The 461373-nt window shown below is 50.3% G+C and carries 421 protein-coding genes, 4 tRNA genes, 1 other RNA gene, 1 pseudogene and 3 other annotated features (2 of these 430 running past the window's edge); of the genes and pseudogenes, 359 read left to right on the top strand and 68 right to left on the bottom strand.

What is annotated here, in order from left to right; genetic code table 11:
• The 20 genes from spoVAC to leuS form a co-directional block, all read left to right on the top strand.
• A protein-coding gene (gene spoVAC / locus M4D81_RS02455) for a stage V sporulation protein AC (protein ID WP_071222874.1) crosses the window boundary here: on the top strand, positions 1 to 231 show its 3' portion. It extends 258 nt beyond the left edge of the window; the window shows 231 of its 489 coding nt (coding positions 259–489); the start codon falls outside the window, past its left edge; its stop codon occupies positions 229 to 231.
• A gap of 6 nt (positions 232 to 237) precedes the next feature.
• A complete protein-coding gene (gene spoVAD, locus M4D81_RS02450) occupies positions 238 to 1251 on the top strand; it encodes a stage V sporulation protein AD (protein WP_260064318.1) in 1014 nt (337 codons plus the stop codon).
• 4 nt (positions 1252 to 1255) lie between these two features.
• Positions 1256 to 1606: a stage V sporulation protein AE gene (spoVAE, locus tag M4D81_RS02445; RefSeq protein ID WP_015734153.1), complete on the top strand. Its 351-nt coding sequence runs from the start codon at positions 1256 to 1258 to the stop codon at positions 1604 to 1606.
• A gap of 174 nt (positions 1607 to 1780) precedes the next feature.
• Positions 1781 to 2737 carry an AAA family ATPase gene (locus M4D81_RS02440; RefSeq protein WP_260064317.1) on the top strand — a complete coding sequence of 319 codons (957 nt, stop codon included), beginning with the start codon at positions 1781 to 1783 and terminating at the stop codon, positions 2735 to 2737.
• A gap of 2 nt (positions 2738 to 2739) precedes the next feature.
• Positions 2740 to 3987: a DUF58 domain-containing protein gene (locus tag M4D81_RS02435; protein ID WP_260064316.1), complete on the top strand. Its 1248-nt coding sequence runs from the start codon at positions 2740 to 2742 to the stop codon at positions 3985 to 3987.
• A complete protein-coding gene (locus tag M4D81_RS02430; RefSeq protein WP_260064315.1) occupies positions 3984 to 6224 on the top strand; it encodes a DUF4129 domain-containing transglutaminase family protein in 2241 nt (746 codons plus the stop codon). The genes M4D81_RS02435 and M4D81_RS02430 overlap by 4 nt, the downstream gene beginning before the upstream one ends.
• A 237-nt stretch (positions 6225 to 6461) precedes the next feature.
• Entirely contained in the window at positions 6462 to 6992 is a 531-nt protein-coding gene (locus tag M4D81_RS02425) for a YqeG family HAD IIIA-type phosphatase (protein ID WP_009592142.1), read from the top strand.
• Complete coding sequence (gene yqeH / locus M4D81_RS02420; protein ID WP_071222879.1) at positions 6989 to 8116, top strand: ribosome biogenesis GTPase YqeH; 1128 nt, start codon at positions 6989 to 6991, stop codon at positions 8114 to 8116. The genes M4D81_RS02425 and yqeH overlap by 4 nt, the downstream gene beginning before the upstream one ends.
• Positions 8117 to 8170: 54 nt before the next feature.
• Complete coding sequence (locus M4D81_RS02415) at positions 8171 to 9037, top strand: shikimate dehydrogenase (RefSeq protein ID WP_260064312.1); 867 nt, start codon at positions 8171 to 8173, stop codon at positions 9035 to 9037.
• Positions 9038 to 9433: 396 nt separating this feature from the next.
• The gene (gene yhbY, locus M4D81_RS02410) at positions 9434 to 9724 is read left to right on the top strand and encodes a ribosome assembly RNA-binding protein YhbY (protein WP_071222881.1); all 291 of its coding nucleotides are present in this window, start codon (positions 9434 to 9436) and stop codon (positions 9722 to 9724) included.
• Positions 9725 to 9790: 66 nt separating this feature from the next.
• A complete protein-coding gene (locus tag M4D81_RS02405; protein WP_071222882.1) occupies positions 9791 to 10381 on the top strand; it encodes a nicotinate-nucleotide adenylyltransferase in 591 nt (196 codons plus the stop codon).
• Positions 10365 to 10943, top strand: a complete 579-nt coding sequence (gene yqeK / locus M4D81_RS02400) for a bis(5'-nucleosyl)-tetraphosphatase (symmetrical) YqeK (RefSeq protein WP_260064310.1) — start codon at positions 10365 to 10367, stop codon at positions 10941 to 10943. Before M4D81_RS02405 ends, yqeK begins: the two co-directional genes overlap by 17 nt.
• Positions 10940 to 11287 (top strand): ribosome silencing factor, encoded by a 348-nt coding sequence (gene rsfS / locus M4D81_RS02395; protein ID WP_071222884.1) that lies wholly within the window; start codon positions 10940 to 10942, stop codon positions 11285 to 11287. Before yqeK ends, rsfS begins: the two co-directional genes overlap by 4 nt.
• Positions 11284 to 12186 carry a CvfB family protein gene (locus tag M4D81_RS02390; RefSeq protein WP_071222885.1) on the top strand — a complete coding sequence of 301 codons (903 nt, stop codon included), beginning with the start codon at positions 11284 to 11286 and terminating at the stop codon, positions 12184 to 12186. Before rsfS ends, M4D81_RS02390 begins: the two co-directional genes overlap by 4 nt.
• A gap of 42 nt (positions 12187 to 12228) precedes the next feature.
• Positions 12229 to 12999: a class I SAM-dependent DNA methyltransferase gene (locus tag M4D81_RS02385; protein ID WP_071222886.1), complete on the top strand. Its 771-nt coding sequence runs from the start codon at positions 12229 to 12231 to the stop codon at positions 12997 to 12999.
• Positions 13000 to 13321: 322 nt separating this feature from the next.
• Positions 13322 to 14188 (top strand): sugar phosphate isomerase/epimerase family protein, encoded by an 867-nt coding sequence (locus M4D81_RS02380; protein WP_071222887.1) that lies wholly within the window; start codon positions 13322 to 13324, stop codon positions 14186 to 14188.
• Between the two features lie 25 nt (positions 14189 to 14213).
• Positions 14214 to 15383: a Gfo/Idh/MocA family protein gene (locus M4D81_RS02375; RefSeq protein WP_260064309.1), complete on the top strand. Its 1170-nt coding sequence runs from the start codon at positions 14214 to 14216 to the stop codon at positions 15381 to 15383.
• A 23-nt stretch (positions 15384 to 15406) separates the two neighbouring features.
• Complete coding sequence (locus M4D81_RS02370; RefSeq protein ID WP_071222890.1) at positions 15407 to 16480, top strand: Gfo/Idh/MocA family protein; 1074 nt, start codon at positions 15407 to 15409, stop codon at positions 16478 to 16480.
• Between the two features lie 77 nt (positions 16481 to 16557).
• Positions 16558 to 17439 (top strand): AraC family transcriptional regulator, encoded by an 882-nt coding sequence (locus M4D81_RS02365; protein WP_216533798.1) that lies wholly within the window; start codon positions 16558 to 16560, stop codon positions 17437 to 17439.
• Positions 17440 to 17479: 40 nt separating this feature from the next.
• Positions 17480 to 17732, top strand: a binding site (T-box leader).
• An 89-nt stretch (positions 17733 to 17821) separates the two neighbouring features.
• The gene (gene leuS, locus M4D81_RS02360; RefSeq protein WP_260064308.1) at positions 17822 to 20263 is read left to right on the top strand and encodes a leucine--tRNA ligase; all 2442 of its coding nucleotides are present in this window, start codon (positions 17822 to 17824) and stop codon (positions 20261 to 20263) included.
• Here the strand turns inward: leuS and comER are convergent.
• A complete protein-coding gene (gene comER, locus M4D81_RS02355) occupies positions 20244 to 21086 on the bottom strand; it encodes a late competence protein ComER (RefSeq protein ID WP_071222895.1) in 843 nt (280 codons plus the stop codon). The genes leuS and comER overlap by 20 nt on opposite strands.
• 172 nt (positions 21087 to 21258) lie before the next feature.
• On the opposite strand from comER, the gene M4D81_RS02350 reads away from it, so the two are divergent.
• From M4D81_RS02350 to holA, 6 genes are all read left to right on the top strand, one after another.
• Positions 21259 to 21915 carry a ComEA family DNA-binding protein gene (locus tag M4D81_RS02350; RefSeq protein ID WP_260064307.1) on the top strand — a complete coding sequence of 219 codons (657 nt, stop codon included), beginning with the start codon at positions 21259 to 21261 and terminating at the stop codon, positions 21913 to 21915.
• 48 nt (positions 21916 to 21963) lie between these two features.
• Positions 21964 to 22482: a deoxycytidylate deaminase gene (locus tag M4D81_RS02345; RefSeq protein WP_100535884.1), complete on the top strand. Its 519-nt coding sequence runs from the start codon at positions 21964 to 21966 to the stop codon at positions 22480 to 22482.
• Positions 22483 to 22599: 117 nt separating this feature from the next.
• Positions 22600 to 25323 carry a ComEC/Rec2 family competence protein gene (locus M4D81_RS02340; protein WP_260064306.1) on the top strand — a complete coding sequence of 908 codons (2724 nt, stop codon included), beginning with the start codon at positions 22600 to 22602 and terminating at the stop codon, positions 25321 to 25323.
• Between the two features lie 188 nt (positions 25324 to 25511).
• A complete protein-coding gene (locus tag M4D81_RS02335; protein WP_036644490.1) occupies positions 25512 to 26060 on the top strand; it encodes an RNA polymerase sigma factor in 549 nt (182 codons plus the stop codon).
• Positions 26057 to 27322 carry an anti-sigma factor family protein gene (locus M4D81_RS02330; protein ID WP_260064305.1) on the top strand — a complete coding sequence of 422 codons (1266 nt, stop codon included), beginning with the start codon at positions 26057 to 26059 and terminating at the stop codon, positions 27320 to 27322. The genes M4D81_RS02335 and M4D81_RS02330 overlap by 4 nt, the downstream gene beginning before the upstream one ends.
• Positions 27323 to 27608: 286 nt before the next feature.
• A complete protein-coding gene (gene holA, locus M4D81_RS02325) occupies positions 27609 to 28628 on the top strand; it encodes a DNA polymerase III subunit delta (protein ID WP_260064304.1) in 1020 nt (339 codons plus the stop codon).
• Between the two features lie 233 nt (positions 28629 to 28861).
• On the opposite strand, the gene rpsT is transcribed toward holA, so the two are convergent.
• The gene (rpsT, locus tag M4D81_RS02320) at positions 28862 to 29134 is read right to left on the bottom strand and encodes a 30S ribosomal protein S20 (RefSeq protein WP_053489175.1); all 273 of its coding nucleotides are present in this window, start codon (positions 29132 to 29134) and stop codon (positions 28862 to 28864) included.
• Positions 29135 to 29296: 162 nt separating this feature from the next.
• Here rpsT and gpr point away from each other — a divergent pair, with 162 nt between their 5' ends.
• The 18 genes from gpr to M4D81_RS02230 all read left to right on the top strand — a co-directional run bounded on the left by gpr (position 29297) and on the right by M4D81_RS02230 (position 48182).
• Positions 29297 to 30298, top strand: coding sequence for a GPR endopeptidase (gene gpr / locus M4D81_RS02315; RefSeq protein ID WP_260064303.1), 1002 nt, complete (start codon positions 29297 to 29299; stop codon positions 30296 to 30298).
• Positions 30299 to 30463: 165 nt separating this feature from the next.
• A complete protein-coding gene (locus M4D81_RS02310; protein WP_260064301.1) occupies positions 30464 to 31837 on the top strand; it encodes a stage II sporulation protein P in 1374 nt (457 codons plus the stop codon).
• A gap of 55 nt (positions 31838 to 31892) precedes the next feature.
• Entirely contained in the window at positions 31893 to 32300 is a 408-nt protein-coding gene (locus M4D81_RS02305; RefSeq protein ID WP_475486667.1) for a hypothetical protein, read from the top strand.
• An 88-nt stretch (positions 32301 to 32388) separates the two neighbouring features.
• Positions 32389 to 34206, top strand: a complete 1818-nt coding sequence (gene lepA / locus M4D81_RS02300) for a translation elongation factor 4 (RefSeq protein ID WP_071222909.1) — start codon at positions 32389 to 32391, stop codon at positions 34204 to 34206.
• Positions 34207 to 34410: 204 nt separating this feature from the next.
• Positions 34411 to 35577, top strand: a complete 1167-nt coding sequence (hemW, locus tag M4D81_RS02295; protein ID WP_260064299.1) for a radical SAM family heme chaperone HemW — start codon at positions 34411 to 34413, stop codon at positions 35575 to 35577.
• A 76-nt stretch (positions 35578 to 35653) separates the two neighbouring features.
• Complete coding sequence (locus M4D81_RS02290; protein WP_260064298.1) at positions 35654 to 36115, top strand: N-acetyltransferase; 462 nt, start codon at positions 35654 to 35656, stop codon at positions 36113 to 36115.
• A gap of 108 nt (positions 36116 to 36223) precedes the next feature.
• Positions 36224 to 37258, top strand: coding sequence for a heat-inducible transcriptional repressor HrcA (gene hrcA / locus M4D81_RS02285; RefSeq protein ID WP_071222916.1), 1035 nt, complete (start codon positions 36224 to 36226; stop codon positions 37256 to 37258).
• A gap of 13 nt (positions 37259 to 37271) precedes the next feature.
• Entirely contained in the window at positions 37272 to 38813 is a 1542-nt protein-coding gene (locus tag M4D81_RS02280) for a TCP-1/cpn60 chaperonin family protein (protein ID WP_194541623.1), read from the top strand.
• A 63-nt stretch (positions 38814 to 38876) separates the two neighbouring features.
• A complete protein-coding gene (grpE, locus tag M4D81_RS02275) occupies positions 38877 to 39488 on the top strand; it encodes a nucleotide exchange factor GrpE (protein WP_260064294.1) in 612 nt (203 codons plus the stop codon).
• A gap of 86 nt (positions 39489 to 39574) precedes the next feature.
• Positions 39575 to 41416, top strand: a complete 1842-nt coding sequence (gene dnaK / locus M4D81_RS02270) for a molecular chaperone DnaK (protein WP_071222919.1) — start codon at positions 39575 to 39577, stop codon at positions 41414 to 41416.
• Positions 41417 to 41509: 93 nt separating this feature from the next.
• A complete protein-coding gene (dnaJ, locus tag M4D81_RS02265) occupies positions 41510 to 42628 on the top strand; it encodes a molecular chaperone DnaJ (RefSeq protein ID WP_071222920.1) in 1119 nt (372 codons plus the stop codon).
• Positions 42629 to 42860: 232 nt separating this feature from the next.
• Positions 42861 to 43232 (top strand): hypothetical protein, encoded by a 372-nt coding sequence (locus tag M4D81_RS02260; protein ID WP_260064291.1) that lies wholly within the window; start codon positions 42861 to 42863, stop codon positions 43230 to 43232.
• A 47-nt stretch (positions 43233 to 43279) separates the two neighbouring features.
• On the top strand, positions 43280 to 43480 hold the full coding sequence (locus tag M4D81_RS02255; RefSeq protein WP_009590798.1) for a YfhD family protein: 201 nt from the start codon (positions 43280 to 43282) through the stop codon (positions 43478 to 43480).
• Between the two features lie 298 nt (positions 43481 to 43778).
• Positions 43779 to 44756, top strand: a complete 978-nt coding sequence (gene prmA, locus M4D81_RS02250) for a 50S ribosomal protein L11 methyltransferase (protein ID WP_071222922.1) — start codon at positions 43779 to 43781, stop codon at positions 44754 to 44756.
• Between the two features lie 2 nt (positions 44757 to 44758).
• A complete protein-coding gene (locus M4D81_RS02245; protein WP_071222923.1) occupies positions 44759 to 45451 on the top strand; it encodes a site-2 protease family protein in 693 nt (230 codons plus the stop codon).
• Between the two features lie 72 nt (positions 45452 to 45523).
• On the top strand, positions 45524 to 46294 hold the full coding sequence (locus tag M4D81_RS02240) for a 16S rRNA (uracil(1498)-N(3))-methyltransferase (protein WP_260064290.1): 771 nt from the start codon (positions 45524 to 45526) through the stop codon (positions 46292 to 46294).
• Positions 46295 to 46296: 2 nt separating this feature from the next.
• Positions 46297 to 47640, top strand: a complete 1344-nt coding sequence (gene mtaB, locus M4D81_RS02235; RefSeq protein ID WP_194541629.1) for a tRNA (N(6)-L-threonylcarbamoyladenosine(37)-C(2))-methylthiotransferase MtaB — start codon at positions 46297 to 46299, stop codon at positions 47638 to 47640.
• Positions 47641 to 47726: 86 nt separating this feature from the next.
• The gene (locus tag M4D81_RS02230) at positions 47727 to 48182 is read left to right on the top strand and encodes an NUDIX hydrolase (RefSeq protein ID WP_113058338.1); all 456 of its coding nucleotides are present in this window, start codon (positions 47727 to 47729) and stop codon (positions 48180 to 48182) included.
• On the opposite strand, the gene M4D81_RS02225 is transcribed toward M4D81_RS02230, so the two are convergent.
• Complete coding sequence (locus tag M4D81_RS02225) at positions 48179 to 49150, bottom strand: Na/Pi cotransporter family protein (protein WP_260064288.1); 972 nt, start codon at positions 49148 to 49150, stop codon at positions 48179 to 48181. The two genes, M4D81_RS02230 and M4D81_RS02225, sit on opposite strands and share 4 nt — an antisense overlap.
• A 448-nt stretch (positions 49151 to 49598) precedes the next feature.
• Here M4D81_RS02225 and M4D81_RS02220 point away from each other — a divergent pair, with 448 nt between their 5' ends.
• The 31 genes from M4D81_RS02220 to M4D81_RS02070 all read left to right on the top strand — a co-directional run bounded on the left by M4D81_RS02220 (position 49599) and on the right by M4D81_RS02070 (position 87693).
• Entirely contained in the window at positions 49599 to 50972 is a 1374-nt protein-coding gene (locus tag M4D81_RS02220) for a class I SAM-dependent rRNA methyltransferase (RefSeq protein WP_260064287.1), read from the top strand.
• A 193-nt stretch (positions 50973 to 51165) separates the two neighbouring features.
• The gene (locus tag M4D81_RS02215) at positions 51166 to 51540 is read left to right on the top strand and encodes a hypothetical protein (protein WP_260064286.1); all 375 of its coding nucleotides are present in this window, start codon (positions 51166 to 51168) and stop codon (positions 51538 to 51540) included.
• A gap of 70 nt (positions 51541 to 51610) precedes the next feature.
• Entirely contained in the window at positions 51611 to 55141 is a 3531-nt protein-coding gene (gene addB, locus M4D81_RS02210; RefSeq protein ID WP_260064285.1) for a helicase-exonuclease AddAB subunit AddB, read from the top strand.
• Between the two features lie 5 nt (positions 55142 to 55146).
• Positions 55147 to 59253: a helicase-exonuclease AddAB subunit AddA gene (gene addA, locus M4D81_RS02205; protein WP_260064447.1), complete on the top strand. Its 4107-nt coding sequence runs from the start codon at positions 55147 to 55149 to the stop codon at positions 59251 to 59253.
• A gap of 50 nt (positions 59254 to 59303) precedes the next feature.
• Positions 59304 to 60482, top strand: coding sequence for an exonuclease SbcCD subunit D (locus M4D81_RS02200; protein WP_260064284.1), 1179 nt, complete (start codon positions 59304 to 59306; stop codon positions 60480 to 60482).
• Positions 60483 to 63932: an AAA family ATPase gene (locus M4D81_RS02195; protein WP_260064282.1), complete on the top strand. Its 3450-nt coding sequence runs from the start codon at positions 60483 to 60485 to the stop codon at positions 63930 to 63932. It begins immediately after the preceding gene.
• Between the two features lie 273 nt (positions 63933 to 64205).
• Positions 64206 to 64565 (top strand): histidine triad nucleotide-binding protein, encoded by a 360-nt coding sequence (locus M4D81_RS02190; RefSeq protein ID WP_071222932.1) that lies wholly within the window; start codon positions 64206 to 64208, stop codon positions 64563 to 64565.
• 184 nt (positions 64566 to 64749) lie between these two features.
• Entirely contained in the window at positions 64750 to 64923 is a 174-nt protein-coding gene (gene rpsU / locus M4D81_RS02185) for a 30S ribosomal protein S21 (RefSeq protein ID WP_005547957.1), read from the top strand.
• Positions 64924 to 64939: 16 nt separating this feature from the next.
• Positions 64940 to 65380: a GatB/YqeY domain-containing protein gene (locus M4D81_RS02180; RefSeq protein WP_006209020.1), complete on the top strand. Its 441-nt coding sequence runs from the start codon at positions 64940 to 64942 to the stop codon at positions 65378 to 65380.
• Positions 65381 to 65640: 260 nt separating this feature from the next.
• Entirely contained in the window at positions 65641 to 67002 is a 1362-nt protein-coding gene (locus tag M4D81_RS02175) for an NfeD family protein (RefSeq protein ID WP_260064274.1), read from the top strand.
• Positions 67003 to 67096: 94 nt separating this feature from the next.
• Positions 67097 to 68098, top strand: coding sequence for a flotillin-like protein FloA (floA, locus tag M4D81_RS02170; protein ID WP_071222934.1), 1002 nt, complete (start codon positions 67097 to 67099; stop codon positions 68096 to 68098).
• 18 nt (positions 68099 to 68116) lie between these two features.
• Positions 68117 to 68695 carry a hypothetical protein gene (locus M4D81_RS02165; protein WP_260064273.1) on the top strand — a complete coding sequence of 193 codons (579 nt, stop codon included), beginning with the start codon at positions 68117 to 68119 and terminating at the stop codon, positions 68693 to 68695.
• Between the two features lie 194 nt (positions 68696 to 68889).
• Positions 68890 to 69183 (top strand): sporulation protein YqfC, encoded by a 294-nt coding sequence (gene yqfC, locus M4D81_RS02160; protein WP_071222936.1) that lies wholly within the window; start codon positions 68890 to 68892, stop codon positions 69181 to 69183.
• Entirely contained in the window at positions 69180 to 70373 is a 1194-nt protein-coding gene (gene yqfD, locus M4D81_RS02155; RefSeq protein ID WP_260064272.1) for a sporulation protein YqfD, read from the top strand. The genes yqfC and yqfD overlap by 4 nt, the downstream gene beginning before the upstream one ends.
• A gap of 6 nt (positions 70374 to 70379) precedes the next feature.
• Positions 70380 to 71351 carry a PhoH family protein gene (locus tag M4D81_RS02150; protein ID WP_071222938.1) on the top strand — a complete coding sequence of 324 codons (972 nt, stop codon included), beginning with the start codon at positions 70380 to 70382 and terminating at the stop codon, positions 71349 to 71351.
• A gap of 14 nt (positions 71352 to 71365) precedes the next feature.
• Positions 71366 to 73666, top strand: coding sequence for an HD family phosphohydrolase (locus M4D81_RS02145; protein ID WP_260064271.1), 2301 nt, complete (start codon positions 71366 to 71368; stop codon positions 73664 to 73666).
• Positions 73667 to 73668: 2 nt separating this feature from the next.
• On the top strand, positions 73669 to 74166 hold the full coding sequence (gene ybeY, locus M4D81_RS02140; protein ID WP_071222940.1) for an rRNA maturation RNase YbeY: 498 nt from the start codon (positions 73669 to 73671) through the stop codon (positions 74164 to 74166).
• Positions 74166 to 74549, top strand: coding sequence for a diacylglycerol kinase family protein (locus tag M4D81_RS02135; protein WP_071222941.1), 384 nt, complete (start codon positions 74166 to 74168; stop codon positions 74547 to 74549). Before ybeY ends, M4D81_RS02135 begins: the two co-directional genes overlap by 1 nt.
• Positions 74550 to 74568: 19 nt before the next feature.
• Positions 74569 to 74976 carry a cytidine deaminase gene (cdd, locus tag M4D81_RS02130; protein ID WP_071222942.1) on the top strand — a complete coding sequence of 136 codons (408 nt, stop codon included), beginning with the start codon at positions 74569 to 74571 and terminating at the stop codon, positions 74974 to 74976.
• Between the two features lie 75 nt (positions 74977 to 75051).
• Positions 75052 to 75954: a GTPase Era gene (gene era, locus M4D81_RS02125; protein WP_071222943.1), complete on the top strand. Its 903-nt coding sequence runs from the start codon at positions 75052 to 75054 to the stop codon at positions 75952 to 75954.
• 138 nt (positions 75955 to 76092) lie between these two features.
• Positions 76093 to 76233, top strand: coding sequence for a YqzL family protein (locus M4D81_RS02120; protein WP_074961956.1), 141 nt, complete (start codon positions 76093 to 76095; stop codon positions 76231 to 76233).
• Positions 76234 to 76269: 36 nt separating this feature from the next.
• Positions 76270 to 77025, top strand: a complete 756-nt coding sequence (recO, locus tag M4D81_RS02115; protein ID WP_194541641.1) for a DNA repair protein RecO — start codon at positions 76270 to 76272, stop codon at positions 77023 to 77025.
• 369 nt (positions 77026 to 77394) lie between these two features.
• The gene (glyQ, locus tag M4D81_RS02110; RefSeq protein WP_260064269.1) at positions 77395 to 78282 is read left to right on the top strand and encodes a glycine--tRNA ligase subunit alpha; all 888 of its coding nucleotides are present in this window, start codon (positions 77395 to 77397) and stop codon (positions 78280 to 78282) included.
• Complete coding sequence (gene glyS, locus M4D81_RS02105) at positions 78275 to 80350, top strand: glycine--tRNA ligase subunit beta (protein WP_260064267.1); 2076 nt, start codon at positions 78275 to 78277, stop codon at positions 80348 to 80350. The genes glyQ and glyS overlap by 8 nt, the downstream gene beginning before the upstream one ends.
• A 327-nt stretch (positions 80351 to 80677) precedes the next feature.
• Positions 80678 to 81157, top strand: coding sequence for a YaiI/YqxD family protein (locus tag M4D81_RS02100; protein ID WP_071222946.1), 480 nt, complete (start codon positions 80678 to 80680; stop codon positions 81155 to 81157).
• A 41-nt stretch (positions 81158 to 81198) separates the two neighbouring features.
• Positions 81199 to 83016, top strand: coding sequence for a DNA primase (dnaG, locus tag M4D81_RS02095; protein ID WP_071222947.1), 1818 nt, complete (start codon positions 81199 to 81201; stop codon positions 83014 to 83016).
• A gap of 42 nt (positions 83017 to 83058) precedes the next feature.
• Positions 83059 to 84189 (top strand): RNA polymerase sigma factor RpoD, encoded by a 1131-nt coding sequence (gene rpoD, locus M4D81_RS02090; protein WP_071223068.1) that lies wholly within the window; start codon positions 83059 to 83061, stop codon positions 84187 to 84189.
• A gap of 266 nt (positions 84190 to 84455) precedes the next feature.
• A complete protein-coding gene (locus M4D81_RS02085; RefSeq protein WP_260064264.1) occupies positions 84456 to 85214 on the top strand; it encodes a tRNA (adenine(22)-N(1))-methyltransferase in 759 nt (252 codons plus the stop codon).
• Positions 85190 to 86305, top strand: coding sequence for a Nif3-like dinuclear metal center hexameric protein (locus M4D81_RS02080; protein WP_071222949.1), 1116 nt, complete (start codon positions 85190 to 85192; stop codon positions 86303 to 86305). The genes M4D81_RS02085 and M4D81_RS02080 overlap by 25 nt, the downstream gene beginning before the upstream one ends.
• A gap of 154 nt (positions 86306 to 86459) precedes the next feature.
• Positions 86460 to 86866: RNase P RNA component class A (rnpB, locus tag M4D81_RS02075), an RNA gene on the top strand.
• Positions 86867 to 87414: 548 nt separating this feature from the next.
• Positions 87415 to 87693 carry a hypothetical protein gene (locus M4D81_RS02070; protein ID WP_074961960.1) on the top strand — a complete coding sequence of 93 codons (279 nt, stop codon included), beginning with the start codon at positions 87415 to 87417 and terminating at the stop codon, positions 87691 to 87693.
• A gap of 81 nt (positions 87694 to 87774) precedes the next feature.
• Here M4D81_RS02070 and M4D81_RS02065 read toward each other — a convergent pair whose 3' ends face one another.
• Positions 87775 to 89700 carry a S8 family peptidase gene (locus M4D81_RS02065; RefSeq protein ID WP_071222951.1) on the bottom strand — a complete coding sequence of 642 codons (1926 nt, stop codon included), beginning with the start codon at positions 89698 to 89700 and terminating at the stop codon, positions 87775 to 87777.
• Between the two features lie 253 nt (positions 89701 to 89953).
• On the opposite strand from M4D81_RS02065, the gene M4D81_RS02060 reads away from it, so the two are divergent.
• The 6 genes from M4D81_RS02060 to thiI all read left to right on the top strand — a co-directional run bounded on the left by M4D81_RS02060 (position 89954) and on the right by thiI (position 94643).
• Positions 89954 to 90460, top strand: a complete 507-nt coding sequence (locus M4D81_RS02060) for a YpuI family protein (protein WP_071222952.1) — start codon at positions 89954 to 89956, stop codon at positions 90458 to 90460.
• Positions 90461 to 90597: 137 nt separating this feature from the next.
• Positions 90598 to 90822, top strand: a complete 225-nt coding sequence (locus M4D81_RS02055) for a DUF1540 domain-containing protein (RefSeq protein ID WP_006209042.1) — start codon at positions 90598 to 90600, stop codon at positions 90820 to 90822.
• A 69-nt stretch (positions 90823 to 90891) separates the two neighbouring features.
• On the top strand, positions 90892 to 91254 hold the full coding sequence (locus M4D81_RS02050) for a hypothetical protein (RefSeq protein WP_071222953.1): 363 nt from the start codon (positions 90892 to 90894) through the stop codon (positions 91252 to 91254).
• Between the two features lie 146 nt (positions 91255 to 91400).
• Positions 91401 to 92078, top strand: coding sequence for a lytic transglycosylase domain-containing protein (locus tag M4D81_RS02045; protein ID WP_260064263.1), 678 nt, complete (start codon positions 91401 to 91403; stop codon positions 92076 to 92078).
• A gap of 169 nt (positions 92079 to 92247) precedes the next feature.
• Positions 92248 to 93408, top strand: coding sequence for a cysteine desulfurase family protein (locus M4D81_RS02040; protein ID WP_260064262.1), 1161 nt, complete (start codon positions 92248 to 92250; stop codon positions 93406 to 93408).
• Entirely contained in the window at positions 93405 to 94643 is a 1239-nt protein-coding gene (gene thiI / locus M4D81_RS02035; RefSeq protein WP_220686048.1) for a tRNA uracil 4-sulfurtransferase ThiI, read from the top strand. The genes M4D81_RS02040 and thiI overlap by 4 nt, the downstream gene beginning before the upstream one ends.
• Positions 94644 to 94775: 132 nt before the next feature.
• Here the strand turns inward: thiI and M4D81_RS02030 are convergent, their stop codons facing one another.
• Complete coding sequence (locus M4D81_RS02030; RefSeq protein ID WP_071222957.1) at positions 94776 to 95468, bottom strand: TerC family protein; 693 nt, start codon at positions 95466 to 95468, stop codon at positions 94776 to 94778.
• Positions 95469 to 95599: 131 nt separating this feature from the next.
• Here M4D81_RS02030 and M4D81_RS02025 point away from each other — a divergent pair, with 131 nt between their 5' ends.
• The 6 genes from M4D81_RS02025 (at position 95600) to M4D81_RS02000 (ending at position 100978) form a co-directional block, all read left to right on the top strand.
• Positions 95600 to 96259 (top strand): TerC family protein, encoded by a 660-nt coding sequence (locus tag M4D81_RS02025; protein ID WP_071222958.1) that lies wholly within the window; start codon positions 95600 to 95602, stop codon positions 96257 to 96259.
• 246 nt (positions 96260 to 96505) lie between these two features.
• Entirely contained in the window at positions 96506 to 97018 is a 513-nt protein-coding gene (locus tag M4D81_RS02020; RefSeq protein WP_260064259.1) for a hypothetical protein, read from the top strand.
• 152 nt (positions 97019 to 97170) lie between these two features.
• Positions 97171 to 99012, top strand: a complete 1842-nt coding sequence (typA, locus tag M4D81_RS02015; protein ID WP_071222960.1) for a translational GTPase TypA — start codon at positions 97171 to 97173, stop codon at positions 99010 to 99012.
• A 39-nt stretch (positions 99013 to 99051) separates the two neighbouring features.
• Positions 99052 to 99345, top strand: coding sequence for a YlaH-like family protein (locus M4D81_RS02010; RefSeq protein ID WP_071222961.1), 294 nt, complete (start codon positions 99052 to 99054; stop codon positions 99343 to 99345).
• Positions 99346 to 99508: 163 nt separating this feature from the next.
• Entirely contained in the window at positions 99509 to 100621 is a 1113-nt protein-coding gene (locus M4D81_RS02005) for an LCP family protein (RefSeq protein ID WP_260064258.1), read from the top strand.
• 75 nt (positions 100622 to 100696) lie between these two features.
• Positions 100697 to 100978, top strand: a complete 282-nt coding sequence (locus tag M4D81_RS02000; RefSeq protein ID WP_260064256.1) for a hypothetical protein — start codon at positions 100697 to 100699, stop codon at positions 100976 to 100978.
• A gap of 79 nt (positions 100979 to 101057) precedes the next feature.
• On the opposite strand, the gene M4D81_RS01995 is transcribed toward M4D81_RS02000, so the two are convergent.
• Positions 101058 to 101720 carry a YhcN/YlaJ family sporulation lipoprotein gene (locus tag M4D81_RS01995; protein WP_260064255.1) on the bottom strand — a complete coding sequence of 221 codons (663 nt, stop codon included), beginning with the start codon at positions 101718 to 101720 and terminating at the stop codon, positions 101058 to 101060.
• Positions 101721 to 101837: 117 nt separating this feature from the next.
• Here M4D81_RS01995 and M4D81_RS01990 point away from each other — a divergent pair, with 117 nt between their 5' ends.
• Together M4D81_RS01990 and M4D81_RS01985 are read left to right on the top strand one after the other, a co-directional pair.
• Positions 101838 to 103169 (top strand): PhoH family protein, encoded by a 1332-nt coding sequence (locus M4D81_RS01990; RefSeq protein ID WP_071222965.1) that lies wholly within the window; start codon positions 101838 to 101840, stop codon positions 103167 to 103169.
• A 197-nt stretch (positions 103170 to 103366) separates the two neighbouring features.
• A complete protein-coding gene (locus tag M4D81_RS01985) occupies positions 103367 to 104620 on the top strand; it encodes an extracellular solute-binding protein (RefSeq protein WP_260064252.1) in 1254 nt (417 codons plus the stop codon).
• Between the two features lie 91 nt (positions 104621 to 104711).
• Here the strand turns inward: M4D81_RS01985 and M4D81_RS01980 are convergent, their stop codons facing one another.
• Complete coding sequence (locus M4D81_RS01980) at positions 104712 to 105824, bottom strand: coiled-coil domain-containing protein (RefSeq protein WP_260064250.1); 1113 nt, start codon at positions 105822 to 105824, stop codon at positions 104712 to 104714.
• 254 nt (positions 105825 to 106078) lie between these two features.
• A complete protein-coding gene (locus M4D81_RS01975) occupies positions 106079 to 106315 on the bottom strand; it encodes a DUF2626 domain-containing protein (RefSeq protein ID WP_006209059.1) in 237 nt (78 codons plus the stop codon).
• Positions 106316 to 106656: 341 nt separating this feature from the next.
• Between M4D81_RS01975 and M4D81_RS01970 the strand changes: the two genes are divergently transcribed.
• From M4D81_RS01970 to M4D81_RS01785, 38 genes are all read left to right on the top strand, one after another.
• Positions 106657 to 107307, top strand: coding sequence for an RsfA family transcriptional regulator (locus tag M4D81_RS01970; protein WP_071222968.1), 651 nt, complete (start codon positions 106657 to 106659; stop codon positions 107305 to 107307).
• Between the two features lie 139 nt (positions 107308 to 107446).
• Positions 107447 to 108403, top strand: a complete 957-nt coding sequence (locus M4D81_RS01965; RefSeq protein ID WP_260064249.1) for a ketopantoate reductase family protein — start codon at positions 107447 to 107449, stop codon at positions 108401 to 108403.
• 12 nt (positions 108404 to 108415) lie between these two features.
• The gene (locus M4D81_RS01960) at positions 108416 to 108802 is read left to right on the top strand and encodes a DUF3397 domain-containing protein (RefSeq protein ID WP_071222970.1); all 387 of its coding nucleotides are present in this window, start codon (positions 108416 to 108418) and stop codon (positions 108800 to 108802) included.
• Between the two features lie 149 nt (positions 108803 to 108951).
• Positions 108952 to 110613 carry a peptide ABC transporter substrate-binding protein gene (locus M4D81_RS01955; protein WP_071222971.1) on the top strand — a complete coding sequence of 554 codons (1662 nt, stop codon included), beginning with the start codon at positions 108952 to 108954 and terminating at the stop codon, positions 110611 to 110613.
• Between the two features lie 209 nt (positions 110614 to 110822).
• Positions 110823 to 111755, top strand: coding sequence for an ABC transporter permease (locus tag M4D81_RS01950; RefSeq protein ID WP_071222972.1), 933 nt, complete (start codon positions 110823 to 110825; stop codon positions 111753 to 111755).
• 2 nt (positions 111756 to 111757) lie between these two features.
• Positions 111758 to 112708, top strand: coding sequence for an ABC transporter permease (locus tag M4D81_RS01945; protein ID WP_071222973.1), 951 nt, complete (start codon positions 111758 to 111760; stop codon positions 112706 to 112708).
• 13 nt (positions 112709 to 112721) lie between these two features.
• Entirely contained in the window at positions 112722 to 113717 is a 996-nt protein-coding gene (locus M4D81_RS01940; protein WP_071222974.1) for an ABC transporter ATP-binding protein, read from the top strand.
• Positions 113714 to 114652, top strand: coding sequence for an ABC transporter ATP-binding protein (locus M4D81_RS01935; RefSeq protein ID WP_071222975.1), 939 nt, complete (start codon positions 113714 to 113716; stop codon positions 114650 to 114652). The genes M4D81_RS01940 and M4D81_RS01935 overlap by 4 nt, the downstream gene beginning before the upstream one ends.
• Positions 114653 to 114840: 188 nt before the next feature.
• Positions 114841 to 116472, top strand: a complete 1632-nt coding sequence (gene bshC / locus M4D81_RS01930) for a bacillithiol biosynthesis cysteine-adding enzyme BshC (RefSeq protein WP_260064248.1) — start codon at positions 114841 to 114843, stop codon at positions 116470 to 116472.
• 40 nt (positions 116473 to 116512) lie between these two features.
• Positions 116513 to 117781: an adenosylhomocysteinase gene (locus M4D81_RS01925; RefSeq protein ID WP_260064247.1), complete on the top strand. Its 1269-nt coding sequence runs from the start codon at positions 116513 to 116515 to the stop codon at positions 117779 to 117781.
• Positions 117782 to 117988: 207 nt separating this feature from the next.
• Complete coding sequence (mraZ, locus tag M4D81_RS01920) at positions 117989 to 118426, top strand: division/cell wall cluster transcriptional repressor MraZ (protein WP_009590832.1); 438 nt, start codon at positions 117989 to 117991, stop codon at positions 118424 to 118426.
• Between the two features lie 76 nt (positions 118427 to 118502).
• Complete coding sequence (gene rsmH, locus M4D81_RS01915) at positions 118503 to 119456, top strand: 16S rRNA (cytosine(1402)-N(4))-methyltransferase RsmH (protein ID WP_071222978.1); 954 nt, start codon at positions 118503 to 118505, stop codon at positions 119454 to 119456.
• A 33-nt stretch (positions 119457 to 119489) separates the two neighbouring features.
• Positions 119490 to 119903 (top strand): cell division protein FtsL, encoded by a 414-nt coding sequence (locus M4D81_RS01910; protein WP_071222979.1) that lies wholly within the window; start codon positions 119490 to 119492, stop codon positions 119901 to 119903.
• Positions 119904 to 119921: 18 nt separating this feature from the next.
• Positions 119922 to 122228: a penicillin-binding transpeptidase domain-containing protein gene (locus M4D81_RS01905; protein ID WP_260064245.1), complete on the top strand. Its 2307-nt coding sequence runs from the start codon at positions 119922 to 119924 to the stop codon at positions 122226 to 122228.
• An 86-nt stretch (positions 122229 to 122314) separates the two neighbouring features.
• Positions 122315 to 124258, top strand: coding sequence for a stage V sporulation protein D (locus tag M4D81_RS01900; RefSeq protein WP_260064244.1), 1944 nt, complete (start codon positions 122315 to 122317; stop codon positions 124256 to 124258).
• 60 nt (positions 124259 to 124318) lie between these two features.
• A complete protein-coding gene (locus tag M4D81_RS01895; protein WP_260064243.1) occupies positions 124319 to 125803 on the top strand; it encodes a UDP-N-acetylmuramoyl-L-alanyl-D-glutamate--2,6-diaminopimelate ligase in 1485 nt (494 codons plus the stop codon).
• Complete coding sequence (locus M4D81_RS01890) at positions 125803 to 127221, top strand: UDP-N-acetylmuramoyl-tripeptide--D-alanyl-D-alanine ligase (RefSeq protein ID WP_260064242.1); 1419 nt, start codon at positions 125803 to 125805, stop codon at positions 127219 to 127221. The genes M4D81_RS01895 and M4D81_RS01890 overlap by 1 nt, the downstream gene beginning before the upstream one ends.
• Positions 127222 to 127225: 4 nt before the next feature.
• Entirely contained in the window at positions 127226 to 128191 is a 966-nt protein-coding gene (mraY, locus tag M4D81_RS01885) for a phospho-N-acetylmuramoyl-pentapeptide-transferase (RefSeq protein WP_260064241.1), read from the top strand.
• A gap of 3 nt (positions 128192 to 128194) precedes the next feature.
• On the top strand, positions 128195 to 129628 hold the full coding sequence (murD, locus tag M4D81_RS01880; RefSeq protein ID WP_260064240.1) for a UDP-N-acetylmuramoyl-L-alanine--D-glutamate ligase: 1434 nt from the start codon (positions 128195 to 128197) through the stop codon (positions 129626 to 129628).
• A gap of 49 nt (positions 129629 to 129677) precedes the next feature.
• Positions 129678 to 130775, top strand: a complete 1098-nt coding sequence (gene spoVE / locus M4D81_RS01875; RefSeq protein WP_071222986.1) for a stage V sporulation protein E — start codon at positions 129678 to 129680, stop codon at positions 130773 to 130775.
• A gap of 5 nt (positions 130776 to 130780) precedes the next feature.
• Positions 130781 to 131890, top strand: a complete 1110-nt coding sequence (gene murG / locus M4D81_RS01870; protein ID WP_260064235.1) for an undecaprenyldiphospho-muramoylpentapeptide beta-N-acetylglucosaminyltransferase — start codon at positions 130781 to 130783, stop codon at positions 131888 to 131890.
• A gap of 158 nt (positions 131891 to 132048) precedes the next feature.
• Positions 132049 to 132954, top strand: a complete 906-nt coding sequence (gene murB / locus M4D81_RS01865; RefSeq protein WP_260064234.1) for a UDP-N-acetylmuramate dehydrogenase — start codon at positions 132049 to 132051, stop codon at positions 132952 to 132954.
• A gap of 16 nt (positions 132955 to 132970) precedes the next feature.
• A complete protein-coding gene (murA, locus tag M4D81_RS01860) occupies positions 132971 to 134254 on the top strand; it encodes a UDP-N-acetylglucosamine 1-carboxyvinyltransferase (RefSeq protein ID WP_071222989.1) in 1284 nt (427 codons plus the stop codon).
• Positions 134255 to 134314: 60 nt separating this feature from the next.
• A complete protein-coding gene (locus M4D81_RS01855; protein WP_071223069.1) occupies positions 134315 to 135070 on the top strand; it encodes a cell division protein FtsQ/DivIB in 756 nt (251 codons plus the stop codon).
• A 215-nt stretch (positions 135071 to 135285) separates the two neighbouring features.
• Positions 135286 to 136569 carry a cell division protein FtsA gene (gene ftsA / locus M4D81_RS01850; protein WP_009589690.1) on the top strand — a complete coding sequence of 428 codons (1284 nt, stop codon included), beginning with the start codon at positions 135286 to 135288 and terminating at the stop codon, positions 136567 to 136569.
• 57 nt (positions 136570 to 136626) lie between these two features.
• Positions 136627 to 137757: a cell division protein FtsZ gene (gene ftsZ, locus M4D81_RS01845; RefSeq protein WP_260064232.1), complete on the top strand. Its 1131-nt coding sequence runs from the start codon at positions 136627 to 136629 to the stop codon at positions 137755 to 137757.
• A 388-nt stretch (positions 137758 to 138145) separates the two neighbouring features.
• Positions 138146 to 139192 (top strand): sigma-E processing peptidase SpoIIGA, encoded by a 1047-nt coding sequence (gene spoIIGA / locus M4D81_RS01840; RefSeq protein ID WP_083397741.1) that lies wholly within the window; start codon positions 138146 to 138148, stop codon positions 139190 to 139192.
• A gap of 170 nt (positions 139193 to 139362) precedes the next feature.
• Positions 139363 to 140085, top strand: coding sequence for an RNA polymerase sporulation sigma factor SigE (gene sigE, locus M4D81_RS01835; RefSeq protein WP_071222992.1), 723 nt, complete (start codon positions 139363 to 139365; stop codon positions 140083 to 140085).
• Positions 140086 to 140162: 77 nt separating this feature from the next.
• Positions 140163 to 140945 (top strand): RNA polymerase sporulation sigma factor SigG, encoded by a 783-nt coding sequence (sigG, locus tag M4D81_RS01830; protein ID WP_006209087.1) that lies wholly within the window; start codon positions 140163 to 140165, stop codon positions 140943 to 140945.
• A 195-nt stretch (positions 140946 to 141140) separates the two neighbouring features.
• Complete coding sequence (locus M4D81_RS01825) at positions 141141 to 141440, top strand: YlmC/YmxH family sporulation protein (RefSeq protein ID WP_233354800.1); 300 nt, start codon at positions 141141 to 141143, stop codon at positions 141438 to 141440.
• A 70-nt stretch (positions 141441 to 141510) separates the two neighbouring features.
• A complete protein-coding gene (gene pgeF, locus M4D81_RS01820; protein WP_260064231.1) occupies positions 141511 to 142368 on the top strand; it encodes a peptidoglycan editing factor PgeF in 858 nt (285 codons plus the stop codon).
• 8 nt (positions 142369 to 142376) lie between these two features.
• On the top strand, positions 142377 to 143066 hold the full coding sequence (locus M4D81_RS01815; protein ID WP_260064230.1) for a YggS family pyridoxal phosphate-dependent enzyme: 690 nt from the start codon (positions 142377 to 142379) through the stop codon (positions 143064 to 143066).
• Between the two features lie 2 nt (positions 143067 to 143068).
• The gene (locus tag M4D81_RS01810) at positions 143069 to 143515 is read left to right on the top strand and encodes a cell division protein SepF (RefSeq protein ID WP_009589651.1); all 447 of its coding nucleotides are present in this window, start codon (positions 143069 to 143071) and stop codon (positions 143513 to 143515) included.
• 8 nt (positions 143516 to 143523) lie between these two features.
• A complete protein-coding gene (locus tag M4D81_RS01805) occupies positions 143524 to 143796 on the top strand; it encodes a YggT family protein (protein ID WP_220686033.1) in 273 nt (90 codons plus the stop codon).
• Positions 143797 to 143803: 7 nt separating this feature from the next.
• Positions 143804 to 144586, top strand: coding sequence for a YlmH family RNA-binding protein (locus tag M4D81_RS01800; protein WP_260064227.1), 783 nt, complete (start codon positions 143804 to 143806; stop codon positions 144584 to 144586).
• Between the two features lie 172 nt (positions 144587 to 144758).
• Positions 144759 to 145253, top strand: coding sequence for a DivIVA domain-containing protein (locus M4D81_RS01795; protein ID WP_071222998.1), 495 nt, complete (start codon positions 144759 to 144761; stop codon positions 145251 to 145253).
• Positions 145254 to 146033: 780 nt separating this feature from the next.
• Entirely contained in the window at positions 146034 to 149123 is a 3090-nt protein-coding gene (gene ileS / locus M4D81_RS01790) for an isoleucine--tRNA ligase (RefSeq protein ID WP_260064225.1), read from the top strand.
• A 237-nt stretch (positions 149124 to 149360) separates the two neighbouring features.
• The gene (locus M4D81_RS01785; RefSeq protein WP_260064224.1) at positions 149361 to 149708 is read left to right on the top strand and encodes a DUF5665 domain-containing protein; all 348 of its coding nucleotides are present in this window, start codon (positions 149361 to 149363) and stop codon (positions 149706 to 149708) included.
• Between the two features lie 73 nt (positions 149709 to 149781).
• On the opposite strand, the gene M4D81_RS01780 is transcribed toward M4D81_RS01785, so the two are convergent.
• Positions 149782 to 150528, bottom strand: coding sequence for a TraR/DksA C4-type zinc finger protein (locus M4D81_RS01780; RefSeq protein ID WP_260064223.1), 747 nt, complete (start codon positions 150526 to 150528; stop codon positions 149782 to 149784).
• A gap of 209 nt (positions 150529 to 150737) precedes the next feature.
• Here M4D81_RS01780 and lspA point away from each other — a divergent pair, with 209 nt between their 5' ends.
• The 22 genes from lspA (at position 150738) to M4D81_RS01670 (ending at position 170504) form a co-directional block, all read left to right on the top strand.
• Positions 150738 to 151238, top strand: coding sequence for a signal peptidase II (gene lspA / locus M4D81_RS01775; RefSeq protein ID WP_071223002.1), 501 nt, complete (start codon positions 150738 to 150740; stop codon positions 151236 to 151238).
• Positions 151238 to 152209, top strand: a complete 972-nt coding sequence (locus M4D81_RS01770) for an RluA family pseudouridine synthase (RefSeq protein WP_397376649.1) — start codon at positions 151238 to 151240, stop codon at positions 152207 to 152209. Before lspA ends, M4D81_RS01770 begins: the two co-directional genes overlap by 1 nt.
• A gap of 154 nt (positions 152210 to 152363) precedes the next feature.
• A complete protein-coding gene (locus M4D81_RS01765) occupies positions 152364 to 152519 on the top strand; it encodes a hypothetical protein (RefSeq protein WP_201259437.1) in 156 nt (51 codons plus the stop codon).
• Between the two features lie 142 nt (positions 152520 to 152661).
• Positions 152662 to 154626 (top strand): ribosomal protection-like ABC-F family protein, encoded by a 1965-nt coding sequence (abc-f, locus tag M4D81_RS01760; protein WP_260064221.1) that lies wholly within the window; start codon positions 152662 to 152664, stop codon positions 154624 to 154626.
• A 153-nt stretch (positions 154627 to 154779) separates the two neighbouring features.
• Positions 154780 to 156033 carry an LL-diaminopimelate aminotransferase gene (locus M4D81_RS01755; protein ID WP_260064220.1) on the top strand — a complete coding sequence of 418 codons (1254 nt, stop codon included), beginning with the start codon at positions 154780 to 154782 and terminating at the stop codon, positions 156031 to 156033.
• 316 nt (positions 156034 to 156349) lie between these two features.
• Positions 156350 to 156910: a bifunctional pyr operon transcriptional regulator/uracil phosphoribosyltransferase PyrR gene (gene pyrR / locus M4D81_RS01750; RefSeq protein ID WP_071223006.1), complete on the top strand. Its 561-nt coding sequence runs from the start codon at positions 156350 to 156352 to the stop codon at positions 156908 to 156910.
• A complete protein-coding gene (locus M4D81_RS01745; protein ID WP_260064444.1) occupies positions 156910 to 157821 on the top strand; it encodes an aspartate carbamoyltransferase catalytic subunit in 912 nt (303 codons plus the stop codon). Before pyrR ends, M4D81_RS01745 begins: the two co-directional genes overlap by 1 nt.
• Positions 157822 to 157941: 120 nt before the next feature.
• A complete protein-coding gene (locus M4D81_RS01740) occupies positions 157942 to 159243 on the top strand; it encodes a dihydroorotase (protein WP_260064219.1) in 1302 nt (433 codons plus the stop codon).
• Positions 159244 to 159303: 60 nt separating this feature from the next.
• Entirely contained in the window at positions 159304 to 160440 is a 1137-nt protein-coding gene (locus M4D81_RS01735; RefSeq protein WP_071223009.1) for a carbamoyl phosphate synthase small subunit, read from the top strand.
• Position 160441: 1 nt separating this feature from the next.
• Complete coding sequence (gene carB / locus M4D81_RS01730) at positions 160442 to 163651, top strand: carbamoyl-phosphate synthase large subunit (RefSeq protein WP_260064218.1); 3210 nt, start codon at positions 160442 to 160444, stop codon at positions 163649 to 163651.
• A gap of 19 nt (positions 163652 to 163670) precedes the next feature.
• Positions 163671 to 164408: an orotidine-5'-phosphate decarboxylase gene (pyrF, locus tag M4D81_RS01725; RefSeq protein ID WP_071223011.1), complete on the top strand. Its 738-nt coding sequence runs from the start codon at positions 163671 to 163673 to the stop codon at positions 164406 to 164408.
• Positions 164405 to 165046 carry an orotate phosphoribosyltransferase gene (pyrE, locus tag M4D81_RS01720; protein ID WP_071223012.1) on the top strand — a complete coding sequence of 214 codons (642 nt, stop codon included), beginning with the start codon at positions 164405 to 164407 and terminating at the stop codon, positions 165044 to 165046. Before pyrF ends, pyrE begins: the two co-directional genes overlap by 4 nt.
• A gap of 205 nt (positions 165047 to 165251) precedes the next feature.
• Positions 165252 to 165836, top strand: coding sequence for a TetR/AcrR family transcriptional regulator (locus M4D81_RS01715; RefSeq protein ID WP_260064217.1), 585 nt, complete (start codon positions 165252 to 165254; stop codon positions 165834 to 165836).
• A gap of 217 nt (positions 165837 to 166053) precedes the next feature.
• The gene (locus M4D81_RS01710) at positions 166054 to 166839 is read left to right on the top strand and encodes a hypothetical protein (protein WP_260064216.1); all 786 of its coding nucleotides are present in this window, start codon (positions 166054 to 166056) and stop codon (positions 166837 to 166839) included.
• Positions 166840 to 166912: 73 nt separating this feature from the next.
• Entirely contained in the window at positions 166913 to 167986 is a 1074-nt protein-coding gene (locus tag M4D81_RS01705) for a WXG100 family type VII secretion target (RefSeq protein ID WP_260064215.1), read from the top strand.
• Between the two features lie 14 nt (positions 167987 to 168000).
• The gene (locus M4D81_RS01700) at positions 168001 to 168765 is read left to right on the top strand and encodes a hypothetical protein (protein WP_260064214.1); all 765 of its coding nucleotides are present in this window, start codon (positions 168001 to 168003) and stop codon (positions 168763 to 168765) included.
• A 2-nt stretch (positions 168766 to 168767) separates the two neighbouring features.
• Positions 168768 to 169037 carry a DUF4176 domain-containing protein gene (locus M4D81_RS01695; protein ID WP_260064213.1) on the top strand — a complete coding sequence of 90 codons (270 nt, stop codon included), beginning with the start codon at positions 168768 to 168770 and terminating at the stop codon, positions 169035 to 169037.
• A 42-nt stretch (positions 169038 to 169079) separates the two neighbouring features.
• Complete coding sequence (locus tag M4D81_RS01690; RefSeq protein WP_071223018.1) at positions 169080 to 169352, top strand: WXG100 family type VII secretion target; 273 nt, start codon at positions 169080 to 169082, stop codon at positions 169350 to 169352.
• Between the two features lie 177 nt (positions 169353 to 169529).
• On the top strand, positions 169530 to 169694 hold the full coding sequence (locus M4D81_RS01685) for a hypothetical protein (protein WP_164817394.1): 165 nt from the start codon (positions 169530 to 169532) through the stop codon (positions 169692 to 169694).
• A gap of 82 nt (positions 169695 to 169776) precedes the next feature.
• A tRNA-Met gene (locus M4D81_RS01680) sits at positions 169777 to 169853 on the top strand.
• Between the two features lie 55 nt (positions 169854 to 169908).
• Positions 169909 to 169982, top strand: a tRNA-Ile gene (locus tag M4D81_RS01675).
• Between the two features lie 321 nt (positions 169983 to 170303).
• The gene (locus M4D81_RS01670) at positions 170304 to 170504 is read left to right on the top strand and encodes a hypothetical protein (RefSeq protein WP_071223019.1); all 201 of its coding nucleotides are present in this window, start codon (positions 170304 to 170306) and stop codon (positions 170502 to 170504) included.
• 303 nt (positions 170505 to 170807) lie between these two features.
• Here the strand turns inward: M4D81_RS01670 and M4D81_RS01665 are convergent, their stop codons facing one another.
• Positions 170808 to 171011, bottom strand: coding sequence for a hypothetical protein (locus tag M4D81_RS01665; RefSeq protein ID WP_071223020.1), 204 nt, complete (start codon positions 171009 to 171011; stop codon positions 170808 to 170810).
• 236 nt (positions 171012 to 171247) lie between these two features.
• Here M4D81_RS01665 and M4D81_RS01660 point away from each other — a divergent pair, with 236 nt between their 5' ends.
• Together M4D81_RS01660 and M4D81_RS01655 are read left to right on the top strand one after the other, a co-directional pair.
• Entirely contained in the window at positions 171248 to 171568 is a 321-nt protein-coding gene (locus tag M4D81_RS01660; protein ID WP_260064212.1) for a DUF3139 domain-containing protein, read from the top strand.
• A 707-nt stretch (positions 171569 to 172275) separates the two neighbouring features.
• Positions 172276 to 172464, top strand: coding sequence for a hypothetical protein (locus tag M4D81_RS01655; protein ID WP_071223022.1), 189 nt, complete (start codon positions 172276 to 172278; stop codon positions 172462 to 172464).
• A gap of 96 nt (positions 172465 to 172560) precedes the next feature.
• Here the strand turns inward: M4D81_RS01655 and M4D81_RS01650 are convergent, their stop codons facing one another.
• The 3 genes from M4D81_RS01650 to M4D81_RS01640 form a co-directional block, all read right to left on the bottom strand.
• Positions 172561 to 173766: an MFS transporter gene (locus M4D81_RS01650; RefSeq protein WP_071223023.1), complete on the bottom strand. Its 1206-nt coding sequence runs from the start codon at positions 173764 to 173766 to the stop codon at positions 172561 to 172563.
• A gap of 120 nt (positions 173767 to 173886) precedes the next feature.
• Complete coding sequence (locus M4D81_RS01645; protein WP_071223024.1) at positions 173887 to 174486, bottom strand: TetR/AcrR family transcriptional regulator; 600 nt, start codon at positions 174484 to 174486, stop codon at positions 173887 to 173889.
• A gap of 198 nt (positions 174487 to 174684) precedes the next feature.
• Complete coding sequence (locus M4D81_RS01640; protein ID WP_260064209.1) at positions 174685 to 175449, bottom strand: polysaccharide deacetylase family protein; 765 nt, start codon at positions 175447 to 175449, stop codon at positions 174685 to 174687.
• Positions 175450 to 175813: 364 nt separating this feature from the next.
• On the opposite strand from M4D81_RS01640, the gene M4D81_RS01635 reads away from it, so the two are divergent.
• The 3 genes from M4D81_RS01635 (at position 175814) to M4D81_RS01625 (ending at position 177206) form a co-directional block, all read left to right on the top strand.
• Positions 175814 to 175899 (top strand) — tRNA-Leu (locus M4D81_RS01635).
• A gap of 205 nt (positions 175900 to 176104) precedes the next feature.
• Positions 176105 to 176791, top strand: coding sequence for a uracil-DNA glycosylase (locus tag M4D81_RS01630; RefSeq protein WP_260064208.1), 687 nt, complete (start codon positions 176105 to 176107; stop codon positions 176789 to 176791).
• A 19-nt stretch (positions 176792 to 176810) separates the two neighbouring features.
• The gene (locus tag M4D81_RS01625; protein ID WP_260064207.1) at positions 176811 to 177206 is read left to right on the top strand and encodes a hypothetical protein; all 396 of its coding nucleotides are present in this window, start codon (positions 176811 to 176813) and stop codon (positions 177204 to 177206) included.
• Positions 177207 to 177302: 96 nt separating this feature from the next.
• Here the strand turns inward: M4D81_RS01625 and M4D81_RS01620 are convergent, their stop codons facing one another.
• A complete protein-coding gene (locus M4D81_RS01620; RefSeq protein ID WP_260064206.1) occupies positions 177303 to 178382 on the bottom strand; it encodes an AI-2E family transporter in 1080 nt (359 codons plus the stop codon).
• A 98-nt stretch (positions 178383 to 178480) separates the two neighbouring features.
• Complete coding sequence (locus M4D81_RS01615) at positions 178481 to 178819, bottom strand: L,D-transpeptidase (RefSeq protein WP_194541700.1); 339 nt, start codon at positions 178817 to 178819, stop codon at positions 178481 to 178483.
• A 184-nt stretch (positions 178820 to 179003) separates the two neighbouring features.
• Between M4D81_RS01615 and M4D81_RS01610 the strand changes: the two genes are divergently transcribed.
• From M4D81_RS01610 to M4D81_RS01565, 10 genes are all read left to right on the top strand, one after another.
• Complete coding sequence (locus M4D81_RS01610; RefSeq protein ID WP_260064205.1) at positions 179004 to 180827, top strand: sensor histidine kinase; 1824 nt, start codon at positions 179004 to 179006, stop codon at positions 180825 to 180827.
• The gene (locus tag M4D81_RS01605) at positions 180820 to 182331 is read left to right on the top strand and encodes a response regulator transcription factor (RefSeq protein ID WP_194541702.1); all 1512 of its coding nucleotides are present in this window, start codon (positions 180820 to 180822) and stop codon (positions 182329 to 182331) included. The genes M4D81_RS01610 and M4D81_RS01605 overlap by 8 nt, the downstream gene beginning before the upstream one ends.
• Positions 182332 to 182459: 128 nt before the next feature.
• On the top strand, positions 182460 to 183938 hold the full coding sequence (locus tag M4D81_RS01600) for an ABC transporter substrate-binding protein (protein WP_071223031.1): 1479 nt from the start codon (positions 182460 to 182462) through the stop codon (positions 183936 to 183938).
• 140 nt (positions 183939 to 184078) lie between these two features.
• A complete protein-coding gene (locus M4D81_RS01595) occupies positions 184079 to 185008 on the top strand; it encodes an ABC transporter permease (RefSeq protein ID WP_175320733.1) in 930 nt (309 codons plus the stop codon).
• Between the two features lie 53 nt (positions 185009 to 185061).
• Positions 185062 to 185958, top strand: a complete 897-nt coding sequence (locus M4D81_RS01590; RefSeq protein ID WP_071223071.1) for a carbohydrate ABC transporter permease — start codon at positions 185062 to 185064, stop codon at positions 185956 to 185958.
• 26 nt (positions 185959 to 185984) lie between these two features.
• A complete protein-coding gene (locus tag M4D81_RS01585) occupies positions 185985 to 188282 on the top strand; it encodes a glycoside hydrolase family 3 N-terminal domain-containing protein (protein ID WP_071223032.1) in 2298 nt (765 codons plus the stop codon).
• Positions 188283 to 188285: 3 nt separating this feature from the next.
• Positions 188286 to 191399 (top strand): alpha-mannosidase, encoded by a 3114-nt coding sequence (locus M4D81_RS01580; RefSeq protein ID WP_260064202.1) that lies wholly within the window; start codon positions 188286 to 188288, stop codon positions 191397 to 191399.
• A 20-nt stretch (positions 191400 to 191419) separates the two neighbouring features.
• The gene (locus tag M4D81_RS01575; RefSeq protein ID WP_260064201.1) at positions 191420 to 192739 is read left to right on the top strand and encodes a glycoside hydrolase family 125 protein; all 1320 of its coding nucleotides are present in this window, start codon (positions 191420 to 191422) and stop codon (positions 192737 to 192739) included.
• Positions 192736 to 195876, top strand: a complete 3141-nt coding sequence (locus M4D81_RS01570; protein ID WP_260064200.1) for a beta-galactosidase — start codon at positions 192736 to 192738, stop codon at positions 195874 to 195876. The genes M4D81_RS01575 and M4D81_RS01570 overlap by 4 nt, the downstream gene beginning before the upstream one ends.
• 22 nt (positions 195877 to 195898) lie before the next feature.
• On the top strand, positions 195899 to 198634 hold the full coding sequence (locus M4D81_RS01565) for an alpha-mannosidase (protein ID WP_260064199.1): 2736 nt from the start codon (positions 195899 to 195901) through the stop codon (positions 198632 to 198634).
• 165 nt (positions 198635 to 198799) lie between these two features.
• On the opposite strand, the gene M4D81_RS01560 is transcribed toward M4D81_RS01565, so the two are convergent.
• Positions 198800 to 198961, bottom strand: coding sequence for a hypothetical protein (locus M4D81_RS01560; protein ID WP_181469721.1), 162 nt, complete (start codon positions 198959 to 198961; stop codon positions 198800 to 198802).
• A 103-nt stretch (positions 198962 to 199064) separates the two neighbouring features.
• Here M4D81_RS01560 and M4D81_RS01555 point away from each other — a divergent pair, with 103 nt between their 5' ends.
• Together M4D81_RS01555 and M4D81_RS01550 are read left to right on the top strand one after the other, a co-directional pair.
• Positions 199065 to 199505, top strand: a complete 441-nt coding sequence (locus M4D81_RS01555) for a hypothetical protein (protein WP_260064198.1) — start codon at positions 199065 to 199067, stop codon at positions 199503 to 199505.
• Positions 199506 to 199534: 29 nt separating this feature from the next.
• Positions 199535 to 199918 (top strand): VOC family protein, encoded by a 384-nt coding sequence (locus tag M4D81_RS01550; protein ID WP_071223038.1) that lies wholly within the window; start codon positions 199535 to 199537, stop codon positions 199916 to 199918.
• A gap of 54 nt (positions 199919 to 199972) precedes the next feature.
• Here the strand turns inward: M4D81_RS01550 and M4D81_RS01545 are convergent, their stop codons facing one another.
• Positions 199973 to 200347: a L,D-transpeptidase gene (locus M4D81_RS01545; protein ID WP_260064443.1), complete on the bottom strand. Its 375-nt coding sequence runs from the start codon at positions 200345 to 200347 to the stop codon at positions 199973 to 199975.
• Positions 200348 to 200761: 414 nt separating this feature from the next.
• Here M4D81_RS01545 and M4D81_RS01540 point away from each other — a divergent pair, with 414 nt between their 5' ends.
• The 7 genes from M4D81_RS01540 (at position 200762) to M4D81_RS01510 (ending at position 206779) form a co-directional block, all read left to right on the top strand.
• A complete protein-coding gene (locus M4D81_RS01540) occupies positions 200762 to 201388 on the top strand; it encodes a TetR/AcrR family transcriptional regulator (RefSeq protein WP_260064197.1) in 627 nt (208 codons plus the stop codon).
• A gap of 21 nt (positions 201389 to 201409) precedes the next feature.
• On the top strand, positions 201410 to 201949 hold the full coding sequence (locus M4D81_RS01535; RefSeq protein ID WP_071223042.1) for a GNAT family N-acetyltransferase: 540 nt from the start codon (positions 201410 to 201412) through the stop codon (positions 201947 to 201949).
• Between the two features lie 63 nt (positions 201950 to 202012).
• Positions 202013 to 202798, top strand: coding sequence for an ABC transporter ATP-binding protein (locus M4D81_RS01530; protein WP_071223043.1), 786 nt, complete (start codon positions 202013 to 202015; stop codon positions 202796 to 202798).
• Position 202799: 1 nt separating this feature from the next.
• Positions 202800 to 204434 (top strand): hypothetical protein, encoded by a 1635-nt coding sequence (locus M4D81_RS01525; RefSeq protein ID WP_260064194.1) that lies wholly within the window; start codon positions 202800 to 202802, stop codon positions 204432 to 204434.
• A 1059-nt stretch (positions 204435 to 205493) separates the two neighbouring features.
• Entirely contained in the window at positions 205494 to 206177 is a 684-nt protein-coding gene (locus M4D81_RS01520; RefSeq protein WP_071223044.1) for a hypothetical protein, read from the top strand.
• Entirely contained in the window at positions 206113 to 206655 is a 543-nt protein-coding gene (locus M4D81_RS01515; RefSeq protein WP_260064193.1) for an accessory gene regulator ArgB-like protein, read from the top strand. The genes M4D81_RS01520 and M4D81_RS01515 overlap by 65 nt, the downstream gene beginning before the upstream one ends.
• Positions 206639 to 206779, top strand: a complete 141-nt coding sequence (locus M4D81_RS01510) for a cyclic lactone autoinducer peptide (RefSeq protein ID WP_074961962.1) — start codon at positions 206639 to 206641, stop codon at positions 206777 to 206779. The genes M4D81_RS01515 and M4D81_RS01510 overlap by 17 nt, the downstream gene beginning before the upstream one ends.
• Before the next feature lie 324 nt (positions 206780 to 207103).
• On the opposite strand, the gene M4D81_RS01505 is transcribed toward M4D81_RS01510, so the two are convergent.
• Positions 207104 to 207176 (bottom strand) — tRNA-Val (locus M4D81_RS01505).
• Between the two features lie 135 nt (positions 207177 to 207311).
• Here M4D81_RS01505 and M4D81_RS01500 point away from each other — a divergent pair.
• Positions 207312 to 207575, top strand: a complete 264-nt coding sequence (locus tag M4D81_RS01500; protein WP_071223045.1) for a hypothetical protein — start codon at positions 207312 to 207314, stop codon at positions 207573 to 207575.
• 350 nt (positions 207576 to 207925) lie between these two features.
• Positions 207926 to 208369 carry a GNAT family N-acetyltransferase gene (locus M4D81_RS01495; RefSeq protein WP_071223046.1) on the top strand — a complete coding sequence of 148 codons (444 nt, stop codon included), beginning with the start codon at positions 207926 to 207928 and terminating at the stop codon, positions 208367 to 208369.
• Between the two features lie 90 nt (positions 208370 to 208459).
• On the opposite strand, the gene M4D81_RS01490 is transcribed toward M4D81_RS01495, so the two are convergent.
• Both M4D81_RS01490 and M4D81_RS01485 read right to left on the bottom strand, forming a co-directional pair.
• Positions 208460 to 208693 (bottom strand): DUF3892 domain-containing protein, encoded by a 234-nt coding sequence (locus M4D81_RS01490; RefSeq protein WP_260064192.1) that lies wholly within the window; start codon positions 208691 to 208693, stop codon positions 208460 to 208462.
• Between the two features lie 62 nt (positions 208694 to 208755).
• Complete coding sequence (locus M4D81_RS01485) at positions 208756 to 209493, bottom strand: MBL fold metallo-hydrolase (protein ID WP_260064191.1); 738 nt, start codon at positions 209491 to 209493, stop codon at positions 208756 to 208758.
• 251 nt (positions 209494 to 209744) lie between these two features.
• On the opposite strand from M4D81_RS01485, the gene M4D81_RS01480 reads away from it, so the two are divergent.
• Positions 209745 to 210299, top strand: coding sequence for a copper amine oxidase (locus M4D81_RS01480; protein WP_260064190.1), 555 nt, complete (start codon positions 209745 to 209747; stop codon positions 210297 to 210299).
• A gap of 94 nt (positions 210300 to 210393) precedes the next feature.
• Positions 210394 to 210717 carry a DUF1292 domain-containing protein gene (locus tag M4D81_RS01475; RefSeq protein WP_071223049.1) on the top strand — a complete coding sequence of 108 codons (324 nt, stop codon included), beginning with the start codon at positions 210394 to 210396 and terminating at the stop codon, positions 210715 to 210717.
• A 65-nt stretch (positions 210718 to 210782) separates the two neighbouring features.
• Here the strand turns inward: M4D81_RS01475 and M4D81_RS01470 are convergent, their stop codons facing one another.
• Together M4D81_RS01470 and M4D81_RS01465 are read right to left on the bottom strand one after the other, a co-directional pair.
• The gene (locus tag M4D81_RS01470) at positions 210783 to 212258 is read right to left on the bottom strand and encodes an aminotransferase class I/II-fold pyridoxal phosphate-dependent enzyme (protein ID WP_071223050.1); all 1476 of its coding nucleotides are present in this window, start codon (positions 212256 to 212258) and stop codon (positions 210783 to 210785) included.
• A gap of 374 nt (positions 212259 to 212632) precedes the next feature.
• Positions 212633 to 213256 (bottom strand): DUF1054 domain-containing protein, encoded by a 624-nt coding sequence (locus M4D81_RS01465; protein ID WP_260064187.1) that lies wholly within the window; start codon positions 213254 to 213256, stop codon positions 212633 to 212635.
• A 265-nt stretch (positions 213257 to 213521) separates the two neighbouring features.
• Between M4D81_RS01465 and M4D81_RS01460 the strand changes: the two genes are divergently transcribed.
• Positions 213522 to 214118, top strand: coding sequence for a hypothetical protein (locus tag M4D81_RS01460; RefSeq protein ID WP_100536070.1), 597 nt, complete (start codon positions 213522 to 213524; stop codon positions 214116 to 214118).
• Positions 214119 to 214310: 192 nt separating this feature from the next.
• Positions 214311 to 215720 carry an NADP-dependent phosphogluconate dehydrogenase gene (gene gndA, locus M4D81_RS01455; RefSeq protein WP_181469719.1) on the top strand — a complete coding sequence of 470 codons (1410 nt, stop codon included), beginning with the start codon at positions 214311 to 214313 and terminating at the stop codon, positions 215718 to 215720.
• Positions 215721 to 215814: 94 nt separating this feature from the next.
• Here the strand turns inward: gndA and M4D81_RS01450 are convergent, their stop codons facing one another.
• The gene (locus M4D81_RS01450) at positions 215815 to 216198 is read right to left on the bottom strand and encodes a hypothetical protein (RefSeq protein ID WP_260064186.1); all 384 of its coding nucleotides are present in this window, start codon (positions 216196 to 216198) and stop codon (positions 215815 to 215817) included.
• 206 nt (positions 216199 to 216404) lie between these two features.
• Between M4D81_RS01450 and M4D81_RS01445 the strand changes: the two genes are divergently transcribed.
• Positions 216405 to 216917, top strand: a complete 513-nt coding sequence (locus tag M4D81_RS01445) for a shikimate kinase (protein ID WP_260064185.1) — start codon at positions 216405 to 216407, stop codon at positions 216915 to 216917.
• Positions 216918 to 217048: 131 nt separating this feature from the next.
• On the opposite strand, the gene M4D81_RS01440 is transcribed toward M4D81_RS01445, so the two are convergent.
• On the bottom strand, positions 217049 to 217357 hold the full coding sequence (locus M4D81_RS01440) for a rhodanese-like domain-containing protein (RefSeq protein WP_174819205.1): 309 nt from the start codon (positions 217355 to 217357) through the stop codon (positions 217049 to 217051).
• Positions 217358 to 217523: 166 nt separating this feature from the next.
• On the opposite strand from M4D81_RS01440, the gene aroA reads away from it, so the two are divergent.
• Genes aroA through ptsP form a run of 5 tightly spaced genes read left to right on the top strand, consistent with a single transcriptional unit; the run spans position 217524 to position 223123 of the window.
• On the top strand, positions 217524 to 218816 hold the full coding sequence (aroA, locus tag M4D81_RS01435) for a 3-phosphoshikimate 1-carboxyvinyltransferase (protein WP_260064184.1): 1293 nt from the start codon (positions 217524 to 217526) through the stop codon (positions 218814 to 218816).
• Positions 218817 to 218867: 51 nt separating this feature from the next.
• On the top strand, positions 218868 to 219290 hold the full coding sequence (locus M4D81_RS01430; RefSeq protein WP_260064183.1) for a CoA-binding protein: 423 nt from the start codon (positions 218868 to 218870) through the stop codon (positions 219288 to 219290).
• A 37-nt stretch (positions 219291 to 219327) separates the two neighbouring features.
• A complete protein-coding gene (locus M4D81_RS01425; protein WP_162487675.1) occupies positions 219328 to 219483 on the top strand; it encodes a hypothetical protein in 156 nt (51 codons plus the stop codon).
• Entirely contained in the window at positions 219480 to 221363 is a 1884-nt protein-coding gene (locus M4D81_RS01420) for a glucose PTS transporter subunit IIA (RefSeq protein ID WP_071223670.1), read from the top strand. Before M4D81_RS01425 ends, M4D81_RS01420 begins: the two co-directional genes overlap by 4 nt.
• A complete protein-coding gene (ptsP, locus tag M4D81_RS01415; protein WP_260064182.1) occupies positions 221360 to 223123 on the top strand; it encodes a phosphoenolpyruvate--protein phosphotransferase in 1764 nt (587 codons plus the stop codon). Before M4D81_RS01420 ends, ptsP begins: the two co-directional genes overlap by 4 nt.
• 157 nt (positions 223124 to 223280) lie before the next feature.
• Here the strand turns inward: ptsP and M4D81_RS01410 are convergent, their stop codons facing one another.
• The gene (locus M4D81_RS01410) at positions 223281 to 223808 is read right to left on the bottom strand and encodes a type 1 glutamine amidotransferase domain-containing protein (RefSeq protein ID WP_260064180.1); all 528 of its coding nucleotides are present in this window, start codon (positions 223806 to 223808) and stop codon (positions 223281 to 223283) included.
• 227 nt (positions 223809 to 224035) lie between these two features.
• Here M4D81_RS01410 and M4D81_RS01405 point away from each other — a divergent pair, with 227 nt between their 5' ends.
• The 4 genes from M4D81_RS01405 to M4D81_RS01390 all read left to right on the top strand — a co-directional run bounded on the left by M4D81_RS01405 (position 224036) and on the right by M4D81_RS01390 (position 226868).
• The gene (locus M4D81_RS01405) at positions 224036 to 224512 is read left to right on the top strand and encodes a hypothetical protein (RefSeq protein ID WP_235613267.1); all 477 of its coding nucleotides are present in this window, start codon (positions 224036 to 224038) and stop codon (positions 224510 to 224512) included.
• A 95-nt stretch (positions 224513 to 224607) separates the two neighbouring features.
• Positions 224608 to 224955 carry a bacillithiol system redox-active protein YtxJ gene (ytxJ, locus tag M4D81_RS01400; protein WP_260064178.1) on the top strand — a complete coding sequence of 116 codons (348 nt, stop codon included), beginning with the start codon at positions 224608 to 224610 and terminating at the stop codon, positions 224953 to 224955.
• 93 nt (positions 224956 to 225048) lie between these two features.
• Entirely contained in the window at positions 225049 to 226059 is a 1011-nt protein-coding gene (gene ccpA / locus M4D81_RS01395) for a catabolite control protein A (RefSeq protein WP_071223674.1), read from the top strand.
• Between the two features lie 107 nt (positions 226060 to 226166).
• Positions 226167 to 226868: a 5'-methylthioadenosine/adenosylhomocysteine nucleosidase gene (locus tag M4D81_RS01390; protein ID WP_260064176.1), complete on the top strand. Its 702-nt coding sequence runs from the start codon at positions 226167 to 226169 to the stop codon at positions 226866 to 226868.
• A gap of 110 nt (positions 226869 to 226978) precedes the next feature.
• Here M4D81_RS01390 and M4D81_RS01385 read toward each other — a convergent pair whose 3' ends face one another.
• Positions 226979 to 227611 (bottom strand): GNAT family N-acetyltransferase, encoded by a 633-nt coding sequence (locus tag M4D81_RS01385; RefSeq protein ID WP_071223676.1) that lies wholly within the window; start codon positions 227609 to 227611, stop codon positions 226979 to 226981.
• 285 nt (positions 227612 to 227896) lie between these two features.
• Here M4D81_RS01385 and acsA point away from each other — a divergent pair, with 285 nt between their 5' ends.
• Positions 227897 to 229621: an acetate--CoA ligase gene (gene acsA / locus M4D81_RS01380; RefSeq protein ID WP_260064175.1), complete on the top strand. Its 1725-nt coding sequence runs from the start codon at positions 227897 to 227899 to the stop codon at positions 229619 to 229621.
• Positions 229622 to 229814: 193 nt separating this feature from the next.
• Here acsA and M4D81_RS01375 read toward each other — a convergent pair whose 3' ends face one another.
• Positions 229815 to 232922: a penicillin-binding protein 1A gene (locus M4D81_RS01375; RefSeq protein ID WP_260064174.1), complete on the bottom strand. Its 3108-nt coding sequence runs from the start codon at positions 232920 to 232922 to the stop codon at positions 229815 to 229817.
• A 144-nt stretch (positions 232923 to 233066) separates the two neighbouring features.
• Positions 233067 to 233325 (top strand) — a binding site (T-box leader).
• Positions 233326 to 233376: 51 nt separating this feature from the next.
• Between M4D81_RS01375 and tyrS the strand changes: the two genes are divergently transcribed.
• Complete coding sequence (tyrS, locus tag M4D81_RS01370) at positions 233377 to 234630, top strand: tyrosine--tRNA ligase (RefSeq protein WP_260064173.1); 1254 nt, start codon at positions 233377 to 233379, stop codon at positions 234628 to 234630.
• 84 nt (positions 234631 to 234714) lie between these two features.
• Here the strand turns inward: tyrS and rpsD are convergent, their stop codons facing one another.
• Positions 234715 to 235317, bottom strand: a complete 603-nt coding sequence (rpsD, locus tag M4D81_RS01365) for a 30S ribosomal protein S4 (RefSeq protein ID WP_100536080.1) — start codon at positions 235315 to 235317, stop codon at positions 234715 to 234717.
• Positions 235318 to 235849: 532 nt separating this feature from the next.
• Here rpsD and M4D81_RS01360 point away from each other — a divergent pair.
• From M4D81_RS01360 to M4D81_RS01340, 5 genes are all read left to right on the top strand, one after another.
• Positions 235850 to 237841 carry a sensor domain-containing diguanylate cyclase gene (locus M4D81_RS01360; RefSeq protein ID WP_260064169.1) on the top strand — a complete coding sequence of 664 codons (1992 nt, stop codon included), beginning with the start codon at positions 235850 to 235852 and terminating at the stop codon, positions 237839 to 237841.
• Positions 237842 to 237944: 103 nt separating this feature from the next.
• Positions 237945 to 238772, top strand: a complete 828-nt coding sequence (locus M4D81_RS01355; protein WP_216535151.1) for a hypothetical protein — start codon at positions 237945 to 237947, stop codon at positions 238770 to 238772.
• 131 nt (positions 238773 to 238903) lie between these two features.
• The gene (locus M4D81_RS01350) at positions 238904 to 240019 is read left to right on the top strand and encodes an aminopeptidase (RefSeq protein WP_071223683.1); all 1116 of its coding nucleotides are present in this window, start codon (positions 238904 to 238906) and stop codon (positions 240017 to 240019) included.
• Between the two features lie 95 nt (positions 240020 to 240114).
• Positions 240115 to 240360: an HPr family phosphocarrier protein gene (locus M4D81_RS01345; RefSeq protein ID WP_071223684.1), complete on the top strand. Its 246-nt coding sequence runs from the start codon at positions 240115 to 240117 to the stop codon at positions 240358 to 240360.
• A gap of 150 nt (positions 240361 to 240510) precedes the next feature.
• Positions 240511 to 240798: an Fpa/YlaN family protein gene (locus M4D81_RS01340; RefSeq protein WP_009589686.1), complete on the top strand. Its 288-nt coding sequence runs from the start codon at positions 240511 to 240513 to the stop codon at positions 240796 to 240798.
• Positions 240799 to 240924: 126 nt separating this feature from the next.
• Here M4D81_RS01340 and cax read toward each other — a convergent pair whose 3' ends face one another.
• Positions 240925 to 241998 carry a calcium/proton exchanger gene (cax, locus tag M4D81_RS01335; protein ID WP_071223685.1) on the bottom strand — a complete coding sequence of 358 codons (1074 nt, stop codon included), beginning with the start codon at positions 241996 to 241998 and terminating at the stop codon, positions 240925 to 240927.
• 187 nt (positions 241999 to 242185) lie between these two features.
• Here cax and M4D81_RS01330 point away from each other — a divergent pair, with 187 nt between their 5' ends.
• Complete coding sequence (locus tag M4D81_RS01330) at positions 242186 to 242572, top strand: Asp23/Gls24 family envelope stress response protein (protein ID WP_009589611.1); 387 nt, start codon at positions 242186 to 242188, stop codon at positions 242570 to 242572.
• 55 nt (positions 242573 to 242627) lie between these two features.
• On the opposite strand, the gene ftsW is transcribed toward M4D81_RS01330, so the two are convergent.
• A complete protein-coding gene (gene ftsW / locus M4D81_RS01325; RefSeq protein ID WP_071223686.1) occupies positions 242628 to 243845 on the bottom strand; it encodes a putative lipid II flippase FtsW in 1218 nt (405 codons plus the stop codon).
• 11 nt (positions 243846 to 243856) lie between these two features.
• Positions 243857 to 244204, bottom strand: coding sequence for a YugN-like family protein (locus M4D81_RS01320; protein WP_260064168.1), 348 nt, complete (start codon positions 244202 to 244204; stop codon positions 243857 to 243859).
• A 252-nt stretch (positions 244205 to 244456) separates the two neighbouring features.
• Between M4D81_RS01320 and M4D81_RS01315 the strand changes: the two genes are divergently transcribed.
• From M4D81_RS01315 to M4D81_RS01275, 9 genes are all read left to right on the top strand, one after another.
• Positions 244457 to 244966 (top strand): NUDIX hydrolase, encoded by a 510-nt coding sequence (locus M4D81_RS01315; protein WP_260064166.1) that lies wholly within the window; start codon positions 244457 to 244459, stop codon positions 244964 to 244966.
• Between the two features lie 33 nt (positions 244967 to 244999).
• The gene (locus M4D81_RS01310; RefSeq protein ID WP_260064165.1) at positions 245000 to 246169 is read left to right on the top strand and encodes a M20 family metallopeptidase; all 1170 of its coding nucleotides are present in this window, start codon (positions 245000 to 245002) and stop codon (positions 246167 to 246169) included.
• A gap of 140 nt (positions 246170 to 246309) precedes the next feature.
• Positions 246310 to 248094: a DNA repair helicase XPB gene (locus M4D81_RS01305; RefSeq protein WP_260064163.1), complete on the top strand. Its 1785-nt coding sequence runs from the start codon at positions 246310 to 246312 to the stop codon at positions 248092 to 248094.
• Positions 248091 to 249812 carry a helicase-associated domain-containing protein gene (locus M4D81_RS01300; RefSeq protein WP_260064162.1) on the top strand — a complete coding sequence of 574 codons (1722 nt, stop codon included), beginning with the start codon at positions 248091 to 248093 and terminating at the stop codon, positions 249810 to 249812. Before M4D81_RS01305 ends, M4D81_RS01300 begins: the two co-directional genes overlap by 4 nt.
• Before the next feature lie 102 nt (positions 249813 to 249914).
• Positions 249915 to 250352: a YlbF/YmcA family competence regulator gene (locus M4D81_RS01295; RefSeq protein WP_071223946.1), complete on the top strand. Its 438-nt coding sequence runs from the start codon at positions 249915 to 249917 to the stop codon at positions 250350 to 250352.
• Between the two features lie 47 nt (positions 250353 to 250399).
• A complete protein-coding gene (locus tag M4D81_RS01290; protein ID WP_006209210.1) occupies positions 250400 to 250663 on the top strand; it encodes a YlbG family protein in 264 nt (87 codons plus the stop codon).
• A 407-nt stretch (positions 250664 to 251070) separates the two neighbouring features.
• On the top strand, positions 251071 to 251508 hold the full coding sequence (locus tag M4D81_RS01285) for a hypothetical protein (protein ID WP_071223691.1): 438 nt from the start codon (positions 251071 to 251073) through the stop codon (positions 251506 to 251508).
• A gap of 117 nt (positions 251509 to 251625) precedes the next feature.
• Entirely contained in the window at positions 251626 to 252531 is a 906-nt protein-coding gene (locus M4D81_RS01280) for a selenium metabolism-associated LysR family transcriptional regulator (protein ID WP_260064161.1), read from the top strand.
• A gap of 50 nt (positions 252532 to 252581) precedes the next feature.
• A complete protein-coding gene (locus tag M4D81_RS01275; RefSeq protein ID WP_162487680.1) occupies positions 252582 to 253436 on the top strand; it encodes a PHP domain-containing protein in 855 nt (284 codons plus the stop codon).
• A gap of 174 nt (positions 253437 to 253610) precedes the next feature.
• Here the strand turns inward: M4D81_RS01275 and M4D81_RS01270 are convergent, their stop codons facing one another.
• A complete protein-coding gene (locus M4D81_RS01270; RefSeq protein ID WP_260064160.1) occupies positions 253611 to 255368 on the bottom strand; it encodes an Rqc2 family fibronectin-binding protein in 1758 nt (585 codons plus the stop codon).
• A 178-nt stretch (positions 255369 to 255546) separates the two neighbouring features.
• Between M4D81_RS01270 and M4D81_RS01265 the strand changes: the two genes are divergently transcribed.
• The 18 genes from M4D81_RS01265 (at position 255547) to spoVM (ending at position 276157) form a co-directional block, all read left to right on the top strand.
• Positions 255547 to 258342 carry a calcium-translocating P-type ATPase, SERCA-type gene (locus tag M4D81_RS01265; protein WP_260064159.1) on the top strand — a complete coding sequence of 932 codons (2796 nt, stop codon included), beginning with the start codon at positions 255547 to 255549 and terminating at the stop codon, positions 258340 to 258342.
• Between the two features lie 75 nt (positions 258343 to 258417).
• Complete coding sequence (gene dapF, locus M4D81_RS01260) at positions 258418 to 259251, top strand: diaminopimelate epimerase (RefSeq protein ID WP_260064442.1); 834 nt, start codon at positions 258418 to 258420, stop codon at positions 259249 to 259251.
• Positions 259252 to 259437: 186 nt separating this feature from the next.
• Positions 259438 to 261309 (top strand): bifunctional homocysteine S-methyltransferase/methylenetetrahydrofolate reductase, encoded by a 1872-nt coding sequence (locus M4D81_RS01255; RefSeq protein ID WP_260064158.1) that lies wholly within the window; start codon positions 259438 to 259440, stop codon positions 261307 to 261309.
• Positions 261310 to 261347: 38 nt separating this feature from the next.
• Positions 261348 to 262235, top strand: coding sequence for a YicC/YloC family endoribonuclease (locus M4D81_RS01250; RefSeq protein WP_071223695.1), 888 nt, complete (start codon positions 261348 to 261350; stop codon positions 262233 to 262235).
• Between the two features lie 53 nt (positions 262236 to 262288).
• Positions 262289 to 262549 carry an extracellular matrix/biofilm regulator RemA gene (gene remA / locus M4D81_RS01245; protein WP_006209218.1) on the top strand — a complete coding sequence of 87 codons (261 nt, stop codon included), beginning with the start codon at positions 262289 to 262291 and terminating at the stop codon, positions 262547 to 262549.
• Positions 262550 to 262562: 13 nt separating this feature from the next.
• The gene (gmk, locus tag M4D81_RS01240) at positions 262563 to 263135 is read left to right on the top strand and encodes a guanylate kinase (protein ID WP_071223696.1); all 573 of its coding nucleotides are present in this window, start codon (positions 262563 to 262565) and stop codon (positions 263133 to 263135) included.
• Between the two features lie 58 nt (positions 263136 to 263193).
• On the top strand, positions 263194 to 263394 hold the full coding sequence (gene rpoZ, locus M4D81_RS01235; RefSeq protein ID WP_113057127.1) for a DNA-directed RNA polymerase subunit omega: 201 nt from the start codon (positions 263194 to 263196) through the stop codon (positions 263392 to 263394).
• Between the two features lie 123 nt (positions 263395 to 263517).
• Positions 263518 to 264771, top strand: a complete 1254-nt coding sequence (gene coaBC, locus M4D81_RS01230) for a bifunctional phosphopantothenoylcysteine decarboxylase/phosphopantothenate--cysteine ligase CoaBC (protein ID WP_260064156.1) — start codon at positions 263518 to 263520, stop codon at positions 264769 to 264771.
• On the top strand, positions 264771 to 267299 hold the full coding sequence (priA, locus tag M4D81_RS01225) for a primosomal protein N' (RefSeq protein ID WP_260064155.1): 2529 nt from the start codon (positions 264771 to 264773) through the stop codon (positions 267297 to 267299). The genes coaBC and priA overlap by 1 nt, the downstream gene beginning before the upstream one ends.
• A 43-nt stretch (positions 267300 to 267342) precedes the next feature.
• Positions 267343 to 267837, top strand: a complete 495-nt coding sequence (def, locus tag M4D81_RS01220; RefSeq protein ID WP_071223700.1) for a peptide deformylase — start codon at positions 267343 to 267345, stop codon at positions 267835 to 267837.
• The gene (gene fmt / locus M4D81_RS01215) at positions 267834 to 268775 is read left to right on the top strand and encodes a methionyl-tRNA formyltransferase (protein WP_260064153.1); all 942 of its coding nucleotides are present in this window, start codon (positions 267834 to 267836) and stop codon (positions 268773 to 268775) included. Before def ends, fmt begins: the two co-directional genes overlap by 4 nt.
• Before the next feature lie 50 nt (positions 268776 to 268825).
• Positions 268826 to 270154, top strand: coding sequence for a 16S rRNA (cytosine(967)-C(5))-methyltransferase RsmB (gene rsmB, locus M4D81_RS01210; RefSeq protein ID WP_397376652.1), 1329 nt, complete (start codon positions 268826 to 268828; stop codon positions 270152 to 270154).
• Between the two features lie 180 nt (positions 270155 to 270334).
• A complete protein-coding gene (rlmN, locus tag M4D81_RS01205) occupies positions 270335 to 271375 on the top strand; it encodes a dual-specificity RNA methyltransferase RlmN (protein WP_009592630.1) in 1041 nt (346 codons plus the stop codon).
• Between the two features lie 6 nt (positions 271376 to 271381).
• Complete coding sequence (locus tag M4D81_RS01200) at positions 271382 to 272158, top strand: Stp1/IreP family PP2C-type Ser/Thr phosphatase (RefSeq protein WP_071223703.1); 777 nt, start codon at positions 271382 to 271384, stop codon at positions 272156 to 272158.
• Positions 272155 to 274293 carry a Stk1 family PASTA domain-containing Ser/Thr kinase gene (gene pknB, locus M4D81_RS01195; RefSeq protein WP_260064151.1) on the top strand — a complete coding sequence of 713 codons (2139 nt, stop codon included), beginning with the start codon at positions 272155 to 272157 and terminating at the stop codon, positions 274291 to 274293. The genes M4D81_RS01200 and pknB overlap by 4 nt, the downstream gene beginning before the upstream one ends.
• 51 nt (positions 274294 to 274344) lie before the next feature.
• Complete coding sequence (gene rsgA / locus M4D81_RS01190) at positions 274345 to 275253, top strand: ribosome small subunit-dependent GTPase A (protein WP_071223705.1); 909 nt, start codon at positions 274345 to 274347, stop codon at positions 275251 to 275253.
• A 3-nt stretch (positions 275254 to 275256) separates the two neighbouring features.
• Positions 275257 to 275916, top strand: a complete 660-nt coding sequence (gene rpe / locus M4D81_RS01185) for a ribulose-phosphate 3-epimerase (RefSeq protein ID WP_260064441.1) — start codon at positions 275257 to 275259, stop codon at positions 275914 to 275916.
• A 160-nt stretch (positions 275917 to 276076) separates the two neighbouring features.
• Positions 276077 to 276157 (top strand): stage V sporulation protein SpoVM, encoded by an 81-nt coding sequence (gene spoVM / locus M4D81_RS01180; RefSeq protein WP_034273235.1) that lies wholly within the window; start codon positions 276077 to 276079, stop codon positions 276155 to 276157.
• A 442-nt stretch (positions 276158 to 276599) separates the two neighbouring features.
• Here the strand turns inward: spoVM and rpmB are convergent, their stop codons facing one another.
• Entirely contained in the window at positions 276600 to 276788 is a 189-nt protein-coding gene (gene rpmB, locus M4D81_RS01175) for a 50S ribosomal protein L28 (protein WP_006209230.1), read from the bottom strand.
• 366 nt (positions 276789 to 277154) lie between these two features.
• Here rpmB and M4D81_RS01170 point away from each other — a divergent pair, with 366 nt between their 5' ends.
• From M4D81_RS01170 to M4D81_RS01155, 4 genes are all read left to right on the top strand, one after another.
• Positions 277155 to 278933 carry a DAK2 domain-containing protein gene (locus M4D81_RS01170; protein WP_071223706.1) on the top strand — a complete coding sequence of 593 codons (1779 nt, stop codon included), beginning with the start codon at positions 277155 to 277157 and terminating at the stop codon, positions 278931 to 278933.
• A gap of 48 nt (positions 278934 to 278981) precedes the next feature.
• Positions 278982 to 279839, top strand: coding sequence for a DegV family protein (locus M4D81_RS01165; protein ID WP_216535135.1), 858 nt, complete (start codon positions 278982 to 278984; stop codon positions 279837 to 279839).
• A 14-nt stretch (positions 279840 to 279853) separates the two neighbouring features.
• Entirely contained in the window at positions 279854 to 281905 is a 2052-nt protein-coding gene (gene recG, locus M4D81_RS01160; RefSeq protein ID WP_260064148.1) for an ATP-dependent DNA helicase RecG, read from the top strand.
• A gap of 86 nt (positions 281906 to 281991) precedes the next feature.
• Positions 281992 to 282279, top strand: coding sequence for a stage VI sporulation protein F (locus M4D81_RS01155; protein WP_113057116.1), 288 nt, complete (start codon positions 281992 to 281994; stop codon positions 282277 to 282279).
• Positions 282280 to 282485: 206 nt separating this feature from the next.
• Here the strand turns inward: M4D81_RS01155 and M4D81_RS01150 are convergent, their stop codons facing one another.
• Positions 282486 to 283193, bottom strand: coding sequence for an SOS response-associated peptidase (locus tag M4D81_RS01150; protein WP_260064146.1), 708 nt, complete (start codon positions 283191 to 283193; stop codon positions 282486 to 282488).
• 185 nt (positions 283194 to 283378) lie between these two features.
• On the opposite strand from M4D81_RS01150, the gene M4D81_RS01145 reads away from it, so the two are divergent.
• The gene (locus M4D81_RS01145) at positions 283379 to 284680 is read left to right on the top strand and encodes an NCS2 family permease (protein ID WP_194541759.1); all 1302 of its coding nucleotides are present in this window, start codon (positions 283379 to 283381) and stop codon (positions 284678 to 284680) included.
• A gap of 241 nt (positions 284681 to 284921) precedes the next feature.
• Here M4D81_RS01145 and M4D81_RS01140 read toward each other — a convergent pair whose 3' ends face one another.
• On the bottom strand, positions 284922 to 285542 hold the full coding sequence (locus M4D81_RS01140) for a putative glycolipid-binding domain-containing protein (RefSeq protein ID WP_260064145.1): 621 nt from the start codon (positions 285540 to 285542) through the stop codon (positions 284922 to 284924).
• A gap of 236 nt (positions 285543 to 285778) precedes the next feature.
• Between M4D81_RS01140 and M4D81_RS01135 the strand changes: the two genes are divergently transcribed.
• Complete coding sequence (locus tag M4D81_RS01135; protein ID WP_260064144.1) at positions 285779 to 287368, top strand: sensor domain-containing diguanylate cyclase; 1590 nt, start codon at positions 285779 to 285781, stop codon at positions 287366 to 287368.
• Between the two features lie 66 nt (positions 287369 to 287434).
• Here the strand turns inward: M4D81_RS01135 and M4D81_RS01130 are convergent, their stop codons facing one another.
• Together M4D81_RS01130 and M4D81_RS01125 are read right to left on the bottom strand one after the other, a co-directional pair.
• Positions 287435 to 287974, bottom strand: a complete 540-nt coding sequence (locus M4D81_RS01130) for an arsinothricin resistance N-acetyltransferase ArsN1 family A (RefSeq protein WP_260064143.1) — start codon at positions 287972 to 287974, stop codon at positions 287435 to 287437.
• Between the two features lie 22 nt (positions 287975 to 287996).
• Complete coding sequence (locus tag M4D81_RS01125) at positions 287997 to 288446, bottom strand: MarR family winged helix-turn-helix transcriptional regulator (protein WP_260064142.1); 450 nt, start codon at positions 288444 to 288446, stop codon at positions 287997 to 287999.
• Positions 288447 to 288731: 285 nt separating this feature from the next.
• Between M4D81_RS01125 and M4D81_RS01120 the strand changes: the two genes are divergently transcribed.
• The 6 genes from M4D81_RS01120 to arsC all read left to right on the top strand — a co-directional run bounded on the left by M4D81_RS01120 (position 288732) and on the right by arsC (position 295406).
• Positions 288732 to 289082, top strand: coding sequence for an ArsR/SmtB family transcription factor (locus M4D81_RS01120; protein ID WP_220685971.1), 351 nt, complete (start codon positions 288732 to 288734; stop codon positions 289080 to 289082).
• 160 nt (positions 289083 to 289242) lie between these two features.
• Positions 289243 to 290649, top strand: a complete 1407-nt coding sequence (locus M4D81_RS01115) for an NAD(P)-binding domain-containing protein (RefSeq protein ID WP_260064139.1) — start codon at positions 289243 to 289245, stop codon at positions 290647 to 290649.
• An 18-nt stretch (positions 290650 to 290667) separates the two neighbouring features.
• On the top strand, positions 290668 to 292998 hold the full coding sequence (gene gshAB / locus M4D81_RS01110) for a bifunctional glutamate--cysteine ligase GshA/glutathione synthetase GshB (protein WP_260064138.1): 2331 nt from the start codon (positions 290668 to 290670) through the stop codon (positions 292996 to 292998).
• 212 nt (positions 292999 to 293210) lie between these two features.
• Positions 293211 to 293525: an ArsR/SmtB family transcription factor gene (locus M4D81_RS01105; protein WP_201259458.1), complete on the top strand. Its 315-nt coding sequence runs from the start codon at positions 293211 to 293213 to the stop codon at positions 293523 to 293525.
• A 138-nt stretch (positions 293526 to 293663) separates the two neighbouring features.
• Positions 293664 to 294959, top strand: a complete 1296-nt coding sequence (locus tag M4D81_RS01100) for an arsenic transporter (RefSeq protein WP_260064134.1) — start codon at positions 293664 to 293666, stop codon at positions 294957 to 294959.
• Between the two features lie 27 nt (positions 294960 to 294986).
• Complete coding sequence (arsC, locus tag M4D81_RS01095) at positions 294987 to 295406, top strand: arsenate reductase (thioredoxin) (RefSeq protein WP_071223721.1); 420 nt, start codon at positions 294987 to 294989, stop codon at positions 295404 to 295406.
• Positions 295407 to 295467: 61 nt separating this feature from the next.
• On the opposite strand, the gene pdxR is transcribed toward arsC, so the two are convergent.
• Positions 295468 to 296904 carry a MocR-like pyridoxine biosynthesis transcription factor PdxR gene (gene pdxR / locus M4D81_RS01090; RefSeq protein ID WP_260064133.1) on the bottom strand — a complete coding sequence of 479 codons (1437 nt, stop codon included), beginning with the start codon at positions 296902 to 296904 and terminating at the stop codon, positions 295468 to 295470.
• A 260-nt stretch (positions 296905 to 297164) separates the two neighbouring features.
• Between pdxR and M4D81_RS01085 the strand changes: the two genes are divergently transcribed.
• The 15 genes from M4D81_RS01085 to M4D81_RS01015 all read left to right on the top strand — a co-directional run bounded on the left by M4D81_RS01085 (position 297165) and on the right by M4D81_RS01015 (position 312947).
• A complete protein-coding gene (locus tag M4D81_RS01085) occupies positions 297165 to 297626 on the top strand; it encodes a hypothetical protein (RefSeq protein ID WP_071223723.1) in 462 nt (153 codons plus the stop codon).
• Between the two features lie 14 nt (positions 297627 to 297640).
• Positions 297641 to 298255 (top strand): DUF1349 domain-containing protein, encoded by a 615-nt coding sequence (locus M4D81_RS01080; RefSeq protein ID WP_260064132.1) that lies wholly within the window; start codon positions 297641 to 297643, stop codon positions 298253 to 298255.
• A gap of 208 nt (positions 298256 to 298463) precedes the next feature.
• Positions 298464 to 299354 carry an alpha/beta hydrolase fold domain-containing protein gene (locus tag M4D81_RS01075; RefSeq protein WP_260064131.1) on the top strand — a complete coding sequence of 297 codons (891 nt, stop codon included), beginning with the start codon at positions 298464 to 298466 and terminating at the stop codon, positions 299352 to 299354.
• A gap of 165 nt (positions 299355 to 299519) precedes the next feature.
• Complete coding sequence (locus M4D81_RS01070; protein WP_235613268.1) at positions 299520 to 299741, top strand: hypothetical protein; 222 nt, start codon at positions 299520 to 299522, stop codon at positions 299739 to 299741.
• A gap of 431 nt (positions 299742 to 300172) precedes the next feature.
• Entirely contained in the window at positions 300173 to 301147 is a 975-nt protein-coding gene (locus tag M4D81_RS01065; protein ID WP_260064130.1) for a Gfo/Idh/MocA family protein, read from the top strand.
• Between the two features lie 338 nt (positions 301148 to 301485).
• Positions 301486 to 305160, top strand: coding sequence for a nitrate reductase subunit alpha (locus M4D81_RS01060; RefSeq protein ID WP_260064128.1), 3675 nt, complete (start codon positions 301486 to 301488; stop codon positions 305158 to 305160).
• Positions 305150 to 306685, top strand: coding sequence for a nitrate reductase subunit beta (narH, locus tag M4D81_RS01055; protein WP_071223729.1), 1536 nt, complete (start codon positions 305150 to 305152; stop codon positions 306683 to 306685). The genes M4D81_RS01060 and narH overlap by 11 nt, the downstream gene beginning before the upstream one ends.
• On the top strand, positions 306678 to 307256 hold the full coding sequence (narJ, locus tag M4D81_RS01050) for a nitrate reductase molybdenum cofactor assembly chaperone (protein ID WP_260064127.1): 579 nt from the start codon (positions 306678 to 306680) through the stop codon (positions 307254 to 307256). The genes narH and narJ overlap by 8 nt, the downstream gene beginning before the upstream one ends.
• Positions 307243 to 307935, top strand: coding sequence for a respiratory nitrate reductase subunit gamma (gene narI / locus M4D81_RS01045; protein ID WP_260064126.1), 693 nt, complete (start codon positions 307243 to 307245; stop codon positions 307933 to 307935). The genes narJ and narI overlap by 14 nt, the downstream gene beginning before the upstream one ends.
• A gap of 51 nt (positions 307936 to 307986) precedes the next feature.
• Positions 307987 to 308451, top strand: a complete 465-nt coding sequence (locus M4D81_RS01040; RefSeq protein ID WP_260064125.1) for a GAF domain-containing protein — start codon at positions 307987 to 307989, stop codon at positions 308449 to 308451.
• Positions 308448 to 309530: a sensor histidine kinase gene (locus tag M4D81_RS01035; RefSeq protein WP_260064124.1), complete on the top strand. Its 1083-nt coding sequence runs from the start codon at positions 308448 to 308450 to the stop codon at positions 309528 to 309530. Before M4D81_RS01040 ends, M4D81_RS01035 begins: the two co-directional genes overlap by 4 nt.
• Entirely contained in the window at positions 309527 to 310174 is a 648-nt protein-coding gene (locus tag M4D81_RS01030) for a response regulator transcription factor (RefSeq protein WP_260064123.1), read from the top strand. Before M4D81_RS01035 ends, M4D81_RS01030 begins: the two co-directional genes overlap by 4 nt.
• 166 nt (positions 310175 to 310340) lie before the next feature.
• The gene (locus tag M4D81_RS01025; RefSeq protein WP_071223961.1) at positions 310341 to 311855 is read left to right on the top strand and encodes a nitrate/nitrite transporter; all 1515 of its coding nucleotides are present in this window, start codon (positions 310341 to 310343) and stop codon (positions 311853 to 311855) included.
• 51 nt (positions 311856 to 311906) lie between these two features.
• Positions 311907 to 312632, top strand: a complete 726-nt coding sequence (locus tag M4D81_RS01020; protein ID WP_260064121.1) for a YwiC-like family protein — start codon at positions 311907 to 311909, stop codon at positions 312630 to 312632.
• A gap of 78 nt (positions 312633 to 312710) precedes the next feature.
• On the top strand, positions 312711 to 312947 hold the full coding sequence (locus M4D81_RS01015) for a DUF6953 family protein (RefSeq protein ID WP_041621962.1): 237 nt from the start codon (positions 312711 to 312713) through the stop codon (positions 312945 to 312947).
• A gap of 111 nt (positions 312948 to 313058) precedes the next feature.
• On the opposite strand, the gene M4D81_RS01010 is transcribed toward M4D81_RS01015, so the two are convergent.
• The 4 genes from M4D81_RS01010 to M4D81_RS00995 all read right to left on the bottom strand — a co-directional run bounded on the left by M4D81_RS01010 (position 313059) and on the right by M4D81_RS00995 (position 319508).
• The gene (locus M4D81_RS01010) at positions 313059 to 315548 is read right to left on the bottom strand and encodes a glycoside hydrolase family 38 N-terminal domain-containing protein (RefSeq protein ID WP_260064120.1); all 2490 of its coding nucleotides are present in this window, start codon (positions 315546 to 315548) and stop codon (positions 313059 to 313061) included.
• Positions 315549 to 315561: 13 nt separating this feature from the next.
• Positions 315562 to 316575, bottom strand: a complete 1014-nt coding sequence (locus M4D81_RS01005) for an ROK family protein (RefSeq protein WP_260064118.1) — start codon at positions 316573 to 316575, stop codon at positions 315562 to 315564.
• The gene (locus M4D81_RS01000) at positions 316572 to 318452 is read right to left on the bottom strand and encodes a class I mannose-6-phosphate isomerase (RefSeq protein ID WP_260064117.1); all 1881 of its coding nucleotides are present in this window, start codon (positions 318450 to 318452) and stop codon (positions 316572 to 316574) included. Before M4D81_RS01000 ends, M4D81_RS01005 begins: the two co-directional genes overlap by 4 nt.
• Positions 318453 to 318575: 123 nt before the next feature.
• Positions 318576 to 319508, bottom strand: a complete 933-nt coding sequence (locus tag M4D81_RS00995) for an AraC family transcriptional regulator (RefSeq protein ID WP_260064116.1) — start codon at positions 319506 to 319508, stop codon at positions 318576 to 318578.
• Positions 319509 to 319715: 207 nt separating this feature from the next.
• Between M4D81_RS00995 and M4D81_RS00990 the strand changes: the two genes are divergently transcribed.
• Positions 319716 to 320306, top strand: a complete 591-nt coding sequence (locus M4D81_RS00990; protein ID WP_260064115.1) for a YdhK family protein — start codon at positions 319716 to 319718, stop codon at positions 320304 to 320306.
• A 79-nt stretch (positions 320307 to 320385) separates the two neighbouring features.
• On the opposite strand, the gene M4D81_RS00985 is transcribed toward M4D81_RS00990, so the two are convergent.
• A complete protein-coding gene (locus M4D81_RS00985; protein WP_260064114.1) occupies positions 320386 to 321285 on the bottom strand; it encodes a TIGR01777 family oxidoreductase in 900 nt (299 codons plus the stop codon).
• Between the two features lie 221 nt (positions 321286 to 321506).
• On the opposite strand from M4D81_RS00985, the gene M4D81_RS00980 reads away from it, so the two are divergent.
• A complete protein-coding gene (locus M4D81_RS00980; RefSeq protein WP_260064113.1) occupies positions 321507 to 322472 on the top strand; it encodes an arsenic resistance protein in 966 nt (321 codons plus the stop codon).
• Between the two features lie 167 nt (positions 322473 to 322639).
• Here the strand turns inward: M4D81_RS00980 and M4D81_RS00975 are convergent, their stop codons facing one another.
• The 5 genes from M4D81_RS00975 to M4D81_RS00955 all read right to left on the bottom strand — a co-directional run bounded on the left by M4D81_RS00975 (position 322640) and on the right by M4D81_RS00955 (position 328347).
• Positions 322640 to 323830 carry an ornithine--oxo-acid transaminase gene (locus tag M4D81_RS00975; protein ID WP_260064112.1) on the bottom strand — a complete coding sequence of 397 codons (1191 nt, stop codon included), beginning with the start codon at positions 323828 to 323830 and terminating at the stop codon, positions 322640 to 322642.
• A 93-nt stretch (positions 323831 to 323923) separates the two neighbouring features.
• Positions 323924 to 324832 (bottom strand): arginase, encoded by a 909-nt coding sequence (gene rocF / locus M4D81_RS00970; protein WP_260064111.1) that lies wholly within the window; start codon positions 324830 to 324832, stop codon positions 323924 to 323926.
• Between the two features lie 226 nt (positions 324833 to 325058).
• Positions 325059 to 326420: an ABC transporter substrate-binding protein gene (locus M4D81_RS00965; protein WP_216535108.1), complete on the bottom strand. Its 1362-nt coding sequence runs from the start codon at positions 326418 to 326420 to the stop codon at positions 325059 to 325061.
• Between the two features lie 125 nt (positions 326421 to 326545).
• Positions 326546 to 327370 (bottom strand): carbohydrate ABC transporter permease, encoded by an 825-nt coding sequence (locus M4D81_RS00960; RefSeq protein ID WP_260064110.1) that lies wholly within the window; start codon positions 327368 to 327370, stop codon positions 326546 to 326548.
• Positions 327367 to 328347: a carbohydrate ABC transporter permease gene (locus tag M4D81_RS00955; protein WP_260064109.1), complete on the bottom strand. Its 981-nt coding sequence runs from the start codon at positions 328345 to 328347 to the stop codon at positions 327367 to 327369. The genes M4D81_RS00960 and M4D81_RS00955 overlap by 4 nt, the downstream gene beginning before the upstream one ends.
• Positions 328348 to 328582: 235 nt before the next feature.
• On the opposite strand from M4D81_RS00955, the gene M4D81_RS00950 reads away from it, so the two are divergent.
• The 7 genes from M4D81_RS00950 (at position 328583) to M4D81_RS00920 (ending at position 335541) form a co-directional block, all read left to right on the top strand.
• Entirely contained in the window at positions 328583 to 329566 is a 984-nt protein-coding gene (locus tag M4D81_RS00950; RefSeq protein WP_220687475.1) for a LacI family DNA-binding transcriptional regulator, read from the top strand.
• The gene (gene rbsK, locus M4D81_RS00945; protein ID WP_194541794.1) at positions 329566 to 330444 is read left to right on the top strand and encodes a ribokinase; all 879 of its coding nucleotides are present in this window, start codon (positions 329566 to 329568) and stop codon (positions 330442 to 330444) included. The genes M4D81_RS00950 and rbsK overlap by 1 nt, the downstream gene beginning before the upstream one ends.
• A gap of 2 nt (positions 330445 to 330446) precedes the next feature.
• Positions 330447 to 330845, top strand: a complete 399-nt coding sequence (gene rbsD, locus M4D81_RS00940) for a D-ribose pyranase (protein ID WP_194541795.1) — start codon at positions 330447 to 330449, stop codon at positions 330843 to 330845.
• Positions 330846 to 330860: 15 nt separating this feature from the next.
• Positions 330861 to 332342, top strand: a complete 1482-nt coding sequence (locus tag M4D81_RS00935; protein WP_260064108.1) for a sugar ABC transporter ATP-binding protein — start codon at positions 330861 to 330863, stop codon at positions 332340 to 332342.
• A 1-nt stretch (position 332343) separates the two neighbouring features.
• Positions 332344 to 333312, top strand: coding sequence for a ribose ABC transporter permease RbsC (gene rbsC / locus M4D81_RS00930; RefSeq protein WP_009592570.1), 969 nt, complete (start codon positions 332344 to 332346; stop codon positions 333310 to 333312).
• Between the two features lie 15 nt (positions 333313 to 333327).
• Complete coding sequence (gene rbsB, locus M4D81_RS00925) at positions 333328 to 334245, top strand: ribose ABC transporter substrate-binding protein RbsB (RefSeq protein ID WP_260064107.1); 918 nt, start codon at positions 333328 to 333330, stop codon at positions 334243 to 334245.
• 219 nt (positions 334246 to 334464) lie between these two features.
• The gene (locus M4D81_RS00920) at positions 334465 to 335541 is read left to right on the top strand and encodes a Gfo/Idh/MocA family protein (protein WP_260064106.1); all 1077 of its coding nucleotides are present in this window, start codon (positions 334465 to 334467) and stop codon (positions 335539 to 335541) included.
• Between the two features lie 142 nt (positions 335542 to 335683).
• On the opposite strand, the gene M4D81_RS00915 is transcribed toward M4D81_RS00920, so the two are convergent.
• Both M4D81_RS00915 and M4D81_RS00910 read right to left on the bottom strand, forming a co-directional pair.
• A complete protein-coding gene (locus M4D81_RS00915) occupies positions 335684 to 337306 on the bottom strand; it encodes a response regulator (protein ID WP_260064105.1) in 1623 nt (540 codons plus the stop codon).
• Positions 337303 to 339042, bottom strand: a complete 1740-nt coding sequence (locus M4D81_RS00910; protein WP_260064104.1) for a sensor histidine kinase — start codon at positions 339040 to 339042, stop codon at positions 337303 to 337305. Before M4D81_RS00910 ends, M4D81_RS00915 begins: the two co-directional genes overlap by 4 nt.
• A gap of 315 nt (positions 339043 to 339357) precedes the next feature.
• Here M4D81_RS00910 and M4D81_RS00905 point away from each other — a divergent pair, with 315 nt between their 5' ends.
• From M4D81_RS00905 to M4D81_RS00890, 5 genes and pseudogenes are all read left to right on the top strand, one after another.
• Complete coding sequence (locus M4D81_RS00905) at positions 339358 to 340287, top strand: ABC transporter permease (protein ID WP_071223760.1); 930 nt, start codon at positions 339358 to 339360, stop codon at positions 340285 to 340287.
• A gap of 20 nt (positions 340288 to 340307) precedes the next feature.
• A complete protein-coding gene (locus M4D81_RS00900) occupies positions 340308 to 341228 on the top strand; it encodes a carbohydrate ABC transporter permease (protein WP_071223762.1) in 921 nt (306 codons plus the stop codon).
• A 44-nt stretch (positions 341229 to 341272) separates the two neighbouring features.
• Entirely contained in the window at positions 341273 to 342892 is a 1620-nt protein-coding gene (locus M4D81_RS00895) for an extracellular solute-binding protein (protein ID WP_260064103.1), read from the top strand.
• Between the two features lie 328 nt (positions 342893 to 343220).
• Positions 343221 to 343304 (top strand): annotated as a pseudogene (locus M4D81_RS34775) (ThuA domain-containing protein); the annotation flags it as partial.
• Between the two features lie 29 nt (positions 343305 to 343333).
• Positions 343334 to 344416 carry a Gfo/Idh/MocA family protein gene (locus tag M4D81_RS00890; RefSeq protein WP_311200600.1) on the top strand — a complete coding sequence of 361 codons (1083 nt, stop codon included), beginning with the start codon at positions 343334 to 343336 and terminating at the stop codon, positions 344414 to 344416.
• On the opposite strand, the gene M4D81_RS00885 is transcribed toward M4D81_RS00890, so the two are convergent.
• The 3 genes from M4D81_RS00885 to M4D81_RS00875 form a co-directional block, all read right to left on the bottom strand.
• Positions 344411 to 345385 carry a hypothetical protein gene (locus M4D81_RS00885; RefSeq protein ID WP_260064101.1) on the bottom strand — a complete coding sequence of 325 codons (975 nt, stop codon included), beginning with the start codon at positions 345383 to 345385 and terminating at the stop codon, positions 344411 to 344413. The two genes, M4D81_RS00890 and M4D81_RS00885, sit on opposite strands and share 6 nt — an antisense overlap.
• A gap of 246 nt (positions 345386 to 345631) precedes the next feature.
• Positions 345632 to 346204: a redoxin domain-containing protein gene (locus M4D81_RS00880; RefSeq protein WP_083397780.1), complete on the bottom strand. Its 573-nt coding sequence runs from the start codon at positions 346202 to 346204 to the stop codon at positions 345632 to 345634.
• Between the two features lie 85 nt (positions 346205 to 346289).
• A complete protein-coding gene (locus M4D81_RS00875) occupies positions 346290 to 346958 on the bottom strand; it encodes a Crp/Fnr family transcriptional regulator (RefSeq protein ID WP_260064099.1) in 669 nt (222 codons plus the stop codon).
• Positions 346959 to 347175: 217 nt separating this feature from the next.
• Between M4D81_RS00875 and M4D81_RS00870 the strand changes: the two genes are divergently transcribed.
• The 3 genes from M4D81_RS00870 to M4D81_RS00860 all read left to right on the top strand — a co-directional run bounded on the left by M4D81_RS00870 (position 347176) and on the right by M4D81_RS00860 (position 350102).
• On the top strand, positions 347176 to 348774 hold the full coding sequence (locus tag M4D81_RS00870; protein WP_260064097.1) for a cobyric acid synthase: 1599 nt from the start codon (positions 347176 to 347178) through the stop codon (positions 348772 to 348774).
• 192 nt (positions 348775 to 348966) lie between these two features.
• On the top strand, positions 348967 to 349839 hold the full coding sequence (locus tag M4D81_RS00865) for a hypothetical protein (RefSeq protein WP_260064095.1): 873 nt from the start codon (positions 348967 to 348969) through the stop codon (positions 349837 to 349839).
• 23 nt (positions 349840 to 349862) lie between these two features.
• On the top strand, positions 349863 to 350102 hold the full coding sequence (locus tag M4D81_RS00860) for a glutaredoxin family protein (RefSeq protein ID WP_260064094.1): 240 nt from the start codon (positions 349863 to 349865) through the stop codon (positions 350100 to 350102).
• A 162-nt stretch (positions 350103 to 350264) separates the two neighbouring features.
• Here the strand turns inward: M4D81_RS00860 and M4D81_RS00855 are convergent, their stop codons facing one another.
• Positions 350265 to 351203, bottom strand: coding sequence for an NAD(P)-dependent oxidoreductase (locus M4D81_RS00855; protein WP_260064092.1), 939 nt, complete (start codon positions 351201 to 351203; stop codon positions 350265 to 350267).
• 329 nt (positions 351204 to 351532) lie between these two features.
• On the opposite strand from M4D81_RS00855, the gene M4D81_RS00850 reads away from it, so the two are divergent.
• Genes M4D81_RS00850 through M4D81_RS00825 form a run of 6 tightly spaced genes read left to right on the top strand, consistent with a single transcriptional unit; the run spans position 351533 to position 355772 of the window.
• The gene (locus M4D81_RS00850; protein WP_162487678.1) at positions 351533 to 351748 is read left to right on the top strand and encodes a hypothetical protein; all 216 of its coding nucleotides are present in this window, start codon (positions 351533 to 351535) and stop codon (positions 351746 to 351748) included.
• Positions 351749 to 351772: 24 nt separating this feature from the next.
• A complete protein-coding gene (locus tag M4D81_RS00845) occupies positions 351773 to 352453 on the top strand; it encodes a hypothetical protein (protein ID WP_071223771.1) in 681 nt (226 codons plus the stop codon).
• Complete coding sequence (locus M4D81_RS00840) at positions 352450 to 353649, top strand: glutathionylspermidine synthase family protein (RefSeq protein ID WP_260064090.1); 1200 nt, start codon at positions 352450 to 352452, stop codon at positions 353647 to 353649. The genes M4D81_RS00845 and M4D81_RS00840 overlap by 4 nt, the downstream gene beginning before the upstream one ends.
• Positions 353650 to 354324: a hypothetical protein gene (locus M4D81_RS00835; protein ID WP_071223775.1), complete on the top strand. Its 675-nt coding sequence runs from the start codon at positions 353650 to 353652 to the stop codon at positions 354322 to 354324.
• Positions 354321 to 354713 carry a DUF350 domain-containing protein gene (locus tag M4D81_RS00830; RefSeq protein ID WP_071223777.1) on the top strand — a complete coding sequence of 131 codons (393 nt, stop codon included), beginning with the start codon at positions 354321 to 354323 and terminating at the stop codon, positions 354711 to 354713. The genes M4D81_RS00835 and M4D81_RS00830 overlap by 4 nt, the downstream gene beginning before the upstream one ends.
• Positions 354714 to 354749: 36 nt before the next feature.
• Positions 354750 to 355772 carry a potassium channel family protein gene (locus tag M4D81_RS00825; protein WP_071223778.1) on the top strand — a complete coding sequence of 341 codons (1023 nt, stop codon included), beginning with the start codon at positions 354750 to 354752 and terminating at the stop codon, positions 355770 to 355772.
• 152 nt (positions 355773 to 355924) lie between these two features.
• On the opposite strand, the gene M4D81_RS00820 is transcribed toward M4D81_RS00825, so the two are convergent.
• Positions 355925 to 356881, bottom strand: coding sequence for a GntR family transcriptional regulator (locus tag M4D81_RS00820; protein ID WP_260064087.1), 957 nt, complete (start codon positions 356879 to 356881; stop codon positions 355925 to 355927).
• 149 nt (positions 356882 to 357030) lie between these two features.
• Here M4D81_RS00820 and M4D81_RS00815 point away from each other — a divergent pair, with 149 nt between their 5' ends.
• From M4D81_RS00815 to M4D81_RS00760, 12 genes are all read left to right on the top strand, one after another.
• Positions 357031 to 357552, top strand: a complete 522-nt coding sequence (locus M4D81_RS00815) for an HPP family protein (protein WP_071223782.1) — start codon at positions 357031 to 357033, stop codon at positions 357550 to 357552.
• A gap of 771 nt (positions 357553 to 358323) precedes the next feature.
• Positions 358324 to 360582 carry a hypothetical protein gene (locus tag M4D81_RS00810; protein ID WP_260064085.1) on the top strand — a complete coding sequence of 753 codons (2259 nt, stop codon included), beginning with the start codon at positions 358324 to 358326 and terminating at the stop codon, positions 360580 to 360582.
• 18 nt (positions 360583 to 360600) lie between these two features.
• The gene (locus M4D81_RS00805) at positions 360601 to 361794 is read left to right on the top strand and encodes a HEAT repeat domain-containing protein (protein ID WP_260064084.1); all 1194 of its coding nucleotides are present in this window, start codon (positions 360601 to 360603) and stop codon (positions 361792 to 361794) included.
• A 43-nt stretch (positions 361795 to 361837) separates the two neighbouring features.
• On the top strand, positions 361838 to 363205 hold the full coding sequence (locus tag M4D81_RS00800; protein WP_235613270.1) for a glycosyltransferase family 2 protein: 1368 nt from the start codon (positions 361838 to 361840) through the stop codon (positions 363203 to 363205).
• A 61-nt stretch (positions 363206 to 363266) separates the two neighbouring features.
• Positions 363267 to 364073 (top strand): response regulator transcription factor, encoded by an 807-nt coding sequence (locus M4D81_RS00795; RefSeq protein WP_071223785.1) that lies wholly within the window; start codon positions 363267 to 363269, stop codon positions 364071 to 364073.
• 183 nt (positions 364074 to 364256) lie between these two features.
• Positions 364257 to 365618, top strand: a complete 1362-nt coding sequence (locus M4D81_RS00790) for a nucleotide sugar dehydrogenase (protein WP_194541823.1) — start codon at positions 364257 to 364259, stop codon at positions 365616 to 365618.
• A 17-nt stretch (positions 365619 to 365635) separates the two neighbouring features.
• Positions 365636 to 366544: a hypothetical protein gene (locus M4D81_RS00785; RefSeq protein ID WP_235613271.1), complete on the top strand. Its 909-nt coding sequence runs from the start codon at positions 365636 to 365638 to the stop codon at positions 366542 to 366544.
• 469 nt (positions 366545 to 367013) lie between these two features.
• Positions 367014 to 368465 carry a polysaccharide deacetylase family protein gene (locus M4D81_RS00780; protein ID WP_397376651.1) on the top strand — a complete coding sequence of 484 codons (1452 nt, stop codon included), beginning with the start codon at positions 367014 to 367016 and terminating at the stop codon, positions 368463 to 368465.
• 1 nt (position 368466) lies between these two features.
• Entirely contained in the window at positions 368467 to 369780 is a 1314-nt protein-coding gene (locus tag M4D81_RS00775) for a nucleotide sugar dehydrogenase (protein ID WP_260064076.1), read from the top strand.
• Positions 369781 to 369795: 15 nt separating this feature from the next.
• Positions 369796 to 371667: a glycosyltransferase family 2 protein gene (locus M4D81_RS00770; RefSeq protein ID WP_260064075.1), complete on the top strand. Its 1872-nt coding sequence runs from the start codon at positions 369796 to 369798 to the stop codon at positions 371665 to 371667.
• 32 nt (positions 371668 to 371699) lie between these two features.
• Positions 371700 to 373457 (top strand): polysaccharide deacetylase family protein, encoded by a 1758-nt coding sequence (locus tag M4D81_RS00765; RefSeq protein ID WP_260064074.1) that lies wholly within the window; start codon positions 371700 to 371702, stop codon positions 373455 to 373457.
• Between the two features lie 29 nt (positions 373458 to 373486).
• The gene (locus tag M4D81_RS00760; RefSeq protein WP_260064072.1) at positions 373487 to 374575 is read left to right on the top strand and encodes a glycosyl hydrolase family 18 protein; all 1089 of its coding nucleotides are present in this window, start codon (positions 373487 to 373489) and stop codon (positions 374573 to 374575) included.
• 128 nt (positions 374576 to 374703) lie between these two features.
• Here M4D81_RS00760 and M4D81_RS00755 read toward each other — a convergent pair whose 3' ends face one another.
• Entirely contained in the window at positions 374704 to 376851 is a 2148-nt protein-coding gene (locus M4D81_RS00755; protein WP_260064070.1) for a YhgE/Pip domain-containing protein, read from the bottom strand.
• Between the two features lie 30 nt (positions 376852 to 376881).
• Entirely contained in the window at positions 376882 to 377268 is a 387-nt protein-coding gene (locus tag M4D81_RS00750; protein WP_260064068.1) for a YhjD family protein, read from the bottom strand.
• A gap of 184 nt (positions 377269 to 377452) precedes the next feature.
• Between M4D81_RS00750 and M4D81_RS00745 the strand changes: the two genes are divergently transcribed.
• Complete coding sequence (locus M4D81_RS00745; protein ID WP_071223797.1) at positions 377453 to 377962, top strand: Crp/Fnr family transcriptional regulator; 510 nt, start codon at positions 377453 to 377455, stop codon at positions 377960 to 377962.
• A gap of 181 nt (positions 377963 to 378143) precedes the next feature.
• Here the strand turns inward: M4D81_RS00745 and hmpA are convergent, their stop codons facing one another.
• A complete protein-coding gene (gene hmpA / locus M4D81_RS00740) occupies positions 378144 to 379349 on the bottom strand; it encodes an NO-inducible flavohemoprotein (protein ID WP_260064065.1) in 1206 nt (401 codons plus the stop codon).
• 487 nt (positions 379350 to 379836) lie between these two features.
• On the opposite strand from hmpA, the gene M4D81_RS00735 reads away from it, so the two are divergent.
• Positions 379837 to 380532: a YitT family protein gene (locus M4D81_RS00735; protein ID WP_071223799.1), complete on the top strand. Its 696-nt coding sequence runs from the start codon at positions 379837 to 379839 to the stop codon at positions 380530 to 380532.
• 69 nt (positions 380533 to 380601) lie between these two features.
• On the opposite strand, the gene M4D81_RS00730 is transcribed toward M4D81_RS00735, so the two are convergent.
• From M4D81_RS00730 to M4D81_RS00720, 3 genes are all read right to left on the bottom strand, one after another.
• Positions 380602 to 380784, bottom strand: coding sequence for a DUF2188 domain-containing protein (locus M4D81_RS00730; RefSeq protein ID WP_071223800.1), 183 nt, complete (start codon positions 380782 to 380784; stop codon positions 380602 to 380604).
• A 131-nt stretch (positions 380785 to 380915) separates the two neighbouring features.
• Positions 380916 to 381881 (bottom strand): peptide-methionine (S)-S-oxide reductase MsrA, encoded by a 966-nt coding sequence (gene msrA, locus M4D81_RS00725; protein WP_260064062.1) that lies wholly within the window; start codon positions 381879 to 381881, stop codon positions 380916 to 380918.
• Positions 381882 to 381971: 90 nt separating this feature from the next.
• Positions 381972 to 382583 carry a TVP38/TMEM64 family protein gene (locus M4D81_RS00720; RefSeq protein WP_071223802.1) on the bottom strand — a complete coding sequence of 204 codons (612 nt, stop codon included), beginning with the start codon at positions 382581 to 382583 and terminating at the stop codon, positions 381972 to 381974.
• Between the two features lie 523 nt (positions 382584 to 383106).
• Here M4D81_RS00720 and M4D81_RS00715 point away from each other — a divergent pair.
• Both M4D81_RS00715 and M4D81_RS00710 read left to right on the top strand, forming a co-directional pair.
• Positions 383107 to 383805, top strand: a complete 699-nt coding sequence (locus M4D81_RS00715) for a TerC family protein (RefSeq protein ID WP_071223803.1) — start codon at positions 383107 to 383109, stop codon at positions 383803 to 383805.
• Positions 383806 to 383895: 90 nt separating this feature from the next.
• Complete coding sequence (locus tag M4D81_RS00710) at positions 383896 to 384210, top strand: hypothetical protein (RefSeq protein ID WP_071223804.1); 315 nt, start codon at positions 383896 to 383898, stop codon at positions 384208 to 384210.
• A gap of 101 nt (positions 384211 to 384311) precedes the next feature.
• On the opposite strand, the gene M4D81_RS00705 is transcribed toward M4D81_RS00710, so the two are convergent.
• Positions 384312 to 385130 (bottom strand): AraC family transcriptional regulator, encoded by an 819-nt coding sequence (locus M4D81_RS00705; RefSeq protein WP_071223805.1) that lies wholly within the window; start codon positions 385128 to 385130, stop codon positions 384312 to 384314.
• A 141-nt stretch (positions 385131 to 385271) separates the two neighbouring features.
• On the opposite strand from M4D81_RS00705, the gene M4D81_RS00700 reads away from it, so the two are divergent.
• The 10 genes from M4D81_RS00700 to M4D81_RS00655 all read left to right on the top strand — a co-directional run bounded on the left by M4D81_RS00700 (position 385272) and on the right by M4D81_RS00655 (position 395456).
• Positions 385272 to 386372: a Gfo/Idh/MocA family protein gene (locus M4D81_RS00700; protein ID WP_071223806.1), complete on the top strand. Its 1101-nt coding sequence runs from the start codon at positions 385272 to 385274 to the stop codon at positions 386370 to 386372.
• 173 nt (positions 386373 to 386545) lie between these two features.
• A complete protein-coding gene (locus M4D81_RS00695) occupies positions 386546 to 387631 on the top strand; it encodes a Gfo/Idh/MocA family protein (protein WP_071223807.1) in 1086 nt (361 codons plus the stop codon).
• Between the two features lie 45 nt (positions 387632 to 387676).
• Positions 387677 to 388645 carry a sugar phosphate isomerase/epimerase family protein gene (locus M4D81_RS00690; RefSeq protein ID WP_194541841.1) on the top strand — a complete coding sequence of 323 codons (969 nt, stop codon included), beginning with the start codon at positions 387677 to 387679 and terminating at the stop codon, positions 388643 to 388645.
• 45 nt (positions 388646 to 388690) lie between these two features.
• Positions 388691 to 389413: a ThuA domain-containing protein gene (locus tag M4D81_RS00685; protein WP_071223809.1), complete on the top strand. Its 723-nt coding sequence runs from the start codon at positions 388691 to 388693 to the stop codon at positions 389411 to 389413.
• Between the two features lie 173 nt (positions 389414 to 389586).
• The gene (locus M4D81_RS00680) at positions 389587 to 390255 is read left to right on the top strand and encodes a uracil-DNA glycosylase (RefSeq protein ID WP_260064057.1); all 669 of its coding nucleotides are present in this window, start codon (positions 389587 to 389589) and stop codon (positions 390253 to 390255) included.
• Positions 390256 to 390404: 149 nt separating this feature from the next.
• A complete protein-coding gene (locus tag M4D81_RS00675) occupies positions 390405 to 390725 on the top strand; it encodes a winged helix-turn-helix transcriptional regulator (protein ID WP_071223811.1) in 321 nt (106 codons plus the stop codon).
• 183 nt (positions 390726 to 390908) lie between these two features.
• Complete coding sequence (locus tag M4D81_RS00670) at positions 390909 to 391583, top strand: hypothetical protein (protein WP_260064055.1); 675 nt, start codon at positions 390909 to 390911, stop codon at positions 391581 to 391583.
• Between the two features lie 178 nt (positions 391584 to 391761).
• Complete coding sequence (gene nirB / locus M4D81_RS00665) at positions 391762 to 394200, top strand: nitrite reductase large subunit NirB (protein WP_311200578.1); 2439 nt, start codon at positions 391762 to 391764, stop codon at positions 394198 to 394200.
• Between the two features lie 95 nt (positions 394201 to 394295).
• Positions 394296 to 394613 (top strand): nitrite reductase small subunit NirD, encoded by a 318-nt coding sequence (gene nirD / locus M4D81_RS00660; protein ID WP_071223814.1) that lies wholly within the window; start codon positions 394296 to 394298, stop codon positions 394611 to 394613.
• A 45-nt stretch (positions 394614 to 394658) separates the two neighbouring features.
• The gene (locus M4D81_RS00655) at positions 394659 to 395456 is read left to right on the top strand and encodes a formate/nitrite transporter family protein (RefSeq protein ID WP_260064050.1); all 798 of its coding nucleotides are present in this window, start codon (positions 394659 to 394661) and stop codon (positions 395454 to 395456) included.
• Between the two features lie 238 nt (positions 395457 to 395694).
• Here M4D81_RS00655 and M4D81_RS00650 read toward each other — a convergent pair whose 3' ends face one another.
• Complete coding sequence (locus M4D81_RS00650) at positions 395695 to 395853, bottom strand: asparagine synthase (RefSeq protein ID WP_071223816.1); 159 nt, start codon at positions 395851 to 395853, stop codon at positions 395695 to 395697.
• Positions 395854 to 395937: 84 nt separating this feature from the next.
• A complete protein-coding gene (locus tag M4D81_RS00645; protein WP_113057034.1) occupies positions 395938 to 396663 on the bottom strand; it encodes a Crp/Fnr family transcriptional regulator in 726 nt (241 codons plus the stop codon).
• A gap of 269 nt (positions 396664 to 396932) precedes the next feature.
• Between M4D81_RS00645 and adhE the strand changes: the two genes are divergently transcribed.
• The 20 genes from adhE to M4D81_RS00545 all read left to right on the top strand — a co-directional run bounded on the left by adhE (position 396933) and on the right by M4D81_RS00545 (position 423983).
• Positions 396933 to 399542 (top strand): bifunctional acetaldehyde-CoA/alcohol dehydrogenase, encoded by a 2610-nt coding sequence (adhE, locus tag M4D81_RS00640; protein WP_260064048.1) that lies wholly within the window; start codon positions 396933 to 396935, stop codon positions 399540 to 399542.
• 318 nt (positions 399543 to 399860) lie between these two features.
• Complete coding sequence (gene pflB / locus M4D81_RS00635) at positions 399861 to 402107, top strand: formate C-acetyltransferase (protein WP_260064046.1); 2247 nt, start codon at positions 399861 to 399863, stop codon at positions 402105 to 402107.
• A 43-nt stretch (positions 402108 to 402150) separates the two neighbouring features.
• Complete coding sequence (gene pflA, locus M4D81_RS00630; protein ID WP_260064044.1) at positions 402151 to 402891, top strand: pyruvate formate-lyase-activating protein; 741 nt, start codon at positions 402151 to 402153, stop codon at positions 402889 to 402891.
• A 209-nt stretch (positions 402892 to 403100) separates the two neighbouring features.
• Positions 403101 to 404459 (top strand): ABC transporter substrate-binding protein, encoded by a 1359-nt coding sequence (locus tag M4D81_RS00625; RefSeq protein ID WP_071223821.1) that lies wholly within the window; start codon positions 403101 to 403103, stop codon positions 404457 to 404459.
• A 91-nt stretch (positions 404460 to 404550) separates the two neighbouring features.
• Positions 404551 to 405435, top strand: a complete 885-nt coding sequence (locus tag M4D81_RS00620) for a carbohydrate ABC transporter permease (protein ID WP_260064041.1) — start codon at positions 404551 to 404553, stop codon at positions 405433 to 405435.
• Complete coding sequence (locus M4D81_RS00615; RefSeq protein ID WP_071223823.1) at positions 405435 to 406262, top strand: carbohydrate ABC transporter permease; 828 nt, start codon at positions 405435 to 405437, stop codon at positions 406260 to 406262. The genes M4D81_RS00620 and M4D81_RS00615 overlap by 1 nt, the downstream gene beginning before the upstream one ends.
• A gap of 22 nt (positions 406263 to 406284) precedes the next feature.
• Entirely contained in the window at positions 406285 to 408141 is a 1857-nt protein-coding gene (locus M4D81_RS00610) for a cache domain-containing sensor histidine kinase (protein ID WP_260064439.1), read from the top strand.
• Positions 408119 to 408904 carry a response regulator transcription factor gene (locus M4D81_RS00605; RefSeq protein WP_071223824.1) on the top strand — a complete coding sequence of 262 codons (786 nt, stop codon included), beginning with the start codon at positions 408119 to 408121 and terminating at the stop codon, positions 408902 to 408904. The genes M4D81_RS00610 and M4D81_RS00605 overlap by 23 nt, the downstream gene beginning before the upstream one ends.
• Before the next feature lie 99 nt (positions 408905 to 409003).
• On the top strand, positions 409004 to 410644 hold the full coding sequence (locus tag M4D81_RS00600) for a glycoside hydrolase family 3 protein (protein ID WP_260064438.1): 1641 nt from the start codon (positions 409004 to 409006) through the stop codon (positions 410642 to 410644).
• 155 nt (positions 410645 to 410799) lie between these two features.
• Positions 410800 to 413535, top strand: coding sequence for a stalk domain-containing protein (locus M4D81_RS00595; protein ID WP_260064037.1), 2736 nt, complete (start codon positions 410800 to 410802; stop codon positions 413533 to 413535).
• Between the two features lie 229 nt (positions 413536 to 413764).
• Complete coding sequence (locus tag M4D81_RS00590) at positions 413765 to 414235, top strand: Fur family transcriptional regulator (protein ID WP_260064032.1); 471 nt, start codon at positions 413765 to 413767, stop codon at positions 414233 to 414235.
• Positions 414232 to 414489 (top strand): membrane protein insertion efficiency factor YidD, encoded by a 258-nt coding sequence (gene yidD / locus M4D81_RS00585; protein ID WP_260064031.1) that lies wholly within the window; start codon positions 414232 to 414234, stop codon positions 414487 to 414489. Before M4D81_RS00590 ends, yidD begins: the two co-directional genes overlap by 4 nt.
• 128 nt (positions 414490 to 414617) lie before the next feature.
• Positions 414618 to 414877, top strand: a binding site (T-box leader).
• Positions 414878 to 414964: 87 nt separating this feature from the next.
• Positions 414965 to 416953: a methionine--tRNA ligase gene (metG, locus tag M4D81_RS00580; protein WP_260064030.1), complete on the top strand. Its 1989-nt coding sequence runs from the start codon at positions 414965 to 414967 to the stop codon at positions 416951 to 416953.
• Positions 416954 to 417163: 210 nt separating this feature from the next.
• Positions 417164 to 418294: a metal ABC transporter solute-binding protein, Zn/Mn family gene (locus tag M4D81_RS00575; RefSeq protein ID WP_260064029.1), complete on the top strand. Its 1131-nt coding sequence runs from the start codon at positions 417164 to 417166 to the stop codon at positions 418292 to 418294.
• A gap of 100 nt (positions 418295 to 418394) precedes the next feature.
• A complete protein-coding gene (locus M4D81_RS00570) occupies positions 418395 to 419144 on the top strand; it encodes a metal ABC transporter ATP-binding protein (RefSeq protein ID WP_071223831.1) in 750 nt (249 codons plus the stop codon).
• A gap of 46 nt (positions 419145 to 419190) precedes the next feature.
• Positions 419191 to 419997: a metal ABC transporter permease gene (locus M4D81_RS00565; protein WP_071223832.1), complete on the top strand. Its 807-nt coding sequence runs from the start codon at positions 419191 to 419193 to the stop codon at positions 419995 to 419997.
• Between the two features lie 17 nt (positions 419998 to 420014).
• A complete protein-coding gene (locus tag M4D81_RS00560) occupies positions 420015 to 420728 on the top strand; it encodes a cytochrome c biogenesis CcdA family protein (protein ID WP_009591263.1) in 714 nt (237 codons plus the stop codon).
• 151 nt (positions 420729 to 420879) lie between these two features.
• Positions 420880 to 421305: a transcriptional regulator MntR gene (gene mntR / locus M4D81_RS00555; RefSeq protein ID WP_009591262.1), complete on the top strand. Its 426-nt coding sequence runs from the start codon at positions 420880 to 420882 to the stop codon at positions 421303 to 421305.
• A gap of 116 nt (positions 421306 to 421421) precedes the next feature.
• Positions 421422 to 422981 (top strand): family 10 glycosylhydrolase, encoded by a 1560-nt coding sequence (locus tag M4D81_RS00550; RefSeq protein ID WP_260064027.1) that lies wholly within the window; start codon positions 421422 to 421424, stop codon positions 422979 to 422981.
• Between the two features lie 78 nt (positions 422982 to 423059).
• Complete coding sequence (locus M4D81_RS00545) at positions 423060 to 423983, top strand: patatin-like phospholipase family protein (RefSeq protein WP_260064025.1); 924 nt, start codon at positions 423060 to 423062, stop codon at positions 423981 to 423983.
• 47 nt (positions 423984 to 424030) lie between these two features.
• Here M4D81_RS00545 and M4D81_RS00540 read toward each other — a convergent pair whose 3' ends face one another.
• Both M4D81_RS00540 and M4D81_RS00535 read right to left on the bottom strand, forming a co-directional pair.
• A complete protein-coding gene (locus M4D81_RS00540; protein WP_071223836.1) occupies positions 424031 to 424363 on the bottom strand; it encodes a hypothetical protein in 333 nt (110 codons plus the stop codon).
• Between the two features lie 6 nt (positions 424364 to 424369).
• Positions 424370 to 425362 carry a DUF1385 domain-containing protein gene (locus M4D81_RS00535; protein WP_071223837.1) on the bottom strand — a complete coding sequence of 331 codons (993 nt, stop codon included), beginning with the start codon at positions 425360 to 425362 and terminating at the stop codon, positions 424370 to 424372.
• 165 nt (positions 425363 to 425527) lie between these two features.
• On the opposite strand from M4D81_RS00535, the gene M4D81_RS00530 reads away from it, so the two are divergent.
• From M4D81_RS00530 to spo0A, 31 genes are all read left to right on the top strand, one after another.
• On the top strand, positions 425528 to 426025 hold the full coding sequence (locus tag M4D81_RS00530) for a YqhR family membrane protein (protein ID WP_260064024.1): 498 nt from the start codon (positions 425528 to 425530) through the stop codon (positions 426023 to 426025).
• 77 nt (positions 426026 to 426102) lie between these two features.
• Entirely contained in the window at positions 426103 to 426549 is a 447-nt protein-coding gene (gene aroQ / locus M4D81_RS00525; protein ID WP_071223839.1) for a type II 3-dehydroquinate dehydratase, read from the top strand.
• A 148-nt stretch (positions 426550 to 426697) separates the two neighbouring features.
• Entirely contained in the window at positions 426698 to 427768 is a 1071-nt protein-coding gene (locus M4D81_RS00520; RefSeq protein WP_071223841.1) for a M24 family metallopeptidase, read from the top strand.
• A gap of 91 nt (positions 427769 to 427859) precedes the next feature.
• Complete coding sequence (gene efp, locus M4D81_RS00515; RefSeq protein WP_009591242.1) at positions 427860 to 428417, top strand: elongation factor P; 558 nt, start codon at positions 427860 to 427862, stop codon at positions 428415 to 428417.
• A 241-nt stretch (positions 428418 to 428658) separates the two neighbouring features.
• Complete coding sequence (locus tag M4D81_RS00510) at positions 428659 to 429912, top strand: aspartate kinase (protein WP_071223842.1); 1254 nt, start codon at positions 428659 to 428661, stop codon at positions 429910 to 429912.
• 203 nt (positions 429913 to 430115) lie between these two features.
• Positions 430116 to 430382 carry a YqhV family protein gene (locus M4D81_RS00505; RefSeq protein ID WP_071223843.1) on the top strand — a complete coding sequence of 89 codons (267 nt, stop codon included), beginning with the start codon at positions 430116 to 430118 and terminating at the stop codon, positions 430380 to 430382.
• 98 nt (positions 430383 to 430480) lie between these two features.
• A complete protein-coding gene (spoIIIAA, locus tag M4D81_RS00500; protein ID WP_071223844.1) occupies positions 430481 to 431479 on the top strand; it encodes a stage III sporulation protein AA in 999 nt (332 codons plus the stop codon).
• On the top strand, positions 431472 to 431990 hold the full coding sequence (gene spoIIIAB, locus M4D81_RS00495) for a stage III sporulation protein SpoIIIAB (protein ID WP_216530914.1): 519 nt from the start codon (positions 431472 to 431474) through the stop codon (positions 431988 to 431990). Before spoIIIAA ends, spoIIIAB begins: the two co-directional genes overlap by 8 nt.
• Before the next feature lie 16 nt (positions 431991 to 432006).
• Complete coding sequence (gene spoIIIAC, locus M4D81_RS00490) at positions 432007 to 432210, top strand: stage III sporulation protein AC (RefSeq protein WP_007129715.1); 204 nt, start codon at positions 432007 to 432009, stop codon at positions 432208 to 432210.
• A gap of 10 nt (positions 432211 to 432220) precedes the next feature.
• A complete protein-coding gene (spoIIIAD, locus tag M4D81_RS00485) occupies positions 432221 to 432610 on the top strand; it encodes a stage III sporulation protein AD (protein ID WP_071223846.1) in 390 nt (129 codons plus the stop codon).
• A 15-nt stretch (positions 432611 to 432625) separates the two neighbouring features.
• Positions 432626 to 433834 (top strand): stage III sporulation protein AE, encoded by a 1209-nt coding sequence (gene spoIIIAE / locus M4D81_RS00480; RefSeq protein WP_260064022.1) that lies wholly within the window; start codon positions 432626 to 432628, stop codon positions 433832 to 433834.
• A 42-nt stretch (positions 433835 to 433876) separates the two neighbouring features.
• Positions 433877 to 434599, top strand: coding sequence for a stage III sporulation protein AF (gene spoIIIAF, locus M4D81_RS00475; protein ID WP_071223848.1), 723 nt, complete (start codon positions 433877 to 433879; stop codon positions 434597 to 434599).
• Positions 434600 to 434613: 14 nt separating this feature from the next.
• The gene (gene spoIIIAG, locus M4D81_RS00470) at positions 434614 to 435258 is read left to right on the top strand and encodes a stage III sporulation protein AG (RefSeq protein WP_201259460.1); all 645 of its coding nucleotides are present in this window, start codon (positions 434614 to 434616) and stop codon (positions 435256 to 435258) included.
• 65 nt (positions 435259 to 435323) lie between these two features.
• A complete protein-coding gene (locus M4D81_RS00465; protein WP_260064021.1) occupies positions 435324 to 436196 on the top strand; it encodes a SpoIIIAH-like family protein in 873 nt (290 codons plus the stop codon).
• A gap of 168 nt (positions 436197 to 436364) precedes the next feature.
• Positions 436365 to 436868, top strand: a complete 504-nt coding sequence (gene accB / locus M4D81_RS00460; RefSeq protein WP_071223851.1) for an acetyl-CoA carboxylase biotin carboxyl carrier protein — start codon at positions 436365 to 436367, stop codon at positions 436866 to 436868.
• 54 nt (positions 436869 to 436922) lie between these two features.
• Positions 436923 to 438266 (top strand): acetyl-CoA carboxylase biotin carboxylase subunit, encoded by a 1344-nt coding sequence (accC, locus tag M4D81_RS00455; protein ID WP_260064019.1) that lies wholly within the window; start codon positions 436923 to 436925, stop codon positions 438264 to 438266.
• 118 nt (positions 438267 to 438384) lie between these two features.
• Complete coding sequence (locus M4D81_RS00450) at positions 438385 to 438798, top strand: Asp23/Gls24 family envelope stress response protein (RefSeq protein ID WP_009591235.1); 414 nt, start codon at positions 438385 to 438387, stop codon at positions 438796 to 438798.
• 72 nt (positions 438799 to 438870) lie between these two features.
• Complete coding sequence (gene amaP / locus M4D81_RS00445) at positions 438871 to 439410, top strand: alkaline shock response membrane anchor protein AmaP (RefSeq protein ID WP_071223854.1); 540 nt, start codon at positions 438871 to 438873, stop codon at positions 439408 to 439410.
• Between the two features lie 15 nt (positions 439411 to 439425).
• The gene (locus tag M4D81_RS00440; protein ID WP_006209372.1) at positions 439426 to 439659 is read left to right on the top strand and encodes a DUF2273 domain-containing protein; all 234 of its coding nucleotides are present in this window, start codon (positions 439426 to 439428) and stop codon (positions 439657 to 439659) included.
• A 176-nt stretch (positions 439660 to 439835) separates the two neighbouring features.
• Complete coding sequence (gene nusB, locus M4D81_RS00435; protein ID WP_071223855.1) at positions 439836 to 440294, top strand: transcription antitermination factor NusB; 459 nt, start codon at positions 439836 to 439838, stop codon at positions 440292 to 440294.
• Between the two features lie 61 nt (positions 440295 to 440355).
• Positions 440356 to 441216 carry a bifunctional methylenetetrahydrofolate dehydrogenase/methenyltetrahydrofolate cyclohydrolase FolD gene (gene folD, locus M4D81_RS00430; protein WP_100536241.1) on the top strand — a complete coding sequence of 287 codons (861 nt, stop codon included), beginning with the start codon at positions 440356 to 440358 and terminating at the stop codon, positions 441214 to 441216.
• A 1-nt stretch (position 441217) separates the two neighbouring features.
• Positions 441218 to 442588, top strand: coding sequence for an exodeoxyribonuclease VII large subunit (gene xseA / locus M4D81_RS00425; protein WP_071223857.1), 1371 nt, complete (start codon positions 441218 to 441220; stop codon positions 442586 to 442588).
• Positions 442578 to 442838, top strand: coding sequence for an exodeoxyribonuclease VII small subunit (xseB, locus tag M4D81_RS00420; protein ID WP_009591232.1), 261 nt, complete (start codon positions 442578 to 442580; stop codon positions 442836 to 442838). Before xseA ends, xseB begins: the two co-directional genes overlap by 11 nt.
• A gap of 22 nt (positions 442839 to 442860) precedes the next feature.
• Entirely contained in the window at positions 442861 to 443736 is an 876-nt protein-coding gene (locus M4D81_RS00415) for a polyprenyl synthetase family protein (RefSeq protein WP_397376650.1), read from the top strand.
• Between the two features lie 108 nt (positions 443737 to 443844).
• Positions 443845 to 445752, top strand: coding sequence for a 1-deoxy-D-xylulose-5-phosphate synthase (dxs, locus tag M4D81_RS00410; RefSeq protein ID WP_260064015.1), 1908 nt, complete (start codon positions 443845 to 443847; stop codon positions 445750 to 445752).
• A 19-nt stretch (positions 445753 to 445771) separates the two neighbouring features.
• The gene (locus M4D81_RS00405) at positions 445772 to 446644 is read left to right on the top strand and encodes a TlyA family RNA methyltransferase (protein WP_216530922.1); all 873 of its coding nucleotides are present in this window, start codon (positions 445772 to 445774) and stop codon (positions 446642 to 446644) included.
• A 68-nt stretch (positions 446645 to 446712) separates the two neighbouring features.
• The gene (locus M4D81_RS00400; RefSeq protein WP_071223860.1) at positions 446713 to 447204 is read left to right on the top strand and encodes a hypothetical protein; all 492 of its coding nucleotides are present in this window, start codon (positions 446713 to 446715) and stop codon (positions 447202 to 447204) included.
• A 17-nt stretch (positions 447205 to 447221) separates the two neighbouring features.
• A complete protein-coding gene (ahrC, locus tag M4D81_RS00395) occupies positions 447222 to 447671 on the top strand; it encodes a transcriptional regulator AhrC/ArgR (protein ID WP_071223861.1) in 450 nt (149 codons plus the stop codon).
• Between the two features lie 50 nt (positions 447672 to 447721).
• Positions 447722 to 449461 carry a DNA repair protein RecN gene (recN, locus tag M4D81_RS00390; protein ID WP_071223862.1) on the top strand — a complete coding sequence of 580 codons (1740 nt, stop codon included), beginning with the start codon at positions 447722 to 447724 and terminating at the stop codon, positions 449459 to 449461.
• A gap of 100 nt (positions 449462 to 449561) precedes the next feature.
• Positions 449562 to 450896 carry a SpoIVB peptidase gene (gene spoIVB, locus M4D81_RS00385; protein WP_260064012.1) on the top strand — a complete coding sequence of 445 codons (1335 nt, stop codon included), beginning with the start codon at positions 449562 to 449564 and terminating at the stop codon, positions 450894 to 450896.
• 195 nt (positions 450897 to 451091) lie between these two features.
• Positions 451092 to 451895 carry a sporulation transcription factor Spo0A gene (gene spo0A, locus M4D81_RS00380; protein WP_071223864.1) on the top strand — a complete coding sequence of 268 codons (804 nt, stop codon included), beginning with the start codon at positions 451092 to 451094 and terminating at the stop codon, positions 451893 to 451895.
• 238 nt (positions 451896 to 452133) lie between these two features.
• Here the strand turns inward: spo0A and M4D81_RS00375 are convergent, their stop codons facing one another.
• Complete coding sequence (locus M4D81_RS00375; protein WP_071223865.1) at positions 452134 to 453036, bottom strand: ArsR/SmtB family transcription factor; 903 nt, start codon at positions 453034 to 453036, stop codon at positions 452134 to 452136.
• 284 nt (positions 453037 to 453320) lie between these two features.
• Between M4D81_RS00375 and M4D81_RS00370 the strand changes: the two genes are divergently transcribed.
• The 6 genes from M4D81_RS00370 (at position 453321) to M4D81_RS00345 (ending at position 458949) form a co-directional block, all read left to right on the top strand.
• Positions 453321 to 454562, top strand: a complete 1242-nt coding sequence (locus M4D81_RS00370; RefSeq protein WP_260064010.1) for an extracellular solute-binding protein — start codon at positions 453321 to 453323, stop codon at positions 454560 to 454562.
• Positions 454563 to 454644: 82 nt separating this feature from the next.
• On the top strand, positions 454645 to 455520 hold the full coding sequence (locus tag M4D81_RS00365; RefSeq protein ID WP_260064009.1) for a carbohydrate ABC transporter permease: 876 nt from the start codon (positions 454645 to 454647) through the stop codon (positions 455518 to 455520).
• A gap of 54 nt (positions 455521 to 455574) precedes the next feature.
• Positions 455575 to 456486, top strand: coding sequence for a carbohydrate ABC transporter permease (locus M4D81_RS00360; RefSeq protein ID WP_216530927.1), 912 nt, complete (start codon positions 455575 to 455577; stop codon positions 456484 to 456486).
• 79 nt (positions 456487 to 456565) lie between these two features.
• On the top strand, positions 456566 to 457540 hold the full coding sequence (locus M4D81_RS00355) for a glycoside hydrolase family 43 protein (protein WP_260064008.1): 975 nt from the start codon (positions 456566 to 456568) through the stop codon (positions 457538 to 457540).
• 240 nt (positions 457541 to 457780) lie between these two features.
• Complete coding sequence (locus M4D81_RS00350) at positions 457781 to 458668, top strand: NAD-dependent epimerase/dehydratase family protein (protein WP_260064007.1); 888 nt, start codon at positions 457781 to 457783, stop codon at positions 458666 to 458668.
• 68 nt (positions 458669 to 458736) lie between these two features.
• Positions 458737 to 458949 carry a hypothetical protein gene (locus M4D81_RS00345; RefSeq protein ID WP_260064006.1) on the top strand — a complete coding sequence of 71 codons (213 nt, stop codon included), beginning with the start codon at positions 458737 to 458739 and terminating at the stop codon, positions 458947 to 458949.
• Between the two features lie 63 nt (positions 458950 to 459012).
• On the opposite strand, the gene M4D81_RS00340 is transcribed toward M4D81_RS00345, so the two are convergent.
• Positions 459013 to 459318: a DUF2627 domain-containing protein gene (locus tag M4D81_RS00340; RefSeq protein WP_071223872.1), complete on the bottom strand. Its 306-nt coding sequence runs from the start codon at positions 459316 to 459318 to the stop codon at positions 459013 to 459015.
• A gap of 157 nt (positions 459319 to 459475) precedes the next feature.
• On the opposite strand from M4D81_RS00340, the gene lpdA reads away from it, so the two are divergent.
• Together lpdA and M4D81_RS00330 are read left to right on the top strand one after the other, a co-directional pair.
• Positions 459476 to 460897, top strand: coding sequence for a dihydrolipoyl dehydrogenase (gene lpdA, locus M4D81_RS00335; protein ID WP_260064005.1), 1422 nt, complete (start codon positions 459476 to 459478; stop codon positions 460895 to 460897).
• A gap of 178 nt (positions 460898 to 461075) precedes the next feature.
• Positions 461076 to 461373: the 5' portion of a thiamine pyrophosphate-dependent dehydrogenase E1 component subunit alpha gene (locus M4D81_RS00330; protein ID WP_260064004.1), read on the top strand. It continues 731 nt past the right edge of the window; the window shows 298 of its 1029 coding nt (coding positions 1–298); its start codon is at positions 461076 to 461078; the stop codon falls past the right edge of the window.

Below are 461373 nucleotides of genomic sequence, written 5' to 3'. Positions count from 1 at the left end.
TTCGGCGTGTATGACAAAATTGCGCAATGGGCGGGAGCAGGCAGCGCCGTGCCGGTCACGGGGTTTGCGAATTCCATGTGCTCCGCTGCGCTCGAGCACCGCGCGGAGGGTTTGGTTCTTGGGGTCGGGGCCAGTATGTTTAAGCTGGCGGGATCTGTCATTGTATTTGGTACCGTGGCTGCGTTTATTATCGGTATCATTTACGCTATTTTTGGCATTGAGGGGAGGTAACGAGAGATGAAGGTGATCGGCCAAACCTGGCAGTTCGAGAACAAACCCGTCATTATCGGCACGGGGACGATTGTGGGACCTGAGGAAGGCGAAGGGCCACTCGCCGGTGATTTCGACTATATCTACGACAATATTGAGATTAACGAAAAAACATGGGAAAAGGCGGAACGGAAACTGCTGGAGGATGCTTCAAGAAAAGCGGTTGAGAAGGCGGGCATTAAGGAAGACGAGCTGCAGTTTTTTGTGGGCGGGGACTTGATGAACCAGATCATCAGCAGTTCGTTTGCTGCAAGACAATTGGGTGTGCCTTACATCGGCGTATTCGGTGCTTGCTCTACATCAATGGAGAGCCTCGCGGTGGCCTCCATGCTCGTGGATTCAGGAGGGGCCAAGTATGTCATGGCCGGTACGGCAAGCCACAACTGTACGGTTGAGAAGCAGTTTCGTTATCCGACGGAGTACGGATCGCAGAAGCCGCCGTATGCGCAATATACAATAACGGGAGCAGGCTGCTCCGTCATTTCGGACAAGGGAGACGGTCCTGCTGTCACGTATGCCACCATCGGCAAGGTGGTGGATCTGGGCATCAAGGATCCTTTCAATATGGGGGCGGCGATGGCTCCGGCGGCAGCCGATACGATAACAAAGCATTTTAAAGACACAGGCCGGCAAGCGAAGGATTATGATCTGATCGTGACCGGTGACCTGGCCTCCGTGGGGCTTCCAATCGCGAAGGATCTTTTGCAACAAAATGATGTCATCATGGACGGTACGGTGTTTGCAGACTGCGGCTTAATGATCTACGACTTGGAAACACAAAAATACGTCAATGCAGGGGGCAGCGGCTGTGGCTGCTCGGCTGTTGTTACTTATGGCCATATTTTAAAACGGATGCGTAAAGGCGAATTGAAAAAGGTGCTGGTCGTTGCTACCGGGGCTTTGCTGTCGCCTCTTTCTTACCAGCAGGGTGAGAGCATACCGTGCATCGCTCACGCTGTAGCCTTAGAGATGGGAGGATAACACAATGCAGTTTCTATGGGCATTTATTATTGGCGGTCTGATTTGCGTCATTGGGCAAATTATGATGGACGTTATTAAACTGACACCGGCACATACAATGAGTACGTTAGTAGTCGCCGGAGCCATCGCCGACGGGTTCGGATTGTATGAGCCGCTTGTCAAATTCGCGGGAGCGGGAGCCTCCGTGCCGATCACCAGCTTTGGTAATTCGCTTGTGCATGGCGCCTTGACGGAGCTGGGGAGGGACGGCTGGATCGGGGTTGTGACGGGGATATTCGAAGTCACCAGTGCAGGGATATCCTCGGCGATCATTTTCTCTTTCCTGGCTGCTCTGTTTGTTCGTCCGAAGGGGTAAAACCATCATTATCAAGAAGAAAAAGACCCTGGCATGATGCCGGGTCTTTTTCTGTTTAGAGCGGCAATAAAAAGGTGAATGCCCAAAATATCTCATCGAATGTACTCCGGGACCTCGATCATGTACAATAGTACTAAAATAAGTATTTATTCCCTTACAGGAGGTTAGTCATACATGCCCGTAAGCCAAGAATCCATGAAAATCATTACCTCGGTGCGAACCAATCTGGAGTCGTGCCTGCTAGGCAAAGAATTTGAGATCCAATTGCTCCTTACGGCGCTGCTCGCTGGCGGACATGTACTGATCGAGGATGTGCCCGGCACAGGAAAGACCCAACTGATCAAAGCATTAGCAAAATCCATGCAGGGAGACTATCGCCGGATTCAGTGTAACCCGGATATTCTCCCGAGTGACATAACGGGCGTGTCCGTATTCCACCCTCGAGATGAAATGTTTTACTTCCGACCGGGTCCGGTCATGACCAACATTTTGCTGGCGGATGAAATCAACCGGGCGACAACCAAGACGCAATCGGCCCTGCTTGAGGTCATGGAGGAGCGCAGCGTAACGGTGGATGGGGCTACCCACGAACTTCCGCATCCCTTCATGTTATGCGCGACCCAGAACCCGATCGATTTTGAAGGCACCTATATGCTCCCTGAAGCGCAGCTGGACCGGTTTATGCTGAAGCTGAGCCTGGGTTACCCTGATGCTGCTACGGAGAAGCAGCTGATGTACCGTTCACGCGACGGACAACTGGCGGACAAGATTCAGCCGGTGACACATATGGATACCATATCGGCTATTCAACGCGAGATTCGCGAGGTATTCATCGGTGACCCGGTCGCCGATTACTTACTGAATATCACCCGGTCGACGCGCGAGCACCCTTCCGTTATGCTGGGCGCAAGTCCCCGTGCGACGCTGTCATTCATGAATGCCGTTAAAGCCAATGCCTTCTTGCACGAGAGGGATTACGTTCTGCCAGATGATGTGAAGACGCTGGCACCATACGTGCTTTCGCACCGGATCATGCTGCGTCCGGAAGCCAGGCTCGACAATGCGAGTCCCGAATCGGTCCTCGAGTTTATACTGCGTCAGGTCAAAGTGCCTGTTCAGATGGGGAGATAGGCATGCGCCGCGCGGTTTCGTTATTTTTGAATGGCATGCAGCCGTCTAGACTCGCAGCGGTATTGGCGGTATGGTGCCTATGTCTTTTGTACGTATTATTTCAGGGGGGCAAAACCTCGCTCATGCTATTCTCCATGGTCAGCCTTCTGACGGTCTATTTGATCGGTGCTGGCTTTGGCGGAGTCAATCGGGTGAAAGCCCAACGAAGGGTGCTGGGAGGAGCGGAGCATGGAGGTGAACATCTTCATGCCGGTGAACAGGTCCGCGTGAAGCTGGAGGTCCATGTTCCAGGACTGCTGCCGATGCCCTATATGATCGTGCGTGAAGTATTGCAAAGGCATAACGGCGACTCCTGGTCTTTTGAAGATAGCGTCATTCCGAACCTTCGCGGTGCGGGCAAGCTTGTATTTCAGACCCCTCCGCTTGAACGAGGGCGGTACGCTTTTTCAAAGACAGAATGCATTAGCGAGGATATTTTCGGATTAATGGAGCACAAGGGACGCATTGAGGTTCAGACCGATTTCCGCGTTCTGCCGAGAACCATATATATTCCTAAATGGCAGCGAAACATACGGAATTCGAGATTGGGCGGTACACATACGACAGTTTCGGCTTCCAGACGGGAAACCACGCAGATCAACGGAGTCCGCGATTATGTGTACGGCGATCGGATCTCCCGGATACACTGGAATGCAACGGCGAAGACCGGCTCGTGGAAGTCGAAGGAGTTTGAGCATGAATCCTTTCCCAGAACGATGATTGTGCTGGACTGTACTGCGGACGGATATGATCATGCCCAGCAGTTCGAGCTGGCCGTATCGGCAGCTGCGTCGCTGATCGAATATGGTGCCAAGGAGCATGCGGGTACAGGCTTGTTCACGGCTACCCGAGAAGCTCAGATGTTCGCTCCCGCCGATAACGCCGGAGAGCGGATGCGCATGATTCAGCATTTGGTTGACGTGGATTATGACCGTAAAACCAAATTGATTGCTTCCCTGGAGAAATCCTATCGCCATTTTCCAAAAGGGGCCCTGTTCCTGCTGATCAGCCCGATGAGCGGCAAGGACGCTTCAGAGATCATGCGCTGGGTTGAAACTCGGGGAATGAACCCATGCTTCTTGCAAATAACCAATTCCAATGAAACGAAAAAACGCGATGATTCCATTTCGCTTCTGCAATCCCGGGGGATTTCCAGCTATTCGGTTTCTTCCCTTGACGAGCTGCCGGCTGCGCTGGGAGGTGGTGCATGATGAAGTTGTGGCTGGACAAACTATCTACTACCTTCTTCAGTACGTTAACGATGCTATGGATCTGGATCATCGGGATGCAGTGGGTATCCTTTACGGAGACGATATGGCTCTCGGAAACGACTGCCATCGTTATTGCAGCATTAACCATTACGGCGGTTACCGAAGCGCTGCTTCCGATCAAGCAAGGTTACCGGGTGCTTATCCAGTTTATTTTGATCTTGTATTGTGTATACAGTTTGCTGAAAACTCACGGTAATCCGGTTCCTGTCCTTGGCGCTGAAGGCGATCTGACCGAGGAACTCATGTATCTTTTTCCGTATTTGTGGTTTGCTATCGCCGCTTGGGCCGCTTTTCTGTTCCTTGCGCGGTGGGCCAAAACCAAGGGGCGCGTGCTTTTTGTAGTCGGGATCAACGTCATCGGTTTTGCCGTGCTGGATTCCTTTACGAAAATCGTGCTGTGGGATGAAATCGCTTGGGTTGTCGGAGCGGGCATGGGCTGGCTCGTATCCAGCCATTTTAACCGGTTCCGCAGACGCTTTCCGCAGGGATGGGTCAATTTATCGAAGTATCCGTTCAAGATTGTTGCCAACATCCTGGTCATCTTCTCTTTGATCATTGTAGCCGGTGTGAATATGCCGCACGTGAAGCCCACGTTAACCGATCCTTACACGGCGTGGCGGGAGTGGAACGGGGTGCCGTTATCCGGCGGCAGTACAACCGGTACCGGAACCCTTATCGAGTCACCGTCTGAAAGCATGTCCGGATATGGACGGGAGGACAACGACCTTGGCGGCGGTTTTAACTTTGACTATTCACCGGTGATGTCGATTACCTCGGATGAACGCAGCTATTGGCGAGGGGAAACCAGAGCCGTATACTCGGGAACGGGTTGGGCTGATGGAGCCAGCAGCCGGCGTTCCGGCACGGGCGTGGACATCGGGGAAGAATTGCCGGGGGAAGCCAGCGGATCCGTACCTACCAAAACATTGGAGCAATCGGTAACGATGCTGAGTGATACGGTGTATCCTGTATTGTTCGGCGCCTACTCCGTTCGTCAGCTGGAGAGCCTTGATGAGGATATCGATTCGGATCGGCTTAGCTGGGTGACCGAAGGCGCGGAGATGCATTTGGACGACGCTCGTAATGCGGACTATCCGAAGAGTTATACCTTAACGTCGGAAGTGCCGGTGATTCCAATCGATGAGCTGAGCACCAGAACTTATGATGAACTATATTCCGGCTCGATTGACGATGCGTATATCCAGATGCCGAGAAACTTCCCTGACCGCGTGTCCGATCTGGCCGAAGAAATTACCGCGGGCGGAGATACGCCGTATGAGAAGGTCATGCTCTTGCAACAATATTTAACGAGCAATTTCACCTATACCAACACGCCGGATCTTACACGCAAGAAGAGCGATGATTTTGTGGATGCGTTTCTGTTTGAAATCCAGGAAGGGTATTGCGATTATTTCTCGACCTCCCTGGTGATGATGACACGGTCGCTGGATATTCCTGCACGCTGGGTCAAAGGCTACGCGCCGGGAAGAATGACGGCATCGGAGTACGTTCCGGTCGAGGGTCAAACCTCGATTGAGCCCGGAAACTATACCGTTACGAATGCCGACGCTCATTCCTGGGTTGAAGTGTACTTCGGCGAGTACGGCTGGGTACCGATTGAAGCGACACCGGGCTTTAGCATGCCGATTCTGACGGCTGACACAGACGCTGAGCCTGTCATTGAGGAAGAAGTTGAAGAAGAAGAAGAGGCAGAGGACAAGGCTACGCCAGCTGCGACCTCCGATCATCAGCAGCCCGGCTGGGTTAAAGTTGTTGTAACGGCCGCGGTGGTTGTTATCGTATTATGGATTCTGTACATCGTATGGCGAATGCGCATCAGCCTGCGTTTTGCCGGAGCGCGTATACGGGCAGGCAAGCCGCTGACGGCCGCGGATAAAGTCATTGCCGAGACCGAACGATGGATTCGTTCCGTACAGCGCAGAGGCTTGGTAAGGCAGGAACATGAAACCCTCCGTGAATCGGTAGGCCGCTGGGTAAGTGCACACCCTGAGCTGGGAGTGGAGCTGAGACCTCTGTTGCAGCAATTTGAAGCTGCCAGGTACAGCCCGGCTGAAGTGAAGGAAGAGCAATGGCGCTCCGTCCAACAGGATGCCCTGAAGCTGAAGAAGTCTATTAAGAAGGTCCGCATTGTATCCGAGAAACGTCTATCTACCTAATCCAAGAAGACAGACCGCGTGATGGTGGTTGTTCCTGCGTGTATCAGGATAACTCGGTATGAAACGTTCTGATATCGATGATTTCAAGACCGCCCGGTCCGCTTCCAAAAAGCCGCCGGGTGGTCTTTTGCCGGTATAGACAGCGACGCGGTATACGGGAAGAAAAAGGCTCGTGATTATTTTTACTAAGGAACCGGAATATGGTATAGTTTTTCGTATGAAATTGAGGTGACGAACTTGTTTGAAATGTTAATCCCAAAGCTCCGTGTGAATACGGTTTTTGATATTAACCTTGAGGAATTATATGAGCAGGGGTATCGCGGAATCATTACGGATTTGGACAATACCCTTGTAGGGGCCAAGGCGCCGCTTGCGACACCGGAACTGGTCGTTTGGTTCAAAAGGGTGAAGGAGATCGGTTTCCAGCTCATCATCGTCTCGAATAACCAGCTCGAACGCGTGTCTAAATTTGCGACGCCGCTGGATATTCAGTATGTGCATGAAGCCCGTAAACCAAGTAATACCCCGTTCCGCAAAGCAATGAAGATGATGGAGCTCACGCCGGAGAAAACGGTTGTGGTCGGCGACCAGATGCTGACCGACGTTTATGGCGGGAACCGGCTGGGTCTGTATACGGTGCTGGTTATGCCTATCGCCATCAACGATGAGGGATGGTTTACGCGCCTGGTCAATCGCCGGGTGGAGCGGATCGCATTGACCCGTTTGCGCAAGAAAGGATTATGGATGGAGGAGGAACCGAAATCATGACGTTGCCTACTGGCGGAGAAGACATCAAGAAGTGCAGCGGCTGCGGCATACCGCTTCAGAGTGAAGTACAGGACAAGCCCGGCTATTTGCCGGAGAAGGCCTGGGACCGCGACCCGGTTATTTGCCAGCGCTGTTTCCGGATTAAGAATTATAATGAAGCCTCCTCGGTTGCCGTAGACCAGGATGAATTTTTACGGCTGCTGGGACAGATTGGCGGCAAGAATGCGCTTGTTATTCATATCGTGGACCTCTTTGATTTTGAAGGGAGCCTGATTTCGGGGCTGCAGCGGTTTGTCGGCAACAATCCGGTTATTCTGGCCGTTAACAAGACCGATCTTCTGCCGAAGGTCACCAATTGGAACAAGGTACTCAATTGGGTGCAGAAGCAGTGCAAGGAGCATGGACTGAGAACGGAAGACATCGTGCTCTGCAGCGCGAAGAAGAATCAAGGCTTTGAGCGGCTGCTGGAGACGGTTGCGCATTATCGAGGAGACCGGGACGTCTACGTGGTTGGCGCCACGAATGTGGGTAAATCCAGCTTGATCAATCGTCTGATCCGCGACTACAGCGATTTGGATCAGGAACTGACCGTTTCCCGTTATCCGGGAACGACGCTGGATATGGTCAATATTCCGCTGGATGACGGCCGGTATATTATAGATACGCCGGGCATCGTATACCCATGGCGCTACAGCGAGCTTGTGAGCCGTGAGGATCTGGGGACGGTCATGCCGGAAAATTCGCTGAAGCCGATGGTATACCAGTTGAACGAAGGGCAGACTCTGTTCTTCGGAGGTTTTGGCCGTTTTGATTTTCTGCAAGGCGAGCACCAATCCTTTACTTGCTTTATTAGCGGCAGATTAGGGATTCATCGGACCAAGCTGGAGCGGGCGGATTCGTTATTTGCCGAACATGCCGGAGAGCTGCTTTCACCGCCGACCAAAGACCGGCTTGAAGAACTGCCGGAATGGACAAGGCATGAAATCCGTATTCCTAAGGGAACCCGCCAAGACGTGTTTATCTCGGGGCTCGGCTGGATCAAGATCAATGGTGAACAGGGTGCGCTTGTGGCAGTTCATGTACCTAAAGGAATCAAAGTTCTGTCGCGTCCATCCTTGATATAAGAGATAAAATCGCTTAGGTACAGCCCGGTTTATCATGGGAGAGATAGGGGAGAAATGAAAGTGAATCCAATGATCGAGCGTGATTATTTGCTCCTTGGCGTAATGGGGGACCCTATCGGTCACTCCAAATCACCGGCTATGCATGATGCGGCGATTACCGCCCTGGGATTGTCAGGGGCCTATGTGCCCCTTCATATACGTCCGGAGGGGCTTCGTGACGCTATCCAGGCTGTCAAAGCCCTGGGATTCCGCGGAGTGAATGTAACGATCCCGCACAAGGTGGAGGTTATGGAGTATCTGGATGTCGTCGATGAAGGGGCGCGGCGCATCGGCGCCGTGAATACCATCGTCAACGACAATGGCAAATTGACGGGTTATAATACGGATGGCATCGGATATGTTCGTTCATTAAAGGATGAAGCCTGTCCCAACCTTAAAGGGAAACGCATCGTTGTTTACGGCGCCGGCGGAGCGGCCAGGGGAATCATCTACGCCCTTACCGGGGAAGAGCCTGAGAAGATTTCCATTGTGAATCGGACACCCGACAAAGCGCTGGCATTGGCCGAGGAGTGGAGCTCGCTTGCTGACTTGAGGGGATACGGTGAGGATCATGCCAGAGAGGCATTGTCAGATGCCGATGTCTTGATCAACACAACCTCGGTGGGCATGTTTCCCCGGGTTTCCGAGCTTCCTGTTCCAGTGGAATATATACCCGAAGGGATCGTTGTCAGCGATCTGATCTATAATCCGTTGAAGACCGAGTTGTTGCGGCAAAGCGAGCTTCGGCAATGCACGGTGCATGGCGGTCTCGGGATGTTCATCAACCAGGGGGCGTATGCATTTGAGTATTGGACAGGTCTGAGGGCGCCCGTTCAGGCGATGAAGGAAGCGGTTCTGACCAGCTTGCAATCCGAGGTTTAATCTCGTGTTTATTGATTAATGCTTATGCAGAAGCTACAATATAGCTTTCGACAAGCTGCAGGCTTTAAGAGGTTGTTCAAAAAGTCCGGTTTTGATAAGAAAACCAATCGAGGCAAATTCAAGGCTGAGCGACCGCGATTCAGAAGTTGGTTTTCTTGCGATATAGAATTTCATCAACTCCGTTGATAACTTATAAATCCTATATCTAACACGAAGTGAATCAAGAAGCAACTCGGCATCGAATCTTGAATTCAGCCGGGCCTTCCGGTGCTCACGTACAAACTACGTACGCTCCGCTCCTCAGTCCCTAGCTTCATCCAACCTTCTCGGTGCTGAAAATCGACCTTTTTGAACACGCACTTTAATAATTGAATATTTAAGGAGTAATGACCAAGCATGTTAACAGGAAAGCAAAAACGACATTTACGTTCGCTTGCGCATCATCTGGATCCGCTGTTCCAGGTAGGCAAGGGAGGAAGCAATGAGCATCTGATCCGGCATATTTCCGAGGCCATTGAGAAGCGGGAGCTCATGAAAATATCCGTGCTCAACAACTGTCTCGAAGATCCCCGCGAAATCGCCGAGGAGCTTGCTGAAGGTGCCGGGGCCGAGCTGGTACAGGTTATCGGCAAGACGATCGTGCTTTATAAAGAATCAAAAGACCACAAAACCATCGAGCTGCCGTAAGGGAGCCTTGATGGCATTAGCTTAATGAATATAGAAGGACTCTCTTATTAGGGGAGGTGAACCCTGATGAAGATAGGGATAATGGGCGGTACCTTCGATCCCATTCATATCGGGCATATGCTCGCAGCCGAATCAGCTCGGGACGCTTACGGTCTGGAAGAGGTATGGTTTATGCCCAGCCACATTCCCCCGCACAAGGAAGATGCCGGCGTAACCGGCCTGATGAGGCTGGAGATGACCGCTGAGGCTGTAGCCGACCATCCGTCTTTTCGTACATTGGATTGGGAAGTGAAACGCGGCGGCGTATCCTATACGGTAGACACGGTCAGAGAGCTGCGGGACACGTATCCCGAGCATGATTTCTCATTCATTATCGGGGCGGATATGGTAGCGTATCTTCCCAAGTGGAATCGGATCGGGGAGCTTGCGGAAATGCTCACTTTTATTGGGCTTAACCGTCCTGGAACCAAGCTATCGGTGGATGATCTGCCTGATTTCCTGCAAAAGGTGGTAGTGACAGCGGAGATGCCGCTGATTGAAATATCGTCCACCATGATTCGGAGCAGAGCCGCATCAGGCTTGTCCATCCGTTATATGGTGCCGGACCGTGTATACGATTATATTGTTAGGAGCGGTATTTATGGAGTACAGCCGTGATGAACTCATTCAAGCGGTATCCTCACAGATGCCGGCCAAGCGCTGGGAGCATACGAAAGGCGTAATGGAAACCGCGGTCATCCTTGCCGATCGGTTCGGGGCCGATACGGTCAAGGCAGAATTAGCCGCCATCCTGCATGATGTGGCCAAATATTGGCCCGTGCAAAAGCTTCATCAAATGATGGTGGAGCATGCGCTATCCGAAGAGCTGCTCCGTTACGACAAGCAGCTTTGGCATGCTGAGGTAGGCGCGTTCGTAGCGGAGCACGAATATGGCGTAACGGATACCGATGTGCTTAACGCCATCCGTTACCATACGTCGGGGCGTGTCGGCATGACGCTGCTTGATAAGGTGGTCTGCCTTGCGGATTATATGGAACCGGGACGGGATTTCCCCGGCGTGAATAATATTCGCGAACTGGCCAACCATAGCCTTGAAGAGGCGCTTGCAGCCGGTTTTGATTCGACGATTGGACATCTGCTTTCGCGCAGACAAATCATTTTTCCGTTGACGGTACTAGCCCGAAACGATCTAATTAAGCAATTGGAGGCGAATTCATGACGTTGAAACCGAATGAATTGTTAAATGTGGCAGTGACTGCCGCTGAAGATAAAAAAGCGATGGATATCGTGGTCCTGGATCTTAGAGGAATTTCCCTGATCGCAGACTATTTTGTCATTTGCCACGGTAACTCGGATACTCAGGTACAGGCGATCGCAACTGAAATCCGTAAACAGGCTCATGATGCGGGAGTAGCTTTGCGCGGACTGGAGGGAATGGATGCAGCCCGCTGGGTGCTGATGGACCTCGGAGACGTGATCGTTCATATCTTCCATCGTGATGAGCGGGAATATTACAACATCGAGCGATTGTGGTCCGATGCTAAAGTGGTGGAGAACGTATGAGTCTGATTGCCGGCACATTAACGAAACTCGTTGTTTCCAGAGAAGTGTCCCCTTACGGTTATTTCCTGGATGGCGGAGATCGGGATGTGCTTCTTCACTATTCGGAGCTCACAGGTAAAATCGAGCCGGGGGATACGGTCGAGGTCTTTATATTCTTCGATACGGAAGACCGCCTGGCCGCAACGATGAAGAAGCCTTACCTTACGTTAGGTGAAACCGCTAAGCTTGAGGTGGCGGATGTTCATCCGCGCTTGGGATGTTTCCTCGAGATGGGGCTTGGCCGACAGCTTCTGCTTCCGATCCGGGAATTGCCGGAGATGCGGGAGCTTCATCCACAAGTGGGGGATTATGTATTTGTCATCATGGAGCATGATAAGCAAGGACGGCTCCGCGCGAAACTCGCCGGAGAACAAGAGCTTGCTCCGCTTGCGTTTCATGCGCCTGAATCGTGGAAGGGCCAGTGGTTCACTGCCCTGGTGTACAAACCGCTCCAGATGGGCACGTTTGTTATTATCGATGGCGGTGTGATCGGTTTCGGCGCCATTGGCATGATCCACTCCTCCGAACGGACGCGTATGCTGCGGCTTGGCGAAGAGGTGAAAGTTCGGGTAAGCCATATCCGGGAAGATGGCAGGGCTAACCTGTCGATGGTACCGCAAAAAGAGATTGGCCGGACGGATGATGCAGACCGACTGCTCGCTTTTCTGAAGGAGCGACCGGGCCATGCGATGCCGTATTCGGATGAAACGCCCCCCGACATCATCAAGCAGCGGTTCGGCATTAGCAAATCCGCCTTTAAACGCGCGCTTGGCAAGCTGATGAAGGACGGTTTGGTTACCCAAAAGGACAGCTGGACGTATATGGTCAATAAAGAGGAGAACTCCGGTTCAAACGAATAACCCGGCAAGGTAGGGGAAGCTTCTAAGGAAAGTGGTGTCATCATGTTGTCTTACCGCAAGTTTGCTTACGTATATGATCAACTCATGGAAGACATGCCGTACCCGGACTGGATTCGCTTTGCGAGAACGGCCTGGGATAAGCACGGAATGCCAAAAAGCGTCGTTGAGCTCGGATGCGGGACAGGCAGCATCACCATTCCGCTCGTAAACTCCGGTTTCGAGGTAACGGGAATCGATCTGTCGGCAGATATGCTCTCGGTTGCCAGACGCAAGCTGGAGGGTACACCCCAGGGGCATCGATTGTTCCGGGAAGGCAGCGTCCGCTGGGTCCAACAGGACATGCGTTCGTGGGAGCTGCCCGAGCAGGTGGATTCCGTCATTTCATTTTGTGATTGTGTGAACTACCTGCTGGAGGAAAAGGACATCCGTTCCGCTTTTGCAAGGACCTACAACGGCCTCAAGGAAGGCGGCACGTTCCTGTTTGATGTGCATCACCCGAACACGCTCTTACGATATGACGCAGATCAGCCATTTGTGCTGGACGAAAGGGAAGTGTCCTACATTTGGACATGCGACATGGATGAACGCAGGATGGAGATCGAGCATCATCTTTCCATCTTTGCACGGGATGACCAGGATCCCACGGTCTACCGCCGCTTTGAGGAAACGCATGTGCAGCGGGGATATGACCCCGAATGGATGAAGGTCGAGCTGGTTAAGGCCGGATTCCGGGATGTGAAATGTTATGCCGATTTTGAGTGGGTGGAAGCGGGTCAGGATGCATCCCGGCTGTTCTACGTTGCCGTAAAATAAACGAATATCCTTTTACGAGAAGCACTTTCTTTTGTCGGTAGCGACGAGAGAAAGTGCTTTTTTATCGTCGAGCACGATTCATTATAATCAAAGACACTTCTTTTCTGATTTATTTGACTGTGGTTAAGGTTCGATAGAAGGGATATGGGTTTGCTTCGGGGACTGTGCTACGATGTGGAATAGATAAGATGAACAGAAATGAGAGCGTTATCTTAAGGAATGATTCCAGGCATCCGGTACGCTCTGTATGACCGTATTTGAGTTCAACGATGGTCAAATGATGCATAAACTAATCTATTGGGACGAGAAAGGATGAATGAGCATGAAACTGTCCGTATTCACAGTCGCAACTCCTGACTTACAGCCTGAGGAGTTGGCAAAAGCCGCGGCGGATGCCGGTATTGAAGGAATCGAATGGCGCTTCAAGGAGATTCCGGAAGAAGCTGCAGGGGAGAAGCCCTCGTTCTGGCGACATAACCGCTGCTCCATGGATCCGAACGGCACGCAGGAGGATTGGCTCGAGTTTCAGCAAGCGGCCGACAAGCATGGCAGGCGCAGTCTTGCGGTCGTTCCTTATTTGACATGCGGCGACGTGGAAGCGACGGAGAAGGTCATGCAAGCAGCCAAACTGATCGGAGCTTCATTTATTCGCGCGGGTATCCCGGGATACGACCGGAAGCGCAATTATAATGAGCTGTACGACCAGGCGGTTCGTTATCTCCATGAGGTGCAGGATCTCGCTGCGGCTTACGGGGTCAAAGCCGTGGTGGAAACGCACCATCTTACGATTGCCCCGAGCGCCGGACTGACGCACCGGCTTGTATCCCATTTTAATCCGCAGCATATCGGCGTGCTGTATGATCCGGGCAACATGGTCCATGAAGGTTACGAGAACTACCGGATGGGCTTGGAGCTTCTTGGTCCGTACCTGGCTCATGTCCATGTGAAAAACGGGGGTTATCGCAAAACGCCTGCCGAGGATGGTACCTCTGCGGCGTGGTCCGGGGAATGGGTTCCACTTAACCAGGGGGCCGTGCCATGGAAGCAGGTCATACAGGATCTGCAATCGGTTGGTTACGAAGGTTACTACGGGATCGAAGATTTTAGCGGAACGTTTGAGTCTAGGGAAATGCTTCTTCGTTTTGCCGAGCAGATGAAGCTGTGGTCAGAGCAGAAACAAAACGCGTAGGTCACTTTTGAAGGAGGCTATTGACATGGAACAGGTAAGAGTAGGGGTTATTGGACTGGGGATGGGGTTTTCGCATGCCAGGTCGCTGGCGTCCGGGCGGATCAAGGGAGCGCGGCTTAGCTCTATATGCGATCTGAATCCGGCCAAACAGGAAGAAGCAAGGGCAACGCTGCCCTCGGACGTGAAAATATGGAGTGATACGAAGGCTATGATCTCCTCGGGGGAGATCGATGCCGTGATCATTGCGACGCCTCATTATGCCCATCCTCAAGTGGCGATGGAGTGCCTGAATCATGGACTCCATGTCCTGATCGAGAAGCCGGCAGGCGTTTACACGAAGCAAGTGCGAGAAATGAACCGCGCGGCAGAAGCCAGCGGCAAGGTGTTCTCGATAATGTACAACCAGCGCTGTAATCCGCTCTACAAGAAGCTGAAAGAGCTCATAGAAGAAGGTGAACTCGGGGAGATCCGGCGGATGAACTGGATCATAACGAATTGGTACCGGTCCCAGAGCTATTATGATTCAGGCGGATGGCGGGCTACCTGGGCGGGAGAAGGCGGTGGGGTCCTGATTAACCAGTCCCCGCATCAGCTGGACCTCTGGCAGTGGACGACCGGCATGATGCCAAAGAGGATTCGTGCTTTTTGCGCTTTCGGCAAGTACCGAAACATCGAAGTTGAAGATGACGTGACGGCTTATGCGGAATACGAGAATGGGGCTACGGCCGTCTTCATTACGACAACGGGTGAGGCGCCCGGAACCAACCGATATGAAGTGACGGGGGAGCGCGGAAAAATCGTCATCGAGGACGGCAAGCTTACCTTCTGGCGCCTCCGAGTGCCGGAGCCGGATTTCAATCGGCAGTATACCGGGGGGTTCGGCGAACCGGAATGCTGGAAATGCGAGGTGCCGATCTCGGGAGATAATCCGCAGCATAGCGGCATTATCCAGAATTTTGCGGATGCTATTTTGCATGGAACGCCATTGATAGCCCCCGGTGAAGAGGGAATCCACGGATTGACGCTGTCGAATGCCATGCATCTGTCCACCTGGACCGACAATTGGGTTGATCTCCCTCTTAACGAGGACCTGTATTACGAAATGCTGCAGGAACGGATCGCACAATCTTCCGCTCAGAAAACGGTCAAGGAGATCGGGCCGGTGGATATGAGCAAGACCTTTGGAACCTACTAAATCACAATCAGGAGGCACGTGGTATGGACCGCAGTAATGGAATGCTGTATGCGCCGGTGGGCAAGGCCCAGCCGGTGTGCAAGCCCGGAGAGTTTATTTTTGCTGCTATGTCGCTGGAGCATGGACATATATACGGTATGTGTAACGGATTGATCGAGGCCGGGGCGACGCTGAAGTGGGTGTATGACCCAGATCCCGCGAAGGTTGCGGCTTTTTGCAAGGCTTATCCAAGTGTAACCGTCGCCTCGTCCGAGGCACAGGTGTTTCAGGATGCGGAAGTGCGTCTGGTAGCGGCTGCCGCCATTCCTTCGGAACGATGCGAGCTTGGCCTGAAGGTCATGTCGCACGGCAAGGATTATTTTACGGATAAGACGCCTTTCACGACGCTGGAGCAGGTGAACGCTGCTCGCGCGAAAGCCGAGGAGACAGGCAAGAAGTACATGGTCTATTACAGTGAACGGCTGCATGTGGAGAGTGCCGTCCATGCCGGGAAGCTGATCCAGGACGGGGCGATCGGGCGAGTGGTGCAAGTGATGGGAACAGGGCCCCACCGTTTAAACGCATCCTCCCGTCCGGACTGGTTTTTCCGTCATCAACAGTACGGGGGGATTCTGTGTGACATCGGCTCCCACCAGATTGAACAATTTTTGTTTTTTGCGGGCTGCCGTGATGCCAAGGTGCTCAGCAGCAAGGTAGGGAATTACGCGAATCCGGATTACCCGGAGCTGGAGGATTTCGGAGATGCAACGCTTGTGGGAGACAACGGGGCCACGAATTATTTCCGAGTCGACTGGCTGACACCCGGGGGCCTTGGCACCTGGGGCGACGGAAGAACCTTTATTCTGGGGACGGAAGGATACATCGAGCTTCGGAAATACATCGATATCGCCAGGCATCCGCAGGGCGATCATCTGTACCTGGTTAATGGCGAGGGAGAGTTTCATATGGAGCTTCAAGGCAAGGTGGGCTATCCATTCTTCGGGGAGCTTATCCTGGATTGTCTGGAACGCACGGAGCATGCGATGTCCCAGGAGCATGCTTTCAAAGCCGGAGAATTGTGCGTCATCGCCCAAAATGAGGCCGTGCGCATTCCATAAAATCATTTATAATAGAGAAAACCCCGTTACGTTGTGGGTTATATAACTCCAAAATCGCTAAAGGGGCGATTCTCTAGATGACCTCATCTGTCGATATGATGCCAGGCTTTGACCGCATGCAGCTGCAAGCGCCGTTTGATCTGACCTATTACAATGAACAGCCGTTGTCGGGAGGGCAGTTTCACTCGCATGCTTTTTATGAAATTTATTATTTCCATGAAGGACGCTGCACTTATTTGATCGGCGATTCCGTTTTCACCCTGAAACCGGGGGATCTGCTCCTGATGAACGGGCTTACGCTCCATTGTCCGAATGTTGAGCCCGATTCCAGATACGTCAGAAGCATTCTGCATTTCGATCCGGCCTGGATCTGCAAAGGGCTTTCGGAGACGGCCAAATCGATATTGCTGGATCCCTTCGAATCGCTGCGAAATCATCGCATGACACTGACAGGGGCCAATCGGGACGAATTTGAAGGCATGTTGGCCGATATACATCGCCTCTCGGCATCCACGGCCGGTTTTCGCCAGGAACGGATGACCTTGCGTATTCAGGAGATGATGTACGTCATCGCGGACTGGTGCCAGGACGCTGTGCAGGACCAGGACTCCATCTCCGAGAAAGAGCGGCATGTCCAGCATGTCGTATCGTTCGTCGAGGAACATTATATGCAGGATCTGACGCTGGAGCAAATCGCCCGCGATATGCATATTACGAAACACTATTTATCCTCCTTATTTAAGGAGGTTACCGGAACGACGGTGTTTAAATATTTGTATCACCGGCGGATTAACCAAGCTAAAATATTGCTCAGGCTCCATCCGCATCTCAGCATCACGGAGATCAGCCAGGCGGCAGGTTTCAAGCATTTGGCTCATTTCAGCCGGATGTTCAAAGCCATGGTCGGAACGACGCCGGAATATTATCGCAGAAGCGGGGAAGAGCTTTCGTTGACTTGATCGGACTTTTTGGGTATAATAGCCACATTAAAACGGTAATATGAACGCGATGATGAGGATCAATCGTTCCACTTTCGATCATGCAGAGAGCCGGTGTCTGGTGAAAACCGGTTGACGATAGGAATGAACTCGCCTCGGAGCAATGGTGTTAACCCGGCCGCTGTATTTCGGCAGATTCGGCCGCTGAAGCATCGTCGTCTCATCCGCGATAAGGATGCAAAGGGAGTGAAAGGCAAAGCATGCCTTTGGCTAACTAGGGTGGTACCACGGGAATCAAACCTCTCGTCCCTAGCGATCAGCGCTATGGATGATGAGGTTTTTTTGTTTTTTTGGGCAACGGCACAGGCCTTGCCTCTTGACTGTGAAGGAGGAGCAATGGAGTATGACGGACAATCAACCAACCGGCCACGGCTATCAGCCGCAGGCCATCGAACCGAAGTGGCAGCAATACTGGGATGAGAACAAAACCTTTAAAACGGAAGATTCATCATCCAAACCGAAATTTTATGCGCTGGATATGTTTCCGTATCCATCAGGAGCAGGCCTGCACGTAGGGCATCCGGAGGGGTACACGGCGACTGACATCGTGTCCCGTTACAAGCGGATGCGCGGATACAACGTGCTTCATCCGATGGGATGGGACGCCTTCGGTTTGCCAGCGGAGCAGTATGCCATGGACACAGGCAAACATCCTCGCGAGTTTACCGTGCAGAATATCGATACGTTCCGCCGCCAGATCAAATCTCTGGGCTTCTCGTATGACTGGGACCGCGAGATCAGCACAACCGATCCGGAATATTATAAATGGACCCAGTGGATCTTTATCCAGCTTTATAAGCGCGGCCTTGCCTATGTGGCTGAAGTGCCGGTGAACTGGTGCGAAGCGCTCGGTACCGTGCTTGCGAACGAAGAGGTCATCGACGGCAAGAGCGAACGCGGGGGCCATCCGGTCGTACGTAAACCGATGCGCCAATGGATTCTGCGCATTACCGAATACGCGGATCGTCTCCTTGAAGATCTGGATGAACTGGACTGGAGCGAAAGCCTGAAGGATATGCAGCGCAACTGGATCGGCAAATCCACAGGCGCTGAGGTTCGTTTTGACATCGAAGGTTACGATGGTCATCTGGAGGTGTTCACGACCCGTCCGGATACGCTGTTCGGGGCAACCTACTGCGTTCTGGCGCCGGAGCATGACCTCGTGGATAAGATTACGTCAGCCGATCAGCGTGAAGCCGTCAAGGCTTATCAAGATCAAGCAGCACGTAAAAGTGATCTGGAGCGGACGGATCTGGCCAAGGATAAAACCGGTGTATTCACGGGTGCATACGCCATTAATCCGGTAAACGGCGCTAAAGTGCCGATCTGGATCGCGGATTATGTGCTTGCCGGCTATGGAACGGGTGCCATTATGGCGGTTCCGGGTCATGACAGCCGTGACTGGGAGTTTGCGAAGCAATTCGGTCTTCCGATTATTGAAGTCGTTCAGGGTGGAAATGTCGAGGAGGAAGCATACAGCGGCAGTGGCGCACATGTGAATTCCGGCTTCCTGAACGGGTTGGACAATGAAGAGGCTATCCAGGCGATGAATGAATGGCTGGAGCAAGAGGGTAAGGGCAAGAAGAAGGTAACTTACCGTCTGCGCGACTGGCTGTTCAGCCGTCAACGCTACTGGGGTGAGCCGATTCCGATTCTGCATCTGGAAGACGGAACGATGAAGACCGTGCCTGAGGATCAGCTCCCATTGCTGCTGCCGGATGTGGATCAGATTAAACCGTCCGGTACCGGCGAATCACCACTGGCTAACGTTACGGAGTGGGTGGAAACGGTAGATCCCGAAACCGGCATGAAAGCCCGCCGCGAGACGAACACGATGCCGCAATGGGCCGGCAGCTGCTGGTATTACCTGCGTTATATCGATCCACGCAATAATGATGAATTGTGCTCCAAGGAGAAGCAGAAGGAATGGCTGCCGGTTGACCTGTACATCGGTGGTGTGGAGCATGCGGTGCTTCATTTGCTGTATGCACGCTTCTGGCACAAAGTATTGTATGACCTGGGCGTTGTCGATACGAAGGAGCCTTTCCAGAAGCTGGTCAATCAGGGTATGATCCTGGGCAACAATAATGAAAAAATGAGTAAATCCCGCGGCAATGTCATCAATCCGGATGATATTGTTAACGAATACGGAGCCGACACGCTGCGCGTGTACGAGATGTTCATGGGGCCGCTGGAAGCAACTAAGCCATGGAACACCAACGGCGTTGAAGGAACGTTTCGTTTCCTCTCCCGCGTATGGCGCCTGTTTATCGGGGACGACGGTCAATTGAACCCTAAAATCGTGGAAGGCGAGGGTACGGACGATTTCAAACGTACACTGCACAAAACGATTAAGAAAGTGACCGAAGACTTTGAACATATGCGCTTTAACACAGCGATCAGCCAGCTGATGGTATTCATCAACGAGGGATACAAGACGGAAGAGCTTCCGCGCAAAGCGATGGAGAACTTCGTGCAGCTGCTTTCCCCGCTGGCCCCTCACCTGGCTGAAGAGCTGTGGAGCCGTTTAGGCTACACGGAGAGCGTAACCTACGTGCCATGGCCGGAGTATGACGAGGCTTGGACTGTAGAGGCCGAAGTGGAGATAGTCGTTCAAGTTAACGGCAAAATCGTAGAACGTGCCAAAATTTCGAAAGACATGGACCAAGAAGCCATGCAACAACATAGCCTCTCCCTTCCGAATGTCAAGCAGGCGCTGGAAGGAAAGAGTATTCGCAAAGTCATTGCCGTACCGGGCAAACTGGTCAATATCGTGGCCGGTTAATCGTAAAACCGAAGGCAGCATCCAGTTTTGCCAAATCCTCCTCATACTTGTCGTGTGTGGTTTGGATCAATTGGTAGAACAATCCGTTCAGGTTTGAATCCAGCAGTGCTAAAGCCTGAGCCGTGATGCCTCCGGGAACCGCAACCCGCTCTTGCAGCTGTTCGGGGGAGAAGCCCTCCTCCGTTAACAGCTTGCCGGTGCCAAGCAGCATTTCTCCGGCTAATGCATTAAGGGTTCTGCGGTCGATTCCGGTCATTTCAACGGCAGCGTCGATCCATTTTTCCATGAATAAACTTAAAAAAGCAGGTCCGCAGCTGGAGAAATCGGAAGTGATTCGCGTGTGCGATTCCAGTATCTCGAGCGGCCTGCTGATATAAGACAGGAGGCTTTCTATAAGCTGCCTGTCTTCTTCTTTTATTCGGGAACCGTACATGCATAACGATGCTCCGCCTCCGGTTAGGTTGGTGATGCTCGGTATGATTTTCGCCACCTTGCAGGGCAGCGATGATTCCAGATGGATCAGTTGGACCGGACTCGTGATGGATATGGCGATTTGCCGGACTTCAAGCCGATCTTTGATTTCGCTGATGACAGATTTGAATTCAAGCGGCTTTATACATAGGAATAGCAGGTCGCTCTGAGAAGCCGTCTCCGTGTTACAGCTGCATACCGTCAGACCGGGATGACGTTTTGCCAGCTGCATCGGCTTTTCAGGACTTCGGTTGCTGACCCGAATCTGCTCAGGCAGGAGTGCGCCCGATTGAATGAAGGCATCGATCAACAGACTACCCATGCTGCCCGTACCGATAAAACCGACCTTCATGTGTATGTTCCCTCCTTTCGCGCTTTACGGCAGAAATGTACCGTCCTTACGTTTAATGTATGCGGGGAAGATGCCGATTCATGACGGTTTTTCATGCGATTTCGGTGGGGAAACCGAAGAATATTCCTGGGTATGTACAAAATGAACTTTAAAGTTAAGGAGAGGTCAATCGATGAAAAAGATATCTTTAGGCTGGAGTCTTGCCGCAACGATTGCTGGCTGCGGGTTCATCTTGTTTGCCGGTGGTGCGGATCAGGGGATCGAGGGCTGGCAGCCGCTGAACGATCAGCTGGAGCAGGTGGTTGCGGCCGAAGAGAATGCGGGTGTGAAGACGTCCGGGGTTGATTCCCGGCAGAAGGATGTGGAACCGTCTGGAGCCGAAACGGATTCGAAGACTGCTGCAAAGAGCACGCAGGCGGGGCAGATCGAGCCTGCCAGTAATGCGAAGGACTCCATGCCAGACCAAGACCAAGGAGTGGCAGGAAGCGGTATAGCAGACCATACAGCTCCGTCTTCGGCTTCTGGTCAACCTTCTTCGCCCCTTTTACCGCCTCAGGCTGAAGGTGTCAGTCAGCAGTTACAGCAGCAAGCTCCTGTTAACAGTACAGCGCAGTCACCAGCAGCTCCGGATCCATCCGGATTGATTAATGTCAACACGGCGGATGCTGCAACGCTTATGGAGCTGCCTGGCATTGGCGAGGCGAAGGCCAAGGCCATTATCGATTATCGGAATCAGTTCGGTCCATTTAAAAGTCTGGCCGACTTGATGAACGTAAAGGGCATCGGGCCCAAAATGCTGGAGAAGATGAAGCCTTACGTTGGACTTTAGCTATGTGCTACAATAAAGGCGATATTGATAAGGAACAGGTGACAAATGATGAGTGCAGATCAACGTAAAGATTGGGATACTTATTTTATGGATATTGCCTTTATGGTTTCAACCCGCTCCCAATGCCCGAGGCGTCATGTCGGGGCGGTGCTGGTGCAGGGGAAGAAGCTGCTCGGGACGGCTTATAACGGCGCGCCGATGGGGGTGCCTGATTGCTCGGAAGCGGGCTGTATGATCGCCGAGGATTATGAACTGGTCGTGCAGGACGGCAAGGAGAGCATGGTGAAGAAACAGCGCTGCATCCGGACGATTCATGCCGAGCAGAATCTGCTGTTATTCACGGACCGGATCGATCGGGAAGGCAGCACGGTGTACGTGACGGATGAGCCCTGCTGGACCTGTGCGAATATGCTTGCCAACAGCGGCATTGTCGAGGTTGTGTTCCACCGTCCTTATCCGAAGGATTCGGGCAAGGTGTCCCGCATGATGGAACAGAAGGGGATTTTGTTCCGGCAGCTTGAAGCGTATGAGCCGCCGCGCGAAACCTTGATGACGGTAGCGGAATGATTCATGTATAAGATTACGGAACAAAATGAATAGAAAGTCACAGAGGAAGGACCTTTGACTGCATATGCAGGCCAAGGTCCTTTTTTTATTTTAATGATGAAGGGATTTGTTGGAATCATGAAGCGAAGGCCATTACTTATGTTTACCGTGATGTGGGTAATCGGCAGCGGTGCTGCATGCCTGTACGACGGATGGAGGCTGGCCATGATTGCAGCCGGGCTGATTCTCATCCTGTTTGCTGTGTGTCATTGGGCGGGGGCGGGACGCCTATTTACGCTCTGCATGCTGTTTTCCTTGTGCATGTCGGGTACTTACTGGGAATGGCATGACGCGGCCAATGTAAGTGATATCGAGCCGGTCCTCTCAGGGGAGACATCGACGGACGCTGTTCCTGTTACTGCCTTTGGTGTAATCACAACCCCAATAGAAGTGGATGGCGACCGCGCGGATTTCAATGTTGCCCTGCATCAAGTTGATATCAAGCTAACAAAGCCTCCAGCGCCCCAAAAACAAGCGAATCCGGATAACGGCACCTTGCTGAAGACGGATGATATCGTCAGGGTGCAAGTGAAACTAATGGACAAAACGGAGCTGGAGACGGTTCATCGATGGCAGCGCGGGGACCGCATAGAGCTGACCGGAGAGCTGCAAAAACCTGGAGAAGCCCGCAATTTTGACGGATTTAATTATGCTCAATATTTGCGAACCCAGAAGATTCATTGGATGGTCAAAGTGAAGGGCTCTGACCTAGCGAAGGTCACCCCGCCTGACAGCTGGAATGTAAGTCATATTCTAAGATGGACGGATGCCGTTCGCCATAAGCTTGGTGGCAAGCTGGATCAATTGTACGGCGGAATCCATGCGGGTTATATGAAGGGACTTGTGATTGGCAATCGGGATGATTTGGATCCCGATACGTTTATGGAGTTCTCGCGTTTGGGGTTGACTCACATTCTTGCGATATCGGGCATGCATGTGGCAGTGGTTGTGGGATGCCTCTTATTCGTATGCACAAACCTTCGAATGACGAGGGAGACCTCGCTGACTTTGGTTATGTGGCTGATTCCCGTTTATGTCCTGCTTACCGGGGCAAGTCCTTCTATTGTCCGTGCCGGCATTATGGGGATGATCGGTTTGTATGCCGCACGGCGGCGACTTTTGAAGGATGGACTGCATATCCTTAGTGTTGCCGCACTCATCATGCTGCTGTGGAACCCGTATTTTCTCGTGAACGTCAGCTTTCAGCTGTCATTCATCGTAACGGCGGGCTTGATGATCTTCGTACCAAAGCTGATGCCGCTGCTGTCATTCTTGCCCCGCTGGCTTGCGGGAACCGTCGGAATTACGGTCGTAGCGCAGCTGATCTCCTTTCCCCTAACCATTTATTATTTTAACCAGGTGTCGCTGATATCTGTTTTCGCCAATTTGATCCTGGTTCCGGTGATTAGCCTGGTCGTTCTTCCGTTAGGTATGGTGTCTTTGCTGGTGGGGTGGGTATGGATGCGCGGAGCTGGCTGGTTGGCAGCTGTGACCGAATGGTTAAACCAAATGACGTTCCGTGTCGTTGAATGGATGAATGGTTCATCCGCTTTGATGACGTTGTGGCCGTCCCCATCGTTAGCCTGGATCTTATGTTATTTTGTTGTGCTGTATTCGCTGCTGTCCATTCTGAAGATGAGATCCGAAAATCGCGAAGGAGAGCGGATCGGATCGGATGATACCGTTCCATTGGAAGGACGCGTATCCTTGGATAGTAAAAGAGATTTGTCTGGTGCAACCGGCATGTTTCCGCTCGTGGATCAATGGGCCGATGCGTTGCGATGGAGAGGTTTTTTTCGCGCCAGTGATTATATCGAACGCTATGCAGCGAGAGCTGCGATCGTCCTGCTGTCCGGAGCTTTGGTTTTTTTGCTGTACGGCGGCTATCAATCTCCATCTATGCACGGAGCGGGACTTGTGCAATTTCTGGATGTAGGACAAGGGGATTCGATACTCGTAACAACACCTGAGGGCAAGCATATTCTCATTGACGGTGGTGGGACGGTGAATTTTCGTAAGGAAAAGGATGCTTGGAAGGAAAGGAAGGCCCCGTATGAGGTAGGAGCGAAGGTGGTGGTTCCGTTGTTGAAAAAACGGGGCGTGCACCAGCTTGAGGCTGTCATCATGTCCCATGGAGACCAGGATCATATAGGCGGTCTTCAAGCTGTCTTGCAGGAAATCCCGGTAAAATCAGTTCTGTTCAACGGGACCTTAACTGACTCCGCTTCCTTCCGGAAGCTGATGTTAACCGCTGTACAACAGCGCATTCCCATATACGAGGCTGGAGTGGATCGGGAAGTATGGAAGCTTGACAGCCATACGGAAATCCAATTTTTAGCGCCTGTTTTCCCAGAAAGTGGAGAAATCATAAAACCTTTACCGTTGATTAAGGAGCAGAATCATGCTTCACTAGTATTTGTCCTTCAAATGAACGGCAGCCGGATCTTGTTTACGGGTGACACAGACCAAGCTGCGGAACATAAAATATTGTTGTATCTGGAGGAACGTTCTTCACAAAATGATATCATTTCACGGCTTGCTGCTGCCGGTGACCGCATCGATGTTATGAAGGTTGCCCATCACGGCAGCAAAACCTCGACATCCGAGTTATGGCTGAATGCATGGAAGCCGAAGATAGCGGTTATTTCTGCTGGCGTTAACAATATGTACGGCCACCCTCATCCGGATGTGGTAGGACGGTTGGAACGTTCCACCAATCTGATCTATCAGACCAATCTTCATGGTGAAATACAGATGAGGATCAAGGAGGGACATATTGACACGCGCACGAAGCTACCTTGAATAAACAGCCCGCTGTCCTTGGGACATCGATTCGTAGTATGATCTTTAATAGGAAAAATGCAGCGGTGACTATAATCTTTATATTTGGTATAGTTAGATGAAGTTTCCTGAAAAAATAATAGGTTACATACTGCAACATTTTTTTAATTTTATCCGTCTGTATGTATGCAGGGAGAGGGGGATCCACTGTGGTGGAGCAGGGACTCATAAGAGCCGCTCAATCGGGCGATCGCGACGCTCTAATCACCCTATTGCGAGAAATTGAGCAACATGTTTACCGAACTGCTTATTACATTTTAAACAATGAACAGGATGCTATGGATGCAGCCCAGGAAGCACTTATACGTGTATATACGAAGATTAACTCCTACGAGGAGAAGGCTCAGTTCAAAACTTGGGTCCAACGGATTGTCACTAACATATGCATTGATAAATTCCGCAGGACAAAGCCGACGGTTTCCATCGATGAACATGATCTGGTGTTTCGGGATAATCTCGATGTAGAACGGGAAGTGATGTCGGGATATCTGGCTCAGGATATTCAGGAAGCCATTAATCAACTGCCGGACCATCATCGTACGGTCATTGTCTTAAGGTATTTGCAGGATCTATCCTACAACGAAATTGCTGATTGTCTGAACCTCCCGCTCAATACGGTGAAATCCTATTTGTTCAGGGCCAGGCAGCAGCTGCAGAATATGCTCCAAGAGCATCAGAAAGGTGGTGTATCAGGATGAATTGCCAAGAGGTGGTGGAACGTATGCACCGGTATTTGGACCGGGATCTCACTTCGGAGGAGACGGCCCAAATGTATCAGCATATTGCCGTGTGCCCCATGTGTGCTGAGACCTTTAATATATTGAAATCATTGAACAGAGAGCTTGAGGATCTTCCGGCCGTAACCCCGCCTGTCAGTCTGGTAGACGCTATCATGCCTAGACTGGATGCCATTGACCGTGATCGCCAGAACCTTGTCGTACCTCCAGCACTGAAAAGCCAGGAGCCAGCCGAAATGATGCCGGAAATGCGGCGTCCGCGACGTGCGGGCAGCTGGTGGAGCACGATTGGCGGTAGAACTGCTATCGGGGCCGCCGCGGCTGTACTTATTCTCGGCGTAGCGATCTTTAATAATGAACCGAAGATGTTATCCGATGCGGAGCTTCCATACGAAGAGGCTAGCACGACCAGTGCCGGGACGAATGACGAATCGGCTGCCACGCAGAATCAGGAAATGGCTCAGCCGTTTGCCGCCGAAGGCGGCACGGAGACGGGAGGCGAATCGAATGAGGGGAACGATTCATCCGCAAGCCTGCGGAGTTCGCCATCGGAATCGTCACCGGAAGCCAATTCCGACCCTGCCCCGAATGATACGAAGGCAACGAAGGAGCCATCGGATGCGGCTAATGGCACCAATAAAGATGTTACAGCACCCGATAAACCGGTTCAGATGAAAGATGTTGGGGAACCCCAAGCGCCAGACCAACCTGCAACGAGCAACAATGAGGTGCCAAAAACCGATACCGGAAGTCCGTCTGACCCTCCGGCGAATGAACCTGAGCAGAGTTCTGAAACCATGGATGTCCAGACGTCACCTACGGAACCGGATACCACGTCTGAGATGCTGCCTCCAATTAGCGATCCTGCCGGTGATGCGGTCACGGGAAGCGCCGAATCATCCGACAGGTCATCCGGATCGTACCAAGGACTGGCGATGGTGCCGGAACAGTGGTCCTCCCCGGACGGTCTCTACCGAGCCTCGCTGGAGGCCGATCATCTGATTATCTATCGTCTGCCATCGGGAAGCCAAACTTCGCCGGATGCGGTTGAAACGGTTGAGACAATTCCGCTCGGCGGAAGCTGGGTATCCGGTCAATGGTCCGAGGACGGCTTAACGTTCAAATATAAGGTGCAGACCCATAAGGAATTGGTTGAATCCGTCTATTCCATTGAGAAGTCCCAGCCACCGGCATCTACGGGGCAGAAGCAGCCTAAATCATAGAAATGTTCAGAGATATATACAGTCGGTGCACCAATGCCAGGAGATATGAATACACTATATATTAGAGAGAGCATGATACCAACTACCGTCGTATGACCGGCGGCGAGGTGTTTCTAGAGCATACTTGCCGGCGTTTATATAGATGTGTTGGGACGAAGGGACCTTGCCGCTGCCAAAAGCCGAGGTCTCTTTGTTTTCGTGTGGACGATTGCATTTTTATGCTTGTCATCTCGCATTCAGGCACTCTTTTTTGGTATAGTGTACAGAGTAGAAAGGGGGGGCGCCGATGGATGCCAAAGCGGCGGCCAAGGCGGTTAAGCAGGGAGAGGTGTCTGCCGTCTATTTGTTGTATGGCAGCGAGAAATTTCAAATGAAGGAATTCGCCGAATTTCTGGAAGCCCAGCTGATCCCGAGAGAAGACCGTGATTTTGCCCTCGTTCATATGGATTTAGGGGAAGTTCCGATTCAAACCGTTATTGAAGAAGCGGAGACGGTTCCTTTTATGGTTCAAAAAAAACTGATCATGGTCAGGGATACGGCTTTTTTTACCGCAGCAAAAGATAACGGGAAAGTGGATCATCGTCCAGAGGCTTTGCTGGACTATTTGACCAATCCTGCTGATTATAGTGTGATTGTCTTTATGGTTGGACAAGAAAAGCTGGATGAACGGAAAAAGGTAGTCAAGGCAGTCAAGAAATCGGGGGTTGCTTTGTCCTTCATGCCTTTGGGCGGGGAGGATTTGCTGCGCTGGGTGGACAAGCAGGTGAAGAAGGGCGACTGCGCGCTGCGGGAAGGTGCGGCGGAGGCGATCGTGCGAAATGCGGGAACCAGCCTTCAGACATTATCAGGTGAGATCGAAAAGCTGTGCTTATATGCTGGCGCTGGCGGAGTGATTGATGTCGCAACCGTAGATATGCTGGTAGCGCGAAGCACGGAACAGAATGTATTTGCGCTTGTAGAGGATATTGCGAATCTCCGATTGGACAAGGCGCTCGGAATCTATTACGAACTGCTGAAGCAGCGCGAGGAGCCCATCAAGATTGCGGCGCTGATTACCAGACAGTTCCGAATTATTCTGCAGGTGAAGACTCTATCGACCCAGAGCTACTCGCAGCAGCAAATTGCTTCCCAGATCGGATTGCACCCCTATGCGGTGAAGATAGCGGGCGAGCAAGCCCGCAAGTTTGAGACAGCTCGCCTTGAAGGCATACTGAACCATCTGGCGAATCTGGATTACCAGATGAAGACCGGGGCCGTGGATAAGGTGCTGGGCATTGAATTATTTTTGCTGCGGCTTGGGGCTTAGGATATCCGCAAATAGTTAAGAGCGTACGGCTGCGGGAGCAGTCGTACGCTCTTTTTCTTTAGAAATCAGAAAGCATGGACAACAGAGGCTCGCCTGCCTGACCCCGCAAGAAAAACGTCCGCTATAAAGCGGTCTGTCTACCGAGAAGAGCACGTCGATCAATGTACCACAAAAAGCCCTGAGCAGCGTGAACTGTTCAGGGCTTTTTCCATGTCGTATTCAACAAACGTTACTTACGCTTGGGACGTAAGAGCGTTCAGTCTTTTCGCCAGACGGGACTTTTTGCGGGCAGCTGCGTTCTTATGGATCAGGCCCTTCGTAACGGCTTTATCAAGCTTCTTGGAAGCAGCTTGGAAAGCAACTTTAGCAGCTTCGATTTCTGTACCGTTCAACGCTACGTCAGCAGTTTTAACAGCTGTGCGAAGCGCGGATTTTTGAGAAATGTTAAGCGCGTGGCGTTTGTCACTTGTCTTTACACGTTTAATCGCGGATTTGATGTTTGGCATTACATTCACCTCCTGTAAGGCATTTCAATAGAGCGAAATGATTCACAACTTAAAATATTTTAGCATGGGGGTGGACAAAAAGCAATACTCATTCGGACTTCTGCATAATCTCTCCCGTACTCTCGCACACTACTAGCAATATGAGGAGGAGTGTGAATTTAGATGGATCTGGATCTGCAAAAATATTCGGTCCGAACGGACCTGGCGGTGGAATCAAGAGAACTGGCGGGAGGAAAAGGCAGTGCGCCCATTCCTGGTGTGTTGGAGGATGTGGTGCAGGAGGACGGAATCAAGATTACAAGGCTGGACGTGGAGAACGAAGCAGCCTCTACGCAAATCGGCAGAGTGAAGGGCCATTACGTCACGTTGGAGGTGCCCGATCTTCGCAAGGGGGATACGGAGCTTCAAGATCAGGTGTCCGTTGTCTTCGCCCGTGAGTTCGAGGCATTCATGTCCCGGATCGGGATCGGACCCAAGGCAAGCGTGCTCATTGTCGGGCTTGGCAACTGGAATGTGACGCCGGATTCGCTGGGACCGCTTGTGGTGGAGAACGTGATGGTCACCCGTCAGTATTTCGAGCTTATGCCGGATCGGGTAGCGCCAGGTTATCGTCAGGTTAGTGCCGTAGCGCCTGGTGTGCTCGGTCTGACAGGGATTGAATCCAGCGAAACGGTTCAAGGGATCGTGGAACAAATCCGTCCTGACCTGATCATCGCCATTGATGCTCTGGCTTCGCGTTCGCTGGAGCGTGTGAATACGACCATCCAGATTGCGGATATCGGGATCCACCCCGGCTCTGGTGTCGGCAATAAACGCAAGGGATTGACGCAGGAGATTCTTGGAGTTCCCTGCATTGCCATCGGTGTTCCAACCGTCTGCTATGCTTCCACCATCGTTAATAACGCAATTGAGCTCATGAAGTCCCATTTTGGCGAAGGTGCGCCGGAGACGGGCAAAATTATGGGTATGCTTCATGATATACCCGAAGGTGAGCGCCTCGCGCTGGTGAAGGAGGTGCTGGAGCCGCTGGGCCATGACCTTATCGTAACGCCTAAGGAGATTGACGAATTTATAGAGGACATCGCCAATATCGTCGCAACCGGCCTAAATGCAGCGCTGCATGAGGCTGTGGATCCCGGCAATGTAGGTGCGTACACGCACTAACCCGGTATAAAAGCTCCGAATCTATCGGAGCTTTTATATTTTTCATGGATCTAGTTCTATCGATTCTCCCCGGTTCATAGATTTGAAATATAAGAGATTACACAAGTCGCGGGAACGGCGGAATGATGGCCGGATTGGTCCCGGCGAACCGAGGAGGACATCGTTATGAACAATCGCAAGTTTCGCATCTGGAATATTGCCAGACTGAAACGGAAGGTCATGGAAGGTCTGAGCATGGGTCGAACGCTCATTATACTGATGCTAGGCTCTCTTATATTTTTTATTTTACTAGGGCTTGGAGGGATGGCGGAACAGCGGATGAATTCCTCGCCCGTGTCGTCAATGAAAGGATTGGCCGCTTCGTTATCCAGCCATTTTTTCATCGATATGATCGGCATGGAGATGCCGCATATGACGGCTTCCAAAGAGACCTCAAGCTTCTCCGGCGAGAAAATGTCGACCTTCGTTTTTGAACTGCTTACGAGCGTGAACCCGAGGGACCCGAAAAGCCTGCTTGCGGGCGAATTGCCCGGCATGAAGGCAAATCAACCGGTACAGCTGTCACATGGCTCCGGGAACGAGGAAGGGGAAGCACCGGCGGATTACCGGCCGGATCCAGCAGAGGAGCAGGCGGAAGGCAATCCTTCTGATGCCGGGGAAGAGCCGCCCCAAGGCGGTCGGGGGATCGGCAATGAAGATAATGGCGAGGATGTCCCGGATCAGGGCACGGAGGACGAGCCTGGCAGTAAGAATGACCCTGGAAGCACCTCCAAGGATGGAAAGTCTACGAATGGAAAGAAAGCTGTACTCATCTATCATTCGCACCCACAGGAAGCATATAACCCGCTGCTCACGCATCCATCCGATAATCCGGGGGCTGTATCCCCAAGCAAGAACGTCATGCTGGTGGGCAGCTTTCTGAGTAAAAGACTTGAGGCAAACGGAATTGGCACCCTGCATGATAAAAGTGACTATCAATCTACCATTGAAGGATACAATTATAACTTTTCTTATAAATACTCGCGCCAGATGGTCATGGAGGCCATGTCCCAGAACGACGGCATTAATTACCTGATCGATATCCATCGGGATTCTCAGCGTTATAACAAAACGACGGCAACCGTAAACGGCGTTAATTACGCCAAGGTTTACTTCATCATCGGTCATGCGAACGAGAACTGGAGACAGAACGAGGCGTTTGCAAGCAAAATCAATGCCAAGCTGGAAAAATCCTATCCCGGGGTGTCTCGGGGCGTGTGGGGCAAATCAGCGGATCAAGGGAACGGGGAATATAATCAATCCCTGTCGCCAAACAGTATCCTGATCGAAATCGGCGGCATCGATAATACGAAGGAAGAATTGCAGCGGACGGCTGAAGCGTTGGCGGACATCATTGCAGATGTGTACTGGCAGGAGCAAGAGGCGGAGAAAGCCAGCGTGAAAAAAGACAACGATCAAACGAAGAAGCAGTCCGTTTCCGCGGGAACCAAGGGCGGAAGCAACAAAGGAACAGAGGATCAAGCAGCCAAAGCAGGCTAACGGCTCGGCGGTAAGTCGACAAGTGTGAACGGGTAAATCGGGGAGGGACTCAGTGATGTCAAGAATGGGAAAACGGTTGGTGGCTCTTATCATATGGACAGGCATCGGCATATTGGTCGGCATGCAGCTTGGCGGGGCAAAAGCGCCAGTACCGGCAGACGGTACCGGAGCCGTGCAAACTGTGCAGCAAAACCATGCGCAGGATCCGCAAGGCGGGGCTGCTCAAGGGAATGGATGGGGAGGGACGCGCAAGAACCCTCCCGTATCAGAGTCCGCTGTTCTAGAAGAAGATGCTCGTAAGACCCTGCCCGAATATGAGCCGACGCCCAGCGACATCCTGCTTCCCGAGCGTTCGCAACCGCCTGCCGATGTGCTGGCCGATAAGACGGCAGGACTGCTCCAGCAGCTGTCTGACAAAAGCATACGCTGGGTCGTATCGATGTTCGGATCGATCACGGAATAAATTCACCTTTATTCTCAGCATTGCTGTGCATCCCCTCAACTGGTATAATAAGTTGATTCAAACATCTGGTGGTTGTTGGGGGTTAGGCATGACAGACGTACAAGCAAGACAACAAAAAATTCGTAATTTCTGTATCATTGCACATATAGACCATGGGAAATCGACGCTTGCTGACCGTATATTGGAATTTACGGGCGCGTTAACTTCGCGTGAAATGCAAGAGCAAGTACTGGATCAGATGGATCTGGAGAGAGAACGCGGGATTACCATCAAGCTGCAAGCGGTTCGCCTGAATTACAAATCCGATGACGGCGAGGAGTATATATTGAACCTGATTGATACTCCAGGGCACGTCGACTTTACGTATGAGGTATCACGAAGCCTGGCTGCTTGTGAAGGCGCGCTGCTCGTAGTTGATGCTGCACAGGGAATTGAAGCGCAGACATTGGCCAACGTATATCTGGCACTGGATAACAATCTTGAAATTCTGCCTGTCATTAACAAGATTGACTTGCCAAGCGCCGATCCTGAGCGGGTGAAGCAGGAAGTTGAGGATGTCATCGGTCTGGATGCCAGCGATGCCGTATTAGCTTCTGCCAAGGCCGGCATCGGAATCAAGGAAATTCTGGAGCAGGTGGTTCAGAAAGTTCCTGCGCCAACCGGCGATTCGGAAGAACCGCTGAAAGCGCTGATTTTCGACTCCCATTATGATCCTTACAAAGGCGTTATCGTATATGTGCGCGTTATTGACGGAAGCATTAAAGCCGGCTCCAAGATCAAAATGATGGCTACCGGCAAAACCTTCGAGGTCATTGAGGTGGGGGCGTTTAAGCCGCGCATGTCCATCGTGGATGAGCTTAACGTCGGCGATGTCGGTTTCATCGTGGCTGGTATTAAGAGCGTTGGCGATACGCAGGTCGGTGATACGGTAACGGATGCCAAGCGTCCGACGGCCAAGCCGCTTCCGGGTTACCGCAAAATCAACCCGATGGTATTCTGCGGACTGTATCCAATCGAAACGTCGGACTACAATGATCTGCGCGAGGCGCTCGAGAAGCTGCAGCTTAATGATGCATCACTCAGCTTTGAGCCGGAGACATCCAGCGCACTCGGATTCGGTTTCCGATGCGGATTCCTTGGCCTGCTGCACATGGATGTCATCCAGGAGCGGATTGAACGAGAGTTTAACATACCGTTGATTACGACTGCGCCGAGCGTTATTTACCGCATTACGCTGACGAACGGAGAGCAGATCCAGATCGATAACCCGTCTCATTATCCTGAGGTGGGCAAGGTCGATTATGTCGAAGAGCCTTATGTTAAAGCAGGCATTATCGTTCCGAACGATTATGTCGGAGCGATCATGGAACTCTGCCAGAATAAACGCGGCGAATTCGTAAACATGGAATACCTGGACACAACGCGCGTTACCATTACCTATGAAATACCGCTGTCGGAAATCGTGTATGATTTCTTCGACCAGTTGAAATCGAGCACCAAAGGATATGCTTCATTCGATTACGAGCTGTCCGGGTACCGTCGATCCAATCTGGTCAAAATGGACATTTTGCTCAATGCCGAGCAGGTGGATGCCTTGTCCTTTATCGTGCACAAGGACCGTGCTTATCACCGCGGACGGGCGATTTGCGAGAAGCTGCGCGAGCTGATTCCTCGTCAAATGTTCGAAGTGCCGATTCAAGCTTCTGTCGGTACCAAGGTTGTTGCCCGTGAAACGGTTAAAGCGATGCGCAAAAACGTTCTTGCCAAGTGTTACGGCGGTGACATCTCCCGTAAACGGAAACTCCTTGAGAAGCAGAAGGAAGGTAAGAAACGGATGAAGCAAGTCGGCAGCGTTGAAGTGCCGCAGGAAGCCTTCATGGCGGTACTGAAAATCGACGACAAGTAAATTTTGCATAGGAATGCCAGCCCAAGAGTTAACAGGGTAGGCTGTCCTGCGTATATAGTCTTATGAAGTAAATGATGGGAAAGCCGATTCTCGGCTTTCCTTTCTTTCATTCCAAGAAGCATAGCGTTATAGTAGAGAAGGAACTTCCGAGAAGTTACTTAAAGTAAGTCATGCCAGAGGTGTACATGAGGGGGCAAGAAAAGAATGACGGCAAACGATCAACGGACGGAAGCGGTGTACATCCACATTCCGTTTTGTACCAATAAATGTTTTTACTGTGATTTCAATTCCTACGTGTTGAAGGATCAGCCGGTAATGAATTATCTGCGCGCGCTGGATAAGGAAATGGAGCTGACCGTTCAGGCCAACCCGCCTGGACGAATCAAAAGCATATTTGTAGGCGGCGGGACTCCAACGGTGCTGAAGCCGGATGAAATGGAATACTTCTTGCAGAGCGTGAAGCGCCATTTTCCGGAATGGTCCGATGACATTGAATTTTCGATGGAAGCCAATCCCGGCACCACGGACTTGGAGAAGCTGTCCGTCATGCGCGAAGGCGGCGTGAACCGTATCAGCTTCGGGGTGCAAGCCTTCCAGAACAGCTTGCTGACCGGCATCGGCCGGATACATGATACGGATGATGTGTATCGTAGTCTCGAGAATGCCAGAAGAGCAGGCTTTGATAACATGTCTATCGATTTGATGTTTGGGCTCCCGAACCAAACCTTGGACATGCTTGCGGAAAGCGTGGATAAGGCGCTGGAGCTTGGACTCCCTCATTATTCAATCTACAGCCTGAAGGTTGAAGAAAACACGCTGTTCCATACGATGTACCAGCGAAACCAGCTGCCGCTTCCGGATGAGGAGGACGAGCTGAATATGTATCTTCTATTAATGGAGCGGATGCAGGCTGCCGGATATAAACAGTATGAGATCAGTAATTTTGCTAAACCCGGCTTTGAGAGCCGGCATAATATGACGTATTGGCGCAACGAGGATTATTATGGCTTGGGCGCGGGAGCTCACGGATACATCGGTCGTCAGCGCCATGTGAACATTAAAGGCGTCAACCCATATAATGAAGCAGCGAATCAAGGACTTCCGCGATTGGAGAGCTTTGAGGTATCAAGAGAAGAAGCGATGGAGGATTTCCTCATGGTCGGGCTCCGAGTCCTGGATGGCGTTTCGCGCAGCCGGTTCCGGCAGCAATTCGGGATTTCCATGGAAGAGGTATTCGCCGGCCCGCTGAATAAAATGGTAGGTGCGGGACTTCTCGATTCCACGGATGACGGATATAAACTGAGCAGTAAAGGCATTCTGTTCGGCAACGATGTGTTTGCCGAATTTATAGGCAGCTTGTCAACAAATTAATCTATTGAACTTATATGCGCTCTGTTGTATATTTATTCATAACATGACGGAGCGTGTAAAGGGGAGACGGACAACAATGTCGGCGGTATGCAGAAAGGCGAAGATAGAAGATGTCGAGCCGCTGTATCAGATGATTCAGGGTTATGCGGAAAGGGGCATTATGCTGCCCCGGTCCAAAAAAGTGCTGGAGAAACAGATCGGGGAATTCGTTGTGGCCGAATCCGAAGGGAACGTGATCGGCTGCGGTTCCTTGTGCCAGCTGGGAAATGATCTGGTGGAGATTCGTTCACTCGGCATCTCCGATGGTTATAAAGGGCAAGGAATCGGCTCCATGCTGGTGGATTCCCTTCTGGAAGAAGCGAAACGGCGCGAGCTTCCGAAAGTGATGGCCTTGACGTACGAGGTATCCTTTTTCATCAAAAACGGCTTTGCCGTCGTGGAGAAGGAGATTTTCCCGGAGAAAGTGTGGACCGACTGCATTCACTGCAAGAAGCAGCATGCTTGTGACGAAATAGCTGTTCTTAAAGTACTGAACTGACTTGACAATCCTCAGGTCGGTTTGGTATTTTTGTTATATCGGTTAGCACTCGATGGCGATGAGTGCTAACGAAAGTGAAATTAAGCAGTCAGCAAGGAGGGGAGCGACATGTTAACAGATCGTCAACGCATGATTTTGAATGCCATTGTGGATGACTATATCCGTTCTGCCGAGCCGGTTGGTTCAAGAAGCATTTCCAAACGTGGGGATGTCGGATACAGTCCGGCAACCATTCGTAACGAGATGGCTGATCTGGAGGAACTCGGTTTTCTGGAGCAGCCTCATACATCAGCTGGACGAATTCCGTCACATAAAGGATATCGTTATTATGTTGATCATCTCACGTCGTCGTTTTCCTTGAACCCTGCGGAACTGCATATGATGAAATCCTTTTTTGCAGAAAAGCTGAACGTGATGGAGCAGATGATACAGCATACAGCTGGCATTCTGTCTCAGATGACTAATTACACTTCCATCCTGCTTGGACCGGAAGTTTTTCATACGTCTTTGCGTCATTTCCAGCTTCTTCCTCTCCATGAGGATCAAGCGGTAGCCATCATCGTAACCAGCACAGGGCAAGTCGAGAACAAGATTGTTTCGATTCCGCAGGGTGTGTCCGTTTCCGATCTGGAGCAAGTGGTCAATCTTCTGAACAAGAAGCTGGTCAACGTGCCTCTATATAAACTCAAGACCCGTTTGTATACGGAGATTGGCGAGGAAATGCAGCGGCATATTTCACATTATGAAGACCTCATGAGTATGCTGGATATCGCCCTTAACAATGAACCGGACCATCGCGGCGTATATCTTAGCGGAACGACCCACATGCTGAATCAGCCGGAGTTCAAGGATGTGGATAAGGTAAGGGAGATTTTCGAGCTTCTGGAACAGACACCCGCACTGTTGAAACTCATGGCTCCTGCTCCCGGTGAGCATGGTGTCCAAGTGAAGATCGGTACGGAAAATACGCATGAAGCGATTTCCAATTGCAGTTTGATTACTGCGACTTATTCAATAGATGGAAAAGCGCTCGGTTCGATTGGTATTCTCGGTCCTACTAGAATGGAATATGCACGGGTGATCGGCATCTTGAATGTGTTATCCCATGATCTGACGAAGCTGTTGTCACACTGGTACAAATAAAGGAGTGAGACAGATGAGCCAAGGACAACATAGCCAAGTGGACGGAGATGAACGTTATTCTACGCTATTAAACAACAGTAATGCCGTCCGGGCCGTCACGTCCGCTGTAGAAGGCACGCTTGGTCCGAAGGGGCTCGACGTGATGCTGGTAGGTCCCCGCGGCGAAGTGGTCATTACCAATGACGGGGTAACGATTCTGGATAAAATGGATGTCACCCACCCGGCTGCCCGCCTTCTCATTCAGGTGGCAAGAGCGCAGCAGGAGAAAATCGGCGACGGAACCACAACGGCTACCGTGCTTGCAGGCGCACTTGTGCAGGAAGGGGTTTCCCGCATCACCCGCGGAGTGCCTGCATCCAAGGTGGTGGAGGGGCTGCGTCAAGGAATCGAGAAGTCGATGGAGCTTTTAACCAAGCGGGTTCGGCTGATCGACGGATTGGATGATCCGCTGCTGGAACGGACGGTGTACGTTGCGGGGCGTGAACGGAAGGACATCGTGGAGCTGATTATGCAAGCTGCACGGAAAGCCGGAATCACCCGTCTTCAGGATCCTTCCTACTCGCTCGCAGACAGTATAATTGCCCTGGAGAATGCCGAGAATGAAGTGTTTGAGGGGGTCCTGCTCCGGCAGCGACCGATCTTCGCCCGCGAGTCCAGGTCTTATGACGATGCAAAGGTGTTGGTGCTGTTTGATTCTCTGGAGCCGGATGAGATCGATGAAGAGGCGCTCACAACCGAAGCCGGATTTGCGCAATATATGGATCTCCGAAAAGTGTTCGCTTCAGATTTGGAGAGATTGTCCGAGCTGTCCGTAAAACTCATCCTGCTTGAAAAAGGCATCCACCCGGATGCGGAGCAGTTTTGCCTGGATCACGGCATGATGGTTGTGCCGCGCGTGTCCCGTGCGGATCTTCGCCGGGTAAGCGATATGACGGGAGCTACTCCCATACGCCGCAAGGCGTTACATAAAGACTCGAAGGAGCTTGCGGTCCTTCTGGGTGATACCCCGCGTGTCGCTTATGATGAAGGCATCGAGAAAATCCGGCTGTCCTGCGGCAGCCAAGACAAGGACCGTATCGTGACGGTCATTGTTGGGGCAAGCACTTCCGAGGTCGTAGGCGAGGCGGCCAGAATCGCGGGAGATGCGGCCTCGGCACTTCAGGCTGCGGTTTCCGGAGGGGTGCTTCCGGGCGGCGGGACAAGCGAACTCGCGGTGTCCTACGAGTTGGAACGGATCCGGGAGGCTCAGAAAGGCATGGAAGCCTTCGGCATGGAAGCCGTATCGGCGGCTCTGCGCAAGCCGATGTCGCAGATACTTCTCAATGCCGGTTACAACCCGCTCGAGAAGATGGAAGAAGTGCGCGCTGCGCAAATTCGTGCAGACTCTGATTGCATGGGTATTGATTGCGACAGCGGCCGGGTTGTTGATTATGAGGAGCTGGGCGTGCTGGATCCGGCACCGGTTAAACTTCACGGCCTGCGGGCAGCCGGTGAAGTGGCAGCAGCCGTGCTGCGGATTCATCACGTCATCAAGATGAAAGAAATAGGCGAATAACGCTTAAGGTATAGAACAAATCACGGATAGACTGTTTTAGACTATGAAGGAGGTGAAGGCGTCTTGAATAAAGAGCATAAGGATGCCGTTCAAGATACAGTTACAGAAGAAATGATGGAAGAAACTTTGGAGAACACGCCAAACACGGGTGAGAGCGGGTCTGCTGAGGAAGCCGTTAATCCCGAACAGGAGATTCCTGTAACGGAATCGGCGGATGAAGCAGGTTCAGCAGAGCTTGAGAAGCTTCAGGCTGAGGTGCTGGAGCACCAGCAGCGTACCCTGCGAGTTCAAGCGGATTTTGACAACTTCCGTCGTCGCACCCAGAAGGAGAAAGAGGATCTGGGCAAATATGCATCTTCCAAACTGATTACGGAGCTTCTGCCCGTCATCGACAATTTTGAGCGTGCCCTTCAGGCATCCGAGGAGAACCCGGAGTTTGAATCCTTCTCTAAGGGAGTCAGCATGATCTTCCGCCAGTTGGAATCGGTCCTTGCCACCGAAGGCTTGACCGCGATGAAGAGTGTAGGCGAGCCGTTCAATCCGGAGTATCACCAAGCGATCATGCAGGTGGAAAGCGAGGAATACGAGGAAGGCATCGTGGTTGAGGAAGTGCAGAAGGGATATATGCTTAAAGATAAAGTGTTAAGACCTGCAATGGTTAAAGTGAGCATGTAAGCGACTTTCGATAGTCGTTTATCATATAAAAAATTGATGAAGATCATGCGAGGATTCGTGTGAATGAATAAGGAGGAAATTTTTACATGAGCAAAGTTATTGGTATCGACTTAGGAACAACCAACTCCTGCGTAGCCGTAATGGAGGGTGGAGAAGCAGTAGTTATTCCGAATCCGGAGGGTGCTCGTACGACTCCATCCGTTGTCGGATTTAAGAAAGACGGCGAGCGTATCGTTGGGGATACAGCGAAACGTCAAGCGATCACCAACCCGGATCGTACCATTATCTCTATTAAGCGTCATATGGGTACAAATCACAAAGAATCCATCGACGGCAAAGACTACACGCCGCAAGAAATCTCTGCTATCATTCTGCAGAAGCTGAAATCCGATGCGGAAGCCTATCTGGGCCAACCAGTAACCCAGGCGGTTATTACGGTTCCTGCATACTTTAATGACAGCCAGCGTCAAGCGACCAAGGATGCCGGTAAAATCGCGGGTCTTGAAGTGCTGCGTATCGTCAACGAGCCGACAGCTGCTGCATTGGCTTACGGCATGGAGAAATCCGAAGATCAAACCATCCTGGTATATGACCTTGGCGGCGGTACATTCGACGTTTCCATTCTTGAACTGGGCGATGGCTTCTTCGAAGTAAAAGCAACCAGCGGGGACAACCAGCTTGGCGGCGACGACTTTGACCAAGTGATCATTGACTACCTGGTAGCCGAATTCAAGAAAGAGCAAGGCATCGATCTCAGCAAAGACAAAGCTGCTGTTCAACGTCTGAAAGACGCTGCGGAAAAAGCGAAAAAAGAATTGTCCGGCGTACTGACAACCACGATTTCGCTGCCGTTCATCACCGTTGCTGACGGCGTGCCTCAGCATCTAGAGATCAACCTGACTCGTGCTAAATTCGAAGAATTGTCGGCTACCCTGGTAGAGCGTACGCTTGGCCCGACTCGTCAAGCGCTTAGCGACGCAGGTTTGACCGCTAACGATATTCACAAAATCGTCCTTGTCGGCGGTTCCACTCGTATTCCTGCCGTACAGGAAGCGATTAAGAAATTGACAGGCAAAGAGCCTCACAAAGGCGTAAACCCTGACGAAGTGGTTGCGCTTGGAGCAGCCGTTCAAGCCGGCGTATTGACAGGTGACGTTAAAGACGTTGTGTTGCTCGACGTAACTCCGTTGTCCCTCGGTATCGAAACCGCAGGCGGCGTATTCACCAAAATGATCGACCGCAACACAACGATTCCAACAAGCAAATCCCAAGTATTCTCCACGTATGCCGATAATCAGCCGAGCGTTGAAATTCACGTGCTGCAAGGTGAACGCGAAATGGCTGCCGGCAACAAAACGCTGGGACGCTTCATGCTTGGAGACATTCCTCCAGCACCGCGCGGCGTGCCGCAAATCGAAGTTACCTTTGACATCGATGCGAACGGTATCGTAAATGTATCGGCGACGGATAAAGGTACTGGCAAGAGCCAGAAGATCACGATCACGTCCTCCAGCGGCTTGAGCGATGCTGAAGTTGAGCAAATGATGAAGGACGCTGAGCTTCATGCCGAAGAAGACCGTAAACGCAAAGAGTTGGTAGAAGCTCGCAACAATGCGGACCAACTCGTATACACGACCGAGAAAACACTCAAGGATCTGGGCGACAAAGTCGATGCTTCCGAAGTGGAAAAAGCGAACGAAGCGAAAGACAAAGTGAAGAAGGCCCTTGAATCCGATAACCTCGAAGAGATTAACGCTTCGGTAGAGGAGTTGACTCAAATCGTTCAGCAGCTGTCCGTAAAGCTGTATGAGCAAGCAGCACAACAGGAACAGCAAGGTGCTGAAGGTGCTGACGCCGGCGCTCCTAAGAAAGACAATGTCGTAGATGCAGATTACGAGGTTGTTGACGAAGATAAAAACAAAGGTTAATCTGAATAGATTGTATGGGAAGGTCAAAGCTGCGCATCTTCGCACTTTGGCTTTCCTTATGTAAAAGAGTAATAAAGAGATTGGGGTGAAACCGTGGCTGATAAGCGTGATTATTATGAGGTGCTCGGTGTCGGCAAGGATGCATCGGACGATGAAATCAAGAAGGCGTACCGCAAAATGGCTCGCCAATATCATCCGGACGTGAACAAAGCGGCTGACGCGGAAGCCAAATTCAAGGAAGTGAAAGAGGCTTACGATGTATTGAGCGATGGTCAGAAGCGTGCGCAATATGACCAGTATGGTCATATCGATCCGAACCAAGGTATGGGCGGAGGCGGTTTCTCCGGTGATTTCGGCGGTTTTGGAGATATATTCGATATGTTCTTTGGCGGTAATGGTCGCCGTGATCCGAATGCGCCTCAGCGGGGGAACGATCTGCAATATACGATGACGGTTGAATTCAAGGAAGCGGTATTCGGTAAGGAAACGGATATTACCATTCCGAGAACAGAGACATGCGATACATGTCACGGCTCCGGTGCGAAGCCGGGCACGCAGCCGCATACATGTTCGGTGTGTAACGGCAGCGGGCAGCAAGAAGTCGTGCAAAATACGCCGTTTGGACGTATGGTAAACCGTCGCGCTTGCTCGAACTGTAACGGAACAGGGAAAATCATCAAAGACCGCTGCTCGACTTGTAACGGCAACGGCAAAGTGAAGAAGCAGCGCAAGATTCATGTTCGCGTGCCTGCCGGTGTGGACGACGGAGCTCAGCTTCGCATGACAGGTGAAGGCGAAGGCGGTTTCCGCGGCGGCCCGGCTGGTGACTTGTATATTGTCATCCGCGTGAAGCCGCATGACTTCTTTGAACGCGAAGGGGACGACATTTATTGTGAAGTGCCGCTTACCTTTGCTCAGGCTGCGCTTGGCGACGAGATTGAGATCCCGACGCTGACGGAGAGAGTGAAGCTGAAGATCCCGGCCGGTACGCAGACGGGAACCTTCTTCCGCCTGAAAGGCAAAGGGGTGCCTCGGCTTCGCGGCATGGGACAGGGTGACCAGCACGTCAAGGTTGTGGTCGTTACGCCAAGCAAGCTGAGTGATGATCAGAAAGAGCTGCTTCGTCAGTTTGCTTCCCTTGATGGCGAACAGACCCATGAGCAGGAACAGTCTTTCTTTGACCGTGTAAAAAAAGCATTCCGCGGTGACTAATACAAACTGATGGGGTTAACCCCCCCTCATAACTTAGAAGAACAGCAGCAGGCTTAAGGTGATCAACCTTCGGCCTGCTGTTTTTTTCTTTCTGGGGACGGAAGGGAGCTTTAGGTGGTCTGCCAGCTTAAACAGCCGATTCCTCAAGAATAAAACACTTGACGATGAAGCAACCTAGGGAAGTTCCAGCTAGGAAGTTGCAATCTTGAATAGGAAATGCAGGTGAAATGAAGTGGCAGAGAAAAATATTTTGGCGTATTTTAAAAGCCCGGAAGAAGCCCAGCATGCAGCCCGCAAATTGCAGTCGCTGCGCGTTGCCGATATGTCCATCGACCGGTTTAGCGCCGATCCCGGCGGAGAGCTCAACGATCCGATGAATCCGTTGACAGGCAACATTGCAAGCTTAACGACGCTGACCTTAAATGCGGATATTTCGGGGCCGGGAGCCGGAATTCTCGGGGCGGCGGATCCGTCCGCCAGCGGGATGAGCAGCGGCGGGGAGGACGGAACCGAAGGCCGGGATATTTTGCTGACGGTTGTGTTGGACGAAGGCGTATTCCCGCAAGCCATGCGGTTAATCGAAGAATCCGGCGGCATGATTTAAGGTAAGCACGGCTCTGATCTTTTATTTTGGAAAGGAGAACGGCATTCATGATGAGACGCGTAAAAAAAGGGAAGATATCAAGCAAAACCGAGAAAATGATTGCGCTTCAATCCGCTAAGGCGGAGGATGTTGAATTTTCGGCCATGGAAGCCGATCACGATGATGTGGAAGCTCTGCGCAGAAGCGAGGCGGCGGATGAACGCCAATTGAAGAAAATTCTCGATGAAACCAGTAAAAATGTAGATTAATTGTTGGCTGCAGCGTTTGGAAGAGCCCTCTTACCTTTCTTGTTACGGAGGTGGTAAGCAGGGCTTTTTTGTTGAAGAGATAAGAAAGTATAAACTTCGGAGGATATCCATCCTTATGCAGCAAGTAAAACTTCCGCCATATAAGGTCTGTCTTCTGAGAAAGTACGCTGATAGACTTATACCGCATTTGACCGATTTGTAGGTAAAGTCCTCATGGTATTTTAGTACAAACTTTGTATCCGGGGTCCTCAATATAGTACAATAATATCTATGTATGAATGAGGAGGAACAGTAGCACATGTTATGGCATGAATTAACGATACATACCACGGAGGAAGCCGTGGAGATGATTACGAATTTCCTGCATGAGGCGGGAGCCGGAGGCGTTTCGATCGAAGAATCCGGTACGACAAACAAGAAGCGGGACACATCCCTTGGACAGTGGTTTGATGAGATCGTTCCGTTTAACGATATTCCTGAAGGGCAAGCCGTTATCAAAGGGTACTTTGATGAGACGGTGACCCTGGAAGCGATCCGTGATGAGATAACGCCGCGCGTGAATGAACTGAAGGAATTCGGGATTGATACAGGTGAAGTCAGGTATGAGATGAAGACCGTCGATGAGAATGAATGGGCAACGGCCTGGAAGCAGTATTTCAAACCGATCCGCGTATCCGAGCGATTGACAATCAAGCCGACATGGGAAGAGTACACGCCGGAATCCGATCAAGAATCGATTATTGAGCTGGACCCGGGCATGGCATTCGGCACAGGAACGCATCCGACGACTTCGTTATGCTTGCGCACACTCGAGATGGTGATCAAGGGCGGAGAGGAAGTCATAGATGTCGGGACAGGTTCTGGCATTCTCTCCATCGGCGCCGCGCATTTGGGAGCTTCACGGATACTGGCTCTCGATCTGGACCCGGTTGCTGTATCCAGCGCAATGGAGAATACCCGGCTTAACGGCTTGGAGGATCGGATTACGGTCAAGGAAAGCGATCTGCTCTCTGTAATCACCAATCAATCCGGTCCATCGGATCTGGGCGTGACGCTGCCGGTACAAGTTGTAGTGGCTAACATTTTGGCTGAGGTCATCCTGTTGTTTGTCGACGATGTATACCAGGCTCTTCAGCCGGGAGGCGCTTATATCGCCTCGGGCATTTACAAGAACAAAGAAGAGATCGTAGAGAAGGCGCTGATTGCCTCCGGTTTCGAAATTGCCGACATCTGCCGCGAGGATGATTGGGTTGCATTCGTGGCGAGGAAAAACTGATTATGGAGTTTTTGGACCAACTGTTATTTTATCCGCTGGAGCAACTTCCTTTTTATCTGATTGCTTTGATTATTGCCTTTACCGTGCATGAATTCTCGCATGCCTATTTTGCGAATAAATTCGGAGACCCAACGGCCAAGCTGCTGGGAAGGGTTACACTGAATCCGGCGGTGCATTTTGATTTTCTGGGGATTATTCTCTTGCTGATTGCAGGTTTCGGCTGGGCGCGGCCGGTACCGATCAATCGTGGGAACTTCAGCAACCCGCGCCGAATGAGCATCATTGTGGCGGCTGTGGGTCCACTGAGCAACCTTCTGCTGGGAATACTGGGGGCGCTCATTTATGCTGTTCTGTATCAAACAGGAATGATTCCTCCAGTCGGATTAACCAAGTCGGATCAAGCGGTGCATTTGTTCTTTAATATATTTATATTGCTCAACTTCTTTCTATGCCTGTTCAATCTTGTTCCATTGCCTCCGCTGGACGGCTACAGGGTTCTTGAGAATGCGCTGCCTCCGCGTCTCAGTGCGAGAATTCAGAAGTTTGAGCAATGGTCGATCCTGTTCTTCCTGTTGATCATATTGTTGCCCGTGTTCCAGGATTATACGATCAAGCCCCTGTATGATGCGGCACATGCGCTGTCATCCAAATTTTTGGACATGTTCATTATGATGACCGGCGGTTACCGGCTCTGATTTACTCTGGTCAGTTAGCACGAAAAGTTGTATGATGGGGTTTGGCGATTTTGGAGTTAGGTGAGGTTAAAGATGCAGCGATATTTTGTGACTCCCGAACAATTCGAGGGAAACCGTGTTGAGATTACGGGCGATGACGCCCGTCATATTACCAAGGTCATGCGAGGCAGGCTTGGTGATAAATTGATTGTAAGCGATGGGGCATCCCGCGAAGCCATGGTGGAGATTGAAAGCATCGAGGCGGCCAGCGTCTTTGCCGTTGTAATTGAACCCATGGAGATGACCCAGGAACCGCGTCTGCAAGTGAGCATCGCTCAAAGCTTGCCGAAAGGCGATAAGATGGAGACCGTCATCCAAAAGTGCACCGAGATCGGCGCGGTGTCCTTTGTGCCCTTTTTATCGGACAGAACGATTGTTCAGTACGATGCCAAGAAGGAAGGGAAGCGGCTGGAGCGCTGGCGCAAGATTGCAAAAGAGGCGGCTGAACAGGCGCATCGTAACCGGATACCGTCTGTTGAACAGCCTTTGTCGTGGAAAAATCTGCTTGCAGCGTTTTCCGGCTATGATGCCGTATATTTTTGTTATGAAAAAGAGCATGGCTCCCAGCTGAGGGACGTGCTGAAGCCTTTTGTAGAGCAGGCGCTGTCGAATTCGGCCGAGGAGGCCAGCCTGCTGCTGGTCGTTGGACCCGAGGGCGGCTTTACGGAAGAGGAATGCCGAGCCGCCGAAGATGCAGGAGCCGTATCCGTTGGACTTGGCAGACGGATCCTTCGCTGCGAGACTGCCGGCATGACGGCGCTTGCCTGCGCACTATATGAATCTGGAGAAATGGGGGGCGTTTGAACATGCCATCCGTAGCGTTTTATACGTTGGGTTGCAAAGTCAATTTTTACGATACCGAGGCCATCTGGCAATACTTCAAAAATGAAGGCTACGACCAGGTGGACTTCGAACAAACCGCAGATGTTTATTTGATTAACACCTGCCACGTTACCAATACAGGGGATAAGAAGAGCCGTCAGATGATCAGACGCGCGGTTCGCCGCAATCCCGAGGCCATCGTGGCTGTAACGGGCTGCTACGCCCAGACCTCGCCTGCAGAAATTCTGGATATACCGGGTGTGGATCTTGTGATCGGGAACCAGGATCGCGATAAAATCATGGATTTCATCCATGATATTGAAAAGACGCGTCAGCCGATTAATGCTGTCCGCAATATTATGAAGACCCGGGTATTTGAGGAAATGGACGTTCCGGATTTCGCGGAACGCACTCGTGCATTTCTGAAAATCCAGGACGGCTGCAACAACTTCTGTACGTTCTGCATTATCCCTTGGTCCCGCGGTTTGTCACGCAGCCGTGATCCGAAGAGCATCATTAAACAGGCGCATCAGCTGGTTGGAGCGGGTTATAAGGAAATCGTGCTGACCGGTATTCACACAGGCGGATACGGAGATGATCTTGAAGATTACAGATTGTCCGATTTGCTGTGGGATCTTGACCGGGTAGACGGTTTGGAACGGATCCGCATCAGCTCCATCGAAGCAAGCCAGATCGATGAGAAGATGCTGGATGTGCTGAACCGCTCCAGTAAAATGTGCCGCCACCTTCATATTCCGCTGCAAGCGGGGGATGATACGGTACTGAAACGGATGCGCCGTAAATATACAACCGAAGAGTTCTATAACAAGATGGGCTTGATTCGTCAAGCGATGCCCGATGTGGGCATTACGACGGACGTTATCGTTGGCTTCCCTGGCGAAACCGACGAGATGTTCCGTAACGGTTATGATCTGATGAAGGCAATTCAGTTCTCCGAGATGCATGTATTCCCGTATTCGAAGCGTACCGGCACGCCGGCGGCACGGATGGAGGATCAGGTGGACGAGGAAGTGAAGAATGCACGTGTGCATGATTTGATTGACTTGTCAGAGCAGCTGCAGCTTGCTTATGCTGAACGTTTTGTGGGTCAGATTCTGGAAGTGATACCGGAGCGTGAATACAAGGGAGCTCCTAACGGCGGAAAGATGCAGGGGTACAGCGATAATTACCTGCAGCTTGTATTCAACGGATCGCCTGATCTCGAAGGCAAACTGTGCCGCGTAAAAGTAACCAAAGCCGGTGTGAATGAATGCGAGGGTGAACTCCTCAGCGTCATGGATCATGGACTAAAGGCAGCTGCCCAGTAATTCCAATAGCGGCCATACCAGACAAGGATTTCATTTCCTGGCTACCGGAAGTGGAATCCTTGTTGTACATGAAGGAGGAATAGGACATGACATATACACAGATTTCCGCAGGCGGCGTGGTATACCGTCATCATGAAGGGGCGCTTCAGATCCAGCTTATTTTGGACCGTTATGGAAAAACCTCGCTTCCCAAAGGCAAGATGGAAGCCGGTGAAACCGTCGAGCAAACGGCACTTCGAGAGATTTGCGAGGAGACAGGTATAGTCGGATCCATCACCTCTCCAGTGGACATTATTGCATATAAATACCATCATCCCGAGTTCGGCCAGGTGGACAAGGAAGTTCATTACTATCTGGTTAAGGCAGAAAAAGGCAGTTTAAAACCCCAAATCGAGGAAATCAACGGGGTGGACTGGTTCGAGCCTTTGGCCGCATGGAGGAAGCAGCGCAGCAACGGATATAATAACAATGATATCATCCTGCGTAAAGCGCTAACGCTGCTTGAGGTTAGCATTCCTGCGGATGAAGATATGAAATTTTAGGTCTGTGCCCGCTTGTTCCAGAAGGGCAGATAGCATAGCGGGAGCGCGATAAGTGAGCATATGATATTAAACAAGGTTTGCGCATGGGCGATTTGCCCGGCCGGATCCGCCGCTAACCATCCGGATACGGCAGTTAAGCCCGATATGAACGGAGTAAAGAGCAGGACACCGCCGATATTCAGCCCCATATGGGACCATGCCACGAATCGCCCTGCTCGGGTACTGCCGATGGCTGCTATAAGCGCTGTGGCGCAGGTGCCGACATTGGAGCCCAGAACGATGGCAACGCCGATCTCCGGAGGCAGAGCGCCACTGGCTGCAAGCCCCATAGCCATAGCGATGACAGCGGCGCTGCTGTGCATCAGAGCAGTCAATATTGTTCCGGCTGCAATGCCCCAGAGGACGCTCCGCGAAGCGTGGTCCAGGAACCATTGGAACACACCGAGGCTTTGAAGGGTCGGGCCGATGGATTGCATGAATTGTATAGCAAGCAGCACCAGGGAGAATCCGGCGACGGCAAGGCATAAAAACTGGCTGCGGATCAAATTGTTTTTTAACTTGTCGTAGCTCGAAGGTACGCGCTCGCTGACGAGTACGGTGCCGACCCATAGCATTAGCGAGAGGACAAGCAGCGGCATGGCGGCTTGTCCGATCTGGAGGCTGATGAGCTCGGTGGTTACCGTTGTGCCGATGTTCGTGCCGAGAATAACGCCCAGGGTACCGGCGAGGCTTAACAATCCGGCATTGGCGAAACCGATTGCCAGCACGGTGACGGCGGTACTGCTTTGCAGCAGAGCCGTGACCGCCGTGCTGGCGATCATGCCTTTAAGGGGCGTGGATGTCGCTTTGTGGAGCCACTTATGCAGCAGCGGACCGGCCCAGCGTTGAAGGGCAACCTCCATGACCTTCATGCCGAACAGGAACAGGACAAGACCATAACAGATGGGAAACCAGAGTGAGGATAGCATGATGTTCTCCTTTTAGAGGTTGTTCAAAAAGCTCTCTTTTGATAAGAAAACCAATCGATGCCAATCAAGGATGAGCGACCGCGATTCAAAGGTAGGTTTTCTTGCGATATAGAATTTCATCAGCTCTGCTGATAACGAATAAATTCTATATCTAACACGAAGTAAATCAGGAAGTCACTCAGCATCGAATTTTGAATTCAGCCGGGCCTTCTGGTGCTCACGTACCAAACGTACGCTCCGCTCCTCAGTCCCTTGCTTCATCCAACCTTCTCGGTGCTGAAAACCGACCTTTTTGAACACGCATTTTTAGTGAAATAAAATGGGGATATGAAGCATCCGCTGCTGTGAAAGTCCGGCGAAAAACTTATTTTCTTAATTACGTATATGACCCTTGGCGGACATGCATGCCTATGGAAATGGCCAGGGATAACTTAAGGAGTGAAATACAGTGCCATCGGTAATTTTGGAGCGCAGTCGAAAAAAGAGACTGGAGCAGGGGCATCCCTGGGTTTATAAAAGCGAGATTGCCTCTGTTGAAGGTGAACCCAAGCCGGGGGATATCGTATCGGTACTAAACCATCAAGGCCGTTTTCTCGCCTCCGGTTATTACAACCCGCAATCGCAAATCACCGTACGCACCGTTTCGTACGAGCCCGTTGAGACGATGGACAAGGCTTTTTTCGCCGCCAGGTTTCAGGAATGCCTGAAACACCGGGAACGGTTTATCGGAGATGAGAACGCCTACCGGTTGGTATATGGCGAGGCGGATTTTCTGCCGGGGCTGATTGTGGACCGGTTTGATGACGTACTGGTCATGCAGCTGCTGACGCTGGGGATGGATCGCTGCCGTGAGGACATCGTGAACGCGCTTGTCGAGGTGGTCCAGCCGAAAGGAATCTATGAACGAAGCGACGTATCCATCCGGGAACTGGAAGGGCTGGAGCAGCGCACGGGTATTCTATACGGGGAATGTCCTCGCCACGTCTCGGTGACGGAGAACGGCCTAAAGATCAAGGTCGATATCGAAGAAGGCCAGAAGACCGGATATTTCTTTGATCAGCGCGAGAACCGGGCATCCATTAAACCGTTAATGAACGGTTGGGGAAGCCGCAGCGGGATCTCGCTCCAGACTGTGGAACGAGACGGTGAGAAGAAGACCTTACCGGTGAACAAAAGCGGAAAGGAAGTTACTTTTCCTTATTGGGATGGAGCCACGGTACTGGAATGCTTTTCGCATACGGGCAGTTTCACGCTGCATGCCTGCCTTTATGGCGCCAAGAAAGTGACCTGCCTTGACATATCGGAGCATGCCATTGAAAGCGCCAAAGAGAATGTGGAATTGAACGGATTCCAGGATCGCGTGGAGTTTGTAGTGGACGATGCCTTCCAATATTTGCGCAATCAGGTAAAAGGGCTGGAGGAACGCGAGTTGCGTGCGCAAGGGGATCAAAAAGTGGATACCTCCAAACCGCTGACCGCAGGAGGCGGACGTTCATGGGATGTGGTTATTCTGGACCCGCCTGCTTTTGCCAAAACCAGGTCTGCCGTTAAAGGGGCTTGCCGCGGATATAAGGACATCAATCTTCATGGCATGAAACTGGTGAATGAGGGCGGTTATTTGGTTACGGCAAGCTGCTCGTACCATATGCGGCCGGATTTGTTCCTGGAGACCATTCAGGATGCGGCAAAAGACGCCGGAAAAATTCTGAGACTCGTGGAATGGCGTGCGGCTGGCAAGGATCATCCGCAAATTCTCGGGGTCGACGAGGGGCATTATTTAAAATTTGCCGTGTTTGAAGTGCGCAGCAAATCGAAACTTTAAAGTGCAGCAGCACGGTAGAAGCGAAGGATCTTGCCATGGTGGGTGAACCACAATGGCAGGGTCCTTTTTTGTATGCCCGCAATAATTTGGAATGGGAATGAAATCCAAACGTATGTTCCATCAAACGATACTTATGCTATACTAGTAATCAGCATCTTTTTTGATAGAGAACGAACCAAGACAGGGATTTTATATGAATTTTGATGCATTTGACTATATAGTACGTGTTCAAAAAGGTCGATTTTCAGCACCGAAGCTTATGCTTCCGATGTGCGTTTTTTCAAAACGCTTCAGTTGGATGAAGCTAGGGACGTCAGGAGCGGAGCGTACGATTTGGGTACGTGAGCACCGGAAGGCCCGGCTGAATTCAAGATTCGATGCCGAGTTGCTTCCTGATTTGCTTCGTGTTAGATATAGAATTTATGAGTTATCAGTGGAACTGATGAAATTCGATATCGCAAGAAAACCTACCTTTGAACCGCGGTCGCTCATCCTTGAAGTGGCCTCGATTGGTTTTCTTATCAAAAGCGGACTTTTTGAACAACCTCTAATAGATTCAAGGGCATGATTTCACCGGACACGCAGCTTGTTGGAGGGTGAAGGAGTCCTTTTCGGAGACGATGTAAAGGAGGCATAGCATGAGCGTTCAATTTATTATCGGCAGGTCGGGCAGCGGTAAGAGCACGTCGATCCGCCAAGAGATGATCGAGCGATTGGAGCAAGATCCCAAAGGGAATCCGATGATACTGATCGTTCCCGAGCAAGGTTCCTATGAAGCGGAGCACGCACTCGTTAATGCGGGAGGCATTCGCGGGATGATGCGCGCGCAAGTGCTCAGTTTCCGTCGACTGGCTTACCGTGTCATGCAGGAAACCGGCGGGGCCGCGAAGGTAGCGATCAGCGAAGAAGGAAAACGCATGCTGCTGTACAAAATTTTGCGGAGGCGCAAAGAAGAGCTCCAATTGTTCGGTGCTTCGGGAGAGCAGCATGGTTTTGTCGGTAAGCTGAGCGAGCTGTATACGGAAATGAAGCGCTATTGCATTGACGCTGCCTGCATGGAGGAGCAGCTGGGACAGATGCTGTCAGGCTCTGGGAATTCTCCGATGCTTCGGCGCAAGCTGGAGGACATCGTTACGGTTTTCCGCGATTTTGAGCTTGAGATTTCAAGGTTCTACATGGATGAGGAAGATACGCTGGCCTCATTGGCAGAGGGCGTGACCCAATCGGAGTATATCAAGCGCGCGGACATTTGGATCGATGGCTTCCATGGCTTTACGCCGCAGGAGTACCGGGTGCTCCGGGAAATTATGACGCATGCCAACCGCGTAACGATTGCGTTGACACTGGACAAGCCTTATACGAACGGGAATGTTCCGCATGAGCTGGATCTCTTTCATCCTACCGCGGTGACGTACATAAAGCTTGAAGGCATTGCCGATGAGATGGGGTTGGATATGGAGTATCGTGTTCTACAACCCGATGTTCTTCCGCGGTTTCAAGAATCCCCTCTGCTTGCCCATCTCGAGCGCGGTTATGATCGGAAGAAACGTTGGACGGAAGCTGCCCGGGACGGAGTTACAGTGAGCCATCCGGACGGCAGCAGGGCAGGTCTTCTTCTGCATGCTGCGAGTCACCGCCGGGCTGAAATTGAAGGGGCTGTACGCGAAATGGTGCGTCTCGCTCGGGAAAAAGGAGCAAGATACCGGGAAATGGCCGTGTTTGTCCGGAATACGGGAGAATATGAGCATCTGATAGGTCCTTTGTTCAGGGAACACGGCGTTCCTTATTTTCTGGATCAGAAGCGAAGCGAGCTCCATCATCCGCTGGTCGAATTTATTCGCTCTGCGCTGGATATCATCGGACGCCGCTGGCGTTATGAGGACGTATTCCGCTGCGTGAAGACGGATCTGCTGCTGCCGCTGGACGGATCGCTTACCCGTGAGGACATGGACCGTCTGGAGAACCATGTGCTGGCTTCCGGAATCCAGGGCACACGCTGGACGGATGGACGCCCCTGGAAGGGGATTCCAAGTCTCTCATTAGAAGATGGAGAGAGTGAGGTGCGAAATCCGCATGGGATGCAGGCGATTGAGTATGCCAGAAAGGTGATTACGGAGCCGCTGCATGCGTTTGAGAAGCGGATGAAGAAGGCAGCGAATGCAATGGATCAGAGCACGGCAGTCTACCGGCTTTTGGAGGAAGCCGCTGTTCCTGAGAAGCTCGAGCTGTTAAGCCGCGCTGCTCTGGATGCCGGGCGTCCTGAGGAAGCCAGGGAGCATCGCCAGGTATGGGGGGCAGTGCTTGACCTGCTCGATCAGATTGTGGAGATGATGGGTACGGAGAAGCTCAGCACCGAATTGTTCACGGGTGTGCTGGGTACGGGACTTACGGAGATGAAAATGGCTCTGGTGCCTCCTTCTCTGGATCAAGTGCTGATCGGCAGCATGGATCGGACACGGACGGGCGGGGTGAAATATGCTTTTCTGCTCGGCATTAACGATGGAGTTCTCCCAGCCCAGTTCCAGGACGATGGGATCCTGACAGAACCGGAGCGTGTTCAGCTCGAAGACCGCGGCTTGGAGCTTGCTCCAAGCATATCCCGCAGACTGCTGGATGAACGGTTCCTGATTTATAATGCTCTGACTTCGGCCAGTAATCAGCTGTGGGTCAGCTATCCTGCGGCGGACGATGAAGGCAAGACGTTGCTGCCATCCGAGGTCATCCGCCATTTGAAGCTGATGTTTCAGATGGAAGAGGTCCCTTTGTTTCCAAGACCGCATGCCGGGCAATCGGCCAGCGAGCAGGAGCATTATGCAGCCCGTCCGGATAAGACGCTTGCTTATTTAACGGGTCGCCTTCGTGACTGGAGGAATGGCGAGGAGATTCCGGACTTTTGGTGGCATGTGTACAATTGGTATGCGGAACAGCCGGAATTAAGGCCGCGTCTTTCTTCGATGCTCTCGTCCTTGTCTTACCGAAATGAAGCCCGGCCGCTTAAGCAGGAAACCAGCAGGCAGTTGTACGGAACGAAGCTGCGGACGAGCGTATCCCGGATGGAGCGCTTTGTTGCGTGTCCGTTTTCCCATTTTGCCTCCCATGGTTTGAAGCTGAGAGAACGGCAGTTGTACCGTCTTCAGGCTCCTGACATCGGGCAGCTGTTTCATGCTGCCTTAAGCAGCATGGCCGTGAAGTTTCAATCACAGCATCGAAGCTGGGGAGACTTGAGCGCGGAGGAATGCCTGCGCGAGGCGGAAGCAACGGTCGATCGGCTTGCTCCCATGCTGCAGGGTGAAATTCTATTGAGCTCCAAGCGATACGGATATATTTCGCGCAAGCTGAAAAACATCGTGGGCAGAGCGTCCGTAATTTTGGGCGAACAAGCAAGGCGCGGCAAATTTGAGCCGATCGGCCTCGAGCTCGATTTCGGTCCCGGGAAGCCGCTGCCGCCGCTGACGTTTGAATTGCCGAACGGGGTCAAGATGGAGATTGTCGGGCGGATTGACCGGGTCGACATGGCACGCGGAGAGCATGGGATCATGCTCCGGGTCATTGATTATAAATCCAGCCAGAAGGATCTGCGATTGCATGAGGTCTATTACGGGTTATCCTTGCAGATGCTGACCTATCTGGACGTGCTGCTGACGTTTGCGGAGGACTGGCTCGGCGAGCAGGCATTGCCTGCGGGAACCTTGTATTTCCACGTTCATGATCCAATCCTGCAATCCGCAAACGGCATGACGCCGGAGCAGGCGGCAGAGGAGCTGCTTAAACGATACAAAATGAAGGGCCTGCTGCTGGCAGACCGCGAAGCGGTTTCCCTCATGGATTCGTTCCTTGAAAAAGGGCACTCGGCCATTCTGCCCGTCGCCGTCAAAACGGACGGCAGCTTCTACAGCAGCGCGGCCGTGGCAACGCCTGACCAGTGGAAGACCTTGTTGTCAGCCGTGCGGGAGAACATGCTGAATATCGGCTCCAGAATTACGGGAGGCGATGTCGCGATTGTGCCGTACCGGATTCAGCAGGAGACGGCCTGCACGTACTGTTCCTTCCGGCCTGTATGCCAGTTTGACGACGCAATTGAGGGCAGCGAATATCAGCTGCTGGGTAAACCGGGTAAAGATCAGGTTTGGGATATGCTTGGACATCCGAAGGGAGGAGAGAGCCGGTGAGAGAGATGATAGCAAAACCCGAGGGCAGCATGTGGAGTGACGACCAGTGGAAAGCCATCGCGCTCTCGGGCGATGACATGCTGGTTGCCGCTGCGGCTGGTTCAGGGAAGACCGCCGTGCTGGTTGAACGGATCATTCGCAAAATTCTCGACGATTCCGCGGGGTTCAGCGTTGACCGGCTTCTTGTGGCTACGTTTACCAAGGCAGCGGCTGCCGAAATGCGGGGACGGATCCGGGAAGCGCTTGACCGTGAGCTGGACCGGGATCCGGACAATGAGCATATCCGGCGACAGCTCGCTTTGCTTGGCAGGGCGTCGATTACAACGCTGCATTCCTTTTGCATGGAAGTCATTCGGCGATATTATCAGTTAATACCTCTGGATCCGGGATTCCGCATTCTGAATGAACATGAGGCGGATTTAATGCGGCAGGATTTGCTGGAGGAGCTGTTCGAAGAGAAATACGGCGAGGCCGAGGACGATTCGGAGAGCCGTTTTGTAAGATTGGCGGACTGGTTTAGCGGCGAGCGAACAGATGACGCGCTGTACCGACTCGTGCAGCGTCTCTACGATTTCTCCCGCAGCCATTCGTGGCCGGCGCATTGGCTTAGGGAAACGGCTGCCGGCTTCCAGGTGCAAGATACGGAGGCTCTTGGGCAAACGCCATGGGTTCAAAGCATATTGGCGGATGCGCGGTTGGCCTTGAATGGAGCAGCCGGGTTGCTGCAGCAAGCCAGGGCGATCGCCATGCAGCCGGGAGGTCCTGCGCCGTATGTCGACAATCTGGATGACGACTTGCGCCTGGTCGCCTCCCTGCTCGAGGCCATCGATATTTCGCCGTGGGAATCGTTGTACGGCATTTTCCGCGAGGCGTCTTTCGGCAAGCTCAAATCCGTTCGGAAGGATGAGGTGCTGCCGGAGCTTCAGGAACAGGTTAAGGAACTGCGCGATAACGTGAAGAAAATTGTTAACGAGTTGAAAAGTGCATTGTTTGGCCGTCCGGCATCGGAGTTTTTACAGGAACTTCACACGGCAGCGCCGCTGATGATGGAGCTGGCCGAGACGGTTATCGCTTTTGGCGAGCGATACCGGGAGGCCAAGGCAGCCAAAGGCATGGTCGACTTTAACGACCTTGAGCATTATTGCCTCCATATTCTTCGCCACCCCGATTCCGTACCGGGTCATATGATGCCTTCCGATGCGGCGATGGAATATCGCGAGCAGTTTGATGAAGTGCTGCTCGACGAATATCAGGATACGAATAGCGTACAGGAAGACATTGTGCGATTGATCTCCCGGGAAATGCCGGGTAACCGGTTTATGGTCGGAGACGTGAAGCAGAGTATTTATCGGTTCCGCCTGGCGGAGCCGGGACTGTTTCTCGATAAATATAAGACGTTCTCTTCCGACGCGAGCACGGCTCAAGCCGGCATCCGGATTGATTTGGCCCGTAATTTCCGCAGCCGGATGGAAGTGGTGGATGCCGTCAATTTGCTGTTCCGGCAGATCATGAATGAATCCGTAGCCGAGATTGCCTATGATGCCAGGGCTGAGCTTGTATGCGGGGCTTCCTTTCCGGAGCAGGAGATTCAGGATGGCACGAACCCTTACATCCCTGAATTGCTCCTGATTGACCGCCTTGGAAAAGGGACGGAGGAGCAGTCCGAAGACTCGGCTTCCGAGGAAGACGGGGCTCATCTTGAGGTTGAGGCGCTTGAAATGGAAACCGCCCAGCTGGAGGCCCGCGCCATTGCCCGCAGAATCCGTGAGATGACAGGCGAAAGCGGGAAGCCGCTCATGGTGTACGATAAGGGACTGAAATCGATGCGGCCCGCGGGGTACGGGGACATGGTTATTTTGCTGCGCTCAGCCATGGTATGGGCACCGTTAATTATAGAGGAGCTGCGTCAGGAAGGAATTCCGGCGTTTGGCGAGCAGAACAAAGGATATTTTCAGGCGACGGAAGTGGAGATCATCTTATCGCTGCTGCAGGTGATTGATAATCCCCGGCAGGATATTCCCCTGGCTTCCGTATTGCGCTCGCCCATCCTCGGATTATCCGAGGAAGAGATGGCACAGGTGCGCCTGTGTGCCAAAGGGACTTATTACGATGCGCTTCAAGCGGCAGTCGCGTTAAGCAGCGTCCCGTCGGTCATGGATTCGACGCGCCCTGTGGGCTTTGTGGATGGCAAATGGACCCCAGGCGTAGAACTGGAAGGCTTGGCTGAAGCAGCAGCAGGTCATGAGCTTGTGGTTGGCAGCTTTCTTTCGGATGCTCCGCCATCAGCCGAAGGTCAGAATATCGAAATATCCCCGGAGCTTGGCTCAAAACTCGGATTGTTTATGGATCGGCTTCAGCGCTGGCGGCAGGAAGCCCGCCAAGGAAGTTTGAGCGATCTGATCTGGCGAATTTACAGTGAAACCGGCTATTTGGATTGGGTTGGCGGTCTGCCCGGCGGCAAGCAGCGTCAGGGCAATCTGACTGCTTTGTATGACAGAGCCGTGCAGTATGAACAGGATACAGCCTCCAGAGGTCTCTTCCGCTTCCTGACCTTTATCTCCCGGCTCCGGGAGCGAGGCGGGGATCTCGGCACGGCCGGCGGTACGGAAAGTCAGGGCAACGCGGTGCGCTTGATGACCATCCACAAGAGTAAGGGGCTGGAATTCCCGGTTGTTTTTGTTGCGGGATTATCCAAAAATTTCAATCAGCAGGATTTGAATTCCCCTTTCCTGATGCATAAGGAGCTAGGCTTTGGACCGAAGTTTGTGGATGAAGGGATGCGCGTTAGCTATCCGACGCTGCCTAATCTGGCGATCCGGCGCAGGTCACAGCTGGAGCTGTTGGCTGAGGAGATGCGTGTGCTTTACGTTGCCCTTACCCGGCCTAAAGAGAAAATGATCCTCGTCGGCACGGTGAAGGATTTGCCGAAGAAGGTAACTGCGTGGGCACAAGCCGACTTTAACCCGGAGCTTCTTCTGCCGGATTACGTCCTTGCCCGGGGCCGGAGTTACTTGGATTGGATCGGCCCGGCCGTGATACGCCATCCATCCGCGGGTGTGCTCCGCGAAAAGGCGGGATTATCCGGGGAAACGAGCTCACGCGTGTTGGGGGAAGATCGATCGCAATGGATATTTTCGATCGAGACGCCGGAATCCTTGGCGCAGGGCATGACCGGCATTGAGGAAGACACGCGGGCGGATAGCGACGATCGGAAGAATAAGCTGAGTGCCCTGCGCAAGCTCGAGCCGATTGTTCCGGTGACTGGTATAGCCGAAGCGGAAGATAAGGGTGGAGACGGTCAACGTGCAGGCATCTATGAGCGTTTGTCTTGGAGTTATCGATATGAAACGGTCAGTCAAATTTCCGCCAAAACGTCCGTAACGGAGATGAAGAAGCTGCTTGCCTTGCAGGACAGCCCCTCCCTGGATCTGCTTCAGGAGCAGGCTGTACAACGTCAGAGCAAGGGAAATATCGGGGGAGACGCTTCCTTCACACTGAACTTGCGGCGGCCGAAATTTATGGAGTCAACGAAGCTGACACCCGCGGAACGGGGAACCGTGTATCATACGATCATGCAGCATGTGCCTCTTCAACGACTGGAGGGAGCTGCGGAACCGACGCCGGAGATCGAAGACACGATCCGCTATCTTGTAGAAAAAGAAATCATAACCGGTGAGCAGGCAGCCGCGGTAGAAGCTCAGGAGATCAGCGGCCTTTTTGATTGCGAGGTAGGGAAGCAGCTGCTGACTGCAGAGGATGTCTGGCGCGAGATGCCGTTTTCATATGCACTCCCGGCAGCTGAAGCTTATCAAGGGCTCGCTTTCATGGACCAAATCTCGGACCAAGCGGCCCCGGATGTGCAGCTTCTTCAGGACGAAACCGTCCTGATCCAAGGGGTTGTGGACTGCCTGTTCAGGCATAACGGAAGACTTGTGCTGCTGGATTATAAAACAGACCGGGTGCTGGAACATCGCGGGGGCGTTACGGCCTTGGCTGAGCAGTACCGCTTTCAGCTGGATCTATATGCGAAGGCCTTGGAGGATATTTTAAGCGAGACCATTCATGAAAAATGGCTGTACTTTTTTGATGGGGGACATGCCGTTCAACTCTAGCATTTCTATTGATTTTATGTGCAAGTTTGAAGCGGGAGAGGAGATTAGCAATGCGTATTTTGCATACCGGAGACTGGCATCTGGGGCGCACGCTCGAAGGGCGGAGCAGGCTTGCCGAGCAGGAGCGCTTTCTGGATGAGCTGGTTAAGCTGGCAGACGAAGAGCAGGCCGATCTGATCCTTATGGCGGGGGACGTCTATGATTCCGTAAATCCGCCTGCGGCGGCAGAGCAGTTGTTTTACGACGCGGCCGCCAGGCTTACGGAAGGGGGGCGCCCTATGGTGGTCATTGCAGGGAACCACGATCAGCCAGAACGGGTTGCGTCGGTCACGCCGCTTGTTGCAACCAGAGGCATAACGCTGATCGGGACACCTATTGCCGATGCGGTCACTGTTGCAGCGGCACGTACCGGAGAAACGGCCAAGATTGCGGCACTCCCATATCCGTCGGAGGCCAGGCTCAATGAGCTGCTTTCGATCGATGGAGATGAGGATCAGCTCCGCCGTGCCTATAGCGAGAGAGTCGGACAACTGATGAGGAAGATGGCGAAGGATTTTTCTCCGCAGACGGTCAATCTGGCCATGAGCCATATCTATGTGCTTGGCGGCGTCGAGAGCGATTCCGAGCGACCGATTCAGGTCGGTGGAGCGTACACGGTTGACCCGTTGGCACTTTCTGTAGGTGCATCCTACACGGCCCTTGGCCACCTGCATCGTTCTCAGGCAGTAAAAGGGGAGGGGATCATCCGCTACAGCGGTTCACCGCTGGCCTATAGCTTCTCGGAAGCGGGACAGGCCAAATCGGTGACCCTGGTTGACGTATCGCCAGGAGGAGCCCCCGTGATCGAGGAGCTGTTTCTTAGCAGCGGCCGCCCGCTTGTTCGCTGGAAGGCAAAAGGCGGCCTGGAAGAAGTGTATCGGTGGCTGGATGAGGGGCGTGATCCTGAAGCATTCATCGATTTAGAGGTATCCCTAACAGAGGCCATGGGGCTTGCCGACATTCAGCGACTACGAAAGAGCAGGGACGGCATTGTTCACATTCGTCCGGTTTACCCGGAGATGGAGGCGCTGGAGCTGGAGAGCGAGCGCTCCCGGCTGCCGCTGCCGGACCTGTTCCGAAAGTTCTACCAGCGGCAAACCGGCGGGGCGGAGCCCGAGGATCATCTGGTCGATTTGTTTCTGGAGCTTGTAGAGGAAGAGGAGCCTGACGGGACGGAGGTGAAGTCGTAGATGAAACCGATCTTGTTGAAATTATCCGGACTGCAGAGTTATCGAGAACCGCAGGAGATTGATTTTGAGACGTTGTGCGAAACCGGACTCTTCGGTATTTTCGGACCGACGGGAAGCGGGAAATCCACACTGCTGGATGCTATCACTTTAGCCATGTACGGAAAGGTGGAGCGTGCGGTTAACGGAACCCAGGGCATCATGAACCATTCGGAGGACAGCTTGTCCGTCTCTTTTACGTTTGAGTTGTCATCCGCTGCCGGACTGGAGCGATACCGGGTAGAGCGCCGATTCAAACGGGTCAATGAGCTCTCCATCAGCAATACGGTGAGTCGATTTATCCAAGTTACCCCCGATGGGGATCAGGTGATGGCGGATAAACTGGCCGAAGTCACCCGCTGCGTAGAAGAGAAAATCGGACTTAAAATGGATGATTTCACCCGTGCGGTCGTTCTTCCTCAAGGCAAGTTTGCTGAATTCCTCTCCCTGAAGGGGAGTGAGCGTCGGCAGATGCTTCAGCGGCTGTTTCATTTGGAACGGTACGGAGACCAGCTTGCGATCAAGCTCAGCCGCCGCGTGAAGGATACAGAGGGTTCGCTGAAATCCGTCGAAGCCGAGCAGCAAGGGCTGGGCAGTGCAGGCAAAGAAGCTCTGGCGGAAGCGACTACGGTGCTGGAGGATGCCAAGAAACACGCGGCGTCATCACGGAATCTTCTCCAGGCCGCCATTGAAGCCCATGAAGCTATGGGGAAAATCCGTGAGTTGGATATGGAAAAACGTCGACTCCAAGGGAAGCTGGATGAACTTGCCCTTCATGAGGAAGAGATGAAGCAGCTGGAACGACGGCTTGAGCTGACAGGGGCGGCAGCCGCTGTTCTTCCTGCGCTTGAAGTTTGGCGCGAATCCGGCAAGGCCTGGGAATATCGGAGGCAAATTGCCGAAGGACTCACCGCGCAAGCCGCATCCGCTCAGAACGCGGCGGAGCAAGCCGTCAAGGCGGATGAAGCTGCCCAGGCAGCCCTTCGGGCCGAGGAGCCGAAGCTGGTGCTTCGGGAGCAGCAGCTGGAGCAAGCTGTTTTATTGCAGCGGGAACGTGACGGATTACGTGAAGAACTGATTAGGCTGGATGCTCAGCGAGTGGACGCACGCAAAGAGCTTGATGGAGTAACTGCCCAACTGCAGAAGGAACAGGAGCTGCTCGAACGGGGGCAAAAGCGGCAGGAGGAGCTGCAGACCAAGCTGAAAGGGCTTGAGATCCGCTCTGGTGAGCGCCAGGCGCTTCATATGGCGATGCAGAAGGTCCAAGCTCTTGAGTCAGCCGGCAGACGGAAGCAAAAGGCTGAGCTCGAGTTAAAATCGCAGGAGAGCAAGCTGAAGGAGCAAGAAGCAAGCCTTATTGCCCTGCAGAAGCAGGAGCAAGAATTGCAGCGGAACTACATACAGCTCTCCGTGCAAGCTGACAGCTTGCAGCGTGATGCAGCCGAAGCCTCGTCGTTTGCCGATCGGATGGCGGCTGCGGCAGCTCAGGTAAACCAGGCGATGAGCGACTCGCTTCGCAACAAGCAGCTTCATGCGCTGTCCCTTTCGCTCGCCGCCGAACTTCGGGAAGGAGATCCTTGTCCGGTTTGCGGAAGTGAACATCATCCTCAGCCTGCTGCCTCATCAGGGCACCCTGAAGATCATCTCGATGAGACCTTGAATCAGCTGGTACAGATCATTCATCAGATCCAGGAGGCCAGATTAACCCTGCGGGGGCAACTGAATGAAGCGGAAGCGCTGGCAAGCCAAACGCGTTCGCAGATTGAGCCGTATGCAGATGACGAGCTGCTTGCCGTCAAACTAGCCGGGCAGGAGCAACAAGGATGGATGGAGGCAGCGGTGTCAACGATACCAGCCGCTGATAAAACGTACGATGTAGAAAAGCTGGCTTCAGACACGGCATGGCTCATAAAAGCAGCCGAAACCCAGGCTGCAGCCATCGGGCAATGCCGTATGGAAGCGTCCAAGGTACAGCAGAGCCTCTCCACATGCCGGCAGGAGCTTATGAAACAGAGCGCCGCGCTTGAGAATGGGCAAATGACTTGGAACCAGCTTCGGGATCAGCTGGCAGGACTGGAAGCTGAAGCTGAAGGCATTTTAACCTCCTGGCAGGCAGTCAAGCCGGACTTCTCTCTGGAGGAAGCAGCCGGCCGTTTTCAGCTCATGCAAGAGAAGGATGCGGAAGCCGAGTCCATAAAGGAAGGGCTGGAGCGCAGCGTTCCATTTATTGAGGAGAAGAAGCAGGCAGTCCTTCGCTTGGAGCAGCAGCTTCGTGAGCTGGAGAAGCAGCTGATTCAATGGGATGCTCAGCGAGAGGGAAAGGCGGATGGACTGAAGGATAAGGAAGAGCGTCTCCGGGCATGGATCGGCGACCGGTCGGCTGAAGAGCTGCTCGGTGAATGCCGGACCAGAGCGACCCTGCTGAAGGAAGCTGCTGAACAAGCCAGAAGCGAGTGCAGGAAGGCAGAAGAGAAGGCTCAGCATGCAGCCAAGGAAGCGGCTCTTGCAGAACAGGCTGAGAGATCTGCGCAGGAGCAGCATCAGGCTGCCAAGCTTGCCTGGGAGAACCAGCTGGCAGCCTCACCGTTCGCTACGGAGCTTGCCGTCCTGGAAGCCTGTTTAAGCGCGGAAGAAAGTGAACGATGCGCACAGTTAGTGAAAGCCCATCGGGAAGGACAGCGGGAATGGACGCTGAGGCTTCGCGACGTCGAGCAGAAGCTTGGTGCGAGCCCTTTTCATGAAGAAGAGTGGGAACGGTGCACAGCCGAGCTTCAGGCGGCCCGTACAGCCGATGAGGAGGCCCTTCAGGCGAGAGCCCGAGCCGAGCGTGACTTGGAGGACCTGAACAAACGTCACATCCGGTTTATGGAATTGGAAGAGCAGCGTCTTAACCTTCAACGAGAGAGCGAGCGCTTGTCCAAACTGCAGTCCTGCTTGCGCGGAAACGCATTTGTTGAATATATTGCGGAAGAACAACTGATGCAGGTGAGTCAGTCGGCTTCCCAGCGTCTTCGTTATTTAACCAAGCAGCGCTATTCGCTTGAGGTGGATTCCGGTGGAGGCTTCGTCATTCGGGACGATGCCAACGGCGGCGTCCGGCGTCCGGTATCCACGTTATCGGGCGGCGAGACATTTCTGACCTCATTGGCCTTGGCTTTGGCACTCTCGGCACAGATTCAGCTGCGCGGGCAATATCCGCTGCAGTTCTTTTTCCTCGACGAAGGGTTCGGTACGCTGGATCCGGAGCTGCTGGAAACGGTCATCACCGCGCTTGAGCGACTCCATACCGATAAGCTGACCGTTGGCATCATCAGTCATGTGCCAGAGCTTCGTGCGCGTCTGCCGCGGAAGCTGGTCATACGGCCGGCGGAGCAAGCGGGAGCCGGATCACAGCTTGCGATCGAATCGATGTAGCACGGTTGATGTGATCTAAATCACGGAAACAGCTACATGGCGCTGTTATAGTACAGATAAGCCGACATATATAAGAAGCACCGGGCAGGCGCTTGATCATGAGAGACTCCAATCTTTTCCCTTGCTCTCGTGATGAAGCGCCTCCTTACTGGACAGCTGCGTTCCAGTGGTGCTTCTCTTTTTTTTTGCGTATGTCTCATTGTCATCTATTGGACGCACTGCCTAATTTCTTATATGATAAAAGCATGTAAACGTATGAAAGGGGTAACCGTGATGGATTGTCTTTTTTGTAAAATCGTAGAGGGGGAGCTTCCTTCCACGAAAGTGCTCGAGAATGATAAGGTGCTTGTATTTCAAAACATTAACCCGGAGGCGCCGGTTCATGTTCTGATTATTCCCAAGAAGCATATCGCATCCATGAACGATATTCAGGATGAAGATTTGCTGTTGATTGGCGAGATGCACAAAGCGGCGAAAGAAGCCGCTGCCAAGCTGGGCATTGCGGAGAGCGGTTATCGATTAATTAACAACTGCGGACCTGACGGGGAACAATCGGTGTTTCATGTGCACTATCATCTGATGGGCGGTCGCCGTTTAGGCGCTTTAACAGGCATTTCGCCCGCGCATACATAACATTAGGCCAATGAAGAAATAGATCAGCCTCGCAGCGGAACGTCGTGGCGGGGTTGTTCCAATTCCTGCGACTATTGTAAAATAGACGCCTAAGGTTGACACCTTATTTCCGTTTGCCCTATAATGAAGTTTGATGAACCGTGTTAATGCTCTTGGACGGTCTGGTCGGAGGGAGGGAAAACTGGTGTCTGAAACTAAAGTTCGCAAAAACGAGACAATTGATGCTGCACTTCGTCGCTTCAAGCGTTCCATTGCTAAAGATGGCGTATTGGCTGAAGTGAAGAAACGCAAGCATTATGAAAAGCCAAGCGTAAAGCGCAAGAAAAAGTCCGAGGCTGCTCGTAAGAGAAAGTTTTAGGAGGATCTGAACTAGCATGAATCTTAGCGAACGATTGAACGAAGATATGAAGCAAGCGATGAAGAGTAAGGACAAGTTCAAACTCTCAACGATTCGAATGGTTCGTTCGACGATAAAAAATCTTGAAATAGATTTGAAACGAAGTTTGGATGACAACGAAGTGCTTGATATTTTTAGTCGTGAAATCAAACAGCGCAAAGATGCCCTCCAAGAATTTGAAAAAGCGGGACGCGACGATCTTGCCGCCGATGCAAAAGCAGAAATTGAGCTCCTAAGCGCCTACCTCCCGGAACAGCTTACTGAAGAAGAAATTAAAGTCATTGTACAGCAGACCATCCAGGAAACCGGTGCTTCTTCAAAAGCCGAGATGGGTAAAGTAATGAGCGCTCTCATGCCGAAAGTTAAAGGGCGTGCAGATGGAAAGCTTGTCAATCAAGTTGTTCAACAATTTCTGTAACAACATAAGTGAAACACCCCTTGTTTTCTCAAGGGGTGTTTTTTCTTTTTATCCGGGGGATGTATTCATGAACCGCCTCTTGGCGATGGTTTTTTCTAAGGATGGGCATACTTTTTGAAACGAAATCGTTTCTGATTCGTAGTAACTACCATATGAGGGCAAGTAGATACATATGCTTATGCAAAAGGCAGGTCGCTGAACCCGTTTTGTCGAAGTATAGGGGTACAGATGGCTTAATACGTCGAAAAGGAGGGGAACAGATGAGCAGACCGTTATGGATCCGCAAATTCCTGACATTCACGGCAGCCGTCGTTATGATGCTGATCTCAATCGGAATGTATGTAGGTCCGATGAAATCCGCGGTGGCTGCTAACATCGGATCGGTGTATGTCATTCCGGTCAAGCAGCAGATCGAGCGCGGCTTAACCAGCTTCATGGAGCGTGGATTTAAGGAAGCCGAGAAGATGGGGGCTGGACTGATCATCCTGGAAATTGATACGCCGGGAGGCCTGGTCGACCAAGCGGGTAAAATTGCATCCTTGATGAAGGCCAGCGATATTCCGATTGTGGCTCACATCACGGGTGATGCCGCATCGGCTGGAAGTTACATTGCGCTGAACGCAGACAAGATTGCCATGGCGGAAGGCAGCATGATTGGCGCGGCTTATATGGTGGATGCCAGGGGGAATCCGATCGAGGATGCCAAGATGGTTTCCTGGTGGAAAACAAGCATGGCGAGTGCCGCTGAAGCTTCAGGTCGAAATCCGGAGATTGCCAAGGGGATGGCTGATCTCAAGATGAAGATGGACCTACCTGAAGTCGGTTTGACGAAGCAACCCGGGGAGATCATATCGTTGACGCATGATGAAGCGCTGAAGACGGGTTATGCGGATACGATTGCGAACAGCACAGAAGAAGTTATCACGTGGATGGACTACTCCACGCAGGACATATTTCGGATGGAGCAGACCTTTTCAGAGAAGCTGGCTACCTTCCTAACGCATCCCGGTGTCATGGCGCTCCTGCTCTTCATCGGTATTGCAGGTGTCATTATCGAAGTGATAGTTCCGGGCTTTGGTGTGCCGGGCATTCTAGGGGTGACCGCATTTGTACTGTATTTCTTCGGTAACCAGGTCGCAGGATTTGCCGGTTGGGAGAACTGGCTGCTGTTTGTGATCGGTATCGTGATGCTGGCGATGGAGCTGTTTGTGCCAAGCTTCGGGATACTGGGCATCATAGGATCAGCCAGCTTGATTGCCGGCGTTGTTATGGCTGCCTACAGCACGTCTCATGTGGCTCTGTCCCTGGGTATTGGGGCGGCTTGTGCTCTGGTGGCTATCATCGTGGTCGCTCTCGTATTTAAGGAACGGGGAATATGGCGGAAGTTTATTCTCAGCGACAGCTTATCCAAAGAGCAAGGGTATATTCCGAATGAAGATCGGGATGTACTTATCGGTCTGGTCGGCACATCGATAACGCCGCTGCGACCAGCTGGAACGATGGAGCTTGAGGGGCGACGCCTTGATGTAGTTACCCTTGGAGGATTTATCGATTCCGGTCGGCCGGTCCGCGTCATCAAGACGGACGGCACCAGAATTGTCGTAGAGGAAGAAAAAGGGTGAACCTCGTCACGGAATTGTGTAGTATTAAATGGGCTAATGTTTAAGCGTTCAAGTGAGAAACGTAAATATTTTAAAAATGGAGGGTAAAGTAAATATGGATGGTTCTTTGATACCAGTACTACTAATCGGGGTTGTCGCGATCATTGTGCTAAGCGTGTTTTTCAGTTTCTTCCCGTTAATGCTCTGGATCTCGGCGATCGCTTCCGGCGTTCGCATCGGGATTATTACGTTGGTGGCCATGCGACTGCGGCGCGTAACGCCGAGCCGGATTGTGAATCCGCTCATCAAGGCGACAAAAGCAGGTCTAGGCCTGAATATTAACCAACTTGAGAGTCACTATCTCGCAGGCGGTAACGTTGACCGGGTGGTTAATGCATTGATTGCAGCCCAGCGTGCGAATATTCCGCTCGAATTCGAAAGAGCTGCTGCGATTGACCTGGCAGGACGCGATGTTCTGCAGGCTGTTCAGATGAGCGTTAACCCGCGTGTTATCGAGACACCGGTTGTAGCAGCTGTTGCTAGAGACGGTATTGAAGTGAAGGTTAAGGCTCGTGTTACCGTTCGTGCCAACATTGACCGTTTGGTCGGGGGGGCTGGCGAAGAGACGATTATTGCTCGTGTCGGCGAAGGGATCGTAACGACGGTAGGTTCCAGTAATTCGCATAAAGATGTTCTTGAAAATCCGGATCTGATTTCGAGAACGGTTCTGTCCAAGGGACTCGACGCGGGAACAGCATTTGAAATTCTGTCCATCGATATCGCGGACGTGGATGTAGGCAAAAACATCGGCGCCTACTTGCAGACCGAACAGGCGGAAGCCGATAAGCGTATTGCCCAAGCGAAGGCGGAAGAACGCCGCGCGATGGCGGTAGCCCAAGAGCAAGAGATGAAGGCTCGCGTCGTAGAGATGAGAGCACGCGTTGTGGAATCGGAATCCCAAGTTCCGCTGGCTATGGCTGAAGCGCTTCGCAGCGGCCAATTGGGCGTGATGGATTATATGAACCTGAAGAATATCGAAGCCGACACGCAGATGAGGGGTTCCTTCGGTAAGATGGGTGAGAATAATGACAATTCCGGGGACAACAAAACCAAGTAACGATGAGGTGAGCCTATAGTGAGCTGGTTAATCGAAAACTTTTACGTTGTAGCTGTTATAGGCTTCTTCATTATCTCCGCCCTCGGAAGACGCGGCAAGAACCCTGAGGAGGGGAAAAACCCTCGTATGCCGTCCTTCGGCGGCGAAGGGGATCGTCCTGTAAGACCGGGGCAGCAGCGACCACAGCGGCCTGAACCAAGACGGGTACAGACGACTCCGCAAGTCTCCCGTCCGGCACCTGTTCAGGAAAGCACCCGGATCGAGCGGATGGATGAAGAAGAAATGGATACCGGCAACGGATACTCTCTTGAACATCAAGAGATTGATCGAGCCAGACGTGAGGAAGAGATGAGGTCTCGACCTGACAGCATAGATCATCGACTCGAGATGATGGAGCGGGATTTGAACCGAATTCACTCGAATTTGAACCGGATGACCATCGCATTACCTGAAACGGTTGTCGAAAGCCGGGATGAAGATCATGAACAGTCCAGGGGCAGTGGATCGTTTCTTGCAGAACAAGCTCGAAACGGCATTGTTTGGGCCGAAATTCTGGGAACTCCGCGTGCCAAGCGCCCCATGAATCCTCGTCGTTAACTTGGCGGATTCATAAGGGACATTCGACCCGATTACTTGAATAAGATATGCGTAAAGATACAATTCATAGATTCATAGAAGCGGGAGACCGCCTTGTCAGATTTTTTTGACGGGGCGGTCTTTTTACTTTTGATCTCATAAAACGGCTTCCTGGGGCATAAGGTGTACAGTACAGGAAGGGGGAAAGTCTCCATATGTCCCGCATCAGCCGCAAGCTGCAGAAATGGACCCAAGAGATGCTTGATTTGCCACAGGACCTATTATTTGATTTGCCGCGGTTGACCCTGATTGGCAATAAAGAGCTGCATATCGAAAATCATCGCGGAGTCCGGCATTTTTCCGAGGAACGACTTGTGTTGTCTTTAACGCAGGGTTCTTTGGAGATTTCGGGGACCGGACTTGCGATTCAGGCTATTCAAAGCCATGAAGTGACCATCATTGGCACCATTCATCATATTCAATACATAGGAACGGGGGAGAAACCGTGAAAATTCCGACGATGATCCATCTTCGAGGATATTTGAAGCTCGCTGTTCGCGGTGAGCATGTGGAAGCATTCATCAATTCATTGGCGGAGGCGGGGATTCCGGTTTGGGATGTAACACCGACAGGGGCCCACTCAGCAGAGCTTAAGCTGCTGCTGAAGGATTTCAAAGGGCTCCGGCCGCTGTTAAAACGGACAGGCTGCCGTACGCGGATCAAGGGGCGTTACGGATACCCCTTCAAAGCTCGCCGTCTGTTGATACGCAAAGCGTTTGTTATCGGCATTGTTGCGTTTTTTATGATCCTGCTCACGCTTTCCTCGATGGTGTGGAACGTGGAAGTCGAGGGGAATGAAACGATCGCTTCGGAGGATGTGTTTGATGCGGCCAAGTTGGAAGGCATTTATCCGTTTCAGTGGATATTCAAGCTGCAATCGATGGACAAGCTGTCCGGAAATATGACCGCCCGCCTCCCAGGGACTTCATGGGTAGGGGTGGAACGCAACGGGACGCGCATTCGCATCCAGATCGTAGAGGCGGCCGTACCGGAGAAACCGCCGCTCCAGAGCCCGAGGCATCTAATCAGTACGCAGGACGCTGTGATCACCCATATTTACGCCGAGAAGGGGGTCCCGAAAGTAGGGATTAACAGTCGGGTGAAGAAAGGCGACATTCTGATTTCCGGTGTCCTTGGGGACGAGGAAAATTCGGAACGAATTGTAGCCAAAGGGGAAGTGAAGGGCCTTGTATGGCATGAATACGATATCGAAATCCCATTGGTGAAGACCCATAAGGTGTATACGGGGGAAGGAAAGAAGCGTTCGTATATCGTATTTGGCGATCGGGCCGTCCAGCTGTGGGGCTACGGGGATATTCCGTTTTCGCAGCAGGAGACCTTGACCTTCTATGATCCGCTTACGTGGAGGACGCGCGTGCTTCCGCTGGGCTGGATGACGGAAAAAATCATGGAGGTTACCGAGGTGCAGCGGACCATAAGCGAGGATGAAGCGAAAAAAGAGGGAATCGAGGGGGCACGCCGGGATATTTTGGCGAAATATGGGACCGATTCAAGATTTGTAAGCCAAAAAATTTTGCATGATAAGAAAGAGAATGGTAAAGTTTATATGAAAGTGCTTTTTGAGGTGGAAGAGACCATCGCGAAAGAACTTCCCATAGTATACGATCAAGGAGAATGAGGCTATTTGTCACAGCAAACGACCAGCATTCAAATTTTACTTCAAAGCGCGTCAGAAGGTCTGTCGTTATTCGGACCACAAGATACATTTCTTAAATTAATCGAAAAAGAAATTCCTGCGACGATAGATTCACGGGAAGCGGTCATCACGATTCGTGGGCAACATCGGAATGTGGAGAGTCTTCAGCAGCTGTTTGAAGTGCTGCTCCAGCTTGTGCGCAACGGCTACATTTTGACCGAGCGTGATATCCTTTATGCTGTAGAACTCGCCAAGGATCTGAGAGCTGATCAATTGCTGGATCTGTACAAGGGCGAAATCACGACAACCTTCAAGGGCAAGCCTATTCGTGTAAAAACCATCGGTCAGAAGCACTATGTGACCACCATCAAAAAGCGGGATGTTGTATTCGGAATCGGTCCTGCCGGAACAGGGAAAACCTACTTGGCCGTCGTTCTGGCTGTTGCCGCCCTGAAGGAAGGTTCCGTCAAAAGGATCATTCTGACAAGGCCGGCAGTAGAGGCTGGAGAGAGCCTGGGCTTCCTGCCGGGTGATCTGCAGGAGAAGGTTGATCCTTATCTTAGACCACTGTACGATGCCTTATACGATGTTATGGGCCCGGATCAAACGGCCAAGGCGCTGGAGCGTGGATTGATTGAAATTGCGCCGCTTGCTTACATGCGCGGGCGGACGCTGGATGATTCATTTATTATTTTGGATGAAGCACAGAACACCACGCCGGAGCAGATGAAGATGTTTCTGACACGGCTTGGATTCGGCTCGAAGATGGTCATCACAGGGGACGTGACCCAGATTGACCTGCCGCGGGGCAAGAAATCAGGACTTATCGAAGCTAAATCGATATTAAGCGGAATTGAGGAAGTCGGATTCGTCTATTTTGCCGAACAGGATGTTGTACGTCACTCTTTAGTGCAAAAAATCATCGTCGCTTATGATAAAGCAGCAGAAAACCAAGATTAAAGGGGATTGTCGCAATGGCCTCCAAAGAACCATCGACGGACAAGTCCATATGGGGTAAAAACAGCGGATGGAAATATAGCGTGGCAACACGCTATATTCTGTTTTTGCTGCTTGCTTTACTCTTTTATATCAGTCTAGCATCCAAGCTTTTGCCGGAACGCTATGACATCCAGGTCAATACGAAAAGCGAAAAGAATATCGTGGCGCCCGTGCAAATTGAGGATAGCAAGGCAACGCTAAAGGCACAGGAGGCGGCGGCGGAGAACGTCCAGCCGATTTACCCTCTCGTTCCTCTGCGGAATGACGTTCTGGTCACGCAAATCCTTGACCGCATTGAACGTTTGAATCAGGACGTCGATATCAGCTCTGGCGAAAAGGTCGAAATTTATCGTAATGAAATTCCGAGGATGGCTCGAGAATTCGTGCAAAACTTCGTGTCGGCCAACAGCACGAATGAAGCCTACTCCAAAGAGCTGCTTGAAGAAATGCAGCGTGTCATTGATGAACAGACCTATCGGATTCCTGAAGAGACTTTTATTAAGCTGCCGAGACTGACTTCCGAAGAGATTATCGAGATGAAAACGGTCGCCCGGGATATCGTATCCAGGCTGATGCTCAACGAGATCTTTGATGCGCAAACAGCCCGGGCACGGGTTGCAGAGATGGTAAGCACAAGTCGATTGAACGATCGTACCTCAAGAGAAGTTGTTCAAGAGCTGTCTCGACTTGCGATCACCCCAAACAAATTTCTTGACGAAGTAGCGACCAAGGAAGCAAGGGTTGAAAAACGCGAGAATACCGCACCTGTCTTTATTAAACAAGGGGATATCCTTGTGGCTAAGGGTCAACTCATTACACCCGAGATGTATGAGCTGCTTGGTAAAAACGGATTGCTGAAAGATGATATCAACTATTGGCCTGAGTTAGGGGTTTTGTTGTTATCGATCTTGCTGTCCCTCGGCATACTAATGTTCATCCGGCAATCGGATCCCGGTAAATTTAAATACAACAACTCGCAGCTGTTAATGCTGGTACTGGTGTATGTGATCACATTGATCACCATGCATTTGACAGCATTTCTGCAGAGTGATTCCCAGATATATGTGGGTTATCTTGCACCCGTCGCGATTGGCGCAATTTTGGTAACCCTGCTGCTGGAAATCTCGCTTGCCTATTTCAGCGTCATTATTTTCAGCATCATGGCGAGTGTCATATTGAATGTCCAAGGGGAGCTGTTTGATTTCCAATTTGGTTTATTCGCGGCCGTGACTTCATGCGTGGCGATCTTCTCTATCCATCGGGCGAGTCAGCGGTCAACCATGCTGAAGGGCGGCATTATGGCATCTCTCTTCGGAGCGCTGATCGTGTTCATTATGCTGCTGATCAATAACGATACGTGGACCACGAGTGAAACGCTGTATTCGATCGGTTTTGCGATTGCGGGCGGATTGTTAACGGCCATCCTGGTCATCGGGTTAATGCCGTTCTTCGAAGTCACCTTCGGTATTTTGTCGGCACTGAAGCTGGTGGAATTATCGAACCCGAACCATCCGCTGCTCCGCAAACTGTTGACGGAGACGCCGGGCACTTATCATCACAGTGTCATGGTCGGAAACTTGTCCGAAGCGGCGGCAGAAGCGATTGGCGCCAACGGACTGCTGTGCCGCGTCGGATCCTACTATCATGATATTGGAAAAACCAAGCGTCCGATCTATTTTATCGAGAATCAGAACAATATGGAGAACCCGCATGACTCCATTGAACCGAAGCTGAGCAAATCCATTATCGTTGCACACGCAAGGGATGGCGTGGAAATGCTCAAGGAGTACAAGCTGCCTAAACCGATACGAGATATCGCAGAGCAGCATCATGGCACAACGTTTTTACACTATTTTTATCATAAAGCGGTTCGCCAGGCGGAGGAGCAGGGCATAGAACTGGATTTCACCGAAGATGATTTCCGTTATCCAGGGCCGAAGGCTCAATCCAAGGAATCCGCGATTGTCGGCATAGCCGACAGCGTGGAAGCGGCTGTTCGTTCATTGCGTAAACCGACGGTGGAACAGGTTGAATCGATGATCGAGAAGATCATCAAAGGCCGTCTGGATGACCACCAGTTTAATGATTGCGATTTAACGATGAAGGAACTGGATATTATCGCCAAGACGTTAAAGGAGACGGTGATGGGGATTTTCCATTCCCGGATCGAGTATCCTGAAGATGTGAAGCGTCCCAAGCCGACAGCGCCAAATGGAGATAACCCGACCGCTTCCGAGACATCGGCAACGAGTGAGGAACAGAGAAGGAGCGTATAAGAATGAGCCTGCAGCTGGCATGGAATAATGAACAAGAGGATTTTCAGATTAGCGAGGATTTGATCGCCTTGCTTGAAGTGATTCTTCAGAAGGCCGGAGAGGCTGAAGGCGTTTCCGACGGCGAGGTTGATCTGACCTTTGTCGATGATAAACAGATCCATGAATTGAACCGGGAGTACCGGGGAATCGATCGTCCGACCGACGTCCTCTCCTTTGCGATGAATGAGATTACGAACGATGAGCTCGAGATCATTTATGAGCTTGATGAAGGAGAAGAACTGGAGAGCGTGCCGGATGTTCTGGGTGATATCATTATCTCGGTCCCTCGGGCAAAGCTGCAAAGCGAAGAATACGGTCATTCCTTGGAACGGGAACTCGGTTTTCTGTTTGTTCACGGATTTCTGCATTTGCTCGGATATGATCATCAGGATGAGGCGAGCGAAGCGGAAATGATGGGCAAGCAGGAGGCTGTACTTGCAGAAGTAGGATTGACAAGATAGTGAAGCCGCACAGACAATCGTTATACAGGGCATTTGGGTGCGCGATCCGCGGCATCTTGACGGCTGTACAAACGGAACGCAATATGAAAATCCACATTGCTGCTGCCTTGATTGTATTCATCGCAGCAGCTTTGCTGCAATTGGACCGAATGAGCTGGTTGTTTTTGGTATTGGCGATTGCCCTCGTATTTATCGCGGAGCTGGTAAATACTGCGGTAGAGGCCATTATCGATCTGATCTCGCCAGAAGAACATGTTTTAGCTCGGGTGGCTAAGGACACAGCAGCCGGTGCAGCGTTAGTTGCAGCGGTGTTTGCCGTCGTAATCGGCATTCTGGTCTTCTATGAACCGGTATGGGAATGGATACAATCAATGACAAGTTGAACAATAGGAGGAACTGGATATGGATGCAGGATTGTTAATGCAGGAAGCGATTAAAGCACGTACGCGAGCTTACATACCCTATTCAACATTTGGTGTAGGGGCAGCTCTGCTCGATTCGCGCGGAGAGGTACATCTTGGATGTAATGTAGAGAATGCCGCATACGGTCCTACCAATTGCGCTGAACGCACGGCATTGTTTCGTGCGATTGCCGATGGCCATGAAGCAGGGAGCTTCCAGGCAATTGCCATCGTTGCCGATACAGATGGCCCGTGTACGCCGTGTGGGGTATGCCGGCAAGTGCTGGTGGAGCTGTGCAAACCCGATATGAAGGTGATCATGGGGAATATGAAGGGTGACATCAAGGAAACGACCGTCAGTGAACTGCTGCCGGGCGCGTTTGGTCCTTGGGATTTAAACAAACAGTAAGTTTGCAATTGAACAGGATCGAACCAAGGTTTCAGAAACAACATGTAGATACAGGAACAGTAGCGGAGGAATGGTATGCAAAAAAAACAATTTAAATCCGGGTTTGTGGCTATTATCGGAAGACCGAATGTAGGGAAATCAACACTGATGAACCAGGTGATCGGTCAAAAGATTGCCATCATGTCGGACAAACCGCAAACAACAAGAAATAAAATACATGGCGTCTATACGACCAACGAATCCCAAGTGGTTTTTCTGGATACACCGGGCATTCATAAACGTCAATCCAAGCTTGGGGATTACATGAACCAGACCGCTTTAAGCACGCTGGGCGAGGTTGAAGCCGCGTTGTTTCTGGTAGACGCATCCGAGGGCATCGGCGGGGGAGACCGTTACATCGCCGAGCAATTGCAGAAAATCAAGACTCCGATCATCCTGGTCATGAACAAAATCGATAAGATTGAGCCGCCCGCTCTGCTCCCTCTGATTGAGCAGTATCGGAAGCTGCATGATTTTGCAGAGATCGTCCCGATTTCCGCCAAGCTGGGCAACAATGTCGACACGCTCCTTGAACAAATTCAGAAATACTTGCCTCCAGGCCCGCAGTATTATCCTGAAGACCAAGTGACGGATCATCCGGAGCAGTTCGTGTGCGCAGAGCTGATTCGCGAGAAAATTTTGCACATGACAAGAGAGGAAGTTCCTCACTCCATTGCGGTTACGATTGAGGATATGCGGGTGGAAGAGAACGGAACCGTATATATTTCAGCCGTGATTTTTGTGGAACGCGACTCCCAAAAAGGTATCATTATCGGCAAGCAGGGTGCTCTGTTAAAAGAGGTTGGCAGACAAGCCCGTCAGGACATTCAAAGACTGCTGGGGTCCAAGATTTTCTTGGAGCTCTGGGTTAAAGTTAAAAAAGATTGGCGTAACCAAGAACGCGTACTTCGCGATCTCGGATTTCACCGCGGGGAATAATAGAGCCGCTGTGCAAATCAGAGGGAAATCATACACGGCAGCCGCCTGCCAACAATTGCATTTCATAAATCTGCTCTAGGCGCACATCCTAATTTTCGTAGATGCGAAACGCCATTTCCGAAGAGAGGATGAATACGAATGCGAGATTTTTCGTGGAAGTATTTTGCGATGACTGGAGATGTCGATGCGTATTTGCTGTATAAGGAAACCGAGGGTGAGTCGGTTCTTACAGCTGCATCCGTTGAAGATGAGGCGGCCCCGCATGAAGAAGACGAGTAATCATTGGTTGTTCCAGGAATGGTTGGGGGAAAGCGCATGCTATATCGGGCGGAAGGGATCGTCATCCGCAGCATGGACTACGGTGAAGGGAACAAAATCATTACACTTTGCACCAAAGAATCGGGCAAGGTAGGCGTGCTGGTCAGAGGAGCCAAGAAGGTGAAAAGCCGTCATGCTGCTCTGACGCAGCTGTTTACTTATGGAGAATATGTGTTCTTCCGGAATGGTACCGGGCTCGGCAACTTGAACGCCGGTGAGATTATGGAATCTCACCACGGGCTCAGGGAGGATCTTATCAAAGCCGCCTATGCTTCTTATGCCTGCGAGCTCTTGGATCGGGTGCTGCAGGATGAGGAGACGGGCGCTTTTTGGTTTCATCAGCTTAAGGCCTGCCTGGAAGCCCTTCAGGAGGATAAGGATCCCCAAATTATCATCAATCTGTATGAGATGAAAATTTTGCAGGCGGCAGGGTACGGGCCGGAGCTGGATGTTTGCATTTCATGCAATCAATCCAGAAAAGACGAGGATATGCTGGTGAGCCCCCGCCTTGGCGGCGTCCTGTGCCGTTACTGCAAACATCTGGATCCGCCGGCAATGGCGATCTCGCCCAGAACGCTGAAGCTGCTGCGCCTGTTTGGACGGCTGGATTTAAGACGGCTGGGCAATGTGGATGTGAAGGACGAAACGAAGGCCGAGCTCAAAAAGGTCATGCGAGCTTTGATGGATATGCAGCTTGGGCTGCGTTTGAAATCGCAGAATTTTTTGGATCAAATGGACAAGTATGATATTTGACGTAAGGTATAGAATGAGGTATTATATTTATCAGTTTATTAGTTTTTTGAATACTGACATGCATTGAACGGGAAAGTAGTGAATAATCGATCCGTGAAAGCGAGCCGGGGGTGGTGGAAGCCTGGTAGGAGATATTCATGAACAGGGCACCCGGGAGCATGATGAAACGATAAAGTGGGTTTTGCTGATCGCTGAAGACCAAGATTATGTCTGCGACGCAGCAGGGCCAAGTAGGGTGGAACCGCGGGAAGCTACAGCTCTCGTCCCTATGTCTGTACAACAGGCGTAGGGCGAGAGCTTTTTGTTGTACAGAGAATGGATATGCATGGTGGAATGAATTTGAAAAAGAATGTAAAGGAGCTAAAAATCATGAATTTCCAGCAGATGATTTTGACGCTGCAGCAATTTTGGGCGGAACAGAATTGTATCATCGTGCAGCCGTACGACACGGAAAAGGGTGCAGGTACAATGAACCCGATGACGTATTTACGTTCGATCGGACCCGAGCCCTGGAATGTGGCTTATGTGGAGCCTTCCCGTCGCCCGGCTGACGGCCGTTATGGAGAGAACCCGAACCGTCTGTATCAGCATCACCAATTTCAGGTCATTTTGAAACCTTCACCGGACAATATTCAAGAGCTTTATTTGGAGAGCTTGAAGCGTCTTGGCATCAATCCGCTCGATCATGACATCCGTTTTGTTGAGGACAATTGGGAAGCGCCGACACTTGGTGCATGGGGCCTTGGCTGGGAAGTTTGGCTGGATGGTATGGAAATTACGCAGTTTACGTACTTCCAGCAGGTTGGCGGCATCGACGCAAGTCCAGTCGCTGTAGAGATTACCTACGGTATGGAGCGGCTTGCATCCTATATCCAGGATAAAGAGAATGTGTTTGATCTGGAATGGGTAGACGGCATTACCTATGGAGACGTATTCCATCAGCCGGAATTCGAGCATTCAAAATACACTTTTGAAGTGTCCGACGTTAAAATGCTGTTTACGCTGTTTAACATGTATGAAGAAGAAGCGAATAAAGCGATGAACCAAAATTTAGTATTCCCTGCGTACGACTATGTACTAAAATGCTCCCACACGTTTAACCTGCTGGATGCCAGAGGCGCGATCAGCGTAACGGAGAGAACGGGATACATTATGCGCGTGCGAAACCTGGCTCGTCAGGTTGCAGCCACGTATTTGGAAGAGCGCGAGAAGCTGGGCTTCCCGCTGATTAAGAAAGGGGGCACAGACCATGTCTAAGGATTTATTGTTTGAAATCGGTCTGGAAGAAGTCCCGGCGAGATTTCTGCGCGCCGCGATGGAACAGCTTCAGGACAAATTGGTCAAATGGCTGGATGCTTCCAGAATCGGGCATGGAGAAGTAACGGCATATGCTACGCCGCGCCGTTTGGCGGTATGGGTACAGAACGTTGCGGATAAACAAGAAGACGTCAGCGAGGAAGTGAAGGGGCCTTCCCGCAAGATCGCGTTGGATGATAGCGGACAGTGGAGCAAGGCAGCGCTTGGTTTTGCAAAAAGCCAGGGCGTTGATCCCGAGAGTTTTACGTTTAAGGAGCTCGGCGGGGTAGAGTATATCTATGTGACGAAAAACAGCGTCGGGGTGGATACGAAGTCGATCCTGCCTGAAGGACTTCTTGGCATTTTGACTTCGATGACCTTCCCGAAAAATATGCGCTGGGGCGCGCACGAATTTAAATTCGTTCGTCCGATTAAGTGGATGGTCGCTCTGCTCGGCAGTGAGACCATAGATCTGGAAATTACGGGCGTGAAAGCTGGGAACGTGACCCGTGGACATCGTTTCCTTGGCGGAGAGGCCGTTATTCCTGAGGCATCGGCTTATCGCGACGTATTGCGCGAACAGCATGTCATCGTGGACGTGAATGAACGCCAGGAGATGATCGTGTCGCAGATCCAGGCATTGGCCCAAGAGAAAGATTGGAATATCGCCATCAAGGATGATTTGCTTGAAGAGGTATTATTCCTGGTTGAGACGCCAACCGTGCTGTACGGATCATTCGACTCCTCATTCCTTCATATTCCGCAGGAAGTATTGATTACTTCCATGCGTGAGCATCAGCGGTACTTCCCTGTGCTGGATAAGCAGGGACAATTGCTTCCGTTCTTTGTCACGGTGCGCAGCGGGGACAGCCGTTCCCTGGACGTTATCGCTAGAGGAAATGAGAAGGTGCTGCGAGCCCGTTTGTCGGACGCGAAATTCTTCTATGAGGAAGATCAGAAGCTTCAGATCAAAGACGCCTTATCGAAGCTGGAGAGCATTGTGTTCCATGAGGAACTGGGGACTATCGGCGATAAAGTCCGCAGAATCCGCCGGATTTCCGATCAGTTGTCCGCGAAGCTTAGCATTTCGGCTGACGATGCAGATTCCGTGAGCCGTGCGGCCGATATTTGCAAATTCGATCTGGTGACCCAGATGGTTTACGAATTCCCTGAACTGCAGGGTGTAATGGGTGAGGATTACGCAAGAAAAGCCGGTGAAAAGGAGCAGGTGGCCAAAGCGGTGTTTGAGCATTACCAGCCTCGCTTCGCCGGTGACGCGGTGCCTTCCACCTCGGTCGGATCCATCGTGAGCATTGCGGATAAAATCGACACGATCGTGGGCTGCTTCTCCATCGGCATCATTCCGACAGGCTCCCAGGACCCTTACGCGCTGCGCCGTCAGGCGGCGGGCATCGTTCAGATTATCCTGGAGCACAAACTCCCGGTGACGTTATCTGATGTCTTCGGTGTGGCCCTGGAGGTTCACGAGAACATTCGCGTATTGAAACGCTCGACGGACGAAATCCGTAAGGACCTTAAAGAATTCTTCGGACTTCGCGTGAAGAAGCTTCTGTCCGAAGATCAGCGTTATGATGTGGTGGATGCCGTAATTACCGCAGGATTTGATCATGTAGTGTCGGTTGTATCCCGCGGTCATGCGCTGATGAATGCTGTCGATCATGTCGAAGACTTCAAAACAACGGTAGAATCCTTCAACCGGGTCAGCAATTTGGCCGCCAAGGCCGGCAAGGCTGCTGTCAATCCAGAATTGTTTACGGAAACGGAAGAAGGCAAGCTGTACGAAACTTGGAACGCGATTCGCGAAGATTATCATGCCGCGCTGAAAGCTGCTGACGGCGAACGTTCATTGTCCTTGCTGGGTGGACTCAAAGAACCGATTACCGGATTCTTCGACTCCGTTATGGTCATGGCAGAGGACGAAGCGGTTCGGGCCAATCGTCTCGCACTGCTCTCCGGTATCGATGGAGATTTGAAGCGATACGCCGATTTCACGAAATTGGTGTGGTAGTAGTGACAGCATGATTTTACTAATGTTATAATGCATTGTTCAGTGAAAGCGACAGCCCGCGGTTATGCACGGGATGGCGCTTTCGCTATGAACGGCCTGAATCAAGCAAGTGCTGGGTTATTGTTTATTTGAAGAGATAAGAAAAGTATAAGCTTCAGAGGCTTACCATCCTTATCTCGCAAGAAAAACTTCCGCTATATGCGGTCTGTCTTCTGTGATAGTACGTCGATAGACGTTTTTCTTAGAAGAAGGATTTTAATCTGCCAAAGACGTATATAATAATATACAGCGTAAAGATGAATCCAAGATTAACGATAAGAGCCGGTGATGCGAATGAACGAAAGCAACTCCATTTCGATTGTGGTTGACGGTGATGCATGTCCAGTCAAGAAGGAAATCGCAGAGACAGCTCGTACATTTCGTGTGCCGGTACTGCTTGTTTCTTCCTATGATCATCTGCAGCAGGCAGAAGAAGGGGTTACGACGGTCCAGGTGGATCGGAGTGATCAAAGTGCGGATCTATACATCGCTAACCACATATCCAGGGGGGATATCGTGGTAACGCAGGATTATGGACTGGCTGCACTTGCGCTTGCCAAATCATGCCATGTGATTTCCTTTCGTGGTCGTATTTTCCATAATGGGGATATCGATTTCATGCTGGATTCCCGTCACCATCAGGCTAAGGCGAGGAAGCAAGGAAAGTATGGCAAAGGGCCCAAAAAGCTGCTTGACGAAGACCGGAGTTTTTTTCAACATAAACTGACAAAACTTTTGCATGAATTGCAGGAGAATGTCCACCCGTAGCGAATACTATTTACGTGCCAAAAGAGATGAAGGTGGTTTGGATGAGTACCGGACAAGGTAATATTCCGGATGATGTCATTGAGGAAGTACTGGCCAAGAGCGATATTGTGGACACGGTCAGCAAATACGTGCATCTTACCAAACAGGGGAAATACCTGAAGGGCTTGTGCCCGTTTCACTCAGAGAAGACTCCTTCCTTTACGGTTACACCGGAACGCCAAATCTTTTACTGCTATGGCTGCGGTAAGGGCGGAAACGCCATTAAATTTAGAATGGAAATCGAAGGATTTTCTTTTCCCGAAGCCGTAAAGACAATGGCAGAAGAGAATGATATCTCGTTGCCGGAAGGTCAAGGAGTTCCCGTAATTCCTCGTAATCCGGAAAAAGAACGTTTGATTGAAGCCTATGAGCTTAGCGCCAAGCTGTACCATTTCCTGCTTAAGAATACGGAGCATGGTACGGAAGCCATGAAGTATTTACGATCCCGCGGAATGAGCGACAAAATGATTGACCAGTTCCAAATCGGTTACGCTCCAGATCGTTGGGACACGCTTGTACAGTTCCTGACGAAGCGATCCTTTGACTTGAAAGAGATGGAAAAGGGCGGTTTATTATCCGCAAGAAATGAACAGGAAGGCTATCTCGACCGTTTTCGCGGACGCATCATGTTTCCGATACATGACCGCAGCGGCAAGGTCATCGCGTTTGCTGGCAGAATACTGGGGGACGGTCAACCGAAGTACCTGAATTCCCCGGAGACACTTCTATTTAATAAGAGCCGCACATTGTACAACCTGCACCAGGCCAAAACATCCATACGCAAATTGCGTCAAGTTCTGTTATTCGAAGGTTACGGCGATGTGATTTCGTCATGGGAAGCAGGACTACAGAATGGTGTGGCAACCATGGGAACCTCTCTAACGGAAAACCAAGTGGCAATCATGAAATCGGTGGCTGAAGAAGTTGTTGTTGTCTATGACGGCGATAAAGCCGGTATGGCTGCTGCGTTAAAAGTCATTCCAATGCTGGAAGGCGTTGGACTCAGAGTACGAATCGCTTTGGTGAACGAAGGAATGGACCCGGATGATTACATCCGCAAATTCGGTGCCGAGCGTTTCAGGCATGTAGTAGAAACAGCTGTTTCAACAACAAAATTTAAACTTATATATCTGAAGAAAAACCATATACTGCTAGAAGAAGATGGTAAGATTGCGTACGCCAAAGAAGCATTGCCCATTATCGCCGTACTGAATTCCTCCACTGAACGAGAAGTTTACTTGAGGGAATTGTCCTCCGAGCTTCATCTTTCCTACGAGAGTCTTAAGCAGGATTGCAATCTGCTTCGGCAATCGATGCAAAAAAAGATGGGCGATGGGGATAATAAGGAAAAAAGGTGGAATAATGGTAGGCATAAAAAAGGGCGCCAGCCCGCCCCGGTACTTCTGCCTGCTTACCATGCTGCAGAGCGGCGGCTGCTGTCGCTGATGCTGCAGGATGCGGAGGCCGCGCGATACGTTGGCGATCGCCTGGGAGAAGCGTTTAATATTGAGGATCATGCGGCAATTGCTGCTTATCTATATGCTTTTTACGCACAGGGTAAATCTCCGGATATCAGCCGTTTCATGTCATCGCTCCACGACGATCGTTTGGAAATGACGGTCAGCTCGATCATGATGATGGAAGCACCAGCCGAGTGGAATGTTCAAGTGCTCGATGATTGCATACGTGAGGTGCTGAAATTTCCGCAGCAGAGAGAGATCGACCAGAAAAAAGAAGAGATGATTAAAGCGGAGCGCTCAGGTGATTTTTTGCGAGCCGCACAAATTGCAAGTGAGATTATCGCCCTAGAAAGACAATGAGGCCCCGCGCATTGCTGTTTCTAGGGAGGAGGGAGTCGAATGATGGCGAATGATCAGCATACTGAACTAGAAACGGAATTTACGCTGGATCAAGTCAAGGATCAGTTGATTGAACAGGGTAAAAAGAGATCCGTATTGAGCTATAAAGATATTATGGAGAAATTATCGCCATTTGATCAGGACACGGAGCAGATGGAAGAGTTCTATGAACAGCTGGCCGACCTGGGTATCGATGTAGTTAATGAGAATGATGAAGAGGGTACTCACCGGCAAGCGGGAGATTCCGAATCCCATGATAATGAGGATTTTGGGTTTGACGACGATCTTTCGCTGCCTCCTGGGATCAAAATTAACGACCCGGTACGGATGTACCTGAAGGAAATTGGCCGGGTTCCGCTGTTGTCAGCTGATGATGAGATTGAACTTGCCAACCGGATTGAACAGGGAGATGAGGAAGCCAAGCGCCGTCTGGCTGAAGCCAACCTGCGTCTCGTTGTAAGTATCGCGAAGCGTTACGTCGGACGAGGAATGCTGTTCCTGGATTTGATTCAGGAGGGCAACATGGGCTTGATCAAAGCCGTGGAGAAGTTCGATTACAAAAAGGGTTTCAAATTCAGTACGTATGCGACTTGGTGGATTCGCCAAGCGATCACGCGCGCTATTGCTGACCAGGCCCGTACCATCCGAATTCCCGTGCATATGGTCGAGACCATCAACAAACTGATTCGTGTATCCAGACAGCTTCTGCAGGAGCTCGGACGTGAGCCTTCGCCGGAGGAAATTGCTGCCGAGATGGAACTCAGTGTTGAGAAAGTCCGGGAGATTATGAAGATTGCCCAGGAGCCGGTTTCGCTGGAAACGCCGATCGGTGAAGAAGATGATTCCCATCTCGGAGATTTCATCGAGGATCAGGAAGCACTCGCTCCTGCTGACGCGGCAGCTTACGAGCTTCTGAAGGAACAGCTCGAAGATGTGCTGGATACGCTGACAGAGCGCGAGGAGAATGTGCTTCGTCTTCGTTTCGGACTCGATGATGGCCGCACCAGAACACTGGAAGAGGTCGGCAAAGTGTTCGGTGTTACCCGCGAGCGTATTCGACAGATTGAAGCAAAAGCGCTCCGTAAGCTTCGTCACCCGAGCCGCAGCAAACGGTTAAAGGATTTCCTCGAATAGCTTAATCCAAGGACCTTCTGCAGTAACGGCAGCAGGTCCTTTTTTTCGAAATTATGCATGGCATGTATGAGTTTCTTGGTTATGGAATTTCTTCCTGCATTTGTTTTATTGGTCTTTATTTTAGCTCTTTTCCAGACCCATTGCAAATGAACAGGCACGACGTTTTTCAACCGGATTTACCGGTTTGCAGTTTGGTATCGTCTCTGTTAGGGTAAGGTATAGATCGTGATTTGGACGAAAATATGGAATGGTAAGGTGTATCAACCGTGAAATTATCAAGAAGATTAACGCAAATACTGGAGAAGATTCCACGCGGCAGCCGACTTGCTGATATCGGATCCGACCATGCACTGCTGCCTGTGGCTGCCGTAGAAAGCGGAGCAGCCATTCAAGCGATCGCCGGTGAAGTCAATCCCGGCCCTTATGATGCTGCCGTCAAGCAGGTCATCGAATCAGGGATGACTGAGGTCATCAGCGTGCGAAGAGGAGACGGTTTGAACGTACTCTCAGTCGGTGAGGCCGACGTTATTACGATTGCCGGTATGGGAGGCAGCTTGATTGCAGCGATTTTGGACCGGGGCATCGATAAGCTGACAGGCGTCCGCAGGCTGGTCCTGCAGCCGAATGTAGGAGAAGATATTTTGCGCAAATGGCTGTACTCCCATGGCTGGGTGCTGATTGAGGAATGGATCCTGGAGGAAGACGGCAAAATTTACGAAGTGCTGGTCGCCGAGCCTTCGCATACAACAGACCTGACGAATGAGCAGGTTTACAAGGATAGGGCGATTGGGGGCGGTCTCCGATTATCTACGGACTGGCTTTTCCGTATGGGACCTTGGCTCACGCAGTCCCCGAATCCGGTATTCTATGATAAATGGAAATCGGAGATAGAGAAGATGGAGTATATTCTTCAATCGCTTTCGCGTTCAGATCTCACCACGGCAGCCGACAAGGCGAGTGAGATTCGTTCGGATATCGAGTTTATTCAGGAGGTGCTGGCATGCTTGCCAAAGGACAAACCGTAATTCAATATATGGAGCAATTGGCCCCGAAGCACGTGGCCGAACCCGATGACCGGATCGGACTCCAGCTTGGAACATTGCAAAAGGACATTCGCACCGTGCTGATTGCATTGGATGTCAATGATGATGTGGTGGATGAAGCCATTGAGCTTGGGGCTGATCTGATTATCGCGCATCATGCGATTATTTACCGTCCGCTGAAGCAGCTGCAGACGGATACACCGATGGGCAAGGTGTATGAAAAGCTGATCAAACACGATATCGCGGTATATATAAGTCATACCAATCTCGATGTAACCGAAGGCGGAATGAACGATTGGATGGCGGAGGCCTTGGGAATCGAGAATACGTCGCCTATCCATGACATGCATAATGAACAGTTATCCAAGCTGGTGGTATTTGTGCCGAAGAGTCATCATCAAGAGGTGCTGGATGCCGTGCTCGGCGCCGGTGCAGGCTGGATCGGAAATTACAGCCACTGCAGTTTCAACATTGAGGGCTTCGGCACCTACGTCCCGCGAGAAGGCAGCAACCCATTTCTAGGTCAGGAAGGCAAGATGGAACGTGCTAATGAGGTTCGGATCGAGACGATTGTTCCTCATGCCATCCGCAACAAAGTGATCCAGGCGATGCTGAAGGCGCATCCTTATGAAGAGGTTGCCTATGATCTGTATGCCATGGACCTTAAGGGGAGATCCCTTGGTCTTGGCCGGGTCGGCAAGTTAAAAGAGCCTATGACGTTGGCTGAGCTGGTAGACGTGGTAAAAGAGAAGCTGGAGGTCCCTCATGTTCGTGTTGTAGGAGAGCTCGACCGCACCATCCGCAAGGCGGCCGTCATCGGGGGATCCGGAGGACGCTACATGATGAAGGCGCTGTTCCGTGGAGCGGATGTGCTGGTAACGGGAGATGTCGATTATCATACGGCACAGGATGCGCTCGCTGCAGGACTTACCATCATTGATCCGGGTCACAATGCCGAGAAGATTATGAAGGTCAAGGTCGCCGAGTGGATGGAACAGAAACTGCAGGAACATAAGTATGAAACCCGAGTTGTTGCTTCCCGCATCAATACAGAGCCATTCCAGTTCGTGTAGTGAACAGAAATGTAAGGCAAGGTAAAGAGGCCTCATTCTGACACCGCCTGGCCTATAGAGTACTTCGGCCAAGCTGGGAAATTAATCAGCTATTGTTAATGTTTAATGGGTTGTGTACTGCTTCAAATCACTGTATAATATGAATGTTGTCCGGAAAGTTTGACAGACAATCGCTGGCGGTGTCAAAGCCGCGAGAGGAAAGTCCGGGCTCCATAGGGCAGGGTGCTGGATAACGTCCAGTCAGCGCGAGTTGAAGGATAGTGCCACAGAAATGGACCGCCGATGGCCGCTTTAGGGTGGCACAGGCAAGGATGGAACCGAGGTGTAAGAGACCCCGAGGAACGCTGGTGACTTCGTTCCTGGTAAACCCCACCTGGAGCAAGACCTAATGGGACGCAGTCTCTTTCGAGGAGACAGCCTTAGCCCGAGGCGCGTCCGGGTTGGTCGCTTGAGTCGATTAGTAATAATCGGCCTAGATAGATGATTGTCGCTCATGGTGGCAGGGTAGTTCCCGTTATGACCACGAAGAGCACAGAACCCGGCTTACGGAAAGCTTTCCCAACTGAACAACATATTGCTTTACTAATACCGCTATGGTACAAACGCGTATTTTCTTAGGACTCCTCTTGAGGGGTGTTGAGGAAATGCGCGTTTTTTCTTTAAGATATCAGAAAGTATAAACTACGAAGCTTGGGCCTTCCTGATATCGCAAGAAAAACATCCTCTAACCGCGGTCTGTCTGCTGAGAAAGTACGTCGATAGGCGTTTTTCTTTAGATATCAGAAAGAATAAACTACGAAGCATGGGTCTTCCTGATATCGCAAGAAAAACATCCTCTAACCGCGGTCTGTCTGCTGAGAAAGTACGTCGATAGACGTTTTTCTTTAGATATCAGAAAGTATAAACTACGAAGCACGGGCCTTCCTGATATCGCAAGAAAAACTTCCTCTAACCGCGGTCTGTCTGCTGAGAAAGTACGTCGATAGACGTTTTTCTTATGGCCTCGTGAAAATATTGGCAGATCATGTGCCCTGTACGGATAATCGTCCATACCAAATAGCCCTCGGGATAATAAGCTATAATCATCAACGGAAAGGAGATGCAAAAACATGTCTTGTCATAAAGAAAATCCATGTCCTCCTGTGTCACCGATTGTGTGCGAGCCGATCGTTGTCGTTAGAGACCACTATGTACCGCAAATCGTACCTGTTATTCATCCGATTAAAGTGGTGGATAAGATTCACTGCGTACCTGTAGAAAAACATATATACACGTACAGCGAAGAAGAAGTTGTGAGCGACAATGTAGGCTATGGTGGAGTTACGGTCTCCGGTAAGCGTTCGAAGAAAGCTGCAGTACGTACTAGCCGTTCCCGCCGGAAGAAATAAATGTAAGTGCTCCTTGCCTCCGATATGAATATATAAAGCAGCTTCCGCCTCGATCGCGTTAGCTGCTTTATTTCGTGTATTTTATTCGTTGGAGCCGTTTAATTTACGAAGCTCCTGCTCCAGATTCTGAAGCGTTTGACCCGGCCACATTTGAAGAGGGACTTCAGGTGCGCCAACCGCTTTCAAGGATTGGAAAATATCAATCTGACCATGACCGTAATATTTATCTTTTCCTTTATCGCCAAGATCGACCGTTTGGTTTATCATGACGTCCATGACTTCCTGATTGGTCAGGTCAGGGTTAAGGGAACGAATGAGACCCGCCATGGCGGCTGCATGAGGGCTGGCCATGGAGGTTCCGGATAGTGCCGCATATTGATTCCCAGGAAACGTGCTTGCAATATTGGTCCCGGGAGCAGCCACATCGATATAATCGCCGTAGTTGGAGTATTCCGCCCGCTTCTGATTGGAATCCGTTGCGGCGACAGCCAGCACTTCCGGATAGGCGGCAGGATAACCAGGGCGCTCCGTGTTGTCATTGCCTGAGGCAGCAACAAGAACAACGTCACGATCATAAGCATATTTCACGGCATCGTGCAGGAACTGGGAGTCCGCATAGTTGCCAAGACTCATATTGATCACCTTGGCTCCGTGATCCGTGGCCCAAATTATGCCTTCTGCGACGGCATAGGTTGTGCCTGAGCCGGATCCGTCAAGCGCTTTGACCGGCATGATTTTGTTGTACCAGCTTACCCCGGCAACACCTTCACCGTTGTTGACCAGGGCACCGATGATCCCGGCTACATGCGTCCCGTGTCCCACATCATCCAGCGGCTGTTTGTCCTTCTCGACGATGTTGTATCCTTCCACCAACTGTCCATCCAAATCGGAATGCTGAAGATCCACACCAGTGTCAATTACGGCGATGATGACATCTTCACTGCCTTTGGACAGATCCCAGCCCCGGTTCGTCTCAATGACGGGCAGATTCCACTGATATTGAGAAAACAGCAGATCATTCGGGATATTGACCTGCTCGTTCGCTCCATCCGGCATGAAATCCGAGTTTATTCTGGATTGAGGGTGTCGGTCATTGGTTAAATAGATGTAGTGAGGCTCGGTATACTTCGTTTTCCACTTCTGCTCGAAATAGGAGCGGAGTTTATGGTAGTCCATATCCTTGGAACGAAAAACATAGGCATAACCAAGTTTCCTCGGAGTTTCACATGATATCTCCTTAGAGATGTTCAGGAGCTGCTGCTTAGACGGCTCATTTTGAAAGGACACCACAATTTCATTTTCGTAAAAGTGACTGGCCTTTTCATTATCATGTCCCGTTTTGACGGTAATATCGGAGAGGGTATCCGCATGAATGGATTCGACCTTGAATTTACCTTCCTTCGGGTACGGAATTAAGCGAAGATTCCGCTTCTGGTGATTGCTTACTTCATGCAGTACGCCTTGATTAACCAAAGCGGCGGCGCCATACTTGCCATCCTTGGACGGCTCCGCAACAACAAAATAAGGCTGTCCCGCGACATTGAACTTGGGTGAATCATAAGTTTCTCCCCGTTTCAGCTTTTGCTGTGCCATTTGGAAATGATGAGTGATCAGATTTTTATCTTTTTTGTTCAGTTTGGGAAGCAGACCCTGAACATCCGTCATTTTGTTTTGCTTAAGGTTATACCACCGTACTTGCTGAAAATGCTTGTGCAGCTTTTGTTCTTTTTGCGTATAGGCTTTTATTTGACCCGGACTGCGCAAAGCGTTATTGTTCAGCATTTTGCGCAGGTGGCCTTTTGCATCAAGACGGTTGAGTTGATCCGTCGCATGGATATCGCTTAGCATCGTAAAGTGCTTAGCCTTGTTCTCCTGCTGGGGCCTTAGAGGCTGTGTTGGTTCAGCCGTGGGAGCCGGCTGTTTCGAACCGGGGATGAACAGTAAGATCAGAAGCGCGCCAATAACTGACGCTGCACCTAGGATGCTCCACAGGGTACGGGATTTCACAAGTTTTCCTCCTCGCCGCATTCATGATTGAAGTAGTCTTAGCGTGGGGAGAGTGAATCCTTTTTATGCGTTCCATATCATGAGTAAAACAGATGGGAACGCGCAAAATGAAATGTACTAAAAATAACCTTGTAAGTGTATTCATGAAAGGGATTTCGTTATCCCAAAATTTGTGTTAGGATAGTACATATTATAACGACCGCCAGGCTATATGACCTGTAGGGTCACGACCATTTAAGGGGGATCTATCGTAATGCCAGCAGACAATCTTCAGAATTTATGCTCGGAGTCCAGAGAAAAGTTGAAATCTGCTATTTCGATTATGGAAACGTTTTTAAATGAACATGCTTTATCTCAATTGGTAACGGAACAGGACGAGGAAACCGTTCATTTTTACAAAGGATTTCTGTCGGATGTTCGCCATTTGCTTGTGTTTTCTGAAGTTTCCTATGAGAAGCTGGGTGTTGTACAGCGTCGCCCTAATTTTGATATCGATTTTGCCGAGAAGGCTTTGTATAATTTGTATCACCGATGTGTCAACAGCTTCTTCTATCCCAAAAATGAAAGTTATTCCGAAGATGGTCGTTACGCCTACACCGGACAGGATGCGATTCGTTTCCGGAAGAAGCCGGTACGTCCTGCCCGTGATGTCATTATGAACATTACCAAGATTTATGAAGAGCTCCGCGATGATCTTGCTTACTACGAAAGCGACTATTTGACGGAACGCCGTATGCAATCAGAGAAAAGACACGCATAGCCATAATAAGGAACATTCAAGAGATGCCAACCATTGGCATCTCTTTTTGCGTTTCGGGCCTGAGGCACCAACTGACAATCGTTCTTGTGCATACCGGCAGTAAACTAAGGAAAAAATGTTGACGAGGTGATGCTAAAATGGCCAACGAAGCCAAACCATTAGTAAAGTGCAGTGTCAGCAATTGCCATTACTGGGGAGAACAAAACCTATGTCATGCCGAGATGATCATGATTGAAATTGACCGTCATGCGAATGTAAAACTCAATGAAGAGTATGGAGCAGAGCCTTATGTAGACGACCATCAGGATGTTGCTGACAAGTCTTCCGAGACCTGCTGTTTAACCTTCAAGCCGAAGGGCTGACGGGAAATAAGCCGGATAAAGTCCGGGTGCTGGGCACTTTAGGATGATGGAAATGGAGGAAGCTAGTTTATGGATAAAAAACATCGGAAGCATAAAATGAAGGTTGTTGAAGGCAAGCGAAACAGGGTAGACTTCCCGCGCAAGGATCACCGTGAAGAATATGCGGCCGAGGTGGCTCCCCCTGTGGATGTTTCGGCACGAAGAGTAGACGAGGATAAGGCAGACGTCTCTACCGGTCGTACCGTCGGATATGTGGGCTTGGTATTAGGCATCGCCTCCTTGTTCATGTGGTCGGTAATCCTGGGACCCATCGCGGCGGTTGTTGGATATTACGCCTACAGCAAAGGCAGCAAAACGACAGGCGCCTGGTCGATCGGACTCGGCATATTGGCAACACTCAGTTATTTTATCTTGATTCCTTTCAGTAGATAATTCATTTTATTATGGTGAACACAGGGCGGGTCAACCAGAACGGTTGATTCGCTTATTTTTTGCCGAATAGGTATAGCAGATTGTTCCAGTTCCATGATAAAATAAAGGACAAGTTTGAAATTTCGCTGCAGAAAGTGAGTTAAACGATGCAAATAGATCCGATATCATGGAAGCAAATGGCGGATATACCACAGATGAATACGAATTCCACCGAGTCGGCAACCGGATTTGTCAATGTGCTAAGCAGCCTGCTTACCGAAGATTCCACCTCCAAGCCGGTTGAACGTTCGATTACACAGCTTGCGCCTGGCGTAACCTTTAAGGATGGGCTGTTATGGCAGCAGCTAGGAGCTGTAGATGACTCTTTACCTATGGAGGGGGTCGTGCATGACACAGGAGCAACAAAGCCAACGACCTTTGAGGATTTAATAACTGCGGCCGGGGAACGCTATGGCGTGCCGGTATCGCTGATCAAAGCGGTCATCGATGCGGAATCTTCCTTTAATCCGAACGCGGTGTCCTCTGCAGGCGCCAAGGGGCTGATGCAGCTGATGGATGGCACAGCAAGGGGACTTGGGGTAAGCAACCCTTTTGATCCGGTTCAGAATATCGAAGGCGGTACTAAATACCTGTCCAATCTGATTCAGCGGTTTGGCGGAGAAATGGCTATGGTGCTTGCAGCGTATAATGCAGGTCCAACCCGCATCGCGAATTTGGGAGTATCCAGTGATGAAGAGCTGATGTCCGTTGCTCATGTATTACCCAAGGAAACCCAAGCATACATCGGTAAAGTCATGAACGCACGATCAAAATACACGTTATAAACCCGCATAGGGTTAAATAGGAAGATGATAGAAGATCAAACGATACACGCCGCTTTCCGATCTAAAGATGGAGTGCGGCTTTACCGTTTGGTCTTTTTGTGTAAATATAAAGGTCTGGAATAATAAGTTTTACAACGTGCGATGCGTATGATGGAAAGGGGAAATTACCTTGATATATTGGGATCACGCTGCTACGACCCCTCCCTATGATGAAGTAGTGGACACGTTGGCAGAAGTCATGAAAATGCATTATGCGAATCCGTCAGCTCTTCATCGTTCAGGCGAGGCTGCCGCTAAACTGCTGAAAAAGGCAAGAGAGGTGTGTGCAGCCGCGCTGGACGTTCAGCCGACGGAGATCGTATTCACTTCCGGGGCAACCGAAGGCAATAACATGGCGATTAAAGGGGCTGCGATGCAGTACAGCAGCCGGGGACGGCATATCATTACGACGGGAACAGAGCATCCTTCCGTATATGAAAGCTGCAAGCAGTTGGAAACGCTTGGATGGGAAGTGACTTATCTACCGGTAGATGCCGCCGGCGTGGTGGATCTGGCTGCCTTGACGGAAGCTGTGCGCAAAGATACCGTGCTCGTCAGCATCATGCATGTCAATAATGAGACCGGGGCCGTCCAGCCGCTGACTGAAGTGGGTCGTATCGTTAAGGAGCGAAATTCACGAACGCTGCTGCATATCGATGGGGTACAGGGATTTGGCAAATTGCCGGTGACACTCTCCCAGTGGCAGGCCGACTTATACAGCCTGTCTGCCCATAAATTCAACGGTCCGAGAGGAATGGGCGTGCTATATATTAAGCAAGGCGTGCAATTGTTCCCGTTGGTATCGGGCGGATCGCAGGAGAATGGACACCGGGCAGGAACGGAGAATGTTGCCGGAGCGGTAGCGATGTCGAAGGCCATGCGATTATCCAGAGAACGCCAGCCCGAGTTTTATGCAAGGATGACGGAAATAAGAGAACTTCTGGTTCAGGGCATCCGCAAAGTCCCGGGATTGGTGTTAAATAGCAACGAGCAAAATGCGCCTCATATCATTCATTTTTCGTATCCGGGACTAAAACCGGAGGTGATGGTCCATGCTCTGGAAGAGATGGGCATGCTCGTCTCAACCAAATCCGCTTGCTCCTCTAAATTAAGCGAGCCCAGCCGGGTCCTGTTAGCGATGGGGAAGGACATGGACGCTGCTTCCTCCGGAATTCGCATCAGTCTCGGCAAAGAGCATCAGCTCGGCGATGCAGCGCGGCTTGTCGAAGTCTTGGCAAAAGTTTGCGGGAACCTGCGTCCCGTTATAGAAAGAGAGGGTAACCGGAGATGACCTACGATAAACTGCTGCTTCGCTTTGGCGAATTTACTCTAAAAGGCAAAAACCGCAACCGATTCGAGAGATCGGTCTTGAATCATATTCGAAGCGTGCTCAAACCGTTTCCTGGAGCGAAAATCGTTAAGGAATACGGCCGTTTGTACGTCGAACTTAACGGAGAATCTCCCGAGGCCTTGATCCATGTCCTTAAAAAAGTATTTGGCCTTGTATCCATCAGTCCAGTTCGTGTATGTCCTTCCGAGCTTGACCGTATTATCGAAACCGCGATTGACTTTGTGGGACAGAAGGAACTGGCTGACCCGTCGACCTTCAAAGTCAATGCGAGAAGGGTGTGGAAACAATTCCCTCATTCCTCGCAAGAGATGAATCATTTAGTCGGATCGCCCTTGCTGCGAACCTATCCACAGCTTAAAGTAAAGGTAAAGCAACCCGATATGGAGCTTCGTGTGGAAATTCGGGAGAACGAGACGTATCTGTACTATGAAGTGATTCCCGGCGCCGGCGGATATCCGATTGGTACGAATGGGAAGGCCATGCTGCTTCTATCGGGGGGGATCGACAGTCCTGTAGCGGGCTGGTCAGCCATGCGCAGAGGACTTGAAATTGAGTGCGTACACTTCTACAGTTTTCCCTACACCAGCCAACTTGCGAAGGAAAAGGTAATGGAGTTAACAAGGCTGTTATCGGGCTACACCGGGAAAATCAAGCTGCACCTCGTTCCGTTCACGGATGTACAGACTTCGTTTGTCGGCATCGGCCAGGATAATCTGATCATTACGTTTATGCGCAGAGCGATGCTGCGGATTGCTTCCTCGCTTGCTGAGCGGGAAGGGGCATTGGCGATCGTGACGGGTGACAGTCTCGGACAAGTTGCCAGTCAGACGCTGCCTAGCATGAATGTGATCGGCAGAGCCACCGAGCTGCCGCTGCTGCGGCCGCTCGTTATGATGGATAAGAACGATATCATCAACACTGCAATGGACATTGGTACATTCGAGACATCGATATTGCCGTATGAGGATTGCTGTACGTTGTTTGTGCCTAAATCGCCCACCACCAATCCGAATTTGAAGATCATCGAGAAGGTGGAGGCTTCCATTCCCGAGCTGCCTGCACGGATTCAAGCAGCCATTGAAGGTACGGAGACGGTGGTTATTACCCCGGACAGTAACATCGGTGAGCTTGAAGAAAAGCATGCGGAGCCCGTAGTAAACGAAGACTGGTTTTAATCGAGTATCAAGCGAAGGTAACAAGGGTTGAGTAAACCGGACGAGTGTGCGCAGGTTTAAACATAAACAACACCCCAAAGCTTCTTAGAAAGCCTTGGGGTGTTGTTTTTTTGTATGCGTATGGACTTTTAATTATGACTGGCTGGATGACTGACGGCGTCCGGCAGATCTTTTTTTCAGATGTCCTGCAGTCAGCACACCGACAATGATGGCAGCAATGAAGAGATATTTAATAATCTGGTGCGCTTCGAAATATCCCATAAAATGCTTCTCTTCGGTAATCATGGAGGACGCCGTGTACGCAAGTACCGCAGAACCTACATAGATAATCCATGGGAAACGGTTGATCAGTTTGATAAACAGCGTGCTGCCCCATACCACGATAGGTACGCTGATGAGCAGGCCCAGTGTTACAAGGATCATATTGTGTTTGGCTGCGCCGGCAACGGCAATGACATTGTCCAGGCCCATAGCGGCATCCGCTACAATGATCGTACGAATAGCAGCGCCAAGGCTTTTTCCGGCTTTGATATTGCCATGGTCATTATTGTCGTCGGTCATCAGCTTGTAGGCAATGCCAATCAGGAGTACGCCTCCCACAAGCAGTAACCAAGGGATGTTAAGCAGCCAGACCACGAGGATGGTGGCAATGATACGAAGAATAACAGCTCCGGCCGTGCCGTAGATAATTGCTTTTTTCTGGGTTTCCTTCGGAAGATTGCGTGCTGCAAGACCGATCACGATGGCATTGTCCCCGGCCAAGATCAGATCCAAAAATACAATGTTGATTAATGCAAGAAAAAATTCAGCGGCTGTGGTTTCCATGAATGTCACTCCTCTTAGAATACGGTTCCACCATTAAACAAAAGTGGATTTATTATAGGCCTATTTTTCCCGATGTGCAAGCATAGCCTGGACAATTTCCACATATGTGTAAAGTGGGGGGTGTTGTTTTAGTGGAGACGATTTTTTTGTTGGGACAGATATTGATGATCAATCTTGTACTCAGTGGTGACAATGCACTGGTCATCGCGATGGCCAGCAAAGACCTTCCCGAAATACACCGCAGACGGGCGGTCTGGATCGGGACTGCAGGGGCTGTTCTCTTACGGTGTATTCTGACTTTTTTGGCGGTTTTGCTGCTGAAAATTCCATTTTTGCAGGCTGGCGGCGCCTTATTGTTGATCTGGATCGCAGTCAAACTCATGATGCAAAAGGAGCATGACCATGCAAACTTGGCCAAAGCTTCAACGATATGGGCCGCAGTCAATACGATATTGATAGCCGATTTCGTGATGAGCCTGGATAATGTCTTGGCCATTGCGGGGCTTGCAAAAGGCGATCTCGCCTTGATTGTCATCGGAATATTATTAAGCATTCCCATCGTTGTATGGGGAAGCGGGATGATCTCAAGCCTGCTTCACAAGTTTCCCGTACTGCTTTACATAGGTGCCGGTATTCTAGCTTTTACAGCAGGCGAAATGCTCATACAGGATTCCCGGGTAGGGCTGCTTCTGGCTTACTGGATGCCTTATGCCCACAATCTGCTGCCGATTGTCATTGCAGGTGCCGTCGTTCTCATTGGCGGATTACAGACGGTGAGACGGCCCTTATAACGGGAGTTTATTTTAACAACCCTTTGGCGGCATAAGAGGAAAGCTTTTGAAAAATGGATGACTGTCTCGTGCAGTCGTCCATTTTTTGTTGGGTCCATACAGGTATATGGGACGGGGAAAGGATATTTCAAGTGGAACAAGCTCGGGATATGGTTTTTTTTGTCGGTTTGGGCTAAAATTAACGTAACTGCTTCTTTTAGAAACCGCTATTTTTGGTGATACATATATTGAAGAGAGGGTGATCAAATGTCCTCCAGAAAAGATTTGGCGCTGGGTATTTTCATCGTTGTTGCTGGAGTCGTTATTTTGCTCGGCAAGCTTGGTGTATTTGGATTTTTGGGAAGAACGTTATGGCCGCTCGTCCTGCTGCTGCCGGGTATTTTTTTGCATATCATGTTTTTTGGTCGCCGTGCCACTGCCGCGGTTCTGATTCCGGGCGGTATTCTGACGGTATATGGCCTTCTGTTCTTCATATGTATTATTGGGGGATGGGGACTGATGGCTTCATTATGGCCTGTGTTAATTCTCGGCGTGGCTGTCGGCTTGTATGAATATTATCTGTACGAGAGCCCGCGACCAGGCGCTGCGCTGCCGATTGCGCTTGGACTGACGGTGCTTTCTGTTTTGATTTTCTTCTTCACCTGGCTTGAGACTGGAGCGTTCTACATCATTGCCCTGATCTTGATTGCAGCGGGCGTTTGGATGATCTTCGGGCGCAATCGTTCCGGGCGTAATAATAAATGGAGCAGAGGCTGGTAATTGGTAAGAGGTAAAAGTTGCTGGAAGTTTTCTGAAAAGACTTGATTTTCCCGCTCGTTTACCTATATTATAGGATGTATGTTGAAGCGTCGGCATGTCGTCCGGCGCTTTCTTTGTGGCTCATTCGAACAGAAGGGATTTGAGATATATTTATGCAATCAAGAGATCAGATTCGCAACATTGCCATTATTGCTCACGTTGACCATGGCAAAACAACACTTGTAGACCAACTGCTGCAGCAGTCCGGTATTTTCCGGGAGCATGAGACGCTGCAGGAACGCGCGATGGATTCCAATGATTTGGAGCGCGAACGCGGAATTACCATCCTAGCCAAGAATACGGCTATTACGTATAAAGATTTCTTGATTAACATCGTGGATACACCTGGACACGCCGATTTCGGTGGTGAAGTTGAGCGTATTATGAAAATGGTTGACGGCGTTCTGCTCGTTGTTGACGCTTATGAAGGATGTATGCCTCAGACCAAGTTTGTGTTAGGTAAAGCTCTTGCACATAACTTGACTCCAATCGTCGTTGTGAACAAGATTGACCGTCCGGCCGCCCGCCCAGCTGAAGTGATCGATGAAGTGCTGGATCTGTTCATTGAGCTTGGTGCGAATGACGACCAATTGGACTTCCCCGTTGTATATGCATCTGCCTTAAACGGTACTTCCAGTATGGATCCCGAGAAGCAAGATGATAACATGCTTGCCCTTTACGAGACCATTATTGACCATATCCCTTCCCCTACAGAGAAAGTGGACGAGCCTCTCCAGTTCCTCGTTACCTTGATGGATTACAATGAATATCTTGGACGTATCGCCGTCGGACGCGTGAACCGCGGTGTTATTAAGCAAGGCCAACCGGTTACGGTTATGCTTCGTGACGGCTCGACCAAGAATGCTCGTATCGAGAAGCTGTTCGGCTTCCAGGGATTGAAGCGGATCGAGGTTGCCGAAGCAGGCGCAGGCGACATCGTGGCGATTGCAGGGATCAAAGACATTAACATCGGAGAGACCATTGCAGATCCACAACATCCGGAGGCATTGCCTGTCCTTAAAATTGATGAACCAACCCTGCAAATGACGTTCCTTGTTAACAACAGTCCTTTTGCCGGACGCGAAGGCAAATGGGTAACATCCCGTAAGCTGCGTGACCGTCTCTTTAAAGAACTGGAAACGGACGTAAGTTTGCGAGTGGATGAGACAGACAGCCCTGATGCATATATCGTATCGGGACGCGGTGAGCTTCACCTCAGTATTTTGATTGAGAATATGCGCCGTGAAGGTTATGAGCTTCAAGTTTCCAAGCCTGAAGTTATCGTTAGAGAAATTGATGGCGTCAAAATGGAGCCGATCGAACGTTTGATGATTGATGTACCAGAAGAAAGCATGGGTTCCGTTATGGAAAGCCTTGGAACGCGCAAGGCTGAAATGGTGAACATGGTGAATAACGGAAATGGCCAAGTGCGTCTGGAATTCTTGATTCCTGCTCGCGGACTTATCGGTTACCGCACCCATTTCCTGACCCTCACACGCGGTTATGGCATTATGAACCACGCGTTCGACAGCTACGGTCCGCTTATCGGCGGTCAAGTGGGTGGACGTCACCAAGGCGTGCTGGTTTCCACGGAGAACGGATCTTCAACGTTCTATGGCATGATGTCGGTCGAAGATCGCGGTACCCTGTTCCTGGAACCGGGGACTGAGATTTATGAAGGTATGATCGTCGGAGAGCATACCCGCGATAACGATATCGTCGTTAATATTTGTAAAGAGAAGCAATTGACCAACGTTCGTTCGGCAACGAAGGATGACACGGTTAAATTGAAAACACCGGTTATTTTCTCACTGGAGCAAGCCCTTGAATACTTGAACGACGACGAGTATTGCGAGATTACGCCGAAGTCCGTTCGTCTTCGGAAGAAGATTTTGAACAAGAGTGAGCGCGAACGTGCAGAAAAACATCGTAAAATGGCGCAAGCAAATCTATAATAGATAGAGATCGACTTGTCCAAAAGGAGTGAACCTATCATGCAAGAATGGTTTGCCTCGCACCCACTCATCTCTTATATCGTGATTTTTGTGCTGATCACCTACGTTTACAACAAGGTATTCCGGGTGAAGCAGAAGCTCCCTCTGTTGAAGGAGATTCTCCTGTATGTCTTGATGGCCTTGGGTTCGGCGATCCTGCTTGTGTTTCAGATTGATAAGCTGCCGATTATCCAGTGCTTGTTAGTAGCAGTGGCATTGATGCTGATGGTGCGTATTCGATATTTTGTTGAAGATCGTCAGAAGAAGAAGGCACAGACCGAACCAAAGTCTTAAGCTTTGTAGAAATTTAGCAACACAGGTAACAACAATACGGCAACTTTTTGTCAATCCCCATCGTTTATAAGAGAGAGAAGTCAACCATGGTCCGGTAAATGCTTCGAAATTTGAAGCGTTTATCGGACATTCATCTAATTTGAATGAAATCAGGTGTTATGATATGAATCCTACTCATACCAATCTCCCTCCGAGAGCCAAAAGTGGGGGGAAGGGCAAGAAACAGCCAGTTCCAAAAAAGAAAAAAAACGCATGGAAATCATTTTTTAAGCTCATTCTTATCGTCTTGTTAATCGCAGTTCTGGCTGCAGCAGGTTATGCCGGATATTTGTACATCAAGGGCAATGAGGTCATTGAGAAAAGCGGGATCGACAAACCTGTAGCTCCAGGCCAATCTGCAAAAGAAAAACCGATTACGGTGCTTCTCTTGGGAACGGATCATCGCCCGGAGACGGGGACTTATCTTACGGATGTGGTTATGGTTGCCACCATGCATCCGGAAACTAATACGTCGACGTTGGTATCTCTCCCGCGGGACACGCTCATTGAACTCGATGGATATAAAGCGACGAAGCTGAATGCGTATTACCCAAGGTTTAAAGCGGCCTATAATGCTGCGGAGAAAAAGGAACCGGGCAGCGGCATTCCGGCTGAAGAAGAAATGAAAGTAATGATGAGCAAGTATCTCGGCGTTAATATCGACTATGTAACGGTTATCGATTTCCAGGGATTCCGTGATGTGGTGGACACCTTCGGCGGAGTGGATGTTAACGTTCAATACAATATGTGTTACCGCGATACTGCCGACGGGACCGACATTAACCTCACTGTGGGTCCTCAGAAGCTGGATGGCAAGAAGGCGCTGGATTATGTTCGTTACCGTAAATCGAGTGACAGCTGTTCGCCGAGAACGAAGGAGTCAAGCGATTTTGAGCGTAATGCCCGCCAAAGCGAAGTATTGCATTCCCTGCTCGATAAGATGAAATCGCTCGGAGGCGTTGCGAAGGTGGGCAATGCTCTGGATGCGGTCAGCGATAACATGACCACCGATTTCGAGCAGGAGCAGATCCGAAATTTGATTGCGACTTATTATGATCTTGGAAAAGATGATGTGAAATTCATGCCGGTTACAGGCAATTGGAAGAGCCCTTATGTGTATATAAGCAGCAGCGAGCTGGATGCAGCCAGACAAGCGCTGCAAGACGAGCTTGCCGGCAAGCATAATGCTGGCGCTGGCGAGCAGGGGACAGAAGCGGATTCTGCAACAACTCCGTGACAATTGAAGGCAAGTTTTATTGTATGCTATAATACAATGTATCAGATGGAGATCATTGTACAGGAGGCCGAAGGCATGTCCTACCTTATGATGCATACGACACACCCTTTGATCTGTACTCGGCAGACGGATTACCCTGCCCATGGATTTGTGGTAGCAGATTCCATGTGGGCATGGGAGCCTTTCAAATGTCATCCTTCTGATTCCATGTCTTCTCAGGCGTGTTCATTCGACATGGGTGTCAATTCCACACCGAACAGGCAACAAAACTCTGAATATGATACGGGTCACGACGTCTCTGGCGAAGCAGAAATGCTCGCTAATGGCGTTGTTATGACCTTAAAAAAAGCCCAGTGAGCTTCACTGGGCTTTTTTGTATGAAATTTGGAGACGGGTGACGGACAAACTCGGGTTATGACAGGATTTGTCTTCTTGCCTATTTATTACGGTGCGGGTTGGCTGGTGCATTACCCCGATTATTCGGATTTACCGTTTGTGCACCGTTATCTTGTGCATTACGATCACGAGGTGTTACATCTTTAGGCAGCTGAGGAATGATGCGGCCTACGATGTCAGCGAGTTCACTGGCAAGTCCTGAAACCGGATTTCCCTCCTGAATATGCCGGCCAAGATCGGCAATCCGGTTTGTAACGTCTAAATCAGCCGTAACAAGAGCATTGGCACCTGCCGGATCGGATTGAAGGGCTTCCGCGACTGTATATTTAATGGTTCCGACTTCTGCCCGATCTAAATTTCCATCTACATTAAGTCCAACAACAGCCGTATTTCCCATGACAACACAGTTTGCGTTTTTAACGCCGGGCACACTCTCTGCTAGTGATTTTAGGTGATTTGCGGTTGTAGCGTCAACTTGTCCGTTGTTATCATTTACGTTGCCAACCTGTCCCGTATTTGTGTTATCCGGAGTCCAGCCGTCTACATTGTTAGTGGTATAACCTCTGTTTTCATTCATATTCTGAACATTGTTAGCAGTGGTTCCATTGGTTTGATTACGAGGAGAGGGTGATGCATTGTTATTGGCGGTCCCGCAGCCTGCGAGCAACAACACCGCTAGCATGATGGATAGAGCAGCTCTCATGGATTGATCTGTCCTTTCGTAGTAGAGTTCGCTAAATTACTCCAGTCGCTACGCTTATTATGTCCCGGACGGAAAGGTTTATGTGTGTACCTGATGAAGAAGCAGTGGAGGGATAAGATGAAAAAAATATTTGTGCTGGATACGAACGTATTGCTGCATGATCCTCAGTCGATCTATGCATTCGAGGAGCATGAAGTCATCATTCCTGCGGTGGTTCTTGAAGAGATTGATTCGAAGAAGCGAAACGCAGATGAAATCGGCCGAAATGCCCGCACGGTCTCCCGATTGCTCGATGGGCTAAGAGAGCAAGGTCATCTTCATGCCGGAGTTCTTCTGGAGAACGGCGGGACGTTGAAGGTTGAGCTGAATCATCGCAGCTTCGTCAAGGTACAGGAGTTATTTAGCGAAGCATCCAACGACAACCGAATTTTGGCTGTCGCGTTAAATTATAAATTGGAGGAGGAGCCAAAGGAGGACGGAAGACCCGTCGTTCTGGTCAGCAAGGATGTGCTTGTTCGAATTAAAGCGGATGTGCTCGGACTCACGACCCAGGATTATTTATCGGACCGTACAGCCGATCCAAGTGAATTGTATCCTGGATTCTCTACCTTAAAGGTACATCCTTCGGTGATCGATGAATTCTACAGCTATCGTTATTTGCCGATTAAACCTCTTCAATTGTCTTATCCGCTTTATCCGCATGAATTTGTTATTCTGAAGGATGAGATGGGGACTGGAAAGTCAGCTCTCCTTCATGTGAATGAGGATGCAACCAGATTGGAGCCGCTCCATTTAAGCAACGAACCTGTATGGGGCATCAGCGCCCGCAACGCCCAACAGCGAATGGCGATTGAGCTTCTTCTAAACGACGATATTCCGCTAGTCACCATTACCGGGAAAGCCGGAACGGGAAAAACCTTGTTGGCATTGGCAGCAGGCCTATCCAAGGTGGAGGATGAGCATAAATACAAAAAACTGCTCATTGCGCGTCCGGTCGTTCCGATGGGGAAGGATATCGGTTATTTGCCTGGCGAAAAAGAAGAGAAACTAAGACCATGGATGCAGCCGATATATGACAATCTGGAATATTTGTTCGACACCAAGAAATCGGGCGATATCGATAAAATATTGATGGGGCTCGGCAGCATCCAGGTGGAAGCACTGACTTATATCCGGGGCCGCTCGATACCAGGCCAGTTCATCATTGTGGATGAAGCCCAAAACTTATCCCGTCATGAAGTCAAAACGATTGTTTCCCGGGCGGGAGAAGGAAGTAAGGTGATCCTTATGGGAGATCCGGAGCAGATTGATCATCCGTACCTGGATGCTGTGAGTAATGGGTTGACCTATGTGGTTGAACGATTCAAGCAAGAAAATCTGAGCGGGCATATTACACTGACTAAAGGGGAACGCTCCAAGCTGGCTCAGCTGGCTGCCGACTTGTTATAACCTTATATTTCCCGAGAAATGATTTCTTAAAATAACTTGTAGGTTTAAGACTGTTCCAGATTCATAGGACAGTCTTTTTTCCTTCCCATCGTAACTAGTAAAATCTGGACTAGATAATTAACAAAAAAGATAGGACAAGAGTACTAGAAGTTTGGTAAAATAAGGGCATGCGACTATTGAAGGAGTGAAGATGGGATATGAAGCGGAAGAAATATTGGTTCTTATTTGCCATTTTACTGTTGTCTTTATCCAGTTTATCTCCCAGCTTTGACTTCACTCATCACACTAGACGGGAGCCCCCGGGGGATGAGCCTAATCCTCCGCAGCAAAGGCCGGAGGTACCGGAGACCGATCTGGGTCCGATCAAGGTCGGTGTTCAGGTAAAGCCGGATGAACTGAGACAACTAAAAGCTCTTAATGAGCGTTTTATGGAAGAGACCGGTGCTGAGGTTGAAATCTTGCCCCTGGAAACGAGTGAAACAAGCAAAGAGTCGTTTCTGCTCGAGATGTCCCTTGGTGAAGGACCTGATATTGTATTAACGGATTCACACTATATTAAAGCGCTTGCAATGAGTGGATGCCTACTGCCTGTTGATGCTTCTCAGGGCACGCTGCCGGGCGAAGACATCTTGAATGGCCTTCTGCCACCGCTGCAGTGGAACGGGTATCAATGGGGAATGCCGTTTGATATAGACCCCTACATTATGATCTGGCAGACCAAGGGGAAGGACGGCGAACCTTTTAAAATGCCACAGAGCCGTCAGGCATGGCAGGAATATTCGGAGGTGCATAAAGCAAGCCCTGTCCTCTTATTTGATTCGAATGATCCTTACGCGTTCGGTGCGGCGGTTCATTTGCTCGAGGGTGATCCCTCCAAGCCGGATCAAGAGGTTCTTCATATGCTGATTCGCAATCAGGGAAGATGGGCAGAATCAGCGCAAGGCGCCATGGAAGCAGAGGTTGATGACCAAGAGTTGACGACCACCGATAAGACGGAAGCAGCCGTGGTCATTAAGCCGTATTCGAGCTTATCAGATCAAGATGACAACGGAATGTCGCATGCATTGGCAATGGGGGAGGCCCGTCTGGATACGCCGGTTGTCCGAACCCGAAGTTTTGCTGTAGCCGCACACACGGAATCATCGGCACTTGCCATGAAATGGATTACGTATATGACCGGCAAAGAGATGCAGCGTGAATGGAGCAGAGCGGCGGGAACGCTCCCCGTTATTTCGGAGCTGTATGTCACGGGTACGAACCTAAGTGACCGGGGCATTTGGCAAAAGGCGGCCGTTCCAGCCCAGGTGCTCCTCTCCAGGAATGAGCCGGCTGCTTTGGATTTTGGAGAGTCGGAAGGTTTCCAAACGTATAGCGAAGCAGCGAATCGATTGCTGCTTGGCGAAATCACGATCGAAGAATATATGAAAATGTACACGCCTGCTCAACCATAAAAGAAAAAGCTGCCCGAGCGAATGAACTGCACCCCAATTGTTAGACACATCTAACAGTTGGAGGTGCAGTTCAGCGAAGGGCAGCTTTTTTCTATAAATCCAGCTCCATTTTGACCACTAATCTTTGATCTTGGCTGGATACCTGCGTTGCTTTTAAGAAAGACACCAGCTGCTTGGGATAAAAGTTCATGTCGAATTCTTCCTGCAGCGCTTTGCGCGTGGTGTCAGGCAATTCCAGCCGATTGAACACAAGTTTGTCGACTTGGAACATGATGGCATTCTCCGGTTCGTTAATCACGGTGTATTTTCCTTCAATCAGAAGCGAGAGATTTCCGCTCTCACCCGAAGCTATTACTTTTCCATCGTCAAAATGGAAAGCAAAGCTGTTAAAGATTTCATCTTCGGATCTTAAAAATGCATTGAGATCATTCTCATGGATGTCGATGGTGTACTCCTTGCCGTTTGTTTTCAACATATTCTTGCTACCCTGAACAAATTGCGGCAAATTCTCCATGGCGCTGGCTAAAGCCTGGAAGTGTCGCTTTACCTCATACAAGCCCACGTTCTCCCAATAAAGGGTGAACTCCTCAATCAATTTCTTCATGGCATCCGGGTTGCCGCTGGCTGTCAGTGCTCCGTCAACCTGCTGTTCAAGCGCCAGCACCCGTTCACGCTGCTTGACAAGGCTGTCCTTTACTTCGACGAGCTGAGAAGCATTGCGTGCGGCTTCAGCCTGGGCGGAGGCAAGGGAGCGGTACTGAAGGTTATATCCCGCAAGTGTATCCCGATCATTTTGAATAATCATATCGTAAAAGTCCATGATCCGGAAAAAACCGGCTAAGTCTTTTGCAGACAACAGCATGAAGAATAAGTTATCCCGCTCACCCATGTAATATGACCGAAGGACGGCAGCCGCCCGATCTCGCCGGTCTTCGATTCGCAAGCCCATCTCCTGAATTTTAGTTTGCAGTTCGCTCTGGAGCTGCTGCAATTCGGCGATACGTTTGGTTATCCGTTCGATTTCATGATCGATCTCCACAATGGAGAGGCTGTCCTCCAGAAGTTTGCGCGCCTCTTCCGAATCAGGCATAACCGGGCTTGCATCCTGCTCGGAATATACGGAAGCGGGAGCCCCTATGAAGCAGAACAACAGGGTTATACACAGCATGACCGGGAGGAGAGGTTGTTTTATTCGTACATTCAAACGGGAGTCCTCCTTGAATGGTTGTTAGTCGAAAGGAATCCAACCGCTGTTTGTCCCTTCATTTTAACCAATATATGACGTATGCGACTCAATTATCAACCTTTGGGCATTAAAAAAGCGATCCGGCAGCTAAAGCACCTGATCGCTCTTTTAATACTCTCATTCTCTAATTGCAAGGAAAATCCACCAGCGTGCTCCAGTTTGTCCAGGTTGAGCGCCGGCGGATCACAAACATCACTTGCATGGTTTACCTATTAGAGTGGTTTGCCCATAATGAAGACCGTCCAATAGCTAAAGCCTGTGAAGGTCACGATCATATAAGCCCAGAAGAGAAGAATATAGGTTCTCTCCGTGAATTTCAAATATCCCAGGATCACGAAAAATGCAGTCTGCAGGAAGAAAAGCAGTGCCATTTCAATATGATCTCCGGCAAAGGCCATCAACCCGATAGTCAGGGTGAAAAAGCCAAGGACTCGAAACATCCGTGCCACGATTATATCCTCCTCTCGTATGTACGCACATAATGCTGCTATGAACATTATAGCGTTATGGGAAAAACGTGTAAACGCCTAACTCAAGAAAACCCTTTATTTTTTATTATTAACCAGAAGCAGGACAATGAATTCGTGAATAATTTGGACGAATCTTCCCTTTTGCCTTCGTAAGAGTATGATCTGTAATCAAAATGGAAATACATTTTAGTATCAAATAGATTCTATGAACTCTATGAGAGGCATAGAAATGAATTAAGCAGTTTTTATACCCTATTCAGCAGCCGATTTACGGTATTGAAGACGGTTATTTTAGGATGTCGTTAGGAGGGTTTTATGGTATGTCAGCAGTGAGACAGGATGCATGGAGTGCAGAGGACGACCTAATATTGGCGGAGGTGACCCTTCGTCATATTCGTGAGGGCAGCACCCAATTGGCTGCCTTTGAGGAAGTGGGAGAAAGAATCGGCCGGACATCGGCGGCTTGTGGATTTCGTTGGAACAGCTGCGTTCGCAAGAAATATGAGGATGCTATCAGCTTGGCGAAATCTCAGCGTCAAAAGAGAAGTTATTATAAAAAACAACCTTCGGTAAGCGGACCGCAGGTTGCCGGTTTGGCTGCTCCGGAACTGGAGCACGATGTCTATAAGAATGATGGTGCAAGCGAAGAAACACTGTCCATCGATGCCGTTATCCGTTTCCTTCGTCAGTGGAAGGGCGGGCTTCAGGAAAGTTCACGTCAGTATAAATTGCTTGAGAAGAACTTGCGTGAAAAAGAGGAAGAGCTTTCAAGACTCCGCAGTGAGAATCAAAGGTTATTGAAGGAAGTCAGCGAAGTGAAAACGGACTATCATGTAGTCAATGACGATTATAAGGCACTGATTCAGATTATGGATCGGGCACGCAGACTTGCTTTCTTAAATGAAGAAGACGAGGAACTTAAGACACGCTTTAAAATGGACGCAAACGGTAACCTGGAACGAATTGAATAGGTAAAGATTATCTTGCTCCAGCCGTAACCCGCATTAGTGCATTTCATGCGCTTGGCGGGTTATTTGTGCGTAAAGGAGATTATTCTGATATATACTAGGACTAGTACTTTGTGGTTGATTACAATAATGGGGGATTATCATGAATATCCATATTATCGGAGCCGGCTCATTGGGGCTGTTATATGCGGGAAAACTTGCGGATTCAGGTTGCCGTGTCACGCTATGGTGCCGAAGCGAGGAGCAGGCGGACAAGCTTCGGGCTTCCGGCATAACCATCGAGGAGCCGGGCCGGCAGCAGGTCGTTGACGCCCATGCTCTCTCGGTCAGCTCATGGTCATCCTTTGCCGAGTCGGGTGGCGGGGCCGATGCGGATTATCTTTTCCTCATGCTCAAGCAGCAAGGGATCGAAGAGATGGCAACGGAGATGCTGGCTCTATTTGGGCAAGATCACCGCAGACTCCTATGTTTTCAGAACGGTACAGGCCATTTGGAGCGGCTTCAGGGCCTGCTGCCGATGTGGACGCTCTACGCTGCCATTACGACGGAAGGGGCCAAGCGTACAAGCAGCGTCTCCGTTTTGCACGCCGGTCACGGAACGACGACAATCGGCAAAATGAAACCTGCCGGGAGCCCAATAGAGGCTTTCTCTCAGGAAGATCATGAAAATAAGCTTGTTAAACAGCTGAATAGAGCAGGATTTGAAGCTTTTTTGTCGAATGAAATGGATGAGATGATTTATCGTAAACTGCTGATCAACGCGGTCATTAATCCTTTGACAGCATTGTGGCGGATTCCTAATGGAGAGCTGTTAACTTCCCCAGAACGAGTCAGGCTTATGAAGCAGTTATATAATGAAGGGATCGCCGTATATGAAGCGGCTGGAATTTCTTATGGAAGCGGGCTTTGGGAATGGATCCTATCCGTCTGCAAATCAACTTCAGGTAACACGTCTTCCATGCTTAAGGATGTAGCGGAAGGCAGAACGACGGAAGTTGCCTGGATTAACGGAAGCATTGTCCGTTTGGGTCAAAAATATGGCATTTCTGTGCCAAAACACGAGCTGATCACACAGCTCATCGAGGGGATGAATACATAGGGGGTCTTTAGCATGGGTTTCTTGCAGGGGCTGTTTCACACATTAAGTCTTTTTCCGTTCATTCCGTTTTTACTGGTGTATTTCGTTGTCTTGCAAAGAAATAAAAATCGAAAGCAAGCGCTGGAGCTGGCCATGGATGTAACCACATTTTTCATGCTGTTTTCCGTCTCCGCCTTGTTTAATAATACATTCCAGTCCAAATTCGGTTTTTATCTCATTCTCCTCATGCTGCTCATTGCAGCGGGGTTGATCGGCAGTGCGCAGAACCGCTGGAAAGGCAAGGTTAACGGTAAGAGGCTTCTTCGCGCCGTGTGGCGTCTGGGTTTTGTCAGCATGAGTTTTGGTTATATAGTTTTTACATTTTTTGGTCTCCTCTCCTACATAATTAAGATGATGTAAGTACAATCTAATAACTAGTATTATATGATAAATCTGTTTGATCTCTGGGTCAGGCAGATTTTTCAATTTATTGATTTCTGGATTTTTTTGACCACTGGTTGTATAATCGATAAGCATATACCTAAAATCTATGAGGGGGATACCGCAAGATGAAGAAACAAAAGAAATTACTGCTTCTCATGACGCTAATTCTTGCTTTCAGCTCGGTTTTGGCAGCGTGTGGAGCTGACAAGAACGAAGGCGCTAATAACGGCGGAACGGCGGACAAGCCTAAAGAGCAAGTCTTCCGTATGAACCTTGCTTCCGACCCTCCTACATTGGATCCGGGCTTGGCTCAGGATAACACATCGAATACAGTAATCAGTGCTGTATTTGAAGGTTTGGTTCGCAAGGGTGCAGATGGCTCTGAAGAGCCTGGCGTAGCCGAAAAATGGGATGTTTCTGAAGATGGATTGAAATATGTCTTCACCCTTCGCAAAGATGCCAAATGGAGTAACGGCGATTCAGTAACAGCAAAAGATTTTGAGTATGCATGGAAACGCGTACTTGATCCGAACTTTACTCCTGCATCACCATATGCGTATCAGCTCTATTACATCAAAAACGCTGAAGCTTACAATCTTGGAGAGATCAAAGACGCCAATGAAGTCGGCGTAAAAGCAACCGATGATTATACGCTCGAAGTTACGCTGGCAAACCCAACGCCATACTTCCTCAGCTTGATGTCATTCCAAACGTACTTCCCGGTTCACAGCTCTGTTGAAGGTAATGCTTCTTGGGCAACCAAACCGGAAACATTGATCGGTAATGGTCCGTTCAAAGTTTCACAAATGACCAAAGGTCAAAAGATCGAGCTTGTGAAGAACGACCAATATTGGGACAAGGATGGAATCAAACTTGAAAAAGTTCAAATGAGTATCGTGAACAGCTCGGCAACTGAACTTTCAAGCTATCGTAACGATGAATTGGATTATGCAGGACATCCAACAGGAAATATTCCGACGGATCAGCTCAATGCGATCAAGAAGGAATTGGGCGATGAACTGATGATCAAAGGGATTTCATCAACGTATTTCTATATCTTTAACACAACAGAAGAACCATTTGACAACGTGAACATCCGTAAAGCATTTGCCATGGCGATTGATCGTCAGGCGATCGTAGAGAAAATCACGCAAGGTGGACAACTTCCTGCACACGGTTTTGTTCCTCCTGGTATCAAAGGTGAGTCCGACGAGTACCGTAAAGAGGTGCCGGATACTTACTTCGATGAAAATCTTGAAGAAGCTAAGAAACTGCTCGAGCAAGGTATGAAGGAAAAAGGCTATACCACATTGCCGGAAGTTACTCTGATCCATAACTCCGATGACAACCACAAGAAAATTGCGCTTGCTATCGCAGATATGTGGAAGAATAACCTCGGTGTTACTGTGAAGGTACAAAACCAAGAGTGGGGCGTATTCCTGAAGAACCGTACGGATTTGAACTATCAAGTTGCCCGTTCCGGTTGGGGAGCAGATTATAACGACCCGATGACTTATATCGATATGTGGACATCCAACGGTGGTAACAACGATACTGGCTTCAAGAACGAAGAATATGACAAACTTGTGAAGGATGCTTATGCAACTAGCGACAACGCTAAACGCATGGAGCTGATGTCCAAAGCTGAGAAAATTCTCGTTGAAGAAAACCAAGTTGTAATGCCGATCTACTATTACTCCAGCGTGTCCTTGGTTAAACCATGGGTGAAGAATCTGCATCTGGATTATAAGGGTGATATCGATTTCACACGTGCATATATCGAGTAGTCTTTTGTAAAACCATTTATAAAAGGTTACGGTTCGGGATATATATGTGGGGCATTTAAACCTCATATATATCCCGATTTTTTTGTATGAGCGCAAGGTTTCCAAATCTTGTGTCCGTTGGTGAAAGTTAAGGGATGCCAGTTCCGTTCTAGAATAATACAATTATATAGACGGCTTGGTTTAGAACAACTGATCAGGAGGCTAGCGAAATGCTGAGGTATGTGGCGAGTAAGTTTTTTTATATGCTTGTATCGTTGTTCATACTGATCTCAGCCACTTTTTTTCTTATGAAAGCCATACCGGGCGATCCGTTTATGGGAGAGAAAAAGCCATCGCCTGAAATTTTGGCGAGGCTGATGGAGCAGTATGATTTAGATAAACCGGTATTTCAGCAATATACGAAATACTTGGGCAATATCGTTCAAGGTGACTTTGGTTTGTCTATGAAGAAACAGGGACAGTCCGTCACTGATATTATTGTTGACACATTTGGCCCTTCACTCCGATTGGGTCTTATCGCGATCGTAGTATCCGTTATCGTGGGTGTCCTGCTAGGGATGCTTGCAGCTCTGTATCACCGCAAGCTGATTGACAACATCGCCATGATCATCTCGGTTCTCGGCATCGCGGTACCGAGTTTCGTACTTGCGTCATTGTTGCAATACGTTCTCGCAGAGAAAGCGGGCATTTTCAATGTTATGGGCTTTGAAGGACCGCTCGACTACGTGCTCCCTGTTATGGCCCTATCAGCTCAACCGATTGCATTTATCGCACGATTAACGCGATCCAGCATGCTGGAAGTGCTGCATTCGGATTATATCAAGACGGCGAAGGCTAAGGGTCTCAACTGGTTCGCCATTATGTTCCGTCACGTCATCCGTAACGGCATCTTGCCGGTCGTAACGTACGTCGGGCCAATGACAGCGAACATCATTACCGGTTCGGTCGTTATTGAACAGATCTTCGGCATTGGCGGCATTGGCAAGCAGTTTGTTGAAAGTATCACAAACCGCGATTATACAGTCATTATGGGGATCACCATATTCTACGGCATCTTGCTGATGCTGGCGCGTTTCGTTACAGATATCGTATATGTATTTGTGGATCCACGCATTAAATTGACCGGCGGAAAGGAGAGGTAGACATGGAGAAAGAACAAAGTATGCCTCATCCTGCGGCACTAAACTTAAAGCCTGAAGATTTTCAGAAAATTGGTCCTGATGAGAAACAATCCGAGGTAATACAGCGTGAAAGTTTGTCCTCCTGGAGAGATTCCTGGGAAAGATTGCGCAAGAACAAGCTTGCTATGACGGGCTTGGTTATTATGATCCTGATTGTCATCATGGCCATTATCGGCCCGATGATCTCTAACTATGATTATGAAACGAATGATTTGATGAATACGAATATGCCGCCTTCATCAGAACATTGGTTTGGAACCGACGATCTGGGCCGCGACGTGTTTGTTCGTACCTGGATGGGAGCTCGGATATCCTTGACCGTTGGTCTTGCAGCAGCTGCGATTGACTTGATGATTGGTGTAATATATGGCGGCATCATGGGTTATTTCGGTGGCCGTGTCGATGAGTTCATGAATAAGTTTGCAGAAATTTTGTATTCCATTCCGTACCTGCTCGTTACGATTTTGCTGCTGGTTGTATTTGAACCAAGTTTAGGAACGATCATACTCGCCTTAACCATCACCGGGTGGATTAACATGTCTTGGATTGTGCGGGGCGAGATTATGCAGCTGAAGAGCAGAGAATATGTCCTCGCCTCACGTTCGATGGGAGCGGGAACCGCGCGCCTGTTGTTCCGGCATTTGATTCCGAATGCGATGGGTCCGATTATCGTTACCTTGACCCTGTCGGTTCCAAGCGCGATCTTTGCCGAGGCATTCCTGAGCTTCCTGGGTCTTGGAGTTCAAGCACCGGTTGCTTCATGGGGCTCCATGATTAATGATGCCCTGTCCGGATGGATGTACTATCCATGGCGGATGTTGTTTCCTGCTCTATTTATCAGCTTGACGATGTTAGCATTTAACATTTTCGGTGATGGATTGCGTGATGCGCTTGATCCGAAATTGAAAAAATAGGAGGTGGGAAGGTATGGAACCGATCTTGCAGGTAAAGGACCTCAACGTATCGTTTCGTGTTCGCGGCGGTGAAGTGAAGGCAGTCCGCGGCATGAATTTTGAAGTCGGCAAGGGGGAGACGGTTGCCATCGTCGGTGAGTCCGGAAGCGGTAAAAGTGTTACCGCCCAGACCATTATGCGATTGATTCCGTCCCCGCCCTCAGAAATAAAAAAGGGTGAGGTCATTTTCCAAGGACAAGACCTTCTCAAAAAAACGAATAAACAGATGGAAGCGATTCGCGGCAAGGATATTGGAATGATCTTTCAGGATCCGATGACATCGCTGAATCCGACCATTAGAATAGGCAAACAAATTACAGAGGTGCTGATCAAGCACCAGGGAATGTCTTTCTCCGAAGCCAAAAAACACGCCATAGAAATGCTGAAGCTGGTGGGCATCAAAAATGCGGAGGAGCGCTTTAATCAGTATCCGCATGAGTTCTCCGGCGGCATGCGTCAGCGTGCGATGATCGCCATTGCGCTTGCGTGTAAGCCGACCCTGCTGATTGCGGACGAACCGACAACGGCACTCGACGTGACCATTCAGGCACAGATTATGGACGTTATGAAGGAAATGCAGGAACGTTTGGGCACATCGATCATTCTGATCACGCATGACCTCGGCGTTGTTGCCGGCATGTGTGACCGTGTCATCGTCATGTATGCAGGTGAAGTGGTGGAAACGGGAACGAAATGGGAGATTTTCAAAAATCCGCAGCACCCTTACACCAAAGGTTTGCTTCGTTCCATGCCGCGTCTGGATCAGAAGAAAGACGAACCGCTCATTCCGATTATCGGAACACCGCCGGATCTGATTAAACCACCTGTAGGCTGTCCGTTCGCTGCTCGCTGTGACGAAGCTATGCGAATTTGTGAACGGGTGGATCCGGGCGCAACGGAATTCAGCGACACGCACACGGCGCGCTGCTGGAATCTGCATCCGATGGCGAAGGAGGCGCAAGGTTCATGAAGGATAACCACTTGATTGAGGTAAAAGGCCTGAAGAAGTATTTTAACGTGGGCAAAGGCCAGGTTCTTAAAGCGGTTGACGATCTGAATTTCTTTATTCGTGAAGGCGAAACGCTTGGTATGGTGGGAGAGTCGGGTTGCGGTAAATCCACTGCGGGACGGACGATTCTCCGCCTTTATGAGCCTACGGCCGGCAGCGTTAATTTTAACGGAACGGATATTTACAAGCTGTCTCCGGGCAAGATGAAGGCCATGCGCCGCGATATGCAGATGATCTTCCAGGATCCGTATGCCTCGCTGAACCCAAGATTCACGGTGTCGGATATTATCGGGGAAGCTCTGGATATTCACGGTATGGCAGGCAGCCGCGCCGAACGCAAGAAGCGGATTGAGGAGCTGCTGGATATGGTCGGCTTGAATAGTGACCACTCGACGCGCTACCCACATGAATTCTCGGGCGGTCAGCGTCAACGGATCGGGATTGCCCGTGCTCTCGCGGTAAACCCTAAATTTATCATCTGTGACGAGCCGATCTCGGCGCTGGACGTTTCGATTCAGGCGCAGGTTGTTAACCTGCTTAAAGATTTGCAGGACCGACTTGGCCTGACCTATCTCTTCATTGCGCATGACCTGTCCATGGTTAAGCATATCAGTGACCGGGTAGCGGTTATGTATTTGGGTAAAATGGTGGAGCTGGCAGACAGTGAAGAGCTCTATGCAAATCCGATCCATCCTTACACCAAAACCTTGCTGTCCGCGATTCCGATTCCGGATCCGGAAATTGAGGCAAACAAAAAGCGGCTCAAATTGGAAGACGATATGCAGGGGCCGATTTCAGCTGCCAAAGGCGAAGACGGAACGGTTCAACTGGACGTGAAGGATTCGGAATTGGTTGAAGTGTCCAAAGGACACTGGGTTGCAAAAGCCTACGCTTGAATAAACGGGCCTCAGTATGAGGAAGCAGCTTCAAGAATAGCCGCTGGCATCGTGCCGGCGGCTTATTCTTTTCCTTTGACGCAGAATGCCAACATTCGGTACAATCAAGAAAGGCAAAATAATATAGAAGAAATTAAATTTAAGCACAATCTAGATTTGGTTGCGACGTAGAATAGGAGGCATACCTCATGAATATCGTTCCGGAACCATTATCCCTCGCCTCGCGTCTCGCTCAGGATTATATTCATCATTTCGACCGGGTAAGCGGGTTCTACGGTGAAGATTACCGCGGCGAGCACAGCTTTGCAGAGCGGGTACAATGGCTGGATCTTTCTGAAGACAAACGAATTCAGCGTAAAGCGCTGGCGGATTGTCTTCGGACGTACAATAAGAAACACAATGATCATCCCGCTGTACATAAATCACTCCAACTTCTGGAGCAGCCAGGAACGGTTACGATGGTTGGTGGACAACAAAGCGGTTTGTTCACTGGACCTCTGCTTGTCATATATAAAGCAATTACCGTTATTCAAGCGGCCCGCGAGGCGGAAGAGCGCTTGAAACGTCCTGTCGTGCCTGTATTTTGGATCGCCGGGGAGGATCATGATTGGGATGAAGTGAATCATACGTACTTCCTGAATCAGGATCTGCAGCTTTCCAAGATCAAGCTTGATGCCAAGGACGGACTCAGGACGTCAGTTAGTTATACTGACGTTGCCGAGGAAGATTGGAATGCGATGCTGGCAGAGCTTCAGACTCAATTGGCAGACAGCGAATATAAGGCAGATCTGCTGAAACTGGCGAGGGAATCGCTAAACGGTTCGGCCGGGCTCAGCGAGGCATTCGCTAAACTGATCAGCTATCTGTTCGGCAAATATGGGCTGATACTCCTGGATTCGGCAGACCCGGGACTTCGGGCGTTGGAAGTACCCATATTCGAATCCTTGATTACCCGCAACGAACAAATGGGACTTTCGTACCAGCAGGCTGCGAGGGATATCGCGGGTCAGGGTTATGAAGTCCAGGCTGATGTATCCGAGAATGGGGCTAACTTGTTCTACTTGCATGAAGGCAGACGCTTGCTGCTTTACCGAGAAGGACGTGTATTCTCAGACCGGAAAGGCATCGTTTCGCTGACGGAAGATGAACTGCTTCGGGATTTGCATCAGCACCCTGAACGCTTCAGCAACAATGTGTTGACCCGTCCAATCATGCAGGATTCGCTGCTGCCCGTGCTCGGGACGATACTCGGTCCAGGCGAGATTTCCTATTGGGCGATTACGCGTTATGCATTCTCCGACTTGGGTTTGCAGATGCCGCTGATCATCCCAAGAATGTCATTCTCCATCGTAGATGGAACCGTCCATAAGCTGATGGAGAAATACGGATTGTCCTTCGAGGATGTCCAGCTTCGCTTGTCCGAGAAGCGTGAGGCTTGGCTCGCCAGCCAAGACGAGCTGAATTTGGAAGCACGATTCAGTCAAACCCGGGGACAATTTGAAGCATTATATCAGCCTTTAATAGAAGATCTTGGCAAAATGCAAAGTGGACTGTTAAAATTAGGTCTAACCAATAAAGATAAAATATTGGAGCAGATGGATTACCTGTTAAGTAAATCCCGGAATGCCTTGGAACAGCAGCATGAGGCCGCGCTGGCACAGTGGAGGCGCATTGAACAGACGTTGTTGCCGGAAGGGAAACCTCAGGAGAGGGTATACAACATCCTGGAATACATGAATCGTTATGGATTGAATCTGGTGGATCGCCTGATGGAAATCCCATACGCTGCTTCGGGCATTCACAGGGTCGTTTACGTATAACGATCAGGAATTCAAACATCAGATCATAGGAGGCCGTTAAATGAGCTCATCATCCATACAAACCAGCAATATTACCGACTTGAAGCTGGCACCGGAAGGTCATTTGAAAATTGATTGGGTCCAGGCGCATATGCCGGTATTGAACCGGGTGCGTGAACAATTCGAGAAAGAACAGCCATTCAAAGGGTTGAAGGTCGCTATCTCCTTGCATCTGGAAGCCAAGACCGCTTATCTGGCGAAAGTCATTCAGGCCGGCGGCGCTGAAGTGACGATTACGGGAAGTAATCCGCTGTCAACTCAAGATGATGTATGTGCCGCATTGGTAGAAGACGGGATCACGGTGTTTGCCAAGTATAACCCGGATCCTAAGGAATACAAGCAGCATCTCATTTCAACACTGGAGACCAGACCGGATCTGATCATCGACGATGGCGGGGATCTCGTTACGATTCTGCACTCCGAACGTACCGATCTGCTTGAAGGAATTCGGGGCGGAGCGGAAGAGACAACGACAGGCATCCTGCGACTGAAATCTTTGGAGAAAGAAGGCGCTCTGAAATTTCCGATGGTTGCCGTGAACGATGCATATTGCAAATACTTGTTTGATAACCGTTACGGTACCGGACAATCGGTCTGGGACGGAATTAACCGGACGACCAACCTGGTGGTTGCAGGCAAGACGGTTGTTGTTGTAGGGTATGGCTGGTGCGGCAAGGGCGTGGCCATGCGTGCCAAAGGTCTTGGTGCCAACGTTATTGTGACCGAGATTGATGCGATTAAGGCCGTTGAGGCTTATATGGACGGCTTCCGCGTCATGCCAATGCGCGAAGCGGCCAAATTGGGAGACTTCTTTGTAACCGTCACGGGTAACCGCGATGTCATCAGCGGGGAAGACTTTGATGTCATGAAGGACGGTGCCATTTTATCCAATGCCGGTCACTTCGATGTGGAAGTCAATAAACCGGATTTGTCAGAACGGTCTCAATCGGTTCGGACGGTTCGGCGCAATATCGAAGAATATCACCTGAAAGATGGCCGTAAGATTTATTTGCTTGCCGAAGGCCGTTTGGTGAATCTGGCGGCAGGTGACGGACATCCGGCGGAAATTATGGATATGACGTTTGCGCTTCAGGCATTGTCGCTCAAACACGTGAATGATCAGTATAAGAACATCGGTAACCGCGTTGTAAATGTTCCTTACGAATTGGATGAACAGGTTGCCTTATATAAACTGGAAAGTCTAGGTATTACAATCGACAGCCTGAGCGCTGAGCAGAAGTCTTACTTGGACAGCTGGGCTCAGCACTAAACAGCAGCAGCTTTAGATCATTTGCAAACCTCCTTTCCATCCCCAAGCGGGATGAAAGGAGGTTTTTTGTGCGAATGTTCTGAGAGAAAGTTCCAAAAAAACAAATGCTCGTTAGAAGGTATTTGATTCTTGACGCCGAATCTATTATCCTAAAGTGGTGGAAAGTGGTGCAAAGTGGGGAATCGGGGTTAAGGGGTGGAGTGCCTGATGTTCATGGGGGAGTTTCAACATAGCATCGACGATAAGGGGAGAATCATTATCCCTGCTAAGTTTCGTGACCTCCTGGGCACCTCGTTTATCGTAACCCGCGGATTGGACAATTGCCTCTTTGTATACCCCAAAGATGAATGGGCCATCATGGAACAGAAGCTCAAATCCCTGCCGCTCATGAAGTCGGATGCACGTGCATTCACCCGGTTTTTTTTCTCCGGGGCGACGGAATGTGAATGGGATAAACAGGGAAGGGTAAATTTGCCGGGCAATTTGCGCGAGTTCGCCAAGCTCGAGAAGGAATGCGTCGTCATCGGCGTATCGAGCCGAGTGGAGATCTGGAGCAAGGAGCAGTGGCAGAATTACTATCAGCAGTCGGAGGAAGCATTCAATGACATTGCTGAGAAGCTGGTGGATTTTGATTTTGATTTATAACCAGGTGGGAACATCGTATTGAAATGGACAAGTAACACTTAAAATCATGAATGAGACACAATGGAGGGCTGCAGCTTTGTTCCATCACATCACAGTGCTTAAGCAAGAAGCGACAGAAGGGCTGCGCATCAAACCAGACGGTATATATGTTGACTGTACGCTCGGGGGAGCAGGGCACAGCTCGCTGATTGCTTCCCAACTAAGTTCGAAAGGTCGGTTAATCGCATTGGATCAGGATGACTGGGCATTGAATAACGCCCGGGAAGTCATGAAGCCGTATGTGGACCGGATCACGCTCGTCAAAACCAATTTTCGTGATTTGGAGGAGGTGCTCCGAAACGAAGTGGAGGTTGACGAGAACGGGCAGCCGCAAGTTGACGGTATACTGTTCGATTTGGGCGTATCTTCTCCACAGTTCGATGAAGGGGAGAGAGGGTTTAGTTACAATCATGATGCCCCGCTGGATATGCGGATGGATCAATCCGCCGAGCTTACCGCAGCCAAGATTGTAAACGAATGGCCGGAACAGGAAATCGCGCGAATATTGTATGAATACGGCGAAGAGAAATTTTCAAGGCGAATTGCCAAGGTCATTGTTGAAAGAAGGGCACAGAGCCCTATTCAGACAACCGGCGAGCTTGTCGAAATGATTAAGGAAGGGATTCCGGCCGCAGCTCGGAGAACGGGCGGCCACCCGGCCAAACGAAGCTTTCAAGCGTTTCGGATTGCGGTAAATGATGAGCTTGGCGCATTCAAAGACGCGCTTCACCAAGCCGTGAGATGTCTTGCACCGGGAGGAAGAGTGTCGGTCATCACGTTTCACTCGCTCGAAGACCGAATATGCAAACAAATTTTTAACAGTTACATTCCCAAGTGTACGTGCCCTCCAGATTTTCCGATGTGTGTATGCGGAGGCGGCCAAGGTGAGCTGAAGTTGGTGAACCGCAAACCGCTTATCCCCTCTGCGGAAGAGATTGAGAGTAATCCAAGGGCGCGTTCGGCGAAACTGCGGATTGCGGAGAAACTGTAGAAACATAAAATCCCTGAAGAAGGAGAATCAGCCATGGCTTACACGCGCGGCAATTTAGCCGTACAGGAGAGACAGAAGGAAACGCAGCAGTCCGCTTATCTCGAGAAGACAAAAGTCGTCAAACGTCGTTCCCAGCTTCCGCAAAAAGAAAAGCTGTTGTATTTGCTGTCCGTGGTATTTGTGGTTGCCGTCATGGGTGTCATTGGCATGAGTCATGTTCATTCCTATGACTTGAACCGGCAGATCCAGTCGACGGAAAATAAGACACTCGAAGCTAAACGAAATATCAATCAGCTTCAGGTTGAGAAGCAAACACTGGAGACGCAAATATTGGACAAGGCGAAAGAGCTGGGCTATGTCCCTATTGATGACAATAATACGATCCATCTATCACCGGTCTCGGGGTCATCCGAGACACAGAATTCGGACTCGGGACAAAATGATTGAAGTGTGAGGTTTTGACCGATGATAAAAAAAATCAAACTGCGTACCGTGCTAATAGGGGGATGTATAACCCTCTTTTTTGCTTTATTGATTGGTCGGGTGTTTTGGCTGCAGGTCATCGATAACGACTTCTGGAAGGAACAAGCTTTATCGAAATGGTCGCGTAAACAGGATCTTCCGGCCACGCGAGGAACGATCACGGATCGGGACGGCGATATTCTTGCCATGGATGCGCCTGCCTTTACGGTTATTGTGAATCCTGCGGTCATTCAGGCTAACGGCATGGAGAATGAGGTCGTTAAAGGACTGCATGAGATTCTTGACAAGGATGAGGACGAACTCCGTGAACTGGTTAAAGCTAAAGACGATAAAGGCGAATACCTCAAGGGCCGCGAAGTCCGCAGCGAAGGATGGAAGATTGACAAGGAGAAGATGGAAGAGGTCAAAGCGTTCAGCGAAAGCTTGAATGATAAATTGAAGGCCGCAGGCAAAGTTCCCGATTCGGGCATCGGCTTTCAGCGAGAGTCAAAACGATTTTATCCACAAAAGACAGTGGCTGCACATATCTTGGGATATACCGATCGTCAGGGCAAGGGTATCGGGGGCATTGAACAATTTTATGACGACAAGCTGAAGGGAACCGATGGATTCGCTTCGTACAAGAGTGATAAGAAAGGGGTCAAGCTGCCGAGCGAGGACGATTTATACCAGCCTGCAATAAATGGGAAAAATTTAGTACTGACGACAGACGATACAATCCAGTATTATATCGAGGAAGCGATGCGCGACACGTATAACCAATATAAACCAATCAGTATGACGGTAATCGCAGCGGATCCGAACACGATGGAAATACTGGGGATGGCCAATATGCCGACTTTTGATCCCAATACATATTCGGAATGGAATCAAAAGAATTTTATCAATCATGCCGTGCGGTCCATCTATGAGCCGGGATCAACCTTCAAAATTGTTACGCTGGCCAGCGCAGTGCAGGAAAAGCTGTTTAACCCGGGTGCTATTTATCAATCCGGATCCATAAGAGCTGGTGGAAGAACCCACCGGGACATTAACAGCGTAGGCTGGGGCCCCATTACCTACCTGGAAGGCGTGAAAAGATCGAGTAACGTGGCATTTGTAAAATTGGGATATGAAATGCTCGGCAAGGAGCGATTTACCAACTATATTCGGGAATTTGGGTTTACGCAGAAAACGGACATTGATCTTCCGGGGGAGATTCTCGGTACCTTGAATATGACTTATGACTCCGATATTTCAACGATGACCTACGGTTACGCCGTATCCGTAACGCCTATTCAACAGATTGCGGCCATTTCAGCCGTGGCCAACGGAGGCAAGCTCATGGAGCCGCATATGGTGAAGGAGATCGAGGACCCCAATACGGGCAAGGTTGAGAAAATCGAACCGAAAGTCGTGCGCCAGGTCATATCTCCTGAAGCCGCAAGAGAAACGGGGACTTACCTTGAGCAGGTCGTTGCTGACCAATTAAACGGAACAGGTAAGAATGCGTATATTGAAGGCTACCGGGTTGCGGGCAAAACCGGTACCGCGATAAAATCCGGCGGCGGATATAAAGACCGTACGAAACAAGTAGTTTCATTCATCGGGTACGCTCCCGTCGAGAATCCGAAAATAGCCGTGCTGGTCATTATCGATGAACCGAACGTGGAAAAGGGCGGCGGTACGCTGGCAGCGCCTATATTCAAGGAAATCGTCTCCAAGACATTGAATTATTGGGGCGTTCCCAAATCGAATGCAAAGCAGGATAAGGAAAAAACGAAATCAGGAACATCGCTGACGGATTCCCTGAAAGCACCGGATTTTACGGGGTTGAAGCTGAGTGATGTAAAAGCCAAGCTGCTGAAGGATGGAGTGGCGTTTGAGACCTTGGGCAACGGAAACACGGTGAAGGAGCAATACCCGCCTGCCAATGCGATCATTAGTGCAGGTCAAAGGATCTATCTTCTTACAGAGGATAGCCCAACGATGAAAATCCCGAATTTAGAGGGTGAATCGCTTAGGGACGCCATGGAAGTGCTCACTTTGATGAAAGTAAAGGTTAATGTTCAGGGTGAGGGCTACGTTGTTTCGCAGTTGGAAGCCAAGGAGAATGGTCAGCGAATCGTGCAGTTAACGCTGAAGTCGGCTCAAGAGTTGATCACGGGAAGCAGCAGTTCCGATGAAACTTCCTCCGTTGGCAGCGAAAATGCGAACGGGGAAGAAACCGATGGAAAAGAGTCGGATGGAACTGCCGATAACGATGTCGAGGCAACCGACCAAGGACAAGGCAAGACAGAAGGGGAATAGCTTGTTCTAACCCGGGTTTGTCCCGAATACTCATGTGAAGAACGCATATCATGAGCTTTCGGGTTCAAACAGGGAGGGAAGCTTAGGTGAAAGTATCCAAGGTATCGCAGCGGAGAAGGCTGCTCTGGAGCCTGCTGCTGCTGCTCCTGCTGTTCTCAGCACTGATTATCAGACTGGCTTATGTGCAGATTGGGAAAGGCTCGGAGCTGTCGGCGAAGGCGGAGGATCTCTGGCGCCGCGACATTCCGTTTGCGGCCCAGCGTGGTGAAATTTTGGATCGTAACGGAACCGCATTGGTTACGAATATAACAACACCGACCATTTGGGCGATTCCTGTACAAATCAAAGATCCGGACCATACGGCCGAAACCTTGGCCGGGCTTATCAACATGGACAAAGCCGATATCAAGAAAATCATTACGAAACGTTCGAGGTTGGAACGGATAAATCCCGGTGGACGAAAAATTACGATGGAGCTGGCTCAGGAAATTCGTGATTTGAAGCTGCCGGGTATCGTTGTTGCTGAGGATAACAAACGGTATTATCCTTATGGCGATCTCGCAGCCCATATATTGGGGTTCACGGGGGCCTACAGTCAAGGACTTACCGGCTTGGAGGCCATGCATGACGACAAACTGAAAGGCTTTGAAGGCGGAATATCCTATCTGTCCGACGCAGGCGGGAGAATCATGCCGGGTTCCTCGGAAAAGTATGTTGAGCCTCGTGATGGTCTGAATCTGGAGCTAACGATCGATAAATCGATTCAGTCCATTATGGAGCGAGAGCTTGATCAAGCCATGGTGAAGTATCAGGCGAATGGGGCTTGGTCGATTGCCATGAACCCCAAGACTGGCGAGATTTTGGCAATGGCCAGCAGGCCAGGGTATTCTCCTGCCAATTACCAGGAGTTTTCAGCCGAGACGTACAACCGCAACCTGCCGATCTGGATGACCTATGAACCAGGCTCCACATTCAAGATTATTACGCTTGCCGCTGCCCTTGAAGAGGACAAGGTCGACCTGAAGAACGACCACTTCTTTGACAGTGGAGCGGTAGAAGTCGGTGGAGCGAGACTGCGCTGCTGGAAAAAAGGCGGCCATGGCAGCCAGACCTTCATGGAGGTTGTCCAGAACTCCTGCAACCCGGGCTTCGTAGCGTTAGGTCAGAAGCTGGGCAAGGAAAGCCTGTTTCAGTATATCCGCGATTTTGGCTTCGGGGCAAAGACGGGCATCGATTTGAATGGGGAAGAGAATGGCATCCTGTTCAAACTCGACAACGTCGGTCCTGTTGAGCTGGCGACAACGGCATTTGGGCAAGGGGTATCGGTTACGCCGATCCAGCAGGTTGCTGCAGTGTCCGCCGCCATTAACGGCGGCAAATTGTTTAAGCCGCATGTGGCCAAGGCGTGGGTCAATCCAGAAACGGGAGAGACGGTCGAGGAAATCAAGCCGGAGCTTGTCAGACAAGTGATCTCGGAAGAAACATCCAAGCAAGTGCGCGAGGCGCTCGAGAGCGTCGTTGCCAAAGGGACCGGACGCCCGGCCTTCATCGACGGCTATCGAGTCGGAGGGAAGACGGGAACCGCCCAGAAGGTTATTAATGGCCGGTACTCATCGACCGAGCATATCGTATCGTTCATCGGATTCGCGCCTGCCGATGATCCTGAGATTGTGGTGTACACGGCGGTAGATAATCCGAAGGGCATTCAATTCGGTGGCGTCGTGGCTGCTCCGATCGTGCAGAACATCCTGGAGGATGCGCTGCATTATATGAATGTTCCGCCGCGTAAAGACCAGCTTGCCCGTGAATACAAGTATGGTGAGACACCAACCGTGACTGTACCGAACCTGGTCGGAGCTACCGTTCAGGATCTGTATGAGGATCTGAATATGAATTTCATGCTGGCCAAGTCCGGGACCGGCAACACAGTGATTTCCCAGGCTCCGAAGCCGGGAAGTCGGGTAGAGCGAGGGTCTACTATTCGGATCTATATGGGTGAAGACCCCGAGGGAACCAAGCACGAACATTAAGGCATCATCCGATTCGGGAGCGAGGGACGATGATGCAGATATATAGAGAGAGGGATAACAATGAAATTGAAGCAATTATCATCCGTATTGGCTGCTGCTGTTATCGAAGGATCCGGAGAAGTTGAAATCACGGGGATTGAAACAGACTCAAGACAAGTGAAAGCGGGGGATTTGTTCATTTGTCTGCCGGGCCATACGGTAGATGGACACCAGTTTGCAGCTCAGGCCGCTGACCAAGGCGCTGCAGCATTGGTTGTTGAGCGAAAGCTTGAGGTCGACCTTCCGCAAGTCATCGTGAGGGACAGCCGCTTTGCGATGGCGGGTTTGGCGAACGCCTTTTATAATCAGCCGAGCTCCCGCATGAAGATGATTGGCGTAACCGGAACGAACGGCAAGACAACGACAACGTATTTGATCGAGACGATTATGAATGATTACGGTTTGAAAACCGGATTGATCGGCACGATTCAGATGAAATACGACGGCCAGTCATTCCCGATGCCAAGAACGACGCCAGAGGCGCTGGAGCTTCAGCGTTACTTGAACGATATGGCGAACGCAGGCACCGAGTGCTGCGTGATGGAGGTATCCTCGCATGCGCTCGAACAGGGGCGGGTGAAGGGAACGGACTTCCGAACGGCTATATTCACAAACCTGACGCAGGATCATCTGGACTACCATCATACGATGGAAGAATATCGCGGGGCAAAAGGGTTATTTTTCTCCCGGCTGGGCAACGCTTTTGCCAAGGATGAATCATCACGCAAATATGCCGTCCTGAATGCGGATGATGAGGCTTCGGCTTATTTTGCCAAGCAGACAGCGGCGGAAGTGATTACCTATGGTTTGGGAGAAGATGCGGATATACGGGCAAGCAACATCTCGATCACCGCTCAAGGCACCTCGTTCCATGTGGATACCTTCCGCGGAAGTGCGGATATTGCGATTCGAATGGTAGGGAAATTCAACGTGTATAACGCTATGGCCGCGATCGCTGCCGCGCTTCTTGAGGGAATTCCCCTCGAGGATATCAAGAACAGCTTGGAGTCCGTGCCCGGCGTTGACGGCCGCGTGGAGGTCGTGGATGAGGGTCAGCCGTACGCCGTGATCGTGGATTATGCGCATACGCCGGACGGACTCGAAAATGTACTGCGTACCGTTAATGAATTCGCTGAAGGCCGGGTGCTCACGGTATTCGGCTGCGGCGGCGACCGGGATCGGACCAAACGGCCGATCATGGGTAAAATTGCTGCGAAATATAGTGATATTGTATTGGTAACTTCCGATAATCCCCGCACGGAAGATCCGGATTTGATCCTGAAGGATATCGAAGCCGGCTTGATTGAGGACGAAGTGTCAACAGAAAGCTACAAGCTCATCGTTGATCGCCGGAAAGCGATTGAAAAGGCTATTGAAATGGCAAGCCCGGGCGATGTAGTATTGATTGCGGGGAAAGGTCATGAGACCTACCAGCTGATTGCGGGCGAAGTGCTAGATTTTGACGACCGCATCGTAGCCAAAGACGCGATAAGGGGCAGACAATAGTGATCCATAAATCATTAAAGAGCATCGCCGACATGTGCGGCGGGACGCTCTCACGTAACCAAGATGACAATATTATCATTCAAGGAGTCGGTACCGACTCCCGAACCATACAGCCGGGAAATTTGTTTGTTCCGATTGTTGGCGAGAAATTTGACGGGCATGCGTTTGCGGAGAGCGTGATCGCCAGCGGAGCCGGCGCAGTGCTCTGGCAGAGAGATCATCAACCGATTCCCGACTTGCCGCTCATTCTCGTGGAGGATACGTTAACGGCGCTCCAGACGCTTGCGGCGGCCTATTTGTCCGAGAGCAGCGCCAAGGTGGTGGGCATAACCGGCAGCAACGGAAAAACCACCGTGAAGGACATGGTGTCCGCACTGCTTGAAACCACGTTTAACGTTCACAAGACGCAAGGCAATTACAACAATCATATCGGTCTTCCGTTAACCGTCCTCGCGATGAAGGAAGACACCGATATTATCGTGCTTGAGATGGGCATGAGCGGACGTCACGAGATTGAACTCCTATCGACCATTGCTCGTCCGGATATGACGGTGATTACCAACGTGGGGGAAGCGCATATGCTTCAGCTCGGTTCGCGCGAAGAAATCGCCCGCGCCAAGCTTGAAATTATTAGCGGCATGAAGCCGGGAGGCTTGCTGATCTACCATGGGGACGAACCGTTGATCCGCCAGGTGCTTGCTGAAGAAACTACGGTGAAGCCAGAAGGGCTTCGAACATTTACGTTTGGCAACCAAGAAACCAATGACGATTATCCGACGGGACTTATGTTCCATGCAAGAGGAATCATCTTCACTTCGAACCGGCATGCGGGCGAAGGCTTTAGCTTGCCGCTTCTCGGGCGTCATAACGTTGTCAACGCGCTTGCGGCGATGGCTGTAGCAGCCCATTTGGGAATCGGCGATGAAGCTATTCGCAGCGGATTTGCCAATCTGAAGCTGTCGAGCATGCGGATCGAAGCCGTGGAGACTGCGTTCGGGGTCACCGTGCTGAACGATGCTTATAATTCGAGTCCTACCGCGGTCAAGGCGGCATTGGACGTGCTTGGTGATATGAAAGGCTACCACCGGCGAATTGCCGTTCTCGGGGACATGCTGGAACTTGGTCAGCGTGAAGAGGAATTCCATGCCGAGATAGGAGATTACTTATCTCCGGACAACACGGATCTTGTGTTCACCTTCGGCCCATTGTCGCTTCACACGGCTAGGAAAGCGAAAGACCGCTTTCCTGAAGGAGCAGTACTTCCGTTTACGGATAAAGAAAAACTGATCGAAGCCTTGCTGGAGCGGGTAACGGAGAAGGATATCGTATTGGTGAAAGCCTCGCGCGGCATGAGGCTGGAACACGTGGTTGACGCCTTAAAGGCCCTGCCTGGCGGCAACAACGGAGTGAGGGGGTGAGCTGATGGACTTTCAATTGCTGTTATTGACAATCGGTGTAGCGTTTGTGCTTGCGGTGATATCGGCTCCGCTGCTCATTCCGCTGCTGCGGCGGATGAAGTTCGGCCAGCAGGTCAGGAACGACGGTCCGCAGAGCCACTTGAAAAAAGCAGGAACGCCAACGATGGGCGGCGTTGTGATTCTGCTTGCTTTTACACTGACTTATATTAAATTTTCTCCTGTCGATACTGATTTCTATGTGATGATCGTAGCGACGCTCGGCTTCGGTTTGATTGGCTTTCTTGACGACTATATTAAGATCGTATTTCGCAGATCATTAGGACTCACGGCCAGGCAGAAGCTGTTTGGACAGCTTCTGTTTTCCGGTATTATGTGCTGGCTGTTGATCTCCAACGGCCATAGCACCGCGATAAGCGTTCCAGGTATGGATTGGTCCTTTGATTGGGGGCCGTGGTTCTATTATCCGTTTATCGTAATCATGATGCTTGCGGTCACCAATGCGGTCAATTTCACCGATGGGGTGGACGGTCTGCTGTCCGGTGTCAGTGCGATTGCCTTTGGCGCTTATGCCATTGTGGCGATCCAGTCCACGTCGTTCGCGGCGGCATTCTGCGCAGCGGCGATGATCGGTGCGGTACTCGGTTTTCTGGTATTTAACGCTCACCCTGCTAAAGTGTTCATGGGAGATACAGGGTCTTTAGGAATCGGCGGTGCTATTGGCGCCATAGCGATCGTAACCAAGAGCGAGCTGCTGTTCCTTATTATTGGCGGGGTATTCGTCATAGAAATGTTATCCGTCGTGCTTCAGGTGGTTTCCTTCAAAACCAGAGGCAAGCGAATATTCAAAATGAGCCCGATCCATCACCATTATGAATTATCCGGGTGGTCGGAGTGGCGCGTCGTCTTTACATTTTGGGCCGTGGGACTGATACTTGCGGGACTCGGACTTTATATCAACAAGGGGTTGTAACATATGAAGCAGCTAGAAGATTATCGGGATAAGCATATCGTCGTACTGGGACTGGCCAAAAGCGGAGTACAAGTAGCTAAAGTGCTGCATCAAGCCGGAGCCTCCGTCATTGTGAACGATAGAAAGGAAAGAGAACAGTGTCCTGAAGCTTCGGAGCTCGAGGCTTTGGGTATTTCTGTTATTTGTGGTGGACATCCCGATGATCTTATTCATCCCGGTGTAACGCTTCTTGTCAAAAATCCCGGAATTCCGTATTCCGCCCCGCCTGTTCAAAAGGCGCTGGAGCTAAAGATTCCTGTGGTGACCGAAGTTGAAATCGCCTATCACCTGTGTGAAGCACCGATCATCGGCATCACAGGCTCGAATGGCAAAACAACGACGACAACCTGGGTAGGCAAGCTGCTGGAAAGCGCTGGTCTATCCCCGCTTGTAGCCGGCAATATCGGCACGCCCCTATCCGAGGCTGCAGCAGAAGCAACTGAAAACAATTGGATGGTCGTTGAGCTGAGCAGCTTTCAGTTAAAAGGAACAGAGGAGTTCAGGCCGCGTATTGCCTGCCTTCTCAACATTGCGGAAACGCATCTTGATTACCATGGCGGGATGGATGATTATGTTGCATCCAAAGCCAAGCTGTTCGCCAACCAGACTGCGGATGATACCGCTGTGCTCAATTGGGATGATCCCGTGTGCAGAAACCTTGTTCCGTATATCAAGGCGCGCATCGTGCCTTTTTCGATGAGCGAGAGCCTTCGTGAAGGGGTTCACGTAATGCCGCCATATGTTGCCGGTAATCAGGACTCGGACGACGACGATCAGGGGCGTATGCTGATCTATACAGATGGCGAAGGGTTTACGCATGAGATCATCCGTGTGGAGAACATCGGACTGCCCGGAAGATTTAATGTAGGGAATGCATTGGCTGCCTGTGCGATCGCCATAGCGGCCGGCGTTGCCCCCGATAAGCTGGAAGAAGCTTTATCCAGCTTCCGCGGCGTTGAGCATCGCCTGGAATACGTTGCCAAGCTTCGGGGCGTATCCTATTACAATAACTCGAAGGCAACGAACTCCAAGGCGACGCACATGGCATTGACTTCGTTCAAGGAGCCTATCGTATTAATTGCAGGCGGGCTTGACCGCGGGTCGGATTATGAGGAATTGATTCCTTCCTTGCAAGGACGGGTGAAAGCCGTCGTGCTTCTTGGCGAAACGAAGGAGAAAATCGCGAAGGCTGCTGCCAAAGCCGGATTAAAGGACATCTTCCTCGTCGATAATGGGAAGGACGCCGCCGCGACTTTGACCTCGGCTGTCCAGAAGGCTGCCGGGCTCGCAGAGAGCGGGGATATTGTTCTACTATCTCCCGCATGTGCGAGCTGGGACATGTTTCCTTCCTTCGAGGATCGAGGACGCATTTTTAAAGAGGCGGTGCATAACCTTTAAGTAGGGGGGTGGATAAGCCCCTACTAAGGATGTACGAGGTGGCCTTTCCATGAACAAGAACCGCCAGGCGCCCGATCTGTGGCTGCTTATCTGTATTTTGGCCCTGCTGGCCATCGGAATCGTCATGGTATACAGCGCAGGATCCGTCCTCGCATTTCATGACTATGGCGATAAGTTTTATTTTGTGAAGCGTCAGCTGTTTTTTGCCTGTTTGGGGCTTGCTGCCATGTACTTCACATCGAGGACCGACTATCGGGTTTGGAAGAAATACAGCAAGCTTGCATTGCTGGTCTGCTTTTTTATGCTGATTATCGTACTTATTCCAGGGATCGGCGTTGTTCGCGGCGGAGCCAGAAGCTGGCTCGGCATCAGCTCGTTCGGAATTCAACCCTCCGAGTTTATGAAGCTGGGCATGATTCTGTTTCTATCACGCTGGCTCAGTAAGCAAGATTATGATATTACGTCTTTTACCAGGGGGCTTTTGCCGCCGCTTGGTTTAATCGGACTGGCATTCGGATTGATTATGCTGCAGCCTGATTTGGGTACGGGTGCCGTTATGCTTGGAGCTGCGATGATGATTGTTTTTACCGCAGGGGCACAGATGAAGCATCTGGGCTTTCTCGCATTAGGCGGGGTTGCCGGTTTCATTGGCTTGATTCTGACAGCCCCCTACCGGCTGAAGCGGATAACCGGGTTTCTCGATCCATGGTCCGATCCGCTTGGCGCAGGCTATCAAATCATTCAATCCCTCTATGCCATAGGGCCGGGTGGACTCGGCGGGCTCGGGCTTGGCATGAGTCGTCAGAAGTACGCTTATGTACCTGAGCCGCAGACTGATTTTATTTTTTCGATTTTGGCCGAAGAGCTTGGATTCATTGGCGGTTTGATTGTACTGCTCTTGTTCGCTGCCTTGGTGTGGCGAGGCATGAGAGTGGCCATGACGGTATCCGACGGCTTTGGAAGTCTGCTGGCTGTTGGGATCGTGGGCATGGTCGCCATACAGGTCGTTATCAATATCGGTGTCGTTATCGGTTTAATGCCGGTAACAGGGATTACGCTGCCGCTCATCAGTTACGGAGGCAGCTCACTGACGCTGATGCTGACGGCGCTGGGCATTCTATTAAATATTTCCCGTTATGCGAGGTGAAGGGTATGCGTGTCGTATTGACCGGCGGCGGAACGGGGGGGCATATTTACCCCGCCGTTGCCATTGCAAGACAATGTGAAAAGGAAGATCCGAAAACGGAGTTTTTATATATCGGAGGCAAGCGGGGTCTCGAAAGCAAGCTTGTACCCCAGGAGAAGCTGCCGTTTGAGAGCATCGATATCACGGGGTTCCGGCGCAAGCTGTCGCTGGATAACGTGAAGACGATCATGCGTTTTTTCAAAGGCGTGAAGCGATCGAAGGCCCTGCTGAAGGAATTTAAACCCGATGTCGTGATCGGTACCGGAGGTTATGTGTGCGGTCCGGTGGTTTATGCAGCGGCCAAGCTCGGGATACCAACCATGATTCATGAGCAGAATGCGATTCCCGGCCTAACCAACCAGTTCCTCAGCCGCTATGCGGATACGGTGGCGGTCAGCTTTGAGGGATCGGAGTCTTCTTTTCCTAAAGCCAAAAGAACGGTATATACAGGAAATCCACGTGCGACAACGGTATTATCCGCCAATCGTGAACGTGGATTTGCTACGCTCGGCATTCCGGTGGACAGCCAAGTCGTACTGATCGTCGGCGGAAGCCGGGGTGCCAAGGCGATCAATAACGCGATGATCGGGGTGGCGTCGTTCATACAGAAGCTGCCGGGTGTACATTTCGTGTTTGTTACGGGCGAAACTTATTTTGAGAACACGCGGGAATCCATTCTGTCCCAGCTCGGTACCATGCCAAATCAACTTCATATCGTGCCATACGTTCATAATATGCCGGAAGTACTTGCGGCTACTTCGCTGATTGTAAACCGTGCAGGAGCTTCATTCCTGGCGGAGATTACATCGCTTGGCATTCCATCCGTACTTATCCCTTCACCTAACGTCACCAATAACCATCAGGAGGCAAATGCGAGGCAATTGGAGGAAGCGGGTGCGTCCAGCATGATTCTCGAAAAGGATTTGACGGCGGAATCGCTGTTCGCAAAGCTTGAGGAGATCATGACCAGTCGTACTTCCAGAGAGGCGATGTCCGCGGCTGCGAAAAAGCTCGGCAAACCGGATTCGGCATCCGTCATGGTTCAAGAAATCCGCCGGTTAACCGGCAAACGCTAAATCGGCTGGGCGATTGTCACACACCTATGGAGCCTGACATAAGATACTCTATAATCGTGACACACCCATGAGGCCGGCATTACTGACAGCGGCCATCTCTTCATCCAGTTGAAGGAATGGCCTTTTGGTTTTGAAAGTCAAGGGGAGGTTTATTTAAAATGCAGCAGTGGAAATCGCTACTATCAGAAGCCAATACCGGAACAGTGTTATGGAATGAACCGCTGGCAAAATATACGACGTGGAAAATAGGCGGACCAGCCGATTGCCTGATTATACCTGAGAACAAGGAACAACTCAGGGAACTGGTCACCCTTCTCCATGCCCATCACATACCTTGGACACAATTGGGCCGCGGTTCAAACATGTTGGTTGCCGATAAAGGCATTCGGGGAGCGGTCATCAAGCTGGGCCAGGGATTTGAGGGGCTTCATTTTGACGGAGAGACGGTAACTGCAGGCGGCAGTCTGTCTTTTGTCAAGCTCAGTGTTCTGGCCGGAAAAGAAGGATTATCCGGTCTTGAATTTGCCGGAGGCATTCCTGGATCGGTTGGAGGGGCCGTCTACATGAATGCAGGTGCCCATGGGTCTGATGTGTCACGCATATTCAAGTCCGCTGACATTGTACTGGAAACAGGGGAATTGGTTACGTATGCTGCGAAAGATATGGCGTTTGATTACCGACACTCCATTCTGCATGAACGAAAAGGGATTGTGACTGAAGCGGTATTTGGGCTCCGTCAAGGAGACCGCAAAGAAATTTCAGCTGTTATGGCCTCCTACAAGGACCGTCGCCGGCGTACACAGCCGCTCCAATCCGCAACGGCAGGCAGTGTTTTTCGCAACCCGCCCGGTGACCATGCCGCGAGGTTGATCGAGGCTGCCGGTCTTAAGGGCCTGCGGATCGGGGGCGCAGAAGTTTCTTTACAGCATGCCAATTTCATTGAGAATACCGGTCAAGCGACAGCAGAGGACGTGCTCGCTTTGATGGAACGTATTAAGGAAACCATCTCGGAAAAGAACGGAATTCATATGGTGCCTGAGGTGTACGTTCTGGGCGAGCGGTAAACTCGGAGGTGATACATTGGACAAATTGGTGATTGAGGGTGGAAGGCCCCTATCTGGAACCATTCGTATCCATGGAGCAAAAAATGCAGCTTTACCTATTCTAGCAGCTAGTCTTCTGGCAGAAGGGACTGTGAGATTAAGCAATGTCCCGCACCTGCTGGATATTGAAGTGATGCTCAGCATTCTCAGCCGTCTTGGCTCCAAATGCAAGCATGAGCTGGAGACGGTAACCGTGGATACCTCGTCTGCCAATTCGTTTCATGTCCCGGAAGATTTAATGAAGCAGATGCGATCCTCCATCTTTTTGATGGGACCTCTGCTGGCCCGTTTTGGTGAAGTGACGATCTATCAGCCAGGGGGCTGCGCGATCGGAGAACGCAAGATCGACCTCCATCTTCAGGGACTGCAGGCGCTTGGTGCGGAAATCGAAGAGAGTAACGATAAGATCCATTGCAGGGCAAGCCGGCTGGTCGGAACGGATATTCATCTGGATTTTGCCAGCGTAGGGGCAACGGAGAATATCATGATGGCAGCAGCAACGGCGCTTGGCACAACGGTGCTCACCAATGCCGCCAGAGAGCCTGAAATTCAGGACCTTCAGCATTTCCTGAACAAGATGGGAGCGAACATTATCGGCGCAGGAACGGATACCATTACGATTCATGGCGTGGAGCGTCTGGAGCCTTGCGAGTACGAGATTATACCGGACCGGATCGTTGCCGGCACCGTCATGATCGCAGCAGCCGTCACCCGCGGTAGTGTAACGCTTACAAAGACCAATCCATCTCATTTAACTTCCCTTATACATGTGCTAAAGCGCGCCGGTGTTCAAACCAGTATATGCAATGATATAATAAACATAAGCTGCATGAGCCGTCCTAAAGCGGTGGAACGTATCGTGACTTCACCGTATCCTTCGTTCCCGACTGATTTGCAATCTCAGGTTATGGTCCTGCTGTCCTTGGCGGACGGATTTAGCGTGATGAAAGAGACGGTATTCGAAGGACGGTTCAAGCATGTGGAGGAACTCTCCCGTATGGGGGCGGACATTTCCACGGATCTGAACTACGCGTTTATACGCGGTGTTCAGAGAATTTATGGAGCTACGGTGGAGGCAACCGATCTTCGGGCTGGGGCGGCGCTCGTCATTGCCGGTTTGGCCGCGCAGGGAACGACCGTGGTGGAGCAAGTTCACCATATTGATCGCGGTTATGATCGTATTGAAAACATGTTCCAAGGTTTAGGCGCTCGGATCTATCGTCAATCTCCGGTGCCAAAACCGCTTGATTTAGCCAATTGAGGTCCTGGGCTTCCCCTCCGAACAAGGAGGGGATAACAGGTCTTTATGGAGAGAGTGGATATGTCCAAGACACATATGCCTGTCCTGAAGCAGGACAAGCCTAAACCGAAAACAGCCAAAAAAATCATATGGATACTTTTGCTGCTGTTCGTAGCCCTGCTGACGATTCTGTTTTTCCGGTCGTCAGTCAGCCAAGTTACCGAGATTCATTTTACAGGCAATACGTTTAATACCAATGAGCAGCTTATCAAGCAAAGCGGACTCCACATCGGAGACCAGTACTTTGGCGTTGAGCCGAAAGATGTGCAGGAACGCCTGCTGAAGCTCGGAACGATTAAGTCGGCTGAAGTGGTCAAGAGCTTTCCGGGCGAAGTCAGCATCGTGGTGACGGAACATCCTACGGTGGCCTACGAGCTGTCTGACAGCGGGGAACTTCAAGCCATACTGGCCAGCGGCACCTCGGTTCCGGTTACAGCGAGCGGTATTGCCGTTGAGAAACCTATTTTGACCAATTGGGATCCGGGCGACCCCAACAAGGCTGTGCTTAGTGAAGTGCTTGCGGAGATTTCGGGCAGCCTGACCTCCGATATCTCGGAAATCATGCCGTCACCGACGCTATCTTTTCCGGATCGGATCAAGATGTATACACGTTCCAAATTCGAAGTTATCACTTCGGTCTCCTTGCTCCGTGACAAAGTAGAATATCTGAATCAGGTTACCGAAATGGAGCGGCCGGGTGTGATTACGATGCTGGAAGCAGACTCTTACGTGCCGTTTGTAGAAGAAGTTGGAGAAGACGCGGAAGAAGGGCAATAACCCCCTACTCAGGGATTGGAATAAATGGTACAATTGAAAGTATTGACAACTTGTTTCGGCTCCTCTTTTTTGAATGACTTTTACGGCCTGTTATAGCAAATGTTGGCAGTAAAAAAAATGTTGAAAAAAGAGGGAAAGACCTGCGAGTGTTGAATAAGTAGAAATGTATTCTTTATAATCAAAATTAATTTGCTAAAAACAGGAGGTGCCAGGGCTTGAGCAACAATGACATCATTGTTAGTTTGGACATCGGTACATCCAAAGTTCGTGCTATTATTGGGGAAGTTAATAATGGAACCTTTAATATTATTGGAGTTGGATCTGCCGACTCGGAGGGAATTCGCAAAGGTGCAATTGTAGATATCGACCAGACCGTACAATCCATTCGCAGCGCTGTTGATCATGCGGAGCGTATGGTCGGTATTCAAATATCCGAAGTATATGTCGGCATTTCTGGAAATCATATCGGACTTCAATCCAGCCATGGAGTTGTGGCAGTATCGAACGAGGATCGCGAAATTGGTGAAGAGGACATCGACCGCGTGCTGAAAGCAGCGGAAGTCGTGGCGCTTCCTCCGGATCGTGAAATTATCGATGTGGTTGCTAAACAGTTTGTAGTTGACGGTTTGGAAGGAATCTCTGATCCGCGAGGAATGATCGGCGTAAGACTGGAAGTTGAAGCGACGATTATTACTGGCGCCAAAACGGCAATACATAACCTGTTACGTTGTGTGGAGAAATCAGGTCTGAAAGTGAAGGATCTGGTGCTGATTCCGCTTGGTGCCGGACAGCTGGCCTTGTCCAAGGATGAGAAAACGATGGGTTCGGTGCTGGTTGACGTCGGGGCGGGCTCAACCACGTTGGCTGTGTTCGAGGGAGGCAGCATTGCTGCAACTTCAACGCTTCCGGTTGGTGGAGATTTCGTGACGAATGACATTGCATATGGCCTGCGAACGCTGACGGATCAAGCAGAGAAGGTTAAACTGAAGTACGGATGCGCGCTGATCGAGAGTGCCGCACACGAAGTAACGTTTAAAGTGACAAGAATTGGAAGCAATGTGGACAAGGAGTTCACTCAGGAAGATCTGGCGGCTATCATAGAACCTCGCGTTCAGGAAATTTTCCAATTGGTCCGCCAAGAAATTAAGCGCTTGGGTTACAGCGAGCTTCCTGGTGGTTATATACTTACTGGGGGCACTATGTCCATGCCTGGTGTGCTGCAGGTGGCACAAAATGAGCTGGCGACTTCCGTACGGATTGCGGTTCCCGATTTCATCGGTGTTCGTGATCCGGGATACTGCAGCGGAGTCGGCATCCTCCATAATGCAATCCGGAACGTACGTGTACGCAATACAGGAGGAAGCAACAACAGCAGCGGAAATAGCAAGAAACCGGTGAACCGCGCTAAGCAGCAAAATCCTGTCGCAGCAACTCAGGAGACCAGCCAGAAGCCGGGATTTATTGAACGCTTGAAAAAGATGTTCAGCGAGTTTATATAGCGGATTCATTCGACTGTGGACGTGCCATCCACGCACATTGAGGGGGAGATGGATTAGATGTTGGAATTTGATTTTGAAATGGAGAGCTTAGCTCAAATAAAAGTAATCGGAGTAGGTGGCGGCGGAAGCAACGCCGTTAACCGAATGATTGAGAATGGTGTGCAGGGTGTTGAATTCATTACGGTCAATACGGATGCTCAGGCACTCCACCTTGCCAAATCCGAACATAAACTGCAAATCGGGGACAAGCTCACTCGCGGACTTGGTGCCGGCGCCAATCCTGACGTAGGCAAGAAGGCTGCGGAAGAATCCCGCGATTTGATCATGAACACCCTGAAGGGTGCCGATATGGTATTCGTTACGGCCGGTATGGGTGGCGGAACCGGAACGGGTGCTGCACCTGTCATTGCTGAAATCGCTAAGGAGTGCGGGGCTTTAACGGTTGGAGTTGTCACTCGTCCGTTTACGTTCGAAGGACGCAAGCGTGCTTCCCAAGCGGAGCTTGGCATTGAAGCATTGAAAGAGAAAGTGGACACACTCATCGTCATTCCGAATGATCGCTTGCTGGAGATCGTGGATAAGAAGACACCGATGCTGGAAGCGTTTCGAGAAGCTGATAACGTGTTGCGTCAGGCCGTTCAGGGCATTTCTGATCTGATCCAAGTACCGGGTCTGATCAACCTTGACTTTGCCGACGTGAAAACGATCATGACAGAACGCGGCTCGGCTCTGATGGGTATTGGACTGGCTACGGGTGAGAACCGTGCCTCCGAGGCTGCCCGCAAGGCGATCATGAGCCCGCTGCTTGAAACCTCTATCGAAGGTGCTCGCGGTGTGATCATGAATATTACGGGAGGGACCAATCTTTCCTTGTATGAAGTGAATGAAGCGGCCGAGATTGTAACATCTGCTTCTGATCCGGAAGTGAACATGATCTTCGGTGCGATCATTGAGGAAAGCATGAAGGATGAAATCAAGGTAACGGTTATCGCTACCGGCTTTGAGAGCAAACCTGTTCAAATCCCGCCGGTACGTCGTCCTGGAATGCCGCAAGGGGAACAACAGCAACAACAGCAGCCGGAAACGGACAAGAGTAATGTAAATCTGAAGCCGTTTGGCAATCAGAGCAGCAATGATCAGCTTGATATTCCTACTTTCCTTCGCAATCGTTCCCGCAATAATGATTAATAACGGTAAGCCTGTGCTTCGTCATCATGATGAAGACAGGCTTATTTTTATATCCACGCCTCGTTATCTTCCTTTTATTTCATTTACAAGGCCAACAGCTGAATGCTGTCACACTTTCACGAATGAAAGTCCAATCAGCAATTACTGTGGAAATTAAGGATATTCCCCGAGCTTTCCTGCCAAGATAGAGATCGCCGATAACGCTAAGAGGCTGCTCCTGGTACAGGTCTCTAAAAACTGCCCTTCATCGACAAAAAAAGTCTGTAATCCGCCCACAGGTTTAGACAGACTTTGAATTCTATTCTTCTTATACTAGTAACATCTCCCGTTGCCCAGAAAACAACAGAAGGATAACCGAAGTGATTCTTCGACTAGGCAGGTGAACAACCTGGTTGTTTATATTGATCTCATATTTTTGGCAAACCTCGTCATTGACGGCATGTTGCTGGCTTTGACCGCCTGGATGCGCAGGGTCAAGCCAAGGTGGTGGAGACTCGTATTATCCTCTGTGGTAGGCGCACTGTATGTCGTCATGATGTTTGTCCCGCAACTCTCATTTTTGTTTACTTTTCTCATCAAATTTGGACTTTCGTTGATCATGTTATGGATTGCTTTCGGCTTTGCAAGCTTACAGAGTTATCTGCGAAATTTGGGAGCATTTTATATGGTGAATTTTGCGGCGGCCGGAGGCATTATCGGTGTTCATTACCTGGTCCAAAATTCGGGAGAACTGTTTAGCGGGATATGGTATACGACATCGGGAGGACTATCGTTTGAATTGAAGGTGGGATTCTGGTTTGCGTGCATTACCTTTTTTGTAGTTGTATTCGGATTTAAAGCCGTTCAGACCACGAAACGTAAAACCGAGAACCGGGAGGCCTTATTGGGAGAGGTGTCGGTATGGATCGGCAGCGCCAAAATATCCTGTGTGGGGCTGCTCGATACAGGTAACCAATTGAGTGATCCCTTAACCCGCACGCCGGTTATGGTGATGGAAGCAGCACTGTGGGAAGCCCACCTGCCTCAGGGATGGAGCAAACAGTTGATGGAGGGGGAACCGGACAAATTAATCATGGGGCTCGCGGCAGAGGAATTTGAATGGCAAGACCGTCTGCGGCTTGTTCCCTATCGCGGTGTCAACCGGGGGGCTGCTTTCATGCTTGCGTTAAAGCCCGACATGGTACGGATCGAACTGGGAGGATTTGAATATTCGGCATCCAAGGTGTTGATTGGTCTTGATGGCGGGACGCTCTCGGGTGACAGGGCATACAGGGCCATTATCCATCCGGCATTAACGGAAGGAGAAGGTACGACGAAGATGGATGCCAATTCAAACAAGCCGGTGTCCGATGGAAGCTGCAAATCCGAGGTGGACGCTTCATCGCTCAATGGGGGAACCGGTCCGGAATCAGGTGCAGCCAAGAACGCAGGATGATAACCATGAAGCCATTTTCATAGTGTTCGAGTTTGCCATCAATACGGCGGACTCATGAATAAGTCTTTGAAAACCTTTATGACATTTCCAGAGCATGCCGGACTAGAAGAATTGAAATTACGTTTATGAAGCCAGTTATCCCTACGGGAAAACGTTTAGGAGGATAAGAGATGCCCGTTAAATGGAGATTAGCATTGCAGCTGCAGTATTATCGCGTACTTTTTTTGCTAGGCCTGAAGAGTCAGGAAATCTACTATATCGGAGGAAGCGAGGCGCTCCCGCCGCCGCTTACGAAAGAGGAAGAGGAGTTCTTGCTCAAGAAGCTGCCTACCGGGGATGCAGCCACCCGTGCCATGCTTATCGAACGTAACCTGCGTCTGGTCGTTTACATTGCCCGCAAATTCGAGAACACCGGCATTAACATCGAGGATTTGGTATCGATTGGTGCCATCGGTTTGATTAAGGCGGTGAATACGTTTGACCCGGAGAAAAAAATCAAGCTGGCTACATACGCCTCGCGCTGTATTGAGAACGAAATTTTGATGTATTTGCGCCGGAATAACAAAACCCGCAGCGAGGTTTCTTTTGACGAACCGCTGAATATCGATTGGGACGGCAATGAATTGCTCTTGTCCGACGTATTGGGTACCGAGAATGACACCATCTACCGTAATATCGAGGAGCAGGTCGACCGGAAGCTGCTGCAAAAAGCGCTGGATAAATTAAGCGACCGGGAACGCATGATTATGGAGCTTCGTTTTGGTCTTCAGGACGGTGAGGAAAAGACTCAAAAAGACGTGGCAGATCTGCTTGGAATCTCACAATCCTACATTTCCCGATTGGAGAAGAGAATTATAAAGAGGCTCCGCAAAGAATTCAACAAGATGGTGTAACTGGAAATCGTAAGGAATAAAATAGCCCCCCTCGGAGATAATGTACAGTAATGTTTCTCCTTGGGAGGTTAGTCATCATGACGCGAAACAAAGTTGAAATTTGTGGTGTGGATACGTCAAAACTGCCTGTTCTGACGAATGTGGAAATGAGGGAACTGTTTCATAATCTGCAGCAGAACAATGAACGATCGGCTCGAGAAAAACTGGTGAACGGCAACCTGAGACTGGTGCTCAGCGTCATCCAAAGGTTTAACAATCGGGGAGAGTTTGTTGATGATCTGTTTCAGGTGGGCTGCATCGGATTGATGAAAGCCATCGACAATTTTGATTTATCGCAAAATGTTAAATTTTCCACTTATGCCGTACCGATGATTATCGGAGAAATACGTCGATATTTAAGGGACAATAACCCGATTCGCGTCTCCCGATCCCTGCGTGATATTGCTTACAAAGCACTTCAGGTCAGGGATCAGCTGACAAATGCGAACTCGCGTGAACCGACGATTTTTGAAATTTCCGAAGCGCTGAACGTGCCCAAGGAAGACGTTGTTTTTGCACTAGATGCTATTCAAGATCCCGTTTCGCTGTTTGAGCCGATTTATCATGACGGTGGCGATCCGATTTATGTGATGGATCAAATCAGTGATGATAAGAACAAAGATGTGTCCTGGATTGAGGAAATTGCGCTCCGGGAAGCGATGCACAAGCTCGGACAACGCGAGAAAATGATTTTATCCATGCGGTTTTATGAAGGCAAGACCCAGATGGAGGTTGCGGATGAAATCGGCATCTCCCAAGCTCAAGTGTCCCGCCTGGAGAAGTCAGCGATCAAGCAGATGCAGAAGCACGTCAAAACGTAAGAAGACCAGCAATCAAACGAACAGATAACGATCCCGTTTATGGGATCGTTTTTTTAATTTTAGATAAGCTATTTTACCTAAGCGGCTCATATATTGAACAGAGGGATATGGATTGAAGATGATGGACGGCAAACCTTCAAATACATCTAAGGTGTGATGCTTATGATACCTGATAATCAAATGGTGGGGAAAAAGATGAAAATTTCTGATTTTCAAACGAAGGATGTTATTAATATCATTGATGGCAAACGGCTCGGACAGATCAGCGATCTGGAGCTGGACTTGCGGCAGGGCCGGATTGAAGCGATTGTGGTGCCAAGTTACGGTAAATTTATGGGGCTGTTCGGCGGCGGGAGCGACCTGATCATTCCGTGGCGGAATATCGTCAAGATTGGCTCGGATGTCGTCCTTGTCAAAATGGAGGAATTGCGAAGAACGCCCGATGATCAGGAATCGGTGGAATACCTAGACCGGCCGGACCGGCGATCCTTCTAAACAGACGGATCCGGTTAATGTGTCTCCGGCGTGGGTTTTCTGTTACACTGGTCATAGAGGTGGGATGCGCATGGAACCGTTTGTTAGACAAGATCAGCAGACACCGAGTCTGTTTGTGCTTGAAAAATGGAGTGGGGGATCAGGAAGCGCCGCACTCACGGCCGGCTTCACAGGCCGGCATGGCGGCGTAAGCCGAGCCCCCTATGATAGTTTGAATTTGGCCTTTCATGTCGGAGACGAGCCGGGCGACATTGTAGAGAACCGGAAACGAACTGCTGCGGCGTTGGGTTTTTCTCTGGAAGACTGGACTTGCGGTGAACAGGTCCATGATGTTCAGATTGGCGTGGTTCATGATAATGACAGGGGCAGAGGGAGTTTGGACCGAGCCTCGGCTTTTCAAAATACGGATGGACTTGTAACCGATGTTCCCGGCGTTTTATTGACGTCCTTCTACGCGGACTGCGTGCCGCTTTATTTTTGGGATCCGGTTACGGCTGCTGTCGGTTTGGCACACGCTGGCTGGAAGGGGACCGTGGGAAGCATCGCTGAGAAAATGGTCGACAGGATGGTTGTGGAATACGGAAGCTTGCCCCAGCACATTCACGCAGCGATTGGTCCATCCATAAGCGAGTGCTGCTACGAGGTGGATGATCGGGTCATGGATCGTGTCCGCGATATCGGAATCGAGGAATTCACATCCGAGAAAGTTACAAATTCAGCTTTTTATATCGACAAGGGACACGGGAAATACATGCTGAACTTGAAAGAAATAAACAGACACATTATGATTAAAGCAGGAATATTGGCGGAACATATCGAATGTACATCATGGTGTACAAGCTGCAATCATGATCTGTTCTTCTCTTATCGTAAAGATGGAGGGACAACGGGTCGTATGGCAAGCTGGATCGGGATGAGAAAGAGGTGAGTCGTCCCTTGAGTTTGAAGGAACGTATCGATCAAGTGGAACAGCGAATCACGGAGGCTTGCGCAAGAAGCGGCAGGAACCGGACGGATGTAAATATCATTGCGGTTACTAAATATGTCTCCTTGGATATGACAGCTTCGGTACTGGATCACGGACTTTTGCATATCGGCGAGAACCGCTGGCAGGATGCCCAGGCGAAGTGGAACGCTCTTGGAAACCGCGGCACATGGCATTTCATCGGCCATCTTCAGACCAATAAGGTTCGGGATGTCATTGATAAATTTCAATATATTCATTCGCTCGACCGCTTGTCTCTGGCCCATGAGCTGGAGAAGAGGGCTGCTGCGCTGAATCTGCAGGTATCCGCCTTTATGCAGGTCAATATCTCGGGCGAGGAATCCAAGTATGGTTTGCCTCCTGAGAAAGCAGCCGAGTTTTTGAAGGAAATCAACAGTCTTTCACACGTAAAGGTGACCGGACTCATGACCATGGCTCCATACGAATCGTCGGCGGAGCAGACGCGTCCTGTATTTCGTGGTTTAAGACAACTAAGAGATGAGCTGAACAAGCAGGCGCTTACGGCGGAGCCATTGACCGAATTGTCCATGGGCATGTCCAATGACTTTGAAGTAGCCATAGAGGAAGGGGCGACCTGGGTGCGTCTCGGCTCGATTTTAGTAGGGAAAGAGGAGGATTGACGATGGGCGTGATGAACCGGTTTATGAATTTCTTGGGACTGCAAGAGGAAGAAGAAGTTGTGGAACGCGAGGTTCTGGCCTCGCAGGAAGAGCCGGTGGAGGCAACGCCGTTTGATCATCGGAAGAACCAAAAGAGCGGAAATATCGTAAGCATTCATTCACAGAAGAACGTGAAGGTTGTATTAGTGGAGCCTCGTTCATATGATGAAGCACAGGAGATTGCAGATCATCTGCGGTCATTCCGAACGGTTGTGGTCAACCTGCAGCGTGTGAGGAATGATCAGGCGCTGCGCATTATCGATTTTCTCAGCGGAACCGTGTATGCGCTTAGCGGCGGAATCTCGAAGGTGGGCGGGAACATCTTCCTATGCACGCCGGATACCGTGGAGATCCAAGGTTCGATCTCGGAGATTCTAGCAGACGAGCATGAATATAACAGAATGAGGTGATTTAGGCTTTGACCTACGAAATTATTAGCGTTGTTAGCACGCTATTCCGTATTTACTTCTACATGATTTTAGTTTATGTTTTGATGTCATGGCTTCCGAATGTGAGGGAAAGCTTTGTCGGCGAGCTGCTCGGCAAGCTGGTAGAGCCTTATCTGGCGCCTTTCCGTAGGTTCATCCCCCCGATTATGGGCATGATCGACATTTCACCAATTGTTGCATTGTTTGTGCTCCAGTTAGCGGAGCGAGGCGTATACGCGATTCTCGGCTATCTCCTTGGGTGAATAAGCGATGAAACTGGACATCTACGATCATTTTCACAAGGATGAACGGGAGTTTGTGGACCGGGCTTGGGAGTGGGTTGTCAATGCCGGACAATATCATGAAGCGAAACTGACGGATTTTCTGGATCCTCGCCAGCGATTCATTCTGGAATCGCTTGTGAATCGTCATCCGGATGTGCATGCCATGTTTGATGGTGGACATGCTGATGCAGAACGCGTCCGGGCGTGGATCGCTCCGGATTACCGAGCGCTTGAAGGCGAGGATTTCAAGATGAAGGTGCTCAGCATTTCTTCCGGAGATCAGAAGTTTCTGGAGCTTGAGCATGGCGACTACATGGGTTCGATTTTGGGTCTTGGCATTAAGAGATCGAAGATTGGTGACATCCATGTGCTCGCGGACGGCTGCCATGCGGTCGTTGCGGACGATATCAGCGCGTTTCTCCATCTGAATCTCAGCCAGGTCCACCGGGTGCATGTGATGACGGAGCTGCTGCCGCTGGACAAGCTTGAGGTTGCCCGCACGAATTTCGAAGCGATGGATATTACGGTATCTTCCATGAGACTGGACGGAATCGCCAGCGATGCATATCGAATCAGCCGGACGAAAATCGTGGTGCCGATCAAGGCTGGCCGATGCCGCGTGAACTGGAAAGTGGAAGAGGACCCCTCAACGAATTTAAAAGAAGGCGATGTCGTTTCCATCCAAGGCTTTGGACGGTTTAAAGTTTTGGAGACAGGAAGCCTGACGAAAAAAGGGCGGTACCGTATCAAGGTTGGGAAATATGCCTGACCTTTGAAGGAATTGCCGTTTTTTTGTCGAATGAGTACAAAGTGTCATTCAAAATAACAATGGATTTACCGATAAATCGTAAATGACCGCTATTGTCTTCACGGACGGGTGGTTTGGCTAACACAGCGGATGAACCGTCCTGTAAGGCCCATATATTTAGGAGGTGCACACCATGCCATTGACGCCGCTTGATATACATAACAAGGAATTTGCTCGTCGAATTCGGGGTTATGATGAGGACGAGGTCAACGAGTTTTTGGATCAGATTATTAAGGATTATGAAAGTGTGATCCGGGAGAACAAAGAGTTGGGCAACCAGCTTATTGCGATGCAAGAAAGACTGGATCATTTTTCGAATATTGAGGAAACCTTGTCTAAGACCATCATTGTCGCTCAGGAGGCGGCGGATGAGCTGAAGAACAACGCGAAGAAGGAAGCCCAGCTGATCATTAAGGAATCCGAGAAGAATGCGGACCGGATCATTAATGATGCGCTCGGTAAATCCCGCAAAATCGCGCTTGAGGTTGAAGAACTGAAGAAGCAGGCTTCCATCTACCGCACCCGCTTCCGTTCCCTGGTTGAGGCGCAGCTGGAGCTGTTGAAACAAGAAGGCTGGGAGACGCTCGAGAACCGGGAACCGAGTCTTGAACCAAAAGAAGTATACTAGGCGGGTACCGGTTGACTTTTTCCGCGAAAGAGTCTATAACTAATAACATATTGTTGATTCATACAACCATTCGTTGATGGGAATAGTACGCGAAGGATCTGTCCCTCAGAGAGCCGGCAGTTGCTGAAAGCCCGGCGTTCAGACCAAGCAGAAGATCATCCCGGAGAAGTGAAGCTGAAGCGTTTAACCGCGTGCGTAAGCTGAACCGTCAGCCGAACGTTACATCGGACCTTGCCTATTACGAACAGGCATGGACATTGAGGTGTCGCTAGAGCAGACTTCCATTTGAAGTCGGCCGTGCGAAATTAGGGTGGTATCGCGAGAACAGGTTCTCGTCCCTTGGGGGATGAGGCCTTTTTTTATTTTCACAGAACATTTACGAAAAAGGGCGAGTTCAAAAAGGTCGGTTTTCAGCACCGAAGCTTATGCTTCCAATGTGCGTTTTTTCAAAACGCTTTAGTTGGATGAAGCTAGGGATTGAGGAGCGGAGCGTACGTAGTTTGTACGTGAGCACCTGAAATGTTTCCGTAGGAAACATACTTCGGAAGCTACTACTTAGGCCCGGCTGAATTCAAGATTCGATGCCGAGTTGCTTCTTGATTCACTTCGTGTTAGATATAGAATTTATGAGTTATCAGTGGAACTGATGAAATTCTATATCGCAAGAAAACCTACCTATGCATCGCGGACGCTCATTTTTGAAGTGGCCTGGGATAGAGGGTTTCTTATCAAAATCGGACTTTTTGAACAACCTCGAAAAAGAGTGAAAGGAAGATCTGTATGAACAGAGTAGACGTCAAGGAGAAGGCGCGGGCCAGAGAGCTGCGCATCTTGAACAAATGGAACGAGGAGAACACGTTCAAGAAATCAATCGAGCTGCGGGCCGGCAAGCCGAATTATGTATTCTACGAAGGTCCGCCGACCGCTAACGGTGCGCCGCACATCGGTCACGTCCTTGGCCGCGTCATCAAGGATTTTGTGGGCCGTTATCAGACGATGAAGGGCTACCATGTCGTTCGGAAAGCGGGCTGGGATACGCACGGGCTTCCGGTTGAGCTTGGCGTAGAGAAGCAGCTAGGCATCTCCGGCAAGCAGGAGATCGAGAATTATGGCGTTGAAGCTTTTATCAAAAAATGCAAAGCCAGCGTATTTGAATATGAGCACAAGTGGCGCGAGCTGACCGAGGCAATTGCTTATTGGACCGATCTGGATCATCCCTACATCACGCTTGAGAACAACTATATCGAGAGTGTATGGAACATTCTGGCGACGATTCATGATAAAGGCCTTCTGTACCGCGGTCATCGCGTGAGCCCATACTGTCCTTGCTGTCAGACTACGCTCAGCTCCCACGAGGTGGCGCAAGGTTATGAGGATGTTAAAGACCTTAGCGCAACGGCGAAATTTAAGCTGCATGACGGCGGAGAGTATGTACTGGCATGGACAACGACGCCTTGGACGCTTCCATCCCACGTGGCACTGGCTGTGAATCCCGATATGGATTACGCCCGCGTCGAGCAGGAGGACGGCATCTATATCGTGGCGAAGAATCTGGTAGAGGATGTCATGAAGGGCGACTTTACCGTTCTGTCCACACTCAAAGGTTCCGAGCTGGTCGGCAAGACTTACGATCCTCCGTTCCCGTTTGTAAAAGCGGAAAAAGCGAATCTCATCGTCGGCGCATCCTTTGTTACCGATGCAAGCGGTACGGGGATTGTGCATATGGCTCCTGCGCACGGTGAAGATGACTATCGGGTATGTCGCGAGAATGGCATCAGCTTCGTGAGTGTGGTGAACGGCCAAGGCCGTTATACCGACGAAGTGACGGATTTTGCCGGACGCTTCGTGAAGGATTGCGATCTGGACATCGTGAAGGCATTGTCTGAAAAAGGACTTCTGTACAGCAAGGAGAAATACGAGCACAGCTATCCTTTCTGCTGGCGCTGTAAATCCCCGCTGCTCTATTATGCGATGGAGAGCTGGTTTATCGAAACGACAGCGGTTAAGGATCAGTTGATCGCGAACAACAATGAGGTCACCTGGTATCCGGGCCATGTGCGCGAAGGCCGCTTCGGCAAGTTCCTTGAAGATCTGGTAGATTGGAATATTAGCCGGAACCGTTATTGGGGAACACCGCTTAACGTATGGGTCTGCGATTCTTGTGAAGGGCAATTCTCGCCGCACAGCATTGCGGAGCTTCGGGCTAACGCCGTAGGCGAGGTAGCGGAGGATCTGGAGCTGCATAAGCCGTATGTGGATGAAGTGAAAGTGAAATGCCCTCACTGTGAAGGCGGCGTCATGGAACGGACCTCGGAAGTCATCGACGTATGGTTTGACAGCGGATCGATGCCGTATGCGCAATACCATTATCCATTCGAAGACAAGGAGAAATTCGAACAGCAGTATCCTGCTGATATGATCTGCGAAGGGATCGACCAGACGCGCGGATGGTTCTACAGCTTGCTTGCCGTATCGACTCTCTTTACGGGTAAAGCGCCTTATAAAGCGGTTATGGCCACAGGACATATTCTTGATGAAAACGGACAGAAGATGTCCAAATCCAAGGGCAACGTCATCGATCCTTGGGAAATCATCGAAGAGTACGGCACAGATGCGTTCCGTTGGGCGCTGCTCGCTGACAGTGCACCATGGAACAGCAAACGCTTTTCGAAAGGAATCGTCGGCGAAGCCAAATCCAAGGTTGTCGATACGCTGGTGAACACCCATGCGTTCCTGACATTGTATGCCGGCATCGATGGCTATGATCCGAAGGAGCATGACTTCAAGGGATCGAACCACAAGCTGGACCGCTGGATTCTGTCCCGACTGAACAGCTTGATTCAAGTGGTTGACAAGGGACTGGCCGTGAATGATTTCCTGAACGCGGCCAAAGCAATCGAAGCTTACGTGGATGAGCTGAGCAACTGGTATATCCGCCGTTCGCGCGACCGTTTCTGGGGCAGCGGACTCGGGGAGGATAAGCTGGCCGCATACGGGACGCTTACGCACGTGCTGTTGACCCTCTCCAAGCTGATGGCACCATTCACGCCGATGCTGTCCGAAGATATCTTCGTCAACTTGGGCGGCGGTGAGAGCGTGCATCTGGCCGACTTCCCGCAAGCCGACGAAGCGTTGATCGACAAGGCGCTCGAGCAGGACATGGAGACGGCTAGACAGATCGTAGAGCTTGCGCGCAACGTCCGCAACGAGACCGGGATCAAAACGCGCCAGCCGCTGTCTGAGCTCATCGTATCCATGGATCGCGAGTTTGATCTCGCGGGATATGAAGACATCATCAAGGATGAGATCAACGTCAAAGCGATTGAGGTGGAGACCAGCGACAGTGGTTTCGTTGATTTCACGCTGAAAATGAACCTAAAGATTGCAGGCAAGAAATACGGTAAAAATATCGGCTTCCTGCAAGGGTTCCTGAAAGGCATGAGCAGTGACGAGACCCGCAAGGTGGTCCAAACGGGCGGCGTGAACGTGACATCGCCGGAAGGTGAAGAATTACAGATCACGTCCGAAGAGCTGCTGGTGGAGAAGAAGGCGAAGGAAGGCTTTGCATCCGCTTCAGGTTATGGTTTAACCGTGGCGCTTAATACGGATATCACGCCGGAGCTCGAGCAGGAAGGCTGGGTTCGCGAAGTGGTGCGTGCCGTACAGGATACGCGCAAGAAGCTGGACCTGCCGATCGAGAAGCGGGTGAACTTGACGCTCGATACGGATGAAGAGCTTAAAGTTGCGATCACCGCATTTGAAGATGTGCTGCGCGAGAATGTCCTTGTGAACAATTTGCAATTCGGACAAAGCGAAGGGATGGAGCGGGTTGAGCTTGGCGGCAAAACCATCGGCATCCACATCGCCTAAGTTATAAATTGGTTAAAAAATACTGCCCTTATCAACAGGGGCAGTATTTTTTTGTATTTTATAAAAAATATCGAATACCTAAGGGTATTCTCACAAACGAATGAGATGCTTCCCATAGATGCATAATAATCAGCGAATTGATATGTAATGGTAAGCAGATTCCGAGCATACAAGGTAATGTAGCTGCTCTGGGTCTATAATTTGAAGTCGATTAGTTTAGGCAAAGGGGCGGAAGAAATGGCGGAGAAGCCGGATGCTGGGGTGCCAACTGAACAAAAAAAATCACTTGAGGAAGAGCGGGACCAATTGCGCGCCATACACCGCATGACCACGGACATAGCACAGCAGCTGGAGAAGGCTCGGATCGCGGAGTATACCCAGCTGCTGAACCGCCCATGGAAGTTGATTTGGACCAATTTGCTGGCCGGGTCGGCCCGCGGTGTGGGAATCGCGATTGGCTTTACCTTTTTTGCTGCGACCATTATATATGTCCTTCAGGCACTTGGTGCATTGAATTTGCCTATTATCGGCGACTACATTGCAGATATTGTCCGGATCGTTCAGCGTCAGCTTGAGCTGACGTGAGTGATCTATATGAATATGTAATGCCCGGCAGCCGCTGAGATTTCATAATATGCTGCCGGTCGTAAACGCTTATTTAGCTGAAGGATTCATTATCATCATCAGGATCGCCATGGGGATCAAGCAGATAGCTTCCTTCGCCCCGGTTTAGGTAATCGACATATTGCGGGCTTCGTACGATAAACACTTCGGAGCCATCGATATTGGTTGCAACGAAATTTTCATACACTTCAACAAATCCGCCTTGATCATCGCCATTCTCGATATCCATCTCGTTATAGCTGTCAATTTCGTTGCCTTCCGCCAGCGCAGGGGAGTTGGAGTTCCCCCAGCTTTCAACGATCTGCCAAGCATCCTCGCCGTCAAATGCAGCATATTCATGCTCATCCATACTCGATTTTCCAAAAACGGGAGCAAGGACTTCCTCCTCAACCGGACGATCGCGGGAGACTCGTTCACGAGGCGTGTCCTTTACACAATATTGTGTGTCCGGGAGAACCTCCAACCGTTCGTATGGAATCGGCTGGCCGCAGGTAAGACACACGCCGTAACGGCCGTGATGAATCGCTTCAAGCGAAAAAATAACCCGCTGCAGCTCCTGATCCACCCTATCCTGAAGGGCAAGATCTTTTTCTCGTTCAAACATCTCACTTGCCAAGTCCCCGGGATGGTTATCAATATGGGACAGCTCGCCGGTCATATCTCGCTCTGATTCCCCCAGCCCATGCTGGTCGTTATATACCATGCGCCGTTCAAGCTCAACCTTTCGATCCATCAGCTTTTGTTGTAAATTATTGAGTTGCTCCTGAGTTAGATGCGACATGTCAGGCTCCTTTCATGGTCCGAAGTTGACCTTCTGGTTCATGTGTATAGAGTGCACCCATTGAGATGGTTTTACTGACGGAAAATGTTCTCGCCACTGGACAGGAATGGACGATTTCTGAGCCGCTGTGCTACAATAAGACGAGTTACGGACCAATCAGCGAGGTGATCGCCTGATTGGAGAAGACAAGAACGGAGTGACATAAACAAGTGGTGTATTATTTGATTGCATTTGTTTTATTTCTTATCGATCAGGGAACCAAGTACTTGATTGCTTCGAACCTTGAGATGTATGAACAGATCCCTGTGATTGGAGACTTCTTCCTCATTACGTCCAGCCGAAACCGTGGAGCCGCGTTTGGCATACTGCAGGATCAATTATGGTTCTTCATTATTGTGACGCTAATCGTTGTGGGCGGAATTGTCTGGTACCTGCGGAAGGTATCGAAGGAAGGACGGAAGCTGCTGCCGACCGCTCTTGCGCTTGTGCTTGGCGGGGCACTCGGAAACTTCATCGATCGCTTGTTGATGGGGGAGGTTGTCGATTTCCTGCAATTTAATTTTGGCAGCTACACATTCCCGATTTTTAATATTGCCGATTCTTGTATCGTCATCGGTGTGGGATTGATCATATTGGACACGCTTCTGGAAGGAAGACGCGAGAAGATAAAGACAACAAGTGAAGTTTCTGGCACAGAAGGGAATGAATAATGTTGCAAGACGGTATGGATACAGGTCCGGAATGGACAGGTGAGACGGGGCACGAAGCGGAAGCTTTCGAATGGACGGTGGATGCCGAATCTGCCAAAACCCGTATAGATAAATACATAACGGAGAACCTCGGTGAGGATGTCTCGCGCTCCCAGGTGCAGTTATGGATTACGGATGGACATGTTTTCGTGAATGAAGGTCCGGTTAAGTCCAATTACAAGGTGAGTCAGGGTGACCGCATCCTGCTGAAAATTCCTGAGCCATCGGCAGTAGAGATTATTCCGGAAGATATCCCGCTTGAGATCGCGTATGAAGATGCGGATGTCATTGTTGTGAATAAACCTCGAGGGATGGTGGTCCATCCGGCTGCGGGACATTCGTCAGGGACGCTTGTGAATGCGTTGATGTTTCACTGCAACGACTTATCGGGCATTAATGGGGAGCTTCGCCCCGGCATCGTTCATCGGATTGACAAGGATACGACCGGTCTGATTATGGCAGCGAAGAATGATAAAGCTCATGCTTCTCTTGCCGCCCAGCTGAAGGATCACAGCGTGAACCGCCGTTACTTGGCCTTGGTGCACGGCAACATCAGTCATGATCAAGGCACCATTGACGCTCCGATCGGCCGCGACGCGCAGGATCGTAAACTGTATACCGTCACGGACCGGAACAGCAAACATGCGGTGACTCATTTTACCGTAGTGGAACGGTTCGGGGATTACAGTCTTCTCGAGCTGAAGCTGGAGACGGGACGTACGCATCAAATCCGCGTGCATATGAAGTATATCGGCCATCCTCTCGTAGGTGATCCTGTTTACGGCAAGAGCAAGGGGATTAAATTAAACGGTCAGGCGCTTCACGCCGCCATTTTGGGTTTTGTCCATCCCTCTACGGGGGAGTACATGGAGTTTTCGGCACCGATGCCGGATGATATGGAAGAACTGTTGACGATTTTAAGGGGCCGCTAGCGGTCCCTTTTTGCATTTATAGGTTTTGGGGTCCCCGCAAAGCATTTGGAATAAGCATCGAAGCATAGGCTCCACTTTGTGGGGCTATTTCTCTTGCCATCCAAACCATGGATATGTTATAGTGACGATAACTTTAATGAAGGAGGTGAGCAGGATGAATATCGAGATGGTTAACAACCGTATTAGCCAGCTGCCTATAGCTATGGCTGGCATTGTTCATGCATTTCTCTACAACGGGAGAGGTCTGTCCAATTTTAATGATACGGTTTGTACCATCGCGAGAAGTCACCTGCCTGCCTACACGGATTAAGCCTATTGAGGCTTACTATTCTTAAGGGTCTGCGGAGCTTGCTCTGTGGGCCCTTTTTGCGTTTGCAGTCCGGGTCTTCTCCTTAATCTATACGCTCGGCGAACGAGTAGAATTGTTCGCAGCATACAGGAGGAAACCTAAAATGAATATGATCAATGTACAGAAACTGACGCAATACCACGGTGCTCATCTGGTACTGGACCAGATATCGTTTGAAATACAGGAAGGCGAGAAGGTCGCGCTTATTGGAAGGAACGGCAGCGGAAAGTCGACGCTGATGCGCCTGCTTGCGGGTCTGGATCAGCCCAACGAGGGGCTGCTGGCCATCAAGAAGGGGGCGAAAATCGGATATTTGGAGCAAATTCCGAGCCATATGGATACATGGACGGTGCAGGATGTACTGGCACAGGGATTGCGTCACTTGAAGGATTACCGAGCGGAAATGACAGGGCTTGAGGAAAAAATGAGTGACCCGGACATCGCCGGAGATTCTGAGATGCTCGATCGAGTGCTGCGGAAATACTCAGCGCTTCAGGAACGGTTTGAAACAGAGGGCGGCTATGAGCTGGAAGCAAGCATCGATAAAATCGCTACCGGGCTGCAAATACCCAAGAGTGAGTACGGATTGGCCTTTGGTTCGTTATCGGGTGGAGAACAGACACGTGTCGTGCTGGCATCGCAGCTAATTGTACAGCCGGATTTGCTCCTGCTCGATGAACCAACCAACCATCTGGATTTAGCACGCACGGAATGGTTGGAGGAATTCATGCGCGAATATCCGGGAACTTGCGTCATTATTTCTCACGACCGATATTTTCTGGACCGGGTTGTGTCCAAAACGATAGAGATTGAAGATGGCGAAGTTTTCAGTGCTCATGGCGGTTATACCGCGTTCATGAAAGAGAAGGAAGAGCGATTGCTGCAGCAGTTCGCCGAATATCAAGAGCAGCAGAAAGTAATCAAGAAGATGAAGGAATCCATCAAGCAGCTTGAAGAGTTCGGCCGGATTGGCGGCAATGAGAAGTTTTTCAAGCGCGCGGCCTCCATGAGAAGGGCATTGGAGCGCATGGAGCGGGTCAAGCGACCCGTGCTGGAACGAAGACAGGCTGATTTTGACCTGAATCCTCAGGATCGTTCCGGCCGCCGCGTGGCATACTTTGAACAAGTTAAGGTTTCCTATGGGAAACAGGCGGTGCTGAGGGGGGCATCCGGTCTAATCGAATTCGGCGAGAAAATCGCGCTGATGGGCTCGAACGGCAGCGGGAAAACAACGCTTTTTAAAGTGCTGTTGGGCGAGCTGACGCCTGATTCCGGTTTGCTTGAATGGGGTTCGCGTGTCGATGTCGGTTACTTGGCTCAGCAGGAGGAACCGGACAATCCGAAGGCAACGGTGCTCCAATATTTCCGGGAGAAGGCCGGAGTTGAAGAGGGAGAAGCCCGAGGGATATTGGCAAGGTATCTGTTCTATGGCGCGGCCGTATTCAGATCGGTGGGGCAGCTGTCCGGAGGGGAATGGACAAGATTGAGACTCGCGCTGCTCATCCATCAGAAGCCGAACCTGCTGCTTCTGGATGAACCCACGAACCATCTGGATATTGCCTCCCGTGAAGCGTTGGAGGATGCATTGCTGGGTTATACGGGGACCGTTCTTGCCATTTCCCATGACCGTTATTTCGTGAATCAAGTGTCTCGCAAAGTGTGGGATTTAAATCAAGGGAAGTTAACGGTCTATCATGGAAATTATGATGATTTCCGGGATAAGAAAGAACGGCTTGAAGCTGACCTTCAGACAAGGGATTTATCAGCGGGGAGAGAGGGTATCCCCAAACAGAAGGCGGAGCCGAAGCCCCAAGCGAAGGATAGCCCTGCTCTGCTTACCAAGAAATTAAATGCGGATCGTTCTTCCGCTGAAAGGGCCGAATGGTTGGAGGAGGAAATTGCTCGTATTGAGACCCGCATTCGGGAGCTTGACGGCTGGCTTGAGAGAGAAGGCGGCGATTTACACGAGGATACGGATCTGTCGCAACTCGAGCAGCGCTGGAACGACCGAGAGCTGTTATCCGCGAGTCGTGACGAGCTCCTTGCGGAATGGCTGGAGCTAACTTAAAGTACGAATTCAAATATGAACACCTTATGATTTACCAGCTCCACCAGCCGAAAAAGTACAAATCATTTGATATATAATGCATGGCTCCCGTTGTGATTTTCCTGCATATTTAGGATGAGTATGAAAGCTTAGAGTAGGAGATGAATACAAATCATGAGTATCGATAAATATCAGGAAACGTACATTCAACAGAACTTTGCCAACCGGATCGGCGGTGCTAATTATGGCAAAGATACAGCCATTTATAAATTCGAGAAGATCAAAAGAGCCAAGGCAGCGGCGAAGCAGGAGCATCCTGGGACGGAGCTGATCGATATGGGGGTTGGCGAGCCGGATGAGATGGCGGATGCAGGCATCGTGGCGAAGCTTGCAGAAGAAGCAGGGAAGCGGGAAAACCGCGGCTATGCGGATAACGGAATTCCGGAGTTCAAGGAAGCAGCCGCTCGCTACTTGAAGAATGTATTTGGCGTAGAAGGCATTGATGCCGCTACAGAAGTTCTGCACTCCATCGGTTCCAAGCCGGCACTGGCGATGCTGCCGTCCTGCTTCATTAATCCTGGGGACATCACCATTATGACGGTTCCCGGATATCCTGTACTCGGTACGCATACCAAGTATTTGGGCGGTGAAGTTTACAATGTGGAACTGAAAAAAGAGAACGGATTTCTGCCGGATCTCAGCTCCATCCCTGAGGACATTGCCCGCCGTGCCAAACTGCTCTACCTGAACTATCCGAACAACCCGACGGGTGCCAGCGCAACGGTCGAGTTTTTCACCGAGGTCGTTGAGTGGGCCCGCAAGTATGGTGTTGTTGTTGTCCATGACGCTCCTTATGCGGCACTGACTTACGACGGCTTGAAGCCGCTTAGCTTTCTCTCCGTACCCGGCGCGAAGGATGTTGGCGTGGAGCTTCATTCTCTGTCCAAATCTTACAACATGACGGGATGGCGCATTGGTTTCATCGCCGGTAACCCGCTAGTGGTTAAAGCGTTTGGCGATGTGAAGGACAACAACGATTCAGGACAATTCATCGCCATTCAAAAGGCTGCCGCATACGGTCTGGACAATCCGCAAATTACGGAGAAGATCGCTGAGAAGTATTCCCGCCGTCACAATATGCTGGTGGACGTGTTGAACGGGCTTGGTTTTACAGCCGAGAAGCCGAAGGGCTCCTTCTTCCTCTACGTTGAAGCTCCAAAAGGCGTTAAAGGCGGGCGCCGTTTTGAATCCGGCGAGGATTTCTCCCAGTATCTGATTCGCGAGAAATTGATCTCCACCGTACCTTGGGATGATGCGGGACATTTCGTACGCTTCTCCGTTACCTTCATTGCTGACGGTGAGGAAGAAGAGAAACGCGTCATTTCCGAAATTCGCAGAAGACTTAGCGATGTTGAATTTGAATTTTAGTGACATGTTATAACTCCGCTTGGTACGCGACATCTTTCGACTTGATTACGGTTGACATCTCCTGTAGGGTCTGTCATAATGAATTCAATCGAATAGCACCTTTAAATCAGTCCCGTGAGGCTGGCAAGGTAACGTGAACCGAGGTTCATTAACAGAAGGCAAAGCTCTGTCTGCGGATAGTTGCTGAGCTTTCCACACTATCTCTATGAGATCAACTCCTTGTCCAGCCGGGCAAGGAGTTTTTTTGTGTGTAATGAACTCACGGATCGTCTGAACTAGAAAGGGCTAATCAAACGTTTAGAAGGAGGACTTAAGGATGAGCAACGAACAGCATGTGATTATGGACGAGACGGCCATCCGCCGCGCCCTAACGAGAATTGCCCATGAAATTTTGGAAAAGAATAAAGGGATTGAGGACTGCGTCCTGGTCGGCATCCGCACACGCGGCGTGTTCTTGGCTCAGAGAATCGCTGAGCGAATGAATGAGATTGAAGGCACGCCGATTCCATGGGGAGAGATCGATGTGACTTCCTACCGCGATGACCGAGACAGCAAAGAAGCGGCTGCAGAACGGGGAGAAGGAGCGAAGCTCAGCCTGGAACATCTGAACATTCATGACAAGAAGGTTATTTTGTTCGATGACGTGCTGTACACCGGACGGACGATTCGGGCTGCGATGGACGCCCTGATGGACTGCGGACGGCCTAGAATGATACAGCTGGCGGTTCTGGCAGACCGCGGGCATCGCGAACTGCCGATCCGGCCGGATTATATCGGCAAGAACGTTCCTACCTCCAAACATGAGGAAATTACGGTTGCATTAACCGAAATCGACGGCAAGGATGAAGTGACCATTAGCCAAAGAGAGGAACGATAATCATGACAACAGCCATTTCATTGAAAGAACGTAGCCTCTTAGGCTTGAAGGATATTAGCAGAGACGAGATTGGATCGATCTTGAGTCGGGCGTCATATTGGGAAGCACAGTCCGAAAAAGTGGTGCCGGTACTTAAATCGAAATTTGCGGTTAATATGTTCTTCGAGAACAGCACCAGAACGAGATTTTCGTTTGAAATGGCTGAGAAAAGACTCGGCGCCGAGGTGATGAACTTTGCAGCGGCAGCCTCCAGCGTCGAGAAGGGTGAGTCGATCTACGATACCGTGAGGACACTGGAATCCATGGGGATCGATGCGGGCGTCATCCGGCTGAAACCCTCCGGAGTGCTGCAGGAGCTGGCCGAGCGGATCTCGATCCCGCTGGTCAATGCGGGGGACGGCAACAACGAACATCCTACCCAGGCGCTCCTGGATCTGTACACGATGAAGAAATGCTTTGGAGAGCTTAAAGGATTGACGGTATCCATTATCGGGGACATCAAGCATAGTCGGGTTGCACGATCAGACCTGTGGGCACTGCAGAAGTTCGGAGCTCATGTGCAATTCTGCGCACCGGAATCGATGCAGGCACCAGAGCTAGCCCAGTATGCACCCTATGTCTCGATGGAGAAGGCACTGAAGGCAGATGTGGTGATGATGCTGAGGGTTCAGCTGGAACGCCATAACGAAGGTGTATTTAAATCCAGCGCGGAATACCGGCAGCAGTATGGTTTGACGGAAGAACGGGCGGCCAAGCTGCTCGGGCATACGATGATTATGCACCCGGCACCGGTGAACCGGAACGTTGAAATCGACGATGCGGTCGTGGAAAGTCCCAAATCGATGATATTCAAGCAGATGGCAAACGGTGTGCCGATTCGCATGGCGGTTATGGAACGGGCGATGGGCTGATTCGAAACGCGAAATACGGTGTACAGGATGAATAAATATTAATATTTATACACAAATATGAATTTTTATTATACAATATACAAAGAAGCGAACGGTGCTTCTACTGCGGAGGGGACCAAGATGCAAATGCAAGTGATAAAGAATGCCAAAGTGATCAATGAACAAGGACAGCTCGAAGATAAACATATCGTCATTGCAGACGGATTGATTCAGTCGGTTACAAGTGATCTCGCAGCTTTGCCGGAACTTGGCGATAACGTTCAGATCATCGATGCCGAGGGCAAACTGGTCACACCGGGATTCATCGATATGCATGTGCACTTGAGAGAGCCGGGTTATGAGCACAAGGAAACGATCGAGAGCGGCAGCCGTTCGGCAGTGAAAGGCGGATTTACAACCATCGCCTGCATGCCGAACACAAGACCGGTGACCGATTCGCCGGAAACCGTGAAGCTTGTTCTGGATAAGGCTAGCGAAGCGGGGCTGGCCAAGGTGCTGCCTTACGCAGCCATTACGAAAAACGAGTTGGGCCGCGAACTGACGGATTTTGAGGCCTTGAAGGCAGCAGGTGCGATCGGGTTTACGGATGACGGCGTTGGTGTGCAGAACGCACAGATGATGAAAGATGCCATGAACCAAGCAAAAGCGCTGGGCATGCCGGTCATTGCACATTGTGAGGATGACTCGCTGGTCAAAGGGGCTTGCGTGACTGAAGGCAAGTTCGCTCAGAAGTACGGCCTGAAAGGAATACCCAACGAGTCGGAAGCAATCCATGTCGGACGGGACATACTGCTGACAGAAGCCACCGGCGTACATTACCATGTATGCCATGTGAGCACAGAGCAGTCCGTACGCTTGATCCGCCAGGCAAAAGCGATTGGCATCTCGGTAACGGCCGAGGTATGTCCGCACCATCTGGTTCTCTCTGACGAGGATATTCCCGGCCTGGATGCCAACTGGAAGATGAACCCGCCGCTGCGCACCCCGCGTGATGTGGAGGCTTGTATAGAAGGTCTGCTGGATGGAACGCTTGATATGATCGTAACGGATCATGCGCCGCACAGCGCGGAAGAGAAGGCGAAGGGCATGGAGCTTGCACCATTCGGTATCGTGGGATTCGAAACAGCATTCCCGCTGCTCTATACCCAGTTCGTTGTCACAGGAAAATGGGATCTTAGCTTGCTGGTGAAGCGGATGACAAGCGATCCGGCAAGAGTATTCGGTCTTGAATCTGGCGTGCTGGAAGCCGGTAGAGCCGCGGACCTGACGATGATTGATCTCGAAGCCGAGAAAGAAGTGAACCCGGAAGAGTTCGCAACGAAAGGCCGCAACACGCCGTTTACTGGCTGGAAGCTGAAAGGCTGGCCAGTGATGACTTGGGTGGATGGCGAAGTGAAATGGTCTGAAAAGAGCGGTTTCTAAGTAACACTTAGGCAATTGACTAATAAAATAAATTACACATAGATGACAGGAGTGATCGGGATGCAGGCAAGATTGTTACTGGAGGACGGAACGCTGTTTAGCGGAAAATCCTTCGGCGCGGATGCTGAAATGACCGGAGAGGTTGTTTTCAATACAGGGATTACAGGATATCAAGAGGTGCTGAGCGACCCGTCTTACTGTGGACAGATCGTGACCATGACGTACCCTTTGATCGGGAACTACGGCATTACGCGGGATGACTTTGAATCCATTCGACCATTTGTCCACGGATTCGTTGTTCGTCGTCATGAGCCTGTTCCTAGCAACTGGCGTGCAGAGTACAGTGTTGACAGTTTATTAAAGGAATATGGTATTCCAGGTATCAGCGAGATTGATACACGGATGCTGACCCGGATTATTCGCCACTACGGTACGATGAAAGGGATTCTGACCACTACAAACAAACCGGTGGAAGAGCTCAAGGAAATGCTCGGCGATACGACGATCGCTGAACTCCGCAACCAGGTGGCAAAAACCTCTACGCCGCAAATGTTTACAAGTCCGGGCTCCAAGGAGCGGATCGTTCTGGTTGACTTCGGTGCAAAAAGCGGAATCCTGCGCGAACTGACCTCCCGCGGCTGCGATGTGATGGTTGTTCCGCATGACACGACAGCTGATGAAATCCGCAGACTTCACCCGGACGGCATTCAGTTGTCCAACGGCCCTGGGGACCCGAAAGACGTTCCATACGCGGTCGACATGGTTAAAGAACTGCTTGGCGAATATCCGATCTTCGGCATCTGCCTTGGCCACCAATTGTTTGCGCTGGCTGCGGGCGCCGATACCGAGAAGCTGAAATTCGGCCACCGCGGCGGGAACCATCCGGTAAAAGAGCTTGCCAGCGGACGCTGCTACATCACTTCCCAAAATCATGGATATACCGTAAACGAAGAATCCATCAAAGGGACGGATCTGGAAGTTACGCATATTAACAATAACGATAAAACGATCGAAGGCTTGAAGCACACGAAATTCCCGGCCTTCTCCGTGCAATATCATCCTGAAGCTGCACCTGGTCCGCTCGATAGCAGCTATCTGTTCGATCAATTCCTTGAGATGATAAGAGACCATAAACAGAATGAAATCCGGAAACCGCGCCAGGCGGTTCTGGCCGCAGCCGTGAAAGGAGCTCATTAATATGCCTAAAAATGATACATTGAAAAAAATTCTCGTCATCGGCTCCGGCCCGATTGTCATCGGGCAAGCAGCGGAATTCGACTACGCTGGAACACAGGCTTGCCAAGCATTGAAAGAAGAAGGTATCGAGGTTGTTCTGATCAACAGCAACCCGGCGACCATCATGACCGACACAAACATGGCGGATAAAGTATATATCGAGCCGATTACGCTCGACTTTGTTACACAGATCATCCGTCAAGAGCGTCCGGACGGTTTGCTCCCGACGCTTGGAGGGCAAACGGGCCTGAACATGGCAGTTGAGCTTGCACGCGCAGGTATTCTGGAGCAGGAGAATGTGAAGCTGCTCGGAACGCAGCTGGAGTCCATCGAGAAAGCCGAAGACCGCGATCTGTTCCGTGATCTGATGCGCGAACTCGATCAGCCCGTACCGGAAAGCACCATCGTAACGACTCTGGAAGAAGCGCTTGATTTCGCGAATGAGATCGGTTATCCGGTGATCGTGCGTCCGGCATACACGCTAGGAGGCACCGGCGGCGGTATTTGCGCAACCGAAGAGGAATTGCGCGAAACGGTCAGCTCCGGACTTCGCTACAGCCCGATCACACAATGTTTGATTGAGAAGAGCATCGCGGGAATGAAAGAAGTCGAGTATGAGGTTATGCGCGACGCAAACGATAACTGCATCGTGGTATGTAACATGGAGAACTTTGATCCGGTCGGCGTTCATACCGGTGACAGCATCGTCGTGGCGCCAAGCCAAACGCTGTCCGATCGCGAGTATCAAATGCTCAGATCGGCATCGCTGAAAATCATCCGTGCCCTGAACATTGAGGGCGGATGTAACGTGCAATTCGCGCTCGATCCAAACAGCTATCAATATTATGTCATCGAGGTAAACCCTCGCGTCAGCCGCTCTTCTGCCCTTGCTTCCAAGGCAACGGGTTACCCGATCGCGAAGATGGCAGCAAAAATCGCGATGGGTTACACCCTGGACGAGATCGTCAACCCGGTAACGGGACAGACCTATGCTTGCTTTGAGCCTACGCTGGACTATATCGTCAGCAAAATTCCACGCTGGCCATTCGACAAGTTCATCCATGCTAACCGGAAGCTCGGAACTCAGATGAAGGCAACCGGCGAGGTGATGGCGATTGGCCGGACTTTCGAAGAATCGATCCATAAAGCGGTTCGTTCTCTGGAGATCGGCGTGCACCGCCTTTACTTGAAAGGCGCGAATGAGCTGAGTGATGAAGTGCTCCAGGAGCGTCTGATTAAAGCCGACGATGAGCGGATGTTCCTAATCGCAGAAGCATTCCGCCGGGGGTATGGACTTCAACAGATTCAGGACCTGACGAAGATCGACTGGTGGTTCCTGGACAAAATCGAACGCCTGATTAAGTATGAAGATCACATTCGCAGCGAAGCGGCACTGACATACGAAACGCTGTACGAAGCGAAGCGACTCGGTTTTACGGATCGCGCTATAGCGGAGCTGCGCACGGAAGGCAATGCCAGCACCCACACAACCGAGGAGTCGATCGGATTCCTGCGTCGCGAGCATGGATTGCGCCCGGTTTACAAAATGGTTGATACTTGCGCGGCGGAATTTGAAGCAACGACACCGTACTACTACTCGACGTACGAAACCGAGAATGAAGTGATCGAATCCGCCAAGGAGAAGGTCGTCGTACTGGGCTCCGGACCGATCCGGATCGGTCAAGGCATCGAGTTCGACTACTCCACGGTGCACGCTGTATGGGCGATCCAGAAGGCGGGATACGAAGCAGTTATCATTAACAACAACCCGGAGACCGTATCCACTGACTTTAATACGTCGGACCGACTCTACTTCGAACCGCTCTTCCTAGAAGATGTCATGAATGTCATCGAGCAGGAGAAACCGATCGGTGTCATCGTACAGTTTGGCGGGCAGACAGCTATTAACCTCGCTGAGCCGCTCAGCAAGGCGGGCGTGAAGATTCTGGGTACCAGCTTGGAAAGCATTGACGAAGCCGAGGACCGTAAAAAATTCGAAGCGCTTCTGTCCAGACTGGAGATTGCTCAACCGAAAGGAAAAACGGTAACTTCGGTTGATGATGCTGTAGAAACCGCGCAATCACTGGGATATCCTGTACTGGTAAGACCATCGTATGTACTCGGTGGACGCGCCATGGAGATTGTTTACTCCGACAGCGAGCTGCTGAGTTACATGACAGAGGCGGTTAAGATCAACCCGGATCATCCGGTTCTGATCGACCGTTACATGATGGGTAAAGAAGTAGAAGTAGACGCGATCTGCGATGGCGATACAGTGCTGATACCAGGCATCATGGAGCATGTAGAACGTGCAGGCGTTCACTCCGGTGACTCGATTGCGGTATATCCTCCTCAGTACTTGTCCCAGGATCTGAAGGACAAGATTGCGGAAATTACGATCAAGATTGCCAAAGAGCTAAATACACGCGGACTTGTTAACATCCAGTTCGTTATCTATAAAAATGAAGTGTACGTAATCGAAGTAAATCCGCGTTCTTCCCGGACGGTTCCGTTCCTGAGCAAGGTTACAGGCATCCCGATGGCCAACCTGGCAACACAGGCGATCATGGGCGGCAAGCTGAAGGAGCTTGGATACGAGGAAGGCATGTGGCCGGAAAGCGAACATGTATCGGTTAAAGTACCGGTGTTCTCCTTTGCTAAACTTCGCCGCGTTGAGCCTACCCTTGGACCGGAAATGAAGTCTACCGGTGAGGTTATGGGCCGAGACGTGAAGTATGCCAAAGCGCTGTACAAAGGTCTGATCGGTGCAGGCATGAAAATTCCTTCAACAGGAGCGATCATCGCTACCATCGCAGATAAGGATAAAGCCGAAGCTGCAGCACTGCTGAAAGGCTTCCATAAGCTTGGCTATAAAATCATCGCAACAGGCGGCACGGCAGCAGCATTGAAGGAAGCGGGACTTGATGTGACCACCATTCATAAGCTGTCCGAGGGAACGCCGAACATTCTGGATATGATCCGCACAGGTGAAGCGAACTTCGTCTTTAACACTTTGACCAAAGGTAAAACGCCGCAGCGTGACGGATTCCGAATTCGCCGTGAAGCGGTTGAAAACGGTGTGGTATGTATGACCTCGCTCGATACGGTTCGTGAGCTTCTGACGATGCTGGAGACCATCAACTTCTCTTCTGAAGCAATGCCGGTTGTTTAATTGAGAAGGAGGGGTATAGATGAGCGCCAGCTACAATGAAATGGCGGGCCGCCTGATGGTGGCCCTGGATTACCCGGATGCCCAGCGCGCAAAGGCATTGGTGCAGCAGCTGGAGGGCATCCCGTGTTATATGAAGGTCGGCATGCAGCTGTTCTACGCGGCCGGTCCTGATTTTGTCAAGGAATTGAAAGCAAAAGGTTATTCCGTATTTTTGGATGTGAAGATGCATGATATTCCGAACACGGTAAAAGGCGGGGCGAACAGCGTAACGCGGCTGGGTGTGGACATGTTTAATGTCCATGCCGGCGGCGGGGCTCTCATGATGCAGGCGGCAAAAGCCGGGGCGGAGGCCGCAGTGGCGGACACCCCGGGTCTTGCCATGCCTACCATCATTGCGGTAACCCAGTTGACTAGCACGAGTCAGGATGTCATGAATAACGAAATCGGTATCCCGGGTTCGGTTGAAGATGCGGTCGTACGATATGCGAAGCTGGCTCAGCAAGCGGGGCTGCATGGCGTCGTCGCTTCATCGCTTGAAGTGGAGGCCATAACATCCGTATGCGGACAAGCGTTTAAGACCGTTATACCAGGTATTCGTCCGGCCGGTGCGGATATCGGAGACCAGGCACGGGTTCTTACACCAGGGGAAGCCATCCGCAAGGGCAGTCATTATCTGGTTGTCGGCCGCCCGATTACGGAATCCCCGAACCCGAGACAAGCAGCAGAACAGATTATTGAGGAGATGATTCAAGCATGAGTACACTCGCGAATATTCCACATCAGATCGCATCTTATTTGCTGAAGATTGAGGCCGTTTCTCTTAGGCCCCATCAGCCGTTTACATGGACGTCGGGAATTAAGTCCCCGATCTACTGTGATAATCGCTTGACGATGTCGTTTCCCGAGATTCGCGACTACATTGCTGAATCGTTCGCAGCTGTCATCCGGGAGCAATATCCGGAGGCTGAGGCCATTGCTGGAACAGCCACAGCCGGGATTCCGCATGCGGCCTTTGTTTCACAGAAGATGAATCTGCCAATGTCCTATATTCGGGACAAAGCAAAGGGCCATGGCAAGGAAAACCTGATCGAAGGCTTGATCAAGCCCGGTCAAAAGGTGGTTGTGATCGAGGATCTGATATCCACGGGCGGCAGCTCGCTAAAAGCGGCGCAAGCGGTCAAGGATGCAGGAGCGGAGCCGCTGGCGGTAGTGGCTATTTTCAGCTACCAGCTGGATAAAGCAGTGCAAGCCTTCGCCGAAGCTGGGATTCCGCTGCAGAGCTTGTCCAACTACGGAGCGCTGATCGAAGTTGCGCTATCCGAGAATCGGATTCAGGAACAGGATGTGGAGCTTCTTCAATCCTGGAGATCGAATCCTGCTTCCTTTGGTGTGTAAACAACTTATACAAGCTAGTATAATCCGGCTGTCGCATTTGTGAGCTATCACAGAGCGGCAGCTTTTTTATATTCTAAAGCCAAAGATAGTCCGCGGAGGATGCCGGGTTGACAGCGGGTGGCTGGATCGTTACATTAGGACTGTACGCGGCTGCAGCCAGCTATCGGTGTCCTTATGCTGATATAGAAGGGATTTAGTCTAACAAATGAATACAAAGAAAGAAGCAGTGCTTGAAGCCGGGAAGCGGTTGTTCATGGAGCAGGGGATTTTGCAGACGAGCATGGAGCAGATTGCCGAAGCGATCCCCGTTTCCAAGATGACGATTTATAACCACTATCAGAGCAAAGAGGGCTTATTGGACCATGTGGTGGACCGGATGGTCGAGGAGCTCATGGCGCTCTACCGTAATATTATGGATCAGGCAAAAGATCCGCTTGAGGCGTTAACGGCCTTCTACAGAGATCAGAACAAATTTTCGGCGTTGGTATCCCAGAAATTTGTGGCGGATCTGGCCAAATTCCCGGAGCAGATGGACAAGCTGCTTCAATTCAATCAGAAATTCGTTGTTCCGGAATTCGAAATGCTGATCTTTAAAGGCCAGCAGCTTGGACAGATACGGAAAGACATCTCTCCCCAGGTACTGGTTGCATTCCTGACCTTCATCAAGGAATTTACGGCACGGACCGAATGGTACCATGGTTTGGGAAGCCTGAACGCGGTCAGTGAACAGCTGATGACGATTCTATATCACGGAATTATCCAGCAGGAAGACCCGTCTAATCTAATATGAGTATAAGAACATTCCAGAGGTGATTTCGACCCGGGAATGTTTTTTTATAAAATTTTACTGATGAATCGTTTGAAGATCGGCTGAATTGGGTATATGTTCCTATAAATTTAGGGCCACGACTTGGTAGAGGAGAAGGAGACGTCTCACCTATAATAGTAATGATAAGCTCAGATATAAACACAAAATAGGCGGGACTGACCGTAAGGAGGAGAGATCTTTGGAAGTTACATCCAGGATCAAACTGACCGGCAAACAATTCTTTGTACTAACCGGCATCGTCGGTGCGCGGGCTGTCATTGGGTTAGAGGACCCTTTTCGCGGAACGCTGGCCGAGGAGATGCCTGTAGAAGTGGCCAAGATTGAGCAGGAGCTGCAGGAAAAAGGCTTGATCGATACGGCGGGTAAGGAGCCGGTTCTTGTGGAGGAACTCCTGGAATACATAGAAGTATGCAGCCGGACCCTGTTAACGATACATATGAGGGTGTCCGGTTCCGACGAAGCGCTGAAGGAGTGTTTCATTTATTACAGTTCAAGTCTGGTTGTAAGGGCCGATATTGAAAGCGGGCCTGACGGTGCGAGAATCTATGTGCTGGAAGCGCTGGGAACCCCTTCGGAGGCTTGGCTTAAAATCATCAGTCACTTGCAGCTGGAGGATAGGAAGAACCGGGATACAGCTCCAGTGGCTATGCCTAAAGGCTGGTTCCAGCAATGGATGAGTGCCGAGCAAGGGGAGCAGGAGCCTCGGAAGTATTTGCTTGCACAAGGCTACCCGGAATCGGTCGTTTCTGCCTTGGCCGATAGCGTCAGCCATCCGGAGAGATATGCAACCTTCACAGCGTACTATTGCCCGGATCTGAACTGCAGAATAGAGGGAATCGAATTGTTGAGAGGACAGCATTCCAATTGGCTGATTCGCAATGAAGGCGAACAGGATCAGATTTGGGGCGCTACGGTAACGGAAGTTATCCGGGAGCTTGGCGCGGTCATTGAGCGCATTAAGTGAGAAAGGGCTGCATCATGATCCTGTACTCTCAAGTTATTACCTTCTCGATCAACGATATGGAGGATTGTTAGATATGACTAAAATACGTGTGGTACCTGACATGCTGAACCAGCAAGGAGCAGCGGTATCTGATATTGCACGGGAAGTCCAGCAGCTTCAGGAGCGCATGCAGCAGCGTATCCAGAGAATGTCCTGGGAGTCGCGTCATCGTGCCCAGGTTGAACAGCGCCTGGCCCAATGCAGGGCCGCTTGCCAGTCGGTGGTTAGCCGTCTGGAACAAAATCGAGGGCAACTGGTGAAAAAGGCGGGTGATTTTTCGCAGACGGATCAATCGCTCGGCAGCAATCTCAACTTCGGCAAACAATCGGTGGCCCAGGTCAGTCCGCATCTGCTGCTTCAGGCGAGTCTGGCACAGAACGGAAACAAGAACACGCAACCGCCCGTGACGGCAGCGGGGGTTGAATTCAATGCTCTTGCGCCTTTTGGCGGAACGGCGGATCAATGGAAGAGTAATCCGCTAGCGGCTGCAGGGGTATTGTTCGGAACGGCAACGGCATCGGGTACGATGTATAAATACTGGGATATGTACCGGAACGGCTTTGGCGTGTGGCTTGAGAAAGACAAGCGCGGCAATATGCGAGCTAACGTGACGAACGGGATGCTAGCCAATATCCGCAAAAAATCCTATGCCGAATACAACTGGCGGAATCACCCCCGAATCCCGAAATACGTCCTACCCGGCGCGGCTGTTAAAGACTCGCTAAGCTGGAAGGGTGGTAAACTTGGTTATGCAGGCATCGCCATGCAAACGGTGGGAAATCTGGTGACGAATATCAACGAGAACAAGAGCGGGGCAAAAATAGCCGGAGATGCTGTAGTTGATGTGGGTGTCGGTGTGGGTACCGTCGTGGCATCCGCTGCGGCTGGCGCTAAGGCAGGCGCGCTGATCGGGACAGCAGTGGGCGGTCCGATTGGCACCCTTGCGGGTGCGGCCATTGGTTTCGGCGTATCGGTGGGTGCTTCCTATGTTATGGACGGCATCAAGTTTACGGATTTTGACGGGGACGGGAAGAAAGATACCGTAACCGAAGGATTGAAAATGGGGGCGGAGAAGATAGGTTCAACGATTGCCGGATGGTTCAAATAAAGGGAGTGTCATTGATGAGCGCAAAGATTTCAGAGGAAGAACAGTTTCATTTCCGACTGATCCCCGCCGAGCAGATACGGGGCGGCATCGTATGTTTTTTATTCATTATGCTGATCCCTGCGCTGGTCACGCTGGCAGCGCCGATGATGTCGGTATATATGTATGTGGCTGCGGCGGTGTGGGTGGTTATGCTGCTATGGGGAATTGGCCTGAGTGCAAATCCGTACCGGTCTGAGGTTGGTTTTGTGCTGTATTTGGGAATATACGGACTGGCTCTGGCGGTCACTTGTCAGATCGCTATCCTCAAAATGATGTATGACATGGCCGGAGTTGAATCGATTCTATATGGGCTTAGCTCGGTAGCGGTGATGGTTCTGCTTCTCCTTGTGTTTTATGTGCTGCATTTTAGAGCGCTGCAGCAAGGGACCTACCAGGCTATGGAGCGCAGTGGCAGCGTCGGTAAAGCGGGCAAAGCGGCCTTACTGTTTGCGGCTATAGGTTATACGGCTTATTACGTCGTGGTGGCGGTAACCGGCGATCTCGGCGGATTTGTAATGGGCATGGCGGCTTTTTCCGTGTTGTTGATTCTCGGTCTGTACATGGCCGTTGTTTTCATTCATCGGTATATGTTCATCCAGAACAACATGGATAAGCTAAAAGCTCATTATCCCGTATTGGGATTGCCGAAAGAGCAGCGGAACGCCGCGTTTTTGAATAAAATGAATCAGGGCCGTACACCGGCGGCACCGCACCGGAAGAGCAAAAAAAGGAGAGGGTAGTTATGACGCAGCAGCTGCTGCCGAACGGATCGATTGTCATTTTGAAAGAAGGCGAGAAGAAGCTTGTGATCTATGGTCGAAAGCAAATTCTGGCGCTGGAGCAGCCGCAAATGTTCGACTATTTGGCTTGTCCATATCCGGAAGGTTATGTCAGTCCGGAGTTTGCCTACGTCTTTAATCATGAGGATATCCAGGAGATTATTTTTACCGGTTACCAGGACGAAGAGGAAGAACAGTTTCAGGCCGTACTGGCTGAGACGAAGCCTACATAACAAACGAGAAGATATCTATAAAGGGAGGAGTGAGGTAGATCCATGTCAGGACGCATAGAGGTATCCCCCGAGGAGCTGCGCCGGGCTGCGGCAGACATTCGTAGCGGGAGTGACTACGGCGGAGAATTGGTCGCCCGATTGTCCCAGGTCATTGAAACGTTGAATGCCGAATGGGAGGGCGTTTCCCAGCAGCGGTTTCGTACGGAGGCCGAGGAGACGAAGGCGCAGCTGATGAATTTCATCCAGATGATGAATTCGATGGAGCAGGAGCTTATGAGCATTGCCGCCCGATTTGCGGAGGCTGACGGCCAATAGGCGCGGTTTACCTAAGGTGACAATCAATTGTATCCGTATCACGATGTGGTAAGGGTATGGCTGATTGTTTTTTTATGGGGAGATCGTGAAGAAGTTTATTGATCTGTGTTTTTTTTGTGGAAGAATGGACATAATATGACAGCATTACATTATCATTCGGGTAAGGAGTCGCATAGGATGAATTGGGTATATTACGGAAAGCTGTATACAAGCAAATTTCAGGCAGGGTGCTTTGCGAAACGTTTGGAGCAGGATGGCTGGCTGTTCGGGTATCATGATCCGCGGATGGTGGAGGTTTACCGTTCCAAAAAGGGCCGTTATGGTGTGCGGTTTATGCCTTGAGGAAATTCCATTAAAACAGTACTTGACTTGATGTAGGGTTATGGTGTATATTTATTCTTGTCGCTGTTTGATACAGCATTGACGCGGGGTGGAGCAGTTCGGTAGCTCGTCGGGCTCATAACCCGAAGGCCGCAGGTTCAAATCCTGCCCCCGCAACCAATTTTTAAACGATGTATGTATGACGTCCTTATGTTTATGTGTACATGTATGTTCAGGGCCCTTAGCTCAGTTGGTTAGAGCGGTCGGCTCATAACCGACTGGTCGGGGGTTCGAGTCCCTCAGGGCCCACTTTATCGAAAACCCTTGCGATGCAAGGGTTTTTTGCTGTTTATAGGGCTGTTTAGTTCCGACAAAAACGATGGTGAAGAAGTAGGAAACTTTGATTTGCTAACGGCAGCTATTTATCCACAGGATCCAGAGATTAAAATGACGTTTCCACTTAAAGCAGCGTTACCGAAATTTGGTGTTCCTAAGTAACAACCAAAGGGAAGAACTCAACGTATTCCTCGGAGATCAGCAAATGTCATTGATTTCGATAAGGATAATGATAATGATAATGCCTACTAGCTCTACCAAGGTGGCCGTCGCATAACTGCAGCTGCTTCCGGTGTGGCGACAGCCGTCGAGCAGCCAGATGAACAAAAAGACGAAAATCAGGCTGAACTGGATTTTGAGAAATCCGGATCAAAGGGAACCAATGAACTAAGTGAAGGTCAAGCTGAGAATCCAGCGGATGCTGATCAGGAGCCGGCATCGAACGAGAACTCCGAAACGTTAAAAAAACCAATCAAGTCTAATCCCGGTAGCTAAAAATAATATAATCCAACCCCAGAGAATCAATAAACGGAAGGGGCGGGGGATGATCAAGTATTCTGAATACAATTTTGAAATAAGCTTCAAAGGCTCACCTCTTTTGTTGTGTAGCGTGATTTACGCATCTTAAAGAAATAGACACCGATCAGTATAATTCAATAAAACAGATATTAAAAACATCCACGAGAGCTCATTTTGCTGCGGAGGAAGATTCCTCTGTTAGAACACCTTCTTTAAATGAACTTATTGATGAGTTGATCCCTGTTCTATCTCCAAATCCAAGAATAGCACATATAAGGGTCATTTCTTTGGCGCCGTTGAATGATTGCTTTTTCCCTCTTTCGTTTTCAAATTTATATAGAGAAGAATGCTCCCAAAGAAAGATATTTCAACTGCACCAGTAAAAATCCGCATTAAATGTGTTTCTTTGAAATCAAATAAGATGTGCCCCATACAGTATAAAGCCGAAAGAACAATAACCCATCGAAGTATTGCTTTTTTCATCAGTAGTCACCTCTTATTTAAGACAATTAAACTTCAAGCAGTAGAACAACTGTCTTTATATTTTATTCAATATCGTCCGAAACATCCCTGACGTCGTCCATTTTCAAAATTTAACCGCCCCCGGATTGTCGGATTCAAATATTCAAAAGTTTGTCCTCACCCGTTACAAGAGAGCGACTATCTGTATTAAAAACATACAGGACCATTATCAACTAGATTGGAGGGACTATCTATTTATGAAACAGAAAAAGATTTTGATTATTTTTCTGTTACTTGTGCTGATTATTGTCGGTGTTTTTTATACTTTCCTTCAAGTGAAATACAATTCTCTCGAAAGAAGTTTGAGAAATCATCTTATTAATGTTGAGGGATACTCTGATTCAGACATTATCAGTATTAAAGCAAAACTTAGTAAAATGCCTACATATCCCGTTTATGTTAGGTTTGCAGATGATCCAAATACAGATTATATCTTTACAGATGGAAATGCTGATAAACCGATATGGCGCCAACTTGATCCTAAAAAGCCAATAAGATTATCTGGTCAGCGTGACTAGATGAAAATTTTGCTGTTTTGAAAAATGTATAAATCACCATTTAGAGGCTATACTCGAATTGAGTGATGCTTCTCCCTGTTGAACTTTACTTGTCTTCACTTACTTATGAGAGTTAACGTGGGAAAGAACCCTGCTGGCTTTAGGCAGAGGGGGTTCTTTTTGGCGTTCTGGTTTATAGTGGGGCCGTAAGACCAATATAATCAAAAATATCCTCAATGATTCCGCCCTTTCAATGTATTATTTTCCAGTCTATCAGATTTCTATAAATCTGGGCGCCCCATTGAATTCAAGACTTGCGCTAGGACTAAAGAACAAGCGCCAATTATCAGCAAAATAAGAACCATGATAATAACAAACTTCTTTCCGTTCATCATTTTCACCTCGGAAGGATTATACCAAATATTCAACACCCAATGGAACAAGATCCAGGACTACCACACCCTTATTTCTACAGACGGGTGCTTCTCTAAAAGCTCCCCGTGCACGGTCCTCATGTTCTCGTTGTCCATCATATCAATTGTTCTTATATATCCACCGTTTTCTTTGTGATAGACAAAATCTCCGGGAGATTGATGATTCGACCAAGCGAGATTTGTAATCGGGGGCGACTTACGGTACATTTTAATGGAGTCGTAGGGGGACACACTTATTTATACGGCTGCTGCTGTGGATGCAGCTCATTTTAGCATATAGGGTGGGGGATGAAGGTGTCAGAGTGGGTATTAAATCAGTCCTGGGGACTTCCGGTGTTGCTAGCCTTCTTGGTGATCGTATTTGTATTTGAATCAAGGAAGGCTTTCAAGGCATATAAAGAAAAAAGACGGTTTGAATTGGGATGGTCTCTATTGTTTGCCCTGGTGGCTTTATTGGCGATGATTGTCCTGGTGGCCTATTAAAAAATACATAATCAAAAACAGGACCCCGCCAGAAGCTTCCGGCGGGGTCTTGTTCCATGATTAGCTGTTAAGCGGTCAGGACGTTGTTACCTTTCGTCACCGTTCATTCATGACGGCCTCTGTAGCGGTCCAGGCTCTGCCTGCACGCATGGCCAGGAAGAAGCAGAGGATCAGAACGATGGACGCGGAGATATAAGGAAAGTTGATGTCCAAATCAAACAGATATCCTGCCACCAGCGGCCCCGCAATATTTCCCAGACTGGTGTATGCCGAGTTCAGGCCGGCCACGTAGCCTTGCTGATCCTTCGCCAGCTTAGACATTTGCGTACCGATAGCGGGACGCAAGATGTCGATCGACAGGAATACCAAGAAGGTTACAAGGAATATGAGCCAGTATTTATGCACAAACAGGGTTAACAGGATACAGATTCCCGCGGTAAGCAAACTGAGCGTAATGACTCTTTTCTCACCGAAGCGGTTCAGGATCCAACCGAATATCGTCGCTTGGACGACGGCACCCGCAATCGACCCAAACGTGATGATCATGGCAATATCTTTAGGGGTGAACCCGAATTTATGATCCACAAACAGGCCGAACACCGTTTCGTAATTGGCAAGCCCGAACGAGAGCACAAATACAATGATCAAACTTAGGAAGTAAGGTTCCTTGAAAGAACGCACCAGCTGAACGGCCAGGCTCTCCTTCTTCCGTCCCAGCACGGTAGGTGCTTCCTGCTTGGCGGATGATTCCGGAAGCAGCAGCAGCGTTACCAGCGCGGCAATACCTCCCGCAACGGCCGCGGCGTAGAAAGGAACGCGAATGCCAAACTCGGCGATAAATCCTCCGATGCCTGGTCCGATGATGAAGCCTGTCGTAATCGCAGCATTAATGAACCCCATGCCTCTGGCGCGTTCCTCATTCGAAGTCACGTCAGCCGTGTAGGCCATAACAGCGGGCATAATGAGTGCAGCGCCGATACCGCCCAGCATTCTTGAGGCAAACAGGAGCGGCGGTGTGCTGGCAGCTCCGAACAACCATTCCGATACGGCGAACACCATCATGCCGGTGATGATGATTTTTTTACGACCCATGGTGTCGGACAATCTTCCCGCAAGTGGGGAGAATAACAGCTGTGTTAATGAAAATGCGGCAACGAGCATACCTACCGTGCTGCCGCTGATATGCAGTTCCGTCATATAGGTTGGCATAATAGGTATGACAAGCCCGATCCCGGTGAAGACTAGAAATATATTGAACATGAGGAGCAGAATGGCTCCATTGTTTCGCATGAGTAATGACATGATGATTCCTCCAAAAATAAAAGACGATTTAATAAAGACATAATGAAAATGTTTGTAATTCGGTTACTTATATACTGAACGTTCGGTTTGTGATAGTGTATGAAAAAAAGTATTTATTTTTCATGATTTCTTTTCAATGCCATGCAGAAATACTTTGATGGCGGCATGATAAAGGGCAAGCGCATTTTCAACCTTCGTTATACGCGACATCTGGCTTAAGCCAACAATGAGGCTCTCAAAGATAACGGACAGTTGCTCCACATTATGATTCTCAAACTCCCCGCGATCCATCCCTTGCTGCAGTAATTTCTGATTGAATTCCAAATGGCTCCTAATAATCCGGACGACTCTTTGTTCTACTTCTTCGCTAACATCTCCATTGCTGTTTATAAATTCATCAAGCGCCTTAGAGAAGGGGTGGTTCAGATCATCAAAAACCAATTGATCGGCTATTCCATACAGCTTGTCAACGGTGGTGGTGTAATGCTGCTCTTTGCTGTTCCATTTCTGTTCCCACTCGAGGTCCCATTCCTCAACCAGATACAGAAACAGCCCTTCCTTGCTCTTGAAATGATAATAGATATTCCCTTTGCTGCTGCCTGTGGCTTCAACGATTTCCTCTATTGACGTTGATTTGTAACCCTTCTGCATAAAAAGAGCCTTGGCGGCTTCGGCTATTCGTCGCTTGGTATCTTCGGTTTGTTGTTGTTTTTTATTCACGCATGCACCCCCTTATAACCCTTGAAAGCTATTCGAATTTTATATACTGAACGTTCGTTCTGTATCTTATCAAATGGAATTGATATATTCAAGAGGAAATTAGACTCTGTGTTTTTCCGATCCAACCGACTTCGAAAAAATAACCGTTGCCATCAGAAGGCAGCGGTTATTCTAGAACGTTGTAGGTCATCCATTCCCTTAATGGTTTACTTCAATGAACTTACGCGTTTTCTCGTGATAGGAGAGCAGCTCCGAAACGGTCACAAACTCGTAGCCTCTCTTTTGCAGCTCCGGTAAAATCACTTTGAGAGCCTCTACCGTCTGTGTACTGCTTGGCACAAAGTCGTGCATCAGTACGATGTCTCCATTATGGGCATTATCCAGCACTTTTTTAACAATCCGGTTAACGCCGGGCTTTCGCCAGTCGAGTGTATCCTGATGCCATGACCATAATACGGTCAGCATACCGAAATCCTTGCTCGTGCGGACAATTGCTTCATTATAGCTGCCTCCCGGTGGACGAAACAGGACGGTTCGAATGCCGGTTGCCTGAAAGATCGCATCTTGCGTCTGGTTTAACTCGCTTGTTAACTTGCTGACATTAATATTGTGAAAAGGAGGATGGGAGTAAGAGTGATTGCCGATTTCATGTCCTTCGTGCAGTTCCCGCGCTACGATCTCGGGGTGCTTCTCCACCCGGCTGCCAACAACGAAGAAGGTGGCTTTTGCGTCATATTGCTTTAGCAGATCCAGAATTTGAACGGTGTTCTGCGCGTCCGGTCCATCGTCAAAGGTAAGAGCAATTACTTTATTGTGAGTGGGGACTTCCCATACTATCTCGCCTCGTTCCTCATAATACCCCCTGCCCTTGGAAGCGGATGGCGCATGGTTGGCGTTGACAACATGTTGATGGCAAAGGGAGATGGAGAGAGCGATCCATATGACGGTTGAGAGTTTTTTCATGGTGAGCGGTTTCCTTTTCTCTGTTGTTCTAGTCTTCGCATATGACATGACAGTGCAAGCATATTTATCATTTGGTGATTACGGTAAAATTATTCTTTACGGAAAACGGAAGGATTCGAACGGATGAGTTAGAGCGAAGGCTTGAAGCTATCGAGAATGAGGCTTTGGATAGGGTGATGCGAAAAATTATGAGTTTCATATATTGACATCATATGGTTGGACATGGTATTATCAATTTTGTCGCTAAGACGAAATGTGCACACCTAGATATCGGAATGAGATCGCAAAATATTGCGAATTCCACGCGTACCTTCGGTTATGTAAGTGAACGTGAACGACGCTAGGAACATGCGCGGATAAATATGCCGGGGTGGCGGAATTGGCAGACGCACAGGACTTAAAATCCTGCGGTAGGTGACTACCGTACGGGTTCGACCCCCGTCCTCGGCATTATAACAGCGTCTGGTAAGATGCAAAATAAGTCGGCCCCCGTATGGGTGCCGGCTTATTTTTTAAATCGACACAAGGTCAACTCATGATGCGTGTTGTTATTTGATTCAAATTGAACGGAAGAAGTTGGTGTTCCGATTATAGAAATCGCATTCTTTTATGATTCCATGCTGGCCTGTGTGAGGAGGAGAGAGGAGACATGCGGATGTTTAACAATGATTGGGACCTTATTCTGCAGGGAGAAATGGATAAGCCTTATTTTCAAGCGTTGATGGAACGGGTGGACGAGGAATACCGGCACTGCACGGTGTATCCCCCCAAGGAAGATATATTTCGGGCTCTTCAGCAAACATCGTACCAATCGACGAAAGTCGTTATTTTGGGACAAGACCCATATCACGGTCGTGGGCAGGCGCAGGGGCTGAGCTTTTCCGTCTCGCCCGGGGTTACGATTCCTCCATCTTTACGAAATATACATAAGGAGCTTGCTTCGGATCTGGGAATCTCGATTCCCAATCACGGTTCCTTGCAATCGTGGGCGGATCAGGGGGTACTGCTGCTTAACGCAGTGCTTACGGTTCGCGAGGGCGAGCCGAACTCACACAAAGGGATCGGGTGGGAGAAATTCACCGATACGGTCATTACGAAACTGAATGAACGCGATCAGCCGATGGTTTTTATATTATGGGGAAGTTACGCACAGAAGAAAGGCTCCTTCATAGACCGAAGCCGGCATAAGGTGCTTGAGTCAAGTCATCCGAGTCCGTTTGCAGCGCATAAAGGATTCTTCGGTAGTCGTCCATTTTCAGCATCGAATGCTTTTTTAATGCAAAAGGGTATGGATCCGGTGAATTGGGACATCCCGAGCACGCCGGGCGATGGAGATGAATAATCCGCGAGAGGTGACCTTCATGAAACATTGGATTGGTCGTCATGTTGTCATTCAGCGTTTAGACGGGGCAAAAAGCACGGTTGAAGGTGTGTTGAAAGGATGGGACCCCGTTCAGGAAAAAGTGATTCTTGGCCCGGGTGAGCTTGTTATACCGTTTCGTGCCATTCATAGAATTATGCCGAGAAACGCATACCCGGCCTTGAACTCCATCGGTTATGTCGTGAACCATACCATTCAATTCGATAACGCCGTCTATTTTGGATCTTCCGTCATGATATGGAGGGGCAATCGACTGGTGTCACCACAGGCCATCCTGACTTCTCACGATGAGGATACCGTTACCCTGTCAAATGGCATGATATTGCGCAAGGACGAGCATTATTTTGTGGTTCGATCCTTGCGCGGCAATGCGTGATTCTTTAAATAAAGGATGTCCCCAGCAGCCATCGTGAAGTTGGCGGGGACGTCTTTTTTTGTGCAAATGGAAAAGTGTATCTCCAGTCATCCGAGTTCATGATGCGTCTTCTACTTTTTCGGCAAGGAACAGTTCGTAAATCCGTATCACGATTATTTTGATGATCATGTAAGCCGGAATGGCGAGCAGGATGCCCAGCAGCCCGAAGAAATCGCCTCCTACAAGGATGAGGGCAATCGTGGTCAACGGGTGAATATCAAGCTGTTTCCCGTAGATGACCGGTGTCAGAATATTATCTTGGATCTGCTGTGCGATGACAATAACGACAACGGACCATATCGCAATGGAAGGAGATTCGATAAATCCGATAATGACGGCAGGAATGGTCGCCAGCAGCGCTCCGATATACGGGATGAAATTCAAGAAAAAGGAAATGACCGTCAAGAGCAAAGAATAGGGCAGCCCGATGATCAGAAATCCGATATAAATCATAATGCTAAGTATAAGATTCAGGATCACTTTGCCGATAATAAAATTGCTGAGTGCCGTATCGATCTCACCCAGCACCTCCTGGCCATCGCGGCGGTATCGTCTTGGCAGGACACTGAGCAGCCTGGGCGGAAGCTTGCCGCCTTCCTTCAGCATGTAGTACAGAATGATCGGAATCGTAGCAATAATAACGACAACGCTCGATACAACGGTAATCAGGTTGTTGATGGAGTTGCTGATCCAGGTAATGATCCGATTCATATACTCCGTCAGTGAGGTGGACAGCTCGGATTCCGTCGGTATATAGCGTGACCAGAATCGATTCTGCTGCAGCTGGTCAATCTGTTCCTGCACGCCCTCTACCAGAAAGGGAGTATTGCTGATAAAATTTTCGATCTGTTCGCGCAGTGTCGGCCACACCACAATGCCGAAGATGGCGCAGAGACCGGCAAACACGAAATACAGCATCAGAACGCCAATGGATCGTTTGATTTTCCGCCGCTCCAGGTAGTCCACGATCGGCCTGAGCAGATAATAGAAGAAGCCGGCCATCGCGACGGGAACGATCAGCATATTGAACATGGAGACGATTGGCCGGAACAAAAAGCTGATTTCGGAACCGAGATAAATGATCAAGAGCAGTGCGATTATGCCAAAGCATGTCCTGAAATATTTGCTCTGCATCATGGGCAATCCCTCCATACAACGATTAGTAAATACATAGGTACTATGTAACATTTGTATTTAACCAATTTGGAGGGATTTGAAATCACCAGTTTATGTTATCAGTTTCGTATGGTGACCCGGGTATGGATGGGCACGAGGGAAGCCAGCTCCGTCACATCCTCGTTGTACATCCGAATACATCCAAGAGAAACGGAGCGCCCGATGGATGAAGGGTCGTTCGTGCCATGGATGCCGTAATGGGGTTTGGACAACCCTAACCAATAGGCTCCGAACGGTCCCCCGGGATTTGGCTGCTTGTTGATGATGGTGTAATTGCCTGGCGGCGTCTGTGTAGCCATTTTGCCGATGGCAACCGGGAATGTACGTACCACGATGTTGCCGTCCAGCAGGTGCAACTGATAATCGGATAAATCGACAATAATGCGGTATTGGGGCATTGTAAACCCTCTCCTTCCTGATTCATGCTATGAACCAGGGGGAACACTGGCCCCTAAAATGACCTAAAATAGGCAAATTACACCTTCATGACTTGGTAGAAATTTCATCCAATGGTGACGGTCTGCCGATGTTATATTTAATATGTTGCGCAGTAACAACGTTTGCATCAGGAAGGGGAAACCGATGTCTCCTGCTAGGTTTTATCAAAAATATATCAAAAATAATATGTTTACCAAGATGCTGCTGTTAATCTCCCTGATTGCGGTGGTTACTATTGTCACTTTATCTTTTCTCATGTATTATTTCTTGTTTCAATCGGCTGTTCGCAGTGAATTGGACATTCAGCGAAGCGCGGTTGAGCGGGTGGAACGGCATGTGAATCAAAAATATGTGAATGCGCAGTCCTATGTGAATGAACTGTATCGCAACACCTCTCTAGGCATTGACACTTCCTATTTCCTTATGAACTCGTTTAATGAGTACATGGCGAAGCGAATGAACCGGATTGCGGGCGGAGGGCAGTCCAATTCAGATAGCGTGGTCGCTTACTTTAAGCAGAGGCTGGACGATGATCCGGATATCGAGAATATTATGCTGTACAGTGCCGAGAAGCAGTATGTGTATGTTTACAAGCAGGGCAGCATGACAAGGCTCTATCAGGCGAATGCGACGCATTCTTACATCCCCGACGTTATGGCCCTCGAAAGCCAGAGTGTCACATTGCCGAATCTGTGGGTGCGTAAGCTGGCCGGAGACGTGACCTTACCGTTATTCTCGATCCGGAGCCCGATTAATGATATGACCACCTACAAGAATCTGGGGCAGCTGGTTATTTTATATCGAACGGAAGCACTGGATGCCGTCCTGAACAGTGGCAAAGATCCATTGAAGGGGTCCGTAATGGTTTTATCCGGCGACGGCCGCGTGATGTTTGATTCCTCAGGCAAATATTACGGCGAGAAATATCCGTATGCAGACCGGCTGCTGAATTCCAAGGAAACCGTGAACCTCGATGAAGAATCGTATATTACAACGGCAGCGCACAATCAGGCAGGTTATACGGTGGTTGGCATTACGCCTAAACGTGAGATCGCTGAATCTTTCCATGGCGTGCAGAGCACCATCATGATTGCCGCCCTGCTGTGCATCGTGATTGCTGTGTCCATTCCTTCGCTGATGATCGTGAATTACTCCAAGCGGACAGATAACATTATCCGTTTTATGCGCAAGGTTGAGAAGGGAGAGTTCGTGGCCCGGATGCAGGATACCAAGGATGATCAGCTGGGGCAAATTGCGGGCAGCTTTAATGAAATGCTGGACGAGCTTTCCCGGTATATCGACAAGGTATATAAGGCGGAAATCAACCAGAAGAACGCGGAGCTGTCTGCATTGCAAGCCAGAATTAATCCGCATTTTCTTTATAATACGCTCGAAGTGATTCGAATGAGGGCTCTCTCGCAAGGGGCGCAGGATGTTGGCGATATGATCTACAGCTTATCGATGCTGTTCAAGAATATCGTTCAGCACAAGTCCCACTATACGCTGAAGGATGAGCTGGAGGCGTGCAGGCTCTATCTGGAACTGTTTCGCATTCGCTATAAGGACAAGTATATTTACAAAATGCACTGTGAGGAACAAATCAAGCATGTGCCGATGATGAAAATGTCACTGCAGCCGCTGATTGAGAATTACATCGTTCATGGGCTGCGCAGCGACCAGGATGATAACTGGCTGACGATAAACGCGACGCAGCAGGATGGGGATGTCGTGATCGAGATCAAGGATAACGGGAAAGGGATCGAGCCGGAGCAGCTTGAGGAGATCAAATCCCGGCTGGAGATGGCCGAGTCGAGTGAAGAGTCGTTTGGTCTGCGGAGTGTGAATGAGCGGTTAAAGCTGACGTTTGGAAGTTCGTACGGAATGGACATCCAGAGTGAGCCGGGTAACGGTACGACGGTGACAGTCAAATTTCCGGTGGCAGAAGGGAAGCTGAATAACGATGTATAAAGTGTTTATCGTGGACGATGAGCCGTTCATTATAGAGGGATTATATGACGTCGTGGATTGGTCGAAGTATGGCATCGAGGTGGTCGGTCATGCGGAGAATGGGCGCAAGGCACTGGAGAAGATGGCGGTCATTCCGGTTGATATTCTCATTACGGATATATCGATGCCTGTCATGACGGGACTTGAATTGATTGAAGGCGCGCGTAAATTAAACCGTAATCTGAAGGTGATCATCCTGAGCGGTTTCGACGATTTTGCCTATTTGAAGGAAGGCATGCGTCTGGGGATCGAGAATTATTTGCTCAAGCCGATCAATCTGAAGGAACTGGAGGAAACGATTGCCAGCACAACGGATAAAATGAACAAATCCAGAAGGGAAATGAGACTGGACGAATACGACATTAACATATTGCGAAGCAATATCCTGTATCGCTGGATCACGGACCGGATTGAGCCGGAGGAGCTGGAAGAACGGGCGACCCTTCTGGGGCTGAATCTGAATTTGCCTTACGTCATGGCGTCTATCCTGAGAGCGGATTTCACACCGCTGGAGAGCTGTCTGTATCAATTAATGGATCAGGAGCCGGGTGTTCTGTATTTCCGGGACAACGACGGCGATCACGTTGTGATTTTTATGATGAAAGACCCGGACACGGAAAAAGCGAGGGCGATCCGGCTCCTGCAGCAGGTGCGCGAGTATTGCTATGAAGAAGAGTTGTCCATCTCGCTTGGCAGCGTGGAAAGCCTCGGCGGTAATTATAAGGACAGTTATCTTCACGCCAAGGAGGCACAGGAATACTATCTCGTTCTGGAGCAGCCCTCCTACGTGGATTATGTGGATGTTCAAGCCAAGAAGGGAGAAGCGGCGGAATCCTATTCCGTACAGTGGCCCGAATATGCCAAAGGCATCGCCGGAAGGGACAAGCAGGTGCTGTTTGATTTGATTGACAGTGATTTTGATCGGCTTCGCCATACGCAGGGGATGATCCCGACGACACTCAAGAGCATCGCGGTTGAGATGGTTATTCGCCTGAAGCTGGAGCTGAACGATATCCAATACACGGCAGCCCCTGATTTTGTGAAAAATACGATTACCGATATTATGGATTCCGTATCGATCGACGATCTGATTACGGCCGTGAAGGAAGGGGTTGGCGGGCTGGTCGATTCGCTCAACAATGACGTGAAGAGCCCTGTCATCCAGCAGATTCTGCATCATATCCAGCACCATTATAACGAGGATTTGTCACTGAAGGTGTTAGGTGCCCAATATCATATTCATCCGGTCTACCTGGGGCATCTGTTCCATAAAGAGACAGGAGAGAACTTTACGGAGTATATAAACCGATACCGGATTGAACGAGCGAAGGAGCTGCTCCGAAACACTTCGACGAAAGTGCAGGATATCGCAAAAAATGTAGGTTATTGGGAAACCGGTTATTTCTATAAACAGTTCAAAAAATTCGTCGGCGTATCGCCGAGGGATTTTCGAGGAATGCTCTGATTAATTTAATCAGAGTTTTTTTCTTTATTTTCACCATAATACCTTTAATTTTTCGCCTATGTGAAACTGCTTTCATGGGATAACCTTATAAGTGTAGAGACACAAAGGATTCAAAAGGGAGGATAAACATGAGTAAATCGAAAAAGAAATGGCTCCTGCCGCTGACGCTGCTATTGTCTGCATCCATGCTGTTGTCGGCATGCGGAGGCAACAAAGAAGAGAGTGCAGGAAACGGTGGGGGAACTGCCGAGAAACCGGTTGAGCTGATCTGGTACACCATCGGAACACCTCAAAAGGATGTCGACAAGGTTGAAGAAGAAATCAATAAATACACTGCTGAGAAGATTGGTGTAACCGTTGACATGAAAATGATCGACTTCGGTGATTACAACCAGAAGATGCAAGTTATGGCAGCTTCCGGCGAACCGATGGATATCCTGTTTACCAGCTCATGGGCGTTTGACTATGTGCAAAATGCACGTAAAGGCGCATTCATGGAATTGGACGAGCTGATTGAAAGCCATGGAAAAGGCATTAAAGACGCGATTGACCCTGCGTTCCTGGAAGGTTCCAAGGTTGACGGTCACAACTATGCAATTCCGGCAAACAAAGAGCTTCCTGCTCAAGAAGCATGGCGCTTTAACAAAACGCTGCTTGATAAATACAACCTCGATATTTCGAACGTGAAATCGATGGAAAGCTTGGAGCCACTGCTGAAAACGATTAAGGAAAAAGAACCGAATGTCGTTCCTTTGGCTATCAGCAAAGACTTCGGTCCGTTGCTTCCATTTGACTACATCATCGAAAAAATGCCAATGGCCGTTTACCTGGATGATAAGGAAGAGCTGAAAGTTGTGAACTTCCTCGAAATGCCGGAAACGATGGACATGCTGAAATTGATGAACAAGTACTACAAAGCGGGATACATTTCCCCAGAAGCAGCGACAACAACTTCGACGCAAGATTTGATGACATCCGGCAACTGGTTCACGGACCGTGCGGCAACGCAGCCGTTCGCAGACAATCTGTGGAGCCAAAGCTACGGCTATCCGGTTGTATCCACTCCGGCTGGCGACGCAACGATCTTCAACTGGTCGGTAATGGGTTCGATGCAAGCGATTTCTGCTAACTCGAAATACCCTGAGAAAGCTATGGAGTTCTTGAATCTCCTGAACACTGACGTATATCTTCGCAACCTGGTTGACTCCGGTATCGAAGGCGTGCACTACAAAAAGCTTAGCGAGAACGTAATGGAAAACTTGCCAGAATCGAAAAACTACGACATGCCTACCTTTGCCCTTGGTAATGTCATGCTGACTTACTTGAATCCTGAGGATCCTGAGAACAAATGGGAAGAGTTCAAGAAGTTTAACGAGTCCGGCCAGCCTGCTCCGCTTCTCGGTTTCAACTTCGATCCAACCAAAGTATCCACAGAGCTCGCAGCAGTCAACAACGTAAAAGAAGAGTTCTGGGCGCCGCTGATGACAGGTACCGTGAATCCTGAGGAGTTCCTGCCAAAAGCGAATGAAAAGCTGAAAGCTGCTGGTCTGGACAAGATCATCGCTGAAGCACAAAGCCAAATTGATGCTTGGAAAGCAAGCAAGTAATAACAATGCATGAAGCGGCCTGCCTGTCCTAAGGGACAGCAGTACCGCTGCAGCATGAACAAGGACGGGGCGGCGGATGTTCACCCGCCCTTCTTTTGTTCATTTCATGCACATCACGAGGAGGGGTAAGCGTGAGAGCGATCGGACAGTTTTTCAAAAATATTATGACGAATAAGGCCATGCTGTTCATGGTTTTGCCGGGGACCCTATGGTTTCTCTTATTCTCATATTTGCCCATGTTCGGGACCATTATTGCATTTAAGGAATACCGCTTTAGCCGTGACGGGTTCTGGGCAAGTATCGTTAATAGTGAATGGGTAGGATTCCAGAACTTTAAGTTCCTGTTCAGTACCAACGATGCTTACATCATTACGCGCAACACCGTTCTATATAATTTCGTGTTCATTATTCTAGGTCTCATTCTATCCGTAGCACTGGCTATCGTATTGTCTGAAATCGTGAACAAGAAATTGGCGAAAGTCTATCAAACCGGTATGTTCCTGCCGTACTTCCTGTCCTGGGTTATCGTAGGTTACTTCGCATTCAGTTTCCTGAGCATGGATAAAGGGATGTTGAACCAGATTCTGGGCTGGTTTGGCATGGAGCCGGTTCAATGGTATTCCGAGGCCAAGTATTGGCCGATATTCCTGACGTTAATCAGTTTGTGGAAATCCGTTGGTTATAACAGCGTCGTTTATCTGGCGGCGATTATGGGGATCGACAAATCCTTGTACGAAGCGGCCATGATTGACGGAGCAAACAAATGGCAGCAGATTAAAGCCATTACGCTTCCGATGCTCAAACCGCTGATGACCATTTTGACTCTTCTTGCGATCGGTAAAATCTTCTACGCTGACTTTGGTCTCTTCTATCAAGTGCCAAGGGATTCGGGAACCTTGTATTCCGTGACGAACGTCATTGATACCTATGTATATCGTGGTCTGAAGACAACGGGCGAGATCGGAATGAGTACCGCTGCGGGTCTGTACCAGTCGGTAGTCGGATTTATTCTGGTCATGGTATCGAACTATATCGTTCGTAAATATGACAAGGATAATGCATTGTTCTAATCGATCAATCTACCAAGAAGGGGGTATGTGATGTGTTCAAATCTAAAAGCAAGATGAAAGATTTCCATCAGCTTTCATCCGGGTGGAATGTCGTATTCAACCTGATTGCCGGTATTTTCTCGTTCTTATGTGTATTTCCATTCCTGTTCGTCATGATCATTTCATTTACAGATGAAGGCTCACTGGCCCGCAACGGTTACCAAATCTGGCCGGAGAAATGGAGTCTTGAAGCTTACAAATACGTATTCCAGACAGGCGATACGCTGCTTCGTTCTTATGGTGTTACGATCTTTGTAACGGTAGTGGGAACGTTGATCAGTTTGTTTATCATCTCGTTATATGCCTATGCAATCTCTCGCAAGGGTTTCAGATATCGGAATTTCTTCGCGTTCTTTGCATTTTTCACGATGCTGTTTAACGGGGGGCTGGTACCGACTTATATCGTTGCCACGCAATTGCTCGGTCTGAAAGATTCCATCTGGGCATTGATCCTGCCATTGGCGCTCAACGCCTTCTATATTATGATTCTTCGAACGTTCTACAGCACCAGCGTTCCGGATGCCATCATTGAATCCGGTAAAATCGACGGTGCAAGCGAGTTTAAAATTTTCTACAAGCTGGTATTGCCGCTATCCCTGCCGGGTCTGGCAACCATCGGGTTATTCAGCACCCTGGGATATTGGAACGACTGGTTCAACGCATTGCTCTACATTGATGATCCGAACCTGGTTCCGCTGCAATCCATGCTCATGCGGATTGAGACCAGCATGCAGTTCATCCTGCAGAACTCTCAGAATTCATCCCTTAGCATGGCCGCTCTGCAGAGCATGCCGCAGGATACGTCGCGGATGGCGATGGTCGTTCTGGCAACGGGGCCGATTATTCTGGCTTATCCGTTCTTCCAGCGCTATTTCATTCAAGGTCTGACCATCGGCGCGGTTAAAGAATAAATTCTTCATGTACCGGAGGGTATGAGATGACTTATAAAGATTCCAGTAAACCCATTACGGAAAGAGTTGAACATCTTCTTGGGCTGATGAACCTGAAGGAAAAGGTTGGGCAGCTGATCCAGCCGTTCGGCTGGAAGACCTATGAAGTAAATGAAGGCCGGATTTCATTAACGGATTCATTTAAAGAGCAAGTGAAAAATGGCGGCGTCGGATCCCTTTACGGGACCCTTCGCGCCGATCCATGGACCGGTGTAACACTTGAGACCGGTCTTTCTCCGCGTGAAGGAGCAGAAGCCGTCAACTACATCCAGCGCTACGCCATTGAGGAATCGCGTCTGGGCATTCCGATCCTGATCGGGGAGGAATGCTCGCATGGGCATATGGCTATCGGCGGCACGGTCTTTCCGGTGCCGCTGTCCATCGGGAGCACATGGAACGTGGATTTGTACCGGGATATGTGCCGTGCCGTGGCGCTCGAAACGCGCAGCCAAGGCGGTGCCGTCACGTATTCCCCGGTCCTAGACGTCGTGCGCGACCCAAGATGGGGCCGTACCGAGGAATGCTTCGGCGAAGATCCATACCTGATCAGCGAATATGCGGTCGCATCGGTAGAAGGCCTTCAAGGTGATTCATTGGACAGCCCGAGCAGTGTTGCGGCGACGTTGAAGCATTTTGTAGCTTATGGCAGTTCCGAGGGCGGGAGAAATGCGGGACCCGTGCATATGGGAACACGTGAATTGATGGAAGTGGACATGCTGCCGTTCAAGAAAGCCGTGGAGGCAGGAGCAGCATCCATTATGCCGGCTTATAACGAGATTGACGGCGTGCCGTGCACCGTTAATACGGAGCTGCTTGACGGAATTCTTCGCGAGGAGTGGGGCTTTGACGGCATGGTGATCACCGACTGCGGGGCCATTGATATGCTGGCCAGCGGCCATGACACCGCTGAAGACGGAATGGATGCCGCTGTTCAGGCACTTCGTGCCGGCATCGATATGGAGATGTCAGGCGAGATGTTTGGCAAGCATCTCCTGAACGCGATCGAGTTAAACAAGCTTGAGGTTGCCGTATTGGATGAGGCCGTGCGCCGCGTATTGACCTTGAAATTCAAGCTCGGACTATTCGAGAATCCGTACGTGGATCCTCAGGTAGCCGAGGAGGTTATCGGCAGCCAGCATCATGTGGATCTAGCCAGACAGCTTGCTGCGGAAGGCATCGTTCTGCTCAAGAATGAAAGCAAGGCCTTGCCGTTATCCAAAGAAAGCGGCGTGATTGCCGTCATTGGACCTAACGCCGATCAGGGCTACAATCAGCTTGGGGATTATACGTCTCCTCAGCCGCCTGCAAGCGTGACCACCGTACTGGATGGAATCCGCGCAAAACTGGGTGATGAAGCGAATCGTGTATTGTATGCACCGGGCTGTCGCATTAAGGATGACTCCAGGGAAGGTTTTGATTTCGCGTTAGCTTGCGCGGATCAGGCCGATACCGTGGTCATGGTGCTTGGCGGTTCCAGTGCCCGCGATTTCGGCGAAGGCACGATCGATTTGCGCACAGGGGCATCGAAGGTCACGGACGACGCTCTAAGCGACATGGATTGCGGCGAGGGCATCGACCGGATGACGCTGCAGTTATCCGGCGTCCAATTGGAATTGGCCCAGGAGATTCATAAGCTTGGCAAGCGGATGATCGTTGTGTATATCAACGGCCGGCCGATTGCGGAGCCGTGGATCGACGAGCATGCCGATGCCATCCTGGAAGCATGGTATCCGGGTCAGGAGGGCGGACATGCGGTAGCGGACATTTTGTTCGGCGATGTGAATCCGTCCGGCAAGCTGACGATGTCGATACCGAAGCATGTCGGACAGCTTCCGGTTTACTATAACGGCAAGCGGTCGCGCGGTAAGCGTTACCTCGAAGAGGATTCTCAGCCGCGTTATCCGTTTGGATACGGGCTTAGCTATACCGAGTTCCGTTATTCGGATATTCAAGTTACACCAGAAGTGATCGGAACAGGCGAATCCGCCGTTGTCTCTGTGAATGTTACAAATAGTGGAGACCGGGAAGGGTCCGAGGTTGTACAATTGTATGTGAGCGATGTGGCCAGCAAATATACAAGACCGGCCCGTGAGCTGAAGGGCTTCCGCAAGATCTCTCTGCAGCCTGGAGAGCAGTGCAAGGTGGAATTTACCGTCGGACCGGAACAGCTTCAATATATCGGTCAAGATTACAAGCAGGTGGTTGAGCCTGGCTTGTTCCGTGTGATGGTTGGCAGACATGTGAACGATACGCTGAGTGCAGATCTGACTGTACAGGAGGGTTAAGGAATGGAACGCATTCGACGCTTTATACGCGAACTGTCGGAGCGGCAGTGGCTCGAGTCGACGGAGCTTAGAGAGTGGGACATTACCCGAACCACATACATGGTTCCGGGCGTGTATGAGGATACGGCTCCTTATACAGAGGGGCATGACTTCAACAGGTTTCCGAGCACGCAGGGAACAACCTATTTCTTTCGGAGGAACCTTGAATTGCCCACCCAATGGGTGGATGGAGCGATCGGACTTGTATTCCACTCCGGGGGCGAGGGATTATTGCGCATAAACGGAGTATCTTATCAGGGCTTGGACCGCAATCATACTTTCGTCAAGCTTGATCCGAAACGCACCGGCTTGAACATGAAGCTTGAGATCGAGTTGTACGATCCGATTCCGGAGCCGGTAGACCCGCTGAATCAGCAGGCTGTCATCCAGCCTCCGATTACTAGGGTGCAAAGCTTGCTAGTCAACGTGAACGTACCCGTTCAGAGCCTGATGTACACCGCGACCGTGATCCGCGATTCGCTTATCCTGTTGCCGGATAGCGATATGCGGCGAATTCGCTTAATGGAGGCGCTGTATCAGGCGATGGACCGCTTTGTCAGCCTGGACGACGCCGCCATTCGGGATGGCGCTCAGGTAACCGGGATTGAGCATGATCTGAAACAGGCGGTTACTGCCATTGGCGGCCATGCTGAAGGCACCGAGCATATGGTAGGCCAATCGCATATCGACATCGCCTGGCTGTGGCCGGTCAGGGAAACCGTGCGAAAAACAAGCCGGACCTTCTCCACCATGGATGCGCTAATGAATGAATATCCCGAATTTAAGTACGCGCAGAGCCAGCCTTTGCTGTACCAATTCCTGAAGGATCACGATCCTGAGCTGTACGAGAGAGTGAAGGCCAGAATCAAGGAAGGACGCTGGGAGCTAGTCGGCGGGATGTGGGTCGAACCGGACCTGAACATTCCGAGCGGGGAGTCCCTCATGCGCCAAATGCTGTACGGGCAGCGCTTCTATCAAGAAGAGTTTGGTCTGACATCTCATATTGAGTGGCTGCCGGATACGTTCGGATACTGTGCATCCCTGCCTCAGATCCTGAAGCATGGCGGCATTCGTTATTTCATGACAACAAAACTTGGCTGGAACGATACGAATGTGTTCCCTTACGACCTGTTCCATTGGGTCGGGATCGATGGAACCCCAATGTTATCCTATCTCAATCACGGCGTGAATGAGAACACGCTGCCCAAAGATGTTCATGAGCACTGGCAGTCATACCGCCAAAGAGCCGTTCATCCGGAGCAGATGCTGCTGTATGGACATGGTGACGGCGGAGGTGGCGTAACCCGCGAAATGTTGGAATATATCGACCGTGCCGGGCTTATGGTGGGGCAACCGGCCAGCAAGTACAGTACGGCTGCCGAGTTTTTCAGCGGGATTGAGGAAACACAGCCGAAGCTGCCGAAATGGCGCGGGGATTTGTATCTTGAGCTTCATCGCGGCACCTATACAACGCATGGGCGGAACAAGCGTTATAACCGGAAGGCGGAAATTCTGTACCGCGAGGCGGAGCTCTGGAATTCGGTGGCATTTTCGTCGATGGACAACGAGCAGCGGCAGGGGATTAGGAGCGAGCTGCATGACGGCTGGAAATTGATTTTGCTGAATCAATTTCATGATATTATTCCAGGATCCGCCATTACGGAGTCTTATGTCACCTCCGAGAAGGAATACGAAGAGGTGTTCCAAAAAGGAAATCATAGCCTCCGTCTTGGACTTCAGGTATTGGCGGATCAGGCCGATACTGAAGGGGAAGGCACTCCGTATGTCATCTTCAACGGACTTGGATGGAGCAGAGATGCGGTCATTTCGATTGAAGGAGAGCAGGGCCTCGCGCCGTATGATTCGGATGGAGCGCTGCTGCAATACGATGCCCAAACCGAAGAGAACGGTAAAACCTCTCACCGCTTGAATGTTCATGTTCAAGGCATCCCGGCTTTGGGATACAAGACCATTTGGTTGAAACGGCCAGCAGGAAACAAGGCGGTAGCGGAGAATTCTACTACAGTGTTCGCAAATTCCTGGGAAACGGATCATTATAAGGTCAGCTTTAATGAGCGCGGCGAAATCACGAGCCTGTGGGATAAAGAGGCTCATCGGGAAGTGGTCAAGCCGGGCGAAGCCGCGAACCGCTTCCACTTCTTCCATGACCGTCCGACGCTGTGGGACGCATGGGATATCGATACCCGTTACGAGGAGCAATTAGCCGGAGAGGCGGAGCTGATCGAGAAGAAGCTGGTGCATGCGGGTGAGGTACAGGATGTGCTGCGTTTCCACTGGCGCATCCATAACTCGGAGATCATGCAGGACATGATTTTTTATCATCACGACCGGCGGATCGATTTCAAGACGTTTGTCAGTTGGAATGAATCACATAAACTGCTGAAAGTCGGCTTCCCGATCGGGGTCGTTGCCGATAAGGCTACTTATGAGATTCCGTTCGGAACCATCGAGAGACCGACTCATCGCAATACAAGCTGGGAGCAGGCGCAATATGAAGTCTGCGGCCACCGTTTCGCGGATGTGTCGGAGCATGGATATGGCGTCAGCCTCATCAACGACTGCAAGTACGGGTATGACATTCAGGATAGCACCATCCGGTTGTCCCTGCTGCGCGCGCCGAAGTGGCCCGATGTCACGGCAGACTTGGGTGAGCATGAGTTCACATATTCCTTATACCCGCATGAAGGAGACTGGAGAAGCGCTGGAATCGTCCGCAAAGCTGCCGAGCTCAATCATGAGCTTCCATACGTAAGAGCAAGCTCGAACAAGGGGCCTCGGGCTGCTGTTCATTCGTTTATTCCGTTCGAGAGCGATCATGTGATCCTGGATACCGTTAAACCAGCAGAAGACGGTTCAGGGTATATCCTTCGAATGTATGAATCCGCGGGAGGGCGAGACGAAGCAGTACTGAGCTGGCCTTATCCTTATGATATCGTCCATGTATCCAACGCCCTGGAAGAAGAACTCGAACTACTGGATACTGCGGAAGGAAGGTTAGTCCTTCAATTCTTGCCGTATGAGATCAAAACCATCAAATTGACTACACATCATACTTAATCAAAGGAGCCAGAACAACCATGGAACAATTCAGACTCCCAAAAATACCAATGCCGGAGCTTGAGCTGCCGCAATCGATTCAGGCGGTTCTGCAAGAGGCTGAAGAGAAGCTTGCGCACCGTCCAAAGCTGCTTCAGCTGTTCAAGAACACGTTCCCGAACACGCTGGAGACAACAACCAAACTGATGGAGGATGGCACGACATTTGTGATTACCGGTGATATCCCGGCCATGTGGCTGCGCGATTCGGTAGAACAGGTGATCCATTACATTCCGTTTGCGAAGAATGATCCGCAGCTGCAGCGGATTTTAAGCGGATTGATCAAACGCCATTTTCAATATATTCATATCGATCCTTATGCCAACGCCTTTAATGAATCGGCGAATGACTGGCACTGGAACACAACCGACGAAACCGAAATGTCCCCATGGGTATGGGAGCGCAAGTTTGAGATTGATTCCCTGTGCTTCTCCGTTCGCTTGGCCTACCTGTACTGGAAGGAAACCGGTCTTACGGATGTGTTTGACGCCAACTTCAAGTCGGCTATGATCAAGATCATCGAGCTGTTTAAAACCGAGCAGCACCATTTCGAGAAATCGCCTTACCGTTTCACGCGGGATAACGGAATTCCAACGGATTCCTTGCGCAATAACGGGCTCGGCATGCCGGTAAATTATACGGGCATGATCTGGTCCGGCTTCCGTTCAAGCGATGACGCTTGCGACTTCCACTACAATATTCCGGGCAACATGTTCGCCGTTGTCGCCCTGCGTCAAATGCAGGAATTCGCGGAATGGGTATTCCGGGATATGAAGCTGCTCGATGAGCTGAAACGACTCGAAGCCGACGTGGATCACGGGATTCAGTTGTACGGCATCTACCGCCATCCGGAGTTTGGACCGATCTACGCCTATGAAACAGACGGTTACGGGAATCACTGCTTGATGGATGATGCGGGAACCCCTGGACTCATGTCCATCCCTTATCTGGGGTATTGCTCTGCAGATGATCCGATCTATCAAAACACCAGACGGTTTGCGCTCAGCAAAGAGAATCCTTTCTACTACGAGGGCGCTGTTGCCAAAGGAATCGGCAGTCCGCATACACCGCCGGATTACATCTGGCATATGGCCTTGTCCATGCAGGGAATTACGGCACAGACGGCCGAAGAGAAGCTGGAGATGATTGCGCTGCTGGAAGCGACCGATGCCGATACCGGCTTTATGCATGAAGGCTTCCATGCCGACGATCCAAAAGTCTTTACTAGATCTTGGTTTGCCTGGTCCAACAGCCTCTTCTCGCAATTGGTCTATCAGGCGATGAAAGCAGGGATTCTATGAGCGGGCGTCTGATTGTATTCTACGATCCGTCCTTTCCGGCAGCAGAAGCTGCCGGTTTGCCGGCTAGCGCGGCGGCCCTGCATGCATTCGATGTCGTGTGTCGTGCTGAGGATTTGGCTGAAGCGCTGGAATCTGCAGGTGGACAGGGCGCAAGCTTTGTCAATTTGCATGCGCCTTACTTCCCGAAAAGCGCCTGGAGAGCGATCCTGGGCTTTCTGAGAAATGGCGGCGGTCTTGTCAGCGTAGGCGGTGCCCCCTTCAAACGCCCTGTCCGTATGGAGGATGGCGCTTGGGTGGTGGAGCATGAACAGACGGCATACCACCAGCAGCTCCACATTCACGAGGTGCTGCCAGTAGACAGCGGACGCGTCGACCATTTAACTGCAAGTGACGTTATTCCGGTTATGGAGAGCTGCCATGAGCGGTTATCCGTCCGCGATACGTGGAACCTGGTTCCGCATGTCACCAAAAGCAGTGACCTGCCGCATCAGATGGGATCGGCCGGGCCGATGGATACACGGATTTATCCGCTTCTTAAGGGGACCACGGCGAAGGGACGAGAAGTCGCGGCTCCTGCCGTTTTGTGGGAAAACGTCGGCGGACCTTTCTTGGGTGGACGCTGGATGTTTGTGAATCAGCCTCTCTCAACCGCTTTCTGGGAACAGGATGGAGGAGATGAGGTACGGCGCTGGGCGGCATTCTGCGCAAAGGGCATCACCGAGCTGTGGATCAAGCCGAATTATGCGGCCTACGAGTCCGGCGAGCGCGCGATTCTGACCCTGCAGGCACAACGTCTTGGCCGGAGCTTACCCGTACAAGAGCCGCAGAGCTGGACATTCCGCATCTCCGTCAAACACGACCAAGATGAGTCCTTATCCTGGCATCATTCCGAGACGGTGGATGTGACCGGACAATTTCATGTGCAGCGCATTCCGGTTATGCTGGATATCAAGCCTGGATCCTATCGGGTCGTATGTGAAGCTGAAGGACCGGATGGAGAAATCCGCGTGCTGAGACAAGGGTTCTGGGGAACAGATTCCGAGCTTTTGCAGGCGGGAACGCCTGTAACCTGCAATCGGGATTACTTCATCAAGGATGGCCGCCCGCTGCCTGTTGTCGGGATGACTTACATGACCTCCGATGTAGCGCGTAAGTTCCTGTTCCTTCCGAACACGGATGTATGGGACCGCGATATGGCACAGATGCGTAATGCGGGCATCAACTGGATTCGTACCGGTATCTGGACCGCATACCGCAATATTATGCAGGTGGACGGTCATGCATCCGAAGAGGTTTTGCGTTCGATTGACGCCTTCCTGTTAACGGCGAAGAAGCATGATTTGCAGGTGACATTCACGTTCTTCTCCTTCACCCCGGAGACTTGGGAAGGTCAAAATCCTTACCTCGATCCGCGAAGTGTGGAAGCGCAGAAGCGTTTCATACGTTCCATCATTAGTAGACATAAAAATACGAAGAATGTGGACTGGGATCTGATTAACGAGCCATCCATGTTTGATCCGCCGCAGATATTCTCGGACGGACCGCGTTCCGCGAAGGATCCATTCGAGAAACAAGCTTATATCGACTGGCTGAAAAAGCGCCATGGTTCGATTGAGCGTCTGCAGGAACGCTGGAATATGACAGCCGATCAGCTGCCGGGTTTTGACTCCGTGGTTCCACCGGAGCCTCAAGTCATTAATTTTGACGTTCAAGACATGCATCAAGGGAAAAAAGGCACCCAATGGCTTGATTACGCACTGTTCTCCATGGACATGCATAACCGCTGGGCCAAGGAATTATATGACGATATTAAAGAAGTATGCCCGGATCATATGGTTACCGTTGGACAGGACGAGGCGCTTGGCGCACAGCGTCCATCTCCGTTCTTCTATGCCGAAGCCGTAGACTATACGACGGTCCACTCCTGGTGGTTCAACGACTATTTGATCTGGGACGGCATCTTTGCCAAAACGCCGGATAAACCGAACCTGATTCAGGAAACGGGCATCATGTACGTGGAGACACCGGATGGCCGGGCGAAGCGAAGCGAAGCCGAGCTGCGGAATTTGCTGGAGCGCAAGTATGCTTACGCTTTCTCCACAGGGGGCGCAGGAGCCATTCATTGGATCTGGAACACGAATTTCTACATGGACAATGCCAATGAATCGCATATCGGAGCTGTCCGCGCTGACGGCACGGAGAAACCGGAAGCGGATGTGTCGTATGATTTCGGCGCTTTCATGGAAGGCATCCGGGATATGTTTACAGGCCGGAAGCTGGAAGAGACCGCGGTCATTTTCCCTTATTCGAACGATTTCTCGAACCGGAAGCTCGCTTTTGAAGCAACGACCAAGGCGACGCGCGCGCTTGCTTACGAGCTGAATGTGCCGTTCCGCGCTGTCGGGGAATATGATTTAAGCTCGCTGCGTAACCATCCGGTGAAGTTCATCATTCTGCCGAGCGCGCATAATGTAGATGACCAGGCGTTTGCCGAGTTGATGGATATCGTGAAGGAAACGGGAGCTACGCTGCTTCTGACAGGTCCTATCGGTCTGGATGCATATTGGCATCAGGTCGATCGAATGACCGAGGAGCTGGGCGAGCGGAAGCTGGCGAATGTTCGCCGGGAAGAAAGCTTGCGCATTGGGGATCGTGCATGGTCTGCATCGTATGGCCATCGGAAGATTGCCGAGCTGAGCAAAGAAATTCCGGCAGGCAGCGGGGCGAAACCGGCTGATGTGGCCGGCGACTCTATCGTGGATGTGAAGCTTGGAGCAGGGCGTCTTCTCTGGAGCCCGCTTCCCGTAGAATTGAATGATCGAATCGACACCATTTCGGCTTTATATCGGTATGCATTGGAGCTGTCCGCTGCCGACACTGGACTGATCTGGAATCAAGGCGGAGACCATTCCGGCGTATATGGACGCAAGGTAACGTTTGAAGAAGGAGCTCTCTTCGTATTCGGCTCGGAGCAATCGTGGGACACGAATGTTGAGGTAAAGGATCCTTCCACAGGCCTCATCTATTCATTCGTGCTGGAAGCGGATCGTTCGGTCTTGTTTGCAGTAGATGCGAGCGGTGACCTGTTATCGGTGTACCGTCCGGATGAGGTCGAAATCACGGTATCGAAGGGCTAACATAAGGGGGACTAAGCAAACGATGGATCAATCCAGAAAAGCACATATTATTTCGCATACTCACTGGGACCGCGAGTGGTATTTACCGTATGAAAAGCACCATGTGCGGCTGATCGAGCTCATGGACAGCTTGCTTGAGACGATGGAGAAGGACTCGGAGTACCGCAGCTTTTTCCTTGATGGCCAGACGATTATTATCGAAGATTATTTGCAGGTGAGACCCGAGAAGAAAGAGCAGCTTGAGAAGCTGATCACGGATGGACGCATTATTATTGGTCCATGGTACATTCTGCAGGATGCCTACCTGACAAGCAGTGAAGCCAACGTGAGAAATATGCAGATCGGACACCAGGATGCCGAGCGATACGGCACAGTTGCCAAAATCGGTTATTTCCCCGATACATTTGGACTTACAGGCCAAATACCGCAGTTGATGCTGCAGTCCGGCATCGATAATGCCTTCTTCGGCCGGGGCGTGAAGCCAACGGGCTTTAACAATACCGTCTCCGACAGCGGCTATGAGTCCTCATTCTCAGAGCTGATGTGGGAAGGTCCTGACGGCTCCAAGGTGCTGGGCATCCTGTTTGCCAACTGGTACAGTAACGGTAACGAGGTTCCCGTTGATGAAGCGGAAGCGAAGGCATTCTGGGACCGCAAGCTGGCGGATGCCGAGAAGTATGCTTCCACGCCTGAGCTGCTCTATATGAACGGGTGTGACCATCAGCCGATACAGACCGATCTTCCGGAAGGCATCCGTACAGCGAAGAAGCTGTATCCGGATACGGAGTTTATTCATTCCAATTTTGACGATTACCTGACAGCCGTTCGGGAGAAGCTGCCGCAGGATCTTTCCTCCGTAAAAGGAGAGCTGCGCAGTCAGCGTACCGATGGATGGGGAACGCTCGTGAATACCGCTTCAGCACGCGTGTACCTGAAGCAGATGAACCAGCGCGGCCAGACCTTACTCGAAAAAGTGGCCGAACCGCTTGCATCCTACGCGAGCCTGCTGGGTAAGGAGTATCCGCATCATCTGTTCACCTACGCGTGGAAGACACTGATGCAGAATCATCCGCATGACAGCATCTGCGGCTGCAGCGTGGACGAAGTTCACCGCGAAATGGTTACCCGCTTTGAGAAAAGCGCACACGTGGCCGAAAATATCGTGGACGACAGTGTTCGCGTCATTGCAGATGCCGTTGACACGAGCGCCTTCGAGCAATGGGGATCCGATCCGCTGCCGCTTGTTGTATTCAATACGACGGGTTGGAGCCGCAGCGGTACGGTCAGCATCGAGCTGGACGCGAAACGGCTCTATTTCCGGGAAGGTTACTCTTTGGAGGAAACCAGCCGCCGGATGAAGGAAATCGACTTGTCCGGCCGCGTGCTGGTTAACGCTCAAGGACAAGCTGTACCTTGCACCGTTGAGGATCTGGGTCTTCAGTTCGGCTACGATCTGCCGGACGACCGTTTCCGCCAGCCGTATATGTGCCGTCGTGTGAGACTCACCTTCGAGGCAAGCGCAATTCCTGCAATGGGATTGACTGCTTATGCTTGGGTGAAGAGTGAAGTGAAGCCTGCTGAGGTTGAATCCTTAATCAGCAATGCCAATGTGATGGAGAATGAGCTGATCAAGGTTGAGATCCAAGGGGACGGTTCCTTCTCCTTGACGGATAAAAAGAACGGACAAGTATACCGCGATCTGGGCGTCTATGAAAATACCGGAGATATCGGTAACGAATATATGTACAAACAGCCGGATGGCGAAGCGGCCTTGACCACGAAAGGCCAAACCGCCCAAATTTCGGTTCTGGAAGATACGCCTTACCGCGCAGCCATTGAAATCGTTCATAACTGGTCCATTCCGGCTATGGCTGACAGCAAGCTGGATGAAGAGCAGCATGAGCTTGTATATTATCCAAACCGCAAAGCGCAAAGATCGAGCGAGATGGTGCCCATGCGCATTCGTACCGTGGTCAGTCTGAACCGCAGCGGCAAAGGCGTGGAGATTGAAGCGACGATGGATAATCAGGCGAAGGATCATCGGGTGCGTGCATTGTTCCCAACGGATCTGCAGGCATCGTCACACAACGTGGATTCCATGTTTGAGGTGGCAACGCGGGATAACGAACCTGCTGCCGAATGGGAGAACCCGAGTTATACGGCTCACCAACAGGCTTTCGTTGACGTTACGACGGCTACTGCAGGGTTAACGGTAGCCAACCAAGGCTTGAATGAATATGAAGTCCTGCGTGACGGCCGGAATACCATCGCCGTTACATTGCTTCGTTCCGTAGGCGAGCTCGGTGATTGGGGGTACTTCCCTACACCTGAGGCTCAGTGCATCGGCGTTCATACCGTACGTATGGAGGTCATTCCGCATCAGGGAGACGGCATGAAGTCAGGCGCATACGCTGAGGCTTACCAGTTCCAAATTCCATGGACGGTTGCACAGACCGGAGTCCATGCCGGCGCCGTAGCAACGACTTCCGCACCGCTTGAATGGAGCCATGAAGAGCTTGCGTTCTCTTCCCTGAAAGTGAATCCGAAGACCGGAGATCTGATGCTGCGCTGGTTCAATATGGCGGGCACGGATACAGAACTGAAGCTGAAATCTTCTCTACCTTCCCGGGGCGTTTATAAGAGCTCTATTCTGGAAGTAGAGGGTACGGTTCAAAGCTTTGATGATCAAGAAAGCTTCACACTGCCGGTTAAACCTCACGAAATCGTGACACTCGGCGTTAAAGTTTCGGTCAAGTAAGCATTTATTAGATACCGCTGGGAATATGAGCTCCCGGTCCAGCAAGGCCCGATTCCGAGTTACAGGGATCGGGCCTTGCTGTCTTGCATGTTGAAATTAAAAAAGCTGCTCTCCCTAGGCCACAGTGGACGGTTGGAGGGCAGCTCTTTATTTTACTCGGCTTGATTATTGATTCTTCTCTTGGGTCTGGTCTTTCTCGTAAGCAATCAGGGTGATATCTTTGCCAGTAAGCTCGGCAATTTTGGTCTCAGCATCTTCAATCGCTTTCAAGGTACCTTCATTCCCATTGAGTGAGGCAATTTTATATTCCTCCGAATGGATGTCCATGGTTAACTCCCCCTTAGATGGTTGATTCAAATATAATGTATAAGTTATCCTATACAAGATGGTTACATACCTTTATTCAAAGAAATGGAAGGAGAGTCTTGGAATGAAATACTTTTTGATGATTGTCACTGCAATGGTCGTTTCGATGACTTTGAATTCCACAGCAGCCGTGGAGAAGAGTGAGGTTAATGTAACTGGCTCATCGGAACAAATACAACCCGAGGAAAAAGCAGCAAATAGTAAGCCTGTGCAATGGAGCGAGGGATGTGTTGTATGGAACGGTGGAAACTCTTACAAAGTATTGAAGCATGCCGTGCTTCCTTCTTTTAAAGCCGGAACCAAGCTTGGAGAAGTGAGCCGCGAGATCGATCATGCGGACGTTGCGGATCACCGTGCTCCAGAGGGAGTACACTTGGAAGATGGAGATAGCAGTTTACCTGTCGGAACGGCCATCTATCAGTTGGCTGGGGCGCCTGCTGACAAGGTGCTCTTGGTTGAAATGGATGGACAATATTATAAAGCTGTAAGACAATATGAACGATGATGGATTCCGTTTATGAGTGGGTGTGAATCATGATTCAATTTGAAAGACTGCACCATGTCAGCTTGGCCGTACGAAATTTGGAGACAGCGAAGGCGTTTTACTCGGAGGTGCTGAGGTTTCAGGAGCTGCCGCGACCGCCGTTTGCCTCCAAGGGTGTCTGGTACGCTGTCGGAGACCAGCAGCTTCATCTGCTGGAGCATCCCATCAGTGATACGCTGCGGGAGCGCGGAATCGATACGACGGACGGGCATTTCTCGATCTGGGTGAAAAGTTACCGCGAGACGAAGGAATGGCTGGACCGAATGAACGTCGAGTATGTGGCTAATCCCGACAGCGTTGCCGGCTTTGCCCAGATTTTCGTGCTGGATCCCGACCGCAATATTATTGAATTCGGAGCGGACTATGGATCGTAAACGCCAAATTTTAAAAAAGCCAGACACATGAATGTGTTTGGCTTTTTTGCGCTCTTATTTTTGGATGAGGACGGGGGTATTCATTTTCACTTTGTCGTAGAGCCAGCGCACGTCTTTATTATGCATCCGTATGCAACCTGCCGACACGTATTTTCCGATCGAGTTGGCGTTGTTGTTTCCATGAATGGCGTACGCGTAGCTAACTCTGCCGTTTACTTTCACATTAATGCCGAGCCAGCGGTCCCCTAGCGGATTCCGCGGGTCTCCTCCCTTGATGCCTTCCTTGTAGTAAGGTCTGTTTTTCACTTTTTCGTGGATTTTGAACAGGCCTTCTGGCGTATAGGAGGGCTTTTTGCCTGTAGCGACGGGAAACGTTTTAATGACCTTGCCTTTTTCATAATACGTCAGTTTGTTGGTGGATTTATCAATGACGATAAACTGTGCGTACTTGCTGTACTTACTGTCCAGCTTCTGTCCGGAAGCGCCATGGGATACGACGGGGAAAAAGAAAACCAGCAGTAAGGTGAAGATCAGGATGCGGCTGATGCCCTTAATGATGTCCGATCACCTCTTTTCGTTCTCCCCCATATATATGCAGCTATTCGCGAATGTTGACGGAAATGTGCATAAGCGGAAAAATAGAACAAGTTGTTTTCAAAGAGGAATATAAGGAGAGGAGGGGATTCCTTCAAGAGGCTTTTCGTGTTGAACACGGATGCCGCTTGAAAACGACACCAGTGTCGTTTATGATAAAATAAGTCTAAAACGACAATCATGTCGTTTATGTTAAGGTGAATTTTGTGGAATCTGTATTCATGTTAAAGGGCGGGAGAGGGATGACTTATGTGTCCACGGGTTAGCGAGGAATACAAACAGGAGAAGAAGCATGAAATATTGAGGGCGGCCAGGCGCGTTTTTATCAGAAAGGGCTATACCCGCACTGTGATGCAGGACATTATGGATGAAGCGGGCATGTCCCGCGGAGCCGTGTATGCGTATTTTGATAATGTGGAGCATTTATTTATAGAGGTCCTGCGTTTTGACGACCAAGAGACGCTTCGTTTTTTTGAACCGGATCCGCAATATCCGATATGGAATCAGTTGATGGACTGGGTTCAGAAACAGCAGGGTGATCTATCGCTAATCCGGCATTCGCTTGTATTGGCCAGGGCGGAATTTTTCCTGTCTTCCTCTTATGTTCATGCCAGGAAGGATTATCCCTATATAACCGAACGATATCAACTGACTGTTGAGACCATGGGACGGGTCATTCGGAAAGGTCAGGAGCAAGGGGAGTTTCGGTCCCGATTGGAACCGGAAGCCATCGCGCGATATATGATCTCGTTTCTGAACGGACTCATGCTGGATACCTTCCATCTCGGACCGACGATGACTTGTGTACCGGAGCAGTTGGAAACGTTCATCCAATCTCTCTGCATAATGTTAGATCCGATATCAATAGAAACATGATTATGGAAAGGGTGCTTGTTGATGCTATTTAATTCTGCTAGATTGACATGTCGAAAAATGACGATGAATGACGCAGAGCTTTATCATACCTGGCGTAATGATCTCGAAGTGATGCAATCCACCAGTCCTTGCCTGGATGCTTATCAACTGGAGGAAACAAAGGACTTCGTTCAGCATGTGATCCTGGGCTCTTCCTCCTCGAAGAGCTATCTGATCCTGTTGAAGGATACCGGCAGACCGATCGGCATCATGTCATTGATTCATATCGATACCAAGAACCGGAATGCGGAGTGCATCATCGACATTGGCGAAAAGACTTCTTGGGGCAAAGGGTACGGCTTTGAAGCGATGACGCTTTTGCTCGATTATGCTTTTTTGGAAATGAATCTGCACAGGGTAAGCTTGCGAGTATTTTCCTTCAACCTTAAAGCGATCAAGCTGTATGAAAAAATCGGATTTGTCCACGAAGGCAGCTCCAGGCAGAGCTTGTACCGGAATGGCGACTGGCATGACATCGTGCATATGGGGATATTGCAGAGCGAGTATGCGTCAAAAGGTTGATTTTCACCTACTTCCATAATAAGGTAGGTATGTGAAGTCAATGAGGGAATGGAGAATCATATCATGTCCGAAAATGAAGTGTTATGGATTCAAGACCTGCGCATGAAATATGATAATCGTTACGTGCTGAACGGTATCGACTTGGAGGTACGCCGGGGCGAGATGATTGGATATATCGGTCCGAACGGAGCGGGGAAGAGCACGACGGTCAAGATCATGCTCGGGCTGGTTGAGGGGTACACGGGGACAGTCCGCATATTCGGTCAGGATATTTCCGATGGGAATATCGATTATAAACGTAGAATTGGATATGTCCCCGAGGTGGCCGAATTGTACGATCAGTTAACGGCTGCCGAGTATTTGACCTTTATAGGCGAGTTGTACGGACTTACATATGATGCAGCGGATGATAAGGCGAAGCAATTGATGGAATGTTTTGACATGGAAAAGGCCTATCACTCCCGGATCGCTACGTTTTCAAAAGGAATGCGGCAAAAGGTGCTGCTGATCTCGAGCCTGCTGCATGACCCTGATCTGTTGTTTCTGGATGAACCCTTAAGCGGGCTGGATGCGAACAGCGTGATGGTGGTCAAGGAAGTATTGGCTCAGCTCTCGGCCCAGGGCAAGACGATTTTTTATTCCTCACATATTATGGACGTCGTTGAGAAAATCAGCAGCCGGATCATCCTGCTTGCTGACAGCCGGGTAGTGGCGGACGGAACGTTCAAAGAATTACAACAGCATTCTCATGAGGGGTCCCTGGAAGAAGTGTTTAATCAGCTGACGGGGTTCCATGACCATGCCCGTATTGCGGAACGGTTCGTATCGATCGTTCGGGAGGGAAGTTGATATGGGGGGATCGGAATCATCGTTTCGAATGCTGAAGATACTGGATCGCTTTCAGGGAATTATTTCGAGAATGGGTGTCGACTATGCAACCCTGCGCCGGATCCTCCATGTCAAATTGCTGATGGATTCGAGGCGTGCACCTGTCATATTATCTTCAAGCAACAGGAAGAAAGAAGAAGAGCAGGACAAGAACCTGTTTGTCAGCTCCCTCTGGCTGTACGGCTTAATCGGGCTTGTCCTAACGCCGTTTGTGTTCTGGAGCGATCCGGAATATTTAATGCCGATGAGCATCCTGTCTGCGATCCTCATGTTCTTGATCATGAGCTCCATGATTTCAGATTTCTCTTCCGTGCTGCTTGATGTTCGCGACCGCAGCATTTTGATGACAAAGCCGATCGACGGTCGTACGGTCGGGTTGGCGAGATCGATTCATGCTGGAATTTACTTGCTGCTGCTTACCGGGGCGCTCTCAGCAGGCTCACTGGTCGTAGGATTGATCAAGCATGGCGTGCTGTTCTTTCTGATCTATATCCTGGAGTTAATTCTGATGAATATGCTCATTCTGGTGAGCACTTCCTTGGTTTATCTGTTGCTGCTTAAGTATTGGGATGGAGAGAAACTGAAGGATCTGATCAATTATGTACAGATTGGACTTTCCGCCGCGCTGGCCATTGGCTATCAGTTTGTGATCCGTTCCTTTGATCTGATTGATTTCAATTTTGTATTTACGCCGGCCTGGTGGCAGATTCTGCTTCCGCCAGTGTGGTTTGCGGCTCCGTATGAGTGGTTGTTTGGCGAGGGGAGCGGGTGGCTGACCGTACTCTCGTTGCTGGCTGTACTCGTACCGATTGTGCTTATGATCGTTTATGTCCGTTATATTCCTTCTTTCGAGCAGCATCTGGAGAAGCTGGCTCACAGCGAAGCGGGAAAAGGGCGGGAGCGCGGGCGCTTGGACAGATTCTTGGCCAAATTGGTATGCCGGTCGCGCACGGAGCAGGCTTGTTTTCGATTATCTGCCAGCATGCTGAAGAATGAGAGAGAGTTTAAGCTTAAAGTGTATCCAACACTCGGATTGTCCGTGTTACTGCCTTATTTATTTTTTGTCTCCACAATCCGCAACTCCTCATTGGCCGAAATCAGCAAGGGATCGTCGTACTATGTACTGCACACGATGCTCATTATGATTGTAACGGTCGTTATGATGCTGAAATTCTCCGGCAAGCCCAAAGCCTTCTGGCTGTTTGGCGCAGCCCCGATGCCAAGCATGAATCCATTATACAAAGGGGCGTTAAAGGCTTTTGCGGTCAAAATGTTCCTGCCGCTCTTCACTGTGAATGCGGTCATATTCCTGATTCTGTTCGGAAGCCGGATTATCCCGGATGTTCTCATCGTATTCCTTACCGGCTTGGTGTTGATTCCTTTATCAGCCAAGGCAATTCTGCGCACTCCACCGTTCTCTCAGGCGTTTAATATGGCTCAGCAGAAAGACGGCTGGTGGGTGCTGCTATTCTTTATTGTAGTGGGCGGATTATGGGGTTTGCATTATGCAAGCAGCACGATTCCCTATGGCATGTTAGCATATATCCTCATGCTGCTCGTTGCGAATGGTTTGGCATGGACCAAGCTGTATAAGTGAATCGGGGAATGACAGGAAGAGCAGGGGAAGATGAAGCGGGTTACGCTAAGAGGATAAAATTGCCGGGTAAAGAACCATACCGGGTGCAGGGTTATGTGAATTAGATCGGGCAGAGAGGAAGGATCAAGGCTAATTCCCCAGTCTCCTTCGCTCCACCCGGATAGCATGGATGGAGGCCCGGGTGCTTCCAGATTATAGGTTTCCCGTAATCGATTTATTGTTTCTTGGTTGAGCGAGCTGTTGTCTTCCCCGTAGGTTGTATGTGGTCCGAATGTTAGTAATAGAACGATTAAGCATATCCTAATCTTAATTCGCAATGTCCTATTCTCCTTATATGCTGCATTTTCAGTGTATTATTAACATACACAAAAACGTATCTGCTAACAAGAATCGGTACCCATCTCTTAATGGGTTGGTGGAAGGGAAGGGCAACCGAGATGGATGCCTTTTCTTTCATTTTTTAGATTGTAAACGGTTGAACAGGAACGTAGGTTCGTATATAATAGAGATATAGCAAATAAACTTCCTATTTCACCCTTCACTTCATAGATCCATGATGGATTCCCCCACTTATGTATTTAATTACCTGTTGTTATGCCCTCCGGGCCTTATATAATCAACTTAGATGATGTCAGGATGTTAATATAGTAGGAACTGAGTTTATTCTGGCTTAGTCATTTTCGCAAGGTCGTGGATTCTTGATAACTAGTGCTTAATTTTCGTTTGGTATATGGATTGAACGTCAGCGATTTAATTCGTTTTGGTGTATACGAAGTTCTAAGCTGTTCTTTTTTAGAATTTTTGGCCAAACCGGAGACATAAACGACGTTAATGTTTTTACATTTTCCATCACAGTTTCCAGACATATAAGAAGTGGCAGGCGCCATCGGAATTGACCTCAAGAACATGCATCATTTAGGACGACTCGATAGAAACTGAGGGTCTGTCGGTATACCGTTTATTTATGGACGTTATAACCATCAGTGTAATCAGGATAAATCGAGAAGTGGCGTAGTACACATTTAACCATTTCTTATGGTGTAGGGAGGAAAGCTTTGAATGGAAGTTATTTGGTTTATGTTGTTTTCAACATTTGAAACACTGGCTATTTATTCGCTAATCATGACATTGCTTAGATTCAAGACGACAGAGTACATAGGGCAGGCGTTGATTGTCATGATCCTTGCCAACTTACAAAGTTTTATCATGCGCAACGAACTTCAATTGGATTTTCTAGCCCCTCTCATCACCGTGCTGATCTTCGTTTTCTTATTTTCAGCCATTATTAAGATCCCGGTTATCTGGTCGGCGATCTGCACCATTCTGGGTTATATGTTTTATGCGTTAATTCAAACGGCATATCTGACAACGATATTCGGATCGATCGACTCCATTCAGACCGATCATGCCAATGGTTATATTCTTCAAATCCTCTCAGGTGCGACAGGACTATTGATATCCTGGATTATGTACAGGTTTGGTATTGGGTTTAAGTACGATCTGGAAAAGCTGCGCATTAAATTTGAACATGTTCTATTGATCACGTTGATTATCGTGGTGTTGATATTAATTGCAATTCTATTTTACCTTAATCGTTTATGGCTGCACCTTCTCTTCTTTGGAATAACATTTGGAATCTTCTTGTATTATGCCATCAATACAGAGGAGCGGGAATCTTATGATCATAGAAGGCTTGTCAAAGCGGATAGCGGAGGGGATCAAACGCCAGGTACCCGACCATAAGTCCTCTGTTTCTGTTCTGAAACATGCGATCACCATCATTTTAAACGTATTGTGTATTGTGGTCTTCACGCTGCTTATCTCTATTTTTACAGGTAACATGAAGCAGGCTGTGATAGCCTTGGTGGGTTTTGCGGTACTAAGGCAATTTTCCGGAGGATATCATCTTAAGACGGGGGCAGGCTGTATTGCATTCACGACAGCGCTATTCACTCTGGTGTCTTTTGCGGATATGGGGAATGCAGGCATTCTCGTAATTACTGCTCTCAGTCTGTCGCTGGTGATGCTGTTCGCTCCCAGCCGAATTGAGAAGCAGTCCCGAATATCGAGGAAGCATTACGCAAAACTTCGCTTGATTAGCTGTTTCATCGTGATATTTAACTTTGGACTCCAGTCCCCAACATTGGCTGTCATATTTTTGGCCCAGGCTATCAGTTTAATACGCTGGAAAGGAGGACAAGCTCATGTTATGGATCCATAGGATTAGACATCGGTTGTTTTCGTTTATCGCATCTGCTCTGACGTTGGTAGCTGTTTTTGTAGTTAATACTGCAAGTCCCGTTTTTGTATACAGCGGAGAGACGCCGGAAGAACTGTTAAAGTAAGTCTTGATCCTTCGTAAGGGGACTGGGGTACTTAAAGATAATGGTATAAATAAAGATGAATATGTAGGTTATGATTTCCGGCACCTTTCTGGGTACCGGTTTTTTTGTATGGATAAGTGGAAGTCAAGCCTGGAATGGTGTCGTTGATCTTCGATAAAGATACACAACATTCGGGATCAGTGGATCCGGGCAACGTACCTGGAGACGGGGAAACCCGACTTTGTCCCCCCAATTCGTCCCCTTTGGGTGAAATTCAGCTAGCTAATCTAAAGAAGGAAAAAAGAAAAAACCCTTGATGCCAATGGCATCAAGGGTTTACGGTTATGATCTGTAGTGGGCTCGAACCACTGACCCCTACCCTGTCAAGATAGTGCTCTCCCAGCTGAGCTAACAGATCATGAAATATTTAAAAAGGTAATTCATATATTACCAGCAGACAATGCGACTGTCAATGGTTTTCTCGTTATAAAAAATCACATTCCGGTTCAGACTAAATACAGCATGTATTTGCCAGTGGAGGAGCGTGAATGGTATGGCAGGTGGGAAATCCCATCATTTCAAACGAGCCGGACTGGTGCTCTCGTTGCTGGGGGTAACTGTACTGGGCAGCGGTTGCAGTATCCCGGAGAGAACGTCGGTGCAGCTGGAGCCGCTCCATGGATCAGCAGCGCCCGTAATGCTCGATGTTTACGGCCGTTCTGTAGATCAGGACGTGTATTCCAAGCAGGGAAGCGGGGCACTGGAGCCGGTACCGCCGATGGATTCGGTGGACACATTACGTGATCTCCAACCATAAAGGGGTGCAGCAACGAATCCGTAACAGATCAGTCGTAATAATGTCTGTATCCATTGCTCGAACAACGAGCAGAGCAAACCGTCGGCTTGCAGGCTGGCGGTTTGCTGTAAAACGGCCGATGCTATTCCTCATCCCATTTGCGGGAATAACCTTTTTTAATCGCCCAAAAGATAGGGTAGATGATGACGACTGAGATGATAACAGCCCAAAATATCGTGGCTCCCATGCCCATAAAGGCCATGCTCCTTTCAAGAAAACGTTAGCTTATACTATACAGGAAAACGATTATTTTGTATAATATCTCGATCTGCGATATCACTAGAATTGATTCTACATAAAGAGGTGTTGAAATGGCAGCAGAAATCATAAATGTATCAACCGAAGAGCAATTGCAGCAGGCGCTGGATATCCGGAAGGATGTTTTCGTGCTTGAACAGAAGGTGCCGATTGACCTGGAGATCGATGAGTACGATCGTCTGGAATCCGATGCGTTTCATGTCCTGATCAAATCGGAAGGTCAATACGCGGCAACCGGACGTATCACCTATTACAATAAGGATTCCGCCAAAATGCAGCGAATTGCAGTGCGTAAGCCATTCCGCTCCAAAGGGATAGGGCGTGTGCTGATGATGGCATTGGAAGCGCAGGCGCGTGAATTGAAGCTGCAGTATTCTGTACTGGATGCACAGGTGCAAGCGGAGGCATTTTATCGCAAGCTTGGGTATGAGACCATTTCGGACGAGCCGTTTGATGATGCGGGCATTCCCCACGTTCGTATGAAAAAGGAACTGTAGGCTTCTTACCATATTAAGGTGCTAATGAGATCCTCACTGTTTAAAAGAAAAGACCTCGAGTATCGACTCGAGGTCTTTTTAGTCATGATTTTAAAAGTTTGGCAAATTGTCCAGGTTGTTGCTTGGATCGCCATCCGCATTGGAGCGAAGATGTTCGTCTCCGTCACGTCCACGGAATACGTTCAGGTTTTTGATTTCTTTATTCTTGGCCATTTGTTGCGCTGTCTTGCAGTCAACGACACTGCCGTTATCCAGCTTAAGTTCGATGATGTCGCCATCTCCGTTTTTACGTACGCCTACGACTTCTTGTTGTCTATTATCCATATGAATCGCCTCCCGGTTTTAGTGTTCCCGGGAAACCTCATAAACTATTCATCTATACTGAACTACCATTCGTATACCCGCTGCTGCTCCACAAATTCCATGATGCCGGTCTTGCCAATGAAAGCTTCGACCTCATCGCTGTAATGCATGAGATAGGTGCGCTCCTGAATTTCTTGTGGTAGGCTAAGCAGCTCATCCAGTGTCGTATGAACCTCGCCAGGGCCTTGCAGCTGACATTCATGCAGAATCACTTCACAATCCCGCTCATTCACCAATTGGTTGAGCAGTATAGGGTCGAATACCATGTCAGCACTGTAAAAAATCCGATCATTCAGATAAAGCGAATAGCTGTCCTTGCCGGGAATATGCTGCGTATGAATCAGTTCTACCGAGATGCCGGATGAAATATGGGTCTTCACTCCCGGTTTCAGAGGGTGTACGTCAAATACATCATGCAGGGAGGAGATATGTCCCTGTTGATATAAACCGCCTTTGAGGGTGTGCTCCCATATCGGTTCCACCAGCGTCTCGGCAATATAGAGTGGGAGCTTACGGTTGTATTTCATTTTCATAATAAAAGCCAGCTCCTCAAGTCCGCCTACATGGTCAGCATGAATGTGAGTGATAAGCACAGCATCCATATCGTTAAAGGTCTTATTCAGCTGATGAAGTGCCATTGGAGCGGTGATGCCGCAGTCAATGAGAAGTGTGAAATTCCCGTCTTGGACCAGTGCGTTATTGTTATAGTAGTTCTTGGCAAACGCACTGCCGGTGCCAAGCATTTGCAATTTTAGTGTCAATGGATGAAACCTCCTGATGATATGATGTGTAGTCCCCGTATGCTAATGTATATTTTAACGAATTCCACGTTGATTTACACGGATTATATGATCGAATCGGGGCCGAAATGCATTATAATTCGTGATAGGACCAATCGTTACGCACGAGGAAAAAATTTTACCACAAAGTGCAAAATTGTCCGCAACTTGTTTTTTGACATGTAGTATACACATATAACAACAAGATGAGCCAATGGAGGGAAATGATTATTATGAAATGGAAAAAAGTGATGGCATGTATGCTAGTGCTCTCTTTAATGGGTGGCAGCACCCTTTTGTTTGCAGATTCCGTTAATGAGCGTGTCCGTGTCTGGCTGAACGGTCATGAATTGAAGGATGGCGGATATTTAATTGATGGCAAAACGTATGTGCCGGTTCGGGAATTTGACGGCGCTGTGGATTGGAATCCCGCGAATGGACAAGTTCAAGTCATCAAGCCGAACGTGCATATTTTTCTGTTTAAAGGAGATACTGTATTCGGCAACGTGAACAAGGGGAAGCTGAAATTCAATGTTTTTAGCCAGGTTGACAGCTTAAACAACGATATTCATTCCGTGAAAGTAGCGATTGAGGATCCTTCGGGCAATATCAAGGACATCCAATCCCAGGAAGTAAAGGACCGCAAGGATAACTTCTGGTTCCGAACCTACGATTTCACATATGATTTCAAAACGGCGGGAAAATACTCGGTGGGCTTTTATGTAAAAGTCAAATCGGAGGACGGTTTTGTGAAAGTTGCGGAGAAAGTGATTACTGCCCTAAATTAAGGGGCCCTAAGGCACTTGGCAGAAATTGACCTGAAGAAGCTATCCGTGATACGATACGAAAGTATGATAATTTAACCGAAGTGAGGTTTTTTCAATGAGTGAACACAAACATGAACACGGAGATGCTTGCGGCTGCGGTCACGATCATGACCACGACCACGAACATGAAGAGTTTGTGCTGACATTGACGGATGAAGAAGGAAAAGAAGTAGAGATGGTTCTTGTGGAGACATTTGATGTCGGCGAGAAGCTTTACGCGCTTTTGCTTGAACGCGAAAATCCGGAAGCGGACGGCGTCATTCTACGTATGGAAGAAGAGAACGAGGAAATGGTTCTTTACAATATTGAGGACGAAGAAGAATGGAATGAAGTAGAGGCGGTTTACAACGAACTGGTCGCTGCTGCAAACCAGGAATAAGATTCCAAAGCAATAACCCGGTGCGAACCATTCGCACCGGGTTTATTGTGTTTACAGCTGACGTTTTAGAATATAGGATCCGTTTCCACGATGACTTTAACATTTTGGATGCTGCGGTCCTCGGGGCCTTTAACAGGAAGGCCTACTTCGACATGATCGATAATGTAATCGATGTTCTCCTGGGAAATAACTTCGCCCGGAAGCAGGATCGGAATCCCTGGCGGGTAGACATAGATGAATTCGGCAATAATGCGCCCTGCCGATTCCTTGAAAGGCACTACTTCCGTATCTCCGTAAAATGCATCGCGAGGGATCAGCGACAACTGCGGAATTTCCGGAGTTTTCACAACCAGCTCGTTAATCTCATTCACATGCATGTATTGATTGGAAAGCTCGCGGAGCGCTGTCAGCAAAATATCGATGGTCTCCCGATTGTCCCCCGGTGTAATGAGGCACAGAATATTGTACATATCACTGAGCTCCACCTCAATATTGTAGTGATCCCGCAGCCAGTTCTCGGTTTCATATCCCGTAATGCCGAGGTGGCGCACATGGATCGTCAATTTGGTTGGATCATAGGAGTACGTCGCTTCCCCGCCTAATATTTCTTTTCCAAAGCTGTACAAACCTTCGATTTTGTTGACTTCATCACGTGCATATTGCGCCAACTCAATCGTCCTTGCAGCCATTTCGCGTCCATGCAGCGCCAAACTGCGGCGTGAAGTATCAAGCGATGCCAGCAGGATGTAAGAGGTGGAGGTTGTGGTCAGCATGCTGATAATCGTCTGTACGCGATAAGGATTGATGTATCCGTTCTTGGTATTCACGTTCAGCACGGAGCTCTGCGTCATCGAGCCGCCGAGTTTGTGGACGCTGGTCGCGGCCATATCGGCCCCCGCTTCCATGGCCGACATCGGGAGCTCTTCATGAAAATGGATCAATACACCGTGCGCCTCATCCACGAGAACGGGCACATTGTAGCTGTGAGCCAAATCCACGATTTCCTTCAGATTGGCGCTTACCCCGAAGTATGTCGGGTTAATGACCAGTACGGCTTTGGCGTCAGGGTGACGTTTTAATGCTTTCCTAACCGAGCTGATGGTGATTCCGTGATCGATTCCCACATTGGAATCCTGGGCAGGCGATACAAATACAGGCTTGGCCCCGGTGAAAATGATGGCGGAAAGCACGGATTTATGGACGTTGCGAGGTACGATGATTTTATCGCCAGGCGAACATACCGACATGATCATGGTCATGATCGCTCCGCTTGTCCCTTGGACACTGAAGTAGGTGTGATCGGCACCGAATGCGTCGGCGGCCAGCTTTTGGGCTTCCTCGATGACGCCTGTAGGCTGATGCAAATCATCCAGCGGCGCAATATTAATCAAATCTATAGAAAAGGCGTTATCCCCTATAAATTCCCGAAATTCGGCGTCGGTGCCGAGGCCCTTCTTATGTCCCGGAATGTGAAATTGCACGGGGTTTTTGGCCGCATGTTCTTTAAGTGCGGTGAAGAGCGGTGTACGACTGTGGTCCATGGACGTTGTCACAACCTTTCCTTATGTTTATTTTGTTATGATTTGTTGATTTCTGTTTTTATATAAACAAAATTGAGTATAGCAAAATAGGGGGGGAATGCAAGGAGATTAAACGTCTTTTTTTGCTATGTCCCATAACGCTTCAAACTTTAGACATATTAAGGAGGAGCAACAAAGATCTTCATCGTTCCTTCATTAAAATATCATCCATAAAAAAACGTCTATCGACGTACTTTCTCAGAAGACAGACCGCGGTTAAAGGAAGTTTTTCTTGCGATTACGGAATTGTTCAGCTTCGCTGAAAATTTATAAATTCTATAATCTTAAAAAAAAGAGCTGCAACAGCAGCCCTTTACATCAATATATCATGCTCATTAAAACGCCATTTTATAAAGCGGCAGCAGCGTCTCAAACGTCTCCTGCACTTTTTGCACCAGCTTGTCCCCTTCAAGCTTGACGGCTTCCTCGCGCGGGATGCGCAGTCCGCACATGACCTCAGCCTTTTTCACCTGCTTCAGCTTCTCAATCAGACGCGTGAAATCCTCTTCACTCATATCCTGATGAGAGGTGCCAGACGGGTTCATGTGATCCATGGACCAGTAGAAATGTTTAGGCAGTGCATTCGCGGTTTTCTTCAGCTTGGCTTCCAGGTTGCCGGCAAACACGGTCTTGTTGGGACTCTCGTAAATAATCGCGAAGATGACAAACAGATGGGTTCCGAACATGCCCACCTCAAAATGAGGCAGTGCTTTGTAGCCGCGTTTGCTGGCAGCCCAAGCGACCCAGGTGTCAATGGGAGGATTGACAGTGCGTCTTGCATGCTTCGCCACATGCACAAACATTTCTTCCCCAGCCAATGCCGATACATAAGGTGACAACTCAGCACCTAACGCCTCCAGCTTGGGTCTTACCCGTTCAATGAGAACCTCCATACGGGCCTCAAGCCCGGGAACGGAGAATACGTCGAAATCTTGATCTGTAAATCCGGTAACCGTCATAGGATGTGATGGCCTCCCTGTTGTTGATGATATCGTTACTAAACTCGGTTTTTGGATAACTTATTATACCATAAGGCGAACGGACATCACGCATTGCCCAGAAAAGCTTCACCGTATGTTCATGTGGGTTAAAAATAGTCAATAAACCAAGTTACCGTTACATAAGATGGAGTATAAGATATAGATAAGACAACATCAAAAGCAGCCATGGGGGAAATCTTCACCGCCGTTTAATGATCGGTAGTAAACCGGAGGAGGGAGTGCCGTGAATAAGAGCGAGGAAGTGGAGTATTGCAACCTGGAGCTCCGGTTTGATCGCCGGCATATCCAGGACCTAATCAAGGAATTGATCCAGGAAGGATATTCGCTTTATTGGAGCGAGAATGATACGCAGTTTGTCATTTCAATCCGAACAGGTCGCAAGCTGGTAAAGCTGCGGTTTCAACGAACAGGAAGCGGTTTTAAACTGGTAGGCGATTATATGATTCGTGATCCCAAACTCGCGGAATGGATGGAGAAATTGATCGAGAATACCCGTGGCCATGCTGTCGTCAAACGTTTCAAGGATCGGCAAATTTTGATCGAGAATATTTTGTTTGGTGAGGTCATAAGGCTCGTGGAAATATCCGGTTACCGGCAGCGGGTGCTGTTTCAGAAGGGGACGCCGATGACGGAGCAGGAAATGCTGCGGCTGTTTGAATCGGATGTAGGGGAACAGCGATTGCTGCTGTCGAGACTGGAAACCGATGATGAGCTTGAGAAGCTCCATGCGGCGCTGCAAGAGGGGGACGAAGACAAAATTTCGGCTTGCAAGCAAAGACTCCGTGAGCTTTCCTTGGAGCTGATGAGGCTGGAGTGGTAATGACTTCAACCCGGATACAAGTCTAAAGCACGAACAACACTCCGAAACAGAAGGGGTGTTTTCGCGCGTGTTCTGATTTTGTGACAGGGGTTCACTTGTCAAATGAAAAACGTTAATATAAGATTATTGCAAATCATCTCGGATAGGGATGGGTTGTTTAAAAATATATTGGAGCAAAGGATGGAGAACCAGATGTCAAAACAACAAATCGGTGTGATTGGCCTTGCTGTAATGGGAAAAAACCTGGCCCTGAACATCGAAAGCAAAGGCTTCACCGTTTCCGTATATAACCGCTCTCCGCAAAAAACGGAAGATATGCTGAAGGAAACCGAAGGCAAGCAAGTGAAGGGGACGTTCTCGATCGAAGAATTCGTGGATTCCCTTGAAACTCCTCGTAAAATCCTGATCATGGTACAAGCGGGACAAGCTACGGATGCTACGATTGAACAGCTGATTCCACATTTGGACAAAGGCGATATCATCATCGACGGCGGTAACGCTTATTTCCCTGATACACAGCGCCGCAGCAAAGAACTGGCTGAAAAAGGCTTTAACTTTATCGGTGCTGGGGTTTCCGGCGGCGAAGAAGGCGCATTGAAAGGTCCATCGATCATGCCTGGCGGACAAGAAAGTGCCTACAAGCTGGTTGAGCCTATTTTGACGGCTATTTCCGCTAAAGTTAACGAAGAGCCTTGCTGTACATATATCGGACCAGACGGTGCCGGCCATTATGTAAAAATGGTTCACAACGGTATCGAGTATGGCGATATGCAGCTTATTTGCGAAGCTTACCAATTGCTGAAGGACGTACTCGGCCTCGATGCGAAGGATCTGCACGGAATCTTCACAGAGTGGAACCAAGGCGAACTCGATAGCTACCTGATCGAGATCACGGCTGACATTTTCTCCAAATATGACGAAGAAACCGGCAAGCCGATGGTTGACGTGATTCTGGATACGGCAGGCCAAAAAGGAACAGGTAAATGGACAAGTCAAAGCTCCCTGGATCTGGGCGTGCCGCTGTCCATGATCACCGAATCCGTATTCTCCCGTTTCTTGTCCGCAATGAAAGAAGAGCGTGTGGCAGCAAGCAAAATCCTGAATGGTCCAAAAGCAGCTGCATTTGACGGCGACAAGGCCGAATTCATTGAAAATGTGCGCAAAGCGCTGTTTGCAAGCAAAATCGTATCCTATGCCCAAGGCTTTGCACAGCTTCGCGTGGCATCCGATGAGTACGGCTGGAACCTGCAATACGGCAACCTCGCTAAAATTTGGCGCGGCGGCTGCATTATCCGTTCCCGTTTCTTGCAGAACATCACGGATGCTTATGAGAACAATCCTGAGCTGAAGAACCTGCTGCTGGATCCGTTCTTTACCGATATTATTGAATCCTATCAAGATGCATGGCGTAAGGTTGTTGCTTCCGCGGTATCCTTGGGCATCCCGGTTCCTGGGTTCTCCAGCGCGCTTGCATACTACGATAGCTATCGCACCGCAAACCTGCCGGCAAACCTGCTGCAGGCTCAGCGTGACTACTTTGGAGCTCACACGTTTAAACGCGTGGACAAAGAAGGCACCTTCCACTATAACTGGATGGATTAATCCTGCTTTTTCTAGCAGCAAGAATCCCATCCTCCCTGGATGGATTAATTCTGCTCTCTATGGCAGCATGAATGCCATCCCTGATGGAGCCATTTCACTCTGGGGAGCTAGAATGATTTCCGTTCGCCGGGGGAGAGATCAGAGATTCAACCGTACGGGCTTGAGAAGGGGAGTGCGCCTCCGCCAGCTCAGGAAGACCGTGCATGGCTTCTAAGAGACAGGTGCGGACGTCGTGGTTCTTTGTATGGATGTGGTTTCCGCTTCCGAGCAAGAGCAGCGCGGCTTCGCAGTAACTGTTGAAATTTTGCAGCAAACGTGGCTTTGAAAGATCCAGCAGCGCAGGATCCTTCAGAGCCACTTTTTTTTGGACAAAATGAAGCACCCAGATCACATCTTCGCGGCATAGCGGGTAGGCTGGGTCGAGAATCCGGCGGATGCGCTTGGCAGCGGAAGAGAGACCGGTTGGACGAAAAGACATAATATATTCACTCCTTTCTTCTAATCTTGTATTCTTGTAATTAGTATATGACAATAGGGAACCAGATAGACTCGATAAAATTGGAGCTTTACTTGGGGGATACTCGCATAAGAACAATTTAGAGAGTCAGGTCCATTGTCGAAAGATTTGGGGCTGTGGTATGATATGAGCAACCTTTACAGTGAAGCAGCAAATGGGGTGTCAAATTGGATAAGATAGGTAGGAACATCATTCTGATCGGGATGATGGGTACGGGCAAGTCAACCGTAGGGCGTCTCCTGGCAGACACGCTCGGCTACACCCTGATCGATCTGGATGCGGAAATTGAGAGGGTGGAAGGCAGAACGATTTCCGAGATGTTTGAAGCGGATGGAGAGCCGTATTTTCGTGAGGCAGAATCTGTTGCACTGCGCAGCGTTTTAGAACGGAAAGGCATTGTCGTAGCGTCCGGCGGAGGAGCTGTGCTTCGTTCCGAGAACTGTGATGTAATGAAACGCGGTGGCTGGGTCGTTGCTCTTACAGCGGATGCTTCCAGCATTGTTGAACGGGTACGTGGTGATGCCAATCGGCCGCTGCTTGCGGGGGATGTCGAAGATAGAGTTCGGCGTATCCTGGATGAACGAAAGGACAAATACCAGTTTGCGGATGTCATCGTGGATACGGTTGGCCGATCCGCGGGGGAAGTAGCGGCTGACATTTTAACGCATTACCGCGGCTAAGATGGTCAGCGAACGGCCTTGAGGCGATGATCATGAATCAGTCTCTAAGGTGCATCTGTAGATTGTACTTGGGTCGGAGCATGCAAAAAAGGCGGGAATCACGATCATCCCGCACCTTCTTCATGGCCTGTCTATTCTTCATCGTCATGCCACTGAAGCATGCCGCCCTTCATGTTGATTACATTAGTCAAGCCCTGGTGATTCAAAAATTCGCATACGTGTTGACTGCGACCACCGCTGCGGCAGATGAAGACGACCTCCTGATCGCGCGGAATTTCGTCCAGACGATTCGGAATCTCGCCCATAGGAATATGCTTGGCACCGCTGATCATGCCTGCTGCAACTTCCTCGTCCTCGCGGACATCAATCATGTACACATTTTCGCCGTTTTGAAGCCGGCTTCTAAGCTCCGATGTTTCCATTTGAGGGATCGGTTTCATCATATAGACCTCTTTTCTGATAATAAATGATTAAGATCGTAACGATCTGAATTTCCAGTTCACATGAACTATGATAACCAAGCGGTTCTTTCCCTGTCAATTTATACTAAGGGAGATTTCAAGGTTGTTATTCATAACCTAATAATTACAAGGAGAGATACATACGATGGATGTAATCGTCAAGCCTACGCCTATATTAAACGGAGAGATTGGAGCGCTATCCTCCAAGAACTATACAACTCGTTACTTGCTGGTAGCTGCACTTGCCGAAGGAACGAGCACGATCTATTACCCAGCTCATAGCGAGGATAGCGACGCCATGAGACGCTGTATCCGGGATCTCGGGGCCGTGATCGAGGAGGACGAGGAGAAGGCGGTCATTACGGGCTTTGGCAAATCGCCGCAGGATGTGAAGGAACTGAACGTCGGTAACGCCGGCGCCGTTTTGCGCTTCCTCATGGGCGTCACGGCGTTGTCTAAAGAGGTTACCTTTGTCAATACTTATCCGGAATCACTGGGCAAACGTCCTCATGATGATCTCATTGAGACGCTTGGTCAATTGGGCGTGGAAGTGGAGCATAATGAAGGCAAACTGCCGATCACGATTCGTGGCGGTCAGCCGAAAGGCGGAAAGCTCACCGTATCTGGCGAAGTAAGTTCGCAGTACTTAAGCGCACTGTTGTTCTTAACGCCACTGCTTGCCGAGGACAGCGAGATTACCGTTACCGGTGATTTGAAATCCAAGGTCGTTATCGGTCAGACCCTGGAAGTGCTGGAGCAAGCGGGCATTACGATTCACGCAGCGGATGATTATACATTCTTCCGGGTTCCTGGCGGTCAATCCTACGAAGCGAAGACCTATACCGTTCAAGGCGATTATCCGGGCTCTGCTGCCGTCCTGGCGGCGGCTGCTGTCACGCAGTCGGATGTAACCATCCGCAATCTATCAGAGGACAGCAAGCAGGGAGAGCGGGCTATTATTGACGTCCTGCGGATGATGGAGGTTCCCCTCACGCACAAGGACGGTAATGTCCATGTCCAGGGAAACCGAACCCTGAAGGCTTTGGATTTCGACGGAGATGCGGCGACGGATGCGGTACTTGCGATGGTAGCGGCAGCTGTGTTTGCGGAAGGAACCTCCCGATTCTACAATGTGGAGAATCTCCGCTATAAAGAATGCGACCGGATTACGGATTATTTGAACGAATTGCGCAAAGCCGGAGCCAACGTTGAGGAACGCCAGGCCGAGATCATCGTTCACGGCCGTCCGGAAGGCGTCGAGGGCGGTGTGGAGATCAATGCCCATTATGATCATCGGGTCATTATGGCCCTGACTGTGGTCGGACTTCGCTCACATCAGCCGATCCGGATTAAGGATGCGCATCATGTGGCCAAGTCGTACCCGCAATATTTTGATCATATGAAGGCGCTTGGAGCCAATGTAGAATGGGTAAAATAAAGGAATAGCCAAGCGGCTCGTCTATTACGAATGGAAAGGTGGTCATGAAGCATGGCATTTGAAAATCCTACGCGCGAAGAAATCGCGGATATTTTGCGAAATGCAGGCAATATCGCTGTTGTCGGTCTGTCTGACCGGCCGGATCGTACTTCCCATATGGTTTCTGCTGCGATGCAAATGCGCGGATACCGGATTATCCCGGTTAATCCTGGTGCAACAGAAATACTTGGGGAGAAGAGTTATCCATCCCTGAAGGACATTCCGGAGCCGATCCATATCGTCAATGTGTTCAGACGCAGTGAATATTGTGCCGATGTGGCGCGGGAAGCTGCCGAGATTGGAGCCAAGGTGCTCTGGCTTCAGCAGGGCATTATCAGTGAAGAGGCGGCGGTCATCGCGGAGAAGAGCGGCATGATTGCCATCATGGACCGCTGCATTAAGGTGGAGGATTCCATCGCTTTGGGCGGGCGTTAAGATTTGAATTGGTGAGTTGGAATTAGGAGCAAGCCTTATGTTGAAGCAGCCGCTGGCAGACTGGACACGATCCGGGCCTGCCGAGGCACTGCTCGTGAGGCTTGCTTTTCTATGTGGCATTTGCCCTGATTTCTTTTTGACAAAAACAGGCGCAGCGCTTACCATCAAGGATAGAAAGGAGGGCTCGCCTTGAATTGGTTGGGATCATTACAACAGCTGGGCAGAGCAGTTATGCTCCCTACAATGGCGCTTCCGGCGGCAGCTCTCCTGCTTAGCGTGGGGAGTCTGCCATGGTCGGCGTGGGGCTTCGGAACCTTGGGCGAGATTGCCCAGGCAGCGGGGCACGGCGTGTTTTATTATATGCCGTATTTATTTGCCATCGGTGTCGCATGGGGGCTCTCGAACCAGGGAGGACCCGCAGGGCTTGCCGCTCTGGCTGGCATGTTCATCTACGATCAGGTTATATCCCGTCTCGGAGACGGGAGTGTACAGCCCTCGACCTTGATTGGTATTATTTTTGGGGTAATGTCCGGTTACGTTTATAACCGGTTCAAACATATTAAGCTTCCAGAAGCTATACAGTTTTTTGGGGGCTCCCGATTTGTGCTTTTGTTCATGGGACTGTTCTCCACGATATTTGCATGGATCATGCTGGGAATGGCTCCCATGGTACAGCGCGGCTTAGATGCTTTTTATGATCTGACCGTACATATGGGGGCATTCGGATTATTTCTCTACGGAATTTTGTACAGGGTACTGACGGCATTTGGTCTGCATCACTTGTTGAATAACGTCTATTGGTTTCAGCTGGGCTCGTACGAGACGGAAGACGGTACCGTTGTTCAGGGGGATCTGCCCCGATTCTTCGCGGGTGATCCGACAGCGGGCGACTTCATGGCCGGCTTATTCCCGATTATGATGTTTGCCCTGCCGGCGATTGCATTTGCCATTATTCAAGAGGCACGGGAAGATTTGAAGCCGAAGGTGAAAAAAACGTTTATGCGGTCCGCGCTCGTCTGTTTTTTGACCGGGGTATCGGAGCAGATTGAATTCGCATTCTTATTCGCGTCTCCTTATCTGTATGTGCTCCACGCCCTGATGGCCGGTTTCGCGATGGTGCTTACCTATGCGTTTGATATCCATCACGGGTTTTCATACTCGGCTGGATTTATCGATTACGTACTCAATTTTCACTTGTCGCAGAACGCCTGGATCATCATACCGATCGGGGCCGTATACGGCATCGTTTACTATTTTCTGTTCCGCTGGGCCATTCGCACCTTCGAAATCCCGACACCCGGGCGTGAAGAAGGCTCGGCGCTGGAAGGCCGGGCAGGAGACATCCCCTATCAGGCACCGCTTATTCTGGAAGCGCTTGGTGGGAAAGACAACATCGTTCAGGTCCAATCCTGCATGACGCGTCTTCGACTGACCGTATACAACGACCGCCAGATTGATTCGGACGCACTGAAATTGCTCGGTTCAGCCGGCATCATCAAGCTGGGCGGCGGTAATGTCCAGGTGGTATTCGGGACGTATTCCGAGCTCATCCGCGAAGAGATAAATAAGCTGATGCAGCAAGATTTACCGCGCGTTCTGTTCAGCGCGCCCGTACAGGGACGCATGCTTCCGATTGACGAAGTGCCGGATGATATTTTTGCCGCCAAGCTTGTCGGCAACGGCGTGGCGTTCATTCCGGAAAAAGGGGAGCTTGTATCTCCGGTATACGGAACCGTGATGCATGTCTATCCGACGATGCATGCCATTGGCATTTCAACGCCGGATGGACTCGAGGTGTTGATTCATATCGGGATCGATACCTCTCAACTGAAAGGACCGTTTTCAGCTGTGGTAAGCGAAGGGGATACCGTTGAGCCGGGGCAACTGCTGGTCAAGTTCGATCTGGCATATTTAAAGACACATGCCGCATCACTGGCAACACCAATGGTGATCACCAATCCCGATAAAGTAAGATCTTGGAGCTTTGCTCCATTCAAGTCCGTTAAGAGAGGACAGTCATCTGTCATGTCCGTCGTATTAAATGAGAGTAATGCTGGGGGTAGAGAATCATGATACAAGGCATTGGCGCAGCAACAGGCGTAGCGATCGGTAAGGCTTTCGTACTGCCGCATTGGGAGCTGGACCTTCCGGATTCCGAAATGGATGCTGTCGATTTAGCCAAAGAGTTCGAGCGCTTATATGAAGGCATACGAACCTCCAAGAATGAAATTGAATATATCAAGAACGAATTCAAGGAAATGGTGGGGCACGAGGAGTCGCAGATCTTTGATGCGCATCTGGCCATACTGGAGGATCCCGTATTCATGAACGAAATTCAAGGGATCATCGAGCGCCAGTACAAGGCTGCCGAAGTGGCGGTTAAAGAGGCGATCGATCATTTCGTATCCATGTTCGATTTGCTGGACGATGAGTATATGAAGGAGCGGGCGCTGGATATTAAGGATGTTGGTAATCGGCTGCTCAAGCATCTTCTCGGTGCTCCGGAAGTCAAGCTTCCGGCTGATACGCAGCCTTATATTTTGGTTGCAAAGGAGCTTTCTCCGTCTCAGCTTGTGCACCTTAACCCTTCCCACGTTCTTGGCATCGTGACGATGACGGGTGGCAAGACCTCTCACTCGGCGATAATGGCCCGCGCTCTCGGCATACCACTTGTATCCGGGATTGAGAACAAGCTGGATCATCCGATCCAGACCGGACAGCATCTGGTTGTGGATGGGGATGAAGGCTTGCTGTATTTGGAGCCCGACACGCTGGTTGTAGAGCGTTACGAAGGGATCCGCGAGTTGCAACGGAAAAAGAAAGAGCAGCTGCAGCTCCTGGCAACCGTTGATGCGGTTACGAAAGATGGAACCTATTTTAATCTGGCCGCGAATATGAACTCCGTTAAAGAAATGGAGATTGCGCTGAGGAACGGCGCACAGGGAGTCGGATTGTTCCGGACGGAATTTTTATATATGGATCGCCACAACTTTCCTTCGGAAGAAGAGCAGTTTGAAGTGTATAAACTGGTTGCCGAGAACGCAGGTGAGTCCTCGGTCGTGATCCGTACGCTGGACATTGGCGGCGATAAACAGCTGGATTATTTCGGGCTGCCGGAAGAAGAGAACCCTTTCCTGGGTTATCGCGCCATCCGTATCAGCCTGGATCGCACAGAACCGTTCCAGACCCAGCTGTCCGCCATTCTGAGGGCCAGCGCTTTTGGTAACGTCAAAATCATGTATCCGATGATATCCTCGATAGAGGAAGTCAAGCAGGCTAATGCCGTGCTGCGGCGTGCGATGGCCGATTTGGACCAACGCGGCATCGCATACGATCCAAACATTAAGGTCGGCATCATGATTGAAGTGCCGGCAGCAGTTACCATCTCGGATCTGTTGGCAGAGGAAGCCGATTTCTTCAGCATCGGGACGAACGATCTGGTACAGTATGTGCTGGCGGTGGATCGGATGAACGAGCAGATCGCGCATATGTACCATCCATTTCATCCTGCGGTCTTGCGCATGCTTCGGACGACGGTGGAGGCTGCGCATGCGGCAGGCATACCGGTCAGCGTGTGCGGAGAAATGGCCGGGGACGAGCGGGCGATTCCGATATGGCTGGAGCTTGGCGTTAAGGATTTAAGCATGTCGCCGCAATCCTTGCTTCGCGTGAAGCATCGCATCTTGAATACCAATGCGGCAGAAGCGAAGGGGGAGGCAGCGGCCTGCTTCAAATTGCGTACCAGCTCCGCTGTCGAAGAGCGTCTCAGCGCGTTTGCCGAACGCAGCAGTTATCTGAACGGAACTAACGGTACGGACAGCACGGCCTCTTAACAAGACAACCTCAAGAAGAAGGATAACTTTACAATTTTTATGTTTCTTTTTTGAGTGGACAAGCTAACATATACTCACATCAAAAACAGCTGCCTACCTCACCAGGAGTCCTTCTTGGTGAAATGAGCGGCTGTTTTTGTGTGGTGCAGGGGAGCTTTTAGCCTTGATGTGCCAGCGCATCGCAAAAGGCTTTGCCGTACGGCGGCAGATCCGGTGGACGGCGGGCGGAAATAATATGACCGTCGGTCACGACCGCTTCATCCTTCCAGATTGCACCGGCATTTTCCATATCGTCGCGGATTCCCGGTGTGGAAGTAACCGTGACTCCGTTCAGGATTTTGGCGGAGATGAGTACCCATCCGGCGTGGCAGATCTGTCCGATCGGTTTTTTGTCCGCATTCATTTCTTTAACCAGTTGCAGCACTTTATCATAACGGCGCAGCTTGTCCGGCGCCCAGCCGCCCGGAACGAGAATTCCATCGTAATCCTTGCTGTTCAGCTCTTCAAATGAATATTCGGCTTGAGCGGGAACACCATATTTGCCCGTGTAAGTTTTTCCTTTTTCCAACCCGGCAAGATGGACTTCTGCCCCTTCCTCACGGACCCGGTAAACGGGATACCAGAGTTCCAGATCCTCAAATTCTTCGTCTACAAGCGCTATTACCTTTTTTCCAGCCAATCTCATGATTGATATAACCCCTTTCTCGCAGATTTCCTCATGTATCCGTATGACTGTACTTATTGTAACAAATATGGAGGGCTGTTTCATAGGAACGAGCAAAGAACAAACATTTGGAAACATATCTGGTAAATAAAGCATTATCACAAATTAGCAGGATTCTTTGGTATGATAGTCGAATAGAACTAGTTTAGGTGACAGATTTGTGACATAGGCTGTTGGGATTAGATTACGTGATAGGATTTGGGGTGGGCATTTTGTTCAAAACCTGCAACTGCGGACAATGGATGAAGTTGGAATTAAGAAAGCTGATTCATGAAAGAAGGACTCGAATATATCATGTTCCTGTTTATGCCTGTCAGGCTTGCAAGAAGTATGAGCTTCTGCCTCTTATTAAACCGGATTTACTTCGCTATCTCGCATCGATGAGCAATGAGACCGGACGAATACACGTTTCGTTCGCAGATGTTAATGAGTCTGCATACGTACTTCGAGAAGTGTTCCGTACATACGATGATGATTCGTCGGTAGAATGGCAGACACGCTGCATGGAAGTTTTTGATGAGCGGATCAATATGCTGTTGGATCTATTTCGTTATGCCCAGAGCTTGGGCGACGGTGACTGGATGAGACAAATTGAGGGACGGCTCGAGCAGTTAAGCACGATTAAATCTCTCGTTCCTGAAAATTCGGGAAATTATGCAAGATAATTTTCAGAAAATTTTCGCGGTTGTTGGATTTTTCACGCACTTTTTGTTAGGATAGAGGATAGGAACTTCAATACAATGAAGGGAATGTATATCCTATGGCGACGTTGACGAAAATGACTACTATAGAAGAGTTGCGCAGCACCCTTGAATCTTCGGAGCAGAGGCCCTTGCTGTTGTTCAAACATAGTACCAGATGCCCAATTAGCGCCGGAGCCTATGAGGAAGTGCAAGCTTACCTGGAGGACCAGCCGAACGAGCGGATCGACTATGTATGGATTGATGTCATTGCCGACCGTCCGGTGTCGAGTCAAGCTGCGGAAACTCTGAGCATACAGCACGAATCGCCACAAGTTATTCTTGTAAAAGAAGGAGCGCCAGTCTGGCATACATCCCATTCCCATATTACGGCTGAAGCGCTGAAGGCTCAATTGGACGGCATCTAATGCCGTGTCGTTGCACAAAGCAGTAATTTGTCGTATCATAAATTCAATTGGTATTGAACGAATGAAAATCTATTGGCAATGGAGAGAAGGAATTTGACGGTAACCATTTACGATGTTGCGCGCGAAGCAGGCGTTTCCATGGCGACGGTATCACGGGTTGTAAACAATAACCCGAACGTTAAGCCTCAGACCCGGAAAAAAGTATACGAAGCGATTGAACGTTTAGGGTATCGTCCGAATGCGGTAGCCAGAGGTTTGGCCAGCAAGAAGACCACAACCGTCGGCGTTGTGATCCCTGACATTTCGAACTCGATCTTTGCGGAGATTGCCCGTGGTATTGAGGATATTGCTAACATGTACCACTATAATATAATTTTGTGTAATGCCGACAAACGTAAGGAAAAAGAAATCCGCGTTATCAACACATTGCTTGAGAAGCAAGTGGACGGTTTGTTGTTTATGGGTGGAACGGTGACGGACGAGCATATCCAGGCGTTCCAGACATCGGCTGTGCCGATTGTTCTATGTGCGACAAGTGACGAGAGAGGTTCTTATCCTTCCGTTGACATTGATCATGAACAGGCTGCGTTTGATGCAGTGAACACTCTGATCCGGCATGGGCACCGTGAGATTGCCATGATCAGCGGCACGCTTCAGGATCCGGCGAACGGCTATGCACGTTTCCAAGGCTACAAGAAGGCACTGGAAACTGCCGGCATCGAATATCAAGAGGATCTGGTGCGTATTGGTAACTATCGCTATGAGTCCGGCGTGGAAGCGATGAAATACTTCCTGGGACTTAAGAAGAAACCGACGGCTATTTTTGCTGCTACCGATGAGATGGCAATTGGCGCTATTCATAGCATTCAGGATGAAGGCTACAAAGTGCCGGATGATTTCTCTATTATCAGCGTAGATAATATTCGGATGGCTTCGATGGTTCGTCCACAGCTGACAACGGTAGCTCAACCGATGTATGATTTGGGAGCCGTAGCTATGCGCTTGCTTACCAAGCTGATGAAGAAGGAGAATGTGGAGAATCCTCGCGTGATTCTGCCGCATGAAACGATTCTTCGGCTTTCGGTTAGTCATGTGAACGAGTAAGAAGTGTGAATGAAAGCAATTTACCATTTTGAAGAAAGCTCCTGGTTTCAAGGGGCTTTTTTCTGGTGGGATTATTTTGTGGTCTTGAATTCGGGAGGGATATCGGTATGACAACACAGGTTATCGGCCTAATCGGGGCCATGGACGAAGAAGTGGAAATGCTGCTCAGTCAATTGGAGAATAAAGAAACGGCAGTTCGTGCAGGGGTTACATATGCTTCGGGAACGATTCATGGCAAGCGCGTCGTTGTATGCAAGAGCGGAGTGGGTAAGGTGAATGCCGCGGTTACCACGCAAATCTTGATTGATACTTATGGCGTTTCCAAAATATTGTTTACCGGCGTAGCAGGCGCGCTGCACCCGGAGCTGAACATTGGCGATATCGTCATCTCTTCCTCCTGCATGCAGCACGATATGGACGTGACGCCGCTCGGCTTTGCGCGCGGCGTGATTCCGTATCAGGCAGTGTCTGATTTTCCTGCTGATCCCTCGTTGATCGAGCTGGCAGAGGAAGCGTGCAAAGAGCAGGCGGCGAATCATTACGTCATCGGAAAGGTTCTTTCGGGCGATCAGTTCATTGCCAGTCGTGATACAGTACGGACGCTTCACGAGGATCTGAACGGGGTTTGCGCGGAAATGGAAGGATCTGCCGTTGCCCAGGTGTGTTATATGAACCGTGTGCCTTATGTGGTGATCAGATCCATGTCGGATAAGGCTGACGGTTCTGCGCATGTCAACTTCCCTGAGTTTACCGTGAAAGCTTCCAAGCGTTCACACGAAATCGTGAGCTACATGCTCGGCAAACTCTAGTAAAAACTTTGTGTAAGTGGCAGGCATACATATCCAGTATGCACCTCTGCAGACAAACTCCCCAAGGACAAGCCCTTGGGGAGTTTGTTTTTTATTTATTGGGTATCGACTTAATACATAAACCGCTGTCTGAAACGGATACGATCGAATTGTTCTTGTGATGAAAGCGGTACGTGCCGTCCGATTCTGACCATGAGACAGTTGGCAGGATGGGAGCAGATTTCCGGATCGTCGGTTGCGTACCACTCCATATCTACGATTTTCATTAACCGTTCCATCATTTTGCGGTAATCCCATACGTTAAGGCCGCTTCCTTTAAGATCCCAATGCCAGTAGTACTCGGTCGTAAACACGATGTAACGCTCCATCTGCTCTTCTTCAAATGCAGTCTTTATCATCTGCTGCCCAAGTCCCAGAGAACGGTAATCTTTCGCTACCTCGATGGCTCCAAGTTCAATCAAATCTTCCATATTGCCCTCAGACCAGCGTTCCTGCTCATCCGGGTGATGAAACGTTACATATCCAACGATCATATCTTGGTCTCTCGTGATAATGATTCTGCCTTCGGGCAGGCCTGCAATTTCCACCAATGCCTCATGCTGCTCCGCAGGACGACGAAATGCCTTGAGATCAGGGTGCATGGTTAGCTCGGATAGTTGCTCGGGAGGTACAGGTCCTTCGATGATCAGGCGGCGGTCTTCAGGGAACAAAACATGAGACTGGTATACCTTGCAGTGTTCCATCCGTTACGCTCCTTTCAATTCCATACCCTACTTATAGCAAAAAAATAAAAAAATGAAAAGCAATGACAGGCAAACGAGAGCTATGATATAATCTTTTCGACATAAAATCTTCACATTTGTGTCGTACTTAACGATATGTTTCCTTGCGAATTCAGGGGTTAATGACTCGATGACTGCGACAACGTGACGACCCACCGCAATGTGTAAAATGTATGTTTCATTCAATCATTTTGTAAGCGCTGTCCACTATGAGGAGACCGATTTGAGAATGAGGAGGATGTTATCATGAATCAAACGCATAGCGAAATATTGCCAAGTGAAGTTTCACATTCCAATATGAAGAGTTACGAGCAGGCGCGCTCCGAGTTTTCATGGGACGAAATCGAGAGAAATTTTACTTGGTATGAGACGGGCAAAGTGAATATGGCCTATGAAGCTATAGATCGTCATGTGGCAGAGGGGCGAGGAGATAAGGTGGCTCTCTTGTATAGTGACGCCAATCGTGAGGAATCTATTACTTATGCGCAGTTGAAAGAAAAATCCGACAAGTTCGGTAATGTACTTCGTAAATATGGCGTTGGCAAAGGTGATCGGGTATTTATCTTTATGCCGCGCGGTCCTGAGCTCTATGCCGGTTTGCTGGGCATTCTGAAGGTTGGCGCCGTGGTCGGCCCACTGTTCGAGGCGTTTATGGAGACAGCTGTAAAGGACCGTCTGGAGGACAGTGGAGCAGTTGCACTGATTACGACGCCTGCACTGTTGTCACGCGTGAAGCGAGACGAGTTGCCTGAACTGAAGCATATTTTTGTCGTGGGCGAGATCGAAGAGGAGGACCCGCGGCTAGTAAGCTACCACGAGGAAGTTGAAGCTGCATCAAGTGAGCTGGAGATTGAATGGCTTGAACGGGAAGATGGATTGATCATGCACTATACGTCAGGCTCTACCGGGAAACCGAAGGGCGTGTATCACGTGCAGAATGCCATGATTCAGCATTATTATACGGGCAAGGTTGTTTTGGATTTAAGGGAAGATGATATATATTGGTGCACGGCGGACCCGGGCTGGGTTACCGGTACGTCCTACGGTATTTTTGCACCGTGGTTGAACGGGGTTACCAATGTCATTCGCGGCGGCCGTTTCAGTCCGCAGGATTGGTACAGCACTTTGGTGAACAATAAGGTAACGGTATGGTACAGCGCTCCGACCGCCTTCCGCATGCTGATGGGTGCCGGCTCCGAGCTTATCGACCAATATGATTTGAGCCATGTACGGCATATTTTATCCGTTGGCGAGCCGCTTAATCCCGAGGTGGTGCGTTGGGGACACAAGGCTTACAAGCAGCGTATCCATGACACATGGTGGATGACAGAGACTGGCGGACAGTTGATCTGTAATTACCCGGGCATGGCGATCAAGCCAGGATCCATGGGGCGCCCGGTGCCGGGCATTACAGCGGCTATCCTGGACGATCAGGGGAAAGAAGTGGCTCCGTACACGATGGGGAATTTGGCAATCAAGACACCTTGGCCGTCCATGATGAGAAAAATTTGGAATAACGAGGCGAAGTATGAAGAATACTTCCGAATTCCGGGCTGGTACATTTCAGGTGATTCGGCATACATGGATGAAGAAGGATACTTCTGGTTCCAGGGCAGAATCGACGATGTGATTAATTCGTCCGGTGAGCGAATCGGGCCGTTCGAAGTCGAGAGCAAGCTGGTTGAACATCCGGCTGTTGCTGAAGCAGGCGTGATCGGTAAGCCTGATGTTACTCGTGGCGAGATCATTAAAGCCTTTATCTCTTTACGTGAGGGGTATACACCTACTCAGGAGCTCAAGGATGAAATTTACCGTTTTGTGAAGGAAGGACTCTCCGCTCATGCCGCGCCTCGTGAAATTGAGTTTAAGGATAAACTTCCGAAGACACGCTCCGGTAAGATTATGCGCCGCGTACTGAAAGCGTGGGAGCTGGATCTTCCGACAGGGGATCTGTCCACGATTGAAGATTAAAAAGCGTGATCAAGATAGGGCTGACAATGAAGATGGTGACCACCATTTTCATTGTCAGTTTTTTTATAGACGGGCGTTTTTTTCTTCTACCTAAAAAGATGAACTAAACCAGAAGCCTCTGCTTAAGCAAAAATAAAACCAGCCCTTCCAACAGATGATCTCTGTAGAGGGGCTGGCTTTTTAATATTTCAATCTATTTTTTCTCAAAATATACGGCCGGTGAAGCAGCAGATTCACCGATTGGATTTACGGCAGTTACTCTAAAGGTACCGCCGATTGGGTTACCGGAGGAGTAATAGAACTCCGTGCTCTTACTTGAGCCAAGAATCTGGTAATTGCCGTCACTATTTGGACTGATGTAGATGTTGTAGACCATAACCTCTTCCTCAGGAGCATTGCCGCTCCAGGTGGCCTGAAAGCCCTCAGGGGTAGCTACAAGGGTCGGCTGACCTGGTGCAGACGGTACGGTAGCAGCACCTTCATTCCCAAGTTCCAGGTCGATATCGGGATCTCCCTCAGTCAAGCCGTCATCCGGATTATCGATGTCGTCATCCGGATTCGCTTCGTTGTCGCCCGGTACTTCGAATCCAGGCGCTGTGCCGCCCACAATGGCGCTTGGCTCAGATACTTTGCCGGCAACGTCAACGGCGACAACGTAATAGGAAGTAAACATTCCGTCAGCTCCAAGTCCCGAGAAGACAAGACTCTCATCGCCAAGCACGACCTGCCCTTGGTGTGTATACGGACTTCCGTTAACGGACTTAAAGAGCCGGTATCCGACAACATCAGGAGATCCGCTGGCATTAAAGCTGATCGAGCCGCTGCCCATCGAATAATGTACGTTTTTTGGTGGAGTAGGGGCTTTGCCATCATCCGTTCTAGGGTCGAGCCTGCTTGGCATCCCTTTCTTCGCGTCCTGCGGCAGATAAGATTCCAGTGATCTCTTCTCACCTTTCATGACCTTCAGGGCGTTCTGCAGCTCTATAATCAGCTCATCGATGGGCTTCTCACGCTTGATCACGATTTGTTCTCTCAACATATCCAGAGGCGTTGCTTCCTGTGGAATGTAATTTACACCCCGATAGGTGATATATTTCGCTTTTGCGATGCCGTCATCGCTTTCGGTAGGTACAAACTTCACATTAAACAGATCCGTTACGAATCTGTCCGTTAAGGCGGTCGGCAGTTTGCCGCTGTACGCCGAAACCGTTTTGGAGGTTATGCCTTCAGGCTTCTCAAACGTTTTGGTTGGGAACAGATCCGGCTTAACGTCGGTTGCTTCGTTCATGATTCTTGCCCAAATGGCCTGGGCGTGCTTGCGCTGGTCTCCAACGAGCGTATTTTTTTGTTCTTTGTATCCGACCCATACGCCAAGCGTCACATCCGGCGAGTATCCCATGAACCAGACATCCCCGTAGTTCTGGGTAGATCCGGTTTTACCAACGACCGGAACCTCATTGAATTTCTTGTACGTGTCTCTGACCTTGCTGCCTGTTCCGTTCGTGATGACGGTACGGAGCATATCCGTCATAAGATACGCTGTCTGCTCGGAGAATACCTGCTCCGGTTTTACTTCATGTTTATAGACAATATTGCCTTTGGAATCCACGATTTTCTCAATCATGAAAGCATCCGTGAATTTGCCTTGATTGCCGATGGAACTGTATGCATTGGTGAGTTCTTCTACTGTCACGCCATAATGAAGCCCGCCGAGTACACCTGTTGATGCGTTATAATCGTCTTCCTCCAAGGTCGTGATACCCAGCTTCTTGGAAAATTCCCAGGCCTTCTCGATTCCGACCGTGTTGTTAAACAGTTTGAGGGCCACCGTATTGGTCGAATCGTTCAAAGCCTGTCGTGCCGTCATCAATCCTCTGTACCCGCTGTACGAGTTTTTTGGAATATGGAACACTTTGCTGTAGTCCTTTAAGATGATCGGTGAATCATCCACCACGCTGGCAGGTTGAATCCCTCCCGAATCGAGTGCCGGTAAATAGGCGGCAATAGGCTTCATGGCAGATCCAGGTTGTCGTTTCATTTGTGTGGCGTAGTTCATTTGTTCTGTGTTAAAATCCCTGCCCTCAATCATGCTGAGAATGGCGCCGGTTTTGTTGTCGATCATCATCGCGGCGGTCTGTTCCATTCCTTTTTCCTGGCTGTCAGGCAAGTAATTGCTGTCATCCTCAGCAATGGATCGCATGGTCTTGTATAATGTCCGGTCGATGGTGGTGTAAACACGGTAACCGCCGGTGCTGAGCTGGGCCCGGGAAGCATCCATCAGATCGGAGTTCGCTTGCGTGCCTTTTGCGTTCTCTTCCGCTTCCTCGCTCAGCTGCATCAGAATATTCGATGCTTGACGTTCTACTTCCATCATGAGATAAGGATAAGTCACATAGGCCTTCTGTGTGCGAGGAGCAAGCGATTTTTTGATATCGAATGCCTTGGCCTCTTCATATTCGGCTTGCGTTAGTTTGCCTTCTTCCAGCATGCTTGCCAGCACGCGGTGTTGCCGGTTTACTGCCCGGTTAAATGCTTTCTCGTCAAATTCTCCTTTGCCGTTGAAGGCCGAGTAGGAGGATGGAAGCTGCGGCAGACCTGCCAAATATGCAGCTTGAGCCACGTTCAGATCATCCAGCTTGTTAATGTTGAATATTCCTTTTGCGGCAGCCTTGATCCCGAACAGCTGGTATCCGCTGGAACCGTTGCCGTAAGGAACCTTGTTCAAGTAGGCTGTTAAAATTTGGTCTTTACTCAAAAAGCGTTCCATCCGCATGGCAAGCAGCATTTCTTTTACCTTGCGGTTATCGGTTTTGTCGCGACTTAAAAAAGTGAGCCTGGCCAGCTGTTGCGTCAACGTGCTGCCCCCGGTTTGAACCGGTTCGTTCAGCACGCGTTCTTTTACGGCGCGAGCGGTACCTTTTATGTCAACACCCTTATGTGTATAAAAACGGTTGTCTTCTATGGATACGACGGCATCCTTAACAAGCTGGGGAATATCCTTGAATTCCACAGGTCGTCTGTCTTCTTCGGTTCTAAGCTGCCCGATCGGTGAGCCATCCGCGAAGTAGGCGAAGCCCGTTATGGCATTGTCGTTCACCGTATTCTCGATGAGAGCTCTGGATCTTACCGGCTCATTCTCAACAATAGAGGTCACGTAGCCAGCTACGGCTCCTCCGGCGAACAAAACGCCCATCAGACCCACCACAAAGAGCCATCCGATGACGGATCCGAGCACCCGCAGAAAGGACCGTTTACGCGGTTTCTTCTGTTTTTCAGGCTCTTGTTTTTTCTCCTCAACCATGAATGTATACTCCTCCTTTTAACGCACCTATTATAGCATAAATCGAAGGTTTTGAATCATGTGTCCCTATATAGCGTGTCCTTTTTTGAGGAAGATTGACTTTTTCGGAAAGCATGTGATACAAATAATGCAAAGTTCATATCGTGAAAAGCTTTGAAGGACCCCAGTAGAAGGCGGAGCCTTTCGTTTCCAGAGAGTCGGTGGGTGGTGCAAACCGATAACGAGCCCCTTTGAATTACCGTCCGGAGCTGACCGGGGGAAAAAGAGCCGTACACCTGTGCGGCTGTTACAGTAGTCCGGTTCCGGGATGACAACCCGTTATGGCAATGAAGTGAGAATCCGTTCCTTGTGGTAACAGATTTTAATTAGGGTGGTAACGCGAGCGCTCCTACTCGTCCCTTGGGATGAGTAGGAGCTTTTTTGCGTTCATAAATAGAGGGAGGCGTGCGGAAACATGAAATGGGATGGTATATCGAACGTTCAGCAGCAAGAGGTGGAACGGCAGATGGAGGTGATCTCCCGTGGAGCATTGGAGATCATCCCGGAAGAAGCGATGAGGCAGAAGGTGATGAAATCGGTTGTAACCGGCGAGCCGCTGCGCGTGAAGCTGGGAATGGACCCGTCAGCGCCCGATCTTCACGTCGGGCATACTGTCGTGCTGCAGAAGCTGCGTCAGTTCCAGGAACTCGGACATGAAGTACAGCTCATCATTGGGGACTTTACCGGCAGAATCGGAGATCCGACAGGGAAATCCGAAACGCGTAAGCAGCTGTCGGAAGAAGATGTTAGACGGCATGCGGAAACGTACAAAAAACAAATATACAAGGTATTGGATCCTGAAAAAACGAAGGTATATTACAACTCCGAGTGGCTTGCGCCGATGACTTTTGCCGATGTGGTCAGCTTATCGGCAAAAGTGACGGTGGCACGGATGCTCGAGCGCGATGATTTTACAAAACGGTATCAGAGCGGGCTTCCGATCAGCATCCATGAATTTTTTTACCCGTTGATGCAGGGGATGGATTCTGTGGCGCTTAAGACCGATGTCGAGCTTGGAGGGACGGATCAGAAGTTTAACTTGCTGATGGGACGCACCTTGCAGAAGGAGTATGGCTCAGAGCCTCAGGTTGCAATCACGATGCCGCTTATTGAAGGGCTTGACGGCGTACAGAAGATGAGTAAAAGCTTGGGCAATTACATCGGTATCGATGAAGAGCCGAATGAGATGTACGGTAAGTCCATGTCCGTTCCGGATGAGCTCATGCTCAAATACTTCAGCTTGGCCACGGATATGGCGAGTGAGGAGGTAACCAGCTTGGAGAAGGGGCTCCGGGACGGAATCGTCCATCCCCGGGATGCCAAGATGAGTCTCTCGCACAGACTCGTTCGCATGTATCATGGGCGGGAGGCTGCGGATGCTGCACAGCAGCATTTTGTGACCGTATTCCAGCAGAAGGCACTTCCTGAAGACATTGAGGTTTATATGGTACCTGAAGGAGAATTGAAGGAAGGAAAGATTATGCTTATCCATCTGCTGACACTACTCGGTTTTGCCGCTTCCAATGGCGAGGCCAGACGGAGCATCCAGCAGGGGGCCGTAAAATGGAACGGAGAGAAATGCAGCGACATTTACGGTGAGATCGTCCCTCTAGATGGGGATGTGGTTCAAGTGGGCAGGCGTAAATTTGCAAGATTGAGGCTTTCTTAAGCTTATTGAACCTGGGAGGATTCAATTAGACAGCAAAAACCCTGAAGGCCAAGGCCTTCAGGGTTTTTAGGTTCCGAGTTAATCTTAACGGTTGTAGAATTCGACGATTTGTTTCTCATCGATATCTTGGGAAAGTTCGGAACGTTCTGGAAGACGGATGTATTTCCCTTCCATTGCTGCTTCATCAAACTCGAGGTAAGCTGGAAGATGTACACGGTTAGCCAAAGCTTCCTTGATGGAGGAAAGGCTGCGGCTTCTTTCACGAAGACCGATTACATCGCCAGTGCTTACAGCGTAAGAAGCGATATCGACTTTCTTGCCGTTCACAGTCACGTGACCGTGAGCTACCAATTGGCGAGCACCCGCACGGGAGTTGCTGAAGCCAAGACGGTAAACCAGGTTGTCCAGACGGCTCTCAAGCAGGAACATAAAGTTCTCACCAGCGATACCTTTCATGCCAGTTGCTTTGTTAAACAGGGTTTTAAATTGCTTCTCGCCCAAGCCGTACATATGACGCAGCTTTTGCTTTTCTTGAAGCTGCATACCATAGTTGCTGACTTTTCTCCGTTGGTTAGGACCATGCTGACCTGGAGGGAAAGGGCGTTTAGCCAATTCTTTACCTGTACCGCTCAGGGAGATTCCCAGACGACGGCTTAATTTAAATTTAGGACCGGTGTAACGTGCCATGTTATATAGACTCCTTTTTAATTAAAGTTTCATTAGGGCTCTATTTGCGCCGTATTTGTTTGCTCTACCGAAATCGCCGGAAGATCTGCAAGGAAAGTTCAGCCGCTGTCCTGTCAGTAACAAATAACGTGAGGGTGACACAACCCGCCCAAATTCATGGAATGCATTGCATTCTTACTCAACAATAAATATTATATGAAGTAATGATATAAAGTCAAGTTCAACCTGCAACTTACTATAACTTGGATTTTGTCTAATTTTGTCGATAGGTCCATGGACCTAAAATTATTGTGAAAAACGCATAAATTTTAATGCAAAAATGGGTAGAAAAGAGTAAGATGGTATTGGATTAAGTAGTCTCATTTATCTAGTTACATATTGTAACACCTATCTGGTGTTTAAGTAGCACCTTCCCAACATGTTGAACAGCTGGGTTACCGCCATTCATGCGGCAGCCAATGGATCCTTACATTATGAATCGGAACGCCAGTCTTGGATAGGCCTTTTATAATGGTGCAAAGGAGCGCCCAATATGTCAGAAGATCAACGGAAAGTGTATGAAAGCTCTCCCGGTTCTGCAGTTGTGTTTCATGATGCCGGGCCAATTCCTGGAAACGAGCCTTGCTTTTGGCTTCAGAGCTTGGATATTACACCTCATGATTTCCCTTATATTCAGCCTCTCATATCAGACAGCTATCTGGAGTGGCTAAGAGAAAGCGCAGGCACACAGGCGATGAAGAAATTCAGCTGGGCCCTTCTTTCTCATGAGGGAGCTTGGCTGACAGGGGCTTCCGATATAACGGAATACCTTAATGGAAGTGAAGATGAGACATTATCGCTTGCTTTGAACTCCAAGGAAGCGGCCCAAGGAATGGGAAAGGGTTCGTTTGAGGGAAGCGTGCTGTGCGCTGTCCCGCTCTTCACTCGGATTCATGGTGATGTATTTGCGGTGATGGTCAGTGTTTCCTCGCAGGCAATGGAGCCGGAACAATCACTTATGCTGACAGAAACATACGCCTTATTGTTTCGTTCCTGCTTCTATCGGAAGCTGGAGTACGTGTTTGCTGATGATCTGGAGAAAGTCCACACCCAAGCTGAGCGTGAGGTGCACAGGCGTTCCATCATGTTTCAGTATGTCAAACGGATGCATGTCCAGATTGATGTGGACAGCGTGCTGGTGGAGGCTATCGACAGTGTCCTGGCGCTGTATCCCAAGGCCAAAGTCGAATTGTTTATGTCTCAGGACCATGAGAGTGGACATCCGCTTGTACGTCCTCTGCTGCTTCATCATTGGCAGAAAGAGGTTTATGTGCGGACATTCATGGAGGGTACCCTCACGATTGATGAACATGAGGAATCCGATTCGATCGTGGAAATCGGGATTCCCATGGGAGGCAAGCAGGGCGTTTATGGCGTACTCCATGTGGAAGTGGACAAGTCCGAGCTGCCCGATATGGATCTGGAGCTGCTCGGGATGATGGCCGACGCTGCCGGCACCGCGTTTGAGAATGCCAAATTGTACGAGCAGTCCAATCTGATGATTCATGAGCTCCGTATGATTAATGAATTGACACAGCGGTTGAACAAAAGCCTGCATTTGGCGGAGATATTTCAATTTGCCAACCATGAGCTGCTAAAGATTCTTGAAGCCGATTACTGCTGCATTTTGATTTATAACGAGGAGCTTGGCGGTCTTGAAGTGGTATCCTGCAACGCTGAGTGGCTTTCCAAGGAGGTCTTTGAGAAGGATTATGGTTTGGGCGGCCTAGTCTATCATTCGAAGGAGCCCCTCATCCTGTCAGACTATCACGAAGAACGTCCGGCGGAATCCAGGCTGATGGAGAGTACCCATTCCAGCTCGATGATTGCTACTCCGCTAACCGTTAACGGTGAAGTACGGGGCGTTGTTCTTCTCACCCATGCGAAGCCGCATTATTTTTCCTATGACAGCTATCGGCTGCTTCAAGCTCTGACCAGCCATATTGGTCTGGCTATCGGCAATGCTTTTCTGCATGCGGAAGTGAGGAGAATGGCTAACCGGGATATGCTGACTGAACTGTATGCGAGACATTATCTTGACGAAATGATCCATGAATGTCAGAACCGTGATTTTTGCGGTTCTCTCATCGTTGTGGATATCGATGAATTCAAGCAGGTCAATGATACGTTCGGTCACCAGCGGGGGGACAAAATTCTGAAGCAGGTCAGCAGCATCGTGAAGACAACGATACGGCACAGCGATATTCCAGCCCGCTGGGGCGGTGAAGAGCTTGCCGTGTATTTGCCGGGACTCGGCATTCAACAGGCGATGCAGGTCGCCGAACGGATCCGCATAAGGGTATCGGAAGAGACCGATCCCCGCGTAACGGTGTCCTGCGGAATTTCCGAATGGAACTGGACCAATGACAAGATCAGCGTAGAGTCTCTCTTCTATCGAGCGGATATGGCCCTTTACGAAGCGAAGAATGGCGGCCGCAACCGGATTGTCGTGGAGAGGGCGGAAGCTGAAATCGGACTGGATTAAATACCCTGCAGCTATTTAGTGGCTGCAGGGTTTTTTCTGTAATCTGCATAATGTAAGGGGCCGCGGATAGCCTAAGAGCAAGATCAACGAGAGGCTGATGATTATGAGAATGAGAAGATCACGGAGCGTCATCGGAATGGTTTTATTCGTCTTTTGCCTAACCGGATGTGCCTGGCAGGAACAGTTGTCTGCCGAAGAGTCGTTTAACCGTGCCCTGTCGGGGCTGTCGGGCGTTGATAATTTCTCTTTTCGGGGAGAAGCAGCGATTCGGACCGGAGAAAACGGACCGTTTCAGCAAAGTTTGGCATTTGAAGGCAATCTGCAGCATCATACGGATTTGACACTATCATCAAGGGACAAAGGGACAACAATACAGAAGGATAAGGTATCAGCGGATTCGGTATATAAATCAGATGGACTTACAGTGGCACTGAAGCGCAAAGAAGGCAAGTGGAGCACGCTGTCATCGGAACATGCCGAAGAAATGTGGATCACCCGCTTGAATCCGCTGGAACTGCTGGAGTATATCGGAAAGTCGGAGAAGACGGTGACCCAGGAACTGGGGGCGGCAAGAGGAACCAAGGTGCTGCGCATCGAGCTGTCACCCGAGGCGGCAGCCAATATGGTCTATGGATCGCTGGATGAGCAGATGAAGGCGCTGGCTGCGCGGATCGAACGCAAAGGGGATCCGCTGTATAGTGCAGATCCTAAGGTTCGTAAACGACTGAAGGCCGTCTGGGAGCGAGACTATAATGAAATGAAGAACATGCTCAGCAAGGCGGATGCCGTTTCGGTCTCTCATGTAACGATTAACAACAAAAAACAGCTTCCTACCAAACTGACTATGGAACGAACGTTGTTTTTTGTTGACGAGCAGGGCAGAACCCGCACGGAAACGCTGCTGTCCGATGTTACTTTTACCGGTTATTGAAAGATCAGCCATGAAAATTTTTTTAACGATGAACGCTGACTTCGTGTTGGTTGCATGCTACAATAATTTATAAATTTACCGCTGTTCAATTCATATGTAGGGGAACAGTCATCATAAGGAGGATATGACATATGCGTGATCCCAGAATTCAAAAACTGGCTCAAAATCTCGTGAACTATTCGGTAGATATGCAGCCAGGCGAAAATGTGCTCATTGAAATGATCGGATCGGAGCGCGATCTGCTGAATGCCATCATTGAGGAGGTTTCGAATCAAGGCGGCCGCCCGTTCGTGCAATTGACAGATCGCACGGTTCAACGGGCCATGCTGAAGAACGCAAACAAGGAGCAGCTTGAGCTGTGGGCTGAGCTGGATCTTGAGCGCATGAAGAAAATGGATTGTTACATCGGTATCCGCGCAGGCGAGAACGTCAACGATATGGCTGACGTGCCTGAGGAAAACATGAAGCTGTACAATGCACTTTACTCGCATCCCGTACATAGCGAAGAGCGTGTCAAGCGTACGAAATGGGTGGTTCTCCGCTATCCGAACGCCAGCATGGCGCAGCTTGCCAACACCAGCACGGAGGCGTTTGAGGATTTCTACTTCGATGTGTGCAATCTGGACTACTCCAAAATGGACCGCGCGCAGGATCCTTTGGCCGAGCTGATGAGGAATACCGACAAGGTTCGCATCGTGGGACCGGGAACGGACCTCAGCTTCTCGATCAAGAACATCGGCGCGGAGAAATGCTCCGGCCAGAAAAACATTCCGGATGGCGAGGTATACACAGCGCCTGTTCGTGATTCGGTTAACGGAACGATCGCTTACAATACACCGACTCTATACAATGGCGTCACCTTCGAAAATATTAAATTCCGCTTTGAAAACGGAAAAATCGTCGAAGCAACAGGCAGCGACACGAAGCGGCTGAACGAGATCCTTGATGCGGACGAAGGTGCAAGATATATCGGCGAGTTTGCCATCGGCTTCAACCCGTACATTTTGACACCGATGAAAGATATTCTGTTTGACGAGAAAATCGCGGGAAGCCTGCATTTTACGCCAGGTCAAGCATATGATGTAACAGACAACGGCAATCGTTCCTCGATTCACTGGGATCTCGTGCTGATCCAGCGTCCGGAGTACGGCGGCGGGGAAATCTACTTTGATGACCGTCTGATTCGCAAGGATGGTATATTTGTTATTCCAGAACTGGCAGCGTTAAATCCGGAAAATCTTAAATAGATTGGAAAAAATGTTGCATAAGAAAACGGATTCAATGTATCATGAAGGTGCAGTGATGAGCTTTATTCAGATCCTAAAGTTACGGAGGGATTCGTATGTCCAATAACAATCAATCTATCGTAGAAATTTCGCAAACCGCCAGCCAATTCTCATCCTCCATCGTTTTACAGGCGGAGAACAAGTACATTGATGTTAAGAGCATCTTGGGTCTGTTCACAACGCTTGTCAACAGCCAAAGCTATGAACTGCATGTACACGGACCTGATGCTGATGCAGCTAAAAAGGCAATGATCGACGTATTCACCAAGCATGGTTTGAATGTATCCGTCGTGGCTGAATAACAGTCGCCAAAAACACCCTTCCATAGAATGGAAGGGTGTTTTTTCGTAGAGAAAGGGTCTATTTTGTTCAGGTCCTTGTATTGAGAAACGATTTCGACTAATATTAAAGATAGTAACTGTGCTGTGATTTTTGACATAGGGGGGAAGATCATGACTTCATCTGATTTACAGGAACAGCTGAATCTCAAAGCGATCAGTCTTCTTCATGAAGATGCAGATAAAATCCTAAAGCTTATTGAAGTACAGATGGAGAATCTGGCGACCCGTTATTGCCCTCTCTATGAGGAAGTGCTGGATACCCAAATGTACGGTTTTTCAAAAGAGGTTGATTTCGCGGTGCGGGCCGGGCTTCTTCCGGAAAGTACGGGAAAGCAGCTGATCAGCAAGCTTGAACGCAATCTGGCGGTCCTGTACGAAGCCATGAATCAATCCAAATAGCCTGTACTCGTACAGGCGCATACATAGAGAAACGCATGTCGCACTCAGGCGGCATGCGTTTTTTTCTTGTGGATAGGATGGCACGCGTTCGATGAATGCAGCTGTGCGGGCGGACCGTTCCTAAGCTTAGACGAGGAAGAACGAGACGCCCAGTATGACGTATACGGCGAGCAGCAGAAGGCCTTCATACCAGTTGGAAGCACCGTCCTGCGTGATGGATCTGGCAATGAATACGGCGACGCCGATGGCGACCAGCTCCAGCGTGGTGAACACGAGATCCATCGTATCTCCGAGAAAGAAGCTGATGAACACAAGCACGGGAGCGACGAACAGGGCGATCTGCAGGCTGCTGCCAACGGCAATTTCAACGGCGGCGCCGATTTTGTTCTTCATCGCCAGCATGATGGCTGCACTGTGTTCGGCGGCGTTACCGATAATCGCTACCAGGAAGGCCCCGATAAACAGCTCGCTGAGGCCATACTCGTGACTGATAGGCTCAAGGACCCCGACAAGCCATTCGCTGACAAACGCGACCATGACGGTGGCGACGACAAGATACAGAATCGAGCGTTTCTTGGACCAGGTGGGGCCGTGCTCGTGCGGCAGTGCATCCTGGTCGTGATCGTCGCTGACATCCGCCAAATAATTTTTGTGAGTAATCATTGAGAATCCAAGCCATGCGATGTAGGACACGATAAGAATTCCCGCTACAATGAGGCTGAGCGTCTTGGTCTCACCCTCCGTTATGGAGTGGGTATTCAGAAAGACCGCAGGGATGAACAGCGCGATAATGGCCAGCGTCATCAGGGATCCGTTCAGACCTGCCAGCGTGACATTGTATTTCTGGATTTTAAACTTGAGGCCCCCGGCAAACAGGCTGAGCCCGAGAACGAGCAGCAAGTTGCCGATAATGGAGCCGGTGATGCTTGCCTTCACCATATCGTACAAGCCTTCCTTGATCAGCAGGATGGCGATGATCAGCTCTGCCGCGTTACCGAAGGTAGCGTTGAGGAATCCCCCGAGTCGTTGACCCGCGTAATGCGCAACGCTTTCGGTTGCTTTGCCTAGAAAACCGGCGACAAAAATAACCGAGATCGAAGACAAAATGAATTGGAGCGTGAAGTTCCAGTTCGCAAAGTGTCCCAGCGCGCTGAGTAAAAAAGTGAAGATGAGAAGCGCGGGATTTAGCCATTTTTTCATAACCGACACCTACCTTATGGTTTATGTACTGATGAGTTCTTGCGATTGGAAACGACGATTCTCGCATCGCTTTCTACAATATACCCAAATTTTTCGAAAAATTATCCTTGTTTTCTGAAGGGAGCATTTGCTTTTTGGGTCCGTTACGATTTACAATAACGGATAATGAGGTGAAGGAGGATATGGCATGACGGAACAACTTCAACTGGATAACGGTTTGATTCGAATATCGGATGATGTCGTCTCGAAAATTGCCGGATTGGCTGCCTTGGAAACCCCAGGTATTGCAGCCATGTCCGGTGGATTGTCCGAGGGCTGGGCTAAGAGACTGAGCGGCAAAAATGTGCAAAAAGGTGTTACCGTGGAAGTAGGTCAGCTGGAAGCGGCGATCGACCTGCGGATTATCGTGCTCTATGAGACACCAATACATGAAGTGTGCCGCATGCTTCAACAGAATGTCCGCGAAGCTGTCGAGAGCATGACAGGGCTTCGTGTGGTTGAGGTCAACGTGAAGGTCGAAGGCGTAGCGTTTAAAGACGATGAAATCGACGATATTCAGCTTCGAGCCAAATAAGACGAACCCTAGGGGATCGTGCCCCGCTAATTATGAAAAAAATCGAAAAAAAAGACTACCGGGTTGCCCGGTAGTCTTTTTTAATTACGGATTTAACCTGCTCCTCTTTCATCGGACGGTTGCTGTCCCTGGATATGCTAAGCACGATTCCCATACTCAGCATCATGACCAGCAGCGAGGATCCGCCATAACTGATGAACGGGAGGGTAACGCCCGTTATCGGGATGGTATTGGTCACCCCGCCGATATTGATGAAGGCCTGGATGGCGATCAGTCCCATGATGCCGACGCCGGTCAAGGTACCGAAGGGATCCGAGCAGCGAAGCGAAACAATGATCCCTCGCAGGATAAAATATAAGTAGAGCAGGAGGAATATCGCGGTTCCGATAAAACCGAATTCTTCGCCGATGACCGAAAAGATAAAGTCGTTATAAGGATTCGGCAGGTAATGCAGCTTCTGCACGCTTTCCCCGTAACCGGCTCCGGTGACACCGCCCTGGCCGATGGCGATCAGCGATTGAACCAAATTGTAGCCCGTGTCCGACTCATCGTGGAACGGGTCCATGAAAGCCTCGATCCGGCCCATCTTATAGTTCTTGGAAGCCTCTTCCTGATCTCCGCCGGAGTTAAAGAGCGATCCGACGCCCAGTGTGAGCACCAGGCCAAGCGCAACAAGCGAGATACATCCGAGGATATGCTTGAGGCTGGCGCCGCCGGCATAGATCAGCAACCCGCTGGTAGCCACGAGGATGAAACAGGAGCCCAGGTCCGGCTGAAGCATGATCAGTCCCGCTACGATCCCTACAATAATTAGTACGGGGAAGAAACCGCCCTTCCATTGACGGATTCGTTCCCCTTTTTTGGTGATCAACGCTGCCAGATAGACAATGGTCGCTATTTTGGCCAGTTCGGTCGGCTGGATGCCGAATTTCCCCAGGTTAAACCAGCTTGTGGCTCCGTTGGTTGCGGAACCGATGATCACCACAAGAATCAGCAGCATTAAGGTTAGAAAAAACACCGGTATGAATAGCTTCTTGTACTTTTTATAGTTGATGTTCATGGCAACAAACATAACCAATGTGCCAAGGACGGCAAACGCGACTTGCCGCTTCGTAAAATGCAGCGGATCGTTATTGAATTTTTCATTGAAAACGGCCAAGCTGGAGCTGGAACTGAACACCATGATCAGTCCGAATCCCACCAACAGCAAGGTAAGGATCAGCAGTTGAAAATCAGGCGTCCCTCTCTTCGGCTGAGGTTTGGTCGTATTCATAATGTTCGACCTTACGCTTCCAGAAGAGCTTTGAGCTCTTGAAGCTTCTTGGTGGCCACATTCATAACGGGCTGTGGAGCCATGGATTCATACTCGAGACCGTGCGGGAACGTGGTTTTGCCCAGGTATACCGCTTCGATTTTGAGGATGGTGTCCGGTTTTTCCAGCTTGCCTTCAACAGCGCGGGTGTTAATGCGCAGGAAGTATTCAGCCTGATTTTTTTTATCTTCGATTTTCAAGTCATATGTAGCGCGGTAGTATTCCCACTGCCAACGAATGAAGCCTACTTTCTCGGCACATTCATCGAGGTAAGCTAAATCGCTGTGCAATCCGTCCAAGCCTGTATTTTCGAAAATCATGTGGTCGTAACCCCCTTAATAGTCCTTGCAAAGTTCTTTAATATGATAGTATGTTTCAGGAACTTGTGCAAGCCTGTACCGCCCGTCACGCTTCAATTGAGACCTTTTATCCAGATGAGTTTTTGATAACGACAGGCATTCTTCTTTTCTGCTAAAATAAAAGCAAGTGAAAACGCTGTGAAATGTACGCTTTCCATTCCGGTGGTTATATATTCATAGGACTTCAATTCAAGCGAAGGGTGGATATGGCCGATGAACCGCGTCGTTTACCGCACGGATTATTATGTAGTGGAAGAGAACGGGCAGAAGGAAATTGTCGTGATCGACCGGATTCCGGAATCGGCAGCGGTTGTGGCCGTTTATCAAGGATGTCTGCTCTTGGTATGCCAGCACCGGGAAGCGGTGGATGAGATCACTTGGGAGCTTCCTGGCGGAACGGTGAGACCCGGTGAGGAACGGAAGCTTGCCGTGAAGCGGGAGCTTGAGGAAGAGGCAGGTGTGCTGTGCAAGGACTTGTCCTACATGGGCAGCGCTTATCCGATGGCTTCTCTGGCCAACCGGAACGTTCATTATTATTTCACCGACGATTTGAAGGTGTCCGTTAGCCACGAGTCGAATCAAGATGAGGACGAAGATGTTAGAGCTATGTGGGTCCCGCTCAGGGATGTGTATCGCAAGATGAAGGAAAGCGGCCGAATGGATGCCATGGTTGGGCACGGGCTGCTGCTGAGCAAGCTTCACGGATTTCTTGCGATCGATTGAGCCGCATATAGCGGGGAAGGATGATGGAACTTGATGAAGGAAGCATTTTGGGAACAATGGTATCCACGGATGGTGGAATGGCGGCGTCATTTACATATGCACCCGGAACTTTCGTTCCAGGAGAAGGAAACTTCGACATTTATAGCAACCCGGCTGCAGGAGCTTGGTCTGGAGGTCAAGACAGGCGTGGGCGGTCATGGAGTGATAGGAATTCTCAGAGGAGATAAACCCGGCAAGACCGTTGTGCTGCGCTCCGACATGGATGCGCTGCCGATTGAAGACGGCAAGAGCTGCGAGTACAAATCGCGGGTGCAAGGAGTGATGCATGCTTGCGGGCATGACGGGCATGCCTCCATGCTGCTGGGGGCTGCGGCTTACTACAGCACGTACCCGGAAGAAGTTCAGGGCGAGATTCGTTTCATGTTTCAACCGGCGGAGGAAGTCTGCCCCGGCGGTGCGGTAGAGATGATCAAGGATGGAGCGCTAGACGGAGCCGACGTTGTCTATGGTCTCCACTTATGGACGCCGTTTCCAGTAGGAACCGCAGCGAGCGCGCCAGGTCCGCTGATGGCTGCAGCGGATGAGTTTTTCATTGATATTACGGGGCGCGGGGGACACGGCGGTATGCCGCATGTGACAGCCGATGCCCTGGTAGCGGGAGCAGCGCTGGTCATGCAGCTTCAAACCATTGTAAGCCGCACGGTAGATCCGCTGCAGCCTGCCGTGGTTACGGTAGGAACGATGCAAGCCGGAACGGCGCAAAACGTCATTGCTTCCTCTTGCCGGATCACGGGAACGGTACGCACCTTTGACGAACCTACCCGGACGCTAATACGGGAGCGGATCGAGCATATGACCCGGACGGTTTCGGAAACCTACGGCACGAAAGCAGCGGTTCGATATCTCGTCGGTTATCCACCCTTGGTGAATGATGAGACCGAAACCGCTCGCTTCTTCCGTACGGCCCCTAAGGTATTCGAAGCGGATCAGGTCAAGGAGTCACCCAAACTGATGCCGGCAGAGGATTTTGCATACTACTTGAAGGAAATTCCAGGCTGCTTCATTTTCGTTGGAGCCGGTAACCCGGATAAGGCGGCAATCTATCCGCACCACCATCCGATGTTCGACTTTGATGAAGATGCCATGCGTTATGGGGCGAAGCTGCTGGTCGAGATGGTGTCGAGCTATCAGAACGGGGGCTAGACTTTAAGAAAATCGCAAACATCGCGCATGAACGCTCGTAATTTGGAAATCCTATAGATCATAGGGGAAGTTCAGATCCATGGACATGGATGTGGGCTTCTTTTTTTTTGGATGACCAAACGTTACGAGGAGGGAATAGGGTGCATAACAAGCCATGCATCGTCCAGCGGGATCGAACCATATTGCTTGAAACCGCTCATGCGGATGCTGAGGCCGCACGCGTACAACTGGCCCAGTATGCGGATTTGATCAAAAGTCCTACGTCTTTTCATACATATCGCCTCACCCCGTTATCCTTATGGAACGCCGCTGCCGGAGGAATGACGGCTGAGTCGATTTGTTCGAGCCTTCGGTCGCTGTCACGATGGGATGTGCCGGCAGCTCTGCTCGAAGAGGTTCGCCAGCTCGTTGGGCGTTACGGACAGCTCTCGCTGCTCCCGCATCCCACGCTTGACCGTTCATTGCTGCTATCTAGTCATGAGGAAGCCTTGATGCAGGAGCTGATGTCCCATCGCTCCCTGAAGGAAATCGGCGTTCGATTGATTTCGCCGACGGAAGCAGAAGTGCCTTCAGACCGACGTGGCCTATTGAAGCAGGAGCTGACCCGGCTCGGCTATCCTGTGCTGGACCACGCGGGATATATGGACGGGCAATATCTGAACATTCTTTGGCGTGGTGAAAAATCGGACAGTGGGGGTCCTGAAGACTCCAACGGCGGATCCAACGATCAGCGCTTTCAGCTTCGCGACTATCAGCGGAAGGCTGCCGATTCCTTCAGGGATGTCGGCGGTGAAGGCGGCAACGGGGTGCTTGTCCTGCCTTGCGGTGCCGGGAAAACGGTCATTGGCATCGCTGCGATGCGCGATCTGCAGTGCGAGACTCTGATCCTCACCTCCAACACAACGTCTGTAAGGCAGTGGATCGCCGAACTGCTGCAGAAAACCTCGCTGACCGCGGAGGAGATCGGTGAATACTCCGGTCAGCGCAAAGAGGTGAGGCCGGTAACGGTCGCCACCTATCACATCCTGACCCATCGACAAGGCAAGGGGGATGAACAGCAGCATATGAAGCTGTTTAATGAACGTCGCTGGGGCTTAATCATCTATGACGAGGTCCATCTTCTTCCGGCACCGGTATTTCGTGCGACAGCTGATATTCAGGCGACCCGCAGGCTTGGACTGACCGCCACCTTGGTTCGAGAGGATGGAAGGGAGCATGACGTGTTCTCGTTGATCGGCCCCAAACGATATGAAATGCCGTGGAAAAGGCTGGAGGAGCAGGGCTGGATTGCTTCGGTGGACTGTACGGAGATTAAGGTGCCGCTGCCGGATGAGATCAGAGCAGCCTGCGAGACGGCGGGCAAAAGGGATCAGTATCGGCTGGCTGCCGAGAATCCGTCCAAGCTTCGCGTGATTCGGCAGCTCGTGGATTTCCACAAGGATGCACAGACGCTGATCATTGGGCAATACCTGGATCAGCTTCATGCCATTGCCGAAGAGCTGCAGGCCCCTCTCATTACGGGGCAGATGACGCAGGATCAGCGCAATGAATGGTATAAGGCTTTCCGTGAAGGAACCGTCCGTGTACTTGTCGTTTCGAAAGTGGCTAACTTCGCCGTTGACCTGCCTGATGCCTCCGTGGCGATCGAGGTATCGGGAAGTTACGGCTCTAGGCAGGAGGAGGCGCAGCGTCTCGGACGCTTGCTGCGGCCGAAGCAGGGGGAGAACCGGGCTTATTTTTATGCATTGGTAACGGAGGAGAGCCGGGAGGAGATGTTTGCGATCCGGCGTCAGCTGTTCCTGATTGAGCAGGGTTATGAATATCACGCGCTTCAAGCGCCCCCCCCGGCCTTCCTTGACCTGGCATCGATGCGGCATAGGCATCGCCTGCAGATTCCTGACGGGAAGGAGGCCTCGTGGAGATGATGGAACAGCAGGACGTGGCGGATGCCATATGTTTAGAACGGCTTCTTCCGAAGGAGCGGTCGGTCCTTCATCATATCTGGAGCCGTTTTGCCGGGCAGCGATTTGATGACGACAAACTTCGCTCGCTGCGCGTTCGGCGCTTGAGCGGCGTGGAAGTGCAGCTCGCCTTCTTATCCTTGAGGCAGCAGCGATGGGTTCATGCGGTGAAGCAGGGCTGGGGCGAGAGGCTGTATTTCATCCCTTTTGATAAGCTTCAGATTCTCCAGGAGGCCTTTGCCGATCTCGAGGCGGGTTCCGTTCCGGCAGCTGCCGTGAAGCTCCAGCAGGAGGGAAGAAGCGGGATAGCAGTCGATATGTTCAACGTTCTCGTATATGTCGCCAAGAATCGTGTGGCTGTGACCGCTAAAGGGGTTCTGCATAAAAAATTTATTCAGAAGCTGGGAAGCGTGGTGGGATTATCGCCATCCGATGTTGAGGGGCTCGCACTTCAATATGATCACGCTGATGTTTACCCACCACATATTGCGGTTGTATTGGATTTGATGTTTTCGTTTGATCTGGTCGCCCTGGAGCAAGGGGAGCTTAGACTGAACATGACCGCATTGCGCCACTGGCTTACACTCACGCGCGAAGCGATGGACCGATTGGTTCTGTTGCGCGTGATGGAACGCTATGTTCCGAGTTCGGCCGAGTATCAGCATTTCACATGGAGGATTTGTCACTCATCACGGATCGGCGGGATGTGGTACTATGCTCAGCACACATTGGCATATGGCGAGGAGCCCCAGAACTTGGAGCCAAGTAGCGGAAGGGAATTGTCCGCGGAGGACGCAGCTTCATGGCTCCGTTTATTAACCGGCTGCGGTTACACCGATCTTGGCATGGATCACGATGGCCAATTCCTGTTCCGGTGGCGTATGGATCCCTGCTCCTTGCTGAGTGGAAGCAGCCAGTCTAACACCGGATCTTCGGGGCTGTTTATCCAGCCGGATTTTGACATACTGATTCCGCCTGACGTGTCTTACACGGTCAAGTTTACGGCTGCCCTGTGCACGGAGCGCATCTCGGATGACGTAATGACGGTCTATCGTCTGACCAGGGATTCGGTAGCTCAGGCAGCGACAGCAGGAATGGGTCTGGAAGCGATGACGGCATTTTTTACGGAGCATGCTGCGGCGGGAATTCCGGAGAACGTGCAGGCTGCCTTATATCAGTGGGGCAAAGAGCTTGAAAGAACGGGTAAGGATGAGCTTTTACGATTTATCGGCGCAGCTCCGAAAGATAAAGCGGTACCCGCGGCCTGTGATGAAGAAGATAACCGTTACGTCATGCCGGGTTATCCTGGCAGCCCATCCAGCAGTTTGATTCGCCCTGCGCGCAGCGAGCTTGCTCTTGAATTGGACCACAGCCTTCCGGATATAACGTCAATCGTTCCGGATTTGAACCGGATTCCCATCATGTGGACACGGGATTGGCGCTCTTATCACGGTTCGACGGCCAAGCAAATGATGGAGCAGGCGCTTGAATTGTCAGCTAAATTAGAGATTGCGGTCGATGGCAGCCGGATGGAGTTTATTCCATTCCAGCTCGAGCGGCAGCCATGGAAAATTTCGGGGGCGTTATATGATCCGGACTCCGAATCTGATTCCGAAATGACGGAAACCGTGGTGCAGTTAGGCGAAGGGGAATGGAAGGAAATGCGGCTTGTGATTCCGTAAAAGCGTATGAATTCCCCCTTCTTAAGATACGAGCGTTATGCTATGATGAAAGAGTCCACGAACAAAGCGTGGGCCAAACTAATAGAAAAGCGGGATGAGTTCATGAGCGTATCGGAAATAAATACGGTCGATATGGCCGAGGTGCTCACCTATGCCTACGAAATAGGCGACATGATTAATGCTTCCGTCGAAGTGGCGGATTATCTATATTGGAAGCAGGCAGTTGAGGGTGATCCTATGATTCAGGCTTTGATCAAAAAGCTTGAGTCCAAGAAAGAGCTGTTTGAAGAGACTCAGCGGTTCGGTCACTTTCACCCGAACTACCATTCGGCCAAGGATGAAGTAGCCGCAGTGGAAGCCGAGCTTGAGGCTTTCGAGCCTGTAGCCCGGTTCAAGCAGGCGGAGAAGAATCTGGACGATCTGCTGCATTCGATGTCGGAGAAGATTGCTTTTTCGGTTTCGGAGAGCATCAAGGTTCCGGGCAACGATCCTCTTCCCAAGAAGGGGTGCGGCAGCGGCGGAGCTTGTTCGTGCGGATAATAGGCATAGACTAGAGATAGAGACGAAAGTGAGGCGAGGAGCTTAGGATGTTGGCTGAACGGACCGGTTTTATTATATGGGTCAGCGATGTGAAGGCAGCAAGGAATTTGGAGAAATACGGCAGTGTGCACTATATATCACGCCGCATGCATTATGTTGTCATGTACGTCAATGCTGACCGCGCCGAGGAAACAATGAAGAACATCCGGAGATTGTCCTACGTTCGTAAGATCGAGCGCTCCTACCGGAATGAGATTAAGACGGAGTACAGCAGCAAAGGGCCGGATAAAGCGAAGTTTTACGGACCTTAGCATGATGTCCTGATCGAGAATCTAACGCAAATCGCATAAGTTAGCGAGAAGAGTGTAAAGCGGCCCCCTCAGGGCCGCTTTTTTTAAGCTATCGGAAAGTATAAAATTGGAGCGTTGGCATGGTCTTATAAAGTTTATTAGGGATTGATGACGATAGATTGGCATAATTCGGAATCTTGTTTGATAAAATAGTATAAGTAAGGTACAATTTACATTTTAATCAAACCCATCATTCCATTCGGGCGTCTGCGCCTCAACGCACAGGATACAACTAGAGATATTTCTAAATTTTCGGTGATTGTTCACAAGAAGCGAGGTTTCAATCTTGTGAATGCCAGTGGAATGATGTAATATGTTGGGTATATATACATAGATACAAAGACCCATTTGGTGGAGAGTGATATTCCATGCGCGACAAAGGGACTGAGCGGTGGAGCACCTATGAGCCGTTTTATATTACGTTAAATGATAAAAAGGTCGCCGACATCGTCATTACCAATCATGCGAAGAGCCGTTATACGGACCGGGTTCAAGGTAACGACACGTCCCATGAGGAAATCGGGACTTGGATGTGGGAGTGCCTGAAGCAGGACCGGATCGTGCCGTATTACCGCAACGAGCAGGATGTCTATCTGATTGACGACGACCTGGTTGTAGTGGCGGAGTTCTCGGAGCTGGAGCATGAACGTGATCTGATTGGCAACCCGCTGCATCGGATGATTATTGTAACTTTTTTGGGACGTATGTCAGAAACCATTGAGCTTCGAGACCTGAAGTCTTATTACTCATGGCTTCGCCATTCACGTCGCATGACACTGATTAAGAACAGCCGTAAACGTAAATAAAGAAATAGAGTTTTCATATGGCATGCGAGCGTAAGCGCGGATGTCTTTTTTGTATGCTCCGCCGCGATCCGTTACAATGATAAATACAAAAGCGGCAGCGAGAGGGGAACCAATGTTATGAACTTTCATCAGCTACATATTTTTTACACGGTAGCAGAGCGCGGGAGTTTTTCCGCTGCTGCCCAGGCGCTTCATATGAGCCAGCCGGCTGTGACGATGCAGGTACAATCGCTCGAGGAGTATTTTGGGACAAAGCTCCTCATTCGTTCCACCAAGCGCATGGAATTATCCGAGGCCGGGAGGACGCTGCTTCCTTTTGCCCGGAAGAGCCTGGAGCTGTCGCAGGAAACGGACGCGGCGATGGCGGCTTTCTCTAATAAACTTCAGGGAAGGCTGCAGTTGGGGGCAAGCCTGACCATCGGGGAATACGTGCTGCCCCGATTGCTGGGGCCCTTCGGCCGGGAGTATCCGGATATATCCATTATGCTGAAAGTGATGAACACCACGCAGATCCTCGAGGAAATCGCCGGCCATCAACTGAATTTTGGGCTGATCGAGGCACCTGTGGAGCATCCGGATATGGTCCTCGATTCGGTCATGGAGGATGAGTTGAAACTGATCGTTCCTTCCGGCCATCCTTTAGCAATAAGGAAAGATGCGATATATTTGGAGGATGTGCTGAAGTATCCGTTTGTGCTTCGCGAGAAGGGGTCTGGCACACGGAAGGTGATGGAGGATGTGCTGCTTATGCGGGGGTATGATCCCGAAAGCATCCAAACGGTCATGGAGCTTGGGAGCACGGGAGCGGTGAAATCGGCGGTAGAGGAAGGGCTCGGCATCACGATGCTGTCGACCTCAACGGTCAAGCATGAAACCGCGCTCGGTTTAGTCAAAATGATTGATATTGCGGATGCCTCGTTTAAACGGAATTTTTATTCCATTCAGTTGCGGTCCGCGCTGCTGCCGATGTCGGCGATGACGTTTTTGGCCTATTTAAAGGAACGTCAGCAAAACCAGCCATAAAGCACACCCGAACTTACAACGAAAGGGGATTGATTGACATAGATAAATCGATGAATCGGACAGGCTGCGACCTCCATTCCCACACCCAGGCTTCGGACGGGATGAACACACCTTCGGAGAACGTGCAGCTTGCTTTCGAGCGGGGACTTGGGGCTCTAGCTATAACGGACCATGACACGGTGGCCGGTGTCGAGGAGGCACTGCAAGCCGGAGAAAGCCTCAACATGATCGTGGTCCCTGGCGTAGAAATCAGCACCATGGCAGGCGGGACGGATATTCACGTCCTGGGTTATTACATAGATTACCGGGACCCCGTGTTTCTGGAGCGGCTGGCAGAGCTCCGTCGTACGAGAGTGGAGCGCAATGAGAAGATCATGGCGAAGCTGAGAGGGCTTGGCATCGAGCTGACGATGGAGGAAGTGATCAGAGGCTTGGGGCGGCCGCTGGAACCCGATGAGAGCATCGGCCGCCCGCATATTGCGGATGCCCTGGTTCTTAAGGGTCATGCCCTCGATCTAAGGGATGCCTTCGATCGGTATCTCGCACAGGGCGCAGCTGCATATGTGCCACAGCCGCGGATTCATCCCAAGGAAGCCTGCGAATGGATACGCGAAGCCGGGGGGGTGCCGGTGCTTGCGCACCCTGGACTCTACGGCGATGATGCATTGGTGAGAGCGGTCATTGAAGAGGCTGCTTTCAAGGGGATTGAAGTCTATCATTCGGACCATGGGGCAGCAGAGGAGAAACGGTATTTGGAGATGGCCGAGGCATACGGTTTGATTGTGACCGCCGGATCCGATTACCATGGCGAGAGGCAGGGCCAGGTGTTCCATGGGGATATCGGCAGCCGCCAGGTATCCATCCAGGTGTTGGATGAGCTTCAACAGGCGCGGGCAAGGAGCTAAGCTCGACAACACGGCGCGGGTTTCGAGCGGAATCCGTTTGTGCTGCTCCGGCGGATTCGTATAGCAGAGTCGGGGCATGACAGTAAGAAAAAACGGGTACTCCGGCTGGTCCTACGACCTTTCGGATACCCGTTTTGTGGTTAAACGAACGATATATCGAGTTCTTTGCTCATCTTAATTGCGATTGTTTTTTACCGAACTGGGCATCGCCTTGATCCGCTGCTCGTCCGGCGTGACGAACAGCGTTTTTTGATTGTCATAAATGACAAACCCGGGCTTGGCTCCATTCGGCTTGCGTACATGGCGAATGAGCGTGTAGTCGACAGGCACGCTGCTGGATTCTTTGGCCTGGCTGTAATAAGCCGCCAGCTGTGCCGCTTCCTGCAGCGTTGCCTCCCCGTACTCGCTGCTTCGGATGACCACATGAGAGCCCGGGATATCCTTGGTGTGCAGCCATGTATCATTAGAGGAAGCGAGACGGTTGGTTACGTATTCGTTTTGGAGGTTGTTTTTTCCAACATAAAGCTCGATGCCTTCGGATGAAGTATAGACATGCAGCGTCGGCTTGTCGTTTTTCTTCTTTTTCTTCGCTTTACGATTGCGGTCTCTCAAATATCCCTGCTGGATCAGCTCGTCCCGGATTTCATCGATGTCGCTCAAGGAAGCATGCGACAGCTGCTGCAGAAGATTCTCGATATAGTTGATCTCTTCGCGGGTTTTGATTAACTGTTCGTCGATGACCGCGAGGCTGTTCTTGTATTTATTATATTTTTTGAAATAGCGCTGCGCATTGTCCGACGGAGTCAGGAGCGGATCGAGCGGAATGGTGACGGTCGCCTGCTCTTCATCATAGAAGTTGACAAGCTGTACTTCACGGTCGCCCTTCTGAATCTGGTGGAGTGAGGCGAAGAGAAGCTCGCCAAAGATGCGATACCGGTCGGCATCCCCGGCTTCTTCCAAGTCCTTGTTCAGATTATCCAGCTTCTTGATGTTCTTCGTCCGTTCATTCTGCAGGAATCGGAGGAGGTCGCTGACCTTCTGTTTTACCGTATCCCGCTGCGCCTTATCCCCGTAATAATCCTCCATGCATCGACTGACCGACTCGTACGTTGTAGTCTCGTCCACCAGCAAGGTCAGCGGAATGACGGAGAACACCGACTTTCCTTTGGCATTGACGCCTGTAACCGGCGTATATTGATGGTTGCGTACTTGTTCCATGACCTCATCAAATGCGCTCCACAGACTTCCGCAATCTTTTTCCCCTTCAAGCTCACCTGGACTCCCTTCCCCTGCGCGGTTGGCAATTTCCTGGGCCGCGAGCGGACTGAGGCCGCTGAACGCGCCGACCAGCCATGGAACGGCCTGCTCCTCGTTCATCAGACAGGATTCCCGGAAGGCTTCCTGCAAGGTTTCGAGCGGATTCAGCTTGTGCTGCTCCGGCGGATTCGTATAGGAGAATCCCGGCATAACCACGCGGTAGCTGCTGATGGCTGGCGTCACATGGTTGATGCCGTCCAGAATGGTGCCGCTTGCGGGATCGAGGAGAATAATGTTGCTGTGTCTGCCCATGAGCTCGACGATGATTTTCTTGGAGGAAATATCCCCGAGTTCGTCACGCTGCCGGATCGTAATATGGATAATTCGTTCCATCCCCACCTGCTGGATGTCCTCGATGATGCCGCTCTCGCAATGCTTGCGCAGAATCATGCAAAACATAGGGGCTTCGGCCGGATTCAGAAAGGTCTCCTGCGTCAGGTGCACCCTGGGATACGTGGGGTTTGCGGATAGCAGCAGCTTGGCGTTTCCCTGCTGGGTGCGTATATGAAACACGATGTCCCGATCGTTCGGTTGATATATTTTATTGATCCGTGCGCCCCGGCATGATTGAAGCTCATGCACGATCGCACGCGTGACAATGCCGTCTAATGCCATCCTTCATTCTCCTATCTGTCTGTTACCCTTCCTATCGTACTTCTCTATGATGCCATATTTCCCTCAAAAACTTAAGGCCCCTTCTGTGATAATTCAGGACCTGTCCGAATACATTTACGTAGAAAGGGTGGAAAAGCTGTCATCCGCCGGAGCAAAACAACCGGGAGGGAAAGGAAGCATGGAACAAAAGCAATGGCATCAGATGGATACGGATGAGTTGCAGCAAGTGCTGCATATGCATCCGGAGCAGGGCCTCACGGAAGAGGAAGCCGGGGAGAGACGAAAAAAAAGCGGCTATAACGAGCTCTCCGAGGGCGTTAAAATTTCTCCATTTGTTCTGTTCTTGAATCAATTTAAGGATTTCATGGTGCTGGTCCTCCTTGGAGCCACCCTGGTATCCGGTCTGCTGGGCGAGTATCTGGATGCCGTAACGATTGTAGCCATCATCCTGATCAACGGGATCCTCGGTTTCGTCCAGGAATTCAGGGCAGAACGGTCGCTTCGGGCTTTGAAGCAGCTGTCCGCGCCGACGTCCAGGGTCATCCGGGACGGCAAAGTGGTACAAGTTGCTGCTAGAGAGCTCGTACCTGGCGATGTCGTGCTCGTGGAGAGCGGAGACCGCATTCCGGCCGATGTTCGCTGGCTCGAGATCAACAGCTGCAGCGTCGAGGAGTCGGCCTTGACCGGCGAGTCCCTGCCGGTGAACAAACATGCCGAGCCGATTCGCGATGCGGACGTTCCGCTGGGCGACCGCAAGAACATCGGCTTTATGGGCACGATGGTGGCCCGCGGTACGGGCAAAGGCGTTGTCATCCGAACCGGCATGGATACGGAGATGGGCAAGATCGCCGATTTGATCCAGAATACGGAGTCACAGGAGACGCCGCTGCAGCATCGCCTGGAACAGCTGGGTAAAATCCTGATCGCCGTTTCACTGGGGCTTACGATTCTGGTTGTCGTAGCAGGCATTCTGCATGGACAGCCTGCCGCAGGCATGTTCCTCGCTGGAGTCAGCCTTGCGGTTGCGGCCATTCCTGAAGGGCTTCCGGCCATCGTTACGATTGCACTCGCCCTCGGCGTGCAGCGCATGATTAAGCGCAAAGCGATCGTACGCAAGCTGCCTTCCGTGGAGACGCTGGGCTGTGCATCCGTAATTTGTTCGGACAAAACCGGGACGCTCACGCAGAATAAAATGACCGTAACCCAAGTTTGGCTGGGAGGGCGCTCATTGGAAGTGACCGGTCAGGGCTATGACCCGACGGGTCAGATCCTTCATAGGGGCAAACCCGTGGAGCTTCGGTCCGACCAGGGACTGCGCAGATTACTGCAAATCAGCGGGCTGTGCAACAATGCCGAAATTTATGAGAACGTGCAGGAAGAATCGCGCAGCAAGCGCAAGAGCAAGGAAGAACCGGCAGCCGCTGCCTGGGAATTAAAAGGGGACCCGACGGAAGGAGCGCTGCTGACGCTATCGTCCAAGATGGGATTGACAAAGGGAAGCCTGAACTCCATCTATCAGAGAGACAAGGAGTTTCCGTTTGATTCGGAGCGAAAGCTGATGTCCGTCATCGTCAGCCATCAGGGCGGGCGCTTGCTCTGCACGAAAGGCGCGCCGGATGTCCTGCTGGATGCATGCACTTATATCATGTGGGACGGAAACGTTGTGCCGCTTACCGCTACGCTCCGTCAAAAGGTGCTTGCCGCCAATGAAGGCATGGCTTCTGACGCGCTGCGCGTGCTTGGTTTGGCTTATCGGGATTTGCGTTCCTATGACAAGCCGGAAACGGAGAAAGAGGCCGAGAGCCAGCTTATCTTTGTCGGGCTGGCGGGGATGATCGATCCGCCGCGGCGTGAAGTGCGCGAAGCGATTGCAACATGCCGCCGCGCGGGCATCAAGACCGTCATGATCACGGGCGACCACCGGACGACGGCGGAAGCGATCGCCGCCCAGCTGGGCATCCTGCCAAGGAACGGCCTGTCGTTATCAGGCCAGGAGTTATCCCGGATGGATGACAAAGAGCTGGATGCGAGAGTTGATCAGACCTTTGTGTATGCCCGCGTATCCCCTGAGCATAAGCTCCGCATCGTGAAGTCGCTTCAGCGTAAGGGGCATGTGGTTGCCATGACGGGGGATGGCGTGAACGACGCCCCAGCCATTAAAGCGGCGGATATCGGAATAGCCATGGGGATTACCGGTACAGACGTAACGAAGGAAGCGTCGTCGCTGGTGCTCAGTGACGATAATTTCTCCACGATTGTTTCGGCGATTGAGGAGGGGCGAAGCATCTATGAAAATATTCGCAAGTTTATCCGCTATTTGCTGGCTTCCAATGTCGGCGAAATTCTGACGATGTTTTTTGCGATGATGATGGGTCTGCCGCTTCCGCTCGTTCCGATCCAGATTCTGTGGGTGAACCTTGTTACGGATGGGCTCCCGGCTATGGCGCTCGGGGTGGATCAGCCGGAGAAGGATCTGATGGAGCACAAGCCGCGCGGAGCCAAGGAAAATATTTTTGCCAGACGGCTTGGTTGGAAAATCATCAGCCGCGGCATATTGATCGGCCTGTGTACACTTGGCGCATTTTGGATTACGCTTCGCATCGCGCCGAATGATCCGGACCAGTTGGCCAAAGCACAGTCCGTTGCCTTTGCCACACTCGTCATGGCGCAGCTGATCCATGTGTTTGACTGCCGCAGCTCGCGTTCGATTTTCCACCGCAATCCGCTTCAGAACAAAGCGTTGGTGCTTGCTGTGCTGTCCTCGGTATTGCTGATGCTCGGCGTCATGTACATCGAGGCGTTTCAGCCGATCTTTAAGACCGTTCCATTGGATTTGAAAGAATGGGCACTGACACTCGTGGCCGCCGGCATTCCTACCTTCCTGATGGGAGCGGGAAGCGTGTGGGGAGGCAGACGGAACCGCAACCGGAACCGCCGCAACATGATGACGAAGAGTGCAAATATTTCGGCATAAATTGAATGGATAGCCCATCACCTCTGCGATATGCTAAGCACGAGCATAGCAATTGCAGAGGAGATGGGTTTTATGATGGAATTTACGAAAATGCATGGACTTGGCAACGACTTCGTTGTCGTATACGGCGAACAAGAACTTCCATCCAATGCATCCGAACGGGCCGTGAAGCTGTGCAATCGCTTTTTCGGCATCGGTGCAGACGGACTTGTATATATTTTGCCTTCCGCGAAGGCTGATTTTATGATGCGCATCATGAACTCAGACGGTTCCGAAGCCGAACAATGCGGCAACGCCATTCGTTGTGTCGCGAAGTATGTGTATGATCACGGTCATATTGACCGAGAGGAGATTACCATTGAAACCATCGGCGCCGGAGTACAGCAAGTGCGCCTTACGGTTCAGGACGGTCAAGTAAGCAGCGTGCGGGTCGATATGGGTGAACCGGTCCTGGATGGACTGAGCGTGCCTACATTGATCGATCTCCATCCGGTGGTGAATCATCCCATTGAAGTGGACGGCCGGGAATTCCGCTTCACCGCGGTATCCATGGGGAATCCGCACTGCGTCATTTATGTGGACGATGCCATTAACTTCGATCTCGGCGTATGGGGGCCCAAACTTGAGGTGCATCCGCTCTTCCCGAGAAAGATCAACGTGGAGTTTGCGACGGTCAACTCACGGGGGCAAGCAGATATGCGGGTATGGGAGCGCGGTGCAGGGCCGACCTTGGCCTGCGGCACCGGCGCTTGCGCAACATTGGTGTCTTCGGTGCTGAACGGATTGACAGATCGCAGCGCGACAATCTCTCTTAAAGGCGGAGACTTGTTCATCGAGTGGGAGGAGTCCGACAATCATGTGTACATGGCAGGGCCGGCCGAGGTCGTGTACGCAGGAACGCTCGCCTGATAGAGGATCCGCCAGCCATGACAATCCCCACCCGCAAAAGCAAAAAAACGGTATGTTGTAAAGTTTGTCCTGTAGGGGTGGACACGGTAGGGAGGCCTTCTGAAGGCCTCCCTTTTGTCTCTTTATCTTTAGAGAGGTTTTATGATACATTAGTTGAAAATAAACGTCGGGTGGAGGAGAAACGCGATGAAACCGAATCTTCGGAAGGCATGGGAGAATCAGGTACTGGTCGGTGACGGCGCGATGGGTACTTATTTATATCAAAAAGGATTTCCTGTGGGCATATCATATGAAGAACTGAATTTAACCTCCCCGGAGGTCATCGGGAACGTTCATCGCCAGTATGTTGAGGCTGGTGCGCAGGTCATTGAGACGAACACGTTCTCTGCCAATTATGACAAGCTGTCCAAATACGGCTTGGAGGCGAAGGTAGGAGAGATCAACCGCGCAGGCGTAAGAATTGCGCGTGAAGCCGCTGGCGATAGCGGATATGTTGTGGGTGCGGTAGGCTCCATCCGCGCGGGCAAAAGAAGCAACATTTCCACGAGCGAGCTCAAGCGTTATTTCGAAGAGCAGCTGTCGGTTCTCATATCGGAAGGCGTTGACGGCATTCTGCTCGAAACGTTCTATGACGTGGATGAAATTCAATTGGCTTTGGCGCAGGCTCGGATGCTAAGCGACCTGCCGGTGATCTGCCAGTTTGCGGTGGAGGATATTGCCCGCACGCTGGACGGCTTCACAATGCCGGATGCTTACCGCATCCTGAGTCAAGAAGGCGCGGACGTGATCGGCTTTAACTGCCGGACAGGTCCAAACGGCATCATGCGCGCGCTGGAAACCTTGAACGGTATTATGAATCTTCCGGCTTCGGTCTATCCGAATGCAGGGATCGCCGATTATGTGGACGGGGAATACCGGTATGGTGCGAGTCCCGAGTATTTCGGAAAGACGGCACTGGAGTTTGCGGATCGTGGCGCCCGGATTGTCGGCGGGTGCTGTGGAACGACGCCGGAGCATATTGCTGAAATTTCATCGGCGTTGTCCGGTTACGTGCCTGCGCCGCTTCCGATCGTCGAGGAGGCTGAAGTCAACCGGATCGTGATCCACGAGACGGCCCAAGAGCAATTTTACGAGCGCAGCGGGGAGCCGACGATTGTCGATATCGTGAAGGAGCGGCATACCGTTATCGTGGAGCTGGACCCTCCAAGGGATTTGGATATTACCAAGTTCATGAAAGGCGCGGAAGCTTTGAAAAAAGCGGGGGCCGATGCGCTGACCCTTGCAGATAACTCGCTGGCCGTAACCCGCATGAGCAACATGGCCCTCGGACATCTGGTACAAGCACGCACGGGACTTCGGCCTTTGATCCACATCGCTTGCCGTGACCGAAACCTGATCGGCACGCAGTCGCATATGATGGGCTTTGATGCGCTCGGCATCGACCATGTGCTTGCGGTGACCGGGGATCCGGCACGCTTCGGGGATTTGCCGGATTCCAGCTCGGTTTACGACATGACCTCATTTGAAATCATCCGCATGATCAAACAGCTGAACGACGGCATTGCTTTTTCCGGAAAGCCGCTGAAGCAGAAGGCCAAATTCGTTGTCGGCGCAGCGTTCAATCCCAATGTAAGGCATCTTGACAAGGCGGTTGCTCGCTTGGAGAAGAAGATTGCCTCCGGTGCGGATTATGTGATGACGCAGCCCGTGTACGATCCCGAGTTAATGGTTAGGCTGAGAGAAGCGACGGCACATCTGGATATCCCGATCTTTATCGGCATCATGCCGCTGGCAAGCGGACGGAACGCGGAGTATCTGCATAACGAGGTGCCGGGCATTCAGCTCTCGGATGAAGTCCGCAGCCGCATGGCCGGGCTTGAAGGCGAAGCGGGCCGGGCAATGGGTGTCAAGATCGGCAAGGAGCTGTTGGATGTTGCAACAGAGCATTTTAACGGCATATATTTGATGACGCCGTTTATGTTCTATGAAATGAGCGTACAATTAATGGAGTATGTCTGGGAGAAATCGGGCCGCCGATTGACCCCCTTGTTTCATTAATAATTATCAATTACAATAGTGTAATGGATGTGATTCCGATGTCATTGAGCATGACCGGATATGGGCAATCCGTTGTCGATTTTCAAGGTTACAGTGTCTCTTTCGAAGTGAAGTCGGTCAATCATCGGTATTGTGAAATCGTCTTTCGTATGCCCCGTGAATGGGCCTGCTTCGAGGATTCACTTCGACGGACGGTACAGAGCCGAATCGGACGCGGACGGATTGATGTTTATATTAACAAGGAAAACAACGGCGAGTCCCAGGGTGCCGTGCTGAACCACACCATGGTTCAGGCGTATTTACAGGCAGCCGAGGATTTGAAGTCATATGGAATCAAGGGAGATCTGGCGGTGCGGGATATTTTGTCGCTGCCAGATGTTCTTGTTAGTCCGAGCGGACTTCCCATGGATGAAGCGCAGCAGAAGTTATGGAATGATGCGCTTCTTCAAGGTCTTGAACAAGCGCTGGAGGGTCTGATCCAGATGCGCAGCAGGGAAGGTTCTTTTCTCGTGAAGGATATCGAGCAGAGGCTTGACCGATTACAGCTGCTTCACCGAGAAATGACTGAACTTGCTCCTGAAGTTCCGGAAGAGTACCGGAAGCGTCTGAGGCAGCGCATAGAATCTCTTGATGACGGGTCGCTTGCTGTTGATGAACATATATTCGGAATGGAAGTCGCTCTGTTTGCTGAACGTTCCAATGTGGACGAGGAGTTGATTCGCCTTCACAGCCATTTGGAACAATGCAGAGAGCTGCTTCATCAGAAAAGCCCTGTAGGCCGTAAACTGGATTTTCTGATTCAGGAAATGAACAGAGAAGTCAATACGATTGGATCGAAAGCCAATCATCTGACTCTGGTAAACCGTGTTGTCGAAATGAAAGCGGAACTGGAGAAGATTCGTGAACAAGCCGCTAATGTGGAATGACCGCAGCTTCATCGGCAAGTAAGAGTCAAATGTATAGGGGGAGCAACCGCACTATGGCAATCAAACTTATTAATATTGGCTTCGGAAACATCGTATCGGCCAATCGGATCATCTCAATCGTGAGTCCTGAATCGGCTCCGATCAAGAGGATCATTCAAGAAGCACGGGACCGTCATATGCTGATTGATGCTACATATGGCCGAAGGACACGGGCTGTTATCATTACGGATAGCGATCATGTGATTTTATCGGCTGTGCAGCCAGAAACGGTGGCTCACCGTCTGTCCAGCAAAGATGACGACAACGACGAATAAGATGAGGAGTACTATGTCTAGAGGATTATTGATTGTATTGTCCGGTCCTTCCGGGGTGGGTAAGGGAACCGTCTGTACGGCACTTCGCAGCCGGGTTCCGGAGCTGGTGTATTCGGTGTCGGCAACGACGCGTTCGCCACGGCTCGGTGAGGTACATGGTGTGAACTATTTTTTCAAAAGTCGGGAACAATTCATGGATATGATTGAGAACGACCAGCTTCTCGAATATGCGGAATACGTCGGGAACTATTATGGAACCCCGCGTGATTTTGTGGAAGAAACTTTAGCCTCCGGTAAGGATATTATACTGGAGATCGAAGTGCAGGGCGCACTGAAGGTCAAGGAGAAGTTTCCGGAGGGTATCTTTGTGTTTCTGATGCCGCCGTCGCTGGATGAACTGAAGGATCGGATCCAGGGCCGGGGAACAGAGAGCCAAGCGACCATCGACCACCGCATGTCCGTAGCGGTTGACGAAATCAATTTGCTGCAGCATTATGATTATGCGGTAGTGAACGATGAAATCAATCTCGCTTGTGAGAGAATACAATCTATCATTATTGCCGAACATTGTAAGGTGAGAAAGTAAGCTGTCTTTTCATAGACAGTGCTAACTTTCAAGTAAAAGAAGAAGAGGTGCTTCGACCATGTTATATCCATCCATTGATGAAATGATGAATAAAGTAGACAGTAAATATTCTCTTGTGGTTGCAGCTTCCCGCCGCGCACGCCAATTGCGTGAAGGCGGAGTCAGCGAGTTGAAACATCCGAAATCCCATAAGTTTGTCGGTGTCGCTCTGGAAGAAATCTATGGCGATTACGTGAAAATCGAGCGGGGACAGGACTAAGGCTTTTTTTCAATATTTGAATAACATGCGTTAGCGCGCGAAAATGTGACAACCGAAAGGTTGTTATTTTTTTGAGAATATATGAGAATGTAGCCTTTATACAATGGAAAGCGGGGGATTGTCATGTTGAACGGAAAAGTCATTGTGCTTGGCGTTACGGGTGGCATTGCCGCGTATAAAGCAGCGACTTTATGCAGCAGGCTTGTTCAGAGGGGAGCGGATGTGCATGTCATTATGACGGAATCCGCGAAGCAGTTCATTCCGGAATTAACGCTTCAAACGCTGACCAAAAACCCGGTTTATAGCGATACCTTTGATGAACGGGACCCCTCGGTCGTCTCGCATATTCACTTGGCCGATCTGGCCGATTTGGTATTGATCGCGCCGGCCACAGCCAATGTTATCGGCAAGATGGCACATGGCCTGGCGGATGACATGCTGACCACGACGCTGCTCGCGACGACGGCTCCCGTCATGATCTCGCCGGCAATGAACGTGCATATGTACACGCACCCGGCCGTCATGGCCAATATGGAGACGCTGGTCTCCCGCGGGGTGTCCATGATTGAACCCGGAGAAGGGCTTCTGGCTTGCGGATATGTCGGAAAGGGACGGATGGAAGAGCCTGATACGATTGTTGACGTGGTTGAACGGTTTTTCCGAGATCGCGGGGCACAACCTGTGGCGTTGAATGAGGATAAAGCGAGTAGCTCCACAGACATATTGCACGGCAAAAAGGTGGTTGTCACGGCCGGCGGCACCATTGAGCGCATTGATCCTGTCCGGTATATAACGAATGATTCTTCCGGGAAAATGGGATTTGCGATTGCAAAAGCGGCCAAGCAGCTGGGAGCGGATGTTCACCTCATTGCCGCTCATACCGATGAAGCTCCACCAGAGGGAATCAAGGTGGAAAGAGTGGAATCGGCCCAAGATATGTACGACGCGGTGCAACGCGAATTCGCGGATAGTGATATCGTGGTCAAGGCGGCCGCTGTTGCGGATTATCGCCCAGCTGAGGTAGCGACGTCTAAGATCAAAAAGCGCGGGGAGACCATGACGCTCGATCTTGTCAAAACAACCGACATTCTGGAGAGCCTGGGACGCCAAAAAACCTCCCAGTTCTTAATCGGATTTGCCGCGGAGACCGATACGGTGGAGCAGTTCGCCAGAGAAAAGCTGAAACGCAAAAATTGCGATCTGATCGTTGCTAACGATGTTACACAGGCAGGAGCGGGCTTTGGCACGGATACGAACAGCGTTCATATCTTTGATGCAGAAGGGTTGGTCCTGCAGCTTCCAGTGATGTCCAAGGAGGAAGTGGCCCAGAGGTTGTTAACACTGGCGGCTGATCGGTTATCCGGGAGGTCGTCCTGATGGAAATGGCACGAGTGATTGTGGACGTGCCGTCCAAGGATACGGATCGGCCTTTTGATTATTTGATTCCCGAGGAACTTCGGCCCTGGGTCGAGGTGGGAAGCCGGGTCGGCGTGCCGTTCGGGCACCGTACGCTCCAGGGATTCGTGGTCTCTTTGCATCCCCGACCCGAGATGGATACGGCCAAAATGAAGCCGATTCAGGAAGTCCTCGATGTGATGCCGCCGCTTTCGCCTGAGCTGATTGAGCTTGGCGAATGGATGAAGGAGCGTTACGCATGCCGATATATATCGGTTCTGCAGTCGATGCTGCCTACGGCGCTGAAAGGGAAGGCGGAGCGGTATATTTCCATTGGCGATTCAGACACGTTGCAGACGGATCAAACCGACGGATTATTTGCGCTCCTGCCCGAAAACGAGTTGGAGCAGGAGATCATCCGCTTTGTCAGTCAGAAAGGCGAGGTTTCGCTCCAGCAGTTAACGCGGGCATTTCCGGATGGCGCTGCGACCATTAAAGCGCTGATCGGCCGAGGACGGCTTAGCGAATTCCAGCAAATCAAGGATAAACTGCAGAAAAAAACGATAAAAGCGGTAGAGCTTGCCGTATCGAGTGAAGAAGCACATCAAGCGCTGGCTTCATTTCCGGCCAAGGCTCAGCGTCAGAAGGAAGTGCTCCAATATATTTTGGAGATGGAAGCATTTCTGCCGATTTCGCAGAAGGATCTGCTCCAGGCGCTGGGTGTCACCGCAGGCACCGTGAAGGGACTGGCTGACAAAGGGCTGATTACCCTTGAGGATATCGAAGTGTTCCGCGATCCGTATCGAGGGCGGCATTTCACGCCCAGCACCCCATTGGCGCTCACACCGGAGCAGCAAGCGGTGTATCGCAGCATCGTGCACAAGCTGGATGAACGCAAGCATGGCGTGTTTCTCCTGCATGGAGTGACGGGCAGCGGTAAGACCGAAATATACCTGCAGACGATTCAGCGATGCCTCGAACAGGAACGTCAGGCGATTGTGCTGGTACCGGAAATATCGCTGACACCGCAAATGGTGGAACGGTTCAAAGCCCGTTTTGGCGATCGTGTGGCTGTCATGCACAGCCGGCTTTCAGATGGAGAGCGTTACGATGAATGGCGGAAAATAAGAGAAGGCCGGGCGTCCGTTGTCGTGGGCGCTCGATCTGCGGTATTTGCGCCGTTTAACCGTCTGGGATTAATCATTATGGATGAAGAGCATGAAGGCTCTTATAAACAGGAAGAAACACCGAAGTACCATGCCCGGGATGTTGCGATTCACCGTGCCCAGCTGACCCGCGCAGCCGTCATTCTGGGTTCGGCAACGCCTTCGCTGGAGAGCTACCATGCGGCGAGATCGCAAGCTCAGGATGATTTTGCGCCTCATCTGCTGGAGATGCCGAGCCGTGCGCTGGGCAACAAGCTGCCCGAGGTCCAGGTCGTGGATATGCGAGAGGAGCTTCGTGAAGGAAATCGCTCCATGTTCAGCCGCTCTCTGCATGCAGCGATTTCGACGCGGCTGGAACGCGGGGAACAGACGGTGCTCCTGCTGAATCGGCGGGGCTACTCTACGTTTGTCATGTGCCGGAGCTGCGGATATGTGGCAGGCTGTCCGGAATGCGACATTTCGCTGACTTATCATCAGAAATCGAATAATTTGCGCTGCCACTATTGCGGTTATGCCGCACAGGCGCCGGAGGTTTGCCCGGATTGCGGAAGCGAGCATATACGTTATTTCGGCACAGGCACACAGCGTGTCGAGGAAGAATTGGCCAAGCTGTTTCCCGGCATTCGCGTCATTCGAATGGACGTTGATACCACGACCGAAAAGGGCTCTCATGAGAAGCTGCTGAAGCAGTTTCGGGATAAAAAAGGGGACGTGCTGCTAGGCACCCAGATGGTCGCCAAAGGCCTGGATTTCCCTGATGTCACCTTGGTCGGCGTCATAACGGCCGATTCGGCGTTGAACCTGCCCGATTTCCGGGCGGCCGAGAAGACGTTTCAGCTGCTCACTCAGGTTGCCGGAAGAGCAGGCCGCCATCAGCTGCCGGGTGAAGTGGTTATCCAATCCTATACGCCGGAGCACTATTCGATTATCCATGCAAGCAGCCATGATTATTTATCCTTCGTCAAGGACGAGCTGAAGCACCGCAAAGCGCTCCATTATCCGCCGTATTGCAGGCTGATCCTGGTGACGCTGTCGCATGAACAGCTGCCGCTGCTGGTAAGAATGGCGGAAAATTTTGCTGCGACCATCAAAAGCGAATCCGACCGCCGGGGATGGTTTGGAAGCCTGGACCGATTCGACGCAAGCGCGCTCGATATATTGGGTCCGGTAGCCTCCCCTATTCCGCGGCTAAAAAATAGATACAGATTTCAATGTATGATAAAATGGCGGGGAACGATGGATGCTGTCTCGCTGGTGCGCTCGGTTGCCGAGAAGCTGCAGGATTCGGCGCGAGACAGCAAGCTCCAGATCAGTATTGACGTAGATCCGCAAATGTTAATGTAATACAGCATATAATGATGAAAAGCACAAGGATGGTGTCATAGACATGGCGATTCGTATTATCGTTAAAGAACCGGATGAGGTTCTTCATAAAAAGGCAAAGGAAGTTACCAAAATTACGCCGAACGTACAAAAGCTCCTGGACGATATGGCGGATACCATGTACGATGCGGAAGGCGTCGGACTGGCTGCGCCGCAGGTCGGCATTCTGAAGCGTTTGATCGTGATCGACGCCGGTGACGAGCACGGCTTGATCAAAATGATCAATCCGGAGATCGTGGAGAGCGAAGGCGAGCAATTCGGGCCGGAAGGCTGCCTGAGCATTCCAGGATGGAACGGAGATGTGCGCCGTGCGGAGAAAGTGACCGTTAAGGGGCTTGACCGCGAAGGCAATGAGCTTGTCATTACAGGTACCGGGCTGCTTGCGCGAGCGTTTCAGCATGAAATCGATCATCTGAACGGGGTGCTCTTTACGGAAATCGCTGATCGGGTGTATGAGTATGTTCCGGAGCAGCCGAGAAAAGAGCTGGAGAACCGATGAATATCGTATTTATGGGCACCCCGGCCTTTGCAGTACCCAGTCTTGAAATGTTGATTAGCGAAGGATATTCCATTGTCGCCGTCGTTACACAGCCTGACCGCCCGCAAGGGCGTAAAAAGGTGCTGACCCCAACGCCGGTTAAGGAAGCCGCTCTTCGTCACGGCATTCCTGTTCTGCAGCCTCAGCGCCTGCGGAATCCGGAAGCTGTGGCCGAGCTGGCCGAGTATAAGCCTGATATGATTGTCACCGCCGCCTATGGTCAAATCCTGCCGAAATCGGTGCTGGATATGCCGTCACTGGGCTGTCTCAATGTCCACGGCTCGCTGCTCCCCGCTTACCGGGGAGGAGCTCCGATTCAGCGCAGTATCATCAACGGAGAATCCGTAACAGGCATCACGCTGATGTATATGGCGGAGGGGCTCGACACGGGCGACATGATCGCCCGCACCGAGGTTCCCATTGAGGATGACGATACAGCCGGAACCATGTTTGAGAAGCTGAGCCAAGCCGGCGCGGAGCTGCTGCGATCGGAGCTGCCGCGGCTTGTGAAGGGCAAGGTGGATGCCCAGCCCCAGGATGAGACGAAGGCGACGTATGCTCCGAACCTGACCCGGGATGATGAAAGAATCGACTGGACTCGCACTTCCCGCGAAATTTACAATCAAATTCGCGGTCTGGTTCCTTACTCCGGAGGATTTACGCTGTGGAACGGGGATGTGTTCAAAGTATGGGCAGCGGCTAAGCCGGACAGTGCACAGACCCCATCTAACGATGCACAGCCAGGAACCGTGCTAGAGCTTCATGAGAAGGGGATTGTTGTCAAAACAGGCGATGGCACGCTAACGCTGTTAACCGTCCAGCCCAGCGGCAAAAAGGCAATGGATGCGGCGCAATTCGTGCGCGGGACGAGCCTGACGGCCGGGACGGTGTTGACGTGAGCGGGAACCGCAGGCCGAAGGGACGCCTGGACTCTCCTCGGGAGCTGGCGATGGATGTATTGACTCAGGTTGAGCAGGAGGGGGCGTACAGCAATCTCCTGCTTAACTCCGCTCTGCAGAAGTCCTCGCTTGCAAAGAGCGACGCGGGACTTGCCACAGAGCTGATCTATGGCACGATCTCAAGGCTCAACACGCTCGATTATTTTTTGGACAAGTTTGTCAACAAAGGGGTACAGAAGCTTCAGCCGTGGGTAAGAGCACTGCTTCGCATCAGTCTGTATCAGGTCATATATCTGGATCGGATTCCGGATCACGCGGTTGTCAGCGAGGCCGTTAATCTGGCGAAGCGCCGCGGGCATCAAGGGATCTCCGGCATGGTGAACGGGGTGCTTCGGAATATTCTGCGCCAGAAGGAAAGCTTGGCGATCCCTGAGAATATGCCGCCGGCCCAGCGCATTTCCTTGCAGCATTCCCATCCCTTGTGGCTGGTGGAGCGCTGGATATCCCAGTACGGGATCGAGACGGCAGAGGCAATCTGTGCCGCAAACAACGAACCGCCGGCTGTCAGCGTGAGAGTGAACACCACCATGATCAGCCGTGACGATATGCTGGAATTAATGAGCAGCCAAGGCTTTGAAGCTGCCCCATCGCCCCTTAGTCCCTACGGGATTGTTGTAAAGGGAGCAGGCAATATGGCCTTGACCGATTGGTACCGGGATGGAATGATCTCGATCCAGGATGAAAGCTCCATGCTGGTCGCTGAGGCTGTAAAGCCTGAGCCGGGAATGCGGGTGCTGGATTGCTGCGCAGCCCCGGGCGGGAAGAGCGCCCACATGGGCGAGCTGATGAAGGATGAGGGCAGCATTGTCGCCAACGACATTCATGCTCATAAAGGCAAGCTGATATCGGATCAGGCCGGCCGCTTGGGACTGGACAGCATTTCGATCGTGACCGGGGACGCGCTGGATTTGGTTGACCGCTTCGAGCCTGCGTCTTTTGACCGAATACTGCTGGATGCTCCGTGCTCGGGTCTTGGCGTCATCCGCCGCAAGCCCGATCTGAAGTGGGGCAAGTCACAGGAGGACATCCATGAAATAGCGGCGCTGCAGCTAAGGCTGCTGGAGTCGGTCTCCACGTTGCTTCGTCCCGGAGGGCTCTTGGTATACAGCACGTGCACGATTGAGCCGCTGGAGAATGAAGGGGTTGTATCTGCTTTTCTGGATAGCCATTCCGGGTTTGGAATCGCGGAAGATGGTCTTGGAGACTTAAGCCGGCTGGAAGGGATATCGCTTCAGCGGGGAGGCGGGATTCAAATTCTGCCCCAGCATTACCATAGTGACGGATTTTACATTGCAAGACTCGGCAGACGTCCCTCTTAAGGGCTCCGCCGCCATGACTATAGTCGTATCCCGCCAATGCCGGCGGGTTTTCCTCTTTTACCGTCTCTTTTATTTATGTTAGAATAGGAAGAATGAAAAAAGAGATGCATATGAATGTAATAGGGAGCGTTCGGAAGAATACTGGCTGGACATCCTCTAAATTAGACAGGTGTGGTGAGAATGAAACCTTTTATATATGATTATTCACTGGAAGAGCTTCAAGCATGGGCTCAAGAGAACGGGGAGCCCGCGTTTCGGGGAACCCAGATTTATGACTGGCTGTACGTGAAGCGGGTGAACGACTTCGCGGAAATGACGAATCTGTCCAAGGAGCTTCGGGCCAAGCTGGAGCAGGAATTCAGTTTCGTTACCTTGACGGAAATCACCAAGCTGGAGTCGAAGGACGGAACGGTCAAGTTTCTATTCGGCCTGCATGATGACCATGCAATCGAGACCGTCATCATGAGGCACAATTACGGCAACAGCATCTGCGTTACAACGCAGGTTGGCTGCCGTATCGGATGTACGTTCTGCGCATCCACACTGGGTGGCCTGAAGCGAAATCTGACCTCCGGCGAGATTGTTGCCCAAGTGGTCCAGGCGCAGAAGATTCTCGATAAGACGGGAGAACGTGTTAGCAGCATCGTGATCATGGGCTCAGGTGAACCGTTTGAGAATTATGAAGCGACCATGAAGTTCCTGCGCACGATGATCCATGAAAAAGGATTGAATATCGGCCAGCGCCACATTACCGTTTCGACGAGTGGCATTGTGCCTAACATCTATAAATTCACGGAAGAGGATACCCAGATTAATCTGGCCATCTCCATTCATGCACCGAACGATAAGCTGCGCTCCAAGCTAATGCCTGTTAACCGTCGGTTCCCATTTGACGACGTGATTGAGTCGCTTCGTTATTATCAAGCAAAAACCGGACGCCGCATTACGTTTGAATACGCCTTGATCGGCGGCGTAAATGATCAGGTTGAGCATGCCGAAGAGCTTGCGGACGTCATTAAGGATATGAACTGCTTCGTCAATCTGATTCCGGTTAACCATGTGCCGGAACGGAAATATGTTCGCACATCGCGTAACGATATTTTCAAATTTCAACGTGCGTTAGCAGACAAGGGGGTCAATGTGACCATCCGTCGTGAACAAGGCCATGATATCGCTGCCGCTTGCGGTCAGCTGCGGGCCAAGCATATGGAGTTGAGGTGAGAAGATTTGATCAAGACGGTTCATGTAAGCCATGTGGGACGCGTCCGTCCTGTTAATGAAGATTCGGTATTTGTTAGCACACTGGAGCATGGCTATACCTTGGGAGTGGTTGCTGACGGTATGGGAGGTCACCTTGCAGGTGACACCGCCAGCAGGCTTGCGGTAGATACCGTGGCCGAGGATTTGTCCTCTTTGGAGGAGGACATGTCCATGGAAAGTATTCGGGCTGCGCTTGGTGATGCCATATTGCATGCCAATGCAGTTATCTATCGGGAAGCCTCGGCTGATGAGCGGCTTCACAATATGGGCACGACGATTGTAGCGGTGCTGCTGCGAGGTTCCGAAGGTTATATCGGACATATCGGGGACAGCAGGGCTTACAAAGTCGTTCCCGGACAAGTGATTCGACTCACAGATGATCACACATTGGTTAATGAGCTTTTTAAGAGTGGTCAGATTACGGAAGATCAACTGGAAACCCATCCCCGGAAAAACGTATTAAGCCGGGCACTTGGAACGGATGTGGATGTGACGGTTGAGCTTACACCGGTTACGATCGGAGAAGGCGAAGTGCTGCTGCTCTGCAGCGACGGGCTCAGCAACCGGGTCAGCCGCGAGCTGATCGGACAAATTTCCGGTTCACTTGACCTTCCTCTGGAAGAAAGAGCGGATCGCCTGCTTCAACTGGCACTTCTTGCTGGCGGTGAGGACAACATCACGGTGGCAATGTTTGAACATCAAGAAGAAGTTGTCGGGCAACGTATAAAGGGGTGGGATTCATGATCGGACATGAATTGGCTGGTCGTTATAAAATTATTGAACGCATCGGTGGCGGTGGCATGGCGCTGGTCTACAAGGCTCAGGATATTTTGCTGAACCGGAATGTAGCGATCAAAGTGCTGCGCCAGCAGTTTGTGCACGACGAGGAATTTATCCGCCGTTTCCGGCGTGAGGCACAATCAGCGGCTTCGTTGTCGCATTCCAACGTGGTCAGCATCTATGATGTGGGCCAAGAGGAAGATGTGCATTATATCGTCATGGAATATATCGAAGGCCAGAACTTGAATGAAATCATAAAAGAACGGGCACCGCTGCAGGTGGAAGAAGCTGTGCGGATTGCTACCCAGATTTGCGATGCGCTGGGACACGCTCATCATAACCAGATCATTCACCGGGATATTAAACCGCATAATATTCTGATTGGCCGTAATGGGAGGGTCAAAGTAACGGACTTTGGCATTGCCAGGGCGGTCACGTCGACAACCATTACGCAGACAGGCTCCGTTGTGGGCTCTGTGCATTATTTCTCGCCGGAGCACGCCAAGGGCGTCGTTACGGGCGAGAAATCGGATTTATACTCCCTTGGTATTGTGTTATATCAAATGCTCACGGCCCGTCTTCCTTTTCTGGGCGAGAGCCCGATTAGTGTTGCTCTCAAGCATCTCCAGGAGGAATTTGATGAGCCTAGAGAAGTGAACCCGCTTATTCCTCAAAGCGTGGAGAACATCATCCTGAAGTCCATGCGCAAAAACCCGGAGGAGCGTTATCAGTCCGCGGAAGAGATGATGGACGATCTTGAGACGTGTTTGATGCCGATGCGACTGAACGAACCGAAGATGGAGTTTGAGGACGATGCCGATTCTACCCTGGTCATGCCGGCGCTCAAAACGATGCAGCGCAGCAGTCAGCACCATCATGACGATGACGACGACTCGGATGACGAGGAGTTTGAGGCAAAGCCGACCGGCAAACCGAAGAAAAAATGGGTCAAGCCGACCATCATCATCGGTTCGGTGCTCTTGTTCCTCGGCCTTATGTATGGTGTTGTCATGTATGTGAGCAATATGCTTGAGGTACCGGAGGTTAAGGTGCCGCCAGTTGTAGGCATGACGGAGGAGGATGCGATCCGCGAGCTTGAGGCCAAAGGCTTGACGGTGAATGAGGAAGTCATTCGTGAATATAAACCGAATGTGGACGAAGGCATCGTGTTTGCCCAGGACAAGGAAGCTGAGACCATGCTGAAGAAGGGGTCTCCGGTTCAATTGTCGGTTGGGGATGCGAAGCCGCTTCCGGAAATGCCGGACCTTAATGGGATGACGTTTGATGAGGCTGTTGCTGCGTTAAAAAAAATTGGCGTTAAGGAAACCTCCATTAAACGATCGTCCGAAAAAAATGATGAAGTTCCTCAAGGCAAGATCTTTAAACAAAGTCCAGAAGCCGCAACAAAAATCGATCCGGAAACGGAAGTAATCAACGTAACGGTAAGCGAGGGCAAGAATTTTGTTCCTATGCCTGGCGTGGTTGGCCTAGAGCAGGAGAATGCCGTCAATATATTGGAGTCCAATGGTTTTACGGTAGAGGCAATCAAAGAGAGATCCAGTTATGAAGTGAAGAAGGGCATCGTAGTAGAGCAGTGGCCGCATGAGGCCAATGAACAGGTTCCTCCAGGCTCCAAAATCACGCTGTTCGTCAGCTCAGGCTATCCTTCGGATGCGCTTGAGTATAATTACAGTGTACCGGTCTCACCAAGCGTGGAAGGCCAAGAAAGCAAAATACGGGTTGTCTTCACGGACGCGCTGGGAGAAAACCAGGAAGCCGTGAACAAGACCATTACGACCTCGGAAATGGTACCTGTCAAGCTGCTGCTGGCTCCCGACAAGCATGCAACGGTCATGATCTTCCGTGACGGTCGCCAGGTGGATACGTACAGCGTAAGTTACAGCGACGTCAAGAACGGCACCGTGCCGCAGCCGACCTTTGAACAACCGCCTGTTGAACCTGATGTGCCGGTGGACACTAATCCGGATGAAGGAAATGGCGAGGACGGTTCGAACGAGGAAGATGATGCGGCTTATCACTGGGATAACGGCAGCGAAGGAAACGGCAAGGGCCGTGGCAAAGGCAACGACAACGATTAGAAACAAGTCGTGAGAATACTAAATTTCAACAAGAAAGGTGAGGCCTATTATATGCTAGAGGGACTGATCGTGAAGGCACTAAGCGGATATTATTATGTCAAACCCATGCAGGATGGCAACATTATATCCGGGGAGGACCCAGCGGTTCAATGCAGAGCCCGCGGCATTTTCAAAAAGAAAGGCATCTCTCCGCTCGTTGGAGATCACGTTATGTACTCATTGACTGAAAATGGGGAAGGGACCGTGGACGAAATTCTTCCACGGTCTTCCCAATTAATTCGCCCGCCTGTCGCAAACGTCGACTTGGCGGTGCTGTTGTTTTCGGTCAAAGAACCGGATCTGAGCCTGCATCTGCTGGACAAGTTTCTGGTACATATAGAGCATGAGGGCCTTGAGGCATTGATCTGTCTGACAAAGCAGGATCTTGTGGACGCCTCCGACGATGTGCTGGAGCAGGTGAAGCGTCAGTATGAAGAGATTGGTTACGAAGTGTTGATTACCAGCTCTCTGCAAGGGATCGGAACCGAAGAGGTGAAGAAACGGCTGGCCGGCCGAATCAGTGTCTTCTCCGGTCAATCCGGTGTCGGGAAATCGTCCCTGCTGAATGCATTAATGCCTGGCCTCTCGCTGGAGACGAGCGAAATCAGCCTGCGGCTTGGCCGCGGTCGGCATACGACACGCCATGTAGAGTTGATTGAGCTTGATAACGGGGGGTATGTCGCCGATACCCCCGGTTTTAGCCAACTGGATTTTCTGGAGCTGGGTGTCGAGGAGTTATCGACCTGTTTCAGAGAATTTGCTCCTTATGCTGCCGAATGCAAATTCAGAGGCTGCAGTCATCTGCATGAGCCGGGCTGCCGGGTGCTCCAAGCCAAAGAGGATGGAATCATCCTGGCTAGCCGTTATGAGCATTATGTGGAGTTTTATACGGAGATGAAAGAGAAGAAACGGAGGTACTGAATGATGATAAAAATTGCCCCATCCATATTATCAGCGGATTTTGCGAAGCTGGGACAGGAAATTAAGGAAGCCCAGGCCGGCGGAGCCGATTGGATTCATGTGGACGTCATGGACGGACACTTTGTACCTAATATTACGCTGGGCCCGCCGATCGTCCAAGCCATCAGACCTCATACGAGCCTGACGCTTGACGTGCATCTGATGATTGAACAGCCGGAGCTGTATATTGCGGACTTCGTCAAGGCTGGAGCCGACCTGATCACCGTTCATGCCGAGACCTGCCCGCATCTTCATCGGGTCATCCATCTGATCAAAGAGTTTGGCGTGAAGGCCGGCGTCGCGATCAATCCGGCTACGCCGGCCCATGTCCTTCAGGAAGTGCTCCCCGACTTGGACTTGGTGCTGGTAATGACCGTGAACCCGGGATTTGGCGGACAGGCTTTCATCGAGCGGACCATAAACAAGATCTCGCAGCTGCGTGAATGGATTTCAAACTCCGACAACCCGAACATCCATATTGAAGTGGATGGCGGCATTACAGCGGAGACAGCGCCGCTTGTGGTGGAAGCGGGAGCGGATGTCCTGGTTGCGGGCAGCGCCGTATTCGGCAAACCGGATCGCGCGGCAGCCATTGCAAAAATCCGCGACAGCGTAACATCTTGACCAGAACGTGAACAACGGGATGCATAGGGCGCGGGTTTCCCGCATAAATATGGTTACATGAGCTGGGTTCTCATGTAGCCTTTTTTGTCTGTGTTCACATCTATGGGCTTGGTGCATAACATAATCTAGGAAGGCATGAGAATGATGGGGAGGGTGAGACATGAAATTCTATACGTTCAAGCTGCCGAAGTTTTTGGGAGGTTTTGTGAAGGCCATCTTAAATACGTTTCACAAGAGCTGACAGCTTGTCCCGGCGTAACAAAACCTCCGCCTGGGACTGACGCCGCCTAGCCGGTTCTGGGGAAAGAGGCAAGAACACTCCGATAGAGCGCATGGAGGACATACCGCAGCTGCATGCGGAGGTTTTTCTTGCGGTATAAGAAAGCCAAAATGCGCGATAGTTCTCCTTCGCTTTCTTATATCAAAAGAAGAGTGTCTAGCGACGTACTTATCGAGGACAGACCGCGTTCGACCGGAAGTTTTTCTTGCGATATAAGAAAGCGGAAGTTGTGCTCTTTCATCTTTCTTATATCTAAATAAAAAAAGCACCTGCTAACTGCTCAGGGTGCTTTTTGTTTAGAAGGAGAATATGTATCTAAACGCAAGAAAAACTTCCTTGTCCCGGATCGCCCACAAATGGTGCCTGGAGATTAAGAAGTTTTTCTTCATATAACACAAGATGATTATACGCGAGTCACTTTACCGGATTTCAAAGCGCGAGTGCTGACGTATACACGTTTTGGCTTGCCATCCACCAAAATGCGAACCTTTTGAACGTTGACACCCCAAGAACGCTTGTTGTGATTGTTAGCGTGAGAAACATGGTTACCACTGCTTGGTTTCTTGCCAGTTACATAACATTTGCGAGCCATTCATTACACCTCCTTGTTCCTAACCCTGCATGAAACAATACTTAAATATAATATCACAGTAAAAATTGCTCCGTCAACTGTCCTAAAAACATTTATTTCTCTTTGCCATTATAGTACAATGTTGATTAGTCCATAATATTTCCGAAGAAATAGTTCGTGGGCTGGTCGGCATGGCTCTCAAGAAGCTTGGGAACCGCCGCAAAGCGTAGAGGACGAGAGGATAGCCCATCATAGATTTATGATCCATTAATCATGATAAGTCTTTTATTTACTGCTTGGGCATTTCGTCAGCTATAAGCTATGAAATAGATATGAAATTTACGACAAGAAGTGTTATGGGTATCAAGCCAGGAAGGGGAATTCTCATTGAGTAAGCGTTCTTTGAATGGAACAGAATTTACCGCGATGGTCCTAGCCGGAGCGGAGCAGCTGCAGCAGCACGCAGAACACGTCAATTCCCTGAATGTGTTCCCGGTGCCGGACGGCGATACGGGGACCAACATGAATTTGACGATGACTGCAGGTGTGGCAGAACTGAAGAGTAAGTACTCGGAGTCCGTCGGGCATAGTGCCGGTGTGCTATCCAAGGGGCTTCTGATGGGAGCCAGAGGGAACTCGGGGGTTATTCTGTCCCAGCTGTTCCGCGGTTTCAGCCGATATGCGGCACCTTATACAGAACTAAATTCTCATCAATTCGCCGCAGCACTGCAGACAGGCGTAGAAGCTGCGTATAAAGCTGTCGTGAAGCCTGTTGAAGGCACCATCCTTACCGTAGCTAAAGAAGCGGCCAAGCATGCGGTCTATTTCTCCCGCCGCAACAACGATATCGTGGAATTGATGGAGCAGGTGTTGGCCAAAGCCAAAGAAACACTGTCCCAGACGCCTGATATGCTCCCTGTTCTGAAGCAGGTTGGCGTTGTGGATTCGGGTGGCCAGGGCCTGGTTTACATTTATGAAGGTTTCTTGCAGGTGCTAAGAAAAGACGCTCCGTCCGGATCGTTTGCTGTTGCGGAAGGACAAGCTGAACAGAGCAGCAAGGCACCGGCCTTCCAAGCGGTTCCTGATTTCTCGGCGGTTCAAGCTCCGGCCTCAGCCCAGTCCAGACTGTCCACAGAGGACATTGAATTTTTATATGACATGGAATTCTTTATTAATAGGCAGCTCGGGGAAGGAACGGGTGCAGACTTTGATGAAGATAAGTTCCGGAAAGCGCTTGCAGTGAATGGTGATTCCATCATTGTTATCGCCGATGACGAGACCATCAAAGTTCATGTGCATTCCAAGGCTCCGGGCGAAGTGTTGAACCTGGCACTACTGTATGGAGAAATCACCCAGATTCATATATTGAATATGCGCGAGCAGCACCGTGATTTGCTGACAACGGGAATGGACATCGCACCGATGCCCGAGTTGTTTGCGGATATTCCGGCAGAGACCGTAACACCGGAAGCTCCGGCTGTTCCTCCGGCAGACGAGATCGCACCGTACGGGTTCATTGCAGTATCGTCAGGGGAAGGCATCTCTGACATATTCAAAAGTCTGGGCGTTGACGTCGTTCTCTCCGGAGGACAGACGATGAACCCGAGCACCGAGGATTTTGTCAATGCGATTTCTTCGATCTCGGCTCAGCAGATTTACATTCTGCCGAACAACTCCAACATCGTGCTGGCTGCCCAGCAGGCGAGAGAGCTTCTCGAAGGCGAGCGCAGCGTAACGGTCATTCCGAGCAAGACGATTCCGCAAGGGATCGCGGCTGCATTTGCTTTCCAGGAAGATGAGAATGCGGATATGAATACCGACAACATGCTGGATGCGATCACTCGTGTGCAATCAGGTCAGGTAACCTATGCTGTTCGGGACACAACGATTGATGATCTGGAGATCAAGGCCGGTCAATTCATCGGCATTCGCAATTCCAATATCGTTGCAGCGAACGAGGATTTGATTACGACCTCCCAGGATTTGCTGGGTAAAATGCTGGAGTCCGGCGATGAAATCGTGACTCTGCTTACCGGGGCGGACGCAAGCGAAGAATCGACCAACGCACTCACGGAGTGGCTCGGCGAGCAGTACCCTAACGCAGAGGTTGAGGTACACTACGGCGGACAGCCGATCTATTCCTATCTGTTCTCCGTTGAGTCTTGATAAACAACGCTTTGACATTATGCAAGGTACATTTTAGGAGGGGTTCCGGTGAATAAGACCGTTATTGTGACAGACAGCACAGCGGATATTCCGGCAGACCTGGCGAAGCAACACAACATTCATATTGTGCCGCTGAGACTTATGTTCGGGGAAGATACGTATTTGGACGGAGTCGAAATTACGCCGGGAGAGTTCTACAAAAAGCTGGTGCAATCGCCCCAGCTTCCAACGACCTCCCAGCCTTCACCCGCAGATTTTGTAGCTGTGTATGAGTCCATTCTCGAACAGCACCCCGGCTGCTCCATTGTGTCCATTCACATCTCATCCGGCTTGAGTGGAACGTATCAGTCCGCATTGCTTGCAACCTCTCTAATCGAAGGAGAAGCGGATATCACCGTATGGGATTCCAAATCGGCGTCCTACGGTTTCGGACTATTCGTGGTTCATGCAGCGAAGCTCGCACAAGAAGGTGCGGCTGTTCCAGATATTATTTCGTCGCTTGAGGATCTTCGCTCCAAGCGCCGTCTCTACTTCCTGGTAGACACGCTGGAGTATTTGCAGAAGGGTGGGCGAATTGGCAAGGCTTCGGCCGTGCTTGGCACCCTGCTTAACATTAAGCCGATCCTGTCCATTGACGGCGAAGGGATTATCTTTCCGGTAGACAAGGTCCGTGGTCGCAAGAAAGCGACGGCCAAAATCATTGAGCTGTTTCAACAGGATCTATCCGGTGTGAAAAATATTAAAGTGGCTGTGGGTCATACAGCTGACCCTGCTCAGGTTGAGGATTTTCTGCAGCAGCTGTCCGCTGTGTTTACAATCGAGGAAACGGTGTATTCCGAGATCGGTCCGGTTATCGGCACGCACGTTGGACCGGGAACCATTGCAGCATATATATGGCCTGCTTAAGTGAGGTAGATGATATGAGTCTCAAACTCGATCAAATATCCGTCAGACAGATCAACGGCGTGAGCGCCCTGAAAGAGGGGGAGCTTCACGCCTTTGGCGTCTCTACGGTCAAGGATCTTTTGGAGTATTACCCCTTCCGGTATGAGGATTACCGGCTCCGTTCCCTGAGTGAAGTCAAGGACGGGGACAAAATTACCATTCAAGCCAAGATCGCGAGCGTGCCGGTACTGCAGCGCTACGGGCGTAAATCCCGTCTCACCTGCAAAATGCTCGCTGAAAACTGGATGTTCACCGCAACCTGGTTTAACCGGCATTTTCTGAAAGACCAGCTTACGGCCGGCCGGGAGATCGTGCTGACGGGCAAGTGGGATCAGCGCAGAATGCAGCTTACGGTGTCCGAATCCGAGTTCCCGGATAAGGGAGCCTTTCGCAGCGGAACGCTGCAGCCGGTGTATTCCATCGGCGGGAAGATCACGCAATCCTGGATCCGAAAAACGATGGGACAGGCATTGGAACAATACGGGGAGATGATTCCCGAGATTTTGCCGCAATCCCTGCTCAGGAAATATGATCTGATGCCGCGTAAAGCGGCGATTATGACGATCCATCAGCCCGTTGACTCCCGGGAAGGTCAAGAAGGGCGGCGCCGGATGGTGTACGAGGAGCTCTTCTTGTTCCAATTGAAAATGCAGGCGTTCCGCGCGCTAAACCGGAGTCGGATGGACGGTGTTGTACATACGGCTGACAATGCAACGATCCGCGAGTTCGTGCGCAGCTTCCCGTTTGAGCTTACCGATGCGCAGAAGAAGGTGGAGCTGGAGATTTTGCATGATATGCGTTCCCCTTACTGCATGAACCGCTTGCTTCAAGGGGACGTCGGTTCGGGAAAAACGATTGTTGCCGCCATCGCTCTGTTCACAACGGTGCGCTCGGGCTTTCAAGGAGCCTTGATGGTGCCGACGGAGATTCTTGCCGAACAGCATATGCGTTCCCTGCAGAAGCTGTTTGAGCCATTTGGCATTAACGTCGGCCTGCTGACGGGCAGCGTAACGGGGAAGAAGCGTAAAGACCTGTTGGCTTCCTTACAGATGGGGTTGACGGACGTTGTCGTGGGCACCCATGCGCTCATCCAGGATGATGTGTACTTCCGGGAGCTGGGACTCGTCGTAACGGACGAGCAGCATCGTTTTGGCGTGAATCAGCGAAGCGTACTTCGCCGTAAAGGCTATAACCCGGATGTGCTCACGATGACGGCGACGCCGATTCCACGGACGCTGGCCATTACCGCCTTTGGCGATATGGATGTATCCACGCTGTCAGAGCGCCCGAAAGGTCGTATTCCCATTACGACCTATTGGGTCAAACATGAACTCATGGACCGTGTGCTCGGATTTATTTCCCGGGAAGTAAATCAAGGACGTCAGGCATATCTGATTGCTCCTTTGATTGAAGAATCGGACAAGCTGGACGTTCAGAATGCGATCGATTTGCATGTCCAGATGCAGCAGGCCTTTCCTGCATATGCTGTGGGCCTGCTTCACGGCCGTATGACGCCTGCGGAGAAGGATGAAGTCATGCGCCAATTCTACAGCAATGAGGTCCAGCTGTTGATTTCCACGACGGTCGTTGAGGTTGGCGTCGATGTGCCGAACGCAACCTTGATGATCATTATGGATGCCGATCGCTTCGGTCTGTCCCAGCTGCACCAGCTTCGGGGCCGCGTTGGCCGTGGGCAGCATGCATCGTATTGCGTACTTGTGGCCGATCCGAAATCGGAAGTGGGTCAGGAGCGGATGCAGGTTATGACCGAAACCGAGGATGGCTTCGAGGTATCCCGGAGGGATTTGGAGCTTCGGGGACCTGGCGATTTTTTCGGTACGAAGCAGAGCGGACTGCCGGAGTTCCGGCTGGCCGACATGGTCGCCGACTTCAAAGTAGTGGAGGAGGCCAGGGGCGATGCAGCGGCTCTGGTCAGCGACAGTTCCTTCTGGACGTCTCCTGAATATGAGCCATTGCGCGACTTTTTGCAGCAGGAGAAGATCTTTCAGGGCGAGATCATGGATTAATAACATGAATCTGTTGGCACAATGGACAGACCTTCGTCATATACTCAAAAAAGGTAGCAGCATTTATGACTGGAGGTGCTTCAACATTGAGTTATCAGCAGTACGGGATTAGTCCGCAGCTGGTAGAACGAATCAAGCTAAAAATGAAAAACCCGGCGGTCAAGGAAAGAATTAAAGGGCTGACTCAGGGGTTGACCAAGGCAGATCTTCAAAATAGCGCAAAAGTCCATCAATTGATCCGGACTGCCAGCGGCATCTTGAATGAAAAGCTGAGCTCCACGCAGGAGCAGCAAATGGTTCAATTCGTGCTTGCACAGCGCATCGATCCGAACAACACCTTCCATTTGATCAAGCTGTGGGGGATGTTTCGATAACAATTGGATGACATCAAGGATTGACTTTGCATAGAAGAAGCCCCTCTCGGGAGTGTTTTCTCCTTATGAGCAGGGGCTTTTGATTTGGGATATGCAGGGATAAAACGTTCCTGACGTTCTTCCGCAAATGGAGTTTTTGATTTATGTTCCAATCGATAGCAGAAAAAGCGGAAATTGAAGAGGAATCCCGAACCTTTCCGAAAGATTTAGCTGCCCGTAATGGAGCGGATGCAATCCTCCGTGTCATTTTTAACGGAGTTCACGGTGGTGCTGACCGGAACGGCCTGCATTTCCTCCGCGGGGTAAGGCTTCAGAAGCTCTTTGAGGGATTGCAGGAAGGAAGGGCTGCTATCATTGGAATGAGAAGACGTCTGTCGTTCAAGCCATAGTGCTTCGTCTGCGGGTCTCAGAATGACAGGCATCCGGTTATGGATCGGCTCCATGAGTTGATTGGGTGAGGTGGTGATGACGGTGCAGGTGCTGAGCTTATCTCCGCTCGGGGTGATCCAGGTATCATACAGACCGGCCATGCTGAATATTTCACCGTTCCTCAAGCCGATGCGAAAGGGCTGCTTGCCATTGTCGTTTTTTTGCCATTCGTAAAAGCCGTCTGCAGGAATCAGGCATCTTTTCCGATAAAAGGGCATCCTATAGGCAGGCTTGTCTTCCAGCGTTTCACTGCGCGCATTGATCATTTTGGCTCCGGCCGAGGAATCCTTGGCCCAGGATGGGACAAGCCCCCACTGCAGCTGACCGATTCGGTTGGTGCTGCCGTCGTTAATAATCGCCGTGACCATCTGCGTTGGAGCGATGTTGTACCGGGGAATGTGAAAAGGAGATACCGATTCGGGATCGATGAGATATCTGGTCATCAGTTCTTCCCAAGTGACCGTGAGTGTAAAGCGTCCGCACATCGTTTCAAGCCTCCTGTTATTTGCTGTCGCTTAAGATTTGAATAGATTGTCTAATTAAGATTTTTAATGAGTTCAGAACGAATTTGCTACGTAGAGAGTTGTGTTTGAGTATATCAAATATTGCCTAACTTACCAAAAGGGTCTGGCTCATTGCCAGACTGAGCATCATGAATGGAGGATTTTTCGTGTTTGATTTGAAAGCTAACGGTACCTCGGTTAAGACAGAAGTTGTTGCCGGGGCCACGACGTTTTTCACGATGGCGTATGTGACCGTTGTGAATCCGCTGATACTATCGCAAGCAGGTGTGCCCTTTGAGCAGAGCTTCACGGCTACGATTATTGCCGCTGTGATTGGTACACTGCTGATGGGGCTTGTAGCCCGCTACCCGATCGCTGTGGCGCCGGGGATGGGCTTGAATGCCTACTTCACCTATTCCGTTGTTCAGGGACATGCCGGACTTGGGTATATTGAAGCTTTCTCGGCGGTATTTATAGCCGGTATTCTGTTTCTGGTGTTATCGATGACTTCCCTGCGGCGCAGGCTCATTGAGATGATCCCGTCGAATTTGAAGCATGCGATCACGGTCGGTATCGGCCTGTTTATTGCTTTTATCGGTTTGCGGATGAGCGGCATCATTACAGCGCATCCGGACAATCTGGTAGCGCTCGGCGATCTGCACCAGCCATCGGTTGTACTGGCCTTGGTAGGACTTGCGGTTACGCTTGTGCTGCTGGCCCGTGATGTGAAAGGTGCCTTGTTTATCGGTATGATTATCACCGGGATTATTGCTTATTTTGCCGATATGCTTTCCTTTACGAGCGGGATTATGTCAGTACCTGCGCTGCCGGAAGGCATCTTGGTATGGAACCCGATTACCGCTGCCTCGGATGTGATCAGGCATGGGCTCTATGCCGTTGTGTTCTCGTTCCTCCTGGTGACGCTGTTCGATACCACAGGTACGGTAGTTGGCGTGGCGGAGCAGGCGGGGCTGATGAAGGACAACAAGCTGCCTCGTGCAGAACGTGCCATGTTCTCCGATTCGGTGGCAACCGTGGCCGGATCCATGGTCGGTACAAGCCCCACCACCGCTTATGTTGAATCTGCAGCCGGCGTTGGCGCAGGCGGTCGGACTGGATTGACGGCGGTCGTCGTTGCCGCATTATTCGTGGTAGCCGCCTTTTTCAGTCCGCTGATCGGCGCGGTTGCCGGGTTATCCGCCATTACGGCACCTTCGCTCATCGTAGTGGGCTGCCTGATGCTGAGCAGCGTTCAGCACATCCGGTGGAATGATTTTGATGAAGCGTTCCCCGCGTTTCTCGTCATCCTGACCATGCCGCTTACGTCCAGCATCGCGACCGGGATCGCGCTCGGTTTTATTTCTTACCCACTGATGAAAATCGTCAAGGGCAAGTGGAAGGCGGTTCACCCGTTGATGTATATTTTTGCGGTGCTGTTCGTACTGCAGCTAGTCTTTGTCCCTCATTGATTCAGGAGCATTAGGCGCATGAAAATCCCCTGCAAGGTCTAAGCAGACCCGGCAGGGGATTTTTGGCATGCCGATAAGTATTGTAGCGGATCACCGAATTCTCGCCGATGGATACTTTCTCCGAAAATGAGCGTGAGGCTTGCTTGTAACGGTCGAGATGATGCTGCAATGAACGGTTCCGGGTTGTTGTTTTCGTCCGGTTACAGGGATCCTCCTTCTGGTGGACATGGACGCACAGGGCTCAGCGAGCTCGGCTCCATACGTCGGCGTACCTCGTGACGAGGCCGTGCTCGTCAACCTCCAAATCCGCTTGATAGGCACCATGGTTACTCTCATAACGGTAGGTATACTCGCCCGTACGCGTATATTGCTGGGGAAGGGGGGCAATGGTTAGACTCGGGAACTGAATCCAGACGGCCGTCATGGACGTGCTCTCTCCAGGCTTCAGCTTCAAGCGTCGGATCGGCAGGGTGTTGGTTGAAGGGGTAATCCCGAGATCAATGTCGGTCATGCCGGCAAATCCGGTGAGCTCAGTATCGCCGTTCCACCAGCGGCCGTCATCATCCCGCTCCAGGTGAAGGGACTGAACTTCCGTGCCGCTTGAGAGCTTAATCTTTACATTCCGGGTCTGCCAACTGCGGGTGGTTTCAACCTCATAGGAGCAATGGAGCGGCCGGCCATCCAGTCCGGCTACGACCATTCCGGTGAGCGTGAACCTGGTATGGTGGCGATAGAGCCGGCCATGCTCCAGAGAGGGGAGATCGTGCCTGTTCCAGAGCATCGACTGCAGAAGCTGGCCAGGGATGGTGGTTTTTTGTCCGAGGAGATGGTTGTCTGCCTCTGCATATATGTTGTCGTTCAAAGTGAGATCACATCCTTATCAAAAATGGAGACTGTTCCTCTACATTGTATAACGAACATATGTTTGTTATAAAGCGATAAGCGATAAATAAAGTACGTGTTACTCCATGACAAGTCGCAGCCTTTAACACAAAACGCTTCATCCATATATGGACGCATAAACGATTGTGAAGTAATATGTAAAGATCGTATAATCATCCGGCAATATTTTTCATCAAGAGTAGGGGAGCAGCCGCCGTGAACATACCTAAACAACGCATCAAAATCAGTCTAGCCATGGTTATGCCTGCGCTGGTTTCATTATCCATTCTCATGACGATGTCGATTATGTTCTATATCCAGTATAAAAACGAGAAACGATCCTTATACAACAACACCATGTCCCTTAATTTATCCTCCGCACAAAAAATGGCGGTTACCATTGAAGCTCTTTTCTCAGGGATGCGCCAAAGTCTTCGCGCCTCTGCCAACAATCCGGCTATTGAGGCCAGCGCGGCATCCGATCAGAAGGAACTGCAGGTCATTTTTGATCTGATGCTGCAGAGCAGCCCTTACTTCAACTCCGTATTTTGGGCCGATCAAGCGGGTACCATTCGCGTGGTTTCTCCTGTGGGGAATAATTTGAATCAGGCCCGATTAAAAACGGAGGGGACTACGGAGGCGCTACAGGATAGAAAGTCCTATATATCTGCACCGTATAGAACTCCTGCCGGACGCTGGATTGTCCTTGCGAGCGAGCCGATTTTTGACAGCTCCGGCAAGTATCACGGTATGATTGGCGGCACAATCTACTTGGAAGAAAACAATATATTGCATCGGATCTTCGGTTCCGGTGCGGGGAATGAAGAAGAATCCTACTCCTACATCGTGGATTCCGGTGGGATTCTGCTCTATCATCTGGATAAAAGCCGGGTAGGTGAGGATGTCAGTTCTAATGTCGTGGTGAAGCGGCTCATGGGCGGCGAGAGCGGCATGCAACGCGTCATGAATACGCATGGTGACGATTATTTGGCCGGTTATGCCAGCGTTACGATGAATGGCTGGGGGATTGTCATGCAGACGTCGGTAAGTTCCATCCTGGCCGATGTCAATCGCAACTTGGAAGACCAATTGAGAAGCATGCTTTTTCCGATCGTGCTTATGCTGGTCATAGCCGCCTATACGGCTGCAAGAATTGCCGCTCCGTTTACCCGGCTGTATAAATTAACGAAATCGGTAGCAGCTGGCCAAACGGTGTCTTCCGAGGAATTCCGGCCGCATTGGAATCGGGAAGCGGATCAATTAAATCAGATTATGCGGGCTGCTGCCGAATCGTTGGCCAAGCAGACCCTTTCGTTACAGCAGGAAGCCATCACGGATCCATTGACAGGGCTGTCCAATCGCCGAGAGCTGGAACGCTGCCTTGATTCATGGGAAGAGCTCGGGGATCCATATGCCGTTATAATGCTGGACATTGACCATTTTAAAAGCGTAAACGATACTTATGGCCATCAAACCGGCGACCGGGTCCTGAAGCTGGTGGCAGCCGTCATGATGGAATGCGTTCCAGCGGATGCGGTATGCTCCCGTTTTGGCGGGGAGGAATTTGTCGTTCTTCTTCGCGAGCGGAGCCAGGACGAGGCATACCTCACCGCTGAGCGGATACGCAGCGCGATCCTGATTTCCCCGATCCCTTATTCCGGAACGCTTACCGTCTCGATCGGCGTATCCTTATATCCTGAACATGGCAGGAACCGAGAGGACGTATTCCAGGCGGCGGATATGGCGTTATACCGGGCGAAGGGGGAAGGGCGGAACCGGACGGTCGCGGCAGGATTATCGGTGTAAAAACAAACGTATGTGTTGTATCAGCAAGGAGGCATGTCTCTATGGGACAGCCTCCTTTTATTAAATTCAAATATTTTTGCTGATGAAAGAAATCGAGGGATTTGTCCCCTTGTTCAATAACTTCTCCATAATCTTGACGTCCACGAACTCTCCATCTAAGATGCCTTGGTTTTCAAGAACACCGACGTCGCGGTATCCCAGTTTATGATATAGGCCTTGACCGTTTTGATTAAATGGAAAGGTGAACAACACGATTTTATAAAACCTTTGTTCCTTTGCAATTACCTCAAGATGCTGAAGCAGCAAACCTCCGATTCCTTGGCCTCTGAATGCCCGATCGATGTATATGGATAGGTCGGCAACACCGTCATAAGCACATCGCTGCGAGTAAGGGTTGAGGGAAGCCCAGCCGATCACCTCGCCAGCGAACTCGGCTACAATGACAGCGTAACGATCTTGGCGTTGTTGGAACCAGTTATTCATATATGCAATATCCTTCACATCCATTTCAAGGGTTGCAATCCGATCCTCGATTCCTTGATTATAAATGTTCAAGATTCGTTCCATATCGTCATTGACTGCTGCTCTAATCGAAGTGGTGTTCACTGTTGGTTCCCCCTATAATTATTTATTCAGATATTGGGCTGCAGCATTTACTGGATTTGGCCATTGCATCGTTGAAAATCTTAACGGAGTGAAGCACGGTTTCTTTTTCGAACTCGGTCATATACGAAAATACTTCGTTCAGGTAGTCATTCATTTGTTGATCAATGGTAGTCGCTATAAACTTTCCCTCCGTCGTAAGAGCCAGCGTATAAACTCTTCGGTCCTGTGGATCCTGAGTTTTTTTCACTAAATTCATTTTGATTAGGGATTGTACCTGTCTGCTAAACGTCGTAATGTCGGTTCCAAGCGTATCTGCAATCTGTTGCATGGAAGGGTTGTGCTGCCGATCCACTTCGTATAGGATGTGGCTTTGTACTAATGTGACATCGTTTCCTCCAACACTGCAGCAGTTTTTATTAAGTAGACCAAATCTTCGGGTCATGATCTGAAATAACTCGCGAGCATTTTCCATTGCTAAATCACCTCTTGTCATAGTTATACAACATACACTTGCAGTATGCAAATAAATATTAATCCATATAATATAATGATTTGCAGTTCAATAAGCTGGGTGAATAATTATTAAATCAAAATATTTTGATTTAGTCCTTGAATATGAAATTACATCATGATATGCTTCATTCATCAAAATTAATTGATGGATGGTGGAAGTCCAATGACGACGATGAACTCTTCGGCCCATATCACTGTACAACCAGCCGCTGTTTGTTGCTGCTGCTAAATGGAGGTTACGGTTATGATCAAAGAACTGAATGTTATCCAGGGATCCAGCGAGACTGTTGATTTTACCCAATACGAGGCTAAGTTCAAAGCATTGGCGGATCAGAAAAGACTGAAAATCATGCATGAACTCAGCCAAAAAGGAAGCGTCTGCGTCTGTGACCTGATGGAAATTATGGAAATGCCTCAGTCTAAGCTATCCTATCACCTCAGAGTCCTACTCGATGCCCAATTGGTCACTCTCGAGACCAGAGGAACCTGGAGCTATTATGAATTAAATCATGCTGTAGTCAACCGGCTGCTTTCACCGGATTTGTGCTGCATTTTCCGTACAATGGATGCCAAACAGAGTGGATGCTGCTCATAAGATCCGCAAGAACTGTTGGTTTTTTACTGTAATCCTAATTTGATTTATAGTTGCAAAATACAAGTTATTAAGTTTTGTTTATAGTTTAAAACAGATTTCTTCTTTATTTAGTCAATAAATCAAAAAAAATTGATAAGTAGAAATGCAGGAGGATTTATGTATGAAAAACATTGAATTTAAGGTAGCTCCAACATCTTGCTGTACACCCCTGGTAACAACTAAAACTAAAGAAACGGTCAAGGAGGAGCATGCTTCCTACAACAATAATCTGCCGGTCGCGATTATCGGTGCCGGTCCGATTGGCTTGGCAGCCGCAGCGCACTTGGCGGAGAGAGGACAAAAATTCATCCTTTTTGAAGCCGGGCCCAGCATTGGTCAAAACATCCTGCAATGGGGACATGTACGTCTTTTTTCACCATGGAAGTATAACCTCGATAAAGCCGCTGAGCGTCTTTTACGCAATCATGGGTGGAAGCCTCCCGTTCTAACGGATTTGCCTCTTGGTCAAGAGTTGGTTCATCAGTATTTGGAGCCTGTGGCAAAATTGCCTGAATTAGAGCCTTACATTAGGTTGAATTCCAAAGTCATCTCCATAACGAAGAAGAACACAGATAAAATGAAATCCGCAAATCGTGAAGCTGCGCCATTTGTACTATATGTTGAAACAAGCGTCTCCACCGAGCGGTTTGAAGCACGGGCGGTGATCGATGCCTCCGGGACTTGGGGTCATTCGAATCCGCTGCATGCAGACGGGATATGGACACGTGAAGAGCGTGATCTGAAAGATCGCATTTATTATGGAATTCCGGATTTATCAGGAGAACAAAGGCAGAAGTATACAGGGAAACGTGTAGCAGTTGTAGGAGGCGGGCATTCGGCGATCAACACATTACTGGATCTAGCCAAGCTTAAAGAGACGGATTCGGATACGGAAATCATTTGGGTGATGAGAAAGAAATCGGTGGAAGAAGCTTACGGTGGGGAAGAGAATGACCAATTAGAGGCACGAGGAGCACTTGGAAGCCACATTCACCAGCTGATTGATGCCGGCCAAATCCAAGTGGTTACTCCATTCATGATCGAAGGGCTTTCCAAAAACGATGGAAGAATGACAATCAAGGGGAATGTAAATGGCGAAACTGAGGATATCCAAGAAATCGACGAAATGATCGTAAATACAGGAAGCCGACCGGATTTCTCATTCTTGAGTGAGATTAGACTTAGCATTGATCCTGCTACGGAGAGTGTTGAAGCGCTTGCGCCCCTAATCGATCCCAACGTGCACAGCTGTGGAACCGTAAGACCCCATGGCGAAAAAGAGCTGCGTCATGTAGACAAGAACTTTTATCTCGTTGGAATGAAAAGTTATGGCCGGGCACCAACCTTCCTTATGGCAACAGGCTACGAACAGGTTAGATCCATTGCGGCATATCTCGATGGAGATATGGAATCCGCGCTAAAAGTTGAATTAGAGCTGCCCGAGACCGGCGTGTGTGGAATTAGCAGTGCTCCGAATGCCAACGATTGTTGTATGCCTGCTGCCTCATCTACTTCGGAATGCAATTAATATGAAGGGGTCATATACATGATGAATTTATTGAATCGTGAACTTATACAGGTTGTAATAGACCATACACTTCAAAAGGATCTACTTCGGGGTCATTTCGGTTTAGAAAAAGAAAATGTACGGGTCGATCAAGATGGAAAACTTGCATTGACACCCCATCCAGAAGCCTTTGGGAATAAGACGGATAACCCTTATATTCAAACTGATTTTTCAGAGAGTCAAATCGAGCTAATAACCCCCGTGTTTGAGTCGATTGAAGAGACTTATCATTTCATGGAAGCCTTGCAAGACATTGTTTCTGTGGAATTAGAAGGGGAATATTTGTGGCCAAGCAGCAATCCTCCTATGCTGCCCGAAGAGAAAGAAATTCCTATTGCCAACATGAGCGATCCCATTGCGGACGATTATCGAAGTGAACTGGCGGATAAGTATGGTCGTAAAAGACAGTTGTTAAGCGGAATTCATTATAATTTCTCGTTTGATGAGAAATTTCTTACAAAACTATATAATACCCAGGTGCTGCACAAAGACTTTAAGGAGTTCAAAGATGCAATTTACTTTAAAGTAGCCCGTAACTTGATGAGGTACCGTTGGCTGCTTATTTATTTAACAGGGGCAAGTCCTGTTTTTGACAATACCTATATTGAGCAATGTGTTAAATTAGCGAATACCCATGACAATAAAAGTTATTATTTTCCGATCATGAACTCACTTCGGAATAGTATGTGCGGCTATCGGAATGAAAAATCGTATTATGTTTCTTTTAATTCGGCCAAAGAATACGTTCATGACTTAAACAGGCTGATTCAACAGAATGAATTACTGAGTGTAAAGGAATTTTACAGCCCCGTTCGCTTAAAAACCGCTAAGGGGATCAACCCCTGCCAGGAGCTTGTGGAAGATGGGGTAGCATACTTAGAGCTTCGATTTATGGATATCAATCCACTTCACAAGATTGGAATAAGCAAAGAAATCATGCACTTTATACATTTGTTTATTCTCTTTATGCTGCTTAAAGCAGATGAATCCTTCCATGAGGAAGATCAAAGGATAGCTGAAGAAAACCAAGATCAAGTGATTATGGAAGGTATTAAAGGTTATTTAAACGAGCCGGAGTATAGTCAGTTCACGATGGAGGAAATGGCACTTGCTGTTATCGATGAAATGAAGGATATGGTGCAGCTTTTGTTTCCTAAAAATGAGGATTTTCAGCACATTCTGGACGATGAAAAGCAAAAGATTCTTCATACGGAGCTGAATGTTGCATCCAGGGTGAAGTCTGACATTCAAAAATCATCCTATCTGACATACCATTTGGAAAAGGCGAAAAAATATGCCCAGGACAGTATGCAAAACGGATACCGTTTTGCAGGGTATGAGGATCTCGAATTATCAACCCAACTGCTCTTAAAGGCAGCGGTTAAACGCGGCATACGCTTTACGTGGATGGATCGGGACGAGAATTTTGTATTACTTTCAAAAGGTAATCATCAAGAGTATGTGAAGCAAGCTACGAAAACTTCATTGGACTCCTATAGTACGGTGTTAATGATGGAAAATAAGGTTGTTACGAAAAAAGTTCTCAAACAACATGGAATTCGTGTACCGTTAGGAGAAGCATTTCAGAGCTTGGATGAAGCAATGTCCACCTATGAAACCTATCGCGGTAATCCCATTGTGATAAAGCCCAAATCAACCAATTTTGGGTTGGGCATTACGATCTTCAATCAAGATTATTCGAGAGAGGATATGGAAAAAGCGTTTGAAATCGCATTTACTCACGATCAAACGGTTCTTCTTGAGGAATTTATGACAGGAAAAGAATATCGCTTTCTGGTCATGGGTGATCAAGTTGTAGGGGTCCTGCATCGTGTGCCTGCAAATGTCGTCGGTGACGGTGTTCACACGATCGAACAGCTTGTTCATGAGAAAAATAAAGACCCACTTCGAGGTAAAGGGTATAAGACTCCCCTTGAGAAAATTCAGTTAGGGGAAGCGGAAGCGATGTTTTTGAAAAATCATGCTATGAGTTGGAACGATATCCCCCAACAAGGGGAGGTTATCTATCTAAGAGAAAATTCGAACATTAGCACGGGTGGAGACAGTATCGATTTTACGGATGAAATGCCAAATAGCTATAAGGAACTTGCCGTTCAATCAGCTAAAGCTGCAGGAGCGGTCCTATGTGGTGTGGATATGATGATTGATTCTTTAGAGGAAGAAGCCACCGATACCAATTACAGCATTATTGAAATCAACTTCAATCCAGCGATCCATATCCACTGTTATCCTTACATCGGAAAAAATAGAAAGGCAGATGAAAAAATTCTGGATTTATTGTTTGGTTAGTTTCGATTAGGGCGATGTAAGTTGATTCCATCGGGAAATGTGTCGCAGGAAACCAGGATGCACGCTGGTGTTTTTGAATGAGAAATTATTGGGAGTTGAGTCTACACACTTGAAATCAAGTGCGCTTTCGATTAGCATATAAGCATTAAGTTATATGGTTATGCTTCTGTCGAAGTGATCTATCAAGAAAGGAGTGAGCCTTATTGGAGCAAATGTACGAAATGGCCGAGAAACTCAAATTGCTTGGAGATAAAACTAGGCTTACCATGTTGACGCTCCTTAAGGAAAGAGAATGGTGCGTTTGCGAGTTTGTCGATATTTTTGATATGTCGCAGCCTGCTATCAGCCAGCACCTAAGAAAGCTTAAGTCTCAAGGGATCGTGACTGAAGCCAGACGAGGCCAATGGGTTTATTATTCACTGCATGTTGCGGATAAGCCATATATCCAAGCGGTGTTGAATGAGATGCCAAGCTCTCAAGAAATACTGTCATCCTTAAATAGGGAAATTAAGTGTGCTTGTGATTAATCATGCTAATAGGGATATTTAGCATAAAATTGAGGGATGTAAACGATTATCTCTGCTCATCATATAAGAATATAGTTATATATTGATTCTTGAAAAAACATTTATTCTAGTTCAGTGTGTAATTGGAGGGTTTGAACATTGGTTTCTGTTGTTCTGTCTAGCATCATTTTTCTGGTCACATTAGTTTTTGTCATTTGGCAGCCTAAAAATCTATCCATTGGATGGTCGGCATGCGGGGGGGCAGTACTGGCACTGCTCGTTGGAGTCGTCGACTTTCAGGATGTATGGGATGTCACTCAGATCGTATGGAATGCAACGCTCGCCTTTGTCGCGATTATTATCATTTCATTGATCTTGGATAAGATCGGTTTATTCGAGTGGGCTGCCTTACATATGGCGAATGCTGCTCGAGGAAACGGGATCCGGATGTTTGTATACGTATCCGTTCTTGGAGCTGTTGTCGCCGCTTTTTTCGCAAACGACGGTGCGGCTCTGATCTTAACTCCGATTGTGCTGGCTATGGTCCGAGCGCTGAATTTCGACGAAAAGAAGGTATTCCCCTTTATCATCGCAAGCGGCTTTATTGCGGACACGACCTCTCTTCCGCTTGTGGTCAGCAACCTTGTGAATATCGTATCGGCCGATTTCTTCGGAATTACGTTTACCGAATATGCGAGTCGTATGTTGGTTCCCAATCTCTTCTCTTTAGCAGCGAGTGTCCTGGTGCTGTATCTGTTTTTCCGCAAAAGCATTCCACGAAAGTTTGACGACACCCAGCTTAAGCATCCATCAACGGCAATTCAAGACCCTGCCATGTTCCGTTTATCCTGGATCGTGTTGAGTGTGCTCCTTATCGGTTACTTTGTGTGTGAATTTGTTGGTATTCCGGTATCGATCGTAGCTGGCGTGATTGCGATTTTCTTCCTCCTGATGGCAAGAAAAAGTCCGGCTGTGCAAACAAAGGAAGTACTCCAAGGTGCTCCTTGGGCCATCGTGTTTTTCTCCATCGGCATGTATGTGGTCGTATATAGCTTACGTAACGCGGGTCTTACGGATCTTCTGGCCAGTGTCATTCAGAGCATAGCGGACCAGGGACTGTTTGCGGCAACGATGGGGATGGGATTTATCGCTGCGATAATTTCCTCCATCATGAACAATATGCCAACGGTGATGATTGATGCACTCGCCATCGATGCGACAAACACGTCGGCTGCTATCAAAGAGGCATTAATTTATGCGAATGTTATTGGCGCCGATTTAGGTCCCAAAATCACGCCGATCGGTTCGCTGGCTACCCTTCTGTGGCTGCATGTCCTTTCGACCAAAGGCGTGAAGATCAGCTGGGGAACCTACTTTAAGACAGGGATCATATTAACCATCCCAACGTTATTTATAACCCTCCTAGGTTTATATATCTGGTTGACCATACTTTAATTCAAACGATAGGGGAGAGACACAAATATGGAAAAAAAGACACTTTATTTCTTGTGCACAGGCAACTCTTGCCGCAGCCAAATGGCGGAGGGATGGGCCAAGCAGCATCTGGGTGATGATTGGAATGTATACAGCGCCGGCATTGAAGCACACGGCCTGAACCCTAATGCTGTCAAAGCGATGAATGAGGTAGGTATTGATATTTCGAAACAAACGTCCGATGTCATTGATCCGGCATTGCTAAATCAAGCCGACCTAGTGGTCACCTTATGCGGTGATGCTGCCGATCGTTGTCCAGTGACACCTCCGCATGTTCGCCGCGAGCATTGGGGATTTGACGATCCTGCCAAGGCACAGGGCACCGATGAAGAAAAATGGGCTGTTTTTCAGCGTGTTCGCGATCAAATCGGCGAGCGTATTCAAACATTCGCTGAAACCGGCGAGTAATATAACAGGATTTTGAGCCGGGAGCTTTCCCGGCTTTTTTCCATGAAGGCTCTTTGAAGGCCTATTGAATCACGGCGCGCAGAGCTTGAGCGAACTTGGATATTCCGGATGGGATATCCTCAGCTCTGGCACGGCCATATGTGAATCGCACATATCCGGAAGCTGAACCGTACACGCTTCCCGGCGCGAAAATAACGCCATTGTGAATGGAGGTTTCCAGCAGCTTGCTGTCATTCACTTCCGGTACGATTTTGCACCAGAGATGCAAGCCGCCCTCCGGTACATGAAAATGAACCAGGCCTTGCAGTTCTTTCTGAAGGGCCTCTATCAGTAAATCCCGCTTATATAGCAGGCTCGCTCTCAGCCTGTCCAGGTGGGGAGCAAAATAGGATGAGTTGAGAAAGTGACCGGCCAGGCTTTGGGGCACCACGCTCAGTCCGAAATCCATTTGCTGCCTGGCGTCTGCGAGCCGCTCCACAACCGTGTTCGGGGCAACCATCCAGCCTACTCGGAGGCCGGATGCAGCTATTTTCGAAAGTGACCCGATGTACAGCACCGACCCGACGGAATCGACGGATTTCAAAGGGGCAGGCGGCGGACATTCGTAGGCGGTTAAACTGTAGGGGTCATCCTCCACGATGGGGAGCCCGAGTTCACTTGCAACATCAAGCAGCTGCGACCTTCGTTCTTGGGCCATCACGGTGCCTGTCGGGTTCTGATAATTCGGATTAATGAAGATCATCTTAATCCGGTGTTTCTTGTACAGAGAGCGAAGGTCCTCCGGCTGTACCCCTCGTTCATCAACAGGGAGCCTGAACAATCGAAGTCCCGCGGATTGAAACATAGGCAGGGAGTAGCAATACGACGGGTCCTCAATAGCCACTGCATCACCAGGTGACAACAAGCACTGCGTGATGAGATACAGCGATTGCTGAGATCCTGACGTGATCAATATGGACGATTCGGTTGTATGGATTCCACGATACTTTTTTAGATATGTAACCAACGCTTCTCGGAGTGGACCATATCCTTGCGGATTATCATAACCGAGATAGGACGTGTTCGGTTTTTGACTCATCAATGTATTCATTTCTTTGATCGGCGCCAAATCGCCCGCAAGCTCTCCGCTGGCAAAATCAATCAAAGAGGGATCATGCGTCAACGCTTCCCGAATTCGACGGAGAAAAGGGAGGTTAGGCAGGAAGTTCCCTCCCTCCGCATAGCGGTGCCAGTTCGGCGTATGCTTGGGTGTGGCTCCCCATTTGGAGTTGCTGACCCTTGTTCCGCTTCCGGAACGGCTCTCTATAATTCCAAGCGCCCGAAGCTCCGAGTATGCCAGAACCACGGTACTTCGATTAACCCCTAACAACTCTGCGAGTTTTCGTTCGGATGGGTGTAAGCTGGCTGGTGGAAACTCACCATAAGATATTCTTTGCTCCAGATTATCAGCGATTTGCTGATATAGAGGTTGTGTGCTGTTACGATCCGGCTTCCACATCTTCCTCATCCTTTCGCGACATATTCAGGAAGTTCCTGTCCATAATCTTAATCATAGCATTATGTACAAATTAAGGGTTTTCATAATTTCATCATTACGATGACAATCTTGTCCGCGCTTGAAGCGAGTGACACTTCATCGGGAAACCCGTTAAAAAAGTATCCTAAGCCGGACCTATCGTCCGGCTTATTTGACTTCAAGCGAAATGAGACTACACTTAAAAGTAGCAGAATGCTGCCATGCGAGCGAGGGGGACGTATATGAACCAGGAACGAAACGATTCCAGCGGTGAGCTGCTCCTGAGCACACATACCCCGGAACAGTGGAGGCGGAGAAGACAGGAGCTAAACGAATGGATCAGCAGACCCAAGGTGCGTCAACAGCCTAAACGGACCCGGTTATTCGGTAATGCCCCTGTCGATGAGCAGTTGTATCCGATATTGATCCTGCTGCAGCAAGCGGGATTGGTAACCGAGTTTTCCTGCGCCGGTGTAAGCCCTCTAGATGAACCCGTTGATCATTCCCTTTACGCCTACCTTACTTTTTTCTCGAACGGGCCTGCAGAGCGGTTCGCTGACATTCTTCTGGGGAACATGAGGCATCGCGCGCTGATTACCTATGAGCCTGCCCGTAACCGCTATGATGTGTCGTCGTTTTTTATCGGACATAACCGTTCCTTCTGCCTGCTTCTGCAGCACAGTGCGGATCAGTTACTAATATAAGGAGTCGAGGTCGAATGACGAGAAGAATCATGGATTGGGATTCAGGCGAATGGACAACCGAACCGGTATCCGTTACAAAGGAAGGGTTGCATCTGAAGGTGGAGTCGAGAGAAGGCAGTGATTATTGGGAGAAAACCTTGTACGGTTTTCAACGCGACAGCGGGCATTCACTGCTTACCTCATGGGATCAGGATGCGGCCATGGAGGTCACTTTTGAATTGGATTCCTTTACAGAACTTTACGATCAGGCTGGGATTATGCTTATGAACGCTCCGGGACAGTGGATCAAAGCAGGGATCGAGATTAATGACGGAATCCCGCAGCTTGCCACGGTCGTCACGGATGGATATTCGGATTGGTCGCTCGCGCCAGTGCCGGAGTGGGTTGGCGAGCGTGTCACGATCCGTGCCTCGAGGCTGAATGATGCAGTTATCATCAGGGCAAGAACCGGCAAGCATCCTTGGCGAACCGTTCGTGTTGCCCCATTCCCCGCCGGGACAGAAAGTCAGGCCGGACCTTTTGTTTGCTCGCCGACCCGTACCGGACTGAACGTAACATTCACGCATTGGGTGAGGACTGAACCGGATAGCGACATTCATGTAGACCCGCCTATTGAAGCTGAAGTGTAGGAACATGTGCGGGTTTTGGTCAGATCAAGGAGCTGGAATAGCGATAAAGAGACTTCACCTGTATGTCGTGACAGGGTGAGGTCTTTTTTATATGCCGGCCTCTGTATCAATTGCCACAGCGCCCACGGCGCGCGCGGTGATATATTGAAGCTGTGACCTACTTAACCTGTCATGTATTGATAACGTCCAGCAAAGGGGATTAAACCATATGCCGAGTAAAGAAAGCATGGCTATAAAAGAGCTGCTGACCGCTGAGGGATTTAATCTAAAATGGGAGAATGCCGGAACGATTCGGCAATATATCGAAGAACTGCCTTCTTATCCTGCACTTTCAGAGGAACAGGAGGGGTTTGAAACCCGCTGTTTCCAGAGTGAATCCGGAATGAGTATGAATTATTATGTATCGCATGGTGCGTTGGAACAGGGAACCGTCATATATTTGCACGGCGGAGCTTATATCGAGGAGATCCTTCCGCCCCATTTCGCTTTTGCCAAACAGTGGACGAAGCGGACCGGATTTACCGTAATCACACCCAATTATCCTACGGTCCCAGCTATTGATGCGAAGAAGCTGACGGGGCTGATGCGTGAATTTTACAAGTACGTCTTCGCTTTGGTTAAGAGTCCGGTATTTCTAATGGGCGATTCGGCCGGTGGTGCGCTGGCGCTCGATATGGCCCAATCGGTCAAAGAATCGCCACTTACGCCAAAAGGATTAATTCTGCTCTCGCCTTGGGCGGATGCAGCCACGGACAATCCGCAGATTGCCGGTCTTAATATACCGCGCCGTGACATCTTTCTGCAGCCAGCCGGGCTGGGCGAGGTAGGAAGGATGTATGCGGGAAGCCTTCTCCTGGACGACCCTGCAGTCAGTCCTTTGTTTGGCGAGATGAGAGGCCTGCCCCGTACGGTCATTCTCGTCGGAACCGATGATTGCCTTCTGCCGGACGCCCGTCGGCTGCAGGACAAAATGGTCCGTGAAGGTGTTGATACCGAATACTGGGAATACGAGAATATGATGCATGTGTGGCCCCTGTTCCCTATGCCTGAAGCCGAAGACGCATTGGAACGGATGTTTCAATGGGTTGCGTCGAATTGAGGAGAGTAGTGGATGGTGACTGACCATCCAATTGGATGGTCACAACTGCCGTGCAATTGGATGGTGTGCATTAGCCGATTGTTCATTATAATGAGGCAGAAATGACCATTTCATGGTGAAATAGATTGATCCTGAAGCCTCAGCTTCTATAATAGAATGTATATAATGAATATCGAATGGGGTTGTTTGTGGTTGGTTATGTATATTATCGTCATCGCACTGGCATTAATTGGAGGAGTTTCTACGCTTCTTGTAGGTTTATCCCAGGAGAATAAGAAGGCAAATCCGAATTACGAGCGGAAAACGAGGACCAACCTCACGAAGCTGCTCATCATTTATGTGGTATCATTGATTGCATTTATTGTAATATGGATGATCTTTAAATAACTGAACAGGCTGTTTCCAGTACTATGTACGGGGAGCAGCCTTTTTTATTAGGGCAAAGGCCCAGGCGGATGTCCAATGGTCGCGATCGAATACGGTCATCACGGCGAAGGCGAATTTTAAATCAGCGGAAACGGAGATTTCCGGGTTCCATACCCGCACACATGATCCTGATCTTTCAGCGCCGGTCGCAGACATCCTCTATTATAGAGTTGAATCAAGAAGCAAGGGGTGAAGAAGTTGGAGCCTATGTGTTATTCATGATTATCATTGGAACTCAGGACCATTTGATGTATTCTGGAGACATCAGCTCCACGGAGATCGTCACAAAGCCTACATCCCTGAGGCTGGTTGTAATTGCTGCAGGATTTATGTATCAATGGCGGAGAAGAAAGCCATAGCGTCTCTAATCGAAGGGGAGGTCATAGGATTACATGACACTACGAATTGGAATCATTGGCACAGGCTGGTTTAGCAAGGTCCACGCAGATATTTTATCCAACATGGACGGAGTGGACGTAACGGCTTTTGTCGGGACAAGTTTGGAGAAAGCGGGACAAGCGGTTCGAGGCTATGCTGCGGCCAAGGCTTATGGCAACGTTGAGCAAATGCTGGATGAAACCAAGCCCGATGCGGTTTACATCTGCGTTCCGCCGTTTGCGCATGGCGAGATCGAATTACAGCTCGTGCAGAGGGGCATTCCTTTTCTGGTTGAGAAGCCGCTGGGTACTAACCTTGATACGCCAAGGCAGATTCTGCATGAGGTGAAGAAGGCCGGTTTGATTACGTCCGCCGGGTATCATTTCCGTTATTCGGATGCAGCCATCAAGGCAGTTGAGCTGCTGGAAGGCCGGAAGATCGGGATGGCGCTTGGCTACTGGATGGGGGACATGCCGCAGGTGGCCTGGTGGAGACAGCAGGAAGGCTCCGGGGGACAATTCATCGAGCAAACCACCCATATGGTTGACCTGCTTCGCTGCCTGCTGGGTGAAGTCGATGAAGTGTATGCGGCTTTTGCCCATAGAGCCATGCAGGACATTCATGAGGGAGTAACGGTACACGACGTGGGTACCGCGACGCTGAAATTAAGGAGCGGGGCGGTGGCAACGATATCCAATACCTGCATGCTGCCGGAGTCGGATAAGGTTGGCCTGGATATCTATACGGAGCAGGGGGTCATCGGCATTCAATCCGATAAACTCATCGTCAAGGATAAAGGAAGAATGACGGAAATCCGCAATGCAGCTAATCCTTATCTTCGAGAGAGTGAAGCTTTCATCCATGCGCTGCGCACAGGCGATGCTTCCAGAATCTTATCGACCTATGAGGATGCCGTCAAAACGATGGAAGTTACCTATGCGGCTTTGCGGTCAGCCGAAACGGGAGTACCGGTAAAGGTTGGGGAATGATCATCAACCCCTTACCGCGGTCTGTCTGAAAAGTACGTCGATCGACGTTTTTCTTATGTTCGTCAACCAGATTCATAATGAATTGCCTTAGGGATGTCCCAAAAGATCTTCAGGTCTTATGGGACATCCCTTTTTATGTTCAAAAAGCGCTCCGTGCACGAATCGTTCCTTCGATGGGGTTGCCGGGCGACAAGCCATCAACAAGGGAATTCTCTTAGGAATATAGGTGTTTCCCTAATAGGAACCGGGGAAGAAGCCACCCATAATAAAGCTATACGAAGGACGGCACATTGATTCCCCAATCATTGTCATTCAAGCAGAAGGAGTTGAACTGTCCTATGAAACGAAAGTCGGGGCTGAAGTTCTTCAAGAGGATGGAAAGCTATTCTGACAATTGGTCCGTTCTGGAGGAGAAAAGCAGGGAATGGGAGGATATGTACCGCAAGCGCTGGTCGCATGACAAAGTGGTGCGGACGACGCATGGCGTGAACTGTACAGGTTCCTGCAGCTGGAAGGTTTTTGTGAAGAACGGGATCATCACTTGGGAAAACCAGCAAATTGATTATCCTTCCTGCGGGCCGGATATGCCGGAATTCGAACCGCGCGGATGCCCACGCGGAGCTTCCTTTTCCTGGTATGAATACAGTCCGCTGCGAGTGAAATACCCTTATATGCGCGGCCGGCTATGGCATATGTGGAAAGAAGCCTTAAGCCAACACAGCGATCCGATCGCCGCTTGGGCCAGCATCGTCGAAGATCCGGAGAAATCGAAGTCCTATAAACAAGCACGGGGTAAAGGCGGTCATGTCCGTGTGTCCTGGCAGGAGGCCACGAAGCTGATCTCCGCGCAGCTCATTTATACGATCCGCAAATACGGGCCGGACCGCATTGCCGGTTTCACCCCGATTCCGGCCATGTCGATGATCAGTTATGCTTCAGGGGCCAGATTCATCTCTCTGCTCGGCGGCGAAATGCTCAGCTTCTATGACTGGTATGCGGACTTGCCGCCGGCATCTCCACAAATCTGGGGAGAGCAGACCGACGTGCCGGAATCCAGCGATTGGTACAATGCCGGTTACCTGATTATGTGGGGCTCGAACGTACCGTTAACGCGGACGCCGGATGCCCACTTCATGACGGAAGTGCGATATAAAGGCACCAAGGTTGTGTCGGTCGCGCCGGACTATGCCGAGAACGTCAAATTTGCCGATAACTGGCTGGCTCCGAATCCCGGAACGGATGCGGCCATTGCGCAGGCCATGACGCATGTCATTTTGAAAGAATTCTATCATGAGCGTCAGGAACCGATGTTCCTGAATTATGCGAAACAATATACGGATATGCCTTTCCTGATTCTATTGGATGAGTTTGAGGGGGGCTACAAGGCGGGGCGCTTCCTGCGGGCAAGCGATCTGGGCGATGCTGCGCAGCATGCCGAGTGGAAGCCGGTGATCATCGACGAGAACACCAATGAAATCACGGTTCCGAACGGCACGATGGGACAGCGCTGGGAGCAGGATAAGAAATGGAACCTGATCCTGGAGCGCGAGGACGGCTCGATTATTACCCCGGCGCTATCCGTAGAGCCTCAGGGTGGGGAGTGGCATACGATTTCCTTCCCGTTCTTTGACAACAACGCCAACGGCACCTTCAAACGCCAAATTCCGGCGAAGACCATTCAGCTGGCGGATGGAACGGAGCATCTGGCGGCAACGGTATACGATCTGATGCTCAGCCAGTATGGAATAGGGCGGGCAGGCAGCGGGCTCGATGCAGACGGATATAAGGATGCAGACTCCTTCTATACCCCGGCCTGGCAGGAAAAAATCACCGGTGTGAAACCATCGGTCGTCGTCCAGATTGCCCGGGAGTTTGCGCAGAATTCGCTGGAGACCGGGGGACGCTCGATGATCATCATGGGCGCCGGGATTAACCACTGGTTTAACAGTGACACGATCTACCGTTCCATTTTGAATCTGGTCATTCTGACGGCGTCTCAAGGCGTGAACGGCGGCGGCTGGGCGCATTACGTCGGCCAGGAGAAATGCCGCCCGATCGAGGGCTGGTCCACGGTCGCCTTCGCGAAAGATTGGCAGGGATCGCCGCGTCAGCAAAATGCGACCTCGTTCTTTTATTTTGCGACCGACCAATGGAAGTACGAAGAAATGGGGGCCGATTCGCTGAAATCGCCAACGGGCGGGGAAATCCGTTACCAGCATCCGGCGGATTACAATGTGCTTGCCGCGAGACTTGGGTGGCTTCCATCTTACCCGCAGTTTAACAAAAACAGCTTGAAGTTTGCCGAGGAGGCAGCGCAGCTGGGGAAAACCACCCATGAGGACATCGTGAAGCATACACTTGAACAAATTGTTTCCGGGGATACGAAGTTTGCGGCAGAGGATCCCGATGCGCCGGAAAACTATCCGAGATCTCTGTTCGTATGGCGCTCGAACCTAATCTCGAGCTCCGCCAAGGGTCAGGAATATTTCTTGAAGCATTTATTGGGCGCTTCCGATAGCCTGCTCTCGACGCCGAATGAAGAGGATAAACCGGAAGAAATGGTCTGGCGCGAAGAAGTCGAAGGCAAGCTGGACCTGCTTGTTGCCTTGGACTTCCGGATGACATCAACTCCGATGTACGCAGATGTTGTACTTCCTGCAGCAACCTGGTATGAAAAAACGGACTTGTCTTCAACCGATATGCATCCTTTCGTGCATCCGTTTAACCCGGCAGTAGATCCGCTCTGGGAATCACGGTCGGACTGGGATATATACAGAACGATTGCCGAGGTCTTCTCCGACATGGCAAAGACCCATCTTCCGGGAATATATAAGGACCTGGTCACCACTCCGCTCTCTCATGACTCCATAAGCGAGATCGCCCAGCCATACGGTGAGGTGAAGGATTGGCGCAAGGGTGAAATTGAGGCCGTACCTGGCAAAACAATGCCCAATCTGACGGTGGTTGAGCGGGACTATACGAAAATTCACGACAAATATATTACGCTCGGTCCGAACCTGGCTACAGGCAAAGTCGGAGCGCACGGCGTCAGCTTCTCGGTCGCCGAAGAGTATGAAGAGCTGAAGCGTTTGAACGGAACGTATTACGATGACACCATCAAAAACGGCCTGCCCAAACTTCATACGGCAAGAAATGCGGCGGACGCCATTTTGAATCTGTCATCGGCCACGAATGGCAAGGTATCGCAGCGAGCCTGGGAATCGGCGGAGCAGGACACCGGCGTGCAGCTGAAAGACATTTCCGCGGACCGCGCGGCAGAGCGCATTACGTTCCAGAGCATTACGGCCCAGCCGCGGGAAGTCATTCCGACGCCGGTATTCAGCGGATCGAACAAAATGGGAAGACGATACTCTCCTTTCACGACGAATATTGAACGGCTCGTACCTTTCCGCACGCTGACCGGCAGACAGCATTTTTATATCGACCACGAAATTTTCCTGCAGTTCGGCGAAGCGCTGCCGGTGTATAAACCGACCCTTCCGCCAATGGTATTCGGGCCGCGCGACAAGCAGATTACCGGGGAAAAGGATACACTTGTGCTCCGATATCTGACGCCGCATGGCAAATGGAACATTCACAGCACCTACCAGGATAATCTGCACATGCTGACACTGTTCCGCGGAGGCCCGACGGTATGGATTAACAATGATGACGCAGCGGCGAACGACATTCAGGACAACGATTGGCTGGAAGTGTACAACCGCAACGGCGTTGTCACCGCCCGCGCCGTCGTCAGCCACCGGATGCCGAAAGGAACGATGTACATGTATCATGCGCAGGATAAACACATCAACGTGCCGGGCTCGGAGATTACGAAGGATCGCGGCGGCAGCCACAACGCGCCGACGAGAATCCATGTAAAGCCGACCCAGATGGTCGGGGGCTATGCCCAGCTCAGCTATGGTTTTAACTACTACGGACCGATCGGCAACCAGCGGGATGTGTACGTGGCTGTCCGCAAAATGAAAGAGGTGGATTGGCTTGAAGATTAAAGCGCAGGTCGCCATGGTCATGAATTTGGATAAATGCATCGGCTGCCATACGTGCAGCGTCACCTGCAAGAGCACCTGGACCAACCGTCCGGGTGCGGAATACATGTGGTTCAACAACGTGGAAACGAAGCCGGGCATAGGCTATCCGATCCGCTGGGAAGACCAGGAGAAATACAAGGGAGGCTGGACGCTGAAAAAAGGCAAGCTGCAGCTGAAATCCGGCAGCAAGCTGTCCAAAATCGCGCTCGGCAAAATCTTTTACAATCCGGATATGCCGGAAATGAAAGATTACTATGAGCCGTGGACGTATAACTATGAGCATCTGACGAATGCCGGGGAGAAGAAGCATCAGCCGGTGGCCCGTCCGAAATCGGCAGTAACCGGCGAGACGATGAATCTGGAATGGGGTCCGAACTGGGAAGACGATCTGGCGGGAGCCCATGTCACCGGCCCGAAGGATCCGAATATCGAAAAAATCGAGGAAGAGATTAAATTCAACTTCGAGCAGGCGTTCATGATGTATTTGCCCCGCCTGTGCGAGCATTGCTTAAACCCGAGCTGCGTAGCGTCCTGTCCTTCCGGTGCGATGTACAAGCGGGATGAAGACGGCATCGTCTTGGTGGACCAGGAAGCCTGCCGCGGCTGGCGGTACTGCATGACGGGCTGTCCGTACAAAAAGGTGTATTTCAATTGGAAAACGAACAAGGCCGAGAAATGCACCTTCTGTTTCCCGAGAATTGAAGCCGGTCTGCCTACGGTATGCTCCGAAACCTGTACAGGACGTATCCGGTATTTGGGCGTGCTGCTGTACGATGCCGACAAGGTACAGGAGGCAGCTTCCACGCCGGACGAGAAGGATCTTTATCAGGCCCAGTGCGATCTGTTCCTGGATCCGCATGATCCGGCAGTGATCGAGCAGGCGCGGAAGGACGGCTTAACCGAAGAATGGATCGAAGCTGCCCAAAATTCGCCTGTTTATAAACTAGCCATTGAATACAAGCTGGCCTTTCCGCTCCATCCGGAGTACCGGACGCTGCCGATGGTTTGGTACGTACCGCCGCTCAGTCCGATCATGAACTACTTTGAAGGCAGAGATTCGATCGAGAATCCGGACATGATTTTCCCTGCAATTGAGGAGATGCGCACACCGATTCAATATCTCGCGAATCTGCTCACGGCAGGGGACACGGTGACGGTGAAGGATGCCCTGCAAAAAATGGCGATGATGCGTTCTTATATGCGCGCGCAATCGTCGGGGGCTGAGTTTGATGAGACACGGTTAGCACGGGTTGGCTTGACCGCCTACCAAATGAAGCAGATGTACCGTCTGCTTGCCATCGCGAAATACGATGACCGGTTTGTTGTCCCGACTTCACATAAGGAAAGCCATATGGATGTTTACCGTTCGCAGGGTTCCGAAGGTTTTAGCGCAAGCTGCGGCGGTTGCGGACCGGAAGGACTGCAGGGCAAAACGGGCAAAGAGCTGTACGAAGAAAACTTCTACGGGGGGATCTGGCGTGATTAATCTCGGAAAGCTGCATGATTATAAACATGTTTTCGGTTTTTTCGCTCAGCAGCTCACGTACCCAGAAAAGCTGGATTTCCACCCGTCGGTTATGGAGGAGTCGCTTGACTCCTCTGACCCGGCTTATGAATCCGTCAGAACGTACTGGGCGACCATGCATGAATACAGCATGGAAGAGATTGAAGAGCTGTACGTCCAGACCTTCGACTTTCAGTCGAAATCTACATTGTATATGACCTTTTATAAATTTGAGGATGGCAGGGAACGTGGCCAGATGCTCGCCAAACTTAAAGAGACGTATGAAATGTTTGGTCTGGGCATCGCGGGCTCGGAACTATCGGATTATCTCCCGCTGATGTGCGAGTTTCTATATGCAGCGAATTGGCAGGGGCGCGAGAAGGAAGCTGGAGAGAGCCTGGATTTGATGCTGGCTGTTATGGAGGACGGCACCTATCATCTGCTGAAAGCTTTGGATAAATATAAGAGTCCGTATCTTTATCTCATTCAAGGCCTTCGCGAGACGTTCAAAGCATGTTTCAATCAGGAGGAGGCGGCTCATGAGCATGATTAATCAGTTTCTATGGGTCATTTTCCCCTATATCTGCCTTGCCGTGTTTATTGTCGGTCATATTTACCGTTACCGTACAGATCAGTTTAACTGGACTGCAAAATCCAGCGAGTTTATCGAGAAGAAACATCTCAAGCTGGGCAGTCTCATGTTTCATTTAGGCATCATTCCTGTTATCGGAGGGCATGTTGCAGGCTTAGCTATCCCTCAATCCTGGATGGAGTCACTGGGGATCAGCGACCATATGTATCATATCGGGGCGGTGTATATTGGAAGCGCATTTGGCTTTCTAACGCTGGGAGGCATGGTATTGTTAACGACCAGGCGGTTCACCATTCGTAATGTCCGAAAACTCAGCACCGCTTCGGATATGATGGTTAATGTCCTTCTGCTGTTTATCGTATTTATGGGGATGTACAGCACGCTGGTCACGAACGCGGTGCAGCCGGAATTCAATTATCGGGAAACGGTCTCCGTGTGGTTCCGCGGATTGTTTATGCTTCGTCCGGATGCTTCGTTCATGGTGGATGTCCCGGTGTCGTTTAAAATTCACATTCTGGCCGGATTCGGCATTTTTGGCTTATGGCCGTTTACCCGATTGGTGCATGTGTGGAGTGTTCCGTTGAATTATGTGGGGAGAAGATATATTCTGTATAGAAAGCACCGTAAATTTGAATCGTAGAGCGGAAGAAGGCTGTTGGGCCTTCTTTTCTACGTCAGAGGAGTAATGGAAATGAAGAATCAGCCGATCTTTAATTACCAAAGTGAAATGGATAAGCTTCGAACCCGGTTTCAATTCGATTTCGTGTCCATGGCGTTGGTGCAGCCGGCTGAAGACCGATTTGTATTAACCTGGCAGTATGCCTCGGGAAATATAAACGAGAGGTACAAGCGTATCGTTTTACATTCCGGCAAAGGCATCGCGGGTATGGTATTTAAGACCGGAAAACCGATGCTGATTCAAAACGTGAATGCCGATATTGAATCGAGGGACTTGTATAATTATCCGATAATCGTTGCAGAGCAGTTGAAAAGCCTTGGCGCAGTACCGCTGTGGGAAGGCTCTCGCGTCAAGGGGGTTTTGCTTGTGGGATATCGCAAGGAAAACGTGCTGGATCCAAGGTCCTTTGAGTCGTTTCAGGAAGGAATGGGAACGGAATTTGGTGCTTTTTATGCCAAGGAGGTATCACAGCCTTGATTCAGATGACGGATGAGCATTTAAGCGAATTGCTTAGAAGCATGTATCAGAATAGCATGGAGGCCATTTTTTTTATCGACGAAAAGGGCAGCGTGGTGGCTATGAATCCGGCTGCGGAGAACATCCTTGACATTGATGTGATTGAGAGGATGCAGTCCGGTGCGGATGGTTCCTTCTGCCAGACCTGCAAAGGCTATACCGATGAACAGGATCTGATAACCTGCTCCACATGCTATTTAGATTATCCGCATGGGGAGTTTTCATCGTTCCAGGTCTATCTTAAGACGCGCGGCGAAGGCATCGTTCCCTATGCGGCCAGTTACCATATCATCGATGAAGCCCGCGGCATCCGGGTGATGATGCTCCTTGACCTGACGAAGCAGCAGAAAACACAGGAAATGCTGCAGCGGACGAATATGCTGAAATATGTCATCAAGGCACAGGAGGACGAGCGTAAGCGGATATCCCGCGAGCTCCATGATAGCGTGGCTCAAGAGCTGCTCAGCTCGCTGGTCGACCTGCGTGTCGTTAAATATATGGATGTAGGCGAGGATGTGCTCAAGAAGCTGCATCAGACCGAGGTGTCTTTAACCCGGCTTTTGGATGACATCCGGCATTTATCCGTTGAACTCAGACCTGCTTCATTGGATGATTTGGGGCTTGAGGCTGCATTCCGCTCCCATTTTAAATGGATCGGGAAGAATTACGGAGTGCTTGTTGAGTTCTCTGCGGAGTTAGCGGCAGCCCGCTACGGCAGCGAGATTGAAACGGTTGTGTACCGGGTATGTCAGGAAGCGGTGCTGAATGCCATGAAATATTCAGGAACGGACGAGGTGCATGTACGATTATGCGAAGTGAACGGCTACCTTCAGCTAACCGTTCGTGACCGTGGAGTTGGGTTTAATATGGTCATTGATGAAGCCAAGGGAACCGGATTGGGGCTGTACGGGATGAGGGAACGCGCGGAGCTCGTCGGGGGTCAGTTTATTTTGCTGTCCGCTCCCGGTGAGGGTACGACGGTTCAGCTCAACATTCCGCTTACGAATGGTGACGACAAGCCGGAGGTGATGGTTACGTGAAAATTGTGATTGCGGATGATCATGTCGTGGTCCGCAGCGGATTTTCCATGATTCTGAATTACCAGGAAGACATGGAGGTTGTCGCGACGGCGGCAGACGGTATGGAGGCTTACACCATGGTGGCGAAGCATCGGCCGAATGTGCTGTTGATGGATTTAAGCATGCCCCCCGGCGAAAGCGGACTGATTGCGACCGGCAAGATCAGCAGCGAATTTCCGGAAACGAAAATTCTGATTCTAACCATGTATGATGATGACGATTACCTGTTTCATGTTTTAAAAAACGGGGCTTCAGGTTATGTGCTCAAAAATGCGCCGGATGATGAATTGATCTCCGCCATCCGCATGGTGCATAAGGGAGGGACCTATATTCATCCCCAGATGGCGACTTCCCTGGTTCGGGAGTTTATTAAGAAAGATAGTGAGAGCGCGGAGCAGGATCCGTTTAACAGCCTGTCCAAAAGGGAGATTGAGATCCTGCCTCTAATCGCCAAGGGTTATGGCAATAAGGAGATTGCGGAAAAACTGTTCGTATCGGTCAAGACGGTGGAGGCGCACAAGGCCAAAATTATGGAAAAGCTGAATTTGAAAAGCCGTCCGGAGTTAGTGGAATATGCGCTGAAGAAAAAATTGCTGGATTTTTAGTCTTACCTATACAACAGGGCGCAATAAAGGGTCATTGCTTAAAGGAATAGGGAAGTTCCCCGGAGAGATTCAGGGAACTTCCCTATTAGCATTGTGAATAGGTGCACGTACAATAGGAGCTGGGGATCAATATGCCATTCATTACGCTTTAGAAAAGGTGATGGAAATGATCAAAAAGGTGCAGCTTCCGCTGCAAACAATGAATCTGGTGCTTGGCTTTATGGTATGGGTCATCATCTCCGCGCTCTTGCCGTTTATTCGCGAGGATATCTCCATTACGGCCGACCGCCTCGCTATTCTGACGGCTATTCCGGTGGTGCTGGGTTCGGTCCTCCGGATTCCGCTCGGCTATTACGCCAATGTGGTGGGAGCACGAATTGTTTTTATCGCCAGCTTTATCCTGCTGTTGTTTCCGGTTTATTTTATCAGCTCGGCTACCTCCTTTACGCATTTGGTAATCGGCGGCTTGTTCCTTGGGATCGGGGGGGCCGTATTCTCGGTCGGCGTGACCTCGCTGCCTAAATATTATGCGAAAGAGAAGCTCGGACTCGTAAATGGGATATACGGGATGGGCAACATCGGCACCGCCATTACCACGTTCGCTGCACCGGTCATCGCGACTCAGATCGGATGGTCCAAAACCGTCCAGCTGTATTTGGTTCTGCTGCTGATCTTTGCCGTGCTAAATGTAATCTTAGGCGACCGTAAAGAAATCAAAGTGAAAACACCGATCATGGAACAGATCAAGGGTGTATATAAAAATGAAAAATTGTGGTTTTTCTCTCTTTTTTATTTTATTACATTCGGTTCGTTCGTAGCCTTTACGGTGTACTTGCCGAACTTTCTGGTTACCCATTTCGAGCTTGCGAAGGTGGATGCCGGGATGCGGACGGCAGGGTTCATCTTGGTAGCAACTATATTACGTCCTGTAGGTGGCTGGCTTGCAGATAAGTTTAAACCGCTGTTCTTATTAATGGGCGTGTTCATAGGGCTCACGGCTGCGGCCATCCTGTTGGCATTCTCTCCGTCCATTGGCTTGTATACGGCCGGCTGCTTAACCATTGCCGTGGGTGCCGGGCTTGGAAACGGGGTTATTTTCAAACTCGTGCCCCTGTACTTCAACAAGCAGGCCGGCATTGTGAACGGTATCGTATCCATGATGGGCGGTCTTGGCGGATTCTTCCCGCCGCTGATGCTTTCTTTCATCCATTCGGCTACGGGGCAATATTCCATTGGGTTCATGGCTTTATCGCAGGTAGCGCTGGCCAGTTTCGTTATTGTGGTATGGATGTACTATCAGGACAAACTCTCCGTACAATCCGAGGTGTTTAACTCCACCGGCCAGGGGATATTGGTTACGGATCGGAGCGGAAAGATCAATGCCGTCAATCCGGCATTTACGAAGTTAACGGGATATTCAGAGGAGGAAGTACTTGGCAAGAATCCGAGCGTATTGAAATCCGGAAGACAAACACCGGCGTTTTATCAGGCGATGTGGTCTGAAATCATGGAACATGGAAGCTGGCAGGGGGAGATTTGGAACCGCAGGAAGAACGGAGAAGAGTACTTGGAACTGCTAACGATTAACGCGGTAAAGGACGAATCGGGTGACATCGTTCAGTATGTGGGCACCTTCAGCGATATTACTTATCATCCGCCTGGCCGTTGTTCGAATGGCTGAAGATATGGATCGTACCGGGTATGAGTCTATGGATTGGAGAGGGAGAGACACATGAAAAAGACGAGATTTGTCATACCCCGGGAGCATGGTGGCTGGGCTATGGTCAGCGTACCCTATATCATAGGAATGGCGGCCGCCAAGCCGGTGCTTCTGCACCTTCCGTTATTTTTGGCGTGGTTAGGTTTATATATGGCATCCTATCCGTTTCTGCAATCCTTAAAGAAAACATCCCAACGTAAAACATGGTTATCCTGGGGGATCGTTTATGCCCTTATCGCTATTGCGTTTCTCATTCCGGTGCTTGTCTTCAAACCGATGATGCTCAGGTTTGCACCTGTGCTGCTAATCCTGATCATGGTGAATGTTTGGCATGTCCTTCAGAAATCGGAGCGTGCGCTGTTAAATGATATTTGCGCGATTCTGCTGTTCTGTACCGGAGGCGCCGCTGCTTATATGCTGGGAGGCGGTGGTTTCGATCCGATCCTTGCCGCCGTCATTGGGTATAATTTCCTTTATTTTACGGGGACCGTGTTCTTTGTCAAATCGGTCTTCCGTGAACGCAAAAACAGACGCTGGACCGTATATGCAAAATTGTATCATGCTGTGATGTTGGTTCTGCCGATCATCTTCGGGAATCCATGGATGTGTCTGCCATTCCTATTTCCGTTCATTAAGACGTTACTGTATTCCGGAAAAATAATGAAACCGATGAAGGTCGGAATCATTGAGATTGTAGGTTCCGTCCAGTTTTTATTGCTGTCCATCATTTTGATGTAGTCTGCCGTTTTCATAAAAATCGATTCCATCGTCCATTCTGTTATAATAAGTGAAGGTATACAGAAGGGAACGATGTGAATGACATATACAGCGCAGCAGGTGGCCGAATGGATGGTGGAGGAAATCCGGTTTACGGGCAATTTGTATCAGACGGAGGCCATCCGCTATGTACGCGAGAACTTCGGGGAAGAATTTGTTTTCGTGAACGAAAACGGAAACGCCTCGCTGTCCAAAGACGTGAAGAAGGCATTCCGCAAACTGCATGGCGGACGGATTGCTTGGGATCGCGACGGATTCATGTGGGCGTGGACGTAGTTTTGTTGAGCAAAAAAATAATAAGGACAGAGAGACCGGCTTAAGCGCCATCCTCCCTTTCATAATGAGAACAGCTGCCTTGAAACCAGGGCAGCTGTTTTTCATCATGAATTATTTAATTCGGTGTACCGTGAATTGTCCGGTTGAAGCGTGCAGGGTCTTCGCAGCCTGCTCCGGGTCCAGCTGGCGATGCCGCTCTACCGCATAACGGAACTCATAGAAGCCGCCAAGCGTCGCTTTGAAGTTGGTTTCCCAGTAGTTGGTCAATATCCAGGCATACGTGGAAGGACGGCTGTCCGCCGGCTGCATGGTGTGGAGCTGACGAGGCGCGTGCTCCAGCGTTCCCAGCTGTACAAGCGGCGTGTCCGTCATGGACAGGGCCAGCGCTTCCCGGTCTATAGCCGAGTGCCAGAATATTCCCTCTTGCACGCTGGTGTAATCCAGGCAGCTTCCGGGAATTTGATCCTTCCAAGGGCGGAAATGACAACCGGCTTTTTCCACGTATAACTCGGCTTCAGTGCCCATGGAGAACGGCAAAGCCACATAGACATTTTCCGGCAGCCAGACGCTGTCCTTGTGGAAGCGGACGGACACCTCGACCCGGGGCTGGTTGGCAAACATCTTGATGTGGAGGGCATAGTAGCTGAGTCCCTTCACGTCGAACACCAGCTCGACCAGGGCAAATAGCGGTCCATTGTCCAGCACGGTGACCCGGGTCAAGCGACCGGTATCCCGCTGGACGTTCGTGCCCTTCCGGTTGCGTCCCATGCGGCGGCGAGTGGAGCATATTTCAGACGGATTATGCTCATCCTGTGCCGGCGTTACCTCGTAGATGGGGGTGAAAGGCGCGTGCTCGCGTGCGCCATCCAGGAGGTCTGCTGAGCGTGTCTTATCGATCCAGGCCGTAATGCCTTCGTTCATCTCCCATTCGATCCGGAAGGATTCGGATTCGATCGAACGCTTGCCCACCACAATCGGATAAGGAGTTATGGGCTGTGACTGGATGTCGGCGATTCCTTCGCACGCAATCGGTTCGGTGTTGCGCGCAGTCACCATGTTCCCGGAAGCGGAGAGTGCATCCGGTGTTTCGTGCGGATGGATGTACAAGATCCGGGACTCATCCGGTTCAAGCGAGAGCTGCGTAACAAGCGCCCCCGTGTGTGCCAATTGGTACGGCAGCGCCTGCCCGGTCGTTTCGTCGATGAGCTCGAACTTTTTCTTCAGGATCACGTGTTCCCAGCCATCCACCGGAATGGCGACATGCAGCGTCGCCGCGGCCGGTTCCGTATTGATCACCTCGTAGCGCAGGGGACGATGGGGAGCGAGTAGCGCGCCCTGACGAGCTACGAGCGCTTTATCCAGCGCCCGGTAAGCCAGCTTGCTGGCTTCCGCCGCATAGGCCTGCTTCCGTACCTCCAGCATTTGCACCTGCGGATGCCATGGCTCATATACGGAGGAATGATAGCCCCATGTATGCTCTGCATACATGGTCAGCGCCTGTGACGTTTCCTCGACCTCGGCCAGGCTTGCCGCACCATGGACCGGATCTAGCCGCTTGACTTTGCGAAGCGTGCGCTGGGCATCCCGGTAAATCTGGGTATGCATTGCTGTTGAAGCGACCCCATCCGTCCACCAGTCCGGCCAATCCCCCCGGTGTACCGGAAGCGCAGACAGGTCCTCCTGTTTCAATGCCGCAAAAAATTCGGACAGCGTAGCCATCTTAATGGTGATTTGGTCGCCGTATTGTTCATTCCATTTCGTGATCCACTCCGCGATATCCGCATTCGGGGATGCATTGTCCGTGCCCAGGCCGGAGACCATGACCGGAACGAAGGAATACGGATAGGACTCCTGCTCAAGATTCCATAAATACCGGTTAATCCGTAAAGCAGCGATCTCGTTATGATGTTGTTCAGGCTCCATCAGGTTATGCTGAAGCTCGTCCTTGATGATATATTTGCCCAGTGCATCAGGGCAGAACCCGAGCTCGTTGCCAAACATATAATGTTCGCCGTTCCAGACAAGCAGCCTGCCGCCATTCGGACTTTCCCACCAGAACGGGGTTTGTTTGCGTCCCAGCGGATACATGCCGTGATGCGTATGGATGCAGGAAAACAGATGCTCGATGTTATTTTGCAGCAGGCTTTCGGCATACCCCCAGCTGTATCCGTTAATGTCGGCGGTCATGGCGCTGTCGATCCGATGTCCGAAGGACTCCGCGAACCTTTGCGCCTTGCCGTGATTCCGCAGAAGGAGGTCGAAATCCGGGAGCTCGGTCATATTGAGATAGGTTCCGGACAGTTCGATATCGCCACGTTTTACGGCTTGTTGAAAAGCTTCTTTTTCCGCTGGAGTCGCTGCTTCGAGAAATCTCTCTACGGCCCAGAAGGTCTCGCAAGTCCAGCGGAACGATTCCCATTCCGGGCGCTCCCCGCGTTGTGCGGCTTCCGTGATGTCTAGTGCCTGGCGGATAAAATCAACATGATACTGCTCGATTCTCTCTTGGCGTTCCGTGTAGCCGATATCCGTGTGGGAATGATGGATGACATAGATCGTCCAGGGACGGGCGGGTCGATGACCGCCTTGGGTGGATAGGTTCATTATTAGTGACCTCCTATAGATTAAAATGGGGAGCGGATTCATGATGATCCGTATCCTCGAATAGCTTCTCAATGCCGTTAAACACAGCCGCCGTTCCGTCTGCGAGAGCGTGAACAGGAACGGCGTGCCTGCCCAAAGCCAGCTGGATATCCTTTTCCCATAAGGGCAAGCTGCCCGAGATTTGCCCGCCCAGCACTAGGCGGCTCGGTTTGAACTCGGATAAATAAGGCAGGAGCATCTCTCCGAGCTTGCTGCCATATTCGCGGAATACATCCTGAGCTTGCGCGTTACCGCTCTTGGCAGCTTCAGCGAGGTCGGCTACGTCGATCCCGTCAGCCAGGAGTCCCCGCTCCGAAGCTATGTTCAGAATGCCCCTTTTCCCGAAATAGCTGTCCACGATATGATCCCGGTAAGGCTCCGCAAACAGCATTCCGCTGCTTGGGATAGCATGCCTGCCGGCTACGATTTGACCATTCTCCACAAAGGCAGAGCCGAGGCCCGTACCGAGCGTAAGGCATAGGAGACGTCCCGATGGGAACCGGGTGGAGGCCCCAAGGCCGAACATGAAGGCATCATTGCCGAACCGGATATCGGCGGCGGTCAGACGGTTCATCGTGACACCCGGGAAGGATGACTTGAGTCTCTGAAATTCGAAACGGAGCAGATCCCGAACCGACAGCTTGAACAGAGCGTCATATTTGCCTAGGCCTTGAAGAAGCGCAATGCCTTTTGCATAATCGAAGGGCCCCGGAAAAGCAAAGCCGATCCGGATTGAATCATGGTAATCCAACGGCCGGAAGGCCGAAGCGTGATAGTTGATCAGATCATGACAGGCTTGGGCGAAGCTGGCAATCGTATCCGCCGCGGCTCCGTGCGATTCCGAAGGCCGGGTTATGAACGAGCCGGGGATTGGCAGCCCGTTCACGATGAGCGCTCCCTTCAAAGCGGTGCCGCCGGCATCAAGCGCGATGGTGATGGGGGCAGGGGAGGGCACGCTTTCTGGATCGGCGCTATCCTTGCGGTTCATGCAAATTCCCCGCTTTCTGTTGGCCGGGAAGGCGGAAGCAGTGGAATATCCCAATCGGGATTGACCCTGGCTGCAATCAATGCGCATGGGGACCCGGACAGATTCTCCAGTCGGTATTCGCCTACACATGCCGGAACAATGTAAGATTCCGCATAACCCCATTCAACGGCCGCACCCTCGTCCGCTGCCGGTACGAGGCGGACGCGTTCGCCTTCCACGAGATTGTACATGACGAATTCTCCTTGGGTGTCCGCTTTCCACGTTTCCTGCAGATTCAGCCTGCTGACCTGGAACAGAAGATCTTCCCGTTGACCCAGCAGCTCCTCCGAGCTGCCCCCTTGACGGCTTACGACGGTTGGCCGGGCAATAAGCCCGCTTTCTACCGCAGGCGTATTCATGGCGTCATTAATATTGTGGCGCGCATGCTCAGGGTTCATCGGGCGCGGTTTGCCATCGGCGTCCAGCCGCAGATAATCGTAGATCTTGAACGTGAACCACCAGGTGGTCGAGGAAATTTCCAGTACCAGATTATCCCTGCCGGAGCAGTGGACCGTGCCCGGTGGAATGAGGTAGAGATCCCCTGTTTGCGAGTTGTACTCGTTAACGTAGTCGGAGAGCTCAAGCGGCTCTTCCCGAAGCTGGGCGTCTTCCACTGCTGCAAGCAGCCGTTCGCCGCTTATTCCTTCCTTCAGCCCGAGATACACCTTGGCTTCCGGGGCATTGTGCATGATGTAGTACGATTCTTGCTGCGTCATATGCTCATTGAACTGCGACTCTGCATATTCCTGCAGCGGATGCACCTGAAGCGACAGTTCGCCGCCCTGCATCGTATCCAGATAATCAAACCGGATCGGGAAGTAGTCGCCGAATAGCCGGACATTACGCGTTCCCATAATCTCTTGAGACGCTGCCTCCATGAGCAATGTGAACGGAACCTCGAAGGTGATATCCTGCACGCGCAGCAGAAGCGTGTTCTCGGGAGCGATAGGCTCAAAGCTCCAGGCGCAGTTGGGCCATTCGCCGGGAAGACCGCATAATTCCTTAAGATATTGACCGCCCCATATTCCCGGGGCAAAAAAAGGCTTGACCCGAAACGGCTGCCGACTTGCTTTGTGCAGTACGTTTGCCAAGGCGGGAGCCGGCAGCCACACCGGCTCTTCCGGACGATTTAAGTCCATGTAATACGCTTGGTTGTCGGAGTGTTGGGCATGGGTATAATGGGCTAACCAGTCGCGACGGTAGGTCTCCCAGACGGGCCATTCGAGAAATAAACAATTCTTGTAAGTCTCAACCTTGTCGAAGGACCTGCCCAAGCCGAAGCTGCCCATATGCCGGGCATGGCGCCGCTGCTGGTTCTCGCGGGAGTAATCGGCGTAGAAACGAAGGTCTGGGGTCCGGCCTTGAAGCAGCGAAGCGCCGGGTCCGTGCAGGACGTATATGCCGCGCATCGCGTCAAATTCAAGCGCTTTTTTATTCAAGGCTGGCCGTGCATCCTGTTGAAAGTATTGAATGGGGCGGACATCGGTTGCTTTATATCCGAATGCCCGGTTATCCGTAAGATATGGAGCCATTTCAGCCCGGAGCTCGGCTTCGGGTTTGACGTAATCGAACGTGGAATCGCATGCGAAGGTGATGCCTTCTTGCTCACAGGCTTGCTGAAGCTTGGCCAGCAGTTTATCGAAATCGGCGCCGTGTGTTCCGTCAAGCGTAATGAAGATACTGCGTTTTTCCTGTGCTTCATGCTGGGAATTTTTTTGTTTATAGGTCGACAGGATATACGAGCACCAAGCGTCGATCCCATTCTTCATAAATTGGGGTTCGCTGCCAAAGTCCAAGTGGTTGATCGGGTGTGATTGAAAGGTCGTTGCAGGTTTCATGGATAAATGGATCCTCCCTTCCGGAATGTCGGTTACGACTTCATTGTAGGAGGAAGGGGAGGATCCGTCTTTATAAAAAGAGGAAGTGTTTTTGTACGATCAGGACATCGACGTCTCTAGTCGCTAAAGCTCGGAGTCGTAACGGCCTTCCGAAAACTGGGAACGCCGGAAGCGGGCCGGGGTTACGCCGAGCTTGGACGTAAACACCCGGGTGAAGTAGTGCACGGACTCAAATCCGCAGGAGACGGCAATTTCTTTGATCTGCCGGTCTGTATTCAGAAGCAGGTGTTTCGCTTGCTGCACGCGCTGCTCCTGCACATAATGAACAAAGGATTGATGTCCGTATTTACGGAACAGCCGGGTTAAATGACGGGTCGTAACGTGAAGATGGCCAGCCACCCGCTCCAGCGAGAGCGGCTCGCCCAGATTATCCTGGATAAACAATTCGGCCTGATGAAACATCGAAGCTCCTTCTTCGCGTGCTCCAAGATCGGAAGGTTCTTGGTAGAAACCGGGACCGTGGGCAGCCAGAATCGATAATATGAGTGAAGCTGCCAAGCTGTTCAGCATATGCGGCGGGTGCTGCTTACCGCCAGAGCCCGACTGAAACATCGATAGCAGCGAAAGCCACAAGAGTCCGGACGCTTGCCCGGCATCTTCCTGAAGCACCGGAATGCCTTGGATGGCTAACCTGCGGAAAGCAGCCGTATGGAGATCGCTGTTAGCTGATTCATCCAGTTCAAAGGCAACATAACATAAGGCCAAGCCCTCCCTGCTCTTAATTTGGTGCTGGATGCCCGGCCTTGAGAGGAACAGGGTGCCTGGATGAAGATGGAACTCTGTCTCGTTTTCGATATACGAGCCGCAGCCTGTCAACACGTAACAAGCTTCAAAAAAAGAATGCTTATGCTCCGTATTATCGTAGTGGCGCGGCATAAATCCCCAGTAGTGGATCCGGACGCTCAGTTCCTGCTGTTCAATGGAGTTCAGGGTTCGGTTTAATATGGAATTGGCCCGTTTGAATAACGGGATGAAAGTTTCGTCATCGATTTGCATGGGAGATGGTGCTCCTTCTCGGAATTGGCTTAATATCTCTGCCAAGAATATAGGACAAAATGGGACTTCTAGTCACTCTCTATTGTATATCACAGATAGGTTTTATTGAATAAATGGGTAAGTGATGTCATGCATAGACAGCTACACAAGTTCTTCATAAGTAGCTGCTATGCTATGAGCATTTAATATAAGAGAGGAGTTCATCATATGTCAGCCAAGAAACGATGGAAGCCGCTTATTCTGGTAGCGTTGGCATCCCTCATCCTCACACTGGGTGCCTGCGGCAATACGAAGAGTCCAAACCCCGATAACAAGGAAAATACGGAAGCCACCGGGGACATGGATGGCATGGATCATGGCAGCATGAACCATTCCGGCTCGGGCGAGATCCCGGAAGGGTTGAAGGCGGCAGAGAATCCGACCTATGCGCCCCAGACCCAAGCGATCATTGAATCCGATCACATGCCCGGAATGAAGGGGGCAAAGGCAACGATTGTCGGGGCGTACGATACGACGGTGTACACGATATCGTATACGCCGATGAGCGGCGGACCCGAAGTGAAGGATCATAAATGGGTGATTCATGAGGAGCTGAAGGATGCCGGGAAGGAGCCCTTGGAGCCCGGAACGCAGGCTGTCGTGAATGCGGATCATATGGAGGGCATGAAGGGAGCCACCGCCGTTGTCGATTCCGCCGAACAAACGACGGTCTATATGGTGGACTTCACGACGACAACCGGCGAAGAAGTCAAGAATCATAAGTGGGTGACGGAAAGCGAGCTGGCCCCCGTACAATAGAAGTTTTATGAAAAATAAGAAAACAATCGTTCTCTATACCATGAGAGCGATTGTTTTTTTATGCATATGGCCGTACGGCTCAGCTTTCTTTGATCTGCTTCAGAGCGTCCGTCACTTCCGGATATCGAAACTGGAAGCCGTGACGCAGTGCCTTGGCCGGAAGGATACGCTGGCCCTTTAGCAGAATGAGCGACATTTCGCCCAGGATGGCTTGAAGCATGAAAGCAGGCAGGGGGAGCCAGTGCGGACGGCGATAGACCTTGGCGATGCTCCTGCCGAATTCATCGTTCGTGACCGCATGCGGGGAAGCCGCATTCACGGCTCCGGATATGCCCTCGTGCCGGATGCAATAATCGATCAAATCCACGATATCGTCGATATGTATCCAGGAGAGCCATTGCTTGCCGCTGCCGATCTTGCCGCCAACGCCTAGTTTATAGGGCAGCAGCATTTTGGGAAGGGCTCCACCTTTACCGCCCAGAACAACGCTGATGCGCAGCTTGATTAACCGGTCAACCGGGATGCAGTCGGCCGCTTGCTCCCATTCCTGCACAACCTCGGACGGGAAATCCATAATCGTGGCAGGGCTTTCCTCATCAAAGGTTTCAAACTCGGATGTGCCGTAAATGGCCATCGCCGAAGCCTGAATGACCACCGGAGGTTTAAACTCCAGGCGGTCCATTAGCTCGGCTACGGAGGAGACGGTTCGTTGTCTTGACTGAAGGATTCTCTGCTTGCCTTCCTGCGTCCAGCGCTGACTCAGGGAAGAGCCTGCAAGGTTAACGAGGGCATCCAGACCCTCGAACCGCTCGGGATGGGACTTCATCTCATTCCAGGTCAGATAGGATATAGGCCTGCTGGGTTGGGGATTGTCCGGTTTCGATCTTGTGACGATGATCATGTCATGCCCGCCCTGCTGCCAACGCTTGCACAATGCCTCTCCAATGAAACCGGTGCCTCCGCAAATGGCTATTTTCATGGTTGAACCTCCTTGTAAAAGTTATCATCAACCCTGACAAAACAAGGCTAAGAATCGTTGCCCCTCATCGATTAAAATGAGCGGAGAAGGATACCGGGATGCGTTTCTTACCTGATGCTAAATCCAGTATTATACAATCCATTATACTGGAAATGCGGTATGATACCATTAGATGATATTTCTTTAGTTTGTTCATAATTCGAATCGGTAAGGAGTGCGGGATGGGACTTATAGAGAAATTTCAAACCTTGATCATTATGGGCGCGGTGGCGATTGGGCTGGCAGTGGGACAGCTGCCGTTCGCCGCAGAGTATGCGGAATACACGATCGTTCCTTTTTTACTGCTGATGTTATATGGATTGTTTTTGACGATACCGCTGCGGCAGCTGCGAGAGGCGTTTAAGAACATCAGGTTTCTGGGAGCGAGCACGCTTATTAATTTTATATGGACGCCGCTGCTAGCCTGGGGACTCGGTGCTGTCTTTCTGTCGAACCACCCGGCGCTTTGGATCGGATTCATCATGCTGATGGTGACCCCTTGTACAGACTGGTATTTGGTCTTTACCTCGATTGCCAAGGGAAACGTACCCTTGGGTGCTTCGGTGCTGCCTATAAACCTGATCCTACAGGTGCTGCTGCTTCCGCTGTATTTGCTCTTGTTCTCCGGCACGATCGAAACGATTTCGATGGCAACGCTGATCGAAATCGTGCTGCTTGTGCTCGTCGTTCCGTTCACGCTTGCGCATCTCACCCGTTTCATTCTGAGAACCAGGAAAGAGGTGCTGGAGCACAAGGTGATGCCGTTTTTCGGCAGGGCCCAGATTGTCCTTCTGAGTCTCGCCATTGTTGCGATGTTTGCGTCTCAAGGGTCATACTTATTGAATAATATGGACATGGTATATATCCTCATTGTTCCGATCCTGATTTATTTCACGATGAATTATATGCTGGGCAGTGCGGTGGGCAGCATGCTGCGTTTCACCTATGAGGATTCGGTCAGCCTCCATTTAACGATCATTGCCCGTAATTCCCCGGTAGCCCTCGCGATCGCCGTGACGGCCTTTCCGGACCAGCCGGTGATTGCCCTTGCCTTGGTCATCGGACCGCTGATCGAACTGCCTGTGCTTGCCGTTGTATCCCAGCTGCTGTTAGTAACAAGAAGAATGAAACAGAAGTCGGTTACCTGACGGTGCTCAGAGCCGCACGATCAAAGTTGCGCGACGGCTCGCAGTGTCAGGATAAGCTGCAGGGCTTGGAATAGAGAAGAACCGGAAAAACAGTTTGTTGCACCCTCATGCTGGAGTCAGGGGTGAACAAACTGTTTTTTTGTGCACATGCCATCGGTATCGATTCCTCATGCAAACGCCTGCCTTACGATCTCGACGGCCTGGTCCAGTTCCGCTTTGGTGATGATGAGCGGAGGGGCGAAGCGGATAATGGATTCATGGGTTTCTTTGCAGAGCAAGCCGAGATCCTTTAATTTCTCGCAGTAGGTTCTGGCTGGGACGTTAAGCTCCATGCCGATAAATAGGCCTCTGCCGCGCACTTCCTTGATATCGGGGTGCCGGATGGTTCGAAGCTGCTGAAGGAAATATTCGCCGAGCTCCTTGGAGTTGCCTTCCAGCCCTTCTTCCAGGAATACATCCATGGAGGCAATGGCCACCGCGCAGCCGAGGGGATTCCCGCCGAAGGTAGATCCGTGGGATCCCGGCTCGAATACACCGAGGATATCGGCGTCCGCCGCCACGGCAGAGACGGGAAAGACGCCGCCGCCAAGCGCTTTTCCGAGGATGTACATATCCGGCACGACATCCTCCCAGTCGCAGGCAAACCGTTTTCCCGTCCTGCCGAAGCCGGTCTGGATTTCGTCCGCGAGCAGAAGGATACGATGCTGCTTGCACAGCTCCATTGCGCCGCTCAGGTATCCATCAGGAGGGATGACGATACCGGATTCTCCCTGGATCGGCTCTACAAGAAAGGCGGCCGTATTCGGTGAAATCGCCTGCTTCAGCGCTTCCAGGTCGCCATAGGGGATGACTTTGAAGCCCGGCGTGAACGGGCCGAAGCCTTCTCGATATTGGCTGGATGAGGAGAACGAGGTGATGGTGATCGTGCGTCCGTGGAAATTGCCTTCGCAGACGATAATTTCGGCCTGATTGGCCGGTAAACCTTTCTTTCGGTAAGCATAGCGGCGTGCTGCCTTAAGCGCTGTTTCAACAGCCTCGGCCCCCGTATTCATGGGAAGGATCATATCTTTGCTTGTGAGAGCAGACAGCTTCTCGTAAAACTTGCCCAATTGGTCATGATGGAATGCGCGCGAGGTCAGAGTCACCTTATCTGCTTGTTCCTTTAAAGCCCCGATAATTCGGGGATGACAATGTCCTGCGTTCAGGGCCGAGTAGGCGCTTAACATGTCGATATATCGCTTGCCGTCCGAATCCGTCACATGGATGCCTGCCGCTTCGGCAATGACGATGGGGAGGGGATGGTAGTTTCTCGCACCGTACTTTTCGGCTTTCTCGATATGCGGGTTTGAAAGGTCCATAGCGTTACCTCCTTGGGAGTTTAAAGAAACCTAAACGGCAATGGCACTGTATACCGCGCAAAAAGGCCTTTCTTCATCAAGCATGAGGACGCATCACAAGATGCTCTCGCCAAGCATGGAGCCGATTAAGCCGACAAGCAGCCGGGACGTTGTCTGTCCGCGGTCCAGCAGCGGGTTGTTCTCCACGAATTCGGCCGAGGTCAGAATGCCGGATTCCGACAGCATCTCCATGGCCAGATGCGCTTCCCGGTAACTGAGTCCGCCTTGAACCGGCGTTCCCGTTCCGGGCGCGATTTTCGGATCGACACTATCGATATCGAAGGAGAGGTGTACGCCATCCGTGCCCGTTGACGCGATGCGGATGGCTTCCTTCATGACGCGGTACATGCCCATGCGGTCGATGTCCTGCATCGTGAAGCAGGTAATGCCTTCTCGGCGGATGAAATCCCGTTCGCCCTGGTCGAGGGAGCGTGCGCCAATGAGCACTACATGTTCGGGCTTGATCGTTGATTTTGCGCCGCCGATCGATGTCAGCCGCGCATCGCCTCTTCCCAAGCTGACAGCCAGCGACATGCCGTGGATATTGCCGCTTGGGGTCGTATCGGGTGTATTGAGATCGGAGTGGGCATCGATCCAGATCACGCCCAGGCTTCGGTAGTGCCGGGTAAGCCCGGCCAGCGTGCCGATTGCAATGCTATGGTCACCGCCGAGGACAAGCGGGAAGACGCCCGATTCTGCCAGGGCGGAAACATGAGTGGCGAGCTGCTCGTTAATCGTTAGAACTTCTTTCAGATGTTTTAATTGAGGATGGTGCGTTCCACCCTTATGTTCGGGGAGTCTAGCAAGCTCATCAACCTGATAGGATATTCCGAGAGCGTCAAGCTTGCGCTTCAGGCCGGCTCCGAAAATAGCGTCTGGTCCCTGGCTTGCGCCGCGGCGGGTAGCACCCCGGTCAAACGGCACCGGGACGATGGTTACGGTGGACGGAAGATTGTTCTTCATAGGCTCACCTCCACTTTGTATCAGTGTATTCAGGAGCCGGCTGCGTGACTTGGGCAAACCCCTATACAAGCTGATCAATATGGAAGGTTTTGGATCAAAGAGAAAAACACCCTTGATGCATGATTCATGGAATGACCGCAGAAGGCCCCATGATACAGCATGAAGGGTGTGAAATAGGTGCAATTCGATTTATGATTCAGCGCATGCTTACGCGGCATGCCAACGTTTATTTTACCGTCTTATTATAAGTCTCGATCTTGGAGCTAATTTCCTGAGCGGCTTTGTCCAGTGCTTCCTGGGCCGTTTTTTGACCATTCAGCACTTCCTCGATGGCCGTTTCCGTCAGCTGGCGGGCTTCAGGGAATACGCCCATGACAGCCCCCTGCGTTGCCAGATTGGCCGTCGTTTGATGCAATTGATCAACGGCCGTCTGGAATTGCGGATATTTCTCCAGGTTTTCTTTTACGAGGGTCTCTTCGTAAGCTTTGGTCGTGACCGGGAAGTAACCCGTGTTGACATGCCAGTAAGCTTGCGTTTGCGGCTCGGCCAAATACTTCATGAATTCCCAGGCGGCCTGCTGCTCTTCTTCCGATTTGTTGTTCATCAGCCACAGGCTTGCACCGCCGATGATAACGCCGCCTTCGCCGCCGTCAGCCGGTTTAGGGAGGAAAGCCGTACCGACTTCGAATTTGCCTTCCGCTGCGCTGACGATCCCGCGGAGGGAAGCCGTCGAGTCCAGCGTCATGGCGATTTGACCCGCTGCGAATGCTTTTTTGGTATCGTCCGTTTTACGTCCCAGGTTCAGCAGGACCTTATCGTCCAGCATTTGCTTCCACCATTCCAGCGTTTTCACGGCAGCGGCGTTGTTGACTTGCGAAGCGGTTGCCGGGGACGTGCGTCCGTTGCCGTTGTTCAGCAGTTCAACACCTTGGTTCGCGAGGAATTGCTCCATGAACCAGCCGTAGATCGCAAAGGATGCGCCGGTTTGGCCGTCTTTCGTTAGCGTCTTGGCCGCTTCCGCTACCTCTTCGTAGGTTTTTGGAGGATTTTCCGGATCCAGTCCCGCCGCTTTAAAGGCATCTTTGTTGTAGTAAAGGATCGGATTGGAGGAGTTAAATGGCATCGAGTACAATTTGTTGTCGAATGTATAATAATTTTTAATGTTCGGTTCCAAGGAGGAAATGTCGTATGCTTCAGCATCCATGAAGTCCTGAACCGGACGGATCGCCTTGGTATCCATCATGAAACGACTGCCGATCTCGTACACCTGAATCATGGTCGGGCCGCTGTTCGATCCCAAGGAGGCTTTCAGCTTGTTCAAGCTTTCATCGTACGTTCCTTGAAACACGCCCTCAACCTGAATATCCTTGTGGGCGGCATTAAAATCGGAGATCAGCTTGTCCGCGACGGTCCCGAGCTCACCGCTCATGGAATGCCACCATACGACCTTAACGGGCTCTTTGGCTGGCTCGCTGCCGGCGGCAACGGTCGTTTCTCCAGCAGCTGGCGTATTGCTGCAAGCGGCGCTGAGCAGCATGAAGCAGGAAAGCAGGAGCAGCGCGAAGGACCTTTTACCAAAACGTTTCATGATCGGTTAATCTCTCCCTTTTGAAAATATAGTATGGTTTGATCTATCAGAAATTGCGCGGCCCGTTTCTTACCAGATAACCGGCACGCAAGGCTGATCCATTAAAGCCCTGGCATATGGGCCAGTTAGCCCTTCAACGCACCTGCCGTGATGCCGCGGACGAGCGGCTTCAAACCGAGTGCAAGCAGCAGCAGGGAAGGCAGCAGCAGAAGGAGTACGCCGGACAGTATCAGATTCCATGAGTTCATCTCTTCGAACTGCAGCATCCCGATCCCGATCTGGACGGTTCGCATCTCGACGCGGTTCGTTGTCAGGAGCGGCCACAGGTACATGTTCCAATGGTTCAGGAACGAATACACGCCCAGCGTAGCGATTCCGGGGATGGATAACGGCAGGACCATGCTCAGGAAAATGCGGATATGTCCGCAGCCGTCCACGCGGGCCGCTTCAAACAGCTCCTTTGGCAGCTGCAGGAAGGCTTGTCTGAGCAGGAAGGTTCCGAAGGCCGTTGCCAGGAATGGAATGATAAGCCCTTGGTAGGTATCCAGCCAGTTCAGGCTTTTGACCGTCAAATAGTTCGGAATCATGATCACTTCCCACGGAATCATCATCGTGGCGAGAAAGAGACTGAACAGCAGCGTTTTTCCCGGGAACCGCAGGAAGGCGAAGGCGTATGCCGCCAGACTTGCGGTCACGATCTGACCTGCCATGATGGCAATGGAGACGACAAGGCTGTTCCCGATAAAGGTAAGGACAGGAATCGTATCGACCACCTTGGCGAAATTGGACAGATTGATGGCTTCCGGAAGAAGAGGCGGCGGATAAACAGCCGATTCAGCCTCGCTCATCAGCGATGTTGACAAAGTGTACAGGAGCGGAAAGGCAATGACCAGCGAACAGAGAAGCAGCGCGATGTAGATGAAGCTTTTGGGCATGAGTCGCATGTTCATTGGTAATGCACCTTCTTCTCCACGAATTTAAATTGAAAGATGGTCAGCAGCAGAATGATCGCAAACAGGATGAGCGCTTGCGCACTGCCGATGCCGAAGCGGAAATTGACGAAGGCATCCTGATAAATGTTGAACACGATCACGTTGGTGCTGTTCATCGGACCTCCCTTGGTCAGGATGTTGATCTGTCCGAACGCTTGGAAAGCGCCGATGACCGACACGACGGATGTAAAGAATAACGTAGGGGAGATCAGCGGCATCGTAATCCGGAAGAAAGTTCTCAGCGGACCGGAGCCGTCGATCTTGGTGCTGTCGTAGATATCCTCGGATACGCCCTGCATGCCGCTCAGCATGAGGATGTAATTAAATCCAAGATTCATCCAGACGGTCATGATCGCGACGGAGATCATGGCCCATTTCGGATCGGTCAGCCATTGAATAGGCTGAGTGCCGAGTTGCGCCAGAAAGTAATTCAGTACGCCCAATGTCGGATGATACAGAATCATCCAGATCATCGAGCCGGTGCCGACGGACACGGCCATCGGCAGCGAGAATATGAAGCGGAATATTTTCATGCCTTTCAGCTTATTGTGCGTCAGGGCTGCGAGCAGTATGGCGGCCGCCATCCCGGTCGGGACCGTCAGCACGATAAACAGCAGCGTGTTGCCGAAGCTGGTATAAAACATCTCGGAGGTCAGTATTTCCTTAAAGTTATCGAACCCCACGAATTCGGCTACCCGGCCTTGAGGATCGGTCAGGAACAAGCTCAGATAAACCGATTTAAGCAGCGGATAGAACAGAAACAGACCGAAAATGAGCAGCGAAGGTGCCAGACATGCATAGGCGAGCATGATTTCCCTGCGTTTTGATTTCTTGATGGAGATCGTTTTCGCCGCTGTTGAAGGTTCAGCTTCGCTGACCGGCGGCGTCAGAGAGTGACCCGGAGAAGGAAGCGTAAATTCTTTTTCCATCATCATGTTTACCTCACTTTCCTGCTTGGCCTTACAGGTATTGAGTATAGGAGCCGGATGTAAAATCCAGTAATGGGTTTTGTAAGAATACCGTAATTTATTGCTGGATATGTTAGATGCTGAATTTGCGCTGGCCAGCCACGGTACATAAATATTCCAATCCTCAAACGCTTGCACGTTAAAAAAAGATGTGATATGTTATAGCTGTAACCGGTTACACATGAATGAGGTGATGACGGTAATGGCAACGATCAAGGATGTGGCAAATCGGGCCGGCGTGTCCGTGGCCACGGTTTCACGGGTTTTAAATGGAAACGGTTACGTGCATGAGGACACCAGGTCCAAGGTAGAACAAAGCATTCGCGAACTGAATTATACGCCGAATGAAGTAGCGCGTTCTTTATATAAGAGAAAATCGAAATTAATTGGACTTTTGCTTCCGGATATTATGAACCCTTATTTCCCGCAGCTAGCCCGCGGAGTTGAGGATGAGATGCAGGAGAATGATTATCGGCTGATATTCGGGAACAGCGACGAGAGCAAGAAAAAGGAAATGGAATATATCCAAACCTTTGTCCAAAATAATGTGGTTGGTGTCATATCATCGACCAATGATCCGGATGCCGACATGTATACAGGGCTCAAGATTCCGGTAGTATTTCTGGATCGCACCTCATCGGATCGTCCTTCCGTCTATGCGGATGGCCGGCAGGGCGGAAGAATTGCGGCGCAGGAGATCATTAGGCGAGGCAGTAAAGCTATAACCGTGATTCAGGGCCCGGCGGATGTCCGTCCTGCTCAAGAGCGTTTTGAAGGAGCCGTCGAGGTTCTGGAAGGACAGGCGGCAGCGTATCAAGTGCTGAAGACGACATCGTTTTCTTTAATCGAAGCGGAAGAATTCGCCCAGCAAGTGTTCATCGAGTTTCCGGACACGGACGGCGTAATCGCCAGTAACGATATTATGGCATCCGCCGTAGTCAAGGAAGCGTTTCGGCTGGGGAAAAGGGTGCCGGAAGACGTACAGATTATAGGGTTTGACGATATTCTGCTCAGCCGGCTGCTGGCACCGCCCCTGTCTACGATTCATCAGCCGGCATATGAAATGGGCCGGGAGGCGGCCAGATTGCTTATCGGACTTATTGAAGGGCATCACATAGAGAGAAGCAGCATCGAATTCTCGGTAGAATTTATAGAACGGCAGACAACGAGAAAGGTGGAATCATAATGGCGAAAATCGTGGTAATCGGAAGCGCGTCGATGGACTTGGTGGTCACCTCCACCAAGCGCCCCGGCGCGGGAGAGACGGTGCTTGGCGACAGCTTTAAGACGGTACCCGGAGGGAAGGGGGCCAATCAGGCCGTCGCGGCGGCGCGTCTGGGTGCAGAGGTGAACATGATTGGCTGTGTCGGTGAAGATTCCTTCGGCGAAATGATTTTGAGCAATCTGAAGTCAAATGGCGTTTTGACAGATCATGTGGAACCGGTTACAGGTATGGAAAGCGGAACCGCACACATCATTTTGGCAGAGGGAGACAACAGCATTGTGGTGGTAAAAGCTGCCAACGACCGGGTCACTCCGGAATATGTTGATCAGGCAGCGGAGGTTATCCAGGCTGCGGATATCGTGTTGATACAGCAGGAGATTCCGGAGGAAACGGTGATCCATGTCAGTGAATTGTGCGCAAAATATCAGGTGCCGTTGATGCTGAACCCGGCTCCTGCCCGCCCGGTGCCAAGCAGCGTTATTGAACGGGCGGCTTATATTACGCCAAACGAACATGAAGCGGCTATCTTGTTCGGCGATGAGCCATTAGGCGACGTGCTGCGCCGTTATCCGAACAAACTGATCGTGACGGAAGGCAAGAGGGGAGTTCGTTATTTCGACGGCCTGCAAGAGGTTGTCGTTCCCGGCTACAAGGTTGAAGCCGTGGATACAACGGGAGCCGGCGATACATTCAACGGCGCTTTCGCCGTGGCTCTGTCCGAAGGCATGAGCATAGCAGACAGCCTGAGATTTGCGAACCGCGCAGCGTCCTTGTCGGTCATGAAGTTCGGAGCGCAGGGCGGAATGCCATCGCGCCTCGAAGTAGAAGGGAGTCTTTGATCATGAAGAAGAACGGCATGCTAAACAGTCACATTGCGAAAGTGCTGGCAGATCTGGGGCATACCGATACCATCGTAGTTGGAGACGTCGGTCTTCCGATTCCCCCAGGCGTTCCGAAGATCGACCTGGCTCTCACGCTGGGGACGCCAAGCTTTACCGAGGTGGTGGAAGCGATCGCCGACGATATGGTGATTGAAAAAATCGTGATTGCTGAAGAAATGAAGCTAGATAATAAGGAAACACTGCATTATATTCAGGAGAACTTTCAGGATTGCGAGATCGAGGCTTGCTCGCACGAGTTGTTCAAAGCACGGACGCAAAACGCCAAGGCGGTTATCCGTACAGGAGAAGCCAAGCCCTATGCGAACTGCATTTTGCAGGCCGGTGTTCATTTCGGTTAAAAAGGAGGAAGCACCATGAACATTGAGATGACCAATATCCATAAATCCTTTGGCACGAACCGCGTACTGGCAGGCGTAGACTTTGATCTCCGGGAAGGAGAGGTTCACGCCCTGATGGGAGAGAACGGCGCGGGCAAATCGACGCTGATGAATATATTGACCGGTCTTCACAGCCGGGATGAGGGCAAGATTGTCATCGACGGCAAGGAAACTTATTTTGCTAATCCGAAGGAAGCGGAAGAAAGAGGCGTTGCCTTCATCCATCAAGAGCTTAACATCTGGCCGGAAATGACGGTTCTGGATAACTTGTTTATCGGCAAGGAGATGACATCCGGCCTGGGTTTCCTCAACATGAAGCAGATGAAGGCGCTTGCGAAGGAACAGTTCGGCAAACTGGCGGTGACGATACCACTTACGCAGGAGGCGGGGGAATGCTCCGTCGGCCAGCAGCAGATGATTGAGATCGCCAAGGCGCTCATGACCCAAGCAAAAGTCATCATTATGGACGAGCCGACGGCGGCGCTGACCGAAAGAGAAATCGAGAAGCTGTTTGACGTCATTCGTTCATTGAAAAAACAAGGCGTATCCATCGTCTACATCTCTCACCGGATGGAGGAGATCTTTACGATCTGCGACCGGATTACGGTCATGCGGGATGGTAAATCCGTCGATACCAAAGCTATTCCGGACACGGACTTTGATGAAGTCGTCAAAAAGATGGTCGGCCGGGAGCTGACCGAGCGATATCCGGCACGCCATCCCTCTCCGGGCGAGCCTGTGCTGGAAGTGAAGAATATTAGCAGCAAAGGCCGGTTCGAGAATGTGAGCTTTTCGGTTCGTGCCGGCGAAATCGTTGGCGTATCCGGCCTGATGGGGGCTGGGCGCACCGAGATGATGAGAGCGATCTTCGGATTGGACCCGCTATATAGCGGCGAAATCTGGGTACGCGGAAAGAAAGTTACGATCAAGAAGCCGGATGATGCCGTGAAACACGGCATTGGATTCATCACAGAGGACCGCAAGGATGAAGGGTTGGTCCTGGATTTCTCGGTCCGTGAAAATATGGCGCTGCCCAATCTGTTCAGCTTCTCTTCCAGAGGGTTCATCTCCGGGAAGAAGGAACAGGATTTCGTGGATACGTTGACGAAGCGGCTGCAGATCAAGACGCATACGTCCGAGACGCTGGCACGCAATCTGTCTGGTGGTAACCAACAGAAGGTCGTTATTGCCAAGTGGATCGGCATTGGGCCGAGCGTGCTCATCCTAGATGAGCCGACACGCGGCGTAGACGTTGGTGCAAAGCGGGAAATTTATCAGTTGATGAATGAGCTGACCGAACGGGGCGTGGCGATTCTGATGGTGTCGTCGGAGCTGCCGGAGGTGCTCGGAATGAGCGACCGGATTCTCGTTGTTCACGAAGGCAGAATTTCCGGTGAATTGGATCGCGAACAAGCCACGCAGGAACACATCATGACTCTAGCTACAGGAGGTCAGTAATATGACAACTATTAACGATGCCAAGGCGGAAAAAGGGTTTAAGGTCTCAGGTTTGACGCAAAAGCTCGGTCCGCTGCTCGGACTGATCATTCTTATCGTTATCGTATCCGTCCTAAATCCAAGCTTCTTGGAACCGCTTAACATTCTGAACCTGCTGCGTCAGGTATCGATTAATGCATTGATTGCATTCGGTATGACGTTTGTAATCCTGACAGGCGGCATTGACCTGTCGGTCGGTTCGATTCTCGCGCTGTCCAGCGCATTTGTCGCCAATATGATGGTGGCCGGGTTTGACCCGATTCTCTCGATCATCATCGGCGTTGCGCTTGGCGGCGTGATGGGCATGATCAACGGTCTCATGATTACCAAGGGGAAAATGGCGCCGTTTATCGCCACCCTGGCTACCATGACGATATTCCGAGGCCTTACGCTCGTTTATACGAATGGTAACCCGATTACGGGTCTCGGCGACAGCCTTGTATTTCAATTGTTCGGCCGCGGATACCTTCTGGGCATTCCGGTGCCGGCCATCACGATGATCATCACGTTTGCGGTGCTATGGGTCATCCTGCATAAAACGTCGTTTGGCCGCAAAACGTATGCCATCGGCGGTAACGAAAAAGCATCGCTTGTATCCGGTATTAAAGTACCGCGCGTCAAGATTATGATCTACTCCCTGGCAGGGATGCTGTCCGCGCTGGCGGGCGCGATTCTGACCTCCCGTTTGAATTCGGCACAGCCGACAGCGGGTACGTCCTATGAATTGGATGCCATCGCAGCCGTTGTTCTCGGCGGTACGAGCCTGACCGGCGGTCGCGGCCGGATTGTCGGTACGTTAATCGGTGTGCTGATCATAGGCATACTGAACAACGGGCTCAACCTGCTCGGTGTGAACTCTTTCTATCAGATGGTTGTCAAAGGCGTCGTGATTGCGATTGCCGTACTGCTCGACCGTAGAAAATCGGCTTAAGGGGGAGAATGAACGATGAAAAAAACAACTTTGCTGCTCGTATCGCTTATGCTGATCTTCATAACAGGCTGTTCTCTGGAGCCGCCGGAATGGGCAAAGCCCAAGGCTAGCGGCGATGTCAAAGACATCAAAATCGGTCTTTCCATCTCGACCTTGAATAACCCGTTCTTTGTATCCCTGAAGGATGGCGTCGTCGCCGAAGCGACCAAGCAAGGAATGGAGGTCGTTGTCGTAGACGCACAGAATGACTCGGCCAAGCAGAGCAACGACGTCGACGACCTGATTCAACAGGGCGTCAATGCACTGCTGATTAACCCGACGGACTCGTCCGCGATTTCAACCGTAGTGCAAACGGCAAACAGCTTGGGCATTCCGGTCATTACACTCGACCGTTCCGCAGATCAAGGCGAGGTTGCTGCGCTGGTTGCCTCTGATAATGTCAAGGGCGGTCAGATGGCAGCCGAGTACATGGTGGATCAGCTGGGCAAAGATACGAAGGTCATCGAGCTCGAAGGCGTTCCGGGTGCTTCCGCGACCCGCGAACGCGGCAAGGGCTTCCATGATATCGCAGATAAGCAGCTGAACGTGGTTGCGAAGCAGGCAGCGGATTTTGACCGGACGAAGGGTCTTACCGTCACGGAAAATCTGCTGCAAGGTAATCCGGACGCCAAAGCGATTTTTGCCCACAATGACGAAATGGCCTTGGGCGCAATCGAAGCGATCCAAAGCTCGGGCAAAGACATCATGGTCATTGGCTTTGACGGTAACGACGATGCGCTGAAGTCCATCGAAGCCGGCAACCTGACGGCTACCGTAGCCCAGCAGCCGGAGCTGATCGGTCAGCTTGCCGTCGGTGCAGCGAAAGACGTGCTGCAAGGCAAAGAGGTGGAGAAGAATATCGCCGCACCGCTGAAATTGGTAGTGAAGGAGTAATCCAGCAAGATCAAGAAGCGTTACCCTGCGATAGAAGCAGGGTAACGCTTTTTTACGAAACATATTTTGATCATTTCTTCCGGGCTGCGAAGTAACTCACAGCCTTGCGATAACGGCGGGAATACAATATCGTTAAAAGAGGACAGTTATTTCGCATATGATATTATAATGGATGTGTATGCGTTTACTGCTTAGATGTGATAAAGGAGCTATGTAACTATGACGATGGAGAAAAGAAAACATGCGATCGTGATCGTAGGTTATGGCGGAATGGGCAGCTACCACGCCAAGCTGATTAAGGACAATGCATATCTCGAGGTTACGGGAACCTTCGATATTTTGAAAGATCGCCGGGAAGTATCCCAGCAGGACGGGTATCCTGCCTACGAAAGCTATGAGCAGGTACTAAACGATGCTGCGGTTGACGTGGTGCTCATTGCTACACCTAATGATGTGCACAAGGAATTGGCACTTCAGGCGTTTACAGCCGGCAAGCATGTCATCTGCGAGAAGCCGGTAACATTGTCTGTCAGTGACTTCAAAGAGATGGTGTCTGCGGCCGATACTGCCGGCCGGGTGCTGATGGTTCACCAGAACCGCCGCTGGGACGAGGATTTCCTGACCATTAAGCAAATGTACAACGAGAAGACGATTGGCGATTTGTTCCGTATCGAATCCAGGGTACACGGAGCGAACGGCATTCCGGGCGACTGGCGCCATCTGGAAGCGCACGGCGGCGGCATGCTGCTGGACTGGGGCGTGCATTTGCTGGACCAGGTCCTGTTCATGGTGGACAGCCGGATTACGAGCCTGAGCAGCCGATTAAGCTTTATATTGGGCGATGAGGTGGATGACGGCTTTGAGTCGGTCATTGAATTCGAGAACGGCGTATCGGTTCTGATTGAAGTGGGAACGACCAATTTCATTACGCTGCCACGCTGGTATGTCAAAGGAACCGAGGGAACCGGCATTATTGAGGACTGGTCGTTAAACGGAAGAGTGGTTACCCGGAACCAGGATGCCGTGAAAGTGGAGCCGAAGCCAATTCAAGCCGGGGTAGGCTTGACCAAAACGATGGCGCCTCCTTCCGAAGAAGCTACCATTACGGGAGCTCTGCCGGAGCCATACCGTCAATCCAGCAGCTTCTTCGATAACTTTGCGGCCGTGATCCAAGGCGAGGCTGAACCGATTGTGAAGAACGAGGAAGTGCTGCGCGTTCTGAACCTGATCGAGGCGGTGTTTGAATCGGCCAGAACGGGAGAAACGCTGAAGGATTTCGATATTTACCCTGCGTAATCTATACAGATTAGCACTCATTCTTAATATAGAAAAAGTACCGCGGCTGCCAAGCAACTGAGGCTTGAGGCTGCGGTACTTTTTATTTTCAAGATGTGGTTGCGGACAGCTCATGCTCAATGCCTAAGTCGAAAGTGTAATGTTATTTCGCATGATCGATCTTTCCGCTGGTCCCGGCTTGCAGCACCCGCCTGTAATCGCTGGGCGACCAGCCCGTATCCTGCTTGAACAGCTTGGAGAAATAGGAATAGTTGGCGTATCCCACCCTAGCCGCAATCTGGTACACCGACAATGGTGTCGTCTCCAGCAGATGCTTGGCCGCCTTGATGCGGGACTGAATGATGTATGTACCCAAGGACACGCCCGTTTCCTTCTTGAACACGCGGGCCAAATAATCCGGGTTGAGGTAGACGAGTTCAGCCAGGCTCGTTCGCGTCAGCTCATCCCCGTAATGGCAATGAATATGATGCTTAATCTCCTCCACCACGGTATGCGAATGGTCGGCGTAGGCATGATATTCTGCTGCCGTGCTGACGAGATACTCCGTATATTTCTCCATATCTTCAATCGAGTTCAGTGATTGCAGGAACAACTGGTCATTGGTTTTGCCGGTATACAGCTTATGTGCCTGGATTTCTTTCCCCTTCAGATAGGAATAGACCAACTGCACGATATCCAAGCGGAATAAACGCAGCACCGAGGCGTTGTAGATGCCATTCCTGGCTAGGTTTTGCAAGTATTTGCGGGTTTCAACCAGAAATCCAGCCGGATCGTTCCCGCTGAGAAGCGCTTCCCAGTCCTGCAGCGGGGGAGGGGTGTACGCGACTTCTTGCAGGGAATGGTGTTCCAGAAAAATAATCTGATTCCGTTTCTTGATCATATCCTCATTCATTTGCAGCAGAATCCGAACGGACTTGTTGATTTCCTCCAACGCCGCCGAAATCGATACGCTGCATGAAGCATCGCTCCGAAGGAATTGATTGGCTTTTTCAATGAACGACGTGCAGATGTTTTCCATGACGCGGGAATCAGGAGGATGATTCCATTTCAGCATGACCATCCAATTGTAATCCTTATATTCCATAGCGGCTTCAACCGTGAAGAGCGGGTCCTGGAACAATTCGGCCAGCACGTTGAGAAACGCATAGTCAAACAGATCCTTGTCTTCTCTCCCCAAACTTTGATCATGCGGAAAAATGGTGATGAGCACAGGAAGAAATAGATCCGACATCTTATAGGACAAATTCTGCTCCGCGATATATTCTCCGATGGCGGCCCGGTCCGAAGAAGCTTTCCTTTCTTTGATCAGCTTGCTCCAAAAATGCTCCTGAAGCTTTTTTTGATTTTTTTTCCACAGCTGTCCGTCCTGGATCGCTTCCTGATCGCTTTGCTGTTCCTTTGCTTTATAGGCGGCTTTGGAAATGATGAGGCTGAGCTTATCGATTTCGATCGGCTTCAGAAAATAGTCAAAGCTTTGCAGCTCAATGGCTTTCTGCGCATAGTTGAAATCAGCGTAATTCGTCAGAAATATCGTCTGAATGCTGTATTGTTCCTCGCGAATCCAGGCGAGAAGCTCGAGCCCGCTGCCTTGCGGCATTTCGATATCGCAGATGAGGATCTGGACCGAATGCAGCTGCAAAATATCCCTTGCCTGCGCAACGCTGTAAGCGGTATAGACCTGTTCGATCGAAAGTGCCTTCCAATCGATTTTCTTCTCCAGCGCGGCCACGACAAAATAATCATCATCCACTAGCAATATGTTCATTGAATTTCTCCTCTCCGTTCCTGTATGGGTTGTGGAAGCGTTAATGTGACGCAAGCGCCGCCTTCATCCGGGTTTGAAAATTCCACAAACGCCCGGCGATGATAGAGCAGCTCCAGCCGCTGAAGGGTGTTCATGATCCCGATGTGTTTTCCTTCGCTTTGATCAAGCGGTTTGCCCGCGGCCAATGTTTCCAATACTTCTGCGGGAAACCCGGGTCCGGTATCGGATATCCGGATGACCATAGAAGGTTTATCCCCCTCCATCCGCAGGCTAACAGATAATCGAATTTGCAGCTCTTGATCTCGGGAAACAGCGTATTTTACCGCGTTTTCGATAAAGGTCTGTAGCACGAGGGGCGGAATGGTGAGACCGGTAAGCTCCTCTTCAACATCAATGCGATATGAAAAGGCATCACGGTAGCGGTGCTTCTGAATCTCCAGGTAAATGCGGACATGCTCGATTTCATCTTCCAGCCGTACGACATTATCTCCGCTTTGAAAGATGTAACGAAAGTATTTGGATGTGGACAGCGACATATATTCGATTTCCTTAAACATCTGCATTTGCGCCATGCTGTAGATGTTCGTCAAGCAGTTCAGGAAAAAATGGGGGTTAATTTGCAGCTTCATATAATCCAGCTGGATTCTCTGCTTATCCAGCTGCTGCTCGTAAATATCGATTTTAAACTTCTTGATCTGTTCGATCAGATGTTTGAATTGGGAGTTGACCTGCTCAAGCTCGATAATCTCGCTGCTCATGAAATCCAGATTCTCGCTGTCCTCATGAATGCGCCTTACATTTTCAGAGAAATTCTGAATCGGCTTTAACACCTTCTTCTTGAAATACAGCATAACCACGCTGAGCGTGCACGTCAGTACAACAAATAGCAGCATAATGAGAAGCTGGGCGATCATGATCGTTTCAAATATGCCGAATTGGATCACCAGCTGCACGTTGAAGGAGGCGTTCGAGAATCCCTCCGTGACCGTAGTCCGCGGCTGGGACAGGCTCAGCAGGGATGCCTTGGCTCCTTGAAGTTTGTTGGCATCCATCGTGTCTGTACCCGGGCTCGTAAGGGCTGCCCCCTGAGCATTCACCAGAGAGACGTAACCGTCCTCGCCCAAATCCAGCTGCTGGAGCGGCCGGATCAGATCGTCGGCGGAGATGAGGCAGATCAGATACCGGTTGTGGTAAGGAACGATGTTGATGATGTAATGGGTGTCCTCAACAAGGATCGGGTTCCAGTTGGAGTAGAACGTTTCGTATACGTTTTTGGAATCCGTGAGGGATACGATCTGTTCCTTAAGTTCCAGGAACTCTGTATATGACAGGGACATAGGTCCATAGTTCTGGAAGAAGTCCTGTTCCTTTAAATAGAAGAAGAAGTTGTATTCCTGGCCGTAGTTTTTCTGAAGCTCGTTAAACTGTTTATGCACTCTTTCGTTCGATTTAATATAATCCACGTAATCGGTGCCGGGGGTATCCAACATCTCAACGCTCTCATCATTCGCGAGTGTCCAGCCCATATAGTGGTTGATGTAGGAGAAGTCATGATTGATCTGCCGGATGTACAGATTCGCCGTATCCTGCAAATATCGGGTGGATTGCTGCTTAACGATGAAGATGGAGGCGAAGCTGATCACCAGATCCACTACAAGGGCAAAGATCGAGATAAAGAGCATGATTTTCACATAGTGACGGATGGGATAAGGCTTGTTATTCAGTGCTTTAACCATACGGATGCCGTGGTTCCTTTCAGTCCGCCTCCACGTGAAAGCGTTTTTATAGTGGTAAAAACATTATAAATGGAAATCGCGAAAAAAGCAGGAGTGAAGGCTCGGGCATTTATCATAAAGTCCGGATACCACATCGTAAAGTCCGGATAATGGCATGCTTCCCATAGGGACTCGAGGATTCCTTGAAGGGGGATAAGACGAAGGTCCGAATAGCGCATGATGAAGTCCAAATAACGATTCTGGGCGGAAGTATAATGAAATTGCTTACGCGACATGCCGGATTCATTGACGACGCGAACAGAAAGGGGAATCGATTTGAAAGCAGGCCAACTGAATAGAACCACCCACCCAACCCTCGGGCGGATCCAAAAGAACTGGGGCCTGTATTTGCTGCTGCTGCCTGCGGTTGTGCTGGTTCTGTTGTTTTCTTACGTACCGATGTACGGCATCCTCATCGCATTCAAGGACTACAGTCCCGCTCTCGGCATTATGGATAGTCCATGGGCGGGTCTAAAGTATTTCGAGAAATTTTTTAACTCTTATCAATTCTCGACCACGATCACCAACACGCTTGTAATCAGCTTATACAGCGTTGCGACGTTCCCGATTCCGATCATGCTTGCCCTGATGGTTAATCAAATGCGCCAGAATGGGTTCAAGCGTTTCTTCCAGACGGTAACCTATATGCCGCATTTTATATCCACGGTCGTGATGGTGGGACTCATGCTGATTCTGTTCTCTCCAGGCTCGGGATTGATCGGGAATATTTTCCGGCTCTTTGGTGCTGAAGCGCCGAATCTGATGGGATCGGCCGGCTTGTTCAGCAGCGTGTACGTGTGGTCGGATGTGTGGCAGCATACGGGCTGGGACAGCATTATCTATATCGCGGCGTTATCCGCCGTGAGCCCCAGCTTGTACGAAGCGGCTACGATGGACGGGGCAAGCCGGTGGCAGAAAATCCGGTTTATCGATATCCCGATGCTGATGCCTACGGTCGTAACCCTGCTTATATTGCGGGTCGGCAGCTTGCTTGGCGTTGGCTTCGAGAAGGTTTACCTTATGCAAAACAGTCTCAATATTACCTCCAGCGAGGTCATCTCCACCTATGTGTACAAAATCGGGATGCTGAGCAGCCAATACAGCTTCTCGTCGGCGATCAGTCTGTTTAATACAATCATTAATTTTGTTTTGTTGATTCTGGTTAACCAGATTTCGAAAAAATACAGCGAAAACAGTTTGTGGTAACACAAGAGAGGAAGGGTTCTATGGGCGTTGTGGAAATAAGAGAGAAGACAGCGCCAAGGCGGAGGAATACGCGATCTTCCGACAGGGTGCTGGAGATCGGCCTGTATGTATTCGCTGTCTTGATGCTGATCGTGTTGATTTACCCGCTGTACTTCATCATCATTGCTTCGTTCAGCGAGCCGGCCGCGGTTGCGAATGGGCAGGTATGGCTGTGGCCCAAGGACTTTACGCTGGCAGGCTATCAAGAATTGCTGAAGCACTCTAATATATGGATTGGGTACCGAAATACGATTGTGTATACGATTGTAGGTACCGCCATCGGCTTGGTGGTTAACATTTCCGCTGCCTACGCGCTCTCGCGAAAAGACCTCGTAGGCCGCAAGTATATATCGCTGCTCTTTATTTTTACGATGTTTTTTAATGGCGGTTTGATTCCGACTTTTATGACGATCCGCGATTTTCAGCTGTACGATACGTTTCTTGTTATGGTGCTGCCGTTTTCGGTAGCCGCCTTTAACATCATTGTGGCACGGACTTTTTTCCAGAGCAGCATTCCGGAGGATTTATGGGAGGCGGCCCAGCTTGATGGCTGCGGAAATCTGAGATATTTCGTGACCATCGTGATTCCGCTTTCGAAAGCGGTCATCTCGGTCATTGCCTTGTGGACGGCCGTGGGTCATTGGAACTCCTATTTCAATGCCCTGATCTATTTAAAAGATACGAATCTGTACCCGCTGCAGCTCATCCTGCGAAATATTCTGGTCACCAACCAGATGCAGTCCGCCATGGGTACCGGAGAAGCCGCGGCCATTGCGCTGCGACTCGCCAATATTATGCGTTATGCAGTCATTATCGTCGCAACGGTGCCGATCATGTGCATCTACCCGTTTGTACAGAAGTATTTCAATCAGGGGGTGATGATCGGAGCCGTGAAGTCGTAAAGCCGGATGGATCTATTAAAAATAATAATTGGGGGAATGGTTGAATGGGAACAAACCATGCAAAGCGGAGACATCGCTTCAAACTGGCTGGCGTCATCATGCTGGCCGCAATCCTGCTGTTGAGCCTGGCGGGCTGCAGCGGCGGCAAGAAGGAGGACGCCAAGACGGATGCCGAAGCCGCGTTTAACAAAGAAGGTCTGCCGATTGTCAATGAGCCGATAACGCTGGACGTGCTGACCGTTCGCTGGGGCAACATGGGGGATACGTTCCTTCAGAACCAGTGGCTTAAGGATTTGGAGAAGGAGACGAATGTCAAAATCAATTGGCAAATCATGTCCTCCAATGATTGGGGCGAACAAAAGTCCATCATGCTGGCGAGCGGTACGCTGCCGGATATTATTTTCGGCGATATCGTATTCAGCGATTCCGACATCGTGAACAACCTGTCTTATTTCCGCCCGCTCGACGACTATATCGATCAATACATGCCAAACCTGAAAGCGGCATTGGAAGAAACACCCGAAATGAAGAAGATGAGCACATTCCCGGATGGTAAAATCTACTCTTTGCCTGCGCGGCTGCCGTCAAGGCCGAAAGCATCGATCCAGCCGATTATCAACAAAACATGGCTGGATCAGCTCGGCCTTGATATTCCGGACAACACAGATGAGCTGTACGAGGTATTCAAAGCGTTCAAAGAAGGAGATCCGAACGGCAACGGCAAGGCCGACGAAATTCCGGTCAGCGGATCGGGGAATATCAGCATCGATCTGTTGAACCCGTTCGGCATCACGGACATCAACGGAAACAGCATGATGGTCATCGATAACGAGCCCGTGTTCTACCCGGTGACGGAGAATTATAAAGAAGCGATCAAGTGGGCGCATAAGCTGTACGCCGAGGGCCTCATAGACCAAGAGATCTTTACGCAGGACAGCACCATGTCCACGGCGAAGCATCAGAACCCGGATGCGGCGCTGATCGGCTTCTCAAATCAATGGGTGCCGGACGCGGTGTTCGGGAAGTGGAAGGATCAATATATTGCGATTCCGTCCATCGCCGGACCTGACGGGAAAAGGTATCAGGGCGGCGAGCCGCAGGGCATGAGCCTCCGCAGAAACGAATTCCTCATTACCACGTCGAACAAGTACCCGGAAATTTCGGCTCGTTGGGCGGACCAGTTCTATACCAATGAAGCGAGCATCCAAAATTTCTGGGGAGCCATCGGCACGGTGATTCAGAAGAACGACGACGGAACGTTTACGCTGATGAGTCCGCCGGAGGGAACGAGTGCGGATGCCTGGTATTGGGAGCAATCCGTAAGGGATTTTGGACCGAAGTACGTAAGCCCGAGCTTCGAGAAAAACATCATTCTGGATGAGACCACGGGCGACGGCTTGAAGCTGGTCATCGACAAGCTGGGCAGCGATTACGTAACGACGCCGTTCCCGAACGTCATGTACAGCGCCGAAGAATTCCAGGAGCTGCCTACGCTGACAACGGATATCGATAGTTATGTCGGCACGACCCGCGCGAAGTGGATATCCGAAGGCAATATCGATGCGGAATGGGACGCGTACGTTAAAAAGCTGAACGATATGGGACTGGAGCGGCTGGTACAAATCCGCAAGGAAGCCTATCAGCGGTATATCAGTGTCAAATAGGGATTGACGGCAATCGTCATGAGCTGCCCCGCAGATCGATATGCTGCGGGGCAGTAACGTTTCGAACGATGACGAAACTGTGATTTATTTATACGATCAGCTTCAACGGAGAAGGCGGAATTGTTTTGGAGAAGCGAAGCGTGCCCCCGAAAGCTTTCCAACGGAAAGCTCGCATCGAAAGCATATACGATCCCCGGATTTCAACATTATTTATTTCATTCCGAAAAATCCGGGGGTAACAGGGATCGGAAAAACTATCCGAATTCGTAGTGATGAATGGGCAATGTTATCAATCTACAGGAGGCAACCATGCGAAACATAAGTCACGGTGTGGAATGAATATCGGCATGAGAGACATAATGAACTGGTAGCCAGCATATATCCGAACGGCATATTCATACTAGTGAGAGATAAGATATATATACAAGGAGTGTATCGATGATGAATCAATTTCGAATCGGCTTAATTGGATTGGGCGGGATGGCGCAAGAGCACATCCGCTGGATGAATGCAGAGAATGTCTATCAGTTCGTGGCCGTGAGCGATGTTAATGGGGAAGCGGTGGCCCGAGTAGGCGATCAGCTGGGAATTGAGGATGGCAAGCGATATGCAGACTTTAAGGATTTAATTGAAGATCCGGACGTCGATGCCGTCATTTCGGTTACGCCTAACAACGTGCACGCGGATATTATTAGAGCATGCCTGCAAGCGGGCAAGCCTTTTTTGGCGGAAAAACCATTTACGCGGGTGTTCGAAGAAGCAATCCCCTTGCTGGAGCTATACGAGAAACAGCCGGTTCCGGCCATGATCGGCTTTACGTACCGTTACACGCCGGCTTTTCGTTATGCCAGGGAACTTGTCCGAACGGGCAAACTCGGGACGATCCGTCACTTCTCCATTCAGTATTTGCAAGGGTTTGGCGTACCGAGCCAGCAGGTTCCCTACATGTGGAGATATAACAAAGCCGTCACGGGAACGGGAACGCTCGGAGATCTGGGATCGCATATGATCGATATGGCCCGATTTCTGTTTGGTGAATTTGAAGAAATTACGGCCCAACTGCATACCATCATTCCGGAACGCAGGGACACGGTATCGGGAGCGATGGCCAAGATCGAAGTCGATGATTTTGCCAGCTTCCAGGCACGGATGATAGATGGCATGATGGGCGTGTTCCAGACGTCGCGCAATGCCTTCGGTTCAGGCAATCAGCATGAAGTATCCATTTACGGCGACGACGGCACGGTCCACGCCAGCACATTGGATCCGGAACGGGTGGTATGGATTCGTGAAGAAGAGCCCGGGCAGCTCGCCAGAACGACAATGGAGGTGCCGCAGCATTGCAAAGTCAAGCAGTATGCCGATTTTGCCGGGCTATTACGGGGAACGCCTGCCGACGGGATCCCCGGGTTTATGGACGGGTACCGGAATCAAGAGGTGCTGGATGCAGTCGTTAGGGCACATGAGACCAAAGCGGTGGTAGAGCTTCGGAACCATGGCCAACGGATCCAGAGCAAGTCATAACGTATTGCCCATCCAGATATACAGCGCCATCAAAGTGAATAGAAAGAGGCAAAAGTTAACGCTTACAAATAACCCGCGAAGTAACGCGGAGCGGTGGAATTGAAATGGAGTTTTAAGCTCCCCCGTCCCTTCGATCAGGAACAGGATCAGTACTGTATGAATGATCGTATGGCCTATGACCTCCTTGTAACCGAATACAAGGCTTGTCATAATAAAAATGCCAGATACCAGGAGGGCGGTGAATCGGCTCATGATACCCACGATAAATGCCCACGCCAGCCCTATTTCGATAAACGCGGTGATTAGGACGAAATTATCAATGGTAAAACCGAAGGTAGGAAGCCCGTAGCTGCCCATTACAGAGCAAGCCAGTTCGGGGATGGTCAGTTTTTCCATGGCAAGCCAAGCGAGGGACATGCCCGTGCATATGTACATGACGGGGGCAGCCGTTCTTTTTATTGGAGTGCCGCTCACAAACAGATAATACACAATACCGAGATATATCAAATAATCGATGGAATGAAACATACCGTAGGTTAATGAAGCTTGCAGATAGAGCAAGAATAGGATGGCACCACTCACCGGCAATGTGCGCTTATAGAGCAAGCAGGCTGATGCGGCGGAGAGACCGAGGATAATCCACATGGAATTGGTTCTGAACTCGGGTGCCAGATACGAGCCGCTCAGAAGCTGCAGCACCAAGCCGATAGCCAGCCCAATGCGCAGGATGACTTCGGTATGGGGCCTTAGCCTGTGCAGCCATTGATGAACTTTCATGACCGGCCGCATCTTCCCCAGCGGATCGTGGAAGATGCATGTGAGCAATAAGATCAACAATGTAAACGCTAACCAAAACAGGAATGTCAGCGTAACGATCCGGGGAAAGGGCAGGGGGACCCATTCAAAGTTATCCGTAAACCATTTGACATGATTATAGATGTTGCTAATCTTGGAGAAATGCATTATCATTCGATCAGTTCCTCCCTTAACCAACTCTAGTCACCTATCCAAGATAATACAATATTAGATAAAAAAGTATATTATTGGATGAATATATCCCTCATTATGAAAATATTATCCCTTAAGAGTATTCAAAGGCAGCCTTTGACCTTATCGTTATAGCTTCAGTAAACAAGCCGATCCATCCGGATCGGCTTGTTGTTATGTCTCATGCTATGAGTTCTTTTTACTGCTGAAAACGACTAAAAGACAGGCTCAGCCCAACTTAGGAAGCTGTGTTCCGCCAGCATAACGCTCAATGGTTTCGTAAGGCAGATGATCGGTAATCAGGCAACCGTAATGCGCGATTCGTATGATGCCGTCCTCGTCCAACACAAACTCTGCCGGAATCCGATTGAAATTTGAACCTTCTTCCGGCGTCAGCTTGAAACCTGCCGCTTCTGCTTCATCCGTGAACTGATGCACATTCGGGTGAGCTAAGGTGGCTTGTGTCTTGGCTACCGAGGTCTCGACCCCATAGAGAGAGTAGAGCTCCGCACTTGGATCGGCAATAAGAGGAAACGGAGCATTTTGCTGACCGACATGCTGCTGAAGGGCTGTATCCGGTGATTCAAAAACGCAAATGACATCCAGATGACGCTGCTGCCACTGAGGATATCGCTGAATAAACTGGTGCACCCTCAGATTGCATAGGGCACAGGCAGCGTTGCGAAAAAAAGCGAGAAGTAATTTACGTCCGCGATAAGCTTCCAGTGAAATCATATTTCCATTTGGATCTACGTTTTGGAATAACGGAGCATAATCTCCGGGTTGAAGCATGTTGTTCATTTTGAATTCCTCCTGGGTTAACGGTATATAGGCGTGAGGCCTATTACCAATGTAGCAGGGAGGACTTCATTGCTCTGTGACTAGGTCACATAGCAGCTTCTGTTAGACAGGCTCGGTTTATTATTTTCACCCAGCCTCTTCCTGTCTCCAGCCATCCTTTCTTTTGGAACTGGCCCAGCGTACGGGAGACGACCTCTCTTACGGAGCCAATGTCATCTGCAAGCTCTTGGTGGGTTGTGCGCACCAGCGGATGTTCATCCGAGCTGATGCGCAGCAGAGTCCTGGCAAGGCGCTGCTCCAGCGGTAATGTCTGTCTCGCCTGCAATTTGTTTGCCATCCGCAGTGTTCCATCCAGCAGCCCGCCAAAAATAGCGCTGCGGATGGGTTCATACACCTGCAGCCAGCGGAGGAAGCTGTTTTTCAGCACATACAATACCTCGACCTTGGACTCGGCAATCAGAGTGCCCGGATAGTCCTGGCCGCTTAGCCCACTAAGTACGAGGAGAGAGCAGACTTCTCCGGCTGATAGGATGTTTAATACCGATTCGTTGCCATCTTCGTGGATGATCGTGATACGGGCCGATCCGCTGATGAGGAACATGCCATAGATCGCGGCATCCTCTCGTTGAAAGATTCTCGATTTGGCTTCAAAATGTTTGGTAAACGGATTAGCTTGAATCCATTCTTCCGGTGGTACGACTTTCAAATAAGGGAAGATGTCGGTTATCTGCTTATCATTCAATTCAGGCTTCATGATGGGTTTCCGCCTTTCGGTAATCATGCACGGACATGCGAAACTGCTATTCTATATAGTTAACATTTCGGCCTGACAAAGTTCAAGCGAATTTATCCGGATTTCATCCGGAAGGACTCCTTTGGCGATGGTTTGCTATAATGATATGAGCAAGCGGTATAGGTCAGGGAAAAGGGTGAGGAAGATGAATGAAACAGAATACATAAGGGATACACCCATGAATATCAGGAAGAGGCAAGGAGCGGTACTCATGCTGCAGGGAACCGCTTCGGATGTAGGGAAAAGCATCGTCACAACAGCGCTATGCCGCATATTTCTACAGGATGGTTATCGCACGGCTCCATACAAATCGCAAAATATGGCTCTTAATTCCTATGTGACCCTGGATGGCAAAGAGATCGGCCGAGCACAGGGCGTACAGGCTGAAGCCTGCGGCATTGCCGCAACGACGGACATGAATCCGATTCTGATCAAGCCGATAAAGGACATGCATTCGCAAATCGTGATCCACGGCGTACCCCAAATGCAGATGAGTGCGATGGATTACCGGACTCTGTTCCTGCCGAAGGCTAAAGAGATTGTGCTGGATGCACTGGATCGACTGCGGGAGAGCTACGACATCGTTGTTATGGAGGGGGCGGGAAGTCCGGCGGAGATCAATCTTAAGGACCGGGACATTGTTAACATGAATTTGGCAGGCTGGGCGGATTCACCGGTTATTCTGGTTGCCGATATCGATCGCGGAGGTGTGTTCGCTTCCATAGTAGGTACGCTTGAACTGCTTGAGGCCCATGAGGTGGCCAGAGTCAAAGGATTTATCATTAACAAATTCCGCGGGGATCTGGCGCTGCTTCAGCCGGGACTGGACTGGCTTGAAGAGCGGACAGGTATTCCCGTGCTGGGCGTACTCCCTTATATTCAGGACATGCGGATCGAGGCTGAGGATTCGGTTGTGCTGGATGAACTTCAGAATCAAAGACTGGAACAACGAGACCTCGATATTGTCGTGATCCGGTATCCGCGTATTTCGAACTTTACGGATGTTGATGCGCTGCGCATGGAACCGGACGTTGTCGTTCGCTTCGTCCAATCGGCGGATGAACTTGGAATGCCGGACGTCATTATTTTGCCTGGCACCAAGGATACGATCAGTGACCTTGAATTCCTCCAGGATCGGGGGCTGGCCGATGCGATTTTGAGCCAGACGCGGCAGCGGGATGTGCAGTTGGTTGGCATCTGCGGAGGATATCAAATGCTGGGCGAGCAGCTGTCGGATCCGCATGCGGTCGAAGGGAGCGTTCGGGAAGCGAAGGGGCTCGGCCTGCTGCCGATTCAGACTTCCTTTTTAAAGCATAAAAGGACCGTTCGGGTGAAAGGGAAGTTGTTACAGGAACATTCGCTGAGGTTCGTTGTCTCGGATACAGAAGCGGATTCGTCGATTACGGCATATGAAATCCATATGGGCGTGAGTGAATGGAGCGCCTTGTCTGGCGGCTCAGGACACCGCCCGCTTTTTTCGATTGAAGCGGATGGCACAGATGCTGTAAAGACGAAAGAAGATATTCAGCCGCATATTGAAGGGACAGCTACTTCGGATGGCCGCATATGGGGCTGCTATCTGCATGGCTTGTTTGACAATGATGACTTTCGCAGATCCTGGCTGAATGGCATTCGGGTGAAGAAGGGGCTTATTCCAATTATGGAAACGTTCAAAGCAGTAGAGCGCAAATTCGCGGAATTTGATCGTGTAGCGGACGTCGTTCGTAATCATGTGGATATGAAAAAAATATATGAAATCATCAGTTGCACCCATTGAATGATAAGGAATGCATCCGAACATTCGGGTAATAATGATGAAGAGGAAGATAACACCATGCAGGCGGCATGGTGTTATTTGCATGGAGCGAACAGAAAAAAGTTGATTAATTATAGGATAGGGGGGTATACTAAATATATAGACGGAAGATCATTCGTCTTGCAGTATATTCGATGATTGGAGTGATAGCCCATGTTGAATAGGAAGGGCACCATACTAACCTTAACGGGCATACTTGCTTTTGGATTGTTGACAGCATGCGATAACGCGAAGCTGGCCCCCGATGCGGGCGGCCATGGCGGGAACCATGAAAAGGAAAATGAAAGCCATGAAACGAACGGGCATGGCGAACGCGCTGGCGGGCATGAAACGGCCTCAGATCATTACAACGCTGCGTTTACATGGAATGAACCGGTAAGAGCAGGCGCCGAATCCGAGCTGACGATTCGAATTACGGATCAAGACGGTGGACCTGTCCAGGACTTTGATGTCAATCATGAGAAGCTCCTGCATCTGATCATCGTGAATCGCGATTTGTCTTTCTTCGAGCATATTCATCCGGATTACAAGGAGAATGGCGTATTTACCGTGAACACGACATTCCCGGCTGGCGGCGACTATAAATTGTTTGCAGATTTTGTTCCTAAGGGTGCTGCAGGGGCCACGCTAAGCGAATGGGTTCAGATTGAGGGAGAAGCAGGGGAATCTTCGGCGATTCAACCGGATTCCAGCCTAATCAAACAAGTGAACGGCAAGGAGATTGAACTGAGCCTAAGCAATACGTTATCGAATGAAGAGGTTGTGCTCGCCTATCATATTCAGGATGCCAAGACAAAGCAAGGTATCAACAATCTGGAGCCTTACCTGGGCGCAGTGGGGCACGTGGTCATTCTGTCCGAAGACGCTGAGCAGTACATTCATGTACATCCCCTGGACGAACGGAGCACAGGACCTAATGCGGAATTCGCCACTACCTTCCCGCACAGCGGTATCTACAAAATCTGGGGACAATTTCAGCATCAGGGTGAAGTGATGACCGTGCCTTTTGTTGTTGAGATCAAATAATTTTCGCTTAAGGAGTGATCGATATGACAGAACCATTAAAAATCTATACCATACCCACTTGCAGCGACTGCCATCATGCCAAGCGTTACTTCAAGGAGCAGGAGGTACCGTATACGGAGTATGATTGCACACAGAACCCGGAATATCCGGAAGAAGTACGACGTCTGACAGGAAAGCAGATTGTACCTACGATCGTTTTTGGTGACAAGGTATTTATCGGATTTGCCGATAACTTTCAGGAGATCAGGGAATTGATTAAATAATAAGGGTGCATGGAAATGGAAAAGAAGCATGGATCGTTCCCGAGGGAGGATCCATGCTTCTTTTGCAGGTGAGGAGCCAAAAAGTATCGCCTTAGACTAGTCAGTAAGCATAATGCTTCGTTGCATGCTAGCCCCATGCCGCTAATCGCTCCCTTATGCCTATCAAGACGATGGGCGCTTACGGATCAGTTCAATCACGCTGGCGAAGTCGTCCCCTCCATGTCCATCTTCCACCCGGCGTTTCATCAGCTCGAAGATCGGTGTGAATGTCTCGGGGCTGACGCCTTGTACCCTGCTAACCTCCCCGATGGTGTCGTGGGCGGCCTGCATCGCCAGGCTTGCATCCTTGGCGGAGTAATCACCGGAATCGATCTGCTTCGCCATCTCCGGCATGGTGGACATCATGGCTTGCAGAAAAGGCATCAGCAGCGTCGTCGTGAAGTCCAATGCCTTCACGCCTTCGGTGCCCACAAGCGCCACCGCATGGATAAAGCCCCCGAACATACCGTACATTCCGCTTAGCAGTGCCAGGTCATTCAGTGGGGCAAGCGCAGGATCGGATCCTAAATAGTGACTTGTACCTAAGCTGTCCAATACCTGTTTATAATTATCGTAAGCTGTCTTCGAACCGCTGTAGAGGATAACGGCATGAGGCGTGGCGATCAGGGAAGGGACGGCCATGATGCCGCCATCCAGATACCCGGCGCCATGGTTTCTCATCCATGTCCCCATCGTGCGGGCCTCTTCGGGAGTACCGGTTGTCAGATTTACGACAACCTTGCCGGAAAGCTTCTCCTTTATGGGTTCCAGAATATGGCGGGCGGCATCATAATCAAGTACGCATATAATCAAGAGGGGGCTGGCGGCGATGGCATCTGCGATTTCCGTAGCGCCGGAGGCACCCAAGCCTACAAGCTCAGCGGCTTTTTCAGGTGTGCGGTTCCAGACTGTAGTGACATATCCGCTGTGCAAGAAGGTGCGGGCCAGCTTGGAGCCCATGGAGCCTAATCCGATCACGGTTACTGAAGGAAGGGTGGAGCTGTTTACCTTCGCATCGTGAAGATGGTTAACGTTTGATGATCTATCAAGATTTGCATTCATCGGTAAAACCCCTTTCTGGACTGGAATGATACCGATTCTAAAGTATGACACTAGTGACAATGTCAAGACAGATCATCATCATGAAATTTGATGCTACACCTAATAAAACGTAAAAAATCAGGTACTGTGCGGCCAGAATGTTCGTTTTCATCAATTTTTTAATGGTAATTCGCAGGTGTAAATAATCAGAAGCAGTGTTATTATATGGGTTGCGTCTTTTGGAAAAGATCGCTGGGCAAGCGTCGATATCCCATCGTAGATTTTTTGAAACGATTCGGAATATAACACGTATCAATACTCACTGCTTAGATGGAAGGGGTAGACACACAGTGGATAATGGGATGAACGTCATTTTGTTTGAAAAGAGGCCGGACGGTGAGCTGATTCAGATTGAAGAGCGGTCATGGACGATGAACATGGTTGCTGCACTGGAGCATGTGAATTATATCGTTGTTGGCGGCCGGGAATATGAAACGATTGAAGGCAGATTAAGTGTAGACACGGGTAAACTTGAGCTTCTGCTCGTTCCGATGCGGAACGATTAATTCTGTCCGAAAGGAGAAACCATCTTGAGTAATGAAAAAGACAAAAAAGATCAGCCTGCATCCAAATGGCTGACGCCGGAAGGCAAACCGATTCGGGTCTTGTCGAGCTCGCTGGGCATCGCCTTGCTGGCAAACGCATTTCTGGTATCCGGCGCAGCAGCGAAAGACCTCGCTTCGGAAGCGGTTACCTCATCCGAAGAGCCGCAGCTGGTGTCCTGGTCAACAGAAGAAGTAAAGAAGTATTTTGACAAGAATGTTGATTGGAACATTCCGTTTCCTAGCGAGAAGGAATTCCAGGAAGAGCCGGTAGAAGGAGCCGCTGCAGGATCAGGTTCGGGCGGCGGAACAACGGTCGTCAATAACTACGGCGGGTACAATTCCGGCTTCGGCTGGGATGATTTGCTGCTCTATCACATGTTGTTTAACAATGGTTCGTATTATTCATCCAGCGGATGGTACAACAATCATCGCGGTTATTATGCGAATAACGGCAAGCCATATAAACCCCGCACCTATTCAAGCGGTACGTTCCAGAACAAACCGGTGGTGAACTCCAACGTCCGTCCTAAGACCTCAACGTCATCTTCGGGTACGATTACGCGTCGCTCCACGTCGTCGAAGTCCGGGGGCATTGGCGGCAATTCCAGCGGGTTCAGCTCGTCGGGTTCGAAATCCAGCTCCAGATCCGGCGGTTTTGGAGGATGAGTCACGACAGTGTATTCACCGTATCGGGACAGCCTGACCCCAATCGGGAGGGACGCGTAGCGGAGCTCGCGGAGCTCGGCTTTACCTGGGCGGATTTGGAAGGGGAAGCCTACTGGATAGACCAGCTTGTCACCATACGCCAAGAGACCTATCGTGAGCTGGAAGAAGCGGCTGCATTATTATGGGCCATGCTGGACAAAACCGTCCGTTACATTCATCGCAATCATCATATATACAGTTTAATCGGCATTCCGCCCGTCCTGTGGCAGATGCTGGACGAATGTCCCCTGCCGGAGGAGGGATTGATCAGCCGGTATGCCAGGTTTGATTTTGCTATTGCCCATGACGGCAGCATCAAGCTGCTGGAGCTGAATGCGGACACGCCGACAGGCTATGTTGAGGCTTCCATTGCCACACCGTGGATGTGCGCTCATGCCGGCATCTTCTCTCCCAACGAACGGATGCAAGAGCTGGTCGCACAAGCGTGGGGAGTTGAGCGTCCGGATACGGCCGCCTGCATCGCTTACGGCGAGCATAAAGAGGACTCCGGGACGATCGAAGCATTGGTCCGGCACAGCGGGCTGGATATCCGGCTGGTGGATTGTCTTGATCTGTGGGTGGACGAAGGCATGCTGAAGGACGGGGATGGCCGGGAGATTCACCGGATGTTTGCCCTATATCCGAAGGAATGGATGTCCGTCGATGATGGCGGAGATGCGCTTGCCTATGCCATCGAGACAGGACGACTGCAGCTGTTCAACTCGCCGCACAGCATTCTGCTGCAATCCAAAGGACTGCTTGCCGCCATGTGGGGGATGTACGAGCTGGGCCTTTTGTTCGATGAGAAAGAACGTGAAGCGATCGTCAATTATATGCTGCCGACATACAACAAACCGGTATTCTCCGGCAACTTTGTATCAAAGTCGATGTTCGGCCGCGAGGGTGGTTCAGTTAAGCTGTACGACCAGGCCGGACAGCTCGAGGTAGAGGATCAGGACGGGTATGATACAAGTGTCATGTTTCCGACGGTCTATCAGCGGAGGGCAGACCTGGCCCGCGTCGAGACGGCGGAAGGCGAATTTCATTTACTGACAGGATTGTTCGTCCTTAACGGAATCCCTTGCGGTTTGCTGGGACGGGCGGGCGGTTTGATTACGGGTAATTCCAGCCATTTTATCGCAATGGGAGTGAAATAAATGCAGTTGAAACAAAAAAGAAGGCAGCATGGCGGTGCTCCTAAGGGAAAGAGGAAACCTCCGGTTGTCCTGGCGGTAATGATCCTATCCCTCATGGTCCTGGCGCTGAGTGCATGCTCAGGCAATGGGTCGACGGTATTCCACACCGGATCGGAGGAAGTATCCTCAACCTCTGCTCGCGTGCCTTGGGACTACCGGATCATTGAAGGGACCGTTGGCGATTTGATTGGCGGCGATATGACCGTCCTGCCGGACAACGAGCTGCTGCCAAACGATAACAACTATGCTACCGGGGACAAAATTTGGACGCTTCAATTCATGGATGCGGAGCTTACCACGGATGCGAATCAGCGCAATGATATCCGATTATCGTCTTGGCAGACGATTAAGTCGTTTAAGGACAAAAAAACGGCGGAATCGGATTTAACCAACCTGAAAGTCACGGTCAAAACCGATGTAAAGCTGGTTGGGGTTTATAAAACAACGTATAAAAAAGACACCAGGCATTTTGCTGTCATCGAGCTGCCGACGGGCAATCGGATCAAACAGCCGATCGATGAGAAGCGTTATGCCGCAATGGAGAAGAAGGACAGGGTTGATGTTGTATTGGAGGAAGTGCATGATTTCGCCGATTACGACTTGGCCTATGCAAAATTTCGGGGGTGGGCGGATTGACGGTCGTTATTAATATTGTTGTAAGTGTAATCTGCATTATCGTGCTTCAATTGCTGGGTATGTTGATTTTCAGCTGGATGACCCGGTTTAACGACATGGAAGAGCTGAAGAAGGGCAATGTCGCGGTTGGCCTTGCTTTTGGCGGCAAGTTTATGGCAACGGCCATTATTCTGGGCATATCCGCATATACGAATTCATCGATCTGGCACATGATGCTGTGGTTTGCCGTCGGGTATGTATGCTTGATTGCTGCCTATTGGGTATTCGAGCTGGCTACGCCGGGCATTCGAATTTCCGAGCATCTGCAAAAGGGGAACGTAGCGATCGGCATTCTGCTTGCGATGGTGTTTATCGGTACGGCCTTTGCAATCAGCAGCCTGATTATTTAGGTCTAATAGCACCATTTTCGGGAGAGGAGCAGGAACGTGCACTTTTTTCTAAGATTATCTTTGAAAATGATGCGTCTGCGTAAAACAACGATCAGCGTGATTGTAGTACTGTTTGTGGTGCTGTGCTCGACCCTGGCATTTCTGCTGGAGCCGGAAACGTTTCACCATTGGTTTAACGCCTTTTATTGGGTACTTACCACGATGGCAACCGTAGGGTATGGCGATTATTATGCAGCTACCGTACCAGGCAAGATATTAACGATATTTATCTATATCTTTGGTATCGGGCTGCTCAGCTTGGTGATCGGCAAGGTGATTGAATCGTTTGGAAGCATGCAGCGGCAGAGAGGAGCGGGCAGGTTGAATTTTAAGGGTAGTGGTCATGTCATCATTATCAATTGGAGCAAAAAGGCACAATCCGCTATTGAAGAGATCCTGTTGTTTGCACCGGAATCAGATATTGTTCTCATTGATGAGCTCAACCGTCATCCGGTGGAGCATCTCGAACAGGTGCATTTTGTAAGCGGCGATCCAGCAGCGGATGACGTGCTGATGAGAGCCAACATCATGGAGGCCAAATCGGCCATTGTTTTTGCGGACGCCCGAATTGATGAATCGGCTCTCGTGGACGGCAAGTCGCTGTTGATCGTATCCAGCATTGAACGAATTGCGCCAAATGTACATACCACGGTTGAGATTGTGCAGGAGAAGCATGTTCAAAATTTCCGCTACAATCATGTGAACGAGTTTGTGCTCTCACATGATGCCGTGTCCCGATTGGCCGTACGCGCGGCGCTGCAGGAAGGAAACTCGGATGTGCTGATGCAGCTGCTTAGCCGCCAGCATGGCGATGATATTTACGAAGTGGCATTGGACCCTGCATGGAACACCTACGGCGATGCCTTTTTGGATCTGCTGCGGCAAGGAGCGACGCTTATCTCCGACCGCAACGACCTCAGCATTAATCGCAAGCTCGATGTGTCGATTCCGCGGGACGCCAGATTGTATGTGGTCTCGGACGAGGCGACCTATAAGCGGATTGCCGGCAAGCTTGCCTGAAATTGGGCCTTCGATCCGATGCCCGTGGAACGACACGGGCATCGGATTTAGTGATACCGGAATCCAGAAGTTTGAACATTCGGCACAGATAGAAATATCCAGCCCAACAACGCCCCCTGTTTATAACAGCGGGCGTTTTCGTGCGTTAAGATTCAGACCAACTCTCTCAGAACGCTCTCGCTGCTCTTCTCCAGCGTCATGGGAAACAGCTTCACTTTGCCTGGTGATAAGGTTCGAACCTCTTCATATGCGGCGTCAGATGCATAGATCAGATCGGATTCCTCGATCCGCTGCAGTAGGTCCTCCCGATTATCCAGCCCAGCCAAGCTGGCATGAACCCCCTCAATACCGGCTTCTCTCATACGGCTGGCCATCCACTGTGCACCTGCCTTACCCAAGCAAACAAAGCTGATACCACTTCCAGGTGCAAGCCGGGCAATATCGAGCAGGACCGATGTTTCCACGCTGGCGCCAATGACCGTTACTTTTTTGTCATATTTGCTGCACAAAGCCTTCACTTCGGTATCGTGGTTTAAAGTCGTGACGATGAGGTTTGAGTACTCCAGTGCGTCGAATATGGCTTGTGTTCCCGTCAACAGGTCCTCGAGAAATACCGTTTTCACTTCGGCACCCGTTATTTGCTCAATCGCTTTCTGATAAAAGGGAAAATCATGTTCCTTACATTCGATGAACAAAATACGCTGTTTCGTGTTCAGGACAGGCTCCTGCAGCAGTGTATAGGCGAGGGATGCGGCAAAGAACTCGCTCGCCGGGATGTTAACGGAGCTTAGCTCCTCCGTCGTTCGCTCTACCAGCGCGTGCATAATCTTTCTGCGAGTTCTAAGCTCCTCTACCTGTGCGTTGTTCAATACCTGCGTTCCTTTGCCTTTATGCATCGAGACGATCCCCTCATCCTTCAACTGGTTGTAGACCAGATTTACGGTGTTGCGGTTCAGTCCCAGCAGATCCGCCAGCGCACCGGCCGGAGGGAGCATATCGAATGGTTCAATCTGTCCAATACCAATCAACCACTTTAACTGCTCATTAACCTGAGTACTGACATTAAGGGGGGCGTGCGGGTCGACACGAAGCATCAGTTTTTGCGGCATAATGAAACATCCTTTCCTAGTCAACTAGTAATTTAACTGTACACAATCATTCGCGAATTATCAAGAAAGGTATTGACATGTAGGGTTGGGATTCATTATTTTATATATAACTAAATAACTAGTTAATTATTAATATAGGAGGGTAATCAATGAAGGACCAGGCAGCAGCATATGTACAGAAAATGAAAGGAGGGGCTAGAAGTCCGTTGACCGTTCGTCCCATGAATATCGCCATTGGCTTTATCGGCGGCGCTGTTTCCATCGGATTGTTGGCTCTTCTGACGACACTTGCAGGGAGTGTTTGGATCATGGCACCCTTTGGGGCGAGCTGCGTGCTTGCGTTTGCGGTGTGGGATGCGCCGCTATCACAGCCCAGGAACCTCGTGGGAGGTCATCTGATTTCCACATTCACGGGACTCGTAACGCTTGAGGTTCTGGGGGACGGAATCTGGGCTATGGCCATCGGCGTGGGAGCGGCAATCAGCTTGATGGGGATAACCAAAACGACCCATCCACCGGCTGGTGCAGACCCTTTGGTTGTGATTATGGCTGGCAGCGGATGGTCATTCCTGTTTACCCCTGTGCTTGCCGGGTCCGTCATGATCGTGGTTGTGGCTCTGCTTGTCAATAATGCGGTGAAGGAGCGAAGATATCCGACTTTTTGGTGGTGAAGGCAGTTTTTTCTTTGATGAATAAACGGTAATCATGGTAACATCTTCAATCTCATATCGCCAATAACAGACTCGGATCTACAATGGACCGGGTCTGATTTATGTTATTCTGCCGCAGATTTTAAATTTCCCAAACTAATTTATATACCACGATGCGGGGAGATCCAAACCGAAATCATAAAAAATAGGCGATACTTACCACTTGATCCCGAGTGTCAATTCTATAGAATATTACACAATCCCGGTACAGGACTCTATTCTCATTTTGTATAAAAGGTAAATATTGCCAAACCTTTACAGAATGCGGTTCTCAGCCGTTTTTTTATACGACTTTGGTATCAAATTTGTAATAACTATGGATAATGATGTAAAAATGACCGGAACTTTAGCAATTTTTTTGCGTTTAACCTTATGATTCACGAAAATTTTCTGAAAATCTTCGTCATATCGCTGCTTTCCTCAGATGGAATGAAGTCGTGCAGTTCCAGCCTTATTCGGACAGCGATGCTGTTCACTGCACACAACTAACATGAGGCTGTTAAGTTGTCAAATTACGGGGCTGAAGAGGTAGCGGTAAGTTTTATCGGGGGGAAAAATGTGGAAGAGGTTTGTTTTACTTCTTTTTGACTACTATCGATATCGGAAAAGTTGGTAAAGAAGGAATATGGTATCGGGAACGCATCGGCTATAGAATGACGAGTATGGCTCAGTCGTCATGTGTCGGTGCAGCAACAAACATGTCATAGAAAGGGCAGGTGAGCAACGAAGACGATGAGCAGGCGAAAATGGTGGGTGATCGCAGCACTTTTCACTATAGTGCTTCTCTGCGGTGCCGCTGTAATTCTAGGATATCTACGGCCGTCATTAAAGACGTATGCGGATGCGGACGGCGTGAAAATGAAATTCAAAACAGAGGGAACCTCCTTTCTCGTATATGAGGATGACGAAGTTTGGAAAGAGGTTTTTGCCAAAGGCGTGAATCTGGGGGCAACCGTACCCGGACATTATCCTGGTGAGCTTCCGGCAACGGAGGAGGATTACCTTCGCTGGTTTAAACAGATTGATGACATGGGAGCGAACGTAATCAGGGTCTACACCGTGCATAATCCGGTCTTCTATTCTGCACTTGTGAAATATAACCGGGATAAAGGTGATGACCCCTTGTACTTCATGCAGGGCATATGGTCACCGGAGGAGCAACTGATCGAGCGCAAGGATGCGTATGACGAAGAAATCGTCCAGACGTTCAAAGCGGAGATATCGAAGGCTGTTGCTGCTGTCTACGGCGATATCAATGTTGAGGCTAAGCATGGACAGTCGAGTGGCAAGTATAAGGTCAATGCAGGCAAGTACCTTATGGCCTGGCACGTGGGAACTGAGTGGGACCCAACCATGGTCGATAACACCAACACGGTACATAAGGATGTCCCTCGGTATGAGGGGTCCTATTTCTCGGGGACGAAGGACGCAAGTCCTTTTGAGAATTGGCTGGCATCTTTATTGGACCATACGGCTGCCGAGGAGCAGAAGTACGGATGGCAGCATCCGATGACATTTACCAATTGGGTTACAACGGACGTGCTTGAGCATCCGGGGGAACCGCTGTTTGAAGAGGACTTGGTATCTGTCGATGCAAGGCATGTAGAACCGGTGAACTGGGATGCAGGTTATTTTGCCGCATACCATGTGTACCCGTACTACCCGGATTTTTTCCGGACGGACAAAACGCTGCAGACCATTCCTGATGGTAATGGGGGTTACAACACGTACAAAGCCTACCTGCGAAAATTGAAGGCAGCTTTCGAAGATATGCCGATTATGGTCACCGAGTACGGCGTACCTTCATCCATCGGTGTTTCGCACCATGGTCCCGGCGGTAAGGATCAAGGGGGGCATGATGAAGCTGAGCAAGGCTTAGTTAACGTCTCGCTGACCCAGGATATTTACGACGAAGGTTATTCCGGGGCGATCCTGTTCATGTGGCAGGACGAATGGTTCAAGAAGACATGGAATACGATGCCTTTTGAAATACCGGCAGACCGCCGGGCATTCTGGTTGAATGTGCTGACGAATGAGAAGATGTTCGGCGTTCTCGCGATGCAGCCGGGCAAGGTAGAGCAGATCACGATCGACGGGGATCTCAGCGATTGGGATAAAGTTCCCGAAGGGGAAGTCAAGACCTGGTCCGGAACGGCACCGGGCGTCAAGAACATGAAGCTGACTCATGATGAAGCCTACCTGTATATCGGCATGGAACTGGAGGAGGCGTTTGATCCCGAACGTTCCAAACTTTTCATCGGAGCAGATACGATCCCTGGCGGCGACATCCCCAAGAAAGAATTGGCGGGACGAACGCTTACAGGTGGAGCTTTGGAAACTTTGATCCAGTTAGGTCAAGAGGATGAGTCCCAGGTCACCATTGCGCCATCCTACGATTTCCACAGCCGGTTGTACGGCAAAGAGGGGTATTGGATGCTGCCAGGAGAGGAAGCGAAGGGGACCAAGGACGATCCTGTGGTGTCCGGAGGTTCGTTTCATGCCTGGAAGCTGGCCATCAGCCTGCTGATGAATCCGCCAGATACCCGCTTCTCCCATCCGTTTGTGGATGAAAGAGTAGGGATGCTGAAACGGGGGACCAGCGATCCGCAATCTCCGGATTTTAATTCTCTAACGGCCTGGCAGTATCAAGACAGGTTCGTGGAGATGAGAATTCCATGGATGCTGCTTGGGTTCGGGGATCCGAGTTCGCTGCAGGTGCTGGATTACAGCCCGCTTCAAGATAAGCGTACATTCAGCACGATAACAGCGGAAGGGATCCGGCTGGCTCCGTGGATCGCGCAGCGATCTGAGAATAACGGGCAGTCAGCGTCAGGATCGGCAGAGTCCATCAACCTGGAGGAGATTGAACCTTATACTTGGGAACTATGGGAAGCAACCAAGTACAGTGAACGATTAAAACAAAGCTATTATGATATGCAGGACATATTCACCCGTCTGTCTGAAACGGAGCGGAAACCAGATGCTAAATAAAAGGAGGAGCCATCGGATATGTTTTCAAATTTAGAAATGGCATACGTCTTTGTCTATGTATGTCTCGGCCTTATTGCAGCCGGCATTATCCTGTTGTTCCAAATGAAGATCAAGCACAATGCTGTACAAAGAGAAACGGAACGCTTAACAGTAAAACATCATGACTATTTTGTGTATGTCCAGTGTCATCTGCATGACGATACGAAGCTGGAGCTCCCGCCCGGCAAATTGACTTCGGCTGAGCGCCGGGTCATTCAAGCCAAGTTTATCGAGTGGATCGAGCAATTCAAAGGGGACGCCAGAGATAAGCTACTGCGCTTATGCCGGGAAGCCGGATTTGTGGAAGAGGAGGTTCGGGCATTATCCAGCCTGCGGAAAGACCGTCGTATCGAGGCGGTCTACCGCCTTGGAGGGATGCGTGCGGAAGAGGCTGTGCCGCAGCTTCAGCAGCTGATGAACCGTACCAAATACGGCCCGATGACCATCATCATTGCGCGGGCGATTGCCAAAAGCGCAGTTCAGTCACAGCAGATTCGAGAGATGCTGTCCAAACTGCTGTCCTACGATAAAGCCATTCATCATATGGCTGCCGATATTTTGCTTGAAACCCGGCTGGATTCGGCCAGCCTCATGCGCAAGCTCTTGGATGATCCCGATCCTGGACTGGTCAAGGTATCGCTTGTAGCCATGTGGGGGCAGGCCATTCCGGCTGTCGTGCCGGCACTCGATCGATTGGTCGGATCCGAGGAGAAGGACGTACGTGCGGAGGCGGTCAAGCTGTATCTTGGCTCCTATCCGGCACTGAAGGATGATACCATTGCGGAGCTTATGAATGATCATGAGTGGGAAGTACGTGCCGCAGCGGCCAAAGCGCTGGGACGACTGCACGCCGCAGGCAGCATTCCGATTCTGGCTTCCGCCTTGAAGGACGAGAATTGGCATGTGCGCAACAACAGCGCGGAGAGTCTTGCGATGTTGGGAGAACAAGGTTTCGAGACCTTGTGCCAAGCCGCCCTGACAGGAGAAGGTCCAGCCAGGGAAACGGCCTTGTACCGGATCGAACGGATCATGTCCAACGAAGGCGAATACGAGCAAGTCGAACAAATGGTGGCATTTAACAAAAGAAAACTGGTGTACGATCGTTATTTCGGTATTCAAACGAACAAACGGATCAGCACGGTTGCAGGAGTAGGAGGAGATTACACTGCTTAGAGATATCCTGCTCACTTACGGGATGGTGGCGATTTATTACGTCATGATCGTTAGCGCGCTTTATTTTGTAATTCTGATGTTTTCTTTCAGAAATATTAAGGATATTTTCAGACGCGCCACGTATTCCAAATACAATACGCTCTCGGGTTCGGAACTGGTTCCATCGGTATCTTTGCTGGTTCCGGCCTATAACGAAGAGCTGACTATCGCGGAGAATGTCCGCTGTCTGATGACGCTGAACTATCCAACCTATGAGGTCATTGTCATCAATGACGGCTCCTCCGACGAAACGCTGAAGGTGCTGATTGAGGAGTATGGTTTGACGCTGCTGCCCAATCCGGAGATCCGCGGCAACATCAGCACGAACAAGGTTCGCGGCATTTATTATAATCCGCAGTACCCTCAGCTATATCTCATTGACAAAGAAAATGGCGGTAAGGCGGATTCATTGAACGCGGGCATTAACCTGTCCCGTTATCCGCTGATTTCTTCCATCGATGCGGATTCGTTGCTGGAGAAGGATGCACTGATCCGGATGGCCCGCATGTACATGGAGAATCCGGAGGAAACGGTGGCTATCGGCGGAGATGTTCGGATCGCCAATGGCTGCGTGATCGAGAACGGAGAGGTTAAGGACGTATCCTTGCCGCGCCGGATATGGCCGATGTTCCAATCGATCGAATATCTGAAAGCTTTCCTGGGTGGACGAATCGGGTGGAGCCATTTCAACGGGCTCATCATCGTCTCGGGAGCTTTCGGCTTGTTCCGGAAAGATTATGTCATCGCGGTGGGCGGCTATCGGGGTGGCTACCCCGGCGAAGATATGAACATCATTATCAAGCTGCACCGCTATATGCTGGAAAATAAAATCAAGTACCGCGTTTCCTTTTGCCCGGAAGCGGTGTGCTGGACGCAGGCGCCGGACAGCTACAACATTCTGTCCAATCAGCGCAAGCGCTGGGGACGGGGAAACTTGAAGAACATGATCGAGAACCGCGATATGGTGTTCAATCCGAAATATAAAGTCATGGGCATGTTGACGATGCCCTACAACGTTATTTTTGAAGCGTTAAACCCTTACTTCAGAATTACGGGCCTTCTGGCTCTGCTTGGATATGTATTGCTGGATATGACAAATTGGCATGTGCTGGTCGTGTTTGGACTCGTCAATTTTTTAAGTGGGTACCTGCTCAGCGTGGGAGCTCTCATCCTGGAGGAGATGGCCTTCCGCCGGTATACCAAATTGTCCGATCTGGTGAAGATGCTCCTCTTCTCGGCACTCAAATTTGTGGGATACCACCAGTTAGGCGTGCTGTGGAGAGTACAGGGGCATATTCAATATCTGCAAAACAACAATTCATGGGGGACCATGACCCGGCAGAGCTGGAAAGATAAGAACGAGGCTGCTTGACTTCAAGGCCCGGTTCATATGTAACAGCATCAAAATATAAAGAGAGGTGGGACCTACAGTTATGTCTCAATCCGCAACATTGCAACGCGTGCAGGCCGTAGATTTTTACGGCCGCCTGGAGGAGGAAGTGAGAAACCATAGCCATGGAACAGCATTGCTGTTTCTGTACTGTGCAGGCAATCTGTCCGAGACGGAGGCTGGGCTGGCAGAGGTTCAAAGTTTTGTGGATCAGCTGTCCGGCGTGAACGGTGAGGTACTGCAAGACACCCAAACCGGTGTAATGGCCGTTACCTTGCCTGGATATTCGCTGGATGCCGCCCATTATCAGGCATTGCTCCTGAAGCAGCATCTGCAAGGCCGTTTGGAGCAAGCAGATCCGCGTATTACGCTTGCCGCGCTTACGGAAGTGCCATCAGCGCTGACGTTGAAGCAGATGGCGGAAGCGACCAAGCTCAGCACCTCTTCGGATATTCATATATTTACGCAGGAGGAAGCAGACAGCGGTCAAAACCGCATTCTCATCGTGGATCAAGATGCCACGGTGAGGGAGTTTTTACAGATCCGCTTAGCCATGCAAGGTTATGAAACGCTTGAGGCCGTTGACGGTTTGGAGGCGCTGGATCTCATCCCGAAATGGGAGCCGGATCTTGTGCTGACCGAGCTCAACCTGCATGGCATCGACGGCCTGCCTTTCATCCATCATATCCAGCAGCTGGATATGAAGGAGCCGCCGAAAATTGTGGTACTAACGGAGAAACGAGTGGAGCAAACGATCAGCCAATGCTTCCAAAACGGGGTGGATGATTATGTAACCAAACCGTTCTCGCCGGTGGAACTGGATGCCCGCATCCGCCGCTGCCTTCATTAAACACATCGTTACTAACGCTTCTAGTTTGATGAGAATTAATGAATGATGAATGATACGTGATTAGTTGAGCTGAGAGGTTCTTTAATCGCAAGGAGAGAGTTCAACAAAACGAGGTCTGTCTTTTGGCGAATAGGCAAAAGAAATAGACGAATAGACTAAACATCCGATGGAGGTTGAATACTTGTGAATGAGGAATATGAAACTTTATTGAGTGCCATTGAGAATAAGAAAGCCGTTCTGGGTGTTGTGGGACTGGGCTATGTAGGATTGCCGCTGGCTGTGGAAATGGTAAGACAGGGATTCACGGTCATCGGTATCGATCTGGATTCTGACAAAATTGACCGCATTTACCGCGGCGAGTCCTATATTAGTGACATCTCGTCCGAAGAGCTTGCGGCATGCATGGAGACCGGACGCTTTAAGCCGACAACGGATTACAGCATGATTGCTGTGATCGACGCCGTCAGCATCTGCGTGCCGACGCCGCTCAGCGAGAATCAGGACCCGGATACATCCTACATTACAATGGTAGTCGATCAGCTCAAACGCTTTATGAAGCCTAACCTGTTAATTACACTGGAGAGCACGACTTATCCGGGAACCACGGAGGAGCTGATTCAGCAGCCGATTGAGAAGCTCGGTTATAAGGTCGGCCAAAACTTCTATCTGTGCTTCTCGCCGGAACGGGTCGATCCATCCAACAGCCGGTTCAATACCCGAAATACGCCGAAGGTCATCGGAGGAACGACGGATGCCTGCCTAAAGCTGGGTGAAGCGTTATACAAGCAGTATGTGGAGACGGTGGTGCCCGTCAGCAACCCGAAAGTTGCGGAAATGTCCAAACTGCTGGAAAATACGTTCCGCAGCGTGAATATTGCCTTTGTCAACGAGATGGCCATGATGTGTGACCGCATGGGCATTGATGTATGGGAAGTGATCAATGCAGCGGCAACCAAGCCGTTCGGATTCATGCCATTCTATCCGGGACCGGGCATCGGCGGCCATTGCATCCCGCTGGATCCCATGTATCTGTCCTGGAAGGCCAAGGGCTTCCGCTTCTACAGCAAATTTATTGAGCTGGCACAGTCCACCAACGATAATATGCCTTACTATGTGATCAACAAGACGGCTACGATTCTGAACGAATATGCCAAATCGATCAAACGCTCCAATATCCTGCTGTTAGGCATGGCTTACAAACCGGACATCAGCGATTTGCGTGAATCCCCGGGCCTTGAAGTATATGAACAGTTCAAGGAAAATGGCGCCTATGTGGATTATTACGATCCGTATGCCCACAGCTTCGTGGATAAGCAAGGCGGAACGGTACGCAGCGTGGAGTATGATCTGGCGAAATTCAGCCGTTACGACTGCATCGTCCTCATTACAAACCACAGCAATCTGGATTATCATTCGATCGCTTCGACCGGCGTGCCAATCTTAGATACACGAAATGCATTTAAAGCGTTCGCCGAGCCTCATATCTACAAGATCGGCCATTCCGTTCAGCATGTAGCTGAGCCGGGTGAGGCTGTCTTGATCTGATGAAATGGACGAGAAGAATGAGGCCTATACATGCAAAAGCGAAGTGGATCATTCTGGTTGCCGGCATCTGTCTTTTGCTGCTGATCCTTTTTCTTCTCCCGTCAGGCAAGGTGAATCAGAACAAGGCTACATGGCTGTGGGATGCAAGTCTGATCCGGAGTGAAACGGAGGAGATTGTAGCCTTTAGCGGCAGGGAAGGCATTACAACGATCTTTTTGCAGATTCAACAAGAGGTGACGGACGAAGAATACCGCCATTTTGTAGCTGCGGCTCATCAGCAGGGGATCAGCGTCCATGCCTTGAACGGTCAGCCGGATTGGGCTTATGAGGAAGGCCGGCGACAAGGGATGGAGCTGCTGGCCTGGCTGGAAGCGTACAATCGGACGGCTGCGCCGGAGGAGAAATTCGAGGGCGTGCAGTTCGATGTTGAGCCCTATGTGCTCCGAAGATGGGGCCGTGAACAGGCACAGGTGGTGGAAGAATGGAGCGCGAACATGGAGGTTTGGGTGCAGGAGGCAAAGCGTCAGGGGCTAACGTTCAGCGCCGCCGTTCCTTTCTGGCTTGACTCGATACCTGGACCCCGCAGCGCGGATGCCGATTCGTTCAGCCGCTGGATGATTGAGAATACGGACGCGATTGCCGTTATGGCGTACCGGGACAGCGGGGAGCAGATGTATGAATTGTCCAAGGAAGAGCTGGAGCAGGCCGACGAACTCGGCAAGTCTGTCTGGATCGGCATGGAGCTTGGGGATACGGAGGAAGGCGAGCATTTGACCTTTTATTCTAAGAGCGAGCAGGAGATGGAGGACGAAGCCCTGCGCGCCGCCAAACTTGGCAGCGACCATAACTCCTTTGCGGGACTGGCCGTCCATCACTACCAGGCTTGGGTTCACAAACGAACCGCGATGGCTGGGGAAGAGCCTTGATTTGCATGAGGTTCAATAGCGATTTTCAGGTTAAATGGTAACAACATGAGCAGCATGTGCAACATGAATCATTCACAATTCAACGTACCTTCGAGAGTCTTAAGAGACTTTCGGAGGTATTTTTTTGTCTGACAGTGGGCCAGGTCCCGGTTAAATCGGAAATGTTTAGAAATTGTATAGAACTGAATTCTATAATGTGAATCATCGAGCGGCAGGGAGTAAAAGCATGTTTAGAAAAAAACATGGGCAACGGATTACACAAGCTGGACGACCGGGGTTCCTTATTGTAATTCAAAGTTATGAAAATGATGAAAATCCATGAATTTTTCCAAAATGTTATAGCAATTATGATAGGTTGGTGTTATATTCAATTGGTTTATTCAGGAAGGGCTTTAATAAAAACCCTGATTGAAATTTTAAAAGGAGTATCCAGATGAAAAGAGATTTTAGTAAAACCCGAATGTTATACATGCTAACAAGAATGACCGGACTGTTGTTAACCCTGGCGTTACTGGGTGGTTGTGGTCTTTTTGGTGGTAAGCAAGCTCCCAGCGATGAAGCGGGCGGTTCGACAGCGACAGTTCAAAAAGTGGAACGGTATACGGGAGAAAAGAGCAGGGAAATCCCGTTTGTTTACACAGCCAGGAAAGAATTGGCGCTCACCTTTAACGGCATGGGCGATAAAGCGACCATGATGGCCCTGATCGATGAGCTGGATGCCTATGGAATCAAGGCGACCTTCTTTCTTCCGGGGATCCGTGTGGCGGAGGAACCAGACATTGCGGATGCCATTTTGTCCAGAGGTCATGAAATTGAGAACAATACGCTCAATCAGCTCGATATGAATCAGCTTGATTACGATCAGATCTATAAGGAAATCAAACTCGCGAACGATGTCATTGAGCGGGAAACGGGCGTCCAGCCCCGCTATGTGCGGACACGCTCGGGCGATTATCCGGATGAAGTGCCGCTGGCAGCTGCACATCTTGGAATGAAGGCCGTTGTAAGTTACAACATTAATCCCAAGGATCGCAATATGCAGAGCGCGGAAGAGATTGGAGAGTATGTGACCAGGTACATCTCCAGAGGCGGCATTATTTCCATGAATACCGATGTCAATCCGGAAGTGGTTTCTTCTATTAAATACATAGCTCAGGCCGTGGACGATATCGGATATCAATTGGTTACGCTGGATGAGCTGGTGCGCAATGGCGGCGTGCGAAAACCGCTCGAGTTAATTCCGGGATTCGACGCTGCTAGAATGAACCCGGATTATGAACAGGCGAAATATGAACTGGTTTATAAAGTCAATACGAACAAAAAAGAGGTTGCCCTGACCTTTGATGATTTCGGAAGCGACAAAACGGTAACCCGCATCCTTGATATTTTGGAGGAGCATGATGTGAAGGGCACCTTCTTCCTGCGGGCCAAAGGAGTGGAAAGCAACCCGAATTTGGCGCGGGCGATGGTCGAAGGCGGACACGATGTGGCCAATCATTCTTACAGCCATCCCGTCGTTACATCGCTAACGCCGGAAGAGCTGCAGCAGGATGTCGTCAAGGCCCACCAGGTTATTACGGAGGCCATACAACAGCAGCCTGTCATGCTGTTTCGCCCGCCGACCGGCGTGGTAGATGACGAACGGGCCAAAGCGCTGGCAGCTGCCGGTTACCCCGCCATTGCAATGTATGATGTGACTACGCTGGATTGGGATATTTCCAACAGTGCCGACGATATCGTGAACGGAGTTATGACCAAGACACAAAAGGGAAGCGTCATTCTGCTTCATATGCTGGATGACATTCATACCATTGAGGCCCTGCCCCGAGTACTCGAAGGGCTGAAGAATAAAGGATATACGTTTGTAAAAATGGCGGACATGATGCAGCTGCAGGACAAAGCCGCAATGGAGATGGAATAGGATGGAATTATATGTGAATATGTTGGACCGCGTTGACAAATTAGCAGTTGTCGGTCTTGGATATGTGGGCCTGCCGCTGGCGGTCGCATTCTCAAGAAAGCTGGATGTCATCGGCTTCGATCTGAGCGAGGCCAAGGTGCAGCAGTACCGCAGCGGATTCGATGCTACCGGTGAGATCGGGGATACTTCGCTTGCGAACTGCTCGGCGTCCTTCACCTCGGATCCGGACAAGCTGAAGGAAGCACGCTGCTTTATTGTCGCCGTTCCGACACCCGTAAAAAGCGGAAATGTCCCGGATCTGAAATTTGTGCGCAATGCCAGCCGATTGGTCGGCCGCGCATTGACCCGGGGAGCGGTTGTTGTGTATGAGTCAACGGTTTATCCGGGCGTAACGGAGGAGGTTTGCATTCCGATTCTTGAAGAGGAGTCCGGCCTGCGCCTGGGCGAGGATTTCAAGGTGGGGTATTCCCCGGAACGAATCAATCCCGGAGACCAGGTACACCGACTCGAGACCATCGTGAAAATTGTGTCCGGTAATGACCCGGAGGCACTGGAGACGGTTGCCAGCCTATATGAGCTGATTATTGATGCAGGCGTTCATCGGGCGGAAAGCATCCGGGTGGCGGAAGCAGCCAAAGTCATCGAGAATGCCCAGCGCGATATCAATATCGCTTTCATGAATGAGCTCTCGATGCTGTTCAACGAGATGGATATCGATACGAATGCCGTGCTGCGGGCTGCAGAAACGAAATGGAATTTCCTCCCGTTCCGGCCGGGGCTTGTTGGCGGACATTGCATCGGAATTGATCCATATTATTTGACGTACAAGGCCGAGGATACGGGATATCATTCCAAAATTATTTTGGCCGGGCGGCATATTAATGACGGAATGGGGAAATACATCGCTCAGCATGTCATTAAACTCGCGGTTCGCCAAGGTATCGATCTGATGAGGGCGAAGGTGGCGGTAATGGGTCTGGCCTTTAAGGAAGACTGCCGGGATATCCGCAACTCCAAAGTCATCGATATTATTACGGAGCTGCAGGACTACGGAATTCAACCGATGGTCGCGGACCCGCATGTGGACCCGTATCAGGCTAATGAGGAATATGGTATCGAGCTGTCGGACATGAGCGAATTGAAAGACATTCAGATTGCGGTTGTCGCCGTCGCTCACCGGGAGTTCAAGCAGCTTGGGATTGCCGAATTCAAGGACATGTTTAGCTCTGAAGGAGAGAAGCTTCTGATCGACGTGAAGGGAGCTTATCCAAAAATCGAATATGAAGCAAATGGCTTTCATTATTGGAGTTTGTAACGATGGGAGAAAGCAATGAGGATTATAAAAAGAAAGCAACCGAAGAGCACTAAAGAAGTTCTTGCGGTTCCGCGCACGGATAGACGTACTCTTTCCTATGTACCTGACCCGGAGCAGATTCGTTTGAACGCGGACCGGAGAGGCAACCGGGCTGAGCAGCCCGGGGATGATTTGTCCAGCTCTGAATATTTAAATAAGCTGCGTATGCTCAGCTTGCGTTATGAAGCGGAATTTGAAGTATGGATCGTCCCCAAGGGGAAAAAGAAAAAAGCCGGGATTAAGGGACAGGCAGCCGACATTTCGGCCACGGGCCTGCTGCTCAAGCTGCCGGACGCTTCTTCAGGTCTTGAAGTGGGCGACAAGGTGAAAGCCCGATTCCGGATCCCGCCAGGCGCGATGCCGGAAGGTTTCGAATCGGCTGTAAGGATGGATGCAAGCATCGTTCGTCGGGCCACGAATTTGGCAGAATCCGGTGAAGAACATATGCTTGCCTTGGAATTTGAGAAGCCGCTGACTGAATATTTTCAGCGCAAACGGTGGGGATATTCCGTATATTCTGCCAGCGCGTTGATGTTCGTGGCGGTGCTCTTCATCATACTGATGCGGGCCGAGAGCATTATCTATTTTAAATACAACATGGTGCTGTATTTGTACAGCTTAATCGCAGCCCTGTTTTTGCTAACTCGCTATCTGTTTGGGGCATTGTACCGCGATGTGCCGATCCATCCGGATTATACACCAGGGGTTTCGATTATCATCCCCTGCTTCAATGAAGCGGATTGGATTAAACGTACGATTCTCAGCTGTATTAATCAGGATTATCCGGTAGATAAGCTGGAGGTCATCGTCGTAGATGACCGATCGACAGACCAATCGGTGCAGCAGATCAAGGATATGATTGAAGTGATTCACTCCGAGGCGGAGCGTTACGCGACCCGCGAACGCTTGTCCTATACGGTGCTGCCGGAGAATGCGGGCAAGCGGGCCGCCCTGGTCAAGGGCGTGGAGATGGCGAAGCATGATTTGGTGGTCTTCGTGGACTCCGACAGCTTTCTGGACCCGACGGCGATTCGCCACCTCGTTCAGCCTTTTCAGGACCCTAAGATGGGCGGCGTGGCCGGCCGGACGGACGTCGAGAACAAATATACCAATAATATGACGAAGCTGCAGACGGTCCGTTATTATATTGCCTTTCGGATCATGAAAGCGGCGGAGTCCTGGTTTGACAGCGTGACCTGCTTGTCGGGCCCGTTATCCTGCTATCGGAAAGAGCTGATCCTGCAGCATGCGGACGCCTGGCTGAACCAGAAGTTTCTGGGCAGACCCGCCACCTTCGGGGATGACCGAAGCATGACGAACTTTATTTTGAAAACACATCGCACCGGTTACCAGGATTCCGCCATATGCTCGACGATTGTCCCTTCGCAGATGAAGGTGTTCCTGAAGCAGCAGATGCGCTGGAAGCGCTCCTGGCTGCGCGAGTCGCTCCGGGCCGGAAGCTTTATTTGGCGGAAAGAGCCGTTTATGGCATTGTTTTTCTACATAGGCCTAATCGTGCCGATTGCCGCGCCTGTCGTGGTTGCCTATAACTTGATGTACGTGCCGATCGTTCACGGCATTTTCCCGGGGACCTTCCTGATGGGCTTGCTGCTGATGGCGCTGCTGATGAGTCTTGCCCACCTGCTGTTTCGCAAGAGCAAGCTCTGGGTGTTCGGCTTCGTGTTCTGTCTGTTCTATGAGTTTGTCCTGCTATGGCAGATGCCGGTGGCCTGGTTTACCTTCTGGAAGTCGACATGGGGGACCCGGGAAACACCGCAGGATATTGAAGCTAGAGAGAAGAAGGAAGCCCGCAAGCGTAAAGGCAAAAAATTCGGATTACCGTTCTGATCGTGTCAAAGCGGTTGAAGTGAGGATGACAAATGGGTAAAAAACAAAAAACAGCCCTCAATGTTCAGCGAAAAAATCGCCGCAAAATCATCAAAGTTACGGCACAGGTCGTTGTATTGGCCGTAGTAGCCGTCCTGCTGGCGGATGCGATTTTCGATTTTCGCACCTATAAGGAGCCGGACAGAGCGGCTTGGCGTCAGGATCAGGGCTTTATTGCGCTATCCTATTTCGGGGTCGGCCGCACCGGGACATCCAAGCTCGTATCCAAGAGCCAGCTGGATGCACAATTGAAGGCCTTATATGAACAGGGCTACACCACGATTTCGCAGCAAGATATTATCGATTATTATCGTAATGGCAAGAAGCTGCCGGATAAAGCGCTGTATCTGTCCTTTGAAGATGGACGGAATGACTCCGCGCTGTTCGCGCAGCCGCTGCTGGAGAAATACAACTATAAGGCCACCTTCCTGTCCTATGCGGACAAAATGGGCAACAGTGAACGGAAATTTCTGCAGCCGAAGGATATGCTGAAGATGACCCGCACCGGTTATTGGGAGCTGGGGACCAACGGCAACCGGCTGACTTATATTAATATTTTTGATCGTGAAGGCCGTTATATCGGCGTTAAGGATGAGGGTGAACTGACCAGCAAATCCAACGTGGAGTATTACAACCACTATTTGATGGATTTCATTCGCGACGAGAACATGATACCGCTCGAGAACCGCGCGGAGATGGAAGAACGGATTCAAGCTGATTATGAGGCGATGAATAAAGTCTACACGGAATCGCTGGGTTACGTTCCAGGGACGTATATGATCATGCACGCCAATGCGCTTGGCAGCGGCATGAATCAGCTTGTAGCTGATACCAATACGGAGCAGATTAGGCAGTTGTTTGGGATGAATTTCAACCGGGAAGGAATGGCCTTCAATTCGCAGGATAGCGATCTTTATAATCTGACTCGGGTCCAGCCTGCTCCTTACTGGTCCACCAACCACCTGTTGATGAAGCTGCACAAGGACCAAGGACAAGCTATGCAGTTTGTTCGGGGGGACAAGCAGCAGGCTGACAACTGGGAGCTGCTTGGCGGAGCGGCTGAATTTGCGGATAACCGTTTCGTGGTCACATCGCCTCCGTCTCAGGCAGGGACGGTTTATTTAAAAGGTAGTGAAGAGACTGACGTAACCGTCTCGGCTAAAGCGCTCGGCAATGTGGTAGGACGGCAGTCCATCTATGTCCGTTACGACAGGACCAAGGGCTCTTACGTAAGGCTCCTTCTGGAGAACAATAACGTGGTGGTAGAGCAGAAGCGAGCAGGTCAAGCGCCCGAGGAGCTGTTCACTTATTCCCTGCCGAAGGTCGAGTGGGGTGAAGAGGATCTGCAATTCGACAAAGCATCGGTATATACCAAGGAACAGACGCAGGCCGGAGATCGGGATGATGAGAATGAGTATCCGGTCAACATACTTGGCAACCGCTCGTTGGAGATTTCGGTGAAAGGCCATTCCGTGTCGGTGAGTGTCGATCAACAGTTAATTCTGGACCAGCAGCCTGTGGATGTTTCGATTGGCGCAGGGGGCGTGGCGTTTGAATCGCAATATCACGAGCAGAATGAGAAGGATGATATTTACGACGCTATTTTTGAAGATGTCAACATAACATCTGAGCCTGCGGGCGGCGATCGGAAGCTGCTGTTTACGAACAAGCCGTCCGGACTGACCGGAGTCCTGACAGGCGTGCAGAGAAGTTTGAACCGGGCGGTTGACTGGGCTGTGGAGACCTTTTAAAATTCGGATGGCGTAGGACGTGAACAAGAATGAAGAATCGCAGGAGGAAATGGGCAGGAGCAGTGGTGCTGATGGCTTTGTGCGCTGCTGTCTCCTTCTGGTGGCTGCGCACCGAAGAGCAGGAGAAAGCACTGCAGCCTCAGATACCGCAAACGGGAGTAAAGCTGTCTGCCTGGATTACGGATTGGCAGTGGAGGACGGGCATAACCGATATGGAGCAGCTCGGCAGCGAGCTTGAAGAGATCCATTTTTTTGCAGCCTACTTCAATCATAAAGACGAACTCCATTTTACTTCGGATTTTGGGGAGGGGCTGCCTGAATTTCAGGAGATTTCCCGGAAAGGGGCGCAGCTTCGCCGGGTCCTGACCATCGTAAACGATCGCTTCGATACCGATGGGACGGCGGATCAGAAGGATCCTGAGCTCATCTCCCGGATCGTGGCTACTCCGGAAAGCCGCAGCCTGCATATCGGGCACATTCTGACTGCAGTATCCCAACATGGCTTTCGTGGCGTCGAGCTGGATTACGAGAAGGTACGCAAGGAAGATTGGGCGAATCTGTGCGCTCTTTACGAGGAGCTGTATGAGCGTTTACAAGCGGAGGGTTTCTCTCTTCGAATCGTCCTGGAGCCGGGGATCTCCCAGTCATCCTTGGAGTTGTTGCCGGCAGGCCCGGATTATGTCGTGATGGCCTATAACTTGTACGGAGGGCATAGCGGACCGGGGCCTAAGGCGGATCACGCCTTGATCAGAAAGCTGGCGGACAAACTGCGCGGGATTCCGGGAGACCATGCCATCGCACTGTCGGTTGGAGGGTTTGACTGGGCGAAGAACGGCAAGGTTGTCTCTTTAACGGAAAAGCGTGCGGTGGAGCTGGCGCATTCCATCTCGGAAGTGCCGAAGCGGGATTCGTCAAGCGGTGCCCTGCATTATGAATATACGGACGACCAAGGCATCGGCCATACGGTATGGTATGCAGATGGTATGACCATTGCCGGCTGGATGGATACGGCGAGAGATACGGGTGTTTCGAAGATTGCGATCTGGCGGCTTGGGGATATGGAAGAGGATACGTTGAAACAGCTGAAGGAATACCACCAGCAATCCCAACATAAGTAAATCTTATATGAAAAAAGGACATCCCATGGCTGTAAGAAGCCGCTAGGGGTGTCCTTTTGCGTAAAATATGACTAAAGTTGTAATCAGACAGTCATTCTGTGCGGATATACGCTCCGAAAGGGGCTGGATTAATGGATGAGTTTCGAGGCTCTCGCTTTACGTACAAGACCGCCGCTGGCGCGGTTGATCGGTTTCTTGAGCGCTATCCCGATCATCAGCGCAATTGCGGCAAAGATCAGCATGAACAGGACATCCCGGATGACAATATCCCATAGAATGCCGCCTACGGCTTCCCGCATCATGCTAATGGCGTAGGTGAACGGCAGATACGGATGCAATGCCTGGAAGAAGGGCGGCGTCATCTGGATCGGGAACGTTCCGCCCGCGCCTGCGAGCTGCAGCACGAGAAGTACGATGGCCATCGCTTTTCCGACATTGCCGAATACGGACACCAGCGTATATACAATCAGCATGAAGATGGAGCTGATCAGCAGCGCAAACAGGATGAACCAGCCCGGATTCACGACATAGGTCCGCAGCAAATAGATATCACCCAGGGTGACGAATAGCGCTTGGAACAGGGCAATGGTGAGAAAGGTTAAATAGCGTCCGAAGTAAACCTCGATGCTGCGGAAGCTTCTCTCTTCATCATGAACCTCAACGGAGAGCAGGGAAACGAGCAGCAGGGCACCTACCCACAAGGATAAAGTCGTGAAGAAGGGAGACATGGCGGACCCGTAGTTCGGGATCGGATACAGGCGATTCTCTTCCAGCGTTACAGGCTCGGCAAAAAACTGGCTTTCGAGCTCGAAATTATTTTGAAGCAAATCAATAACCTCTTGAATATCTCCCTCAGCTTCCATCTCACGGAGCCGATTCGCCAGCTGCGTAATCCGAAGCTCGGCCTCCGGCAGACGGCTTTGGGCAAGCTGTACTTCTTCCCCGCCTACTTTAAGACCTTTCCGGGCGTCTTTGAGCAAATGCTGAATGTCGGGGACGCTGGCAAGCGCCTGGGTCAGCTCCTGCTGCACACGCTTGGCCGTGCCTGCGCCCTTGGTGAAGGCTTTGCTTATCGCCGGACCGATCTCCGTATCGTAGCGGCTTAACAGCGTGTTGGTCAGTCCCGTAATGTCATCGTTCAGCTTCTTCAGCTTATCGATGGCATCTGCTGGTGCTTCTTCTCCCCGTTCCACGGCTTGGGCTATCGTTTGGAGCACGGATTGAGCAGAGGTCCATCGTGCGGCAATCTCCTCGAGCTTGGCCGCCCCGGAAGCTGCTGCCGGGGAGATGGAGCCCAGCCGCTTGAACAATTGACCCAGCCGGGCTGCTGCTTTCGCTGCGGTCTCTGCGCGTTCCTGCGCAGCGTTCAGGCGGCTGGCAAGCTCCTTCGGGTCGATATCGGCTTGCCCCAGAGCGTCCAGCACTTGCGAGAGCGCTCCGGTGGTTGCAGCCAGTACCTCCAAGTCCTGACGCAGAGTTGGCTCCAGCGATTTCGATGCACCGGCGGCCTGATTCGCGAACTCCGCCAGCGCACCGGCCATGGCCTTGCCGTCCGTGGCAATTCCCTCAAGGCGAGGCAGGGCGGCGTCGGCTTGCTGAACCAATCGGTTGGCCAGCTTAATATCTTTTGCAGCTGTGCCCACCGCTTCATTGAGCTCCGGAAAGCTTTTTTCAAGCCGGAACAGAAGGCTTCGTACTTTATTGATGGCCGGGAGCTGGTTCTCGATCTCAATCCCGAGCGTGTTGAAAATCTCGAAGATGGTGCCGTTGGCGGTTTTGATGAAATTTTTGCTGATTTCCTCCACAACACCGGATGCGCCCTGGGCCGTCACTTTGGGAGAAATGGCGTTGATTTTTTCGTTCGTATAATAGAGGATCTGAGCTTTGACAGGCTCATTGGTCAGCACGGTGCCGATCCGGGCAGAGAAGTTCTCCGGAATAATGATAGCAGCATAATCATCGCCGCGTCGTACACCCTGAATGGCGTTCTCGCGATCATCCGTAAAACGCCACCCCAGCTTCTCATTGTGATGGAGGGACTCCACGATTTCCTTTCCCAGGTTAATGGGCTGATCGCGGAGGGTGGTGCCTTTATCCAGGTTGGCAACGGCAATGGAGATGCCGGAGGTCTGGCCGTAGGGATCCCAGGAGGCCTCAATGTTAAACCAGGCATACAGAGAAGGTAGAATAGCGAGCCCGACGATGATGACACTTGCAGCCCAATTAAGGATGATTCTCTGGATATCGGCAGAATATATGTGGAAGATATTCTTCATGGAGCGCTCCTGTCTTGTACGTAGTTGGTGCTAGTATGCCGCCAAATCCGTGCCAAGATACGAAACGAGCCGATCCTTTATCTCTTCCTTGAAGGTGTGCCATTCGCAGAGCAGACAGCCATCATATCCGCGGCATAAATACTGGACCTGCAGCCCTTCCTCGGCTGTACCGCTCTGGCCATGAATCCGGATGCCGCGCCTTCTCATTTGTTGTTGTAGGAACCAGGCATGATCAGAATATCCTTTTTTAATGAGCTGCAGATTTAAGATATAGAGTTCACCCATTTTCAGTTTAAGGGTCTTGAGAATCTGAATATCCCTCTCGAGAACTGACTGAATGAAGTGATGCAGCAGATAATCTCGGATCAGGGCTTCGTCTTCTAGCGAGGGCGGAGGAGGAGTGGAAGGTTTCATCATAAGAGACACATCCTCAAACATAAATAAATACAAGAACATATGTTCTATATAATACACATGCTATGCCAACAATATACGGCGCGCAACCATTAATTTCTGGTAATTGTTATTTGCCTCCAGTGGATTCATGACGGCATATCGTTTACACTCCTGATAACTGCATTCATCAGGAGGCGATTCATTCATGATTCTTCATAAAGGCGAAATACTGTTCAGGCAAGGAGATAGCGGGGATCATCTATACCACATCCGGAGCGGAATGTTCAAGGTAACCCGTCTCCATCCGAATGGCAATATGGTGCTTTTCAATATTTTATATCCCGGTGAAACGGTGCCGCACCATTCCCTGATCAGCCCGAAGGAGACACATGGAACGGCGATCGCTCTGATCCAGAGCGAAGTGGAGGTCATATCGGCTGATGCGTGGTACCGCCAGCTTGCGGAGGATTCGCAGAAACCGCTCGAGGTTGCCAGATTGCTGCAGGAAAAGGTGCGGTTCATGCAGATGAGGCTGGATCACTTGACGGTCGGAGGACCTGCGGAGCGGCTTGAGCTGCTGATCCAGTGGCTGGACGAGTATTCACAGGGAATACACTTGACCGAGTATCTGACGCAGGAAGAGATCGGACAGCTGATCGGCGTGAGAAGAGAAACGGTAAACCGGCTGCTGCGGGAACAGGGCAAGCATATCTAGTTCGGAATTTTGAGGACGGTATGAACGCCAGGGTACATAGGTTTATAAAATGCGCATGACCAGAACCGGCATATGGTTTTGTTCTTCGCTGAATAATAGTCGACAGCAAGCGTGTTCCATCTAAAAAGGGTGCCTGTCTTTATGCAAGACAGGCACCCTTTGATGGTGTAATACGGTTATTTTAATCTTCCAATGTACCAGCCGGGCCGAAAAATTCATAATGAATCCGATCCGAAGGTACCTCCATCGATTTCAAATGACTGTTCACGGCTCGCATGAACGGAACGGGGCCGCAGAAGTAGAAGTCCGCCTTGGCATCAACGGTTTTGCGCAGGAAATCAAGATCAATATAGCCTGCTTGGTGACACTGATCCTCCGATTCCGGTTGTTCATAAATGATATAAGAGGTTAGCTGCGGATATTTGGAGGCAAGCGCATCAATGTGAGCTTTCATCGCATGCTGGCTGCCGCACTTGGCCGCATGAATAAAGGTTACGTTTCGGTCAGGCTGTTCCAGCAGCACGGTTTCGAGCATGGCCACCATCGGGGTTAAACCGACGCCGCCGCTGATCAAGACAAGCGGAAGATCGCTGTCCGTATCCAGCGTAAAGGTACCGGCCGGAGCCGTGACCTCAAGAACGGTCCCAACCTCGGCATGGTGGTGCAGCCAAGTGGAGACGACACCTGCGGGCTTTCCTTCCAGTTCATCCTCACGCTTGACCGTAATTCTGTAGTATGGTTGACCCGGTGCGGACGAGAGACTGTAATGACGATTATGATAATAGGCTTCACCTTCGGGTTTCACCCGGAGCGTGATATATTGACCGGGTTGATAAGCGGAAATTTCGCCGCCGTCCTGCGGGACCAGATAAAAGGAAGTGATAACGGAGCTTTCTTCCACCTTCCGGTCAATGACAAAATTGCGGTATCCGCTCCAGCCGCCGGCCTCGTTCGCGGCTTGTTGGTACATATCCGCTTCAATGCCAATGAAGACATCGGCAATAGCCCCGTAAGCTTCGGCCCAGGCCTCGATAATTTCGGGCGTTGCAGCGTCTCCCAGCACTTCCTTCATGGCGGCGAGCAGCGTTTCGCCAACGATTGGATAGTGCTCGGGCTTAATGTTTAATGCCCGGTGTTTGTGTCCGATCTGCTTAACAACCGGGACGATCGCTTCAAGACGGTCGATATGGGCTGCGGCGGCGTATACGGCATTGGCAAGGGCAAAGGGCTGTTTTCCTTCTCGTTGATTCGCATGGTTGAATATGTTAAGAAGCTCCGGATGATGATGAAACAATTTTTGGTAAAATGCAGTCGTAATTGCCGTTCCATGTGTTTCAAGAACAGGAACGGTCGATTTAACGACCTCAATCGTATGCTGGCTTAACATGCAGACTCCCCCTGATTCATAATTCGAATTCGTATTCGATTTAAGTATAGACAAGGGAAGAAGGGGTATTTGTGATTTAAGTCACATCGGATTTAGCGAATATGTGAACAGAACGACGATATTTTATGGAGGGAGTTCTTAAAGCGAGTTTTTTTACATATTTCATATATATATTCCAGTTCATTCTAGCCAGCTGTTTAGCTTGTATGCCAACTGTGTTATAATAATGTAAGCAGTCTAATTAAAACGAGAAAGGATCAGGATACCATGTGTCCCCGAAGGACGAATCCCCAAAGGACGATTTGGAAACGTTATGATCTCTCATACACATAGCTTCCTTCGTAGAGCGAAGTCGGACGTCAGAAGACAAGGACGGTCTCTTACGAAAGGATGGGAACTATGGTTCGAAGGATGAACTCCTCCAGGTTGCCTCTATGTAGAGATTGGCCTATGTCTGACCAATCTACTACGACAAGAGGGATCCTGTATGAGGAAAAGACAAAACAACACAATTATCACCATGTCGGCGATGTTGTTCGGAACGTTTTTAATGGCTTTTACGTATTATCACATTAATTTTCACAATCATTTAACCGAAGGCGGCTTTGTCGGCCTTGCGCTGCTTGGCAAATATGCGCTTGATATTCCGCCCGCATTAAGTATGGTCCTCATGGACATACCGGTTCTGCTGGTTGCCTTATTCATCAAAGGTCGGAAGTTCATTATCAATACCGTTGTTGCGGCGAGCATGTTCACCTTGTTCTACGCATTGATCGAGCGGTATTCCACGCTTGTGATCGATCTGAATCATAACTTGCTGGCAGCCGCGCTGCTGTCCGGTTTATTGACGGGCTTTGGTGCAGGCATCGTGCTCCGTTTTGGCGGAGCGACAGGCGGTGACGACGTGATCTCCGTGCTGTTCAGCGAGTGGAGCGGGCTTAAGGTAGGGACGGTGTTTTTCCTGATGGATGCCGTAGTACTGCTATTATCGCTATTCTACATGCCATTGGTTGAAACCTTATATACTATATTAGCCGTATCGATTGCCGGACAAGTGATCACCATTACAGTGACGTACGGTACCGAGAAAACGGAAAAGAAACCGATTCGGAAGGCGGTCCGTGCCCCAAGCACTCCGGTTACTCCGAAGACAGCGCAGCATACTGTTAGCGGCCGTTCATAAGACGGTCCAACTAAGAGAAGCTCACCCGCATGCAGGGTGAGCTTCTTTCGTATGCTTATGCCCGGATTTTCACTTCTCGTCCTTCGGATGATTCTCATCCCACTCCTGTGCCTTGGCGGTGGCGATAGCGATGGCACGACCTTCATCGTAATCTTCCTCCAGCAGGGCATTGGCAATTTCCACGGCTTTATTCCTCACCCGGGGCTCCAGGTTTTTCATGGATGGCGGATAATCATGTTTGCTCCAAGGCATGTGCAATCCCTCCAGTTGATCTCTAATTTGTATGTAATGTATATTACCCCGTCCGGCCAAATTGAATAAGCGGGTTCAATCGTACCAAAAAGTGCATTGCCCTGAAGGGCAATGCACTAGGAAACTTGGATTTATTCAAACAGCTGCAAATACTCGCCGTAGCCTTCCTTTTGCATCTCTTTCTTCGGTACAAACCGCAGTGCCGCAGAATTGATGCAGTAGCGAAGCCCGTTCGGCCCTGGTCCGTCGTCAAATACATGGCCGAGGTGCGAGTCGCCTTTTTTGCTTCTTACCTCGGTGCGGACCATCATATGGGTAAGATCCATTTTTTCCTTAATGTTGTATTCGCGAATCGGACGGGTGAAGCTCGGCCATCCGCAGCCGGCATCATATTTGTCCGTTGAGCTGAAGAGCGGCTCGCCGGATACGATGTCCACGTAAATGCCTTCCCCGTGATGGTCCCAGAACTCATTGTGGAACGGAGGCTCAGTTGCGTTATTCTGGGTCACTTCATATTGGATCGGTGTCAGGCGCTGTTTAAGCTCGGCCGGATCTACCGGATCCGACCAGTGCTGCTCAATGAAATCCTCGCGTCCTGAACCTTTGCGATAGCGCTTGTAATGGCTCGGGTTTTTCTTGTGATAATCCTGATGATATTCTTCAGCGTCATAGAAAGTGCTGGCGGGAATGATGGGCGTTACGATCGGTCCATCGAATCGTCCGCTGGCAGCTACGGCTTGCTTGGATTGTTCCGCAAGTTTACGCTGCTCCTCCGTGTGGTAAAAAATAGCAGTCCGGTAAGATGTGCCCCGGTCATGGAATTGTCCGCCCTCATCCGTAGGATCGATTTGCTGCCAGAAGAGCTCGAGCAGCTTTTCGTAAGGGAATACTTCCGGGTTATACGTGATTTGAACAGCCTCGTAATGACCTGTTGTATCAGAGCATACCTCTTCATAGGTCGGATTTTCCTTATGGCCGCCCGTATAGCCGGAAACGACCTTCAGAATGCCCGGCAGCTCATCAAAAGGAGAGACCATACACCAGAAGCAGCCTCCCGCAAAGGTAGCCAATTCACTTGGGGTTGAACGATTATTCATCTATTATCCCTCCATCGTTATAACATATAAATGTAAGTCTTACTCTATATTATAATCATTTTGGTCAGGGAAACCAAAACTATGCTCCGTTTAAGCCGGTCTCCCTTTATACCACCGGATAGCGGCCAGACACAAAGCGGTAACCAGCATAAGTCCGCCTGCGATACCCGCGAAGAGGAGCGGATGATCGGAAAACCCGCTGCCCAGCCAGGCATACAGGAGAATCGCGGGGATTTTACCGATGGCTGAAGCGGTTGTGTACGTCCAGAATGGAATAGATGCGACGCCGGCATAAATATTGACGGCCATTTGCGGTATGATGGGCAGTAAGCGCGCGAGCAGGATCGACTGAAAGGGCCGCCTTTCTACCAGGGCTGTAAACCTATGGATAGCCGCGTATTTGCCGAGCAATCGCCTGCCGGGCTCCTGGTACAAGGACCGTACTGCCGCATACAGGATGACGGCCGCTATCGTTGTTCCGAACCACGCAATGGCTGCAGCCCAGAGTGTCCCATATGCATAACCGAGAATAGCGATAATGACTTTATAGGGAGCAACGGGAAATAAGGCAAGCAGGGCTGCCAGCAGGATCATCAGGTAGAGCGGGGGATTTTCTCCCAGCCAGTCCATGATTTCGTGTCTGTATGCAAATGCCAGTATCAGGGCTGTGGAATAAATTGCGGGTATGATCCATCTCTTCATGTACAATCCTCACTTTGCGATAGTCAAAGTCAACCAGAATAGCACCATGATAGCAAAAAAACAGGACTGCTGCCCATATTTCGGACAGCTAAGCATTCGATTTCGGTGGGAAAAATTGAATATACAAGCGATTTTTCATATGTTATAATATGCCCAATCGAATAGTTCCCAAAGGGGAGTAGCTTCATAAGAAAACCTTCCATCGTGGCCTTTCAAGGATGAGCAACCGCGATTCAAAGGTAGGTTTTCTTGCGATATAGAATTTCATGGGTTCCGCTGATAACTTATAAATTCTATATCGTAAGTAAAGTCGTCATTACGGGATCAACCATCCCCGGCTTTATTGGCAACGATTATGTTGTTTAGCGAGACCTTTGCCTGATTTCTTTATGAATGAGGTGGAGGTCTATTTTTGCGTCCAAAAAACGCTGTAGACCTTGTAATCTAAGGGAACAGCGTTTTTTTTGGTGGAGGACATCGGTAGGTGTAAACCTAAAGAAAATGCAGAAAGGATGGGAGAAGCATGGATATAATGTCGATGGATTTTTGGATGGCACTGCTGTCGATTGTCCTCATTGACCTTGTGTTGGCAGGCGATAACGCGATTGTTATCGGGCTTGCCGCTCGTAATGTCCAGAAGGAGGACCAGAAGAAGGTCATCCTGTGGGGTACCGTCGGTGCGATTGTGATTCGTATCGTGGCCACACTTCTCGTTGTACAGCTCTTAATGATCCCCGGCTTGCGATTGATCGGTGGCTTTGCCCTGTTGTGGATTGCCTACAAGCTGATGGTGGATGAGAAGCAGCATGAAATTTCCGCTGGCAACCAAATGTGGGCGGCAATCCGTACGATTATTATTGCGGACGCTATGATGGGACTGGATAACGTGCTTGCTGTAGCTGGCGCTGCTGGCGAAAGCTTCATGCTGGTTATTATCGGACTTGCGATTTCGGTTCCCATTATGGTGTGGGGCAGTACCATTATCCTGAAGTTGACGGATCGCTTTCCTATTATCATCACGATCGGTGCTGCCGTGTTAGCTTGGACCGCATCGAAGATGATTGTGGAAGAGCCGATGATTCACAGCTGGTTCGCCAATGGCGTTCTGAAGTATGGTTTTGAAATTCTTGTTATTGCCATTATCATCAGTCTTGGAACTTGGATGAAGAAGAATGACCAAAAAGCGAAGAGCAATCCGGTGCAGGTCAAGATGGTTGACTAGTTTAGACTTTGTCTGAGCGCAAGTAAACGGTATAATGTCTTCATGAACGAAGAGAGCTCGAAGCCCTTTTCGCATGAGGAGGGGTAACACATGGAATATACGGAAAAATCCGTAGAAGAACGGATTGCGGAGTCGTACCGCCAGGACGAGGATATGATGATCCTCGTGTTTGCCCAGTGGTGTGTGAATCACGGACTTGACCCAGCGGAACTGTACCGTAAGGCATATCCGAATCAGCCGGACAATGAGCGGCTGGCCCGGGTGCTGGAATTAACGGTGCCCAAGGAAGAAGCTGGTGAAATACCGGATCAGACCCTGCTTGGCGTCCTGTCGTTATTCGGAAATGAAGACTTGGCTATCGTTGTATCCGAGGCAGCGGCCACGCTAGACCGTGATAAGAAGTAATTTTGGAATCATGGAATATATTACATGTGATTCAAGAAAGAAGCGGGTCGATCAAGGAAAAACCTTGGTCGACCCGCTTTTTTACTGTACAGATGGCACGATCAGTTCGACGTTCGGCTGGCCATGCGGAATTGTTTGGGCGAAACGCCGAATCGGGAGCGGAAAACGCGGTGAAAATAAGTATAGTTGGCAAAGCCGGACGTTTCGGCGACATCCTCCAGCGAGAGAGGACTAAACACAATCCGTTCCTTGGCCATGCTCAGGCGAACGTCCATTGTGTATTGCATAATGGTGGTGCCGAACGCTTCTTTGAACAGATGGACTGCCCGAGAGACACTAATGCCGACATGGGCCGCGACGTCCTCCAGCTTGAACATCGAGGAGGCATTCTCTTCAATGTAATTTTTCATGCGGTAGGCAAGATACGTCTTGGGTGTGGTCGATGGCTGCTCCGATAACAGGCGGTCCACTTCGAGGCACAGAATCCGCACCGTGTAATCCGAAATCTCCGGATAAGGATCCGATACACGACGCTGCTCCAGCAGAATTTGCCGAAACAGACTCAGGTAACGCTCTTCCAGTGGAACCCGAATTTTGGTTGGGCGTTTCTTGGAATTCCACCACGCGTCAGCCCAGGGACCCTTGAAAAAAATATGGTAATCTCCGCTTTCGATGGTTAACTCACCCAAAGCGTTATATTCGTCATCTATTCGGAGTTCATAGGGTTGTCCTGGCGTGAAGATCAACAGATCCCCTGCTTCAACGAGTGACAGCTCGCCATCAATTTTGGCACGGCATTTGCCGTCGGTCTGCCATCGCATCAGGTAGGTGTCGAAACCGTCAGCCAGGGACATCTTGAAAGGTTTACGATGAAATGAGAAATCCGCTGCTACGACTTGGTTGGAAAGATTTGAATCCATTGCTAAAGTCCCCTTTGAAGAATAAGAAAATAATGACCAGATTGTTCATGTTTTAATCATATTCTTCATTTTAAACGAAAGCATAAAAGAATACCATGGTACTAGTCCGAGCACATCTAAAACACTCAAGGAGTGACAGCGATGAAAAAAATGAAAGCAGGTATAATTGGCTGCGGAAACATCAGCGGCGTATACTTCACGAACTTAAAGAACAGCCCTTGGGTTGAAGTCGTGGCATGTGCTGACCTTATTCCGGACAACGCGAAGAAGAAGGCCGAAGAGTTCAACATCCCGAACGTGTATACAGTTGAGGAGATGCTTGCACAGACTGACATTGAGTTTATTATTAATCTGACCATTCCGGCCAGCCACGCCAATGTGGATATTGCCTCGCTGGAAGCAGGGAAGCATGTTTACAGTGAAAAGCCGCTGGCGATTACCCTTGATGAAGCCCTACGGGTGCTAAATATGGCAGATCAAAAAGGACTTCGCGTCGGCTGCGCGCCCGATACGTTTCTGGGCTCCGGTGTACAGACGGCCAAAGCCGCGATTGAATCCGGGCTTATTGGCAGACCTGTTGCCGCTACGGCGTTTATGATGGGTTCAGGACCGGAAGCTTGGCATCCTAATCCTGAATTTTTTTACGCGTCGGGCGGAGGTCCAATGATGGATATGGGTCCTTACTATGTATCGGCTCTCGTAGAGCTGCTTGGTCCTGCAAGCCGGATCAGCGCGTCCACCGGCATCCAGATTCCAGACCGCGCCATCGGCTCCGGTCCGCTCCAAGGAAAACCGATCACGGTTCAGACCCCAACACATTTAGCAGGGACGCTGGATTTTGAGAACGGTGCCATTGCAACCATGATTACAAGTTTCGATATCTTTGGCGGATCGAACCTGCCCTGGATCGAAATCTATGGCACGCAGGGAAGCCTCAGTCTCGGGGATCCGAACTACTTTAACGGCGAAGTGAAGCTCCGGAAGCACGGCTCCGAGGAATGGGAGCTGCTTGACCCCGCATTTGAATGCGGGAAGAACGAGCGGGGGCTGGGTATCAATGATATGATCCAATCAATTCATGAGCAGAAGGACCATCGCGTGAGTGCCCGTCTGGCATACCACGTGCTGGAGATTATGCAGTCGTTCCAGCAGTCTTCGCTGGAGGGCCGACATATCGTTCTGCAAAGCACATACCGCTACGGCAAACTTCCGGCGCCGCAGCAGGCAAACATGTCGGAATAGCGAACTGGCAGCCCGCTTCATATTCTTGTACACTGGTTATGAACGACATGCAAACCAGCTTCTGACGGATCTGACAGGGTTTTTGAGTTCTTGGAAATGGTCCGCATGAAAGCGTTGCACTAATATTTGGAGAGTTTCCAAAATGATCAAATGCCTATGGGGAGGAAATGGACATGTCGAAAACGTTGAAGATCGGAATTATCGGTTGCGGGGGAATCGCCAACGGCAAGCATATGCCGAGCTTGAAGAAGCAGGCGCAGGCGGAACTGGTCGCTTTTTGCGACATCGTAGAAGAGCGTGCGCAGAAGGCGGCTGCTGAGTACGGGGTTGAAGGCGCAAAAGTGTACACGGATTTCAGAGAATTGCTGCAAGACGGCAGCATCGATGTTATCCATGTATGTACGCCGAACGATTCTCACTCCGAGATTACGGTAGCATCCCTTGAAGCCGGCAAGCACGTGATGTGCGAAAAGCCTATGGCGAAGACCGTTTCCGAAGCCAAAGCCATGCTGGACGCCGCAAAGCGTACAGGGAAAAAACTTACCATCGGTTACAACAACCGTTTCCGCGACGATAGCATGTATCTGAAAGGCGTCTGTGAGGAAGGCGAGCTGGGCGAGATCTACTACGGTAAAGCGCTGGCTGTTCGCCGCCGCGCCGTTCCGACCTGGGGCGTATTCCTTGACGAAGAGAAGCAAGGCGGAGGTCCGTTGATCGATATCGGTACCCATGCACTGGATTTGACCTTGTGGCTGATGGACAACTACAAGCCGAAGAGCGTGCTGGGATCCACGTTCCATAAACTTGGTCAACGGGAGAATGCGGCGAATGCGTTCGGTCCTTGGGATCCGAAGGAGTTCAAGGTAGAGGATTCGGCATTCGGGTTCATTACGATGGAGAACGGCGCAACGATTATTCTGGAATCCAGCTGGGCCCTTAACGTCGTTGAGACCGGCGAAGCCAAAGCCGTGCTGGCAGGTACGGAAGGCGGGGCTGACATGAAGGACGGTCTGCGAATTAACGGCGAGAAAATGAGCAGATTGTACGAAACCAAAGTCGATTTGAATGCCGGCGGCGTAGCGTTCTATTCCGGCTCCAAGGAAAATGATGCGGACCGTGAAGCCAGAATGTGGCTGGAGGCCATTATTGAGGATAAGGACCCTGTGGTTAAGCCGGAGCAAGCGTTTGTTGTAACGCAAATTCTGGAAGCGATCTATGAATCGGCGAAGACAGGAAAAGCGGTTTATTTCGATAACTAAATCTTGCAATCCCTACTAATATTAAGGTAAACCAGGAGGTATACAATGAAATTAGGCGTATTTATGGTATTGTTGAGCGGACGTAAATTGGAGGATGCTTTGGACTATGTGGCATCCAAGGGTCTTAAAGCGGTTGAGATCGGAACAGGCGGTTATCCTGGGAATGCGCATTGCAACCCGGTCGAGCTGCTGGAGAATGAAACTGCGCTGAAAAACTTCAAAAATGCGGTGGAATCCCGTGGGTTGATCATTAGCGCATTGAGCTGCCATGGCAACCCGCTTCATCCGCAAAAAGCGATTGCGAAAGAGTTCCATGACACATACGTAAAAACGGTAGAGCTTGCCGAGAAGCTTGAAGTACCTGTTGTTAACACATTCTCCGGCTGCCCAGGCGACCATGAGGATGCCAAATACCCGAACTGGCCGGTTGCGCCTTGGCCTAACGACTACCAAGAGATTCTGACTTGGCAGTGGGATAACAAGGTCATTCCTTACTGGACCGAATGGGGTAAATTTGCTGCAGACCGCAATGTGAAGATTGGTTTGGAATTGCACGGCGGATTCTCCGTTCATACGCCTGGCACGCTGCTCCGTTTACGTGAAGCGGCAGGCGAAGTGATCGGTGCCAACCTGGATCCGAGTCATATGTGGTGGCAAGGGATCGACCCTGTTCAAGCGATTCAAATTTTGGGCCGCGAAGGGGCAATCCACCACTTCCACGCGAAGGATACAAGCATTGACCCGATCAACGTGAACAAGCACGGTCTGACCGATATGCAGTCTTATGCCAATATGCTGGATCGCGCTTGGCAGTTCCGCAGCGTAGGCTATGGGCATGACGTGAAGGAATGGGCGGATATGATGAGTGCCCTTCGTCTGGTTGGATATGATTATGTCGTAAGCATTGAACATGAAGATGGATTGATGTCGATTGAAGAAGGCTTCTCCAAAGCGGTGCAAAATCTTCAGCAAGTGCTGATCGAAGAGCCGCTCGGAGAAATGTGGTGGGTCTAACAGCTTAGCGTAACAACCGAATAAGCAATTAGGGGGAACAGCAAGATGCTTAACGTAACCATTTGGAATGAATTCGTACACGAGAAAATCCATGATGAGGTTCGGAACGTTTATCCAGCAGGGATTCACACAGCTTTGGCGGAGGGTCTGCAAAATCCGGATTTCGTTATCAGAACGGCAACGCTCGATCAGCCGGAGCATGGATTGACGGACGATGTACTAGATTCAACCGATGTGCTGTTGTGGTGGGGGCATATGGCTCATGACCAGGTAAGTGATGAAATCGTAAGCAAGGTCGTAAAACGCGTGCAGGATGGCATGGGTCTGATCGTTCTTCATTCCGGACATTTTTCCAAGCCGTTCAAAGCTTTGATGGGCACGAGCTGCGATTTGAAGTGGCGCGAAGCAGGAGAACAGGAAATTATTTGGAGTGTAAATCCGACACATCCGATTGCGGCAGGAATTACAGGCCCGATCATCATCGAGCACGAGGAAATGTACGGCGAGTTCTTCGATATTCCAGCCCCAGACGAGCTGGTATTTGTCAGCAATTTCGAAGGCGGCGAAGTATTCCGCAGCGGTTGCACGTTCAAGCGTGGTCATGGGAACATTTTCTATTTCCGTCCGGGGCATGAGACCTATCCAACCTACTACAACCCCGAAGTGCTGAAAGTGATCACCAATGCGATTAACTGGGCTAATTCTACAGCAGGCAAGCAAACCTTTGGCAACAGCCAGCCGGTTCGCGCGCTTCCCGTTTTAATCTAAGTTTACGAGCGTTTATTAAGAAGTCATGCGTTAACGAGTCGTTCAGGGGAAGCCCTTGAGCGGCTCGTTTTATCGTTGGCGGTGAATGTTCACCGAAATGTTTTTGACGGCTAGGGATAGAATATACCTAAGTATGGGGTATTGTATGATATACAAGAAGGGGGGCTGTACACATGAATGAAGTACAAAGCGCACCTGTAGATCCCGCAATCATCGCCATATGCCAGGCCAAGCTTGTCCATCAACCCGTAGAGGGCTTCCTGCTGGGGAGAGGAGTCCGCTTCGCCAAGATTATGTTTATTGGGGAAGCACCCGGCGCCCATGAAGTTCTGGAAGGTTTACCTTTTGTAGGGCAGGCCGGGCAAGAGATGAATGCCTACCTGGAACGCCTGACCCTGACCCGGGAGCAAGTGTATATTACCAGTGCCATGAGAAGCAGGCCCTATAAGGAAAAGCTAATCGTGAGATCCTCGGGCGAGAGCGTCATCAGCCGTTCTAATCGCACACCGACGAAGGCGGAAATATTAGCCCATGCACCTTTGCTTGATGAAGAGATCCGATGGGTTCGCCCGCACATTATCGCACCCATGGGAAATACGGCACTGCACCGGTTAATCGGAAGCCATGAAACGGTGACATCGCTGCACGGCAAACTGATGGAGGGCCCGGTCCAGCAAGCAGCAGACCCGGAGAATCCAAGTGCAGGCTATATGTTTTCGGAGGAAACCTATAAGATATTCCCTCTGTTCCATCCAGAGGCCGTACTGTATAATAGGAAATTGTCCACATTGATCGAGAATGATTTGGATATTTTGGCTCGTATTTTATGGGATAAAAGCTGATTTTATGGGAAAAAGGGGCTAGGTGGTTTTCAGTTTCTCGGAAATGTGCTAAAATGAAACATACTTACAATTCGTAAGTTTTCTAGTTTTTTTTGACTAAGCTTATGAGTTTCTATAAACAAGGTGACTTCGTAAAGAGGTGAAGGGATATGGAAGTTACAAATGTTACGATGTGTCCCCGTTTTGAATCTGCATTTTCTTTTCTGGGCAAACGGTGGAACGGTTTGATTATTCAAACGTTGATGAGCGGGCCTAAGCGCTTTAAGGATATTTCGAATTTGATTCCGTCCATGAGCGATAAAATGCTCTCCGAGCGGATGAAGGATTTGGAATGTGAAGGGATACTGATTCGTCATGTCTATCCGGAAACACCGGTACGTATTGAATATGAACTGACTGAAAAAGGCAAAGCACTTCGTCCGGTGATGGAGCAAATTGCATCCTGGGCAGAACAATGGGTCGAAAGATGAGTCATCTTAAGACTCCCCTTGATGATTAAACCCTGGCATGAGACATCCTCATTTCAGGGTTTTTTTTCTAAACGGAAGTATGGTCCCTGTTTATTTACGGCAAGAATATGTGGACATGCACCAAGCGGACGCGGCTGCTATATGATGTAAATAACGAGAGCGGCATATCAAGGAGGCGAGCCCATGACCAAGCGAACGTATATCTCCCGTTTCCATTATGGACAAGAGGACATCTCAGAACTTGAAAACGCTTCATTAAAAGTGCTTCATATTTTTGAGAAAACCAAGCAGATGCTGAGCCAGTATGTGCCGGACTCCCTGTGGTTAGCTGCTTCTGGAACAAGCCCGGAACCTGCAGAACACCTTAACCAAAACGGTACCAGTGCTTCAGTCATGTTTCAGAAATGGGTCAAAGCCCCCGGCGGATGGAAGTTCATTGGTTATGAAACCGATCGATTTCATGCTACCGGGCAGAATAGGGGACGAACGGGAAGATTTCTGCAGATGATCATCTGGTCACTCTATGAGAAAATCGTGATGATGCATCCCTTCCTTGGCAGCGAGCCGTTTTTTGACGGGGAAGAGCTGGATGTGATTGCGAATTACTTTGTGCCTACGTATATCAGCGCTGTACCGTTGGTGGAGCAAGGAAAAGCCTTTAAGACCATACAGGCCGGCATCGTTCTGTATCAGGAGCATATTCAGGCGCCTGCCGTCACTATGCAATCAGATGGTGGTTTATTGGAGGGGAACTGGATGACCGGGGTGAATCTGGACGAGAAGGGGTTTGCGGGTATTCGCCCTTATTTAAAAGTGCAGAGCGGCGAACGAGCCTATATGGAAGCCGATATTATATAGAGAGTTTTCTCATCATAACCTTGTTCCGACGCGGACAGGGTTATTTGCATTTTTGTTTAAAATTTTAACGATTTATGTGAAATATATCACAAAAAATAATGCCGTCAGACGATATAATTTATGTGAAAGGAACGGAATACCACGATCTAGATAAACGTGTTGGGGAGGAATCAAACTTATGTCCAATATAAAGAGAGAAAAGTTAGTTGTCATTGGCAACGGTATTGCCGGGATTAGCACGGTTGAGCAAATCATTAAATTGGGTGGGAGTTTTGACATCACCGTCATTGGACAGGAGCCTCATCCGAATTATAACCGCATTATGCTGTCGTATGTGTTGGAAGGCAGCAAAACCTTGGATGACATTGTATTGAATGATTGGAAATGGTACGAGGATAACCATATCACTTTGCACACGGGTGTCACCGTAACAGCTATTGATGGAGAGCGCAAGGTCGTGACAGCTGATAACGGATTGACGGTGCCTTATGACAAAGTAATGATAGCAACGGGCTCGAAGCCTTTTATATTACCTGTACCGGGTAGTGACAAAGAAGGCGTTATCGGTTTCCGTAACATAGCCGATTGCAACCAGATGCTGGAGGCCGCTAAGGCGTACAAGAAAGCGGCAGTCATCGGCGGGGGACTTCTGGGTCTGGAAGCTGCCAAGGGATTGGTCAGCCTCGGCATGGAGGTGACGGTGGTTCATCTCATGCAGGATTTGATGGAAAGCCAGTTGGATTCGATGGCATCCGGCATGCTGAAAAGGGAGCTTGAACAGCAGGGTATCAACTTCCTACTAGGCAAACAAACAACCGAAATATTGGGAGATACCAGAGTCACGGGACTCCGGTTCAAGGATGGGGATGAGCTTGAAGCCGACCTGGTGGTCATGGCAGTGGGCATCAGAGCGAACACGGGAATCGCCCAAGCGAGCGGAATCGAAGTGAACCGGGGAATCGTAGTTAATGATTATCTTCAAACTTCCTGGCCGGATGTGTATGCGGTTGGCGAATGCTGCGAGCATCGGGGCGTTTGCTACGGCCTGGTTGCGCCGTTGTTCGAACAGGGACAGGTACTGGCGAAACATCTGTGCGGCGTGGAAGGCCAGCCTTACGAGGGAAGCATTGTATCGACGAAGCTGAAAATCAGCGGTGTTGATGTATTCTCTGCCGGAGAGTTCATGGAGCAAGCCGAACACGCGGTGATCACCGCGAAAGATGATTGGCGCAAGACTTATAAGAAAATATTAATCCGCGACAATATCATTGTCGGGGCGATATTGTTCGGAGATGTGAGCGATTCGGCAAGCCTTCAATCCATGATTCGGAAAAAGACAGCCATGACGGATGAGATATATGATTCGATCATGGGCACGGATCATGCAGGGACAGGAGGCGGCAAGGCATTTTCGCTGGAAAAGATGCCCGACGATGAGATCGTATGCGGCTGCAACGGCGTAACCAAAAAAGCCATCGTGGATGCCATTACTCTTCAAGGTCATACGACAGTGGATGAGATCAAAGCTTGCACAGGTGCTACCCGCTCGTGCGGCGGCTGCAAACCTGTCGTGGAGCAAATACTCCAGAGCGTATTGGGTGATGGCTTTAAGGCCGCAGGCAAACAAGGCATATGCCCATGCACGACACTCGATCGGGATGAAATCGTCGCGGAAATCCGTGCGAAGGGACTTACCACAACGAAGGAAGTCATGCATGTTCTGAACTTCAGCAACCCGGAAGGCTGCTCGAAATGCCGCCCGGCCATTCATTATTATCTGGCCATGCTGAACCCGGTAACCCATCAGGAGGAGAGGGAATCCCGTTTTGTCAACGAACGGATGAACGCCAACATTCAGAAAGACGGCACATATACGGTAGTCCCAAGAATGTACGGCGGCGTTACCACGCCGGAGGATTTGAAGAAAATCGCGGATGTATCGCTTAAATATAATGTGAAGGTTGTCAAGGTTACCGGCGGACAGCGTCTGGACCTCATCGGTGTTAAGAAGGAAGACTTGCCGAGCGTCTGGGAAGAGCTCGATATGCCGTCGGGTTATGCATATGCCAAATCGCTGCGGACCGTGAAGACCTGTGTAGGATCCCAATTCTGCCGTTTCGGTACGCAGGATTCGATGGGCATGGGAGCATTCCTCGAGGAGAAATTCGAAAGACTGGATTTTCCGGCGAAATTTAAAATGGCGGTCAACGGATGTCCGCGAAACTGTGCCGAGTCGTGCACGAAAGATATCGGGATCGTTGGCAATGACGGTGGATGGGAAATATTCGTTGGAGGCAACGGCGGCACGAAGGCACGTCTGGCGGATTCGTTCTGCAAAGTGAAAACGGATGAAGAGCTGGTCGAAATCTGCGGAGCCCTGATGCAGTATTACCGTGAAACCGGTAAGTACTTGGAGAGAACCTCGGAGTGGGTAGAACGCTTGGGACTGGAACAAATCCGAGCCGTTATCCTGGACGATCCGAAGCAGCGTAAGGAACTGGTGGAGAGAATCGAGCTTGCCCTGCAGCAAGTTGAGGATCCTTGGAAGAAAGTGCTGAACGACGAGAAGCTGCGTTATACGTTATTCGAGGATGCAAGACCAGTGATCAGCAAATAGAAGAGGGAGGAACCTACTCCCCTCTTGCCGCCTGAGCACAGAGAGTTTGTCGCAGTATGGATCGGAATAGACAAGAGAAGTGGAGGCTGCATGTTATGGAAACCGAAAGATTTATTACGGTAGGGAACGAAAATGATTTTCTGTCACAGCTCGGAAGGGTGGTCCATCTCGGAGACCGGGAGATTGCCGTCTTCCGGACTTCGGATCATCAATGGTTTGCGCTGGACAATCAAAGCCCGCATCCCAAAGGAGGGCCGCTCTCGGAAGCCATCGTATCCGGGCACTACATCTACGATCCGTTATACGATTGGAAGATCGAGCTTTCAACCGGCCTCGTACAGGCTCCGGATCAAGGCCAGGTTCGTGTATACCCGATTCGCGCCGTGGACGGGAAGGTTGAGGTGGCTGTTTAAGGCCAGCTCGCATAGTAAACAGACGAAATCAAGGGGTGATATCCCATGTTTAAAACGGATGTGGAAGCCGTTGTTAATGCCGCCGTCGGGAAAAAGGAGCAGATGAATCATAATCTGCTGCGCTATATGGTATCGGCTATGCTGGCCGGCGCGTATGTCGGCATTGGAATTGTATTGATCTTTAAGCTGGGGGCGCCGCTCGCAGCTGCCGGTTCGCCCTTCCAATCCCTCGTCATGGGAGCGGCATTCGGGATCGCGCTCACGTTGGTGGTGTTCGCAGGATCAGAGCTGTTTACCGGGAATCATATGTTTTTTACGATAAGCACATTATCGGGTCGAACGACGATGGGGGATACGCTGAAGAACTGGGTGCTCGTGTTTATCGGCAATCTGGCCGGAGCGATTCTGCTCAGCTATCTGGTGTATGCTTCCGGCCTGTTCAAAGGCCTGCCGCCGGACCATCTCATCTTCACGGCTGCCGCCAAGAAAATGAATGATCCGTTTATGGAGCTGTTCTTCCGAGGCATCTTGTGTAACTGGCTTGTCTGTCTGGCCTTGTGGATGGGGATTCGGGCCAAAGGCGAAACGACCAAGCTGATCTTAATATGGTGGTGTCTGTTTGCCTTCATTGCGACAGGGTACGAGCATAGCGTAGCCAATATGACACTTCTGACACTTGCGACGATTTTGCCGGGGCATCCCGAGACCATTACCATCGGCGGATGGATCAGCAATATGGTGCCGGTCACGCTGGGGAACATTCTTGGCGGCGGATTGTTTGTGGGGATGGCGTATTGGTTTATCTCGTCGGGAAAAGGGAGCAAGCAAAAGAAGGTTGCATAGTAGGCATCATAGAAAAGGGGCTGCTCATAAAGTGGGTTTACTCACTTGATATACAGCCGAAAAGAAGCGGTCGACCAAACGGTTGACCGCTTCTTTCATTTGTCTAGTTAAAGTGAGGGATCTGCACGGAACGTCTCCTAACAAAAAAAGAGGGATCCCGTCGGGCACATACATAAAAAGCCGTCCCTTCAGTTCAATGACTGAACAGGACAGCTATATGAATCTTGTCTTCCAATCCTTACCGATGTTCCACCAGGTCAATCGCACCAAGCACAATATGAGCCAGTCCGAAGCCGAGAATACCGGTTGCGGCAAGTTTATACTTGCTGCCAAGCAGAGCGGCACCCGAAGCAGAAACCACAGTTCCAAGAACAGCAGGAATCAAACCTTCACGCATGCTGGGCACTCCCTTTATTTTGGTTTGGAAAGACAAGGTTATTGTAAGCAGATGACTTTATATTATGCACTGAAGGGAGGCCGATTAAATCCGGCAGATTTCGTTCGGACACAACTCGCAATGGCAGATTTCCTGCAGCATCGGAAGATCTTTAATGACAATCATCCCGCCGGCATATTCGATAGCATCTTTTTTGCGCAGGTCGCTCAGCATCCGGTTCACGCTTTCGCGGGTTGCGCCAATCATGTTCGATAGATCGGTGTGGGTAATCTTCTTGTTGATGAGAATAGTATCATCCGCTTGATGCTGCCCGTAGGTATTGCTCAGCCGGATGAGTGTCGATGTTAAAGCGCCGGGCTTGCCGTACATCATGAGATCCCGGAATTTGGTCTGGGTGATGCGGTGGTGAATGCCCATCCACTTCATAAAATCAATGGCGAAGTCGCAGTGCTGACAGATCAGCAGCTCCAGATCCTTGTGCTCGATGACACCGACAACACTATCCTCAAGCACCTCTGCCGAGAAACTGTGATTGTTGCTGAAGAATGGATCGGCTTGCCCGACCATGTCTCCCGGATGGTACATATATAGAATCAGTTCTTTGCCTTCATCGGTCGATTTGGTTAATTTGATTCTTCCTTGTTTAACGTAGTACAGCTTGTCGGCGAAATCGCCTTCCCAGAACAAATGGGATCCTTCAGGGAGTACCCTTTCCTTCATGCTGACCAGCAGACGGTTGCGGTTTTGCTCCGAGAAGCACTGCGTGTTCCCTAAGTTTTCGATTTCCATTACATGGTCTACAGTATTCATGTTGGTATCCCCTAACATCCTAAAATTTGATCTGTTTAATCTTTAAATACATTATAACGTGAAAACATTCACTTGTGGGGCGGAACAAGAGGGAAATCATGGCGAATTTTCAAACATTGTGATCTCTTTCACTTGAAAGAGGGGAAAGACGGGTATAAATCACATAGAAAAGATAAATATATATTGTGAAATAATTCACATGAAAATAGAAACAGCTGTGTTACGATCAAAGCGTAGAAAGAAACATGAATCATGGGAGGATGAGAGATATGGCTGTGAGCAAAGGAATGGTGGAAGTAAAAGGACAAACAGCGTCGGAGTACATTCAGGGGCTGATTGACAAGGCGAATCGGGCCAAAGAAAAGTTAATGGAATTGAATCAGGAGCAAGTCGACGGGATTGTACAGGCCATGGCCATGGCAGGCCTTGAGAAGCACATGCAGCTGGCGAAAATGGCGGTTGAGGAAACGGGACGCGGCGTGTACGAAGACAAGATCATCAAAAACCTGTTTGCCACGGAGTATATCCACAACAGCATTAAATACGACAAAACCGTAGGTATGATTGAAGACAACGTCTATGACAGCTTTCAAAAAATAGCAGAACCGATCGGAATTATCATGGGGATAACACCGGTAACCAATCCGACCTCAACGACGATATTCAAGGCACTGATCTCCATTAAAACAAGAAACCCGATCATCTTCGGATTCCATCCATCCGCGCAGGCCTGCAGCCGGGAAGCCGCACGGATACTGCGGGATGCCGCCGTGAAGCAAGGTGCTCCTGCCGATTGCATCCAGTGGATCGAAGCTCCTTCCATGGATAAAACCAATGCACTGATGAATCATCCTGACGTTGCCTGCATTCTGGCTACAGGCGGTTCGGCGATGGTCAAAGCGGCATACAGCTGCGGCAAGCCTGCCCTGGGCGTAGGACCAGGAAACGTGCCTTGTTTTATAGAGAAGAGCGCGGATCTGGATCAGGCAGTGAACGATTTGATTTTGTCCAAAACCTTTGATAACGGCATGATCTGCGCTTCCGAGCAGGCTGTCATTATCGAGGAGCCTATATATCATACAGTGAAGAAAAAAATGATTGCCAGCGGATGTTATTTCGTCAACAAGGAAGAGCTGGCGAAACTGACTGCGCATGCGATGATATCGGATAAATGTGCGGTAAATCCTACTATCGTCGGACAGCCGGCAGCTAAGATAGCAGAGGCTTGCGGTTTCGAGGTACCGGAAAGCACCAAGATCCTGGTCGCCGAGCTGGAGGGAGTCGGACCTGCCTATCCGTTGTCTGCCGAGAAGCTTAGCCCGGTGCTGGCCTGCTATAAAGTGAAAGATGCGGAAGAGGGCATAACGCGCGCTGAGGAGATGGTTGCTTTTGGCGGCATGGGCCACTCGTCGGTAATCCACTCGCACAATGAGGACATCATCATGAAATTCTCGGATCGGATGAAAACCTGCCGTATCCTGGTGAATCAACCCTCTTCGCAAGGCGGTATCGGCGATATCTACAACACGAATCTGCCATCGCTGACGCTGGGCTGCGGTTCGTATGGACGTAATTCCACTTCGTCGAACGTGACGGCAGTCAATTTAATCAACGTGAAAAGGGTGAACCGCAGAACCGTGAATATGCAGTGGTTTAAAGTGCCGGACAGAATTTACTTTGAAAAAGGCTCGACGCAGTATCTTGCGAAAATGCCGGAAATCACCCGTGTCGCTATCGTTACCGACCCCATGATGGTGAAGCTGGGTTATGTGGAGCGGGTAGAGCACTATCTGCGTCAGCGCAGAGTGCCGGTAGCCATCGAAGTCTTCTCGGAGGTTGAGCCGGATCCTTCGACAACGACCGTAGAACGCGGAACGGAAATGCTTGCAAGATTCCAGCCGGACTGCATCATCGCCCTCGGCGGCGGATCGCCAATGGATGCAGCGAAAGCCATGTGGCTGTTCTATGAATATCCGGATACGGATTTTAACAATCTGAAGCAAAAATTCATGGATATCCGCAAGCGGGTCTATAAATATCCGAAGCTAGGACGGAAAGCGAAGTTCGTTGCCATTCCAACAACGTCGGGAACGGGCTCGGAAGTAACTTCGTTTGCCGTCATCACGGACAAAGGGCTGGGGAATACCAAGTACCCGCTGGCTGATTATGAGCTGACACCGGATGTGGCGATTATCGATCCGGAATTCGTTTACACGCTGCCTAAAACGGCGGTAGCCGATACCGGCATGGACGTTCTGACACATGCAATTGAAGCCTACGTATCGGTGATGGCCAGCGATTATACGGATGGGCTTGCCATCAAGGCCATACAGCTGGTGTTCCAGTATCTTGAGCAGTCGGCGCTTACCGGCGACAAACTTGCCCGCGAAAAAATGCATAATGCTTCGACGCTTGCCGGCATGGCTTTTGCGAATGCGTTCCTTGGCATCAACCACAGTCTTGCGCATAAGTGGGGCGGTCAGTATCATACGGCGCACGGACGCACCAATGCGATCCTGATGCCTCACGTCATTCGTTACAACGCGAAGAAGCCAACGAAATTCGCTGCATGGCCTAAATACACCCACTTTGTGGCTGATGAGAGATATGCTGAAATCGCACGGATTCTCGGACTGCCGGCAAGAACGACGGAAGAGGGCGTGAACAGTCTGATTGGCGCAATCCGGGAGCTGAACAGCAAGCTCGGGATCGAGGAGTCGTTCCAGCAGCTTGGCATCGACCCTAAAGATTTCGAGAAAAATGTTGAGCATTTGGCGGACCGGGCTTTTGAAGACCAGTGTACAACGAGCAATCCGAAGCTGCCGCTGGTGACAGAGCTCGTAGAAGTTTACCGCAATGCATTCTACGGCCGGTTCTAGACAAGATAGAATCTAAACGCCGATCGTGAAGATCCATATAGATTTTTAGACAAGGTATGCAAAACAAGGTTCAGAGTGATAAAAATCACGGGAAAAGATAAGTTTGTGATTATTATCACAGATGTAGGAGATCAACAGGACTACAATAAAGGTGTAGAAGGAAGCTGAATCTCAGATCTTTGATATAGAAACTTGAAGGCACAAGGCGGGGTAGTGGCACTATTGATCGTGAAAATAATCACATTAAAGATCTGAGATAGATCAAGGTGTGGCCCCGCCTGTCCTTGCAAGCCCCAGCAAATCTAGGAGGGATTCAATATGTCGGTGATTGAAAAAGAAGCAGGCTGGAAAGGTTTTAAATCAGGTAAATGGACCAAGCGAATTGACGTTAATGATTTTATTGCAGAGAACATTACTCCCTATTATGGCTCTGATGAATTTTTGGCAGGACCCACAGATAACACCAAAGCGCTGTGGGATATCGTATCGGATTTAACCAAGAAGGAACGGGAGAACGGCGGGGTTCTGGATGTGGATGTCCATACACCATCAACCATCACCTCCCATCAACCCGGCTATTTGGATAAGGATAAGGAACAGATTGTCGGCGTTCAGACCGATGAGCCGTTCAAACGCTCGATCCAGCCTTTCGGCGGGATCCGGATGATGATTGATGCGTGCAACGCATACGGCTTTGAAATGCCGCAGGCGGTTGTGGACATCTTTAACGGCATACGCAAAACGCATAACCAAGGTGTGTTCGATGCCTACACTCCTGAGATGAGAGCAGCGCGCAAGGCCGGGATTATTACGGGTCTTCCCGATGCTTACGGCCGCGGCCGTATCATCGGTGACTATCGCAGAGTATCGTTATACGGCGTGGACGCGCTGATCCAGGACAAATTGAGAGAACTCGCCGAGCTTGAAGTGGATGCGATGGATGAGCCGATCATCCGTTTGCGGGAAGAATTGTCTGAACAAATGCGGGCGCTCAAGGAACTGAAGGAAATGGCGGCTATGCATGGTTATGACATTTCCAAACCTGCGAATACGGCGAAGGAAGCATTCCAGTGGCTGTATTTCGGTTATTTGGCCGCAATCAAGGAGCAGAATGGCGCTGCGATGTCGCTTGGCCGGGTATCTTCTTTCCTTGATATTTATATTCAACGGGATCTGGCTGAAGGCAGGCTGACGGAAGAAACAGCCCAGGAACTGGTCGACCATTTCGTAATGAAACTTCGGATCGTGAAATTCCTGCGTACGCCGGATTATAACGAGCTGTTCAGCGGGGATCCGACGTGGGTAACGGAATCCATCGGCGGTATGTCGGTAAATGGTGAAACGAGAGTGACCAAGAACAGCTTCCGTTTCCTGCACACCCTGTACAATTTGGGGCCTGCTCCGGAACCGAACTTGACGGTGCTATGGTCGGAGAAGCTGCCGGAAGCCTTCAAAAAATATTGTTCGAAAGTTTCGATCGAAACCAGCTCGATTCAATACGAGAACGATGATCTTATGCGCCCGATCTACGGAGACGATTACGGCATCGCCTGCTGCGTATCCGCAATGCGCATCGGAAAGCAGATGCAGTTCTTCGGAGCCAGAGCAAACCTCGCCAAAGCGCTGCTCTATGCGATTAACGGCGGTAGAGATGAGAAATCCGGCGCCCAGGTTGGACCGGAATATCCGGCCATTACCGCGGAAGTTCTGAGTTATGATGAAGTCATGAAGCGATTCAAGCCGATGATGGAATGGCTTGCGAAGCTCTACATGAATACGCTCAATGTTATCCATTACATGCATGACAAATACAGCTATGAACGGATCGAGATGGCGCTTCACGACCGGGATATCCTGCGCACGATGGCATGCGGCATTGCAGGCTTGTCCGTAGCAGCGGATTCACTGAGCGCAATTAAATATGCGAAGGTGAAGCCGGTACGCAACGAGCAAGGGATTGCGGTGGATTTTGAAATCGAGGGCGAGTTCCCTTGCTATGGCAACAATGATGATCGCGTGGATAGCATCGCTGTTGAGCTGGTCGAGGCCTTCATGAGCATGATTCGCAAGCACAAGGCATACCGTGATGCCATGCCAACGCAATCGGTGCTCACGATTACGTCGAACGTTGTATACGGCAAGAAGACAGGAACCACGCCGGATGGACGTAAGGCAGGCGAGCCGTTTGCGCCGGGCGCGAATCCAATGCACGGACGCGATAAGAAGGGAGCTCTCGCTTCGCTGACCTCCGTGGCCAAGCTGCCATACGAGGACAGTCTCGACGGCATCTCGAATACGTTCTCGATCGTGCCGAAAGCTCTTGGCAAGGAAAGTGATATCCGCGTGAACAACCTGGTTGCGATGCTGGACGGTTACTTTGGCAGCAAAGCGCACCATCTGAACGTCAACGTATTTGACCGGGAGCAGCTGATGGATGCGATGGAGCATCCGGAGAATTATCCGCAGTTAACGATCCGGGTATCCGGTTATGCGGTCAACTTCGTCAAACTGACGCGCGAACAGCAGCTTGACGTTATCAACCGTACGTTCCACGGATCGATGTAAGGATGGAAGACTACCATAGCGGATACGGAAAGGATGACGCACCATGCTAAAAGGTCATGTACACTCCATAGAAACATTCGGAACGGTGGACGGTCCGGGTATCCGCTTTGTGCTCTTCATGCAGGGCTGCCTCTTGAAGTGTCAATACTGCCATAATCCGGATACCTGGGGACTGCATGAAGGACGCGAGATGACGGTAGATGACGTATTGGCTGAGATGGAGCCTTATCTGAGCTACTACCGTTCATCGGGCGGCGGGTTAACGGTCTCCGGCGGTGAGCCGACATTGCAGTATCCTTATGTCACGGAGCTGTTCAAGGAAGTCAAGCGCCGCTGGAATTTGCATACGACGCTGGACAGCAACGGCTATAATGAACCGGAGAAAATATCGGAATTGCTGGAGCATACCGACTTGGTGCTGCTGGATCTGAAGCATATCAACGACGCGAAGCATATCAAGCTCACCGGGAAGTCCAATGAACGGACGTTGAAGACCGCCCGCTGGCTGTCCGAACATGGTCGGAGCATGTGGGTCCGGCACGTATATGTGCCGGGTATCCATGACAGCGAAGAAGACTTGATTGAGTTAGGTCAATTTATTCGGACGCTGCACGGCGTCGAGAAATTCGAAATTTTGCCATATCATCAGATGGGCGTGTATAAATGGAAGGAGCTCGGCATGGCTTATCCATTAGAGGGCGTTCCTTCACCATCCGAAGAGGAAGTGGCACGCGCTTACCGGTTGATTGGCGAAATACCCGAGAACATAGAGACTGTCCAGTAATGATTTCAGCTGCCTAATACTAAACATAATATGTTATGATTAATAACAATAACCTTTCCTGAAAATGGAAGGGTTATTGTTTTTTGTAGAGGATTTTATCCCTTGGATAGAAAAATGTCGACCTATCGAAATATGCAATCGCTTTCTATAATGAAGATGTAAGGAAAGTGCCTATCAAATATACAAACACTTCGGGAGGGTCAAAGACAATGAAGAAAAAGGGTCTGGCATTATTAATGTCGCTTCTGTTCGTCTCATCCACGCTTTTGTCTGCGTGCGGCGGTGGTGACAAGGCAGCAGAAAAGCCGTCAGGTGGTTCGGAAGGAACGGTAAGCAATGAGCCGTTTGAAATCACCATCCGCCATACGCAAGTAGGTGAATCCAAGAAGTTCCGTCTCGCATTGCTGAACGATGTGGTCAGTAAGACCGAAGAGGCGGTGCCAGGACTGAAAATCAAGCTGGACGCTGTAGACTCTGAAGTGAACCGTAAAGAGAAGCTGAGAGGCGAGATGGCAGCCGGTAAGCCGCCGGAAGTGTTCGATGTGTTCGGCAGCCCCGATGCAGGCGTATATTCCAAAGAAGGCTTGATGCTCGATTTGACTCCGATTTTGGATGAACTGGGCATTAAAGACAAATTTACGACGCTAGACCCGTTCACACATGATGGCAAGATCTACGGATTGCCGATTGGCGGTTCCATCGAAGGTATTTTCTATAACAAGGACTACTTCACGCAAAAAGGGCTGAGCGTTCCAAAAACATTGGCTGAATTAGAGCAAATTGCCGAAACCATCAAAGCCGACGGCAAGATTCCGTTCGCGCAATCCTCCAAGGATGCTTGGATTCCGCTCATGACCACGAATAACTTGTGGAGCTATTACGCGGGGCCAGAGGTTACTTACGGCTTCAAGACCGGAGAAACGAAATGGACGGATCCGAAAGTCGTTGAGGGTGTGAAGAAGCACCAAGAATGGGTTGAGAAAGGGTACTTCAAAAAAGGCGAGCTCGGTTTCGAATATGCGGACATGAGAAACCAAATGATTACCGGCGAAGCCATCATGATGATGGACGGATCGTGGGCAAACTCCGTATTTAGAGATCCGGCTCAAGCGGGTGACATGGTAGGTAAGGTCGGATACTTCAATCTGCCTCCGGTTAATGAAGGCGACCCTGTCATTGTCATGCAGGACGCAAACAACGGATATGGATTCTCGGCAGCGGTTGCGGAAGATCCTCGTAAACTTCAGGCGGTTAAAGAATTCATCAAAAATATGTGGACAGATGAAATGCAGCTTCGCGGACTGAAAGAAGACGGTGTACTGCCAGCGATGAAGATGGATCTGGCCACAATGAACTCCACGTCGGACGATCCGCTTATGCAAGACATTTTCAAAGGCGTAAGTGAGATCAACAAGTCCTTCCCTGCCTTTGATGCACTTGTTCAAGCAGACGTGAACACCGCACTGAGCATGGGAATTCAGCAAGTCATCGGGGGCGAGCTTGATGCAGAGAAGATGCTCGAGAATGTGCAAGCGGCGCAAGAAGCGGCTAATGCTTCAGAGGAATAACTACAATCTTAGATGGAAGGGCACCACCCGCTGCGGTACATGGGGGTGCCCTTTCGCCTAAACAACATCAGACATAAATACGGAGGTTACCATGAACAAAGCGCTGAGAAATCCTCTGATTTACATCGTTTTTGTGCTGCCGGCATTCTTGCTGTTTCTGGCTTTTTTCATTTACCCGATCTTTACTGCGTTTGACAACAGCTTTACGAGCTGGAACGGCATCTCCAAAGATGTGAAGTACATTGGGTTCGATAACTATGTAACAGCCTTGAATGACGATGCTTTTTGGAAAGCTGTCACGAACAACGTTTATTTCATTCTCTTTTCCTGTTTGATCCAGGTTCCGACGATCATAATCTTCTCCCTGTTAATTGCAAACGTAAAGCGTTTGAAGGGGCTTTATAAAACAGCGGTTTTCGCGCCTTCCATCATGTCGACGGCTGTCATCGGCATTTTATGGGGATTCATTTACAATCCGGACTTTGGTCTGATGAATGAGATTTTAGGGCTGGTTGGCGTTGAACCCATCTATTGGTTATCGGATCGCAAATGGGCCATGATTGCCATCCTGATCACAAACGCGTGGCAATGGACCGGCTTTTACATCGTGATGGTGCTTGCCGCAATTTTATCCATACCGAAGGAGCTTGATGAGGCTGCGGCAATTGATGGAGCGACAGGCGTCCAAAGAGCAACCAAAATCACGCTTCCCTTAATTATGCCAATTATCTCTGTTGTGATCATGCTGTCGATCGCGGGAGCCATGAAAGCGGCGGACATTATTCTGGTTATGACCAAGGGCGGGCCGGCCGGCTCAACCGACGTTATGGCGACATATATGATTCGATATGCAATTACGAGTTTCAAGCATGGCTTTGGTAATTCGATCGCCGTGCTGATCTTCCTCTTTACGATTATTGTAACGGTGCTCTACCAGGTGCTGGTCGCAAGACGCAACGAAAGGATTGAATACTGATGAGAGCAATAAAGAAACTGATCCCGCACATTTTTCTGATGGCCTACTTGCTCGTTATACTGTATCCATTCCTGTTCGTCCTGTTCTCTTCCGTGAAGGTGGATAACCAGTCCATTGCTACGAACCCATTTGGTTTGCCAAGCACGTTGGTATTTGATAACTATGTGAATGCATGGGTGAGCGCCAAAATTAGCACGTATTTCTGGAACAGCTTATACATCGGCGTGCTGTCAGCCTGCTTGTCGATTCTATTTGCGGCGATGCTGGCTTTTGCCGTGACGCGGATGAGATACAACCGGATCAGCGCGATTGTCTTTCAATGTATTTTGATAGGTATGCTGATTCCAAATAACTCTCTCATGCTGCCGATATACGGCATGATGAGGCAGTTGGATATTTTGAACACGCATATGGCCCTGATTCTGCCGTATGTTGCCAATGCCATCCCGTTCTCGGTTATTATACTGGCTGCCTTCATGCGGTCGCTGCCCGGTGAAATCGAAGAAGCCGCGGTTATTGATGGATTGAGGTCCGGAGGGTTGTTTGCTAGAATTATCTTACCTCTGACCGTTCCGGCCATCGTTACCGTATTTATCATCAACTTCCTGGGTAACTGGAACGAATTCTTGCTTGCTAACTATTTCCTATCGAATGATGAACTGAGAACGCTGCCTGTCGGAATGGTCGGATTCAGGGACGCCTACAATATGAACTACGCACAAATGTCCGCGGGTATCGTATTCAGCGTGCTGCCGGTCCTTATCATTTATGCCGTGCTGCAAGAGAAGATCATTGAAGGCGTCACCGCAGGAAGTGTCAAGGGGTAATACCAGGAGCAGGAGCATGCGTATGAATTTGCGGAACAAACTATTCACGGCCTTTTTGGGGCTTATTATTATTCCGTTATTTGTGCTGGGCCTATTTACATTCTTTATTACGTACAATTCGATTGAGAAAAAATACAGCCAGCAGGCTGAATATTCGCTAAAAGCGATCAGCTACAGCATTCTGAGCGTGTTCAAGGAGATGGAGTATGTCACGGATAACGGGATTGCCACCTCCGTCTTTGCCATGGCGCTGAATGCCAAGAATCCCGATGATCAAAACCTGATTAAGGAATCCAATGCTGAACAGCTGAAACTGAACGACAGACAGCGAAACTTTCGGAATCTATTATACAATCACCCAGCCATCAGTTATGCGTTTTTATATCATTTCAATAAAGAGTCATCACCGATTCCGATATTCAGTAAAGAGGATTTCAGAACGCTGCCTTACGAGCAGTTTAAGAACAGTCCTTTATACGAAGAGGTTGTGCAGCTTAACGGAATCCCCAAATGGCTGGCTCCGCACGAATTTCCGGAATTGACGGGGGCGGAGCCGGTATTCACCCAGATCAGGCTGATTAAGGACGTGACGACACTCCGCAAGCTGGGGATCCTGGTCGTCCAGATCAAGAGGTGGGAGTTTGAAGAGATTTTCCGTCATCTGACACTGCCTAACAATCTGCAGAATACATCGTTTATGTTGGTCAACAATGATGGCTTCATTTTATTTGATCCAAATAACGATATGGATGGCCAAAATATTAGTCAATATATGAAGCATGACGTTGAATTTAAGCAAGGCTACCAAAGTTTTAAAGCCAAGTTTAACGGCAAGGAGAATATTGTCTCCATCTATCATCTGAATGATTACGGCTGGAATCTCGTCTCGGTGACCAGCTGGGACTCGCTCTCACAAGAGGTGACTTCCTTTGCCAAGTGGTTCTTCGTCATTATGGGCCTCTGTCTGGTTACGGCGATTGTGTTCAACCGTCTGTTTATGAATCGGATTACCGGGACGATTGCTGTCATCGTACGGTTTATGCGCCGCGTGGAAGATGGGGATTTGAATGCGAGAGTTGAAGAGAAGGGAGAGGATGAGCTGCTGCTGCTGTCGAAAGGGTTCAACAATTTGATGAACCGGATCAACAATCTGTTTGCGCAGATCAAAAAGGAGCAGAGGCAGAAGACCGACGCGGAGATGCGTGTGCTGCAAGCGCAGATCAAGCCGCACTTCCTCTTTAACACTTTGGAATCGATCAACGTTCTCGCTGTACAGAATGAAGGACGCAAGGTCAGCGAAATGGTATACCGGCTTGCCAGCATCTTGCGGATCAGTATACAGGAGAAGGAAGAAATTACGCTGGATGAAGAAATCAAGCACTTGCAGAGCTACCTTGAAATCCAGAAGTTTCGGTTCGAGGACCTGTTCGAATACGAGATTGACGTGCCGAAAGAGCTTATGCACAGCCGTATCTTGAAGCTGACGCTCCAGCCGCTGGTTGAGAACAGCATACAGCATGGCTTTGAAGGGATTTCTTATACAGGATGGATACGCATCTCTGCATGGAAGGAACTCGGTAATGTCATGATTCGGGTAGAGGATAACGGGCTCGGCATGACCTCTGAGCAGTTGTCCATGTTTGAATATATGGTGTCCGAGGATAACGGATCGGAACAGACGACAATGCAGAATCTCAAAGTGAACCAGGAACGACGGGGACTTGGACTGCGGAGCGTGGCTGACCGGCTTCGCATTCAGTACGGGGATTATTACGGTTTATTCATATGCTCAAGCCGCCCCGGCGGCACCGTTATACAATGCGTCATACCCAATTATGACAGGGGGGAAGGGCAGCATGTTGAAGGCATTATTAGTTGACGATGAGGCTCCCATCCTGAACAATCTCAGCAAGGTTCTGCCTTGGGAAGAGATGGGCATGAAGGTTGTCGGACTTGCCCGAAGCGGGATGGAAGCACTTGAAGTAGCGGATCAGTATAACCCGGATCTGATTCTGTGTGATATCCGGATGCCCGTCATGGACGGACTGACCTTTATTACGAAGATTCGGGAGAAAGGAAGCCGGGCGGAAATCTTTTTGTTAACGGGATATCAGGAGTTTGAATATGCCCGGGAAGCGATTAAGCTGGGCGTCAAGGATTATATCAGCAAGCCGATTCATTACGGTGAGCTTGAGATGAAGATTCGGGAGATCGGGGAGGAGATCCGCAAGAAGAGGGCGAAAGAGAAGTATTACAGTACCGTTTCGCTAATCGACGAGGCTCCGAATCCTGAAGCCGTTAAGAAATCGCCGGAGCAATTGGTAACGTCTGCTCTGGAGTATATCAATACCCATATGGGACAGGATTTGGGGATTGAGGAGCTTTCGGAGCATTTAGGGATCAGCTCCAGTTACTTCTGTTTATTGTTCAAGAACCATGTCGGACTTACCTTCGTAGAGTATTTGACGAGACAGCGGATGGAGGCGGCCAAGTTCCTGTTAGTGAACAGCGACAAGAATATCGCGCAGATCGGCTCCTTTGTCGGTTATCATGAGCGGCGGTATTTTACCAAGGTATTTCAAAAAGCCACCGGCATGACGCCATCTGAATTCCGGGAAATGTCCGGGGAGGCAACCGTATAGGTTTTGATAGGGCCCATGCAGGCTGATCCAGTCATCACAAGATCAATCCCGCATGACTTGCAAAGTCCTTTAAATGGATAGAAAGTAGGTATGAGATCAATGAAATGGACGGCAGCAGATTTATCGTTAGAACAAAAGGTAGGACAAATGTTTATATGCGGCTTCAACGCCTTGACACCGAATGAGCACGCCAAAATACTGATTGAACAATATCAGGTCGTGGGCATCTGCTATTTTCGCCGGAACGTGAAAACGCTGCCTCAGCTTGCCGAATTGTCAGAGTCCTTGCAGCAGCTCGCATCGGACCGCCAAAAGTTCCCGCTTCTGATCTCAATAGATCAGGAGGGCGGTATGGTTGCCCGGATTGATCATGAAGGCATCAGCCGCATTCCGGGAAATATGGCGCTTGGAGCAGCGGGCAGCGCGGAGGATTCGTACAGGGTAGCGCAAATCGGGGCGCGCGAATTGCGTTCACTCGGGGTGAACATGAATTTCGCTCCTTGCCTCGATGTGAACAACAATCCTCGTAATCCGGTCATCGGTGTGCGTTCCTTCGGCGAAGATCCCCAAGCTGTTGCCGCGCTTGGGACTGCGGCCATTAAGGGATATCAGGAAGAAGGCGTATCCGCTACGGCCAAGCACTTCCCGGGACATGGCGATACGAGCGTCGATTCACATCTCGGGCGGGCTTCTGTACCGCATGATCTGGAACGGCTTCGTAGCGTGGAATTGTATCCGTTCGCGCAAGCGATCCGAAACGGTGTGGACGCCATCATGACGGCTCACGTCAGTTTCCCGGCCATAGAGTCGAGTGATCTGCCGGCAACGCTTTCTCATGCCGTGTTAACGGGGTTGCTGAGGGAAGAGATGGGGTTTGAAGGACTGATCATAACGGACTGCCTCGAGATGCATGCGATCTCTAAGGAGTACGGCATTCCGGAGGGCGCGATACGCGCGATCGCAGCGGGTGCGGACTGCGTACTGGTCAGCCATAATCTATCTGAGCAGACGGCGGCGATTACGGCCGTCATTGAGGCTGTCCGCAGCGGAAGGCTTTCAGAGGATCTGATCGATACGGCTGTAGAGCGGATATTGGCGCTTAAGCAGCGTAATGCGAAGCTCGCAGAGGAGCTTCCGGTCTATCCGATTGGCGAGGTGGCGGAAGAGACCAAACAATTGCTGGCTCAAATCGCAGGCAGAGGCATCACGCTGGTGAAAGACGAAGGGCAGCTGCCTCTTAAGCCGGAGCAAGCCGTCGCTGTGATCTGGCCTGAACTGCTTCAGGCAACCCAGGTGGATGAAGCATGGAGCAAAAGCTACACCTTAGGGGATGCCTTGAGAAGTTACGGGGTTCAGGCAGACGATCTGCGTGTCGGAACGGATATGTCCGATGAAGAGGTCGAGCAGGCGGTTAAGGCAGCCCAAGGATATAAACAGATTGTTGTAGCTACGTACACTTCGGAGAGCCATCTTCCCGCCGGCCAGCAGAAGCTGGTGAACAAGCTGGCTGAACTTGAGGATGTGGCACTTGTTATCGTCGCTACCCGTAATCCTTATGATATCAATGATCTTCCCCCGGTTCCGACGTATGTGTGCAGCTACGAGAACACACCTTATTACATGAATGCAGCCGCGGGCGTCTTGATAGGACAGGTTACGCCAGAGGGTAAGCTCCCGGTAGGGATCAGCGAGGCTTATCCGCTAGGTTGGAGCGGTAATCAGGACTATGTCAACAATTAAATAAGGGTTGCTCAAACCGGAGTCTTCCTGCCCAGGAATGCTCCGGTTTTCCTATTTTCCAGCCATTTCTGAGCAACTTTTCGGGAAACTTCGCGTCTAATAGTATGTCCAATAGAGGCAGACCGACTATACTGAGTGTTTTAAAGGAGTAGAGAATGAATTTCAAGAGAATCTCGATGATTACAGTCCTTGCCGCGGCACAGGTATCCATGGCATTTCCCGCGGCAGCTGAATCACCGGATATTACAGCTCCGGCGCTAAATAGCCAATCAGCGCTGCAGTCCCCGGTGGAAGGACAAGGCCAGCAGAGTGGAGAACAACAGACGGACATGCAGCAAGCGGAGGAAACATCGGCAACGCCAAAGGAAACACCTTCTGATTCAATTGAAGGCACGATTAGCGATCCGAATGCCGAACCTTCTGCCCCAAATGAACAGCAGGAGCAGGAGGAAACGGATAGCGATCCTTCCGATAATGAGGTATCAGAGAACGAAGAGGGCAGCCCATCCGGAGACAAGCCCGAAGTCAGCACTTCCCATGTTTCGGCTAACGAACTTGTGCTGCTGATGAACAGCAATGTGATGTACCATAACGGCAAGAAATACAAAGCGGGTCAGCCGATGGCTGTGAAGCAAGGGGTATCCTATGTCGCTATTCGCGCCATGGTTGAACGTGCAGGACTGAAGCTGTCTTACGATAACAAAACGAAGGAAACCATCATCCTTAAGGATGGCAATGAACTTCGGTTTACGACAGGAAGCAGTCATTATAAAGTCAACGGACAGGTTCGTCCGATGAAAGGCCCTGCCTACCAGAGCAGCAATGTGTTTATGGTTCCGTTAACCGCGATCACGCAAGCGCTTGATATTCCATACCAGGTGAACCAATCCGAGAAGAAGGTTATTCTCGATTTATCCGGTATGGGCAGCGGCAACGATAACGGCGAACAGTCTGGAAATAACGGCGGGGGATCGGGCAGCGAGGTTCCGAACATACCGAACCTGGGTCCGAATGACCTCATCCTGATGATGAACAGCAACAAGATGTATCAGAACGGGAAAGCGTATACGGCAGGTCAGCCAATGGCAGTCAAGAATGGCGTATCCTATGTTGCCATTCGCTCCCTCGTTGATCGTGTCGGCCTGAAGCTGACCTATGACGGAAAGACTAAGGAAACGATTATTATCCGCGGTAACGATGAGCTTCGTTTTAAGACGAACAGCAGCGTATACACCGTGAACGGGGTCAGAAAATCAATGAAGGGACCGGCTTATCAGTCCAACAATACATTCATGGTGCCGCTGACCAGCATTACACAGGCGCTGGACATTAGTTATCGGGTGGATCAGCCGAACAAACGGGTTATCCTTAGCTTGAGCTCCAAGCCGGTAGCTTCCTTCACGGTGCAGCCTGGTGAGATCCTTGCCGGACAAACAACGGTAACGTATAAGACGAATGCCTATTCGCCGACGGGCCTAGCTATTGTTGACGAGCATTGGGAAGGCCGGGAAGAGATTTTTGACGAACCTGGCGTGCACACGGTTTCCTACTCGGTACAGGATTCCAGCGGGGAGTGGAGCGACCCGTATATATTGAGCATTCAAGTATCCGCACCGAATACGCCGCCTGTTGCCATGTTCGAAACAGACAAACAGGAATATAAGATCGGTGAGAAAATAACGTACATGAATATGAGTTATGACAACGATCCTGGCGATGAGCTTACGTATAAGTGGGAAAACAACGATCAGGCCTTTTTTACGGCAGGAACGCATAAAGTGCTGCTGATTGTTACCGATAAACATGGAGCGACCAGCTCATACGAGAAGATCATCAACGTTACGAGTGAAGTATTGTATACGCGCGATCAATTCAATCAATTGTTTACGGGCATCGGCGACAAATATACCTTTGACGGATCAGCTGTTCCGACATGGAAACTGATGCCGATTACGAGAAGCTCCGAACCGTATCTGTTGATTCGCAGCAACTCTCCGGAAACCGTCTATCAAGAGGGTATTGTCTACCGTGAGGTCGGCAATGCCAGCACAAGATTCATGATTCACCACTTGAACGCTACCGGGAAGAATATGAAGATGTATGTCGTCGCCACCAACATCAACACGATGACGGCGCGACTGACCACCGAGTATACCGGTTTGGGCGGTCCGATCAATATCCCGACAGCTACGGGTAAAGCGGCTGTCCAGCGTTACCTCGAGTCCATGCAGTCAGCGGATGCATTCAAGACGATCTCGCTCGCCCCTGGGGAAAGCCGGATCATTTTGCAAGACTTGAGCGCGCAAACCTTGAAGAATCAGCAGGTGCTCTCCATGTTTGCTGATCTCTATTCAGACTCGCCGATCCGATATGATGTCATCATGATTGATGAAACCAAGGATCCGATTCAAAAGCTGCCTTACCTGAAGCTTCATCCGAGCGATGGCGTTCATAACCGGGGAACGTATCCGGACTCGACACGGATCATTGAATCCTATGACTTGGTTGGCAACACGCCTACCCGTCTCGCGCTCGGTGATAAGACAAACGATCCGAATCTGGAAGGGTATGACGGCATAAACGGTTCATATCAATCCAATGCCGGGAACTTCGGTGTACTGTACAAAATCAAGCTGCACCGCGTAGCACCCAATACGCTGATCTCGCTGAATCCGCGCGGAGGCAAGTACATGGGTGCGATGATGGTGAACGGAAATATCATTCAGACGCCGAATACAAGCGGAGGCGCTGTATCTGCGCCGAATGAAGCTGCCGTTCTCTATCGTACGGGGAATTACGAGCAGACCGTGGAAATCCTGTTTACGGCGGCGCCGGGAAGCAGTCTGCCAATCAACATCCTGCTCCAGCCGCTTCCGCAATTGAAGAACTAATCCATTCATCATTTATAGCAATGGGACAGCCTGCTTAACCAGAACATGGTTAGGGCTGTCCTTTTTGTTGGTTCTTGCCGAGGGATCTTGTCATACCCAGGCATTTGTCTTCCACAGGCGAAGTACCTTGGAGGCGTTTAGCCTATACACAACCGCTTTCATTGACGCTGTCTTATTTTTCAGGCATTATAAGAAGAGAGTATCTTCAAGTAGAGGAGGTTACCTCCGTATGCTTACGACGGAACAGATCATCGACGCCATGTCGGAACATGGGCTGCGCATTACTGATCAGCGCAAGACACTTGCCAAATTGTTTGGGGAACATCCTGGATATTTGACGGCCAAGGATGTATACGAATATATGGGCCGGAAGTACAGCGGTTTGAGCTTTGATACGGTCTATCGGAATCTTCGGGTATTGTACGAGCTTGGCGTATTGGAGCAGGTCGTGTTCGAGGAAGGCATCAAGTTTCGAGGACGCTGCAGCGAAGAACATCACCATCATCACATGATCTGCCTGCAGTGCCAGAAGACGTACCCGATTACGTTTTGCCCGATGCAGCTGACCGATGCGCCGGATGATTTCCAGGTGGTTCAGCATAAATTCGAAGTGTTCGGCTACTGCCGGGACTGCGGCAAGGACAGCGCGGATAATGAAACTTCATCAGCCACTGCAGGAAAGCGGGATAGCCGGGCATGAGCACAGCGCGCAGGGTGGTGAAGGTGCCGATACACTTCTATCGGAAATTCATCTCTCCGTTGAAACCGGCGACTTGCCGATTCTATCCAACCTGCTCGGCTTATGCTCTTGAAGCGATTGAGGTGCACGGCGCGCTCAAGGGCTCCTGGCTGGCGGCCAAGCGAATAGCAAGATGCCATCCGTTTCATCCAGGCGGCATTGATATGGTTCCGCCGCGCAAGGATAAGATGTCGTCTTCATTAACAGAGAAATAGCGTTTTTTGGGGTATCCTAGCGGATACGAAACGGAATGCATCCTGTCTTATTGGTCATAGCCATTCAACGGATCGCGGCTCACCTTGACACGCCGCAGCCCGTTTGATTAAAATGTAAGAAATTATAGATATATCCGAGGAAGAGATAAGTACGGAAAGCTTGCCTTGAACAGAGAGCCGGAGCAGCTGGAAACCGGTCTTGGCGAATTTCGGAAAATGGTCTTGGAGGATCCGCTTTTGAGCGCTGCAGTCCGGGTAGAAAGGCTGCCGTAAAGGAGCGGCGTGAGCCAGCGTTAATGGACGGCCGGATGACGGCAGATGAGCCTGTTACCCGTAAGGGGACAGGGAATTTGGGTGGTAACGCGTGAGAATAACTCTCGTCCCATGGGGGCGGGGGTTTTTTGCTGTTTACTGCTGTTTTCGTAAAGAGATTGCCTGATACAAACAATCCATTTCACGGTAAAGGAAGGTTACTATGGCAGACAAAAAGACGTTTTATATTACAACGCCGATCTATTATCCAAGTGATAAGCTGCATATCGGCCATGCTTATACTACGGTGGCTGGCGACGCGATGGCCCGCTACAAACGGCTTCGCGGATACGATGTCCGTTATTTGACGGGGACCGATGAGCACGGACAGAAGATTGAACGGAAAGCGGCGGAGGCTGGAAAAACCCCGCAGCAGTTCGTCGACGATATCGTGGCCGGCATCAAGGACCTGTGGAAGAAGCTGGACATATCGAACGAAGATTTCATTCGCACCACGGAGCAGCGCCACACCACGGTTGTACAGGAGGTATTTGAGCGTCTGCTGAAGCAGGATGACATCTACAAGGGTGAATACGAAGGCTGGTACTGCACGCCTTGTGAGTCGTTCTTCCTGGAACGTCAGCTTGTAAACGGCAACTGTCCGGACTGTGGGCGACCTGTTGAGCTTGTGAAGGAAGAGAGCTACTTCTTCCGCATGAGCAAATATGTGGACCGCCTGCTCCAGTATTACGAGGAGAATCCGGATTTCATTCAGCCGGTATCCCGCAAGAATGAGATGATCAACAACTTCATTAAGCCGGGTCTTGAGGATCTCGCTGTGTCCCGTACGACCTATGAGTGGGGCGTGAAAGTGAAGAGCGATCCGAAACATGTGATCTATGTGTGGATTGACGCCCTTCTGAACTATATAACGGCACTCGGTTACGGTACAGAGGACACCAGCCTGTATGACAAATACTGGCCGGCCGACGTACACCTGATGAGTAAGGAGATCGTCCGTTTCCATACGATCTATTGGCCGATCATTCTGATGGCGCTCGATGTTCCGCTTCCGAAAAAGGTGTTTGCCCATGGCTGGCTGCTGATGAAGGACGGGAAAATGTCCAAGTCCAAGGGGAATGTGGTCGATCCGGTTACGATGATTGACCGGTATGGTCTTGATGCGCTTCGTTATTACCTGCTGCGTGAAGTTCCATTCGGAGCGGACGGTACCTTTACGCCGGAAAGCTTCGTGGACCGGGTGAACTCCGACCTGGCCAATGACTTGGGTAACTTGTTGAACCGTACCGTGGCCATGGTCGATAAATATTTTGACGGAGTAGTTCCGGCTTTCTCCGCCGGTGTAACGCCGTTTGATGCAGCGATCGAGGAAGCGGCCAAGTCGGTTTATGAGAAAGTCGAAACCGCTATGGAAAATATGGAATTTTCCGTTGCGCTGACGGCCATCAGTCAGTTTGTCAGCCGCAGCAACAAATATATTGATGAGACCCAGCCTTGGACGTTGGCCAAAGACGAGAACAAACGGAATGAGCTGGCATCCGTCATGAGTCACTTGGTGGAGACGCTCCGGGTAGCATCAATCCTGCTTCAGCCGTTCCTGACCCGTACTCCGAAAAAAATGTGGGATCAGCTTGGCCTGTCGGAAGGCGAATGGACGACTTGGGAAAGCGGACGCCAGTTCGGAGCTATACCGGCTGGAACGAAGCTTCAAAAAGGCGAGCCGATATTCCCTCGCCTGGATACAGAGCAGGAAGTGGCATACATCGCCGAGGCGATGACAGGCGGTACCAAGGCCACTCAGGAAGAGACTTCGACCTCGGCAGCAGATTCGTCGGCCGAGAGCACGGCGGAGCCTGTAGAGCTTAAAGAGGAAATCGGCATTGAGGATTTTGCCAAGGTCGAGCTGCGTGTAGCGCAGGTGATTGCAGCCGAGCCGGTGAAGAAAGCGGACAAGCTGCTTAAGCTGCAGCTTGACCTCGGATTCGAGCAGCGGCAAGTGGTATCCGGCATAGCGAAGTTTTACACGCCGGAGGAATTGGTTGGACGCAAAGTGATTTGCGTAACGAACCTGAAACCGGTGAAGCTTAGAGGCGAAATGTCGCAAGGCATGATTCTGGCCGCCTCCCACGGCGATCAGCTGACGCTTGCAACCGTACCGGATGGCATGCCTAACGGCGCAGTTGTCAAATAAAATGCTCCCTCATTGAATTAAGTCGCGATAGACGGTGTACCCTGTTAAAGGGTACGCCGTTATTTTTTCCTTTAATACGGAGGATATGACATCTCTATTGAAAAATAATAGTAAGTTTTACGATTTGGTTGACAACGGGTTTGCCTGCTCTTATAATCTTGTTAGTAATGATTACGATTAATTGAACGGAGCGGATATGGGGAGATGAACATGAACAAGAGAAAGAGAGAGAACAAACTTAACGGTTGGACCTGGAGTGTAACCTCTATCTTATTGGCGGTACTTATCCTGTCGGGATGCGGAAGTAAATCCGGCGGCGGCATTGTTGAGGGCAAGGTAAACGTCATTACGACCTTTTATCCAATATATGAATTTACGAAGGAGATTGGCGGGGATGACGCCAATGTCGTAAATCTTCTGCCAACGGGCGTGGAGCCGCATGATTGGACACCGCGCAGTCAGGATATCGTGAATACTTCCAAGGCCCAGCTGTTTCTCTATAACGGTGCCGGGCTGGAAGGCTGGGTACCGGGATTTTTGAAGGGACTTGATAAAGACACGCAAGTCAAGCCGGTTGAAGTCAGTCACGGCATCCAGCTGATTGATGCTGTGGGAGACGATGGTCATGGACACGGGGAAGCAGCCCACGAAGAGGAACATGATCACAGCCATGAAGAAGGTGCCGAAGCAGAGCACGATCACAGCCACGAGGAAGGCGCGGAAGCAGAGCATGATCACAGCCATGAAGAAGGCGCCGAAGAAGATCATGCGGGCCATGACCACGCAGAAGAGCCCGCCGAGACTAGCACCGACACTCATCATACGGACCCGCATACATGGGTAAGCCCGAAATCGGCTCTGATCATGGCAGAGAATATCAAGAACAGCCTTGTCGAGGTGGATCCTGAACATAAGGACGGTTACGAACAGCGCTTTGAAGCCTTGAAAGAGAAGCTGGTCAAACTGGATAACGATTTCACAAACGAGTTGTCCAAAATGCCGAAAAAAGACATAGTCGTATCCCATCAAGCTTTCGGATATCTGTGCCGGGATTATGGCTTGACGCAGCATGCGATTATGGGACTCTCACCGGACGCGGAGCCCAGAGCGCAGGATATTGTGAACCTCACCCAGACGGTGAAAGAGAAGGAAGTTAAATATATTTTCTTCGAAGAGCTCGTGTCGGATAAACTTGCCAAAACGCTGGCAAATGAAGCAGGCGTGGAAACCTTGGTATTGAATCCGGTGGAGGGACTGACTAAAGAGCAGGCGAGTGGCGGTGAGAATTATTTCACGCTGATGGAGAAAAATTTGCAAAATCTAACGAAGGCTTTACAATAAGGAAGATGGGGGAGCATATCCCCCTCTTCTTTCGTGTTATGAATGTTTACGAAGTTCATATATTAGATAGAAAGACTACAGAGAGAAAGGCGGCCTGGTTATGGAGCCGGCAGCACAGGATTGCCACCAACCTATTGTACAAATCAAGGATGTATCCTTTCATTACCGCGAGCAACAGGTGATCAAGGATCTCAATTTCACCATAAAAGAGCGGGACTTCGTAGGTATTGTCGGGTCGAATGGGGCAGGCAAAACGACGCTGCTCCGCATGATCGTTGGATTGCTGCCTGCCGCCGAAGGGTCTATCGAACTGTTCGGTCAGCCGATCCGTAAGTTTCAGGACTGGGAGCGAATCGGGTACGTTCCGCAAAAAAATTCGTTTAATCCGCTGTTCCCGGCCACTGTGCGTGAAGTTGTCATGTCCGGGCTATATAATCGGAAGAAAATGTTTCGCCGTTTGAACCGCCTGGACCACCAGAAATGTGAGGACGCGCTGGAAGTGATGCGCATTCAGGATATTGCCGATAAGCGGATCGGGGCTCTGTCAGGGGGACAGCAGCAGCGCGTGTTTCTCGCTCGGGCGCTCATCAATCGTCCGGATCTGCTCATACTGGACGAGCCTACGATCGGCATTGATGCCGAGACCCAGGCCGGATTCTTTGAACTGATTACCCATATGCATGCCCATCATCACATGACGTTTTTGATGGTCACCCATGATTTGGACATGGTCAAAGACTACCTGGGAGAATCGCCGGTATCGCAGAACGGGAAAATTCAGTTTTTTGTAAGGCATTCTCATGAAATCGAAAACTGCGCGGAAGTGGATTTGCAGCATTCGCTCGTATAATGGTATAGAAACAAGCTTTTTGAAGCAGGAGAAGGGGACGTTATCATTGCTTGATATTTTGTTTAGCGATTTTTTTCAGCGGGCGCTGATCGGAGGGATTCTGATCGGCATTACAGCCCCGCTTATCGGGATATTCCTCGTGCTGCGCAGGCTGTCCATGATCGGCGATACGTTGTCGCACGTTACGATTGCGGGTGTGGCGCTCGGATTTCTGATCGAAGTATATCCGCTTGCCGCTGGACTTGTGTTCGCGGTGCTGGCCTCATTTGCGATTGAGAAGCTGCGAAAGGCATATAAAAGTTATGCCGAGCTGTCAATCGCCATTATTATGTCTGGCGGCGTTGCGCTTGCTTCGCTGTTTTTCACCCTGGGAATGGGCTATAATACGGATGTTATGAGTTATTTGTTCGGCAGTATCTACACGCTGGATTCCACGGATATTTATATGGTGGGCGGTGTAACCATCGTTGTCATTGCGGTTGTGGTGATGTTCTTTAAAGAGTTCTTCCTGCTCAGCTTCGAAGAGGATGCCGCCAGTGTCAGCGGACTGCCTGTCAAATGGATGAACATGATCATTACGGTACTGACGGCCCTTGTCGTAAGCACTGCCATTAAAATTGTGGGCGCGCTTCTGGTATCCGCATTGTTGGTGATTCCGGTAGCGATCAGTTTACTGCTGGCAAGAAGCTTCCGAGGCTCTATCGTATTATCGGTCATCATCTCCGAAATTGCCGTTATCGGGGGATTGATGCTTGCGGGCGTATTTAATCTGGCACCCGGCGCGACCATCGTGCTGCTGCTGATCAGCCTGCTTATCATTACGCTTGTCGGCAAAAAGGGCTTTACGACATAAGGGGGTTCTGAAATAAAATGGCTGATATTAATATCGGCATCGCATTTGCTGCCGGTTTTGCTTCTTTTATATCTCCATGCTGTTTACCGCTGTACCCGTCCTACTTATCGATTATTACAGGCATGTCGGTTAATGACTTGAAGAACGAACAGAACCGCAAGGAGGTCCGTTTCCGGACCATGACGCATACACTTGCGTTCATCCTTGGGTTTTCTGCTGTTTATTACACCCTCGGTTGGGGGGCAGGCCTGTTCGGGGAGTTCTTCACGGAATATCAAGACTTGATCCGCCAGCTGTCTGCGCTGCTGATCATCGTGATGGGACTTATGCTTATTGGCATTTTCCAGCCCAAGTTTTTAATGAAGGACCGGAAATTCAATTTTAAATCCAAACCGACCGGATACATAGGAACATTTCTGTTTGGCATCGGGTTTGCTGCAGGCTGGTCGCCATGCGTCGGCCCGATTTTAACGGCCATCATCGCGCTGGCAGCTTCCGATCCGGGAACCTGGTTCCCGCTGATTACCTCGTACTCCCTGGGATTTGCAGTGCCTTTTTTCATCCTGGCTTTTTTCATCGGCTCAACCCGCTGGATTCTCAAGTATTCAAGCACGCTGATGAAAGTCGGCGGCGTCTTGATGATACTGATGGGGGTTCTGCTCTTTACAGATCAAATGTACAAAATTACGATTTGGCTGCAAGGCATTACGCCGGAGTGGCTGAAATTTTAAAATCGAGCGGAAGACTGGTTCAATTCATTAGTCATTATTACATAGGATTGGGCCAGGACTTGCCAACCGGTCTCCAAAACATGTATCATTACTATTGCAGGTAAAACAGGATTTTGCACGGGTTATGTAACTATAGAAAAGAGGGAATAAGATGCCGACACCTAGCATGGAGGATTATTTGGAGCGCATCTACAAGTTGATCGACGAAAAAGGATATGCGCGCGTTTCGGATATTGCCGAAGGCTTGGAGGTTCACCCCTCATCCGTCACGAAGATGATTCAAAAGCTGGACAAGGACGAATATTTGATCTATGAAAAATATCGCGGTTTGGTTTTGACCAGCAAAGGCAAAAAAATGGGCAAACGACTCATGGAACGTCATCATTTGCTTGAGGAATTCCTTGAGATGATAGGTGTACAGGATGAAAATATTTATAGGGATGTTGAAGGAATCGAGCATCATTTAAGCTGGGATTCCATTACGAGAATTGAGACGCTTGTGGAGTATTTCAAGCGCGATGAGAATCGACTTCAGGATTTGCGTGACGTTCATAACGAATTAGTCAACGAATCGTAATGTGGCATCTGTCCGCTTGTGACAGATGCTTTTTTAAACTGAACCGTCATATTTCCAGTGTTATATTAATAAGTTAGATTACCTGCAAATTTCATATTTTCGGAGGATTAATAGAAATGAAGCTTCGTAGATGGTTGTTGGTGCTGATCATGTTACTATTGTGTCTCCCGTCGGTGGTCCCAACTGCGCAAGCGAAGGCAGCTTCTATCCGTATTCAGTTGGACGGTGTAACCTTAAACAGTGACGTATCTCCTTACATATTGCCGAAGGTTAATGTAACCATGGTTCCTACGCGGATTATCAGTGAAGGCCTGGGCGCTTCGGTAGCTTGGAATCAGAAGCTAAAGACAGTAAATATCGGGCTGGACGGCTCGAATCTGCAATTGACATCCGGCAGCAAAACCGCGCTTGTGAACGGCTCATCCGTAGCACTTGATGCATCGGTTGAAATTAAGAGCGGCCGGGTTATGGTTCCGCTGCGGTTTGTCAGCGAGAACCTGGGTGTGCAAGTCGAATGGAACCAAGCGGCACAACGTATCTCGCTGACTACAGGCACGGACGTCGTTCTTCCACCACCGGTATCCACAGGGGATGAAGTCAGAGGCGCTTGGATATCCACGGTGTTCAATCTGGATTGGCCGAAAACAAAGACCAGCGCAGAGCAGCAAAAGGCATCTTACATCGCCTTGCTGGATTCGCTCCAGGAAGTTGGCATCAATACCGTGTACGTGCAGGTACGTCCGGCTGGCGATGCATTGTATCCTTCCACTATGGTGCCATGGTCCAAGGTGCTGACAGGGATTCAAGGAGCAGATCCGGGGTATGATCCGGTAGCTTTCATGGTTGAGGAAACGCATAAACGGAATATGGAGTTCCACGCATGGTTTAATCCTTTCCGGGCCAACACCGATATTTTGACAGCATCGCTTGATCCATCCCACGTTGCGCTCAGCCACCCGGATTGGATCGTGAACACAGGCAAGCAGCTGTACATCAATCCTGGGATCCCGGAAGCTCGGCAGCATATCATCGATACCATAATGGAGGTCGTGAACGGATACGATATTGACGGTATTCACCTGGATGATTACTTCTACCCATCGAATACGGTCTTCAAAGATGATGCGGCATACCGCCAATACAATCAAGGTGCTTACGCAAACCTTGCAGATTGGCGTCGCGGAAACATCAATGCATTTGTGCAATTGCTCGGTGAGAGCATTCACCGTGTGAAACCGGACGTTGAATACGGAATCAGTCCTTTCGGTGTATGGCGTAACCAGTCCGTGGACAAGACGGGATCGGATACGAAAGCCGGCGTGACGGCTTATGACAGCATGTATGCTGATGTGCGGGCCTGGATCCAGAACGGCTGGATCGATTACGTGGCTCCGCAAATCTATTGGAGCATGAGTAATCCGGCCGCCGACTATGATAAGCTGGTGGACTGGTGGGCCAGCGAAGTACAAGGAACCGGCGTAGATCTCCTGATCGGTCACGCTCCATACAAACTGGGAACCAGCGAAATCGGTTGGCAGAGCGCATCGGAGATCATCAATCAATTGAAGTACAATCAGAATTATGCCGAGGTTAAAGGCAGCATTTTCTTTAGAGCAGAGAATATTTTAAGTAATCCGTTAGGCATTAAAGATCAATTGCAATCATATTATAGATAAATCGGCACGTCCCATAGGTATGAAACATCCCCCGCGCTCATACATAGTCATTAGACCATGTGAGGCGGGGGATTTTATATGCAAATCAATGCGGTATTTGAAGGTGGGGGAGTTAAGGGGATCTCGCTTGCCGGGGCTGTCAAGGCGGCGGAGAATGCCGGCATGGAATTCAGCCGTGTTGCCGGAACGTCCTCCGGTTCGATCGTGGCATCCGTGCTGGCAGCAGGCTACCGGGCAGACGAGATCAAGCGCATTATTGAGGAGACGCCCTTTCATTCGTTTCTCCAGCGAGCACCGATCTTTAATACGAAGTTTATCGGTCCCGCCTTGCGGGTGTTGATTAAGAAGGGGCTGTATTCTGGAGAAGCCCTGGAGAACTGGATTCGGGAAATCCTGCTTGCCAAAGGGATATTTACGTTTTCGGACATCCCGGCAGGCAAGCTGTATATTGTGGCTTCGGACATTACGAATGGAAGGCTGCTGGTACTTCCGGACGACCTTCGCCAATATGGCATAAACCCTACGACATTTCCTGTGGCCAAGGCTGTGCGCATGAGCTGCAGCATTCCGTATTTTTTCGATCCCGTCATTCTTCGCTTATTGGGCAGGGCCGCTAAAGGCAAGTCGTTCGGCGAACAATTTGTATACATTGTGGATGGGGGACTGCTCAGCAACTTTCCGTTATGGCTCTTTGATCGCGAGTCGAAGGGGGGACCTAAGCCGCTGCCAGTGCTTGGCTTCCAAATGGTCGGGAAGAATAGTAACTTGCCCCATTTGATTGATGGCCCGATCGGCATGTTAACCGCCATGTTTGAGACGATGCTTTCCGCTCACGATGAACGTTATATTGAACAGCAAAATCGCAATCGAACGATTAAAATTCCGACGCTTGGCATTGGTACCACTCATTTTAATCTGACCAAGGAGGAAAGCGAGAATTTATACAATTCGGGGTTAACTGCGGGTACGATGTTTTTCGCCCGCTGGAAATCCGAACATTAAAAAACCGTCCGGCCGGCATGATTTTGCACGGTTGGACGGTTTTCTTCTTAGTGATATTTAGGAACATCATCGGATGGGTCGGGTTTTCCTTTTTGCCCATCGATAACCTGAAACGGGTACTGTTTACGTTTTGCAGCTGGATTGCTCTTCCGTGCGGTGCTATGTTTAGCCGCCAGCTTAGCCGCCGTTCGCTTGGAAGGCTTCACCTTAGGCCGCTTGTTAAAACGACGAGGCGGGAACTTATAGAGCACATACACGACAGCTACAATAATGAGTGGAATCATAATATTCATTCTTGATCCAGGGTCTAACAGGAATACCAGTAGCCCTATGGCGGCTAACGTGATCGCCGTCCAAAAAATGATCGCATGCCTTCTCATGGATTATCACCCTTTCGCGGGATCCAGCACACTTCCTGTCACAGATTGGTGAACTGTAACATTTTCGTATTGAGCATCTAACTCACGCATTCTGTTAAAGGATGCGATGGATACTTCAACTTGATCATCAGTAGGTTCCTTCGTCGTTAAAAGCTGCAGCCACAGGCCAGGATATCCGAGGAAACGGAGTACCGGCATGTCTCGCATGGCATTGGTAAGTTTCAGGAACTCAAAGGAAACGCCAAGCACGATCGGAAGAAGCGCGATTCTTTGAATGACCCGCTGCGTCATGGTATCCCATGGCACCACCGAGTAGACAACAACGCCGAGAACAATGGTCAGCATCATGAAGCTGCTGCCGCAGCGATAATGCAGTCGCGTATATTTCTGAACATTCTTCACCGTCAGCTCTTCACCGGCTTCAAATGCGCTGATGACTTTGTGTTCGGCACCGTGATACTGGAACAGTCTTTTAATGACAGGTGTCTGGGAGATTGCCCATAAATACACGAGCAGCAGTATTAATTTAATGACGCCTTCAATCAGGTTATGCACAATATAGTGATCAAATGTATCGCCAAAAAAGAAATCCTCTACAAAAACAGGAACGAGTGTAAACAGCAGCTTACCGAATATGAAGGAAAGCACGCTGACGGCGGCTACACCGATGATCATGCTTAGACTCCAGCCTGAGTCTTCTTTCTCCTTCTGTTTCTCACGTTCTTCCGGCTCCAGGGTATCGTCAGCATAAGCATCCGCAGAGTAATTCAAATGTTTGGAACCTTTAATTGTAGAATCTATGAGACTGACGATGCCGCGAAGAAGCGGAATCTTCCGCAGCTTTCGAACCCAAGCCTTGTCTTCGCGAGGCACCTCGAGAAACTTGATTTCGTTATTTTTACGCCGCACGGCCGTCACATTCACATGTTTGCCGCCGAACATAACGCCTTCGATTACAGCTTGGCCTCCATAGCTGATCGGGGTTGACTTATCGGACAACCAGTTCACCCTCCCTGACATGTTTTTCGTTCTATGAACTATTGTATCGAATTTTGAAAGTAATTTCTAGTTGGATTAGGGCAGGGGAAGCGGAGCATACTACCTTCAGAGATGAAATGAAGTAACAGCGGGCATTCGATAACTGAAAAAGAGGAGAATCAATAGATGCATGAACATCAATTTCGCAAGCAGAACCAGGTCACCAATCCGTTTACGTTTGCCCTGGAGCTGGGCTATTATGCGGGCCTGATCTGGGGGGCCGTGCATTGGATATTTTACTGGCTAAAATTCACGAAGGTGCTGCCAGGCTTTTTGCTGGAGCCGTTCTTCAAGCATGAGTTCCTCGCGACGACAGCTGGCCAAATTGCCGGTTGGCTGTCCTTTATCGCGTTTTCCGTCATCGCTTCCCTCATCTATGTCACCTTGTTCAGGAAGCTGAGGGGCCCATGGCCCGGGATAGCATACGGAATCGTATGGTGGGCGGTGCTGTTTGTCGCGCTCAATCCATGGCTTCGGCTGACGGACCCGGTGAAGAAGCTGCCTTGGGATACAAACATCTCAGAGGTTTGTATTTTTATATTATGGGGACTATTTATCGGTTATACGACTGCACAGGAATTCACCGATGAGAAACTGCGCGAACCGAAGAAGGTGACGGGCTAGCTAAGAAAAACTTCTCAACCCTATCCCGCCTATGGTAAAATAGCTTTTGGTTATTTGACGAAAAGGTGGGAAGCCCTATGAAATCCATATGGGTGATAAACGGACCGAACTTAAACCTGCTCGGCTTCCGTGAACCGGGCATTTATGGTTCACTCAGCCTGCAGGCGATCGAAGATAATTTGCGTAAACAGGCGGATCTCGCCGGTATCGGTATTACCTTCTATCAGTCCAATCATGAGGGTGCTATCATCGACCGTATTCATGAAGCTATTGGACAGGCGGACGGCATACTTCTTAACCCGGGAGCACTGACTCACTACAGCTATGCTGTACGTGATGCCATCAGTTCTGCCCGTGTTCCGACAGTGGAAGTTCACCTATCGAACATTCATGCCAGGGAGGAATTTCGTCATACCTCCGTCATCGCACCTGTTGCTGTCGGACAAATCGCGGGTTTTGGCGCAGCGAGTTACACACTGGGCTTGTCGGCCCTTTTGCAAGTCCTGAACGACCAAGAAGGATAGCTAATCCGATCAGATATTAGAAAGCTTTAACCGAGAGGTTGCTTTTTGTTATCAGATGAATTACAGCTAACCGTAACTGGCTGCTTAGAAATACGTCGAAGATGTTTTTCTTGAGCCGGCTTGGACATGGGTGAGAGGAGAGGTTAGAATGAGTAACAAACGAGTGGTTAAACTGCGCGAGAAACTTCAGACTAAAGGCTTAACGGCCATGCTGGTGGCAAGCCCGATCAACCGCAGATATTTGACAGGCTTTACCGGGTCTGCCGGCTACGTGCTGATTACCCGGGATCATGCCTATCTGTTGACTGATTTCCGCTATATGACTCAAGCTCCACAGCAAGCCGTCGGCTTTCAAGTGGTTGAGCATGGACCGAAGGTTATGGAGACGGTCAAGGAATTGCTATCTTCCGAGGGAATAACATCGCTTGGATTTGAACAGGACCATGTTACATACGGCGTATTTTCGACCTATTCGGAACAGCTCGCGCCAATTAGCCTGGTGCCGGTTTCAGGTCTTGTAGAGGATCTGCGCATATTCAAGGATGCGGAAGAATTGAGCATTATGCAGCGGGCTGCCGATTTGGCTGATCAGACGTTCAGCCATGTGCTGACGATTCTGGCTGCCGGCAAAACGGAGCGTGAAATTGATCTGGAGATGGAAATGTTCATGCGCAAGCATGGCGCAACCGCGTCTTCCTTTGATACCATTGTCGCTTCCGGCGAGCGTTCGGCTCTTCCGCACGGCGTTGCCAGCGAGCGAGTGATTCAAGGGAACGAATTCGTTACGTTTGATTTCGGTGCGCTGCTTGACGGATACTGCTCCGATCTCACCAGAACCGTTGCGCTCGGAAGTCCTGATCCTAAGCTGAAGGAGATCTATGATATCGTGCTGGAAGCGCAGCTTCATGCACTGGATCATATTAAACCTGGCATGACAGGACGCGAGGCGGACGCCTTAACCCGTGATATTATTACCCGTTATGGATACGGGGAATACTTTGGTCACAGCACCGGGCATGGATTGGGTATGGAGGTTCACGAATCTCCAAGACTGTCCAAGCTGAGTGATGATGTGCTGCAGCCGGGCATGGTGGTAACGGTGGAGCCGGGCATATACTTGCCTGGGCTTGGCGGTGTCCGTATTGAAGATGATATCGTGATTACGGAATCGGGTATTCATATACTAACAAGCTCGTCCAAAGACTACACTGTGCTTTAGGAGACTGTTCAAAAAGCTAGCTTTTTGAACTTGCACTTTAGGAAAATTGTGTACTATATTAATTAGACCGCATCCTTAGGAGGGAATCTTAGTGATTTCAGTAAACGATTTTAAGACAGGTTTGACCGTAGAAGTAGATGGCGATATATTCACCGTTTTGGATTTTCAGCACGTTAAACCTGGTAAAGGCGCAGCTTTCGTTCGTTCCAAATTGAAAAACCTTCGCAACGGCAACACCGTTGAGAAGACGTTCCGTGCAGGCGAAACGATTGGCCGCGCCATCATCGACAACCGTGGGGTTCAGTATCTCTATGCCAGCGGTCAAGAGCATGTCTTCATGGACAACGAAACTTATGATCAATTCAGCTTGACCAGCGAGCAGCTGGAGTGGGAGCTTAACTTCCTGAGAGAGAACATGAACGTTAACATCATCAGCTACCAAGGCGAGATCCTCGGGATCAACCTGCCTAACAGCGTCGAGCTGAAGGTGGTTGAAACCGAGCCTGGAATCAAAGGTAACACGGCAACGGGCGCAACGAAGAATGCGAAAGTGGAAACCGGCCTGAATGTACAAGTACCGCTGTTCATTAACGAAGACGATGTGCTTCTGATCGATACACGCGAAGGTAAATACATCTCCCGTGCATAGTAGGCTTTAAAACGGGACCCTTCAACGATTGACGGGTGCCAATATCTTCTAAACAACGAGGACTCCTGTACGTATGTACGGGAGTCTTTTTGCGATGGGCGAAAGCCGGTGCCATAAACCTGAGTTCTTTTTGCCTTGAAAAGCCTTGACGGGATGACTCACTTTCGTATTATACTGTTTTAAAGTGAGAAACCACCTGAATGCTGTTACATACTGATATTAGTGGGGAGTGAAAGAAGCATTGTCACTGTACGTCATGAAATTCGGAGGCAGCTCTGTAGGGGATACAGAACGTATGAAGCGTGTTGCCAGAAGAATTGTAGAGAAACAAGATGAAGGTCATCAATGTGTAGTCGTGGTGTCTGCTATGGGGGATACAACAGACGATTTGATTGACCAGGCGAAGCTGTTGAACGAGAATCCACCGGCACGGGAAATGGATATGCTGATGACCACGGGAGAGCAGATATCCATATCGCTGCTATCCATGGCGATTCACGGTCTCGGACGCAAGGCAAAGTCTCTTACCGGCTGGCAGGCGGGGTTCCGTACGGAAGCGGTGCATGGCAAAGCCCGTATCACAGATATTATGCCTGAACGCGTGTTTAAAGCGCTTGATGAAGGGAATGTCGTCATTGTAGCGGGATTCCAGGGAATGTCGGAAGACGGAGAGATTACAACGCTTGGACGCGGGGGATCAGATACCACGGCGGTTGCTCTTGCGGCTGCCATTCAAGCGGATGTATGTGAAATATATACGGATGTGGACGGAATTTACTCCACAGATCCGCGGGTTGTCAAATGTGCGCGGAAGTTGAAGGAGATTTCCTATGACGAGATGCTGGAGCTAGCCAATCTTGGTGCAGCTGTTCTTCACCCGCGCGCGGTTGAGTATGCGAAGCATAATCAAGTGAAGCTTGTCGTCAGATCCAGCTTTAATCATAACGAGGGTACGGTTGTTAAGGAGGAAGCAAGCATGGAACAAGGTGTGGTTGTCAGCGGAATTGCATTTGACAAGAATGTGGCAAGAATCAGTATTCTGGGCGTTTCCGATACGCCGGGCGTTTTGGCTCAAGTGTTCGGAGAGCTTGCGAAAGAAGCGATTGATGTTGATATTATCGTACAGAGCGGTGTCCAGAACGGCGAAGCAGACTTTTCCTTTACCGTTTCCTTGGCCGATCGGGAGCGTGCGTTGTCGGTTATCGAACAAATCCGCGGCAAGATTCCGTATCGTGACGTTACCTCGGAGGATCATCTGGTGAAAGTATCGATTGTTGGTGCCGGAATGGTCAGCCATCCGGGTGTGGCGGCGCAAATGTTTGATGTCATCTCCCGGCAAGGGGTCAGCATCAAGATGGTCAGCACCTCCGAGATCAAAGTATCCTGTGTCATTGAAGGAACCAATCTGGAAGGTGTCGTACAAGCGCTTCATACCGCGTACGGACTGGATACAGATCAGCAGGCTTCCGTTGGCGGACCGCAGGTGCGTCGATAACCTGTTTTTTAATGGAATAATTTATGCAATCATATCGATATTAAATAGAGTTAATCCCGGTCCATATCGACCGGGATTTTTTGCGTTGTCCGAAAGATTCAAAGTTCGCTTCTATGAAATTGAAAAAATAGAGATAAAACGAGAGTGCCTCGCATATTTTTAAACATCACACTTGTGAACAAGGAAGAAGGAGGATATAGAGCATGCTGGACAAGTTTGTCGCTAGTATGGCCACGCTTCGTTTTTTCTCCGGCAGTCTCGAGATTGTGGCGGCCATCATCATGCTGCGCCTGAACCAGGTCGATAAAGCGCTGGCCGTGAATTCCGCTCTGGCTTTTATGGGCCCGCTGATCTTGATTCTGACAACAACGATCGGACTCGTGGGAATGGCGGATAAATTGTCGTGGGGGAAGATCGGCTGGATTTTGTGCGGCGTTTCCTGTCTCTTATACGGCGTTTTAAAAAAATGATAGATTCGCTGCATATTTTTCAGGTACAAGCATACACATGGGATATGAAGTTCTCTTATTAGAAGATGATCAAAAAGGACAACCTGGGGGAAATCGATATGACATTGAACTGGTTAGACCTGTTTCCCGAGACCGTAAAACGGATGCTGCTGAACCTGTCGAAAGAGCTTCTCGATCATGTGGAGGAGGTACGTATCCGGGAGGAACGTCCGCTGGAGATTAATTCGGCGGGCAAGCATCATTTTCTGGACCGGCGCGGCGGGCTCACTTTGCGGCCTGATGAAGCGTATAAGCCAACGCGTGAAGATACCCATAGGTTGCTGGATCTAATCAGTAACCATTCCCTCTACACCATGGAAGAGGAATTGCGAAAAGGGTTTATCACGATACCTGGGGGTCATCGGGTCGGGCTTACCGGCCGGACGGTGCTCAGCGGTGGTAAGGTTGAACACATTCGGGATATTAGCGGATTTAATGTCCGGATTGCCAAGGAAGTTCAGGGCGCGGCGGATGACATCATCCCGCATTTACTCGACCGGAAACGGAAAAGGGTAATGCACTCGCTGATCTTATCCCCGCCCCAGCAAGGCAAGACCACGCTGCTTCGGGATCTTGCGAGGCAGATCAGTTACGGCAAATGGGGGAAATCGGCCGTGCATTGGCCGGGAATGAAGGTAGGCATCATTGACGAACGTTCTGAAATTGCCGGTTGTCTGCGCGGAGTCCCTGGTTTCGACGTAGGTCCGCGTACGGATGTGCTCGATGGCTGTCCGAAAGCTGAAGGGATGATGATGATGATCCGTTCGATGTCCCCGGATGTGCTGATTGTGGACGAGATCGGTCGGCCGGAGGATGCGGAAGCCGTCATTGAAGCCTTGCATGCGGGAATCAGCGTCATAGCAACGGCACATGGCTCGTCCATACAAGATATGCGGGGGCGACCAGCACTCGCCGGTCTTCTGGAGAACCGGATGTTTGAGATGTATGCCGTTCTTAACAGAACGGGCGACCACAGATCATACAAGCTGTATGACGGAGGTCAGCGAACGCTTCAGACGGCTGCAGCCGGTCCGCCGGGCGGTGATGCCTATGCTTAAACTGGTCGGGGCTGTGCTCGTGCTGGGAGCTGGAACTTTAGCCGGATTTTATCAGGCCCAGCAATTCGCGGCAAGACCCAGGCAGCTGCGAGAACTCATTCTCGCGCTTCAACGGCTGGAAACGGAGATCAGCTACGGCTTGACGCCATTACCCGATGCGCTGGAGCGAATTGGCGATTCCCTTCGTGAACCGCTCAGATCATTATTTGCCTCAGCCGCGCTTTACATGAGGCCCGACTACGGGTTATCCGCACAGGAAAGCATCCGCAAGGCACTGGGCGAATACTGGAAACGAACATCGATGAAAAGTGCCGAGCGTGAGGTGTTGGAGCAGCTAAGCGGCGTTCTTGGCACCAGTGACAGGCAGGACCAGATCAAACATATCGCTCTGGCCGTGGGACAGCTCAAGCATGAAGAAGCAGCGGCAAGGGATGACCAGGTCAAATATGAAAAAATGAGCAAAAGTCTGGGACTGCTCATTGGAGCATTGATCGTCATTTTGATCTTTTAGCGAGGTGCCAGGGGAAATGAACATTGAAGTGAACGCCATCTTCCAGATTGCCGGCATTGGGATCATCATTGCCATGATCCATACGGTCCTGAAACAGATGGGGAAAGAGGATATGGCACATTGGGTGACCCTTATCGGGTTTGTGGTTGTGCTGTTTATGGTCGTCAGACTGCTTGACGATTTGCTCAAGGAAATCAAAAGTATTTTTCTATTCCAGTAGGTGGACCTTTATGGAAATTATCCAGGTGGTAGGACTGGGCATCATCGCTACCGTGCTGATCTTGGTTGTCAAGGAACAGAAGCCGCTCTTTGCCTTTCTTCTCGCAGTGGCGACCTCGCTCCTCATCTTCCTGTTCCTGATCGGGAAGATCGGAAATGTCTTATCCATGCTGGAAGATTTGGCAGAGAACTCCGGTGTCCAGATCATCTATTTAAAGACCGTTCTGAAAATTATCGGAATTGCCTATATCGCGGAGATGGGGGCCCAGATCGTACGAGATGCCGGACAGGAATCGATCGCATCCAAAATAGAACTGGCGGGAAAAGTGCTCATATTGGTGCTCGCTGTACCGATTATCGGGATCATCATCGAGACGGTCCTGAAGCTCCTCCCGGCTTGAAAAAGGTGGGGGGACATGGTTACAGGAGTAATACTTCGAAAAGGCTTGGCCGTGTTTCGTCTACTGATCCTGATGTTGTTTATGACCGGATTGTTCTGCGGAACGATAAGTACGGCTGACGCGGCAAATCCGGCCGATGAGTGGGTTGAGCAGCAGACGCAGCAGCTGCCGACAGACCAGGTCGAGAAATACTGGGACCGGCTCATGAAGGATTACGGCGGTTTCTTCCCGGATGGAAAGACGCCGTCCCTGATGGATATGCTGCTGCCGGGCGGCGACGGTCTTAGCTTCAAAGGGGTTATGTCCGGCATCGGAAAATATTTGTGGCATGAGGTGCTCTATAACGGGAAGCTGCTGGCAACCATCGTGATGCTGAGCATCATGAGTCTGATCCTTGAGAATCTGCAGACGGCCTTTGAGAAAAGCACCGTGAGTCGGGTTGCCTATACGATCTGTTACATGGTTGTCCTGGTCATTGCCGTTAACAGCTTCAGCATCGCGATAGGATATGCCCGGGACGCCATTACCCAAATGATCGATTTCATGATGGCGATGCTTCCCCTGCTCTTTGCACTGATGGCTTCGATGGGGAATGTGGTGACCGTCTCGGTGGCTCATCCGCTAGTCATCTTCATGGTACATACGGTAGGTACGCTGATCAGCACGGTTGTGTTCCCGCTTCTGTTCTTCTCGGCTCTGCTGCATCTGGTTAGTTCGCTATCCGAAAAGTACAAGCTGACCCAGCTTGGCAACCTGCTGCGAGGAATTTCGATGGGTGTTCTGGGCGTGCTGCTTACCGTGTTCCTGGGTGTCATCTCCGTCCAGGGACTGACCAGCTCGGTGACGGACGGGGTGACGATCCGGGCAGCCAAATATGTAACCGGCAATTTCGTCCCGGTAGTCGGCAAGATGTTCGCAGATGCAACGGATACCGTGATCTCGGCCTCATTACTCGTCAAGAATTCCATCGGGCTGGCAGGGGTCATCATTATTTTGTTCCTATGCGCATTTCCTGCGATCAAGATCTTGACGCTTGCCTTGATATATAACATCGCGGCGGCCGTCATGCAGCCGTTAGGAGACACCCCGATCGGCACCTGCCTGCAGACGATCGGGAAGACGATGCTGTATGTTTTTACAGCCTTGGCCGCAGTCAGTATGATGTTCTTCCTGGCCATAACGATTCTGCTCACGGCAGGCAACATTACCGTCATGATGAGGTGAGGCAGAACATAGAAGGCGGCCAATGCTTAGGAGGAATGGCGAATGGACTGGCTTGGAGGTTGGTTGAAAAGCGTCATCATGGTGGTTCTCTTTGCAGCCTTCGTTGATTTGATACTGCCCGGCAAGGCGCTTGAACGATATGCCAGATTAGTCTTGAGCCTGTTGATTCTGCTCACGCTGCTTAGCCCGATTATCGCATTGATAACGGATCCCCCCGAGAATCAATTGGCGATGGAGCTGGAGCGGCAGGAGAAAGGGCTGCCGGAAGAGGTTCAGCTGGAGCATATTCTGGCACAGGCCGAGAAGCTGAAGGAAACGCAGCAGAGTCAAAGCCTTCAGTGGGCAGGCAACGAATTAGCCCGGGTGATGAAAGAAGAGATCGCGGCAGAAACCGGGGAGACGGTCCAGGAGGTCAAGGTGGTGCTGGCTGCAGTTGCTGGGCAGGACAAGGGATATGCAGGCGCTGCGATACGCTCCGTTGACGTAAGGCTGGTTGGAGGTGAATCGGAGAATGCAGAGGTAGACAAAAGGGATGATAAGGAGCCCATCAGCATAGAACCCGTTGATTCCGTGCAGGTGAATGTTGAATCCATGCAGTCGGAACGGGATGGAAAGGCAGCGGTGAAAGAGAATGCAGAAGCAGTGAGCAAGGCCGAAGAAGCAAGAGCAGAGCCGGTTCGGGATTACATTAGCCGCCGGTGGGATTTAGAGCCGGATCTGATCACGATATATATGCCAGGGCAGGAGCAGGATAAAAAGCTGTAGCGGAGGTGAGGATGATGGGAAATTGGTTGAAGCGGTTGGAGCAATGGCTTGGTGGAGGAGCTGGCGGAGCAAGAAAAATGCAAACCTTCAGATGGTTGATCATTCTTGGCCTGATCGGCGTCGCGATTATGCTGTTCAACTCCTTCGTCAATGTGAAGAAGCTGGATCATGAGAATATCGGTCGCGAGCCGCCGCCGGAGTCTGCGGCGGTCTCAACGCCCCAAAGCGGGACTTCAACCAGCGGCGGCGGTGAGTTCGAAAGTATCGAGCAGGATTTTGAAATGCGCACCAAAACCATGCTGGAACAGATTGTTGGGGTTGGGGCTGTCGATGTCATGGTGACTGTGGAATCTACAGAAGAGCTGGTCGTCCAGCGTGATATGAAAGATACCCAGGAGCTGACGGAGGAAACCGATGCTAACGGAGGTAAGCGCCATGTAACAAGTTATCAGCGTGACGGCCAGATTGTCACCTATGAATCATCCGGGGAAGAAACCCCAATCGTCACCAAGAAGATCAAGCCTCAAGTCCGGGGTGTGCTCGTCGTAGCCAAGGGAGCCGAGAATGATGTTGTAAAGAGCTTAATCGTGGATGCGATCCAGCGAGGCCTCAATGTCCCGTCTTATCGTATATCTGTTGTCCCGCGTAAACAGGAATAACCGCAGCCAATCGAATGATCCGATCATTCGTGCCAAGGTTTTCATTCAAAGGAGGAAACGTTCAAATGAATAACAAAAGACAAACCATATGGTTAGTATCCATGCTTAGTTTGATGGTCATCCTGTCAGCTTACTACTTATTCACCGACGATTCGGGCACGAAAGCGCCGCCGGTTGCCGAGAGCACGCAAGTGGACGGTCAGAAGCCGGGAGCCGGACAAGAAGCAAACGGAACCGCAGGCACTGGCGACGAGCTGGTTGTGAACGAAGTGCTTGAAGAAGGCACAGACGGTGATTCCGGTGCCAATGAGCAAGGGACTGGTACGAGCGATACAGGTGCGGCCGGAACGGAAAATCCTGCAGAAGCAACACAAGGTGAGCAAGGGGAGCAAGGAAAAGCCAGCGGCGAAGCCGGTAAAATGGAAGAGCCGGAAGTGAAGGAATCCCAAGAGGGAGCCGAGAATTCCAAAGACGCTAGCAGCACAGGCAAAGAGGGAGCCGAGGAATCCAAAGACACAAGCAGCACCAGCAACGGTAACAAATCGGATGAAGAAGTGCTGGAGCAAGTGGCGGCCAATGCAACATCCGCAGCAGCCCAGTTGGAGTCCTATAAATTGGACCGCTCACAAAAAAATATGAAATTATACGATGAGTTAATGACAAAGATCGACAATCATGAGAACAAGCCGGAGCAAACAGCTCAAGCAACCGAGCAGCTGAAAGCAGCCGAAGCGAAAGAGGAAGTGATTCTCAGCATCGAAGAAGCGCTGCAGCAGCAATACGGCAACGCCGTTGTGAAGGAAGAAAGCGAGAAGTATAATGTGGTCGTTCTGAGTGAAAAACTCGATGCTAAAGGTGCAGCCGGCATCGTGAGTCTTGTGATGAAGGAATTGAAGGTTTCGCCGGATAAAGTAACCGTTCAATATGTTGCGCCATAAGCTTGTCTGCAGATTTCAACATAAATCACGGATATACGATAAACCGAAAGAGTCTAAGGATTGCCTTGGGCTCTTTCTATTTCGCTCGATTGTGATATAATACTCTAAGCTATTGACTGACTGTCCTAAGCAAGGGCTTCCAAGAAAGTGAAGGAGTGAACGTCGATAATGTTTAAATTAAACGAAATCAAGGAACTTATTAAGCTGGTGGATCAAACTTCCGTGCATGAACTGGAAATTGAGAGCGAAGGTACACGCTTATCCATTAAGAAACCCAATGCAGCCGAGGTTGTTAACAACTATCAGGCAGCGCCGCAAGCGTATATACCGGCACAGCAAATGATGGCACCACAGATCGTACAGCCGAATACGGCGAATCAAGCACCTGCAGCGGCACCACAGCAGGATTCAGTGGAGGATAGTAACAGCTCATTACATAAAATCGTATCACCGATGGTAGGGACCTTCTATCGTTCCCCATCGCCTGAGGCCGGGCCGTTTGTCAGTCCCGGGGACAAGGTGACTGAGAAATCGACGGTCTGCATCATTGAGGCCATGAAACTGATGAATGAACTGGAAGCAGAGATCAAAGGCGAAATCGTTGAGGTTCTCGCACAGAACGGTCAACTTGTAGAATTCGGGCAGCCTCTGTTTCTGGTGAAGCCGGAGTAATATGGAGGGACTCGCCAAGAACGAGAGTCGCAAGAGTCCGAAGGAGGTTACTGCATGAGATTTCAAAAAGTGCTTATCGCGAACCGGGGAGAGATTGCCGTTCGTATCATCCGGGCTTGCCGGGAACTTGGCATCGCAACGGTTGCCGTATATTCGGAGCCGGACCGGGAATCCCTGCATGTTCGCTTGGCGGATGAGGCCTACTGCATCGGCCCTACGTTATCGAAAGACAGCTATTTGAATTTTACCAATATTATGAGCGTGGCCACACTGACCGAGTGTGACGCCATACATCCCGGTTACGGCTTTTTGGCCGAAAACGCGGATTTCGCGGAGATTTGTGAATCCTGCAACATTACCTTTATCGGTCCTTCCGCTGACGCGATCAACCGTATGGGAGACAAGGCTGTTGCGAAGCAGACGATGAAGGATGCCGGTGTTCCGGTTATTCCGGGATCCGACGGACTGGTCGAGGATCTGAATGAAGCCGTTATGCTTGCCCGCGATATTGGATATCCCGTCATTATCAAAGCTACTGCAGGTGGCGGAGGTAAGGGTATCCGGATCGCCGAGGATGAAGAAACGCTGGTTAAACAGATTACAAACGCACAGCAGGAAGCCCAGAAGGCCTTCGGCAATGCAGGCGTATATCTGGAAAAATATCTGACCCGCATGAAGCATGTAGAGATTCAAATTATCGCCGACAAACATGGCAACGCCGTGCATCTCGGGGAGCGTGACTGTTCTGTGCAGCGACGGAGACAAAAGCTGGTTGAGGAAGCTCCTTGTCCGGTGCTAAGTGAAGAGGTACGCAGCCGGATGGGCGAAGCCGCCGTTCGCGCCGCGAAGGCCGTTAATTATTCCGGTGCAGGTACGCTTGAATTTTTGCTCGGTCAGGACGGTCAGTTCTACTTCATGGAGATGAATACGCGGATTCAAGTAGAGCATCCAGTGACCGAGATGGTGACCGGGGTTGATCTGATTAAGGAAATGATCTCCGTTGCGGAGGGTCACACGCTCTCTTTCACTCAAGAAGAAGTCGTTATTAATGGCTGGTCCATTGAGTGTCGGATTAATGCCGAGAATCCGGACAAGGGCTTTATGCCTGCCCCTGGAACTATTCAGTTCTATTTGCCTCCGGGAGGTCCTGGCGTGCGGGTAGACAGTGCGGCATATCCCGGTTATACCATTTCGCCTTATTATGATTCGATGATTGCCAAGCTGATTGTATGGGCGCCGACCCGCGATGAAGCGATCGCGAAGATGAAGCGCGCTTTGGCCGAATTCGAGATTGAAGGGATCTATTCAACCATCCCGTTCCATCAGAAACTGATGAACCATCCTACCTTCTTGAAGGGTGACTTTGACATTAAATTTTTGGAAGAAAATGAGATTTGAAACCTTTGGCCAAGTTTGTCATAAACTTGGCCAAATGGTATAGTATGAGTAATAAGAGCGCATGCCTTATGCAGTTCGGGTGCATCCGCTAACTTATTCCGAAAGGTGTGTTGAGACAATGGCGGAAACATTGCCTACAGAATTTGAACGTACAGATATCGGTGAGATTCAGATTGCACCGGAAGTTATTGAAGTTATCGCTGGACTTGCTACGGTAGAGGTACGTGGGGTTGCAGGGATGAGCGGAGGCTTTGCAGGCGGCATTGCCGAACTGCTCGGACGCAAGAATTTATCCAAGGGTGTCAAAGTGGAAGTTGGACAACGGGAAGCTGCTGTTGACGTATCCGTTATCGTGGAGTATGGCCATCGTCTTCCTGAAGTAGCCGGAGAAATCCAGCGCAACGTGAAACGTTCGATTGAGAATATGACAGGGCTTACGGTAATTGAAGTCAATGTACATATTCATGATGTTCACTTCATGAAATCCGTGGAGAAGACGGAAGAATTGGATCTGGCTCAACGCGTGAAATAGAACAGTGTGAGGCTAGCCCTGGGCAGCAATGTCGAGGGTTTCATCTAATTTTTAAGGAGGCTGTGCTGAATCGTGGCCAAAATAATGGACAGACTTTTGCTGTTTATCTACAGCTTAAGTATCGGTGTTATATCCGTAGTTGCCATCCTCCTGTTGAGTGGCGCTGTTCCGTATGAATTGACGAGTGTTCAGGAACAACGCCTTTTCTGGGCTGGAATTATCGTAGCTGCGGTTTTGTTTTTACTGAGCATCCGTTTCTTCTTCATCTCCGTAAGGCGCGATCGCTCGAACCTGAATTCCATCGATCAGCGCACGGAATTTGGCGACATCCAAATCTCTGTGGAGACGATCGAGAATCTATGCCTGAAGGCGGCTTCGCGCGTGCGGGGAGTCAAGGATTTGAAATCCCGGATCAAGGTATCTCAATCGGGTCTTGATATTGCGATTCGTGCCGTGGTTGATGGTGAAGAATCCATTCCTACACTGACAACGGAAGTGCAGAAGCAGGTGCACGACTTTGTTAAAGATACAACAGGAATACCCGTGTCATCCGTATCCGTATATATTGCTAACGTGGTTCAGGCACCAAGCTTCAAGAGCCGCGTGGAATAGAGGTGAGCTTCCCCAATGCCTTGGAAAGAAATATGGGAGAGTCACAGAGGAAGAATTGCCGGGGTGACCGGCGGGCTTGTGTGCGGACTGATTTACTTATTATCCGGTTTTTGGGATATGCTGTTCTTTGCATTAGTGGTATTTATCGGCTATATATTTGGCAAGCGCAAGGATCTGAAGCAAGGTTCCATGTTCCACTTTCAGGAATGGGGACGATGGCTTTCCGAGCGCTGGCGGCCGTTTAAATGAACCCTGTGATATGCTTTCTCCGGAAAAAATGCTGAGGACAGGTGTCGTGCGCCTTTTTTGCGGAGAGAGATATTCACAGGTTTTTTTTTGGCGTTTTAATTGTTGTCAAGTCTTGACGGCAAATGGATCATACTAATTAGAAAAATGGATTCAGCAGGGTCCACAGGAGGAACAAAATGAAAAGACGTGTAGCAAGAGAGATTGTCGTTCAAAGCCTTTACCAGATGGAGATGAACGAAGTCGACAGTGTGGAAGCCGTGTCGATGCTGCTCTCGGAAGCGGCCGAAGAAAATGAGACCGAGCGGGTCATCGGCGACGAAGTTCTAATGAAGGAGTATGTGCTGCAATTGGTCAATGGAACATGGGAATCCAAGGATTCGATTGATGAACTGCTCGCTCATTATTTGAAAGGCTGGCAGGTAAGTCGTCTTTCCCGTGTGGATCGTCAAATCCTGCGTCTGGCTGTATATGAACTGACATCCCGTGAAGATGTGCCTGGCAAGGTAGCTGTGAATGAAGCGATTGAGTTGTCCAAGCATTTCGGAACCGAGGAATCAGGGAAGTTCGTCAACGGTGTACTGGGCCGGATGATTCAGGAGCTGGATCAAGTCAAGGTGAAGCTGCGTCAGTCTTAATCTGTACGCTTAAGCTAAGCTTGAATCGGCATCATTCAATCATAATGGAGGAGAGATTAGGATGACAGCAGCAACGATAATTAGCGGAAAACAGATTTCTGAAGAAATTCGCAAGGGGATTGCGTTAGAAGTAGAACAATTGTCCAAGCAGAATGTACGTCCTGGTTTGGCTGTTGTACTTGTAGGTGATGATCCGGCTTCGCATGTTTACGTTCGCAACAAGGAGAAGGCATGTCAGGATCTGGGCTTTTATTCCGAGGTCCATCGTCTTTCCGCGGAATCCAGCCAGGAAGAAGTGCTGGCGCTCGTGGACAAGCTTAACGCACAGGAATCCATTCACGGAATTTTGGTCCAGCTCCCTTTGCCCAAGCACATCCATGAGAAGGCCGTCATTGATGCGATCGCAGTGGAAAAGGACGTGGACGGTTTCCATCCAGTTAATGTGGGTAACCTCGTAATAGGCGATGACAGTCTGCTGCCGTGCACGCCTGCCGGCGTGATTGAAATGATCAAGCGGACAGGCATTGAGATTGCAGGCAAGCATGCGGTTGTAATCGGGAGATCCAACATCGTTGGCAAACCGGTATCACTTCTCCTCCAGCGCGAGAACGCCACCGTTACGATGTGTCACTCCCGAACGGGGAATATGGCTGAAATCGCTCGCCAAGCAGATATCCTGGTCGTTGCAATCGGCAGAGCGAATATGATTGATGCCAGTTATGTGAAGCCGGGCGCTGTTGTGATCGATGTCGGCATGAACCGTTTGGAGAACGGGAAGCTTGCCGGGGACGTGGACTTTGAGAGCGTGAAGGAAGTGTCCGGTCCGATTACTCCGGTTCCTGGAGGCGTGGGCCCTATGACCATCACGATGCTCATGCAGAATACCTTGATAGCCGCCAAAAGGCTGAATGGGTTGAGCTGATATGAAATCGGCAGATCCAGGACGAGTATTATCCGTTAAGGATTTAAACCGTTATATCCGCATGAAAATGGAAGGTGACTCCAGGCTCTCCGACGTATGGATCCGCGGTGAAATTTCGAATTTCACCCATCACTCCAGCGGACATATGTACTTTACCTTAAAGGATGAAGGCAGCCGGATTCGTGCGATCATGTTTGCGACTCATAACCAGAGGCTCCCTTTTATACCGAAGGAAGGCTCGCGCGTCATTGCCCGGGGCAATGTGTCGGTATATGAACGAGATGGTCAATATCAATTCTATGCGGTTCAAATGCAGCCCGACGGGATCGGCAGTTTGTATCTTGCTTATGAACAGCTGAAGTCGAAGCTGGAGGAAGAGGGCTTGTTTGCAGCCGAGCGCAAGCGCCCTTTGCCGCGTTATCCCAAGACAATTGGTGTTATTACCTCGCCGACGGGCGCCGCGGTTCGGGATATTATGATTACGATCCGGAGACGGTACCCGCAGGCAAGAGCCATTCTTTATCCGGTGCTGGTTCAAGGCAAAGGGGCTGCTCCTTCGATCGTGAAGGCGATTCGGACGATGAATGACATGGCTGAGGCTGATGTGCTCATCGTTGGCCGTGGCGGCGGATCACTGGAAGAGCTGTGGGCGTTTAATGAGGAGATCGTTGCAAGAGCTATTTATCAATCCGATATTCCCGTCATTTCGGCCGTTGGACACGAAACGGATTTTACGATCGCCGATTTTGTTGCAGATTTACGAGCCGCAACGCCGACGGCCGCCGCTGAACTTGCGGTACCGAGCAGCGCGGAACTTAGGGGGCAGCTTGTTCAAAGACAGCGCCAGCTGAACCAGGGACTTCAGCAGCGTCTTAAGCGGAGTCGTGAACGTTTATTTTCGCTCCAGCGTTCCCCGGTTCTGGTTCATCCCCGCCGGTATATGCTTCAACATGCCGAACGGTTGGACATGCTGTCCCAGCGGCTGCAGGGCAACCTCAAATCCCGGTTATCCCTGGTCCGTCAGCGACAAAAATCACTGCATCAGGGATTAATCCGATATAATCCGCGAACCCAAGCGGAGTTTGCAGCGAGAAGAAAAGATCAGGCCAACCGGCAGTTAATGAATGCGATGCAGTCGATCATGAAATCCAAGGTATCGCAGCTGCAAACCGAAATGAGGCATCTCGATGCGCTCAGTCCGCTGAAAATTATGTCCAGAGGATATAGCCTCGTGTATGACGAGGCAGAACAAAAGCTTGTGAAATCCATCGAAGATGTTCAGTTAGGCGATTTGGTTAACGTGAGGGTCAGCGACGGACAACTGCAGTGTCAAGTGTGGGGAATGAAGGAGGATGAAGAGAATGGCGAATGAAACATTGGAGATCAGCTTTGAAGAAGCGATGGCGCAGCTCGAGACGATTGTAGAACAGTTGGAAGATGGAGATGTGCCGCTGGAAAAAGCGATCGATTTATTTCAACAGGGCATGAAGCTGTCGCAGATGTGCAGCAAAAAGCTGGAGCAGGTTGAGCAAAAAATCGAAATGATCGTGGAAGAAGGCGGAGAACTGAAGCGTAAGCCTTTTGGCGGGACGCTGGATGAGACAGGTGAACTGGGTGAATAACAGACTTCCGATTCATCAATATATGAATGAGATTTGGGACAGACTGGATAGCGAGTTAACAAATCTTTTTCCGCCAGGCTGGAAAGTTCCTGAAACCCTTCGCCAGTCCATGTCGTATTCATTAATGGCAGGCGGCAAGCGAATGCGTCCGCTGCTTGTCATTGCGGCATGTGAGGCCGGAGGCGGCAACCGTGATGCCGCGCTTCCAGTCGCTTGCGCCGTTGAGATGGTCCATACATATTCCCTTATCCACGACGATCTTCCAGCGATGGACGATGACGATTATCGCCGCGGCAAGCCAACGAATCATAAGGTTTTTGGCGAAGCGAGCGCTATTTTGGCCGGCGATGCCTTGCTGACGCATGCTTTTTACAGCGTAATCCAGGCTGCCAGAAAGCATGGTATTCCAGCTGAGCGCGTGCTGTCAATTGTGGAGGATCTTGCGGAGTATGCAGGTCCGCGGGGGATGGTAGGCGGACAGGTTGCCGATATGGAGGGTGAACAAGGGATAACGACGTTAGAGCAGCTTGAGTACATTCACCTGCACAAGACAAGTGATCTGATCATGTTCTCGCTGATGGCCGGCGGGCATATTGCCGGGTGCTCCGAATCCCAGATTGAATCCTTGCGAACCTTCGGGCATCATATCGGCCTTGCATTTCAGATTCAAGATGATATCCTGGATCTGGTCGGGGATGAGTCCAAGCTTGGGAAGCCGGTACAAAGCGATGTGAAACAGGAAAAAGTGACGTATCCGTACTTCATCGGTTTGGACGCATCGAGGCGTGAAGTCGAGCGCCTGACAGCAGAAGCCAAGCGGGTCATTTCCGAAGGGAATTTCAATGATCCCTCCAGAATGCTGGAGATCGCTGATTTCCTGATGGCTCGGGATCACTAAGCACGCTTTACATGCAAACGGTTTTTTTGTGATATAATGTCTGTTAATGGCTGATTTCATAACAGCTGAAGAACGTAAACTTAAACAAGGAAAGCGGGGAGATTCTTCGTGCTTCTTCCAAATATCAAACATCCCGAACAACTTAAACATCTATCGGTGGACGAACTCGAGGATTTAGCAGGACAAATCCGTCATTTTCTAATCGAAAAGCTGTCCGTTACCGGTGGCCATCTTGCACCGAATCTGGGAGTGGTTGAACTCACGCTGGCCTTGCACTATTGCTTTGACAGCCCTCGTGACAAGATGATATTTGACGTGGGCCATCAAGCCTATGTACACAAGATCTTGACCGGACGAATGGATAAATTTGATACCCTCCGTAAATACAAAGGCTTGTGCGGCTTCGTAAAGCGTTCCGAAAGCGAGCATGATGTCTGGGAAGCCGGGCACAGCAGCACCTCGCTGTCTGCCGCAATGGGTATGGCGATGGCGCGTGATCTGAAAGGTGAGAACAACCGGGTGATCGCCTTGATTGGTGACGGCGCACTTACTGGCGGTATGGCGTTTGAAGCGCTCAATCATATTGGCCATGAGCAGAAAAAGCTGATGGTCATCCTGAATGACAACGAAATGTCGATTGCGCCGAATGTGGGTGCCATGCATAATTACTTAAGCAAGATCCGATCTGATCGTTATTATCTTCGTGCCAAGGACGAAGTGGAAATGCTCCTGAAGAAAATTCCTGCCATCGGCGGCAAACTGGCCAAGACGGCAGAGAAGATGAAGGACAGCCTTAAATATATGATGGTTCCCGGCGTTTTATTCGAGGAACTCGGATTTACCTATCTGGGCCCAGTAGACGGACATGATCTGAACAAACTGATTGATACGTTAAAGCAGGCCGACAATGTGGATGGACCCGTTCTGATTCATGCCGTAACAACCAAAGGCAAGGGATACCGCCCGGCTGAATCCGATTCTCATAAATGGCATGGGATTACGCCATATAAGATTGAATCCGGCCAAGTCCTTAAAGCGGTAGGAAATCCGATGTACACGGAAGTATTCGGACAGACGCTGATTGAACTGGGAGAACAGGACGAACGTATCGTGGCCGTTACGCCGGCGATGCCGAGCGGCTCCGGCTTGATCCCGTTCAGCAAGAAATTCCCTGATCGTATGATCGATGTGGGGATTGCCGAGCAGCACGCCGCGACCTTGTGCGCAGCATTGGCAATGGAAGGCATGAAGCCTGTATTTGCGGTGTATTCCACGTTTATGCAGCGTGCGTACGACCAAATCGTGCATGATATTTGCCGCCATAACGCCAACGTGATGTTTGCGATTGACCGTGCCGGCTTTGTTGGTGCAGATGGCGAAACCCATCAAGGGGTATACGATGTAGCTTTCATGCGTCATATCCCGAATATCGTCATTATGATGCCAAAAGACGAGAACGAGCTTCGTCATATGATGAAAACAGCGCTCGATTATAATGAGGGACCTATCGCTTACCGATACCCTCGGAACAATGTGCGCGGCGTTCCAATGGACAACGAGCTGGTACCGATTCCTATCGGGACTTGGGAAGTCGTTCGTCCTGGCGAAGGATATGCGATTCTGGCATCCGGTCCTATGGTTCAGTTGGCCGAGGAAGCTGCGGAGCAGCTCAAGCGGGAAGGCATTACGGTAGAAGTCGTAAATGCCCGTTTCCTTAAACCGCTTGATGGAGGCATGCTGCGGAATCTGGCAGAGACGGGGACATCCATGCTGGTTCTGGAGGAAGTTTCGCAAGCGGGAAGTATGGGCAGCGCGGTTCTGGAGTTTTTTGCGGAGCAGGGAATCCATGACGCGGTCGTATCTTTAATGGGGATCGAAGACCGGTTTATCGAGCATGGCAGCATACCGCAGCAGCGTGAAGAAGTAGGGCTGACATTGGAATCGGTTTGTCAGGAGATCCGGAGCTTGAAGAATGCCCGGACAGCCGGGCTCGGCAAGAGAAGTTTTATGTCTTAGTAACCATCGGGAGTATAATATGGATTCATCTCAGAAAGAACGAATTGATGTCCTGCTCGTGGAGCAGGGATATTATGAGAGTCGCGAAAAAGCCAAGGCCGCGATTATGGCGGGTCTGGTCTATGCCGGAACCGAGCGGATCGAGAAAGCCGGCATGAAAATTCCGAGGACGTCCGAACTGAAAGTCAAAGGCTCGGTTCATCCCTATGTCAGCCGTGGAGGATTAAAGCTTGAGAAAGCGATTCGTTCATTCGACATCGATATGAAGGGGCGCACGATGCTGGATATCGGCTCTTCGACTGGCGGCTTCACGGATTGCGCACTCCAGCACGGGGCAAGTTATGTGTATGCGATCGACGTCGGTTATAACCAGTTGGATTGGTCGCTCCGTAACGATGAACGCGTGTGTGTCATGGAGCGAACGAATTTCCGCTATATGACGCCTGACGACCTGAATGGCCCTCAGCCTGATTTTGCCAGCATTGACGTTTCGTTTATATCCCTTCGCATCATTTTACCGCCTTTGAAGATGCTCCTGGGTAAACCGGGAGATGTAGCTGCTCTGATCAAGCCTCAATTTGAGGCAGGGCGGGAGAAGGTGGGTAAGTCCGGCGTGGTTCGTGATCCGAAGGTTCACAGGGAAGTCTTGACGCAAGTGCTGACTTTTGCGGATGAAATTGGGTTCAAATTAAAAAACCTGACATTCTCTCCGATTACGGGTGGAGAAGGCAATATAGAATTCCTGGCCCACTGGCGATTAGAGCCGGAGGTTTCTGAAAGCTCGGAAGAACCGACTCAGGCAGATGGACAAGAACCTGTCCATTTGAGTCAATGGATTGATACCGTCGTAACGCAAGCGGCTCATACATTCACAGGAAACTCATCGAAATGATGGGTTTCTTTTGCTGAAAAAGAGGAATTTATGTTCTCATACGCGAATACAAAATTCGAGGTGAGAGGATGAATGAGCGTTATGATTGGTTATTAATGATATTGCTTGGTGTCGTCATAGCCTTGCTTATCGGTTATAGGCTGAATCGTTGGCTAATGTCGCCATCACCGGATCGACTGCCGGGCATCCCGATAAATGAACACATTCCAGATCACCCAGCGATTGGGATGCTCGAACAAGAAGGATACGACGTCGTTGGGGGTAAAGTAAAAATAAACTTGTCATTTGAAACGGGGCATAGACCCATCTTGAGTCGGTTGTTTATCGATTACATTGCATCCGATGACAGTGGCGAGCTGTACATGGTGAAGCTGGCACGGGAACGAATGCCGGTCGACTGGACGGGCTCGGGCATTCGCGATCGGTTGATGCCGTTTTTGCTGCTGTATCCCGAATGTGCCGGTCTGCTCTACATTGATGTGAACGAGAAGTCGATTCACCGTTTAAGCATGGATTGGTCGGACGAAGAATGGATTGGTCAGGATGATTACAACAGTTAATACTCAGGAGGCTCTTTATGAAGGGACAACGCCATATTAAAATCAGGGATATTATTACCCACCAGGATATTGAGACACAGGATGAGCTTGTGGACGCATTGCGTGCGGAAGGTTTTCAGGTCACTCAAGCTACGATTTCACGTGATATCAAAGAACTGCTGCTCATAAAGGTGCCTACAGATGATGGGCGATACAAATACTCCATGCCGACAGATCAGCGTTATAACCCTGTACAGAAGCTCAAAAGAGCGCTTGTCGATAATTTTGTTTACATTGACCGTACCGGTAATCTTGTCGTCATGAAATGCTTGCCTGGAACAGCCAATTCCGTTGCCGTGCTGCTCGATAATATGGAGTGGACCCAGATCATGGGGACCATTTGCGGCGATGACACGATATTGCTCATTTGCCGAACGGAAGATGACGGAGAACATGTGGTTACCCAAATCAAAAATTTCATTTCGTAATAAATATTTGTGAACATTGGCAGTTTTAAGCAGTAGCGGAGGTGGAAAACATGTTAAACACGCTATCCATTCGGAATCTTGCGGTTGTAGAAAGCGTGGATGTGCATTTTTATCCGGGATTTCACGTACTGACGGGGGAGACCGGAGCAGGTAAGTCCATCATTATCGATGCGCTGGGATTAATTGCCGGCGGCCGCGGCTCGGCTGAGCTGATTCGTTATGGCTGCGACAAAGCGGAGATTGAGGCTCTGTTTGAGCTGCCTGCGCAGCATCCCGTATGGGAAACACTGAAGAAGCTGGGTGTTGAAGCGGATCCGGAAGAGCATTTATTGATTCGGAGAGAACTGACATCTCAAGGGAAAAGCACGTCGCGTATTAACGGACAGCTGTTGAATTTAAGCATGCTGCGTGAAGTTGGAGAAAAGCTCATCAATATTCATGGCCAGCATGAGCATCAAAGCTTGCTGCGTTCAGAGCAGCATATGAGTCTTCTGGACACATACGGAGATAAGGTCATCGGGCCTGCCAAACGAAAATATCAAGAATTGTACGGCGAATTCAGCAAAGTGGAGCGGGAGCTCAGGGACCTGCAGGAGACCAGCCAGAAGGCGTATCAAATGCTGGATATGTATCGGTTTCAGCTCGAGGAGATCGCGGCTGCGGAGCTAAAATCCGGTGAGGATGAGGAATTGTCCGAAGAAAGAACCAAGCTGTCCCACAGCGAGAAGATGATGGATTCCGTTGCCGGAGCATACGACCTATTGTACGGATCTTCGGGACTGGAATCCGTCAGCCGTGCCCTATCCAGATTGGAGGATGTGTCCGGCTACGATGAGAAGGGGTTAAAGCCGCTTGTTGAGCAGCTGCAATCCGCTTATTATCAGCTGGAGGATGCGGTTTTCCAGCTGAGGGATTATCGCGACAGCATTGAATTCAATCCGGAACGGTTGAATGAAATTGAACTTCGTTTAGATATGATCTCCGGATTGCGACGAAAATATGGGGATAATGTTGAGCAAATTCTGGAATACTACGTGAGAATTCAGCAGGAAACCGATATGCTGGAGAATAAGGACGAGTTTATACAAGCATTGGAACAGCGCCGTGACGAGTTGTTAAGCGTGCTGCTGGTTAGCGCGAAAGAGCTTAGTATTGCCCGCAAGCAATGTGCTCAAGATTTAGCACGGCAAGTGGAGGGAGAACTAAAGGATCTTCAAATGGAACGCACCTCGCTTGAGGTTCGCATGGAACTGCAGCTAGATCCTAACGGTTACGAATATGAAGGACATAAAGTAAGGTTGACCAGACAAGGTATGGATACGGCCGAATTCCTCATATCCGCCAATCCGGGTGAACCTCTGCGTCCGCTTGCCAAAATTGCTTCGGGTGGAGAAATGTCCAGAATTATGCTGGCGATGAAGAGTATATTTGCCCGTCATGATCAAATACCGGTCTTAATCTTTGATGAAGTCGACACAGGAGTCAGTGGAAGGGCTGCCCAATCGATTGCGGAGAAGCTGTTTTTGCTGGCTAAAACCTGTCAGGTGTTCTCCATAACGCATTTGCCGCAGGTCGCTTGCATGGCGGATCATCAGTATTTAATCGAGAAGAAGCTGGAAGCCTCCAGAACGATGACGCAAGTAGAAAACCTGACTGAAGAGGGGCGTGTAAAAGAGCTTGCACGAATGCTTGGCGGAGTCGAGATCACTGAAAAGACACTTCATCATGCCCAAGAAATGCTCAATCTGGCGGCAGCGCAAAAGGCTTCCAGAACGGCTCTGGGTCAATGATTGACAGTTATAAATCCTTAAGGGCAGGGTAACTTAAAGGTACGCAATTGGCGACCACCTTTTCGTCAAGCGAAAGAAGAAAAAGGGAGCGTGACAGCCATTGAAGCCCAACCTCAGGAGAAAACTGCTCGGTTTCGTTCTTGCTTTCCTTCTTTGTTTCCTTGGAACTGCTGATCCAGTCCAGTCTTTTGCTTCATTGCCTAATGAACTGAGATTGATTTCCGGTCAGCAGTCCCGCCTTGATGTTGCCATGCCTGTTCAAACCCTCGCTTCAGTTGATCGCCCGGATGTCCTGCAGCTCAACGGCTCCCGCGAGTCAAAACTTCAAGTATCGCTAAAGCATCCACTGCAGCTGAACCCCCAGCAAAGCGGAAATGCGGAAGTAACCCTGAAATTATTTGGTAAAATTCCTCTGAAGACAGTTCATGTGAAGGTGATCCCGGAGCTCAAGGTCATTCCTGGAGGCCAAACCATCGGTGTCAAAGTGAAATCCTCCGGTATACTGGTCGTTGGACATCATCTGGTACGCGTTCAAAACGGTGCTAAAGTGTCTCCTGGAGAAGCAGCTGGCTTGAAGGTTGGGGATTTGCTGACCACGATGGATGGAAAGCCGCTTAATGATGTGACTAAGGTTGCCGATATCGTCGAGAAGGCTGGTAAAGCTAATAAGCCATTGGAAATCTCCTTTAAGCGGAGCGGCAAAGTAATGACAACAAAACTGAGTCCGGCGTATGATCAAGAAGATCAAAGCTGGCGCCTTGGTCTGTATATCCGTGATTCTGCAGCAGGTGTTGGAACCTTAACTTTCTATGCGCCTCATCAGAAAGTTTACGGAGCTTTAGGCCATGTTATCACCGATATGAATACTCAAACACCCATTGATGTCGGAAGCGGTCAGATTGTTCAGTCCAACGTTACATCCATTAGTCGAAGTGAAGAAGGCGAGCCGGGGGAAAAACGGGCCACCTTCACAAAAGACGGCAAGATTTTGGGCAATGTCGAGCGCAATACCCATTTTGGCATCTTCGGTAAAATGAATAATCTTCCTGAACACGGTCTGTATCAGGAGCCCATTCCCGTAGCCTTGTCCCATGAGGTCAAGGAAGGACCGGCAGAGATTTTAACTGTCGTTGAAGGGCAGGATGTTGAACGCTTTACAGTGGAGATCGTTCATGTTTCCAAGCAGGATGCTCCCGCAACGAAAGGGCTTGTGCTTCGTATTACCGATCCGAGACTACTCAAGAAGACAGGCGGGATCGTACAAGGCATGAGCGGGAGTCCGATCGTTCAGGATGGCAAGCTGATTGGAGCGGTAACGCACGTTTTTGTTAATGATCCTAAATCAGGGTATGGATGCTTTATTGAATGGATGCTTCAGGACTCCGGCGTACTACAATCTACAGATTCAACTCCTCAAAATCTTAAGGCAGGTTAATGCCTTGAGATTTTTTGTCGTAAAATAACGAATTAGAGATTAATTTGAAACAAAATATTTAATTATAAATCAACTTCAAAAAAAAATAAAGAAAAATAATTTTCGACAGAAGGAATTTAAATGAGCATGTCGAAAACTTTATACACAAGAAAATGTTCTAAAATAACAACTGATCTGATAAAGGAGGAGCACGAATTGCAAAAGATCGAGGTATTATTGGCAGACGACAACCGTGAGTTTACAAACCTGCTTGGTGAATACATTTCGGATCAACAAGATATGGTGGTTTCCGGAATCGCTTATAATGGCGAAGAAGTACTGAGCATGATTGAGGAATCGGGAAAAGTACCGGATGTGCTGATCCTTGACATTATTATGCCTCATTTGGACGGCCTTGGCGTACTTGAGCGATTACGCGATATGAATTTGTCTCCGCAGCCGAAAGTCATTATGCTTACGGCATTTGGTCAGGAAAATATTACGCAGCGAGCCGTACAATTGGGGGCTTCCTATTATATTTTGAAGCCGTTTGATATGGAGGTGCTCGCCAGCCGTATTCGTCAACTCGTTGGCTCGTCCAGCAGCATTTCGTCAGGCGCTCCATTTACAAGTATGAAATCCAATGTGGTTCCCATGGGCAAAGGCAAAAATCTGGACGCGAATATCACTTCGATTATCCATGAGATTGGTGTCCCTGCTCATATCAAGGGTTACCAATATTTACGCGAAGCCATAACGATGGTATACAACAATATCGAAATTCTTGGTGCGATCACCAAAACCTTGTATCCGGCAATCGCAGAGAAATTCAAGACGACGCCTTCCCGCGTGGAACGTGCGATCCGTCATGCGATCGAAGTGGCCTGGACACGCGGTAACATCGACAGCATCTCGCATCTGTTCGGTTACACCATCAACATCAGCAAATCCAAGCCAACCAACAGCGAGTTTATCGCGATGGTCGCTGACAAGCTGAGAATTGAGCATAAGGTATCTTGAAAGGGTAAGGACTGAGGAAGGGATTTAGGGTAATGAAGAGGTTGCCCTGAATGTCTACTTGCGCGGAACATTGAAATCACTCCTTTATTGGTTGCAATGTCGTAACCTGTGAAGGAGTGATTTTATGTTTGTCATGGACTTTGAGCAAAACAAACCAGCCGTTAATCCGGCTGGTTTGTTTTCATTTAGGTGACTTAACAGATGAACAATCTTCGGTGTTATCTACCTTCGATTGGCCTCACAGATAATACATTTTGAACTGGATATCCTGCTCGTGGTTTCCGAACTTCTTGCCGAATAATGTGGCACCTCCCACGTGCTTTGCATCTTCCTTCACTTCAATTCGAAAGGTCCAGCGATCACAGGTTGCATCCAAATCATCTATGGAGACAGCTGAGAGCGGGTCGCCATCGATATAAGTACCATGGCTTGTAATTCGTATCGTTTTGAGCAGACCGTATTGGTTGATGTTGTGCGGCCACCATGCAGGCGTATACTTCCCCCTCGTATCCGCGAAATCCCCCGGGCTTGTCCACGTACCAAGTTCGATCCCGTTTAAGGAGAACGTGATGTCGGAAGGCCAGACATCATTGGAAAAAGGAAATTCTGAGGAAATCTCCAAGCTGATTTCGAACTGCTGCAGCTTTTCATCCTTTTGAAGGAAGTTCGCGATGTTGTATTGGATAAAGCCCTCCGTAAACCACAGGATTTCTGCATCCATACGTTTGGGATCCATGAAGTATTTGGGTTCGTCAACCCGCCCGATAAATTCCTTCTCGGTAGCAAGGCCGCAGGTTGGCTTCAGGTCATAGTCCGTATAATGCCCGATTGGCACGGAAGCCTCATATGAAGCAAAGGAATGAAAAATCTTTTTCGGGAAGTTGATTTCAATATGATCCACCTTCAGGATCGAGATTTTTTGCTGTCCCGATTTTCCCGGAACCTTTTCTGTCCGGATAATGCCTGCATCTTCGAGTTTTTTAATATGTTTTGTCACAATCGGACTGCTGATTTGAAGTTCTTGCGCCAAATCTTTGATATTCATTTTGTTTTTGGAAAGCAGCTGAATAATCTTGATTCGAACTTCGCTGGCCAAAGCCTCGTAAACCACAAGCGATGACTTGTCTATTTCCAATTGCATATGACCACTTCTTTCAACAAGTTTTTCATAAACCAAGTTCATTAACTTATATGCATCATAACACATGCTTTATTAACCTGTATATAAATCTAAACATTTAATACAACAAATTTTCAATCGAATGATTAATATAAAAGTTAATTAAACGGAAAATAAGTAATAAAGATTTATACATATGTTATTGACACCGTTTTCAAAACGAGTGTATACTGAACCAAAGTTAATCGTTTTCATGATCCATGCCGGTAAATGATTAACCAAATGATTAGTAATAGGAGGAGAGTTTGTTGAAGAAAAAAATGGGGGTTTCACTGATACTTGTATTGTTAGCGGTAGCGGTACTGGGGGGATGTGGCAGCGGGGACAAGAACACCATTACCTTCTGGACGCCTTTGACGGGTGATGACGGGGCTTACATGGATCAGCTAGTGAAAGATTACAACGCCACCAATCCTGAATATAAAGTGAAGCATGTGATTACCTCGGATATGTATACAAAAATATCTACCGTTCTGAATTCAGGCAAAGGCGTTCCTGATCTGTCCATTATTCACGCAGACCGCGTTCCTAGCTTCGTTAAGCAAGGTGTGTTGGAGCCGATGACGGCAGTCATGCAAGCTCAGCCAGAATTGAAAGCGGATAATTATTTGCCGCAAGCCTGGGCAACAGGAAACGTAGAGGGCACCCAATATACAGTACCCCTTGATATTCACAGCAATGCGATGTATTACAATAAAAATTTGCTCAAAAAATACAATGTTGAAAGCTTCCTGGATGATGATGTCGTGACCATTGATGAAATTTTGTCGCTGCAAGGCAAGTTGGATGAAGGCGATTACGTTATCAATGACGCTCTATTGGGCTGGGTTGTGTTAGCGCAAATCCAGAACCTGGGCGGCGACATTCAACAAGACGGCAAGCCGGCCGTAAATACAGAAGCCATGAAACAAGCATTTACGGAGATTAAGAAAATATCGGATGCAGGCTTGATGACCCCTTTTGGTGAGGACGGCTATCTGATGTTCCAATCTGGAAACGTTTTATTTTCCACAGACGGCACATGGAGCTCGACGGCACACGCAACCGTCGATGGATTGGACTTTGGCGTTACGAACATTTATTCGACGAGTGCTGATAAGTATACGAACCGGGCCTCTTCGCACTTATTCTCCATGTTGAAGAACGATAAGAGAACGGACGAGAAAGAGCAGGCCATCGGCCAGTTCCTGGAATTCATTCGCCAAAACTCGATTGAGTGGGCAAAAGCGGGGCAGATCGTAGCGAGTAAACAGGTCATTGAGAGCCCGGAGTACAGTAATTATATTCAGTCATTCTTTACCGCCAACGAAAAAGAAATCGAATCCTTGTACATTTACACCTACGAGTACTATCCATACGTAGCGGAGGCTGTGGATACATATGCAGCGGATATCGTACGAGGCAATGTCGATATCGACGAGACCCTGGCGACGATGCAGAAATTTGTAGAGGATAAAATCGCGGAAGGCAACAGTGCTGCAAAGTAAATGACAGCAGAGCAGATTGAAAAAAAGAAAAGTGTCCTTGCTTACAAGACACTTTTCTTTTCCAAAGGAGAAATGAAAGGGTATGAATAACAAGTCGTTGACGCCTTATTTCTTTGTAGGTCCCCATCTGATACTTTTTATCGTATTTATTCTATTGCCGACCCTATACGGGATCTATGCTTCCTTTACGCAATGGAATCTGATTAATGACCCTGTATGGGTTGGCTTGGCCAACTATAAAACGATTCTGTTTGACACGGAGTCCACCTTCTATACCCAATTTATGAATGGATTAAAAAATACGCTCATCTTTGTTGTGCTAAGCGTCCCTATATTAATCATCATTCCGTTAATGATTGCCGTATCGCTGGAACACAAAAAAGTGAAAATGAAAAATGTGATTCAGTCCATCCTCTATATTCCCGGACTCATCTCGATTTCCGCAGCGGCACTGATCTGGTCTTTAATCTTCAATAAGCAGCTTGGGATCACGAACAATATTTTCGGCTCAGAAACGGTCTGGGCGGCCAACCAGCCCTATGCCTGGCTGATCATCATTGTCATTACGGTGTGGGGCGGAGTCGGTGGCAACATGATTATCTACCGGGCTTCCATAAGCGGAGTGTCGAAGGATTTGTATGAATCGGCCGAGATGGATGGAGCGGGGCCTGTCCGCAGATTTTCAAGCATTACACTGCCTTCCATTCGTTTTCCGCTGATCTATACCTTTGTTATGACGACAGCCGGAGCCTTTAACGTATTCGGTCAGCCATTAATGATGACGGACGGAGGACCCAGACAGAGCACGACCGTATTGATGATGTATATCCGGCAGCTGGCCTTCGGTCACGGGGAATCGATTGCGGGTATGGCATCCGCGATGGCGGTTTTGCTCGGACTGGTCATTCTCGTCATTTCAGCCCTTCAGTATTATGTGATGAACCGAAACGCGTCCTAGCGGCATGATCAGCTTGCAAACGACGGAAACGATAAAAGGTAGGTGTACTGTGCAATGTCGAACCCGGTAGTACATGAAGTAAACGCGGATTCCAAGCTTGGTCGCTCTGGTCCGAAGAAGGCTTCATCCAACATAAGCGTGTCAAAATATATAGCTTACGCATTTCTGATCATCCTGTGTGTGATATGGGCAATTCCGGTCATATTTGGCATTACCACATCTTTTCGGTCCCAGGCTGAGGTGGTTTCCAGCGGTTTCAGACTGCTGCCCGACAGCTGGATTTTTGATAATTATGTCACGATCCTGCAAAACACGTCGACCGCGCCCATTCTGCGCTGGTTGATGAACTCCGTGTTTATTGCAACGATGCATACGCTGCTCGTGATCGTTGTCATTTCCATTACAGGTTATGGGTACTCGCGCATGAACTTTAAGGGAAGAGATACCTTGTTCTTTACCTTGCTTGGGATTTCCTTCTTTCCTGGGGTAGTGAATCTGATCCCGTCTTATAAAATCATTGATGCGCTGGGATGGGTAAATACGTCTTGGGCAATGATCATCCCAGGTTTGGCCGGGATGGGGAACATTTTTTTGGTCAGACAATTCATGATGGGCGTTCCCAAGGATTTGGATGAATCGGCACGCGTGGATGGAGCGGGAGATTTTAGAATCTATTACTCTATTATTTTGCCGCTCATGAAACCTGTATTGATTGTATGCGGCCTGTTTTCATTTACGGGTTCCTGGAATGATTTCCTCTGGCCCGTCATCGTGTATACCGATGTGGAGAAGATGCCGGTCACAGCAGGTTTGCTGTTGTTACAGGACATTTACGGCAATTACCGCATGATCGGACAATTGATGGGTTCAGCGATCCTGGCCATCATTCCGACGCTGCTGTTGTTCCTGTTTGCCCAGAAATACTTTGTGCAGTCGATTAACTTAAACGCAGGCATCAAAGGATAGCAAGAAGATAGGATTCATAGAAACAATTAAAAATAGAAAGCTAGCGGAAGTCAAACTATAAGGTATAGGAGTCGTCACCATGTCTGAATTATATATAAAAAATCCCCTGATTGAACAAAGGGCTGATCCCTGGATCTATAAACATACCGATGGTTATTATTACTTTACCGGTTCCGTGCCGGAGTATGACCGTATTGAGCTTAGACGTTCGCAAACGATACATGGGCTTGCGGATGCTGAAGGAATTACGATCTGGCGCAAGCATGAGTCAGGCCTGATGAGTGCCAACATATGGGCACCCGAGATTCATTATTTGGATGGCAAATGGTATGTGTACTTCGCCGCTGCCCATACTTCAGAAACGAGGGACGGATTGTTTGATCATCGCATGTTCGTACTGGAGAACGTTTCGGCGAATCCGCTCGAAGGGGAATGGGTGGAGAAGGGGCAAGTGGTCACGAAGTGGGAATCTTTTGCCTTGGACGCAACAACCTTTGAGCATAGAGGCAAACGATATTATGTATGGGCTCAGAAAGATCCGGGCATTCCAGGCAATTCCAATCTGTACATTTCTTTGATGGAAAATCCATGGACCCTGACAGGGGAACAGGTATGCATCTCGGTTCCTGAGTACGACTGGGAGAAGATCGGGTATCTTGTGAACGAAGGGGCCGCCGTTCTGAAGCGAAACGGGCGAATATTCATGACCTATTCCGCGAGCGCCACAGACCACAATTATGCCATGGGGCTGCTGACAGCCGATGAGGACAGTGATCTGCTGAATCCGAGCTCCTGGGTCAAGTCGCCGGTGCCCGTGTTTACGACATCGGAAGCCAATGGCCAATATGGGCCAGGGCATAACAGCTTCACGATTTCCGAGGATGGCTCGCAGGACATTCTGGTGTATCATGCAAGAAGTTACAAGGAGATCGTGGGCGATCCTTTATATGATCCGAATCGGCATACGCGCGTACAGGTCATCCGGTGGAACAAGGACGGAACGCCGAATTTCGGGGTGCCGAGAGCGGATGATGCACCGGTCTCCAAGCCATGATTCAATTTGTAATTGGGGTTTTAGAACGAATCGATTTACAAACATCAGACCGACTGAGCTTAACAGCTTGGTCGGTTTTTACTTTCCAGGAGATAAGCCGCATAATATAAAATAGGGAAAAAGAAGGAGTCTTCGATATGGATGGAGAAAAGAGGACTGATCGTTTTAAGAAATGGTTGAGGATGTATAAGTACGGCACTATTAATGATATTCTTATTTCCCGGTAAGGAGGAATTATAAATGGCAAAGATATTAGTATTGGGCGGGACCCGCTTTTTCGGTAAAAGGCTGGTTAACCGGCTGCTGGCTAAAGGCGATGCCGTTACGATTTTGACGCGCGGACATCACCAGGATTCATTCGGGGGTGCCGTTTCGCGGCTTACCGTGGATCGAAAGGATCCGGAAGGTTTAAAACAGGCAGTGGGAAGCCAGGACTTTGATATCGTGTACGATAATATATGTTATACTCCGGAAGAAGCGGGACAAGCTGCAGACATCTTTGCCGGACGGATTGGACAATACGTGCTGACCTCTACGTTATCGGTCTATGATTTTGCGGATCATCCGGTGAGGGAAGAGGACTTTGATCCTTACAGATACCCTGTCATGATGAACGAAAGCAGGGACTACAGCTATAAGGAAGGCAAGCGCCAGGCGGAGGCGGTATTATTCGGTCGCCACAACCTGAACGTTACCGCTGTCCGGTTGCCGATTGTGCTGGGACCGGATGATTATACGCGGAGACTGCATTTTCATATTGAGCATGCAGCCAGCGGAGAAGCTATTGGTTTGCCTGATCCTGACGCGCAAATCTCGTTTGTCCATGCCGAAGAAGCGGCAGAATTTCTGGAGTGGGCAGGCCGAGTACAATTGGAAGGTCCGGTTAATGCATGTTCGAGCGGCACGATTTCGGTACGGGAAATGATGGGCTTGATCCAGCAGGAAGTTGGAAGGTCGGCACCGCTGCAATCTTCGGCTTCACCAGACCACATGTCCCCATTTGGAATTCCGGGAGATTGGACGATGGATCATGCCAGAGCGGCAGCTGGCGGCTTTAAATTTTGGGATTTGCACGATTGGATGCCGAAATTGATTGCTGAATTGTCCGCTGATTTGAAGGTTCGCTAGCGAAAGCAGCAGGATCATAATCATTTAGAAGAAAGATAAGAGGGAAATGCCCTGAAAGGAAGATCAGCATGAGCGACAAGATGGCAGCATGGAAAGAGCGTATTCGAGAGGTAGAAGCCATGGGAGGCTTATCTCCGGAAGCGCTGACGTTAATCCATGCAATGTATGCAGAATTGGAAGCTTTGACGAAGCAAAATTTCAATCTGCGGAAAACCGCGCTGAAAGCGACGTCCAGAGAAACGAGAATGTCGAGTAAATTGAAGGATGCATTGATGGAATAAACGGCGGAGTTCAGAACATATGATAAACACCGGGGAGGGCTCCCCGGTGTTTATTTGATAGGATTAGCTTTTGGATGGCGTTCCTGATTTCGGCGCCTGGCGCTTCTTTTTGAATCTTGGTCCAACGTAATTTCGCTTGCGGTCCCGGAACAGTATCCAGCCGCCCAAGAATCCGATACCAATGACAAACAGAGCCAGCCCGCCAAGAAAAGACAGCCAACCGAAGGCGGGGTTTGCCACACTGTCATCCCCATGAACGGAAATATATAAAAAAACCGCATCTTTCATCATTAAGAAACCCTTCATTGCCATAAAACCCGGGATAACCAGAATCAAGATGGCAATAAAGCGGGAAATTAACATTTTCATAGAAGATTCCTTCCTGCGACTGATGTAATGAACTACCGTTTATCATACCTTTTTCATAGGGCAATGTCTATTTCCATTATGGATGATGATTTTGTAATCCGAAAAAAAGAGAGTACAATGAAAGTGTAAAACTGGACTTATTATGGAGGTGCCGTTTGTGGCTATAACATGTGATGTAGCAATTCTTGGCGGGGGAACCGGTGGATATGTTGCGGCCATCCGAGCTGCCCAGCTTGGTAAAAATGTGATCATCATCGAGCAGGACAAACTGGGGGGGACCTGCTTGCACCGCGGCTGTATTCCGAGCAAATCTTTGCTTCGGAGTGCCGAGCTGTATGCGGAAATGAAGGATAGCGAGAGCTATGGCATCGAGACGGACGGGGTCCGGCTAGCGTTTGACAAAGTACAGAAGCGCAAAGACGGTATCGTCGCTCAGCTGCACCAGGGCGTTCAATATTTGATGCGCAAAAATAAAATTACCGTTGTGCAGGGCAAAGGGAGGGTTATCGGCCCGTCCATTTTCTCTCCGCGCAGCGGGGCAGTGGCGGTTGAGCTTCCGGACGGCGAGATGGAAACCGTGGTTCCCACTCATCTGATCATCGCAACCGGTTCGCGTCCGCGTCACTTACCGGGGCTAGAGCCTGACGGCGTACATATACTGACAAGCGACCATGCGCTTCAGCTGGATGAGCTGCCTGCATCCATCATCATCGTAGGGGGCGGCGTAATCGGCGTGGAATGGGCCTCGATGCTGAATGATTTTGGCGTTCAGGTCACGATTGTTGAAGCTTCGTCCCATCTGCTGCCAGCCGAAGACGAGGAAGTTGGACGGGAGCTGACAAAGATGCTCACCGCCAGAGGCGTAGAGGTGATCACCAACATTTCCATTCAAACCGACAGCTGTGAGATTCGGAATCAAAGCGTGTCCATCACGATTGAGCAAAAGGACGATACCAGAACATTGTCAGCGGACAAGCTGCTTCTCTCTGTCGGGAGAATCGGTAACACTGAAAATATCGGGCTTGAAAATACCGACGTTCGGGTTGCGAACGGCGTCATCGTGGTGAATGCCAATATGCAAACAACAGAGCCCCATATTTACGCAATCGGCGATTGCATCGGGGGTCTTCAGCTTGCCCATGCAGCAAGCCACGAAGGGATAGCAGCGGTGAACCATCTGGCAGGCGAGAAGACGGAAGCCTACAGAAGCGAATGGATCCCTCGCTGCATCTATACCCGTCATGAGGTAGCCAGCGTCGGACTAACGGAGAAGCAGGCCAAAGAACGCGGACATGAGATCAGGATCGGAAAATTCCCGTTCTCGGCGATAGGCAAATCTTTGATCCACGGAACGAAGGAGGGGTTCGTGAAGGTCATTGCCGATCAGAAGACGCAGGATATTCTGGGCGTGCATATGATTGGTCCGCATGTTACGGAGCTGATCGGCGAAGCGGCACTGGCGCAAGTACTGGATGCGACGCCATGGGAAGTGGGAGCGGCGGTGCATGCCCATCCATCCTTATCCGAAATCATCGGCGAAGCGATGCTTGCGGTGGATGGACGAGCCATCGGATTATAAGGATAAGTACATCCTTTTGTGGAATCCCTCATTTCTTTTTGCCGAGAAAGGGATTATAATAACATTAAGCCAAGTCTTAGTACCAGGTTTTAATACTTGATCAAATATGCCTTTAAACTTAGGTTGCAAGGCGAAGGATCAAGCCTGAAGTCATGGCTCACATAAAGGAGGGATCTCCATGAAAGAACATGAAACGGTTACGGCAAACAACAATAGGCATGCGCAGCTTGGACTGACCGACGGACAAGTGCTAGACATGTACAAATATATGGTGCTGGCGCGAAAATTCGATGAGCGCAACCTGCTGCTGCAGCGTGCGGGCAAAATTAATTTTCACGTATCCGGGATCGGGCAGGAGACGTGTCAGGTTGCTGCTGCGTTTGCCCTCGACCGGGAGAAGGATTACTTTTTACCCTATTACCGCGACTATGGATTCGTATTGGCAGTGGGCATGACGCCTCGCGAACTGATGCTGT

The sequence above is a fragment of the Paenibacillus sp. p3-SID867 genome (assembly GCF_025142895.1).
Lineage (GTDB): Bacteria > Bacillota > Bacilli > Paenibacillales > Paenibacillaceae > Paenibacillus_AQ.
Note: the sequence above shows the minus strand (reverse complement) of the source record. Positions and strands in the feature narration are given on the sequence as shown.

What these genes read in the sequence shown, in the direction of transcription:
- spoVAD (WP_260064318.1), top strand. Translation starts at nt 238, where the DNA reads ATGAAGGTGATCGGCCAAACCTGGCAGTTCGAGAACAAACCCGTCATT.
- spoVAE (WP_015734153.1), top strand. Translation starts at nt 1,256, where the DNA reads ATGCAGTTTCTATGGGCATTTATTATTGGCGGTCTGATTTGCGTCATT.
- M4D81_RS02440 (WP_260064317.1), top strand. Translation starts at nt 1,781, where the DNA reads ATGCCCGTAAGCCAAGAATCCATGAAAATCATTACCTCGGTGCGAACC.
- M4D81_RS02435 (WP_260064316.1), top strand. Translation starts at nt 2,740, where the DNA reads ATGCGCCGCGCGGTTTCGTTATTTTTGAATGGCATGCAGCCGTCTAGA.
- M4D81_RS02430 (WP_260064315.1), top strand. Translation starts at nt 3,984, where the DNA reads ATGATGAAGTTGTGGCTGGACAAACTATCTACTACCTTCTTCAGTACG.
- yqeH (WP_071222879.1), top strand. Translation starts at nt 6,989, where the DNA reads ATGACGTTGCCTACTGGCGGAGAAGACATCAAGAAGTGCAGCGGCTGC.
- M4D81_RS02415 (WP_260064312.1), top strand. Translation starts at nt 8,171, where the DNA reads ATGAAAGTGAATCCAATGATCGAGCGTGATTATTTGCTCCTTGGCGTA.
- yhbY (WP_071222881.1), top strand. Translation starts at nt 9,434, where the DNA reads ATGTTAACAGGAAAGCAAAAACGACATTTACGTTCGCTTGCGCATCAT.
- M4D81_RS02405 (WP_071222882.1), top strand. Translation starts at nt 9,791, where the DNA reads ATGAAGATAGGGATAATGGGCGGTACCTTCGATCCCATTCATATCGGG.
- yqeK (WP_260064310.1), top strand. Translation starts at nt 10,365, where the DNA reads ATGGAGTACAGCCGTGATGAACTCATTCAAGCGGTATCCTCACAGATG.
- rsfS (WP_071222884.1), top strand. Translation starts at nt 10,940, where the DNA reads ATGACGTTGAAACCGAATGAATTGTTAAATGTGGCAGTGACTGCCGCT.
- M4D81_RS02390 (WP_071222885.1), top strand. Translation starts at nt 11,284, where the DNA reads ATGAGTCTGATTGCCGGCACATTAACGAAACTCGTTGTTTCCAGAGAA.
- M4D81_RS02385 (WP_071222886.1), top strand. Translation starts at nt 12,229, where the DNA reads ATGTTGTCTTACCGCAAGTTTGCTTACGTATATGATCAACTCATGGAA.
- M4D81_RS02380 (WP_071222887.1), top strand. Translation starts at nt 13,322, where the DNA reads ATGAAACTGTCCGTATTCACAGTCGCAACTCCTGACTTACAGCCTGAG.
- M4D81_RS02375 (WP_260064309.1), top strand. Translation starts at nt 14,214, where the DNA reads ATGGAACAGGTAAGAGTAGGGGTTATTGGACTGGGGATGGGGTTTTCG.
- M4D81_RS02370 (WP_071222890.1), top strand. Translation starts at nt 15,407, where the DNA reads ATGGACCGCAGTAATGGAATGCTGTATGCGCCGGTGGGCAAGGCCCAG.
- M4D81_RS02365 (WP_216533798.1), top strand. Translation starts at nt 16,558, where the DNA reads ATGACCTCATCTGTCGATATGATGCCAGGCTTTGACCGCATGCAGCTG.
- leuS (WP_260064308.1), top strand. Translation starts at nt 17,822, where the DNA reads ATGACGGACAATCAACCAACCGGCCACGGCTATCAGCCGCAGGCCATC.
- comER (WP_071222895.1), bottom strand. Translation starts at nt 21,086, where the DNA reads ATGAAGGTCGGTTTTATCGGTACGGGCAGCATGGGTAGTCTGTTGATC.
- M4D81_RS02350 (WP_260064307.1), top strand. Translation starts at nt 21,259, where the DNA reads ATGAAAAAGATATCTTTAGGCTGGAGTCTTGCCGCAACGATTGCTGGC.
- M4D81_RS02345 (WP_100535884.1), top strand. Translation starts at nt 21,964, where the DNA reads ATGAGTGCAGATCAACGTAAAGATTGGGATACTTATTTTATGGATATT.
- M4D81_RS02340 (WP_260064306.1), top strand. Translation starts at nt 22,600, where the DNA reads ATGAAGCGAAGGCCATTACTTATGTTTACCGTGATGTGGGTAATCGGC.
- M4D81_RS02330 (WP_260064305.1), top strand. Translation starts at nt 26,057, where the DNA reads ATGAATTGCCAAGAGGTGGTGGAACGTATGCACCGGTATTTGGACCGG.
- holA (WP_260064304.1), top strand. Translation starts at nt 27,609, where the DNA reads ATGGATGCCAAAGCGGCGGCCAAGGCGGTTAAGCAGGGAGAGGTGTCT.
- rpsT (WP_053489175.1), bottom strand. Translation starts at nt 29,134, where the DNA reads ATGCCAAACATCAAATCCGCGATTAAACGTGTAAAGACAAGTGACAAA.
- gpr (WP_260064303.1), top strand. Translation starts at nt 29,297, where the DNA reads ATGGATCTGGATCTGCAAAAATATTCGGTCCGAACGGACCTGGCGGTG.
- M4D81_RS02310 (WP_260064301.1), top strand. Translation starts at nt 30,464, where the DNA reads ATGAACAATCGCAAGTTTCGCATCTGGAATATTGCCAGACTGAAACGG.
- M4D81_RS02305 (WP_475486667.1), top strand. Translation starts at nt 31,893, where the DNA reads ATGTCAAGAATGGGAAAACGGTTGGTGGCTCTTATCATATGGACAGGC.
- lepA (WP_071222909.1), top strand. Translation starts at nt 32,389, where the DNA reads ATGACAGACGTACAAGCAAGACAACAAAAAATTCGTAATTTCTGTATC.
- hemW (WP_260064299.1), top strand. Translation starts at nt 34,411, where the DNA reads ATGACGGCAAACGATCAACGGACGGAAGCGGTGTACATCCACATTCCG.
- M4D81_RS02290 (WP_260064298.1), top strand. Translation starts at nt 35,654, where the DNA reads ATGTCGGCGGTATGCAGAAAGGCGAAGATAGAAGATGTCGAGCCGCTG.
- hrcA (WP_071222916.1), top strand. Translation starts at nt 36,224, where the DNA reads ATGTTAACAGATCGTCAACGCATGATTTTGAATGCCATTGTGGATGAC.
- M4D81_RS02280 (WP_194541623.1), top strand. Translation starts at nt 37,272, where the DNA reads ATGAGCCAAGGACAACATAGCCAAGTGGACGGAGATGAACGTTATTCT.
- dnaK (WP_071222919.1), top strand. Translation starts at nt 39,575, where the DNA reads ATGAGCAAAGTTATTGGTATCGACTTAGGAACAACCAACTCCTGCGTA.
- M4D81_RS02255 (WP_009590798.1), top strand. Translation starts at nt 43,280, where the DNA reads ATGATGAGACGCGTAAAAAAAGGGAAGATATCAAGCAAAACCGAGAAA.
- prmA (WP_071222922.1), top strand. Translation starts at nt 43,779, where the DNA reads ATGTTATGGCATGAATTAACGATACATACCACGGAGGAAGCCGTGGAG.
- M4D81_RS02245 (WP_071222923.1), top strand. Translation starts at nt 44,759, where the DNA reads ATGGAGTTTTTGGACCAACTGTTATTTTATCCGCTGGAGCAACTTCCT.
- M4D81_RS02240 (WP_260064290.1), top strand. Translation starts at nt 45,524, where the DNA reads ATGCAGCGATATTTTGTGACTCCCGAACAATTCGAGGGAAACCGTGTT.
- mtaB (WP_194541629.1), top strand. Translation starts at nt 46,297, where the DNA reads ATGCCATCCGTAGCGTTTTATACGTTGGGTTGCAAAGTCAATTTTTAC.
- M4D81_RS02230 (WP_113058338.1), top strand. Translation starts at nt 47,727, where the DNA reads ATGACATATACACAGATTTCCGCAGGCGGCGTGGTATACCGTCATCAT.
- M4D81_RS02225 (WP_260064288.1), bottom strand. Translation starts at nt 49,150, where the DNA reads ATGCTATCCTCACTCTGGTTTCCCATCTGTTATGGTCTTGTCCTGTTC.
- M4D81_RS02215 (WP_260064286.1), top strand. Translation starts at nt 51,166, where the DNA reads ATGAATTTTGATGCATTTGACTATATAGTACGTGTTCAAAAAGGTCGA.
- addB (WP_260064285.1), top strand. Translation starts at nt 51,611, where the DNA reads ATGAGCGTTCAATTTATTATCGGCAGGTCGGGCAGCGGTAAGAGCACG.
- addA (WP_260064447.1), top strand. Translation starts at nt 55,147, where the DNA reads ATGATAGCAAAACCCGAGGGCAGCATGTGGAGTGACGACCAGTGGAAA.
- M4D81_RS02200 (WP_260064284.1), top strand. Translation starts at nt 59,304, where the DNA reads ATGCGTATTTTGCATACCGGAGACTGGCATCTGGGGCGCACGCTCGAA.
- M4D81_RS02195 (WP_260064282.1), top strand. Translation starts at nt 60,483, where the DNA reads ATGAAACCGATCTTGTTGAAATTATCCGGACTGCAGAGTTATCGAGAA.
- M4D81_RS02190 (WP_071222932.1), top strand. Translation starts at nt 64,206, where the DNA reads ATGGATTGTCTTTTTTGTAAAATCGTAGAGGGGGAGCTTCCTTCCACG.
- M4D81_RS02180 (WP_006209020.1), top strand. Translation starts at nt 64,940, where the DNA reads ATGAATCTTAGCGAACGATTGAACGAAGATATGAAGCAAGCGATGAAG.
- M4D81_RS02175 (WP_260064274.1), top strand. Translation starts at nt 65,641, where the DNA reads ATGAGCAGACCGTTATGGATCCGCAAATTCCTGACATTCACGGCAGCC.
- floA (WP_071222934.1), top strand. Translation starts at nt 67,097, where the DNA reads ATGGATGGTTCTTTGATACCAGTACTACTAATCGGGGTTGTCGCGATC.
- yqfC (WP_071222936.1), top strand. Translation starts at nt 68,890, where the DNA reads ATGTCCCGCATCAGCCGCAAGCTGCAGAAATGGACCCAAGAGATGCTT.
- M4D81_RS02145 (WP_260064271.1), top strand. Translation starts at nt 71,366, where the DNA reads ATGGCCTCCAAAGAACCATCGACGGACAAGTCCATATGGGGTAAAAAC.
- ybeY (WP_071222940.1), top strand. Translation starts at nt 73,669, where the DNA reads ATGAGCCTGCAGCTGGCATGGAATAATGAACAAGAGGATTTTCAGATT.
- cdd (WP_071222942.1), top strand. Translation starts at nt 74,569, where the DNA reads ATGGATGCAGGATTGTTAATGCAGGAAGCGATTAAAGCACGTACGCGA.
- era (WP_071222943.1), top strand. Translation starts at nt 75,052, where the DNA reads ATGCAAAAAAAACAATTTAAATCCGGGTTTGTGGCTATTATCGGAAGA.
- M4D81_RS02120 (WP_074961956.1), top strand. Translation starts at nt 76,093, where the DNA reads ATGCGAGATTTTTCGTGGAAGTATTTTGCGATGACTGGAGATGTCGAT.
- recO (WP_194541641.1), top strand. Translation starts at nt 76,270, where the DNA reads ATGCTATATCGGGCGGAAGGGATCGTCATCCGCAGCATGGACTACGGT.
- glyQ (WP_260064269.1), top strand. Translation starts at nt 77,395, where the DNA reads ATGAATTTCCAGCAGATGATTTTGACGCTGCAGCAATTTTGGGCGGAA.
- glyS (WP_260064267.1), top strand. Translation starts at nt 78,275, where the DNA reads ATGTCTAAGGATTTATTGTTTGAAATCGGTCTGGAAGAAGTCCCGGCG.
- M4D81_RS02100 (WP_071222946.1), top strand. Translation starts at nt 80,678, where the DNA reads ATGCGAATGAACGAAAGCAACTCCATTTCGATTGTGGTTGACGGTGAT.
- dnaG (WP_071222947.1), top strand. Translation starts at nt 81,199, where the DNA reads ATGAGTACCGGACAAGGTAATATTCCGGATGATGTCATTGAGGAAGTA.
- rpoD (WP_071223068.1), top strand. Translation starts at nt 83,059, where the DNA reads ATGGCGAATGATCAGCATACTGAACTAGAAACGGAATTTACGCTGGAT.
- M4D81_RS02080 (WP_071222949.1), top strand. Translation starts at nt 85,190, where the DNA reads ATGCTTGCCAAAGGACAAACCGTAATTCAATATATGGAGCAATTGGCC.
- M4D81_RS02070 (WP_074961960.1), top strand. Translation starts at nt 87,415, where the DNA reads ATGTCTTGTCATAAAGAAAATCCATGTCCTCCTGTGTCACCGATTGTG.
- M4D81_RS02060 (WP_071222952.1), top strand. Translation starts at nt 89,954, where the DNA reads ATGCCAGCAGACAATCTTCAGAATTTATGCTCGGAGTCCAGAGAAAAG.
- M4D81_RS02055 (WP_006209042.1), top strand. Translation starts at nt 90,598, where the DNA reads ATGGCCAACGAAGCCAAACCATTAGTAAAGTGCAGTGTCAGCAATTGC.
- M4D81_RS02050 (WP_071222953.1), top strand. Translation starts at nt 90,892, where the DNA reads ATGGATAAAAAACATCGGAAGCATAAAATGAAGGTTGTTGAAGGCAAG.
- M4D81_RS02045 (WP_260064263.1), top strand. Translation starts at nt 91,401, where the DNA reads ATGCAAATAGATCCGATATCATGGAAGCAAATGGCGGATATACCACAG.
- thiI (WP_220686048.1), top strand. Translation starts at nt 93,405, where the DNA reads ATGACCTACGATAAACTGCTGCTTCGCTTTGGCGAATTTACTCTAAAA.
- M4D81_RS02030 (WP_071222957.1), bottom strand. Translation starts at nt 95,468, where the DNA reads ATGGAAACCACAGCCGCTGAATTTTTTCTTGCATTAATCAACATTGTA.
- M4D81_RS02020 (WP_260064259.1), top strand. Translation starts at nt 96,506, where the DNA reads ATGTCCTCCAGAAAAGATTTGGCGCTGGGTATTTTCATCGTTGTTGCT.
- typA (WP_071222960.1), top strand. Translation starts at nt 97,171, where the DNA reads ATGCAATCAAGAGATCAGATTCGCAACATTGCCATTATTGCTCACGTT.
- M4D81_RS02010 (WP_071222961.1), top strand. Translation starts at nt 99,052, where the DNA reads ATGCAAGAATGGTTTGCCTCGCACCCACTCATCTCTTATATCGTGATT.
- M4D81_RS02005 (WP_260064258.1), top strand. Translation starts at nt 99,509, where the DNA reads ATGAATCCTACTCATACCAATCTCCCTCCGAGAGCCAAAAGTGGGGGG.
- M4D81_RS02000 (WP_260064256.1), top strand. Translation starts at nt 100,697, where the DNA reads ATGTCCTACCTTATGATGCATACGACACACCCTTTGATCTGTACTCGG.
- M4D81_RS01995 (WP_260064255.1), bottom strand. Translation starts at nt 101,720, where the DNA reads ATGAGAGCTGCTCTATCCATCATGCTAGCGGTGTTGTTGCTCGCAGGC.
- M4D81_RS01990 (WP_071222965.1), top strand. Translation starts at nt 101,838, where the DNA reads ATGAAAAAAATATTTGTGCTGGATACGAACGTATTGCTGCATGATCCT.
- M4D81_RS01985 (WP_260064252.1), top strand. Translation starts at nt 103,367, where the DNA reads ATGAAGCGGAAGAAATATTGGTTCTTATTTGCCATTTTACTGTTGTCT.
- M4D81_RS01970 (WP_071222968.1), top strand. Translation starts at nt 106,657, where the DNA reads ATGTCAGCAGTGAGACAGGATGCATGGAGTGCAGAGGACGACCTAATA.
- M4D81_RS01965 (WP_260064249.1), top strand. Translation starts at nt 107,447, where the DNA reads ATGAATATCCATATTATCGGAGCCGGCTCATTGGGGCTGTTATATGCG.
- M4D81_RS01960 (WP_071222970.1), top strand. Translation starts at nt 108,416, where the DNA reads ATGGGTTTCTTGCAGGGGCTGTTTCACACATTAAGTCTTTTTCCGTTC.
- M4D81_RS01955 (WP_071222971.1), top strand. Translation starts at nt 108,952, where the DNA reads ATGAAGAAACAAAAGAAATTACTGCTTCTCATGACGCTAATTCTTGCT.
- M4D81_RS01950 (WP_071222972.1), top strand. Translation starts at nt 110,823, where the DNA reads ATGCTGAGGTATGTGGCGAGTAAGTTTTTTTATATGCTTGTATCGTTG.
- M4D81_RS01945 (WP_071222973.1), top strand. Translation starts at nt 111,758, where the DNA reads ATGGAGAAAGAACAAAGTATGCCTCATCCTGCGGCACTAAACTTAAAG.
- M4D81_RS01940 (WP_071222974.1), top strand. Translation starts at nt 112,722, where the DNA reads ATGGAACCGATCTTGCAGGTAAAGGACCTCAACGTATCGTTTCGTGTT.
- M4D81_RS01935 (WP_071222975.1), top strand. Translation starts at nt 113,714, where the DNA reads ATGAAGGATAACCACTTGATTGAGGTAAAAGGCCTGAAGAAGTATTTT.
- bshC (WP_260064248.1), top strand. Translation starts at nt 114,841, where the DNA reads ATGAATATCGTTCCGGAACCATTATCCCTCGCCTCGCGTCTCGCTCAG.
- M4D81_RS01925 (WP_260064247.1), top strand. Translation starts at nt 116,513, where the DNA reads ATGAGCTCATCATCCATACAAACCAGCAATATTACCGACTTGAAGCTG.
- mraZ (WP_009590832.1), top strand. Translation starts at nt 117,989, where the DNA reads ATGTTCATGGGGGAGTTTCAACATAGCATCGACGATAAGGGGAGAATC.
- M4D81_RS01910 (WP_071222979.1), top strand. Translation starts at nt 119,490, where the DNA reads ATGGCTTACACGCGCGGCAATTTAGCCGTACAGGAGAGACAGAAGGAA.
- M4D81_RS01905 (WP_260064245.1), top strand. Translation starts at nt 119,922, where the DNA reads ATGATAAAAAAAATCAAACTGCGTACCGTGCTAATAGGGGGATGTATA.
- M4D81_RS01895 (WP_260064243.1), top strand. Translation starts at nt 124,319, where the DNA reads ATGAAATTGAAGCAATTATCATCCGTATTGGCTGCTGCTGTTATCGAA.
- mraY (WP_260064241.1), top strand. Translation starts at nt 127,226, where the DNA reads ATGGACTTTCAATTGCTGTTATTGACAATCGGTGTAGCGTTTGTGCTT.
- murD (WP_260064240.1), top strand. Translation starts at nt 128,195, where the DNA reads ATGAAGCAGCTAGAAGATTATCGGGATAAGCATATCGTCGTACTGGGA.
- spoVE (WP_071222986.1), top strand. Translation starts at nt 129,678, where the DNA reads ATGAACAAGAACCGCCAGGCGCCCGATCTGTGGCTGCTTATCTGTATT.
- murG (WP_260064235.1), top strand. Translation starts at nt 130,781, where the DNA reads ATGCGTGTCGTATTGACCGGCGGCGGAACGGGGGGGCATATTTACCCC.
- murB (WP_260064234.1), top strand. Translation starts at nt 132,049, where the DNA reads ATGCAGCAGTGGAAATCGCTACTATCAGAAGCCAATACCGGAACAGTG.
- M4D81_RS01855 (WP_071223069.1), top strand. Translation starts at nt 134,315, where the DNA reads ATGTCCAAGACACATATGCCTGTCCTGAAGCAGGACAAGCCTAAACCG.
- ftsZ (WP_260064232.1), top strand. Translation starts at nt 136,627, where the DNA reads ATGTTGGAATTTGATTTTGAAATGGAGAGCTTAGCTCAAATAAAAGTA.
- sigE (WP_071222992.1), top strand. Translation starts at nt 139,363, where the DNA reads ATGCCCGTTAAATGGAGATTAGCATTGCAGCTGCAGTATTATCGCGTA.
- sigG (WP_006209087.1), top strand. Translation starts at nt 140,163, where the DNA reads ATGACGCGAAACAAAGTTGAAATTTGTGGTGTGGATACGTCAAAACTG.
- M4D81_RS01825 (WP_233354800.1), top strand. Translation starts at nt 141,141, where the DNA reads ATGAAAATTTCTGATTTTCAAACGAAGGATGTTATTAATATCATTGAT.
- pgeF (WP_260064231.1), top strand. Translation starts at nt 141,511, where the DNA reads ATGGAACCGTTTGTTAGACAAGATCAGCAGACACCGAGTCTGTTTGTG.
- M4D81_RS01810 (WP_009589651.1), top strand. Translation starts at nt 143,069, where the DNA reads ATGGGCGTGATGAACCGGTTTATGAATTTCTTGGGACTGCAAGAGGAA.
- M4D81_RS01800 (WP_260064227.1), top strand. Translation starts at nt 143,804, where the DNA reads ATGAAACTGGACATCTACGATCATTTTCACAAGGATGAACGGGAGTTT.
- M4D81_RS01795 (WP_071222998.1), top strand. Translation starts at nt 144,759, where the DNA reads ATGCCATTGACGCCGCTTGATATACATAACAAGGAATTTGCTCGTCGA.
- ileS (WP_260064225.1), top strand. Translation starts at nt 146,034, where the DNA reads ATGAACAGAGTAGACGTCAAGGAGAAGGCGCGGGCCAGAGAGCTGCGC.
- M4D81_RS01785 (WP_260064224.1), top strand. Translation starts at nt 149,361, where the DNA reads ATGGCGGAGAAGCCGGATGCTGGGGTGCCAACTGAACAAAAAAAATCA.
- M4D81_RS01780 (WP_260064223.1), bottom strand. Translation starts at nt 150,528, where the DNA reads ATGTCGCATCTAACTCAGGAGCAACTCAATAATTTACAACAAAAGCTG.
- M4D81_RS01770 (WP_397376649.1), top strand. Translation starts at nt 151,238, where the DNA reads ATGTTGCAAGACGGTATGGATACAGGTCCGGAATGGACAGGTGAGACG.
- M4D81_RS01765 (WP_201259437.1), top strand. Translation starts at nt 152,364, where the DNA reads ATGAATATCGAGATGGTTAACAACCGTATTAGCCAGCTGCCTATAGCT.
- abc-f (WP_260064221.1), top strand. Translation starts at nt 152,662, where the DNA reads ATGAATATGATCAATGTACAGAAACTGACGCAATACCACGGTGCTCAT.
- M4D81_RS01755 (WP_260064220.1), top strand. Translation starts at nt 154,780, where the DNA reads ATGAGTATCGATAAATATCAGGAAACGTACATTCAACAGAACTTTGCC.
- pyrR (WP_071223006.1), top strand. Translation starts at nt 156,350, where the DNA reads ATGAGCAACGAACAGCATGTGATTATGGACGAGACGGCCATCCGCCGC.
- M4D81_RS01740 (WP_260064219.1), top strand. Translation starts at nt 157,942, where the DNA reads ATGCAAATGCAAGTGATAAAGAATGCCAAAGTGATCAATGAACAAGGA.
- M4D81_RS01735 (WP_071223009.1), top strand. Translation starts at nt 159,304, where the DNA reads ATGCAGGCAAGATTGTTACTGGAGGACGGAACGCTGTTTAGCGGAAAA.
- carB (WP_260064218.1), top strand. Translation starts at nt 160,442, where the DNA reads ATGCCTAAAAATGATACATTGAAAAAAATTCTCGTCATCGGCTCCGGC.
- pyrF (WP_071223011.1), top strand. Translation starts at nt 163,671, where the DNA reads ATGAGCGCCAGCTACAATGAAATGGCGGGCCGCCTGATGGTGGCCCTG.
- pyrE (WP_071223012.1), top strand. Translation starts at nt 164,405, where the DNA reads ATGAGTACACTCGCGAATATTCCACATCAGATCGCATCTTATTTGCTG.
- M4D81_RS01715 (WP_260064217.1), top strand. Translation starts at nt 165,252, where the DNA reads ATGAATACAAAGAAAGAAGCAGTGCTTGAAGCCGGGAAGCGGTTGTTC.
- M4D81_RS01705 (WP_260064215.1), top strand. Translation starts at nt 166,913, where the DNA reads ATGACTAAAATACGTGTGGTACCTGACATGCTGAACCAGCAAGGAGCA.
- M4D81_RS01700 (WP_260064214.1), top strand. Translation starts at nt 168,001, where the DNA reads ATGAGCGCAAAGATTTCAGAGGAAGAACAGTTTCATTTCCGACTGATC.
- M4D81_RS01695 (WP_260064213.1), top strand. Translation starts at nt 168,768, where the DNA reads ATGACGCAGCAGCTGCTGCCGAACGGATCGATTGTCATTTTGAAAGAA.
- M4D81_RS01690 (WP_071223018.1), top strand. Translation starts at nt 169,080, where the DNA reads ATGTCAGGACGCATAGAGGTATCCCCCGAGGAGCTGCGCCGGGCTGCG.
- M4D81_RS01685 (WP_164817394.1), top strand. Translation starts at nt 169,530, where the DNA reads ATGAATTGGGTATATTACGGAAAGCTGTATACAAGCAAATTTCAGGCA.
- M4D81_RS01665 (WP_071223020.1), bottom strand. Translation starts at nt 171,011, where the DNA reads ATGAAAAAAGCAATACTTCGATGGGTTATTGTTCTTTCGGCTTTATAC.
- M4D81_RS01660 (WP_260064212.1), top strand. Translation starts at nt 171,248, where the DNA reads ATGAAACAGAAAAAGATTTTGATTATTTTTCTGTTACTTGTGCTGATT.
- M4D81_RS01650 (WP_071223023.1), bottom strand. Translation starts at nt 173,766, where the DNA reads ATGTCATTACTCATGCGAAACAATGGAGCCATTCTGCTCCTCATGTTC.
- M4D81_RS01640 (WP_260064209.1), bottom strand. Translation starts at nt 175,449, where the DNA reads ATGAAAAAACTCTCAACCGTCATATGGATCGCTCTCTCCATCTCCCTT.
- M4D81_RS01630 (WP_260064208.1), top strand. Translation starts at nt 176,105, where the DNA reads ATGTTTAACAATGATTGGGACCTTATTCTGCAGGGAGAAATGGATAAG.
- M4D81_RS01625 (WP_260064207.1), top strand. Translation starts at nt 176,811, where the DNA reads ATGAAACATTGGATTGGTCGTCATGTTGTCATTCAGCGTTTAGACGGG.
- M4D81_RS01620 (WP_260064206.1), bottom strand. Translation starts at nt 178,382, where the DNA reads ATGATGCAGAGCAAATATTTCAGGACATGCTTTGGCATAATCGCACTG.
- M4D81_RS01615 (WP_194541700.1), bottom strand. Translation starts at nt 178,819, where the DNA reads ATGCCCCAATACCGCATTATTGTCGATTTATCCGATTATCAGTTGCAC.
- M4D81_RS01610 (WP_260064205.1), top strand. Translation starts at nt 179,004, where the DNA reads ATGTCTCCTGCTAGGTTTTATCAAAAATATATCAAAAATAATATGTTT.
- M4D81_RS01605 (WP_194541702.1), top strand. Translation starts at nt 180,820, where the DNA reads ATGTATAAAGTGTTTATCGTGGACGATGAGCCGTTCATTATAGAGGGA.
- M4D81_RS01600 (WP_071223031.1), top strand. Translation starts at nt 182,460, where the DNA reads ATGAGTAAATCGAAAAAGAAATGGCTCCTGCCGCTGACGCTGCTATTG.
- M4D81_RS01590 (WP_071223071.1), top strand. Translation starts at nt 185,062, where the DNA reads ATGAAAGATTTCCATCAGCTTTCATCCGGGTGGAATGTCGTATTCAAC.
- M4D81_RS01585 (WP_071223032.1), top strand. Translation starts at nt 185,985, where the DNA reads ATGACTTATAAAGATTCCAGTAAACCCATTACGGAAAGAGTTGAACAT.
- M4D81_RS01580 (WP_260064202.1), top strand. Translation starts at nt 188,286, where the DNA reads ATGGAACGCATTCGACGCTTTATACGCGAACTGTCGGAGCGGCAGTGG.
- M4D81_RS01575 (WP_260064201.1), top strand. Translation starts at nt 191,420, where the DNA reads ATGGAACAATTCAGACTCCCAAAAATACCAATGCCGGAGCTTGAGCTG.
- M4D81_RS01570 (WP_260064200.1), top strand. Translation starts at nt 192,736, where the DNA reads ATGAGCGGGCGTCTGATTGTATTCTACGATCCGTCCTTTCCGGCAGCA.
- M4D81_RS01565 (WP_260064199.1), top strand. Translation starts at nt 195,899, where the DNA reads ATGGATCAATCCAGAAAAGCACATATTATTTCGCATACTCACTGGGAC.
- M4D81_RS01560 (WP_181469721.1), bottom strand. Translation starts at nt 198,961, where the DNA reads ATGGACATCCATTCGGAGGAATATAAAATTGCCTCACTCAATGGGAAT.
- M4D81_RS01555 (WP_260064198.1), top strand. Translation starts at nt 199,065, where the DNA reads ATGAAATACTTTTTGATGATTGTCACTGCAATGGTCGTTTCGATGACT.
- M4D81_RS01550 (WP_071223038.1), top strand. Translation starts at nt 199,535, where the DNA reads ATGATTCAATTTGAAAGACTGCACCATGTCAGCTTGGCCGTACGAAAT.
- M4D81_RS01540 (WP_260064197.1), top strand. Translation starts at nt 200,762, where the DNA reads ATGTGTCCACGGGTTAGCGAGGAATACAAACAGGAGAAGAAGCATGAA.
- M4D81_RS01535 (WP_071223042.1), top strand. Translation starts at nt 201,410, where the DNA reads ATGCTATTTAATTCTGCTAGATTGACATGTCGAAAAATGACGATGAAT.
- M4D81_RS01530 (WP_071223043.1), top strand. Translation starts at nt 202,013, where the DNA reads ATGTCCGAAAATGAAGTGTTATGGATTCAAGACCTGCGCATGAAATAT.
- M4D81_RS01525 (WP_260064194.1), top strand. Translation starts at nt 202,800, where the DNA reads ATGGGGGGATCGGAATCATCGTTTCGAATGCTGAAGATACTGGATCGC.
- M4D81_RS01520 (WP_071223044.1), top strand. Translation starts at nt 205,494, where the DNA reads ATGGAAGTTATTTGGTTTATGTTGTTTTCAACATTTGAAACACTGGCT.
- M4D81_RS01515 (WP_260064193.1), top strand. Translation starts at nt 206,113, where the DNA reads ATGATCATAGAAGGCTTGTCAAAGCGGATAGCGGAGGGGATCAAACGC.
- M4D81_RS01510 (WP_074961962.1), top strand. Translation starts at nt 206,639, where the DNA reads ATGTTATGGATCCATAGGATTAGACATCGGTTGTTTTCGTTTATCGCA.
- M4D81_RS01500 (WP_071223045.1), top strand. Translation starts at nt 207,312, where the DNA reads ATGGCAGGTGGGAAATCCCATCATTTCAAACGAGCCGGACTGGTGCTC.
- M4D81_RS01495 (WP_071223046.1), top strand. Translation starts at nt 207,926, where the DNA reads ATGGCAGCAGAAATCATAAATGTATCAACCGAAGAGCAATTGCAGCAG.
- M4D81_RS01490 (WP_260064192.1), bottom strand. Translation starts at nt 208,693, where the DNA reads ATGGATAATAGACAACAAGAAGTCGTAGGCGTACGTAAAAACGGAGAT.
- M4D81_RS01480 (WP_260064190.1), top strand. Translation starts at nt 209,745, where the DNA reads ATGAAATGGAAAAAAGTGATGGCATGTATGCTAGTGCTCTCTTTAATG.
- M4D81_RS01475 (WP_071223049.1), top strand. Translation starts at nt 210,394, where the DNA reads ATGAGTGAACACAAACATGAACACGGAGATGCTTGCGGCTGCGGTCAC.
- M4D81_RS01470 (WP_071223050.1), bottom strand. Translation starts at nt 212,258, where the DNA reads ATGGACCACAGTCGTACACCGCTCTTCACCGCACTTAAAGAACATGCG.
- M4D81_RS01465 (WP_260064187.1), bottom strand. Translation starts at nt 213,256, where the DNA reads ATGACGGTTACCGGATTTACAGATCAAGATTTCGACGTATTCTCCGTT.
- gndA (WP_181469719.1), top strand. Translation starts at nt 214,311, where the DNA reads ATGTCAAAACAACAAATCGGTGTGATTGGCCTTGCTGTAATGGGAAAA.
- M4D81_RS01450 (WP_260064186.1), bottom strand. Translation starts at nt 216,198, where the DNA reads ATGTCTTTTCGTCCAACCGGTCTCTCTTCCGCTGCCAAGCGCATCCGC.
- M4D81_RS01440 (WP_174819205.1), bottom strand. Translation starts at nt 217,357, where the DNA reads ATGAAACCGATCCCTCAAATGGAAACATCGGAGCTTAGAAGCCGGCTT.
- aroA (WP_260064184.1), top strand. Translation starts at nt 217,524, where the DNA reads ATGGATGTAATCGTCAAGCCTACGCCTATATTAAACGGAGAGATTGGA.
- M4D81_RS01430 (WP_260064183.1), top strand. Translation starts at nt 218,868, where the DNA reads ATGGCATTTGAAAATCCTACGCGCGAAGAAATCGCGGATATTTTGCGA.
- M4D81_RS01425 (WP_162487675.1), top strand. Translation starts at nt 219,328, where the DNA reads ATGTTGAAGCAGCCGCTGGCAGACTGGACACGATCCGGGCCTGCCGAG.
- ptsP (WP_260064182.1), top strand. Translation starts at nt 221,360, where the DNA reads ATGATACAAGGCATTGGCGCAGCAACAGGCGTAGCGATCGGTAAGGCT.
- M4D81_RS01410 (WP_260064180.1), bottom strand. Translation starts at nt 223,808, where the DNA reads ATGAGATTGGCTGGAAAAAAGGTAATAGCGCTTGTAGACGAAGAATTT.
- ytxJ (WP_260064178.1), top strand. Translation starts at nt 224,608, where the DNA reads ATGGCGACGTTGACGAAAATGACTACTATAGAAGAGTTGCGCAGCACC.
- M4D81_RS01390 (WP_260064176.1), top strand. Translation starts at nt 226,167, where the DNA reads ATGACAACACAGGTTATCGGCCTAATCGGGGCCATGGACGAAGAAGTG.
- M4D81_RS01385 (WP_071223676.1), bottom strand. Translation starts at nt 227,611, where the DNA reads ATGGAACACTGCAAGGTATACCAGTCTCATGTTTTGTTCCCTGAAGAC.
- acsA (WP_260064175.1), top strand. Translation starts at nt 227,897, where the DNA reads ATGAATCAAACGCATAGCGAAATATTGCCAAGTGAAGTTTCACATTCC.
- M4D81_RS01375 (WP_260064174.1), bottom strand. Translation starts at nt 232,922, where the DNA reads ATGGTTGAGGAGAAAAAACAAGAGCCTGAAAAACAGAAGAAACCGCGT.
- tyrS (WP_260064173.1), top strand. Translation starts at nt 233,377, where the DNA reads ATGAAATGGGATGGTATATCGAACGTTCAGCAGCAAGAGGTGGAACGG.
- rpsD (WP_100536080.1), bottom strand. Translation starts at nt 235,317, where the DNA reads ATGGCACGTTACACCGGTCCTAAATTTAAATTAAGCCGTCGTCTGGGA.
- M4D81_RS01360 (WP_260064169.1), top strand. Translation starts at nt 235,850, where the DNA reads ATGTCAGAAGATCAACGGAAAGTGTATGAAAGCTCTCCCGGTTCTGCA.
- M4D81_RS01355 (WP_216535151.1), top strand. Translation starts at nt 237,945, where the DNA reads ATGAGAATGAGAAGATCACGGAGCGTCATCGGAATGGTTTTATTCGTC.
- M4D81_RS01350 (WP_071223683.1), top strand. Translation starts at nt 238,904, where the DNA reads ATGCGTGATCCCAGAATTCAAAAACTGGCTCAAAATCTCGTGAACTAT.
- M4D81_RS01345 (WP_071223684.1), top strand. Translation starts at nt 240,115, where the DNA reads ATGTCCAATAACAATCAATCTATCGTAGAAATTTCGCAAACCGCCAGC.
- M4D81_RS01340 (WP_009589686.1), top strand. Translation starts at nt 240,511, where the DNA reads ATGACTTCATCTGATTTACAGGAACAGCTGAATCTCAAAGCGATCAGT.
- cax (WP_071223685.1), bottom strand. Translation starts at nt 241,998, where the DNA reads ATGAAAAAATGGCTAAATCCCGCGCTTCTCATCTTCACTTTTTTACTC.
- M4D81_RS01330 (WP_009589611.1), top strand. Translation starts at nt 242,186, where the DNA reads ATGACGGAACAACTTCAACTGGATAACGGTTTGATTCGAATATCGGAT.
- ftsW (WP_071223686.1), bottom strand. Translation starts at nt 243,845, where the DNA reads ATGAATACGACCAAACCTCAGCCGAAGAGAGGGACGCCTGATTTTCAA.
- M4D81_RS01320 (WP_260064168.1), bottom strand. Translation starts at nt 244,204, where the DNA reads ATGATTTTCGAAAATACAGGCTTGGACGGATTGCACAGCGATTTAGCT.
- M4D81_RS01315 (WP_260064166.1), top strand. Translation starts at nt 244,457, where the DNA reads ATGAACCGCGTCGTTTACCGCACGGATTATTATGTAGTGGAAGAGAAC.
- M4D81_RS01310 (WP_260064165.1), top strand. Translation starts at nt 245,000, where the DNA reads ATGAAGGAAGCATTTTGGGAACAATGGTATCCACGGATGGTGGAATGG.
- M4D81_RS01300 (WP_260064162.1), top strand. Translation starts at nt 248,091, where the DNA reads ATGATGGAACAGCAGGACGTGGCGGATGCCATATGTTTAGAACGGCTT.
- M4D81_RS01295 (WP_071223946.1), top strand. Translation starts at nt 249,915, where the DNA reads ATGAGCGTATCGGAAATAAATACGGTCGATATGGCCGAGGTGCTCACC.
- M4D81_RS01290 (WP_006209210.1), top strand. Translation starts at nt 250,400, where the DNA reads ATGTTGGCTGAACGGACCGGTTTTATTATATGGGTCAGCGATGTGAAG.
- M4D81_RS01285 (WP_071223691.1), top strand. Translation starts at nt 251,071, where the DNA reads ATGCGCGACAAAGGGACTGAGCGGTGGAGCACCTATGAGCCGTTTTAT.
- M4D81_RS01280 (WP_260064161.1), top strand. Translation starts at nt 251,626, where the DNA reads ATGAACTTTCATCAGCTACATATTTTTTACACGGTAGCAGAGCGCGGG.
- M4D81_RS01275 (WP_162487680.1), top strand. Translation starts at nt 252,582, where the DNA reads ATGAATCGGACAGGCTGCGACCTCCATTCCCACACCCAGGCTTCGGAC.
- M4D81_RS01270 (WP_260064160.1), bottom strand. Translation starts at nt 255,368, where the DNA reads ATGGCATTAGACGGCATTGTCACGCGTGCGATCGTGCATGAGCTTCAA.
- M4D81_RS01265 (WP_260064159.1), top strand. Translation starts at nt 255,547, where the DNA reads ATGGAACAAAAGCAATGGCATCAGATGGATACGGATGAGTTGCAGCAA.
- dapF (WP_260064442.1), top strand. Translation starts at nt 258,418, where the DNA reads ATGGAATTTACGAAAATGCATGGACTTGGCAACGACTTCGTTGTCGTA.
- M4D81_RS01255 (WP_260064158.1), top strand. Translation starts at nt 259,438, where the DNA reads ATGAAACCGAATCTTCGGAAGGCATGGGAGAATCAGGTACTGGTCGGT.
- M4D81_RS01250 (WP_071223695.1), top strand. Translation starts at nt 261,348, where the DNA reads ATGTCATTGAGCATGACCGGATATGGGCAATCCGTTGTCGATTTTCAA.
- remA (WP_006209218.1), top strand. Translation starts at nt 262,289, where the DNA reads ATGGCAATCAAACTTATTAATATTGGCTTCGGAAACATCGTATCGGCC.
- gmk (WP_071223696.1), top strand. Translation starts at nt 262,563, where the DNA reads ATGTCTAGAGGATTATTGATTGTATTGTCCGGTCCTTCCGGGGTGGGT.
- rpoZ (WP_113057127.1), top strand. Translation starts at nt 263,194, where the DNA reads ATGTTATATCCATCCATTGATGAAATGATGAATAAAGTAGACAGTAAA.
- coaBC (WP_260064156.1), top strand. Translation starts at nt 263,518, where the DNA reads ATGTTGAACGGAAAAGTCATTGTGCTTGGCGTTACGGGTGGCATTGCC.
- priA (WP_260064155.1), top strand. Translation starts at nt 264,771, where the DNA reads ATGGAAATGGCACGAGTGATTGTGGACGTGCCGTCCAAGGATACGGAT.
- def (WP_071223700.1), top strand. Translation starts at nt 267,343, where the DNA reads ATGGCGATTCGTATTATCGTTAAAGAACCGGATGAGGTTCTTCATAAA.
- fmt (WP_260064153.1), top strand. Translation starts at nt 267,834, where the DNA reads ATGAATATCGTATTTATGGGCACCCCGGCCTTTGCAGTACCCAGTCTT.
- rsmB (WP_397376652.1), top strand. Translation starts at nt 268,826, where the DNA reads ATGGATGTATTGACTCAGGTTGAGCAGGAGGGGGCGTACAGCAATCTC.
- rlmN (WP_009592630.1), top strand. Translation starts at nt 270,335, where the DNA reads ATGAAACCTTTTATATATGATTATTCACTGGAAGAGCTTCAAGCATGG.
- pknB (WP_260064151.1), top strand. Translation starts at nt 272,155, where the DNA reads ATGATCGGACATGAATTGGCTGGTCGTTATAAAATTATTGAACGCATC.
- rsgA (WP_071223705.1), top strand. Translation starts at nt 274,345, where the DNA reads ATGCTAGAGGGACTGATCGTGAAGGCACTAAGCGGATATTATTATGTC.
- rpe (WP_260064441.1), top strand. Translation starts at nt 275,257, where the DNA reads ATGATAAAAATTGCCCCATCCATATTATCAGCGGATTTTGCGAAGCTG.
- spoVM (WP_034273235.1), top strand. Translation starts at nt 276,077, where the DNA reads ATGAAATTCTATACGTTCAAGCTGCCGAAGTTTTTGGGAGGTTTTGTG.
- rpmB (WP_006209230.1), bottom strand. Translation starts at nt 276,788, where the DNA reads ATGGCTCGCAAATGTTATGTAACTGGCAAGAAACCAAGCAGTGGTAAC.
- recG (WP_260064148.1), top strand. Translation starts at nt 279,854, where the DNA reads ATGAGTCTCAAACTCGATCAAATATCCGTCAGACAGATCAACGGCGTG.
- M4D81_RS01150 (WP_260064146.1), bottom strand. Translation starts at nt 283,193, where the DNA reads ATGTGCGGACGCTTTACACTCACGGTCACTTGGGAAGAACTGATGACC.
- M4D81_RS01125 (WP_260064142.1), bottom strand. Translation starts at nt 288,446, where the DNA reads ATGGAAAATGCTCGCGAGTTATTTCAGATCATGACCCGAAGATTTGGT.
- M4D81_RS01120 (WP_220685971.1), top strand. Translation starts at nt 288,732, where the DNA reads ATGATCAAAGAACTGAATGTTATCCAGGGATCCAGCGAGACTGTTGAT.
- M4D81_RS01115 (WP_260064139.1), top strand. Translation starts at nt 289,243, where the DNA reads ATGAAAAACATTGAATTTAAGGTAGCTCCAACATCTTGCTGTACACCC.
- gshAB (WP_260064138.1), top strand. Translation starts at nt 290,668, where the DNA reads ATGATGAATTTATTGAATCGTGAACTTATACAGGTTGTAATAGACCAT.
- M4D81_RS01105 (WP_201259458.1), top strand. Translation starts at nt 293,211, where the DNA reads ATGTACGAAATGGCCGAGAAACTCAAATTGCTTGGAGATAAAACTAGG.
- arsC (WP_071223721.1), top strand. Translation starts at nt 294,987, where the DNA reads ATGGAAAAAAAGACACTTTATTTCTTGTGCACAGGCAACTCTTGCCGC.
- pdxR (WP_260064133.1), bottom strand. Translation starts at nt 296,904, where the DNA reads ATGTGGAAGCCGGATCGTAACAGCACACAACCTCTATATCAGCAAATC.
- M4D81_RS01085 (WP_071223723.1), top strand. Translation starts at nt 297,165, where the DNA reads ATGAACCAGGAACGAAACGATTCCAGCGGTGAGCTGCTCCTGAGCACA.
- M4D81_RS01080 (WP_260064132.1), top strand. Translation starts at nt 297,641, where the DNA reads ATGACGAGAAGAATCATGGATTGGGATTCAGGCGAATGGACAACCGAA.
- M4D81_RS01075 (WP_260064131.1), top strand. Translation starts at nt 298,464, where the DNA reads ATGCCGAGTAAAGAAAGCATGGCTATAAAAGAGCTGCTGACCGCTGAG.
- M4D81_RS01070 (WP_235613268.1), top strand. Translation starts at nt 299,520, where the DNA reads ATGAATATCGAATGGGGTTGTTTGTGGTTGGTTATGTATATTATCGTC.
- M4D81_RS01065 (WP_260064130.1), top strand. Translation starts at nt 300,173, where the DNA reads ATGACACTACGAATTGGAATCATTGGCACAGGCTGGTTTAGCAAGGTC.
- M4D81_RS01060 (WP_260064128.1), top strand. Translation starts at nt 301,486, where the DNA reads ATGAAACGAAAGTCGGGGCTGAAGTTCTTCAAGAGGATGGAAAGCTAT.
- narI (WP_260064126.1), top strand. Translation starts at nt 307,243, where the DNA reads ATGAGCATGATTAATCAGTTTCTATGGGTCATTTTCCCCTATATCTGC.
- M4D81_RS01040 (WP_260064125.1), top strand. Translation starts at nt 307,987, where the DNA reads ATGAAGAATCAGCCGATCTTTAATTACCAAAGTGAAATGGATAAGCTT.
- M4D81_RS01025 (WP_071223961.1), top strand. Translation starts at nt 310,341, where the DNA reads ATGATCAAAAAGGTGCAGCTTCCGCTGCAAACAATGAATCTGGTGCTT.
- M4D81_RS01020 (WP_260064121.1), top strand. Translation starts at nt 311,907, where the DNA reads ATGAAAAAGACGAGATTTGTCATACCCCGGGAGCATGGTGGCTGGGCT.
- M4D81_RS01015 (WP_041621962.1), top strand. Translation starts at nt 312,711, where the DNA reads ATGACATATACAGCGCAGCAGGTGGCCGAATGGATGGTGGAGGAAATC.
- M4D81_RS01010 (WP_260064120.1), bottom strand. Translation starts at nt 315,548, where the DNA reads ATGAACCTATCCACCCAAGGCGGTCATCGACCCGCCCGTCCCTGGACG.
- M4D81_RS01005 (WP_260064118.1), bottom strand. Translation starts at nt 316,575, where the DNA reads ATGAACCGCAAGGATAGCGCCGATCCAGAAAGCGTGCCCTCCCCTGCC.
- M4D81_RS01000 (WP_260064117.1), bottom strand. Translation starts at nt 318,452, where the DNA reads ATGAAACCTGCAACGACCTTTCAATCACACCCGATCAACCACTTGGAC.
- M4D81_RS00995 (WP_260064116.1), bottom strand. Translation starts at nt 319,508, where the DNA reads ATGCAAATCGATGACGAAACTTTCATCCCGTTATTCAAACGGGCCAAT.
- M4D81_RS00990 (WP_260064115.1), top strand. Translation starts at nt 319,716, where the DNA reads ATGTCAGCCAAGAAACGATGGAAGCCGCTTATTCTGGTAGCGTTGGCA.
- M4D81_RS00985 (WP_260064114.1), bottom strand. Translation starts at nt 321,285, where the DNA reads ATGAAAATAGCCATTTGCGGAGGCACCGGTTTCATTGGAGAGGCATTG.
- M4D81_RS00980 (WP_260064113.1), top strand. Translation starts at nt 321,507, where the DNA reads ATGGGACTTATAGAGAAATTTCAAACCTTGATCATTATGGGCGCGGTG.
- M4D81_RS00975 (WP_260064112.1), bottom strand. Translation starts at nt 323,830, where the DNA reads ATGGACCTTTCAAACCCGCATATCGAGAAAGCCGAAAAGTACGGTGCG.
- rocF (WP_260064111.1), bottom strand. Translation starts at nt 324,832, where the DNA reads ATGAAGAACAATCTTCCGTCCACCGTAACCATCGTCCCGGTGCCGTTT.
- M4D81_RS00965 (WP_216535108.1), bottom strand. Translation starts at nt 326,420, where the DNA reads ATGAAACGTTTTGGTAAAAGGTCCTTCGCGCTGCTCCTGCTTTCCTGC.
- M4D81_RS00960 (WP_260064110.1), bottom strand. Translation starts at nt 327,370, where the DNA reads ATGAACATGCGACTCATGCCCAAAAGCTTCATCTACATCGCGCTGCTT.
- M4D81_RS00955 (WP_260064109.1), bottom strand. Translation starts at nt 328,347, where the DNA reads ATGATGATGGAAAAAGAATTTACGCTTCCTTCTCCGGGTCACTCTCTG.
- M4D81_RS00950 (WP_220687475.1), top strand. Translation starts at nt 328,583, where the DNA reads ATGGCAACGATCAAGGATGTGGCAAATCGGGCCGGCGTGTCCGTGGCC.
- rbsK (WP_194541794.1), top strand. Translation starts at nt 329,566, where the DNA reads ATGGCGAAAATCGTGGTAATCGGAAGCGCGTCGATGGACTTGGTGGTC.
- rbsD (WP_194541795.1), top strand. Translation starts at nt 330,447, where the DNA reads ATGAAGAAGAACGGCATGCTAAACAGTCACATTGCGAAAGTGCTGGCA.
- M4D81_RS00935 (WP_260064108.1), top strand. Translation starts at nt 330,861, where the DNA reads ATGAACATTGAGATGACCAATATCCATAAATCCTTTGGCACGAACCGC.
- rbsC (WP_009592570.1), top strand. Translation starts at nt 332,344, where the DNA reads ATGACAACTATTAACGATGCCAAGGCGGAAAAAGGGTTTAAGGTCTCA.
- rbsB (WP_260064107.1), top strand. Translation starts at nt 333,328, where the DNA reads ATGAAAAAAACAACTTTGCTGCTCGTATCGCTTATGCTGATCTTCATA.
- M4D81_RS00920 (WP_260064106.1), top strand. Translation starts at nt 334,465, where the DNA reads ATGACGATGGAGAAAAGAAAACATGCGATCGTGATCGTAGGTTATGGC.
- M4D81_RS00915 (WP_260064105.1), bottom strand. Translation starts at nt 337,306, where the DNA reads ATGAACATATTGCTAGTGGATGATGATTATTTTGTCGTGGCCGCGCTG.
- M4D81_RS00910 (WP_260064104.1), bottom strand. Translation starts at nt 339,042, where the DNA reads ATGGTTAAAGCACTGAATAACAAGCCTTATCCCATCCGTCACTATGTG.
- M4D81_RS00900 (WP_071223762.1), top strand. Translation starts at nt 340,308, where the DNA reads ATGGGCGTTGTGGAAATAAGAGAGAAGACAGCGCCAAGGCGGAGGAAT.
- M4D81_RS00895 (WP_260064103.1), top strand. Translation starts at nt 341,273, where the DNA reads ATGGGAACAAACCATGCAAAGCGGAGACATCGCTTCAAACTGGCTGGC.
- M4D81_RS00890 (WP_311200600.1), top strand. Translation starts at nt 343,334, where the DNA reads ATGAATCAATTTCGAATCGGCTTAATTGGATTGGGCGGGATGGCGCAA.
- M4D81_RS00885 (WP_260064101.1), bottom strand. Translation starts at nt 345,385, where the DNA reads ATGATAATGCATTTCTCCAAGATTAGCAACATCTATAATCATGTCAAA.
- M4D81_RS00880 (WP_083397780.1), bottom strand. Translation starts at nt 346,204, where the DNA reads ATGAACAACATGCTTCAACCCGGAGATTATGCTCCGTTATTCCAAAAC.
- M4D81_RS00875 (WP_260064099.1), bottom strand. Translation starts at nt 346,958, where the DNA reads ATGAAGCCTGAATTGAATGATAAGCAGATAACCGACATCTTCCCTTAT.
- M4D81_RS00870 (WP_260064097.1), top strand. Translation starts at nt 347,176, where the DNA reads ATGAATATCAGGAAGAGGCAAGGAGCGGTACTCATGCTGCAGGGAACC.
- M4D81_RS00865 (WP_260064095.1), top strand. Translation starts at nt 348,967, where the DNA reads ATGTTGAATAGGAAGGGCACCATACTAACCTTAACGGGCATACTTGCT.
- M4D81_RS00860 (WP_260064094.1), top strand. Translation starts at nt 349,863, where the DNA reads ATGACAGAACCATTAAAAATCTATACCATACCCACTTGCAGCGACTGC.
- M4D81_RS00855 (WP_260064092.1), bottom strand. Translation starts at nt 351,203, where the DNA reads ATGAATGCAAATCTTGATAGATCATCAAACGTTAACCATCTTCACGAT.
- M4D81_RS00840 (WP_260064090.1), top strand. Translation starts at nt 352,450, where the DNA reads ATGAGTCACGACAGTGTATTCACCGTATCGGGACAGCCTGACCCCAAT.
- M4D81_RS00835 (WP_071223775.1), top strand. Translation starts at nt 353,650, where the DNA reads ATGCAGTTGAAACAAAAAAGAAGGCAGCATGGCGGTGCTCCTAAGGGA.
- M4D81_RS00820 (WP_260064087.1), bottom strand. Translation starts at nt 356,881, where the DNA reads ATGCCGCAAAAACTGATGCTTCGTGTCGACCCGCACGCCCCCCTTAAT.
- M4D81_RS00815 (WP_071223782.1), top strand. Translation starts at nt 357,031, where the DNA reads ATGAAGGACCAGGCAGCAGCATATGTACAGAAAATGAAAGGAGGGGCT.
- M4D81_RS00810 (WP_260064085.1), top strand. Translation starts at nt 358,324, where the DNA reads ATGAGCAGGCGAAAATGGTGGGTGATCGCAGCACTTTTCACTATAGTG.
- M4D81_RS00805 (WP_260064084.1), top strand. Translation starts at nt 360,601, where the DNA reads ATGTTTTCAAATTTAGAAATGGCATACGTCTTTGTCTATGTATGTCTC.
- M4D81_RS00800 (WP_235613270.1), top strand. Translation starts at nt 361,838, where the DNA reads ATGATCGTTAGCGCGCTTTATTTTGTAATTCTGATGTTTTCTTTCAGA.
- M4D81_RS00795 (WP_071223785.1), top strand. Translation starts at nt 363,267, where the DNA reads ATGTCTCAATCCGCAACATTGCAACGCGTGCAGGCCGTAGATTTTTAC.
- M4D81_RS00785 (WP_235613271.1), top strand. Translation starts at nt 365,636, where the DNA reads ATGAGGCCTATACATGCAAAAGCGAAGTGGATCATTCTGGTTGCCGGC.
- M4D81_RS00780 (WP_397376651.1), top strand. Translation starts at nt 367,014, where the DNA reads ATGCTAACAAGAATGACCGGACTGTTGTTAACCCTGGCGTTACTGGGT.
- M4D81_RS00775 (WP_260064076.1), top strand. Translation starts at nt 368,467, where the DNA reads ATGGAATTATATGTGAATATGTTGGACCGCGTTGACAAATTAGCAGTT.
- M4D81_RS00770 (WP_260064075.1), top strand. Translation starts at nt 369,796, where the DNA reads ATGAGGATTATAAAAAGAAAGCAACCGAAGAGCACTAAAGAAGTTCTT.
- M4D81_RS00765 (WP_260064074.1), top strand. Translation starts at nt 371,700, where the DNA reads ATGGGTAAAAAACAAAAAACAGCCCTCAATGTTCAGCGAAAAAATCGC.
- M4D81_RS00760 (WP_260064072.1), top strand. Translation starts at nt 373,487, where the DNA reads ATGAAGAATCGCAGGAGGAAATGGGCAGGAGCAGTGGTGCTGATGGCT.
- M4D81_RS00755 (WP_260064070.1), bottom strand. Translation starts at nt 376,851, where the DNA reads ATGAAGAATATCTTCCACATATATTCTGCCGATATCCAGAGAATCATC.
- M4D81_RS00750 (WP_260064068.1), bottom strand. Translation starts at nt 377,268, where the DNA reads ATGATGAAACCTTCCACTCCTCCTCCGCCCTCGCTAGAAGACGAAGCC.
- M4D81_RS00745 (WP_071223797.1), top strand. Translation starts at nt 377,453, where the DNA reads ATGATTCTTCATAAAGGCGAAATACTGTTCAGGCAAGGAGATAGCGGG.
- hmpA (WP_260064065.1), bottom strand. Translation starts at nt 379,349, where the DNA reads ATGTTAAGCCAGCATACGATTGAGGTCGTTAAATCGACCGTTCCTGTT.
- M4D81_RS00735 (WP_071223799.1), top strand. Translation starts at nt 379,837, where the DNA reads ATGAGGAAAAGACAAAACAACACAATTATCACCATGTCGGCGATGTTG.
- M4D81_RS00730 (WP_071223800.1), bottom strand. Translation starts at nt 380,784, where the DNA reads ATGCCTTGGAGCAAACATGATTATCCGCCATCCATGAAAAACCTGGAG.
- msrA (WP_260064062.1), bottom strand. Translation starts at nt 381,881, where the DNA reads ATGAATAATCGTTCAACCCCAAGTGAATTGGCTACCTTTGCGGGAGGC.
- M4D81_RS00720 (WP_071223802.1), bottom strand. Translation starts at nt 382,583, where the DNA reads ATGAAGAGATGGATCATACCCGCAATTTATTCCACAGCCCTGATACTG.
- M4D81_RS00715 (WP_071223803.1), top strand. Translation starts at nt 383,107, where the DNA reads ATGGATATAATGTCGATGGATTTTTGGATGGCACTGCTGTCGATTGTC.
- M4D81_RS00710 (WP_071223804.1), top strand. Translation starts at nt 383,896, where the DNA reads ATGGAATATACGGAAAAATCCGTAGAAGAACGGATTGCGGAGTCGTAC.
- M4D81_RS00705 (WP_071223805.1), bottom strand. Translation starts at nt 385,130, where the DNA reads ATGGATTCAAATCTTTCCAACCAAGTCGTAGCAGCGGATTTCTCATTT.
- M4D81_RS00700 (WP_071223806.1), top strand. Translation starts at nt 385,272, where the DNA reads ATGAAAAAAATGAAAGCAGGTATAATTGGCTGCGGAAACATCAGCGGC.
- M4D81_RS00695 (WP_071223807.1), top strand. Translation starts at nt 386,546, where the DNA reads ATGTCGAAAACGTTGAAGATCGGAATTATCGGTTGCGGGGGAATCGCC.
- M4D81_RS00690 (WP_194541841.1), top strand. Translation starts at nt 387,677, where the DNA reads ATGAAATTAGGCGTATTTATGGTATTGTTGAGCGGACGTAAATTGGAG.
- M4D81_RS00685 (WP_071223809.1), top strand. Translation starts at nt 388,691, where the DNA reads ATGCTTAACGTAACCATTTGGAATGAATTCGTACACGAGAAAATCCAT.
- M4D81_RS00680 (WP_260064057.1), top strand. Translation starts at nt 389,587, where the DNA reads ATGAATGAAGTACAAAGCGCACCTGTAGATCCCGCAATCATCGCCATA.
- M4D81_RS00675 (WP_071223811.1), top strand. Translation starts at nt 390,405, where the DNA reads ATGGAAGTTACAAATGTTACGATGTGTCCCCGTTTTGAATCTGCATTT.
- M4D81_RS00670 (WP_260064055.1), top strand. Translation starts at nt 390,909, where the DNA reads ATGACCAAGCGAACGTATATCTCCCGTTTCCATTATGGACAAGAGGAC.
- nirB (WP_311200578.1), top strand. Translation starts at nt 391,762, where the DNA reads ATGTCCAATATAAAGAGAGAAAAGTTAGTTGTCATTGGCAACGGTATT.
- nirD (WP_071223814.1), top strand. Translation starts at nt 394,296, where the DNA reads ATGGAAACCGAAAGATTTATTACGGTAGGGAACGAAAATGATTTTCTG.
- M4D81_RS00655 (WP_260064050.1), top strand. Translation starts at nt 394,659, where the DNA reads ATGTTTAAAACGGATGTGGAAGCCGTTGTTAATGCCGCCGTCGGGAAA.
- M4D81_RS00650 (WP_071223816.1), bottom strand. Translation starts at nt 395,853, where the DNA reads ATGCGTGAAGGTTTGATTCCTGCTGTTCTTGGAACTGTGGTTTCTGCT.
- M4D81_RS00645 (WP_113057034.1), bottom strand. Translation starts at nt 396,663, where the DNA reads ATGAATACTGTAGACCATGTAATGGAAATCGAAAACTTAGGGAACACG.
- adhE (WP_260064048.1), top strand. Translation starts at nt 396,933, where the DNA reads ATGGCTGTGAGCAAAGGAATGGTGGAAGTAAAAGGACAAACAGCGTCG.
- pflB (WP_260064046.1), top strand. Translation starts at nt 399,861, where the DNA reads ATGTCGGTGATTGAAAAAGAAGCAGGCTGGAAAGGTTTTAAATCAGGT.
- pflA (WP_260064044.1), top strand. Translation starts at nt 402,151, where the DNA reads ATGCTAAAAGGTCATGTACACTCCATAGAAACATTCGGAACGGTGGAC.
- M4D81_RS00625 (WP_071223821.1), top strand. Translation starts at nt 403,101, where the DNA reads ATGAAGAAAAAGGGTCTGGCATTATTAATGTCGCTTCTGTTCGTCTCA.
- M4D81_RS00620 (WP_260064041.1), top strand. Translation starts at nt 404,551, where the DNA reads ATGAACAAAGCGCTGAGAAATCCTCTGATTTACATCGTTTTTGTGCTG.
- M4D81_RS00615 (WP_071223823.1), top strand. Translation starts at nt 405,435, where the DNA reads ATGAGAGCAATAAAGAAACTGATCCCGCACATTTTTCTGATGGCCTAC.
- M4D81_RS00610 (WP_260064439.1), top strand. Translation starts at nt 406,285, where the DNA reads ATGAATTTGCGGAACAAACTATTCACGGCCTTTTTGGGGCTTATTATT.
- M4D81_RS00605 (WP_071223824.1), top strand. Translation starts at nt 408,119, where the DNA reads ATGTTGAAGGCATTATTAGTTGACGATGAGGCTCCCATCCTGAACAAT.
- M4D81_RS00600 (WP_260064438.1), top strand. Translation starts at nt 409,004, where the DNA reads ATGAAATGGACGGCAGCAGATTTATCGTTAGAACAAAAGGTAGGACAA.
- M4D81_RS00595 (WP_260064037.1), top strand. Translation starts at nt 410,800, where the DNA reads ATGAATTTCAAGAGAATCTCGATGATTACAGTCCTTGCCGCGGCACAG.
- M4D81_RS00590 (WP_260064032.1), top strand. Translation starts at nt 413,765, where the DNA reads ATGCTTACGACGGAACAGATCATCGACGCCATGTCGGAACATGGGCTG.
- yidD (WP_260064031.1), top strand. Translation starts at nt 414,232, where the DNA reads ATGAGCACAGCGCGCAGGGTGGTGAAGGTGCCGATACACTTCTATCGG.
- metG (WP_260064030.1), top strand. Translation starts at nt 414,965, where the DNA reads ATGGCAGACAAAAAGACGTTTTATATTACAACGCCGATCTATTATCCA.
- M4D81_RS00575 (WP_260064029.1), top strand. Translation starts at nt 417,164, where the DNA reads ATGAACAAGAGAAAGAGAGAGAACAAACTTAACGGTTGGACCTGGAGT.
- M4D81_RS00570 (WP_071223831.1), top strand. Translation starts at nt 418,395, where the DNA reads ATGGAGCCGGCAGCACAGGATTGCCACCAACCTATTGTACAAATCAAG.
- M4D81_RS00560 (WP_009591263.1), top strand. Translation starts at nt 420,015, where the DNA reads ATGGCTGATATTAATATCGGCATCGCATTTGCTGCCGGTTTTGCTTCT.
- mntR (WP_009591262.1), top strand. Translation starts at nt 420,880, where the DNA reads ATGCCGACACCTAGCATGGAGGATTATTTGGAGCGCATCTACAAGTTG.
- M4D81_RS00550 (WP_260064027.1), top strand. Translation starts at nt 421,422, where the DNA reads ATGAAGCTTCGTAGATGGTTGTTGGTGCTGATCATGTTACTATTGTGT.
- M4D81_RS00545 (WP_260064025.1), top strand. Translation starts at nt 423,060, where the DNA reads ATGCAAATCAATGCGGTATTTGAAGGTGGGGGAGTTAAGGGGATCTCG.
- M4D81_RS00540 (WP_071223836.1), bottom strand. Translation starts at nt 424,363, where the DNA reads ATGAGAAGGCATGCGATCATTTTTTGGACGGCGATCACGTTAGCCGCC.
- M4D81_RS00530 (WP_260064024.1), top strand. Translation starts at nt 425,528, where the DNA reads ATGCATGAACATCAATTTCGCAAGCAGAACCAGGTCACCAATCCGTTT.
- aroQ (WP_071223839.1), top strand. Translation starts at nt 426,103, where the DNA reads ATGAAATCCATATGGGTGATAAACGGACCGAACTTAAACCTGCTCGGC.
- M4D81_RS00520 (WP_071223841.1), top strand. Translation starts at nt 426,698, where the DNA reads ATGAGTAACAAACGAGTGGTTAAACTGCGCGAGAAACTTCAGACTAAA.
- M4D81_RS00505 (WP_071223843.1), top strand. Translation starts at nt 430,116, where the DNA reads ATGCTGGACAAGTTTGTCGCTAGTATGGCCACGCTTCGTTTTTTCTCC.
- spoIIIAA (WP_071223844.1), top strand. Translation starts at nt 430,481, where the DNA reads ATGACATTGAACTGGTTAGACCTGTTTCCCGAGACCGTAAAACGGATG.
- spoIIIAB (WP_216530914.1), top strand. Translation starts at nt 431,472, where the DNA reads ATGCTTAAACTGGTCGGGGCTGTGCTCGTGCTGGGAGCTGGAACTTTA.
- spoIIIAC (WP_007129715.1), top strand. Translation starts at nt 432,007, where the DNA reads ATGAACATTGAAGTGAACGCCATCTTCCAGATTGCCGGCATTGGGATC.
- spoIIIAD (WP_071223846.1), top strand. Translation starts at nt 432,221, where the DNA reads ATGGAAATTATCCAGGTGGTAGGACTGGGCATCATCGCTACCGTGCTG.
- spoIIIAE (WP_260064022.1), top strand. Translation starts at nt 432,626, where the DNA reads ATGGTTACAGGAGTAATACTTCGAAAAGGCTTGGCCGTGTTTCGTCTA.
- spoIIIAF (WP_071223848.1), top strand. Translation starts at nt 433,877, where the DNA reads ATGGACTGGCTTGGAGGTTGGTTGAAAAGCGTCATCATGGTGGTTCTC.
- spoIIIAG (WP_201259460.1), top strand. Translation starts at nt 434,614, where the DNA reads ATGGGAAATTGGTTGAAGCGGTTGGAGCAATGGCTTGGTGGAGGAGCT.
- M4D81_RS00465 (WP_260064021.1), top strand. Translation starts at nt 435,324, where the DNA reads ATGAATAACAAAAGACAAACCATATGGTTAGTATCCATGCTTAGTTTG.
- accB (WP_071223851.1), top strand. Translation starts at nt 436,365, where the DNA reads ATGTTTAAATTAAACGAAATCAAGGAACTTATTAAGCTGGTGGATCAA.
- accC (WP_260064019.1), top strand. Translation starts at nt 436,923, where the DNA reads ATGAGATTTCAAAAAGTGCTTATCGCGAACCGGGGAGAGATTGCCGTT.
- M4D81_RS00450 (WP_009591235.1), top strand. Translation starts at nt 438,385, where the DNA reads ATGGCGGAAACATTGCCTACAGAATTTGAACGTACAGATATCGGTGAG.
- M4D81_RS00440 (WP_006209372.1), top strand. Translation starts at nt 439,426, where the DNA reads ATGCCTTGGAAAGAAATATGGGAGAGTCACAGAGGAAGAATTGCCGGG.
- nusB (WP_071223855.1), top strand. Translation starts at nt 439,836, where the DNA reads ATGAAAAGACGTGTAGCAAGAGAGATTGTCGTTCAAAGCCTTTACCAG.
- folD (WP_100536241.1), top strand. Translation starts at nt 440,356, where the DNA reads ATGACAGCAGCAACGATAATTAGCGGAAAACAGATTTCTGAAGAAATT.
- xseA (WP_071223857.1), top strand. Translation starts at nt 441,218, where the DNA reads ATGAAATCGGCAGATCCAGGACGAGTATTATCCGTTAAGGATTTAAAC.
- xseB (WP_009591232.1), top strand. Translation starts at nt 442,578, where the DNA reads ATGGCGAATGAAACATTGGAGATCAGCTTTGAAGAAGCGATGGCGCAG.
- M4D81_RS00415 (WP_397376650.1), top strand. Translation starts at nt 442,861, where the DNA reads ATGAATGAGATTTGGGACAGACTGGATAGCGAGTTAACAAATCTTTTT.
- M4D81_RS00405 (WP_216530922.1), top strand. Translation starts at nt 445,772, where the DNA reads ATGGATTCATCTCAGAAAGAACGAATTGATGTCCTGCTCGTGGAGCAG.
- M4D81_RS00400 (WP_071223860.1), top strand. Translation starts at nt 446,713, where the DNA reads ATGAATGAGCGTTATGATTGGTTATTAATGATATTGCTTGGTGTCGTC.
- ahrC (WP_071223861.1), top strand. Translation starts at nt 447,222, where the DNA reads ATGAAGGGACAACGCCATATTAAAATCAGGGATATTATTACCCACCAG.
- recN (WP_071223862.1), top strand. Translation starts at nt 447,722, where the DNA reads ATGTTAAACACGCTATCCATTCGGAATCTTGCGGTTGTAGAAAGCGTG.
- M4D81_RS00375 (WP_071223865.1), bottom strand. Translation starts at nt 453,036, where the DNA reads ATGCAATTGGAAATAGACAAGTCATCGCTTGTGGTTTACGAGGCTTTG.
- M4D81_RS00365 (WP_260064009.1), top strand. Translation starts at nt 454,645, where the DNA reads ATGAATAACAAGTCGTTGACGCCTTATTTCTTTGTAGGTCCCCATCTG.
- M4D81_RS00360 (WP_216530927.1), top strand. Translation starts at nt 455,575, where the DNA reads ATGTCGAACCCGGTAGTACATGAAGTAAACGCGGATTCCAAGCTTGGT.
- M4D81_RS00355 (WP_260064008.1), top strand. Translation starts at nt 456,566, where the DNA reads ATGTCTGAATTATATATAAAAAATCCCCTGATTGAACAAAGGGCTGAT.
- M4D81_RS00350 (WP_260064007.1), top strand. Translation starts at nt 457,781, where the DNA reads ATGGCAAAGATATTAGTATTGGGCGGGACCCGCTTTTTCGGTAAAAGG.
- M4D81_RS00345 (WP_260064006.1), top strand. Translation starts at nt 458,737, where the DNA reads ATGAGCGACAAGATGGCAGCATGGAAAGAGCGTATTCGAGAGGTAGAA.
- M4D81_RS00340 (WP_071223872.1), bottom strand. Translation starts at nt 459,318, where the DNA reads ATGAAAATGTTAATTTCCCGCTTTATTGCCATCTTGATTCTGGTTATC.